The 461,373-nt window shown below is 58.5% G+C and carries 396 protein-coding genes and 1 other RNA gene (1 of these 397 only partly in view); 222 read left to right on the plus strand and 175 right to left on the minus strand.

Annotation, left to right across the window (positions count from 1 at the left end; genetic code table 11):
- Positions 1-319 precede the first annotated feature (319 nt).
- The 5 genes from JAO77_RS00005 to JAO77_RS00025 are packed head-to-tail and all read left to right on the plus strand — an operon-like array spanning position 320 to position 5,666.
- On the plus strand, positions 320-2,386 hold the full coding sequence (locus JAO77_RS00005) for a BatA domain-containing protein (protein WP_235998163.1): 2,067 nt from the start codon (positions 320-322) through the stop codon (positions 2,384-2,386).
- 52 nt (positions 2,387-2,438) lie between these two features.
- Positions 2,439-2,999 (plus strand): DUF4199 domain-containing protein, encoded by a 561-nt coding sequence (locus JAO77_RS00010; protein WP_235998164.1) that lies wholly within the window; start codon positions 2,439-2,441, stop codon positions 2,997-2,999.
- Positions 3,000-3,041: 42 nt separating this feature from the next.
- On the plus strand, positions 3,042-3,572 hold the full coding sequence (locus tag JAO77_RS00015; RefSeq protein WP_198988222.1) for a DUF4199 domain-containing protein: 531 nt from the start codon (positions 3,042-3,044) through the stop codon (positions 3,570-3,572).
- Between the two features lie 16 nt (positions 3,573-3,588).
- Entirely contained in the window at positions 3,589-4,539 is a 951-nt protein-coding gene (locus JAO77_RS00020) for a glycosyltransferase family 2 protein (RefSeq protein ID WP_370549384.1), read from the plus strand.
- Positions 4,536-5,666: a glycosyltransferase gene (locus JAO77_RS00025; RefSeq protein WP_198988226.1), complete on the plus strand. Its 1,131-nt coding sequence runs from the start codon at positions 4,536-4,538 to the stop codon at positions 5,664-5,666. Before JAO77_RS00020 ends, JAO77_RS00025 begins: the two co-directional genes overlap by 4 nt.
- Before the next feature lie 2 nt (positions 5,667-5,668).
- Here the strand turns inward: JAO77_RS00025 and JAO77_RS00030 are convergent, their stop codons facing one another.
- Both JAO77_RS00030 and JAO77_RS00035 read right to left on the minus strand, forming a co-directional pair.
- Complete coding sequence (locus JAO77_RS00030) at positions 5,669-6,802, minus strand: glycosyltransferase family 9 protein (protein ID WP_198988228.1); 1,134 nt, start codon at positions 6,800-6,802, stop codon at positions 5,669-5,671.
- A gap of 129 nt (positions 6,803-6,931) precedes the next feature.
- Positions 6,932-8,578, minus strand: coding sequence for a DUF5723 family protein (locus JAO77_RS00035; RefSeq protein WP_198988229.1), 1,647 nt, complete (start codon positions 8,576-8,578; stop codon positions 6,932-6,934).
- A 498-nt stretch (positions 8,579-9,076) separates the two neighbouring features.
- Here JAO77_RS00035 and JAO77_RS00040 point away from each other — a divergent pair, with 498 nt between their 5' ends.
- Complete coding sequence (locus JAO77_RS00040) at positions 9,077-9,814, plus strand: helix-turn-helix domain-containing protein (RefSeq protein WP_235998165.1); 738 nt, start codon at positions 9,077-9,079, stop codon at positions 9,812-9,814.
- Between the two features lie 36 nt (positions 9,815-9,850).
- Here JAO77_RS00040 and purB read toward each other — a convergent pair whose 3' ends face one another.
- The gene (gene purB / locus JAO77_RS00045) at positions 9,851-11,182 is read right to left on the minus strand and encodes an adenylosuccinate lyase (RefSeq protein ID WP_198988231.1); all 1,332 of its coding nucleotides are present in this window, start codon (positions 11,180-11,182) and stop codon (positions 9,851-9,853) included.
- Between the two features lie 153 nt (positions 11,183-11,335).
- Between purB and JAO77_RS00050 the strand changes: the two genes are divergently transcribed.
- The 3 genes from JAO77_RS00050 to JAO77_RS00060 all read left to right on the plus strand — a co-directional run bounded on the left by JAO77_RS00050 (position 11,336) and on the right by JAO77_RS00060 (position 15,184).
- Positions 11,336-13,501 carry a transglycosylase domain-containing protein gene (locus JAO77_RS00050; RefSeq protein ID WP_198988232.1) on the plus strand — a complete coding sequence of 722 codons (2,166 nt, stop codon included), beginning with the start codon at positions 11,336-11,338 and terminating at the stop codon, positions 13,499-13,501.
- Positions 13,502-13,568: 67 nt separating this feature from the next.
- Positions 13,569-14,144, plus strand: a complete 576-nt coding sequence (locus JAO77_RS00055) for a glutathione peroxidase (protein ID WP_198988233.1) — start codon at positions 13,569-13,571, stop codon at positions 14,142-14,144.
- 146 nt (positions 14,145-14,290) lie between these two features.
- Complete coding sequence (locus tag JAO77_RS00060; protein WP_198988234.1) at positions 14,291-15,184, plus strand: 1,4-dihydroxy-2-naphthoate polyprenyltransferase; 894 nt, start codon at positions 14,291-14,293, stop codon at positions 15,182-15,184.
- A gap of 93 nt (positions 15,185-15,277) precedes the next feature.
- Here the strand turns inward: JAO77_RS00060 and JAO77_RS00065 are convergent, their stop codons facing one another.
- A complete protein-coding gene (locus tag JAO77_RS00065; RefSeq protein ID WP_198988235.1) occupies positions 15,278-17,329 on the minus strand; it encodes a DNA polymerase III subunit gamma/tau in 2,052 nt (683 codons plus the stop codon).
- A gap of 258 nt (positions 17,330-17,587) precedes the next feature.
- On the opposite strand from JAO77_RS00065, the gene ssrA reads away from it, so the two are divergent.
- The 3 genes from ssrA to JAO77_RS00080 all read left to right on the plus strand — a co-directional run bounded on the left by ssrA (position 17,588) and on the right by JAO77_RS00080 (position 19,485).
- Positions 17,588-17,959, plus strand: a transfer-messenger RNA (tmRNA) gene (ssrA, locus tag JAO77_RS00070).
- Positions 17,960-18,127: 168 nt separating this feature from the next.
- Positions 18,128-18,292, plus strand: coding sequence for a hypothetical protein (locus tag JAO77_RS00075; RefSeq protein WP_198988236.1), 165 nt, complete (start codon positions 18,128-18,130; stop codon positions 18,290-18,292).
- A gap of 65 nt (positions 18,293-18,357) precedes the next feature.
- A complete protein-coding gene (locus JAO77_RS00080) occupies positions 18,358-19,485 on the plus strand; it encodes a hypothetical protein (protein WP_198988237.1) in 1,128 nt (375 codons plus the stop codon).
- Between the two features lie 342 nt (positions 19,486-19,827).
- Here the strand turns inward: JAO77_RS00080 and JAO77_RS00085 are convergent, their stop codons facing one another.
- Complete coding sequence (locus JAO77_RS00085) at positions 19,828-20,079, minus strand: hypothetical protein (protein WP_198988238.1); 252 nt, start codon at positions 20,077-20,079, stop codon at positions 19,828-19,830.
- Between the two features lie 920 nt (positions 20,080-20,999).
- Here JAO77_RS00085 and JAO77_RS00090 point away from each other — a divergent pair.
- Complete coding sequence (locus JAO77_RS00090) at positions 21,000-21,158, plus strand: hypothetical protein (RefSeq protein WP_198988239.1); 159 nt, start codon at positions 21,000-21,002, stop codon at positions 21,156-21,158.
- Between the two features lie 359 nt (positions 21,159-21,517).
- Here the strand turns inward: JAO77_RS00090 and JAO77_RS00095 are convergent, their stop codons facing one another.
- Positions 21,518-21,814, minus strand: coding sequence for a hypothetical protein (locus JAO77_RS00095; protein WP_198988240.1), 297 nt, complete (start codon positions 21,812-21,814; stop codon positions 21,518-21,520).
- Between the two features lie 521 nt (positions 21,815-22,335).
- On the opposite strand from JAO77_RS00095, the gene JAO77_RS24300 reads away from it, so the two are divergent.
- Positions 22,336-22,464 carry a hypothetical protein gene (locus JAO77_RS24300; RefSeq protein ID WP_286192427.1) on the plus strand — a complete coding sequence of 43 codons (129 nt, stop codon included), beginning with the start codon at positions 22,336-22,338 and terminating at the stop codon, positions 22,462-22,464.
- 60 nt (positions 22,465-22,524) lie between these two features.
- On the opposite strand, the gene JAO77_RS00100 is transcribed toward JAO77_RS24300, so the two are convergent.
- Positions 22,525-23,871: a Y-family DNA polymerase gene (locus JAO77_RS00100; protein WP_198988241.1), complete on the minus strand. Its 1,347-nt coding sequence runs from the start codon at positions 23,869-23,871 to the stop codon at positions 22,525-22,527.
- Between the two features lie 3 nt (positions 23,872-23,874).
- On the minus strand, positions 23,875-24,342 hold the full coding sequence (locus JAO77_RS00105) for a LexA family protein (RefSeq protein WP_198988242.1): 468 nt from the start codon (positions 24,340-24,342) through the stop codon (positions 23,875-23,877).
- A gap of 289 nt (positions 24,343-24,631) precedes the next feature.
- Here JAO77_RS00105 and JAO77_RS00110 point away from each other — a divergent pair, with 289 nt between their 5' ends.
- A complete protein-coding gene (locus JAO77_RS00110) occupies positions 24,632-25,543 on the plus strand; it encodes a DNA/RNA non-specific endonuclease (RefSeq protein WP_198988243.1) in 912 nt (303 codons plus the stop codon).
- A gap of 306 nt (positions 25,544-25,849) precedes the next feature.
- Here JAO77_RS00110 and JAO77_RS00115 read toward each other — a convergent pair whose 3' ends face one another.
- Positions 25,850-26,788: an aspartyl protease family protein gene (locus JAO77_RS00115; protein WP_198988244.1), complete on the minus strand. Its 939-nt coding sequence runs from the start codon at positions 26,786-26,788 to the stop codon at positions 25,850-25,852.
- A 707-nt stretch (positions 26,789-27,495) separates the two neighbouring features.
- On the opposite strand from JAO77_RS00115, the gene JAO77_RS00120 reads away from it, so the two are divergent.
- The 6 genes from JAO77_RS00120 (at position 27,496) to JAO77_RS00145 (ending at position 31,324) form a co-directional block, all read left to right on the plus strand.
- A complete protein-coding gene (locus tag JAO77_RS00120) occupies positions 27,496-27,912 on the plus strand; it encodes a hypothetical protein (protein WP_198988245.1) in 417 nt (138 codons plus the stop codon).
- A gap of 77 nt (positions 27,913-27,989) precedes the next feature.
- Positions 27,990-28,409 (plus strand): response regulator, encoded by a 420-nt coding sequence (locus JAO77_RS24450; protein WP_198988246.1) that lies wholly within the window; start codon positions 27,990-27,992, stop codon positions 28,407-28,409.
- A gap of 790 nt (positions 28,410-29,199) precedes the next feature.
- Positions 29,200-29,718, plus strand: coding sequence for a hypothetical protein (locus JAO77_RS00130; protein WP_198988247.1), 519 nt, complete (start codon positions 29,200-29,202; stop codon positions 29,716-29,718).
- Between the two features lie 54 nt (positions 29,719-29,772).
- The gene (locus JAO77_RS00135; RefSeq protein WP_198988248.1) at positions 29,773-30,099 is read left to right on the plus strand and encodes a hypothetical protein; all 327 of its coding nucleotides are present in this window, start codon (positions 29,773-29,775) and stop codon (positions 30,097-30,099) included.
- A gap of 54 nt (positions 30,100-30,153) precedes the next feature.
- The gene (locus tag JAO77_RS00140; RefSeq protein WP_198988249.1) at positions 30,154-30,417 is read left to right on the plus strand and encodes a hypothetical protein; all 264 of its coding nucleotides are present in this window, start codon (positions 30,154-30,156) and stop codon (positions 30,415-30,417) included.
- Position 30,418: 1 nt separating this feature from the next.
- Complete coding sequence (locus tag JAO77_RS00145; RefSeq protein WP_198988250.1) at positions 30,419-31,324, plus strand: LPO_1073/Vpar_1526 family protein; 906 nt, start codon at positions 30,419-30,421, stop codon at positions 31,322-31,324.
- Positions 31,325-31,533: 209 nt separating this feature from the next.
- On the opposite strand, the gene JAO77_RS00150 is transcribed toward JAO77_RS00145, so the two are convergent.
- The 16 genes from JAO77_RS00150 to JAO77_RS00225 form a co-directional block, all read right to left on the minus strand.
- Positions 31,534-31,956, minus strand: a complete 423-nt coding sequence (locus JAO77_RS00150; RefSeq protein WP_198988251.1) for a hypothetical protein — start codon at positions 31,954-31,956, stop codon at positions 31,534-31,536.
- Positions 31,957-33,196: 1,240 nt separating this feature from the next.
- The gene (locus JAO77_RS00155) at positions 33,197-33,688 is read right to left on the minus strand and encodes a hypothetical protein (RefSeq protein ID WP_198988252.1); all 492 of its coding nucleotides are present in this window, start codon (positions 33,686-33,688) and stop codon (positions 33,197-33,199) included.
- 60 nt (positions 33,689-33,748) lie between these two features.
- Positions 33,749-34,912: a matrixin family metalloprotease gene (locus tag JAO77_RS00160; protein ID WP_198988253.1), complete on the minus strand. Its 1,164-nt coding sequence runs from the start codon at positions 34,910-34,912 to the stop codon at positions 33,749-33,751.
- 1,054 nt (positions 34,913-35,966) lie between these two features.
- Positions 35,967-38,819: a phage tail tape measure protein gene (locus tag JAO77_RS00165; protein ID WP_198988254.1), complete on the minus strand. Its 2,853-nt coding sequence runs from the start codon at positions 38,817-38,819 to the stop codon at positions 35,967-35,969.
- A 132-nt stretch (positions 38,820-38,951) separates the two neighbouring features.
- The gene (locus JAO77_RS00170; RefSeq protein ID WP_370549799.1) at positions 38,952-39,275 is read right to left on the minus strand and encodes a phage tail assembly chaperone; all 324 of its coding nucleotides are present in this window, start codon (positions 39,273-39,275) and stop codon (positions 38,952-38,954) included.
- Between the two features lie 5 nt (positions 39,276-39,280).
- Positions 39,281-39,682, minus strand: a complete 402-nt coding sequence (locus tag JAO77_RS00175; protein ID WP_198988255.1) for a hypothetical protein — start codon at positions 39,680-39,682, stop codon at positions 39,281-39,283.
- A gap of 1,132 nt (positions 39,683-40,814) precedes the next feature.
- A complete protein-coding gene (locus tag JAO77_RS00180) occupies positions 40,815-41,126 on the minus strand; it encodes an HNH endonuclease (RefSeq protein ID WP_198988256.1) in 312 nt (103 codons plus the stop codon).
- Between the two features lie 579 nt (positions 41,127-41,705).
- On the minus strand, positions 41,706-42,113 hold the full coding sequence (locus JAO77_RS00185; protein WP_198988257.1) for a hypothetical protein: 408 nt from the start codon (positions 42,111-42,113) through the stop codon (positions 41,706-41,708).
- A gap of 29 nt (positions 42,114-42,142) precedes the next feature.
- A complete protein-coding gene (locus JAO77_RS00190; protein ID WP_198988258.1) occupies positions 42,143-42,511 on the minus strand; it encodes a hypothetical protein in 369 nt (122 codons plus the stop codon).
- A gap of 9 nt (positions 42,512-42,520) precedes the next feature.
- Positions 42,521-42,934 (minus strand): hypothetical protein, encoded by a 414-nt coding sequence (locus tag JAO77_RS00195; protein WP_198988259.1) that lies wholly within the window; start codon positions 42,932-42,934, stop codon positions 42,521-42,523.
- Between the two features lie 202 nt (positions 42,935-43,136).
- The gene (locus tag JAO77_RS00200; RefSeq protein ID WP_198988260.1) at positions 43,137-45,623 is read right to left on the minus strand and encodes a BT4734/BF3469 family protein; all 2,487 of its coding nucleotides are present in this window, start codon (positions 45,621-45,623) and stop codon (positions 43,137-43,139) included.
- Complete coding sequence (locus tag JAO77_RS00205; protein ID WP_198988261.1) at positions 45,617-46,009, minus strand: hypothetical protein; 393 nt, start codon at positions 46,007-46,009, stop codon at positions 45,617-45,619. Before JAO77_RS00205 ends, JAO77_RS00200 begins: the two co-directional genes overlap by 7 nt.
- A 49-nt stretch (positions 46,010-46,058) precedes the next feature.
- Positions 46,059-46,463 (minus strand): hypothetical protein, encoded by a 405-nt coding sequence (locus tag JAO77_RS00210; protein ID WP_198988262.1) that lies wholly within the window; start codon positions 46,461-46,463, stop codon positions 46,059-46,061.
- A 25-nt stretch (positions 46,464-46,488) separates the two neighbouring features.
- On the minus strand, positions 46,489-46,968 hold the full coding sequence (locus JAO77_RS00215; RefSeq protein ID WP_198988263.1) for a hypothetical protein: 480 nt from the start codon (positions 46,966-46,968) through the stop codon (positions 46,489-46,491).
- A 105-nt stretch (positions 46,969-47,073) separates the two neighbouring features.
- Complete coding sequence (locus JAO77_RS00220; RefSeq protein WP_198988264.1) at positions 47,074-47,382, minus strand: hypothetical protein; 309 nt, start codon at positions 47,380-47,382, stop codon at positions 47,074-47,076.
- A 16-nt stretch (positions 47,383-47,398) separates the two neighbouring features.
- Positions 47,399-47,716 (minus strand): helix-turn-helix domain-containing protein, encoded by a 318-nt coding sequence (locus tag JAO77_RS00225; protein WP_198988265.1) that lies wholly within the window; start codon positions 47,714-47,716, stop codon positions 47,399-47,401.
- Between the two features lie 418 nt (positions 47,717-48,134).
- Between JAO77_RS00225 and JAO77_RS00230 the strand changes: the two genes are divergently transcribed.
- The 3 genes from JAO77_RS00230 (at position 48,135) to JAO77_RS00240 (ending at position 49,698) form a co-directional block, all read left to right on the plus strand.
- Positions 48,135-48,833, plus strand: coding sequence for a helix-turn-helix transcriptional regulator (locus JAO77_RS00230; protein ID WP_198988266.1), 699 nt, complete (start codon positions 48,135-48,137; stop codon positions 48,831-48,833).
- A gap of 122 nt (positions 48,834-48,955) precedes the next feature.
- Positions 48,956-49,318: a hypothetical protein gene (locus tag JAO77_RS00235; RefSeq protein ID WP_198988267.1), complete on the plus strand. Its 363-nt coding sequence runs from the start codon at positions 48,956-48,958 to the stop codon at positions 49,316-49,318.
- Between the two features lie 11 nt (positions 49,319-49,329).
- Positions 49,330-49,698, plus strand: coding sequence for a hypothetical protein (locus JAO77_RS00240; protein ID WP_198988268.1), 369 nt, complete (start codon positions 49,330-49,332; stop codon positions 49,696-49,698).
- Between the two features lie 19 nt (positions 49,699-49,717).
- On the opposite strand, the gene JAO77_RS00245 is transcribed toward JAO77_RS00240, so the two are convergent.
- Positions 49,718-49,873, minus strand: a complete 156-nt coding sequence (locus JAO77_RS00245) for a helix-turn-helix domain-containing protein (RefSeq protein WP_198988269.1) — start codon at positions 49,871-49,873, stop codon at positions 49,718-49,720.
- A 44-nt stretch (positions 49,874-49,917) separates the two neighbouring features.
- Between JAO77_RS00245 and JAO77_RS00250 the strand changes: the two genes are divergently transcribed.
- The gene (locus JAO77_RS00250; protein WP_198988270.1) at positions 49,918-50,259 is read left to right on the plus strand and encodes a hypothetical protein; all 342 of its coding nucleotides are present in this window, start codon (positions 49,918-49,920) and stop codon (positions 50,257-50,259) included.
- 181 nt (positions 50,260-50,440) lie between these two features.
- The gene (locus JAO77_RS00255; protein WP_198988271.1) at positions 50,441-51,163 is read left to right on the plus strand and encodes a PD-(D/E)XK nuclease family protein; all 723 of its coding nucleotides are present in this window, start codon (positions 50,441-50,443) and stop codon (positions 51,161-51,163) included.
- Positions 51,164-51,186: 23 nt separating this feature from the next.
- Here the strand turns inward: JAO77_RS00255 and JAO77_RS00260 are convergent, their stop codons facing one another.
- From JAO77_RS00260 to JAO77_RS00270, 3 genes are all read right to left on the minus strand, one after another.
- Positions 51,187-51,786, minus strand: coding sequence for a hypothetical protein (locus JAO77_RS00260; RefSeq protein ID WP_198988272.1), 600 nt, complete (start codon positions 51,784-51,786; stop codon positions 51,187-51,189).
- A gap of 455 nt (positions 51,787-52,241) precedes the next feature.
- Positions 52,242-52,805, minus strand: a complete 564-nt coding sequence (locus JAO77_RS00265; RefSeq protein WP_198988273.1) for a hypothetical protein — start codon at positions 52,803-52,805, stop codon at positions 52,242-52,244.
- Positions 52,806-53,151: 346 nt separating this feature from the next.
- Positions 53,152-53,604, minus strand: coding sequence for a hypothetical protein (locus JAO77_RS00270; protein WP_198988274.1), 453 nt, complete (start codon positions 53,602-53,604; stop codon positions 53,152-53,154).
- Between the two features lie 524 nt (positions 53,605-54,128).
- On the opposite strand from JAO77_RS00270, the gene JAO77_RS00275 reads away from it, so the two are divergent.
- Complete coding sequence (locus JAO77_RS00275; protein ID WP_198988275.1) at positions 54,129-55,280, plus strand: DUF8808 domain-containing protein; 1,152 nt, start codon at positions 54,129-54,131, stop codon at positions 55,278-55,280.
- A gap of 305 nt (positions 55,281-55,585) precedes the next feature.
- On the opposite strand, the gene JAO77_RS00280 is transcribed toward JAO77_RS00275, so the two are convergent.
- Positions 55,586-56,509: a hypothetical protein gene (locus JAO77_RS00280; RefSeq protein WP_198988276.1), complete on the minus strand. Its 924-nt coding sequence runs from the start codon at positions 56,507-56,509 to the stop codon at positions 55,586-55,588.
- A gap of 135 nt (positions 56,510-56,644) precedes the next feature.
- Positions 56,645-57,868: a site-specific integrase gene (locus tag JAO77_RS00285; protein ID WP_198988277.1), complete on the minus strand. Its 1,224-nt coding sequence runs from the start codon at positions 57,866-57,868 to the stop codon at positions 56,645-56,647.
- Positions 57,869-58,251: 383 nt separating this feature from the next.
- On the opposite strand from JAO77_RS00285, the gene JAO77_RS00290 reads away from it, so the two are divergent.
- Entirely contained in the window at positions 58,252-58,398 is a 147-nt protein-coding gene (locus JAO77_RS00290) for a hypothetical protein (protein WP_198988278.1), read from the plus strand.
- A gap of 21 nt (positions 58,399-58,419) precedes the next feature.
- Entirely contained in the window at positions 58,420-59,241 is an 822-nt protein-coding gene (locus JAO77_RS00295) for a hypothetical protein (RefSeq protein WP_198988279.1), read from the plus strand.
- Positions 59,242-59,573: 332 nt separating this feature from the next.
- On the opposite strand, the gene JAO77_RS00300 is transcribed toward JAO77_RS00295, so the two are convergent.
- Together JAO77_RS00300 and JAO77_RS00305 are read right to left on the minus strand one after the other, a co-directional pair.
- Complete coding sequence (locus JAO77_RS00300; RefSeq protein ID WP_213019301.1) at positions 59,574-59,870, minus strand: hypothetical protein; 297 nt, start codon at positions 59,868-59,870, stop codon at positions 59,574-59,576.
- Between the two features lie 912 nt (positions 59,871-60,782).
- Entirely contained in the window at positions 60,783-61,466 is a 684-nt protein-coding gene (locus JAO77_RS00305; protein WP_198988281.1) for a DinB/UmuC family translesion DNA polymerase, read from the minus strand.
- A gap of 449 nt (positions 61,467-61,915) precedes the next feature.
- Here JAO77_RS00305 and JAO77_RS00310 point away from each other — a divergent pair, with 449 nt between their 5' ends.
- Positions 61,916-62,284, plus strand: coding sequence for a hypothetical protein (locus JAO77_RS00310; RefSeq protein ID WP_198988282.1), 369 nt, complete (start codon positions 61,916-61,918; stop codon positions 62,282-62,284).
- 399 nt (positions 62,285-62,683) lie between these two features.
- Here JAO77_RS00310 and JAO77_RS00315 read toward each other — a convergent pair whose 3' ends face one another.
- On the minus strand, positions 62,684-62,851 hold the full coding sequence (locus tag JAO77_RS00315) for a hypothetical protein (protein ID WP_198988283.1): 168 nt from the start codon (positions 62,849-62,851) through the stop codon (positions 62,684-62,686).
- Positions 62,852-62,866: 15 nt separating this feature from the next.
- On the opposite strand from JAO77_RS00315, the gene JAO77_RS00320 reads away from it, so the two are divergent.
- The 6 genes from JAO77_RS00320 (at position 62,867) to JAO77_RS00345 (ending at position 69,504) form a co-directional block, all read left to right on the plus strand.
- Positions 62,867-63,094 carry a hypothetical protein gene (locus JAO77_RS00320; RefSeq protein WP_198988284.1) on the plus strand — a complete coding sequence of 76 codons (228 nt, stop codon included), beginning with the start codon at positions 62,867-62,869 and terminating at the stop codon, positions 63,092-63,094.
- Between the two features lie 836 nt (positions 63,095-63,930).
- Positions 63,931-64,200, plus strand: a complete 270-nt coding sequence (locus JAO77_RS00325) for a hypothetical protein (protein ID WP_198988285.1) — start codon at positions 63,931-63,933, stop codon at positions 64,198-64,200.
- A 486-nt stretch (positions 64,201-64,686) separates the two neighbouring features.
- Entirely contained in the window at positions 64,687-67,653 is a 2,967-nt protein-coding gene (locus JAO77_RS00330; RefSeq protein WP_198988286.1) for a T9SS type B sorting domain-containing protein, read from the plus strand.
- Positions 67,654-67,875: 222 nt separating this feature from the next.
- Positions 67,876-68,295: a hypothetical protein gene (locus JAO77_RS00335; RefSeq protein ID WP_198988287.1), complete on the plus strand. Its 420-nt coding sequence runs from the start codon at positions 67,876-67,878 to the stop codon at positions 68,293-68,295.
- Positions 68,296-68,521: 226 nt separating this feature from the next.
- Complete coding sequence (locus JAO77_RS00340; protein ID WP_198988288.1) at positions 68,522-68,887, plus strand: hypothetical protein; 366 nt, start codon at positions 68,522-68,524, stop codon at positions 68,885-68,887.
- Positions 68,888-69,078: 191 nt separating this feature from the next.
- Positions 69,079-69,504 (plus strand): hypothetical protein, encoded by a 426-nt coding sequence (locus JAO77_RS00345; protein WP_198988289.1) that lies wholly within the window; start codon positions 69,079-69,081, stop codon positions 69,502-69,504.
- Between the two features lie 82 nt (positions 69,505-69,586).
- Here JAO77_RS00345 and JAO77_RS00350 read toward each other — a convergent pair whose 3' ends face one another.
- The 5 genes from JAO77_RS00350 to JAO77_RS00370 all read right to left on the minus strand — a co-directional run bounded on the left by JAO77_RS00350 (position 69,587) and on the right by JAO77_RS00370 (position 74,050).
- Positions 69,587-69,937 (minus strand): hypothetical protein, encoded by a 351-nt coding sequence (locus tag JAO77_RS00350; protein ID WP_198988290.1) that lies wholly within the window; start codon positions 69,935-69,937, stop codon positions 69,587-69,589.
- Positions 69,938-69,976: 39 nt separating this feature from the next.
- Positions 69,977-71,071 carry a UV DNA damage repair endonuclease UvsE gene (gene uvsE / locus JAO77_RS00355; protein WP_198988291.1) on the minus strand — a complete coding sequence of 365 codons (1,095 nt, stop codon included), beginning with the start codon at positions 71,069-71,071 and terminating at the stop codon, positions 69,977-69,979.
- Between the two features lie 119 nt (positions 71,072-71,190).
- Positions 71,191-71,889 carry a carboxypeptidase-like regulatory domain-containing protein gene (locus JAO77_RS00360; RefSeq protein WP_198988292.1) on the minus strand — a complete coding sequence of 233 codons (699 nt, stop codon included), beginning with the start codon at positions 71,887-71,889 and terminating at the stop codon, positions 71,191-71,193.
- Positions 71,890-72,003: 114 nt separating this feature from the next.
- Entirely contained in the window at positions 72,004-72,735 is a 732-nt protein-coding gene (locus tag JAO77_RS00365; protein ID WP_198988293.1) for a hypothetical protein, read from the minus strand.
- A gap of 70 nt (positions 72,736-72,805) precedes the next feature.
- Entirely contained in the window at positions 72,806-74,050 is a 1,245-nt protein-coding gene (locus tag JAO77_RS00370; protein ID WP_198988294.1) for a metallophosphoesterase, read from the minus strand.
- A 114-nt stretch (positions 74,051-74,164) separates the two neighbouring features.
- Between JAO77_RS00370 and radC the strand changes: the two genes are divergently transcribed.
- From radC to JAO77_RS00410, 8 genes are all read left to right on the plus strand, one after another.
- Positions 74,165-74,908, plus strand: coding sequence for a RadC family protein (gene radC, locus JAO77_RS00375; RefSeq protein WP_198988295.1), 744 nt, complete (start codon positions 74,165-74,167; stop codon positions 74,906-74,908).
- Positions 74,909-74,982: 74 nt separating this feature from the next.
- A complete protein-coding gene (locus tag JAO77_RS00380; RefSeq protein ID WP_198988296.1) occupies positions 74,983-75,603 on the plus strand; it encodes a DUF1684 domain-containing protein in 621 nt (206 codons plus the stop codon).
- Positions 75,604-75,700: 97 nt separating this feature from the next.
- The gene (gene pheT / locus JAO77_RS00385) at positions 75,701-78,118 is read left to right on the plus strand and encodes a phenylalanine--tRNA ligase subunit beta (RefSeq protein ID WP_198988297.1); all 2,418 of its coding nucleotides are present in this window, start codon (positions 75,701-75,703) and stop codon (positions 78,116-78,118) included.
- Between the two features lie 246 nt (positions 78,119-78,364).
- The gene (locus JAO77_RS00390) at positions 78,365-81,403 is read left to right on the plus strand and encodes a M16 family metallopeptidase (protein ID WP_198988298.1); all 3,039 of its coding nucleotides are present in this window, start codon (positions 78,365-78,367) and stop codon (positions 81,401-81,403) included.
- 333 nt (positions 81,404-81,736) lie between these two features.
- The gene (locus JAO77_RS00395) at positions 81,737-82,036 is read left to right on the plus strand and encodes a hypothetical protein (protein WP_144850866.1); all 300 of its coding nucleotides are present in this window, start codon (positions 81,737-81,739) and stop codon (positions 82,034-82,036) included.
- Positions 82,037-82,073: 37 nt separating this feature from the next.
- Complete coding sequence (locus JAO77_RS00400) at positions 82,074-82,367, plus strand: cell division protein ZapA (RefSeq protein WP_198988299.1); 294 nt, start codon at positions 82,074-82,076, stop codon at positions 82,365-82,367.
- Between the two features lie 126 nt (positions 82,368-82,493).
- Complete coding sequence (gene rny / locus JAO77_RS00405) at positions 82,494-84,194, plus strand: ribonuclease Y (RefSeq protein WP_198988300.1); 1,701 nt, start codon at positions 82,494-82,496, stop codon at positions 84,192-84,194.
- Positions 84,195-84,372: 178 nt separating this feature from the next.
- Positions 84,373-85,233, plus strand: a complete 861-nt coding sequence (locus JAO77_RS00410) for an N-acetylmuramoyl-L-alanine amidase (protein WP_198988301.1) — start codon at positions 84,373-84,375, stop codon at positions 85,231-85,233.
- 66 nt (positions 85,234-85,299) lie between these two features.
- Here the strand turns inward: JAO77_RS00410 and JAO77_RS00415 are convergent, their stop codons facing one another.
- Complete coding sequence (locus JAO77_RS00415; RefSeq protein ID WP_198988302.1) at positions 85,300-85,800, minus strand: acyl-CoA-binding protein; 501 nt, start codon at positions 85,798-85,800, stop codon at positions 85,300-85,302.
- A gap of 156 nt (positions 85,801-85,956) precedes the next feature.
- Between JAO77_RS00415 and asnB the strand changes: the two genes are divergently transcribed.
- The 30 genes from asnB (at position 85,957) to JAO77_RS00565 (ending at position 122,364) form a co-directional block, all read left to right on the plus strand.
- On the plus strand, positions 85,957-87,861 hold the full coding sequence (gene asnB / locus JAO77_RS00420) for an asparagine synthase (glutamine-hydrolyzing) (RefSeq protein ID WP_198988303.1): 1,905 nt from the start codon (positions 85,957-85,959) through the stop codon (positions 87,859-87,861).
- 119 nt (positions 87,862-87,980) lie between these two features.
- On the plus strand, positions 87,981-89,321 hold the full coding sequence (locus tag JAO77_RS00425) for a UDP-glucose dehydrogenase family protein (protein WP_198988304.1): 1,341 nt from the start codon (positions 87,981-87,983) through the stop codon (positions 89,319-89,321).
- A 104-nt stretch (positions 89,322-89,425) separates the two neighbouring features.
- Entirely contained in the window at positions 89,426-90,373 is a 948-nt protein-coding gene (locus JAO77_RS00430) for a UDP-glucuronic acid decarboxylase family protein (protein WP_198988305.1), read from the plus strand.
- A 362-nt stretch (positions 90,374-90,735) separates the two neighbouring features.
- Positions 90,736-91,704, plus strand: a complete 969-nt coding sequence (locus JAO77_RS00435; protein ID WP_198988306.1) for a glycosyltransferase family 2 protein — start codon at positions 90,736-90,738, stop codon at positions 91,702-91,704.
- A 2-nt stretch (positions 91,705-91,706) separates the two neighbouring features.
- Positions 91,707-93,680 carry a hypothetical protein gene (locus tag JAO77_RS00440; protein WP_198988307.1) on the plus strand — a complete coding sequence of 658 codons (1,974 nt, stop codon included), beginning with the start codon at positions 91,707-91,709 and terminating at the stop codon, positions 93,678-93,680.
- Between the two features lie 162 nt (positions 93,681-93,842).
- Positions 93,843-94,943, plus strand: a complete 1,101-nt coding sequence (locus JAO77_RS00445; protein WP_198988308.1) for a DegT/DnrJ/EryC1/StrS family aminotransferase — start codon at positions 93,843-93,845, stop codon at positions 94,941-94,943.
- Between the two features lie 34 nt (positions 94,944-94,977).
- Positions 94,978-95,385, plus strand: coding sequence for a sugar 3,4-ketoisomerase (locus tag JAO77_RS00450; protein WP_198988309.1), 408 nt, complete (start codon positions 94,978-94,980; stop codon positions 95,383-95,385).
- Positions 95,370-96,323: a GNAT family protein gene (locus JAO77_RS00455; protein WP_198988310.1), complete on the plus strand. Its 954-nt coding sequence runs from the start codon at positions 95,370-95,372 to the stop codon at positions 96,321-96,323. Before JAO77_RS00450 ends, JAO77_RS00455 begins: the two co-directional genes overlap by 16 nt.
- A 108-nt stretch (positions 96,324-96,431) precedes the next feature.
- Entirely contained in the window at positions 96,432-97,382 is a 951-nt protein-coding gene (locus JAO77_RS00460; RefSeq protein ID WP_198988311.1) for a glycosyltransferase, read from the plus strand.
- Between the two features lie 32 nt (positions 97,383-97,414).
- Positions 97,415-98,611, plus strand: a complete 1,197-nt coding sequence (locus tag JAO77_RS00465) for a glycosyltransferase (RefSeq protein ID WP_198988312.1) — start codon at positions 97,415-97,417, stop codon at positions 98,609-98,611.
- Positions 98,612-98,688: 77 nt separating this feature from the next.
- Complete coding sequence (locus JAO77_RS00470; protein WP_198988313.1) at positions 98,689-99,687, plus strand: STELLO glycosyltransferase family protein; 999 nt, start codon at positions 98,689-98,691, stop codon at positions 99,685-99,687.
- A gap of 12 nt (positions 99,688-99,699) precedes the next feature.
- On the plus strand, positions 99,700-100,671 hold the full coding sequence (locus tag JAO77_RS00475; protein WP_198988314.1) for a glycosyltransferase family 2 protein: 972 nt from the start codon (positions 99,700-99,702) through the stop codon (positions 100,669-100,671).
- Positions 100,672-101,035: 364 nt separating this feature from the next.
- The gene (locus JAO77_RS00480) at positions 101,036-101,962 is read left to right on the plus strand and encodes a GDP-L-fucose synthase family protein (RefSeq protein WP_198988315.1); all 927 of its coding nucleotides are present in this window, start codon (positions 101,036-101,038) and stop codon (positions 101,960-101,962) included.
- 369 nt (positions 101,963-102,331) lie between these two features.
- A complete protein-coding gene (locus JAO77_RS00485; RefSeq protein ID WP_198988316.1) occupies positions 102,332-103,231 on the plus strand; it encodes an ABC transporter permease in 900 nt (299 codons plus the stop codon).
- Between the two features lie 32 nt (positions 103,232-103,263).
- Entirely contained in the window at positions 103,264-104,514 is a 1,251-nt protein-coding gene (locus JAO77_RS00490) for an ABC transporter ATP-binding protein (RefSeq protein ID WP_198988317.1), read from the plus strand.
- A gap of 14 nt (positions 104,515-104,528) precedes the next feature.
- Positions 104,529-105,407 (plus strand): class I SAM-dependent methyltransferase, encoded by an 879-nt coding sequence (locus JAO77_RS00495; protein ID WP_198988318.1) that lies wholly within the window; start codon positions 104,529-104,531, stop codon positions 105,405-105,407.
- Positions 105,408-105,415: 8 nt separating this feature from the next.
- Positions 105,416-106,435: a glycosyltransferase gene (locus tag JAO77_RS00500; RefSeq protein ID WP_198988319.1), complete on the plus strand. Its 1,020-nt coding sequence runs from the start codon at positions 105,416-105,418 to the stop codon at positions 106,433-106,435.
- An 86-nt stretch (positions 106,436-106,521) separates the two neighbouring features.
- On the plus strand, positions 106,522-107,718 hold the full coding sequence (locus JAO77_RS00505) for a glycosyltransferase family 4 protein (protein WP_198988320.1): 1,197 nt from the start codon (positions 106,522-106,524) through the stop codon (positions 107,716-107,718).
- A gap of 202 nt (positions 107,719-107,920) precedes the next feature.
- The gene (locus JAO77_RS00510; RefSeq protein ID WP_198988321.1) at positions 107,921-109,063 is read left to right on the plus strand and encodes a glycosyltransferase family 4 protein; all 1,143 of its coding nucleotides are present in this window, start codon (positions 107,921-107,923) and stop codon (positions 109,061-109,063) included.
- A gap of 459 nt (positions 109,064-109,522) precedes the next feature.
- Positions 109,523-110,680 (plus strand): glycosyltransferase family 4 protein, encoded by a 1,158-nt coding sequence (locus JAO77_RS00515; RefSeq protein WP_198988322.1) that lies wholly within the window; start codon positions 109,523-109,525, stop codon positions 110,678-110,680.
- Positions 110,681-110,702: 22 nt separating this feature from the next.
- Positions 110,703-111,794: a glycosyltransferase gene (locus JAO77_RS00520; RefSeq protein ID WP_198988323.1), complete on the plus strand. Its 1,092-nt coding sequence runs from the start codon at positions 110,703-110,705 to the stop codon at positions 111,792-111,794.
- Positions 111,795-111,804: 10 nt separating this feature from the next.
- Positions 111,805-112,905, plus strand: coding sequence for a glycosyltransferase family 61 protein (locus JAO77_RS00525; protein ID WP_198988324.1), 1,101 nt, complete (start codon positions 111,805-111,807; stop codon positions 112,903-112,905).
- Positions 112,906-113,598: 693 nt separating this feature from the next.
- Complete coding sequence (gene gmd / locus JAO77_RS00530) at positions 113,599-114,711, plus strand: GDP-mannose 4,6-dehydratase (protein ID WP_198988325.1); 1,113 nt, start codon at positions 113,599-113,601, stop codon at positions 114,709-114,711.
- 20 nt (positions 114,712-114,731) lie between these two features.
- Positions 114,732-115,742, plus strand: coding sequence for a glycosyltransferase family 2 protein (locus JAO77_RS00535; RefSeq protein ID WP_198988326.1), 1,011 nt, complete (start codon positions 114,732-114,734; stop codon positions 115,740-115,742).
- A 65-nt stretch (positions 115,743-115,807) separates the two neighbouring features.
- Positions 115,808-117,220 carry an oligosaccharide flippase family protein gene (locus JAO77_RS00540; protein WP_198988327.1) on the plus strand — a complete coding sequence of 471 codons (1,413 nt, stop codon included), beginning with the start codon at positions 115,808-115,810 and terminating at the stop codon, positions 117,218-117,220.
- A 180-nt stretch (positions 117,221-117,400) separates the two neighbouring features.
- Positions 117,401-118,303 carry a glycosyltransferase family 2 protein gene (locus JAO77_RS00545; protein ID WP_198988328.1) on the plus strand — a complete coding sequence of 301 codons (903 nt, stop codon included), beginning with the start codon at positions 117,401-117,403 and terminating at the stop codon, positions 118,301-118,303.
- A 20-nt stretch (positions 118,304-118,323) separates the two neighbouring features.
- Positions 118,324-119,538, plus strand: a complete 1,215-nt coding sequence (locus tag JAO77_RS00550; protein WP_198988329.1) for a glycosyltransferase — start codon at positions 118,324-118,326, stop codon at positions 119,536-119,538.
- A gap of 239 nt (positions 119,539-119,777) precedes the next feature.
- Positions 119,778-120,899, plus strand: a complete 1,122-nt coding sequence (locus JAO77_RS00555) for an NAD-dependent epimerase/dehydratase family protein (protein WP_198988330.1) — start codon at positions 119,778-119,780, stop codon at positions 120,897-120,899.
- Positions 120,900-120,904: 5 nt separating this feature from the next.
- Positions 120,905-122,146 (plus strand): glycosyltransferase family 4 protein, encoded by a 1,242-nt coding sequence (locus JAO77_RS00560; RefSeq protein ID WP_198988331.1) that lies wholly within the window; start codon positions 120,905-120,907, stop codon positions 122,144-122,146.
- A gap of 38 nt (positions 122,147-122,184) precedes the next feature.
- Entirely contained in the window at positions 122,185-122,364 is a 180-nt protein-coding gene (locus JAO77_RS00565) for a hypothetical protein (RefSeq protein ID WP_198988332.1), read from the plus strand.
- Positions 122,365-122,680: 316 nt separating this feature from the next.
- Here the strand turns inward: JAO77_RS00565 and JAO77_RS00570 are convergent, their stop codons facing one another.
- Positions 122,681-124,030, minus strand: coding sequence for a hypothetical protein (locus JAO77_RS00570; RefSeq protein ID WP_198988333.1), 1,350 nt, complete (start codon positions 124,028-124,030; stop codon positions 122,681-122,683).
- A gap of 11 nt (positions 124,031-124,041) precedes the next feature.
- Positions 124,042-125,319: a tol-pal system protein YbgF gene (locus JAO77_RS00575; RefSeq protein ID WP_198988334.1), complete on the minus strand. Its 1,278-nt coding sequence runs from the start codon at positions 125,317-125,319 to the stop codon at positions 124,042-124,044.
- A gap of 115 nt (positions 125,320-125,434) precedes the next feature.
- Between JAO77_RS00575 and JAO77_RS00580 the strand changes: the two genes are divergently transcribed.
- The 12 genes from JAO77_RS00580 to JAO77_RS00635 all read left to right on the plus strand — a co-directional run bounded on the left by JAO77_RS00580 (position 125,435) and on the right by JAO77_RS00635 (position 138,760).
- Complete coding sequence (locus tag JAO77_RS00580; RefSeq protein ID WP_198988335.1) at positions 125,435-126,352, plus strand: M20/M25/M40 family metallo-hydrolase; 918 nt, start codon at positions 125,435-125,437, stop codon at positions 126,350-126,352.
- 136 nt (positions 126,353-126,488) lie between these two features.
- On the plus strand, positions 126,489-127,499 hold the full coding sequence (locus tag JAO77_RS00585; RefSeq protein ID WP_198988336.1) for a glycosyltransferase family 2 protein: 1,011 nt from the start codon (positions 126,489-126,491) through the stop codon (positions 127,497-127,499).
- A gap of 111 nt (positions 127,500-127,610) precedes the next feature.
- Positions 127,611-129,713, plus strand: coding sequence for a sodium-translocating pyrophosphatase (locus JAO77_RS00590; RefSeq protein ID WP_198988337.1), 2,103 nt, complete (start codon positions 127,611-127,613; stop codon positions 129,711-129,713).
- 353 nt (positions 129,714-130,066) lie between these two features.
- Positions 130,067-130,606 carry a phosphoribosyltransferase gene (locus JAO77_RS00595; RefSeq protein ID WP_198988338.1) on the plus strand — a complete coding sequence of 180 codons (540 nt, stop codon included), beginning with the start codon at positions 130,067-130,069 and terminating at the stop codon, positions 130,604-130,606.
- A gap of 65 nt (positions 130,607-130,671) precedes the next feature.
- Positions 130,672-131,295, plus strand: coding sequence for an adenylate kinase (locus JAO77_RS00600; RefSeq protein ID WP_198988339.1), 624 nt, complete (start codon positions 130,672-130,674; stop codon positions 131,293-131,295).
- Positions 131,296-131,453: 158 nt separating this feature from the next.
- A complete protein-coding gene (gene obgE / locus JAO77_RS00605; protein ID WP_198988340.1) occupies positions 131,454-132,449 on the plus strand; it encodes a GTPase ObgE in 996 nt (331 codons plus the stop codon).
- 608 nt (positions 132,450-133,057) lie between these two features.
- Positions 133,058-133,627, plus strand: a complete 570-nt coding sequence (locus JAO77_RS00610) for a nucleotide exchange factor GrpE (protein ID WP_198988341.1) — start codon at positions 133,058-133,060, stop codon at positions 133,625-133,627.
- 125 nt (positions 133,628-133,752) lie between these two features.
- Positions 133,753-134,895, plus strand: coding sequence for a molecular chaperone DnaJ (gene dnaJ, locus JAO77_RS00615; RefSeq protein ID WP_198988342.1), 1,143 nt, complete (start codon positions 133,753-133,755; stop codon positions 134,893-134,895).
- Positions 134,896-135,096: 201 nt separating this feature from the next.
- Positions 135,097-135,606: an RNA polymerase sigma factor gene (locus tag JAO77_RS00620; protein WP_198988343.1), complete on the plus strand. Its 510-nt coding sequence runs from the start codon at positions 135,097-135,099 to the stop codon at positions 135,604-135,606.
- A 21-nt stretch (positions 135,607-135,627) separates the two neighbouring features.
- Positions 135,628-136,266, plus strand: a complete 639-nt coding sequence (locus JAO77_RS00625; protein WP_198988344.1) for a hypothetical protein — start codon at positions 135,628-135,630, stop codon at positions 136,264-136,266.
- 121 nt (positions 136,267-136,387) lie between these two features.
- Positions 136,388-137,344, plus strand: a complete 957-nt coding sequence (locus JAO77_RS00630; RefSeq protein WP_198988345.1) for an ABC transporter ATP-binding protein — start codon at positions 136,388-136,390, stop codon at positions 137,342-137,344.
- 21 nt (positions 137,345-137,365) lie between these two features.
- On the plus strand, positions 137,366-138,760 hold the full coding sequence (locus tag JAO77_RS00635) for an ABC transporter permease (RefSeq protein ID WP_198988346.1): 1,395 nt from the start codon (positions 137,366-137,368) through the stop codon (positions 138,758-138,760).
- 61 nt (positions 138,761-138,821) lie between these two features.
- On the opposite strand, the gene JAO77_RS00640 is transcribed toward JAO77_RS00635, so the two are convergent.
- Both JAO77_RS00640 and JAO77_RS00645 read right to left on the minus strand, forming a co-directional pair.
- Positions 138,822-139,667, minus strand: a complete 846-nt coding sequence (locus tag JAO77_RS00640) for an N-acetylglucosamine kinase (RefSeq protein WP_198988347.1) — start codon at positions 139,665-139,667, stop codon at positions 138,822-138,824.
- A gap of 198 nt (positions 139,668-139,865) precedes the next feature.
- Complete coding sequence (locus JAO77_RS00645) at positions 139,866-141,389, minus strand: diadenylate cyclase (protein ID WP_198988348.1); 1,524 nt, start codon at positions 141,387-141,389, stop codon at positions 139,866-139,868.
- Positions 141,390-141,547: 158 nt separating this feature from the next.
- On the opposite strand from JAO77_RS00645, the gene JAO77_RS00650 reads away from it, so the two are divergent.
- The gene (locus JAO77_RS00650) at positions 141,548-141,799 is read left to right on the plus strand and encodes an ATP synthase subunit B family protein (RefSeq protein WP_198988349.1); all 252 of its coding nucleotides are present in this window, start codon (positions 141,548-141,550) and stop codon (positions 141,797-141,799) included.
- A 42-nt stretch (positions 141,800-141,841) separates the two neighbouring features.
- Here JAO77_RS00650 and JAO77_RS00655 read toward each other — a convergent pair whose 3' ends face one another.
- Positions 141,842-143,056, minus strand: coding sequence for a BaiN/RdsA family NAD(P)/FAD-dependent oxidoreductase (locus JAO77_RS00655; protein ID WP_198988350.1), 1,215 nt, complete (start codon positions 143,054-143,056; stop codon positions 141,842-141,844).
- A 148-nt stretch (positions 143,057-143,204) separates the two neighbouring features.
- Between JAO77_RS00655 and JAO77_RS00660 the strand changes: the two genes are divergently transcribed.
- Positions 143,205-144,407, plus strand: a complete 1,203-nt coding sequence (locus JAO77_RS00660; RefSeq protein ID WP_144850983.1) for a cation:proton antiporter — start codon at positions 143,205-143,207, stop codon at positions 144,405-144,407.
- 69 nt (positions 144,408-144,476) lie between these two features.
- Here the strand turns inward: JAO77_RS00660 and JAO77_RS00665 are convergent, their stop codons facing one another.
- Together JAO77_RS00665 and JAO77_RS00670 are read right to left on the minus strand one after the other, a co-directional pair.
- Entirely contained in the window at positions 144,477-146,267 is a 1,791-nt protein-coding gene (locus tag JAO77_RS00665; RefSeq protein ID WP_198988351.1) for a chloride channel protein, read from the minus strand.
- 239 nt (positions 146,268-146,506) lie between these two features.
- Positions 146,507-149,530, minus strand: coding sequence for a PD-(D/E)XK nuclease family protein (locus tag JAO77_RS00670; protein ID WP_198988352.1), 3,024 nt, complete (start codon positions 149,528-149,530; stop codon positions 146,507-146,509).
- 380 nt (positions 149,531-149,910) lie between these two features.
- On the opposite strand from JAO77_RS00670, the gene JAO77_RS00675 reads away from it, so the two are divergent.
- The 3 genes from JAO77_RS00675 to JAO77_RS00685 all read left to right on the plus strand — a co-directional run bounded on the left by JAO77_RS00675 (position 149,911) and on the right by JAO77_RS00685 (position 153,825).
- Complete coding sequence (locus tag JAO77_RS00675; protein WP_198988353.1) at positions 149,911-150,117, plus strand: hypothetical protein; 207 nt, start codon at positions 149,911-149,913, stop codon at positions 150,115-150,117.
- 243 nt (positions 150,118-150,360) lie between these two features.
- Entirely contained in the window at positions 150,361-151,746 is a 1,386-nt protein-coding gene (locus tag JAO77_RS00680) for an aspartate kinase (RefSeq protein WP_198988354.1), read from the plus strand.
- 108 nt (positions 151,747-151,854) lie between these two features.
- Positions 151,855-153,825 (plus strand): CocE/NonD family hydrolase, encoded by a 1,971-nt coding sequence (locus JAO77_RS00685; protein WP_235998166.1) that lies wholly within the window; start codon positions 151,855-151,857, stop codon positions 153,823-153,825.
- Positions 153,826-154,000: 175 nt separating this feature from the next.
- On the opposite strand, the gene JAO77_RS00690 is transcribed toward JAO77_RS00685, so the two are convergent.
- The 3 genes from JAO77_RS00690 to serS form a co-directional block, all read right to left on the minus strand.
- A complete protein-coding gene (locus tag JAO77_RS00690) occupies positions 154,001-154,891 on the minus strand; it encodes a DUF2911 domain-containing protein (protein ID WP_198988355.1) in 891 nt (296 codons plus the stop codon).
- A 119-nt stretch (positions 154,892-155,010) separates the two neighbouring features.
- On the minus strand, positions 155,011-155,436 hold the full coding sequence (locus tag JAO77_RS00695) for a hypothetical protein (protein ID WP_198988356.1): 426 nt from the start codon (positions 155,434-155,436) through the stop codon (positions 155,011-155,013).
- A 264-nt stretch (positions 155,437-155,700) separates the two neighbouring features.
- A complete protein-coding gene (serS, locus tag JAO77_RS00700) occupies positions 155,701-156,975 on the minus strand; it encodes a serine--tRNA ligase (protein ID WP_198988357.1) in 1,275 nt (424 codons plus the stop codon).
- Between the two features lie 464 nt (positions 156,976-157,439).
- Between serS and rho the strand changes: the two genes are divergently transcribed.
- Entirely contained in the window at positions 157,440-159,725 is a 2,286-nt protein-coding gene (gene rho / locus JAO77_RS00705) for a transcription termination factor Rho (protein WP_198988358.1), read from the plus strand.
- Between the two features lie 173 nt (positions 159,726-159,898).
- A complete protein-coding gene (locus JAO77_RS00710; protein WP_198988359.1) occupies positions 159,899-160,363 on the plus strand; it encodes a hypothetical protein in 465 nt (154 codons plus the stop codon).
- Here the strand turns inward: JAO77_RS00710 and JAO77_RS00715 are convergent.
- The 3 genes from JAO77_RS00715 to JAO77_RS00725 all read right to left on the minus strand — a co-directional run bounded on the left by JAO77_RS00715 (position 160,360) and on the right by JAO77_RS00725 (position 163,045).
- Positions 160,360-161,247: a UbiA family prenyltransferase gene (locus tag JAO77_RS00715; RefSeq protein ID WP_235998167.1), complete on the minus strand. Its 888-nt coding sequence runs from the start codon at positions 161,245-161,247 to the stop codon at positions 160,360-160,362. The two genes, JAO77_RS00710 and JAO77_RS00715, sit on opposite strands and share 4 nt — an antisense overlap.
- Before the next feature lie 67 nt (positions 161,248-161,314).
- The gene (locus JAO77_RS00720) at positions 161,315-162,115 is read right to left on the minus strand and encodes a class I SAM-dependent methyltransferase (protein WP_198988361.1); all 801 of its coding nucleotides are present in this window, start codon (positions 162,113-162,115) and stop codon (positions 161,315-161,317) included.
- A 162-nt stretch (positions 162,116-162,277) separates the two neighbouring features.
- A complete protein-coding gene (locus JAO77_RS00725; RefSeq protein ID WP_198988362.1) occupies positions 162,278-163,045 on the minus strand; it encodes a DUF4197 domain-containing protein in 768 nt (255 codons plus the stop codon).
- Between the two features lie 756 nt (positions 163,046-163,801).
- Here JAO77_RS00725 and JAO77_RS00730 point away from each other — a divergent pair.
- The 11 genes from JAO77_RS00730 (at position 163,802) to JAO77_RS00780 (ending at position 173,837) form a co-directional block, all read left to right on the plus strand.
- Positions 163,802-164,485 (plus strand): hypothetical protein, encoded by a 684-nt coding sequence (locus JAO77_RS00730; RefSeq protein WP_198988363.1) that lies wholly within the window; start codon positions 163,802-163,804, stop codon positions 164,483-164,485.
- Positions 164,486-164,497: 12 nt separating this feature from the next.
- A complete protein-coding gene (locus JAO77_RS00735) occupies positions 164,498-164,791 on the plus strand; it encodes a winged helix-turn-helix domain-containing protein (RefSeq protein WP_144851031.1) in 294 nt (97 codons plus the stop codon).
- A gap of 243 nt (positions 164,792-165,034) precedes the next feature.
- A complete protein-coding gene (locus JAO77_RS00740) occupies positions 165,035-166,648 on the plus strand; it encodes a DUF4153 domain-containing protein (protein ID WP_198988364.1) in 1,614 nt (537 codons plus the stop codon).
- Positions 166,641-167,063, plus strand: coding sequence for a hypothetical protein (locus JAO77_RS00745; protein ID WP_198988365.1), 423 nt, complete (start codon positions 166,641-166,643; stop codon positions 167,061-167,063). The genes JAO77_RS00740 and JAO77_RS00745 overlap by 8 nt, the downstream gene beginning before the upstream one ends.
- Positions 167,064-167,234: 171 nt before the next feature.
- On the plus strand, positions 167,235-167,621 hold the full coding sequence (locus JAO77_RS00750; RefSeq protein WP_198988366.1) for a hypothetical protein: 387 nt from the start codon (positions 167,235-167,237) through the stop codon (positions 167,619-167,621).
- 207 nt (positions 167,622-167,828) lie between these two features.
- Complete coding sequence (locus JAO77_RS00755; RefSeq protein WP_198988367.1) at positions 167,829-168,629, plus strand: ferritin-like domain-containing protein; 801 nt, start codon at positions 167,829-167,831, stop codon at positions 168,627-168,629.
- A gap of 157 nt (positions 168,630-168,786) precedes the next feature.
- The gene (locus JAO77_RS00760) at positions 168,787-169,188 is read left to right on the plus strand and encodes a ribosomal maturation YjgA family protein (RefSeq protein ID WP_198988368.1); all 402 of its coding nucleotides are present in this window, start codon (positions 168,787-168,789) and stop codon (positions 169,186-169,188) included.
- A gap of 461 nt (positions 169,189-169,649) precedes the next feature.
- The gene (locus JAO77_RS00765) at positions 169,650-170,039 is read left to right on the plus strand and encodes a hypothetical protein (protein WP_198988369.1); all 390 of its coding nucleotides are present in this window, start codon (positions 169,650-169,652) and stop codon (positions 170,037-170,039) included.
- Between the two features lie 49 nt (positions 170,040-170,088).
- Positions 170,089-170,553, plus strand: a complete 465-nt coding sequence (locus JAO77_RS00770; RefSeq protein ID WP_213019302.1) for a hypothetical protein — start codon at positions 170,089-170,091, stop codon at positions 170,551-170,553.
- Positions 170,554-170,605: 52 nt separating this feature from the next.
- Positions 170,606-173,014, plus strand: a complete 2,409-nt coding sequence (locus tag JAO77_RS00775) for a transglycosylase domain-containing protein (RefSeq protein ID WP_198988371.1) — start codon at positions 170,606-170,608, stop codon at positions 173,012-173,014.
- A 160-nt stretch (positions 173,015-173,174) separates the two neighbouring features.
- Positions 173,175-173,837 (plus strand): HAD family hydrolase, encoded by a 663-nt coding sequence (locus JAO77_RS00780; RefSeq protein WP_213019303.1) that lies wholly within the window; start codon positions 173,175-173,177, stop codon positions 173,835-173,837.
- On the opposite strand, the gene JAO77_RS00785 is transcribed toward JAO77_RS00780, so the two are convergent.
- From JAO77_RS00785 to JAO77_RS00795, 3 genes are all read right to left on the minus strand, one after another.
- The gene (locus tag JAO77_RS00785) at positions 173,834-174,577 is read right to left on the minus strand and encodes a DUF2625 domain-containing protein (protein WP_198988372.1); all 744 of its coding nucleotides are present in this window, start codon (positions 174,575-174,577) and stop codon (positions 173,834-173,836) included. The two genes, JAO77_RS00780 and JAO77_RS00785, sit on opposite strands and share 4 nt — an antisense overlap.
- A 74-nt stretch (positions 174,578-174,651) precedes the next feature.
- Positions 174,652-174,798, minus strand: coding sequence for a hypothetical protein (locus JAO77_RS00790; protein ID WP_198988373.1), 147 nt, complete (start codon positions 174,796-174,798; stop codon positions 174,652-174,654).
- Between the two features lie 143 nt (positions 174,799-174,941).
- Positions 174,942-176,363, minus strand: a complete 1,422-nt coding sequence (locus JAO77_RS00795) for a type III PLP-dependent enzyme domain-containing protein (protein WP_198988374.1) — start codon at positions 176,361-176,363, stop codon at positions 174,942-174,944.
- A 288-nt stretch (positions 176,364-176,651) separates the two neighbouring features.
- On the opposite strand from JAO77_RS00795, the gene JAO77_RS00800 reads away from it, so the two are divergent.
- Complete coding sequence (locus JAO77_RS00800; RefSeq protein ID WP_198988375.1) at positions 176,652-177,629, plus strand: arginase; 978 nt, start codon at positions 176,652-176,654, stop codon at positions 177,627-177,629.
- Positions 177,630-177,808: 179 nt separating this feature from the next.
- On the opposite strand, the gene JAO77_RS00805 is transcribed toward JAO77_RS00800, so the two are convergent.
- On the minus strand, positions 177,809-179,026 hold the full coding sequence (locus JAO77_RS00805; RefSeq protein WP_198988376.1) for an alpha/beta hydrolase family protein: 1,218 nt from the start codon (positions 179,024-179,026) through the stop codon (positions 177,809-177,811).
- 190 nt (positions 179,027-179,216) lie between these two features.
- Between JAO77_RS00805 and JAO77_RS00810 the strand changes: the two genes are divergently transcribed.
- From JAO77_RS00810 to JAO77_RS00835, 6 genes are all read left to right on the plus strand, one after another.
- Positions 179,217-180,458 carry an MFS transporter gene (locus tag JAO77_RS00810; protein WP_198988377.1) on the plus strand — a complete coding sequence of 414 codons (1,242 nt, stop codon included), beginning with the start codon at positions 179,217-179,219 and terminating at the stop codon, positions 180,456-180,458.
- 148 nt (positions 180,459-180,606) lie between these two features.
- Positions 180,607-182,400 carry an arginine--tRNA ligase gene (gene argS / locus JAO77_RS00815; protein WP_198988378.1) on the plus strand — a complete coding sequence of 598 codons (1,794 nt, stop codon included), beginning with the start codon at positions 180,607-180,609 and terminating at the stop codon, positions 182,398-182,400.
- A 78-nt stretch (positions 182,401-182,478) separates the two neighbouring features.
- Positions 182,479-183,060 carry an LOG family protein gene (locus tag JAO77_RS00820; protein ID WP_198988379.1) on the plus strand — a complete coding sequence of 194 codons (582 nt, stop codon included), beginning with the start codon at positions 182,479-182,481 and terminating at the stop codon, positions 183,058-183,060.
- 222 nt (positions 183,061-183,282) lie between these two features.
- A complete protein-coding gene (locus tag JAO77_RS00825; protein ID WP_198988380.1) occupies positions 183,283-184,110 on the plus strand; it encodes a hypothetical protein in 828 nt (275 codons plus the stop codon).
- Between the two features lie 127 nt (positions 184,111-184,237).
- Positions 184,238-184,927 carry a response regulator transcription factor gene (locus JAO77_RS00830; protein ID WP_198988381.1) on the plus strand — a complete coding sequence of 230 codons (690 nt, stop codon included), beginning with the start codon at positions 184,238-184,240 and terminating at the stop codon, positions 184,925-184,927.
- Positions 184,924-186,252 carry a HAMP domain-containing sensor histidine kinase gene (locus tag JAO77_RS00835; protein WP_198988382.1) on the plus strand — a complete coding sequence of 443 codons (1,329 nt, stop codon included), beginning with the start codon at positions 184,924-184,926 and terminating at the stop codon, positions 186,250-186,252. The genes JAO77_RS00830 and JAO77_RS00835 overlap by 4 nt, the downstream gene beginning before the upstream one ends.
- A gap of 40 nt (positions 186,253-186,292) precedes the next feature.
- On the opposite strand, the gene egtB is transcribed toward JAO77_RS00835, so the two are convergent.
- Complete coding sequence (gene egtB / locus JAO77_RS00840) at positions 186,293-187,621, minus strand: ergothioneine biosynthesis protein EgtB (RefSeq protein WP_198988383.1); 1,329 nt, start codon at positions 187,619-187,621, stop codon at positions 186,293-186,295.
- Positions 187,622-187,899: 278 nt separating this feature from the next.
- Here egtB and JAO77_RS00845 point away from each other — a divergent pair, with 278 nt between their 5' ends.
- The 5 genes from JAO77_RS00845 to JAO77_RS00865 all read left to right on the plus strand — a co-directional run bounded on the left by JAO77_RS00845 (position 187,900) and on the right by JAO77_RS00865 (position 192,515).
- Positions 187,900-188,163, plus strand: coding sequence for a con-10 family general stress protein (locus JAO77_RS00845; protein ID WP_198989499.1), 264 nt, complete (start codon positions 187,900-187,902; stop codon positions 188,161-188,163).
- A gap of 113 nt (positions 188,164-188,276) precedes the next feature.
- Positions 188,277-189,362 carry an o-succinylbenzoate synthase gene (menC, locus tag JAO77_RS00850; protein ID WP_198988384.1) on the plus strand — a complete coding sequence of 362 codons (1,086 nt, stop codon included), beginning with the start codon at positions 188,277-188,279 and terminating at the stop codon, positions 189,360-189,362.
- A gap of 106 nt (positions 189,363-189,468) precedes the next feature.
- Positions 189,469-190,782, plus strand: coding sequence for an aspartyl protease family protein (locus tag JAO77_RS00855; RefSeq protein WP_198988385.1), 1,314 nt, complete (start codon positions 189,469-189,471; stop codon positions 190,780-190,782).
- A 121-nt stretch (positions 190,783-190,903) separates the two neighbouring features.
- Complete coding sequence (locus tag JAO77_RS00860; RefSeq protein ID WP_213019304.1) at positions 190,904-192,052, plus strand: lysophospholipid acyltransferase family protein; 1,149 nt, start codon at positions 190,904-190,906, stop codon at positions 192,050-192,052.
- 82 nt (positions 192,053-192,134) lie between these two features.
- Positions 192,135-192,515, plus strand: a complete 381-nt coding sequence (locus JAO77_RS00865; protein ID WP_198988386.1) for a phasin family protein — start codon at positions 192,135-192,137, stop codon at positions 192,513-192,515.
- Here the strand turns inward: JAO77_RS00865 and JAO77_RS00870 are convergent.
- From JAO77_RS00870 to JAO77_RS00885, 4 genes are all read right to left on the minus strand, one after another.
- A complete protein-coding gene (locus JAO77_RS00870; protein ID WP_198988387.1) occupies positions 192,490-193,407 on the minus strand; it encodes an alpha/beta fold hydrolase in 918 nt (305 codons plus the stop codon). The two genes, JAO77_RS00865 and JAO77_RS00870, sit on opposite strands and share 26 nt — an antisense overlap.
- A gap of 262 nt (positions 193,408-193,669) precedes the next feature.
- Complete coding sequence (locus JAO77_RS00875) at positions 193,670-194,653, minus strand: pyruvate dehydrogenase complex E1 component subunit beta (RefSeq protein WP_198988388.1); 984 nt, start codon at positions 194,651-194,653, stop codon at positions 193,670-193,672.
- A 92-nt stretch (positions 194,654-194,745) separates the two neighbouring features.
- Positions 194,746-195,168 (minus strand): hypothetical protein, encoded by a 423-nt coding sequence (locus JAO77_RS00880; RefSeq protein WP_198988389.1) that lies wholly within the window; start codon positions 195,166-195,168, stop codon positions 194,746-194,748.
- A gap of 7 nt (positions 195,169-195,175) precedes the next feature.
- The gene (locus JAO77_RS00885) at positions 195,176-197,011 is read right to left on the minus strand and encodes a tetratricopeptide repeat protein (RefSeq protein WP_198988390.1); all 1,836 of its coding nucleotides are present in this window, start codon (positions 197,009-197,011) and stop codon (positions 195,176-195,178) included.
- 170 nt (positions 197,012-197,181) lie between these two features.
- On the opposite strand from JAO77_RS00885, the gene JAO77_RS00890 reads away from it, so the two are divergent.
- Positions 197,182-197,400 (plus strand): PspC domain-containing protein, encoded by a 219-nt coding sequence (locus JAO77_RS00890; protein ID WP_198988391.1) that lies wholly within the window; start codon positions 197,182-197,184, stop codon positions 197,398-197,400.
- Positions 197,401-197,462: 62 nt separating this feature from the next.
- Here the strand turns inward: JAO77_RS00890 and JAO77_RS00895 are convergent, their stop codons facing one another.
- Positions 197,463-198,455, minus strand: coding sequence for a glycosyltransferase family 2 protein (locus JAO77_RS00895; RefSeq protein ID WP_370549429.1), 993 nt, complete (start codon positions 198,453-198,455; stop codon positions 197,463-197,465).
- Positions 198,456-198,552: 97 nt separating this feature from the next.
- Complete coding sequence (locus tag JAO77_RS00900) at positions 198,553-198,891, minus strand: YbaB/EbfC family nucleoid-associated protein (protein WP_198988392.1); 339 nt, start codon at positions 198,889-198,891, stop codon at positions 198,553-198,555.
- Between the two features lie 445 nt (positions 198,892-199,336).
- Between JAO77_RS00900 and JAO77_RS00905 the strand changes: the two genes are divergently transcribed.
- On the plus strand, positions 199,337-200,311 hold the full coding sequence (locus JAO77_RS00905) for an NADP-dependent oxidoreductase (RefSeq protein ID WP_198988393.1): 975 nt from the start codon (positions 199,337-199,339) through the stop codon (positions 200,309-200,311).
- Complete coding sequence (locus JAO77_RS00910; protein ID WP_198988394.1) at positions 200,308-201,216, plus strand: helix-turn-helix domain-containing protein; 909 nt, start codon at positions 200,308-200,310, stop codon at positions 201,214-201,216. Before JAO77_RS00905 ends, JAO77_RS00910 begins: the two co-directional genes overlap by 4 nt.
- 56 nt (positions 201,217-201,272) lie before the next feature.
- Here JAO77_RS00910 and JAO77_RS00915 read toward each other — a convergent pair whose 3' ends face one another.
- The 16 genes from JAO77_RS00915 to JAO77_RS00990 form a co-directional block, all read right to left on the minus strand.
- Complete coding sequence (locus JAO77_RS00915; RefSeq protein WP_198988395.1) at positions 201,273-201,473, minus strand: hypothetical protein; 201 nt, start codon at positions 201,471-201,473, stop codon at positions 201,273-201,275.
- A gap of 50 nt (positions 201,474-201,523) precedes the next feature.
- A complete protein-coding gene (locus tag JAO77_RS00920) occupies positions 201,524-202,966 on the minus strand; it encodes a GH1 family beta-glucosidase (RefSeq protein WP_198988396.1) in 1,443 nt (480 codons plus the stop codon).
- A 12-nt stretch (positions 202,967-202,978) separates the two neighbouring features.
- Entirely contained in the window at positions 202,979-204,004 is a 1,026-nt protein-coding gene (locus tag JAO77_RS00925) for a glycosyltransferase family protein (protein WP_198988397.1), read from the minus strand.
- A 131-nt stretch (positions 204,005-204,135) separates the two neighbouring features.
- On the minus strand, positions 204,136-205,023 hold the full coding sequence (locus tag JAO77_RS00930) for a UDP-2,3-diacylglucosamine diphosphatase (RefSeq protein WP_198988398.1): 888 nt from the start codon (positions 205,021-205,023) through the stop codon (positions 204,136-204,138).
- On the minus strand, positions 205,020-205,223 hold the full coding sequence (locus JAO77_RS00935) for a hypothetical protein (RefSeq protein WP_198988399.1): 204 nt from the start codon (positions 205,221-205,223) through the stop codon (positions 205,020-205,022). The genes JAO77_RS00930 and JAO77_RS00935 overlap by 4 nt, the downstream gene beginning before the upstream one ends.
- A gap of 356 nt (positions 205,224-205,579) precedes the next feature.
- Positions 205,580-206,002: a hypothetical protein gene (locus JAO77_RS00940; protein ID WP_198988400.1), complete on the minus strand. Its 423-nt coding sequence runs from the start codon at positions 206,000-206,002 to the stop codon at positions 205,580-205,582.
- Positions 206,003-206,202: 200 nt separating this feature from the next.
- Positions 206,203-207,921 (minus strand): phosphoglucose isomerase-related protein, encoded by a 1,719-nt coding sequence (locus JAO77_RS00945; protein ID WP_198988401.1) that lies wholly within the window; start codon positions 207,919-207,921, stop codon positions 206,203-206,205.
- A gap of 126 nt (positions 207,922-208,047) precedes the next feature.
- On the minus strand, positions 208,048-208,554 hold the full coding sequence (locus JAO77_RS00950) for a cupin domain-containing protein (protein ID WP_198988402.1): 507 nt from the start codon (positions 208,552-208,554) through the stop codon (positions 208,048-208,050).
- Between the two features lie 15 nt (positions 208,555-208,569).
- Positions 208,570-210,627, minus strand: a complete 2,058-nt coding sequence (locus tag JAO77_RS00955; RefSeq protein ID WP_198988403.1) for a T9SS type B sorting domain-containing protein — start codon at positions 210,625-210,627, stop codon at positions 208,570-208,572.
- A 28-nt stretch (positions 210,628-210,655) separates the two neighbouring features.
- Positions 210,656-211,864, minus strand: a complete 1,209-nt coding sequence (locus tag JAO77_RS00960; RefSeq protein ID WP_198988404.1) for an aromatic amino acid lyase — start codon at positions 211,862-211,864, stop codon at positions 210,656-210,658.
- A 132-nt stretch (positions 211,865-211,996) separates the two neighbouring features.
- Positions 211,997-213,442: a histidine--tRNA ligase gene (gene hisS, locus JAO77_RS00965; protein WP_198988405.1), complete on the minus strand. Its 1,446-nt coding sequence runs from the start codon at positions 213,440-213,442 to the stop codon at positions 211,997-211,999.
- A gap of 51 nt (positions 213,443-213,493) precedes the next feature.
- Positions 213,494-213,754: a hypothetical protein gene (locus tag JAO77_RS00970; RefSeq protein WP_213019305.1), complete on the minus strand. Its 261-nt coding sequence runs from the start codon at positions 213,752-213,754 to the stop codon at positions 213,494-213,496.
- Between the two features lie 170 nt (positions 213,755-213,924).
- Positions 213,925-215,868 carry a M28 family peptidase gene (locus JAO77_RS00975; RefSeq protein WP_198988407.1) on the minus strand — a complete coding sequence of 648 codons (1,944 nt, stop codon included), beginning with the start codon at positions 215,866-215,868 and terminating at the stop codon, positions 213,925-213,927.
- A 59-nt stretch (positions 215,869-215,927) separates the two neighbouring features.
- Complete coding sequence (locus tag JAO77_RS00980) at positions 215,928-217,262, minus strand: serine hydrolase domain-containing protein (protein WP_198988408.1); 1,335 nt, start codon at positions 217,260-217,262, stop codon at positions 215,928-215,930.
- A 229-nt stretch (positions 217,263-217,491) separates the two neighbouring features.
- Positions 217,492-218,334, minus strand: coding sequence for a RuvC family protein (locus JAO77_RS00985; RefSeq protein WP_198988409.1), 843 nt, complete (start codon positions 218,332-218,334; stop codon positions 217,492-217,494).
- Positions 218,335-218,595: 261 nt separating this feature from the next.
- On the minus strand, positions 218,596-221,121 hold the full coding sequence (locus JAO77_RS00990; protein WP_198988410.1) for a TonB-dependent receptor: 2,526 nt from the start codon (positions 221,119-221,121) through the stop codon (positions 218,596-218,598).
- Positions 221,122-221,916: 795 nt separating this feature from the next.
- Between JAO77_RS00990 and JAO77_RS00995 the strand changes: the two genes are divergently transcribed.
- Together JAO77_RS00995 and JAO77_RS01000 are read left to right on the plus strand one after the other, a co-directional pair.
- The gene (locus JAO77_RS00995) at positions 221,917-222,939 is read left to right on the plus strand and encodes a sensor histidine kinase (RefSeq protein WP_198988411.1); all 1,023 of its coding nucleotides are present in this window, start codon (positions 221,917-221,919) and stop codon (positions 222,937-222,939) included.
- Between the two features lie 2 nt (positions 222,940-222,941).
- Entirely contained in the window at positions 222,942-223,658 is a 717-nt protein-coding gene (locus JAO77_RS01000; protein WP_198988412.1) for a LytR/AlgR family response regulator transcription factor, read from the plus strand.
- Position 223,659: 1 nt separating this feature from the next.
- Here JAO77_RS01000 and JAO77_RS01005 read toward each other — a convergent pair whose 3' ends face one another.
- The 7 genes from JAO77_RS01005 to JAO77_RS01035 form a co-directional block, all read right to left on the minus strand.
- Positions 223,660-225,141, minus strand: coding sequence for an SDR family oxidoreductase (locus JAO77_RS01005; protein ID WP_198988413.1), 1,482 nt, complete (start codon positions 225,139-225,141; stop codon positions 223,660-223,662).
- Positions 225,142-225,321: 180 nt separating this feature from the next.
- Positions 225,322-226,650 (minus strand): alkaline phosphatase family protein, encoded by a 1,329-nt coding sequence (locus JAO77_RS01010; protein ID WP_213019306.1) that lies wholly within the window; start codon positions 226,648-226,650, stop codon positions 225,322-225,324.
- A gap of 174 nt (positions 226,651-226,824) precedes the next feature.
- On the minus strand, positions 226,825-229,983 hold the full coding sequence (locus JAO77_RS01015; protein WP_198988414.1) for a TonB-dependent receptor: 3,159 nt from the start codon (positions 229,981-229,983) through the stop codon (positions 226,825-226,827).
- Between the two features lie 230 nt (positions 229,984-230,213).
- Positions 230,214-230,984 carry a slipin family protein gene (locus JAO77_RS01020; protein WP_198988415.1) on the minus strand — a complete coding sequence of 257 codons (771 nt, stop codon included), beginning with the start codon at positions 230,982-230,984 and terminating at the stop codon, positions 230,214-230,216.
- Positions 230,985-231,253: 269 nt separating this feature from the next.
- A complete protein-coding gene (locus JAO77_RS01025; RefSeq protein ID WP_198988416.1) occupies positions 231,254-232,978 on the minus strand; it encodes a GH39 family glycosyl hydrolase in 1,725 nt (574 codons plus the stop codon).
- 308 nt (positions 232,979-233,286) lie between these two features.
- Positions 233,287-236,913 carry a glucuronyl esterase domain-containing protein gene (locus JAO77_RS24455; protein ID WP_198988417.1) on the minus strand — a complete coding sequence of 1,209 codons (3,627 nt, stop codon included), beginning with the start codon at positions 236,911-236,913 and terminating at the stop codon, positions 233,287-233,289.
- Positions 236,914-237,489: 576 nt separating this feature from the next.
- Positions 237,490-238,776 (minus strand): sugar MFS transporter, encoded by a 1,287-nt coding sequence (locus JAO77_RS01035; protein WP_198988418.1) that lies wholly within the window; start codon positions 238,774-238,776, stop codon positions 237,490-237,492.
- A gap of 750 nt (positions 238,777-239,526) precedes the next feature.
- On the opposite strand from JAO77_RS01035, the gene JAO77_RS01040 reads away from it, so the two are divergent.
- The 5 genes from JAO77_RS01040 (at position 239,527) to JAO77_RS01060 (ending at position 248,343) form a co-directional block, all read left to right on the plus strand.
- Positions 239,527-242,655 carry a SusC/RagA family TonB-linked outer membrane protein gene (locus JAO77_RS01040; protein ID WP_198988419.1) on the plus strand — a complete coding sequence of 1,043 codons (3,129 nt, stop codon included), beginning with the start codon at positions 239,527-239,529 and terminating at the stop codon, positions 242,653-242,655.
- Between the two features lie 38 nt (positions 242,656-242,693).
- Positions 242,694-244,301, plus strand: coding sequence for a RagB/SusD family nutrient uptake outer membrane protein (locus JAO77_RS01045; RefSeq protein WP_198988420.1), 1,608 nt, complete (start codon positions 242,694-242,696; stop codon positions 244,299-244,301).
- A 139-nt stretch (positions 244,302-244,440) separates the two neighbouring features.
- A complete protein-coding gene (locus tag JAO77_RS01050) occupies positions 244,441-245,502 on the plus strand; it encodes a glycoside hydrolase family 43 protein (RefSeq protein ID WP_198988421.1) in 1,062 nt (353 codons plus the stop codon).
- A gap of 63 nt (positions 245,503-245,565) precedes the next feature.
- Positions 245,566-246,645 carry a glycoside hydrolase family 43 protein gene (locus JAO77_RS01055; RefSeq protein WP_198988422.1) on the plus strand — a complete coding sequence of 360 codons (1,080 nt, stop codon included), beginning with the start codon at positions 245,566-245,568 and terminating at the stop codon, positions 246,643-246,645.
- A 75-nt stretch (positions 246,646-246,720) separates the two neighbouring features.
- Positions 246,721-248,343, plus strand: coding sequence for a family 43 glycosylhydrolase (locus JAO77_RS01060; protein WP_235998168.1), 1,623 nt, complete (start codon positions 246,721-246,723; stop codon positions 248,341-248,343).
- A gap of 83 nt (positions 248,344-248,426) precedes the next feature.
- Here the strand turns inward: JAO77_RS01060 and JAO77_RS01065 are convergent, their stop codons facing one another.
- Positions 248,427-250,616, minus strand: coding sequence for an RICIN domain-containing protein (locus JAO77_RS01065; RefSeq protein WP_198988423.1), 2,190 nt, complete (start codon positions 250,614-250,616; stop codon positions 248,427-248,429).
- A gap of 109 nt (positions 250,617-250,725) precedes the next feature.
- The gene (locus JAO77_RS01070) at positions 250,726-253,200 is read right to left on the minus strand and encodes a glutaminase family protein (RefSeq protein WP_198988424.1); all 2,475 of its coding nucleotides are present in this window, start codon (positions 253,198-253,200) and stop codon (positions 250,726-250,728) included.
- Positions 253,201-253,841: 641 nt separating this feature from the next.
- Here JAO77_RS01070 and JAO77_RS01075 point away from each other — a divergent pair.
- The 5 genes from JAO77_RS01075 (at position 253,842) to JAO77_RS01095 (ending at position 260,019) form a co-directional block, all read left to right on the plus strand.
- The gene (locus tag JAO77_RS01075) at positions 253,842-254,876 is read left to right on the plus strand and encodes a LacI family DNA-binding transcriptional regulator (RefSeq protein ID WP_198988425.1); all 1,035 of its coding nucleotides are present in this window, start codon (positions 253,842-253,844) and stop codon (positions 254,874-254,876) included.
- A 123-nt stretch (positions 254,877-254,999) separates the two neighbouring features.
- Positions 255,000-257,030: a beta-L-arabinofuranosidase domain-containing protein gene (locus JAO77_RS01080; protein ID WP_198988426.1), complete on the plus strand. Its 2,031-nt coding sequence runs from the start codon at positions 255,000-255,002 to the stop codon at positions 257,028-257,030.
- A gap of 3 nt (positions 257,031-257,033) precedes the next feature.
- Positions 257,034-258,053, plus strand: coding sequence for a glycoside hydrolase family 43 protein (locus JAO77_RS01085; RefSeq protein WP_198988427.1), 1,020 nt, complete (start codon positions 257,034-257,036; stop codon positions 258,051-258,053).
- A gap of 327 nt (positions 258,054-258,380) precedes the next feature.
- Entirely contained in the window at positions 258,381-259,481 is a 1,101-nt protein-coding gene (locus tag JAO77_RS01090) for a glycoside hydrolase 5 family protein (protein WP_198988428.1), read from the plus strand.
- 265 nt (positions 259,482-259,746) lie between these two features.
- The gene (locus JAO77_RS01095) at positions 259,747-260,019 is read left to right on the plus strand and encodes a hypothetical protein (protein ID WP_198988429.1); all 273 of its coding nucleotides are present in this window, start codon (positions 259,747-259,749) and stop codon (positions 260,017-260,019) included.
- A 95-nt stretch (positions 260,020-260,114) separates the two neighbouring features.
- Here JAO77_RS01095 and JAO77_RS01100 read toward each other — a convergent pair whose 3' ends face one another.
- Positions 260,115-261,134, minus strand: a complete 1,020-nt coding sequence (locus JAO77_RS01100) for a Gfo/Idh/MocA family protein (RefSeq protein WP_198988430.1) — start codon at positions 261,132-261,134, stop codon at positions 260,115-260,117.
- Between the two features lie 196 nt (positions 261,135-261,330).
- Between JAO77_RS01100 and JAO77_RS01105 the strand changes: the two genes are divergently transcribed.
- Positions 261,331-262,101, plus strand: coding sequence for a LytR/AlgR family response regulator transcription factor (locus tag JAO77_RS01105; protein ID WP_198988431.1), 771 nt, complete (start codon positions 261,331-261,333; stop codon positions 262,099-262,101).
- A 186-nt stretch (positions 262,102-262,287) separates the two neighbouring features.
- Here the strand turns inward: JAO77_RS01105 and JAO77_RS01110 are convergent, their stop codons facing one another.
- Positions 262,288-264,687 (minus strand): hybrid sensor histidine kinase/response regulator, encoded by a 2,400-nt coding sequence (locus tag JAO77_RS01110; RefSeq protein ID WP_198988432.1) that lies wholly within the window; start codon positions 264,685-264,687, stop codon positions 262,288-262,290.
- Positions 264,688-265,002: 315 nt separating this feature from the next.
- On the opposite strand from JAO77_RS01110, the gene JAO77_RS01115 reads away from it, so the two are divergent.
- Positions 265,003-265,383 carry a hypothetical protein gene (locus JAO77_RS01115; protein WP_198988433.1) on the plus strand — a complete coding sequence of 127 codons (381 nt, stop codon included), beginning with the start codon at positions 265,003-265,005 and terminating at the stop codon, positions 265,381-265,383.
- Between the two features lie 130 nt (positions 265,384-265,513).
- Positions 265,514-265,894 carry a hypothetical protein gene (locus JAO77_RS01120; protein ID WP_198988434.1) on the plus strand — a complete coding sequence of 127 codons (381 nt, stop codon included), beginning with the start codon at positions 265,514-265,516 and terminating at the stop codon, positions 265,892-265,894.
- An 83-nt stretch (positions 265,895-265,977) separates the two neighbouring features.
- Here JAO77_RS01120 and JAO77_RS01125 read toward each other — a convergent pair whose 3' ends face one another.
- The gene (locus JAO77_RS01125) at positions 265,978-266,529 is read right to left on the minus strand and encodes a 2'-5' RNA ligase family protein (protein ID WP_198988435.1); all 552 of its coding nucleotides are present in this window, start codon (positions 266,527-266,529) and stop codon (positions 265,978-265,980) included.
- A gap of 193 nt (positions 266,530-266,722) precedes the next feature.
- On the opposite strand from JAO77_RS01125, the gene JAO77_RS01130 reads away from it, so the two are divergent.
- A complete protein-coding gene (locus JAO77_RS01130) occupies positions 266,723-268,090 on the plus strand; it encodes a sigma-54-dependent transcriptional regulator (protein WP_198988436.1) in 1,368 nt (455 codons plus the stop codon).
- A gap of 135 nt (positions 268,091-268,225) precedes the next feature.
- Here JAO77_RS01130 and JAO77_RS01135 read toward each other — a convergent pair whose 3' ends face one another.
- Entirely contained in the window at positions 268,226-268,549 is a 324-nt protein-coding gene (locus JAO77_RS01135; protein ID WP_198988437.1) for a hypothetical protein, read from the minus strand.
- A gap of 524 nt (positions 268,550-269,073) precedes the next feature.
- Here JAO77_RS01135 and kdpF point away from each other — a divergent pair.
- The 7 genes from kdpF to JAO77_RS01170 all read left to right on the plus strand — a co-directional run bounded on the left by kdpF (position 269,074) and on the right by JAO77_RS01170 (position 278,294).
- Positions 269,074-269,151 carry a K(+)-transporting ATPase subunit F gene (kdpF, locus tag JAO77_RS24460; protein ID WP_144851687.1) on the plus strand — a complete coding sequence of 26 codons (78 nt, stop codon included), beginning with the start codon at positions 269,074-269,076 and terminating at the stop codon, positions 269,149-269,151.
- Between the two features lie 39 nt (positions 269,152-269,190).
- Positions 269,191-270,897, plus strand: a complete 1,707-nt coding sequence (gene kdpA, locus JAO77_RS01145; protein WP_198988438.1) for a potassium-transporting ATPase subunit KdpA — start codon at positions 269,191-269,193, stop codon at positions 270,895-270,897.
- Between the two features lie 190 nt (positions 270,898-271,087).
- Positions 271,088-273,136, plus strand: a complete 2,049-nt coding sequence (gene kdpB, locus JAO77_RS01150) for a potassium-transporting ATPase subunit KdpB (protein WP_198988439.1) — start codon at positions 271,088-271,090, stop codon at positions 273,134-273,136.
- A 133-nt stretch (positions 273,137-273,269) separates the two neighbouring features.
- Complete coding sequence (gene kdpC, locus JAO77_RS01155) at positions 273,270-273,833, plus strand: potassium-transporting ATPase subunit KdpC (RefSeq protein WP_198988440.1); 564 nt, start codon at positions 273,270-273,272, stop codon at positions 273,831-273,833.
- A gap of 93 nt (positions 273,834-273,926) precedes the next feature.
- A complete protein-coding gene (locus JAO77_RS01160) occupies positions 273,927-275,060 on the plus strand; it encodes a porin (protein WP_198988441.1) in 1,134 nt (377 codons plus the stop codon).
- Between the two features lie 170 nt (positions 275,061-275,230).
- Positions 275,231-276,403 (plus strand): universal stress protein, encoded by a 1,173-nt coding sequence (locus JAO77_RS01165; RefSeq protein WP_198988442.1) that lies wholly within the window; start codon positions 275,231-275,233, stop codon positions 276,401-276,403.
- A gap of 127 nt (positions 276,404-276,530) precedes the next feature.
- Positions 276,531-278,294, plus strand: coding sequence for a HAMP domain-containing sensor histidine kinase (locus tag JAO77_RS01170; protein WP_198988443.1), 1,764 nt, complete (start codon positions 276,531-276,533; stop codon positions 278,292-278,294).
- 2 nt (positions 278,295-278,296) lie between these two features.
- On the opposite strand, the gene JAO77_RS01175 is transcribed toward JAO77_RS01170, so the two are convergent.
- The 10 genes from JAO77_RS01175 to JAO77_RS01220 form a co-directional block, all read right to left on the minus strand.
- On the minus strand, positions 278,297-278,722 hold the full coding sequence (locus tag JAO77_RS01175) for a DUF1810 domain-containing protein (protein ID WP_198988444.1): 426 nt from the start codon (positions 278,720-278,722) through the stop codon (positions 278,297-278,299).
- A gap of 49 nt (positions 278,723-278,771) precedes the next feature.
- A complete protein-coding gene (locus tag JAO77_RS01180; protein ID WP_198988445.1) occupies positions 278,772-279,746 on the minus strand; it encodes an SMI1/KNR4 family protein in 975 nt (324 codons plus the stop codon).
- A gap of 19 nt (positions 279,747-279,765) precedes the next feature.
- Positions 279,766-281,136: a M28 family metallopeptidase gene (locus JAO77_RS01185; protein WP_198988446.1), complete on the minus strand. Its 1,371-nt coding sequence runs from the start codon at positions 281,134-281,136 to the stop codon at positions 279,766-279,768.
- 33 nt (positions 281,137-281,169) lie between these two features.
- Positions 281,170-282,132 carry a class A beta-lactamase, subclass A2 gene (bla, locus tag JAO77_RS01190; protein WP_198988447.1) on the minus strand — a complete coding sequence of 321 codons (963 nt, stop codon included), beginning with the start codon at positions 282,130-282,132 and terminating at the stop codon, positions 281,170-281,172.
- 141 nt (positions 282,133-282,273) lie between these two features.
- Positions 282,274-282,729, minus strand: coding sequence for a DUF1569 domain-containing protein (locus JAO77_RS01195; protein ID WP_198988448.1), 456 nt, complete (start codon positions 282,727-282,729; stop codon positions 282,274-282,276).
- Positions 282,730-282,914: 185 nt separating this feature from the next.
- Positions 282,915-283,649: a YebC/PmpR family DNA-binding transcriptional regulator gene (locus JAO77_RS01200; protein WP_198988449.1), complete on the minus strand. Its 735-nt coding sequence runs from the start codon at positions 283,647-283,649 to the stop codon at positions 282,915-282,917.
- A gap of 113 nt (positions 283,650-283,762) precedes the next feature.
- Positions 283,763-284,185, minus strand: a complete 423-nt coding sequence (locus JAO77_RS01205) for a hypothetical protein (RefSeq protein ID WP_198988450.1) — start codon at positions 284,183-284,185, stop codon at positions 283,763-283,765.
- An 85-nt stretch (positions 284,186-284,270) separates the two neighbouring features.
- The gene (locus JAO77_RS01210) at positions 284,271-285,212 is read right to left on the minus strand and encodes an MBL fold metallo-hydrolase (RefSeq protein WP_198988451.1); all 942 of its coding nucleotides are present in this window, start codon (positions 285,210-285,212) and stop codon (positions 284,271-284,273) included.
- A 124-nt stretch (positions 285,213-285,336) separates the two neighbouring features.
- Entirely contained in the window at positions 285,337-285,654 is a 318-nt protein-coding gene (locus tag JAO77_RS01215) for a hypothetical protein (RefSeq protein WP_198988452.1), read from the minus strand.
- A 137-nt stretch (positions 285,655-285,791) separates the two neighbouring features.
- On the minus strand, positions 285,792-286,139 hold the full coding sequence (locus JAO77_RS01220; protein ID WP_198988453.1) for a hypothetical protein: 348 nt from the start codon (positions 286,137-286,139) through the stop codon (positions 285,792-285,794).
- A gap of 91 nt (positions 286,140-286,230) precedes the next feature.
- Between JAO77_RS01220 and JAO77_RS01225 the strand changes: the two genes are divergently transcribed.
- Positions 286,231-286,851, plus strand: coding sequence for a thioredoxin family protein (locus JAO77_RS01225; RefSeq protein ID WP_198988454.1), 621 nt, complete (start codon positions 286,231-286,233; stop codon positions 286,849-286,851).
- Positions 286,852-286,855: 4 nt separating this feature from the next.
- Here the strand turns inward: JAO77_RS01225 and JAO77_RS01230 are convergent, their stop codons facing one another.
- Positions 286,856-287,386: a GNAT family N-acetyltransferase gene (locus JAO77_RS01230; protein ID WP_198988455.1), complete on the minus strand. Its 531-nt coding sequence runs from the start codon at positions 287,384-287,386 to the stop codon at positions 286,856-286,858.
- 107 nt (positions 287,387-287,493) lie between these two features.
- Between JAO77_RS01230 and JAO77_RS01235 the strand changes: the two genes are divergently transcribed.
- Positions 287,494-288,243 (plus strand): SDR family oxidoreductase, encoded by a 750-nt coding sequence (locus JAO77_RS01235; protein ID WP_198988456.1) that lies wholly within the window; start codon positions 287,494-287,496, stop codon positions 288,241-288,243.
- A 79-nt stretch (positions 288,244-288,322) separates the two neighbouring features.
- On the opposite strand, the gene JAO77_RS01240 is transcribed toward JAO77_RS01235, so the two are convergent.
- A complete protein-coding gene (locus tag JAO77_RS01240) occupies positions 288,323-288,814 on the minus strand; it encodes a hypothetical protein (RefSeq protein WP_198988457.1) in 492 nt (163 codons plus the stop codon).
- 467 nt (positions 288,815-289,281) lie between these two features.
- Between JAO77_RS01240 and JAO77_RS01245 the strand changes: the two genes are divergently transcribed.
- Both JAO77_RS01245 and JAO77_RS01250 read left to right on the plus strand, forming a co-directional pair.
- The gene (locus tag JAO77_RS01245; RefSeq protein WP_198988458.1) at positions 289,282-290,394 is read left to right on the plus strand and encodes a glycoside hydrolase family 43 protein; all 1,113 of its coding nucleotides are present in this window, start codon (positions 289,282-289,284) and stop codon (positions 290,392-290,394) included.
- Between the two features lie 158 nt (positions 290,395-290,552).
- Positions 290,553-290,993, plus strand: a complete 441-nt coding sequence (locus JAO77_RS01250; RefSeq protein WP_198988459.1) for a BLUF domain-containing protein — start codon at positions 290,553-290,555, stop codon at positions 290,991-290,993.
- Between the two features lie 95 nt (positions 290,994-291,088).
- Here JAO77_RS01250 and JAO77_RS01255 read toward each other — a convergent pair whose 3' ends face one another.
- The 3 genes from JAO77_RS01255 to JAO77_RS01265 all read right to left on the minus strand — a co-directional run bounded on the left by JAO77_RS01255 (position 291,089) and on the right by JAO77_RS01265 (position 293,981).
- Positions 291,089-292,603 (minus strand): malate:quinone oxidoreductase, encoded by a 1,515-nt coding sequence (locus JAO77_RS01255; protein WP_198988460.1) that lies wholly within the window; start codon positions 292,601-292,603, stop codon positions 291,089-291,091.
- A 172-nt stretch (positions 292,604-292,775) separates the two neighbouring features.
- Positions 292,776-293,309: a 2'-5' RNA ligase family protein gene (locus tag JAO77_RS01260; protein ID WP_198988461.1), complete on the minus strand. Its 534-nt coding sequence runs from the start codon at positions 293,307-293,309 to the stop codon at positions 292,776-292,778.
- Between the two features lie 24 nt (positions 293,310-293,333).
- Positions 293,334-293,981, minus strand: coding sequence for a CatB-related O-acetyltransferase (locus JAO77_RS01265; RefSeq protein WP_198988462.1), 648 nt, complete (start codon positions 293,979-293,981; stop codon positions 293,334-293,336).
- Positions 293,982-294,090: 109 nt separating this feature from the next.
- Between JAO77_RS01265 and JAO77_RS01270 the strand changes: the two genes are divergently transcribed.
- Positions 294,091-295,218 (plus strand): spore photoproduct lyase family protein, encoded by a 1,128-nt coding sequence (locus JAO77_RS01270; RefSeq protein ID WP_235998170.1) that lies wholly within the window; start codon positions 294,091-294,093, stop codon positions 295,216-295,218.
- A gap of 89 nt (positions 295,219-295,307) precedes the next feature.
- Positions 295,308-296,030 carry a hypothetical protein gene (locus tag JAO77_RS01275; protein ID WP_198988463.1) on the plus strand — a complete coding sequence of 241 codons (723 nt, stop codon included), beginning with the start codon at positions 295,308-295,310 and terminating at the stop codon, positions 296,028-296,030.
- A 10-nt stretch (positions 296,031-296,040) separates the two neighbouring features.
- Here JAO77_RS01275 and JAO77_RS01280 read toward each other — a convergent pair whose 3' ends face one another.
- Positions 296,041-296,313 carry a hypothetical protein gene (locus JAO77_RS01280; RefSeq protein ID WP_198988464.1) on the minus strand — a complete coding sequence of 91 codons (273 nt, stop codon included), beginning with the start codon at positions 296,311-296,313 and terminating at the stop codon, positions 296,041-296,043.
- Positions 296,314-296,379: 66 nt separating this feature from the next.
- On the opposite strand from JAO77_RS01280, the gene JAO77_RS01285 reads away from it, so the two are divergent.
- Positions 296,380-296,928, plus strand: a complete 549-nt coding sequence (locus JAO77_RS01285; RefSeq protein WP_198988465.1) for a hypothetical protein — start codon at positions 296,380-296,382, stop codon at positions 296,926-296,928.
- 33 nt (positions 296,929-296,961) lie between these two features.
- On the opposite strand, the gene JAO77_RS01290 is transcribed toward JAO77_RS01285, so the two are convergent.
- The 3 genes from JAO77_RS01290 to JAO77_RS01300 all read right to left on the minus strand — a co-directional run bounded on the left by JAO77_RS01290 (position 296,962) and on the right by JAO77_RS01300 (position 299,791).
- Positions 296,962-298,059, minus strand: coding sequence for a mechanosensitive ion channel family protein (locus JAO77_RS01290; protein ID WP_198988466.1), 1,098 nt, complete (start codon positions 298,057-298,059; stop codon positions 296,962-296,964).
- A 106-nt stretch (positions 298,060-298,165) separates the two neighbouring features.
- Positions 298,166-298,756, minus strand: a complete 591-nt coding sequence (locus JAO77_RS01295) for an NUDIX hydrolase (protein ID WP_235998171.1) — start codon at positions 298,754-298,756, stop codon at positions 298,166-298,168.
- A gap of 96 nt (positions 298,757-298,852) precedes the next feature.
- Positions 298,853-299,791, minus strand: coding sequence for an alpha/beta fold hydrolase (locus JAO77_RS01300; protein ID WP_198988467.1), 939 nt, complete (start codon positions 299,789-299,791; stop codon positions 298,853-298,855).
- 261 nt (positions 299,792-300,052) lie between these two features.
- On the opposite strand from JAO77_RS01300, the gene JAO77_RS01305 reads away from it, so the two are divergent.
- From JAO77_RS01305 to JAO77_RS01315, 3 genes are all read left to right on the plus strand, one after another.
- Positions 300,053-300,244: a cold-shock protein gene (locus JAO77_RS01305; RefSeq protein ID WP_198988468.1), complete on the plus strand. Its 192-nt coding sequence runs from the start codon at positions 300,053-300,055 to the stop codon at positions 300,242-300,244.
- Between the two features lie 165 nt (positions 300,245-300,409).
- On the plus strand, positions 300,410-301,225 hold the full coding sequence (locus JAO77_RS01310; RefSeq protein WP_198988469.1) for a PhzF family phenazine biosynthesis protein: 816 nt from the start codon (positions 300,410-300,412) through the stop codon (positions 301,223-301,225).
- A 172-nt stretch (positions 301,226-301,397) separates the two neighbouring features.
- Positions 301,398-302,138, plus strand: a complete 741-nt coding sequence (locus JAO77_RS01315) for a LytR/AlgR family response regulator transcription factor (protein WP_198988470.1) — start codon at positions 301,398-301,400, stop codon at positions 302,136-302,138.
- Positions 302,139-302,222: 84 nt separating this feature from the next.
- Here JAO77_RS01315 and JAO77_RS01320 read toward each other — a convergent pair whose 3' ends face one another.
- From JAO77_RS01320 to ruvC, 3 genes are all read right to left on the minus strand, one after another.
- On the minus strand, positions 302,223-304,496 hold the full coding sequence (locus JAO77_RS01320) for a PAS domain-containing hybrid sensor histidine kinase/response regulator (RefSeq protein WP_198988471.1): 2,274 nt from the start codon (positions 304,494-304,496) through the stop codon (positions 302,223-302,225).
- A gap of 178 nt (positions 304,497-304,674) precedes the next feature.
- Positions 304,675-305,034, minus strand: coding sequence for a peptidase associated/transthyretin-like domain-containing protein (locus JAO77_RS01325; RefSeq protein ID WP_198988472.1), 360 nt, complete (start codon positions 305,032-305,034; stop codon positions 304,675-304,677).
- 194 nt (positions 305,035-305,228) lie between these two features.
- Positions 305,229-305,873: a crossover junction endodeoxyribonuclease RuvC gene (ruvC, locus tag JAO77_RS01330; protein ID WP_198988473.1), complete on the minus strand. Its 645-nt coding sequence runs from the start codon at positions 305,871-305,873 to the stop codon at positions 305,229-305,231.
- 141 nt (positions 305,874-306,014) lie between these two features.
- On the opposite strand from ruvC, the gene JAO77_RS01335 reads away from it, so the two are divergent.
- The 6 genes from JAO77_RS01335 (at position 306,015) to JAO77_RS01360 (ending at position 311,601) form a co-directional block, all read left to right on the plus strand.
- On the plus strand, positions 306,015-306,896 hold the full coding sequence (locus tag JAO77_RS01335) for a lysylphosphatidylglycerol synthase transmembrane domain-containing protein (protein WP_198988474.1): 882 nt from the start codon (positions 306,015-306,017) through the stop codon (positions 306,894-306,896).
- 316 nt (positions 306,897-307,212) lie between these two features.
- Entirely contained in the window at positions 307,213-308,211 is a 999-nt protein-coding gene (locus JAO77_RS01340) for a glycosyltransferase (RefSeq protein WP_198988475.1), read from the plus strand.
- 101 nt (positions 308,212-308,312) lie between these two features.
- The gene (locus tag JAO77_RS01345; protein ID WP_198988476.1) at positions 308,313-308,570 is read left to right on the plus strand and encodes a hypothetical protein; all 258 of its coding nucleotides are present in this window, start codon (positions 308,313-308,315) and stop codon (positions 308,568-308,570) included.
- 3 nt (positions 308,571-308,573) lie between these two features.
- On the plus strand, positions 308,574-309,659 hold the full coding sequence (locus tag JAO77_RS01350) for an ABC transporter permease (RefSeq protein ID WP_370549456.1): 1,086 nt from the start codon (positions 308,574-308,576) through the stop codon (positions 309,657-309,659).
- A gap of 134 nt (positions 309,660-309,793) precedes the next feature.
- Positions 309,794-311,044 carry a PP2C family protein-serine/threonine phosphatase gene (locus JAO77_RS01355; protein ID WP_198988477.1) on the plus strand — a complete coding sequence of 417 codons (1,251 nt, stop codon included), beginning with the start codon at positions 309,794-309,796 and terminating at the stop codon, positions 311,042-311,044.
- A gap of 131 nt (positions 311,045-311,175) precedes the next feature.
- A complete protein-coding gene (locus JAO77_RS01360) occupies positions 311,176-311,601 on the plus strand; it encodes a hypothetical protein (RefSeq protein ID WP_198988478.1) in 426 nt (141 codons plus the stop codon).
- On the opposite strand, the gene JAO77_RS01365 is transcribed toward JAO77_RS01360, so the two are convergent.
- A complete protein-coding gene (locus JAO77_RS01365; protein WP_198988479.1) occupies positions 311,545-313,062 on the minus strand; it encodes an O-antigen ligase family protein in 1,518 nt (505 codons plus the stop codon). The genes JAO77_RS01360 and JAO77_RS01365 overlap by 57 nt on opposite strands.
- A 113-nt stretch (positions 313,063-313,175) precedes the next feature.
- Positions 313,176-314,231 carry a GumC domain-containing protein gene (locus tag JAO77_RS01370; protein ID WP_198988480.1) on the minus strand — a complete coding sequence of 352 codons (1,056 nt, stop codon included), beginning with the start codon at positions 314,229-314,231 and terminating at the stop codon, positions 313,176-313,178.
- A 209-nt stretch (positions 314,232-314,440) separates the two neighbouring features.
- Here JAO77_RS01370 and JAO77_RS01375 point away from each other — a divergent pair, with 209 nt between their 5' ends.
- From JAO77_RS01375 to JAO77_RS01390, 4 genes are all read left to right on the plus strand, one after another.
- Positions 314,441-315,832, plus strand: a complete 1,392-nt coding sequence (locus tag JAO77_RS01375) for an oligosaccharide flippase family protein (RefSeq protein WP_370549801.1) — start codon at positions 314,441-314,443, stop codon at positions 315,830-315,832.
- Between the two features lie 87 nt (positions 315,833-315,919).
- Positions 315,920-316,531: a hypothetical protein gene (locus tag JAO77_RS01380; RefSeq protein WP_198988482.1), complete on the plus strand. Its 612-nt coding sequence runs from the start codon at positions 315,920-315,922 to the stop codon at positions 316,529-316,531.
- Between the two features lie 90 nt (positions 316,532-316,621).
- Entirely contained in the window at positions 316,622-316,954 is a 333-nt protein-coding gene (locus JAO77_RS01385; RefSeq protein WP_198988483.1) for an HNH endonuclease, read from the plus strand.
- A 6-nt stretch (positions 316,955-316,960) separates the two neighbouring features.
- Positions 316,961-318,070: a DUF6687 family protein gene (locus JAO77_RS01390; protein WP_198988484.1), complete on the plus strand. Its 1,110-nt coding sequence runs from the start codon at positions 316,961-316,963 to the stop codon at positions 318,068-318,070.
- Between the two features lie 53 nt (positions 318,071-318,123).
- Here the strand turns inward: JAO77_RS01390 and JAO77_RS24310 are convergent, their stop codons facing one another.
- The 3 genes from JAO77_RS24310 to JAO77_RS01405 all read right to left on the minus strand — a co-directional run bounded on the left by JAO77_RS24310 (position 318,124) and on the right by JAO77_RS01405 (position 323,837).
- The gene (locus JAO77_RS24310) at positions 318,124-321,843 is read right to left on the minus strand and encodes an SbcC/MukB-like Walker B domain-containing protein (RefSeq protein ID WP_198988485.1); all 3,720 of its coding nucleotides are present in this window, start codon (positions 321,841-321,843) and stop codon (positions 318,124-318,126) included.
- 69 nt (positions 321,844-321,912) lie between these two features.
- A complete protein-coding gene (locus JAO77_RS01400; protein WP_198988486.1) occupies positions 321,913-322,374 on the minus strand; it encodes a hypothetical protein in 462 nt (153 codons plus the stop codon).
- 200 nt (positions 322,375-322,574) lie between these two features.
- Complete coding sequence (locus JAO77_RS01405) at positions 322,575-323,837, minus strand: exonuclease SbcCD subunit D C-terminal domain-containing protein (RefSeq protein ID WP_198988487.1); 1,263 nt, start codon at positions 323,835-323,837, stop codon at positions 322,575-322,577.
- Between the two features lie 221 nt (positions 323,838-324,058).
- Between JAO77_RS01405 and JAO77_RS01410 the strand changes: the two genes are divergently transcribed.
- Together JAO77_RS01410 and JAO77_RS01415 are read left to right on the plus strand one after the other, a co-directional pair.
- Complete coding sequence (locus JAO77_RS01410; protein WP_198988488.1) at positions 324,059-324,340, plus strand: hypothetical protein; 282 nt, start codon at positions 324,059-324,061, stop codon at positions 324,338-324,340.
- Positions 324,341-324,363: 23 nt separating this feature from the next.
- Positions 324,364-324,732 carry a hypothetical protein gene (locus JAO77_RS01415; RefSeq protein WP_198988489.1) on the plus strand — a complete coding sequence of 123 codons (369 nt, stop codon included), beginning with the start codon at positions 324,364-324,366 and terminating at the stop codon, positions 324,730-324,732.
- Positions 324,733-324,827: 95 nt separating this feature from the next.
- Here JAO77_RS01415 and hscA read toward each other — a convergent pair whose 3' ends face one another.
- Positions 324,828-326,702 carry a Fe-S protein assembly chaperone HscA gene (hscA, locus tag JAO77_RS01420; protein ID WP_198988490.1) on the minus strand — a complete coding sequence of 625 codons (1,875 nt, stop codon included), beginning with the start codon at positions 326,700-326,702 and terminating at the stop codon, positions 324,828-324,830.
- Positions 326,703-326,981: 279 nt separating this feature from the next.
- Between hscA and JAO77_RS01425 the strand changes: the two genes are divergently transcribed.
- From JAO77_RS01425 to JAO77_RS01435, 3 genes are all read left to right on the plus strand, one after another.
- Positions 326,982-327,758 (plus strand): murein L,D-transpeptidase catalytic domain family protein, encoded by a 777-nt coding sequence (locus JAO77_RS01425; RefSeq protein ID WP_198988491.1) that lies wholly within the window; start codon positions 326,982-326,984, stop codon positions 327,756-327,758.
- Positions 327,759-327,895: 137 nt separating this feature from the next.
- Positions 327,896-328,750: a murein L,D-transpeptidase catalytic domain family protein gene (locus tag JAO77_RS01430; protein ID WP_198988492.1), complete on the plus strand. Its 855-nt coding sequence runs from the start codon at positions 327,896-327,898 to the stop codon at positions 328,748-328,750.
- A gap of 277 nt (positions 328,751-329,027) precedes the next feature.
- Positions 329,028-330,110, plus strand: a complete 1,083-nt coding sequence (locus JAO77_RS01435) for an NYN domain-containing protein (protein ID WP_198988493.1) — start codon at positions 329,028-329,030, stop codon at positions 330,108-330,110.
- 75 nt (positions 330,111-330,185) lie between these two features.
- Here JAO77_RS01435 and JAO77_RS01440 read toward each other — a convergent pair whose 3' ends face one another.
- Entirely contained in the window at positions 330,186-330,794 is a 609-nt protein-coding gene (locus tag JAO77_RS01440) for a hypothetical protein (RefSeq protein WP_198988494.1), read from the minus strand.
- A gap of 169 nt (positions 330,795-330,963) precedes the next feature.
- On the opposite strand from JAO77_RS01440, the gene thiL reads away from it, so the two are divergent.
- A complete protein-coding gene (thiL, locus tag JAO77_RS01445; RefSeq protein ID WP_198988495.1) occupies positions 330,964-332,001 on the plus strand; it encodes a thiamine-phosphate kinase in 1,038 nt (345 codons plus the stop codon).
- 171 nt (positions 332,002-332,172) lie between these two features.
- Here the strand turns inward: thiL and JAO77_RS01450 are convergent, their stop codons facing one another.
- From JAO77_RS01450 to JAO77_RS01515, 14 genes are all read right to left on the minus strand, one after another.
- Entirely contained in the window at positions 332,173-332,550 is a 378-nt protein-coding gene (locus JAO77_RS01450) for a hypothetical protein (RefSeq protein WP_198988496.1), read from the minus strand.
- Positions 332,551-332,565: 15 nt separating this feature from the next.
- Positions 332,566-332,928, minus strand: a complete 363-nt coding sequence (locus JAO77_RS01455) for a hypothetical protein (RefSeq protein ID WP_198988497.1) — start codon at positions 332,926-332,928, stop codon at positions 332,566-332,568.
- 16 nt (positions 332,929-332,944) lie between these two features.
- Positions 332,945-334,372, minus strand: coding sequence for a 23S rRNA (uracil(1939)-C(5))-methyltransferase RlmD (gene rlmD, locus JAO77_RS01460; RefSeq protein ID WP_198988498.1), 1,428 nt, complete (start codon positions 334,370-334,372; stop codon positions 332,945-332,947).
- Positions 334,373-334,484: 112 nt separating this feature from the next.
- Positions 334,485-335,867 (minus strand): ABC transporter permease, encoded by a 1,383-nt coding sequence (locus JAO77_RS01465; protein WP_198988499.1) that lies wholly within the window; start codon positions 335,865-335,867, stop codon positions 334,485-334,487.
- Positions 335,868-336,059: 192 nt separating this feature from the next.
- Positions 336,060-337,478, minus strand: coding sequence for an ABC transporter permease (locus tag JAO77_RS01470; protein WP_198988500.1), 1,419 nt, complete (start codon positions 337,476-337,478; stop codon positions 336,060-336,062).
- Positions 337,479-337,482: 4 nt separating this feature from the next.
- Positions 337,483-338,190: an ABC transporter ATP-binding protein gene (locus tag JAO77_RS01475; protein WP_213019307.1), complete on the minus strand. Its 708-nt coding sequence runs from the start codon at positions 338,188-338,190 to the stop codon at positions 337,483-337,485.
- 146 nt (positions 338,191-338,336) lie between these two features.
- Complete coding sequence (locus JAO77_RS01480; protein WP_198988501.1) at positions 338,337-340,883, minus strand: TonB-dependent receptor; 2,547 nt, start codon at positions 340,881-340,883, stop codon at positions 338,337-338,339.
- Positions 340,884-341,197: 314 nt separating this feature from the next.
- Positions 341,198-342,682: an MBOAT family O-acyltransferase gene (locus JAO77_RS01485; protein ID WP_235998175.1), complete on the minus strand. Its 1,485-nt coding sequence runs from the start codon at positions 342,680-342,682 to the stop codon at positions 341,198-341,200.
- Entirely contained in the window at positions 342,660-343,922 is a 1,263-nt protein-coding gene (locus tag JAO77_RS01490) for a GDSL-type esterase/lipase family protein (RefSeq protein WP_198988503.1), read from the minus strand. The genes JAO77_RS01485 and JAO77_RS01490 overlap by 23 nt, the downstream gene beginning before the upstream one ends.
- A 6-nt stretch (positions 343,923-343,928) precedes the next feature.
- The gene (locus JAO77_RS01495; protein ID WP_198988504.1) at positions 343,929-345,437 is read right to left on the minus strand and encodes an SGNH/GDSL hydrolase family protein; all 1,509 of its coding nucleotides are present in this window, start codon (positions 345,435-345,437) and stop codon (positions 343,929-343,931) included.
- A 143-nt stretch (positions 345,438-345,580) separates the two neighbouring features.
- On the minus strand, positions 345,581-347,248 hold the full coding sequence (gene pruA, locus JAO77_RS01500) for an L-glutamate gamma-semialdehyde dehydrogenase (RefSeq protein ID WP_198988505.1): 1,668 nt from the start codon (positions 347,246-347,248) through the stop codon (positions 345,581-345,583).
- Between the two features lie 138 nt (positions 347,249-347,386).
- Positions 347,387-348,085 carry a YjjG family noncanonical pyrimidine nucleotidase gene (locus tag JAO77_RS01505; RefSeq protein ID WP_198988506.1) on the minus strand — a complete coding sequence of 233 codons (699 nt, stop codon included), beginning with the start codon at positions 348,083-348,085 and terminating at the stop codon, positions 347,387-347,389.
- Between the two features lie 39 nt (positions 348,086-348,124).
- Positions 348,125-348,442 (minus strand): (2Fe-2S) ferredoxin domain-containing protein, encoded by a 318-nt coding sequence (locus tag JAO77_RS01510; protein WP_198988507.1) that lies wholly within the window; start codon positions 348,440-348,442, stop codon positions 348,125-348,127.
- A 71-nt stretch (positions 348,443-348,513) separates the two neighbouring features.
- Positions 348,514-348,903 (minus strand): ArsR/SmtB family transcription factor, encoded by a 390-nt coding sequence (locus JAO77_RS01515; protein WP_144851342.1) that lies wholly within the window; start codon positions 348,901-348,903, stop codon positions 348,514-348,516.
- 110 nt (positions 348,904-349,013) lie between these two features.
- On the opposite strand from JAO77_RS01515, the gene JAO77_RS01520 reads away from it, so the two are divergent.
- Together JAO77_RS01520 and JAO77_RS01525 are read left to right on the plus strand one after the other, a co-directional pair.
- Positions 349,014-349,688, plus strand: a complete 675-nt coding sequence (locus JAO77_RS01520) for a carboxypeptidase-like regulatory domain-containing protein (protein WP_198988508.1) — start codon at positions 349,014-349,016, stop codon at positions 349,686-349,688.
- 122 nt (positions 349,689-349,810) lie between these two features.
- A complete protein-coding gene (locus tag JAO77_RS01525) occupies positions 349,811-351,190 on the plus strand; it encodes an NAD(P)/FAD-dependent oxidoreductase (RefSeq protein WP_198988509.1) in 1,380 nt (459 codons plus the stop codon).
- Positions 351,191-351,268: 78 nt separating this feature from the next.
- On the opposite strand, the gene JAO77_RS01530 is transcribed toward JAO77_RS01525, so the two are convergent.
- Together JAO77_RS01530 and JAO77_RS01535 are read right to left on the minus strand one after the other, a co-directional pair.
- A complete protein-coding gene (locus JAO77_RS01530; RefSeq protein WP_198988510.1) occupies positions 351,269-352,693 on the minus strand; it encodes an NADH-quinone oxidoreductase subunit N in 1,425 nt (474 codons plus the stop codon).
- Positions 352,694-352,818: 125 nt separating this feature from the next.
- Positions 352,819-354,294, minus strand: coding sequence for a complex I subunit 4 family protein (locus JAO77_RS01535; protein ID WP_198988511.1), 1,476 nt, complete (start codon positions 354,292-354,294; stop codon positions 352,819-352,821).
- Between the two features lie 193 nt (positions 354,295-354,487).
- On the opposite strand from JAO77_RS01535, the gene mnmH reads away from it, so the two are divergent.
- From mnmH to JAO77_RS01555, 4 genes are all read left to right on the plus strand, one after another.
- Positions 354,488-355,507 (plus strand): tRNA 2-selenouridine(34) synthase MnmH, encoded by a 1,020-nt coding sequence (mnmH, locus tag JAO77_RS01540; protein WP_198988512.1) that lies wholly within the window; start codon positions 354,488-354,490, stop codon positions 355,505-355,507.
- 14 nt (positions 355,508-355,521) lie between these two features.
- On the plus strand, positions 355,522-355,911 hold the full coding sequence (locus JAO77_RS01545) for a VOC family protein (RefSeq protein ID WP_198988513.1): 390 nt from the start codon (positions 355,522-355,524) through the stop codon (positions 355,909-355,911).
- 123 nt (positions 355,912-356,034) lie between these two features.
- On the plus strand, positions 356,035-357,096 hold the full coding sequence (gene selD, locus JAO77_RS01550) for a selenide, water dikinase SelD (protein ID WP_198988514.1): 1,062 nt from the start codon (positions 356,035-356,037) through the stop codon (positions 357,094-357,096).
- 104 nt (positions 357,097-357,200) lie between these two features.
- Positions 357,201-358,094 (plus strand): glutamate--tRNA ligase family protein, encoded by an 894-nt coding sequence (locus JAO77_RS01555; protein WP_198988515.1) that lies wholly within the window; start codon positions 357,201-357,203, stop codon positions 358,092-358,094.
- A 30-nt stretch (positions 358,095-358,124) separates the two neighbouring features.
- Here JAO77_RS01555 and JAO77_RS01560 read toward each other — a convergent pair whose 3' ends face one another.
- Together JAO77_RS01560 and nfi are read right to left on the minus strand one after the other, a co-directional pair.
- Positions 358,125-361,355, minus strand: a complete 3,231-nt coding sequence (locus JAO77_RS01560) for a M43 family zinc metalloprotease (RefSeq protein ID WP_198988516.1) — start codon at positions 361,353-361,355, stop codon at positions 358,125-358,127.
- 246 nt (positions 361,356-361,601) lie between these two features.
- On the minus strand, positions 361,602-362,291 hold the full coding sequence (nfi, locus tag JAO77_RS01565) for a deoxyribonuclease V (protein ID WP_198988517.1): 690 nt from the start codon (positions 362,289-362,291) through the stop codon (positions 361,602-361,604).
- 141 nt (positions 362,292-362,432) lie between these two features.
- Between nfi and JAO77_RS01570 the strand changes: the two genes are divergently transcribed.
- From JAO77_RS01570 to JAO77_RS01580, 3 genes are all read left to right on the plus strand, one after another.
- The gene (locus JAO77_RS01570; RefSeq protein ID WP_370549471.1) at positions 362,433-363,017 is read left to right on the plus strand and encodes a DUF1990 family protein; all 585 of its coding nucleotides are present in this window, start codon (positions 362,433-362,435) and stop codon (positions 363,015-363,017) included.
- 42 nt (positions 363,018-363,059) lie between these two features.
- Positions 363,060-363,710, plus strand: coding sequence for a DUF1990 domain-containing protein (locus tag JAO77_RS01575; protein ID WP_198988519.1), 651 nt, complete (start codon positions 363,060-363,062; stop codon positions 363,708-363,710).
- Positions 363,711-363,812: 102 nt separating this feature from the next.
- Positions 363,813-364,862: an NAD(P)-dependent alcohol dehydrogenase gene (locus tag JAO77_RS01580; protein ID WP_198988520.1), complete on the plus strand. Its 1,050-nt coding sequence runs from the start codon at positions 363,813-363,815 to the stop codon at positions 364,860-364,862.
- 96 nt (positions 364,863-364,958) lie between these two features.
- Here JAO77_RS01580 and JAO77_RS01585 read toward each other — a convergent pair whose 3' ends face one another.
- The 3 genes from JAO77_RS01585 to JAO77_RS01595 are packed head-to-tail and all read right to left on the minus strand — an operon-like array spanning position 364,959 to position 370,769.
- The gene (locus JAO77_RS01585; RefSeq protein ID WP_198988521.1) at positions 364,959-365,633 is read right to left on the minus strand and encodes a DUF3823 domain-containing protein; all 675 of its coding nucleotides are present in this window, start codon (positions 365,631-365,633) and stop codon (positions 364,959-364,961) included.
- A 12-nt stretch (positions 365,634-365,645) separates the two neighbouring features.
- Positions 365,646-367,517, minus strand: a complete 1,872-nt coding sequence (locus JAO77_RS01590) for a RagB/SusD family nutrient uptake outer membrane protein (RefSeq protein WP_198988522.1) — start codon at positions 367,515-367,517, stop codon at positions 365,646-365,648.
- 12 nt (positions 367,518-367,529) lie between these two features.
- Positions 367,530-370,769, minus strand: a complete 3,240-nt coding sequence (locus tag JAO77_RS01595) for a SusC/RagA family TonB-linked outer membrane protein (RefSeq protein ID WP_198988523.1) — start codon at positions 370,767-370,769, stop codon at positions 367,530-367,532.
- An 831-nt stretch (positions 370,770-371,600) separates the two neighbouring features.
- On the opposite strand from JAO77_RS01595, the gene JAO77_RS01600 reads away from it, so the two are divergent.
- The gene (locus JAO77_RS01600) at positions 371,601-372,185 is read left to right on the plus strand and encodes a DUF4468 domain-containing protein (protein WP_198988524.1); all 585 of its coding nucleotides are present in this window, start codon (positions 371,601-371,603) and stop codon (positions 372,183-372,185) included.
- A gap of 410 nt (positions 372,186-372,595) precedes the next feature.
- On the opposite strand, the gene JAO77_RS01605 is transcribed toward JAO77_RS01600, so the two are convergent.
- The 3 genes from JAO77_RS01605 to JAO77_RS01615 all read right to left on the minus strand — a co-directional run bounded on the left by JAO77_RS01605 (position 372,596) and on the right by JAO77_RS01615 (position 377,373).
- Positions 372,596-374,770, minus strand: coding sequence for a T9SS type A sorting domain-containing protein (locus tag JAO77_RS01605; protein WP_198988525.1), 2,175 nt, complete (start codon positions 374,768-374,770; stop codon positions 372,596-372,598).
- Positions 374,771-375,139: 369 nt separating this feature from the next.
- Entirely contained in the window at positions 375,140-376,174 is a 1,035-nt protein-coding gene (locus tag JAO77_RS01610) for a T9SS type A sorting domain-containing protein (RefSeq protein ID WP_198988526.1), read from the minus strand.
- A 389-nt stretch (positions 376,175-376,563) separates the two neighbouring features.
- Positions 376,564-377,373 carry a ribonuclease H-like domain-containing protein gene (locus JAO77_RS01615; protein WP_198988527.1) on the minus strand — a complete coding sequence of 270 codons (810 nt, stop codon included), beginning with the start codon at positions 377,371-377,373 and terminating at the stop codon, positions 376,564-376,566.
- A gap of 92 nt (positions 377,374-377,465) precedes the next feature.
- On the opposite strand from JAO77_RS01615, the gene JAO77_RS01620 reads away from it, so the two are divergent.
- Together JAO77_RS01620 and JAO77_RS01625 are read left to right on the plus strand one after the other, a co-directional pair.
- A complete protein-coding gene (locus JAO77_RS01620) occupies positions 377,466-378,737 on the plus strand; it encodes a helix-turn-helix domain-containing protein (RefSeq protein ID WP_198988528.1) in 1,272 nt (423 codons plus the stop codon).
- A gap of 336 nt (positions 378,738-379,073) precedes the next feature.
- On the plus strand, positions 379,074-381,608 hold the full coding sequence (locus JAO77_RS01625; protein ID WP_198988529.1) for a TonB-dependent receptor: 2,535 nt from the start codon (positions 379,074-379,076) through the stop codon (positions 381,606-381,608).
- Between the two features lie 139 nt (positions 381,609-381,747).
- On the opposite strand, the gene JAO77_RS01630 is transcribed toward JAO77_RS01625, so the two are convergent.
- Positions 381,748-382,122, minus strand: coding sequence for a hypothetical protein (locus JAO77_RS01630; RefSeq protein ID WP_198988530.1), 375 nt, complete (start codon positions 382,120-382,122; stop codon positions 381,748-381,750).
- 81 nt (positions 382,123-382,203) lie between these two features.
- Positions 382,204-382,806: an RNA polymerase sigma factor gene (locus tag JAO77_RS01635; RefSeq protein WP_198988531.1), complete on the minus strand. Its 603-nt coding sequence runs from the start codon at positions 382,804-382,806 to the stop codon at positions 382,204-382,206.
- Between the two features lie 515 nt (positions 382,807-383,321).
- On the opposite strand from JAO77_RS01635, the gene nuoK reads away from it, so the two are divergent.
- From nuoK to JAO77_RS24315, 4 genes are all read left to right on the plus strand, one after another.
- Positions 383,322-383,654: an NADH-quinone oxidoreductase subunit NuoK gene (gene nuoK / locus JAO77_RS01640; protein ID WP_198988532.1), complete on the plus strand. Its 333-nt coding sequence runs from the start codon at positions 383,322-383,324 to the stop codon at positions 383,652-383,654.
- Positions 383,655-383,792: 138 nt separating this feature from the next.
- Positions 383,793-385,742: an NADH-quinone oxidoreductase subunit L gene (gene nuoL, locus JAO77_RS01645; RefSeq protein ID WP_198988533.1), complete on the plus strand. Its 1,950-nt coding sequence runs from the start codon at positions 383,793-383,795 to the stop codon at positions 385,740-385,742.
- Positions 385,743-385,874: 132 nt separating this feature from the next.
- Complete coding sequence (locus JAO77_RS01650) at positions 385,875-388,349, plus strand: S9 family peptidase (RefSeq protein ID WP_198988534.1); 2,475 nt, start codon at positions 385,875-385,877, stop codon at positions 388,347-388,349.
- Positions 388,350-388,690: 341 nt separating this feature from the next.
- Positions 388,691-390,208 (plus strand): OmpA family protein, encoded by a 1,518-nt coding sequence (locus tag JAO77_RS24315; RefSeq protein ID WP_198988535.1) that lies wholly within the window; start codon positions 388,691-388,693, stop codon positions 390,206-390,208.
- 92 nt (positions 390,209-390,300) lie between these two features.
- Here JAO77_RS24315 and bglX read toward each other — a convergent pair whose 3' ends face one another.
- From bglX to JAO77_RS01670, 3 genes are all read right to left on the minus strand, one after another.
- A complete protein-coding gene (gene bglX / locus JAO77_RS01660; protein ID WP_198988536.1) occupies positions 390,301-392,616 on the minus strand; it encodes a beta-glucosidase BglX in 2,316 nt (771 codons plus the stop codon).
- A 245-nt stretch (positions 392,617-392,861) separates the two neighbouring features.
- Complete coding sequence (locus tag JAO77_RS01665; protein WP_198988537.1) at positions 392,862-394,604, minus strand: family 43 glycosylhydrolase; 1,743 nt, start codon at positions 394,602-394,604, stop codon at positions 392,862-392,864.
- Between the two features lie 2 nt (positions 394,605-394,606).
- Positions 394,607-395,974, minus strand: coding sequence for a glucoamylase family protein (locus tag JAO77_RS01670; RefSeq protein WP_198988538.1), 1,368 nt, complete (start codon positions 395,972-395,974; stop codon positions 394,607-394,609).
- 401 nt (positions 395,975-396,375) lie between these two features.
- On the opposite strand from JAO77_RS01670, the gene JAO77_RS01675 reads away from it, so the two are divergent.
- From JAO77_RS01675 to JAO77_RS01695, 5 genes are all read left to right on the plus strand, one after another.
- Positions 396,376-399,486, plus strand: a complete 3,111-nt coding sequence (locus JAO77_RS01675) for a SusC/RagA family TonB-linked outer membrane protein (RefSeq protein WP_198988539.1) — start codon at positions 396,376-396,378, stop codon at positions 399,484-399,486.
- A 20-nt stretch (positions 399,487-399,506) separates the two neighbouring features.
- Positions 399,507-400,973, plus strand: a complete 1,467-nt coding sequence (locus tag JAO77_RS01680; protein ID WP_198988540.1) for a RagB/SusD family nutrient uptake outer membrane protein — start codon at positions 399,507-399,509, stop codon at positions 400,971-400,973.
- 174 nt (positions 400,974-401,147) lie between these two features.
- Positions 401,148-402,704 carry an alpha/beta hydrolase fold domain-containing protein gene (locus JAO77_RS01685; protein WP_198988541.1) on the plus strand — a complete coding sequence of 519 codons (1,557 nt, stop codon included), beginning with the start codon at positions 401,148-401,150 and terminating at the stop codon, positions 402,702-402,704.
- A 103-nt stretch (positions 402,705-402,807) separates the two neighbouring features.
- Positions 402,808-404,187 carry a PQQ-dependent sugar dehydrogenase gene (locus JAO77_RS01690; protein WP_198988542.1) on the plus strand — a complete coding sequence of 460 codons (1,380 nt, stop codon included), beginning with the start codon at positions 402,808-402,810 and terminating at the stop codon, positions 404,185-404,187.
- Between the two features lie 139 nt (positions 404,188-404,326).
- The gene (locus tag JAO77_RS01695) at positions 404,327-405,280 is read left to right on the plus strand and encodes a HEAT repeat domain-containing protein (RefSeq protein WP_198988543.1); all 954 of its coding nucleotides are present in this window, start codon (positions 404,327-404,329) and stop codon (positions 405,278-405,280) included.
- Positions 405,281-405,432: 152 nt separating this feature from the next.
- On the opposite strand, the gene JAO77_RS01700 is transcribed toward JAO77_RS01695, so the two are convergent.
- Positions 405,433-406,353: a pirin family protein gene (locus tag JAO77_RS01700; protein ID WP_198988544.1), complete on the minus strand. Its 921-nt coding sequence runs from the start codon at positions 406,351-406,353 to the stop codon at positions 405,433-405,435.
- A 124-nt stretch (positions 406,354-406,477) separates the two neighbouring features.
- On the minus strand, positions 406,478-407,197 hold the full coding sequence (locus JAO77_RS01705) for a DUF72 domain-containing protein (protein ID WP_198988545.1): 720 nt from the start codon (positions 407,195-407,197) through the stop codon (positions 406,478-406,480).
- Positions 407,198-407,405: 208 nt separating this feature from the next.
- Between JAO77_RS01705 and JAO77_RS01710 the strand changes: the two genes are divergently transcribed.
- Positions 407,406-408,851 (plus strand): amidohydrolase family protein, encoded by a 1,446-nt coding sequence (locus JAO77_RS01710; RefSeq protein WP_198988546.1) that lies wholly within the window; start codon positions 407,406-407,408, stop codon positions 408,849-408,851.
- Between the two features lie 134 nt (positions 408,852-408,985).
- On the opposite strand, the gene arsS is transcribed toward JAO77_RS01710, so the two are convergent.
- On the minus strand, positions 408,986-410,032 hold the full coding sequence (gene arsS / locus JAO77_RS01715; protein ID WP_198988547.1) for an arsenosugar biosynthesis radical SAM (seleno)protein ArsS: 1,047 nt from the start codon (positions 410,030-410,032) through the stop codon (positions 408,986-408,988).
- A gap of 65 nt (positions 410,033-410,097) precedes the next feature.
- Positions 410,098-410,430, minus strand: a complete 333-nt coding sequence (locus JAO77_RS01720; protein ID WP_144851707.1) for an arsenosugar biosynthesis-associated peroxidase-like protein — start codon at positions 410,428-410,430, stop codon at positions 410,098-410,100.
- 143 nt (positions 410,431-410,573) lie between these two features.
- On the opposite strand from JAO77_RS01720, the gene arsM reads away from it, so the two are divergent.
- A complete protein-coding gene (arsM, locus tag JAO77_RS01725; protein ID WP_198988548.1) occupies positions 410,574-411,542 on the plus strand; it encodes an arsenosugar biosynthesis arsenite methyltransferase ArsM in 969 nt (322 codons plus the stop codon).
- Here arsM and JAO77_RS01730 read toward each other — a convergent pair.
- Positions 411,539-412,159 (minus strand): TIGR04282 family arsenosugar biosynthesis glycosyltransferase, encoded by a 621-nt coding sequence (locus tag JAO77_RS01730; protein WP_198988549.1) that lies wholly within the window; start codon positions 412,157-412,159, stop codon positions 411,539-411,541. The genes arsM and JAO77_RS01730 overlap by 4 nt on opposite strands.
- Positions 412,160-412,326: 167 nt before the next feature.
- Positions 412,327-413,061 (minus strand): TIGR04283 family arsenosugar biosynthesis glycosyltransferase, encoded by a 735-nt coding sequence (locus JAO77_RS01735; RefSeq protein WP_198988550.1) that lies wholly within the window; start codon positions 413,059-413,061, stop codon positions 412,327-412,329.
- A gap of 85 nt (positions 413,062-413,146) precedes the next feature.
- Between JAO77_RS01735 and JAO77_RS01740 the strand changes: the two genes are divergently transcribed.
- Together JAO77_RS01740 and JAO77_RS01745 are read left to right on the plus strand one after the other, a co-directional pair.
- Positions 413,147-414,103, plus strand: coding sequence for a sterol desaturase family protein (locus tag JAO77_RS01740; protein WP_198988551.1), 957 nt, complete (start codon positions 413,147-413,149; stop codon positions 414,101-414,103).
- A 334-nt stretch (positions 414,104-414,437) separates the two neighbouring features.
- Positions 414,438-414,896: a hypothetical protein gene (locus tag JAO77_RS01745; RefSeq protein WP_198988552.1), complete on the plus strand. Its 459-nt coding sequence runs from the start codon at positions 414,438-414,440 to the stop codon at positions 414,894-414,896.
- Positions 414,897-414,995: 99 nt separating this feature from the next.
- On the opposite strand, the gene JAO77_RS01750 is transcribed toward JAO77_RS01745, so the two are convergent.
- The gene (locus JAO77_RS01750) at positions 414,996-415,520 is read right to left on the minus strand and encodes a vitamin K epoxide reductase family protein (RefSeq protein ID WP_198988553.1); all 525 of its coding nucleotides are present in this window, start codon (positions 415,518-415,520) and stop codon (positions 414,996-414,998) included.
- A gap of 119 nt (positions 415,521-415,639) precedes the next feature.
- Here JAO77_RS01750 and JAO77_RS01755 point away from each other — a divergent pair, with 119 nt between their 5' ends.
- Both JAO77_RS01755 and JAO77_RS01760 read left to right on the plus strand, forming a co-directional pair.
- Positions 415,640-416,632, plus strand: a complete 993-nt coding sequence (locus JAO77_RS01755) for a glycoside hydrolase family 43 protein (protein ID WP_198988554.1) — start codon at positions 415,640-415,642, stop codon at positions 416,630-416,632.
- Between the two features lie 367 nt (positions 416,633-416,999).
- Positions 417,000-417,923: a manganese catalase family protein gene (locus tag JAO77_RS01760; RefSeq protein ID WP_198988555.1), complete on the plus strand. Its 924-nt coding sequence runs from the start codon at positions 417,000-417,002 to the stop codon at positions 417,921-417,923.
- A 193-nt stretch (positions 417,924-418,116) separates the two neighbouring features.
- On the opposite strand, the gene JAO77_RS01765 is transcribed toward JAO77_RS01760, so the two are convergent.
- The 3 genes from JAO77_RS01765 to JAO77_RS01775 form a co-directional block, all read right to left on the minus strand.
- The gene (locus tag JAO77_RS01765) at positions 418,117-418,794 is read right to left on the minus strand and encodes a hypothetical protein (protein ID WP_198988556.1); all 678 of its coding nucleotides are present in this window, start codon (positions 418,792-418,794) and stop codon (positions 418,117-418,119) included.
- 88 nt (positions 418,795-418,882) lie between these two features.
- Positions 418,883-419,365, minus strand: coding sequence for a DUF2243 domain-containing protein (locus tag JAO77_RS01770; RefSeq protein WP_198988557.1), 483 nt, complete (start codon positions 419,363-419,365; stop codon positions 418,883-418,885).
- On the minus strand, positions 419,352-419,579 hold the full coding sequence (locus JAO77_RS01775; protein ID WP_198988558.1) for a hypothetical protein: 228 nt from the start codon (positions 419,577-419,579) through the stop codon (positions 419,352-419,354). The genes JAO77_RS01770 and JAO77_RS01775 overlap by 14 nt, the downstream gene beginning before the upstream one ends.
- Positions 419,580-419,709: 130 nt before the next feature.
- Between JAO77_RS01775 and JAO77_RS01780 the strand changes: the two genes are divergently transcribed.
- The 9 genes from JAO77_RS01780 (at position 419,710) to JAO77_RS01820 (ending at position 425,596) form a co-directional block, all read left to right on the plus strand.
- Positions 419,710-420,099, plus strand: a complete 390-nt coding sequence (locus JAO77_RS01780) for a DUF1353 domain-containing protein (RefSeq protein ID WP_198988559.1) — start codon at positions 419,710-419,712, stop codon at positions 420,097-420,099.
- A complete protein-coding gene (locus tag JAO77_RS01785; RefSeq protein WP_198988560.1) occupies positions 420,068-420,316 on the plus strand; it encodes a hypothetical protein in 249 nt (82 codons plus the stop codon). Before JAO77_RS01780 ends, JAO77_RS01785 begins: the two co-directional genes overlap by 32 nt.
- Complete coding sequence (locus JAO77_RS01790; protein ID WP_198988561.1) at positions 420,313-421,374, plus strand: serine hydrolase domain-containing protein; 1,062 nt, start codon at positions 420,313-420,315, stop codon at positions 421,372-421,374. The genes JAO77_RS01785 and JAO77_RS01790 overlap by 4 nt, the downstream gene beginning before the upstream one ends.
- Positions 421,375-421,575: 201 nt before the next feature.
- Positions 421,576-421,854, plus strand: a complete 279-nt coding sequence (locus tag JAO77_RS01795) for a hypothetical protein (protein WP_198988562.1) — start codon at positions 421,576-421,578, stop codon at positions 421,852-421,854.
- 239 nt (positions 421,855-422,093) lie between these two features.
- On the plus strand, positions 422,094-423,026 hold the full coding sequence (locus JAO77_RS01800) for an aromatic alcohol reductase (protein WP_235998176.1): 933 nt from the start codon (positions 422,094-422,096) through the stop codon (positions 423,024-423,026).
- A gap of 64 nt (positions 423,027-423,090) precedes the next feature.
- Positions 423,091-423,540 carry a hypothetical protein gene (locus JAO77_RS01805; protein ID WP_198988563.1) on the plus strand — a complete coding sequence of 150 codons (450 nt, stop codon included), beginning with the start codon at positions 423,091-423,093 and terminating at the stop codon, positions 423,538-423,540.
- A 55-nt stretch (positions 423,541-423,595) separates the two neighbouring features.
- The gene (locus JAO77_RS01810) at positions 423,596-424,132 is read left to right on the plus strand and encodes an NUDIX hydrolase (protein WP_198988564.1); all 537 of its coding nucleotides are present in this window, start codon (positions 423,596-423,598) and stop codon (positions 424,130-424,132) included.
- Between the two features lie 409 nt (positions 424,133-424,541).
- Positions 424,542-425,084, plus strand: coding sequence for a hypothetical protein (locus JAO77_RS01815; protein WP_198988565.1), 543 nt, complete (start codon positions 424,542-424,544; stop codon positions 425,082-425,084).
- Positions 425,085-425,281: 197 nt separating this feature from the next.
- On the plus strand, positions 425,282-425,596 hold the full coding sequence (locus JAO77_RS01820; protein ID WP_198988566.1) for a hypothetical protein: 315 nt from the start codon (positions 425,282-425,284) through the stop codon (positions 425,594-425,596).
- Positions 425,597-425,979: 383 nt separating this feature from the next.
- Here JAO77_RS01820 and JAO77_RS01825 read toward each other — a convergent pair whose 3' ends face one another.
- Complete coding sequence (locus tag JAO77_RS01825; protein WP_198988567.1) at positions 425,980-426,273, minus strand: hypothetical protein; 294 nt, start codon at positions 426,271-426,273, stop codon at positions 425,980-425,982.
- A 158-nt stretch (positions 426,274-426,431) separates the two neighbouring features.
- The gene (locus tag JAO77_RS01830) at positions 426,432-428,150 is read right to left on the minus strand and encodes an ATP-dependent nuclease (protein WP_198988568.1); all 1,719 of its coding nucleotides are present in this window, start codon (positions 428,148-428,150) and stop codon (positions 426,432-426,434) included.
- Between the two features lie 124 nt (positions 428,151-428,274).
- On the opposite strand from JAO77_RS01830, the gene clpB reads away from it, so the two are divergent.
- Positions 428,275-430,884 carry an ATP-dependent chaperone ClpB gene (clpB, locus tag JAO77_RS01835; protein WP_198988569.1) on the plus strand — a complete coding sequence of 870 codons (2,610 nt, stop codon included), beginning with the start codon at positions 428,275-428,277 and terminating at the stop codon, positions 430,882-430,884.
- Positions 430,885-430,965: 81 nt separating this feature from the next.
- Here clpB and JAO77_RS01840 read toward each other — a convergent pair whose 3' ends face one another.
- The 3 genes from JAO77_RS01840 to JAO77_RS01850 form a co-directional block, all read right to left on the minus strand.
- Positions 430,966-431,547, minus strand: coding sequence for a hypothetical protein (locus tag JAO77_RS01840; protein WP_198988570.1), 582 nt, complete (start codon positions 431,545-431,547; stop codon positions 430,966-430,968).
- 96 nt (positions 431,548-431,643) lie between these two features.
- On the minus strand, positions 431,644-431,916 hold the full coding sequence (locus JAO77_RS01845; RefSeq protein WP_198988571.1) for a hypothetical protein: 273 nt from the start codon (positions 431,914-431,916) through the stop codon (positions 431,644-431,646).
- A gap of 324 nt (positions 431,917-432,240) precedes the next feature.
- Positions 432,241-432,390, minus strand: coding sequence for a hypothetical protein (locus JAO77_RS01850; RefSeq protein ID WP_198988572.1), 150 nt, complete (start codon positions 432,388-432,390; stop codon positions 432,241-432,243).
- A gap of 317 nt (positions 432,391-432,707) precedes the next feature.
- Here JAO77_RS01850 and JAO77_RS01855 point away from each other — a divergent pair, with 317 nt between their 5' ends.
- From JAO77_RS01855 to JAO77_RS01890, 8 genes are all read left to right on the plus strand, one after another.
- A complete protein-coding gene (locus JAO77_RS01855) occupies positions 432,708-433,319 on the plus strand; it encodes a HupE/UreJ family protein (protein WP_198988573.1) in 612 nt (203 codons plus the stop codon).
- 117 nt (positions 433,320-433,436) lie between these two features.
- Positions 433,437-435,866, plus strand: coding sequence for a M1 family metallopeptidase (locus tag JAO77_RS01860; protein WP_198988574.1), 2,430 nt, complete (start codon positions 433,437-433,439; stop codon positions 435,864-435,866).
- A 333-nt stretch (positions 435,867-436,199) separates the two neighbouring features.
- Entirely contained in the window at positions 436,200-436,994 is a 795-nt protein-coding gene (locus JAO77_RS01865; RefSeq protein WP_198988575.1) for an oxygenase MpaB family protein, read from the plus strand.
- Positions 436,995-437,151: 157 nt separating this feature from the next.
- Positions 437,152-438,342, plus strand: a complete 1,191-nt coding sequence (locus JAO77_RS01870) for a BamA/TamA family outer membrane protein (protein ID WP_198988576.1) — start codon at positions 437,152-437,154, stop codon at positions 438,340-438,342.
- Positions 438,343-438,518: 176 nt separating this feature from the next.
- Positions 438,519-439,172 carry a (2Fe-2S)-binding protein gene (locus tag JAO77_RS01875; protein ID WP_198988577.1) on the plus strand — a complete coding sequence of 218 codons (654 nt, stop codon included), beginning with the start codon at positions 438,519-438,521 and terminating at the stop codon, positions 439,170-439,172.
- 6 nt (positions 439,173-439,178) lie between these two features.
- A complete protein-coding gene (locus tag JAO77_RS01880) occupies positions 439,179-440,159 on the plus strand; it encodes an FAD binding domain-containing protein (RefSeq protein ID WP_198988578.1) in 981 nt (326 codons plus the stop codon).
- Between the two features lie 14 nt (positions 440,160-440,173).
- Complete coding sequence (locus tag JAO77_RS01885; protein ID WP_198988579.1) at positions 440,174-442,504, plus strand: xanthine dehydrogenase family protein molybdopterin-binding subunit; 2,331 nt, start codon at positions 440,174-440,176, stop codon at positions 442,502-442,504.
- Between the two features lie 179 nt (positions 442,505-442,683).
- Positions 442,684-443,286: a nucleotidyltransferase family protein gene (locus JAO77_RS01890; protein ID WP_198988580.1), complete on the plus strand. Its 603-nt coding sequence runs from the start codon at positions 442,684-442,686 to the stop codon at positions 443,284-443,286.
- 96 nt (positions 443,287-443,382) lie between these two features.
- Here the strand turns inward: JAO77_RS01890 and JAO77_RS01895 are convergent, their stop codons facing one another.
- Complete coding sequence (locus JAO77_RS01895; protein ID WP_198988581.1) at positions 443,383-444,858, minus strand: T9SS type A sorting domain-containing protein; 1,476 nt, start codon at positions 444,856-444,858, stop codon at positions 443,383-443,385.
- 431 nt (positions 444,859-445,289) lie between these two features.
- Complete coding sequence (locus JAO77_RS01900; RefSeq protein ID WP_198988582.1) at positions 445,290-445,775, minus strand: hypothetical protein; 486 nt, start codon at positions 445,773-445,775, stop codon at positions 445,290-445,292.
- 116 nt (positions 445,776-445,891) lie between these two features.
- Here JAO77_RS01900 and JAO77_RS01905 point away from each other — a divergent pair, with 116 nt between their 5' ends.
- Together JAO77_RS01905 and JAO77_RS01910 are read left to right on the plus strand one after the other, a co-directional pair.
- Positions 445,892-447,304 (plus strand): MFS transporter, encoded by a 1,413-nt coding sequence (locus JAO77_RS01905; protein ID WP_198988583.1) that lies wholly within the window; start codon positions 445,892-445,894, stop codon positions 447,302-447,304.
- Positions 447,305-447,332: 28 nt separating this feature from the next.
- Complete coding sequence (locus tag JAO77_RS01910) at positions 447,333-447,851, plus strand: DinB family protein (protein WP_198988584.1); 519 nt, start codon at positions 447,333-447,335, stop codon at positions 447,849-447,851.
- 80 nt (positions 447,852-447,931) lie between these two features.
- Here JAO77_RS01910 and JAO77_RS01915 read toward each other — a convergent pair whose 3' ends face one another.
- Positions 447,932-449,590, minus strand: coding sequence for an amidohydrolase (locus JAO77_RS01915; RefSeq protein ID WP_198988585.1), 1,659 nt, complete (start codon positions 449,588-449,590; stop codon positions 447,932-447,934).
- 185 nt (positions 449,591-449,775) lie between these two features.
- Positions 449,776-450,546: an AMP nucleosidase gene (locus JAO77_RS01920; protein ID WP_198988586.1), complete on the minus strand. Its 771-nt coding sequence runs from the start codon at positions 450,544-450,546 to the stop codon at positions 449,776-449,778.
- A 247-nt stretch (positions 450,547-450,793) separates the two neighbouring features.
- Here JAO77_RS01920 and JAO77_RS01925 point away from each other — a divergent pair, with 247 nt between their 5' ends.
- Positions 450,794-451,255, plus strand: a complete 462-nt coding sequence (locus JAO77_RS01925; RefSeq protein ID WP_198988587.1) for a type I restriction enzyme HsdR N-terminal domain-containing protein — start codon at positions 450,794-450,796, stop codon at positions 451,253-451,255.
- 69 nt (positions 451,256-451,324) lie between these two features.
- Positions 451,325-452,188: a fumarylacetoacetate hydrolase family protein gene (locus JAO77_RS01930; protein ID WP_198988588.1), complete on the plus strand. Its 864-nt coding sequence runs from the start codon at positions 451,325-451,327 to the stop codon at positions 452,186-452,188.
- A 76-nt stretch (positions 452,189-452,264) separates the two neighbouring features.
- Here the strand turns inward: JAO77_RS01930 and JAO77_RS01935 are convergent, their stop codons facing one another.
- A complete protein-coding gene (locus JAO77_RS01935; RefSeq protein WP_198988589.1) occupies positions 452,265-453,137 on the minus strand; it encodes an SDR family oxidoreductase in 873 nt (290 codons plus the stop codon).
- Positions 453,138-453,302: 165 nt separating this feature from the next.
- Between JAO77_RS01935 and JAO77_RS01940 the strand changes: the two genes are divergently transcribed.
- Positions 453,303-453,659 carry a winged helix-turn-helix transcriptional regulator gene (locus tag JAO77_RS01940; protein WP_144851489.1) on the plus strand — a complete coding sequence of 119 codons (357 nt, stop codon included), beginning with the start codon at positions 453,303-453,305 and terminating at the stop codon, positions 453,657-453,659.
- A gap of 74 nt (positions 453,660-453,733) precedes the next feature.
- Here JAO77_RS01940 and ald read toward each other — a convergent pair whose 3' ends face one another.
- Both ald and JAO77_RS01950 read right to left on the minus strand, forming a co-directional pair.
- A complete protein-coding gene (ald, locus tag JAO77_RS01945; protein WP_144851491.1) occupies positions 453,734-454,861 on the minus strand; it encodes an alanine dehydrogenase in 1,128 nt (375 codons plus the stop codon).
- Positions 454,862-454,940: 79 nt separating this feature from the next.
- Positions 454,941-455,447 carry a VOC family protein gene (locus JAO77_RS01950; RefSeq protein ID WP_198988590.1) on the minus strand — a complete coding sequence of 169 codons (507 nt, stop codon included), beginning with the start codon at positions 455,445-455,447 and terminating at the stop codon, positions 454,941-454,943.
- A gap of 121 nt (positions 455,448-455,568) precedes the next feature.
- Between JAO77_RS01950 and JAO77_RS01955 the strand changes: the two genes are divergently transcribed.
- On the plus strand, positions 455,569-455,850 hold the full coding sequence (locus JAO77_RS01955) for a hypothetical protein (protein WP_198988591.1): 282 nt from the start codon (positions 455,569-455,571) through the stop codon (positions 455,848-455,850).
- A 68-nt stretch (positions 455,851-455,918) separates the two neighbouring features.
- Here JAO77_RS01955 and JAO77_RS01960 read toward each other — a convergent pair whose 3' ends face one another.
- On the minus strand, positions 455,919-456,854 hold the full coding sequence (locus JAO77_RS01960) for a DUF1573 domain-containing protein (protein WP_198988592.1): 936 nt from the start codon (positions 456,852-456,854) through the stop codon (positions 455,919-455,921).
- A 38-nt stretch (positions 456,855-456,892) separates the two neighbouring features.
- Between JAO77_RS01960 and JAO77_RS01965 the strand changes: the two genes are divergently transcribed.
- Positions 456,893-459,319: an alpha-ketoacid dehydrogenase subunit alpha/beta gene (locus JAO77_RS01965; RefSeq protein ID WP_198988593.1), complete on the plus strand. Its 2,427-nt coding sequence runs from the start codon at positions 456,893-456,895 to the stop codon at positions 459,317-459,319.
- A gap of 208 nt (positions 459,320-459,527) precedes the next feature.
- Here JAO77_RS01965 and JAO77_RS01970 read toward each other — a convergent pair whose 3' ends face one another.
- Positions 459,528-460,094: a hypothetical protein gene (locus JAO77_RS01970; protein WP_213019308.1), complete on the minus strand. Its 567-nt coding sequence runs from the start codon at positions 460,092-460,094 to the stop codon at positions 459,528-459,530.
- A 113-nt stretch (positions 460,095-460,207) separates the two neighbouring features.
- On the opposite strand from JAO77_RS01970, the gene JAO77_RS01975 reads away from it, so the two are divergent.
- Both JAO77_RS01975 and JAO77_RS01980 read left to right on the plus strand, forming a co-directional pair.
- Positions 460,208-461,206 (plus strand): acyl-CoA synthetase family protein, encoded by a 999-nt coding sequence (locus JAO77_RS01975; protein WP_198988595.1) that lies wholly within the window; start codon positions 460,208-460,210, stop codon positions 461,204-461,206.
- A 100-nt stretch (positions 461,207-461,306) separates the two neighbouring features.
- On the plus strand, positions 461,307-461,373 hold the start of the coding sequence (locus JAO77_RS01980) for an Imm32 family immunity protein (RefSeq protein ID WP_198988596.1). Its footprint extends 233 nt past the window's final position; only the first 67 of its 300 coding nucleotides appear in the window; it begins with the start codon at positions 461,307-461,309; the stop codon falls past the right edge of the window.

A 461,373-nucleotide genomic window follows, 5' to 3' on the forward strand; every position in this document is an offset into this window, starting at 1 on the left:
CGGTGCGCCTATGGTACTGCCTTCACCGGTGGGAGAGTCGGTCGCCGCCAACTTTACAACGAGAGAGCCCCCTGCCCCTGCGCTTTGACCAGCGCCCGGCAGGGGGCTCTCCGCGTTTTAGCCCGTCCCGCCTTCAATCTCTTGATGAGGTGCTTTTAGAAGGATGAGTGAAAAACTCGAGTAGGAGATTTACTGTTATATTCTACCATGGAAACGCTATAAGCTAAAATGATTCTGTTTAGTGTGGGAAGAATAAACAGCTTACTTTTAGTGTTAAGCTACTAATATTCGCCAGGTAGCGAAGCAGGCTTGATAGCATATGCAGGTTTTATATCCAGGTTTTTTATGGGGATTACTAGCGATTTGTATTCCAGTAATCATCCACTTGTTGCAGCTACGGCGACCGCAACGTGTTGTATTTACGAACACTAGCTTTATCAAAGCTGTAGAGCTAACTACAATGCGTCGTCGGCGCTTGCAGGAGTTAGTAGTATTGCTCACTAGAGTACTAGCAGTAATATTCCTAGTGCTGATTTTCTGTCAGCCTTTTATTCCTGCTGCTGAGCAAGACAAGCGGATTGCGGGGCAGGCTATTTCAGTCATAGTGGACAATTCGCTAAGCATGCAAGTACCTTCCATGCAGAGGCGTGCCCTATTGCAGGAAGCTGTTGCAGGAGCTCAACTGCTCGGTCGAGGAGCGGGAAGCGCTAACCGGTTTCTATTGCCCAGGCAGGCAAAAGGTCAACTGAGCTACGCAGTGTATAACGCGAAGCTAGAAGCTATTCAGGCTGAACTAGGCAAAACGTCTTGGGACGATGGTATCGCTTACCAACCCAATGCAGGTGAAGGGCAACAGCCTCTATATATTTTCTCGGACTTTCAGAGAAGCGCGGCGGGTCGGGCCGCTTTAGAAAGGCTACCTGCAGATGCTAATATGGTGCTAGTCCCTCAGCAGGGGCGTAGCGTCGGCAATATTTATGTTGATAGTACTTGGCTAGATGATGCGTTTGTACGCACACGAGTTAATATAGGCTTACACATCCGCTTGCGGAATGGAGGTACTGAACGGATTGAAGATTGCCCAGTGAAAGTATTGATTGGGCAGCAGCAAGTGGCTGCTTTTCGCGTAAGTGTAGCAGCAGGACAAACTACCACGACTGTAGTACAGGTACAGTTATCCGAGACTAAACTGGCTTTGGGGCGCATCGTTACAGAGGACACGCCGGTTACTTTCGACAACACGTATTATTTCACCCTGCAGCCAGCTACTACGATTCGGGTGTTGGAGATAGGCCCAGTGGCTTTAACTCAGCAAGCGTATGCCAATGAATCGTTATTTGCATATACCTTTACCAAGCCACAGCAAATAAATTATGCTAAGCTGCAACAAGCAAACTTAGTGTTATTAAGTGAGTTGGCACAGGTGGATGCAGGACTGCGCCAAGCACTGGTGCAGGTAGTGAAACGTGGCGGCAGTGTGGTGGTGGTACCTGCGGGCGACGTGTTAAACCGTGCATCGTACCACCAGCTCTTTCAAGGTCTAGGTATCGGTAGTGAGCAGTGGAACAGCACTGGCACGAGCACTCCAGAACGCCAGGAAATAGCCCTTCCAAATAAGAATACTCCCTTTTTCAAAGACGTTTTTGGTGCGCAGCCCCAGCGGGTGGCAATGCCCCAATCTGCACCTGTGCTGAGCTGGGGGCGCAATGGTACGGACATTTTGAGGCTACGGGCTGGCGATAGCTATCTGACGGAGTTTGAGAGCGGCAGTGGAAAGGTATTTGTGTTTGCGGCGCCGTTTGACCGGGCTTATTCGGATGTTATGGCACATGCACTGTTTGTGCCAGTACTATACCGCTTGGCGATGCTGAGCTACGAGGGTAATCAGCAGCCAGCCTACCGGCTTACGGCAGCATCTGTGGCATTAGCAATACCTAGAGAGGAGCGCAGCAAATTAGAAACCGGAGCGGAGGCTACTATCCGATTAGTTCGGGATAGCGCGGTGTTTTTGCCAGCGCAGCGAATTCAGGGGGCAACAGTGCAGCTTAGCATTCCGGCGGAGATGACTACACCTGGCTTCTATGAGGTGCAGCGCCAAGGAAAGCGCCTGACGACTCTCGCTTTTAATGCAGATAAGCACGAATCAGAACTAGCAGCCTACTCGGCGGCTGAGCTACGCGAATTGATAGGACCAAACCATCCGAATGTACGCGTACTAGATAATGGTCAACCGGAGGCAGTGGCCCGCTACCAGGCCGAGCAAACTGGGCAGCCACTATGGCGCTACTGCTTACTGCTCGTGCTGGCATGCCTGCTTATCGAGGTATTGGTGCTGCGCTTTGGTCGGCCTAGGGTGGCAGCGGCATCGCCTGCAGTAGCAGCTTAGGTATGGCGGCGGAGCGGCGGTTGTATCTTGCCGGCTCGATAGTATCTACTTTATGTTGCCTTCAAATGAACCAGTCCGTAGCTCATCAGGTACGGCTGTACGGTCAGGAGCCGTAGGCCGCCTAGGTTTGCGCTTTGGCCTCGCAGCGGGCCTAGTATGTGGGGCATGGCTGTTATTTCTATATTTTACTGGTAATGAGCCGTTTAGTCCTAAGCAGATAATGGGGCTATTGGTTGTGCCGTTTGCGGCCGCGGCCAGCCAATGGCTACTGCGCCGCGAGGCCGCGCCCGGCCGGCCAGGGGTGGGGCGGGCCTTAGCCGTTGGTGGCTTAACGGTGCTGCTGGCGGCGGTGCTGGCAGCTGTTAGTACCTGGGGGCTGGCTACTGCATTGGGTGATAAAGCCTTAGCTTACAGCCGGGCCGAGCTAATTGAGATAACTCGGGTACAGCAACGCATACGGCCGAAAGAAAAGCGTAATGCGCAATTTGAAAAAAAGGAGCTTGAGCAGGCGGCCGCGCTCTCAAAAGCAGACTTGGCGCGGGGCACTTTCACTTGGACGCTGCTCCTAGGTATGATGGGAGCAATACCGGCTGGTATATTTCTGCGCAAATAATTCTGAAATAGTACACTTTACCTCACCTTCAAGCCCTGTTCTATGGAAACCTCTACTGCCTCTACTCCGGTTACACCTACCAGCGTAGGTATGCGCTACGGCCTGATAATAGGGCTTGTGAGCATTATCGTCTCTTTTCTACTAAACGTGACGCACTTGGAGCAATCGCCAGCCAAGTGGCTATCGATGGTAGTCTTAATCGGTGGTATTATTCTGGCACAAAAAGCTTTTCGGCACGCTAACGGAGAGTTTATGAGTTATGGGCAGGGGCTAGGCGTTGGTATGGTGCTTACGGCCGTTTCGTCGGTGCTGGGCGCTATTTTTTCGTATTTCTACGTCGCATTTATCGACCCCGAAATGCCGGCGCGCATTCTGGAGAAAGGTCGGGCAGACCTGGAAGCTCGGGGAAATATGAGCGATGCCCAAATTGACCAAGCTATGCACTGGACAGCTATGTTTGTGCAAGGCCCTGCTTTAGTGGCCATCGCGTTGGTAGGAGGGCTGATTATGGGCTTGATAGTGTCGCTGATAACGGCGGCCATTCTTAAAAATCCGAAACCTGAATTTGAATAAGCCGGCTGCTTTTCCGGTGGAGATTTCCATCGTAATTCCCTTACTAAACGAAGCTGAGTCGTTGCCCGAGCTTACGCGTTGGATAGCGCGGGTGCTCACGGCGCGCGGGCTATCGTATGAAGTTATCTTAATCGACGACGGCTCGACTGACGATTCGTGGGCGGTGGTTGAGGCCCTAGCTGGCCAGGATATGGCCCTGCGGGGCATCCGCTTCAACCGCAACTATGGCAAGTCGGCGGCGCTGAATGTAGGCTTTGCGGCAGCCCTAGGGCGGGTAGTGTGCACCATGGATGCCGACTTGCAGGACTCACCTGAGGAACTGCCCGAGCTCTACCGCATGATAACCGAAGACCACTACGACTTGGTGAGCGGCTGGAAGCAGAAGCGCTACGACCCATTGTCGAAGACTATCCCGACTAAGCTATTTAACGCCGCTACGCGGGCCATTTCGGGCATTCAGCTGCACGATTTTAACTGCGGCCTTAAAGCCTACGACCAGCGTGTAGTAAAGGCGATTGAGGTGTATGGTGAAATGCACCGCTACATCCCTGTTATTGCGAAGTGGAACGGCTTCAAGAAGATAGGTGAGAAGGTGGTGCAGCACCAGGAGCGCAAGTATGGCGTAACCAAGTTTGGGCTGGAGCGCTTCATCTTTGGCTTTCTGGATTTGGCCAGTATCACCTTCGTGGGAAAGTTTCGGCGGCGGCCGATGCACTTTTTTGGTACGCTGGGTACATTATCATTCCTAATCGGTACGATACTGACGCTGTGGCTGGTGGGCGAGAAGTGGTGGCTAGCTATTCATAACCTCAAGGCGCGAAACGTGACCGACCAGCCTCTGTTTTTTCTGGCGCTAGTGGCTGTGATAATCGGGATGCAGCTCTTCTTAGCAGGCTTCCTAGGTGAGCTGGTGCAGCTAAACGGGCCCAAGCGCAACGATTACTTAGTGCGAGAAACCCTGCGATGAACGTCGTAATTATCGGGCCGGCCTACCCCTTGCGGGGAGGATTAGCAACGTACAACGAGCGGCTGGCGCGGGCTTTTCAAGCGGCTGGCGACCGGGTGCGCATCGTTACGTTTTCGTTGCAGTATCCTGATTTTTTGTTTCCAGGGCAAACGCAGTTTAGCACTGAGCCGGGGCCTACTGCTATTGATATTGAGGTAAGTATTAACTCAGTAAACCCTTTGACCTGGTGGCAGGTAGGCCGCAAGCTGCGGCGTGAGCGGCCCGACTTAGTCATCTTTCGGTTCTGGCTGCCCTTTATGGGGCCGGCCCTAGGTACGATAGCGCGGCTCGTGCGCGGCAATGGCCACACCCGCGTAGTGGCAATTACCGACAACGTAATTCCGCACGAAAAGCGGCCGGGTGACGGGCCGCTGACGCGCTATTTTCTGAGTGCCTGCGATGGGTTTGTGACCATGAGCCGAAGCGTACTCACCGATTTGCAGGCCCTAGGGTACGCAAAGAAGCCGGCGCTGTACCGGCCCCACCCATTGTACGACAATTTTGGGCCGGCCAAGCCCAAAGCTGAAGCGCTGGCCGCGCTGGGGCTGGCGGCTCAGTTCAAGTACGTGCTTTTTTTTGGGTTTATTCGGGCCTATAAAGGCTTAGATATTTTGCTGGAAGCGATGGCTGACCCGAGGGTGGCCGCACTGCCGGTGAAGCTGCTCATTGCGGGTGAGTTTTACGAGGACGCCGCGCCTTATGAGGCGCTCATTCAGAAGCACCACCTAGAAAGCCGCCTAGTACGGGCTACCGATTTTATTCCTAATGAGCAAGTAGTAAACTACTTCGGGGCGGCTGATATCGTTATTCAGCCCTACAAGCACGCCACGCAAAGCGGCGTGTCGCAGGTGGCCTACCACTTCGGCCGGCCCATGCTGGTGACCGACGTGGGGGGGCTAGCCGAGCTTATTCCCGACGGGGTGGTCGGCTACGTGGTGCCGCCCACGGCCACGGCCATCGCCGACGCGCTGGTTGATTTCTACACCCATGACCGGGAAGAAACCTTTGCGGCGGGTGTGCGACAAGAAGCCCGCAAGTTTTCGTGGGAGGTAATGGTGGCCGCCCTCAAAGAAGTGGCTGCTACGTAGCCCTAGGCTTGCATAGGCACTTCAGATGGCGCTACGGGCACACTCTCTAGCACAGCCCGGAATACCTTATCAGCCGGCAACTCTTCCATGCAGCTGGTGCCCAGGCGGCAGGTACCCCGATAAAAGCACACACACTGGCGATTGGGCTGCACAATTTGGCCGCGGCCGTAGAGGTCAAACTCGTGCGGGTTGAAGATGTTGTTCATCAAGATGGTAGGCTTGCCGAGGGCGATGCTGATGTGCATACCCATCGTAACCTGCGTCACAATACCGGCCATCTGGTGCATGAGGTTGATGAACTGCGGCAGCGGAAAGGTACCTAGGTAGGCCGCGCCGGTGGCGGCGTGTAGCTCTAGGTTGCGGGGGTGCTCGGCCTCGCCGCCCAGCAGCACGGGCGCGTAGCCAGCGGCTTGCAGCTCGGTAATGAGCGCAATCCACTTCTCGGTGCTCCAGAGGCGGGTGGTCCAGCGATCGCCGCAGCCCGTGTTGAGGCCGATGCGCGGGCCCGCCGCGGCGGGCGGCAGGGCGTGCCAGTCGTAGCCCTTGTCCTCGTGCGTATCAAAGACGTACTCCTCACCCCGAAAATCGAAGCCGCACAGTTCGAATATTTCCTGCACGTAGGGCTTGGTATTGCCCAAGCTCAGCTGGTCGAACACACCCGTGAGGTACTTGTGGTCGGCTAGGTTATTGATGGGCCAGGGCACACCATCGTAGGGGCGCAGGGTGTAGCCAAACTTAGCCTCGGCCTGCACATTGAGCAGCAAGGCGCAGGCTTCTTTTTCCTTATCGAGGTTGATGGCGATGTCGAACTGCCGGGCTTGCAACTGCAAAACGCTAGCGTAGTCAAGCTTCAAGATTTCCTCTACTTCGCGCTGGGGCAAGATGGCCGGCGTGAGCGTGAGCCAGGTAATGTAGCAGCCTGGGTATTCTTGCCGTAGGCGCCGCAGCAGCGGCGTGGTGCGAATAACATCGCCAATAGCCCCGAGCTTGATGAGCAGGATGCGCTTAGTAACTGGGTCATACACTGGGCAGTCGCCACACATATACCCATGCTCCTTGTTGGGACGGCAAGGTAGGTCGCCGCGGTAAAAGCGGCAGTCGGGGCGAACGGGGATGTCGTGAAGAAACTCAGGCACGCGGCAGGAATGAAGTTGCAAGCCCCAAAAATAAGAGCCCCCGGCCATCGCCCTCGCCAAGACGTGGGAAATAGCCGGGAGCAACGACAGTATCAGCGGTTGCGAAAAGTGCCAGGCAGTAAGCAGGACCTAGGGCGTAGTAGGCGCAGGTGCTGGAACAGCAGCGGGCTCGGTAAGAGGTGGGGCAGGAGCCGATGGCTCGGCAAGAGCTGGTGGCGCGGGCGGCAGGGCCGGGGCAGGTATGGGGCAGCCCTTAGAGGCCCACGTGCCTTTTTCGCGGGGGCACTTGTCGTATTTGTTGCTCACCAGGTCGCCGTCGCGGTCTTTGCGGTGGGGGCGGTGCAGCGCTAGCCCCACGCCAAAGTACACGTCGGCGCCAGTGGTACTAGTGAGGCCAACCAAGCCGCCTAGGTTGTCAGAACCCACGATAACGGGACCTAGGCGCAGCATGGCGCCCACTTGCAGCTTGCGGTAGTTGTTGGCTAGGATGACCGGCACGGCTACCTCAAGGTGGCTGAACTCGACCCGGGGCGTGAGGGCCAGCGAACTGACACTGCGGCTACCGACAGTGCGCGTGGGCAGCAGGTTCTGTGTCCAGAGCAAGCCCGCGTACAAGTGGTTGAGCAAGCGGTAGTCGGCCGTGAGGCGCAGGGTAGCGGGGAGGTAGCTCGTAAACTGGCTGCTTTGCTCGCGCAGCCCCACCAGGCGCTCGATGCTAGGCGTGAGGGTGTTGAGGTTGGTAAAGGAAATAGTATCAAGCTGCCCAAGCTGCACGACACGGTCGTTGGCCAGGGTGGCTTGGCGCACGTGCCGCTCGCTTTGGTAGCGCACGGCCCCTAGGTCGGTGAGGGCTAGGCCCAGGCGCAGGCGGTATTTATTGCGCGAGTCATCGAGCAGCGTGGTGCCATCCATCTGGTAGTGGTAGCGTTCGTAATAAGGCCGCCACTCGTAGGTGACGCCGATGTCGGCACCATAGCCGCGGCCCAGGCGCTGGCCGCCATAGAGCGTGCCCAGCCCAAAGCCACTTTGCTGGTAGTAGTCGTTGGCACCGGCGTAGGCGTAGCTCACGTTGGGGTTGCGGAGCTGAATGCTGTCGCTCCCGTACACCTGGTAGCCAGTGCCTGCGTTGTGCAGGTAGGCCCCGCCCAGCCCCACGAGGTACTTTACGGTGAGCCCGCCCTTGAAGAAGTGCGTGGTATTGGGCGTGAACGTGCGGGCGTAGGTGAAGGCAAACTCGTGGAAGCTATTGGCATCGATATTAAAGCCGTTGTCGGTGAGCACGCGGTCAGCTAAACCTAAATCCTCGGCATCACCAAGGCCTTGGTACGCCAGTCGGGCCAAGTTTTCACTCACGTTGCTGAACTGCACAAAGGCTCGCACCCGGTTGGTAAGTGCAATGGCCGAGCGCGGCCCCAGCGTCAGCATGAGGGAAGGCAGGCGCGCTTCTATGCTGGCGCTACCAAACTTGGCATCGCCCGTAAGCTGCTCACTTAAGTACTCGCGCTGAAATTGAAAGCCCTGCGCCCACGGCCGCTGTGGCAAGTCGAGCTGCACATACGTGTTGTAGAAATTGGCACCGCCCCCTCCTAGGTTGAGATACGCGCGGTGGCGGGCATCGGCAATAGTGCTCGGGTTGAGGTAGACATTGTTAGTGCCTCCGTAGTTGCTTTGGGCTAAGCCCAGCCAGCCTTGGGCCGCCGCTGGCTGGGCGGCAAGTAGCCCCACGAGCAATATCCCAGCGCGGACGCCGGGTAATAGGGTAAAGTAGCTAGTCATCAGTAGGAAGTAAAAAAGGCGGGGCGATGCCTACTGAGCGAGTAGAATATGCGAGGCCAGGTGGGCGCTAGGTGAGCGCAGACCAAGCTTCCCGGTTAGGTTTAGCACCTGTGCATAGGCAAGGGCCAATGGCACGAGGTTAGTGACCCTGGCTGCCATCCAGCAGCCAAGAGGGTAGGGAGCACATGCAGTAGTAGAATTGCTCATAAGTAAGCGGAAAAAGAGGGTGAATAGAAACCTAAAAATCCTCGCTTACTTTATAAATAAAAATACCTAAATTTGGGTATTTCTAAGTTTGATAAGTGCCTACGTGCTAGCGCCGTTGCATGGGCAATACCCTTAGTTGGGTATTTTTTGGCACCGCTGCGGAGGCTGCTCTCAAAGCAAGCCTCCGCAGCAATACATGCGTGCATCGGTGCGCTAGCTATACGTTAGCTTTTTTCCTTCTCAACCGACCCTAGGGGCTCGAATGTCCTTAGTTAGCAACACGCGCCCACTATGATGGCTACCGCTACCCCCGATGCCCCACTCATTTCTATGGCGCCCGGCCAGCACGTGCTGGCCACGGCTGCGCAGCAGCAACTCATTGCGCAGGCGGTAGTCGAAATAGCGGCCACGGCTGACTTGCACCCTAGTGTCACCATTGTGCACAACATACTTACCGAAGGCGTTGAGTATATGTCGCAACGGGGCCTAAGACTGCTGCAAATCTCCTTGCCCGCATTGCGGGCGCTCGGAGCTGAGTACTACCGGCGCTTTTTCAACCCAGTTGATGCCCAAGACTATGTGCCACGGATATATGAGATGCTGCAATCGGCTGACCCCACCCAGGTAGTCAGTTTCTTTCAGCAAGTGCGCACCACCGAAAACCCCGAGTACACCTGGTATTTCTCGACCACGCGGGTACTGCTGCGCGATGCAGAGTCTATACCCCTGCTGCTGATAACGACCGCTAGCCCCGTTGACCCCCTGCACCACGTGACGCATAAGGTGCGCCGGGTGCTCGAAGAAAATACGTTTTTGCGGCAGCACGCCCCACGCTTTGCCTCCCTCACGCGCCGCGAGCGCGAGGTACTGCGCCTGTTGGCACTGGGCCACACAGCTCCTCAAATCGGCGCCGAGCTCTTCTTGGCCACCCAAACCGTCGAAACCCACCGCCGCAACCTGCGCCACAAACTGCAAGCCGAATCGCAGTTTGAACTAGGCCAATATGCGCGCGCCTTCGACCTGATTTAGGCCGAAGGCGCGCTGAGTGTTGTCGCTAAGCGGCTGCTAGCGCCCTACATAATTGGCCGGGGTGAGGTGGCGTAGCTCGGCTTTCACACTTTCGGGTACGTCCAGGCCCTCTACAAACTCGGCTATGGTGGCTGCCGAAATGGCCTCACCCGTGCGCGTGAGCTGCTTGAGGGCGTTGTAGGGGTCGGGATAGTTTTCGCGTCGCAAAATTGTCTGAATCGCCTCGGCTAGCACAGCCCAGTTGGCATCAAGGTCACGCTGCAGGGCACTTTCGTCGAGTGCTAGTTTGCCCAGGCCCCGCCCAATGGCGTTGAGGGCGATGAGAATGTGACCTAGGGGCACGCCTAGGTTGCGTAGCACCGTCGAGTCGGTAAGGTCGCGCTGCAGGCGCGAGATGGGCAGCTTGGCCGCAAAGTGCTCTAGCAGGGCGTTAGCCACGCCTAGGTTGCCTTCCGCGTTCTCAAAGTCGATGGGGTTGACCTTGTGGGGCATGGCCGACGAACCTACTTCCCCGGCCTTCAGCGTTTGCTTAAAGTACCCCATCGAAATGTACTGCCACACGTCGCGGCACAGGTCAATGAGAATGGTATTCAGGCGCTTCCAGCCGTCGCAGAAAGCTGCCAGGTTGTCATAGGGTTCGATTTGGGTGGTGGGGAAGGTGCGCGTCAGCCCTAAGGTATCTTGCACGAACTGCTCGGCAAATGCGTGCCAGTCGGTGCTAGGGTAAGCGGCGAAGTGCGCGTTGAAGCCGCCCGTAGCGCCCCCAAACTTAGCCGCGTAGGGCACTTGGTGCAGCAGCGCCAGTTGCCCGGCTAGCCGGGCTTCAAACACCTGCAGCTCCTTACCCAGCCGCGTGGGCGAGGCCGGCTGCCCGTGGGTGCGTGCCAGCATGGGCACGCCTACCCAGCCAGCCGCTAGCCCAGCTAGCTGCGCCTGCAATTGCGCGAAGCGGGGCAGCAAGGAATCGTTCATTGCCTCCTTGAGGCTGAGCGGGATAGCGGTATTGTTGACATCCTGCGACGTAAGGCCGAAGTGAATGAACTCTAGATAGTTGCCTAGGTCTAGCTTCGTAAACTCATCGCGCAGGTAGTACTCCACAGCCTTCACGTCGTGGTTAGTTACGGCTTCGTGCGCTTTGATAGCCTGGGCCTCGGCTTCGCCAAACTGCTCGTAGAGGCCGCGCAGGGCCGGGAACACAGTAGCGGGTACGGCTGCCAACTGGGGCAGCGTCACTTCGCAGAGCGCAATGAAGTATTCTACCTCCACCCGCACCCGGTAGCGCATCAGGGCCAGCTCCGAAAAATAGGGGCTGAGCGGGGCGGTTTGGCGCTGGTAGCGGCCATCGAGGGGCGAAAGAGCAGTAAGCATGGGGCGTAGATGCGGACTAGTGGAAGCCTGGTAACATAGGCGCTGCAAAGCTAGGGACGGCTTGCCGACCACCTAGGAGCCTCAAGGCAAGACCTGCCTTAAATACGTATGCCTGCATCAAGCGCAACTAAACCCTATCTTACCTTTGTGACAATGCGTTTATCCGTTGTTGCCAAAAAACGAATTCTTTACACAGTGGCTGGCCTCGTGGCTGTGCTGCTGCTGGCCGTATTGTTGTTCTTGTGGAAGCGCCAGCAATTGCTGACTTATGCGCTGAGCGAGGTCAAAACTCGCGTCGAGCGTAAGTATCCCGCCAAGCTCACCCTAGGGCCGGCCCGCTTCACAGGGTTCAGCACCGTCGAAATCAGTGGTATGAGCCTAGTGCCCACCGCGGCGGCTGGCCCCGGTGCGGCCGGCGATACGCTGCTCACCGCCCAGCGCCTGCAAGCGGGCCTGAGCGTGCGCTCGCTCTTTGCGGGGCGGCCGGTGTTCAGCGAGTTGCAAATAGACCGGGCCCACCTCACGGCGCGCAAAGACGCCAATGGGGCCAACAATTTCTCTTTCTTGCTGCGCAAAAGCAAGAAGCCGGTAGTGCGCCGCGATACGGCCTTAGGTCGTAATTATGGCCTGCTGCTCAACCAAGTGGTCGACGCTGGCTTTGGCAGCGTGCCGGGCCAGGCCAATTTCCGGCAGTCGGTAGTAACCTATAGCAGCCCGCGTCACCAAGTGCAGCTTACCATGCCGCGGCTAAGCTTCGAGGATGGCCAAGTACGCGGCCAACTCACGGCGGTGGTCGACTCGGTAGTAAACGAGATAGGGGTGAGCGGTAACATTGAGCCCGGCGACTACGCTACCGACCTCAAGCTATTTGGAGTCAAGAATTCGGTGCAGGTGCCCTATGTAGCGCGGCGCTTTGGGGCGCTAGTGTCGTTCGATACCATCCGGGTGCAGCTGGCCGGCAAGGACTTTAAAAGCGACGACCAGACGGGCGGCCAACTGACGGTGCGGGGCTCGGTAGCTGCCACCAACTTCAGCTTTTTCCACAAGCGCCTGGCCTCCGAAGACATTATTGTGCACTACGGGCAGCTAGAGTTTGTGGCTACCCTAGGGCGCGGCACATTCTCACTCGACCCCGGCACGCGCGCCACGCTCAACCAGATTGTGGTGCACCCCGAAATTGCGGTGCGCCTCAAGCCGCGCCTGGCCGTCAGCCTCAAGGTAGACTCGGACCCCACGGCTACCACCGCGTTCTTCAACTCGCTGCCCACTGGCATGTTCGACGTAGTAGCGGGCACCCAGGGCACAGGTACGCTCAGCTACCACCTGCAAGCCAGCGTGGACATGGCTCAGGTCGATAGCCTCAAGCTCAGCTCGTCGCTGACTCCGAGCAAAGATTTTAGCATCAAGCGCTTTGGTACCGAAGACCTCAGCATGCTGGAGCGTGAGTTTCCGTACACGGCTTACAACGACAAAGGCGATTCGCTACGCACCTTCCCGGTGGGGCCAAGCAATCCCGACTTCACGCCCTTCGCTAGCGTATCGCCTTTCCTCTGGAAGGCTATTCTCACTTCAGAAGACCCTAGGTTCTTTACCCACCACGGCTTTATGGAGAAGGCGTTTGTCAACGCCGCTATCGCCGATATTAAAGAGCGGCGCTTTGCCCGCGGCGGTAGTACCCTGAGTATGCAGCTGGTTAAGAACGTGTTTCTGAACCGCCAGAAGACCATCGGCCGCAAAGCCGAGGAAATGCTGATAGTGTGGCTTATCGAGAACTGGCTGGTCGAGCGCACCAAGACGCTGACCAAGGAGCGCATGTTCGAGATTTACCTCAACATTGTGGAGTGGGGACCCAGCAAGTACAAGTGGCCCAGCGGCAAGCGCGGCGTGTACGGGGTGAAAGAAGCAGCGCTGTTTTACTACGGTAAGCGGCCCAGCGAGCTCAACCTCGACGAGAGCTTGTATCTCATCAGCATCATTCCTAAGCCCAAATACTACCGGCAGTCGTTTGACAGCTACGGCGGGCTGCGCGGCTCTACACGCTGGTTTTTCCGCCTCATTGGCGACCTGATGGAGCAGAAGGGCTTGATTACGAGCAGCCAGCGCAATAGCATTGGGTACTCGGTAAATCTGAACGGCCCGGCCCGCACGTACATCGTGACGGCCCGCGATACCACCCGCAGCGTGCAGCCAGGCGATACGGCCCAGTTTGCCCCCCTCAACCTCATCGACCTGCTGAACACGGGCACGCAGCCTGCTCCTGCCGCGGGCGCCACCCCGCCCACTGGCACCGAAGCCCCAGCCCAAAACCCGCGCCCTTAGCCGCCACTGAACTTCCCGGCCCGATTTTGGTTATCAGCAGCTTACCACCTTCAACTCTTAGCACCTCATGAAATTTACTGCGCTTGCCCTGGCTGCCGCCGCTACGCTCAGCCTGGCTTTCATTAACCCCCAGCCTGCCCCGATGAACCCTACCGCCACCGCCGCCGCTTCTGGCACCGTCTATGACTTCACGGTCAAGACCATCGATGGCAAAGACGTGAAATTGAGCAAGTACAAAGGCAAGAAAATTCTTATTGTGAACACCGCTTCGAAGTGCGGCTACACCCCGCAGTATAAGGAGCTGGAAGAGCTGTCGAAGAAATACGCGGGCAAAGTGACGGTGCTGGGCTTCCCGTCCAATAGCTTCAACCAAGAGCTGGCTTCGAATGAGGAAGTATCATCGTTCTGCGAAAAGAACTACGGCGTAACGTTCCCACTGTTTTCTACCGTGTCGGTAAAAGGCGATGATGCTACTCCGCTGTTTAAATTCTTGGCTGACAAAGACAAGAACGGTACTGTAAGCGAAGCGCCGAGCTGGAATTTCTGCAAATACCTGGTTAACGAAAAAGGGCAGGTAGTGAAATTCTACCCCTCTAAAGTGAAACCGCTGAGCGAGGAGCTCGTGGCTGACATCACCAAATAAGGTTAAGTTATACCTATAAAACTGTCATGCTGAGCTTGACGAAGCATCTTGCGTAGTGCGCTTACTTCTGAAGAGAAGAGCTGCTGTACCGCACAAGATGCTTCGCCAAGCTCAGCATGACAGTTTTGTTATCTGCTATTTCTTTAATGTCTCCTTGGATTTCCGCGTTTCGCCCTCGCACGCTGCCGCTCGCGCTGGCCAGCATTCTCACGGGCGCATTTCTGGCTAAGTCGGCCGGGCAGTTTAACTGGCCGGTGGTAGCGCTGGCAGCCCTCACTACTATTCTGCTGCAGATACTTAGCAACCTAGCCAACGACTACGGCGATTCGCAGAATGGGGCCGATAGCGTGCACCGCCAAGGTCCACTGCGTGCTGTGCAGAGCGGCGCCATTACGCCCGCCGAAATGAAGCGCGCGATGTGGGCCTTCGGTTTGGCAGCGCTGGTGAGCGGGGTGGCCTTGCTGCTCGTGGCCCTGGGCTTTAAGGCTGCGTGGGTGCTGCTGGCCTTTTTTGTGCTTGGGCTCAGCGCCATTTGGGCGGCTGTAAACTACACAGCAGGCTCGCGGCCCTATGGCTACGCGGGGCTGGGCGATGTGTCAGTTTTCCTCTTCTTTGGGATAGTAGGGGTGTGCGGCACGTATTTTTTGCAAACCCGCACCTTACCGCTGGCGGTGCTGCTGCCCGCCGCGGCCCTAGGGTGCTTTGCCACTGCCGTGCTCAATGTCAATAATATCCGGGACATTGTTTCGGATAAGCTGGCGGGTAAAATAACTGTGCCAGTGCGACTAGGGCCGCAGCACGCCCGCCGCTACCACTGGCTGCTGCTCGTGCTGGGCGTAGGCGCGGCTGTGATATATGTGGCCCTCAACTACCATTCGCCCTGGCAGTGGCTGTTTGTGCTTAGCCTACCATTGTTTCTCTTTAATGGCCGGCAGGTGTGGGCGCGCCAAGAGTCGATGCATCTCGACCCGCTCCTTAAGCAAATGGCTTTGAGTACGCTGGTGTTTACGCTGCTGTTTGGCCTAGGCCAAGTCATTTAATAAACTTCCTACCACAAGCAGCCGCCCTGCTGACGAACTCAATCGGTTCGTCAGCAGGGCGGCTGCTTGTGGTAGGAAGTCTAAGTAGAGGGGTTAGAAATCGGCATCCAACCCTAAGCGCTGCTTCATTTCCTGCAGGGCTGGGTACTTCTCGGCCAGGTAAGCAAACTTGTCGTTGGAGGTATAAAGCTTGCGGCCAGTAGGGGCGGCAGCGGCTACCTCTGTCTGTACAATGAGGCCAGGGTGGCCGGTGCGCCGCCGTAGCTCGGCCATAAACTCAGCCCGGAAGTCATTGAACTGCACCACCTGCACTGGGTTATCCACGGTAAGGACGATGACGTGGTTAGCGTCGGCTGATACGGGGCGGTTCAGTACCATATAGTCGCTCATCTTATCCTGGGCCCGGCGCTCGTCGGCAAGCTGCTGCCACACACTGCGCAGTAGCTCGGGGTCGATGGGCGCTAGCGGACCCGTAGTGGCCGGCTCTGGCACCTGGTTTTTGTCCTTGTTGCTTGGCGCTTGGGGCTGCGCCGCGGCCGTGTTCACGTCGCGCAAGTTGGGCAGGCGGCTACCTAGGCTGGGTAGCTTTGGCAGCGCCGGCATAGATGGCGCGGGTGGGGGCGCAGCACTGGGCCGCACGTCGGTGGGGCGGTGGTTAGGTTCCAGGCCCTGCATGCTAGGCCGGCCGGTTTCGACGTGCGGTAGTGTGTCGCGCACTTGGTGGCGCGGCGTCACAGGCTCCAAGGGAGCTTCCTCGATGCTGGGAGTGGCATGTAATTCAACCACACCATTCTCAACGGGTAGCGGCTCCGGTCCATCGGCCGGCGCCGGCGCGTGAACCAAGGGGCGCCCCTGAGTCTCTGAGCTGGGAGCCCGGGGTGGGGTAGGGGCGCTGCTAGCTGTCGGCGCACTGGGGGCTGGCGTGTAGGCAGCCGGAGCCGTGTGGCTCTGGCTGCTCGCCGCTGGGGCCGCGGCCTCGGTGCTTAGGCTACTAGTTTTTTTTTTAGCCTCACCGCCAGCGGCGGGTGTGAGGTCGCGCACAAACTGCACCGCCCCATTGAGGTAAGCCAGTTTCATGAGCGTGAGCTCGACGTGCAGGCGCTGGTTTTTAGCTTGCTTAAAGTCGCGGTCGCACTGGCTTACTAGGTTCAGGGCCGAGAGCAAGAAGGGAAGCGGCGCAGCCTGGGCTTGGCGCACATACTGCTGCCGGATATTATCCGACACTTCGAGTAGCTGCACCGTCACGGGGTCTTTGCACACGAGCAGGCCGCGTAGGTGCTCGGCGGTGCCCACCACGAAGTTGTGTAGGTCGAAGCCCTGCTGCATTACCGAGTCGAGGAGCAATAGCGCAGCCGACAGGTTTTCGCGCAGCAGCGCATCTACCAGCCGAAAGTAGTAGTCGTAGTCCAGCACGTGGAGGTTCTGCACCACGTCTTTGTACGTCAGATTGTTGCCCGCAAAGGTTACCTGCTGGTCGAACATCGAGAGCGCGTCGCGCAAGCCACCGTCGGCCTTCTGGGCCAGCAGGTGCAGCGCGTCGTCGTCGGCCGCCACGCCTTCGCTGGTGGCCACGTAGCGCAGGTGCTCGCGAATGTCCTCAACCCGAATGCGATTGAAGTCAAAAATCTGGCAGCGCGACAAGATGGTGGGGATAATCTTGTGGCGCTCGGTGGTGGCCAGAATAAAGATGGCGTAGCTCGGCGGCTCTTCTAGCGTCTTCAAAAAGGCGTTGAAGGCCGCGTTGGAGAGCATGTGCACCTCGTCGATGATGTAAATCTTGTAGCGGCCCTGCTGCGGCGCGTAGCGCACCTGCTCTACCAGCGAGCGAATATCCTCGACCGAGTTGTTCGACGCGGCATCTAACTCATGCACGTTGAAGGATGCATTCTCCTGAAAAGCTACGCACGAGGTGCACACGCCACAGGCTTCAGCCTCGGGTGTGAGGTTGGTGCAGTTGATGGTCTTGGCCAGAATGCGGGCGCAGGTGGTTTTGCCCACGCCCCTAGGTCCGCAAAATAGGAACGCCTGCGCTAAGTGCTGGCTCTGAATAGCATTTTGCAGCGTGGTAGTGACGTGCTGCTGCCCCACCACGCTTCTGAACGTGGCCGGGCGATACTTGCGGGCCGAAACAACAAAATTTTCCATACGAGATACTCCTACAAAGATACCCTCCCGGTCGGGCCAATGCCAGCCCACTTGCCGCCCAACCGACCTAGGCGCCTAGCTAAGTAGGCGCTCCTACAACAACTTTGGGCTAGTTAGAATTTCCGGTGAGTGGCCAGCCGCATAGGGCCCAAATAGGTGCTACCTAGGGAACAAAAAGCTGTTCCGAAACATTTACTTCATACAGCGCGTATCTTTGCGCCCCGCTTCTTCGGAGGCGGACCTCGTTCTTTCTAAATTGGGGATGACCGGAATTGACAGCTTGTGCAAGTCACGGGTAAGCGTGTCGGGAGTTGATGGAAGCTCTCCCGCCAAAAAATCTATCAAAAAACAATCGGCGACTATTCGTACGCCATGGCTGCCTAGTTTAGAACTACGCACTGCCATCGTGCCGCCCGGGTAAGTTTTTACACCTGGGAGTTCGGCGCGTCGTAAGTAGAAACTAGCCTTCGGAGAGCTGTGATTCGGAGGCGAAAATCAACTGCAGCTAAGGGAGTTTCAAGGGCCTGATGTGCGCCTGGAACGCTTCGAAAATTCAAGCATAGATACACACGTAGAAAGCACGTTGGCTTCCTTGTCTGGACCAGGGTTCGAATCCCTGCATCTCCACTGAAAACCCCGTTTCCGACCCGGAAGCGGGGTTTTTTCGTTTACAGGGGACGTTTTAGGGGACAAAGCCGAAAAATTTGTTAATCAGGCTCGTAATTGCTGCTTTAAATGATGACTGCGATATTCACCTCTATTGGCTGAGAAAGTATAGAGGAAGGCTACGCTGGCCTCGTGCTAGGCACTCGCTATGAAGGAGCCGAGCAAGACGTGCTTGTGCCCTCGAAGGAGGAAGGCGCCGACCCTGTGCCCGTGCGGCGCGTGGTTATCCAGCTGGCCAGCGGGCGTACCACGAGCGTGACGCCCGAGCAGTGGGGGAAGTGGTTTAGTAAGGCGTAGCGATTGAAAGCTGCTGCGCCCTCACTAAAAACAAAAAAATAGCTTATAAAACACTTGTCTTAGATATGGAAAAAATTGACGTTCTATATGATGAGTATAAAGTTAATCGTATTGTCGGCGCTAGAGACCCTATGGCAAATCTGCTAGAGAAAAGTCAAAAGTTGCCAACTCCTATATTTAAAGGCTTAGTCTTTCATCTTCCCTTTGCGTTACTAGCACCTACTGGATTTATATTAAATGAGTCTGAGGACATTTTACAGACTCAGATACAGATTATTGGACACCCTAATCATTTATTTAATGTTAGGGTTGAAGCAGAAGAATATAAAGAAAAGTTATTGGAAGAGGCGGTAATAGTTAGTCTGCTATTCGCTAATGGAAAGCCATATGCCGATAACCCCTTTACGGTTAATGGGACAGCTATATTCCCAGGTGATAGGCTAGGCAAGCTAACCCATACTATTGTTGCTGCACAAATACCTATTGACAAGGTTCGTGATGATTTCAAGTGGGATACTGGATTGTTTTGTGATTTAGCTGTTGATGCTGTCAATAGATTTGTTGCGCATTATAAAGTTAAAAGCGGTTGGCCGTCGGACTGGTTAGCATTCATTCCTAGCTTGACCTCGCCAATGGTAATGGAGTTTAAAGTGCTTACAACGCTTGTTGATAATAGAACTTTTATCGAAAGGTATCTTGATATGTCTGGCTTAGTAATGTCTACTATACCAGAAAATATTGCAGTTGATCTAAAAGCAGTGCTTTTAACGAATGAAGAACCAGACCTTATTGCAACTTATTACCTACAAATAGATAATAGAATCAGTATTAAGGATTGGCGCAGTGTAGCAATTGATTCTGCCGTTCTTTTTGAAAGCTGGTTAACGACAAAGCTTAAATCTATCTATAAATCTCAAGGATTAAGTGGCAAACAAATAAAGCTAAAGTTTTCTATAGGCGAAGAGCGCAGACCAATGGCAGCCCTAGACATTGTTACTCTTTTGCTTCCCGAAATTCTGGGATTTGAATTTAAGGATACGGAGCAGTGTAAAGAACTTTTAAAAAATGTCTTTACACTGCGAAACCATGTTGTGCATGGTCGCCGGTTTAAAGTAACTAAATTTGAAGCCGAATTAAGTTACTCTACAGTAAAGCAGGCTATAGGATATATTGATTTACACATGAATCGTTAGATAATTATTTTTAAAAAGAAAAGGTCTTGCTCCATATCTATAAGAGCAAGACCTTTTAAAAAAGAAAGCCTGGCCGGATTTGAACCGGCGACTTCCATGCCTGGTGTTCTAGTCCGGGGCTTGCATCGCACACGCCCAATCCGACGTGTTCCCATCTGAACTACGAAGCTTTCTAATACAAACATACAAAAGCCCCAGCTCTGGCAGGCTGGGGCTTTTTCTATAAAACACGAGCTATAAATTACTCAGAATAACGGCGAACCTTCCACACCTCGCCGGGATAGGTAGTGCCAAGTGTGCAAATAGGCTGCACCCTGGGCTTAGTGCTTCTAGTTTGTTAGCTTACTCAGATAACGGCACCCCCTCCGTATAGCCTTCTAATAGCTCGTTGCGCGCAAAGCTGCGCAATACTATACCTCGCCCTAAGTCCTCCTTCACGCTGACTTCCACAAGAAACCCGGCCGCTCCGTCTATGACAAGGTACAGCCTTACAAGACCAGGCGTTGCCTCACGTTGAGTCAGGTAGATACCATGTTTAAGAACCCAGTAGAGCTGAATAAAACTAGGAAGCTGTTGAAATATATTGAGCGACATACTTGCAAGCTACTAAACTGCTCAGCTATTTTAGTAATTGCTTTTCGTTTAGTGTAGCCAATTCCTACCAGCTAACTGGACTAGTCTTAGCACTTGAGAGGCACAAGCTTAGAAGTCTTTAACTGTGCGGTGGTAACCAATGTCTATTTATTTTTAGGACCGCAGCCCTATCACGGCTTTCTCTACGGGAAGGTGTACTTGCTACGCTACACCTTTTTGCCGGAGAATAACATCGCTATTGAATTAGACCATCTGCCTTACTTAGCAGAGGCAGCACGACTATCCAGAACGGAGTTTGAGCAGTGGTTTCTGCCCGTTTTAGGCAAGAGAGACATGGGGTGAAAGGTGCAAAGAGCACCTGTTGCTTTGAATGACAATCACAATAGCGTTGTGCTTCTCTTTATAGTAGAAAGGCAGTGCGCTGCTTTTCTAAGTTCACAATCTAAAAAGGCCAACTCTGATAGGGCTGGCCTTTTTTGTTGAGCTTATCCTTATACTTGCAATGGCCGTTAGGCCAAAGTTTGTTTTCATAGCTCAGAAAGACTCATCTGCTTCAGGTGAGTTTTTTTTGCAACTGTAGCCCGTAAAAAAGCCTCATCTGAAACAGACGAGGCTTTCCTAACATTTTTTCATACGAAAAAAACCGATTAGGGATTCTTTCAGGTGTAAAGGTGCAAATGATTTAATCAAGAGCAAGCTATTATTTACATACAACAGACCCAGCCACTTAGGTCGGGGCTTATATTTGGGCTGAAGGTTATTTCACAATTCCTTCACCTTTACAAGCTGAAAGGCCAGCTCTAGTAGGGCTGGCTTTTTTCATTTAACAATCAACAATAGGCAAGCAGCTCCTACACTAAGCACCCACACCACCAGCCGCAGCCGCTCGGGTAGCCAGCTCACTCCGGCAGCCGCACCTCATGCGCGTAATCTTCCAGTGGCCTACCACTCACAAAGCTGCGCAGCACTACTGCCTGCTCCCACTGCGCATCCGTGCCTACCTCGACAAAAAAGCCGCGGCCCTTATCATCACAATGGAAGAGGGTAATCCCACTCTCGCCATTCCAGCGCTGAGCTAGAAAAATGCCGTGCCGAAGCACATGCGCAAGCTGCAACAGGGGAGAAAACCGTTGAAAGTCGAAGAGAAGCATCAAGTCAAAGTCAGGTACTTAGCAACTGCATTGGGCTACACTATGTTGCCTCGATTGAACTTTCATTACTAGCAAATGCTTGGCGCTCCTGTATCAAGCAGCAAGTGCAGATAGATGAAGAGAAAAGTTAGGGTTACGCTAACTAAGTTGGCCCCATGGCTAGCGGCTTTAATGCTAGGCAGTCTACTGATGGGTGTATTATACTGGGCGGATATGGTACCCTCCCTTGAGCCGTTGCCCGAGCATGCTGCCTTGCAGCGGTAGGTGGCCCCGCAGTGCTGGCAATGCTATAACATGACCGGCGGAAATGGTCCTGTGCCTACTTCAGGCCACCGATGCAGCCAGACGTAAGCGGCTTCCGCATCATCAAAGGTTTCAACGAGTGGTTCCGTTATTTTGTCCAGCACTTTGCGCGCGGCATAAAGCGCTTCGCGATTACGGGGCAATACCCAGGCAGCCATAGCCAATCCCTGCTGAGCTAAGAGCAGAAAGCAATCTTGAGCAATCCAGTTGGTCAACTCCTGCCAGCCATCCTGGTCGAGTAAAGTATCATTGAGCAAGCGCTTGCTGTGCGTCGCCTGCATGCTGCCTAGGATGAGCTGATAGTTAGCCTGGGTGCGAGCAGGACTATGTGGCCCCCGCCAAGTGGCATAAAGGCAGTCGCAGCCCGGGTCATGTACGAGGTCAAACTGGGGCGATTCTATGAGGCTAGTCATATCTGGAAGGAGAAACATTGCTGCTTAATTGCGGTGACGTCCTGATTCAAGCGGCCACCCATCAGCCCTATAAATCAGCAAGTAGAGCGAATATGTACTAGAATATAAAGTATAGTGATTTGTTTATAAAATAGGGGTGAATGATATAATACTTGCCCTTAGCACGCTACACAAAAAGGCCCCGGCCAACTAAGCCGGGGCCTTTTTGATGGCTTAGCACTACGTTCCTGGGCCAGCTAAAAAACTACGTAGGAAATTCGCACTAGTAAATACGTAGGTGCCGTAGAGAATTTAAGGTTTTTTACGCAGGTAGTTCCTATTGCTCGGCCGGAACTTTGAGCATGGAAGACGTACAAAAGCGACAGAGGGTAGTGCAAGGGGCGTTAGCTATGACCGCCGATACAGCCCTTGCGCCTGATTGCTACGAGCGTCAACTCCTCGAGGAGTACGTAAAAGGGCTTTTATCTATTGATGAAGTGCTGCTACTATTAGCGCAACAGCAGCCCGCTGAGGAGTAAGGTGCTAAGCCACACCACCAGTCGCAGCCGCTCCGGTGGCCATTCAGTGCAGAGCTTTACCTAACTAACCGTCAGCAAGTCTTCCAGCCGTGTCGTAGAAGCTCCCGACTGCCACTGCGCCTGTCCCTGCCAGGGAGCTCGCCCATTAATTAACGTCGTCGGTACCGCACTGCCCAGCCGCACCATGCCGCGGCCAAAGCGCGTATTCAACCTGTCGAGTGTGGCCATGAGCTGCGGCCGGTCGGCACTCACCTTCGCCGCAACTTCCGCCATCGGCGCGGCGGGCGCAAAGAGTCCTAGCTGCTGACCCGTGGTGGGTGGCTCCAGCCCATCGAGCACTACGCCTGCCTTATGGTAGGTGCAGCCTGGCTCTAGGATTTTGCTTAGCAGGTGCGCCGCATACTGAGCCAGCACCCGCGTATCCGCCGACGGCCCACTAGGTAGCGTCAGCGTGGCCGAGCGCGAGTAGGGTGGGGGCACCTTAGGGTCAAAGCGGTTCTTCTGCACGTACACCGTCAGCACGTAGGCCTGCTCGCCCTGCGCGCGTAGCTTCTCAGCAGCCCGCGTCAGGAAAGAGGCCACGGCCGCCTGCACATCAGCGTGCGCGGTGAGCGGCCGCCCAAAGGTGCGCGAGCAGCTGATGCTTTTCCGATTCAGTGTGCCGTCCTCGCTAGGGTGTAGCCCTGAGCACGGGTAGCCTTGCAGTTCGCGCACGAGGCGGGCGCCTACCACGCCGCCGAGCATCTTGCGGGCCCAGGCTTCACTTACCTTAGCGAGGTCGGCGGCCGAGTCGATGCCGGCCGCCGTGAGCTTCTGTGCATACTGGCGACCAATACCCCAAATGTCACTGACGGCTACTTGCCCGAGGGCCCACGTCCGACGCTCGGTCGAGTCAAGGTAGAGCACGCCTCCTAATTCTGTATTCTTTTTAGCTACTCGGTTGGCCAGCTTGGCCAGCGTCTTGGTCGGTGCTACCCCCAGGCAGGTCGGGATGCCCGTGCGGACCTTCACGTTGGCGCGGACGGTACGGGCAAACTCTTCCAGACCGCCACCTAGGTAAGGCTGCATATACTGGTCGAGCCCGTGCAAATCTAGAAAGGCTTCATCAATAGAGTAGATTTCTACCCCGGGCGTAACCTGCCCCAGGTACCACATCACGCGCCTGCTCATGTCGCCGTAGAGCGCGTAGTTGGAAGAAAATACCTGCACTTGGTGCTGGCGCAGTAGGTCTTTGACCTGGAAGTAGGGCGCGCCCATCTGCAGGCCCAGGGCCTTTGCCTCGGCTGAGCGTGAGATGATGCAGCCGTCGTTGTTGGAGAGCACCACGACGGGCCGTCCCTCGAAGCGCGGTTGAAAAACCCGCTCGCAGCTGACGTAGAAATTGTTGCAATCTAGCAGGCCGAACATAGGCTAGTCGCGACTGAGGAGCAAGGCATTGAGCTTGCCAGGTATAAGCTCGTGCACCACATGCGTGACCACACCCCAAATGTGAATCTCTTCGCCCGTGCGGATGCGGTAGGGTTCGAAGGCCGGATTAGCTGGTACCAGCCACCAATCCTCGCCCCGGCGCTCGAGGCGCTTGACGGTGCAGTCTCCCTCGACGACCGCTACCACAATGTGGCCGTGGTCAGCGGGCAGATGCTTATCGACCGCTAGCAAGTCACCGGGATGAATTTCTGCCCCCGACATGCTCTCCCCCGTTACACGCACTAAATACGTAGCGTCGGGGTGGCGAAACAGCAACTGATTGAGGTCGAACAGCGCCTCAATGTGGTCATCAGCCGGCGAGGGGAAGCCAGCGGGCACCAAGCAGGCGAAAACAGGCAGGTAGGCGGGTAGCACCGCCTCGGGGACGGGTACGAGAACGACGTCGTGCATAGGGCGGAGGGAAAGCGGGACTTTAAAGAAACGACTACTAATTACATTAGTTTATAAATAATAAAAGTTATATACTTTAAAAGCATTGACAGTCAGATAAAAATGTTTTCGTATTGCTGTTATGTTTAGTCAAGATGCTGCTCCGGACATAGGTGAGTACATGAGCCGATAGTACTGGGAAGGTTAAAAGCCGCGAGGTTGGAGACGAAAGGATAACCCAGCGGTAACTTGCTACACGGAGCGGCTTCGGATTTTTGTAGCCCTATCCTTACCCTTTTCCTTTTTCCTTGTGAAGCATTTACTTACTCGCATTGGGTCGCTGACCCTACTAGCGGCATTGGCCGTTTCCTGCGCCAAAAATGAGAGCGTTGCCCCAGCCTCGCCGTCCACGCCGCTCGCCAAGACGAGTACGACCTCGGCCACACTGGCCACCGCCGCGGCTACCCGGGATAACAACCTCGCCCTAGGGAACCCCAGCGGCGCTGTGGCCAGTACCTCGTACCCGAGCAACTACTTGCTGACCAAGTCCCAGTACACGCTAAGCTACAATCGTGACCAGGGCAAACCCAACTGGGTGTCGTGGCACTTGAGCAGCGCCTGGCAGGGCAGCACGGCCCGGCAGGATAATTTCTCCCCCGATGCCACCCTTCCATCAGGCTGGTACCGAGTGACCACCAGCGACTACACGGGTTACGGCTTCGACCGAGGACATAACTGCCCCTCAGCGGACCGCACGGGCTCGGTAGCTGATAACTCCGCGACCTTTCTAATGACCAACATGATGCCTCAGGCCTCAGTCAATAACCAGCAGACCTGGGCTGGCCTGGAGAACTACTGTCGTACGCTCGTGGCGGCCGGCAACGAACTCTACATTATCTGTGGGAGCTACGGCAAAGGCGGCACGGGCGTCAACGGGTACGCAACAACGATTGCCGGGGGCAAAGTGACCGTACCGTCTAACTGCTGGAAAGTCGTGGTCGTGCTGTCTGAAGGGAGCAGTGATGTATCACGTATCACGACCAGCACCCGCGTAATTGCCATCAATACGCCCAACACCACTTCCATTGGCACGGCCTGGGGCGCCTATCGCACCAGCGTTGACGCCATTGAAGCCGCCACGGGCTTAGACCTGCTCTCGGCTCTACCACTGAGCATTCAGAATACGTTGGAAGCGAAGACGGATACGGGAGCAACCAATTAAATAGTAGCCTCCTACTTTGGGAATAAAAAAGGCCTCGCTCAGCAGCGGGGCTTTTTTAGTATTCCGGTAGCCGTACCCCACACGCATAATCCTCCAGCGGCCCACTGCTGACAAAGCTGCGCAGCACTACGGCCTGTCCTTGGCCATCATCAAGACCGACCTCGACAAAGAACCCACGACCCTCATCCTCGCAGTGGTAGAGGTTGACGCCGCTCTCCTCATCCCAGCGCTGCGCTAGGTAAGTGCCTTGGTGAATAACGTAGAGCAGCTGGACGACAGGTGAAAGGCGACAGAAGGAGTAGAGAGTCATCGGGAGGGGCGCCGTGGGGTGAGCCAATAGAACTGCTGTCGGCCATAGTGGAAACTTATCACCCCGCTCTGACTGCTGTGGGCCAAGAATACATAGCCCAGGATACCTTGATAAGGTAAAGCCAGGCCACTAACGGGGCGGGCAAACTTGACCAGCATCACAGGTAATTCACGCCAAGCCGTAGGGGGCAGACGCAACTCGGATAAGATGGCCTGCGGGGCTTGCTGGGCGCCGCTGCCCACTCCGGCGAAGGGCTGGGTACTGCCGAGCAGGCGCGGGCGCAGCTCCGGCGCGAGCTGTTGGACAAAGGCAGCGTCTAGGCTGTTGGACGTGGCCCCCGTGTCTAAGAGCAAGCGCACCGGCGTTTTGCCGATATAGCCCTGCGCGAGGGGTTTGCCCTGCAGCAGGGTGAAGTGAAGCGAGTCCGTGCGTGTGAAGGGTAGCCGTTTGGGCGTCTTGCCCGCGCGCAACGGGTAGCAGCTAACCTGCCGGTGGGCATAGTCAATAACTACTTCGTAATCGCGTAGCAATTCGGTGCCAATAAAGCCCAGCAGGCGCGGGCCCGCAAAGCGGCGCACCTCCATGAGGGACGTCGCCATCGCCTGCAGGCCCGTGTAGTGAGTGGCGCCGAACTGAAAGCTAGTTACGCGGAGTCGTTGCACCTCCAACGTACTACCGGCGCCTAGGCCACTGGCTACCGCCCCCTGCAGCTGGCTGGCAAAGGCTGCCCGCTCGACGACTAAGCCGTAGTTAGAGCCGGTGTCGAGAATGAAGTCTCCGTGCTGCCCGTTTAGCTCTAGATTGCGCAATACTACTAGCCCACCCATTAGGTCGAAGGGTAGGCTCACAAACGCTACGGGATGCGTCACCTGGGCGAGGGCCGAGCTGGCCACTAGCACGAAGGTGGAGAGTACTAGTAGAAAACGAAGGCGCATGCTCACAAAGAAAAGCCAGGCCAGCTAGTTGCCTAGCGCGACTTAGTTTATGCCAGCACTACCTGTGGTGGGCGGCTCCACATTGCTCTAGTGGCTATTGCCAATCGTAGCCCCGGTATTTGAAGTGCCGCTACTGCCACTCCCGCCGCCGTTCATGCTGGTACCGGTTTCCGTGGTCGAGTTAGGATTATTGGGACCACTTGCAGGCGTGCTTGTCGCACCTTCGCCGCCTGCATTAGCTGAGTCGGCCATGCCGCCAGTCTGGCTAGCAGTCGATTCACTGCCTGACGCAGTGCTCGGGCTGTTTTCGCTACCGCCGCAGCTGCTAAGTGAGAAGCCGCTCAGCAGAGAAGCCGCTAAGAATAAACGAGAAATGGAAAGCTGCATAAAAGCAAAAGGTTAAGGAGAAGGTACCAGTGTAGCGGACTATACGATAATTAACATTTTTTGCCTGTAAGCTCGAGGCTTTATCGTAACCTTTGCATGTATGAAACACTTGCTTACGCGTAGCTCCGTTCTATTAAGCTTCCTGCTACTGGCCACAGCCTACTAAGACTAACGAAGACTGCTTGACCTATTCCTTCTCAATGAAGCACGGTGCCTAGGGGTCGAATAAAGCCCCCTACCTACTGCCAAGCCTACTATCACAAACCCAACACAGAAGTATACTGTTAAAAGCCACCTACCGTCCAGCCTAAGTCCCACCTATGTCTCTTGCCGGCTTCTCGCCTTACTTTGAAAACGCAGCGGTTCGGCTTTCAGCTCACCCCAATGGCATCGCGTTGTTTCAATACCAACCGGGTAAGCGCAGCTTCACGGACCTGAAAGAAGTATTCGGGCAGTTAGGTAACCTATTACAGCAGCGGGGCTGGCGCACCATTCTCACTGACCAGCGAGAACTAGCGCCCTTTTCCGAGGAGTCCGCTTGGATTACAGGATTTTGGACTACCTACTTTGCGCAGCATGGAGGTAGCATAGTGGGCGCTGTAATCGCTTCACCCAACGTTTTTGCTCGCCTGGCCTCTAGTAGCCTGTGGCACAATAATCGGCAGCTTCCTATCTCTTATACAATTTTTGCAGAGGAGGAGCCAGCTGTATCCTGGTTACTAGCGCAGGTAGAATAAGTAGTAAACCTAGAAGCATTACAATTGTGTGCCCGATGTAAAACTAACCTGGTGGCTAGCCCTGCGTACGGTAAGCTATGGCAGACACTGACGCTACGATTTTACTGGTTGACGATGACGAGCCGACCCGCCTCACCATGCGACGGTGGCTTACGCAACTAAACGTACAGGTCCACATCCTAGAGGCAGAGGATGGGGAGCAAGCGCTAGCCTCCGTCAAAGCGCACTGCCAGGCTACCACTCACCCGCGCTCGCTGCTAGTGTTGCTGGACCTCAATATGCCCGTGATGGACGGGCTAACTTTTCTAGAGCATAAGGCCCATCTACCTCGTGCGTATCAAGAAGCGATGACGGTAGTTGTGATGTCGTCATCGCCGAGTGAGGCTGAACTAGAGAAGGCTCGCTCGCTCGCAACGGAGATAAAGCGGAAGCCACTAGACGTACATCAATTACTTAAGTTGATACGCGATTATTTGCCAGATGCGGCAGTAGCCTAGGCTGACCTGTTTTTTTATAAAAAGCCACCTGCGGGCGGCGGGTGTCTAGCACCCGGCCGCCCCTTCTTTTTGCCAGACCTTGCGTAAGCGAGCAGCGCTCGCGTCAGGATTGGCGACTAGGCAGGCGGTAGGGTCAACTTGATTACATCAAGTTCTTGTCAGTAAATCCTGACAATATCAATACCCTTTCGCTACCTTTGCGCGTAAATAAATAAAGAAATAAACAAGGGCCGCACCTCGCGGCACGACCCTTGCAACCTAGTGAACCCAGTGGGCGGCTGCCGTCACAGCCGTACCGCCCGCCAGAATTGCCCCAATAAGCCAGCGGGCTAGCTTATTAGACATTCGGAGCTTAAGCATAAACTCAAACTCCGACTTCGCGCTGTCCTCTTTCATCTTGATTGGAAGGAAAGGGTTGCTTCAAAACCCCCACTTCTCGAAGCCCGACTGTTACCAGCAGTTCGGGCTTCTCTTTTTTTCAAGAGCTTAGGGCTGGGGGACAAACCCCAACGCGAGTGCAGCAAAGATAACTAGCCAACAAGGTGGGCAGAGGGCAAATACGTATTTATACGGAATGCCAATTTTGCACAATGAGTGTGCACAAATAGGTAAGGACTTGATAATAAGGCATTCATATCCTTTTAAATCTGCGCCCGTTTGATTATCTGGCTTATCTGTCGTATATGTTTGTTCTGTCCTCACGTTTCATTTTACGGCCGCTGCCTAAGCCACAAAGCCTTGTTAAAGGTCGTGAGTAAGGTAAATTGCTGCCTCACTAAATCCCACTCAAATGCCAGACTCATCAAGACTCACCGGGGGTTATCGACGCCCAGAAGCTTTGCAGCTCAGTCCAGAGCAGAAGTTTATTGCCTCCCTTAAACGTCTAACCAAGTCTCAAGAAGGGCTGTCCGCAGCCCAGCAGACGCTCAAGCAAAAGCAGGGGGAAATGAAGAAAAATGACAACCCTCCGGCTGTTATTTCATTCAATACAGCTTTTGAGGGGCGACAACTTGAAGACGCAACTAAGCAGGCTGAGGAAGAGGTAAAATCTTACGAACAAGATATCGCACTTATAGCTCAAGAGCTAGAGCAGAACTTATCAAAGGTCGTGCTACAGCGTCTTAATAATTCGCACGGCTACGTAACGGCAAAGGAGGCTGATAATAGCTACTATGCCTTTCTTAAGGTGAATGGCAAGCATGTTGTTGTGAGTGCATACAATTTGCAGGCACTAGAGCTAGAGGTGCAGAAGGCTCAGCAGAATGACCAAAATATTATTGGTCGCCGAATGGGAAATGTGTTTAGCTAACCTTAAAAGCCCTGCCTCCCACTAGGAGCCGGGGCTTTTTCATATCTTGTCTCCATGAAAAAGCCCCTACTAATCACCGGGTTGCTACTTGTGGCGCTGCTACTGACGAACCCGCACCTAGCAGACCATAAAGAAGCACTGCTTGAAAAGGAGATGCAAGAACTGCCCGCCGCCGGATTAGGGCTAGATGCTGGCTCTCCACTAGTGGTGGCAAATGTGCGCAGCACCATTGAGCGTAGGGCCGGGCGTAAGGATTACTGGCTATTCTCCTTAACAACTCTCAACTATAGCGACGCGCTAATTGATAGCGAAGATGGATTGCTCAATAGGACAGTAGGTATCGGTATTCTTGGGCGTGTGTTTCTGTGGAGTAAGATGTAAGATGAACCCAGAACCTGCCTCCCCGTCAACCAAAACTGGTTAATACAAGCTTTTATGAGAACCTTTCTTAGGATACTATTAATTATCGCATTAATAGGAAATTGCGCTTGGTTTCTACATGAGCCAGGTTACGAGCAAGCCATTTCAATCATTAACGCTATTGCCGCATTAATCACACTAGTAGTAGACTCAAATACTAATACGGGTATTCCAAAATATGAGAAGATGTTTACGCAGAACAATAGTAGCAAAGCAACTGGTTACCAAGCGGAAAATATGACTTTCAATCACCATAACGCCAAGTCACAAGATAGTTAATATGCTCGGCGACAAGGAATTTACCCAAGAGAATAGTGGCCCAGGGCCTAGTTATCAGGCGGAGAGCATGACCTTCGGCTTATCCTATGCGGATACGAAGCAAATTGCGCTTGATTTATGGAAAGACAATGCTGTAAAATTATCTCAAGAAGCAGCCCAAACAGCACTAGCTAGAGTTAATGAATTTTTAGATTCTTATCTTTTTAAATTAAATGAAATAAATCCAGAATTATTCAATACTTTGAAAGAGCCATCAATTCAAATGGCGCTGTTTAATGCACAAAGAGATTATGCTAAAGCCAATGACAAGGATTTAGGCAATTTATTAGTTCAGTTGTTAATAGAAAGAGCAAGTAACCAAGAAAGGACACTACTTCAACTTACATTGGATGAAAGCTTACTTACTGCTCCAAAGCTCACTCAGAAGCACTTAGATATTTTGACCTTGATTATACTATTAAAGAGGTCGCCATTTGACACAAGTGAAGAAGGAACCTTAAATACTATTATAAACATAATAGGAACACTATCATCTAGGATATCATCAAATTCACAAGATGTCTGGCATTTAGTTTATTGCAATTGCTTAGTGCAGCATGTAGGCATCAATATTGCAATGCCAGAAGGACACGAAGCCATCTCTACCGTTCACAAGTTATGCCCACCTTATTTTACTCCCTTACCTAAAGTAGGTAGCGGCGAACTTACCGCAGCAATTAGTGCAAGCAGGGATTTTATTTTGACTAGATGGCCCTCGATGAAATACTTTTTCAATATTTTTTCTGATTATCGCTTTAATACTCTATATTTAACTAATGTCGGAACAGCATTAGGGGTATCAAATATGAATGCACTCCCTTCTATTTTTGGTAAGCACAAATTTGATTTGGGTAAATGGATTTATTGAAAAATGACTGAGTGCGGATAATCACCAAAAATTCTACCAGCCCGCTCGCGCCTACCCTAACTAGGCATTTCTCAAATCTCACCGGCTGCGCTCCATACATTGTGCAATATGCTTAGAAGGTAGCAACTACCTGCTAATCCCTCCAAAATCCAAACTCCCTGCATACCACTAAAAAAGCCCCCACGGCCATAACCGTAGGGGGTTTTACTTTACGCCACCCGCAATTCCTCCTCCCGGTAGCAGTCCCAGTACCCATCATCAAGCCGATACACTGGCACCCGCTGCACTAGGCCCGTAGCCGGGTGCCGCTCCTTGAGGTGCCCGCGCCACACCACGGGGCGGGATTGTTCTTGCGTGATAGGTAAGGCCAGACTACCCAGGGCAAAGGTAAAGCCGTCCGAAGCTTGCAGGGCAGGTGCCGTGGGCTCGTCGGCGGGCTTAGTAGCTGGCCCTTCACACGCCTGCTCATGCCAGCCTAACGGCTCGCCGCAGTGCTGACACACGTCAGGTACTTCATCGGTAAAGCCCAGCGCCGGCTCGGCCGGTAGGTCGGGATACTCTTCTTCGCCTGCGTCCCAGGCTTGCGTTTGCTCGGCATCGGTGCGCGAGTAGCGGAGTTTATGGGTTGCCATACTACTAAAATAAGTAGTAGGAGTGAGTTGTGACTAAATATGTTGGGTTGCGAGAGCTATAATGCGCCCTGCTTTTGGGCAAAGTACACTAAAAGTTTAGCTCATAGAAAAGCTCCCGGCCTCAGCTGGTTAGGGGCTTCTACTTGACCACACTTGGTAAGCATGTGGCACAGGATATACCTATTTATATAAGCTACTGAGTATCATCTGCCGGTTCCTTTTGGGCAATAGGGGCACTAGCTCCGCCACATAAGCAGGCAATGGGTACCCTGCTTCCAAGGCCGAGAGCGCCTTACGTTCTTGACGGCGGCTATAGCGAGCCTTTCCCATTACGCTGGCTGCCGCTGCGCTCCCACCGAGCACGACATCAATACCAGACGACCAACCTACTCCGTCGCGAACGACATAGGTAACGCCACTGCTGGCTACCAGCAGCCCGCTGAGCCCTCCTATAGTACTGTAAAGACGGCCTCGTTTGAACAGCTGATGGACGGCTTGCCGTACGCTATCCGGTAACGAGCTAGTGGTAGCGGCATCGAGAGAAGCAGATGGGGAGAATGCTTGCGCGGCGGTGCACTCGGCACATGTGAGTACCGTGAGCAAGGGGAAAGCTACGAGTTTCATGGGACAAGAAAAGGAAGGTGCGAACTCGGTACCTGCCTATCTATCCAAGCGTTACATGATGGCCAGCAAATAGATTAAGAATTTCGCTATACCGCCAAGCTGTAAAGCTTTTGTTGCATAACGACCATTTCATCTCATCACCTCTCAGGCCTAGGGGGCAGACGCCCTTCCATGTAAAAATCCATGTAGGTAAACCGCTGGCCCAACTCGCTATTCCAAATGGTAGCCAGCATGCCGCCCCAACTCCGCCAACTGCAGGTCATGAAATGTCCGTCACTCAAAACCGGTACGCCGTTAGGGCTGTACTGGTGCCAGTCCCCACCGGCCCACACTTCGTTGTCAACGATAGACTGTCGGATAGCCTCTAGGTGCGCGTGCCATTCTGCAGGATACTGCGCTAAGTAGGCAGACCAGTTTACGTCAATATTGTCAGTGTCCCCAAAGTCTTCTAAATTGAAGCCCGGTGTATCAGGGGTAATACTATCGTAGCTCTGCCAGGTAACGGTGAGAGAAGGCTTCATGCAACTTTGTTCATCAAGGCCATCCAGCAGTAGCAAGGTTTTCACGCTGCCAAGCTACGCCAAAAGGCCCCACCGTTACGGGCGGGGCCTAGGGCTTAAGCAACTTGTAAAGTCGGCTTTTTGAAGAGTAAAACAAGTGCTAGCATAATCAGTGCTTTCTCGATAAGCACGGGTACTAATTCCTCGGGACGAGTAGCTAGAAGTTGCATTAACGGATTGGTGAAGATGATGATTGCTGCCACCACATCAAAAAGAAAGCCGGCCAATAATACATACTTAGCCCACTGCTTACCTAGTCTGATTGCGTAATACAGCAGGCCACGCAGGAGATACACCGTCGTCAGCATGGTAACGGACCCTAGCGTATAAATGCGAGGCGGAGGGTGGGGCAGGTAAGACGGTATGAGCAAGGCACCAAATGAAAGCACTAGCGTAGCAAACAGCAGGTTTGAAGCGAGTACGTCGCGTCTACGGTGCGGAGCATTTTCCATTAGCACACTAGCATGGCGGCAAGTAAGAGTCTTTTCATAGGGCTGCGAAACTATAAACCTTGTTACACAGCGGCTGTGTATAAAATAATGGGACATGAAAAAGCCTAGCCAGCAGAAGTATTTGCTAGCTAGGCTGATCATCAGAAACTCGGAAAATTATTTTTTAGCAGTCGTACGCTGGTTCCATGTATTGGAAGACCAACGGGCCTGGCCCCGTTGGTAGATAACTAAGTTACCATCAGGCTGCATCATCATGTAGCTGCCTACCGGATTCCATGTGTTAGTGCTAAAGCGAGATACTGAATTATTGTCATACAAGACAAAGTTGCCATCGGCTTGCATTATTGCCTTTCTAATATTTTTGCCCCACGTCCCGGAATTCCAAATACCCCTGTTGCTTCCGTTATAGATGACTAAATTACCATCGGCTTGTAGTAGTAGCCTATAGCGGCCATTAGAAGAAACTAATGACTCATCGACGTTCAGTAGCTGCCCTTCATACAAACAATCCCTGGTACTCGAAAAGGGATAGGTTTGCCCTATAAATGTTTTGTCAGTACTAGATAAAACGGTATTACTAGGAGTGCTAAAGCCATTTGTAGTCAAGCTTGCCGGAAAAGAATACAGCATAATCGATGCTGGATCGAAACTAGTAAAGTTTGTGGTATTTGAACTAGCCAGGTTTAATACTTGGAGATCTACTTGTTGGGGAGACCAGCCTTGAGTACGGGCATAAAAATCATATACTACTGGTCTGTTCCATTGAATACCGCCCGTAGGGTTTTGATGTTCGTGCCCAAGACCTACCGCGTGACCAAATTCGTGTAAGGTCACACGTCTAATTTCCTCGTCTGAGGTAGAAGCATCAAACCACCCAAAGTTCATAGTAGGACTAGCCTGTGCTATTTGACGGCATCCCTTTCCTACGTATGACCACGAGCCCCCATCATTATTCCATTTGAATGCAATGCGAATGTCGGAGTCCTCCGAGGCAGTAACGTAGCTAAAATGTACGTTAGCATGCTGCATCCATTCATTGGCCACCGCCTTCACACGGTTTTGTAGGGTAGGGTCTCCATTCATGAATTTAACCCGAATATTCTCGCTCGCCATCCAAAAAGTTGATCGCTCCCCAAATGCAGTTGTTCTTTTAGATGAGTCACCTTCTACTTTGGCATAAAGAGCTGTGCATAAGTGTGGATCTGTGTTATTGCGAACACCCGGTTGAGGAGTATCCGAATCAGCTAGTTCCTTTTTAGAACACGAGGTAAGCGCCAAGCAGCCTGCTGACACAGTAAGGAATAAAAGTTGTTTCAACATGGCTTGAACTAGGTGAGTGTAGCTAATACAGGAGATGAGAAATGAATACTGCCTGAACAGAGAAAGCCTGCGCAAATGACTCTAGATCTAAGCAGATCCAAAAGGACAAACTGCTTAGTTTTTAGACAGTGTTTTTGATGTATTCGGACTACTCTCTTGATATCACCTTAAGTGCCTGCTTCAAACTTCATCATATACTCACATTTATAACAAGACAATAGCTATACATAATGCAAATCCAGCAATTTATCAGCTTCCTTTAATTTAAGCATTTTACGACATCGCCCCGAACTCTCTGGCCCTGCGGCTGGGGGTTCTTTTTCACACCGTCTTCTGCTGGCTAGATATCACGCATTGGAGCGAACGCACTAGCCGTCCGGCTTAGGCAATAAAAAGCCCTGGCTGGTGGGCCAGGGCTCCTGTTGGTAAAGCGCTGTAATTACAGAGAAAGCTCTTTTAAAATCTGTTAATTATTCGGGTAGATTAGTAAGCAGCGACCTGTGAAAGCGTCAGGTAATAGATAATAGTATCCCCTGTTGACCGCTCAGGGCGGGCATGATAAGTGCCGCTAAAGCGCACGCGTTTACCAAGGGGCGTTAGGTCATAGGGGAGAGAGTCACAGAGCAATCCTACATCAACACCACCAATCGTACCGGCTCGGGGGGCAAAGATGGCATAGTTACGGGTGGCGCGCTCAGCTCCCACGGTGCCGAGCACCCCCGTAACAGACTTGATGGCCGCCCCAGCGTCGGGGCAGTGAGAGACAGGCCCTTTAGGGTCGTCTTGGCAACGGGCAGCTGTGAGCCCTAGGACGCTGCTAAGTAGGCAGAGGCGTAGGAAGGAATACATGGCACTTGAGGAGTGAACGTTTGGCGGCATGACCGGTGTGCCAGGTAAAGGGTTGCATTGGGTGTCGAGCAAAGCACTACTTAGCATCACGTATAAATTCATCAAGCAGGTTGATAGCCGTGAAGCCCACACACAAAAGCCCCGGCTAATATGTCGGGGCTCTTGTGTTAAAAATTAGGCAATTAGCTGTGTTGGCGAGGCCTACTCAGCGCCTTCCCACCACACGCCCGAGTCGGTCAGTGTTTAGCGTCAGCACCCCAGCCAGGTTAGGCCCGCTGGCCGTGATTTCGACCTCGTGAGTAAAGACGCTCTGGCCAGTCGGGGTGGCTGCTGCAGGGGCTAGCGTCGGATTGTAGGGTCGCGTGGAAGAGGCCGCGGACGTATTGAGTCTTCCTCCACTGCTAGCCTGTGTTGAGCTGGTAGGCCGAGAAGAAGAAACCGAGGCCGACGCAAACGCGCCGCCAATAGTGAGGGCCGTACCTGCGGCTACCTCCGCCAGGCCCTGGCCAATGTTGCCAATGGCAATGTCTGCCAGACCTTTCAGAATAACTTGCTTCCCGAACTTCTTGAGGAACTCACCAAACACGCCCAGCAGCCCGTCGACCACGCTTTGCAGCACATCCGCCCCAGTGGCCAGCGCCGTGCCGATGCTATTGCCAATCGATTCGAGCGCATCAACGGGGAACTGGTTAATCAGCTCCGCCATGTTGGTGTTAAAATCCAGCTGCTGCTGCGTAATCTGGTCCTGACCCGCCTGCTGGGCAGCTAAGGCCTTGTCATACTGCTCGCCAATTGTTTCCGCATCAGGGCTGAAGATGCCGTTCAAGTCGGGCTGCAACGTCTGGGGCAGTGGCTCGAGCTCCGGTAGTTTTAGTTTAAACTCCGGGATTTGATTCATCTTTTCCGTGCCTTCCAGCACTCGCAGGGCCAGCGTGTCTACTTCCTGCGCCAAGCCGCGCAGCTCATTGCGAACGCCCTGCACGGTGCTCCCTAACGGCGAGAAGCCGACTGCCACTAGCGACTTCACCCCCGATTCCAGAATTTTACTGCGTTCGCCTAGGTAATCATAGTCGGTGCCCAGGGCCCGGCTTAAGTTGTCGTTCAGCTTCAACTCCTCCCGAAGCTTGGCCAGGGCGTCGCGCATCTTCTGGCCCGCCTCATCTACCCCTTTCACACTCGAAAGGCCGGTAAACTTCTCGCCCAGCTTGTCTACCTCCGTGCTCGATTGCTGCACCACCGGGGGGATGCCTTTGAGCTGGTCGATGAGTCCGCCCACACCGCGGCGGCTGGCGTAGAGGCTTTCAAGCTTGGCCTGCAAGTCGGTGACTTCTTTGGCCGTGAGCGAGTAGTACTGGCCGCCCTCATCATCGCCGCTGGCAATGAACTTGACGTGGTTGCCCTGCTCATCCACCTTATTGAGGGCGGCCAGGGTGTTAGCAATCTGCCCCTCCAGCTTGCGGTATTCTTCGCGTTGCTTGGTCAGGTCTACCCGGTTGGCCTGGGCCGCAATCTCCTGCTGGCGCTGAATGTAGGCGCGGGCTTTTTCGGTGTTGATGTCGAGCGCCTTACCGTAGGCGTCGAACTGCGTGACGGTGGTCGGAATCTCCGTCCCGACTTTCTGGATGATGCTGCGTAGCTCTTCCTGCTCGGCTGCGGTGAGGGTGCTCTTGGCCTTGAGCTCGTCGTAGCGAGCCAGTAGCGGGGTGTAAGTGCTTTGCAGCTGCTTCACCGCCGTTTGTTGGGCGGTGAAGCGCTGGCTTACTTCCTCTACGCTCTCGCTGGCTTCCGTGGTGTGGGCCACCACGGCGGCCGTAGCGACGCCTAGGGCGGCAAAAGCGGCTACTACAATGCCCACCGGTCCACTCAGCACGAGGAAGCCAGCTTCGAGCGCCGGCAGGGCCGCGCCTAGGGTGCCCACGGCGACGAGCACCGGGCCAGTGCCAGCCGCAATGCCAGCCAACGCCACTCCAAATTGCAGTATGGTCGGGTCGGCCTGGGCTAGCTCGCTTGCTAGCTCGGAGCCAGCCTGTGCTAAGTCGGTGGCGAAGTCGAGCACGCCATTATCGGCAATGGCTTGGCCCAGCCCCTCTACCGAACTTTTGAAGGCCTCGAAAGAGCCCACGAAACCCTGATTGAGAATCGCGCCCTGCGAGGCGGCATTGACCTTAGCAATGCTGGCCGCCATCTCATCGAATCCTGCCACCCCATCCTTGGCCAGCAGCAGGGCCGTGCGGATAGAATCAGCACCGAAAATCTTGGTACCGAGCGTATTTTTCTGCTGGTCAGATAGGCCCTTGAACGCCTGCTGGAGCTGGCCGGCAATCTCACGCAGCGGGCGCATCTTACCCTGCGCGTCAAAGAAGTTGAGCCCAAGCTGCTTGATGGCACCCTCGGCCTCCTTGCTCTGCGGCACGAGGCGCTGCAGAAATGTTTTGAAGCTGGTGCCCGCATCCGAGCCCGATGAAAAGCCCGACGAGGTGACGCCTAGCGCCGTGTTGAAGTCCTCGAAGTTGACGCCCAACTGCCCGGCCACAGCGCCCGCCTGACCGAGGGCTTGGCGGTAGTCGTCGATGGCGAACTTACTGGCAATGGTAGTGCCGGTGATGTTGCTTACCAGCCCGGCGGCCTGCTGCGCCGACTTGCCAAAGTTGTTCATCACGTCCGTCGTGATGTCGGCCGCCGTGGCGAGCTGGGCGCCGGTGGCCGTGGCCAGGGCGGTGGAGGCGTCGGCCGCGCCGCCCAGAATCTGAGTAGTACTGAGGCCGTTTTTAGCCAAGCTCTCCAGCGCCTCGGCCGCCTGCACCGAACTGAATTGCAACTTGGGGTCGAGCGCAATGCCCTGGGCCTTGGCCCGCAGGGATTCCAGCCCGGCACCGGTGGCCTGGGTGGCGGCCTCCACCCGGTTGAAGGCGGCCTGAAAATCGCCCCCCACTTTCAAAGCCCCCGCGCCGGCCAGTGCCAGCGGGGCGCTCAGGTATTTGGTTAGGCCTTCCCCAACGCTTTTCACCGCTTCGCCAGCCTGCACAAAGCCTTTCAGCTCCTTGCGAGCTTCAGCCATTGCGGCTTTATAGCCAGAAATTTCGCCGCCTAGAACGACGGAAACAGAGGCAAGAATATCGGTCATTGCAGAGAAAAGGATAAGACAAAGGCCAGGCCTCCAGCACATGCGCGGAGACCTGGCCCGGTAGGTTTATAGAATAGAGGCGTCGCGTGCGTCGAGGTCGGCCCAAAGGGCTGCGATTTCCTCAGCCGAGCTAGGCCTTGCGCTGGGCTCAAGCACATCACCCAGCAGGGGTAGCAGGGCCTCGGGGGTAACGGCAGGCGTCTTGGGGTCGCGGTGGATATTGACGAGTAGCGTCACCACCAAGCGTGTGCGGCGCCAGGCCTCGGCTTGTTTGCGGCGGTAACCGCGGCATTTGCAATCAAACTCGGTGAGGGTTAGATTCCAAAACTTCCACGGCATTAGTGCGAGCTCACCTAGGCCGAAGGCGAGGTGCTCATCCCACTCCTGGATGGCGCTTACTCGGCGCTCCGGGCTCTGTTCTTGGCCGCTACTGTCGCCGTCAGCGCAGCCATCAGAGGGTTTGGCGACACGATGGCCTCTGTAATAGCCTCAGCCAGAGCCTGCGCCTCATCTTCTGGCAACTGCTGAATCAGGTCGCCCGCATCGTCGAGCGAGAAGCCGTTGGGGAATACTTCTTTGGGCACAAACCGGCGCACTGCGCAGGTGATGATGGCAGTTAGAGCCTCGGCGTAGTTGTCGCTAAGCATGCGGCCGAGCTCGCTCGGGCCGCGGCCGGTGAGCTGCGAGAAGTCGCGCAGCACATTGAGGTTGAAGCGCAGGGGGTAGGCAACGCCCTGGATGGTAACGGCGGCCTCGCCAGGAGCGAGCGCGTGCGTGGGGGTGGTAGCAACGTCCATGTTGACAGAAAAGAGGGGAGAGGTAGGCGACACTTCCGAAAAAGCCTGTCAGCAAGGCCGTCAGGCTTTTCGAAAATGGATGAAACTAGGGTCACTTGCCCAAGTGCCCCAAAGCTCCGATTGGGGGCTGCCGGCTAGCAAGGTGGCATGGTGCAAACAGGGGGAAGCCAGGGCCTGCACTATATAGCTAGACCGAAGCCCTACCTCAAAACTTCATGCGTGCAAAATGGAGGAAAAGGGGATAGGACAGCCACCGACTGGGCCGCTCAGCAAAAAGCCAAACACTCCCACCCTAGGCTAGAGGGGGTAGGGGGTCAAAATCCTTCAGGCTATTCGCTTCTAGACCGAAGCCCTCCCCCACAAACACGTGCGTGCAAAATTGAACCCCAAAAGTTCTTTCAGGGTAGGGGGGTAGGTCGACCCCAAAAATGCGTTTTTGAGTATGTAGAGGCGTTTTTTATATAGTTTAAAAATTATATTAGCTCGCGGGTCGAAACGGCAATTAATTCGAAAAACTCCTGCGGGGCATGCGGGGCGACTACGGCCTAGAGGACGAGGGTACTGGGGATGCTGAACCTCTATCGCTCTTGGGCGGTCTGCCCCTCTTTTTAGGTGGTAGCACCGCCTGAAAAGGCCCCAGTAAGGGTTGGTAGGTATAGGGGTCCGGTGACGGTTTTAGGGCGGCGCGCTGTGCTTGACGCCGGGCCTGGCGGCGCTGCCTACCCGGCCGCAGGTTCTCGGGGTGCTCTCGATGCCAACGCTTGATGTCTTCCCGTCGGGTGCGATTGCGCACCTCTTCGCGTTCCCGAATAATCTGGCCCAGCTCGGGGTCACGGCGGCGAGCGCGACTCTCAGCGGCCCGGCAGTCCTTGCAGGTGCCGCGGTAGGTCTGCTCAGCCTTGCGAAAGGTAAAGCGCGTCAGCGGCTGCAAAATACCACATCTTTGACATGTTTTTTCGGGGGGCTGAACTATCATAATGCAAAATAATGAGGTCATAAAATAATTTTAATTGTATGTATCACGGTAAAATACAATACATAAAAAAAGAGTCTAATCTGACAGCGTGAAAAATTTACTCAGGGCTTCGGTCTAGGAGAGGGGAGGCCCAAGGATTTGCACCCCCTACCCCCCCTAGGCCTGCTGGCCGCGCTCGGAAGCACTCTTGCTTTGGTGACAGGGCCGGCACAGCGACTGGTGATTGGTCGGCGCCCAGAAGTCGCCGCCGAGGCGCACCGGCTTGATGTGGTCGGCTACCGTGGCGGCCGTGGCACGCCCTTGGCGCTCGCATTCCTCACAGCAGGGCTTGCGGGCTAACTGAGCAAGGCGGGCCTTCTGCCATCGAGCCGTGCTATACTCGGGCGAACGGGCGGCGTGCTGTACATATTCTCGTTTCTGAGGCGCTGGCTGCCAGGGCCTTCTAACTGGTTTCGGTAGACTGGGCATTGAATGATACAGGAAAGTAGTTGTCAGTGGGAGAAGGGCACCATAGGGTAGAAAAATGGGTAGGCTGGCTTCCCAGGCATAAGCCGTAGCGTTAGCCCCTCTGACGGGATAGGCAGTTGCGGTAAGTTGACTCGCTTAATCCTGGCTCGCTTGCCCGGGTACCAGTCGATGACATGCGGTGCTGTTGGTCGCAAGTCGAGGTGCCAGTACTGGCTATTGTAGCCCGGCGGGTGCAAGGTGATGGGCTGGCCGCCCCGTAGATTGAGTTCGATAATGAGGCGCTTGCCTAGGTAAACTCTACCCGTAGCGTGGACTATTAGCTTTGGTAGCGGGGGCGAGGGCGGAGGGTAGAGGTCGTAGTCGCCGAGGTCAGGCAACTGAGGCAATACCTCTAGCAGAAAAGCCATCAGGGGCGCGTGGGCTGCTAATCGAGGGGGCACTTGCCGGCCCAACAATAGCTTGTGCAGGCCTTCGACCTGAGGCTGTAGCACTTTGAGGCGCCCCAGCAGCTCAGGCAAATAGCCAGGATGGGTGAACGGGCGAAAAAGAGTAGCGCGAGTAGCCATTGGGCAAAACGTATTAGGCGACTGCCTGGCGCGCGTCCTGCGCTACCTGAGTCAAGAATGCTGTGTAAGCGGTGTTGAAGGCGGCTGCGGGTAGCAGTGGATAATAACCGGGCCGGGCCGGGTCGCCGGGCAATAGGTATAGTGTAAGCGCTGGCTCGTCGGGGTTGAGCAGGCCAGCCGGCAGTTCGAGGCCGGTCAGGCGGTAGGTGCGGCCGTTGCTGACACTAATCACTCGCTTGGCTTGGGGCCGTAGGTCGAGGTGCCAGTAGTCGCTGCGCTTAGACGGCGGCACTAGGTCAGCAGGCTGGCCACTGGACAGGTGCAACTGCGTCACGAGGGCCGCGTGCAGAAACGCGCGCCGCTCATCCGTGACGGTGAGCGTGGGCAAGGGCGGCGGGGGAGTGGACGGAGGAAGCGTCATAGAAACGGGTGCAGAAAAGGAGGATGGGGCTAGGCAGCGGTGGGCGCTGGTAGAGGTGTGAGCTGGTATAAGCCAGGGCCGGTCGCCTCCGTGGGCACCAGCGCCAGGGTGAGCCGGGTACCAGGTGGCACAAGGCCGGCTGGCGGCCGGCTGGTTTCCAGCCGCGGGCAGGTGTTGGCGTGCCAGTTGATGCGGCGGGCCGCCGTGGGCCGTAGGTCGAGCTGCCAGCTCGTGCCGGCGGCCGTAGGTGGCAGCAGGTCGGCCAGCTGGCCGGCGCGCACACCCAGCTGGCGTAGCAGGGCCTTGCTGAGGTACACCCGGCCGCCAGCAGTGACCGTCAGGGTAAGCGGCGCGGCCGGGGGCGGCTCATTGTCGGCCAGGATATAGGCGGGCAGCAAGGCGCAGCGCTAGCAGGTAGAAGGCTGTGTGGCGGGCAAAGCCCGACGCCGGCGCCGTTCAGCCTTTGTGACCGCCCGGGCGTGGGCCAGCAGAGCCAGGATTGCCTGGTAGGCTCGCCGCTCGTGGTAATAAGCAGCGTTCATCCGGCCCTGGGTGGTGAGAGTAAAGCGCACGCCGTTGCGGGCTGTCGGCTGGGCGTCGCCCAGTACGCGGCAGACAAAGGCGGCTACCCGAGCCGGGAAGAGCCCCGTGTTAGGTTCTTCGCCGTCTTGGTCGATGCGAATGCGCACCAGGCGGCCAGCGTCAAGGTCAGCCTGCTTGCGGGTATCACGGCGCTTTTCCAGGGCGAGGCGCTGCTGCTCGGCGCGCTGTTGGTGTTCGGCTTGATAGTGGGAGGTCAGGAGGTCTTTTGCAGAAAGCATGGGGAGTAAACAGATTGATTTTTGGCTATTTGTCTTCCAACCTTTGATTGACAGTTGATTGACATATTTTAAACACTTTAAACACTTCACCTCCCTACGAGCCCTTATTATTTGACTTTATTACTTTTCTTATATAACGTGTATAAGAAAAGTATAAAAACAGGGAATAGGGGCTACAATAGAAATGAAGTGTTTAAAGTGTTTAACTGTAGTTCGTAGCTTCATTAGCCACCACTCGAGCAAGCAGAATCCACCGCTGTCCCACATTAGCACCAGCAGTTTCCTGTCCCTGCTGAAAGTCGGTGCTAAGCTGCTTGTATTGGTTAAGCCAGCCCCCAAACTTGTGAGGTGTCATCGCTGCCTCCGTGTAGCCCTCAGCTGCTCGAAACTCACTGATGAGGGTATTGCGGTAGAGCTTCTGCCCGCGGGGTTGGGCATCCATGAAGGCGACGAAGCCGGCCGAGGTGGCCGCCACTAGCCGCCGCTGCTCCAAGTGTTCTGAGACCGGGGCAGTCAGCCGCCCACCAGTTTCTAGGTATAAGCAGCAAGCGTGCACCATCAGGGCGTCGAAGCGCGCCCACTCTTGCCCGCCTGCAGGCCAGCCCGAAAAGAAGTTATGGCCGAACTCGTCACGGGGTTGCTTACCAGCGTGGTAGTGAGCGGCCACCTCCAACTCGTATTTGCGGCGGTCGTGGCTGCTGTCCTTACCAGTTATCACGCCGTTAGTGGTGATGCCGACCTTAGGGCTTATCTCAAAGTCGTAGCTCTGCTGGCCGGTGTAAAGGCGTTCGACGGTGAGCGTGTCGGTGGCGAAGTTGAACAGACGGTCAAATGGAACGCGGTGCGTCTCCCAGTCATTGAAGAAAATGACACGGGTAGCATCGGTGACCTGCTGAAGAGCTTTCGGATTCTTGGGGTCGTAGCCCTTGCCATCGACCTCCACCACTTTCACCAAATGCCCGAGCGCCTTAAACAGTAGGCTTTTGCCGGTGCCCCCATTGGCCTGCCCCTCAACTCCTAGCCCTTCATCGAGCAGTACGCCGATGCGCGGGTTACTCGGGTCCTTAAAGCCGTGCAGGTAGTAGCCTAGAAATAGCAATAATGCCTCCAGTCGCTCGGGCTTCTGACCAGCTAGATTCCAAAGGAAGCGAAAGAACTCGCCTTCTTCAATCTCTTCTTGGCTCATCGGCGTGAAGTCGCGCGCCCGCAGCTGTTCGGCCCACACCAGGCCCGGCAGCTCGCCGTAGGGCTGGAGCTCGGGCCCATCTTTTGTGGCCACTACTACCCCATTGCGGTAGAAGAGGTAGGCCTGCTGAGCTGTGTCGCGCAGGAACTCGCCGCCGAGGGTCGGTAGAAACTCATTGGTACCCTCATCAAAGAGCATGCGGTGCTGCATCTGCACTTGCTCTTCCACGCGGTCGCGGTAGGTGCCGTCGAAAGCAAACGGCAATTCTTCTACAAAGCCCAGCACAAAGTCTTTGAGCTGGGCCCGCGTTACTTCCTGCACCACCTGCTCAACCTGGCGCACCACGCGCACCTTCTGGCCTACCGGCAACTTGCGAAAGCCATAGCGGGTCAGAAACTGCCGCAGCATATTGACGCGTAGCACCAGTTTCATCGGTGGGTCGCGCTTGCTGGAGCCCGGCACCATCTCCCAAAAGGCCAGCACTGGCACGGCTTCCTCGGCCTCGGCGGCGGCCGCCCTCACGGCCGCCTCAATGGTGCCCACCGGTAGGCCCTGGCTAGCGGCCAGGGCCGTGGCCACAGCATCTACGCCCGTGCCGCCGCGGAGCCGCTCGTGCACATGCTGTTGAAGTAGCGGCGGCAGCACAGGCTTCTGCTGGCCATCTTTTAGACCAATGTCGATGGTTTTGTGCGCGTGGTCTAAGTCCTCCACTTCGCGGCTGCCGATGGCCGCCCGTAGTGCCTCGCGTGCCTGGGCCTCGGCGAGAAACCCCGCGGCGATATAGCCGCCGCACAGGTAAGCCATTTTGTTGAGCACGGTGCGCTTCTCGCCGTCGGCGGCGCGCAGCACCTTGTCGCAGGCCCGGTCGAGCGCCTGCTGGCCGTAACCCTCGCCGCGGGCGCTGGGGCGCCACTGGCCGGCGCTCACGGGTGGCATGCTGGCCGCGCGGCCGGGCTCGGGTAGGGTTTCCTCAAAGGTGGCGGCCTGCTCATTCAGGTAAAGGGCGGGGTCGTAGCTGACGAAGCGCAGCCGGCTCACGTCCTGGCAGGCGCGGTCGACGGCCACACCGTAGGCCTGCTGGTAGTAGGCGGCCAGGGCTCGGAAGCTGCCCTTATGGTCATCGGCTGGAATCGGCACCACCACGAAGAAGCCCACGCCGCCAGTGCTGGCCGCTACAGCATAGGTGTAGCTGTCGGCCTCGATGGCCTGGCGGGCCGCCACCAGGTCCACGTCGGCGTTGGCGTCCTTGTTATCGACATCGAGACATAATAGGCCCGAGTGCACTAATAGCTGCTCGGCCTTGCGGGTGCTGAACGTACCCGACGTAGTGAAACCCGGGAGCTTGCGCTTGGCGGCCGCGTAGGCGGCCTTGTTGCCACTGACTGCCCGCGCGGCCTCTACCTCGGCCCGCCAGCGCCCGGCCTTGATGCCGGCCAGCACCTCGGGTAAGTCGAGGGCCTGGCCGGCAGTAGTCGTAGAGTCAGGATAAAAACTAACTAGCATGGCGCATCACGCTTGGGGCCAGCCTTCACAGCGCGCTCCCAGTACACGAAGAGGGTCTGAAACTGCGAGCGGTGCCAGTGCACCACTTCGCCCGCGGCGGGCTCTTGGCCGGTGGGGCGATCGGGGTTGAGGTCGAGGCTTAGTAGGCAGCCGCTGTCATTGAGCGCGTAGCTGTCCGGAATCAGCTCGTACTTGCTGAGCTTATTGTCCAGAATTAGCCCGCCCACGATGGGTGCCGTTTCTAGTCCGCCCCACAGTCGCACAAACACGCGGGTGCCGGCCGAAAGGTGTGCCCAGCGCGCGGGCTCTACTAGGTCGCCCTCGTACACGCAAGCAGGTGTGTAAAGCACGATGTCGTTACGGCGGTAGAAGCGGAAGGCAATCACAGCTGTAGGCGGCAAGTCAGTAAAGCCAGGGCGGTAGGGTAGCGGGTGGCTAAGCACGAGCCACCTCCCTTCCTGCCCGCAGCCGGGCAATCTTAGCTGTGTTGCGGGCCAAACGGCGCTGGGTGTGGCGGCGGGCGGCCAGCTGGTGGGAACGCAGGGCCAGCAGCGCGTTTAGCACGGCTTCGATGTTGTAGTAGTGGGCCTCCGTGTGGCCTTGAGTTGTAAAGGCAACAGCCAATCCGTCGCCGGGCAGCGTGGGCGCACCTAGCAGCTGGCGGGCGTAGACCGCTACGCGGGCTGGATAGAGGCAATAGCTTTCGCCGTCGGGACCGGTGTAGTGGATGGCGACCAGGCGGCCGGCCGCCACCTCAGTGGCTTCGTGCAGAATGCGCTTGGCGCGCAGCACCACGGCCAGTTGCTGGACGGCTAGGGGAGAGGTGAGTAACTGAGTCATAAAAAATGAGTTAAGACAGATGAGATTAGGCAGCTATAGGTAGCGAGCCAGGTGCACTTGCGGCAGTGTTATCCAGCGGCCATTTCACGTAGTGCGTGACCTCGTACACGTCCCACACTGCCTTGTCCTCTTCGGCCCGTAGCGGCCAGACGGTGAGCGTCGGTACTTGGTCGGCGCGCACCAGCAAATGCGTGTCGTGCACGCTGACCAAGCGAGCTATCTGACAGAAGGGTTGGCCGGTGTCGGGGTGGTGCCCATCGAAGAGGTACACGCGGCCCACCACTAGATTCTTGCGCTCGACTACCGGCGCCACGTTTACTTGGCAGCCTTTAGGAAAGCGCGGGGCCATACTGTCGTCACACAGTTCGGCGTAATTCCAAATGAGCTTGAGACCGCTGTAGCCCAGGGGCGGGTTATACCAGACTTCGGGCGTGAGCCAGGGCAGGCCGTCTTCGCGGAGCGAGTCAACACCAGGGCGGAGGGCTGGGGTGTGGGTAAGGCGCATAGGAAATTGTGGGAAGTGAAGGGTGAGAAAAGGGCAAAGCAGTGGCTAAGCTGAGGAAAGCAGCTGTTTTAAAAGCCAGTAAATCAGGGTGTATTTAGGAGGCGATTACCTGCGCAAAGCAGGTTGGCCGAGCTTGCGCAGGCGGTAGTCGATGCAGGAGGAGCGCAGATAGAAGCATCTTCTACCTTCCTTGCAATAAGTGATGCGGCCGACCTCTTGCTTATTAGGGCCTGAGGCCCGGTAGTATTTGACTAGCGTCTCGCGGCTTCTAATACCTGCTGCTACTAGAGCCTGTGCTGTAGTCAGCCACTCCGGATTACTAGTCACGTAAGCTTCAAGCAGTTTTTCCAACCGGTCGATGCGTTGCAGAGCGGCGGCGTGTTCTTCAGGGGCGACGCAGGAGATAGTAGCCATAAGCAGAGGTGGAATGTTACCCACTCCTAGCACGAGCAGGCTTCTGGCTGCGTTGCTCACGGCTGCCAGCCGCCAGCACATCAGAGCGCTTGATATAGGTGCGCCCACCAAGCTTTTGATAGACTAGCAGCCCACGGCGCTTGTGTTCATGGACCGTAGCTACACATACGTCTAGTAGTTCAGCGGCCTGCTTAATGGTCAGTAGATCATCACTGACTGGCTGTTGGCTATCTTCTGTCAGCGGCTTAGCGAGACTCATCTCGTGACGGATAAGTGCTCTAAGGTCATCGAGCAACTGTTGGTATTCGACGCCTTGGGTGATAATGATAGCCATTGTGAAAGGGCAATAAGAGGGAGTCTTACCTCTGGAGAGATAAGTAAATTATTGATAATAAATGAGTAGGCTACCTAAGTGGTATTATAGTAGCAAGTGTTTGGGCTGCTTCTAAAGTCCCATTGTCTTGCACTATGCGTAAAGCTTCTCGCACGGAAGCACTGCTAGCTTTGCCACTCTTTAGTGCTTGACTTACTGCAGATCTGGAAATGCCTAGCTTTGAGGCTATTGCTGCTTGAGAACCAGCAGGCAGCAACTGTTTAATGCTATCTCGTACCGCTGACATATGATGAACTTTACTTACTTTTGCTTTACGAATCAAAGATAAGTAAAGTTCACTGAACAACAAAAATGTTAAGTGAACTTTTTGTTGTACTATCTCTTCAGTTGAAAGGTCACCTCTCAGAAGTTCTTCAAAATGATAGAAACATATTTCCTAGGTGATAAGATAAAGCAGCTCCGGAGAGAGTGGAAGATGACTCAAAGTCAGCTAGCTGAAGCACTAGGGCTATCTAAATCCGCTGTCTCTCAATTTGAAAGTGGAGTGAACAGACCATCGCTTGATACACTTGATAAATTATCAAACTTGTTTCTTCACGATTTCACACAGGACTATCTGCAAGATGAGTCTCTCACAAAGCGACGTAAGCGAAGAGGAAATGGTGGAGTTATAGGTCGATTAGACTTCGAGAACCTATATGTAGAGCTGCCATTTTCATCTCGAGACAGCTACCAGGAGTTTATAGAACTCAGACATCGTGAGGAAGAAACCCCTCATGATGTGGAGTGGGTATGGGTACTTAAGAGGGATGGAGTAGATTATTCGAACGCTTCTGTAATTGAAATTCAAGGCAACAGAATGCTGCCACGCTATCCTGAGCAATCTCATTATGTAGTGAGGATTGTAGAAAAAGGAAATTGGCAGTATTCGACTGGCGTTCATCTAATTGTCCTTAAAAACAATATGGTTCTGCTACGGCGAATTATCTCTAATGACACGAAGGTGATTCAATTGGTTAGCGATACTAGTGACGAGCGTATCCAGGTAGCATTAGATGACGTTGACTATCTATGGAAGCTAGGCGAGGCCGTTTATATGCCCGCTGAAGACCAGTAGAGTATCTGTAGAGTCATATTTTTAGTAAATGCTTAGTTTACCCTCTCTGACACTCCATAACTCGTCAATACCACGCCCAGCGTTGAGCTCATCAGCTCCTCTCAGATAAAGCTGCCTAGGTTATGTCTGCCGCCCTCACTCTCGAATTAATCCCTGCGCAAGTGGCCGCCGTGGCGGGCTACCTGCGGGCTAACCCCGAGGTGGCACAAGGCTATGGCCTAGCACCCGTGGAAACCAATGTGAGTGGCAGCCGAGCAGATACCTGCACCTACCACCTAGGCAGCAAGCCTACGACGGGCCGCGGCTATGACGACCGCCTGACCGTGCGCCTGGGGCTTTCCCGCACCACCATTATGCAGGCCCTAGCGCTCTGGCGCACCTACGGCGGCAAGCGTGGCGGCCTGCGCCACCTGCAAGTGGGCGCCAAATACCTCGTGAGCGAATCAGCCTGCCGTGAGTGGCTGGGTGATAATCTTGAGCCTTAGTAGGGCACTTTATGGATACCACACTAAATCTCACAATCGACACGGGTCAAGTGCTTGCCGTCACGCTTTCGGGCCCTGCTGAAGCACAAGTGCTAGGTATGATTGCGGCCAAGCGCGGAGCTTTACTAGCTGCCGCAGAAGTAGAGGCGCGCACCTATCACTTAGGCACAAAGCCCACGCCGGGCCGCGGCTACGATGACCGCCTGACGGTCCGCCTTGGCTGCTCTCGCTCGACGCTGATGGCTGAATTGGAAGTGTGGCGTACCTCGGCCGGCAAGCGCGGTGGACTACGGTACACCCAGGGCGGCAAGAAATACTGGGTAAGTGAACAGGCCTGCCGTGAGTGGCTGGGCGACAATAAAAAGTGGGACAAAGGTTAGGCTCACAGGTGGGTTAGCTTCATCGTCTCCGCTGATGCCGCGTACCGACGGCCAAGATGTCGGAGCGCCGCAGATAGGTCCGGCCGCCAATCTTCTGATAGCCTAATAACCCCCGCCGCTTCCACTCATGAATAGTAGCCACGCACACGTCGAGCAGCGTAGCGGCTTGACGCATGGCTAGCAGCCTTTAAATAGAGCTAATCCTGCCCAAGTTTGGCGATGGACTCTACGCTTAACTTAACCATCGCCTCCGGGCAAGTGATTGCCGTGACCTTGTCTGGGTATGCAGAAGCCCAAGTACTGGGCATGATTGCGGCCCAGCAGGAAGCGGCCCGCGCTGCTGCTGCCGAGCATGAGGCGGCGCTGATGCGCACCTACCACCTAGGTGAAAAGCCTACTCCTGGCCGCGGCTATGATGACCGCCTAAAAATGCGTCTAGGCTGCGGGGCTGATATGGCCCGTGAGCTGGTGGCCAGCGGGCGCATTGCTAGCCAAAACTTAGGCCATCGCTATTCGGTCTGCGAGCAGGCTGTGCGGGATTTCTATAAGAGGGTGAGGTAGATTCCTCTACTTGGCCTACTCTGGTGCTGGTTGCTCGAATGATTAAGATTCTGTGATAGGGGTGATTAGCTTGGATAAGCGCAACTGCACGAACTGCTCATTCACGGGAAATGTCATTGCCTACGTTAAACTAAGCGCTGTCTAATCCGACTGCAGGCGCAGCACCGGGCCCGCCTACCTCATGATACCAACCTGGATTTACGAACGCCTCCAGCTATTTGCCGACCCACGCCTGCGCTTTAACGCCGACTTACACGAGTACCACCTCGACCAGCGCCAACTCACGTCCTGGAGCACTTGGATTAAGCAGTACAAAGAGACCTTCGATGCCCAGGCCCAGGCGCCCCGCACGGCCGCCAAGCGTGGCCTCACCGTCGAGCAGGTGCTGGCCGAGTGGGAGCGCAGCAACTGGGTAGGTACTAAGACACACGAGTACATCGAGGCCTACTACCAAGATGTTAATGCCAGCTGTGAGCACGACAAAGAAGTGCTGCTACGCTGCCAGAAGTTTCTGGCCCTGCATCAGGGCCGCCTTCAAGACTTTCTGCCGGTAGCCCAGGAGCTACGTGTTTTCCACGAGCCCACTGGCCTCTGCGGCACGCTCGACTTCCTAGGCTGGCACGTCCCCACGCAGCAGCTTTACGTGCTCGACTGGAAAACCAATAAGGCTATCAACTCGGACCGCGATACCATCTGGCGCATGATGTGGGGGCCGTTCCAAGACCTGGCCGACCACGAGCACAATACCTACTCGCTACAAATTAGCCTCTACCGCGTGCTGCTCGAGGAGGCGGGCCTTCCCACCGGTGGCGGGGCCATCGTGCACCTGCCGCCCGGGCGCTTACCTGCCCAGATTTATCAAGCCATCGATTACCGTAGCCGGCTGCGGGATGTGATTTTTTAGGAGGTGCACAAACGGATAGGCACTTACCCTACCGCTAACTTCGCCACCTTGCGGCGCATCTCTCGCACAAAGCGGTCCCGCTCGCTCGCCGGCAGGTGCTCCCCATCTCCGAGCAACGCATCCGCACGGCTTGGGTGCGTTAAGGAGAATAGCGCGTCGAGCATGTGCAACCAGGAAACTTCAGGTTGTTCTACATCAGATGCTGGTATTGCTCCCACGGCCCGCGTATTAATACGACTGCCATATCGTGTGAAGTTGAGTTGTACCCAGCCATCGTCTCGGTCGGTCAGTATAAGTCCCCATCGGCAGGCCCGATACCAGCTCAGTAATTCAAGGTAGTCAGCCAGAAATACCCGCTCTGATGGCGTGAAGATGATGAGCTCGTCGGCGAGGTCCTGAGTGAGCACCAACTGCTCTGCAAGTCCGTCGGCCCGTAGCATCAGCTGCCCGTCCTCGCTCTGCACTACCTGCCAGGTCCAGCTGGGATATAATGGGTCACCGGGCAAATTCCGTGGGCTGAGAACGTGTAGCCAGTGGCCTGGCTTTAGCTCCGTGCGCCGGTCATGCGCCCAGTTATCCATGAGCAGCAGGGCTGAGTCGAGAGCATCAATAGAGACGTGCATAGAGCAAACATAGTAGCCGGTCATCTCTATGCATGCCGCCCCCGAATCGATTACGGCTTCGGAGCGGACTTACCAAGTATCAGAGTGGATTCGGTCCAGTTGGTGCTACTATTCATACCTGGAATAACGGCTTGTATTACATACCCCTGAGTATAGTATTTAGAAAGCGCAGTGTGGTAGCTCGGGGCCGCTTTGACCTCTTTACTCAACTTAATTTCGACCTCCTCTGGCTGCTGCTGCCCTCTCGCAATTGAGAAATGAAGACTCCTCGAACTTTCATACACGCGCACTACGACTAAGTCTGGTCCGACCGTCTGGGCCATCACTGGCTGCGAAGCCAATGCCATCAGGCATGCCCCTAAGAATAAGAGTGTTTTCATGGCCGTGAAGATAATCTCGCCCTGCTATGCCATTCGTATGTGGTTGGATGGCTTTTATTCACAGTGTGATAGAACTCAATAACACCACTTGCAGGGTTCCATTGACTGCTGGGCCGCGCTCTGGCTAATCGGCACGATACTAGCCCCACAACGGCTTAGGCCTCGGCAGCCGGACGTCGCGTGGTATTTGACCGTGTTGCCGCTATCGCAATAGTAGACCATTGGGCCCGCGCTACGCTTCGTTTTGACGACTACTTTGCGGCTGACTGGCTTCTTAACCGCAACGGTATGCGGCATGGATGTAGCAGTAGAATGGGCCGTCGTGCTAAGCGCCAATGCTTGTGTAGCCTGATGGGCAGCGGCTTGCACCTGCGCCACGCTGTCGACCTGAGCGCGCACCTGGGCGAGTATGGCCTGGCGGGTGCTGTCAATCAGCTGCGTGCGCCGTAGGGCCAACCGCTCCAAGCTATCCCGGCGGCTGCGCTCGCGCTCCTGACGCTGGTAGGCTTGCTTGCGTTCCTGCTCGTTGCGCACGCGCTGCCGGCGGTTGTCTTCCTGCCGGTAAAAACCCAGCTCCTCCGAATAGGCAGTTATGCTCCAGTTAGGCCGAGCAGCGGTAAGCTGATGAAGGCTGGCCATAAGCTCGGCCTCTCGCTCCGCACCAAGCACCGGGCTAGTAGGAGTAGCTTGCAGCGCTACATAACAGCTAGTCAATTGTTGCTCAATGGCAATGATTTGCGAGCTGCCCTTGCTTGGTAGTTTATCAGCGGGCGTACGCTTTTGGGAAAAGATGTGCCCCTGATAATTAGCCTGTGTTACGAACTCAGTAGGTTTTTGGGGGTGGGCCTTGAGGGCGCTAACCCCCAGCATAGCCCCGCTAACTAACAAACCGCCGTATTGAGCAGAGGCCGAAAAGGCAGAGGTAAGTAAAAGCGTAATAAGTATTAAGTGTCTCATATAGGATAGGGGGGTGAGTAGGGTTTCGTTATTCCACAACTGTAGCTGCTGCTATTCCCAGTGCCACAGTGGCCACGTAGCTAGGTTCCTCAGTTTTGAGCTTGAAATGCGTCGTTCCCTGCGCCCGAACCAGCTCATAAATTGGATATTCCTTAATGCCTAGCTCGGTCTGCGTTTTGGAATACCACGTTACTGACAGTACGGGGTCTTTAAAATTGGCCAGTGTAGCGGCGTTGGCAATGTCTCCTTCTAAGACGAGTTGGTTGATGAAGTTGCGGCGTGAGGTACCTGCCACGCCCAAGTAAGTAGCTGGGTCGCTCTGCTCCTGGGCCAGCAATTCAGCTCGCAGTTCTTCAGCTGTCTTGGGCTGCTCAAGGGGGGTAGTGTAAGAAGCGTGCGAGCTATAAGCTTCTCCTTGGGAGCAGGATTGTATTAGGCTTAGCACGGCCAAACAACAGGTAAAGAGTAGCGCTTTAGTCATAAGTAGTAAGTAAGGAAGCTGAATATCAGTAAAAAGCGTGCAAAGGCAGAAGCACTATAGCAGCAATAAAACCTTGAAATAAAGCAATAAAATAGCCCCGTTGGGACAGGGCTATCTTATTTTCAAAGTGTGTAAAATCTACATGGGGCTAGGCATTGTATGGGCCAGATAAAGCTGATATTTAGCTGCATAAGGTAGTAAGCCCCGTATGTTACCCCGTATACGCCCCCTCTGGCGTCGGCCGCACCAGCGCTAGGGCCGTCAACGTGTCGAGCAACGGCCATACGCGTTCGGGCCGGGTGCGGCGGAAGCGGGCGGCTACCTAGTCTATCGTCATTGGCATAGTCGTCTGCGCCACCACGGCGCGCACGGCTTGCATCTGCTGGGCGAGCTCAACGGGCCAGGGCTGCACGATGGTCAGCTCGGGTAAGACTACCTGCTGCTGGCCTCGGGTCTAGTAAGAGGAGCGCAGGTAGCGCACCCTGCCTGCGCCTCGGCGGCCCCCTGAGTATCTTGCCCGCCGTATGCCCCTCGTCCCCACTGGTGAGCAGTTGCTGGCCACCATCCTTAAGCACGATAGCAAAACGACGAGCTACAAGTTCGCCCTACTGCGGGCGCTCAACGACGTGGTGCTGGGCCACCCCGACCTAGCGCTTACAGGCGAGCTGCCCGTGGCGGTGCCCCTCACGCGCCTGGCTGAGTGGTGGCTGGCCTACTATTGGGGCTTTGCTGACCCCGAGCGTCCTATCCTGCAAGGCCGTCCTGCGCGCCGCGGCGAGGCCACCGGCCACGACATGGCGTTGCGCCCCGCTCTGGCCCAGCTGCGTGCGGCCTGGCAACCGCTGGTTGTAGGGCCCGGCCGCCCCGGTGATGGCTACTTCCTACTAACGGAGATGCGCACGGCCCGCCGGCGGGCGCAGTATCCGGCCCAACTGCTGGCCGCCTACGAGCAGGCGCGCAAGGCAGCTGTCACGGCGCTGCTGATGCCCATACAGCACGCGGGTACCAAAGAAGCCAGCGTCTTTGCGGCGCCCGTTCGCCTGCGCAACGCTGTAGCCACCCCCTTGCCCGGCACCGACCCGGCCGAGCGGTGCCTGCTGGTGCCGGCGTACCTGTGGCGGGCCTGCCACCGCCTCTCGCTCTACGTCGAGGCGCTGTGCGTGCACGAATGGAGCCTGTTCACCGAGCAGTTGAGTGCCGCCCCGCGCGGCGAGGTGTACGCACTGCTCACGGCACGGCCCGACAATCGCCGGCCGCTAACCTGGGAGCGCAACCATATTGACGTGCTGCTGCTGGAGCAGCACCGCTTCACCTGCCCCTGGACGGGTAAGGTCATCATGCGCCCCGACGAGTACGACCTCGACCACCTACTGCCGCTTAGCTTCTACCCCGTCAACGAGCTGTGGAATCTGCTGCCCGTTGACCGCACCTTTAACCAACGCACTAAGCGTGACCGCCTGCCCTCGGCTAAGAGCTTGGCCGCAGCTCGCCCCAGCCTAGCAGCCAGCTACAGCACCTACGGGCAGTCGGCTGCCTTAGGGCAGGCTCTACAGCAAGATGCTTCGCTGCGCTTCGGCTCGCTGGCCAGCGGCGACTTCCCAGCGCAGCTGGCGGCGCGCGCCGTAGCCTTCATCGACGACGTAGCCACCGTGCGGCTGGCGGGCCAGCGGTTTTAAGTAGTGGTGAGCTGTGAAGCTTACTGCTCTTTTTTGCCGCGCCGGTAGCTCAAGTACTGGAGTAGCAGGCCACCCACAGCACAGCTGCTTTTCACAATAGCCGAAGCCTGCTCGATTGTGAGGGATGCGAGTATGTGGTGGACGTAGCCAGCAAGTAGGAGGGAAACATGCATTGATTACAGCGTTGCCGAATTAATAAGTCGGCTACAACTGTCGCAAAGGGCATTACTTTTTCATGCGGATACAATACCCCGCATAAAGCCCGCACGAAGGCCGCATGAAAAAATTATACCCCGCACGAAAAGCTATTGCTTCGTCATCCATATTTTGACCCAGTAGCGCGCCACATTTAAGTAGTCGTGAAAGGCAGTGCTCGCTTTTCCCTCCTTATAATTGGCTGTACGGTCTTTTAACTCCACTCCAAACTCCTTCTGAAAAATCCGGCTGTATATAGTATCGCTAGTATTCAGCATTAGCCGTTTTTCTGCCAAGGAACGGTAAGCAGCGGGGAAAGCGCTTTTAGGGGCAGCCGCTTTGCTTCGTAGGTCGCCTAAATGCCAGCGCCCACTATCAGCATCTACCACGCCTAGATGTACAAGTAGATTGCGTAAGTCCGCAGGGGTAAATGGTGGGATGCAGAGTGTCTCAAGTGTTTGCGGCAATGCGGTAGTAGCGCCTCGTTTTGCCTCTGGTTGTGTGGCCTCACGAGTGAATTGGCCAGCTAAATCCTCAACAGTAACGGTCGTAGACTTCCCTACAAGTAAACTGGCTTGCGGAACGAGCGTTGTAAAGAGGAAGTGTAGCAGTTCATCAGCCTTACGGTTGCTGATTTGGAACAATAACTGATTGCGCTTGGCCTGCGCCCATCTTGTCTCTAAACGCTCTTGGTTCGAGCGTAGTAGGTTTCCTCCTATGTAAGCACATAATGCTTCCGTTAGCCGGACAGCCAACCAACTAAAGTAAAAATTTGGGAAATCGGACGATAAGAGTAAAGCAGCAGCAAGACACATCTCGCCCCCGTCCTTAGTTAGTAAGCACGTTAAATACCGGATTTGAGTAATAGGCTTTAGCCCATCTAGTTTCTTCTCAAATTCTAGAATAACTTCAAATTCGTCCCATTTCGCTACGTTATCGGGCGTAATCCAAGCGTCTATTTCATCTCGCAAGTTGCCAAATGTCTCTTGTATTGCTAGTGGTAGCGCATCAATTGCAAAATATTGGTACCTCACAGATTGGAAGTTATATAAGGTCTAAAGCACCACCCTTTTAAATGGATACCTAGGGGAAAGGTGAGCAGAGGTAACTCACGCTGTGCTATGCACCCAGCGAGTCGCAGACTAATATATCAGGCACAACAGAACTTACTACTCCTGTCCCCACGACTGCCGAAACTCACGTTCCACAGTGTCAGAAGTCACGTTGACATAGCGCTGAAAGGACCTCCAGCCGCGGTGGCCCGTCACCTTCATAATGGTTTCTGGCCGCAGGCCCCGCTCTAGGCTTAGCGTGACGAAGGTGCGCCGACCCGTGTGGCAACCCAGCCGTTCCCACTTGGCCACGGTAGTGCTCTCGCGCACTCCACCTCGAAAGCGCACTACTTCTACCGGCGCATCGATGCTAGCCAGCTGGCCGAGCTCCTTTAAATAATCGTTTAGCTTCTGGTTGGTAATAGGTCGTACCTCACCAGCCAGTAGCCGCTCGACTATGACCAGCGCCTCCGTCCGCAACGGCACGGTCACAATCTCACGCGTTTTCTGCGTTTTCAAGCGTAGCGTTTGGCCACGTAAGTGCTCCGCACGAATGCTTACTAAGTCGGAGAAGCGCAGGCCCGTGTAGCAGGCTAGCAAGAATAGAGCTCGGGCGTTATCGAGGTAGCTACTGGCTGGTAGCTCTAACTGCTCCAGCGCTGCGACTTCGCCGGCCGTGAGCGTCATGATATCCGGCTCCTGCCGTTTCCAGCTCAGGCGGTCAAAGCCCGTAGCGTCGGTATAGCCACGGTCCCGGGACCAGCGCAGGAAGCGCTTCAGGGTCAGGATTTGCTTGGCCACCGTATTGTCAGTGAGCCTGACGGTATGCAGCAGATGGCTCGCATAGCGGTCGCCGAAAGCCAGCGTAATCGTATCGAAGTCGACTGCGTATTTATTTGTGCGCTCGTAGTCGCGCAGGTGCCGGGCTACCGTAGCATAAACCTTCGCCGACGCAATTTTAGCTTGCGACCGTGTCACGGCTATCCACTCATCGAAATAGCCCCAGAAGGTTGGGCCCGGCTGAGCGGCTACTGGGGCTACTACCTGCGCCGGTTCGATTGCCGCCCGTAGCACCTCCGTAGTTGGTAATAGGCCCTGCGCCCGATGCTCTCGGTAGCAGGCCAGCAGGCGCTCCTCGGCTAGCTCCAGCGCGTCGTTCAGCTTTCCGTTATCCGGTAGCCCGCGCACTTGGGCGCGCTGGTCAGCTTTGAGCCACTGCTTGGGAAGAATACTCAAGCCCGTATAAATTTTCGCACGCTTGCCGTCGAAGCTCAAGAAGGCAAAAATTGGGGTAGTCTTAGTAGCGTTGGGCTCTTTTAGTAGAAAGGAAACAGATGCCATGTGGGTAGGAGAGGAGGGGCCTACCCAAATCTACACGCTGTCCCCCGGTCAGGGGACAAGCGGGGGACAAAACGCCCGATTGAAACCAATACTAGCTAGACTTATCCCGACAACTGAATTATTAAAAGTAGCTTTACAGCGTTCTGAGAGGGGTTTTAGTAGTGGAAGGCGTCTAGCTGAATCGGTAGGGTAAAGTTCCTGCATCTCCACTGAAAACCCCGTTTACGGCATGTAAGCGGGGTTTTTGCGTTTTAAGGGGCAAGACTAAAAAATTTGTTGTTCAGGCTCGTAATTGCTGCCCTAAACGATGGCTGCAATATTCACCTCCATTGGCCGAGCCTTTGTGAGCAATAGCTATGCTGTCCTCGTGCTAGGCACTCGCTATGAATGGCACCAAGCAAGACGTGCTTGTGCCGTCGAAGGAGAAAGGTGCTGACCCCGTGTCCGTACTGCGGGTAGTTATCTGCCTTGGCAACGGGCGCACTACCAACGTGACGCCTGAGCAGTGGGGGAAGTGGTTTAGGAAGTAGGCAATTAAACTTTGTAAGGCTATGTCTATACTGATTAATTCTTATGCTGGTACTGGGGTCTTGTTGTATTCAGCAGCTTTATTATCCTTTTCTAAAGATGAGCAAATTTCTTCTCAAAAAGCATTAGCTGTAGATGGAATACGCTTATCATTTCTAGTACTTGATGAGGCATCACATCGTTTAAATGAATGTTTAACTAAAATATCAGATGGGTCGCTTTCCGAAAAGGATGGCATGGCCTATTATGTAAGGATTGACCACATTCTAGGATATGTTTGGACTATAATTGACCATAGCAAAAGGGTATTAAGATTTATCGAAATTATAGAATTGACTTTTGATGATGAATCAAATAATGGGATTGCCGACACTGTTAATTTACTAACAAAGGCGAGGGATTCTTTTCAGCATTTAAATGAACGTATACAGCAATATTATACAGATAATCGTGGCTCATTAAATGGTGATTTGTCATGGTATTTTCGTGAGGCTGATAGCAGCGCAGTAACTTCATGCTATCTCTCATCGTCTGCAGCGCCACGGCCTGCGCAAGAAGTTGATGGTGTACGAATGATTTCAACACAACCCGTTATCATAGAGGCTAAAGAAGACAGGGAAATAGGAATAAGTGATTTAAGCCTTCATTTCATTAAGAGTGAAAACAGGCAAAAAGGCCCGTTTACTTATAGCGTAGTAAGCATTGATGAAATAGCCCAATTAATGAATGATATCATTGTTATTTTATTGCGAACATTTAGTAAGTATGTAGAAAGTAGTATAGGGGTTAAAGGGAGGGGCTCTCTGCCATTTTTGAGTAAGATAGAAATAAATAGAAATGAATAATTAACAATATAAGAAAGCCCCAGCTTTAACCAGCCGGGGCTTTTTGTTTGTGCTAGGTGTGCAAATAGGCTGCACCCTGGGCTTATTTCCAATTAACAATAAGTAGTAAGCAAGCAACTCCTACACTAAGCACCCACACCATTAGCCGCAGCCGCTCTGGTGGCCAGCTCACTCCGGCAGCCGCACCTCATGCGCATATTCCTCCAGTAGCCCGCTACTTACAAAGCTGCACAGCACTACCGCCTGCCCCCAGTCCGCATCAGTACCCACTTCCACAAAGAAGCCTCTGCCTTTATCGTTGCGATAAAAGAGGTTGATATCACTACGTGGCGCTATAAGGGTACTGGTGGAACAGTCCCTTTTCTTAGCTTCGGCCATTGATGTAGCCAGGCGTAAGCGGCTTCTGCATCATCAAAGGTTTCAACGAGTGGTTCCATTATGTTGTCCAGCACCTTGCGCGCGGCATAGAGTGCTTCTCGATTGCGAGGCAATACCCAGGCAGCCAATGTTAACCCCTGCTCAGCTAGATGTTGAAAGCAATCTTGGGCAATCCAGTTAGTTAGCTCCTGCCACCCATCTTGGTCTAGCAGGGTATCATTGAGTAACCGCTTGCTATGTGTCGTCTGCATGCTGCGTAGGATTTGCTTGTAGTTGGCTTGCGTGCGAGCAGGACTATGATGACCCCGCCAAATGGCATAGAGGCAGTCGCAGCCAGGGTCGTGTAAGAGGTCGAATTGGGGCGATTCCAAGAGAGTAGTCATAGCTAAGGAGGTGAGGTTGTGAACGGCGCACTAAGTACTTTGCCACAGCTAAGCGTTTAGTGGGTAGTAAAAAATACTAATTAAGTATATATTATATCAGATGCGTATTGTTCACTATATTTTATGGCGAGCACAGGCTGCACAAAAAAGCCCCGGCCAGTCAGGTCGGGGCTTTTGTTTGTGCTATCTAGTATAGGTTTGGGTAGTAACGTAGTTTGTGGGCTCATAATAGCCATCCCCAATATCAATGTTTTCCCAGTGCCTTACTGTAACCAGTTTCTGAGCGCTGAGCTCGGTTACCTGTACTGTTTGCGGTCTGACAAAAGGGGTGGGCCAACTGATAATGGCCGCGAATGCAAGTGTTTGCCCCTGGTAGGTATATTCGCCATCTATAACATTAGCGCCCCTATCAGGCTGCGTAACCCGCATGGAAAAGGAGGTTGCGGTGTGAAAGCGTAGCGTCACCTTTTCCGTTATGGGGTAATTAACCGGCGTCTCGGGAGCCTTGCCTTTCGGGGTAGCCACGGTGATGCTGGACTGGAGCGTCCAGCTATCACCCATTAGGGAGGGCGCAGGTGCAGGAGCATTGTCCGAGCAACTAGAGAGGCTAATTAGGGCTAACAGTGTGTAGAGGAGATGTTTCATCGCCGCTAAATTACAGCCTGTCAGCAGAAAGAATAGCTAGTAAGCATGCCAGCACCAAGCTCACCACCCACACCACCAGCCGCAGCCGCTCGGGTGGCCAGCTCAGTCGGTCGGCCAGCCAGCGCAGGGCACCCTTCAGCTAATCGTCAGCAAATCCTCCAGCCGTGTCGTAAATGCCCCCGACTGCCACTGCGCCTGGCCCTGCCAGGGCGCCCATCCACTAACCAGCGTCGTCGGTACCGAACTCCCCAACTTCACCACGCCACGCCCAAAGCGCGCATTCAACCCATCGAGCGTGGCCATGAGCTGCGGCCGGTCGGCACTTACCTTCGTCGCGGCTTCGGCCACCGGCGCGGCGGGTGCAAATAATCCCAACTGCTGGCCCGTCGTGAGCGGCTCCAGCTCATCGAGCACCACGCCCGCCTTGTGGTAGGTGCAGCCCGGCTCTAGGATTTTGCCCAGCAGGTGAACCGCGTACTGAGCCAGCACGCGCGTATCAGCCGAGGGCCCGCCAGGCAGCGTCAGGGTGACAGGGCGCGAGTAGGGTGGGGGCACCTTCGGGTCAAAGCGGTTCTTCTGCACGTACACCGTTAGCACGTAGGCCTGCTCGCCGTGTGCGCGCAGCTTCTCGGCGGCGCGCGTCAGAAAGGAGACCACGGCCGCCTGCACATCAGCGTGCCCGGTGAGCGGTTGGCCAAAGGTGAGCGAGCAGCTGATGCTCTGCCGGCTCAAACTGCCGTCCTCACTCGGGTGCAGGCCCGAACACGGGTAGCCCTGCAATTCGCGTACGAGGCGGGCGCCCACCACGCCACCGAGCATCTTGCGGGCCCAGGCCTCGCTGACCTTGGAGAGGTCGGCAGCCGAGTCAATGCCAGCCGCCGTAAGCTTCTGTGCGTATTGGCGGCCGATGCCCTACACATCACCGATACCTACTTGGCTCAGGGCCCACGTCCGGCGCTGCGGCCATCGGTGGGCTCTACTATGCGGTAGCCCGCGGTGCGGGCTGGGATTGGGGAATAGTGTCGGGTATATTCGTGGCCATGAAGGTTTTCACTATCTGTGCGTGTGTACTAGGCTGTGCCTGCCTGCTAAGCGTTGTAATCGGTGTCGTGGGACTGGCTATCAGCGGCTACGCGGTTTGTTTCATCTTTGGCCTTGCCGGCCTGCTGGCCGGCGCGCTCGTCGGGCTAGTTCTTGGCATTCCCACTATTAAGTAGAGCCTAGGCTAGGCAGCTTGCAGGTGGGTTGGCATCGACTCTGGCAGCAGTTTGGAGCATTACTTTGCGACCATGAAAAAACTCTTATTCTTGGGGGCGTGCCTGGTGGCATTGGCTTCGCAGCCAGTAAAGGCACAGACGGGTGGGGCAGATATTGTGGTGGTGAAAGTGGTAGAAAGCTATGGGCTACTACAAGTCCATATTGCCCGTGCAGGTAGCAAGCCAGAACTGCGCGAGTTCGGTTTCAAGCAGCTGAAAGAGAAAGGCGAAACCAACTTCTTTAATGGAAGTGCCGAATACACACGCAGCTTATTAGTAGAGCTAGCCCAGCAAGGGTACATCCTTACAACTACCTACCCTGGCAGTGGCAATGGTGGTCCTGCTGGACCCACAACCCTTATATTCACAAAGCGACAGTAAGGAGGGCTGGTTGACATCGACTCGGGCGGCGGTGCGCAGCATTAGTTTAGCGGGATGAAAGACCGTAGAAGTGTATGGCTCATAGTAATGCTGCTAGTCGGGTTCCCCGTCGGGGCCTACGCGCTTGATATAAGCGGGACTATTGGTATTCTCTTCGAGGTTCTTGCAATGGCCTTGCTGCCGGTTTTTGTGCTCATATTGGCTATAGGCCTGATTTACAAGTTTGTTAAAAAGAAGGGCTAGTGATTCTCGGGAGGCAGTGCACAGCAGTAGCCGATGTAATTTTGGGCTGTGCCCTTGACGCTTCTGCTTTCTGCATCTAATGCAATCGCCATCCCCTTTTACTGGGCGCTCGCCATCGTAGCAGTAGTGGTAGGCTTTGTGGCGTTCGCCAACTGGCTACTTAAGCGGGTCTTCTTGGGCAACATGATAAAGCTTCTGTTCTGGTTGATGGTGGCGGGCACTGTTGTTGGCGCTATCGCAATCGGGCTGGATGCGCTGCTGTAGCTGGTCGAGGTAGTCGGCTATTTCGCCAGCCGACACAGCGGGGGCATCGTAGGGGCTCATCAGTTACTTTTGAAGATGCCTTGTGCTCCCCTGCTTTCGCCTATTATCAACGGCTCGCTAGTGGGACCGGTACTCGCCGGACTGGCACTGGTGTTGCTGTTTCCCGCCGCGGGGTTGTTGCTGCTACGCGGGGGTATCAGGTTACTGCGCGACGGGCATAAAGGCACTGGCACCTTAGCGCTCATGATGGGCCTAGGGTTTTTGCTATTCATATGCTGGTTCCTGAAGGAATTTCTGCGCTAGCATCCTGGGTGGGGTCCATCGGGGGCCAGTGGCACCGCCAGCAGTGGTGGTAAATGCTCAGCACTTCACCGCAGTTGGTGCACTGGGTGTCTGGGTTGGGGGTAGGCATGGGGTGAAGTAATTTTGAGCTATGCTGTTGACCCTCTTGCTAGTAGAGAATCCGCTGTCGTATAAGTATGCGCCTGTCGGGCTGCTCTTGCTCATGCTGCTATTCCTTTTGCTAGAGGTGTGGGGCATTCAAATACTCTTGCGAGACGAGGACCCTACTCGGGTGAGAGGCATACTACTAATGGTGGCTGGGGTGGTACTCCCACAGCTGTTGTATGAGTGGCTGCTCGGTAGTTGACTTGGGGTGACGGGTGGCACGGGCTATAGCTTCAACTAGGCTAAGGCTTGGCTCAACTCACTGCGCATTTAGTGCTATTTCGGCAGTTGAGTGATGTAGAAAATTCATTTCGTGACGCCCACTATGCGTCTTTTCGCTCGGCATTAATAGCAGCAAAGGACATTGTGTTAATATAATAATTAGTTGTTTAACTCAGTATATAATATCTTGTGCGCTAATAAGTACGCATCTTTTTATTCTGCCCTTCTATCTACTATTTATGCAATTGCAACTGCTTAATACCACCTCTTGTCTGGCTATTTACTACGACGCACGTTATAACGGGCTTTACCTAGAATGGAGGGGGAACCTCTTGCTACCCGCCATGCAGGAGGCCTGTGTTGCGGTGGCACAATGCTATCTCACGCGTCCTTACGCCCGCATTCTGAATAGTAATCTCCAAGTGGCCGCGGTTGGAGAACGGGTAGGGACCTGGTTAGAAGAGGAGTTCTTGCCCTACCTAGCACTAGTGGGGGTGGAGCAGGTAGCCTGGGTAAGCGCGCCTTTCTTGGCTGGCCGCCAAGCGCAGACCGTGGTCAACCGGCTACCGACGCTAGTCATCAACTTATTCTACACAGCTGAAGAAGCCGCCGCCTGGTTGCAGCAACCGTACGCGGCGCAAGTAGAAAGCCAGCTCTTGCCGTCTTGGCAGCTGGCTACCCAAGTCCGGCTGGCGCAGGGTGTACAGGCCTTTCGGCAGGAGGCGCGGCTCGTACAATAAGAAGTGCAGCACCTACAGCATCAAGTAGGGCGAAAACAATTGGCATCTACCTGAGCCTAAGTTATTGCACTTGCCCTTTTCCTGCTCCTCTGCAACTGCTCTCATGAAGTACCTGCATCTCCACTGAAAAGGCCCTGGGCAGTATTGCTCAGGGCCTTTTTTCGTCTAGACATGTTACCAACTATTAGGCGCATCTTATTGTGCTACTGTGAACAACTCACGGCCTACCTTGTAGAACAATAGGATAGCGCAAGCTGCCAGGCAGGCCTTACAGAAGTTTGATGGGGCTGTGCAGCGGACCCGCTAGCAAAAGGTCTAGCGGAAAATTACGTTTCGGCTGATTTATGAAATTTAAATGAAGAATGAGCGTTGCATACTAGCTCCAGCCTTCGTTGAGCGCATCCTACAAGTTGAAGGACCAACAGTTGTTTGACTGTTGTGCTAACAAGACAATAATTTGATTCTAAATTATATACTTTTTGCTTTATGCCCTCTTTTTCCTCTCCACAGTGGGTTGGCCGGTACCAGTTGTGGCTTTGGGCCATGCTACTGGCTGGGCTAGTGCTGATGCTACCTAGGGCTGCGCACGCGTCGCACCTACGGGCTGGCGATATTCAGGCCAAGGTGGACACGACGCCCACCCGTAACCCAAACCGGATTTTCTTTAAGCTTACGCTCTACCGCGATTCAAGCCCTGGTAACGCAGAGCAGAAAGAGGCAACCCTTTTCTTCGGCGATGGCAAGCGCAGCGATGTTATTCAGCAGACTAGCGAAGTCACCGTTGCTCCGCAAACGACGCGGATAATCTTCTATTTCGAGCATACCTACCCGGGGTCGGGCAGCTATACCGCGAGCTTTATTGAGGCGAACCGCCCTAGGGGGGTGGTAAACATGACGGCTTCGGATACGCAGACGTTTTACCTCAGTACCGTTATCACCATTGACCCTGGCCTAGGTGCCAACCGGTTACCAGTACTGCGGGCCCCGGCCATCGACCGGGCGGCGGCGGGCCAGGTGTTCTTGCACAACCCAGCTGCCTACGATGCCGATGGCGACTCCTTGGCTTTCCGGCGGATGTACAGCCAGCGGTCGCTGACGTATACCAATGTGAGTGCGCTGCCGGCCACGTATACCCCCGACCACGTGATATGCGCTGGTTTTCAGTATCCGAATAGCCAAGCTTATAGCGTAGGGGCGCAGCGGCCGGTTCAGGTATCCTTTAAGGATAATAACGGCGTAGAACTGGCGCAGATTGGCGACACGGCTACTTTTCAAATGAATGCCCGCACGGGCCAGATAGTCTGGAACGCTCCGCTGCGCTTGGGTACTTACAACGTTGCTTTTATAGTAGAGGAGTGGCGAAAGAACCCCCTAGGTGCCTACATCAAGCGCGGAGAAGTGCTGCGCGACATGCAGATAATAGTATCGGCGACTACTAACCTGCGCCCCACTATTACCATTCCGCAGGACACGTGTGTGGTGGCGGGCACCGTGCTGAGTAAAAGCGTAACCGCAGTAGATGGCAGTGGCCCTGGCTCACCGGCCACGGCGGTGCAGCTTATGGCTTATGGGGGGCCGCTGCCCCCGGCCACCTTTACCCAGACCACCCAGGGCCCACCGCGGGCGGTGGGCCGGTTTACCTGGGCTACGCAGTGCGAAAACATCGCCAACCAGCCTTACATAGTGGTGTTTAAGGCGCAGGATACTCCGCCCGTCACCTCGGCCGACCAGTCGCTAATAGACGAGAAAGCGTGGCGCGTGACCGTAGTAGGCCCGCCGCCAACCAACCTGCGCGCGCAGCCCTTGGCTGGCGAGCGGGTGCTGCTAACGTGGGACCGCTACCCGTGCCTGACGTCTAGCCAGCCCGGCGTGCTGCCCACTATCCAGATTTACCGGCGCGAGAACTGCTATCCGTTTACCCCAAGCGCTTGCGAAACGGGGATTCCGGCGGCGGCAGGCTACACGCGCATTGCCAGCGTGCCGGCCAACCTGACGGCCTACACCGACGATAATGGCGGCGCGGGCCTGCCGCGGGGCCGTACTTATTCGTACCGCATCTACGTCACGTTTCCGCTGCCGGCGGGCGGGGCCAGTCTGGCCTCAAACGAGGCGTGCCTAACCCTTTCGGGCCGTTCGGCGCAGCTCACCAACGTGGATATACTAACGACGGCGGCCACCAACGGGCAGATTGCCATTAAGTGGACGCAGCCGCGTCCTAATGCGGGTGGCAGCTTTAACGCGCCCCTAGGGTACCGCCTGAGCCGCAGCGCCACCGGAGCCGCTCCTTTTACGCTGGTAACCACCAAAACCAGTCTGGCCGACACTACCTATGTAGACAGCGACCCCACGCTGAACACCCAGGATGTGCAGTACACTTACCAGCTGGTTTTCTTTAGCGCGGCCGCCCCGCAGCCGGGCAGCGCCGAAACCACTGAGACCTCGCAGCTAGCCAGCAGCGTGCGCCTGCGCCTGGTGCCCGATGGCAACGCGGGCCTAAACACGCTGACCTGGACCTACCAGGTGCCGTGGGACAACAGCGCCCGGCCCACGCTCATTTTCCGCCGCACGGGTAGTGCTAACACGGGGCCCTACACCCAAGTCGCTACGCTTACGCCCGGCGCCGGGGCCACCAGCGCCACGTACACCGACCGTGGCCTTACCAAAGGCGAAACGTACTGTTACTACGTGCAAACGAATGGTCAGTACGCTACGCCGTCCAACTCGCTCGGTCAGCCAATCCTGACCAACCTACTCAACCGCAGCCAACAGCAATGCGCTGTGCTCATCCCTACACCTTGCACGCCGGTGCTGACCGTCGCGCCCATCAACTGCGACAGCTTGGCGGACCTCGACCAGCGAGATTCGAATTTTAACTTTGCTGCTCAGCGCTATCAGAACCGCTTGCGCTGGACCCTAGGTAACACGCCGGACGGCTGTAGCTCGGACGTGGCGTATTTCCGCATCTACTACCGCCCCACCCCGGAGGGCGCCTTTATCCTCATCGACTCGACCACGCAGTATACTTATCTGCACCAGGTGCCGCTGAACCCGGCCGGCAACACGGGCGGGGCGGGCTGCTACGTGGTGCAGGCCGTGAACGCGGCCAAGGTGCGCAGCGCTCTGAGCAACGTGGCTTGCCAGGACAACTGCGTATTCTTCCTGTTGCCCAACATCTTCACTCCCAACGGGGACGAGCTCAACGAGAAGTTCCGGCCCAAAACGGCCAGCCCCATCGTGCGCACCCACATCCAGATTTTCAACCGCTGGGGCCGCAAGGTGTACGAGAGCGACCGGGACCCCTACATCAACTGGGACGGCGGCGGCCCGCTCAGCGAGGCAGGGGCCAGCGGCAAGGTGTCCAACGGCCTCTACTATTACCTGGCCGAGGTTGAATTTGCGGACTTTGCCGCTACCAAGCGCACTTACAAGGGCTGGGTAGAAGTGGCCCGCTAAGAAAGTCAAAGAAATTTCACATAAGGTTGGACAATATGTAAATGATTGTATAATAGAGGTTTGTCATTCGGTAATTCCATGGGCTACTGGCTTACTTTAGCTTTCCTCATTAGAAATTCATGGACCAAATGAGGTGGTTCTCGTAAAAAAGGCCGTGTCGAGCTAGCCTAGGCGGCTTGGCAAGACGTCTTTTTTCGTCCCCTCCTTATCCTGAATTCACGTATGAAAACCACTGCATTTGCCTTCGCCGCCCTGCTCGGGCTAGGTCTAAGCACCACCGCCTTCGCCCAAACTGTGCCTGTAGCGCCGGGCGCTACCCCCGTGCCTACCGCCCCGGGTGCAATGACCCCAGGCCAGCCGGGCGTGGTTAGCGGCACTACTAGCGGCGCCGTACCCAATAGCACTATGAATGGCACCCTGACTACGCCCGGCACGGTACCCGCCGGCGTAACTACTCCTGCTGGTGTTACGCCGGTAGGTACCGTGCCAGGCACCCTTAACTCGTCGGGTACGACCACCGTACCGAATGCTACGCTCGATGCTACTCGCCCAGCCGGTGCCGTACCCGTGACGCCGGGCGCCACGCGCCGCACTACTACGGGCAGCCGCACCAACACCACTACCAAAACCGTGCGCCCCTAGGTAGCATCCATTGGTTAATAAGCTATAAAAAGGCCCGGTTGCGCTAGTGCAGCCGGGCCTTTTTATAGCTTATTAATATCCTGTTAAGTATAAGTTAAGTGATTTATTTCTAACAAAATCTTGGCTTATGGTAGCCCTTAAGCAACCTACTACCGTATACGGCCTGCAACTAAGCGGCTGCCTATTGCAAGCTGCTTTACCCACCCACTTTTAAATCGCTATTACCATGAAAACCACCAAGCTTTTCCTGACCGCCGCCTGCGCTTTTTGTTTGAGCACTGTAGCTTTTGCCCAAACTACGCCGACCACCACTACCACACCAGGTAGCTCGACTGGCACCATGCAGAGCGGCACCACCAGCGGCACGATGCAGAGCGGCACCACTTCGGGTACCACTGGCACTATGCAGAGCGGTACTATGCAAAATGGCACCACCAGCGGCACGATGCAGAATGGCACCATGAACCAGGGCAACATGAACGGCACTGGCACGATGGACGGCACCGGCAAAATGGACCGTAAAACTAAGATGAACAACCGCAAAGCCACGCGGAAAACCAAAACGACGACCACGGCCCCCAGCACCATGTAGTCCGTTGGCGTAGCCAAAAACCTATAAAAGGCCGGCCACCTGCAGAGGTGGCCGGCCTTTTGCGTAAATACTTATTTTAAAGAACGTTGTGGTGTCAAATGCGTATAATGAATAGCCCTAAGAGCTACGGTGTTGCTTGGCGACCCTAGGGAAGGAAAATCATTAAAATCCGACGCATTTACGCTGCTACTATGAAAACCCTACTACTCCTGCTGGCCCTAGGTGCCGCCCCCGCACTGGTGCAGGCCCAAACGGTGCCCTTCGACCCTTCGGCTCCCATGCGGGGCGGGGCCCAAAACCAAACTTCGGTACCACCCGTGAATCCGGCGCTTAACCAAAGCACTATTCAGGGTCCCACCCAGGTGCAACGCACGCTTACCAGCAACGACGCCCAGCCCAGCCGCCTGCCCATCGACTCGACCCCGCTGGCGGGCACGCCCGAGCTATCGCCCAATAGCGTGCCCGACGTGCGCGAGCAGCCCCTCATACCGATGCAGCGCGGTCGCCAGTCGAGCGACGTAGTGCCCACGCGCAGCCGCGTTTCCAATTCGAGCAATGTGCTGCAGAATTACCGCCGCCCAGCCCAGGCGCCCCTTACGCCAGCCGGCCCCTATTAAGCTAGGCTAGTTACAGCTAAAAGCCCCGCTTGCCAGTGCTGGCAAGCGGGGCTTTTAGCTGTAGGCTGCTGAAGAGTGGTGGCTAGCGAGCCTTCTTGGCAGCGTGGTCGAGCAGCTCGTGGCCGTGCCGCCGCAGGGTATCAGCCAGCTTCAGCAGGTCAGCTTTGAGGTCGGCAGGGGCGTGGTGGCTTACCTGGCTGGTTTGGTCGCCGAGCATTACCAGCGAATTGCCGATAGGGGTAGCGCCAAGGTTGCCGCTGGTGAGCAACGATTGTAGGTTACCCATTTCGCGGGCAATGTCTTGTAGCTCGGGCAGGCCACTTTGTAAAAACTGCTGCTGCCAGGTTTCGGTGTTGTCCATGGCCGAGCCCAGAGGCAGGCTGGTGAGGCCATTTTGCAGGCCCGAGACGGTAGCTTTAAGAAGGTCGTTCATGAGGAAAATTGGTAGCAAAAGTCTACCTAGAGCGTTGGTTTAGAGAGTAGGGTCGGAGGGGGGAGTTGCTTTGGCAGCTCGGCGTGGCTTGGGTGAGGCCGCTGGGGCAGCCTCGGTAGCTGATGCAGGTTTAGCTGGTTTCTTGCGCGGCTTTTTGGCGGCCACTATCTGGTTGCCTTCAGCGTCGGTGAGCGAGGGGCGGGGGGCAAATACGGGCGGCTCGTAGCCGGCCGGGGCTGCTGGCACCAAGTTTAGCTCGCGCAAGATGCCGATGGCTTTCACGGCGCTGGCTTCTTTGTCTTTAATTTCCAGCATCATGTCCACGTCTAGGTCGCCTAGGTCGGTGAGGAAGCCGCGAAACAGCTCAGGCACGAGGCTATCGGTGTGCTTGCCCTTGCGCTCGCCTAGCGACTGCGAGCTGTAGTCCATCATCAATACGCCGTCGCGGGTGGGGTGCCAGGTGGCGGCGGCCAGGCGCAGGGCCTCGTGCATGGGCTCGCCATAGTTGAGGCACTCGTGGTGGAAATTATCGAACAGAATGGGCACGCCCGTTTCGTCGTGCAGGCTTAGGCACTCGCGCAGGCTGTAGAGGCGGTCGTCGTTTTCGACCACCAGCCGCACCTTCACTTCCTCGGGCAGCATGGTGTGAAACGTTTCGACCCAGCGCGCCAGCGCCGAGCCCTTATCGCCGTAGGCCCCGCCCGCGTGGATTTGCAGCTTGGCCGTCGAGTCGAGCTCCATTAAGTCCAGCAGCGAGCCCTGGTAAATCAGCTCATCAATGCTGCGCTGCACAATACCCGGGTCGGGCGAGTTGAGCACCACAAACTGGTCGGGGTGAAACGACACCCGCATGTTGTGCGCCTTAATGAAGTCGCCAATGGCCCGAAACTCGCTTTTAAATTGCGTTTGCCACGGAAACGTATTGATTTCGTGCGAGCCAAACGGCACAATGCCCGAGCCCATGCGGAAAAAAAGCAGCCCGTGGGCCAAGTTCCATTCCAGTATTTGCTGCAGGCAGGCCAGGTTAGCCGCCACGGCTTCTACCACCCGCTCGGGGGTGTACGATGCCAGCCGGAAAGTGCGCGCCGCACTGCATTCGAGCGTTTCATTAACGCAGGGATAACCTATTTTCATGTCTTCTCAGCTTACGCGAGAAGTAGGCACTACGTTTTCAGTGAGCAGTGAGCAATTAACAATGAACAGACTGAAATTGGCGGTCTGCTCACTGCTCCTTATTAATTGCTCATTAAAAATTACTCGTACCCCCGGTTGTCGCGGAAGGCTTTGTTGTACTGGCTGCGGGCCTGGCGGGCTTTTTCGGCAGCTTCGGCGGCTTTCACAGCCTCCAGCTTGCGGCGCTCTTTGCCCTCGTGCGAAAACTGGTCGTAAATCCAGTCTACGTTCGATTCGGCAATAGTTGGCTTGGCGGCCTTGGGTGCAGTCGAGTCTACCGCAAACAGGGGCTTGGGCTTGGCGGGGCGCTTGGGCACCTTCACCACGGCCGGCGCCGGGCGCTTCATGTTGCGCAGCGCCCGGTTGATGCTGGCGCGGTCTGGGCGGTCGGCCGTTACTTTTACTTCGCTGAGTTTCACCGAGTCGCGCACCAATGCCACTTGCACTACCAGCTGCGACAGAGAAGTGCCGCTGAGGGCAAAGCGCTTGGGCTTGAACCCTAGGGCCCGAAACAGCAGCGTATCGGTTGGCAGCGCCGTGATAAGAAAATCACCTTCTACATCGGCCGCCACGCCGCGGCGCGTGCGCTGCACCTGCACCGTAGCGCCCGGAATAGGCTCGCGAGTGGCGGCCGCCGAGATGGTGCCGCTCACGCGCACCGTGGGCGTAGGCGCACCGGCCTGCCCCAAGGCTGCCCGGCTCAGCAGCAAGCTGCTAAGGAGCACCAGGAAAAGCCCTAGGTGCGATGGAAGGAAAGGACAGGAAAAAAGGCGACGCACGGACCCGAAAAGGCGATGAGGCTACAAAACTGCTACCGAAAGAACCAAAAAAAGTCCGCGCCGTTGCAGGCGCGGACTTTTTATAGACAAACAAAGCCTTTTGGGCGTTCGGTTTTACAGTTTCGTTTTGTCGCCGTTGGCGTCTTTCACCTTCACGGTGCCGTCGCCTTTTACTTTGATTTTCGAACCGTCTTCCAGTTTGGTTTTCGAGTCTTTCAGCTCTTCTGCACCGGCTAGGTCACCTTTGGTTTTTACGGTGCCGTCGTCCTTGAGCTTGATTTTAGCGCCGTTTTCCATCTTGGTTTTCGACTCCTTTACGGCGCCGCCCATGCTGCTGCCGCTCATGTTGCCGGTGCCACTGCTCATGTTGCTATCGTCGGAAGGCGTAGTGGCCGACGAAGCGGCATCGGTCGAGTTGGCGTTATCCATGTAGTTCGACTCGTCGTAGGTCGAGCGCGACGACTGGTACGACTGGTACTGCGTCGGGTCGGTCAGCACGCTCTGGAACTCGGTGTCGGTATCAGTATTGTATTGGCGCATAGCGGCGCCCATGCCGGTGGTGTCGCTGGCATATTTGCTCGTCATCTCACCGTAGCGCTTCGAGCGGTTGTAGTAGGCCGTGCGAATCTTACCCTGCATAGCGGGGTCGGTGATTTTCATATCCGAGATGAATTTCTCCGATACCCGGTTCGAGCGCGAGCGGTAAGCCGCCGTGTCGGGCATGGCTACGGCCGTAGCATCGGCCGGTGCGGTGGTCGAGGTAGTAGTGTCAGTCGTTTTTTCCTGCGAGCACGAGGCCAGCGAAAGGGCAGCGGCGCCCACGAAAAGCAACAAGGAATTTTTCATGACAAGAGTAGGGATAGGGTGTGGGGCGCTTTAACGAAAAAGCTGGACCTAGGTTTTTTCGGGTGCCACGCTAGGCGCGGCGCAGCTCCAGCACTGTGATTTCGGGCAGAAAGCCTGTCCGCATGGGCACGCCCAAGTAGCCCAGGCCCACGTTTACGTACAGCTTTTGGCGGCCCTGCTCGTAGAGGCCAGCCCACTGCGGGTAGGAGTACTGCACGGGGCTCCACTTGAAGAAGGGCAGGTTGATGCCGAATTGCATGCCGTGGGTGTGGCCGCTGAGCGTGAGGTCGATATCCTTGTAGTCGAGCACCTGCGCCTCCCAGTGCGAAGGGTCGTGCGAGAGCAGCAACTTAAAGGGCGCATTGCCGCTGGCCGCGTGGGCCTGCGCCAGCTTGCCGTGCTTCGGAAACTGCGGGTGGGCGCTCCAGTTTTGCACCCCTAGGATGGCAAATTCATCATCGCCGCGCCGGATGGTGTGGCTCTCGTCGAGCAGTAGCTTCCAGCCTATTTTGGCGTGGTTCTGGGCCAGGCGCTGTAGGTTTTCGCGTTTGGCCGCCGTGCTGGGCCACTGCACATAGTCGCCATAGTCGTGGTTGCCGAGGATGGAAAAAATCGGCAGGTCTGACTTGATGCCTGCCAGCGCCGGAATGTGCGGCTCAACCTCCAGGGCAACATTATTAACTAGGTCGCCGGTCATTACGATGAGGTCGGCCTGCTGGGCATTTATCAGGGCCACGGCGCGCTCCATGGGCTCGGTACTGCCGTTGAAAGAGCCCGTGTGCAAGTCAGAGATTTGCAGAATTTTAAAGCCCTCGAATGAGGCGGGTAGGTTGGGGTAACGCAGCACCACGCGGCGCACCGTGTAGTCGGTTTTGCCCTTCACCATGCCCCAGAGGATGGCGAGCACCGGCACCAGCCCTAGGCCCAGTGCCAGCCGGCTGATAAACTCATTACGCGTAAGAGGCGCCGCACCCGCCGCGGGTGCCGGGCTGCTGAAGCCACGAGCCGCCCAGCGTCCCAGCCGCGTGAGGTCTTCGAGCAGCAGCGGAAAAATGACGACCAGCTTGCCCGCCAGCAGCGCCAGCGGCAGCATGAATAAATAACTTTTGAACTCGCTTTCGCCCTTGTGGCGCGTGAACATGGCCCAAAGGCCCACCGCCCAGATGCCCAGTGTAAGCAGCCAGTAGCTGATAGCAAACCCCCGCCGCCCCACCGTGGTGGCCGGGGCAAACGCGGTGCGCACGGCTAAGTAGCCGTATACCTCGGCCACCAGAATGGCCACTAAAAGAATCCGAAATAGAAGGCGATTGCGCATGATGATAGACCCAACGGGCGGCCGGGCGCCAGAGTTGGCCGCCGCAAGCTAAGGTGGCTAACGCACGCCCCGAAATTTTGCTTTATCTTTTGGACTTGCTTGCGCTAGCACTTTATGGAAGCCGCTGATTTTCTGCCCGAAGACGACACCGCCCCCGACGCCGACGCCACGCCCACCAGCTTTGGTATTAAGAGCTGGGCTGAAGAAGACCGCCCCCGCGAAAAACTCATGCAGAAGGGCCGCGCGGCACTGTCCGATGCCGAGCTTATCGCCATCCTCCTAGGGTCGGGTACCACCAAGCTCACGGCCGTAGACGTGGGCAAGCTCATGCTGCAAGCCGTAGACAATGACCTCAACGAGCTAGCCCGCCTGAGCCTGAAGCAGCTGTGCCGCCACCCCGGCATCGGCCCGGCCAAGGCCATCACCGTAATGGCTGCACTGGAGCTGGGCCGCCGCCGCAAAGAAAATGGCGCGGGCCGACGCACTATCATTACTAGCTCGCGTGACATCTATAACGTGATGCGCCCGCAGCTGCAAGACCTGCCCCACGAAGAGTTTTGGATAGTGCTGCTCAACCGCGCCAATGTGGTGATGCGCACCGAAAAAGTGAGCAGCGGCGGGGTGGCCGGCACCGTGGCCGACCCCAAGATGATTTTCAAGCACGCCCTCGAAAACCTGGCCAGCAGCATTATCCTGGTGCACAACCACCCCAGCGGCAACCGCCAGCCCAGCAGCGCTGACATCAGCCTGACTAAGAAGCTGAAAGAAGCCGGCGGCTTTCTGGATTTGCCGGTGCTCGACCACCTCATTTATACCGACCTAGGGTACTACAGCTTTTCCGACGAGGGGCTGCTGTAGCTGCCCTAGGTTACGTTTGTACTACTCAATAGGTCTGTCCTACTGACGTAGGACAGAAGGGAAGTAGTTTGTTTATGCGAAAAATCTGGATTGCCGGCCTCGTGCTGGCCATACTTGGGCTGGTGCTCTACAGCGTGTCGGGCACGCAGCCGGCCCAAACCCTCGATGAAGCCTACCTAGGGCGCTTGCGCGAAGCGCGCCGCCAGAAAGACCAAACCCTGCACACGGCCGCCGACTCGCCCATTCCGGATGCGCAGCGCCCCACGTTTGCCGGGCTGCGCTACTTTGCGCCGGAGGCTGGGTTTCGGGTCACGGCTAGCCTTGTGCGGCAGCCGGTGCTGCTGCCGCAGCCGCTGGCCATGAGCCTAGGTAAGCCCGAGAGCTACCAGCGCTGGGGCACCGCCGAGTTTGAGCTAAACGGCAAGCCGCAGAAACTGACGCTTTTGCAAAAAGCTGGCGACAAACAGCTGTTCGTGCCCTTCACCGACCCTACCAATGGGGAGCAGACCTACGGCGCCGGCCGCTACATCGACGTGCCGCTGCCGCCCGCCGAGGCCAACGAAATAGAGCTAGATTTCAACCAGGCATACAACCCGTACTGTGCCTACAACCACGAGTATAGCTGCCCCTTGCCGCTAGCTGAAAACCGCCTGACGGTGCCCGTGACGGCCGGCGAGCAGACGTTTCAGCCCTAGGTGTACCAAACAGAGCAGCAGGTGCTGCAAGCACTTGCTAACCCGCCGTACCTTTGCCGAACTACGGGCGGCCGCCAAAAGCCGTCGTTTTCTGGCAATGACTATCTCTTTCGACTGGCTTAAAACGCTCTTCCCCACTACGCTTTCGGCCGCCGAAATAGGCGCGCTGCTCACCAGCTCAGGCCTCGAAGTAGAGAGCCTGACCGAGCTGGAAAGCGTGCCCGGTGGCCTGCGCGGCGTGGTGCTGGGCACGGTGCTCACCTGCGAGCGCCACCCTGATGCCGACAAGCTAAGCCTTACTACCGTGGCTGTGGGCGATGATACGCCCCGCCAAATTGTGTGTGGCGCCCCCAACGTAGCTGCTGGCCAGCGCGTGGTGGTGGCCCTGGAGGGCGCTATGCTACACCCCAGCACCGGCGAGCCGTTCAAAATCAAGAAATCAAAAATCCGCGGCGCAGCTTCGGAGGGCATGATTTGCGCCGAAGATGAGATTGGCCTGGGGCAGTCGCACGCCGGTATCATGGTGCTCGACACTGACTTGCCCGATGGCACGCCCGCCGCTGATTATTTCGGCCTAGGGTCGGATACGGAGATTGAAATCGGCCTCACGCCTAACCGCGCCGACGCGGCCTCGCACTACGGCGTAGCCCGCGAACTGCGCGCCCTGCTGGGCCAGCCCGCCCACCTGCCCGACGTGAGCGCCTTCGCCGCGCCCGAGAGCGGCGAGACTATCACCGTCACCATTGAGGACGACCAGGCGTGCCCACGCTATGCAGGCTTGCTGCTTGATAATGTACAGGTAGGCCCGTCGCCCGAGTGGTTGCAGCGCCGTCTGCGCAGCATCGGTCTCTCGCCCATCAACAACGTGGTGGACGTGACCAACTTCGTGCTGCACGAGCTAGGACAGCCGCTGCACGCCTTTGATGCCGACCAGATTACGGGCGGCAAAATCCGGGTGAAGCGCGCCGAAGCCGGCGAAAAATTCGTGACTCTAGACGGCGTGGAGCGCAGCCTGCAAGCCGAGGACCTGGTGATTGCTGATGCCAACGGCGCAGCAATGGCCCTGGCCGGCGTGTTCGGTGGTAAAACCTCGGGCGTGAGTACTGACACCACCCGCGTGATGCTGGAGAGCGCCTACTTCGCGCCGGCTGTGGTGCGCCGCACCAGCCAGCTGCACGGGCTCAAGACCGATGCGTCGTTCCGCTTCGAGCGAGGTACCGACCCTTACATGGTGCCCACCGCGCTGAAGCGCGCTGCGCTGCTGCTGCAAGAAGTGGCCGGCGCCCGCATCGCCGCGCCAGTGGTCGACGAGTTTCCGCACCTTATCCCCAACAATCAAGTGCACCTGCGCCTCGACCGTGTGACCCGGCTCATCGGCCAGGAAATAGGGGAGGAGCGCATCCGCGAAATTTTGGAAGGCCTAGGTATCAAAATCGAGGCTGCCGCGGGCAATGAGTGGACCTTGGCCGTGCCGCCTTATAAAGTAGACGTAACTCGGGAGGCCGACGTAATCGAGGAAATCCTGCGCATCTACGGCTTCAACAACGTAGCCCTGAAGCCGCACAATTCGGCGTCGTTTCTGTCGGGCTTCCCCAACCCCGACCCCGAAGTGGTGCGCCAGAAAATAGCCGACCTGCTCAGCGGCCAGGGCTTCTCGGAGATACTGACCAATTCGCTCACCAACTCGCAGTACTTCGAGAAAGCCGACGCGCCCGATGCGTCGTTGGTGCGCATTCTGAACTACAATAGCCAGGACCTGAATATCATGCGGCCCACGCTGCTGACGTCGGGCCTGGAGGTAGTGCGCCACAACCTGAACCGCCGCCAGCGCGACCTCAAGCTCTACGAGTTTGGCAAGACGTACCAGCTCGGCGAGAATGGCAAGTACAAGGAAAAGAACGTACTGGCCATCTACCTGACCGGCAACGCCACCGCCGAAACCTGGCAGCACGCCTCGCAAAAGGCGGCGTACCACGATGTGGCGGGCGCGGTGCAGCAGGTGCTAGCGGCCCTAGGTCATCCGCAGCCGGGCTCGCAGCCCACGCAGCACCCGTACCTGGCGGGGGGGCTCACGCTACTGGTGCAAAACCAGCCGGTAGTGAACCTAGGCGCTGTGTCGCCAGCCGTGCTCAAGCGCCTCGACGTGAGCCAGCCCGTGTGGTACGCCGAGCTGGACTGGGATTGGCTGCTCAAGAAGTACAAGGCCACGCTGGTGGCCCGCGAGCTGCCCAAGTTCCCGGAGGTACGCCGCGACTTGTCGCTGGTCGTGGACCAGGCCGTGACCTTTGACCAGCTGCGCACCATCGCGCAGCGCACCGAGAAGAAGCTGCTGCGTGACCTCAACGTATTCGACGTGTACGCCGGCGACCGCCTCGAAGCGGGCAAAAAGTCGTACTCGGTGAGCTTTACCCTGCAAGACCCCACCCAGACGCTGACCGACCAAGCCATCGACCAGGTGATGCAGAAGCTAATTCAGCAGTTTGAGAAGCAAGCTGGTGCGCTGATTCGAAAGTAATAGCGCTCTTTTAAGCAAACGCAGGACGCAGCTAAGCTCCGTGGCAGAAGCAGCAAACGTTGATTGACGTTGGCTGCCTTTGCTGCGGAGCTTATTTGTGTTATGACAATTTGAGTGACCTAGGGATTTAGAACAATCCTTAAGCAGTAAAAAAAGGTGATTGGATGTAATGTTAAAGGCCACTTGGCGAGTAACATTGCAGGCCGGTTACCCACCTTGGCCGGTTTTTTTATCCTTTTTCTTCTTATGAAAGTACCTACTCTGTACCCGTGGCTGTGCGGGCTGGGCCTGGCGCTGGCCGTAGTGCCTGCGTCGGCGCAGCAAAAACCAGCGGCCAAGCCAGCCGGCGCCAAATCGACCACGCCCAAACCGCCTACGGTGAAGGCGCCTACGGGGGCCACTGGGGCCCGCCTAGTTGAAAAAGTAACTAAAAAGTCTGGCGAGTTGGTAATTCCGTACGAGAAGTACGTGCTGCCCAATGGCTTGACCGTGGTGGTGGCCGAAGACCACTCCGACCCGCTGGTGCACGTGGATGTAACTTATCACGTGGGCTCGGCCCGCGAGCAGATTGGCAAGTCGGGCTTTGCGCACTTCTTCGAGCACATGATGTTTCAGGGCTCCGACCACGTCGGCGACCAACAGCACTTCAAGCTCGTGACGGCCGCTGGTGGCGACCTCAACGGCTCGACCAACCAGGACCGCACCAACTACTACGAAACCGTGCCGAGCAACCAGCTCGAAACGGCCATGTGGCTCGAAGCCGACCGCATGGGCTTTTTGCTAGATGCCGTAAGCCAGAAGAAGTTTGAAATTCAGCGCTCTACGGTAAAGAACGAGCGTGGCCAGAACTACGACAACCGCCCGTATGGCCTAGCCAGCGAGTACGTTGCCAAGACCTTATACCCCTACGGCCACCCGTACTCGTGGCTGACCATCGGCTACCTCAAGGACCTAGACAACTCCAACGTCAACGACCTTAAGAACTTCTTCTTGCGCTGGTACGGCCCCAACAACGCAACCCTGACCGTAGGTGGCGACGTGACCGCGGCGCAAGTGCTGAAGTACGCCGAGAAGTACTTCGGGCCTATCAAGCGGGGACCGGCCGTGCCGGTGCAGAAACTGCCCGCGCCCGTGCTCACCGCCGACCGCTACGTGAGCTACGAGGACAATGTGCGCTTCCCGATGCTGCAAATGGTGTTTCCGACGGTGCCCCACGGCCACCCCGACGAGGCCGCGCTCGACGCGCTGGCCGACATCATTGGTGGCGGAAAAACGTCGCTACTCTACAAAAACCTGGTGAAAACCCAGAAGGCAGTGCAGGCCCAGGCCTACCAGCAAAACTCTGAGCTAAGTGGTCAGTTTGCCCTGATTTCGCTGAACGCGCCCACTACGCGCCTCGACAGCGCGGAAGTCATCTTCCGTAAGACGCTGGCTGAGTTTGCCAAAAACGGCGTGACCGATGCGCAGGTAGCGCAGTACAAAGCCAGCACCGAGGCGCAGCTCATCAACGGCCTAGCCAGTGTACAAGGCAAAGTGAGCCAACTCGCGGCCAACCAAACGTTCTTCGGCAATCCCAACCGCCTGCCCACCGACCTGAAAGAGCTGCGCGCTATCACCAAGGCCGACTTGCAGCGCGTTTTTGCCAAGTACATCCAGGGTAAGCACGCCGTGATTTTGAGCGTAGTGCCCAAGGGCAAGCTCGATGAAGTGGCCGGTAAAGACAATTACACGGCCTCGACCGCGGGCTACAAAGCCCCCAACTACGGCTACGATGGCCTGAAGTACGTGAAGGCTGTGGATACCTTCGACCGCAGCAAGCAGCCTGCCGCCGGCGCCAACCCGGTGGTGAAAGTGCCCGCCATTTGGCAGGATAAGTTTGCTAACGGCTTGCAGCTCATCGGGACTAAGAATACAGAAATTCCGACGGCTACTATGCAGCTCACCATCCGGGGTGGGCACCGGCTCGAGCAGGCAATGCCCGGCAAAGCCGGCATCGCGGCCCTCACGGCCCAAATGCTGAATGAAGGGTCGGAGAAGTACACGAGCGAAGAATTTGCCGCCGCGCTCGACCGCCTAGGTAGCGCTATCCAAGTGTTTAGCGGCGCTGATAACACGACGGTGTACGTGCAGACGCTCACCAAAAACATGCCCGCCACCATGGCGCTGCTCGAGCAGCGTCTGCTGCACCCGCGCTTCGACGCGGCCGACTTCGACCGCGTGAAAAAGCAAACCCTGCAAGGCATTGCCAACCAGGTGACGCAACCGGTAGTAATTGCCAACAACGCCTACTCGAAGCTGCTTTATGGTCAGAATGACATTATGGGCGTGCCTAGCAATGGCACTACGGCCAGCGTAACGAGCATCACGCTCGACGACGTGAAGCAGTTTTACCAGCAGTACTACGCGCCCAACGTGAGCTACCTTACCATTGTAGGCGACCTCGACCAAGCTGCTGCCGAGCAGCCATTGGCCTTCCTGAAGGCGTGGCCGCAGAAAAACGTGACCCTGCCCACCGCCCCGGTAGCCCAAGCGCAGCCCGACAAGACCAAGATTTACTTCATCAATAAGGACGGCGCGGCGCAGTCCGAAATTCGGGTGGGCTATCTCACGGCTCTGCCCTACGATGCCACCGGCGACTACTACCGCGCTTATCTGAGCAACTACCTCCTAGGTGGCGCCTTCAACTCGCGCATCAACCTAAACCTGCGCGAAGACAAAGGTTACACCTACGGCGCCAACTCGGGCTACCGCAGCACACGCTTTGCTGGGCCGTTTACGGCCCAAGCCGGCGTGCGCGCCGATGCCACGGCCGCCTCGGTGAAGGAGTTTATGAAGGAAATCAACAACTACCGCACCGGCATTTCGGATGAGGAGTTGGCCTTCCTGCAAAGCTCGGTGGGCCAGAGCGACGCCCTGCGCTACGAAACCGGCCAGCAGAAAGCCGGCTTCCTGTCGCGCCTCGTGGAGTATGACCTCAAGCCCGACTACGTGACGCAGCAGGCCGACATCCTCAAAAACCTGAAGAAGGAGGACGTGACGGCTTCGGTGCAGAAATACCTGCCCGGCGACAAGATGTACATCGTGGTAGTGGGCGACCGCGCCAAGGCGTTCCCCGGCCTCTCGGAACTCGGCTACGATGTAGTAGAGCTGGACGTGAACGGACAGCCTGTAGCCTCGGCGGCGCCTGCCGCGCCTGCTGCCGCGCCCTCGACCGACATGCCCGATGGCAAAACCAAGACGGAAGAAAACGGCCGTAAGGTTAAAACCAAAAAGAAGAGCGCCTAGGTACCTCGCTTCTTCAAGTGGTTTCTTAAAGAGCCCGTCGCTACCCGCGGCGGGCTCTTTTAATTAGCAGCTAAGCGTTGGTGAATGAACCCTTGAGTGTGATGGGCGCCGGCCCTAGGTAGACTCACAGAGTTCATCGCGGCTAAGCGCAAGGTGCCATTCTGGCCGGGTTAGCGACCTAGGGCGCAGTGGCTGGCTTTTTGAGGAAAGGTCCGTTAGCAACAACTTGGCTGCGCGAAGCTTGGGAAGTGTATCAAAAATGGGCTCTGGATGAATCAGAGTCGTTATCTTACAACCTAGGCGCTAACTTCGCGGAGCAATTCCTATTTTCTCGTGGCATCGTCCCAGCAACACGCGCAACTCGACCGCTTAGAGCGGCAGGTAACCACCTTAGTGGCTGCCTATCAGCAGGTGCGCGAAGAACTGGCGGATGCCCGCACCACCATCGAGCATTTGCGCGCCGATGGCCGCGAGCGCGAAAAGCAGTTGCGAGAGTACCAAAACCAAGAAAATATTGTTAAACTTGTCCAGACTATAGCCGGCGGGGAACCCACCCAGGCCAACGAGCTGAAACAACGCCTCAACGAATACATCCGCGAAATAGATAAGTGCCTTGCCTATTTGAGGGAATAACCTGCCTTCACCTATTTGAACTGTCTACTACCTTCCTATGAACGACTTAGCTATCAAAATTCGCATCGCTGACCGTGATTACCCCATGCGGGTAGCCGTGGCCGACGAAGAGCGGCTGCGCCTAGCCGGCCGGCAGCTCAGCGAACAGCTGCGCGAGTATCGGGAAAAGTATGGCATTCAGGACAAACAAGACTTGCTGGCGATGGTAGCCCTCGCCACCATGGCTGATTCTTTGAAAGTTAGCAAAGAAAAGGATGGAACCGATGCAGCCCTCACCGAGCGCCTGACGCGCCTCGATGAACTGCTTTCTGGCGTGGTGCTGGCTGCCTAGGGGCGGCCGGATAGCACCCGTATTTCGTTGGCCCGGCCGGGCCAGCTGGGGCAAGCGGCCCCGCTAGTCCTGGCCTGGTAACTTGCGCATGGCTATGGTCTTGAAACACCTCACTTCCATAACTCCATGTCATCCATCCTATTATATTGCGTGCTGACGGCCGTCATTGCCTTAATTGGCGGACTGGTCATCGGCCGCCAACTGGCCGGCAAAGCCCGCCAGGACCACGAGGGCGAGGCGCAAGCCAAAGCCCGTCAGATTTTAGAAGAGGCCGAAAACCAGGCCACCCGCACCCGCGACGAGCGCATTCAGCAGTCGAAGGATAAGTTTCGCAATCTCAAGAACGAGTACGAGCAGGAGCAGAAGCGCGTGCGCCGCGAGTTTGAAGCCGAAAGCCAGCGCTTAAAAACCGCCTTAGAGCAGGAGCTGACCGAGCGCCGCCAAGGTGTGCTAGCTCAGGAGCAAAGCATCAAGCACCTCACCGACACGACCCAAAAGCAGCTCGAAGTGCTCCAGCACAAGGAAAAGGAGCTCGAAATCACCCGCGAGAAGGTGCAGGCCGATGCCGAGCACCAGCGTACCCGCTTTGAGCAGCAGGAAGAAAAGCGGCAGGCCAAGCACGAAGTCGCCGTGGCCGAGCTACAAGCCAAGCAGCAGGAGGCCGAAACGATTGTGCACGAGATGCAGAGCCAACTCGAAAAAGTAGCCGGCCTCACCGCTGCCGAAGCTCGCGAACAGTTGGTTGAAAGCCTGAAAAACGAGGCGCAGCTACAAGCCTCGTCTTACATCAAGGACACGGTAGCGCAGGCCAAGCTCACGGCTACTAAGGATGCCAAGAAAGTGGTGCTGGAAACCATTCAGCGCACCGCTTCGGAGCACGCCATTGAGAACTGCGTATCGGTGTTCAACATCGAGAGCGACGATGTAAAAGGCAAAATAATCGGCCGCGAGGGCCGCAACATTCGAGCGTTAGAAGCTGCTACGGGCGTCGAGGTTATCGTAGACGACACGCCGGAGGCCATCATCATCTCGGGCTTCGACCCGGTGCGCCGCGAAATTGCCCGCCTCTCGCTGCATTTGCTCGTGAAAGACGGCCGCATTCACCCCGCCCGCGTGGAGGAAATCGTAGCCAAAACGACCAAGAAAATCGAGGAGGAAATCATCGAGATTGGCGAGCGCACCGTAATCGACCTAGGGATTCATGGTCTACACCCCGAGCTAATTCGGATGGTGGGCCGCATGCGCTTCCGCTCGAGCTACGGCCAAAATTTGCTGCAGCACAGCCGCGAAGTAGCTAACCTTTGCGCCACAATGGCTGCCGAGCTGGGCCTGAATGTGAAGCACGCCCGCCGCGCTGGCCTGCTCCACGACATCGGCAAAGTGAGCACCGAGGAGCCCGAACTGCCGCACGCCATCCTAGGAATGGAAATGGCTAAGAAATACAAGGAGCACCCCGATGTGGTGAATGCCATCGGCGCTCACCACGACGAGATGGAAATGACGGCCCTGATTTCGCCCATCATTCAGGCTTGCGATGCTATCTCGGGTTCGCGCCCCGGCGCCCGCCGCGAAATGATGGAGAGCTACATCAAGCGCCTCAAACAGCTAGAAGAAACAGCTGGTGCCTTCAAGGGCGTCAACCAGACCTACGCCATTCAGGCCGGCCGCGAGCTACGTGTAATCGTGGATGCTGAAAACGTGAGCGATGAACGCGCAGGTGAGCTCAGCTTCGAAATTTCGCAGAAAATCGAGAAAGAGATGCAGTACCCCGGTCAGATTAAAGTGACCGTAATTCGAGAAATGCGCTCGGTAGCTTACGCGAAGTAAGTAGCAGCTCATGATGAAAAAGCCCTTGTAGCTAAGCAGCTACAAGGGCTTTTTGCTAAAATATTCTTCTTTAAATAACTGTCATGCTACGCTTGCGAAGTATCTAGCAAGGATTACATAGAGTAGTAACCTAGGAAGATACTTTGCAAGCGCAGCATGACAGCGGCCCAGTACGACTATGCATAAACTTTATTTTATTGGTACACTGTTGGCCGTTGGAGCGTTGCTTACGGCGTGTGCTACTGGGCCTTATGCGGCTACCAACAAAGTGTATAAGCGCCAGGCCCGCGACTTAGCCAAGCAGCTGCGTGCCCAGCCCACGCTCTTGGCCGATAGCTTGCCGCCCGCGCCCTACTGGGCTGGTACCGTCAATTTTAATCTGCGCAAGCCCAACTACGTCATTATTCACCACACGGCGCAGCGTAGTACTGAGCAGACCCTTAAGACTTTCACGCTGACCAAGACGCAGGTAAGTGCCCACTACGTAATTGGGCGCGATGGCCAGACCTTTCACATGCTCAATGATTACTTGCGGGCATGGCACGGCGGAGCCGCATGTTGGGGCAACGTGACAGATATTAATTCGGTATCAATCGGTATCGAGCTAGACAACGATGGTACTGAGCCGTTTGAGGAAGCACAGCTTGTGAGTCTGCTTCGGGTCCTAGGTAGCCTGAAACGCACCTATAATATCCCGGCCGCCAACTTTATCGGGCACGGCGACATCGCGCCTACGCGCAAAAGCGACCCTAGCGCCTTATTTCCCTGGCAGCGGTTGGCCGCACGTGGCTTTGGGCTTTGGTACGATGCACCCGTACTCAGCGACACTACCGCCGCCCCCTTCGCTACCGATTCCTTAGGGTTGGCGCTGCCGGGTATTACGCCGCGCGAGGCGCTGCGCATCATTGGCTACGATACGCAGGATATGCCCGCCGCCATCCGGGCCTTTAAGCGGCATTTTGTACCCGACGATACTAGCGATGAGCTGACCGAACGCGACCGCCGCATATTATTTAATCTTTACCGTAAATGGCTATAATGCAGCGGCCTGTTTGGCCAGCCTAGGTACCTAGGCTGGCCAAACAGGCCGCTGTGCGGGGCAGGCTTACTGTGCGCCTTTCAGCTTGTCTTCGCCGCCGTAGGGGGCGCCGGCCGTGATGTCGCCGCGTAGGCCGCCAGTGCTTTGGCCAGGGCCGAAGCCGGGCTGCGCCGCCGTGGTATCGTTTTCTATCTCCGGTACCAGCGGTGCGTCGGGGGCCATGGGGGCGTTGGTGAGCGCATCGGTGGGCACGGCCGCAGCGTCGGTGCCGCCGTTTGCCTGGTCGCCGGTTATTTCGGCTACTTTGGCTACGTAACGGCGTTTGGCCTCTTCTTCGGGCACTCCTTTGTACTTGTCCCACGATTCCCACTGGGCCTGCGACAGGCCAGCGGGACCGTTAGCTTGGTCGGCCTCGTCGGCATCAACTTCGCCAGATTTCATATTTACGTCGCCCTCAGTAGCTTGCTTGTACAAGCCGTAAAGCTCGGTCATGTGCTTGGCAGCCGTAGCGTCGGGCAAAGTGTTTACTTGCTGCACGGCAGCGTCAAATTGCTGTTGTAACTCCATGGGGTGGGGGAGGGGCTAATCGAACCACGCCGGCAAATGGCCGGCCACTAGCAGTACTACGTCGGCGGGCTGGGGGTTGCGCGCTACGCCAAATCCGGCTTTTCTAGTAGTAGCGGGCGGCTAAGTCGGGCCTCCGTGTATCTTTGCTTACAAGCTATGTGTGGAATAACCGGCGCTTACGCCTTCTCCGATTTGGGCCGCTCGGCCCTAACCCGCCTGCAAGCCGCCACCGACGCCATTGAGCGCCGCGGGCCCGATTCGCAGGGGCATTTTGTCTACGACCAGTGCGGACTAGGCTTTCGGCGCCTGGCCATTCTCGACCTGTCGGCCGATGGCAACCAGCCCATGACCGACGAATCGGGCCGCTATACCATTGTCTTCAATGGCGAAATCTTCAACTATCGCGAGCTGCGCGAAAAGCTGCTCAAGAAAGGCTACCGGTTTCATTCGCAGACGGATACGGAGGTTATTCTTAATCTATATATCAGCGAAGGGCGCGGCTTCATCAAGAAGCTAAATGGCTTTTTTGGCTTCGCTATCTACGATAAAGAAGAGAACTCGCTGCTCATTGCCCGCGACCGCTACGGCGTGAAGCCCATGCACGTGTACCGCGATGAAGACCGCCTGCTATTTGGCTCCGAGCTAAAGTCGCTGCTGGCCCTAGGGGTACCGCGCAAGCTCGATTACGTTGCCCTGAGCCAGTATTTACAGCTCAACTATATTCCGGGGCCGGCCACTATTTTCAAGGGCGTAAAAAAGCTGCTACCTGGCCATTACCTTTTCATCAAAGGGGATAAGGTGGTGCGCAAGCGCTGGTATAAAATACCTTACGACCCCAAGAAGGTCGCCAAAAACAAGCTCACCTACGAGGAGCAGCAAAAGAAGCTGGTGACCTTGATGGACGAAGCTGTAGAGCGCCGCCTCGTGGCCGATGTACCCCTAGGTGCCTTCCTGAGTGGTGGTATCGACTCGAGCGTAGTAACGGCACTGGCCGCCCGCCACACGCCGCACCTCAACACGTTTAGCATCGGTTTCCGCGACGAGCCTTTCTTCGACGAAACCAAATACGCCAACTTGGTGGCGAAAATGCACAACACCAACCATACGGTGTTTTCGCTGAGCAACAATGACTTGTATGAGCACCTGTTTCAGATGCTCGACTATTTCGATGAGCCGTTTGCCGACTCGTCGGCCCTAGCCGTGCATGTGCTAAGTCAGCGCACGCGCCAGCATGTAACGGTAGCCCTGAGCGGCGACGGCGCCGACGAAATTTTTGGGGGCTACAATAAGCACATGGGCGACTTCCGGGTGCGGCAGGGCGGCTTCAAAGCCGAGGCCGTGACCGGCCTGAACCTGCTGTGGGACATTCTGCCCAAGTCGCGCAACTCGTATTTTGGTAATAAAATTCGCCAGTTTCAACGCTTCTCGCGCGGTATGCTCAGCGGACCCAAAGACCGGTACTGGGACTGGGCCAGCTTTGCGTCTGAGAAGGAAGCCCATAGCCTACTTAGCCCCGCCAGCCGCAGCAAAGTAGGTAAAAAGCTGGCCGCCAAGCGCCGCAAGGATATTCTGGAGCACATCCACGCCGATGGTGACCTCAACGAGGTGCTGCTCACCGATACACTGCTGGTGCTACCCTACGACATGCTCACCAAGGTCGACCTGATGAGTATGGCTAACTCGTTGGAAGTGCGCACGCCGTTCTTAGATTATAAGGTAGTTGACTTTGCTTTTTCCTTGCCTGTGAGCAGCAAAGTCGATGGTACGATGAAGAAAAAAATCGTGCAGGATGCCTTCCGGCCAATGCTGCCGCCCGAACTCTACGACCGCCCCAAGCACGGCTTTGAAGTGCCATTGCTGAAGTGGATGCGCGGCGAGCTACGCCCCCTCATAGAGCAAGACCTGCTGGCCGACGACTACGTGGCTAGCCAAGGCATCTTCGACGTAGCGGGCGTACAGCAACTCAAGAAACAGCTTTTTTCCAATAACCCCGGCGATGCACACGCGCGCATTTGGGCGCTGCTTGTATTCCAATACTGGTGGAAGAAGTATATGGCCTAGGCTATAATTGGTAGTGGCAAGATTTAAATTGGCTATCTAAATCGATTGGATAGCTAACTTTGAATTGTTTGTATCGCTTGCAAACTGAGCTAAATCTTGACTAAACACCTGACTTTCACATGAAAATAGCAGTAGTAGGTACCGGCTACGTTGGGTTGGTAACGGGTACGTGCTTTGCCGAAGTAGGCATTGACGTTACTTGTATTGACATTGACCAGAAGAAAATAGACAACCTGCACAACGGTATCCTGCCCATTTACGAGCCGGGCCTAGAGGAAATGGTGGCCCGCAACGTGAAGTCGGGTCGCTTGCATTTTTCTACGTCGCTGGCAGAAAGCATTAAAGGGGCCGATGTGGCATTTATCGCGGTAGGTACCCCTCCCGGCGAAGACGGCTCGGCTGACTTGAAATATGTGCTGGCTGTGGCCAGGGGCATTGGGGAAAATATAGACGGCTACTGCGTAGTCGTGACCAAAAGCACCGTGCCCGTAGGTACCGCCGCTAAAGTGCGGGCCGAAGTAGAAAGCGCCCTAGGTAAGCGGGGCGCCGATGTAGAGTTTGACGTAGCTTCCAACCCAGAGTTCTTAAAAGAAGGAGCCGCCATTGACGACTTCCTCAAGCCAGACCGGATTGTAGTAGGCATTAGCTCCGAGCGTGCCGAGGAGGTAATGCGCCGCCTCTATAAGCCCTTCCTGCTCAACGGCCACCCGATTATCTTCATGGATATTCCGTCGGCTGAGATGACCAAGTACGCCGCCAACTCGATGCTGGCTACTAAAATCTCGTTCATGAACGACATCGCCAACCTGTGCGAAATCATGGGTGCCGACGTAAATAAAGTGCGCCAGGGCATCGGCTCCGATGCTCGCATTGGCACCAAGTTCATTTATCCCGGCATTGGCTACGGGGGCTCGTGCTTTCCGAAAGATGTGAAGGCGCTGATAAAAACGGCGCAGGAAAACGGCTACCAGATGCAGGTGCTGCAAGCCGTGGAAGGCGTGAACGAAGCCCAGAAAGAGGTGCTGTTCAGCAAGGTAAAGAAGCACTTTGGGGGCAACTTGCAGGGTAAGAAATTTGCCATTTGGGGCTTGTCCTTCAAGCCGAAGACCGATGACATGCGTGAAGCTCCTTCGCTCGTTATCATCGAGAAGCTATTGGCTGAAGGCGCCACGGTGTCGGCTTACGACCCGGTGGCCGTGAGCGAAGCCAAGCATACCCTAGGCGATACTATTACCTACGCCAAAGACCAGTTTGAGGCGTTGGTAGATGCTGATGCCCTGCTGGTAGTAACCGAGTGGCCCGAGTTCCGCTCGCCCTCTTTCGAGGTGGTGGGCCGCCTGCTCAAGCAGAAGGTTATCTTCGACGGCCGCAATATTTATGATGCGGCCGAACTGAAAGAAATAGGCTTTGCCTACCACTGCATCGGGGTGAAAACCGACCACAAAGAGCCGGTCGCCTAGGTTAAGCTGGTAGCTAATAGCTGCTGGCTGTTAGCTGTTTGTTCTTGTTTAATTTGTTTTCAAAAAGCTACTAGCTAGCAGCTAGTAGTTAATAGCTCCAAAAAATGGCTGAAGAAAAAAAGCGCGTGCTTATCACCGGCGGAGCCGGATTTTTGGGTTCGCACCTCTGCGACCGATTCTTGGCCGAGGGCTACCACGTCATTGCCATGGATAACCTCGTGACGGGCAACCTTGCCAACATCGAGCACTTGTTCAAGCGCGAGGACTTTGAGTTTCACCACCACGACGTCAGCAAGTTTGTGTTCGTGCCCGGCAAGCTCGACTATATCCTGCACTTTGCCTCGCCCGCGTCGCCTATCGACTATCTCAAGATTCCGATTCAGACGCTGAAGGTGGGCTCCCTAGGTACCCACAACCTACTAGGCCTGGCTCGCGTAAAAGGTGCCCGCATGCTGATTGCCAGCACCTCCGAGGTATACGGCGACCCTGAAGTGCACCCGCAGGTAGAGGAATATTGGGGTAACGTAAACCCCGTGGGCCCGCGTGGCTGCTACGACGAAGCCAAACGCTTCCAAGAGGCCATCACGATGGCTTACCACAACCACCACGGCCTCGAAACGCGCATCATCCGCATTTTCAATACCTACGGCCCGCGCATGCGCTTGGACGATGGCCGCGTACTACCGGCCTTCCTCTCGCAGGCGCTGAAAGGTGAAAACCTGACGGTATTCGGTGATGGCTCGCAAACGCGCTCGTTCTGCTATGTTGATGACCTAGTAGATGGCATCTATCGCCTATTGCTGAGCGATTACCATCTGCCCGTGAACATCGGCAATCCCGCTGAGCTTACCATAAAGGAATTTGGCGAAGAAATTGCCAAGCTAACGGGCGTAGAGTTCAAGCCCACCTACCAGGCCCTGCCCGAAAACGACCCCATGAAGCGCCGGCCCGACATCACTAAGGCCAAGGAAATCTTAGGGTGGGAACCCAAAATAGACCGCGCTGAAGGCTTAAAGCGCACCCTAGAGTACTTCAAAGAGCATGTAAAGTAGCGCACACTGTTAACCAATGAAAACAGCCTGCTACCCGAATATTTCGGGAGCAGGCTGTTTTCGTTAAAGAGATTAAGCACATGTGTATAATGAGTTTCGCCGCTACAGACGTAGAGAGCACACGCACCCTTATTAGTTATTAATTGGTTAGTTGATAAAGGCTATTTAAAGCTTTTTCGAGGTCAATAAGCCTACTATTAGTGCAATAAGCGCAAATTATGTAGAAAGCCAAAAGTCCGTTGGCAAGTACTCGCTTTTATGAAAAGGACTGTTATCTCGTACGCAGCAGCCTATAATGATGATTAAAGTCTACATTTGCATTTAATTCTACGTACATTAAAGTCGGCCTCTATATTGAAAATATGCCAAAGATTTCTATTATCGTTCCCTGCTACTACAATGAGGATAACATTCCTGTTACGGTGCCAGGACTTATTGAAAATGAAGTTAATTTCCCACCTGAAGTAACGTTCGAGTACGTTTTCGTAGACGATGGCTCAGGTGATGGAACTTTAGCCGCCCTCCGCCGAGCGCAGGCACAGTATCCTGACCGGGTACGGATAGTAGAACTGGTGGCCAATGTGGGTTCTTACAACGCCATCGTGGCCGGTATGGCCCATGCTACCGGTGACTGCATGGCTATTATCACTGCCGACATGCAGGACCCACCTGAGTTGATGGTGCAGATGTATGACTACTGGAAAAAAGGCTTTAAGCTAGTCATTGGTAATCGGCAAGACCGCGAAGAAACTGGGCTGGGTCAAGTATTTGCCCGCACGTTTCATTGGCTGATGAAACATCTAGCGCTGAAAAACATCCCCGATGGTGGATTTGACTTCGTGTTTTTCGACCGGCAGGTTTGCGACGAGGTAGTGCGAATGCAGGAGCGTAACAGTAACCTGTTCTACCTTATGATTTGGCTAGGCTATGCCTACGTCAATATTCCTTATGTGCGCCGCAAGCGCGAAATCGGTAAGTCTCGTTGGACGCTGCAAAAGAAAATTAAGCTGCTTATCGATTCGCTGCTTTCATTTTCCTATTTCCCCATTAGGGCCATCTCAGTATTGGGGCTGGGGTTGGGAGGCGTGGCAATGCTTTATGGTCTTTATATAATTGTGCTTAAGTTTTTTAGTGAAGGTGAGCCAGAGGGTTGGACGACGCTAATGGTGGTTATTCTGTTTGTGGCTGCCTTTCAAATGATTGCGTTAGGGGTAATTGGTGAGTACGTGTGGCGAGGACTCGATGCCGCCCGTAACCGGCCTTTGTACGTGGTAAAGCAGGTATACGAAACTCCTGTACAATATAATTCGAAGGCTATTCTGCCTTTATAGAGATGGCCTATTTGCTTGACTTGCTGGTCTTATTCTTAGGTGGGTTAATAGTATTTTATGGGGTAGGTGCAATGCTGCTACGGCTGGTAGGCTGGCATGCTGAGGAGCCATTCTTTACTATCTTTCTTCGCTTACTTACCGGCGTGGTGGTAATTACTACTGCGTATGGCGCATGGCGTACGGGTGGGGTAACCATCCTGCTACCAGTGCCGCTACTACTGGGTATAACAGTGAAAGCGTTGCGGCCGACACAAAGCCAAGCCGTAATCGCCGAACCAAATGATTTTCGCTTCACCCTATTGTTGGCATTAGGTATCGGCCTAGCTGCATTTGCTACTCAATACGGGCTAGTATATGAGCCGGGTGCAGCCCATCTGCAAACGCCTTTTCAGGACTATGTATATTATAGCCGGCTGACGCTGATGTTAAATAAGGTAGGGCTGGAAACCAACTCCTTAGAAGTTGTTTTTCCGCAATTCCAGACGGAGCAGCCTTACCACTACTTAGAGCTATGGCTCAATGCGCTGCTTGTCCGAGTTACGGGACTACCCTCAGTTTGGGTGTTTTTTGTGAGCGCGTCTTCAGTGCTGATTTCTATTATAGGAGTGGGGTTTACTGCTATCTATTCCTATTGCGGAATACGAAAATTTTGGGCCGCGCTATTGGGCTTGCTTACTCTCACTGTGGTGGGCACAGTTTGGCCTTTTCTAATAGCGCGCTATAATATGGTGGTTAACGGTTCGCTGTTGGCACACGTACCCCTACAATTGCATCCCAAACTAGCCCCTGTTTACCTAGCTGTGCTGCTGACGGTGCTATCGCTACTACGGCAGCGCTGGCTAGCGGCCGCAGCTGCGGCCGCTATATTACCCCTGCTATTTGTAGCAACAGCACCGGCGGCGATGGCCGGAGTAACCGGACTTTTAGGGTATTTAGCTATGAGCCGCCAGCTATCTTGGCGCCGTACTTTATGGCTGGCCGCTCCAATAGCAGGTGCTTTAGTCTACCTAGGCCTGTTTTATGCCCTGCAGCCACCAGCCTATCAGTTTGCGAATTCTGGACAATCTTCGGCCTTTGCAGCAGTGGTTCCAACGCCAGGCGAAGCAAAAACACTGTTGAACATTGCGATTGGGGTAGGAATTAACTATAGTATCTATTACGCAGCTTACGCAGCTTTACTAGCAATACTCTGGTTTCTGCCGCGTAATTCGCCCCGTCTGCAACAGTCTGACCGGCCCTTACTCGCCTGGGGTGCAGCTATGCTGCTGGGCGCAATAGTAATGCGCACGCTAGGCCATCATTTTCTCGATGGCTTTCAGTTTTTTTCTAATCCGATTGTGCCTTTGAGCGCTGCGATGATTGCCGTGCTATTGGGTCGCGCCCTGTATGGAACTTCGGCCGGGCGGCACGGGCTGGTCGCCGTAGTGATAGTTGGACTACTATTTATGACTATTTCTGGTGATATAACGGATAATACGCGTTATTCTGCGCAGTTTTTAGAGCAGGTCGGACCAGTGTTGCGGGCGCTACCCAATCGGGGAGGCTACTTACTCGGCGATGCTGACTATAAAAATGCCTATATGACTTCTTCGGATTCTTATACGGCTGGCACTTACGTCTCCAACTTCAAGAACGACTATCTGCTAATTTCTCTTTCGGCCCTAGTGCCCGACAACTTTCAAACCGACTCGCGCTTTGCGCGAGACTCAGCACAGGCTGAACTTATCCGGCGCCGTGCTACACTAGTAAGGTTAGCCAAGTTAAGCAGCCAAGCCGGCCACGCTATCCCTGCCGATAGCGCGGAGCTTGCTTTAGTCCAGCGGGCCGGCCTAGCATTCATTTGTGCCTCGCCGCGAGCAGTGTTGCCTACTGCGTTGCGTCCGTTGGTGCATGCCCGCTATCGCGATGCTCGCTCGGGAGAGGTATTATACGTACTACAGCCTACGTCGCCTAGGTCTCCGCTACCATCTCTTTAACGCGGTTCCCGATAGTGGAACCTTATCTTTGCAGGCTATTACTAGGTTTGTATTAAGTAATATGGACATTGGTAAAAGGAGCCTTACACTATAGGGTAGAAACCTAATATTTGCTCCTTGTAATTCAATAAATTTTCTAATTCATCTACTATTCTGAATTTTATGGCCATTCCGTTTTTATCTTTTTCGCCTCAGCACGACCCCATTCGCACTGAGGTGCTCGCCGCTATCGCGGGGGTATACGATAAGCAATGGTATGTGCTGGGTGAGCAGGTCAAAGCGTTTGAGCAGGAATACAGTGCCTTCAACCAAGTCGGGCACACGATAGGGGTCGCCAATGGCCTGGATGCGCTACACCTGGCGTTGCTGGCACTGGATGTGCAGGCGGGCGACGAAGTGCTGGTACCCAGCAACACGTACATCGCCACTTGGCTGGCCGTTTCGTTTGTGGGCGCTGTGCCGGTACCTGTTGAGCCCAACCCAGCCACCTATAACCTGGACCCGGCCCTACTGGAGGCGGCAATTACGCCCCGTACCAAGGGCATCATGCCGGTACACCTTTACGGCCAGGCCTGCGAGATGGGTCCAATCATAGAAGTGGCCCAGCGTCACGGCCTGTGGGTAGTAGAAGACAACGCGCAAGCGCAGGGTGCGACCTGGCAGGGGCAGCTCACCGGTAGCTTTGGACAGGTAAACGCTACGAGCTTTTACCCAGGCAAAAACTTGGGGGCGCTGGGGGATGCTGGGGCGGTGACCAGCAACGATGAAGAACTGGCGCGCAAAGTGCATACCCTGCGCAATTACGGCTCGCAGCAGAAATACTATAATGAGGTGATAGGCTACAACTCGCGCCTAGACGAGTTGCAGGCAGCGGTGCTGCGGGTGAAGCTACCGCACCTAAACGCGTGGACGCAACAGCGCCAGCAGGTAGCAGCGCGTTACGACGAACTGCTGGCAGGGGTAGGCGACTTGGTACTGCCCACTGTGGCAGTCGGTGCTTCGCACGTGTACCATTTATACGTGGTGCGTACCGCGCGGCGTGAGGCACTGCAGCAGCACCTCGCGCAGGCGGGTATCGGCACGCTGATTCACTATCCCGTGCCCCCACACCGCCAGCAGGCCTATGCCCACCTGCAGTTGCCAGCCGGAGCGTTTCCAATTGCGGAGGAGCTGGCCGCTACCTGCCTGAGTCTGCCCATGTGGCCCGGCATGACTGAGGAGCACCTTACCGCTGTCGTAGAGGCTATCAAGACTTTTTTTTAAATCATTATTGAGAATAATAAAGCAGTATAATCATATGCAGAATCCTTATCAACTAGAGTTTCCTAAATTAGGTCAGTCTAATATTGGCTATATTTCAGTAACGGAGCATACTAAGCATGTGCCTTTTGAAGTGCAGCGTATTTTTTGGACCTATTATACCCCCGAAAGTATTGTGCGCGGTCGGCACGCTCACCATCGGACGGAACAGGTGCTTGTTGCCGTGGCTGGACGCATTATTGTGACCACGGAACTGGCCGACGGCACTATTCAGACCTTTCGGCTTGAGGACCCACATGTAGGCGTATATATACCGCCTCATGCCTGGCATACCATGCAGTACTCGCATTCGGCCGTGCAGTTGGTGTTAGCTTCTTCTCCTTACGATGAGGCGGATTATATCCGAAGCTATGACGATTTTAAGCAAATATGGCAGCATCGGTAGAGGCGCGAGCTAGTTGGATAGCTCAACGGGCTGAGCGCTTGCAGTGGTATGCACCCACTAGCTTTCTGCGGCAACTGCCTGTCGAGGCGCAGCAATTAGGACATGGCACTGGTGCTGCTGCCCGCTTTGGCAAGCACCCACACGAAGAAATAGTGCCAATGGCAGGTACTGATGGGCAGTGGCTACTTCAATTGCTGCCTTGGGATACCGAATTTTTTGGCACTGCTACCTACCGGCTATTTACAGGGTTGTTTCCGGCAGCCGCCGCTCCTGGCTACCTTGCCCAGGCGGCGGCTGCGCTGCGAGCCGAGCTGGCGCAGCGCGGGCCGTTTTATGCTTTTGGGGTGATACCCGCCGAGGATACCGCGCTGCTACAAGCCCTCACGGGTGGTGGTTGGCAACTGGTAGAAACTCGGCTTAACTTCTACCGCCCTACAAGCGAGCCCTTGCTGCTGCCCCCAACTCAGGTGCGGCTGGCAGAGCGGGCTGAAGCTGCTCATATTGGGCAGGTGTCGGCCGCGGCCCGCAATGAGTTTGACCGTTTTCACGCCGACCCCTGGTTTGGGCCAGAGCGGGCGGCCGCTATGCTAGCCCGCTATGCCGAAGCAGCCGTAGCAGGCAGCTATGCCGATGCCGTGCTGGTGCCCAATGAGCCGGGCCTACCCGTTGATTCGTTTCTGGCAATTGGCGATACGCCGGCCGACCCAGCTCAGCCAGGTAGTGGCTCGTCGCGGGTGCTGCTCACGGCTGTTGGACCTCAAAACCGGGGTTGGCACATCAAGCTGGTGGCTGAAACCGTGCGACGAGCCGCCACTCTGGAGCTGCCTCAAGTGCTGATGACTACGCAGGTCACCAACCGGGCAGTGTTTCGCACCTGCGAAAAGCTAGGATTTCGGCTAGGAAGCACTACGCACGTACTGGCTTGCCACGGCGGGTAGAGTACTCGCTGTTAAGTTACCCTTTTTGGAAAATCGAATTATTACTAATTAACCGGCCCGGCGTTTTTATGGGCTGCACGACCTTAGTTAGATTATACAAGTAGTATTATGGCTAATAATAACTTGCCACTAGTCAGCATCGGTGTCGCATCGTATAATAATTCGGCATATATAGTTGAAACGCTTGATAGTATCCGACTGCAGACTTATTCCAACTGGGAATTAATAGTGGTTGATGATGCCTCGACCGATAATTCGATTACCCTGATTTCGAATTGGTTTAAGGCTCATCCTGAAGTAAACGGCTGCTTGTTGGTAAATGACCATAATAGAGGTATATGCCATACTTTTAATCGTTTTCTAACCCAGGCTCGCGGCCAGTACATTTCCATTATTGGGTCCGATGATTTGTTTTTGCCAAGCAAGCTTACCACTCAAGTTGCGCTGCTAGAAGCAGCCCCCGCCACCGTAGGCGTAGTCTTTAGCGACCTGAGTAAGATTGATGCTGCTGGCAATGTCATTATACCATCGGTATACGATACAGGCCAGATTAGACCATTCTCGGGCAATGTATGGCTGGAGATGCTTAATACCAATTTTCTAGGGGCGATGACTGTGCTCATTCGCCGCAGGTGCATTGACCAAATTGGTTTGTTCGATGAGAACCTAGCTTATGAAGATTGGGATATGTGGCTGCGTATCTCCCGCGAATTTGACTTCCTGTACCAGCCTGAAATTACTTGCCACTACCGTGTACACGGTAATTCAGTGTTGCACCGCCGCCGGGCGACTATTATCGACAGCAGCCTTCGCCTGCTGCAAAAACACTTAGGCGTGAGCCCGGCTGGCGACACCATTATTGCCCGGCACCTGCGGGAATTCTCGGAACAGCTATACCTACTGGGTAGCCCCGAGAGTGTGTACTGGCTGGACCGTAGCTGGCAGCAGAACCGACACTGGCGGGGGTGGGCTATCCTGACGGCCGCGCGCCTGGGCATCTCGCCTGCCTTGGTAACCAAGGCATTTGGCGGGTTGAAAAAACTGACCGGCCGCGCCTAAGCTAGCGCGGCGTACTAGCTTTTGCGTAATCTATGCCTACTATTCGGGGAGTTCGCTTTCGGCTGTCCACCGCCCTGCACCAGGTGGCCAACAAACTATTTGTGCCGCTGGGTGGCGGCTCTATCCGTGACATTGGCCAGGAGCAGCTAGGTCCCCAGGCCAAGCGGGCACTCATCGTGTACGTGCTGCACGTGATACCCTACTATGTGGCTGGCAAGCTCGAAAGCGCGCCCATGCTCAATGAGCACTCTATGTATTGGGAAACCGCTGAGATGGTGCGCCAGCTCAACGAGCGGGGTTATGTAGTAGATTTCTATGATGTGCATTGCCCAGAGTCGATAGCTTGGGCGCGCTACGAAGTAGCGTTTGTGCAGAGCGACCGGCTAGCCGAGTGCCCACCAAAGCTGCCCGTGAAGAAAGTATTCTACTGTACCGAAAACTACTGGGCTTTCCAAAATATAGCCGAGCTAAACCGCATGCGGGCATTCCATCAGCGCACAGGCATTTGGGTACGGCCCGAGCGGCAGACGCGGGTGAGCTTCTCCGACGAGCATGCCGACCATATAACCCTGCTAGGCACTCCGTTTCAGCAGAGGCTATATAATACCCGGCCCGAACGGCACTACCTAGATATTTCGGTAGCCGCCGTGCCGGTGCATGTGCCCAAGAATATAGCGGTGGCCCGTGCCAACTACCTGTGGTTGGGCAGTGGGGGAGCGGTGCTCAAGGGCCTAGATTTAGCGGTAGAGGCCTTTTTGCAAATGCCGGAAGCCCACCTCTACATTGCGGGTGCTATTGAGCGCGAGCCGCGCCTGTGGCAGTGGCTGAAGCCGCTGCTCGACGCCCACCCCAACCTGCACTACCTAGGCTGGGTGGATGTAGCTACGCCGGCCTTTGCTAAGGTGGCCAATAATTGCCTGGGCGTGGTGTACCCTAGCGCCTCGGAGGGCGGGGGGGGCGCAGTGGCTCAGCTGCTTCATTTCGGGTTGTTGCCCATCGTCACGCAGACGGCCACCGTACGGGCGGCATCGTTGGGATTCGAAATAGAGAGCCAGGAACCAAACGAGATAATAAGCGCCATTCGGCAGCACGTGCGTACCCTGTTGGCCATGCCAGCTGCTGACTTGGCCGAACGTTCGGGAGCCGTGCAGGCCTACGCGGCGGCGCATCATACCCGGCCGGCCTACGCCGCCAGCTTTGCTCGCTTGCTCGACCACCTAGCGCTGTAGCCAGCGTATAAGTGGTCTGGTCGTACCTTTGCGGCCGCTCAAGTTGTGCCGGCACCTCCGCTGGCCAGAAATACTTTATGTCTGATACCTACGTCGTCATCACCTCCATTTTTGCCCCTACTAAGGCAGTAGACAAGATTGCCGCCATGCCCAACTACCGACTGGTAGTAGCAGGTGATAAAAAGTCGCCTACTGACTGGCAGGCCGACGGAGTAAAATATTTGTCGGTAGCTGACCAAGAGTCGCAGGGCTTCCGCATTAGTGAAAAGCTGCCTTTTAATCACTACGGGCGCAAAATGATGGGGTATCTGCACGCCATCCAAGCCGGTGCACAAGTGATTGTAGACACCGACGACGATAATATCCCTTACGATGGCTGGCAATTCCCGGCCTTTGAGGGAAGCTACCAAACCTCGCCGACTGGCAAGGGCTTTGTAAATATTTACAAAAACTTCACTAGCCATCATATCTGGCCCCGCGGATACCCGCTCGACCTGATACTGAATGATGAACACAACCTGAAGGACGCTGAGCTGACGCAAAGCAGCGCAAAAGTGGGCATCTGGCAAGGACTGGCTGACTCAGACCCCGATGTAGATGCCATCTACCGGCTGATTGATAATACGGAGATTTTCTTCGATAAGCGCGCGCCCATCGTGCTGGCCGAAGGCACGCTGTGCCCCTTCAATTCGCAGAATACGGCTGTGCGCCGCGAGCTATTTGCGCTGCTGTATCTACCAGCTTACGTTACGTTCCGCTTCACCGACATTCTGCGCGGGCTAGTGGCTCAGCCCATCCTGTGGGCGCATGGCTACCGCCTAGGCTTTACCGAAGCCACCGTGCTGCAAGAGCGCAACCCGCACGACTACGTGAAGGACTTTGAGTCGGAGATTCCGTGCTACCTGACGCCTAACCGCGTAATTGCTGCTGTGCAGCGCGCTATCGACTCGGCCAATACGGTAGGGGAGAACCTGCGCCTGGCTTACGCCGAGTTGGCTAAGGAAAACATTGTGACGCAGCAAGAGCTAGAGCTGCTCGATTTGTGGCTGGCCGATGTGGCTGCCCTCACCGCTTAAGTAGAGTTAGCCATGCAGGAGTTTCCTTCCGTTTCCGTTGTTATTCCTTCCTGGAATCAAGGGCGATTTATCGGGCGCACTCTCGACAGTATTTTGAAGCAGGACTACCCCGGCTCGATTGAGATAATCGTGTCGGACGGGGGCTCGACCGACGAAACCGTAGAGGTGCTGAAAGGCTATGGCGACCGGCTTATCTGGTGGTCGGCTAAAGACAAGGGCTTTGTAGATGCTGTGACCAAAGGCGTGGCGCGGGCTACCGGCGAAATTCTGGCTGTGCAAAGCTCCGACGACTACTATTTGCCGGGCGCCTTTCGCGCCATGGCTGCCGCGTTTCAGCATTATCCAGAAGCTAGTTTTATTTCGGGTGGGGAGTACGCTATCGACCTGCAGGGCAACGTAGTAAGCAGCAGCAATCCTGGCGGGGAGATTACGCCCCGCAGCATTCTGTTTAGCACGGTGCCGCCGCAACACGCGACTTTCGTGAAGCGTCGGTTTTTTGAAGAAACTGGGGGCATGCGCCGCGAGGTAGATATGTGCGCCGATATCGACCAGTGGTACCGGGTGGCACACTTGGCCCCCGGCCACTACATCACGGAGATGCTGGCCGTATATCAGCTGCACCCTGACCAGCGGACCGTGACGAGCGATAAGTGGTACCCGAACCTAGTGAAGATGGTGGAGCTATGTGAGCAGGAGCCTCGCTATGGCCAGCAGTTTCGCCTCACGGAGGAAGAGCGCCGCAACCTGTATACCTACTGGGAAATTAACTGGACCGGCAAACGTGACATGGCCGCGGCCCGCCCGATTGCGTTTTCTAAACTGATGGGCTTGCTTAGCTACAGCCCTCGTACTCGCCGCATGATACTGGGCGCCAGCATTAATCCGATGTTGAAGAAGCTCGTTCCGGGTGGCCTACTACGTACCATGCAGCCCGTGGCGCCGGCCAGTGCCTCCCAGCCTGACCTAGATTGGTGGAAAAAATAGGAGTAGAAGTTATCTCCCTAGGGTGAATTTTTCCTCCAGTGGGATAAGATATCCTTATGACCAGTAATGGTCTTGTTGAAGGAGTGAGTACTTATGCTTTATTGAGATGAGATGCCTAATACCTTTAGTTAGGTAGCATAGTATCAGTACAGTATACTTCGTAGCTAATCCAGACGCTAAGTATACTAGGTCATCTTGCAGCTCTTACTGTGCTTCTCTTAGCGAACAGATAAAACCAGACCTTTGCAAGTGCCTTGCAAAATCTTGCTGAGGTTAGTTCTTTGTTGATAGAAACAATAAGTGTAATTAATTCTTGGGTACTTAATAGATTTGTAACTGACTGACTTTGCACTTGGCACCACTTATGGAAAAAGACGCTAAAATCTACATTGCGGGCCACCGCGGAATGGTGGGCTCGGCCATGTTGCGCCGCTTACAACAAGCCGGATTCACCAATTTTGTGACCCGAACTTCCAGCGAGCTGGACTTGCGCAGCCAGCAGGCGGTGGCTGATTTTTTTGCGGAAGAAAAACCGGACTATGTAGTTCTGGCCGCGGCCAAGGTAGGGGGTATCAATGCCAATAACATCTATCGGGGAGAGTTTCTGTACGATAACCTGATGATTCAGAACAACGTGATTCACTCTTCCTACCTGAATGGGGTGAAGAAATTGTTGTTTTTAGGTTCATCGTGCATTTACCCCAAGATGGCGCCGCAGCCGTTGCAGGAGAATGCCCTGCTGACGGGAGAACTGGAAAGCACCAACGAGCCTTACGCCATTGCCAAGATTGCGGGCATCAAGCTTTGTGATGCTTACCGGAGCCAGTATGGCTGCAACTATATCTCGGCCATGCCCACTAACCTATATGGCCCGCACGACAACTACGACCTTAAGAACTCGCACGTGCTGCCAGCCTTGCTGCGCAAGTTTCACGAGGCGAAAGAAGCCGGGGTGCCGGAGGTAGAAGTATGGGGCACGGGTACGCCGCGCCGCGAATTTCTACACGTGGACGACCTAGCCGATGCTTGCTACTGGCTGCTCGAAAACTACAACGAGCCCGGCCTGGTAAATGTGGGCACGGGTACCGACCTCAGCATCCGCGAGCTGGCCGAGCTGGTGCAGCGCACCGTGGGTTACGAAGGCAGCATTCGCTTCAACTCCGACTATCCGGATGGCACTCCCCGCAAGCTTATGGATGTGAGCAAGCTCGCTAGCCACGGCTGGAAGGCTACTATCGGGTTGGAAGAAGGGGTAGCTGCTGTGTATGAAGGGGCATTCCACCAAGTGTAGCTCTTAGGAGCCTTCCTTTGCGAAAAGGAAGCTCCCTAGGTGGTAGTATACTAGAGCTTGCGAGCCAAGCGTTAAAGGGCTTATCTAAGCCGAGAAACAGCAGGTGTGAGAGGAATTAGTTCTTAGAGCTAATTCCTCCCTGCTCTAGCAAAGCCAATATTTGCTGGTGCAGGTGTGAGCTTTAACCGGCTTCACCAATTAAATTTCACTTGTTATTCTGCAGATATTCGCCGCCTTGTACAGCGTGGCGATGTATTGAAATCTAGTACGCGAGCAGCGAGTCTAGATTAACTTATTAAGTCTTCTTTGGCAAGTTCTGTATTCGAAAGAATAAGGTTACGCTGCTATTGTGAGAGAAGCTTTCAACTTATGCAGCCAGCAGAGTATACCAAAGCAGTAGGAGCGGGAGCAACTGCAACAACAGGCCAGGAAGATGGCTGGACGGAGATAATAGAGCCGCGTACTCGCCTGCTTGACTTAGGCCTCAAGGATGTGTGGCGATACCGTGACCTGGTGATGCTGTTTGTGCAGCGTGACTTCGTTTCGACCTACAAGCAGACGGTGTTGGGACCCATCTGGTTTTTTATTCAGCCGTTACTTACTACTATCACTTACATGATAGTGTTTGGAAACATTGCTAAAATTCCTACTGATGGGTTGCCTCAGTTGCCCTTTTATTTAGCGGGCATCACCATCTGGAATTACTTCGCCCAAACGTTAGGAGCTACTTCTACTGTATTTACAGCTAATGCCGCAATTTTTGGCAAGGTGTATTTTCCTCGCCTGACGATGCCACTGTCGATTGTTATCTCCAATCTAGTGCGCTTTGGTATTCAGTTTGGTCTCTTTTTGGTCATATGGGGCTACTATTTGGTAAGCGGCAATAGCTTGCATCCCAACCTTTATATACTGCTAACGCCGATATTACTCCTGCTGATGGGATTATTATCACTAGGCTTAGGCATGATTTTCAGCTCCATGACTACCAAGTACCGCGACCTAGGTATGCTACTTGGATTTGGAGTGCAGCTACTCATGTATGCTACACCAGTCATTTACCCTCTTTCGCGGTTGCCACTAAAGTACAAGCCGTATATTTTGGCTAACCCGCTCAGCTCTATTGTGGAAACCTTTCGTTTCGCTTTCTTGGGCTCTGGGTCATTTAGCTGGTTGAACCTAGGATACAGCACAGCTATTACAATAGCCGTCCTGCTAGTGGGTACCATTGCATTCAATAAAGTAGAAAAGAGTTTTACCGATACCGTATAGCGGGCGGGCACAGGTGTTTATCTTTTGTAGATATGAGTAGTAATGTTGCTATCAAAGTAGAAGGCCTAGGCAAGTTATACCGCTTAGGAGAAGTTGGTACTGGCACACTCAGCCAAGATTTAAGCCGTACTTGGGCTCGCTTACGTGGAAAGGAAGACCCTTTTGCTATAATTGGCGAGACTAATGACCGAACGACTAAAGGACAAAGCGATTTTGTGTGGTCGTTAAAAGATGTCGATTTTGAGGTGAAGAAAGGAGAAGTACTCGGTATCATTGGCCGTAATGGTGCCGGTAAATCGACGCTACTCAAGATTTTGTCGAAAGTGACAGCTCCGACTACTGGTAACATAAAAGTTCGGGGACGCATTGCTTCATTGCTAGAAGTAGGTACTGGCTTTCATCCCGAATTAACAGGCCGTGAAAATATCTTTTTGAATGGAGCTATTCTAGGCATGACAAAGGCCGAAATTCGAAGTAAATTCGATGAAATAGTAGATTTTTCCGGGGTAGAGCGCTACATTGATACGCCTGTAAAGCGTTATAGTAGTGGAATGTATGTGCGTTTAGCTTTCGCCGTAGCAGCTTTTCTAGAGCCAGAAATATTAATTGTGGATGAGGTACTAGCAGTAGGCGATGCTGAATTTCAGAAGAAGTGTTTAGGGCGCATGAAGGATGTAAGCGATAAGGACGGTCGTACGGTACTTTTCGTTAGTCATAACTTACAAGCTGTGTCTTCATTATGCACGCACGGAGTGTATTTGCAATATGGGCAAGTGAAGTCTGATGGAGAAATTAATAAAGTTATACAGGACTATTCTGGTGACAAAGGTGTAAAGTATTCGAAACAAGTTAAGATAGTGAGCGAGGGTAAAAGGGCTTGGCTTGTTGATGTTAAGTGTAACAGTATAGATGATAATGATTTTAAGTCAGGAGCTTCATCTTTGATAGAAATCGATGTTATGTCTTTGGAAGAGATAAATAATGTGAATATTGGTATAGGGTTTAATAATTCCAATGATTATAGGGTTTTTACATTGTATAGTAAATTTAAATCGAAATCATATAATTTAGTTAAGGGGGTAAATAAAATTTATTGTGAAACATCTAGTTTGCCGCTATTTCCGGGATTATACAATTTAGAGGTCTTTATCGGTAGTGATTACGAAACCTTAGATTACTATGACAAAGGCTTACAAATAGAAGTGGAACATAATTTCAATATTAGCTATATGCATGTAGATTCCACACATGGTGATGTGTTGGTAGAGCAAAACTGGAAATAACAAAGAAAGTCGCAATGCATCAGCAAGAAGCTCAAAATCAGCTCCCATCAACTGGTGAGCGCATGGTTTCTCAACTTATTAACCATTCGCAAGCCTCTGAAGATGTATATGACCATCTTCATAGGTATGCTAAAGCGTTAGGCTTTGTTAAAGGAAAGGATGTACTTGACATCGCTTCTGGTGAAGGGTATGGTTCTAATCTTCTCTCAAAAGAAGCCAATAGCGTGGTAGGTGTAGATATTTCCAAAGAAGCAATTGATTTCGCTGAAAATAAGTATAAAAGGCCGAATCTAAGTTTCTTAGTTGGGTCGGCTGATAATATTCCTTTACCGCCAGCTTCGGTTGACGTAGTTGTGAGTTTCGAAACATTAGAGCATCATGATAAACATGATGAAATGCTTGCGGAAATAAAACGGATTCTACGACCTGGTGGAGTAATGATTATGTCTACTCCGGATATTGATGTTTACAAAAGCAAAGGCGAAACAAATCATTTCCATGTAAAAGAGTTAAATCTTATTGAGTTTAAGCAATTGGTAGATAGATATTTTATTCATAAAAAGTTATTTTTTCAGAGATATATTCAGGGTTCTCTTATCATATCGGAAGATAATGTTAATACCTTCAAAGAATTTCAGGGGGATTTTAACGATATTAAATCTGGAATAGGTATTGAGTTGCCTTATTATAACCTATGTGTTGCTTCAGATTCTCCTGTTGATGCCGATTATAATTCTATTTTCCATAATTATAAATCGAGTTCTTCTTTTGATGCAGGTTATATCGAATATATTTTGAGATTAGAAAGGGAAGATATGATGAAGTCGAAAACGTATAAATTAGGGAATGCTATTGCATCACCTTTTAGAGTTCTAAGAAAATTATTTAAGTAATATTAGTTGTGGTAACTATAATCATCCCGAATTACAATCACGCTAAGTATTTACCGCAACGTATTGAAAGCGTGTTGCAGCAAACTTATGCTAATACGGAAGTAATTATATTGGATGATTGTTCAAGTGATAATAGTCGTGAAATAATAGAGCGTTTTGCTAAAGAAGATAAGCGCATAAAGGTTATATATAATGAGCAGAATAGCGGCAGTACTTTCAAGCAATGGAATAAAGGAATTGCGCTTGCTAAGGGAGAGTATATATGGATTGCGGAGAGCGACGATTATTCTGACTTGTTTTTTTTGGAGAAACTTGTCTTAAAGCTTGATGCAAATTCGGATATAGGATTAGCTTACTGCGATTCATTATATGTGGATGAGAATGGCAAAGTAATAGATAGAAATTACAGCTTGTATTCAGAGCTAGATGTTGAGTTATGGGAAAACGATTTTACGGTTGACGGCTTAGGGTTAGTGAAAAAATTTATGTCATATAAAAATATTATTCCTAATGCGAGTGCAGTTGTTTTTCGTCGAAGTATAGCACAGCAGGTCGGGCCTGCAGATGAAAAAATGCGGCTGGTAGGTGATTGGTTGTACTGGGCTAGTATCTTGGCTGTTTCTCAAGTAGTATTTGTTGCTGAACAATTGAATTATTTTCGGCAGCATATTAATAATGTGCGAAGTCGAACATTTATTAATGGAATTTATTTTGTTGAACTAACCTACTTGTTAGGTTTGATTCAAAAATACGGCGAGCCAAATAATTATTTTTTTAATAAAATAGTTGCCGATATTTTTAGGATGTGGCTTCAAGAGGATTTGGAAAATCAGAATGTGCCTTATGAAATTTCGGTTAGAAGACATTATAATATTTATAAAAATTTAATAAACTTGAATAAGAGCGTGGAGAAACAAGCAAATGATAAAATTAAAAAATTTATGTTAACTAAGAGTTACAATAAGGCAAGAAATGCAATAGGCAACGGAGTCTTTTATAGATTTTTAAAAGCTTTATTGCTTAAATAATAATTGTATTTATAGATTATTTAAAGTGTGCGGTTAAATATTTTATTTAATTAAATTTTATTTCAATTTATTTGCTGTAATAGCTAATGAACCATGTTGTTTTTATCAGCCACGATGCGAATCGTACCGGTGCTCCCATTGTGCTACTGCATCTATTGCGGTGGTTGAAAAAACAACAGGTCTTTACTTTCTCAATAATTCTGCTAAGGGGCGGCGAATTGGAATCTGAGTTTCAGAGCATAGCCCCCACTTACGTTTGGCACTTACCCCCAGTAGATGGGGCAGTGTCGCCTAGCATCAGCCGGCGCATCTGGAATCGGGCGCGTCGATTCGTACGACCTAGGGGAACCCGCCAACAGCACGAGCAGCAAATTATAGAGGCACTGCGGCAATCAAATACGCAGTTGATTTATGCTAATACGGTAGTGTCGGCCGAGCTGGCTGTACAACTGAAAGCATCGCTTGGCTGCCCGGCGCTATGCCATGTACATGAGCTATCGATGGCCATTGAAGGCTACTTTGGTACAGCCCGCTTTGAGAAAATACTGCCCCAGCTCGACTTGTTAGTTGCTGCTTCAGAGGCTGTTAAGGAAAACCTGTTGGCTACTTATGCGGTGGCAGCAGATAAGTTGGTGAAAGTTTACGAGTTTATTGCGTCGCCGCCGCTACAAGCCGATGCTGCCGAGACTAGGGCCGCAGTTCGTGCTTCGCTCGGCATCCCACTTGAGGCGGCAATAATCGTAGCATCCGGAACATTCGAGTGGCGCAAGGCCCCTGGCCTGTTTATCCAGATAGCAGACTATATGCGGCGCAATATGGAAGTAATGCCTTACTTCTTATGGATTGGCGGTAGCATAAAAACGTTAGCCTGGCAAGAGCTACAATACGATGTAGAGAAACTGGGCCTGACAGACTATGTAAAGTTTATTGGCCCACGTCCTAACCCGTTAGATTATTTACTGAGTGCCGAGTTGTTCGTGCTTACGTCGCGAGAAGACCCTTACCCGCTGGTTTGCTTGGAGGCCGCAGCCCTAGGTAAGCCGGTGCTGTGTTTCGAGCAATCGGGGGGAATGCCTGAATTTGTAGAAACAGACTGTGGCCGCGTGCTTCCTTATCTGCAAATAGATGCAATGGCTCGTGCTATCCAGGACCTACTACTAGACCCCGCAAAACGCCAGGAACTAGGCAGCCAGGCACAACGCAAAGTGCAAAGCCAGCATAGCGTAGAAGTAGCGGGCCAGCAAGTAGTAGAATTGCTACATAAACTTATCGCAGTGCGTTAAGCTCAGTCTATTGAACGCCTAACTGCACAACCCACAAATTTCGGAGTTCTTAAGAATGACACATACCAAATGGGATGTCAAGGATATTGAGTTGACTCGCCTTCAACTTAATCATTTGCAGCAGCGGCAAGAGCAGTATGCGGGGGTTAAAAGACTAGGTATTGCTTTTTATAAGGCTATTGTAACAGGTATAAAGAATCGCTTGGCTCGCACTCCTAATAAGCCAGTAGGCGCTGCGCAGCCCACAGAAGATTTCTTCGCCAAAAATCCGGATTTTAAGCCCTACCAAATCAGGCTGAAAACACCGCCCGCTGGCGTGCGAGCGCCCAAAATCTTGCATGTCATTCCTTATTTCGTTACCGGGGGCTCGCAGCAGCTCATTGTAGATATAATAGAAGGGCTTAGCGACACGTATACGCATGAGGTAGCCTTGATGGCAGTACACGCCCAGCAAGGCTATGTAGGCGTGAAAGTGCATGACTGCACAGGTATGCTCGAGCCGGCCGCGGTCACGGCCTTGTTGCAGCGCGTTCAGCCCGATATTGTACACGTACATTACTACGGGCAGTGGCCACATTTCTTCTGGCATTGGTACCACGCCATGTTTCATGGGGCAGCTGCCTACGGCTGCCCCGTTATTGAAAACTGCAACATTCCGTACATGCCTTACTACCACGATGCCGTTACGCGCTACGTGTATGTGAGCGAGTATGCCCGCGATACTTATGGGGTACGACATTTGCCAAATCAGGTCATTTATCCAGGGTCTAATTTCTCGGTTTTTCAGCGCGCCGGCACACGTCCTGACCCCGATACTATCGGCATGGTGTATCGCATGGATGGCGATAAAATAAACGAACGTGCTATGGAGCCCTTTATCAAAGCAGTAAAGAAGCGGCCCCAAACTAAAGTACTTATTGTAGGTGGCGGCGAGCAACTGGGCTTATTTCAACAGCGGGTAGCCGAGGCAGGAGTAGCAGCTCAGTTCACCTTTACGGGTTATGTTGCCTACGAAAGGCTCGCCGCGCTGTATCAACAGCTGGCTATCTTCGTGGCCCCAGTGTATAGCGAAAGCTTTGGGCAAGTGACACCTTTTGCCATGAATATGGGCATTCCGGTAGCAGCCTACAATGTGGGTGCCCTAGAAGAGATATTGGCTAACCCAGAAGTGCTGGCACCCGGCGAGGATGCCGAAGCCTTATCAGAAGTTATTGTCGGTCTGCTTAACAACCCCGAACGCCGCGAGCAAATAGGAGCATTCAACAAAGCTCGAGCGAATGAGTTGTTTACGGTCGAGACAATGGTAGAAGCATACCGCGAAACGTACCAAGAAGTGCTGCAGTAGTCCACCGAATCTTCTAGAAGTTATTACCGGCTTGTCAGGTAATCTACGTAGCCAGAGCACTCGCTGAGGTTGCGCGAACCAGGTGTGTGCAAGTATAGTGATACAATGGCAGGGCTACTTACTGTGCGTAGCTAAGGCGGAGTCTATTTGCGCGATACCCGCCAGAAAGCCTGTTTTACTCCAATAGGAATCGCTACGTTGATAGGCACAGTGAATTTTAGGCAGTAGTTGGCCAAAATAATAGTATTAAATCGAAATAGAATAGGATAAATCCATTGTGTTTGCTAATAAGTACAGATATTTTTGTTGAAGAAACTTTGAAGTAAACTAGCTTTTAAAAGTGCAAATAAGTAGCTTGGTCGTCTAACTTTGTTAAAAAGTTCAGAGTGTAGCGAAAGTGAAATACTTCTCTAGGTGTTCTGGTAAACAGATAGTTATTACTTAAAAATATTTGTATTTATGAGAGTTGCCTTCATTTCACTGATGAGAGCTTTTCCGTGGGGAGGCAGCGAAGAATTATGGTTTAGGGCAGCTAAGCTAGCTATGGCTAATGGCCACACCGTCTGTACCCTAACCCAGCGTTGGCAAGAGGTACCCACTAAAATTACGGAGCTTGAGCAGTTAGGAGCAGAGGTTTATTTCTATGAGGCAGCTCGCCATAGCCTAGCCGCGAGAGTCGCCGTAAAATTGTCCCTTAAGCCAGATGTAGCGGATATTATTCCTGAAGTTAAGGCCGATGTATACGTGCTGTCTAACGGCTCAACCTGGGATTTTATTTATAACCATCCTCTAACCAACCGGCTTATCGGCTGGGATAAGCCCTATGTGCTAATTAGCCAGCACAACTTTGAGAACGGGCACACCGTGAAAGACACTTGGCGTGCCTATGCACTTAAATTTATTAAAGGAGCCGAAAACGTCTTCTTTGTCTCGGCGCGCAACTTACAAGTAGCCGAGCGTCAGCTAGGCTATGCTATTGAAAAAGCGCAAGTAATAAGCAACCCGGTTATTATTAAGAGTCGCTCGATTAAGCCATTTCCTGCATCCCCTAGGTTGTTGATGGCCTGCGTAGCCCGGTTAGACTGTGATTTTAAAGGGCAAGACATTCTACTGCAAGTACTGAGTACGGCACAGTGGAGAGAAAGAGACTTTTATTTAAAGCTTTATGGTAGTGGTCCTCATCGGGCTCATCTTCAGCAACTGATTACCTTATACAAGCTAGAGGGTAAAGTGAGCTTAGAAGGCCAAGTGAGCGATATAGACCATATTTGGGAGACGAACCACGTGCTAGTGCTGCCATCCCTAAGTGAGGGAACTCCCCTGGCGCTCATCGAAGCAATGTTATCGGGTAGAGCAGCGGTAACAACCGATGTAGGAGGTAACAGTGAGTACGTGCGCGATGGTGAGACAGGGTTTCTTGCTGCTACGGCTTCGGTAAGTTGCCTTACTGCTAGCCTAGAAAGCCTATGGGATAACCGGCATAAGCTGCAGACCATGGGCGAAACAGCCTTTAAACATGCTGCAGCAATCACAGATTTCTGCCCAGAAAAGACATTATTCAAGTATATCCAACAAGCTGATACTAGCCTGGCGACCACTAAAGCAGTGAAAGAATGAAACGTATTTGTGGCAAAAGCGCATGGACGTTTCGGTAAAAGACAAGAAGATGCTCGCTTATCCCATCGGTGTTTCCTGCTTGGTATGCACGTACAATGGCGCTTCACGGCTAGCCGAGACCCTAGGCTGTCTTGCGCGCCAAACGGGGCTTGCTACTGCAGCTTGGGAAATCATTCTAGTTGATAATGCAAGTACCGATGGTGCTGCTGAGCAGGCACAGCGCCAATGGGCATCGCTTGGGGCCCCTGCACCACTATACCTGCTGCGAGAGCCAAAACCTGGCAAGCAACATGCGCTGGAAACGGCAATCGGCCAAGTGCGTTACCGCTATACTTGTATTGTAGATGATGATAATCGTTTAGCAACTGATTACTTATGCACTGGTCTAAGCCTATTAGAAGCTAACTCGCAGGTAGGCATTCTAGGTGGTCCCAATATTGCTACATTTGAAGGGCCAGAACCCGCCTGGTTTGCGTCGTTTCAGCACTGTTATGCCGCTGGCCCACAACTCGACCGAGTGGGAGGAGGGTTCGTGCCTTTGGCAGATGGTAATATTGGCCGTAATGTGCTGTGGGGAGCTGGCATGTTTGTGCGAACCGCTATCTGGCACAAATTGCGGAGCATAGGGTTTCAAAGTATGTTCTCGGGCCGGTTAGGAGAAGGTAATCTGACTGCTGGCGAAGATGATGAGCTGTGTTATATAGCGCAGCTGCTCGGTTATGAAGTGTGGTACTCGTCGCGGCTGCACCTGCAGCACTACATGACTAGCAACCGCCTTACCGAAGCCTACCGCGACCGGCTGTTCTATGCCTCAACGCGTTCGGCTACTCGGCTGAATGCCTACCGCAATGCCCTATGGGGAAAGCAGGAGACAACCCTAGGAGTGAATTTAGTCAAAGACATTGGTTACAATGCTCTTGGCGTAGCAAAAGCAGTATTCTCACGCAACTTTGTTCAAGCAGTATTTTCAAGCAATACCATTGCGCGTATGAATCAGTGGCATAGCTTGCTAGTGTTGAAGGAAGCAATAGCGCATTTCGGGCAAGTGAAAAACTATTATAAGCAAATTCAACAGCTTAAACGCCAAGTAACTAATAATTCCTCACCTTCATAGCTGTTGTAGAGTGTATAAGCTAGTAAAAGGCGTAGCAGATAGTTTCCTAAGGAGGGTGTCACAAGCTTTACCAACCTGGCAGCGCTATACAGTGGAGAAAAGCTTTCCGGCCCGGGAAGATTACCAGCCGACCCTGCCGGCCAACTTAGCCATGTTTTCGGCGGAAGTGGCCCAGCGCTTTGCGGCACCAATACACTTCCCACCGCACCACCTCTACCGGCTACGCAATGTGCATGCTACCTGGGATGGGGCAATATTCCACAATTTGCGGTTGTTTCTGCCGAGTATCGTATATCCCAAATTTGCGAGCCGCTTTCAAGATACGCTGCTACTACGGCAGTGGGTAGGGACAAAAGTGAAAGTGCCCGTTGCATCATGCGTAGCAATATGCCATGACCAATGGTCAGTAGAAAACTATTACCATTGGCTGGTCGACACCTTGCCGCGCCTGCTCATATTGCGGCAAAGCCACCCTGCTATGCTGCTGCTGCTGCCTCAGCCGCTGCCTCCCAAGCAGATGCCCGACTATATTCAGCGTAGCGCAGCAGTATTTGGATTTACGCAGTACTTACCGATTACAATGCGCCAGATACTTCAAGCTGACTGCGTAGTATTGCCCGCACTGACAGCGCCTTCGCTGAACCAAAATCCGGAACTGGTCCAGCAAGTGCGGGCTGAACTAGTAACTGCTTTAAGTCCCGACCCAGTGCGGGCCACTCGTAAAGTATACGCCGCACGTGCTGCAAAGGGGGTACGGAGCCTAGTGAATGAGCCAGAGGTAGACGCGTTGCTGCAAGAACTAGGGTTTGAAAAAGTATATTTTGAACAACTTTCTTTCTTGGAACAAATAAACCTCATGCGCGAAACGACTGTGTTTTTGGGCGTTCATGGGGCCGGCATGACTAACATGCTGTTCTTGCAAGATGGGGCCAAGGTGGTGGAGCTACTTAATGAAGGATATGGCGATTTGTGTTATTTTCGACTGGCGTCGTGCTTAGGCCTGCCTTATTATTTCGTTCCGTGCATAGGAACCAACCAAGAGTTGGCTAATCAGTCGGATATAATGATAGATATTAGCTTATTGCGGCAAATCATAAGTGAGATAATCTAAGGGTAGCGAATAGAAGCAAGAAGTATAATTCTTCCGTAATAGCAACTGACTCCAGCGGACTATTGCTCGAGGAACGGCCTAAATACAAGGAGGCCGTTCAAAGCCGAGTCCTTACTGAGAGGCATACGTAGCCAGCCTCGCCGTACGGCTCAGCCTTATGGCGCTAGAAGAAAAGACGTGGCCTGAGAACGCGTAAAGAGCCTTATATTTGCAGATGACATAACCTTGGTGTAACTACCACCAAGATAGTTTAGTTAAACGCCAACTGCTCATGTTATGTCCCGAGCGAATGTTGCCAGCCTCTCTATGTGCACACCGATAAAAGCTAAAGCTATCACTTAAAATGCTGCCATGCCTGGCCTGCCTACTGGTAGTGATAGGCGACAAAAGCACGATGGGCTTGGCTTATTAAGTATTGGTGCTGATGCGGCTGCATTAGCTTAGGAGCCAACTGATTTGGGGTAGCACCTAGTGAATAATATTCGATACTAGCTAGCCTATCAGTGTTCCCTGACCATTGGTAGATGCCAATAAATTAGCTACGGATTGGGGTAATGTATATAAAATAAAATAACTGAGGGAATACAGCGTCCGTATGCAGGCCTTTTATAATTTGACTAGCCTAGTAGGCTAACAAAGATTCAGAACTATCGCCCTACATTAATCTACATAAACACCTAGAAATCTGCCAACATGAAAAAAGCTTTAGTAACCGGAATCACGGGCCAAGATGGCGCTTATCTGGCTGAACTCTTACTTAGCAAAGGATACGAGGTGCACGGCATCAAGCGGCGCTCCTCGCTGTTTAACACCGACCGCATCGACCACCTTTACCAAGACCCGCACGAGTCGAATGTGCGCTTTAAGCTGCACTACGGCGACTTGTCAGATTCGACCAACCTGATTCGTATTATTCAGGAAGTGCAGCCTGACGAGATTTATAACCTCGGCGCAATGTCGCACGTGAAGGTATCGTTTGACACGCCGGAATACACGGCCAACGCCGATGGCATCGGTACGCTCCGCATTCTGGAAGCCGTGCGCTTGCTGGGCCTGACCAAAAAGACCCGTATCTACCAGGCTTCAACCTCGGAATTGTATGGCTTGGTGCAGGCCGTGCCGCAGTCGGAAACCACGCCTTTCTATCCGCGCTCGCCCTACGCCGTGGCCAAGCTGTATGGTTACTGGATTACGGTGAACTACCGTGAGGCATATGGCATGTTTGCTTGCAACGGCATTCTATTCAACCACGAAAGCCCGCTGCGTGGGGAAACCTTCGTGACGCGCAAGATTACCCGGGGCACGGCGCGCATCGCCATGGGTCTGCAGCAGAAGATATACCTAGGCAACCTGGACGCCCGCCGCGACTGGGGCCACGCCAAGGACTATGTAGAAGCCATGTGGCGCATCCTGCAGCAAGACGAGCCGGAAGACTTCGTTATTGCCACTGGCGTAACCACCACTGTGCGCGACTTTGTGAAAATGTCGTTTGCCGAGGTCGGGATAGAATTGGCTTTTGAAGGTGAAGGTGCGGAAGAAAAGGCTCGTGTAGTGCGTTGCTCGAATCCCGACTTCACTATAGAAGAAGGACAGATAGTGGTAGAAGTTGACCCAGCCTATTTCCGTCCTACCGAAGTAGAACTGCTCATCGGCGACCCCACGAAGTCGAAAGAGAAGCTAGGCTGGGAGCCGCAGTATGACCTGCCCGCGCTGGTAAAAGACATGATGCAAGCTGACGTAGAGCTGTTCCGCCGTGATGCCTACCTGCTGAAAGGTGGCCACAAGGTGTATAACTACCATGAGTAGCCGCCCGCGTCATCTCCTGAATGGATATCGTCGTTAAGTCTTTTAATCGTCCTTACTATCTGGAGCGCTGCCTGCGCAGCATTGAGCAATACGTAACGGGGGCGTACACTGTCCGGGTACTGGACGATGGTACGCCCCCGGAGTATTTGGCGCGCATTCAAGAGTTGTTTCCGACGGTAACTATTGCCTACTCGCCTCGCTATGAGCAGAAGGTGGCTGCCCTGCGCCGACACGTGGCAGGTGGGGCAGCGTTTGACGAGCGCGTGATTCCGATTGCCTTCTGGAAGGCGGAAATAACGAAGTGCTCCGATACTTTCCTGTTATTAGAAGACGACATCTGGCTGACAGAGTCGCTTGACCTAGGGGCTATGGCCCAGCAGATGCGGGAGCACCGCCTAGCTACCGTGAAGCTAAGCTGGCTAGGCAACCCGCGCCTAGTGATGGGGCGGCGCCGGCTATTGGCCGATAATCTGGAAGCGCTGATACCAGATATTCCGCTCGCTACACGGCTGGTGTTTCTAAACGACCTGCGAGCTCGCTCGGTGCTCTACCGACTAGGCCTATTGCGGTTTTTTAAAACCGATATGGAATACCAGTTACCGCTGTATGCGTTGTATTCCGTAGCTTCAGCCTTTTTCGACAAGGCATATTGGCTGTACTTATGGGAAGACTCGCAGGTGAGCATTGATGAGGCACAGCAACTGCGGCGGGCGGTGCAATGGCAACGCCAGCATCAGCCTCAGTTTGCCAAAACGCAGCGGGAAATTACTAAAACCTCGTTTATTACTTCGGCGACCAATATGTTCGCGGGTGTAAACTTCGACGTTTTTCGCTTTAGCCACCACCTCAACCAGGCTTGGCTACGGGGCGAGTTGGATACTATGCGCGGCTTTCCCCGCGACCTGCCTGAAGACTATTTGCGGGAGTTTCTGGAAGCTGCCCATGACCCCCACACCACTTATTCTGAATGGCAGCGATGGACGGCCTGCTTTAAAGGACAGTATCAGCGCTTGGGCTGTGAGGTGGAGTAGGGGATGCCGTTATCCTATATTGCGGCCGGTACCTAGTACTGGCCGCGCTTAGTTTTATATCTACTTTGTACCAACGACTGACTACTGCGTTTCGTCAAAACCTGGCAGCTCTACGACAGCCCGGTTCATTTGCGCAGAATTTTCTGGTGTCAATGTCGGGGTCGGCTATTGTCACCGTACTGGGGTTTATACTTACGCCGGTACTGTCGCGCATTTATCCCCCGGCAGCTTACGGGCAGTTTGCGGTATTTAACTCGGTAGTCAGCAACCTTAATCTGCTGGCTACGCTGGCCTACACCAGCGCCATTCCATTACCTAAGGCGAAACGCGATGCGTTGGCTGTAGTACAACTCAATGTGGTACTCACGCTAAGTATGTTCGGCATTGTAACGCTGGCGTTGGCTGGGCTAGGAGCACACTTGGTACGCTGGCTTAATTTGCAGTCGTTGGGGGCTTGGATATACCTAATGCCGGTGCTGATGCTGCTGTACAACTTCAGCCTCACTATGAGCAGTTGGTATATCCGTACCAAGTCGTTCCGCACCCGAACTACCGCCGACTTAATAATGTCGGTAGTAAGCCGAGTTTTTACCCTAGGCTATGGCTGGTTCACAGGCGGACAAAGTGCGGGGCTTATACTGGGCGACTCGCTAGGTAAGTTTACGCTGTTTGGAGGGTTGCTGCGCAGTGGTTTTCAGCAGGAGCTACGGCCGTTGTGGCGCACATTTTCGTGGCGGCGGATACGCGAAGCTGCTTATAAGTACCGAGAGTTTCCGTTATATGTGCTGCCGGGAGGATACATAAGCTCGTTATCAAGCCAACTCCCTGTATTCATGCTGACGGGAGCATTTGGCAGCACGGTAGTCGGATTGTATTCATTCGCTGCCTCACTGCTCGAAATTCCAGTATCGCTTATTGGGTCTGGCATTGCGCCAGTGTTCTACCAGAAGGCGGCGGAAGTGCAGCATACCGAGCCGGAGCGGCTCAAGGATATCACGCTAAATATCTATTATAAGCTGCTGTATATTGGGCTATTGCCGTTGGGCTTTATAACCGTTTTTGGCGACCTCATTTTCAAGCTTATTTTCGGGGCGCGCTGGGAAATGGCTGGAGTATTTACCGGATATTTAGGCTACTACTACATATTCCGGCTTACGGGGCAGGCAACCGGAATGATTTATAACGTATTACAGCGGCAGCAATACGCTTTAATTACCAATACACTGCTGCTGCTTACGCGCGGGGCCGGTTTAGCAGTAGGCATTTGGATGAAGGATGTGAACATGGCAATGCTATTATTCGGCGTCAGTAGCTTGGTTAGCACTTTCCTTATTGACCTGCACATCTTGTATCTTCTGAAGCTACCGGTGGTACGCATCGCGCTCCGTACAATCCTGCTAATGGCTTTAGCGTTAGGATTCTTTTTTCTGCTGCGATTGGGATTCAATCAGTTGCATATCCAAATTCTGCATGTGTAATATTGATGCTGTCATACCACTTACCCTCTATTAATTGATGAGAAGCTAGACTTTTAAATAGGGATTGTGTTTCCAGTGTCTGCTCAAGAAGTATGGGGCTACCTTTGTAAGCCAACTGCCGCTCGAAAGCTCATGATGCTGCAAGAAGCCTAATATGGCGTTCTTGCGGTGTATTCCCTTATGCCTACTCCTTTTTTTAGTGTAGTTATCCCAACGTATAACCGCGCCAGTTTTATTGGAACCACGTTGCAGTCCATCATTGAGCAGGACTTTTCTTCTTTTGAAGTCTTAGTAGTGGATGACGGTAGTAAGGACAACACTGCTGAAATAGTGCAGCCTTTTCTGGCTGATAACCGCCTGCACTATCTGCCCAAGGGAAATGCCGAGCGCGGCGCTGCCCGCAACTATGGTCTCGAACGGACGCGGGGCGAGTACGTAATTTTTCTGGATTCCGACGACCTCTTCCATCCCAATCATCTGGCGACGCTATACGCCGCCATCCAGGCGGCGCCCACGCCACCCAACTTTATTGCTACTAAGTATGACTTTGACCGCGATGGGCAGCGCCAGCCCAGCAGCCTAGCTACGTTGTCTGCTGGGCCACTAGGTTTCGAAACCTTTTTACAGGGCAATTTACTTGCCTGCAACGTGTGCGTGCGACGCGCTAATCCTGGCCTGAAGCTCTTCGAGGAAGACCGCCGCTATGCCGCCGTAGAAGACTGGATGTTCATGCTCGAAAACACTCAGCATGGCGACGCGGTGCAGCTCGTAGACGCGCTGACGCTGACCATGAACGACCACGACCAGCGCTCGATGCGGGCCGATAATCAAGGATTGATAAAGCGATTGGAGCTGGCTGCCGCCTGGATGCAGCAGCGTCTGAAGTTGACCGAGGCGCAGCGGCGGCAGTTGCTAGGGCGGGTATATTACCTTTGTGCCATCCATGCCTACGCTGATGGGCACCGGGCGCAGGCATGGGGTTTTGCCCGGCGGGCCACGCCAGGGCTAAGCACTAAAGCTGCCGTCCTGCTGCTGACCCGCATTGTGCTGGGGCCGCGCTTGGTGAACCTCCTTAAAGGTTAGGCGCCGCACACCTTTTTACTATGCGAATACTTTTTTTGGGCTACTGGGGCCTACGCGATGGACTTACTACAAGCACCGTGTTTCCGCACCTGCGGCTGCTGCAAGAACGGGCTGACGTCGAGGCCATTCGCTTAGTAACTATTGAGCGCGGCGCTGAGGCGCAGGCTGAGTTGAAACTGGAGCTTGGTTTCGACGGGTCAAAAATCAGTTTTGAGCCGTTGCGTTCTAAACCTTCGCGCAATGTTATTCTCAACAAGATTGAGGACTTTATTCGTTTTCCACGGGAGCTAGTGCAGCAGGCACGAGAGTTTCGACCTGACTTCATCTTGGCTCGCGGAGCCCCAGCAGGAGCGCTTGCTTACCTAGTATGGCAAAAAAACAGACTGCCATTCTACGTAGAGTCGTTTGAGCCGCACGCCGACTATATGCTCGAATCGGGGGTGTGGCGGCGCTACGACCCGCGTTACCTATTTGAGCGACACTGGGAGCAGCAGCAGAAACAATTGGCACTAGGGCTAATGCCGGTAGCCGAAAACTATCGGCAGCAATTAATAGCAGAAGGAGTGCCAGCGCAGCGCATTGCTACGGTGCCGTGCTCGGTCGACGCTAGGCAGTTTGCCTACAGCGATACAGTCCGGCAACGGATGCGTGAGCGCATAGGCTGGGCCGAAACCGATGTGGTAGGCGTGTACGTGGGTAAATTTGGGAGCATTTATTACGACAAGGAGGCATTTCAGGTGTTTCGGACGGCGGCCGATTTTTTCGGCCCAGGTTTTCGCCTTATTATTCTTACGCCTGACCCCTTGCACGAAGTACAGGCTAAACTGGCAGCAGCCGGGCTAGCAGATGGGCAGGTATTCTTAACTAAAGCCGCTCACCAGGAGGTGCCCGATTACTTGTCGGCTGCTGACTTTGCGTTTGCCACCATCAAGCCCGCGCCTTGCCGGCTGTTCTGCTCGGCCATTAAGATTGGTGAGTACTGGGCCAGTGGCCTGCCTGTGCTTCTCCCAGAAGGTATAGGCGACGACAGCGACATTATCAAACAGGAAGGCGGCGGGGCCATCTTCAATCTAGACCGACCCATTTCGGTGTCAGAGGCCCTGGCCAACGTGGCTCAGCAAATAGCGCATCCCAGCTATCGGCAGCGGGTGCGCCACCTGGCCGAGCGGCATCGCTCAATTGAGTTGTCGCGCCAAGCTTACGTTCATTTTTTTGGGGTACCAGCCTTGCAGTAGCTTGGCTGGGCCGCTTGTTGCGGTAAGACGAGCATTTTTACTGGTGTACATTTGTGCTACGACGTTTAACCCTATGTGATAGGCTTGGCTAGTGCAAATTCAGGGTTTTTTGATTGATAATCCTACGATGGTGCCTCTTCGATGCAAAAACGCTTCTAAAAGAATGGCGATTGCTTTATCAATCCATTTCGCCTGATGCTAGCTAAGCAAATCTTTTCTCCTTTGTCGAATACAAATTCATGAAGAAAGTTCTTATAACAGGTGGTGCAGGCTTTATTGGTACCCATCTCTCCCAAAGTCTGCTGGAACACGGCTACGGTGTTATTGTACTCGACAATCTATCGCCGCAGATTCATGGTTTGAATTATTCCTTTCCCGAGCAAGAGGGCATCCGCTTTATCAAAGGTGATGTGCGAAACAAAGCCGATTGGGAAAATGCGTTGCAGGATGCTAATATAGTGGTGCATTATGCAGCTGAAACGGGCACGGGCCAATCCATGTATGAGGTGCATCGGTATGCCGAGCATAATATTGGAGGCACGGCCCTGCTGCTCGACGCGCTGGTGAATACCCAGCACAAAGTAGAAAAGGTGATAGTTGCTTCCTCACGGGCCATTTATGGGGAGGGTAAGTATGCCTGCGACGAGCACCAGGTGCAATACCCACCCAGCCGTAAGGAGCAGGATTTATCAGCTGGCAACTTTGAGCCACGATGCCCAGAGTGCGGAAAACCGCTGCGGGTGTTGCCTACTGATGAAGACTCAAAGCTGCACCCCTCCTCGGTATATGGCATTACGAAGCTGAGCCAGGAGCAACTGGTGCTCAATGTGTGCCAGTCCATCGGTATTCCTGCGCTAGCCTTCCGCTATCAAAACGTGTACGGACCCGGGCAATCGCTTAAGAATCCTTATACTGGTATTCTCTCTATCTTTTCCACTCTCATCCGCAGTGGCGGCAAGCGCATCAACATCTTTGAAGATGGCCAGGAGACACGCGATTTCGTGTACGTAGGCGATGTAGTGAAGGCCACCATGCTGGGTATTGAGTCGCAGAAAGTGTCCCAGGACGTGTACAACGTGGGTTCCGGCGTAGCTACTACTGTGCGAGAAGTAGCAGAACAACTGTGCATGCTGTATGGGACCAATACGGAGATAGAAATAACTGGTAATTACCGAATTGGCGATATCCGGCATAATGTAGCCTCGCTGGAAAAAATCAGCGCCGACCTCGGTTTCCGCCCAGAGGTATCCTTCAGTGAGGGCATTGAGAAATTTGCGGCTTGGGTGCAGCAGCAGGAGGTACAAGGTGGCAGCTACGAGGAGTCTATCCAGCAGATGAAGCGGAAAGGCTTAATGAAGTAATAACGATGAAGTACTATTTTTTCACGCTCCGCGATTTTAAGAAAGAGGTAGGGGAAAATGTGCGGATGTATGGTATGCTCAACTCACTGGCAGCCCAAGGCCACGAAGTAGTATTCCTTTCAAATGCGGAAAATTACCAGTTATTTCATCCTGCTATCCAGCACGTGCGGATTGGCTACGATTTTAAAGAGAAGCGCAAGATGCAAGGCCTGCTGGCGCTGCTGCCCGCAAGTGTAGTGTACCAGCAGTTCCGCCCACTTTTTGGCAAGATTGAAGCTGCTATTGAGCGTGCGGGCGTGGGTAGCAGGCCGGTTTGCTTTTTTGACTATCTGGATAACACAATCGGCTATCTACTGAAATCTTCCGGAGTCATCGAGGCGTATATCAACGATATACACGGCATTAGTACTATTGAGCAATCATATCAGCAAAGCATTGCAAGCAGCAGCTATCAGCGTTGGGTACACCGCTGGAAATATTTTTTGGTAAATAATCTTGACCGGAAAGTATTTACTGGGGCGGCGGGCCTCATTTATGGTAGTAACTCTATGAAGAGGTACTACGAGCAGCTTTATCGTCTTGAGGGCAAGCAAAGCTTCGTGATACCTTACCTGGTGAGCGAGGAGGCATTGAAACGTCAGCCCAATGCGGCACTGCAACGGGAACTGAAGGCGCGCCTTGGCCTAGCCGAGCAAGATTTTGTGGTTCTCTTTATTGGTACCTATAAGCAAACCGGCGGCATGGATGACCTAATAAAGGCATTCGACCTGCTTCACCGTGATGCAGCTGCCAGCAAGCTGATAATGATTGGCGAAGGGCCCTACAAGGACTATTGCGTTGAGCTGGCACAACAGCTTCCGGCCGCCAATGCCATTCACTTTATAAAGAATATACCTTATGCTGAGATGGCTACCTACCAAAGCCTCGCGCAAGTGATTGTGTGCCCCGATAAGGAAAACCCTTTCTCGCAGCACGTAGTGCACGTTAAGTATTTCGATGCACTGATTTCTGGCAGGCTGGTGATAAATGGAGCCTTTGACAGCGTAAAGGAAATAAACAAAAACGAAGAACTCTCGCTTACTTTTAAACCCTCAGATGTGGCCGACCTGCACGCCAAGCTGGTTTACTGCCGCGACCACTACGAGGAACTATGCAGAAAATACGCGGGTGTAAAAGAGTACGTGGCACAGCACCTCACGTACAATGCCTACGTGAAGGACCTGCGCTTCAATTATTCTGCCCTTTAATTAAGAGCGGAAGGAGGGAGCCCTTAGTAGTACTGGTGGTGCTCCTACCTACTCTACGCTACGACCTCTTATTAAGTAACCAGCATTCGCCGCTCGGTTACAATAGCAGCTGCATCAACCGCTACTTGACCTATTCGACCCGGTGGTTTATGTTCGATGCTGTAATGAATACGACCACTTTCGACACCAACCGGTTGCACGACCAAGTGCGCAACTAATGTAGCCCGGTCACTTGATTATCGGTTTGACTCGTATATGGCCTGTGCTTAGCGGTTCGAACTGAAAGGACACGACTTCGAGCGTTGTCTTATTGCCAACTGTGATAGCCTTAAGCGTAGTCGTCCGCCACAATAGTAGGTAGCATACTATTGTGGCGGGCAAATGCGCCCAAACTTTAGGCTTGGTTTCCTGATGCGAGGTGCAGTAGATGATTTGCCATGTAGCACAAAGCGAAAAACTCGCGTTACTAGCTGTTACTATTCAATCGCCTGCTTGCTGAAAAGGGTGCGTATATTGGCCGCCTGTTGCTTAAGGCTAAGTAGTTGCTGCTTGCCGTAGTGGTCGACGCACCCGTACCTTATCGGTGACGATACTTTGCAGGATAAAAAGCGCTCCTAGGTAAAAAGGAATTAAAGGAATTTTATAGCGTACCAGCGTGCCAAAATTAGAACTGGTAATGCCAACCGAAGCTGCAAAAACCAAGGCAAAAATAAAGGACATCAATAGCACTGGCGTTTGGCCGATAATTGATAAGGTAGCGAATACACCGGTACGCCAGAATATACGAAGTGTAAATAGTAGAATAAAAGCAGCTTCTAAAGCGGAAAGCATCATAACCGGATTATGCGCTTCCCAGATAAAAGGGCGAAACAATGAAGTGCCAATTGCTTGAGGAGCCAGTTTAAGCATACCGCCCAATGTACCATCTTGTTCGCCCAAGTAATATCCCGAACCTTCCTGCTTAAGACTTGTTTCGTAGAGATAGTCAGCGGTGATTTTACTGCGTTCGCCTATTTTGTCAAGAGCGTACTTATCATCCCCCTTCGTTAAATTAGTAGCTGCGTAAAAAGCAATTGCTCCCCCAATAGCAAAAAAAACGGGTTTAATAAGTAGCCTTAGTGTTGGGTTCTTGATACGGGCATTGTTCTCGTTAAAAATCCATAGTAGAGCAGATGGAAGAAAGCAAAGCAGAATATATACTTTGATTGCATATAACGCATAAGCAGCAGCAAATCCTATTAATAAGCTCTTCATTAAAGCGCGCTTTTGAATGGTTCCTAGATAGAAAGCATAGAATAACCATCCCAAAGCGCCAATGCATAAAGAATCCTTTAATAGGCCAGAGCCCCAAAAGAACATAGACGGAACATAAAAAATCGTCCAAGCCAGCTCTTTATAAACGTGCGGGCGGATTTTTGCCATTGTCATGTACAAAGCCCACAAACCGCTAAAGCTGATAGCGGTAAACATTAAAGCAATAACAGTATAGTTATTGAAACATATTAATCCCAATGCCGCCGCAATACGAGAAACTAAATATTCTGTTGAATGCGGCTGATGCCAAAACATTCCTATCGTATAAGGAAAGATGGCTGGGTCTTTACTATCACCATTGTCTACAAGTAATTTTAAGCCAGTCGAGAAAGAATCGCTAAAAGCTCTAGCAATAATTTTAGCGTGATATAAGTAATTGAAGGTATCTCCTCCTCCGTAATAAAACTGATAAATTAAGCCTAAACTAACTGCACCTATAAACTTGAGTGTGAGGGCTGGTATAAAATAAGGCCGGGTAAACTTGTTGGTAACTGCTGGCCGCACTGCGAATGCGATAGCATAGAGAATACCTAAATAGAGCGGCCCCAGAAATAAATCTGATAATTCCATAAGAAATAATTTTACTTATGCTTCTTGAGCCAAGCTTTGGCTTCTTTGTATTGCGTTGATTTGTGGTCGGCCTTGTCGGCTACCACGGCGTAGTAACGGCGGGCGGCCTCTTTGTCGTTGGCTTGGTCGGCGAGCTTGGCGAGGCTAGCGTTGGCGAAGAGGTAGAAGCCACCCTCGGTTTCGCCATTGCTTTCGGCAAAGACGATGCAGCGCTGGTAAAAGTCTTTGGCTTTAGCCAAATCCTTGTATTTGAACTGCATGAGGTAGCCTAGGAAGTAGCTGGCATAGCGGCCGCTGGAGGCTTCGTAGCCAGGCATGCCGGTATTGATTTTATCCAGGATGTCTTTGCTTACGCGTTCGCACTCGGTGAACTGTGCCTGGTCAAAGCACAGGTAGGCGTAGAAGCGCTCGAAGTAACCATTGTCGGGGTACTTGCGGGCCAAGCCTTGAGCAACAGGAAAGGCCGCCGCCGTTTGGTGCTCCTCATTGTGTAGGATGCGCATGAGGAATACTTTGGCTTCGACACTGGTGTAGAAGCCATTTGTGGCTACGTTGCGCAGCTGGTCGAGCCCTAGCTTTTTATCTCCTTTAGGAAAGAAAAGAAGCACGGGCTTCAGCAGCGGGTAGTTTTCGGGAATCCAGACGGCGTAGTAATTGAAGAGCGCCTCGCCAAACAAAAATTCGGGGCTTAGGCCGTTGGCCTCGCGGCTTTTTTGTAGATAATTGAGCGAGCGCTTGCTGCTGACGGTAGCCTTGCGCCAGTTGTGGCGCTCAGCGTTGAGGCGGGCGTCGAAGCCATTGGCGGCCGACAGAAAAAAATAGGCTTCGTAGTTTTTGGGGTCGGCTTTGGCTAGCTGCTCGCTGTAGGTATTAGCCGTATCCATGTACGCGTAGAATATCTTGTCGTACTGCTTAGTCTGAAAGTTGGTCGGCATAATTTTCCACCACGTGCTCAGCCCCAGCAAAAAATACGGCATAGGGTGGTGCGGGTAGCGGCGACGCAGCGAGCGAAATTGCTTTTCGGCCTTGTCGTATTTGAAATTGTAGAGGTTCTGCACGGCTCCGTCGAGCTCTAGCTGAATGTCCTTGTCGAGCAGCAGCCAGCCCTTGGTATCGGTGTTGGGCAGCACGTCTACATTGCTAAGCTCCACGTTGCGGATGGCTGGGGTTTGGCCAGCGGCCTGCCGCCGGTTGGTGTCGGCAGGCGTTTGCTGGGCGTGGCTTTGCAAGACCGGGCCGAGCAGAAGCAGCAACGAAAGCAGGCGCAAAAGCCGAAACAGAGCAGGCATAAATACAAGAGAAGCGACAAAATGCCGCGGGGCCAGGGGTGGAAAGCAGGCTGCGGCTAGGCGAAAGTACGGCGGCGAACCTAGCTTTGATTGGTTTTTAGGGTTATACATACCGATGCACTTGCTGCAAACACTTTGCCGGATACCGGCCCCTTCGGGCGATGAAGCGCCGCTCACCAGCTTTCTGCTGGCCTACGTGCGAGAGCACAGCCCTAGGTGGCAGCACCCGCCGCAGGTCATCCATGACGAGGCCCGCTTCCAGGACTGCCTGCTGCTGGTGTTTGGGCAGCCGCGCACGGCCGTATTTGCGCACCTCGATAGCATTGGCTTCACGGTGCGCTACGGGCGCGAATTGGTGCCCATTGGCGGGCCAGAGGTCGAAACAGGTTATCAGTTGGTCGGCCGAGATGCGCAAGGTGAAATAGCGTGTACACTGACAGTTGACAAGGAAACCGAGGCCCTGGGCTATGAGTTCAGCCGCGACATTGAGCGCGGCACTAGCCTCACCTTTGCCTGCGACTTTCGCGAAACGGACACAACCGTGCAGAGCTGCTACCTCGATAACCGCCTAGGTGTCTGGAATGCCCTGCAGCTAGCCGAAACGCTGGAGCGCGGCATTATCGCATTTTCATGCGGCGAAGAGCACGGGGGCGGCTCGGTGCCCTACCTGGCTCGCTACATCTACGAGACATATGGCGTGCGGCAGGCACTGATATCGGATATTACTTGGGCGACCGAGGGTGTGCACCTAGGGGCGGGCTGCGTTATTTCGCTGCGCGACTCGCTTATTCCGCGCCGCAGCTACGTCGAGCGCATTCGGCGCATTGCCGAAGCCAGTGGGGTAGCGCACCAGTTGGAGGTAGAAGGCGCGGGTGGCTCCGACGCCAAAGAGCTGCAACGCAGCGACCAGCCTTGGGACTGGTGCTTTGTTGGCGCTCCCGAAGCCGAAGTGCACTCGCCCAATGAGCTGGTCGATAAGCGTGACATTTCTAGTATGCTGCAGCTGTATCAAGTGCTGCTGCGCGAGCTATAGGCAGGCTAGGCTGGATGGATTGCCCGGCCGAATCAAGAACTACTTTTAAATCCTAGGTGGTGACGAAGCCAATTGCGCCATCTTTGAATCTTTATGCCCTGCTGGCAAGGAGCAGGCGCACCCCAACGTATACTCAATGGCACCAGCCCCCACGCGACAGATTACACCCGATTTATCCATTGTAGTGCCGCTTTATAATGAGGAGGCCAACGTGGAGCCGCTATATCAGCGGCTAAAGGCAGTGGTCGATGCTATGGGCATAAGCTATCAGTTTGTGTTTGTTAATGATGGCTCGCGCGACCGCACACTACCAATGGTGCAAGGGCTAAGCCATCGCGACCCTCACGTGGGCTACATCGACCTGAGCCGCAATTTTGGCCATCAGATTGCCGTCACGGCAGGTCTGGACAATTGTACCGGAGCGGCCGTAGTTATCATTGATGCCGACTTGCAAGACCCACCGGAGCTAATTCCGCAGCTCTACGACAAGCTGCTGGCGGGCTATGACGTCGTATACGCCAAGCGCTTGTCGCGGCCCGGCGAAAATGCTGCGAAGCTGATGACGGCCAAGCTGTTTTATCGCACGCTGGCTGCTATCACCCATATAGAGATTCCGGTTGATACGGGCGATTTTCGCATCATCTCGCGCAAGGTAGTGGAAGCCTTGAAGCTCATGCCTGAGCAAAATAAGTTTCTGCGCGGCCAAATAGCCTGGATTGGCTTTCGGCAAACCTACGTAGAATATGACCGCGCCCAGCGGGCCGGCGGCGAAACAGGCTACACCTACGGTAAAATGCTGCGCCTAGCAATCGACGGCATCACGGCCTTCTCCGATTTTCCGCTTAAGCTGGCGTCTCTCAGCGGGTTTGTGGTGTCGGGCATCGCCTTTCTGGTTATGCTATACACGCTGTATTCACGATTTGTCACGCACGACTATCAACCGGGCTGGGCTTCGCTTATGATAAGCATTTTGTTTCTGGGTGGGGTGCAGCTAATTGCCATTGGCATCATCGGCGAGTACATTGGGCGGCTATCGGCCAATGTGCGCCAGCGCCCGCTGTACCTGATTGCGGATACCAACATGCAGCCCGAAGCAACGCAGCGCGGGAGCCAGGAGGCCACGCCACCTGAAATAGGCCCTAGGTAGCGCCCGGGGCTGGAAGAGCTGTAAAATGCAGGGTGGCGGGGGCAGTTGCGAAAGCAGTAAATCCGCTTACATTTACCGCCCTAACTTTTTCCCACTCAACCTGTTCAGTCTATGCCTGCCATTCTCTACGCTGTGCCCTTGCTGGGCCTGTTGGCCCTCGTTTACACCTGGCTGCGCGCGGGCTGGGTGGCCCGCCAAGACGCCGGCGATGCGCGCATGAAAACCATCGCTGGCTACATTGCCGACGGGGCTATTGCCTTCCTCAAAGCTGAGTATAAGGTGTTGGCTTTGTTTGCGCTCATTGCCTCCGCCTTCCTAGGGTACCTAGGCTTTACGGGCGAGAAATCCAGCCCCATCATCATTATTGCCTTCTTGATAGGGGCAGTGTTCTCAGCCACGGCGGGCTTTATTGGGATGAAAATCGCCACTAAGGCCAACGTGCGCACGGCCCAAGCGGCGCGTACGTCGCTGAGCCAGGCCCTAAACGTATCGTTTGCAGGTGGCTCGGTAATGGGCATGGGCGTGGCGGGGCTGGCCGTGCTGGGCCTAGGAGCCTTGTTTATCGTGTTCTACCAGCTGTTTGTGGTGCGGCTGCGCGGCACGGCGGGCGGGGTAGAGATGGAAAAAGCGCTCGAAGTGCTCACAGGCTTTTCCCTAGGTGCCGAAAGTATCGCGCTTTTCGCCCGCGTGGGCGGCGGTATCTACACCAAAGCGGCTGATGTGGGTGCCGACCTAGTGGGCAAAGTAGAGGCGGGCATTCCAGAAGACGACCCCCGCAACCCCGCCACCATTGCTGACAACGTGGGCGACAACGTAGGCGATGTGGCTGGTATGGGCGCCGACCTATTTGGCTCCTACGTGGCTACCATTCTAGCCACTATGGTGCTGGGGCGCGAGGTGCGCCTAGGCAGCCCCGACCAATTTGGCGGGCTGTCGCCCATCTTGCTGCCGATGGCAGTGGCGGGCCTAGGTATCGTGGCCTCGCTGGTGGGCATATTGCTAGTGCGGGTGAAGGAAGGCGGTAATGTGCAGGCGGCACTCAACTTCGGCAACTATGCCTCGGTGGTAGTATCGGCCGTGTTTTCTTTCTTTTTAATAAAGTGGCTGTTGCCAGCCGGTGATATCACGGTGCGGGGCTTCACTTTCGATGCTAACCATGTCTTTTATGCTGTGTTGGTCGGGCTGGCGGTGGGCACGCTCATGAGTATCATCACCGAGTATTACACTGCCATGGGCAAGCGCCCGGTGCTGAGCATTGTGCAGCAAAGCAGCACCGGCCACGCCACCACCGTGATTGGTGGACTGGCGGTGGGCATGGAAAGCACAGTGCTGCCCATCTTGGTGCTGGCGGCGGGCATTGTGCTGAGCTACGAGGCAGCGGGCCTCTACGGCGTGGCCATCGCAGCGGCTGGCATGATGGCTACCACTGCCATGCAGCTCGCCATCGACGCCTTCGGCCCCATTGCCGACAATGCGGGTGGCATCGCCGAGATGAGTGAGCTGCCCAAAGAAGTGCGCGAGCGCACTGATGTACTCGACGCGGTGGGCAACACCACGGCAGCCACGGGCAAGGGCTTCGCTATTGCGTCGGCGGCGCTCACGTCGCTGGCACTGTTCGCGGCTTTCATGGGTACGGCGCATATCGATACTATCGATATCTCGAATGCCCGGGTGCTGGCTGGCTTGTTCGTGGGGGCCATGATACCGTTTATCTTCTCTGCACTGGCTATTTCGGCGGTAGGCCGGGCGGCCATGGCCATGGTGCAGGAAGTGCGGCGGCAGTTCCGCGAGATTCCGGGTATTATGGAGGGTACCGGGCGGCCTGAGTACGAGAAGTGTGTGGCCATCAGCACGCAGGCAGCCATTCGGGAAATGGTGCTGCCTGGGGCCATTGCCCTGCTGACGCCCATTGTCATTGGGTTTTTGTTTGGGGCCGAGGTCCTAGGTGGCACGCTGGCCGGCGTCACGGTGAGCGGCGTGCTCATGGCTATGTTTCAAAGTAACGCCGGCGGGGCCTGGGACAATGCCAAAAAGTCGTTTGAGAAGGGCGTTATGGTCGATGGCAAAATGGAGTTTAAGGGCTCCGACGCGCACAAAGCGTCCGTGACGGGCGATACTGTAGGCGACCCATTCAAAGACACTAGCGGCCCGAGCATGAATATTCTTATCAAGCTCATGAGTATTGTGTCGCTGGTCATTGCCCCACACCTCTAGACCGCAGATTCAAACGGATTTGTCGGATTTAACGGATACGCCCGGCTGCGCCAGACTGGCTATCCGGGCGCATGTGGGATGCTTACCAAGTAAGATGCTTTAGAAGTAGAGAAATAAATGCCCCACATGCACCTGGCTAGCCAGGTGCATGTGGGGCACCGCCGGGCTTATTGGCAATGCTCTGCTTTTGGATATTAAGTCAACCAACAACACCAAAACAAGGTAAGCCACCTACCACTGTACGGTCTGATAGTCAGCTTGTGCAGCAAGCGTATCCGTTCCATCCGAAAAATCCGTTTGAATCTGCGGTTATCTTTGCAGCCCAAACGGCCGCTCGGGCCGCTTCTTAGCGCATGGGTCATCCCCTTATTACCCTTCACGACAAGTCTTTTCGGCCTTATTTGTCGGCCGCCGAAATCGCCGGGGCCATCGACCAGGTAGCCGCTCGCCTCAGTGCCGACTATGCCGGCCGCCGCCCCCTGTTTGTGGTGGTGCTCACGGGTGGGTTCATGTTTGCCGCCGATTTGATGAAGCGGTTTACCGGCGACTGCGAGATTGTCTTTATCCGCGTGGCCTCGTACGAGGGCATGGGTAGCACCGGCCAGGTACAAGAAATCATGGGGCTGCGCGAAGATGTGCAGGGCCGTGACATCATTCTGGTCGAAGACATTGTGGACACAGGCACCACCCTGCACCACTTGCTGCCCACGCTCGAAGCCAACAAGCCGGCTTCCATTGAGATTGCCGCTATGTTCTACAAGCCAACCAGCCTGCGCTACCCGCTCACGCTGAACTACATGGCGATGGAAATTCCCAATGACTTTGTGGTGGGCTATGGCCTCGATTACGACGGCCTAGGTCGCAACCTGCCCGACGTGTACGTGGCAGCGTAGCCTTATTTTTACATAGCCAGGCTTCTCGGCTTCCGGGTTAAGCCCCTGCCTTATTACTCTTTAGTATGCTCAACATTGTTTTATTCGGCCCGCCCGGCGCGGGCAAAGGCACGCAAAGCCAAAAGCTCATTGCCCAGTACAACCTCGTGCACCTGAGCACTGGCGACCTGCTACGGGCTCAGATTGCCGAAGGCACCGAGCTTGGCCTGAAAGCCAAGCAGCTAATGGACGAAGGTCTGCTCGTGCCCGACGAAGTGGTAATCGGTATGATTGGCAATGCGTTGAGTAAAAACCAGCAGGCGGCGGGCTTCATCTTCGACGGCTTTCCGCGCACGGTGGCTCAGGCCGAAAGCCTCGACCAACTGCTGACCCAACACCACACCCAGGTAGCCTGCATGATTGCCCTCGAAGTGGGGGAGGAGGAACTGGTGAAGCGCTTGCTCGAGCGCGGCAAAACCAGCGGCCGCATCGATGACCAGGACGAAACTAAAATCCGTCGTCGGGTGCAGGTGTACAATACCGAGACTGCGCAAGTAGCTGGCTACTACGCTGGCCAGCAAAAATTTCATGCCCTCAATGGCATCGGCGAGATTGAGGCTATCTACACACAAATCTGCACGCTCATCGACCAGCACAAGGCCGCTGATGCCGAAACCCCGGCCGCAGCCACGCGCGAGGTGCAAGCCTAGGGCAGCCCCTTTTTTATAAAATCCGTCTGTCATCCTGAGCTTGCGAAGGACCTTATTACGGCTGGAATCGTTGGGTAGTAGTACCAATGACCCGGACTTTAATAAGGTCCTTCGCAGGCTCAGGATGACAGTTTTTTAATCACTACAGACCTACCTCAGTGGCTAATAACAACTTCATCGACTACGTTAAAATAACCTGCCGCTCGGGCAAAGGCGGGGCAGGCTCGCACCACTTCTTCCGGGCAAAGGGCCTGCCCAATGGGGGCCCCGATGGCGGCGACGGCGGCCGTGGTGGCCACATCATCCTCGAAGGCAGCTCGCAGCTTTGGACCCTGCTGCACCTGCAATATCGCAAGCACCTCTTTGCCCAGGATGGCGAAGGCGGTGGTGAAAACCTGCGTACTGGCGCCCAGGGCGAAGACATTGTGATTCAGGTGCCCCTAGGTACCGTAGCGCGCGACGCAGAGACGGGCGAGGTCAAGCTCGAAATAACCGAGCACGGCCAGCGACTCATTCTCACGCCCGGCGGGCGCGGCGGACTAGGCAACGACCACTTTAAGTCGGCTACCAACCAGGCCCCGCAGTATGCGCAGCCCGGCGGCCCCGCCATCGAGGAGCAGGTGATTCTGGAGCTAAAGCTGCTGGCCGATGTGGGCCTAGTGGGCTTTCCCAACGCGGGCAAGAGCACTTTGCTGTCAGTAGTATCGGCGGCCAAGCCCAAGATTGCGGACTACGCTTTTACAACGCTGGTGCCTAACCTAGGTGTGGTGGCGTATCGTGATTATCAGTCGTTTGTGATGGCTGATATTCCGGGAATTATTGAGGGCGCGGCTGAAGGTAAGGGCCTAGGTACCCGCTTTCTGCGCCACATCGAGCGCAACTCCATGCTGCTCTTTATGATAAGTTGCGATAGTCTCGACGTGGCCGCCGAGTACCGCGTGCTGCTGAATGAGCTGGAGCAACACAACCCCGAACTATTGGACAAAAAGCGCCTGCTGGCTATTACAAAGTCGGACATGCTTGACGACGAGCTGGAAGCTGAGCTATTGGCCTCGTTGCCCGCCGATATGCCGCCCACTGTCTTCATTTCCAGTCTTACGAACAAGAATATCCAGCGGCTCAAGGATATGATTTGGAAGTCGTTGCACGAGTAATAGCTTATTGAGCTTCGACAGCTTAGTTTCCTAAGATGCTAATCATAAGTGTCGTTAGCAACGATATCCAAGCAAGTGTTTGGTAAAAGATGTTATTCTTTATGACCGCTAGTACAAAAAGGATAGCTAGTGGAAGTACAGGAAATAGAGCATTCTTTAAAGCAGTGTGGGCATACAGCTCCGCCGAAGAGTAGTGCGGGCCGCCTTCGCCAAGCATAGCCGCAGAGCCAAAATGATAGTCTTCTATTATGCTAGGTACGGCCAAAATGCCAATTGCAAGCCATTCCCACAAAAGGAAGGCAAGTAGTAGCAGAATGTACCCTAGGCCTATACTAGCATAGAGTTGTGAGCCAGACTTGCTTGGATAAGAAGGCCAATAGGTAGTAGGTATTTTCTGAAACCAACGGGGATATCTATCCACTTGCATAAAAGCTAGTACTTACAAGAGTAGACACAAGGTATAGATTCGACAAGACATCTTGCAAACGGTAAAACTCCTTGGAGTGCCAACTTGTCACTCTCCTTCGCTTTGGCAAACTACTTGCGCCTGACCAGCCGCCCCTATGGCAACTCCCTTCTCTAGCCGATTCCGCCATTTTTTCCAGAAAATGACTGACGATAAACATATGAACCCCGACGACCAGCCCCTGACTGACAGCCCCGCCGAGCACGCCGCCGGTGAGCAAGACCTCACTACCGATGCCACCGCTTCCGAAGCTGGTGCTGCGCAAGGTGCTAGCCGCGCAGATGCTGAACTGGCCGACCTAAAGGACAAGTACCTGCGCCTAGCAGCTGAGTTTGAAAACTACAAGCGCCGCACTGCTAAAGAGCGTACCGACCTGTTCAAGACCGCTAACCAGGAACTGATGGTAGCCCTGCTGCCGGTGCTCGACGACTTCGACCGCGCCCGCCAGCACACCCAAGGCGTTGCCGACCCAGCCGCCTTGCAAAACGCGCTTGATATCACGTATAACAAGCTCAACAAGACCCTAGAGCAGAAGGGCCTAGCCCCGATGAATGCCAAAGGCGGCGACTTTGACGCCGAGCTGCACGAAGCCATCACGCAAATTCCGGCGCCAAGCGACGATTTGCGCGGCAAGATTGTTGACGAGATTGAGAAAGGCTACTACCTGGGCGATAAAGTAATTCGCCACGCTAAAGTGATTTTAGGTCAGTAAGTAATTATTCTGTCATGCTGGGCTTGGGAGGCATCCGGGCTGGCTAGCTAACGTGTTATCTTTAACGTTTGCTAGCAGCTGAAAGGCTTTGCAAACCAGCATGACAGACGTTTTTTGATACTACAATGGCAACCGTAAAGCGCGATTATTACGAAGTATTAGGGGTGGCAAAAAATGCGGAAGGCGACGTAATTAAGTCGGCCTACCGCAAGATGGCTATCAAGTACCACCCGGATAAGAACCCCGACGACCCTACGGCCGAGGATAAGTTTAAGGAAGCTGCTGAGGCCTACGAAGTGCTCTCTGATGCCGATAAGCGGGCGCGCTACGACCGCTTTGGCCACCAGGGCATGGGCGGTGCCAGCGGTGGCGGCCCCAATATGGAGGATATCTTCTCGCAGTTCGGCGATATTTTCGGCGGCGGGGGCTTCGATAGCTTCTTTGGGGGCGGTGGGCAGCGTGGCGGCCGCCGCGTGAAGAAGGGCTCTAATCTGCGCATTAAGCTCAAACTTGACCTAGAAGAGGTTGCCAATGGCGTAGAAAAGAAAATCAAGGTGAAGCGCTATGTGGCGTGCTCGCCGTGCAGCGGCACCGGCGCCAAAAACGGCACTGAGCTCAAAACCTGCGCTACTTGCCAGGGTCAGGGCCAGGTAAAGAAGGTAGTGAACACGATGCTCGGCCAGATGGTGAGCGCCAACACCTGCCCCACCTGCCACGGCGAAGGCAAAACCATCTCAACGACCTGCGATGTGTGCAAGGGTGAAGGCCGCCAGCTGAATGAGGAAGTAATTCCGATTAACATTCCGGCGGGCGTAGCCAACGATATGCAGCTGAGCATGAGCGGCAAAGGCAATTACCCCGAGCGTGGTGGTGTGCCTGGCGACCTGCTCATTCAGATTGAGGAAGAGCCGCATGAATTCCTCAAGCGCGATGGCAACAACATCATGTTTGAGCAGTACATCAGCTTCGTGGATGCGGCCCTAGGTGCCAGCCTGGAGGTGCCCACCATCGAAGGCAAGGTGAAAATCAAGGTCGATGCAGGTACCCAGCCTGGCAAGATTCTGCGCCTGCGCGGCAAAGGCATCAAGGACCTGAACGGCTACGGCCGCGGCGACCAACTGATTCATCTCAATGTGTGGACGCCCAAGAACGTGAGCAGCCAGGAGCGCGAGCTATTGGAGAAGCTGCGTGATTCGGACAACTTCACGCCGCACCCGGGCAAGAATGAGAAAGGCTTCTTCGAGAAGGTAAAAGAATACTTTCAATAACCAGCGACTTAGCGAAATACGTCAGCGGTTTTGAAATAAAAAGCCCCGCTTGGCCACTGGCTAAGCGGGGCTTTTTGTGCTTGGCAGGGCAGGCGCTAGTAGCAGTCGCTCTCAAAATCTGATTAAGCAAGAAAATACCCGGTAGGGAGGTGTAATGCACCGCGGGCTTGGACGATTACTTTGCCGAAACCTTTACCCCGCATGAGCGCTGTCCCGTCTGCCGATTTTTTGGCTGCCTTGCACGAGTACCAGCCACTGGTGCGCCGTGTGTGCCGGCTCTATTGTCAAGACGCCGACGACCGGCAGGACTTGTTTCAGGAGATAGTGCTGCAGCTGTGGCGCGCGTGGCCGCGCTACGTGCCGCAGCCCGATGCTAAGCTCAGCACCTGGCTCTACCGCATTGCCCTGAACGTAGCCATTTCTAACCTGCGGCAGCGCACCCGTCGCCCCGCCGTGGTGGGGCTCGAAGACGACGCGGCCCGCTACCTGGCCCAGGCCACCGAAACTAGCGCCTACGAGCCCGAAGAAATGGCTGCGCTCTACGTGGCCATCAATCGGCTCTCCGACGTGGACAAAGCCTTCGTGCTGCTTTATCTGGAAGACCGGCCTTATGACGAAATGGCTGACATCCTAGGTATTACTCAGAATAATGTACGTGTGAAAATGCACCGGGTACAAGAGAAGCTGCGCAAGCTACTTGTGCCTCATTAATTCTCTAACCGCGATTTGACTATGGAACTTGATGACCTGCGCCGCCAGTGGCAGCAGCCCGAGCCGACGGTACCGGCCGCGTTCAATAAAGCAGCCCTGGCGCAGCTACTAGCTCAGCAGTCGAGCAGTATTTTGGTCAAGCTGCGCCGTAATGCCCGGCTTGAGTTGGCTATAAACTATGCCATACTGCCGGTGGCCGTAGCGGTAGCCGGCTGGGCGCCTATGCTGTGGGTAAGACTATTTGGGGGGCTGCTGGCGCTGCTCGCAGTAGTGTGTATCGGCTATTTCTACCGTAAGCTGGGGCTGCTGCGCAAGATGGATAACCCAGATGATGACCTACGAGGCCATTTGCTGCATATTACGCAGGGGCTGCGTGCACTCATCAAATTCTATTATCGCCTTACGCTGGCCATGATTCCAGTAACCATGCTCCTGAATATGGTAATGGTGCTGACCACGATGCGTGGGCCCGTAACGACTTTTAAAGTCAGTATCATAATGGCCGGTTTGCTGCTTATGAGTGTACTGATTTATTGGCCGGTGGCCCAGGGTACCCATTGGTACTTGCAGCGCCTTTATGGCCAGCACCTCGACCGGCTCGAGGGCCAACTACGCGAACTGGACGAGGAAGCAGGTCCTAGGGTAGCAGAAAGTCACTAACCGTTCAGAAGCGTTTTTTGCTGGTTGAGGGCCGGCTGCTACCGCTTGGCGCCTGCCGATTGCGGCTCACTGCCCTAGGCTGCTACTTTTACCCCACGTTATTCTTATTTCCTTTTTTCTCATGCCACACTCTACCACTGCGCCCATCTTGGAGGTGCGCAATGTGCGCAAGCAGTACGCCGCGCACACCGCCCTCGATGGTGTAAGCCTGGCCGTGCCCGAGCAAAGCATTTTTGGCCTGCTCGGGCCCAACGGCGCTGGCAAAACCTCGCTCATCCGCATTATCACCCAGATAACCGGCGCTGACTCAGGCGAGGTGTTTTTTCGGGGCGAGAAGCTGAATCCGAGCCACATCGGGGCTATTGGCTATTTGCCCGAAGAGCGCGGCCTCTACAAGAAGATGAAAGTGGGTGAGCAATTGCTGTACCTGGCCCAGCTCCGCGACCTCAGCCGCGCTGATGCCTTGCAGCGCATCAAAAAGTGGCTCGACCGCTTGGAACTGAAACCATGGGCGGAGAAAAATGTGGAAGACCTCAGCAAAGGCATGCAACAAAAAGTGCAATTCATCGCCACGGTGCTGCACGAGCCCAAGCTGATAATACTGGACGAGCCATTTTCGGGCTTCGACCCCATTAATGCCAATCTTATTAAAGACGAGATTCTGGCTCTGCGCGACCAAGGTGCAACTATTATTTTCTCAACCCACCGCATGGAGTCGGTTGAGGAACTGTGCGATAGCATTGCGCTCATTAATAAGTCGCGCAAGGTGCTCGATGGGCCGGTAACCACCATTAAAAACCAGTTTAAAACTAACACCTATGAGGTGGAAGGGCAGGGCCGCTTGCTACTGATGCACCCCGACTTTGAGGTGATAGAGCAGAAAGAACGGGAAAACGGCCACTTCTATGCTCGCGTGCAGCTACACGCCGGCACCACGCCCAACGACTTGCTGCGGTTCCTCATTGGGCAGGTGCAGGTGCACGCCTTCCGCGAGCGAATTCCGAGCATCAACGAAATTTTTATTCGCCGCGTGGGCGAAACCATGCCGGGAAGTCTGGTCGAAAACGTCACTGCTTAATCGGGGCGCTGCCTCTTTATTATGAATAAAATTTGGCTCATTATTCAGCGCGAATACATCACCCGCGTGCGCAAAAAAAGCTTTCTGGTGATTTCGCTGCTGGCCCCGCTGCTAATAGCGCTTACCACGGTAGGCATTGCGAAATTCAGCTCTTCCTCGGAGGCCGATGTGGTGGCCGTGCACGACCAAAGCAGCTTGAACCTGCTTGCGCGCTTACAGGACACCGACGAATTGCACTTTGTGCCCGCCGCGCCTGGCTCGTTGGCAGCCGCCCAGGCGGCCTTTGAAAAAGCTAAGCCAAGGCAAGAAGCGCTGCTCGATATTCCGGCCGACTTTACGCTTGATAATACCCAGGGCATCCAGGTGATGGGTAAGGGCAACGTGGCTCTCAAGCGGCAGCTCAATATCCGCAAGGCTGTGACCAAGGCCGTAAGCGAGTTGAAGATGGCCCGCTCGGGCATCCGGCAGGAAACCATCGACGACCTGCAAGCCAAAGTGGAACTGGCGGCCATCAACCTCGATGAGGTGGGTGGCAAGCGCAACGACGCGGGCACTACCACTGCCATCGCCTACGCGCTGTCCATCCTGGTATACATGTTCATCTTCATCTACGGCGTGCAGGTAATGCGCGGCGTTAGCGAAGAGAAGTCGAACCGCATTATGGAAGTCATGATTTCGTCAGTGAAGCCCTTTCAGCTCATGATGGGCAAGATTTTGGGTATCGCTGGCGTAGTACTCACGCAGTTTGCCCTATGGCTGGTGCTATCCTGGGGTATTACTACAGTAGTCGCGCCCTTGCTGCTAAAGGCCGATAAGCCAACTGCCACGGCCGCCGCCCCAGTTGCTAGCAGCGCCACCGCCACGCCGGCTACCGGCACTACCGCCGTGGTCACCAGCCCGGCCGCCACCCCCAGCAGTTCGGAGACATTGGGCGAAGCTCCCCGGCCCGGCCAATCGCTCGGTATCTGGAGCGTACTTGGGGGACTGCCCATTGGTAGCATTCTGGGCGGGTTTATGTTCTTCTTCCTGGGAGGGTATCTGCTGTACTCGTCGCTGTTTGCGGCTATCGGCTCAGCTGTAGATGACCAGACCGATGCCCAACAATTCATGTTCCCAGTAACGATACCGCTCATTCTGAGCTATGTCGTGAGCATCAGCGTTATTATCAATGGCGACCCCAATGGTCCACTGGCTTTCTGGTTATCTATGATTCCACTAACCTCACCCATTGCCATGGTGATGCGTCTGCCCTTCGGTGTGCCGGCGTGGCAACTGGCGCTGTCGGGCACGCTGCTGGTGCTGGGCTTCATTGGCACTACATGGGTGGCCGCGCGCATCTACCGGGTAGGCATCCTGATGTACGGCAAAAAAGTGACGTACAAGGAGCTATCGAAATGGATGTTTTACAAGGGGTAATACCTAGGCAATAAAAAAGCCCGGCTGCGCGAGCGGCCGGGCTTTTTTTGTAGCTAGCGTCCTAGCTTTCGTGGTAGCTCACGAGGTCGTCGATAGGCGAACGAATGATTTTACCGACCTGCATGCCGTGGCTGTTGGCCACCTGCGTGAGGGCGTCGCGGAAGTTGTAGCCCACCGAGCCAATGCAGTTGAAGGTATAGTCTTGGTAGTTGGGGTAGTGCAGCACAATGTTCTGGAAGAAGGCTTCGAAGGCCTCCACCACGATTTGGCGGCAATAGCTTACGTTGTTGTGGTCGTAGGCAAACTTGGCGAAGCTGGCCAGGTAGCGGTTGGGTAGCGGCTTGTTGTAGAGCTGGTCGATGATATCGTTGCGCGAGCCTAGGTGGTATTCCGACTTAAGGGCTTCGCCTAGGCCGTCGGGCAGCGAGCCACGCAGGTAGTCGCGCAGCAGGCGCTTGCCCAAGAACGAGCCGCTGCCTTCGTCGCCCAGGAAATAGCCCAGCGAGTCTACATTGTACGTGATTTTATCGCCGTCGTAGATGCACGAGTTGGTGCCCGTACCCAGGATGGCAGCAAAGCCCGGCTTGCGGCCCAGTAGGGCGCGAGCGGCGGCCAGCAGGTCTTCGGTCACCTCCACGCGGTTGGCGTTGGGGAAGGTGTGGCGCATGGCGGCGGCGATGGTTTCGGCCTTAGCCTCGCTCGACACCCCGGCGCCGTAGAAGTAAATTTCGCGCACCTCGGCGCGGTTCATGTCGTCGGGCAGGTCTTTATCGAGCGAAGCCGTGATGAATGGCGTGTCCACAAAATCAGGGTTATAGCCCTGGGTGTTGAAGTACACGCGCTGGCCCTCGTCGGAGAGTAGGCACCAGTTGGTCTTGGTAGAGCCGCCGTCGGCAATGAGTATCATGTTTTTTGAACTGTTAGCTAGTAGCGGGGGGCCAGTAGCTTTTAGGTGAGGGGAAATCTGCCGTGCAGCCAGCTAGGTGCCGGCGCGAACAAGGCGCTAAAATAACGGCTAGCTAGCGGACACTAGCTATTTAAAAAAATAGCTGCCAGCAAAGCGCTAGCAGCTAACAGCTAGCGCTTTGCTGGCAGCTCGAAAAAACTAGGCGTGCAGCGCCGAAGGCAGCAAGTCAATCCAGCCATCTTCGCTCACCACTACGGCCAGGCAGGGGTAGGGCGACGAACTAGTGTAGCGCACGGCCGAGTTGTAGCGGGCGCCGCGGCTGCTGTCACCCTTTTCTGTGGCTTGCCCGTCGAGGATTACCCCAATGGCGTAGCACGTGCCGTTGGGCTCGATGAGGACTGCCCCGTCGATACTGCTGGCTTGGCGCAGTACGGGCGTGGTCATCACCCTAGGTACCACCCGGAAGCACTGGCGACGCAAGCGCTCGGCCTCGGGCTTGGCGCCGGTGCTGATGCAGAGCATAGTGCCGTGGCTTTGGTTGGAGGCTTCAAGGGCTAGCTCCCACAGAAAGGAAATTTCCTCCGTCGATAAGTCAGGAAATACCTGGTGCGCCACCCGAGCGAAGTTGTCGGCCTGCACCTTGCTTTGGGGCAGGCGCGGCGTATTACTGACCACTCGCATGAGGGTATGGCCGCCGTGGCGCAGCTCCCAGCCGTAGTGGTTGGTAAACTGAATGGTGGCCAGCGGCTCGTATTTTTCGTCGTCTTCCTCTACCATGTACCCTAGGCCAAACACGTGCGACGCGTCGGAAACCAGGCCCGTGCGCCCCTCGGTGAGCTCCAGCAGCTTGCGGATAGAGCGGTGGTCACGCAAGGGCACGGGGGCTTCGAGTGTGAGCACCGGCACGATGGCCGCGTGCTGGCGGCGAGCCAGTAGCATGGTACCCTGACCCTCGCCGCCCTCGTGGCGCAGCGCCGCAATACCTAGGCAGGCATCATAAAGACCGTGGGCGCTACCCGGCGAGATGCGTAGCATGAGGCGGCGCCCGGCCCCACGCAGCACTTCGTTGTAATCGCGGTCGAGCACTGGCTGCTCATTATCGGCAGTGTCGGCTTCGCGTAGGGCGCGAGTGCACTCGTGCAAAAACTCGAGCACGGCCGCATGGGGCAGCGAGGCTGGGCGCGTAGAGGTAGCCTTGCCCGGCAGGGTATAGTAGGCGTTGTAGGGCCCGGCGGCGAGCTGCACCACCAGCACCACCAAGTAGCCATTGAGGCTGAGGGGGGTGGAGCAAAATGAACGGCGCGCTTCCTGGCGGCTTTCTACCAGCTCGAGCAGCGTTTGCTCGGTGGCACGGCACACCAGCTCGTACCAGTGCTGCTTTTCCATGCGGTCGTGGTCTTGCGGGTGCAAGTGGTACACGTTGTCGCGCGGGCCAGCATCGGCCTCAAATGACGCAGCCAGCGTCTTGATGCCCATAAAATCTTGCGGCGCGTAGCGCAGCGTGGGCGGCTCTACTACCACGCTATGCGGGTCGTCTTCTTCGCGGCCCGAAGCCAAGCCCAGCAAAAAGACTTCTGGCCGCAAGTTGCGGTCGAGCAAATTGAAAATACCTTCGGCAAAGAGCTGAGCCGAAACGCGAAACAAACTTTGGTGTTCCCACATAGGGGGCAGAAAAGAGACGGTGGGGCGAGCCGGAGGAGGAGCCAGTGGAGGAGCAGTCATGGTACCGAATAGCAGCCAAGTAGTACGCTTACGTAAAATTGGACTAAACAGTAGTCTGACGGCGGCCTCTTGCACCAAAAGTGCGCAAAAAATCGTATCTTCGGGCTAGCAGTTGCCGGGCTGGGCAACTGATTTCTTACCCCCATCCTGCTCAGCTTATGCTCTTTGTCGACATGCTCCTGGTCATGGTGGTGGCCATTTCTTTTATTCCAATCATGACGGGCTACTGCGCCGCTTCGCGGGGCCGCTCGTTCTGGGTGTGGTTTGCGCTGGGTTGGCTGCTACCTATCGTGTCGTTTCTGCTGCTGTTTGCCCTTATTGCCCGCGATGAGCTAGACCCCGGCCGCCGCCTGCTCGGCGAGGCCCGCCAGATACTGAAAGAGGCCGAAGAAAAAGCAGTGAGTAATTAGTAATGAACAATGAGCAGACCGAATGATGTGTATGTTCATTGCTCACTGCTCTTTGATAATGGCCCGTGCGGCCCAGGCGCCGGTGCTAAAACAGCCCTGCAGCAGGTAACCACCTGTGGGGGCTTCCCAGTCGAGCATTTCGCCGGCCACGTAAGTGCCAAGGCGGCGGCGCAGCATTAGGTTTTCATCTACTTCCGAAAAGGGAATGCCGCCCGCCGATGAGATAGCCTCGGCCAGCGAGCGCAGGCCCACTACCGGGATAGGTAGCGCCGTGAGCGCCGCGCTTAGGTCAGCTGGGGCCTGCACTTCGCGCAGCAGCGTCGGCACTGGCGCTTTGAGGCTGAACGCGCTACCTAGGAAAGACGCCAGCGACTCACCAGTCCGGCGGCGCGCTAGGCGGCGCTGCACATCGGCTGGGCTTAGGTCGGGTTTTAGGTTGAGATGCAGCCAGGCAGGGGGGGCGGCCGCCAGCGCAGCCCTTAGCTGGGGCGTAAGTGCGTACACGGGCGTGCCCTCCAGGCCGTAGTCGGTAAGCATAATTTCGCCGCGCACCGTGTGGCCGCCACAGCTGAGGGCAATGTTTTTGAGGGGTGCCCGCCCCACCTTCTCCTTAAAAAAGGCTGACCATGTTACCTCAGCTCCGCAGTTGGCGGGCGCGAAGGGCTGGCACGGCACGCCAATTTCTCGCAGCAAACTGGTCCAGTGGCCGTCGGAGCCCGTTTGGGGCCAACTGGCACCCCCTAGGGCCAGCAGGGTGGCGGCGGGCTCTACCACAGCTTCTGCGCCGGTGGCTTCGTTGCGGAAGCGCAGGCCGCGTTCGCCCACGAAGCCCAGCCAGTGGTGGCGGGTGCGGAGCTCCACGCCTAGGTTCTGCAGGTGGCGCAGCCAGGCGCGCAACAAGTCGGCGGGTTTGTGCTGGGCATCGGGAAATACACGCCCGCTGGTGCCTACAAAGGTGCCAATACCTAGGTCGGCGGCCCACTGGCGCAGGGCGGCTGGCGAGAAGTGCGCCAAGGCTCGCGCAAAAAACGGCGCTGCTGCGCCGTAGCGCTGCGCAAAAGGCGCTATGTCCTCGCCATTGGTGAGGTTAAAGCCGCCGTGACCGGCCACCAGAAACTTGCGCCCTACGGTGGCCTTCTGCTCAAACACCTGCACGCGCAAGCCCGCTTCGGCTAGGTGCTGAGCGGCTAGTAAGCCCGCTGGCCCGCCCCCCACAATAACGACCAGCGGCGCCGATGTAGTAGAGGGGCTGCTCATAGAAGTAATATATTGATTGCTAGCGATAAATGAGCGTAAAATGCCTCGGGGTGCCCGCGGTGCACTACCCATGGCTAGCGGCCTGCAAACGGGCATGCCCCACAAAGGTCGGGCAACGGCGCGGCGTGGGCCGCGTAACTTGAGCTCTATGAGTTCTTACAGCATCCTGATTGGCCTAAGCTTGGCCGTCATCCTTTCTTACGTATTCAACCTCGCTTCGCGGGCTACACGGGTTCCATCGGTCCTGCTGCTGCTGCTCACGGGCATCGGGCTGCGGCAGTGGGCCGACTACCAGAATATCAATTTTTTGGTGCCCAAAACACTGCTCGAAATATTTGGTATTATCGGCCTCATCATGATAGTGCTAGAGGGCGCTCTCGACCTGCGCCTGAGCCGCGACAAGGTGCCGCTGGTGCGGCGCTCCTTTCTGGCGGCGGCCGTGATGCTGATGGGGCAGGCCGCCGCCATTGGCACGCTGCTGCACCTGTGGCTAGGTGCCCCGTGGCAAACCTGCCTGCTCAATGCCGTGCCGCTGGTGGTTATCAGCAGCGCCATCGCCATCCCGAGCGTGGCCAATCTCTCGGGCGAAAAGCAGGAGTTTATTGTGTACGAAAGTACGTTTTCGGACATCCTAGGTATCATGCTTTTCAATTTTGTTGACCAAGAGGATTTTGCGCAGGGGCACTCGCTGGTCACTTTCGGGCGCGGCGTGGTGCTCATAATAGTGGTGGCCGTGCTGAGCACGCTGGTGCTGGGCTTCCTGCTGGCGCGGCTGCGCGAGCACGTCAAGTTTTTCCTGCTGTTCTCGTTTTTGATTCTCATCTACAGCCTCGCCAAAAAGCTGCACTTGTCGTCGCTGCTGCTCGTGCTGGCCTTTGGACTGGCCGTCAACAACGCCGACCTGCTACTGAATTGGGTGCGTCGGCGCACCGGCTGGCAGGGCATTAGCACCGAAGCGCTGGCCCCCGACCTGCACCAGCTCAAGAGCATCACCGCCGAGTCGGCGTTTCTGATTCGCACGTTCTTCTTTCTGCTCTTCGGCTATTCTATTACCCTGGCCAACCTCATCAGCTGGCAGTTGCTCGGCCAGGGTGTGCTGATAGTGGCTGTGCTCACGGGCATTCGCTACCTCTACCTGCGCTTTGTGGCCCACACCGATTTGATACCCGAGCTGTTCATTGCGCCCAAGGGACTGATTACGGTGTTGCTGTTCTACAGCATTCCGACCCAGCACCTGCTCGGCGACGTTAGCGAAAGCATTTTGTTCGTCGTCATTCTGCTCACTAGCTTGCTGATGATGGTTGGCCTCATTATCAGCCACCAGCGCCCCACTGCCGCGATAGAGTTTTAGCGGTTTATTAAGCCTGTCGCGCTGGGGTGAGTTACGCTACGCTAAGCTCGCCCTAGCAATAGTTAACCATTATGCCTGTCCTTCCTCGATGAGCTCGCGGCGGTAGCGGGCTAGGATGACATTCTTGGTAATAAAGCCCAGGTAAAGGCCATCGGTGTCGCACACGGGCAGGGCGGAGGTAGCGGTGCGCTCTAGCAGCGCCAGCGCGTGCTCGGCGGTGTCGGCAGGGTGGATGAGTGCGGGGGGCGGCTGCATCAGCTCGCGGACTCGGGTGGTGGTGTAGTGGGCGCCGTCGAAGAGCGTGTCGCGCACCATGTCGAGGGTAATGATGCCGCGCAGCAGCCCGCTCTTGCCTACCACCGGAAACACGTCGCGGTGGGCGTGGCGAAATACTTCAACCAACTCACCTAGGGTAGCACCCGGGCGCAGGGGCTGGAAATTGGTGTCGATAAGGCGGTGCAGGTCAAGGCGAGAGAGCAGGTCTTGGTCGCGGTTGGCGTATACGTCCACGCCCTTCAGCGTCAGCTTGCGGGTGTATACCGAGTAGGGTTCGAAGTGCTTGGTAATGAGGTAGGAGAAGCTCGTGACGAGCATCAGGGGCACAAAGAGCGCGTAGCCGCCCGTGATTTCGGCAATCAAGAAGATGGCCGTGAGCGGCGCGTGCACCACACCCGCCAGCACGCCCGCCATGCCCAGCACCACAAAGTGCACCTCGGGCAAGGCTACCAGCCCGGTGAGGTTGACCAGCCGCGCAAACAAGAATCCGCACAGGGCCCCTGCCACCAGCGACGAGCCAAACATGCCGCCGTTGCCGCCCGCGCCCACCGTGATGCTGGTGGCCACCACCTTCATCATCATTGTGAAAAAGACCAGCACCAGCAGCCACCACACGTTATTGTCGCCATACACCGAAAACAGGCTGTCATCGGTGAGGTCTTGGGCGTGGCCGTCGAGTAGCTTTTGCACCACCGTGGTGTAGCCCTCGCCGTAGAGCGGCGGAAACAGAAAAATGAGTAGCCCCAGCGCCGCGCCGCCCGCCAGTACCTTCTGCCAGCGCAAGCCCGGCCAGCGCTCCACAAAGTGGTCGAACCAGTGGTAAGTGCGAATCATGTACACCGAAAACAGCGCCGTAATCGGACCTAGGAGCGCGTAGAAGGGCACCGTATTCAGCACCCACGAATTGGTAATCAGCGTAAATGGCTGCCCTGCGTAGAGCGCCTTCGATACCACCGTGGCGGTAGCCGACGAAATGAGCAGCGGAATAAAGTACTGCGCCGGCAGCTCCAGCAAAATGGCCTCAACCGCAAATAGTACGCCGGCTATGGGGGCGTTGAAGATGGCCGCCACGCCCGCCGCCGCGCCGCAGCCCGTGAGCAGGCGCCGCCGCCGCCGCCCCGCCCGCAGCACCCGCGCCGCATTGGAGCCAATGGCGGCCCCCGTCACCGAAATGGGCGCCTCGGTACCCGCCGAGCCCCCAAACGATACCGTTAAGAAGGCTGTGACGAGCTGCGAATACAGCTTAGAGCGCGGCACTACCGCATTTTCGCGAGCCGCGCTGTAGATGATGGGCCCGATACCCCGCCCTAGGTTGCCGCCCAACAAGTACTTAGTCACCAGCGCCGTGAGCGTGATGCCGATAACTGGGTAGATAGACAGCGCAAATACCCGGTTGGGCTCGGTCACGGCTGCTGCCAAGCGGTGCTGCTGCCAGTGGATAATCGTTTTGAGCAGCACCGCCGCTAGGCCCGCCAGCACACCCACCAGCACCGCCAGCCACACCACGTACACCCGCTCGCTTACGTGGCGCAGCCGCCACAGCAAGAAAGGATTGAGCAGGCGATAGATGCGTTTTTGAGCCATAAGCGGAAGAGCTCAACAGTAAAGCCCTAGTGGATATAAGAAAAGGGGTTGTTATCAGATAATTACTCTCATCTAGTGCCGCATATGAACCTAAGTGATACCCTAGGGGCACTGCGTAGCCGACCAATAAGACAGCTGCTTTGAGTGCATTGGCTAACCCCCGCTGGCGCTGGGGTAACGCCTAGCGAGGGCTGCTTTATTGTTCTGCTATGCAATGCTACATGATTTGCGCAAAAACCCTACCGGGCGCAAATGCCTTTGTACGGGCAATAGTCACATTTTGCTAGGTCGTCGGTTTTGCGGATGTCCTCGGTAGGGTCAAGCACGCGCCGCGCCAGCCGCGCCACCAGCCCGGCGCTGGCCCGCAGAAAGTCGGGCTCGCCGGTGCCTTCGGTGATGAAGTCGAGCGGCGCCGTGAGCAAGCCCTCGTCAATCTTGCGCAGCGACATAATTGCGGCCTCTGAGCCGGGCGGGGCGGGGTGGCGCACGTCGCTTTCCAGCATAAAGCGGTAGAGCCAGAGCTGACGCACCTTGTCGGCGCCCGACGAGCTTTCGGTGAGCATACGCTCTACGGTTTCGGCGGCGCTGAGGGGCTTCAACTTGCCGCGCAGGTTGAGTTCGCGCTGCTCCACGAGGCCAGTTTTGTAGTCTACCACCCGGCGACGGCCGTCGGGCAGCGCATCAATGCGGTCGGCCCGGCCAAAGAGGCGCACGGGCAGCGGCTCGGCCTCACCCGGAATATCAGTAAAGACCGTGGCTGCCATCTCGGTTTCCTGGGCCACAATGCGCAGCGGCAGTACACCCGGCTGGCCCGGCAGGCTCTCTAGGTACTTGCGGATGAGGCGCACCGCCACCTGGCCCAGCACGTGGTTGAGGCCATCGTCGGGGCGGGCCTGGCGGTCAGACTCTTCCTGGCGCAGCTGGCGATTTACTTCGGCAGGCACCTTGCGCAGTAGGTCGGGCAGGTCATCGGCCGTAAGCTCACGTCCCAGCAGTTCGAAGGGCTTCAGCAGGTGCTCTAGCGCGTCGTGCACTACCGTGCCAAAGCCGTCGGCCCCTAGGGCCTCTTCCACCTCCTCATTTTCCTGAAAGCGGGCCAGGCGCGAAAAGTAAAATTTGAGTGTGCAGGCCAGGTATTCATTGAGGGCCGAAGGCGACAAGCCACGCTCGAGCACGCCACGCAGGGCGGCGAGCATGGCCGGGTCTTTGTGCAGCACCAGGTCGTTAGATAGCTCGCTGGTGAGGGTGCTGTTTTCTTCTAAAGCAGGGGAAGCATCCGTAGCGGGCTGTACCTCCACTACCTGGTCCTCCAGCGTCAGCATTGGGTTTTGGGCGGCCAGGTCAAATTCTAGCTGCCGCAGAAAGCGGCTACGCTCGCCGGTGCGCACGCCCTCGGCGCCGGGCAGCACGTGCACTAGGTCTACGCGCCCGGCGCGCTGCAGCAGCCGCCAGAAGTTGTAGGCGGCCGTAGCCTCGGCGTCGGCGTAGGTAGGCAGCTTAAACTCGGTGAGCACGTCGTAGGGAAACAGCGAGTTTTGCCGCTTGGGCGCGGGCAGCGCATTCTCATTGCAGCTTAAAATGATAACGTGGTCGAAGTCCAGCGCGCGCGTTTCGAGCAAACCCATCACCTGCACCTGGGCCAGCGGTTCGCCCGCGAAGGGCAGGCGCGTGTTGCGCATCTGCTCGTAGAGGAAACGCCGAAACGAGCGTACGCTCAGGCGCTGCTCCTGGCAGTCGAACGCCGAGTGGAGCTGCCGTATCATCGTGTAAAACAAGTACAAGTACTCGGCCTCGATAGCGGTGTGCTCGTGCTCATACACCTGCTTGAGCAGGTTGATGATGGTGTAGCAGGCGTCGATAATATTATCGCAATTGTCCCAGGTCTGGAACAACGCCTTGATGAGCGGGTGCCCTTCGCCCAGCCGCAGCAGCTCGGTAGCGGGCAGCAGTACAAGGTGCTTCTTCACTATTTGCTGGCAAATGTGGTCGAGCAGGCCGTGGTACTGCGGCTCCTCTGCCTGTTCATTCAAGTACTGTTGATAGCGGCGCAAAAACGGGTGCGCCAGCAGCTTGCTCACGGCTAGGTGGTGGTACTTGGGCACGCCGTAGTCGCGGCCCGGCTCGCCCTCCCGGATACCCGTGAGGTGCACCTCAAACAGCAAGTCGACGAGGTTGAACAAGGCCGTGCTCTGGAAGCTCAGGCCCATCGTCACGTTGAAATCGGGCACTACCTCGGCGGGCGGCAGGCCGTGCAGCACCGGCAGCAGCAGGGTTTCGTCGGGCAGCACCACGGCCACGGTGGCGTCGGGGTTGCGCTGGCGGGCTTCGGCCAGCAGCTGGCCGGCCAGCTTGCCCTGCATGCTGGCATTGGCCACCCCTAGCAGGCGCACGTGGTGGGGCCGGCCGCGCAGGTGCTCTTGCAGGGTGAAGCTGTCGCGGGGCAAGTCCCACTTCTGCCAGTAGCGGCGTAGGTGCTGGCCGGCCCGGTTGGGCGAGTCTTGCTCTAAGTAAAACGGGTCGGCGTCGAAGCGCAGCTCGGCCCGGCCGGCTTTGCGCAGCAGGTTGATAAACTTCTCCTCGGCCTTGCTGAGGCCCCCTAGGCCCACAAATACGTGGTGCGCAGGCAGCGGGCGGGCGGGGTCGCGCAATTCTGCCTGCAGGCGCTTGGTGGCCTCGCGGTAGGCCAGGCCGGGGTAGGCGAGGTAGTCGGCTTTTAGCCGCCGCTTAAGCTCGCGGTACACGCGGGCTAGCTGGCCCCAAAAGCCGAAGTATCGCATCAGCCCGTCGGTTTTACCGCGCTCGGGGTCGAGGTCCCAGCGCTCCAAGGCCTTAGCCTCGGAGAGGTACTGAAACACCTCTTTCGTATCGGCCAGGTTCTGGTCGAGGTTCGAAAAGTCTTGCAGCAGCAGCCCGCTCCAGCCCACAAAGCGGTCGAAGCTCAGGTCGGGGTCAATGCCCCGAAAAATGTCAAACAGCAAGAGCTGCAAGGCAATAGGCTCTTCTACCTGCACCCCGGCGCGCTCCACCATGTAGTCTTCCATGGCCGCAATGCGCGGTGCCCATAAGGCTTGCCCGTCGGGCGTGGCCAGGGCTAGCTCGTTTTTGAGGTACACCACGGCGCGGCGCGTGGGCACAATGACCACCAGGTCGGCCAGGGTATCGTCGTCGTAGGTGGCCAGCAACTCGTGGGCCACCTCAGCCAAGAAAGTGCGGGTAGAAACCGGCGCCGACACCGGCGCGGCTACTAGGGGAGAGGGGTGCATATACATCAAAGATACGGCTGTATTTCAGGGCCCTGGGTAGCACCCGCACTACCTAGGGCCGGTACTATAAGCAGCTGAGTGGCAGCCTTTCGCTAGCTTCGGCGGTACGCTATCTAGCCACCTGGGTCACTGGCTCTCTATTATTATTTTAAGGTAAGATTATCAAGTAAGTAACACTTGCTACGCAGGCGTTTTTAATTCGGATAGCGAGAAGCGGCGTTTGAAGCTTAAAACGAGCAGTTCGTGCCTTAAGACCGGAATAGTGCTATAACGCGGTTGGAACTTTGAAACAGCAGTTGCCGCGTAAGGGTGCCTGCGGGCTATTTCTACTCTACTACTTTCTATTTGGCTGAATTTTACTTAGGTCGGCCCCTTCTGCTATGTTACCTGATACTACCAGCTGCTTGCTAGCCGACAAGCCAGCCCCTACGGCGCCGGCGGTGGGCTGTGCCACTTGTTGGGCCGCCAAGTACTGCGCCGTTTATTCGCTGGCTGGCCCACAGCCCCCGCCCGAGTGCCCCCTGCTGCCGCAGCCCGCGCAAAAGCGCCGGCCACGCCCGTCGCCTTTGCACCAAGTGTTGCTCTAGCAATGACCTAGGCGAGGCACCGTTGAGGAAGAATGCGGCCCGGTAAATAAGGCTACAGCATAAAGTGCGTAGTTTACGCCCATTGCTTTTACTTTGCAGGTCGCTTGCTTTTTGCGCCAGCGGCTTGTTTAGTTGCTATAGCTTACCCTGCCTCGCCCTAGGCCTGCTGTGTACTGCCCTTGGGCATGGCGCCGCGAGCCTAGGGCGAGGCGCCACTACGGCGGACCCCCGCTCTCTCCCATCGTGCTTACAGTAGAAAAAATCGGCGGTACTTCCATGACCGCCTTCGCCGATGTTCTGCAGAACATCATCTTCCATGGCCGCGAGGGCCAGGCGCTGTACAACCGCATTTTTGTGGTGTCGGCCTACGCCAACGTTACCAACTGGCTGCTGGAGAATAAGAAAACCGGCGCCCCCGGCGTGTACCACCACATTACCCAAAACCAGGAGTTTCGGGCGGCGCTGCAAGAAGTAGCGGCCAAGCTTAAGGAGCTGAACACGCACTACGCGCCCCTAGGTCTCGATTTGGCCGTGGCCGATGCCTTTATCCAGCAGCGCATCAACCAGGCCCAGACCTACCTTGAAAGCCTCACCAACGTGCTGGCCTCGGGCTATGTCAATAGCTACAACATCTTGCAGGCAGCCCGCGAGATTTTGGCTTCGATAGGGGAGGCGCACTCGGCGTTCAACTCTGTCAATATCTTGCAAAACAGAGGGGTGCACGCCACGCTAGTAGACCTGAGCGGCTTCGATGATGCGCGGGCACTCACCATCGACGAGCGTATTCAGCAGGCGTTTTCGGGTATCGACTTCGCCAATACCATCTGCATTGCCACCGGTTATACCAAGGGCACCGAAGGTATCATGCGTGAGTTTGACCGCGGTTATTCGGAGGTGACTTTCAGTAAGATAGCGGTGGCCGTGAAGCCGCAGGAAGCTATTATTCATAAGGAATACCACCTCTGCTCGGCCGACCCCATGATGGTGGGCATCGACCACTGCCGCCCGGTGGGCTTCACCAACTACGATGTAGCCGACCAGCTCGCCGACGTAGGTATGGAGGCCATCCACCCCAAGGCGTCGAAGCCGCTGGAAATCAATGCTATTGACTTGCGTATTAAGAATACGTTCGAGCCCGAGCATCCCGGAACGCTCATCACCCGCGACTACGTGGCCTCTTCTAGCCATATCGAAGTCATTACGGGTACCGAGAAGGTGGTTATTATCGACATCTACGACCCGCAGATGGTGGGCACCGCCGGCTTCGACCTGCACCTGATGCAGGCTTTTAACGACCTCGATGTCAGCTATATCTTCAAAGCCACTAGCGCCAACAGCATCTCGCTGGTTATCTGGCAGAAGGACTTGAAGCCGCAACTGCTCGCCACCCTGGAGGCGCGCTACGAAAAAGTAACTGTTGAGAACGTGGCACTGGTCTGCCTCATTGGTTCTAATATCGACCGGGCCGGCCTGCTAGCCCAGGCAGCCAGCGCGCTGGCCGACGCGGGCATCAATATCAGCAGCGCGGGCTTTGCGCTGCGCAAGGTCAACATCCAGTTTGTGATTGGGCGCGACGACTATAAGAACGCAATTATCGCGCTGAACAGCAGCTTTAAGTTGCCGAGCTAGTATCCGCTAGACCTAGGAAAAGTACGTCCGTCAGGCGGGCCGTTCTGCATGACCAGCAGAATGGCCCGCCTGGCGTTCTTTTGTGGCTAGGACACCTCCTATTCGCTCATGAAAAAAACGTACTCTGCCTTCTTATTCGCCCTAGGTATGGCTGCCACCACTGCCCGAGCCCAAACGCTGGCGCTGCCCCCAGCCACGCAGTCCATCACCGATGCTCAAAACCAAGCTAAGGTGCTGGCCGACACGCTCTATATTCAGCAGCACTATACTAAAACGGAGCTGCAGATACCGATGCGCGACGGGGTGAAGCTCTACACCATTGTGTACGCGCCCAAGGATGCGGATAAGGTGCGCTACCCCATCTTGCTCAACCGCACGCCTTATTCGGTGGGCCCCTACGGCAAGAAGTATAAGTATAGCCTAGGCCCCAGCAGCGGCATGATGCGCGAGGGATACATTTTTGCTTACCAAGATGTGAGGGGGCGCTACATGTCGGAAGGCGAGTTTCTGGATATGCGCCCCGAACTCGAAAAGCACGCTACTAAGAAGGATACCGACGAAGGCACCGATACCTTCGACACCATTGAGTACTTGCTGAAGAAGGGGCCAAAAAATAACGGCCGCGTGGGCCAGTGGGGCATTTCTTACCCCGGCTTTTACACGTCGGCGGGCCTACTGAGCCGGCACCCCGCCCTGAAAGCCGCTTCGCCGCAGGCGCCCATTGCCGATTGGTTTTGGGACGATTTTCACCATAACGGTGCGTTTTTCCTGCCGCACGCCTTCAACTTCTTATACAGCTTTGGGCAGGCGCGGCCCCAGCCCACGCCAACCGGCAACCCCGGCATCAAGCACGGCACGCCCGATGGCTACGACTTCTTTCTGCGCCTAGGTCCGCTCAAGAACGCCAACGAGCGGTACTACCAAGGCAAGGTCGCGTTCTGGAATGAGCTGATGCAGCACCCTGATTACGACGCCTTTTGGCAAGCGCGCAACCTGCGCCCGCACTTGCATAATCTCAACACTGCCGTGCTCACGGTGGGCGGCTTCAACGATGCCGAAGACTTGTTTGGCGCCCTGAATACCTACCAAACCATTGAGCAGAAAAATCCTGGCCTAAGCAACCGTATCGTGATGGGGCCTTGGGTGCACGGCGGATGGGCCCGCGGCACCGGCGAAATGGTGGGCAACGTCAACTACGGCCCTTCGCCCTCGCTCTGGTACCAGGAAAACGTGGAAGCGCCCTTCTTCAAGTCTTATCTGAAAGCCGCCAAGCCAGGCTCGAACCTGCCCGAAGCCATTATGTTTGAGGGCGGTACCAACCGCTGGCGCACCTTCGACGCTTGGCCGCCCAAGCCGGCCCAGGAAAAAACGCTGTACTTCCGCCAAGCCGGGGGCCTCAGCTTTAGCCCGCCCACCGATGGCAGCAACGAGCGCCGCCGCCCCGAAGTCAACTTCGAGTTTGACCAATTTGTGAGCGACCCGGCCCACCCAGTGCCCTTCACGGAGGCCACCGCCGTGGGCATGACCCGCGAGTACATGACCGACGACCAGCGCTTTGCCAGCCGCCGTCCCGATGTGCTTACCTACCAAACCCCGCCGCTTGACGAGGACCTCACCCTGGCCGGCCCCATCTTGGCCAAGCTGCAAGTAGCCACCACCGGCACCGACGCCGACTGGGTCGTGAAAATCATTGACGTGTACCCCGACGACACGCCCGACAACCCCCGCACCGCCCCCAGCGTGCACCTAGGTGGCTACCAGCAAATGGTGCGCTCCGAAGTAATGCGCGGCCGCTTCCGCGAGAGCTTCACCACGCCCAAGCCCTTCGTGGCCAATGAGGTAACGGCCGTGCCCTTCACGGTGCAAGACGTGCTGCATACCTTCAAAAAGGGCCATCGCCTGATGGTGCAGGTGCAAAGCACCTGGTTCCCGCTCGTTGACCGCAACCCGCAGACCTACGTGCCCAATATCTACGAGGCCAGCGAATCGGACTTTAAAGCCCAGACGCACCAGCTGTACCACAACCCGGCGCACCCGTCGCAGCTGGTAGTAAAGGTGTTGCCGGCTGCCGCGCAGTAGGCTGCAGGCAAGAAGCACAAGCACAAGTACTTAATTCTGTCATGCTGAGCCCCGCGAAGCATCTCTCGCGCTTCCAACATGCGGTAAAGATGCTTCGCGGGGCTCAGCATGACAGCAATAAAAAAGGCCGCGCAATATTCGTTGCGCGGCCTTTTTTGTACAGGTGCTTAGGCGTCTATTTGCCGCCTTTCTTAGCCTCCGCCATGAGGTCGTCGTTCATTTTGGCGTACTCATTGTTGGGCGGGGTAGAAGCCAGCGCGAGCTTTTTCGACCGCTCGGCAGCAGCCACGGCGCCTTTGTAATCCTTCATTTTCAGGCGGATTTTAGCTTCCGTGTTCACGTTCCAGAACTTGGGGTCGGTGGCGTTGGCCTTCTGAATCCAGGCTAGGGCCTGCTTCAAATCCTTGTTGTTGTCGTTGTAGTACACCGCCGCCGCGGCCAGGTCATTAGCCGAGGGGTTGGCATTCTTGATGACTTTCTCATCAATCTGAGCCATTACTTTGGCATCTACGTCAGACACAATTTTAAACTTGGCGCCCGTGAGGCCCCACAGCATGTCCACGTTGGCCGTAGCAGGCGTCAGCTCGGCGAAGCTAATGGTGAAGGTCTCAACCTTGCTGGCCAGCTTGTAGGGCTTGATGGTAAAGCGCGCCACGTCTTGGTCGTCTTTAAAGCCATCAACATCAGCGCCTTGCTTGAGGCTTTTATTAAGCACTACCGTCCACTCGTTTGCATTAGGCACGGTGTAGAGGCCGTATTCGCCGGACGGTACTTTTTTGCCCTCAATCGTCACATCATCCGAAAACTTGATGCTGGTAGTGGCGTTGGCGCCTGTGCGCCAGCGCTTCCCGTAGGGCGCCAGCGGGGAGTTGGCTCCGAAGGCTTCGCGGTTTTTCAGCGAGGGGCGGCTGTAGGTAATCGTTACGTCGGTGAGGCCCACGCGCTGCATTACGGTGCCTTTGGGGCTGGGCTGCGGGGTCGTAATCTGCGCCTGTGCTACGGAAGCCGTGAGGACGGTAGCCGTAAGGGCCACGGCGGTGGTCAGGTGCATGGCAATTCTGGTCATTTCAGCGGGGGAGAAAAGAAGTTGAAAGACCAAAAATAGCAAAGCCCGCCGGGTGGGCAGGCTTTGCGAAGCCAGGCGAAGGTCTGCTAGGCTATTTTGGACCAGTACAATCGGGCAGTTTACTTCAATTTGGCCTTGGCCTGGGTGGCTACTTCCTCGCTGCTGCGAGCGTAATCATTATTAGGCGGCGAAGCCGCCAAGGCCATCTTCTTCGCTTCCTGAGCCGTGGCGTGGGCACCGGCGTAGTCTTTGAGCTGCAAGCGAATGCGCGCTTCGGCGTAGACGTTCCAGTACTCAGGGTGCATGGCATTGGTTTCCTGAATCCAGGCAAGCGCCTGCTGCAAGTCCTTATGCGAATCGTTATAATAGGCGGCGTGCTCCTCGGGGGTGGGCGGGGTGCTGAGGCGCCGCACGGGCTCCTCGTCTGTGGGTGTCGCGAGCGAGCTGCTGCTAGCCTCAACGAGCGAACTGCTGGCCAGGGTTGCCGAAGCGAAATCGGTGGTTTGAGCCTGGGTATTGGGAGCTGCTAGTATGAAGGCAACCAAAGCAATACTAGTAGAAAAGGCGAAAGTAAATTTTGGCATAGCAGTAAAAGAATTAAATCGACACTGCCAAGCTAGAGACAAAAAATTGGTATAGTAGCGCTTAATTTGAATAAAGGATAAAGTTTATATTCCTTCTTAATTAAGCCTAAAGTGTACGCAGTTAGTAGATAACTGCCAATAAGAATAGTGCTAAAAATTGAATGCCCGACTAGCGCTAGCTAGCCGGGCATTTTCGGTCAACGAGTAGCCTTTGTAGGCGGAAGCTTACTTAATCTGTGCGAATCCACAGTAGGAGTGGAGCACGCTCGGCAGGTTGATACCCTCCGGCGTTTGGTTGTTTTCCAGCAGCGCAGCCACAATGCGGGGTAGGGCTAGGGCCGAGCCGTTGAGGGTGTGCAGTAGCTGGGTTTTGCCGCCCTCGCCGCGGTAGCGGCACTTGAGGCGGTTGGCCTGAAAGGTCTCGAAGTTGCTCACCGACGATACTTCGAGCCACCGGCCCTGGGCAGCGCTCCACACCTCTAGGTCGTAGGTGAGGGCCGAGGTGAAGCCCATGTCGCCGCCGCAGAGGCGCAGTACGCGGTAGGGCAATTCTAGTAGCTGCAGCAGCTTTTCGACGTGGGCTACCATTTGCTCGTGGGCAGCGTAGGAGTGCTCGGGCTGCGTGATTTGCACAATCTCCACTTTATCGAACTGGTGCAGGCGGTTCAGGCCGCGCACGTCGGCGCCCCACGAGCCGGCCTCGCGCCGGAAGCAGGGCGTGTAGCCGGTGTTGCGCACGGGCAGCTTGTCGGTGGCGATAATCTCGTCGCGGTAGAGGTTGGTAATGGGCACCTCCGAGGTCGGAATCAGGTACAGATTGTCGGCCTTGTCATGGTACATCTGGCCTTCTTTATCGGGCAGCTGGCCCGTGCCGTAGCCGCTGGCCTCGTTTACCAGGATGGGCGGCTGCACCTCTACGTAGCCCGCATCGCGCGCCTGTTCGAGGAAGAAGTTAATCAGCGCCCGCTGCAAGCGTGCGCCCTGGCCCTTATACACCGGGAAGCCGGCGCCCGTGATTTTGATACCTAGGTCGAAATCAATGATATCGTATTTCTTAATCAGCTCCCAGTGTGGCTGCGCGCCGGGCCCTAGGTCGGGTTTAGTGCCGCCTTCGCGCACTACCTCGTTGTCGTCGGCCGAGCGGCCCGCGGGCACGCTCTCGTGCGGTACGTTCGGGATTTTATAGAGCAGCTCGGTTTGCTGCTTTTCGAGGGCCGCCAGCTCGTCGGCGTGCGTCTTAATCTGGGTCTTAAGCTCCGAGGTGCGGGCTTTGAGCGTTTCGGCGCCGGCTTTGTCGCCACTTTTCATGAGGCCCCCAATCTGGCGGGCCAGCTCATTAGCTTCGGCCTGGGCGGTGTCGTGCTGCGTTTGCAGCGCCCGGCGCCGCTGGTCGAGGTCGAGTACCGCCGCCACATCAGCCTCAGCGGTTTTAAAGTTGCGCTTGGCCAGGCCGACCAGCACGCGGTCGGTTTGCTCTTTAAGTACAGAAAGTTGTAGCATAGTGGGCGCAAAGGTATTGCGGCGGTCGCCAGCGCGGAGCCACCTAGCCTTTAGTCCGCGTTGCGCAATCAACGAAGACCTAGGGCGGCCTAAAGCGTCCCGCAACTCGGTTTTTTCTAAAATTTACGCAATCGACCGCCGCCAATGCACCCAAGTTGGCAGTTTGTCCGTAATGCGTTAATATTGCAACTGCAAGCTGGCCCGTGGGGCTGGTAGGGGAGGCCCTAGGTCCACCCGTTGCGTTGCCGGACCGACATTTTTGCCTTGGTGGAGCTGCCGGCCGCCCCTCTTATACCTCACTATTTCCTGTTGTTGCCCGCCGCTTTGCTGGTTGTGTCGCGCATTGCTGCTTTTTGGAAGTTGGACCGAGCCATTGGCTTCGGACAAATTGCTCGCGGCCGGGAACCCGGGCCAGCGGCCGCCGGGCGGCCGAGCCCCTTGCGCAGATTCTCCTAATTCCCCCTATGTATACCCTTAACGAGCTGAAGGACCGGCTGCTGTCCGACCTCAAGGAAATTGCTGAGCAAATGCACGTCGGCAATTTCAAACGCCTGAGCAAACAGGATTTGATTTACAAAATCCTCGACCAGCAAGCCATTCTGCCGGCCGACCAGCTACCTAGCAAAAAGCCCGCTGCGGCGGCCCCAGCCGAGGCGCCTGCTGCCGCTCCTGCACCTGCCCCTGAGGCAGTGGCGGAAGCGCCCGCTCCCGCCCCGGCACCTGCTGCCACCCGGGGCACCCGCGGGGGCAACGGCCGCCGCCGCGCCGCTGCGGTGCCTGTAGTCGAGCAGCCTTTTTCCGATGTGGCAGCCCCCGCGGCCGTGGCTGAGGCGCCTGCTGCTGTGGCCGAAGCGCCCGCTGTCGTGGCCGAAGCACCTATGGCTGAAGCGCCAGTAGCTGAAGGATTTGCCGAAGCTCCGCAGCCTACGCGCCTCGACGTGGTAGAAGCCGATGAGCGAAATGTAGCCACGGTGTCGGTAGAGGCTGAGGAGGCTACCGTGCCCCCCACCGAAACCAACCCTACCGCTGAAACGCACTCGGCCGACGCCACGGCCCCGCCCCGCCACCGCCGCGAGCGCGTGGACCGCGCCGGCCGGCCGCTGCCCCGCCGCGAAGACCGCCCTGCTACCGCCGCCGTAGCTGCTACCGACGAAGCCCCGGCTGCTGAAGCACCTGCTACTGAGGCCGTAGCCGAGCAGCCCGCCCCCGAAGCCTATACCGACCGACGCGAAAGCCGCGAGCAGCGCTTCGACCGCGAAAACCGTGACGGCCGCGAGCCCCGCGACAACCGCGACCGTACCAACGGCCAACCCCGCAATGACTTCCGCGAAAACCGGGAGCCCCGCGAAAACGGCCAGCCGCGCTTCACCAACGACCAGCCCCGCGAGCCGCGCCCCGTCAACGGTGCCGGCGCTACCGACCAGCCCCGCCTGAGCCGCGAGGAGCGCTATGCCCAGCGCGAAGCCCAGCGCCAGCAGCGCCGCGAAGAGCGCCAGCGCCTAGGTGCCGAAGGGCAGCCAGCCGGTGAGCAAGGCGCAGTAGCCCAGGTGCCTAGCGCCAGTGGGCAAAACGGCCAACCTACTGATGGCCAGCGCCAGCAGCAAGCGCCGCGCCCGCCCCGCGCTCCCGAGCTCGACCTGACGGTGCCCGGCTCGGGCACCCTAGAGCTGATGCCCGATGGTGGCTACGGCTTCCTGCGCTCACCTTACTACAACTACCTGACCTCGCCCGACGACATCTACGTGTCGCCGCAGCAGGTGCGACAGTACGGGCTGAAGGCCGGCGATACGGTGCAGTGCACCATGCGCCCGCCCCGCGAAAACGAGAAATACTTCGCCCTCGTTGGGGTTGATAGTATCAATGGCCGCACGGTAGAAGAAGTGCGCGACCGAGTGCCATTCAACCACTTAACGCCGTTGTTTGCCGACGAGAAGCTGAAGCTCAGCACCAAGCCTACCCAGGTGAGCACCCGCGTGCTCGACCTGTTTGCGCCCATCGGTAAGGGCCAGCGTGGCCTCATCGTGGCCCAGCCCAAGACTGGTAAAACGGTGCTGCTGCAGGAGATAGCTAACTCGATTTCGGAAAACCACCCCGAGGTGTACCTACTCATTCTGCTCATCGATGAGCGCCCTGAGGAAGTAACCGACATGGCTCGCTCGGTAAAAGCTGAGGTGCTTAGCTCGACCTTTGACGAAACGGCCGACCGCCACGTGAAAATTGCGGAGCTAGCCCTCGACAAAGCCCGCCGCCTCGTAGAGTGCGGCCATGATGTAGTCATTCTGCTTGACTCCATCACGCGTCTAGCCCGGGCCTACAATACGGTGCAGCCCAGCAGCTCGCGCATCCTGTCGGGTGGTATTGATGCTGGTGCCCTGCAAAAGCCCAAGCGTTTCTTCGGCGCAGCGCGTAACATCGAAGGTCCTGGCTCTTTGACGATTATTGCTACCGCACTTATCGAAACCGGTTCGAAGATGGACGAAGTTATCTTCGAAGAATTCAAAGGCACCGGTAACATGGAATTGCAGCTCGACCGCAAGCTGGCTAACAAGCGCGTGTTCCCGGCCATCGACATTCCGGCTTCCGGCACCCGCCGCGAAGACCTGCTGATGAGCCGCGACGAGCTGAGCCGCGTGTGGGTGCTACGCAAATTCATGACCGACATGAGCGCCACCGAAGCTATGGAGTTCTTGAAGGACCGTATGAAAGGCACCAAAGACAACGAAGAGTTCTTGCTGGCAATGAACGGCTAAGCAATAAGCTTGCTTCTGAAAACGGCCCGTGGAGCTCTGCTCCACGGGCCGTTTTTTTATAATTTCCCGCCGAGTCTCGCCAGGTGAGGCGCAGAGTTATGCGGGGTTTTTCTGCTGAACTTTGCATGACCCTGCGTCTCACCCGGCGAGACTCGGCGGGAAATATTATTGCTATGAAGCTGCTTTTGCTAGCCTACAGTCTCCTAGGTCCGCCGTGTAAGGTGTACACAACGGTAGCGGTCTCTGATGCCTGGATAGTGGCTACTCAGCAGCTACCGCTGAAGAAGCGGGCTGTGGCAGTGCGCCAGCGCCTGGCCTGCGATGCCCGCGTGCGGGGGCCGGTGCCAGCCGCCGCGCTGTGCGTGTCCTGCCTCACAGCAGAAGGACAACGAGCATTTCGGGCGGCGCAGGAAAAGCAGCGCCAGGCCGAAGCTAACGACCCTCGGCCCTCGGGAGTGGTGCTGCTGTATATGATTGATGGGCAAGTAGTGATGCCAGCTGATACGGCGCGATGGCAACCGCTAGTAGCCCGGCGACAGCTAAAAGAAATCTCGTTGCTGGTCAGCGAGAAAGCTGTAGCTACTGGTGGTGCCCGGGCGCAAAACGGGATGGTGTTTATCACTACCCAGCAGCCCTAGGTACTATAGCGGGCCAGAAGTATCATTGCGATGAAGGCGGCACTCAGGCACAGCGACGACACGATGTTCATGCGCATGGTCCATTCAAAATTGGCGTGCGCAGGGTCGTGCCACGTCAGCCAGGCCCAGCGCGCAAACAGCGCCACTACCGGCCCGGTGGCCGCCAGAAAAATGAGAATACTCCGCTGTTCGCCCCGCAGCCAGTAGGCTAGGCTCATGGCCGCGGCGCCCGCCAGCAGTCCGCCCGCCGCAAAAACCAGAGTGCCCCGGATGCCCAGCCGCAGGCTGAGGGTGCGGTCGCCGCGCTGCGCATCTTCTTGGTGCTGATAGATTTGGGTGAGCGGGTAGGAGCCGCACAGAAATAGCGTACTCACCAGGGCCAGCAGTAAGTTGGTCGGCTCGGTAAGTTGGAAAGTGGTCGTGCCGACCCCGATTTGAGTCATCAAAAACGTGAAAGCGCCCTGAAATACTACCACTACTGCCGTACTCACCAAGGGGTATTTCTTGAGGCGAATACCCTCGTAGCTGTAGGCCTTAGAAACCAGCAGGTACACCAGCACCAGCCCCGCAAAGACCCCGCCCAGCAGCAGCGAGGCACCTAGGGCCAGGATATCGAAAAGCCAGACGAGGTGCAGCAGTTCGGGAGTGACCTTGGGCGGCGCCTTCAGTCCGCCGATGCTGCCTTCATCCTTGTCATAGAAGGAGTTGTAGCCATTGGAAGCCGGGTATACCAGCAAGTGCAGTATACCGAATACCGCCGCCGCCCGCCCCCAGCCAACTGGCGCCCGCAGCGCGCTGAGCCCAAACCAAAAGATGGGCATCAGGAACAGCGAAAACGGAATGCGCAGCAGCCGCAGCGCCCGGAGGTAGGTAGCGATGAGCAATGAGCAATGAGTAATGAGTATGCAAAAGTGCAACTGGAAACGTAGTCCATTGCTCATTGCTCATTGCTCATTGCTCATTGCTCATTGTTCCAATGAGGTACGTGACGCGTGGGCCCCACCAGTGGCGCAACTGCCCGGCTTGCCACTGGTAGCGCCCGGCAGGGTCGGCGCGCTCAGCCAGCGATAGCAGCTGGGCGGGCGGGTACATCCTGAAAATTGATACCACCCCATCCCAGATGGTAGTAAGCGGAATGAGCGGCACCAAATAGGTGAAAACCAAACGACTCCAGCGGAAGGGCCGGAAAAAAGGCGTGAGTAGCAACTGCGCTACTGGCAGCACCGTGAGCGCCAGCCCGATTTCGAGCCAGCTCTTGCCCGCGCCCTCAAACACGCCGATGCCTGCCCCGCGCGCCACAGCATCGCGCAGTAGCGCTTCGGCCTGCGGTGGCGCGAAGTGGTGGAAGGCTGAGAAAATAACCCGGAAGCCCGGTAAGTCGGCCGGTACGCGCAGCGCATCGACGGGGGCGGCGTGGCCCCGGATGGCGCCCTTGGTGCGGCGCGCCACATCGGCCCAGGCGGCGGGCTGGGGGTAGAGGTCGGTGAGCAGCAGCCCTAGGTGGGGGGGCGCGGCTGGCTGCTGGCGCAGGGCGGCCAGTACGGTTTCGGTGCCGCCTCCCGCGCCGGCGCCTAGCTCCAGCAATTGGTTTTGCTGGGTGCGGTGCAGGGCATCGGCCAGCAGCGGCGCCACCGGGCGGTAGATGCCCAGGGCCGAAATCATGAAACGTAGGTAGTCCATTTGTCCGGCGCGCAGCACGGCCGGAAACCACGGCTGGTCTTCAAACTCGAACAGGTGCAGGCGAAACTTCACGAGTAGCCCTTACGGCAAATGACGCTGTGAGTAGATGGGGGCATAAAAAAGACTGTCATGCTGAACTTGCGAAGCATCTTCTCACGCTAGGTCGTTTCGGCCGTGATAAGATGCTTCGCTAGCTCAGCATGACAGTTATTGATAGAGCGTCAAGCACGGTTGTTACTTTCCGCCGATGCCGAATACCTTCTTGAGCAGCGAGGTAGTGCGGGCCACAGGGTTTTCCCGAATGTCGGCCTCCTCTTGGGCAATGAGCGTGAACAGGCCGTCTATAGCCTTGCCGGTGGCGTACTGGTTGAGGTCGGTTTGCACGGGCGTTACCAGCGGCAGCTTGTTGTAAGTAGTCGTCAGGGCGGTGTAGTACTTGGTGGCGTCTACCTTGCCCAGGCTCTGCTCCATAATGGGCATGAAGGCCGTAGTGAGCTGCGAGGTAGTCGTGCGCTTGAGGTACTGGGTAGCCGCGTCCTTCTGGCCCGTCAGGATGTTCCACACATCCGTGAAGGTCAGCTGCTTGATGGCGTTGAGGAAGATGGGCTTGGCACTCTTGGCCGCGTCTTCGGCGCCGCGGTTCAGCGATAGCTCAAACTTATCCACCTGGCTACCTAGGCCGATTTTGCGCAGGGTAGTGGCCATGCGCTGCGCATCGGGCGGGAAGGGAATACGGATGAGCCTGTTCAGGTAAAAGCCATCGGTGGCTGAAGCCTGGTCCGAGCCTTTCGAAATACCCTGTATCAGCGCTTCTTTCAGACCGTTGGCGGCTTCGGTATTAGTGAGGCCGCCGATGCCAGTCGAGGAAGAAGTTGTGGTGGTCGTGGTTTGCTTCGTGGGCAGCTTCAGGCCACCTAGGCTGCTGGGAAAGCGAATTTGCGCGTGTGCAGTCAAGGAAAAGCCGGCGAGGGCAACGGTAGCAAGGAGCAGACGATTAGTCATAGCGGGATGAAAATGAGCGCTGATAGATGATAGAAGTGGCATAAGAAAGCTCTGGCATCAGCTGCTAGGCTCCTGCAAAAGCTGCTCACGCCGTAGCCATGGCCAAAAGACGTACCAGTTTCTAGTACTAGCCAACTACATTCGGCTAACGCCCATTTTTCAACGACTGAGCGGCGGTAAGAGTGCGAAAACTTATACTAAGTCGTCTTTCGGAGTAGTAGCTGATAGACCTAGTCCGGTATCCGTTTTTAAGAAAATCCAATCGGCATATATCCAATAAATGGCTGCTACTGCTATCGGAACATAACATCCAGCAAACCACAAGACGCCGGATTTTGATAGCCTTGGGTCGGTGACGAACTTGACTAGTAGTAGAGTAACTATTCCAAAGAGGCCGCTTATCAATAAAAATAGTCGCCTTATTCGGCGGAAAGTTGTTGAAGCAGCTAATGCCCAGCGTATTCCTATCGGTAGGATAAGCAGAACGGGGGTAGAGAAGAGTAGCGCTACCATAATGCAGAGGATGCCAGCGCGCATAGTGGCATTGACATCTAGGGAGCCTATGATAAAAAAAGTAGCCGCAATAGTCGTGAAAACAGAACCCACTACCACGGTAGTCAGCCATAGTAGTAGCGCAGACAGATGCGAAGGCGGACTTACTGTTTGGGTAGAGGGCATAAAAAATACCTGTTTGTTTAGACAAACATACCGCTTTTTCGTATTAGCTTTGCATTACAAAGTACTTCACCGCCTCGCATGAAGCCCGCTGCCCAAGACCCGCTAGCCCAGCTCACCGAAATCCGCGCCATTATGGAGCGCAGCTCGCGCTTCATCTCGCTTAGCGGCCTGAGTGGGGTAGGGGCTGGCGTAGTAGCACTGGTGGGCACCGTGGTGGCGCACTACTACCTGCTGCAAGAATACGGCAGCGCGCAATACGGCGCCCAGGGCTACCTGCGCCTGTTCCAGACCTCGCTGGGCGAGCGGATGGAGGCGCTGCCCTTTCTGCTGGGCCTAGCGCTGGCCATGATAGCGGCGGCGCTGCTGGTGGCGGCGTTTTTTACGCTGCGCCGCACCCGGCGTGATGGCCTGCGCTCGTTGTGGACGGCCCCGGCCCGGCGCTTGGCCGCGGCGCTATTTATTCCGCTGGCGGTGGGCGGGTTGTTTTGCCTCAAATTATTCTTGAGCGGCGCGCCCGAGCTGGTGGTGCCCGGCCTGCTGGTGTTCTACGGCATAGCCCTGCTCAATGGCAGTAAGTACACCCTAGAAGAAATAAAGTACCTAGGACTAACCCAAATGGCCCTGGGGCTGCTGGGGCTGCTGATGCCGGGCTATGGCTTGCTGCTTTTCGGAGTGGGCTTTGGGCTGGGGCACATTGGCTACGGCCTGCTGATGTATAACCGCTACGAGCGCCCTGCCGCGGGCGCCCGCAGCAAGGCGTAACTTTGCAGACCCGTGAAATATGCCATCCACACGCTTAATAAAGCCTTCGACCACCGCGTGCGGCTCGGCGTAATGGCCGTGCTGTTGGCAAACGAGTCGGTGAGCTTCAACGACCTGAAAGAAAGCCTCGACCTAACCGATGGCAACCTGGCTTCGCATGTGGCGGCCCTTGAAAAAGCCGGTTACGTGCTGGTAAACAAGCAATTCATCGGTAAAAAGCCTAATACGACCTACAATGCTACGGCCGAAGGCAAAACCGCCTTTCAAGAGCACTTAGCCGCGCTGGAGAAGCTGCTGCGGGGGTAGCAATAACCCTGGTAGTAATTTATTAAGGGCGTGTTATGCTGATGAAGAAAGCATCTTGTTAGCGCAGGTGAGGTAGCGTGGCATTGATTATCAGCAAACCTGACAAGATGCTTCCTTCGTCAGCATGACAGACGATAGAAAAGCTTAGCGTACTAGCTGAGGCAAATCCTCTTTATAATTCATAGCCGACTCTTATCGGCTTTCTTTTAATCCCTTTGCTTTGAAATACAAAGTTCTTTACTAATGGAAACAACAGCTTCTTGGGTCCCGGCTACGCCAGCTCCGACTCCCCCCACTTATCGCATTTCAACGCTCCTAGGTAGCCTGGTGGCCGCCACCGCGGTGCTGAGCGACTACCTGTTTTGGCATCAGTCGGCTGGCTTCAATGTGCTGGTATACATGGTATTATTGGTAGGAGCGCACCTTGTGCTGCTGCCGCGCCACGCGCCGGTGCGGCGCCTAGGTAGCTTCTGGGCCGTGGTGGCGGGCTGCGTAATGAGCGGTGGGCTGGTGGCGTGGTATGGCTCTAGCGCATCGCTCTGGGCCGCTCTGGCCTCAGGCCTGCTGCTGGTGGGGTTCGTAAACCAGCCGCAACTGCGGCTGCTAAGCTCTGCGGTGCTCACGGCCGTGGTGGGGGTGCTGCCAGCGGTGGGTGCCGTGGTGAGCAGCATCCGGGCGCCGCGGCAACTGGGCGGGCGTCTGCAGCGCGGCTGGTTTTATGGGCGCATGTTGGGGATGCCACTGCTGGCGGTGGGTGTTTTTCAGGCACTGTTTGCAGCGGCTAATCCTCGGTTCGCGGCGCTGAGCGCGCGGTTTTGGAATGGGGTGGCCGACTTACTAGGGCGGTTGTTTGCCGATATCTCGGTGCCACACCTACTGTTTTTTGTGCTCTGCCTACTAGGCGCGGCAGGCGCGCTGGTGCTAGTGCCCATTCACTACTTCGCCGACCACGAGTCGCGCTTTGGCGAGTTTGTGCGGCGGCAGCGCGATGGCGTGGCCTCACTGGGGGTGCGGCGACCCAATTTCCGGCACACCACCCGCCGCCTGCTCGACCTGCGCAAGGAGTGGTTAGCTGCCGTGGTATGCTTCGGCTTGCTCAATGCCCTGCTGCTGGTGGAAAATGTCGTGGACATCAACTGGATATGGCTAGGCTTCGAGCCCGGGCCGAATTTCGACCTTACCCAGTTTGTGCACGAGGGTACTTACGTGCTCATTTTCAGTATTCTGCTAGCGGCCGGTATCATGCTGTGGTTTTTCCGCCGCAACCTGAATTTTTACCAGCCCGGCCTGCCGCTGCTACGTTGGGGCGCCACGCTGTGGGTGCTGCAAAACGTGGTACTGGCCATTTCGGTAGGGCTGCGCAACTACTACTACATCGTGTACACGGGCCTGGCGTACAAGCGTATCGGGGTGTATGGCTTCTTGCTGCTGACCTTGTTTGGCCTAGGTACGGTGCTGCTCAAAATCTGGCAGCGGCGCTCGGCCTTCAACTTGGTGCGGCTCAACTCGTGGGCGGCCTACGTGGTGCTACTGAGCCTGGCGGCCGGCAATTGGGAAATCTGGATTGCGGAATACAACCTGCAAGCAGGATTTGCGCGCCTCGACATTGGCTTTTTGCTGAATATGCCGCCTAGGGTGCTGCCAGTGCTGGCTGCGCGCCGAGCCATCATCGACCAGGTGCCGCACCTGGTAGCCGAGGGCAGCGATGGCTACTACTACACGATGGAGAAGGTCCACGCGCACGAGCTGCTGCGGGAGAAGCTGGCGGAGTTCCAGCAAGCCTACCCTAAGCAGGATTGGCAGAGCCGGACGGGTGCGGGCGAACTCACTTACAAGCAGCTAGCAAACCATGACTGAGCAGCAAATCGCCTGTAGCGCTGTGCCGCTCACGCCGGGGCAGTGGCTGCTGCGTAGCCTGTATTGGGTAGTCGGGTGCCAGGTGGGTATTTGGCTGCTTTCTAAGGCTATGGCTGTGCTAAAGGACTACCTAAGCATGCTGCCATCGAGTGTGCTAGAGCTGCTGGTGCTACTGGTGTGGGGTAGCTGCTACGCCTCTATTTTCTTGATTTGGCGGAACGTCTTAGCTGGCAGTGCTGCCGTGCTTTTGCACGATGCCCGCCGGGGTACTTTCTCTTGGCTTAGACTGCTCATGCTAGCGTGGCGGGGGGTACTGGCACTTGGCTTGGTTTTCCACTTGTGCATCATCCTGTTCATGTCAGTGGCAATGCTATTGGACCTCTTCAACCACGAGCCAATTGGTGACTACTTCTAATTCAATGCGCTATGAAAACAAACTTATCCTGCCCTCACCGAAGCTACCAGTTCTTGCCGGCGGCTCACAACCTACTCTCTGCTCGTGCACCATGTTGGGAGGCTTAGCAGGCGTCAGCACGCGAGATGCTAAGTGCTGCACGGCTATTCTCTTATTTTTTTACTGCATTAGATGGAACAACTAACCTTACCTACCAAGCTCAAGAAACCGCTCACGCCCGCCGAATGGCTGCTGAGCAGCATGAGCTGGACCCTAGCCAGTGTCTTGGGGTGGCTACTGCTCAGCGCGTTTTTAAGTAGCGTGCTTGATACTAGCCAAACGTGGGTCGACGGGCTACTATTGGGCACTGCCGCCACCGCGCATTTGCTGATATGGTACAAGGCCGTGTTGACCACTTGGGAAACTGTAGCCGAACACACCGAGCCCATCTGGCTTAGCATCGTCAGTGCCGGCTGGACGCTACTGCTCATCCTGTTTCAGCTGTCGTGTCTGGCACTGTTATTCCTGGCCCTGGTGCTGATATGCGACGGCGGTAGTTCGGGCGGCTGGAGCCTCTAGGTCTGCCTGGCTGCACAAGCATATTGAGAAGCCTTAAGCGTGTTTGGCTTTTGCTAAAATCACTTTTAGCATGTCATGCTGAGCTTGTCGAAGCATCTCTGTTGCCTAGTTGCACAGTTTGGGTGAAGCGATAGATAGGCTTCGACAAGTTTAGCATGGCCCAAAAATAGAAATCCCAAACACGCTCTTAATCCTTCTATTATTCCTATGACTTTCGCCGACGTAATAACCTATTTCCAAGCCAATCGCACCCGCTTTGCCGACCTTGCCTGGGACGACCCGCACCAGCTTTCGCCGGCGCAAAAGCGTACCATTAGCGCCTCGCTCCAAGCCTTTCAGTGTGGTGAGGGCACCGGCGGTGACCACCTGCAAGCCCTGGCCGACCAGCTCGACGATGCCGACTACACAGCGGCTACGCGGCTCTTCAGGCAGGAGGAGGCAGGCCACGCCGCTGTGCTGGGTCAGTTTATAGACCGGCAGGGTATCCCGCGTCTGCAGTCGCACTGGCTACACACCGTTTTTGGGGGCCTAGGGCGGTTGCTGGGTCTGGGGCACTCGGTGCGCGTCATGCTCATGGCTAAGGTGGTGGCTACCATGTACTACCGGGCGCTGTACACGGCCACTTTTTCGGGGCTGTTGCAGCAGCTGTGCCGCCGCATCGTACTCGATGAGGAGATGCACCTCGTGTATTACTGCTTGGCCATTCGGCAGTTCTCGCCTCGGCGCAACTGGCTGAGTGCGTGGCTCTGGAAGCAAGTATATCGCATTTTGATGGTCGGCGCTGCCCTCGTGGTGTACCTCAGTTGCCGCCGGGCGCTGCGGGCCGGGGGCTACGGCCTAGGTCGCTTTTGCGCGGCCCTTGCTACCGAATACGCCCGCGTGGAGCAGATGCAGCGACCCGATGCGCCATTGGTAATGCGCGGCGGGCCGACCCAGGCACCCGCAAGCCCCACCGGGCCCCAGGGCGCCTGGCAGTGGCCGGGTTCGTCCCTGCGCGTGGCGCGGTGAAAATGGTGCTTTCATGATCGTTTGTCATGGCGAGCACCGCGAAGCAATCACACCTATTAGGTTATGTTGTCCGGGTCCCGTTTGGATGCGATTGCTTCGCGATGCTCGCATTGACAAGTGCTTCGATGTAAGCCATAATAACTTCATTCAAAAGATAATGCAACCGAATAGCATAGTCAAAGACAAAAGAAATTGGCTCTACGGGGCGGGGTGCTTGCTCTGCGTAGAGATATTTATTGCGGCGTTTTTGCACGACCGCATTGTGCGGCCGTACGTGGGCGACTTGCTGGCCGTCGTTTTTCTGTATTGCCTGGTGCGGAGCGTGGTGACCACGCCCGTGCGGCCCACGGTGGCGGCGGTGCTGCTGGTGGCCTACGCCATCGAGGGGCTGCAATACCTGCATCTGCTCACCTACGTGGGGCTCGCGCACTCGCGGCTGGCGGCCTTGGTGCTGGGCAACCACTTCGAGTGGGGCGACATGCTGGCCTATACCCTAGGGGCGGCAGGCATCCTAGCCGCCGAACGGGCTAAAGTGCTTTATGACCAGTACTATGCCTAGGCCGCTGGTGGCCAGCCTAGCACAAACGTCGCCCCTAGGTAGGCACCTGTCTCTAACCTTGGGCGTCCTCAGATTTGGAGCGCTGAACCTACTATTTTTCGCGGAGCTGTGGCCACATACGCCCGTCGCCAAGCGGTGGTTAATGGGCCTGGTGTGGCTACTGCTACTCACCTTACCACTTCAGTTTATCGGGTGGGCGTGGCGCTGGCTGCGGGCCTATGCGGGGTCCGGCTGGATGTGGCTGCTTGCCGCCTTGGGTTTCGTAGCAGTAGCTTGCCTCGGACTAGCCGCTTAATTTTTGCTGCTAGCGCTGCTACTAATAGGGTGGTTGTGGGAGTAGCGAATCTAGACCATGCCGCAGGCCTGGGGCCTGGCTGTATGGGTAGTTAGCCTGAAATGAGTAGTTTCGCTCGCTGCCGGGTGGTAGTCCTGTGCCATTAGCGTTATTTCCCGCGCTGCTTATGCCCCGAACGCTGCTACTGGTTGTGCTCGCCATTGCGGGCCTGTCAGAATTTGGGCTGGCGGGCGCCGTTTTTTTTGCGCCGACATTTACCCTGGCGCAGCTCAGCATAAAGGTTGGCCCCGAAACTCAGTTTCTGGCCTACATAACCGGGTGGTTTTTACTACTAGTGGCGCTGCTGGCGGCGCTAGCCTGGGTCTGGGCACTGCGGCGGCGCCCCGGCTACGCGGGCCTATGCTACCTGCTGGGGCTGTGGTGGATAGGCCTGGGCGTAGGCATCTACGTCACCTTTGGGCGGCCCGACAACCTAGTGCTCGATTCGCTTAAGGGCCTGCTCCTGGTGGGCCTCGCGTGGCGTAGCCGGGCCAGCGAGCGTGTACTGCGGCGCTAGGTAGGGGCAGTGGCGTTAGGCAGTGCCTCACTGCCGAGCGGCGAGTATCTTGCCTGCTGATACCGCCTTTGCGCTCATGCCTCATCCGCACGCCCATCCTATTCCGTCGCCCAAAATGCTGTCGCCCCTAGGGCGGGTGCTAGCTGCTTTACAGCTTGTTAAGGAAACGGCTACTATCATCTTGCTGGGCGTGCCACTGCTGCAAGGCCGGCCGCTGCTGGTGCTGGCGGTGCTGCCGGGGCTGGTGCTCTACCTCTTCAGGTGGGTGATGGTGCTGGGCAGCTTCCGGCGGCGGGCGGCGGTGGCCATTTGGCTATTCACTATTATCGACGAATTGTGGGGCTTAGTGCTCTACCTACGTGCTACCGACGGGGCGCCTACGCTGCGCCAATTGCGCTACCTCGACTGGAGTTACCGCCTCGGACTGGTGTTTTCGCTGGCGGCGCTGGCCGAGATAGCCTACCGCCGCTACCGCGACCGCGCTGGCCTACGGGCACTGATGAAAGCCGCCTAGCGTTAGGCTGGCTGGTATCTTTGCCTTTCCTTGCTCCCGCTAATTGCCGTTCATGGCCGACGAAACCACCCCACCCGCTTCGCCTAGCTCCGCTAACCCTGCCCCGGCCCGCCGGGGCCGCCGCCCTGGCCGGGGCACTCGCCGCCTCGTGCGCGTGGCCTGGACGGTCTTTTTTATCGGCGTAGGCTTGGTGCTGGCCTATCCGATGCTGGTTAAGAGCAACTTCCTGTTCCTGTTCGGCAAGTCGCCGAGCCTGGAGGAGCTGGAAAACCCCAAGGTCGAGCAGGCGTCGGAGGTATACACTGCCGATGGCGTGCTCCTAGGTCGCTACTTCCGTGAAAACCGCTCGCCGGTGCCGCTTAGCCAAATGTCGCCCTGGCTTACCAAGGCCTTGATTGCCACTGAGGATGCGCGCTACCGCGAGCACTCGGGCATCGACCCGCAGGCGCTGCTCTCAACGGTATATTTTACGCTGCGCGGCAGCAAGCGCGGGGGCTCGACCATCAGCCAGCAGCTGGCGAAAAACTTGTACAAAATCCGGCGCGGCGAAAACCAGGGTGGCCTTAGCCACGTGCCCGGCGTTGGCACAGTAGTGGCCAAAACCAAGGAGTGGATGACCGCCGTGGAGCTGGAGCGCCGCTACACCAAGGACGAGATTCTGCGGATGTACCTCAACACCGTGGAGTACGGCTCCAACGCGTTCGGCATTAAGGTGGCGGCCAAAACCTTCTTTAGCACCACGCCCGACAGCCTCACGGCCGAGCAGGCCGCCGTGCTCATCGGGGTGCTGAACAACCCCACGGCCTTCAACCCCAAGTTTCACCCCGTGGCCGCCACCAAGCGCCGCAACGTGGTGCTGCAGCGCCTAGGTCAGGCTGGGCACCTCACCGCCACGCAGGTGAAGGCCATGCAGGCCGAGCCCATCGTGCTAGAGTATCAGGTTGAAAAGCACGTGGATGGCCCTGATACGTACTTCCGTGGCGCCATTAGCCAGGCGGCTAATAAGTGGTGCGACGAGCACGGCTATGACCTCTACCGCGACGGCCTGAAGGTGTACACTACCATTGACTCGCGCATGCAGGAGCACGCCGAAGAGGCGGTGGACCACCGCATGAAGTCCTTGCAGCAGACTTTCGACAACTTCTGGCGCAACCAGCGCCAAAACCCCTGGGTAGACGAGGACGGCAACGAAATTCCGAACTTCATCGAAACTCAGATGAAGCGCACCGAGTCGTATAAAACGCTGGCGGCCCGTTACAAAGGCCAACCTGCCCGTCTCGACTCGGCCCTGAATGCCAAGCGCCCGATGAAGGTGTTTACCTGGAAAAAGCAGGACCACGATACCACGCTGGTGATGTCGCCGCTCGATTCGCTGGCGTATTACAAGCACTTCCTGCAAGCCGGTATGATGACGATGGACCCCTACACCGGCTCCATCAAGGCTTGGGTGGGCGGCTTAGATTACCGCTTCTTTCAGTACGACCACGTGCGGCAGGGGCGGCGCCAGGCTGGCTCTACGTTCAAGCCTTTTGTGTATCTCACGGCCCTCGACAACGGCTACTCGCCCTGCGACCGCATCCGCGACCAGCGCGTAACCATTAACTATATCGAGGATGGTAAGCCCATGGAGTGGCAGCCCGCCAACGTGACCCGCGAGTACACGGGTACTAACATGACCTTGCGCCACGCCATGGCGCGGTCGGTGAACTCGGTTACGGCCCAACTCACCGAGAAAGTTGGCTGGGGCAAGGTGGCGCAGTACGCGCATAAAGTCGGCATTACCAGCCCCTTGCTATCGGTGCCGAGCATCGGCCTAGGGTCGGGCGGCGACGTGAGCGTGTACGAAATGGTGGACGCCTACTCAACGTTTATGAACAGCGGTTTCCGCTCGACGCCGCGCCTCATCACACGCATCGAAGACCGCAACGGCAACGTGCTCCAGCAGTTCGACCCGGTGCAGAAGCGCGCCATCTCGCCCGAAACGGCGTGGCTGATGACTTACATGCTGCGCGGCGGCATGGAGGAGCCCGGCGGCACCTCACAGGCCCTCTGGGATTTTCCTGAACTGTGGCACAAAGACAACCAGATTGGCGGCAAAACCGGCACCACCTCCAACTACTCCGATGGCTGGTATATGGGCGTCACCAAGGACCTCGTGAGCGGCGTGTGGGTGGGCGGCGAAGACCGCAGCATTCACTTCGTGCGCTCGCAGCAAGGCGAGGGCGGCCGCATGGCGCTGCCCATCTTCGGCCGCTACATGGAGAAGATATATCAGGACAAAAAGCTGAATTACGACTACGGGCCCTTCCCCAAGCCGCCGCCCACGCTCAAGCGTAAGTACGTGTGCTACACCGAGTATGAGCCGCGTCGGCGCCGCGGCGAGGCTGTAGATAGCATTAGCGCCGATAACCTGTTGGAGCAGCTAAACACTAAAAACGGCGAGGCTCCTGCCAACGATTAACTAACTGTCTTCCTAGGTTGCGGTTGTCATTGCAAGTGCAGCGAAGCAATCGCACCCGAATGGGCCACGCTCAGCAGGTGCGATTGCTTCGCTGCGCTCGCAATGACAATCGTTGTTTGAGGAGCTACTAAATAACTCAAACAGCCTCTACCACACCCGCATGATTCGTACCGTAATCTTCGACATGGATGGCGTCATCATTGACACCGAGCCCGTCCACCACCACGCTTTTTTTACGCAGTTTGGCGAGTTGGGCCTGACTATTTCGGACGAGGAATACGCCGCTTTTTTGGGGAAATCGACGCGCAACGTATTTCAGCAACTCAAGCAGAAATACCACCTAGGGCCCGAAATAGACGACTTGCTGCAGCGTAAGCGCGAGATATTCAACGAGCGTTTCGACTCAGACCCCGAGCTCGACTTGTTGCCCGGCGTGCGCACGCTCATCGAAGACCTGCACGCGCACGGCGTGCAGCTGGTGCTGGCTTCGTCGGCCTCTAAGGCCACTATTGCGCGGGTATTCAATCGGTTTGGGCTGGCGCCATACTTCACGCACATCGTTAGTGGTGAAGACTTTGCGGAGTCGAAGCCCAACCCTGCCATTTTCCTGCACGCCGCTGAGCTGGCCGAAACGCCTGTGTCGGAATGCGTAGTTATTGAGGATTCAACCAACGGCATGGCTGCGGCCAAGGCGGCAGGCATCTACTGCATCGGCTACGCCAGCCCGCACTCGGCGGGCCAGGATACGCATTTGGCCGACTTGGTTATTCAGGACTTTTCGGAACTGTCGGCCGAGCGGATAAAGGCGCTTACTGTGGCTTAGTGCTTGCCATTTAGCTGCTGTTGCATACTCTGGCCGAACGTCCACAACTCGGCCATTGGTACAACGCCGCGCCTATTCTTAGCTATGTTTTTTCCTTCTTTCGTGAATAAGAAGGGATAGCATGCAATACCTTGGTTGCCAGTCAGCGCGCTTATCTCCTGCTCCCAGCCTTTCCATCGTAGGCCGTGGTAGAATTCGGACAGGTTGCCGGAAAAACAGAAAACCAAAAAGTCAGAATACGTTTTGCCGGTAGCCTGCCAGCGCAGGCTTTCGGGAGCGAAGTAAAATATTTTGCCCATTGACTCTAGCCCAAACGCGCCCGCGTTGATAGCATAGAAACCGCCTAGCACATCATCGGCTACCAGTAAAAAGCCTTGCTGCTTATGCTTGTTCCAGCTCATCAAATCGCGGTCTAAGCCCTGGTTACCCGACCCTAGGATGCGTAGCCATCCATTGTCTACCAAGATACCCCCGGTTTCATAGATAACGGCGCCCATCGGCGACCGCGTAGTGACTTGGGCTGCTAGTAGAGCGCTGTCTGCCCGCATTGGGCTTTTGGGCAGTACCTGAACCTTATTCTTAGCTTGCTTAAGCCAGCCGCTTACCAATTCCCAACCCGGCTCTTGCGTATTTATTAATTCGGCTAGCGAGCGCATGGGCATTTGCTGCGCGTGTGCAGGAGTAGGAGAATTAATTACTGCTGCTGCTAGTAAGCAGAGCGTGCCAATGGTTCGTTTCATTCGGAGCTGCACATAAAAACGCCCGATTAGCTTATAGCCAATCGGGCGTTTTTATTACTAGATAGTTCACCAACCTACTGCTGGTTCACCGGCGTAGCGGTGCTGGCCGTGATGGGCGCGCTGGTCGATTTGGCCGACGAGTAGGCGGGGCAGGTGCTCTTGTTGCAGGCACCTAGGCCTAGGGTAGCAGCACCGATTGCGAGGATAAGAAGCTTTTTCATAAAGAGTAAAAAATTAAGAATTACAAGTTGCTGGTTCAAAGATAAGCGGCCTGAAAGCTAATTAGCTAGGCCTTTAGCCCAAAAAGTGCAATTTCTTTGAATAGTACTTTTTGGGCTATTTAGGTTCCTAACGCTGAACTTATTTATTCAGTATATCCCAGAATTCTTAACATGCTCTCGGCCGTTTGCTTGGGCGCAAACACCGTGTCGGTGAGTGTGCCGTCCTCCGCGCGGTCCAAGATGACGTGCTTGGGCGCGGGGATGAGGCAATGCTTAAGGCCGCCGTAGCCACTGAGGCTCTCTTGGTAGGCGCCAGTGTGGAAGAAACCCACGTAGAGCGGCTGGTCAGTAGCGGCCTCTTGGCGAGCGGGCTGCAGCTGCGGCAGGAAGGTCTGGTAGATGTGCTTCTCGGCGTTGTAGTAGTCTTGCGAGTCGCAGGTGAGGCCGCCGAGCTGAATCTTGCGGTAGGGGCGCTGCCAACCGTTGAGGGCCAGCATGATGAAGCGCTGGTTGAGCGCCCAGGTATCGGGTAGGTTGGTGATGAACGAGCCATCAATCATGTACCACAGTTCCTTGTCGTTCTGGAGCTTCTCGTCCAGAATCGAGTAGATAGTGGCGCCGCTTTCGCCCACCGTGAAGATGCCGAACTCAGTGAAGATGTTGGGCTCGGGCACACCTTCCTCGGCGCAAATGCGCTGAATGGTGCGCAGAATCTCGGAAATCATGTACGGGTAGTCGTACTCCAGCTGAATCGAAGTCTGGATGGGCAGGCCGCCGCCGATGTCAATGGTCGTGAGTGTAGGGCACACCTTGCGCAGCTCGCAGTACTTGTGGATAAAGCGCGAAAGCTCGGTCCAGTAATACGACGTGTCCTTGATGCCGCTGCTGATGAAGTAATGCAGCATAGTCAGCTCGAAGCGCGGGTCTTCCTTGATGCGCTGCTCGTAGAGCGGCACGGCATCGGCGTAGCGGATACCTAGGCGCGAGGTATAGAACTGGAAGCGCGGCTCCTCATCGGAGGCCAGGCGCAAACCCAGCTTCACCTTTTTGCCTTCTTGCACGTGCTCGTGGTAGTAGTCGATTTCGTTGGGCGAATCGAGAATAGGCAGGCAGTTAACGAAGTCGTCGTTGAGCAGCGCGGTGATGTCGCGTTTGTATTCCTCAGGCTTGAAGCCGTTGCAAATGATAAACTTTTCTTTACCCACCTTGCCCTGCTCGTAGAGCGAGCGGATGATGCTGATGTCAAACCACGACGAGGTTTCGAGGTGCACGTCGTTTTTGAGCGCCTGGTCAAGTATGAAGCGGAAGTGCGACGACTTGGTGCAGTAGGCGTAGGAATACGAGCCGGTGTAGCCCGTCTTGGCAATGCCCTCGGCAAACCAGGCTTTGGCCCGCTGAATCTGGGAGCTTATTTTGGGCAAGTACGTGAGGCGCAGCGGGGTGCCATGCTTCTCCACTAGCGCCATCAGGTCGATGTCGTGGAAAAACAGCTCGTTGTCGCGCACCTGAAAATCGGCGTTGGGGAAGTCGAAGGTTTGGGTAATGAGGTCCTGGTAGGTATCCATTTCTGAAGTAGCAGTTATTACTTGTCAGTACGAGTATGGGCTGCCAGGCGTAAAACTCCTAGCAATCGACACCTAGTAACGGACAACTAAAAGAAAATGCCGACCTTTACGGCCGGCGGTTCAAAAGTACCGCCGGAGGCCGGAAACAGTCCGGCTTCGCGCATCGGCCCTAGGTGGCAGAAAGCGACATGGCTACGGCGCAACCGCGCCGCAAGGCAGCGCTCGTCCTCCCGCAGGGGGGGCGGCCCGGTGCCGTTTGCTTCCGTCTTTTCTTTCCATTCCCACCCGATGAAACGCATTAAGATTCTAGAAGTTCGCTCCGAGCTTGGGGCCGGCACCCGCGGCTCCAGCCTGGGCGTCGATGCCCTGCGCGTGGCCTGCCTCAACAAGGGCTCCGACTACTTTCGGCGCTACAGCTCGGTAGCGGTGCCCGACCTCAACTACGCGCTGTTTGACCCCACGCCGTTCCCGTTTGCCCGGCACATCGACGCCATTTATACGGTGCAAAAGAGCGTGGCCAGCGCCGTGGAGCAAACGTTGCGCTTTGGCGAGTTTCCATTGGTGCTAAGCGGCGACCACAGCAGCGCTAATGCTACCATTGCCGGCATTAAGGCTGCGTACCCGAATAAGACCCTAGGCGTCATTTGGATAGATGCGCACGCCGACATCCACTCGCCCTACACCACGCCCAGCGGCAATGTGCACGGCATGCCCCTGGCCGCCGCCCTAGGTGAGGACAACCGCGCCTGCCAGCGCAACGCGCCCGACGCCGATACCGAGTTCTTCTGGCGCCGCCTTCAAAACCTGAGCGAGCCCGGCCCCAAACTGCGCCCCGAGCACCTAGTGTACGTGGCCGTGCGCGATACCGAGGAAGAAGAAGATGCCCTCATCGAGCGCCTAGGTATCAAGTGGATACGCCTGCCGGAGATTCAGCAGAAAGGCAGCCGACAGCTGGCCCGCGAGATTTACCAGCATCTGCGCTTCTGCGACATGGTGTACATCTCGTTTGATGTAGACAGCCTCGACGCGAGCTTTAGCCACGGTACGGGCACGCCGGTCGAGAACGGCCTGTATTTATCGGAAGGCGAAAACCTGTGTCAGGACCTGCTCGAAAATGAGCGCGTGGTGTGCTTCGAGATGGGCGAAATCAATCCGACTCTCGACAACGAGAATACGATGGCGCAGAACGCTTTTAATATCCTGGAAAAAGCAACCGCCGCTATCGAGCGGCGGCTGCAAGTAGGCGACGTAGTAGACCGAGGGTAGAATAATAGACTTGGATATAAAAACTGGGTCATGCAGCGCGCAGTGAAGCATCTCGCTCGCTTCGTTGCTGACGTCAGAGTTCACTGCGCCACGCAAGATGCTTCACCGCGCGCTGCATGACCCGTTAAATTATTCGGGAACAAGGCTATTCGGTAAGGTGCTCGGAATACATGAGCACCTTACTGATTATACTGGCTAATGAACGCGTAGGCGCCTAGGGTGTAGGCGGTGGCCGAAGAGAAGTGGTTGCCACCCTGGATGGGCCGTAACGCTACTTGCGTAGCGCCGCGGGCCTGCATGGCGTCGTAGGCATCTTGGGAGTTGAAGAAGGGCACGTAGTCGTCGGCGGTGCCGTGGAAGAGGGCTAGGGGCGCCGTGGGCTTCCAGTCGTAGATGTCGTTGGCGGTGAGCGTAGCCGTCAAGGCCGCGTCGGAGTTGGTCAGTACTGCCTGGCGAAAGGTATTAGTGAATAGCTGACTTTGCTGCGTGGGTACTTGGGCAAATGGGTCGGCTTGCAGGCGCGTGGCATAGGGCTCCTGGTAGTAGTAGGAGTAAGGCCGGTTGAGACTATACACCCGGTCGTAGGTGCGCAGTACCCACACGTAGGTGCTCAAGAAGCTGAGCGGCTGCGTGCTTTGCAAGATGTACTTGGCAAAGGCCGACTTGTGGTAGGCGCCCGCGCCGGGGGCGCTGGCCGTCACGGGCAGCGTGGTAGCGTAGTTTTCCTGCAAATACTTGTGCAGGGCCAACGTGGCGTAGCCGCCTTCCGAGTACCCTAGGAGAAAGTTTTTGCTGTTGACGCTAATCTTTTGCTGCTGGCAAAACTCGCGGGTGGCGCGCAGCATGTCGGCCGAGGTGGAGGCCAGTGAGGCAGCGTGCTCGTAGGGGTGAGGCAGGGCCTTGCTGGCGCCGTAGCCTAGGTAGTCGGGCGCCGATACTACGTAGCCCGTCGAGGCCAGCACCGATACCACCGACCATACATCGGAGCCCTGGGCGTAGTAGCTGGGTGCCTGGCCTTCGCTGCTCGGCGTGAGGGTGCCGTGCTGGTAGCTCAGCACTGGCAGCGCCGTGGGGGCCGTAGGCACCAGCACCGCGCCCGAGGCCGTGGTTTCCTGGCCCTCGGGCGTGCGGGTGCGGTAGGTAAGGCGGTACACTTTGATGGGGTATTGCACCAGCGCGCCTGCCAGCGGAATGGCCGATACCCGCGCGGCGAGCGCCGTGGTGCTGTACTCACCAATGAGGCTGCTGCCCGTGAGTACGGTAGAGGTATTGTCGGGCGTGGTAGGCGCCGGCGTGCTGGCATCAGGGTTGGGGGCGCTGTTTTTGCAGGCCGGGGCGGCCAGCAGCCCCACGCAGAGCCACAAAGCCGGAAGAATCGAAAAGCGAGATAGCAACACGCGGAGAAAAGTTAGATTACAGAGTAACTTCTAACGCGGAGCACGAAGGGCCGCGTTCCGAGCGGTGGGCGAAAAGATGAAAACTGGGTGATTCGTACCGGCTAGTTAGCCCAAGGAGCAGGCTGGCCGCCAGTGGTGCCGCCTAGGTGGGGCAGGGCGGGCTTACCTTTGCAAAACCACTTTAGAGCGCATGGATATAGAAGCCGGGCGGGCGTTTCGCAGTCGCAACTTTCGCTATTTTTTTGCCGGGCAGTCTATCTCCTTGCTTGGCACCTGGATGCAGAAAACGGCTGTGAGTTGGGTGATTTATACCCAAACGCACTCCAAATTCATGCTCGGCGTAAGTGTGTTTGCCACGCTGTTTCCGTCGGCCATCTTCTCGTTGCTTGGGGGCGTAGTATCCGACCGCTACAACCGCTACCGCGTGCTGCTGCTCACGCAAGTGTTCTCGATGGCGCAGGCCGCGCTGCTAGCGGTGGCGGTGTTCTGGCAGCCGGGCGCGGTGTGGGCAATCATTGTGCTAAGCGCGGTGCTAGGGCTCATCAACGCCTTCGACGTGCCCGCCCGGCAGTCACTGGTGTACGACCTAGTCGAGGATAAAGCAGACCTACCCAATGCCGTGGCCCTGAACTCGATGATGCTCAACCTGTCGAAGCTGCTAGGCCCCGCCGTGGCTGGCCTGGCGCTAGAGCAGCTAGGCGCGGCCGCCTGCTTCGGGCTCAATGCCGTTAGCTTCGTGGCTGTCATTGGCTCGCTGCTGGCCCTGAAGCTACCGGCCTACGTAGCCAAGGTGCACACTAACAGCATCCTAGGTGAGCTTGCTGAGGGATTTCAGTACGTGAGGAATACGGCCAATATCCGGTTTATTATCAGTATGCTGGGCCTCACGGCGCTGCTCGTGCTGCCGTTTACCAACCTGATGCCGGTGTACGCCAAGGATATTTTTAAGGGAACGGCCACCACATTTGGCCTGCTCGACGGGGCCATTGGGCTGGGTGGCCTCGTGGGGGCGTTCTTTCTGGCCTCGCTGAAGCCGACCACCAGTCTGAACAAGGTTATTGCCGGCACCACGTTTGTATTCGGTATTGGGCTGCTGCTGTTTGCCTACACGCCGTGGTACCTGTGGGCATTAGGCTTTCTAGTCGTCACCGCGTTTGGCATGATGGCCCAAACCACCATCAGCGTCACGCTGCTGCAAACCACCGTGGCGCCGGCCATGCGGGGTCGCGTCATCAGCCTCTACGTACTGGTGTACACGGCCGCGCTGCCCCTAGGTAGCCTGCTGGTGGGCGCCGCCTCGGAGCGCCTGGGGGTGCAAGCCACCGTGTTGGCCGAGGGTTTTTTGTGCTTGCTCATCGCGGTGCTCTACCTCCAAGATTATCGCAAGGGTAAGTTGGCACCTACCGCGCCGGAGGTAGCGCTGGCTAGTTGAAACCCAGTTGGCCCACCCCCAACCTCTCCCCTCCGGGAGAGGGGAGCCAAGCGCTAGCAAACATCATTCTGTCGTTAGGCTCCCCTCTCCCAGAGGGGAGGGGTTGGGGGTGGGGTAATGCGCCTGGCCCCGCCGTACCTTTGCCCTCGTGCAACAGCTTGAACAAACCTTAAAAACTGCCCTGCAAGCCGCCGCGCAGGCCGTTTTCAACCAAGACATTCCTGCCGCCAGCCTGGTGCTGCAGCCCACGCGCAAGGATTTTGCAGGCAGCTTTACCCTCGTTACCTTTCCGCTCACCAAGGCGTTTGGCAAAGGCCCCGAGCAAATAGGCCAGGCCCTGGGTGAGTGGCTGAAGGCTAACGAGCCCGCCGTGCGCGGCTACAACGTGGTAAAAGGCTTCCTGAACCTCGAAATCGCCGACGCCGAGTGGCTCAAGCTCTTTACTGAGCTAGCGCAGCAGCCCGCCGGTACGCCCGTGCCCTTCGATGGCCCCAAAAAGGTGGTGGTCGAGTACTCGTCGCCCAATACCAACAAGCCCTTGCACCTAGGGCACCTGCGTAATAACTTCTTGGGCTACAGCGTAGCTGAGATTTTGAAAGCTACCGGCGCCACCGTCACTAAGGCCAACCTGGTGAACGACCGCGGCATTCACATCTGCAAGTCGATGATAGCCTACCAGCGCTTTGGAGAAGGAGCCACGCCCGAGAGCATGGGCCTAAAAGGCGACCACCTGGCTGGCAAATACTACGTGCTGTTCGAAAAGCACTACCGCGAAGAAATCAAGCAGCTTGAAGCCGAAGGCGTCACCAACGAGGTTGCCAAAAAGCAGGCTCCGCTGATGCTCGAAGCCCAGCAGATGCTGCAGCAATGGGAGGCCGGCGACGAAGAGGTAATGGCCCTCTGGCACCGCATGAACGGCTGGGTCTACGATGGCTTCAACGCCACCTACGCCAACATCGGCGTCGATTTTGACAAGTTTTACTACGAGTCGGGTACCTATCTGCTGGGTAAGGAGCGCGTGGAAGAAGGTCTACAAAAAGGTGTTTTCTTCAAGAAAGAGAATGGCTCGGTGTGGGTTGACTTGCAAGCTGAAGGCCTTGATGAGAAGCTGCTGCTGCGCGCCGATGGTACCAGTGTGTACATCACGCAGGACCTAGGCACCGCTGAGCTAAAATATCAAGATTTTGGCTACGACAGCAGCATCTACGTCATTGCTGACGAGCAGAACTACCACATGCAGGTGCTGCAAGCCACGCTCAAAAAGCTGGGTAAGCCCTACGCCGACGCCATTCACCACCTCAGCTACGGCATGGTCGATTTGCCCTCGGGCAAGATGAAAAGCCGCGAAGGCACCGTAGTTGATGCCGATGAGCTGGTGAAGGAAGTGGAAGAAGCTGCCGAAGCCGCAACGCTCGAAAAAGGCAAAACCGAAGGCCTCAGCGAGGAAGAACTGGCGGACCTCTACCATACCCTCGGCCTAGGTGCCCTCAAATACTACCTGCTGAAAGTAGACCCCAAGAAGCGTATGCTTTTCAACCCCGCCGAGTCGGTGCGGCTGGAAGGCGATACGGGGCCGTTTATTCAGTATTCCTATGCCCGTATTTCTAAAATTCGGCGCGATGCGGAAGCAACAGGGGTAGCTGCCGAAGCAGATTTCAGCCAGTTGGGCAGCCTGCATCCGGCCGAGGCCGAGCTGATTCAGCAGTTGGCCGGCTATGCAGGCGTGGTGGCCGAGGCTGCTCGCGCCCTCTCGCCCGCCGTGGTAGCGCAATACGCTTATGAAGTAGCCAAAAGCTACAACCGCTTCTACACTGAGGTGCCGATTTTGAAGGAAGCCGACTTGGTGAAAAAGACTTTCCGCGTGGCATTGTCGGCTAAAACTGCCGACACCATCAAAGCCAGCCTCGGGCTGCTCGGCATTGATGTGCCCGAGCGCATGTAGGAACAGTTTGATTAATAGTGAACCAGACGTAGAGACGCGGCACTCCCGCGTCTCTACCTTTTTTTAGAGCAAAGCAAGATGAAAAGCGTAGCAGTATACTGCGGCTCCAGCAGCGGCAACAATCCTATTTACACGCAGCAAGCCCAGGAAATGGGCCGCGAGCTGGCCCGGCGCGGCCTCACGCTCGTGTATGGCGGTGGGTGCGTGGGCCTCATGGGCACCATCGCCGATGCCGTGCTGGCCGAGGGCGGCAAGGTTATCGGCGTTATTCCCGGCTTCCTGGCCGATAAAGAGCTGGCGCACACCGGCTGCACCGAGCTGCACATCGTTGAGACTATGCACCAGCGCAAGCTGCTCATGGCCGACCTCGCCGAAGGCTTTGTGGCCATGCCCGGTGGTTTTGGCACCCTAGAAGAGCTATTTGAGGTGCTGACCTGGGGCCAGCTCGGCCTGCACGGTAAGCCCGTGGGCCTGCTCAACACCCTGGGCTTCTACGATTCGCTGCTGGCCCTGCTCGACCACATGAGCGGCGAGGCGTTTCTGCGTATCGAAAACCGCACCCAAGTGTTACAGCACGCCAATGCCGCTGCCTTGCTCGATGCGATGGAGCAGTACCAGCCCCTGCGCCTGGAAAAGTGGCTGACTCCCCAAACCACGTAACCTAAACTGGGTGCAGCCGATAAGTAAGCGCTGCCTCGGCCGCTCGGAGCCCCTAGGTGGCTGCCAGCGGCCGGGGCAGCGCTAAGCCTTTTTAGGGCGGTAGTGGGGGAGTAGGCAGCCTGAAGAAAAATTAATTTAGCCTTCAGGCTCTCCTAAGGTGGACCTGGCACCTTTGAATCAGGAAAGCGGAACAAACCGCCGCCCTCATTCAACTCTACTACTATGTCGCACCCCACATTGCGCACCGCGGCTGTAGCCGCCTTGGCCACCATGCTGCTGGCCAGTCCCCTGGCTCAAGCCCAGCAAGCCCCCACCGGCAAAGTCAAAACTAAAACCAAGCGCGCGCAAGCTGCTACTGCCCCGGCCCCCGCTGCGGCCGGTGCTGCCTTGGCCCCGCCGCCGCCGCCCGCCGAAGGCCCCCGCCCGCCCCGCCCCGGCGACGGCGGACCCCTTCGCCCCGCGGGCCCCGGTCCGCGCCAGGGTGGCGCGCAGGCTCTCACCGATTTCAGCGGCACGCTCCTTAGCTATACCGCCGACAACGACGAGCAGGCCTATGACGCCTTCACCCTAAAAACGAGTGCTGGCACCGAAACCGTACGCTTTGCCCGCCACCAGGCTCAGGCCCTGATGGCCGCCGCCAAAGCTGGTAGCCAGGTCACGGTGGCGGGCTTCCGCGACACTGACCCCGAAGGCCGCACCACCTTGCATCTGGTGAGCCTCACGGTGGGAGGCCAAACCGTGCGCGACGTGCCCCCGCCGCCGCCCGCCGCCCTTCCCACCACAGAAACTACCACCGTGCGCGGTACCGTGCAGCGCCTATTACAAGGCCCTAATGGCCGCCCCAACGCCTTGGCACTGAATGATGGTACCATCGTGCGCCTCTCGCCCGACGCCGCTGAGCAACTGGCCGAAAAGCTGAAAGTAGGTGCTACCGTAGCTGCCGCCGGCACTCTGCGCGTGCCCGCCCCCGGCGAGGTAGCCGCCAAGCCCGTGCGTGTGCTGCGCGCCCAGACTATTACGCTCGATGGGGTGCAGTTTCTGGTGCGGTAGGCAGCTAGTGTGCCTTCAACGGCTGTCATGCTCATCTATCGTCTGTTAGGTGAGCATGAAAGCCGCGTTAAAGCCCTTTTGCTACTGCTTTACGTAGGCTGCGCAGCAGGTTTAATTTTTCTACCAAATGCGGATTTTAGTAATCGAAGACGAGCCTAGGCTGGCCGAGTTTGTGCGGCAGGGCCTAGGGCAAGCCGGCCACCTAGCCGATGGGGCCGACAACGGTGCCACCGGCCTCGAAATGGCTGCCGCTACACCTTACGACGTCATTTTGCTCGACCTGATGCTGCCCGGCCAGAATGGCCTCGACGTGCTGCGCAACCTGCGCGAGTTTGGCATCAGTACGCCCGTCATTATTGTGAGCGCGCTCGGCGGCACCGAGCACGTTATCAAGGGCCTCGATGCGGGGGCGGTCGATTACCTGCGCAAGCCTTTTGTGTTTGAAGAATTACTGGCCCGCCTGCGCACCGTGCAGCGCCGCACGGCATCGGCCGAAACGCCCGTGCTGCGCCTCGCCGACTTAGAGCTCGACCTAGTGCACCGCCGCGTGAGCCGCGCTGGCCAGCCCCTCACGCTCACCAACCGCGAGTTTGCCCTGTTAGAGCTACTGCTCCGCAATCCCAACCGCGTGGTCACCAAAACCCGCATTGCCGAGAAGGTGTGGGAAGTTGACTTTGATATGGGCTCCAACGTGATAGAGGTGCACCTTTCGCAGCTGCGCCGCAAGCTCGACCGCGCCTTTCCCAATTTGCCGCCGCTGCTCGAAACCGTGGTGGGCCACGGCTACCGGCTGCACGACCCGGCCGCCGCCCGATGAAGGCGCTGCGCGGCTTGCGCGGGCAGCTGGCGCTGGCCTTCGCGCTAGTGTTCGGGCTGGTGGTGGGGCTGGCCGGCCTCTACCAGTACCGGCAGGTGGGCCGCGTGCTACACCAGGGCGACGAGCTACGCTTGCGCGCCCGCGCCGAGGCCCTACTGAGCCGCGTCGACGTGAGTGGGACAGTGCCCGTGGTGCCGCTGCCCGTGCACGGCGAGCAGCTGCGCGTGGTCGTCGAGGCCACGGGGCAGCTGTCCCGTGAGTTGTTTCACTCGCCGGGCTTCAGGGCTTCGGACCTTGAGAATAAGCGCGATGAAATCAGTTATGTGCAAGTGCAGCAAGCCGCCTCCGACTACGTCGGCCGCCCAGTGCGGGTGCGGCTGTGGCTGGCGCATTCGGCGGCGCCACTGCTGGCCGACCTAGGGCGGGTGCGGCTGGGCCTGTGGGGCGCGCTCGCGGGCAGCCTGGGGCTGGCGGCCGCGCTGGCCGCCGTATTGGGCTGGTGGGTGCTGCGGCCGCTACGGCGCATTAGCCAGCAGGCGCGGCGCATCGGGGCGGCCCCCAGCTCCGAGCGCCTGCCCGTGCCCGCCACCGGCGACGAGGTGCAGGAGCTGGCGCAAGCTCTGAATAAAATGCTCGACCGCCTGCAAGCCGGCGCCGAGCTGCAGGACAACTTTCTGGCTGCTGCCGCCCACGAGCTGCGCACCCCGCTGGCCGTGCTGCAAACCGGTCTGGCCGTGACGCGCCAAGCCTCTGAGCTGCCCACTAGCCTGCGCGCTCCTCTCGATGCCCAAGCCCAGGAGCTGGAGCGCCTAGGTCGGTTGGTCGAAGATTTCTTGCTGGTAAGCCGCCTGCGTACCGATGCGCTGCCCCTCACACGCCACCCCGTGGCACTCGATGAGCTCGTGCTGGCCACCGCCGACCAGCTGCTGCCACGCTTCCGGGCGGCGGGCCGGCAACTGCACCTGGCCGTAGATGAGAACGTGCCCGACTACACCGTGGCCGCCGATGCCGATAAGCTAACTACCGTTATTATCAATTTGCTTGATAATGCGCTGCGCCACGCCCCGCCCGGCGCGGCCGTGCAAATAGCAGTAGGGCAGGAGCCAAAGACCGGCCTTTGCTATGCCGAAGTCAGCAATCCCATACACGCCTCGCTCGGCGACCTAGGGCGTCTCACCACCGCTCGCTACCAGGCCGATGTGCTGAGCGGCGGCGCCGGCCTGGGGCTGTGGCTCAGCAACCGCATTGCCGAGCTGCACGGCGCCCCACTGGCCCTGCGCGAAGCGGATGGCCGACTGTATGTACGCCTACGGTTGGCCCAGTAAGCAGTAGCTTGGACTATGAAGCCCAAGCTACATGCTGCTTCTACCGCGCTAGGCGCAGCCCAGTGAACTGCCAGCGCTTGTCGGCGTGGAAGAAATTGCGGTATGTGAGGCGGATATGGCTTTCGGGCGTGGAGCACGAGCCGCCGCGCAGCACCAGCTGGTTCAGCATAAACTTGCCATTATACTCGCCTAGGGCGCCGGCGGCGCGCTGGTAACCAGGGTAAGGGTGGTAGGCCGAATAAGTCCACTCCCAACAGTCGCCGAGCAGTTGGTGGCAGCGCGTGGGGTCGGCATCGGCGGCCAGCGGTTGTGGGTCGAAGTAGCCACTTTCGAGCCAGTTGCCGCCCTGCGGCGTGGCCCCAAAGTGGCGGGCAGCTACTTCCCACTCGGCCTCTGTAGGCAGGCGGCCACCGGCCCACTGCGCATAGGCATCAGCCTCGTAAAAGCTGATGTGCGACACCGGCGCGGCTAGGTCAAGCGGGGCCAGGCCCGTGGGGCCGTAGCGTAGCCATTGGCCCTCGGCCGTTTTCGACCAGTAGAGCGGCGCAGCCCAGCCTTCGCGGTTTATGAGGTCCCAGCCCTCGCCCAGCCAGTACTGAAACTGCTGGTAGCCGCTCGCTTCAATGAACTGTAGAAAGTCGCTGTTGGTCACGAGCCTGTTTTGCAGCTCAAACGGTGCTACCAGCACCTCGTGCACTGGTAGCTCATTATCAAACGAAAACTCTTCTTGCTGGTGCCCAATGGGATAAATGCCGCCCGGCACCGGTAGCCAAGTCGCCGGTGGCAATGAACCGCCCGAAGCAGGTGATTGCTCATTGCTAATTGCTAATTGCTCATTGCCTAGGTAGCCCGGCGCCAAGGGATTCGTGCTGAGGATGTACTTGATGTCCGTAGCCAACAGCTCTTGGTGCTGCTGCTCGTGGTGCAGGCCCAGCTCCAGCAGCTCGGTGGCAGCGGGGGGCAGCTCAGCTAGCCCGGCGAGCAGGGTAGCCATGTGCTCGTCTACGTAGGTGCGGTAGCGGTACACATCGGCCAGCGGCGGGCGCGAGAGGGTACCCCGGTCAGCGCGGTTCACGCGCGAGCCCAGCGAGTTGTAGTAGGAGTTGAACAGGAACGCATAGTCGGGGTGGAAGACCTCGTAGCCGGGCAGGTAGTTCTTAAGCAAGAAGGTTTCCCAAAACCAAGTGGTGTGGGCGAGGTGCCATTTGGGCGGGCTCACGTCGAGGGTGGGCTGCACCACGGTGTCTTCGGGCAGCAAGGGCTGCACCAGGGCTACCGACTGGGCCCGCACGGCTTGGTAATGAGCCGGCAAAGCGGAAAGTGCTGGCGCGGCAAAGGCAGGCGCTAGGAGGGAGGAAGAGCTGGACATGAAGGAAGGGGAGGTAGTAGAAAGAGAACCAACAATACTGATGTCAGGTTGGAATTAGCCAGTACTAACTGGCAGAACTTGTTAGTACTCGCGAATAGTAGCGGTTTTCCGCAGTAGTAAGCACGGCGCTACGGTAAGTACGTAGAGCAAGCTAAGTACTAACTGGTATTTATTGAAGGGGTTGTAGTATTTATTTGTTGAGTTGGGAAATAACGCGTTAGCTTCATCTATCCTTAAAACAAACACGACCTCCTTTCCTCCTATTTCCCCCTACTCTCATGGCAACTACCCCCACAACTGCAGCCGCTACCGGCGATGCTAAGCGTTCACTGCGCCCCGCCAATCGCATTGGTGAGAAAAGCCGCCGCGGCTTTGCCGCAATGTCCCCCGAGCAGCAGCGTCGCATCGCCAGCGAAGGCGGCCGTGCCTCGCACCAGAGCGGCCGCGGCCACCGCTTCTCGCCCGAAGAGGCCCGCGAAGCCGGCCGCAAAGGTGGCCAAATTAGCCGCCGCGGCAAAAAGAAAACCGACACTCCTTCGTAAGTAGGACACGGTTCACGAGTTGACGTACTAGGTCGGCCGGGTAGCGCAGCTGCCCGGCCGATTTGCGTTTAAGCCACTTCGCAGTTGTTACCCTAGGCTGCCATCTTTGTCCGATGCTAACTCTTTCTTACCAGCGGCGGGCCCTGCGCTTCAATTTCCCGGCCCGCACGTCGCGCGGGGCGCTCACCGAGCACGTTGCCTACTACCTTGAGCTGCGCGATGTGCGTGCATCGGGCCGGGTGGGGTGGGGCGAGGCCGCACCGCTGGCCGGGCTCAGCCCCGATTATGGGCCCGGGTTCGAAGCCCAGGTGCAGGCGCTTTGCCACGCCGTAAACCAGCAGCGCTACACTTTCTTAGAAGACATAGTGCCGGCCAGCCTCACTAGCGCGGCGCAGCCGGCCCTGCGCTTTGCCCTCGAAACGGCGGTGCTTGACTTAGCTCAGGGTGGGCGGCACCAGTTGTATACCAATGCATTCAGCCAAGGTCAGGCCAGTATTCCAATTAATGGGCTGGTGTGGATGGGCGACGCCGCCTTCATGCGCGAGCAAATCAGGCAGAAGCTGGCCGCCGGCTACTCGTGCCTGAAAGTCAAAATCGGCAGCCTAGACTTTGCTACCGAGCTGGCGTTGCTGGCCGAAATAAGGGCTGAAGCCGGGCCCGAGCAACTAGTGTTGCGTGTCGATGCCAACGGCGCTTTCAGTCCCGCCGAGGCCCTAGGTAAGCTAGAGCAGCTGGCGCGCTTCGGGGTGCACTCCATCGAGCAGCCCCTAGCGGCGGGGCAGTGGGCGTCGCTGGCCGAGGTGTGCCGGCACTCGCCCATACCGGTGGCTCTCGACGAAGAGCTGATTGGCCTCACCGACCCGGCCCAGCAAGCGGCGCTACTGGCAGCCGTGCAGCCGGCCTACCTGGTGCTGAAGCCCACGTTGCTGGGGGGGCACACGGCCACCCGCCGCTGGATTGGCCTGGCCGAAACCCACGGCCTAGGCTGGTGGATAACGTCCGCCCTGGAGTCAAACATTGGCCTGAATGCCGTGGCGCAGCTCACGGGCGAATACGATGTGGCGGGTTTTGCGCAGGGCCTGGGCACGGGCCAGCTCTACCACAACAACGTAGCCGCACCGCTACGCATTGCGCAGGGCGCGCTGCACTATGACCCCGCCGGCACCTGGGGTGCGCCTGCCCCCGAAGAGCCGACCTAGGGTCGTTGGCAGCAGATAGTTGTTTGCGCGTAGCGGCCACGTTAGTAGCAATAAACTAACGGCTGTTAGCTAACTTTAAGCACCTTTCTTAGCCTGGGTGCGCACAATGACTTATCTGGTACTTCTGGTGGTAACGCTGCGGGGAATTGGGCGCGCCATGCGCGGGTGCGCGGCGCTGCTCGGGCTGCTGGCGCTGGGCCCGGCCGGGTGGGCCCAGGGCACGCAGTCGTTCGAGTTTACGCGGCCGCGGGCCAAGCGCACCACGTTCAAGTTCGACACCCAGCGCAACCTCATCATTGTGGCCGCCCGCCTCAATGGCCGCGGGCCCTACCATTTTCTGCTTGACACGGGCGTGAGCACCAGCCTGCTCACCAATCCCAATCTGGCCGACTCGCTGCACCTGGTACGGGGCGAGGAGATGCGCGTGATAGGCACGGGCGGCGAAGACACCCCGCTGCGCGCCTACCGCACCGAAAACGTGCGTGTGGAGCTGCCCGGCCTGGTGGCCCCGCGCATGAGTTGGCTGCTGCTCTCCGACGACGCCCTCAACCTGTCGGGCTACGCTGGCACCCGCATCGATGGCATTCTGGGGGCCGAGCTTTTTCAGTCGATGGTAGTAGCCATCTGGCCCATGCGTGGGCAGCTGGTATGCCACGCGCCTGCCAGCTACCGCGCTCCGCGCCGCGGCTGGACCAGTCTGCCGCTGCACCTCAACCGCGGCAAGGCCTACCTAGAAGCCGGAGTGGAGCAGCTAGCACCAGCCAGCGGCAGTGCCGACCCGGCCTTGCCGCTGCGCCTGGTGCTGGACACGGGCGCTGGCCACGCCCTCAGCCTCGAAACCGATGCCGACCGGCGCCTGCGCCTGCCGCCCGGCCACCTGCGCACCGACCTAGGGCGCGGCCTCAGCGGCATCGTGCGCGGTAGTATCGGGCGGGTAGCCGCCATTCGGCTGGGGCGCTACCGAGTACCGCGGGTGCTCACGTCGTTCCCCGACTCGGGGCAGGTGCACAAGCGCCTGCGCGAGCACGATGCGCCGCGCCAGGGCAACCTAGGCTTCGAGCTGCTCAAGCGCTTCAACTGCGTTATCGACTACCCGCACCAGCGCCTGCTGCTGCGCCTCAATTCGCAAGGCCGCCAGCCCTTCGAGCACGATATGAGCGGCCTAGGCCTGGTCGCGGCTGGCCCCGGCTACCGCTACTGCTTGGTGCAGAGCGTAGAGGCTGGCTCGCCGGCCGCCGAGGCGGGCATCGAGGTCGAGGAAGAGCTAGTGGCCATTAACCTGCTGCCCGCGGGCTTGCTGCCGCTCACCGAAATAGCGCGGCTGCTGCGCGCCAAGGATGGCCAGCGCCTGCTGCTGGTGCTGCGCCGCCCCGACGGCGAGCTGCACTCCGTGAGCCTGCAGCTGCGCCGCCGCCTGTAGGCCAACCTAGGGCTCTGCCGCGCACAATGCCGAGGCTGGCTTTAGCTTTGGGCTGCTGCTAGCCCCTAGGGCTGAGCGGTAGCTTCTGTATTCTTCGCCTTAGTGCTTTGCTAGCTGTTCATTGGAAACGCCCCCACCCGCTATACAGGCCAACCAACACATTTACCGCGATTACTTTGACGAGGAGTTTACGCGCTCCATCGACGAAAACATTCTGCAGCTACTAGACCGGGTGTGGTTTCGCTCGCGGCTGGTAGGATTCGAGCCATTTCCGGCGCGCAATAACCCCGACCGGCCGCTGATTTTTGCTTCCAACCACTCCGGCATGGCCTTCCCCTGGGATGCCATTGTGGTGCTGGCCCACCTGTTTCGGAAGCTGCCCGACCACTACCACACCATGCCGCGCCCCATGTCGGCCCCCATGCTCTCCAAAACGGCCCTTATGAACCCGTATCTGGTGCAGCACTTCTGGAAGAAATGCGGCTGCGTAGAAGCCACGACGCTCAACTTCGAAACCATGATGTACAACCCGAGCCACAACCTTATGGTGTATCCCGAGGGCGTACCGGGCATCGGCAAGGGCTTCAACCGCAAGTACCAGCTTCAGCGTCTGGCTACCAGCATGCTGCGCATGAGCCTCATGCACGGCACCGACATCATGCCAATTTACACGGTGAATGCGGAGTACCTTAACCCCTATGCCTACAGCTTTGAGCCGATAAATCGCCTCACCAAAAAAATTGGGATTCCATTTTTGCCCCTCACGCTGCTGCTGCTGCTGGTCTTGGTGCAGCCCTGGGCGTTTTACTTTGCCCTGCCCGCTCAGCTCACCTATGTGATGGGCACCCGCATCCGGCCCAGCGAGCTGACCAGCAAAAAGCACGACGAGCTAACCCGCGATGAGTACCTAGCTCTGAGCGAAACCATTCGGCAGCAGATGCAGGCTGGCCTCGATGCCGCCGTGCAGGCTCACGGCCAGCAGCCCTACCGCTGGCGCGAGCTGTGGCAGCGCATCAAAGGCAACTGGCGCTACTTCCCGTTTTTCTTGCCCTTTGCCTGGCCGGCAGCCTTCACCGAGTTTGAGCGGCGTTTTGTTAAAAACGGCGAGCGCAATTTCAACTTGGGCCTCGACCGGCCCGGTGCCTTTTGGAAACTGTTGTGGCGCAACCCCTTAGTGCTGGCTTATTTTGTTCCGCTGCTGGGCTGGATACCCTTGGCTATCAAGGGATACCGGGGCCATCAGTTGGGCCGGCGCGGGCAGCGGCCCTAGGGAAATTGGCGCGGTGCTAGTAGCTTAGCAACCCGCTGGCAGTCACCGCGCAGCTGGCCTCACCTTTCTATTTTCCTCGCTCATGGACGACCTGTTTAAGAAATTCATCAATACCGGCGTAGGCTTCCTCTCGCAGAGCAACAAACGCGTGCAAACGGCCCTCAACAAGCTGGTGCAGGAAAGTAAAATTTCTGAGCAGGAAGGCAAGAAAATAATGGACGACCTGCTGCGTAGCGGCGAAGCCAAACGCAAAGACCTAGAAAAACAGCTGCAGGGCCTGGCCGACAACCTCAAAAACCGAGCAGGCCGGAGCAGTGAAGCCGAGGCACCCGCCCCTAAAGCAAAGGCCACTGCCAAGAAAGCGGCTGCCCCGGCTAAAGCTACCGCCGCCAAAAAAACGTCGGCCCCGAAAGCCACCAAGGCTAAAAAAGCTACCCCTAGCCCTGAGCAGGAGCCAGAATAACGTTGCTGCTAGGCTGCGCCAAGAAAGCTTCGATGGCCCCCATGGTTTCGAGGGGGGCACTCAGGTGCGGGCAGTGGCCCACGGCCGGGAGGGTCATAAGCGTAGCCTGCGGTAGATGCGCCATCCAAAATGCGCTAACCTCGGTGGGCGTAATGGCATCATCAGCGCACTGTAGCAGCAGGGTTGGTAGCCGTAGCTGCGACACATCGGCGCGGTTGTCGGCCAGGAAGGATACCCGGGCAAAATGCCGGGCCACATTTGAGTCGAGGTTGCAGAAGTAGCTGGCCAGCTCTTCGCCTAGGGAGGGAACGTGCTCAGGAGCTACCAGCAAGCCTGTAAATAGATTGGCCCAGCTATTCTGGTCAACATCAAGCAGCGCCAGCATCTGGTTAACATCCTCCAGCGAGAGGCCGCCGTAATAGCCCGGCTTATTGAGGTAACAGGGCGAGGCCGTCAGCAGCACGCATTTAGCAAAATAACTGGGCGCCTGGCTGGCCGCCAGCATGGCAATGGTGGCACCTACCGAATGCCCAATAAGCACCACCTCGCGCAAGCCCAGCACCTGGCAAATTTCGACGACATCTTGCGCGTACCGGTCGAGTGTGTTGTACGTCTGCCAGTCGTAGGCCCCTAGGTCCGATTCGCCGGTGCCTACGTAGTCAAACAGCACGACGCGGTAGCGGCTGGCCAGCGGCGTGCTGAGGTAGCGCCATATATGCTGGCTGCAGCCAAACCCATTGCAAAACAGCAGCGTTTGTGGGCCCTCCCCAATAACCCGCACATTATTGCGCCTAACAACAAGTGCGCGCTCGGTGGCCAGCGCCTCCGCTGCGCCATGCGCAGCAGGAGTTTCAGGCCAAGTGCCTGGTGCTAAAGAGGAAGGAGTTGTCATGCTATGTATAGTTGAAAAAACACAGCTGGGCTTAAATGAAGTCGCTGCCTGTTTCAATCTAAGATAGTTTATTATTAATTAATTATTAATGTGTTATGCGTTTGTTGCTATTTAATATTGCTTACTTTATATAAAATGATTTTCGCAGAAAAATAGTACTTTCATGTAGCTGGCCAGTGTGTACTATAGGTGACCCTTAGCCGGCAACAAACGCAAAAAAGCCCGCGTTAGCGGGCTTTTTGTAGGCAAATCGAGTGCGAACCTAGGCCGCCGAGTAGGTTACTTCCTTTACCGCTTTCACCACGCGGGCCACGTTGGGCAGCGAGGCTTCGATGAGGGTAGGGGCGTAGGGCAGGGGCACATCGGCGCAGGTAATGCGAACAACCGGCGCATCGAGGTAGTCGAAGGCGCGGCGCTGCACGATGTAGGCCAACTCGCTCGAGATGCTGGCCAGCGGCCAAGCCTCTTCTACTACTACCATGCGGTTAGTTTTCTTCACCGAGGCAATAAGCGTATCGTAGTCGATGGGGCGTACCGAGCGCAGGTCAATTACTTCGGCCTGAATGCCTTCTTTGGCTAGCTCGTCGGCGGCACCGAAGGCCACTTTCATCATTTTGCCAAAGCTCACGAGGGTTACGTCTTTGCCTTCGCGGGCTACGTTGGCTTTGCCAATTTCGAGGATGTACTCTTCCTCGGGCACTTCGCCTTTGTCGCCGTACATCAGCTCCGACTCCATGAAGATAACGGGGTCGGGGTCGCGGATGGAGGCTTTCAGCAAGCCTTTGGCATCGTAGGGGTTAGAAGGCACTACCACTTTGAGGCCCGGGCAGTTGGCATACCAGTTCTCGAAGTTTTGCGAGTGCTGGCTGCTAAGCATGCCCGCGTTGCCGGTAGGCCCGCGAAACACGATGGGGCAAGAGTACTGCCCGCCTGACATCGAGTAGATTTTGGCGGCCGAGTTAATTACCTGGTCAATGGCCACCAACGAGAAGTTGAAGGTCATAAACTCAATAATCGGCTTTAGGCCGTTGGCCGCCGCGCCCACGCCAATGCCAGCAAAGCCCAGCTCAGCAATCGGCGTATCAATCACACGCTCAGCGCCAAACTCGTCGAGCATGCCCTGGCTCACCTTGTAAGCTCCGTTGTATTCGGCTACTTCCTCGCCCATCAGGAAGATGGACGGGTCGCGGCGCATTTCTTCGCTCATGGCCTCGCGCAGGGCCTCGCGGAATTGAATAGTACGCATCAAATTACTGGCAAAAAGCCGGCACACGGCCGGTATGCAAAGCTACGACCAAGTGGGCGTTAGGCAAAGGAGATACAAACGCTGCTAGGTACCTATACAAGCTGAGGCTGCAACGCTACTATGGCCGCATTGATTTTAAAGCCCCACTCACTTTGAAAGAAAAATGTTAAATCGTCGGCCGGCGAGCTGCTGAGTGAAATACTATCAAACTCATCTCGCAACTCTATTGGATGGAATGAGACGCTCATTAGGAAATCGTCTTCTGTGAACGGATAGTCTACGTCTCGCTCCTTGACGCGAAAGAAGAAAATATCGCTAAAAACCAGCTTTAAGCCCGGTAGGGCAGTACCCTTCGCCCATTCTTCGAGCGAACGCCGCCAGCACAGCTCTATCTGACGGGATTGGATGGCATAGTGGAAGCTCTGAAAATCGAAGCAATTATGCAGGTCTAGGTACTGACCCTGCCAGCTCAGCGAAATCCCATCACTACCTATCTGAAAATTACGCAATTGCATAGAAGTATTACTTCAGAGCCTCGCGAAATGCTGGGCGCTGGGCGTACTCTTGAAACTCTAGGTCCTCCACGGCTTGGGTCGAGAGGTTGCGGTCGAGCTGCACGGCGCGGCGCAGCTCCTGGCCCATCGTATTTTCGTCGTGGCGGCGGGCGGCGGCCACGGCTAGGCCATAGTGTGGCGCGGCCGCCTGCGGGCGCAGGTCGAGGGCTAGGGTATACTGGGCCGCCGCTGCATCGTAGCCCCCGCGCTGAATGAGCAGCAACGCCTGGTTCATGTAGTTCTGGTAGCTGGGGCCGGCCAAGCGCAGGCTGGCTAGGGCCTGCTCGGGCTGACCAATCTGGATTTCGAGCGCCGCCCGGTCAGAGAAGATTTTGCGCAGCATGGGCCGCGAGCCACCTAGCTTGATGGCGTAGTCGTAGTCCTGCAGCGCCTCCAGGGTTTCCTGAGCCTGGCGATGGGCCGTAGCGGCACGATAAAACAGCTCGGCCGTAGGGTGGCGGTGGGCCGCTAGGGTAAAGTTGACAGCCGCCCGGTGGTAATAGGCCTTCTGCACGCGTTCGGTAGGCTCCTTGGCGGCGCGCATGGCTAGCACAGTGGCTAGGTTATAAAATGCCTCCCAATTAGCGGTGCTGGCCGCCGATAGCTCGTAGATGCGCTGCTTTTCGGCCAGCAGCGGCGTGAGTGTGGCCGAGTAGCGCAGTTCCTCGGGGGTGAGGGCCTCGATGTCGGCCTGCTTTTCTACCATCTTCTTACTCAAGAGGTACACCTCCGAGTCGTAGCGGGGCGGGGCGGTGTAGGTGACGGCCACCGTACCCCAGCGCAACACCGGGTAGATGTACTCTTCGAGATAATCGAAGTAGCTGAGCTTGTGCAGCGCCTTTTCCTTCTGGGCAAACGTGCCCCGCGTATCGTTGATGATGGAGATGACCGAATCTTGCTGCGCAGGCTTGAGCACCGAGTTTTGCACTTGGTTCAAGAACAGCTCCCAGCTGCGACGGTAGGCAATGGTATCGAACTTAATATTCTCCACCTTATTGAGATACGAAAAGCCCTTGACCCGCTGCTTGTAGTAGTAGAGTAGCATCTTCACACGCTTGCTGGCTAGGGCGGGCTGGTGCGCATCAGTAGAGTCGGGCGAGTGGCCGGCCGCAATGAGCACGCGCTGGGTGTGCTGGTTGGCATCAATTAGGTCTTCGAGCGCGGCAATATTGGTACCTAGGTGCGAGCGGATAAACCACTTGCCTTGGTCGAAGTACAGGGGTAGCAGGCGCGTGCCACTCATCACGTTGCTGGCGTGCTCGGGCAGCAGTGCCAGGGCCGAGTCTTCGACCACCACGCGGCGGCCGGGGTCCGAAATACCGCGGGCCACCAGCGTTTCGGTGCTGGCGCGCAGCACTTTGCCATGGGGCTTGGTTTCGCGCACCTGGCCACGGGCCATGAGCTGGCCCGGCGAGCGCCGGGGCGTGTTGGCGATGGCGAAGCGGTTGCGGCTCACGAGGCGGCCCTTCACCGAGTCGTCGTAGGTGTATTTGCCCTGGCCAAAGGAGAGCCGGCCCACCGTGTCGAGGCGCAGGTCGTGGTCGTAGCGGTAGGTGAGTACTACCTCGTACACAGCGCCTTTGCGCAAGTGGTTGGCGCCAGTCTTGGCGGTGGCCTCGAAAGGCACAGCATCGCCCACGGCGGTGAGGGGCGCGGGTGCTGCCTGCACCCGCCGGCCGGCCTCTGCCCGCTTGAGCATGGCGGGTAGGGGAGAGCAAGCGGTGGGCAGGGCCAACACCAAAAACCAGCGGCCCAGCTTGCTAGCGGAGCGGCCGATGAAAAATAATTGTTTTTTTTGTTGCAACGGAATCGTCTTTTACGGCAGCTTAAACGTAGAAAGCGACCTAGGCAGGTATACCGGCCCCACTTTAACTGGGTAAGCTACCGGTAATAAGCACGATACAAATTGCAGGCAGCCGCCGGGCATTGTATCTTGGCCTAGCAAAGTTGCACCACCCCTCCCGAAACTCACCTATGAAACGCGTCACCGACTTTATCGAAACGCAGTCCTTCGGGCTGTGCTCGGCGCTGGGGCAGCGCTGGGGTTTTAGTACGCGCAGCGTCCGGCTGTCGTTCGTGTACGCTTCGTTTTTTACGTTTGGCTCGCCCGTCGTGCTGTATTTCGCCGGCGTATTCTGGATGAATATCCGCCACGCTATGCGCCAGCAGCGCAGCACTGTGTGGGACCTTTAATAGCATAACGAATTAAAAATTATGAGTTAGGAATTGCTGCATGACATGCAGCAATTCCTAACTCATAATTGTGCGAAGCGCTTCTTGCTCTGAGCAAAATAGGCCCACACGATACTGCCGCGGTAGGTGCCCGGCCGTTGGCGGGCCAGTAGCCGCGGCTTAGCCAACTTGCGCCGCCGCCACCAGTAACCTAGGCGCATAAAGAAATGCAGGTGCGCTCGGCCCACGGCTTGCGCCTCGGGCCAATTGCCGACTGCCAAGAAGCGTAGCCCAGCTACCCAGTCGAGCAGCACCCGCAGGATGAAAAAGCCGGCTAGCTCGCCCGGCGCGGCATTTTTGAAGAGCAACGCCAGACCGTTGCGAAAGTTGAGGTAAGTTTTACGGGGGTTCGACTTGGGGAGGGTGCCACCTCCCACGTGGTGCACCGTGCCGCTGCCGTGGTACCAAACTTCGTAGCCCGCATTCTGGGCGCGCCAGCAAAAGTCTATTTCTTCCATGTGAGCAAAAAAGGCGGGCTCGAAGCCACCTAGGGCCCGCCAAGCGGTGGTGCGCACCAAGCAGCAGGCGCCGCTGGCCCAGGCCACGGGGCGCGGGTCGTCGTACTGGCCGTGGTCGGTTTCGAGGGTGTCGAAGAGGCGGCCTCGGCAAAACGGGTACCCTAGCTCGTCGAGGTAGCCGCCGCCGGCCCCCGCGTGCTCAAACAGCGTGGGGTTGTCGTAAGCCAGCACTTTGGGCTGCACGGCCGCGATGCGTGGGTTGGCGTGCAGCAGCTCGTAGAGCGGTAGCAGCCAGCCGGACTGCACCTCCACATCGGAGTTGAGCAGCACGAAGTAGGGGCTATCGAGCCGGACCAGCGCCTGGTTATAGCCCTCACAAAACCCTAGGTTCTCGGTAAAGGCCAGCACCTCTACGGTCGGAAAGTCGGTGCGCAGCAGACCTAGGGAATCATCCGTCGAGGCATTGTCGGCTACTACCACGCGGGCTTCGCCAGCATGCCGCAACACGCCGGGCAAGAATCGGCGCAGGAAGTGTGCCCCGTTGTAATTCAGAATCACAATGGCGACCTCCGCCAGGCTCCCAACTGGCGAAGGGGCAGCCGTCGCAGCAAATGCCGCGGCGGCTGCCCCTTCGCCGGTTGGCTGTTCTAACGCATTAGCCCCCAAAGTTGCTCAGGTCGAGGCCGGGGATGTTGGGCAGCATGCCGCTGGTTTGGCGCTGCAATTCTTGGCGGGCCATTTCGGCGGCGGCATCCAGGGCTTTGTTGGCGGCGGCCACTACGAGGTCGGGCAGCATCTCGCGGTCTTCCGGCGTCAGCAGCGAAGGGTCGATGTCGAGCTTAACGAGTTGGCGCTGGCCGTTGGCAGTAGCTTTTACGAGGCCACCCCCTGCTTCGCCGGTGGCGGTAAGGTGCTGAAGCTGAGATTGGGCCTGCTGCATCTTGTCTTGCAGCTCTTTCACTTTGCCCATCATGCCCATCATGTCAAATGCCATAGTATAGGTGCGTTTGTAGCGGTTTAAGTACGTTTCTATCCGCTGGTAGCGGATAGTAGTTGGTGTTGATAGCTCACGGCATAGCGCATTTGGCAAGGCCACAATAGCCTTAGCTAAACAGGCTCGCGCTAGCAGAACCGTAGTAGCGAGATAAGAAATAGACTTGACCAACCTTGCTAGTACCACAAAGCTAAGTCTACGAAATTCGTTCGGAGCATGGCTAGCCGCGGAACTGCACGAGCGAAGCCGCTACCTGTGCGCTACGCGCTGCGCAGCGGCGACTGCCACCCTAGGCCGATAGCCTTGTGGGTATCTCCAAAAGCTGCGGGATAGGCCGCCTAGGTTGGCTTTCGGCATTTTGGCTGAAACAAAGGGCATTTCAACTCAATCGGCTGGGTGGGCAGGCGGGACCTTTGCCTCATCAATCAACCAAAAATAACTCCTAATGAAAGCGGTAAGAATCCATGCCTTTGGCGGTCCCGAAGTACTACAGCTAGAAGACGTGGCGCGGCCCGTGCCAGCGCCCGACGAGATACTGATTCAGGTGCAGGCCAGCGGCGTAAACCCCGTGGACTGGGTGGTGCGCGAGGGCGGCAACGATGCGCTCCGGGCCTTTCTTACCCTGCCCCTGACCCTAGGTTGGGATGCGGCCGGCACGGTGGCCGAAGTGGGCAGCGACGTCACCGCCTTCCAAAAAGGTGATGTCGTGTATGGCGTCCCCAACTTTACTGGCAACGGCAGCTACGCCGAGTACTGCGCGGCCAAAGCCAGCCAGTTTGCTCGCAAGCCCGGTAGCCTGAGCTTTGTGGAGGCAGCGGCTGTACCGCTAGCCGGCCTTACGGCCTGGGCGGCGCTGTTTGAGCAGGGCCAGCTGCGGGCCGGCCAGCGCGTGCTCATTCAGGGCGCCTCGGGCGGGGTGGGCAGCTTTGCGGTGCAGTTTGCCAAGGCCAAAGGCGCCTATGTCATTGGCGTAGCCTCGGCCAGCAACCTAGGATACTTGCGGGAGCTAGGGGCCGACGAAGTGATTGACTACCGCAGTCAACCACTCGCCGACGCGGTGCGCGACGTAGATGTGGTGCTTGAAGCCTCGCCCGTGCGCGACAACGCGGAGCGCCTGAAGGCAGTATCCTTGCTCAAAGAAGGCGGCATCTTCGTGAGCGTCAACCTCGATTATCCGTTCAACGAGGAAGTACTGGCGGCCCTGGCCCAGAAGCACGCCACTGGCGCCCTGTCGGCCAACCAGCCCCGGCAGGACTGGCTGACCGAAATAGCCCAGCTCATCGACGCTGGCCAGGTGAAGGTGCTCGTGAGCAAGGTATTTTCGCTGGCGCAAGTGGCCGAGGCCCACCGCGAAAGCGCCACTTGGCACGTGCGGGGCAAGCTGGTGCTAGACGTAGCAAACGCAATAGAGCCAGCATGAGACACTTCAAAACGATAAGCGAGTTTCACGAGTTTTTGGAGCTGCCCCCGCCGCTGCACCCGCTGCTCAGCGTGCTGGATGTGAGCACCGTGCCGCACCGCTACGGCCAGGAGCCCCTGACCATGCACCTAGATTTTTACACCATCGCGGTCAAGCGGATGCGCAATGTTCACTCCACTTATGGGCAGCATCCGTTTGATTTTAAGGAGGGCGTGCTCTCCTTCATGGCGCCTAACCAAGTGTTTAGCATTGCCACGGCCAATCAGGATGAAGCTGTGGAAAAGTCGGGATGGGTGGTGTATATCCATCCCGATTTTATCTGGAACACGCCGCTGGCGGCCACCATCAAGCACTATGACTTCTGGGACTACTCGCTGCACGAAGCCTTGTTTATGTCGGCTAAGGAGGAAGCAACTATTCTGGCTATTATTCAGACGATAGCGCAAGAGCACAGCGCCAACCTCGACCGCTTCAGCAAGCAAATTATCGCCTCGCAGCTCGAAAGCCTGCTGCACTACGCCGACCGATTTTACCACCGCCAGTTCCTAACCCGCGACAAGGCCAACCACGAGGTGCTCGAACGGGTCGAAGCGCTGCTCGACGCCTATTTCGACAGCGACGACCTAGCGGAAAAGGGCCTGCCCACCGTGCGCTACGTGGCTGAGCACCTGCACCTGTCGCCCAAGTACCTCAGCAGCCTGCTGCGTGTCGTGACCGGGCAAAACACCCAGCAGCACATTCACGCCAAGCTGATTGCCAAAGCCAAAGAGAAGCTATCAACCACCACCCTAACCGTGAGCGAAATCGCCTACGAACTGGGCTTCGAGCACTTGCAGTCGTTTAGCAAGCTCTTTAAAGCCAAGACCAACCTGTCGCCGCTAGAGTTTCGGACTTCTTTCAATTAGCACAAAGCGTACCGAAGGCTTAGCCCGCCTAGCGGTCCTCAGGCACCCTAGGATACTCAGCGCCTGAAGCTGGCGGTGTGAGCGGGCGTGTGCGCAGCAGCTTCGGCCGCCGCTTCTGAGGCAGCCGTGGCCGGCCCCACGGGCCCCTTGCTATGCTGGTGCTGCCAGAAGCTCCAAACCAAGCCCATGCCGGCCAGCAGCACCATGAGCGTGTACACGATGCGGTTCTGGCGGAAGATAATTTCGTTGGCTTTCACGGGAATAGCTGTAAAAGGTGAACTGCGCCTGAAACGTGGGGTAGCGGCCGCTAGTTGCGCCGCACCAGGCGCGGGGAGGTCAAAAACTGCCGGTACCAGTAGCCCGAGTCTTTGAGGGTGCGCTGCTGGGTTTCGTAGTCGATGTGCACCAGCCCAAAGCGCGGCCCGTAGCCGGCGGCCCACTCAAAATTGTCGGTGAGTGACCAGGCAAAAAAGCCCTCTACCGGTACGCCCTCGCGCTGTGCCCGCAGCGTTTGGCCAATGGCCGCCTGCAAGTAGGCCCGGCGGGCGTGGTCGGCCACGCGGCCCCCCTCGCAGGTGTCGGGGAAGGCCGCGCCGCTCTCCGTAACGACCAGGGGCGGGGCGTTGTCGTAGGCCGCAAACTGCTTGAGCATGTGGTAGACCGACTCGGGGTAAACTTCCCAGTCCATGTCGGTGCAGGCCACCCCGCGCTGGCGGGCGGGCACCAGGCTTGCCCACTGGGGTGGCAGCCAGGGCGAAAAGCGCACCACCTCGCGGGTGTAGTTCTGCACGCCCCAGAAGTCAAAATCGAACGCTAGGCGCGCCTCGTCGCCGGGCTGCTGGTAGCGGGCCAGCAGCCAGCGCAGGGCCGGCAGCTCCTCGGTAGGGTACCCTAGGCCGAGGGTGGGCTCCACAAAAAAGCGGTTGAGCACGGCATCGGCGCGGCGGGTGGCGGCGATATCGCGGGCCAAGTCGGGGCGGTGCGGGGTCAGGTACGAGCACGAAAAAGTGGTGCCAATCTGGGCCGAGGCGGGCAGGGCCGCCCGCAGCGCCCGGCCGCCCTCGGCCTGGGCCAGCGTGGCGTGGTGGGCCGCCGCCAAAAAGGCCCCTAGGTGCCGCCGCCCCGGCGCGTGCACGCCCAGCAGGTGCCCGGCTCCCACAAAGGCCATGGGCTCGTTGAGAACCATCCAGTGAGCCACGCGGTCGCCGAGGTGGTGAGCCATAGTGGCGGCATAGTCGGCGAGCCAGCCAACGATGCTGCGATTGGCCCAGCCGCCGCGGGCTTGCAAGGCGCTGGGCAGGTCCCAGTGGTAGAGCGTGAGCCAGGGGCGCAGCTCGCGCTCAAGGCAGGCATCGACCAGCCGGTCGTAGAAGTCGAGCCCGCGGCGATTGGTGGCGCCCACGCCCTTGGGGAGCACCCGCGGCCACGACACCGAGAAGCGAAAATCAGTGAGCCCCATGGCCTGAGCCAAGTCTAGGTCTTGCTCGTAGCGGTGGTAAAAATCAGTAGCCACCCGCCCGTGCTCGCTCCGCCGAATGGCACCTTTGCGGCGCGTAAAATCATCCCAAATGCTGGGCTCTTTGCCCTGATGCTGCCAGGCGCCCTCCACCTGGTACGCGGCAGTAGCAGCCCCCCAGTAGAACCTAGGGCCAAAATCAGCCCGCGTGAAATCGGCCGGGGTAGTGGGCGGAAAGAATGCCGCCGGCAGCGAGCCAGCGGGCAAGGGGGCAACGACGGAGGAAGTAGGCATGGGCACGGCAAGCTACGCGGAGGCAGCTTGGGAAGAAACAACGGCCGGCCGCTGCTCGTGCAACAGCTGGTCCAGAACAGCGGCGGTTTGGTCGGGGTAGTGCACGGGCACCGGCTGGCCTTGCCACAGCCAGTCATCGACCACCGATAGGCTTTTGTGCTTGAAGTTTTTGATGACGGGCACGCCTAGGTGGGCCAGCGCGGCGGCATTGCACTGCTGCTCGTACTGCTGCTTCATGGGCATCACCAGCAGCTTTTTGCCCAGGAACAACGCCTCGGCAGGGGTTTCGAAGCCGGCGCCGCAGAGCACCCCCTCGGCCCGCGCCAGGCTATCGAGAAAGGCTGGGCCGCTCACGGGCCACACGCGCACATTGCCGTAGGTGGCGGGCGCGTGGCTGTGCTTACTGAAGATTTCCCAGCGCGTGCGACGGCTCAGGTAGCGCAGGCGGGCCACCAGGGTTGCCTCTTCAAAAGCGGGCAGGTACACAGTGTAGTGGCCATCATTAGTGGGCGTGAGGGCCCGCACCTGCTGCCGAATGACGGGCGTGGCAATGCCCGGCGCATAAGCCTGAAAATGGAAGCCGTACTGGGCCGTACTAGGCGCATAGTGGCGCAGTACGGCCCGGCCGGCGGGGTCTTCGGACTTGGGGCGGGGGGCGGCGGGGTGCAGCACGGCGCTCTGGTGGCTGAGGGCCACGCAGGGCACCCCACGCAGCCGGCACGCCCAACTCGATACGGGCTCAAAATCACTGATGACCAAGTCGTAGTCGCGCACGGGCAAGTGCCTTATCTCGTGCACAAAGCGCGCCGAGTTGAACTGCTGCACGGTCTTGACAAAATTGATACCACCCTTTTTGCCAAATAAAAAGCCCATGCCCCGTGCCTGGTAGCGCACCTCGAAGGGCAGCGCGAGGTCGGCGGGCGGCCCGCTCACCAGCACATCGAGCTGGTCGCAGCGGTCTTGCAGCAGCGGCACTATGTCGAAGGCCCGGCTAAGATGGCCATTGCCGGTGCCCTGGATGGCGTAAAGGATTCGCAACGTGTAATTATAAAATTGACCTAAGGCCATCTGTCATGCAGCGCGCAGCGAAGCATCTCGCTCGCACCGTTGCTGACGCAAGGGTTTACTGCAGCACGCGAGATGCTTCGCTGCGCGCTGCATGACAATGGTTATTTCAGCTTAAACTCGGCTAGTAGCCCTTCCAGCAGCGTGGCGGCGTCGGCATCGGCAGCCAAGTCGGTGGGGTCGGGGAGGGCCTCGGTAGCGTGGTGCTGGGTGGGGTCCTGGTGGTAGTGGTAGAGCTGCCAGCCGGCCTCGGCAGTGTATTCTAGCGCCGTTAGGTTTTCGACCCAATCGCCGGAGTTGAGGTAGGCGACGGGGCCTTTTTCGGTGGCGAGCGTTTTGATTTCGGGCTGGTGAATGTGGCCGCAAGCCACATATTGGTAGCCTTCGTCAGCGGCAATGTCGGCGGCGGTCTGCTCGAAGTTGGTGATGGCGGCCACGGCCGTTTTTACGCGTTCCTTCACCAGCTTCGACAAGGCTACCCTAGGGCGGCCTATCTTGGCCAAGAGAAAGTTAGCGAAGCGGTTGAGCAGGATAAGCAGGTCGTAGCCCTTGCCGCCGAGCTTGGCCAGCCAACGCGCGTGGCGCATGGTCACGTCGAAAACATCGCCGTGAAACAGCCAGGTACGGCCGTGGGGTAGGTCGAGCACCAGCTTGTTGTCCAAGTGAAAATTGCCCAGCTTCAGGCCCGCAAACTTGCGCAGCAGCTCGTCGTGGTTGCCGGTGAGGTAGTAGATTTTGGTGCCCTTAGCGGCGCGGGCGGCCAAGTGGCGCACCACGCGCATGTGGGCTGGCGGCCAGTAGTTTTTCGAAAACTGCCAGATGTCCACAATGTCGCCATTGAGCACCAGCACCTCGGGCCGAATACTCTTGAGGTAGCGCAACAGCTCAGGGGCGTGGCAGCCGTAGGTGCCTAGGTGCACATCGCTCACCACGGCCACTTGTACGCGGCGCTGCTTGGGCCGCCGCGCAGCCAGTACGGGCGTGGCCTTCATAGCACGGTGCGGGTGGCAAGAAATGGCCGCACCCGGCGGGGCCGCACTGCCGCCCGGGCCGCGCACCGCGCACTACCCCGGAAGACCGAGCGCAGGCTACCTAGGACCGAACTGCCCTGGGCCAACCACCAAGCCAGCCAGAGAACCATGTAGAGAGCGGCATACGTTGCCCCCTTCTGCCAAGCCGCGAGAATACGCATAGCTGCCAGTGCTGCCCCGGAAAGGATGCGCGGTAGCACTAGCTCAAAATTCTGCCTAGTCTATGACGCGGTGATTAGCTTAGGATTACGCTTTTGTCAAAAAGTGAGCGCCGTTACTAGGCGTTAGTGGTTGCTGGCGCTGCTGGCGCGAGTTTAGTGCAACGCAACTCGTGCCGAAGCATAACGTGGAGGTTGTACCTCCACTGCTCGCAACACGGCAAGTTGTGCAGGAGGACGCAACAGGTATTAGTTAAATAGTCTAAACGCCGTTTTCTGCGGGCGCGGCAGTAGAGGCACAGCCTGCACGTTATGCTCCGGCACGAGTTGCGTTGCACTAAACTCGCGCCAGTGTACAACTAAGTTTTTGCAGCTACCCACCGGTAATAGAGCAGCCCGTAGAAGCTACCTGTCAGGCCAAATACCGCTATTTTCAGTAACAGTAACTGGCTAGTTTCGCTCCATTCGCCATCATCTAGCGCATAGCCGATACTGAAAAGTATAGCGAATAGAATTCCTAGCAGCCCGCCAATAACAATGGAAGTGGGCCATTGCTTTCGAAAATAACGCTGCAGCAGATACGCATGCAGCAATGCAAAAGGCATATAGATAAACCAGCCAAATATGGCAGCCATACCAAAAACGTAGCCAGATAACTTATTAAAGTGTATCGGCTTGCCACCATAGGGCTGCGGATTAGTGTACTCTAAACAAGTGACTATTAAAGAGAAAAAGAGTAGGGAAGCGAGGATGGCTAGTGCAGCGCGAACTATTTTTCTCATTGCTTCAACTACTAAGATGGTCTAGTGCGCTAAAAAGCGACAGTAGCGGCGTCGAAATACCATATACTGGCGCGAGTTACGCTGCGCTAAACTCGCGCCAGTGCATATGAATTAAGGATTGAACAAAAACGCCGCTGCCGCCGCCTGGTAGCACCAGGGGCCGCAACGGCGTTTGTTTGAATCTTAAAAGAAACCTAAGCTTACTTAGCCAACGCCTCTTGCAGCGCGGCTACCACTTTAGGTAGCGTCTGCTCGGCGTTGCCACCTAGGTCGATGTGCAGGGTGCGGCGCTGGTACTGCTGCAGGGTTTCGAGGTCGCCTTGGGCCTGGGCATTCTCGAAGGTGCCGAACGAGTAGGAGCGGCCGGGCAGCGGCAATTCTACCGGGCTCTGGTGCGTGAACTGCACAAACAGACCCGTGTTGGGGCCGCCCTTGTGGTACTGGCCGGTCGAGTGCAGGAAGCGCGGGCCGTAGCCCGAGGTAGTGGCAATGTGCAGGTTTTCCTGCACCAGCTTGCGGAACTCCTGCAGCTCAGCGCTGATGGCGTCCGACTCGGTGAGGTAGGCTTGCAGGTTCACGAAGTCGCCAGCTTTGGCCTGGTCGAAGAAGGCTTTGAGGGTGCCCACAGCGCCGTTGCCCTTGGCATCGGTGAAGTAGCTTACGCCATCGGCTTCGGCGGCAGCGGCGGGGCCGGCGGGCAGGTGGCCCTGCTCCTGCACCACCTTCATCACGCGGTCGGTGGCAGTTTTGCTTTCCTGCACGTTGGGCTGGTCGAAGGGGTTGATGCGCAGCACGGCGCCGGCTACGGCCGTGCCCACTTCCCAGCGGAAAAACTCGGCGCCTAGGTCGAGCGGCTCCTTCATCAGGATGGTCACCACGGGGTGGCCAGCGTCTTCCAGGGTCTTCAGCTTATTGCGGTTTTCGGTGTCGGGGGTGTCTTCGTAGCCCACGTACACGAATAGGCGGTCGTGGCCGTAGACCTCGGGCGTGCCCAGGGGCTCGCCGGCTACGGGCAGTACGCCCTTGCCTTCTTTGCCGGTGCTCTCGGCCAGCAACTGCTCTAGCCACAGACCTAGGTCGTGTAGTTTCTCGGGCACTACCAGGGTCAGCTTGTCGCGGCCTTGCTTCGAAAGCACGCCCATGGTGGCGCCCAGTTGCAGGCCGGGGTTGTCTTGCACGGCGCCTTCGCTGCCGCAGGCACGCATCATAGCCACGGCGCGGTCGAGCAGTTCGGCGATGTTGATGCCGTAGAGTGCGGCCGGCACTAGGCCGAAGTACGTGAGGGCCGAGAAGCGGCCGCCAACCTCGGCGAAGTTCAGGAAGATTTTGCGGTAGCCCTCGTTGGTGGCGTTGGTCACGAACTTGGAGCCGGGGTCGGTGATGGCCACGAAGTTTTCGCCGGCTTTGTCACCCTTAATTTCCTTGAGCTTGGCGTAGAAATAATCGCCGAAAGCCAGCGGCTCGGCCGTGGTGCCTGACTTACTGGCTACGATAAACAAGGTCTTGTCGAGCGGTACCGACTGCTCAATCTGCTGCACCGTGCCGGGGTCGGTGGTGTCGAGCACCGAGATGGGCAGGCCGCCATTAGCGCGCTCAAACGACTTCTCGAACACAATCGGGGCCATGGTGCTGCCGCCCATGCCCATTACCACTACGTGCTCAAAGCCAGCCTCTTTTACCTCTTTTACGAACGCCTCGATTTCGGGCACGGCTTGCTGCATGGTTTCCGCCACGTGCGTCCAGCCCATAAAGCTGCGGATGCTTTCCTGGCCTTCGGCGCTATCGGTCCACAGGGTAGCCTCCTTTTGCCAGAAGCCGGCGGTGAAATTCTTAGCGTTCAGGTCGTTGATTTCAGCCGTGATGGCTTCCTGGTACTGGCCTAGGTGGTAGGTGGCCGGGGAAATGCTCGGGGATGACATGAGAGAAAGTGTTTGGTACTCGGTAAGAACTTGAATTTTCTAAGAACAAAGAAAACGAGTGTTCTGCTGGCCTAAAGGAAGCAAAACACTCGTTTTCTCATGGTGCTAGTCTACGTCAACTAGCGCCTAGCGGCCAAAATCATCTTGCACGCGCACGATATCGTCCTCGTCGGAGGGCTGGTTGGCGTCGGTGTGCTGCCAGATTTCGGCAATCACGCCCCAGCCATCGAGGCCCACCAGGCGGTGGCGCTCGCCTTGCTTCAGCACGATGAGCGCGCCTGGCTCGTACGATTTTACTTCGCCTTCCTCGTCGGTGGGGCTGGTAGCCACGCCCACGGGGCCCTGCACTACTTTCCAAATCTCGGCGCGGCGGAAGTGGTACTGCCAGCTCAGGCGCTGGTTGGGGGCCACGAGCAGCACCTTGGGGCTCAGCTTGCCCGAAATGCGTAGCTCGTCCACCGAGCGGCCATCGAAATATTTATCGGCAAAGGCCTGGGCCTGGCTTTCGTCAATCACGAAGAAGCCGCCCCAGGGGCGCGTCTGGTCCTGCTGGGCCACGGTAAAGCCCTGCTCGGCGAGCGTGTTGGCAATTTCCTGAAAGCGGGCTGCTTTAGAAGTGTCTTGGTCGGACATGAGAGAGAAAAGAGGTTATTTAAGGATGGTGATGGTGCCGGTTTGGCGTAAAGGCTGGCCGTCTTCGCCCTGCAGGTCGAAGCGCCACACGTAGGTCGCGTTTACCGGGGCGTGGCCATTGATGGAGCCATCCCAGGTTTGGGCGCGGTCGGTGGAGCGGAATACTTCCTGCCCGTTGCGGTCAACGACAATAAAGGTGAAGTTTTGCAAATATCTACCTTTTAACTCAAGCACGTCGTTGAGGCCGTCGCCGTTGGGCGTGAAGGCGGTGGGCATTACCAGCCGCGGGCGGCGCGTGAGGGTGCCCACGTTGGAGTAGCTGAAGGTGCCCACGGGCAAGCCGGCGCCGCTGGCCACTACGCGGTAGCGCAAAATCTGGCGGTCGAGGGGCGGGGCCGAGTCGAGGTAGGTAAGGCCGGTAAGCGGCGCGCTGGTGGCCAGCACCGTGCCATCGGCGGCCAGCGTCAGCACTTGGTAGGTGGCCCCCACGGCCGGGCCGCCTGGCCCCTGAAAAGCCGACCAGCGCAGCTGGGCCGATTGTCCCTCGGGGTCGGCGGCCTCTACCGTAAGCAGCGCGGGGCAGGAGGATGGACTAGCGGCCGAGACATTGCCGCAGGTGTCGCGTAGCGTAGCCGTGTAGCAAGGCGGCGCGGCCAGTAGCGTACCTAGGGCGGTGGAGTCGCGCACGCTGAGGCGGGCCGTGCCCGCGCGGCCAGTACGCAGCGGGGCATACGCCACCGGCGCCCCACCGCTCGCCTGCCGGTTAATAATCAGCTGTCCGCCCGCGCCAAAAGTGGTGGCGCTCGCGCCGGGCGTGGCCGTTAGTACCACCCGGTTGCGGAGGTCAAACGATGCCACTAGCAAAGGAGCAGGCGGTGGGGTAGAGGATTGAGCGCTGAGGGTGAGCGGGTTCGACACCGTTTGGCCGCCCGGCAGCGTGGCGGTGAGGCGGTAGGTGTAAGCTGTGCCGCACTGCACGTTGGCATCTACATAGGTAGTAGCCGAGCCCGCCAGCGGCAGCACCACGCCATCGTTGCGGGCTAGCGAGTAACTTACGGCGGTGACCCGGCCGTAGAGGTCGAAGGTGAGCGTATTGCGCCCGTTGTCGGCTGTGCCGCTTAGCCCTAGGGTAGGTATTTCGGCCGAAGCCGCCGTATTGCCGCAGGCATCGGTGCGCACTAGGCGGTAGCGGCCCGGCGGCACTTGCCCTACTTCAAAGCCCGCTACAGGCGCGCCAATGTTGGCCGGGATGCCTGGCACGTTCTGGTAGGGCTGGCCTGCGGTTTGAGCTTGCAGCGTATAGGTGAAGCCGGCTGGTATTTGCGCCAGCGCAAACTGGGCCGGTCCGCCGCTGGCTGTTGCGCCCGTGCGCGTAAGCCGCTCCAACACTGGCGTCTGGGCCACTGGCAGAGTCAGGGTTAGCGTAGTGCTTTGGGTGCACGAACTGCCCGCGACGCTGCCCGTCACCGCAAACGTATTGGCCACGCCCGGCGCGATGGCCACCGGTTGGTTGGTCAGGGGCTGCGGGGCGGCGCCATTTATGCGCACGGTGTACTGGTCGTAGCCCGAGTTGAGCAGCGTGATGAGGGCGGTATTATTTGCGCAGGCCGCCACGGTGAAGCCGGGCGGCGTGGGCGATACTACTTGGTAGTTGCGGATATAGGCCACGCCCGCCCCGCCCGTGCCCGAACTGGGGTCGGGGTTAGAAAGCTCAAAAACCGTGACCGGACCTACGTCGGCGGCGGTGGGCGTGTAGGTAGTGACGCCCGCTTGGGTAGTGGGTAGGCAGTTATTAGGAATAGCGTTGGCGCCCTTCACGACCTGGTAGTAAAGTAGGTCGAGCCGGGTAGGCGTCCCCCGGCAGTCCGACTGCACAAAGCGCACTGGGCAGCCCACCGTTAGCGTGCGCACCTCCTGACCAGTGCCAGCATCGACCACCCGAAAGGGCTCGGGGCAGTTAGCCGGGGGCGGGGTAGGGCAGGCGTTTTGGCTGCGTGCGGCCAGGGCCGCCAGCCACAGCACGAGTAGCAGGCCCAGGCGCGGCAGCCCCAAAGAAGCGGAGAGTTTTTTCATAACCAGCAGCACAACGCTGGGGCGGCTCCTATTCTTGTGCCCAAGCATACTCGCGCACAAAGCGCGCGGCCCGGTGCAAGTCGGGAGCCAGCACCCGGTCGTGCGCCGCGAAGGTAACGTGTTCGCGGAAGGCCGCCACCGCCTGCGCCAAGGCAGGGCTAGGCGCGGGCCCTAGGTCGGGTGCGGCGGGCCCGCGCAGGTCAAGCGCCTGGGCGGCGGCCAGCAGTTCCAAGCCTACCAGCTGTTCGGCCAGCTCAACTACACGGCGAGCTTCTTGGGCAGCCGCCGCGCCGTGTGGGCTGCGGGCGGCGTCGCCAGCGTCAGCCCAGGTGCCACACTGCTGCACTAGGCTGGCCGCTACCCTAGGTAGGGCTAGCAATCCAAATTGTGCCTCAGGCTCGGGGGCTAGGTGCCTTGGCTGCGCCACAAGTGTCGCCGTGCGCTGGGCAGCTTGGGCACCCACCTGCGCCGCCACCTGCGTTAGTTGCGCGAGGGCGTGGTCTAGTGCGCTGGCCGGGGTGCTAGGTGTCAGCAGCTCAGTAAAAGAGGTAGGGGCCGGCGCGTCGGCATTGCAGGCAGCCTCGATGGCTTGCCGAGCATCACCTAGGAGGTCAATGCTGGCGGGGGCAGCTGCCAATGACCCTACCACCGCGGCAGCGCGGAGCAAACGTTCGGTCCGCTCCAGCACTTCTGTGGCGTAGGCCAGGGTAAAGTCGCTGCCGCTCAGTAGCCTTAGGGCTAAGGCGGGCGCAAGCTGCGGCGGCTCCCAGCCAAACAGCCCCAGCACATCGGCCGCGGCCAGGCGGTAGCCTTGGTAGTTGACCTCGCCCAGGCCCAGCAGCGGCAGCCCTAGGTGCGCCAGCGGCACCTGGTCGTGGCCCGCGCCCAGCGAGCCCTGCTCATACACCACCGGCCACACCTCGCGGCTGTAGAAGTCGAGCAAGCGCCGCACTACTGGCCCCGCGGCCGCATCGGCCCGACCTAGGCGGTGCGCTGCCAACAGCAGCATACGGCGCACCAGCGCCGCGGGTAACTCGGGACCGGTGCCCGCGGCCAGGGCCGTGAGCAAGCTAGCCAACCACTGCGCTGGATTTTCGGGAGCAGTCTCCACTGCGGGCAGTGGACTAGAGGCGTGGGACTGCTCGGCTTCGGGCTGGAGACGCACGGCTTCCGTGCTGCGTAGAAGGGCGGCCAGGGCGGCTAGCGTAAGCGGCTCGTTGGGATGGAGATAAGGCATAGAAAAAAGGCTGGCGGCGAGAATCGAGTTGCTAGTAAGGCAAAGTAGCGCGGACTTTCAGTCCGCGAGTGGGTAGCAAGTACCCGCACTCGCGGACTGAAAGTCCGCGCTACTAGCTGCGAAATTCTGGCGCTATAACGTGAGCGCCCCCACTACTTCGCCGAGTGGCAGTGTGCGCTCTTCACCGGTTTTCAGAATTTTTACCTTCGCCACGCCCGCTGCTAGCTCTTCGGGACCTAGGATGACAACCAGCGGAATGCCCTTGGCATCGGCGTACTTAAATTGCTTTTGCAGCTTGCTGGCATCGGGGTACAGCTCGGCGGGGATGCCCGCGGCGCGCAACTCGGCTAGCAGCGGCAGGGCCGCCCGGCCGCTGGCCGCGTCGAAGTGCGTGAGCAGCACCCGGGTGGGCGTTTCGCCGGTTTCGGTAAAGAGGTCGAGGCTTTCGAGGCAGTCGTAGAGGCGGTCGACGCCAAACGAGAAGCCCACGCCCGACACGCCCGGCAGGCCAAACGAGCCGGTGAGGTTGTCGTAGCGGCCGCCGCCGCTCACGCTGCCCATCTGCACATTGTTGATTTTGACCTCGAAAATGCAGCCCGTGTAATAGCTCAGTCCGCGGGCCAGCGTAGGGTCAAACTCCAGCCGGTCGAACTGCGTGAAGCCCGAGGCCTGCAAGATGTCACGCACCTCGGCCAACTCGTTCAGGCCCTTGTAGAAGGCCGTCCCTTCGTCTTCGCTGTCGGCAGCGGGACGCAGGCCATCGGGCTCTACGCCTGCCGTTACGAAGCCGGCCAGCAGGCGCGAGAGCTTTTCGGGGTAGCTGCCCGCCACGCTCAGCAGCTCAAACAGCGTGTCAATGGTGGGCTCCGAAAAGCCTTTTTCGAGCAATTCCTTGCTCACCCCATCGCGCCCGATTTTGTCAAGCTTGTCAATGGCCACGAACAGGTCTGTTTCGGTGCCTTCGCTACCTAGGGCCTGGTAGATGTTGCGCAGTACCCCGCGGTGGTTGATTTTAATGGTAAAATCAGTCAAGCCCAGGCCGTTGAATACTTGCGCCATCATCAGCACGATTTCGGCTTCGCAGAGCAGCGAGTCGGTGCCCACCACGTCGGCGTCGCACTGCCAGAACTCGCGGTAGCGCCCGCGCTGCGGGCGGTCGGCGCGCCACACGGGCTGCATCTGGTAGCGGCGGAAGGGGAAGGTGAGCGTACCTCGGTTCATGGCCACGTAGCGGGCGAAGGGCACGGTGAGGTCGTAGCGCAGGCCCTTCTCGGCAATCTTGGGTAGCACGGCCTTATGGCCAGCGTCGAGGTCCTCGGCCGTCACGATGGGCGTGATTTCGCCGCGGCGCTCCTTCACCAAGAAGTTACCCGAGTTCAGGACTTTAAACAGCAGCTGGTCGCCCTCGTCGCCGTACTTGCCGGTGAGTGCCGAGAGGTTTTCGAGGGTCGGCGTTTCGAGTGGCGCGTAGCCAAACGTCTCGAACGTGCGCCGGATAACATTAAAAATATATTGGCGGCGCGCCACTTGGGCCGGGCCAAAATCGCGGGTGCCTTGCGGGATGCTGGGTTTTTCCATTACGGCGCAAAGGTAGGTTTTGGGGCCGACTACCTACTGCCCTAGGGTGGGCTAGCGTGGCTGCGCGGGCTGCGGCGCGGCGCTGGCAGGCTGGCCCGTACGGGCCGCGTTGGTGACGGCGTTTAGCTCGGCTCCCTTAGGCACGTCTTGCTTGTAGGGTGCGGCGCTAGTAGTCTTTCGGCGGCCTTTGGGCAGCTTGGCGGGGTCTACGCCGTAGGGCGTGCCATCAGGCTTTTTGCCGCAGGCCGAGAGCAAGACCACTAAGGTGCTGGCGAAGAGCATACTCCGCGAAATAAAACGTAAGGGCTGCATGAAGATGAAATGAAGTGACAAGTATACGGCCTGGCGGCAAGAAGGTCGCACGCAGGACGAGCGAGGCCGTTATTCTTGTCATAAACAGAAAGCTGCCAGCCCATTACTGAGCTGGCAGCTGCTGAGGGCCACGAAAGCCTATGAGTAGAACCTAGGCGAAGGCCAGATGGCTACTCTTTGGTAAACTCGATTTTCTGGCCGCCTTGGTTGAGCGTGAAGCTGGGCTTATCCGGAGCAAAATCTAGTTGGAGGCCTGCTTGGTCGAACTTGAACACGCCCTGGCGCACGGGCTCTAGCGCAAAGGCGGGCTGGCCGGTAGCCTGGGCCTTTAGCGTGGTGCCTTCCTTACTGAGCACAATTTTGAGCGGCACGCCGGGGCTGCCGTAGTTGCCCACGTAGCGGTCGAGGTCAGCCGCAGTGGGCACGAAGCCGGTAGAGCGGAATTTCTCATCGACCATGATGCGCTGGTCGCGGTTGGCCACGGCCCAGGCGGTGTGGAAAATGAGCTGGTCGCGCCGGGCCATGGCCGGGAAGTCAATCAGGTCTACGTCGTCGGTAGCTTTGTGGTACTGGGGGTGCAAGCCACTGGTGTAGAAGATAATCGGTACGTTGTGCTTGGCGAAGTTGTAATGGTCCGAGCGCTCGTAGATGTGCTCAGGGTCATCGGGAGCGTTGTACTTGTAGTCGAGCGCTATCGGCTGGTACTGTTGGTTAGTGGCCTCGCTCAGCGTGTGCAGCTCCTGCGAGAGACGGTCGTCGCCCACCAGGTAGAGGTAGTCGCCTTTGCCCTGGTGCAGGCTATCCACGCGGCCCACCATGTCGATGTTGAGGTCAGTGACGGTATTAGCCAGCGGGAAGATGGGGTGGTCGGTGTAGTACTGTGAGCCCAGCAGGCCCTCTTCCTCACCAGTATTGGCCAAGAACAGGATGCTGCGGCGCGGGCCGTGGCCGTCTTTCTTGGCTTGGGTGAAGGCGCGGGCCATAGCTAGCACGCTCACTGTGCCCGAGCCGTCGTCGTCGGCCCCGTTGTACACCACGCCGTCTTTGATACCTAGGTGGTCGTAGTGGGCCGATACGACCACTACCTCGTCTTTCTTATCGCCACCTTCGAGGTAGCCCAGCACGTTTTCGGTGGTGAAGGGCTCTTTCTTCTGCTTGAGCTGCCCGTTGGTTGAGGCGGGCTTGAAATCGCCGGCCAGGGGCTTGCCCGCGGCGGCCACACCTTTTTCGTACTTGGTGAGGCCCGCCGGAGTAGTACCTAGTAGGGCCGCGCCTAGGGCCGGCGATACCAGTACGATGCCAAGCCCACTCTGGGCCGGCTGGTCGGTAAACTCCAACTGCTCCTGGCCGAGTAGCTGGGCATAGTCCTTAGGAGTCTGTGCAAACGCGGCCGCCGTGGGTGCCACCAAAAAGACCGACTTTGGCCGGGCGGCGCGCAGGGCGCCGGTGCGGGCCGATAGGGCTGGTAGGCCGCTGGCACCATACGCGCTGGTTTTGCCTAGCAACGGCTGCCCGGTCTTGTTGAGCGGTTGGCCTAGCAATACCACTAGGTCGCCGCCCGGGGCGGGAGTGGCATCGGAATAATTAGCTTCCTTAATGCCGTAGCCCGCGAAGGTGGGCTTTAGAGGAGCTGTAGAACCTAGAAGGCCACCCGGCAGCAGCACGTAAAAATCCTTGCCCTGCGTGTATGTTTTACCACCTACCTGGATGGCCGAAGCCGGGTCGATGCTCACGCGGTTCATGGTGAAGTGCTGCAAGTAGGGATTGTCCGAACCCTGCACCGGCCCTGCCAGCCCATCGGCGGCGAAAGCCTTGGCGATGTAATCGGCGGCCATCTTCTGACCCTTCTTGCCCGTTTCGCGGCCCTCGTACGCATCAGAGGCCAGTACTGACAGGTCTTGCTTTAGCGCCTCGGGCGTGATGGTGGCGGCGTAGGGCACCGACCAATCGGTGGCTGCGGCCGCCGGGGCGGTGGTAGTAGCCGCGTCGGCTTGGCCACGCTTGTGCTTGGTTTTGACTTTGATGGCGCCGGCCGGGGTAGCGGGCACCGTAGGCTGGGCCACGGCGGTACCTGCTAGCAGCAGCGCCGCAGCCAGGTAAAGAGGTTTGGACATGAAGAGAAAAATGGGGAAAGAAGCAGGTCTGAAAAAAGCAGGTAGCCAAATAAGGCAACTTATTCCTTCGTAAATGTATAGGTATTGGCTCCCTGCTTGAGCGTAAACGTGGGCTTGGCCGCGTCAAACTCCATGCGGATGTTTGCCTGGTCGAACTTGAACACGCCCTGGCTCACGGGCTCAAGCGGGAAGGCTGACTGGCCCGTGGCCTGGGCCAGGAGCGAGCCGCTCTCTTTAGTCAGCGTAACCTTGAGCGGAATCTGCTGGCTCGCGTAGGTGCCGACGTAGCGGTCGAGGTCGGCCGCGGCGGGTACGAAAGTGCTGGCCGCGAAATCGGGGATTTTATAGGGCTTGTTGTAGCAGATGCGCAGCACGTCGCCCATTGCATCGCCGAGGGTATAGCTGTGGGCGTTGGTGCTCAGGGTCACGGCCAGCTTGTCATCGGGGAAGTAGCTGGCTATCGATTGAAAGCCGTCGATGATGCCGCCGTGCCCATAGCCAGGCTTGCCATAAAAGGGCATCAGCATAATGCCCCGCCCAAAGCCATCGCGGACGGTTTTCATTTCGCCTAGGCTAGCGGCCGATACCAGCTTACCCGCAAACAGCGCTTCCAGAAAGCGGTCGATGTCGGTTGGAGTCGATACGACCGCGCCCGCGCCGCCGGGGGTGCTCATGTTGGTTTCGGTATCGAGCTGCCAGTCGCCGCTGCCGGTGGGCTTGTAGGAAAAAGCTTCCTGCTGCTTGGGGTCGATTTTGCCGCCGTAGTAGGTGTTTTTAAGTCCGGCTTTGGCCACTACACGCTTTTGCAGGGCCTGGGCGTAGGGCTGCTTGCCGAGCTTCTTTACGATGTAGCCCAGCACGATATAGTTGGAGTTGCTGTAGTCGAATTTCGCGCCCGGCTCGAAATCTGGCGAGTAGTTGCTCATCATCGCCAGCAGCTCAGCCTGCACTTTAGGCTGGGTCATGTAGCCTAGGTAAGCCGCATCGGCGGTGAGGTTGTGCAGGCCGCTGCGGTGGCTCAGGAGCTGGTCGATGGTAATGGTCTTGGCATTGGGCAGCTGCGGGAAGAAGGTGGCTAGCTTGGTGTCTAGCGTCAGCTTTTTCTCCTCGATAAGCTGAAAAATCATCACCGCCGTGAACATCTTCGTGATGGAGCCCATGCGGTAGCGCGTGGCGGGGGTAGCCGGCACTGGGGGTGCCAGTTGCGCCGAGCCAAAAGCGTGGCTGTACATCACCTGTCCATTGCGCGACACGGCCAGGCTGCCCATCATCTTATTATGAGTAGCCAGGCTGGTGAGCAGGCTATCGAGCTTGGCGGTGTTCAGCTGCTGGGCGTGGGCGGTGAGGGTGGCAGCCCCAAGCAGGCCCGTGAGAAAGAGAAAGCGTGCATTCATAAGGCGGAGGGAGACAAGGTAGAGAGGTAATCGCCGCCCAATGAGTTGCATTACACACCTAAGGCTGGTTCAATGTGAAAGAACGACCTAACGCGCAGACCCCACCCCCAGCCCCTCCCCTCTGGGAGAGGGGAGCCCTTCGTTCTCTAACGCTAGAGTCGTCAGGCTCCCCTCTCCCGGAGGGGAGGGGCTGGGGGTGGGGTCCTCGCGCCTCGCTGGCGCTAGGCTGCTACTTCACGGCGACCGTGCCGGCCGATTGGGCGCTGGGCAGCTGGTCGCAGCTCGTGACTACCAGGATGCGCTCGCCGGCCTGGGCGCGGGCCGCCAGCTTGCTGTACACGTATTGCTCACGGTACTCGCTGATGGCGCTGCCTAGGGTGTGGCAAAACGAGCCGCTGGGGTAAAGCGCCGTGGCTGCTTGGGGGCAGAAGTAGGCGGCGGGGGCATTCCACCACTGGCCGCCGTCGGGGCAGTATTTAGCGAAGGCAGTGGCAAGCTCGCCCACGTTGCGGATAACGTGCTCGGTGCCGGGTACGAAGTATTTGCTCTGCGCAATGAGCTGCTGCATGGCCTTCGCGGTAAAGGCCTTAGAGGCGCCCGTGCGTTGCTGGAAGCGCCGGGCTTCGCGCAGCAAGTAGTAAAGCTTAAGCTGCTCGGCATCAACCTTAGTCAGCAAGTAGTTGTACTCGGCCACTGGGTCGTCGAGGCGCTCGGTGGGCACCTGGTATTGCTGGGCCAGCAGGCGGGCGTAGCCGGGGGCGCCCTTGGTCTGTATGGTAGCGGCTTCGGTATCAGCGGTGCCTAGGTCGGGTTTTTCGACTACCACCAGCGTGGGCTGGTAGGTGTCGAACAGCCGGCGCAGCTGGGCATATTGCTCGTGCTTTGCATCTTGGGAATTGACCACACCGAAGTAGGTGATGCCGGAAGTAGGCGCGGCCGATTTGGCAGCCGACGCAGTGGCGTACACACCGGTTAGCGCTTGGGCATCGGGCACCAGGGCCAGGTCTTGGGCGGAGGCACCTAGGGCCGAAAACAGGAGGGTAGTGGCGAAGAGGAGGGCAGTGGTTTTCATGACAAAGAAAGAAAAAGATGAGGTAGGAAGAAGAGGAAAAGAACTGCTGCGAACGCGGTGCAAAGCAACGGTGCCGCTAGCCGGAGGTGATTAAGACAGTGTATTGATTTTAAAGAATTTGTGTGACCAAAAGCGTAGGAGTTATTCGTTCAAATAGGTCATACCGCACCCGCTGCCGCAACTCGCTCGCGCCATGAATTGGATAATCCACCCGAGCCGCCGCTGCGGGCCCGGTATGCCCTACTTGAATGGGGGAGGGGACTAGCCCCCGAACCCGCCGCCCCCGCTGGGGGCCGCCTCGATGCGGCCGGCCTTGGCCTTGGTGGCGCCGATGTACCAGGTGAAGCCTAGCCAGCCCACGCGGGTCTCGTACTTGCTGTAGAGGCTGGTCTGCAGCTCGGGGGTGGCCAGCTGTACGCGGCGCACCTGGGTGTTGAGTAGGTCTGAAACGCGGAGCGTGAGGGCAGCGCGGTCGCCGAAGAGGCGCTGGCGCAGGGCCAGGTCGAGGCCGCCAGTGGGTAGCACCCGGCCCTGGGCCGTGAGCACCGTCGAGCGGATGTTGCCGGTGAGCTGCACGTCGAGGCCTTTGCGGGGCGTGAAGTTGTTGCTGAGGCGGGCCGAGCCGGCCAGGGCGGCGCGGTTAGCGGTGTTCAGGGCGTTGGCGGCAATTTCGGAGCGGAAGAGCGAGCCGCTGGCCGACACACGCCACCACTTGGCTAGGGGCTGGGCCCAAGTCATTTCGAGCCCTAGGTTGGTGGTGCTACCCAGGTTCTGGAAGGTCTCCTGCGTCACCACGCCCACGTTGCTGATGCGAGTAGCCAGGGTGTCGATGGTGCGTATGCGCTGGATGGCGCTCTGCGTGAAGCGGGCAAACACGGTGGCCGTGAGGCTGGTGCCGCCTGCCAGGTTGAGTTGGTGGCCGAACTCTAGGTTGTGGCTGAACTCGGGCAGCAGGTTAGGGTTGCCCTGGCGGTAGTTGCGCGGGTCTTGGTAGAGCTGGATGGGCAGCTGCTGCATAAAGTCGGGCCGATTCAAGCGCCGAGCGTAGCTAAACTGCAAGCGGCTTTGGCCCGGCTCCTTACCCAACTCGCGGGCTACCGTGGCGCTCGGAAACAGGCTGATGTAGCTGCGGTTGACGTTGGCCCGGCCGTCGACCACGCCGCCGTTCAGGAAAGTGGCCTCGCTGCGCAAGCCGCCTTGGGCGCTCCAGCCGTGGGCCAGCGTGCGCTGGTAGGTGGCGTAGGCGGCGGGCATTACTTGCGTAAAGCTGTAGTCGAACGAGCGATTCTCGTCGCGCACAAACTCATCTTCCGGGTTGGCAGTGGGTGCAAACAGCGCCGTGGAGCCCGTGTTGCGCAGGGCTTGCATCCGTACGCCGGTTTCGAGCTTGCCTTTGTTGTCGGCGCTGGGCAGCGTGTAGTCTACCTGCCCAAAGTAAATCTGGGCCTTCACTTGCTGCTGCTGCCGAAAGCCGGCCGGCGCGGTGCCGCCCGTCAGCAGCTGGCTCACCGGAATATTGGCGTCGATATTCACCATGCCGGCGTTGGCGGTCAGCTCGCGGCCTTTATGGGCCTCCCAGGTGCGGCGGTAGTCGGCCGAGCTTTCTATCACGCTCACCTTCACGTTGTTTATTTCCTGGCCTACCTGCGTGATGACGGTGGGCGAACCTACCGATTGCTGCGTCAGCGTCTGGTTGATGACTTCTGTTTGGTGCTCCCAGTGGGGCTGTACGCTTAGGCTCAGGGTCTGCTGCTTGGGCAGCTCGTAGGTCAGCCCTAGGTTCAGGCTGTGGTTGCGGCTGCGCTGGTTGCCCAGACCTTCTTGGGTGGTGTAGAGGCTGCCGCCTTCGGGCAGCAGCGCCGTTTGCGCGCTGCGGTTGGTGCTGCGGTACTGCTGGTCTTGGCCATCGTAGCCTAGGTTCCAGGTCGCTTTGCCGTGGTGGCGGCTCAGGCTGAGGCTCGGCGAGTACTTGTCGCGGGTGCCCACTATCAGCGCCGCTTGGCCGTTCCAACCCTCTTTCTTGTTCTTCTTCGTGATGATGTTGATAACGCCGGTGCCGCTGGCGTCATACTTGGCCGAGGGGTTCGTCATGACCTCCACCTGCGCAATCTGGGAGGCCGGAATCTGGTCGAGGCGTGGGCCGGGGCCGCCGTTGCTGGTGCCAGCGGGCTTCCCGTCGATAAGGATGGTCAGGTTAGAAGAGCCGCGCAGGCTCACCGTGCCGCTGGCGTCTACGGCCACGGAGGGCACGTTTTCGAGCACGTTCACGGCGGTGCCGCCCACGCTGCTCAAGTCCTTTTCTACGTTGATTACGGTTTTGCCCAGCTCTTGCTGCATCACAGCTTTCTCGCCGGTCACTTTTACTTCGGCCAGCTGCTGGGTGCCAGCGCGCAGCTTTAGGGTACCTAGGGCCAGGGTGGTTTGGCCGGGGGCCACCCGCACGGCCTGCACCAGCCCCTGGTACCCTAGGGCCTGGATGCGCAGGCGGTAGGTGCCAGCCGGTACCTTATTCAGCTCGAAGGCCCCGGTCAGCGAGGTTTGGGTGCTGGTTACTAAGCTAGTATCGGCTACTTCGGCGCGGCGCAGCAGCACCGTGGCAAAGGCAAGGGGTTCGGCCTTGGCGCCGCCATCTACAGCGGTGCCGGTGAGGGTAGCCGGCGCGGTCTGGGCCTGCGCTGCCTGGGGCAGGGCGAGCCAGGTGCTGAAACTAGCAGCGAGAGCGAGCGAGTTGATTTTCAGCGAGTAGTCCATGATGTGAAGCGTAGAAAAGGCGTTCTGAAAGGGCATGGCGATTCCGTTCCCAGCCGGCCGCGGTTCCGGGGGGTGAAGCGTCGGTGCCTGAAAAAGCACGAGAGAGGAGGGGGAGCCGGCCTACCACGGGCAGGGGGGCTAGCGTGGGCCAGCAGCGACGAGGGCTTTTGGCGAGGGGCTGCCGCCCGGTTGGCGGCTGCTAGGGTGGCCTCCTAAGCACAACCGGGCGGCGCCAGGTTGTAGGTCTTAGAGGAGTACTATGCTTTTGATAGAACAAACTTACAACAGGTACTTTGTTTCACATAGTACTATTTCAAATTATTTATCAAAACCTGCATTGGCGGGCTGGAAACGAAGTTTTTGACCTGAAAATATTTTTGAATTAGCGCTCTCGACGGGAACTTTCAGCCTTTTTCAACCTCGAGTACCGAAGCTTTCGGCAAACGTTACGGGGTAAGTAGAAAAATTTTTACTAAAAAGAAGTGAGCTAACCGCTAGCTCTACCCCAGATGCCAAGTGCAGGGCAACCGTTGCCTAGCTTGTTCCCTTTATCGTGGGCAACACCGTTTGCATTACCTAAGGCAAACGTATTCTTGCTTTAGAAACAGGTAAAAAAAGCTACACCAACCCGCCGTTTTGGGGTACCAACCGGGCATTTTGCATGGGGTATCGCTGCGCAGGGGGAGCTTTCGGGCTAGACAAGTGCTTCAGCTACCCCCAGCAGAGTAGCTTAAAAAATGCTTTGTGAAATTTAGCTCTGCCCTTGGTGGTTGAGGTGCGCCTAGTAGCAGCCGCTGGCGGGCAGCATAGGCAGGTCTTTATCTTCGCTCGATGCCGCGCCTTTCTTTTTCCCTCAAGCCCGTCCTAACTCATCTAGCCGTTTGGGTCAGCTTCGGCATTTATGAGCAGTCCACCCAGTTTTTCATCAATCCTTATCGGCTTAGCTTTTTCTGGATACTGCTGAACTATGGATTAAACGCGCTGCTATTCTATAGTAACAGCGACTGGTTGCTGCCGCGCTTGGTAGGGCGCCGCCACTACGTGCGCTATGCCATCTTCACCCTGGTTCTTACGTCGGTTTATGCCTTGTGCCGCGCCCAAATAGGGCTTAGCGCAGTGGCGTCCCCGGTCCCTTTTACATTTGGACAGCAGTGGGTGGCCTCGCTCTACCGCGGCTCGTTTTTCCTGTTTGTAAGTACTGGCTATTGGTTTGCGCGCCGGGCGGTGCAGCTCGAGCGGCACAAGCGCGAGCAAGAGCAGCAGCTGCGCTTGGCCGAGAAAAACCTGTTTGAAGCTAACCTAGCCTTTTTGAAAAGCCAGATTAACCCGCACTTTCTTTTCAACTCGCTCAATTTTCTTTACGCGCAGGTATATCCGCATTCCGAGCCAGCGGCGCAGGGCATATTGCTGCTGGCCGATACTATGCGCTATGCGCTGCACGAAAACACGGCGGGCAAGGTGCCGCTCAGCCAGGAGGTGCAGCACCTGCACAACTACATTGCCATGAACCAGCTGCGCTATCACCAGCAGCTGCAAGTGCAGTTTGAGGTCACAGGCAACGACCAATTCGTGCTCATCTTACCGCTGGTGCTCATCACGTTTGTCGAAAACTGCTTTAAGCACGGCGAACTGGCCGACCCAGCCCACCCGCTGCGCATAGAGCTAGCCGTGGAGCCCGGCCGGCTTACCTTCCAGACGCACAACCGCAAGCGCCACGGGCCCAAAGAAAACCGGGCGGGCATTGGGCTGGCCAACACGCGCTCCCGCCTCGAGCTGGTATATCCCGGTCGGCACAGCCTCACCATTACCGACGCGCCCGACGCGTACACCTGCCACCTGACCCTAGACCTTTAGTTATGATATCCTGCCTGGTCGTCGACGACGAGCAAAGCGCTGTGGACCTACTGTGCGCCTTTATTAAGAAAACGCCCTTTCTGACCCTGGTCGGGGCCACCACCAACCCTCTCGAAGTGCTCAGCCTGCTGCAAGCCCAGCCCGTAGACCTACTCTTTCTCGACATTCACATGCCGCAGCTCTCGGGCCTCGACCTGCTGCGCCTGCTGCCTAGCCACACCCGCGTAATACTCACCACCGCCTACAGCGAGTTTGCGGTGCAGGGTTTTGAGCTCGAGGCGCTAGACTATCTACTCAAGCCCATTGCTTTCGAGCGCTTTTTGAAAGCCGCGCAAAAGGCGCGCCCGGCCGTGGCGCCACCTAGCGCCCCGCTGGAGGCGCCAGCTGCCGACTACGTCTTCGTCAAAACGGAGAGCCGAGGCAAAATGGCCAAAGTCGATTTTGCCGACATCGTATATGTAGAGGGCCTGAAAAATTACGTAGCCATCCAAACCGACAGCGAGCGCATCGTGACGCTGCTCAACCTCAAGGACCTGGAAGACCGGCTGCCGGCCCGGCAATTTATGCGGGTGCACAAGTCCTACCTCGTGTCGCTCGACAAGATTCGGGCGCTCGATGGCAACCAAATTTTTCTGAAAGGCACCAACACCTTCGTGCCGCTGGGCGATACCTATCGCTCGGCTTTTCTCGACACCTTACAGGTGATGGGGAGGAAGTGAGTTAGCTCTTAACTCCGGCGCCCTGCCCGTAGCTAATCAAGTTCTCCACCATGCCTTTGAAGATGATGCCGTGAAACGGCAGCACCGAGTACCAATACAGCCTGCCCAAAAGACCCTGCGGCCGGTAGGCGGCCAACTGCTCTAGGGTGTGCGAGCCATCGGCGTGGTCCACGATGCGGAATTGGAGCCAGGCCTCGCCGGGTAATTTCATTTCGGCATAGAGTAGGAGGCGCTTGGTGGTGCGGTCGGCCACTAGCACGCGCCAGAAGTCGAGTGGGTCGCCGGCGCGCAGGCGGCTGGGCGAGCGGCGTCCGCGGCGCAGGCCCACGCCGCCCACTAGCTTGTCCATGAGGCCCCGGATGCGCCAGAGCCAGTCGGTTTTGTACCAGCCGCGGTCGCCGCCGATGCGCCAAATATTGTCGAGCACCTCGGCTACCGGGCGGGTAAACTTGCGCTTCTGGCGGTCGAAGAACATGCCGTGCTTCGGGATTTGGATGGCATCCATGTAATTCTGGCGCAGGGTGCCACTGCTCAGGGCGTCGCTCCAGCTGCTCAACACTTCATTTTGCTCGATGCGCTGGAAAGCCAGCGCCAGGGCCGCCCGGTAGCTCATGCACTGATGCGGAATGACGCGCTCGATGCTGCGCGCCGGGTCGACTACGGTGTCGTTTTTGAGGCTTTCGACCAAGCTTTGCGCCAGCGAAAACGAGGTGCTAGTAACCAGATATAGCCACCACGACGACAGCCGCGGCGTGAGCACGGGTACTGTCACTATCCAGCGCCGGTAGCCACGCTCGGCGGCCAGGCCCAGTAGCATCTGCTTGTACGTTAGAATATCGGGTCCACCTAGGTCGAAGCTCTCGCCCAGGCAAGCAGGATTGTCGAGCACCGCTTGCAGGTAAAATACCACGTCGCGAACACCTAGGGGCTGGCAGCGCGAGTTGAGCCAGCGCGGCGTCACCATCACGGGCAGCTTCTCCACGATGTCGCGGATAATCTCGAACGATGCCGAGCCCGACCCGATAATAATACTGGCCCGCAACACCGTGAGCTGGGCCGTGCGCGCGGCGGCCAGCACGTGCTCCACGGCGCTGCGTGAGCGTAGGTGCACGCTCAGGCCCGCATCGTTGGCAATGCCCGAGAGGTAGATAACCTGCCGCGCCTGAGTGCGGTCGAGGTACTCGGTGAAGTGGCGCGCCGACTGCTGCTCCAGCTCGAAAAAGTCTTTTTCGCCCCCGCTCATCGAGTGCACCAGGTAGTAGGCGGCGTCAATATCCAGTGGCAGGTCGGCCAGCGTGTCGGGTTTCAGCAAGTCGCCCTGGGTCACGCTTACCCGCGGGCGCAGGGCCGCGGGCATCGAGTCGGGTAGGCAAAAGCGGCGCTCGTCGCGCACCAGGCACACCACTTCGTGGCCCGCTTCGGCCAGTACGGGCAGCAGGCGTTGGCCAATGTAGCCGGTAGCGCCGGTGAGCAAGATTTTCATGGGCGGGAAGGAAAAAGAATGCTCGCATAAGAACGTAGGAATGATGTAGTTGTTCGGCCATATGTAGCCTTGTTGTCCTCATATAAAAAGGCCCCGCGCACTACTGCACGGGGCCTTTTGGGTTATACAAGTGTTTGGGTGGAAACCTAGGCCGTTGGTCATGCAGAGCGGAGCTTCGCGCTACTGCACCACCTGCGTAGGCAGCGTGCTCTTGCCGGGGTTAAACGTCAACCCCAGGAGTTGGGCCGTGATGGGTGCCACGTCTTGCAGGGCCATCTGGGGTACTACTTTGCCGGCCGCGAAGCCAGGGCCGTAGCCCACGAAGCCCGTCTGAATCTGCTGGTTGTCGGGGAAGAAGCCGTGGGTGCCGCCTTTGCCGGGGCGCACTACGGCGCCATCGCGGGCGGCACTCATCGACACCCCTAGGGCGGGGGCGAGGGCCAACGCGGCGTGCGGGTCGGCCCCAATCTGGTCGAGCTCGGCGCGCTCTACCACACGGAACAGCTTGCGCTGCTCGGCGGGCGCGGCGGCCAGCAGCTGGCGCACCTGGGACACGGTTTTCTTATCCTTAGGGTCCTTCAGCATCAGGAAGGCCGCCGCGCCTGAGGTATGAAACTGGGCTTTCCAGTTGCCTTTTTCGGCATTGTAGAGGCCATTTTGGGCCAGCCACACGTTGGGCGCCAGGGTGGTATTGATGTCCACGAAGCCGTGGTCGCCGGTCACGATGACGGCGGTTTCTTTGTCGATGCCAGCTTTGGCCAGGGCTTCTACTAGGTTGCCCACCACCCAGTCGGCGGTGGCGAGGGCGCGGCGCACGTGCTCGCCGTCGCGGCCGTCCTGGTGCTCGGCGTGGTCTACGCCGAATACGTGTAGGGTCAGCAGTGTGGGTTTGTAGGTTTGGAGCAGGTAGGCGGCGATGCGGCTGCCGTTTTCGTCGCCGCTCACGTAGTCGCTGCTCATGTCGCGGGCGGTGAGCGGGCCGGTGGCCTTCTGCTCTATTTCCTCAAATAGGCCCTTGGGCGTGGTTTGCTCGCGCACCGGCGTGAGGCGGTCCTTCACGGTCAGCGACCATACCTCGGGCACGTTGTAGTCGATGGGCGCACCCGCTGTCACGGGCCACGACACGGAGGCCGTCTTGCCGCCGGCCTGGCGCACGGCGTCCCACAGGGTAGGGGTCTTGATGAGGCTTTCCTCCCAGTACCAGCGCCCGGTGGCGCCATCGGGCTCGAAGGGCGAGTTGTAATAAATGCCGTGTTGGGCCGGCGCCACCCCTGTAATAATGGTGGTGTGCGATGGGTACGTCACGCTCGGAAACACGCCCCGCACGCCATCGGCCGAGGTACCCTGCGCGGCCATGCGCTGCAAGTTGGGCGTGGGCCACTTGGCCTCGCGGTAAAAGTCAGGCCGAAACCCGTCGATGCTGATAAGTACCACGTGCTTGGCCGGCTGGGCCAGGGCGGGGGCACCTAGGGCCAAGCTGAGGGCGAGAGTGGAGAGAAGGGACTTCATGGTAGGAAGTATGAGGAATGAATATTGATTGAAGGCTCGTCGGCCGTGAGACCCCACCCCCGGCCCCTACCCCCTCCGGGAGAGGGGTGCCAACCGCAAGCAGAAGTTATAAGTCGTCAGGCTCCCCTCTCCCGGAGGGGGTAGGGGCTAGGGGGCCGGGAGTGGGGTTACCCGTTAAAAAGAATACCGGGCGCCCAGCTGAATCTGGTAAGGCGTGCCGTTGCGGTTGGTCGTGCCCACGTTCTCATTCACGCGGTAGGTGTAGCGGCGGGTGGCTTGGTCGAAACCGGTGGCCGTGAGCAGGTTTTGCTGCCCTAGGTTGTAGTTTACACCCCAGCTCTTGTTGAGCAGGTTGGCGAAGTTGAACGCGTCCACGCTTAGCGTGAAGGCCTGGGTTTTAAACGTTTTGAAGGTTTTTTGCAGGCGCACGTCGAAGGTGCCCGAGAATGGGTTCACGCCGCCGTTGCGCGCGGCGATGGTACCTAGGCTGCTGCGGATATAGTCCGCGGCGCGGTTGTCGGGGTTGGCCAGTACCTTCTGCATGGCGGCGGCCACGTTGGCGGGCGTGTTGGGGTTGCTGGGGTCAAACACGAAGGCCAGGTCGTTGTCGGTACCTGGGCCGCCCACGAAGTCGCCGTTGATGTCCGAATCCACGGTGAGCGAGTAGCGCGTGCCGCCGATGCCCGTGAAGCGCCCGCTCAGCACGAAGCCCTTGAAGCTCGGCGAGGCGCCGAAAAATACCACTTTGTGCCGAAACTGGTTGTCGGAGTAGTTCAGCTCGCTCAGGTCGCGTGGGTCCGACTTGATGGGGCGGAACGTGGACGTATTGGCCACGTTGCCGTTATAGGAGGTGTTGTCGCGGGTCGAGTTCCAGGTGTAGCTGGCGTTGAAAAAGCCGTCCTTGGCGTAGCGCAGTTCGGCATCGGCCACCATCGTAAACTGCTGCACCTTGGCGCCATTGGTAAACTCTAAGGTGCGGCCCACCGACTGAGTTTTGCGGCCCAGCACGTTGTTGGTGATGCCGCCCGCCGTGATGGTATTGGCCGGCACAAACACGCCGCGGCCGCCCTCGTTGTCGAGCGTGAAGTAGGGCTGGTCCACCAGGTTGCGGTCCAGGTACACGTAGTTGTTTTTGGTGTACGAGTACAGGAAATTTGCCCCCACCCGCAGCCAGCTGCTCACCACGCGGTTCAAGCTCAGGTTGGCCTTGTAGATGCTGGGCACCTGCAAGTTTTTGTCGTTCAGGTTGATGGTCGATACGTAGGGCACGCCGGGCAGCAGGCCGGGCGCCGTGCTGGGGTCGGCGCGGTAGGCCGGAAAGTTGGGCCTAGGTACCGGGTTGGCGCCCGTCGAGGGGCGCGTCACGTCTACCGAGCCCACCAGCGTGCCGCTGTTTTGGATGTTGTTGACCTGCGCGTAGTTAACCGGGTTAGCCGAGAACACGCCGCCGCCCAGGCGGATGATGCTTTTACGCTCGCCCTTCACGTCCCAGGTCAGCTGCACGCGGGGCTGAATGTTGTTCCAGTCGGTGGGGTTGTTGTCGGTGCGCAGGCCTAGGGTCTCCTGCACCACGGGGTTGTAGGCGCCCGCCGTGAGGTAGCTAGTCAAGTCCCAGCGCAGGCCCACGATGGCCTCCACGTTGGGCAGCGGGTTGTACTGCATCTGCCCAAAGAGCGAGGTGTTGAGCACGTATTGCTGCACCGACGGGATGCCGCGCAACGGTACCTCACGGGCATAGCGTGACGGGTTCAAGTCGTTGAATTCCTTGAGGCTGTTGAACACAAAGCGCCCGTTTTGCTCGCTCGAAATGTAGGTGTCGAGGTAGGTCAGCGTGTTGTCGGTGCCGAAGGTGAAGTTGTAGCGGCCTCGGGTCCAATAGCTAGTGTTCACGAGCTGCACCTGGTTTTCGAGGTTGCGCTCGGGTGTGAAGCGCTGGCCGCCCAGTTGCACCGAGGTGCTGCCCTGCCGGCCGTTGGGCAGCAGCGAGCGTACTGTCACAATGGCCCTAGGTATGTTGGCCGACGGCAACTGGTCGTTGGTGTCGTATTCGCGCTTTACGGTCTGGTACTGCACCTTCAACTCGTTCACGAAGGTGGGGCTGAGCTGCGAGCGCAGCGACAGCAACGTGCTGTTTTCGCGCGACTTAAAGTTGCCGTACACCTCGTAGAGGTTGATAGCCGAGTTGTCGTCGGTGCTGTTGGGGTTGTCGTAGTCGCTGTAGTTGTTGCGCAGCGTCAGGCGGTGGCGGTCGTTAATCTGCCAGTCGAGCCGGGCGAAAAAGGTATTGTTTATCGTCTTGCGGCCAAACTCCCCCGTTTGGGCGCCGCTGCCCACGCCGTATTTGGTACGCCCGATGGTCAGTACTGAGTCGAGTACTGCCCGGCTGATGCCCAGCGCGTTGGCGTCGGCATCTGACTTAATATCGGCAATGAAGAAGGGTGCCGACTGGTCCTGCCGGTCGAAGGCCGTGAAAAAGTGCAGCTTGTCTTTGATAATGGGGCCCCCCAGGCTAAAGCCTGCCTGGTTGGTCGTGAAAGTCTGGGTGCGCCGGTTGCCCCGGATGTCGTAGGGGCTGGCCAGGAAATCAGCCCGGTAGTAGTCAAAAATCGACCCCGTAAAGGTGTTGGTGCCCGACTTGGTCACGGCGCTGATGGTGCCGCCGCCCTGCCGCCCTTGCGTCACGTCATACACGTTGGTGGCCACTTCAAACTCGCGGATGGCCTCCAGCGACAGCGAGTACGGCCCGTTGCCCACCGCGCCCGAAGTCAGGTTATTGCGGGCGCTCACCCCGTCGATGAGGTAGTTGGTAGAGGAGGCCAGCTGCCCGCTCAGGCTGCCGCCGTTGGAGGTCGGTGCCAGCGATGCCAAGTTGGTAAAGCTGCGGTTGAGCACCGGAATCTCCCGGATGGTCTGGTCCGTGATAGCCGTGCTGCTGCCCAGGCGGTCGATGCGGCTGTTGAGGGCATTGCCCTTCACTACCACTTCCGTTAGGCCCACGCTGGCGGGGGCCAGGGTGAAGTCCACGGCCAGCTGGTCGCCTAGGTTCAGCGCCAAGTCATTTTTTACCTGCGTGCCCGAGCCCACAAAGCTGGCCCGCACGGTGTAGGGCCGGCCCAGCGGCAATTGCCGCAGGCGGTAGCGCCCGTCTACGCCGGTCACGGTAGAGGTCTGAAAGCCGGTGGCTTCATTACGCACTACTACTACCACGCCCGGCAAGGTTTCGCCCTTTTCGTCTACCACACGCCCCGCAATAGAGGCGTCGGTAGACTGGCCAAAACCAGTATAAATACTTGTTATCCAAAAAAGGATTAAAAGAAGAAAACGTTGGCCCATATTCAGAAAGGGTGAATGAGGGCGCAAAGGTGAACGGGGGGTGTTAAGGCATTGTCACGGCTAGAAAGGCGGGGCGTTATCTTTAGGAAATAGTAAGTTGGCTTAGGCCGATAAATAGGCTTTTCGGCAGAACTAGGGCTGCTCATGTTATCCTTAGGTCATTAAACAAAAAGGGACGCAACCCCGCCGGGCTACGTCCCCTCTTTCGCTACCAGCTACCCAAAAGCGACCTAGGCGGCCGGCTTTTCGCCTTGGCTCACCAGCTGCGTCAGGCTCTTGGCAGCCTGCGTAAACTCGGAGGGGATAAGCACCACCGTAGTGGTGTTATTGTCGATGCCGATTTCGGATAGCATCTGCATGCGGCGCAGCTCCAGGGCAATGGGGCTTTCCTCCATCTGCTTGGCGCCCTGCGTGAGCTTGATGCTGGCCTCTAGCTCGGCCTCGGCCTTGATGATGCGGGCGCGCTTCTCCCGAATGGCCTCCGCCTCGCGGGCCATCGCCCGCTGCATCGACTCGGGTATCTCCACGTCCTTGATTTCGACCAATTCAATCTTAACGCCCCAGGCCTCGGTGGCGGTGTCCACTATTTGCAGCAGGGCCCCATTTATCTGGGCACGCTCGCGCAGCACCTCGTCGAGCTGGTGCTGGCCGATGATATTGCGCAGCGCCGTGACCGAAAGCTGGTAAACCGCCTTGTTGTAATCGGCCACCTTAATCACCGCATCGGCTGGGTTCAGCACCTTAAACCACAGCACGGCATTGACCTTGATGGTCACGCTGTCCTTGGTAATCGTTTCCTGCTGCTCCAGCTCCACAGTCTTAGTGCGCATATCAATTGTTTGCTGGCGCTCGATAAGCGGAATGAGCCAGTACAGGCCCGGCCCCCGCGTGCTAGTGTAGCGCCCCAGTCGAAACACAATGGCCCGCTGGTATTCCTGCGCAATGCGCAAGCTGCTCACCAACAGTAGAAAAGCGACGAAAAGCAGAATGGGCAATGCCATGACCTAGGGGATTGAAAAGTGTGCGGGGTGTATCGCTGGGCGGGGCTGTTTATTACACCTAGGTCGAGGTTAAAGGCGTTAGTGCGTTAGGGCTCGCCAATCGTGTGACCCCACCCCCGGCCCCTCCCCTCCGGGAGAGGGGAGCCAACCGCAAGCAGACGTGAGCGGACGTTAGTAGTCGTCAGGCTCCCCTCTCCCGGAGGGGAGGGGCCGGGGGTGGGGTAATACGCCAGGGTAGCAAATCAACGTACCCTATGACCACTCACCCACTACCAACTCAGGCGCAACAACGACACGCCCTGACGTGGCAATGACACATGCAACACCGCCCGCCCCTGCTGCGTGCTCACCCAGGTCGGCGACGTGAGCAGCGCCAGCTGCCCGGCCTGCGCCAGCGCGGCTTGCTGCGCCGCTGTGGGTGACTGCGGCGAGCCCATACCTTGCCACACCGCGTAGGAGTTGCTATGCTCCTGGTCGATGCGGTAGTGCTGCACCAGCGCCTGGCCGGCGGGCAGGCCTTGCAAGGTCAGGTCGAGGTCGGCGGCGGGGGCGGGCAGGTCGTCGTTGTGGTAGTTCCAGAGCAGCACGGCGGCCGAGTGGCCGTCGGCCGCCAGTGTGGCCATCGCGCCGATGTCCGGGCGCTGGTTTTGGGCCTGGTTCAGTATTTCGGCCATGCTCATGGCCTGGGGGTTAGCCACGGCCACGCGCTGGCCGCCCATCATGCCTAGCATCCGAAACACGTTAAGCACGGGTTTATCGACGCCGTTGGTGGCTAGGTCACGGAAGCCAGCAAACCACGGTTGGTTTTCAAACTCAAACGACCAGCTCACGGCACCTAGCAGGTTGACTTGGTTTTGCTCGGCCAGGGTGTAGAGGCGGGCGTAGGCGGCGGCGGTGTAGCTCGAAAACATGGTTCCGTTGCGGTAGGCGTTGTCGGGGTTGGTTTGCACGCCGCAGGCGGCGCAGCCCTCCGGGTCGTTTTCACCTAGGATGATGGGCAACTGGCGCAGCTCGGGGTACGAGGCCACGATGGCGAGGCCCGTCTGGATGTCCTTCATCTGGGTGGCCATGTTCATGCGCACGTGTCCGTTGGTCAGCTTGGGCGCGCCCTTGGCGTGGAAGGTCACGAAGTCGAGCCGTGTGCCTTTTTTACCGGTCACGTAGTTGGTGCCGCGTACGCAGTGGTCTAGGAAGCTCTTTAGAAAGTCGGCGGCCTTGTCCCAGCCGGGGCCGGTGGTTTCGGGGCCACCTAGGCTGGCGGCGGGCAGGGCGCGGTGCACAGCGGCTTCCGAGTAGTCAAACAGCTTCTGGTACTCCTCGGGCGTGCCCTTCCAGTAGCCGATGTTGGGCTCGTTCCAGAGCTCCCAGCGCCAGGTTTTTACTTCGGCCTCGCCATAGCGGGCCACGCTGTGCTTTACCCACTGGTACACCAGTTCGCCCCACTTGGCGTAGTCTTTGGGCGGGTAGGCCCAGCCGGTGTAGATGTCGTTATAGTTGTCGCCGGGCTTCCAGTGGTGGCGGTAGGGCGTAGGGTGGCTACTCAGCGCCTCAGGCATAAAACCCAGCTGGGCGATGGGTTTCATGCCGCGCTTGATGTAGCTGTCCATTATCTGGTCCACGATTTTCCAATCGTACACTGGCCGGCCTTTCTTATCTTCAGTGTAAGCGTTGGTCGAGCCCCATTTGAAGGCGGCAGTGCCGTCGCCGGTGGTCAGCATGTTGTGCACGCGCACGTATACCGGGACCGGACTCAGGGCCGCTAGCTCGGTGAGCAGCTGCTGCCCGTCTTTCATGGTGGTGTAGTTGGGCTCGTCGTAGCCGAAGTAGGCCCACAGCGGCTGCATGGTACCCTGCGGCTTGGCAAAATCGACGGTGATGGGCACGGGTCCCGCGGGCGTGGGCTGCGCCCAGCTAGGAGTACCTAGAGCTACTGCCCCGGCGAAAATGCTTGCCCAACGGCGAAGAGTAGATGCGGTAAAAGACCAAAAAGGCATAAGGAGAGAAGCAATAGGGTAGGAGGCCGTAAGGTAGGGCGCTTTCGCCCCAAACTGGCGCCAGCCAGCACCTAGGGCCTGCTACTTCCGCTAAAAGCGGTTTGAGTTGGCAAGCGTCTGTCCTAGCAAGCGCAGCGAAGCAATCGCATCAGAACGACTGCGCTGAATAGGGGCGATTGCTTCGCTGCGCTCGCAAGGACAAGCGAATTTTGACCTTCTACTTAATCTACAGGGGCAGCATACAAGCCCTAAAAAACAAAAAGGAGGCTGCTCAGCGAGCAGCCTCCTTTTTCAAAATTTGAACAGCCTTAGTGGCTGATAGCGATACGCTTGGTCAGCGTTTTGCCCGCGAGCACTAGCCGGCACTCGTAGAGGCCGTTGGCTAGGCGCTGGGCGGCCAGCGGCAGCTGGTAGGCGCGGCCATTTTCTACGGTGTCGTTGTAGAGGGTGGCTACCAATTGGCCCAGCGGGTTGTAGAGCTGTACCAGCGCCCGCCCGGCCTCTGCTGCCCGAAACTGCACGGTAGCGGTCGAAGCCACAGGGTTGGGGAAGGCTTCTAACGATGTGCCCTGGCCGGCGCCATCGGAGGGAGCAGCGCCGGGCGCGGCGGCGTTTGCGGTGCGTGCCGCAGCCGACCGAGTGCCCGGCTCAGCGCCGTATACCAACTGGCCCTTGTAGTAGAGCGTCATGTGGTCGTTGTACGTATACTCCCACGGCGCGCGGTACGACCAGTCGTTGTCTTCCACGAAGTTGGTCCAATCTTTCTTGGCCAGGCGAAAGCGCACGTCGCCAGTGCTGCTGAGTGGGTAGAGCTTCCCTAGATTCAGCCCAAAGCCTACTTCGAAGTAGAGCTGGTTGCCCTGCTGCCCTACCACGCCGCCCACATTGTTGGTACCCACCTGCGCCCAGTCAAACCAGTGGTTGATGCTGGTCGAGCCATCGGGGGTAAACCAGTAGCGCACCCGCAGCGCGGGGTAGTCGACGGGCACGTTGCCCACGTTTTGCACATTGAAGTACGTGCTGATGGTATTGCCACGCGAGTAGCCATTGCGGTTCTGCGACAGCACCTCAAACGCCATAATCGAGTCTATGACCTCTGGCTCGTTTCCCCAGACCAGGCGCCCGTTGCGATACACCGTGATGCGCTCGTTGGGCGCGTAGTTCCACGAGTTGTAGCGGTACGACCAGTCGGTGCTCTCGCCTAGGTCACCGTAGGCGTTGTTGTGGAAGCGCGAGCGGATTTCACCCGAGCTGCTGCCCCCCGCCAGCTGGCCTAGGCTGGCAGCGAAGGAGTATTCCACATAGCCGTAGGCGTCGTGGTGCGGCTTGGGGAGCTCCACGTACCGCGTGCGGATGTTGCTGGCTCCTAAGGCTGCCCAGTCCACGTTGGTGGCCAGGCCGCTGTAGTTTTCTGCTGTAAGCCAATAGCGTACCGTTAGCTCGCTGTAGGCCACGGCGGCCGGCCCTAGGTTGTCGAGGCGCAGCGTGGGCTTGATAAGCTGCCCGTGGGGGCGGCTGTCGTCCCCGTCTTTGTACTGCACTTGCAGCCGCAGCGGGGCCACGGTCAGCGTTTGGCTCACGGCCGGGGCCGCGGCGTAGGTAGCATTGCCGGCCTGCCGGGCCGTAATGGTGGTGGTGCCGGCCCGGCGCACTCGCAGCACACCATTGGTCACGGTGGCCACGGTAGTGTCGGAGCTGGTGTAGGTAAGGGGCAAGCCCGAGCTAGCCGTGGCCGTAAGCGTTAGGTCGCGGTCGCCAACGAGGGCGGCCGGCAGCGCCCCAAAGCTGATGGTTTGCTGGGTTTTGCAGTTGTCGGCGTCGGCCCCTTTACCCGTGATAGTGGCTTTGGTGGTTGTCACCAGCAGTTTATCCAGCTTGGCATTGCCGCCGGCGTTGTAGGCCACGGTGAGCGTGTGCGGCCCTACCCCTAGGGCGGCTTCCCGGAGCTTCACCCAGCGCCAGCCCTCGGCGCTCACCTCCTTCAAGCTGGCATCGTCGATGTAATAGGTATTGGCCGCCTGCCCCATGTCAAACAGGAAAGTGGTCGAAGCCAGCGTGGCCGTGATAGTCCACGACACCTGCTGCCAGGCGGTGCCAATGGCCTGGTCGCCCTGGTACTGCGCGCCCGAGGGCCCGGTCGACAGCCGGATGGAGCCGCCCGGGGCCGCCGCCCGTACCCAATACGAAATAGTATATCGCTTGCCGATGGTAGTTGGAAACGCCGCGCTCGACACCTGCACCTGCCACTGGGCGCCGGGCCGGGGGTTTACCACCTTCAAGGAGCCGCTGCCGGTGTGGGCCTCGGCCGCCACCGTATTGGCCGTAATGGTAGCGCCGCCGCCATTCAGCGTAGTCCAGTCGGTCCGCCCATTTTCAAAGCCGGGGTTAGCCAATAGCTGGCTGCTTACGGGTTGAAACGGCTCGTTATCCAGCTTCATCCAGTAGCTGTAGTCTTCGCCCGCGGGCACGTTGAGCCGCGCCAGGAGGCTGTAAGTAGCCGCACTGTCGATGGTGAAAGGCATGGTGAGGTAGGCGGCGGGCGCGGTAGGGGCCGCCGCAGTGCTGCTCATCCCGGTTTTTGCCTTTACATAAGCACCGTGCGCTGCCGAGGTGTCGGCCACTACCTCCCAGTTGGCGCCTACCGTGGCGCACTCGGCTTCGAGCCAGATTCTTTTGCCCAGCGGCTCGGGCGGCAGCGGCGGCAACACGGGCGTATTGGTGCCCCACCACTTATACCAGCGCTGGTAGTCTACCGTGGGGTAGGGGTGCACAGTGATGTTGGTGTTGGCGCTTAGGTTACCCAGCAAAAACCTGTCAACGAAGGCTTCCACGGCTGGCTGCTGGCTAGCGGGTATGGCGCAGTGGTTGTGCCCTCCATCGATATAAAACCCAAACCGGTCGCCGATGCCAAACTGCTTCCAGACCTCGTGCGCGGCCCGCGCCGATACATAGGCCGACGGGTTAGCCAGCCACTCAAAGTCGGTGTTACCCGTCACAAGCAGCGCCCGGGGTGCTATCATGGCCATCAGCTCGTGGTGGTCGTGCGGCAGCTTGGCCACGTTGGCGCCGGCAAACTGCTTCATGTCGTCCTTAAACCAGCTGTAGTCTGTGGCGCCGAGGTTTTCCACGCCGCCTAGGGTTTCCGACACGCGCCAGGCGGGCGCGCCCCCACCGCCCGATTCCTGCGCAATAGTGAGGGCAATGCGCTCATCCATGGCTCCCGAAAACAGGGCCATCTTGCCCGCGTAGGAGCAGCCGGTCACGCCTAGGTGCTTCAGGTCAATGGGCAGGCTGGCCTGCACCAACTCCAGGCCGTCGATGAGGCGGCTCACGCCCCAGCTCCACGCCGCATACTGGCCCGAATTGGAGAGGTTCTGGTCGGGGTAAAGCTGATAATACGGGTCCGTCAGTGCCGCGCCGTAATAGGTCGTCACCTGGTTGTGGTTGTACTGAATGCGGGCCACGTTGCGGCTCGTAAAAACCGCCGCCGGCACACTGCCCGACAAGCTATTCATACCAATAATAGCCGGAAACGGCCCGCTCCCCGTCGTGGGTAGCGACACCTGCGAGTTCAGCGTCAGCGACTTACCATTCACGGTCACGACCACCGTGAGAGTGCCCGTGCCCGCCGTAGCGCCGGGCGTGTAGGTGGCTTTTATGTCCTGCGGCCGGCTGGGCCGCCGCCCTATCTCATAGTTTTCAATTTGGGCCTTGATTTCATTGCGTCGGCATTCCCAATCCTTAAAATTGGTGGTGCGCCCGCGGCCATCGGCCCACCTAAACGGGTCGGGGAGCGGCTCGATAGCCGGCAGCTGGGCAAAGCTGGGCAGCGGCGGAGCCGCACAGCTGGCCCCCGTATTCTCGGCTGAGTAAACCAGCGGGAGCTGCGCAAACGCACTCAGGCAAATGAAATTCAGCACTAGCGTAGCTAGCACAGCTTTCGCTTTCAGTGTAAAGGCTTTACTAGGAAAAGGTAGAAGTATTAAATCCATGACAAGTTAGATTGGGTGGGGAATGGTATTCAGAACAGGTGCTTGATTATCATAGGCAAAGACTTAGGTAAAAAGGTGGGAAAACTAAAAGTGCTAATAGCTAGTATGTTGGAAGCAGGCGTGGGCTTATATGTTGTTAAAATTTAATTTTAAGCGCAGCTATTAGAAATTTGCTAGGCGCCATATGTAAGCTTCTAAGGATTGGTAATCATTTTATTGGGAAGGTATTAAGTATTAGGAAGAATAGAAATATTTTTATTGTCAAAATGCAAAAAGTAATATCGCAATCGTTTGCGGCAACGATTGGATATTTTAGAATGCCAAAATTTTATACTTACTAGGATATCTGTATTCCGCTGGGCCACAAACCAGTTGCCCACTTCGATACTAGTAGCCTAGGTAGCCCTGCAGCTAGTACCAGGCCAAAGAGTGCTTGACCTGCCTTGCTCAACGGGCATAAAAAAAGTGGCTGCCTGGTAGAGCAGCCACTTCCATTAGAAGTAAGAAAACCGAAGGTGGCTACGCTGCCACTACCTCGCCGCCGGCCCGGCGGCTGCCGCGCAGCCCGTACCACATAATGTAGGCGTAGCACACAATGGGGAGCAACAGTGCCAGCCGCAGCCCACCCTGGTCGGCAATGGCCCCAAACAGCATGGGCACCAGCGCGCCACCCACAATGGCTGTGCACAGCAGCCCCGAGCCTTCCTCGGTGTGGCGCCCTAGGCCAGCCACCGCCAGCGTAAAGATGGTGGGATACATAATGGAGTTCATCAAACCCACGGCCAGCAGGCTCCACATGGCAAGGGGGCCAGTAGTATTGATAGAAATAAGCACCAACACCACTGCGCCTATGGCAGTGAAGGCCAATATTTTCGCCGGCGAAAACTTATTGAGCAAATAGGCGCCAGCGAAACGGCCGACCATGGCTGCGCCCCAGTAAAAGGCTACTTGATTGCCGGCCGCCGTAGCGTCCATGTTCATCACGTTGGGCAGGGCCAGGTAGCTCACGATGTGCGAGCCAATGGCTACCTCGGCGCCCACGTAGGTAAAGATGCCCACGACGCCCAGCACCAGGTGGCGGTACTGCCAAGCGCTGGTGTGGTGGTCGCCGGTAGCTTCGTCATCATCGGTCACGTGCTCAATCACCGGTAGGTTGATGCGGCTTAGCACGAAGCTGATGAGCAGCAGCATGCCGCCAATAACTAGGTAGGGTAGCTGCACGGCGCTGACGTCAATGCCCGCCGCGGTAGTAGCATTGTCAAGCTTAGGCAAACGGCTCAGAATAAGCGCGCTACCTAGCAGCGGCGCCAGCGTAGTACCTAGCGAATTGAAGGCCTGCGTGAGCGACAGGCGCGACGAGGCTGATTCAGGCGGCCCCAGAATGGCTACATAGGGGTTAGCTGCCACTTGCAGCAGCGTAATGCCTGAGGCCAGCACAAACAGCGCCCCAAGGAACAACCCGTAGGCGCGTTGCGCCGCCGCTGGATAAAACAAGAACGCGCCCACGGCCGCCACCACAAAGCCCAGCAGCATCCCTTTTTTGTAACCTAGGCGGGCCACTAGTTTGCCCGCCGGGATGCTCATCAGAAAATAAGCTCCGAAAAAGCACAGGTTGATGAGGTTGGCTTGCGCGAATGAAAGCTGGAAAATGGCTTTCAAATACGGAATCAGGATGTCGTTGAGGCAGGTAATGAACCCCCACAAGAAGAAGAGGGTCGTGACCGCGGCCAGCGCCGACGTATAGCGCTGCGTAGAAGCAGCCGCCGAAGAGCTAGTGCGAGTGATGGTGGGGGCGGGAGCAGCCATAGGTAAGGAGCGTGAGCTGAAAAAATAAGTAGAAGGCAACCTTAGGTGCCAAAAGTACAGCCTAACCCTATCAATACCTGTGCTTCAGAACGGTACCAACCCTGAATTGCTAAAACAATTTAGCTTTTTCCTGGCTCAGCGCTCTATTCTTATTATGCAAACGTTTGCATATAGGGCAGTTGCTACGGTTTTGCTTTTCTGAGATTCATCTACTCATTTATGGAAGATAAATATTTGTTTGTCAATGATAAATAAAGTGAGTAAGCATGTGGTTTGTTCTGCGTAAGTGATAAGCCAATGAGACATCTCCAAGCAGGTTGCGCCTTCAAATACTTGAGGTAAACAAGGATTTTATGAAGTCGCTGGTATTGTTAGTAGCCCCGCCAAGCAAGGCTTGTGACCAGTGCAGTGGTAGTCTTTAGCTTACGCAGTGGCAAAAGCTAGCTTGTTGAGGTTAGTGAAGGCATCCCTATAAAGTTGGTTGGAAACTTGATTTTATTTAAATAATTCATACTTTTGCATCGTTAAGCTGATTTCAAGCCTCTTTTTTGCTCTTTTTGTTCCTCATCGCTCACAGTCCTTGGTACTAGCTAGGGCCGGGTGTGGAACTGGCGCAGTCCCTCTCCATTCCGACTACCAAGCGAGGAAGCATCTCTACCGATGCGCCTGAGGTCACCTTTTTTGTCGGATGATGCAATCGTTTGCACGAAATCCGCTATTGTTTGCTTCTCCACATTCACTCCCACCCATATGAAAAAGCTTGTACCCCCCGCGGGGCGGTTACTAGTGCCGGTGCTGGCTTGCTGCCTGCCGCTAGCCGTAGCTTCGGCCGCCCCTGTGGCGGCTCCACGCACATTTGTAAGCCGCAAGGCGAGCCAGCCCCTTGCCACGGTTACTGGCCGCGTCACGGATGAGAAAGGTGAAGGCCTGCCTGGGGTAACCGTGCTAGTCAAAGGCACTACCACTGGCACCAGCACCGACGTCGATGGCAACTTCTCGCTCGATGCTCCGGCTAATGCTACCCTAGTTATCTCGTCGGTAGGCTTCACTACCCAGGAGATTGCAGTTAACAATCAGACTACAATCAACGTCCGGCTGGCTACTAACACCCAGAATCTTTCTGAAGCAGTAGTAGTTGGCTACATCACCCAGGAGCGCCAAAACGTGACCGGCTCGGTAGCCACCGTAGGCGCTACGGAAGTGCGCCGGGCGCCAGTAGCCTCGGTAGGGGAGGCCATTCAGGGCCGCCTAGCGGGGGTGCAGGTCAGCAACTCGGGCGTGCCGGGCCAGGGGCCGGTAGTGAACATCCGGGGCCTGGGCTCGCTGGGTGGCAGCAACAGCGGCCCGCTCTACGTGATAGACGGGCTCTGGATTGAGCCCACCAGCAGTGCCGGGCGCGATGTCAACCCCGCCGACGTCGAGTCGGTGCAGGTACTTAAGGATGCCGCTTCGCTGGCGCCCTACGGCAACTCGGGGGCCAACGGTGTAATTATCATCACCACCAAGAAAGGCAAGCAGGGCACACCCGCTATCAGCTTCAACGCCAGCGCCGGGGTGCAAAACCTGGTAAAGCGCCTCGACCTGGCCAACGCGGCGCAGTGGGCCGTGACCAACAACCAGGCCTACGACAACGCCGGCCTGCCGCGCCAGCCCTACGCCGCCAACCTGCCCGCCGGCATCGATACCGACTGGCAAAAAGAGCTGTTTAAGCAAGGCTCGGTGCAAGACTACAACCTAGGCTTCTCGGGCGGCGGACCCAACTCCAACTTCAACGTGTCGGGCGGCTACTTCAAGCAGCAGGGCACTATCATTGGACCGCAGTTCGAGCGCTTCACGGCTCGTGTGAATACAGGCTTCAACCGCGGGCGCTTGCGCGTGGGCGAAAACCTGCAGCTGGTGCGCGCCAACCAGACGTACGTCAACGGCGCGCCCTTCACGGAGGTACTGCGCATGCCGTCCGTTATTCCGGTGTATGACGCCACCGTGCCCGGCGGCTTCGGCATTGGCAACAACAACGCCGTGACTTTCGGCACCAACCCCATTGCCCTGCAGCGGCTGCTCAACAGCACCAGCACCAACAACCGCATTCTGGGCAACGTCTTTGCTGAGGTGCAGATTTTTGACTTTCTGCGCTACCGCCTCAACCTAGGCCTGGAGTACCACGGCTTCCGCGACCAGCAAAAGCGGCAGTATGGCATCTGGCGCCGCAACGACATTACCCAGCCCTCGAACTACGGCGATGACCAAGGCAATGAGCTCTTTGGCCAAGTCGAAAATACGCTGACCTTCGATAAGAGCTTTGGCGAGCATAACCTGACGGCCGTGGCTGGCTACAGCCGCCAGCGCCGCAGCTTCGAGTTTACGCGGGGTGTCAACTTTGGCTACGGCCAAGGCCCAGTGTACTATTGGGCGCTCGATGCCGGCACGCAAACGCCGCAGGTTATCGGCTCGTCCTACGTGCAGGGCAAGGAGTCTTTCTTCGGTCAGGTGAGCTACGATTACGACCGTCGCTTCTTGGTCACGGGCGCCTTCCGCCGCGACGGCTCGTCGCTCTTTGAGCCCAGCGTGCGGTGGGGCAACTTCGGGGCCGGCTCGGTGGGCTGGCGCGTCTCGAAGGAGAAGTTCATGGAGAATGTGAAGGCCATCAGCGACCTGAAGCTGCGCGCCAGCTATGGTAGCCTCGGCAACCAATACCTAAGCGGGGCCTACGGCGGCTCGTACCTCTACCAGGGGGCGCTGAACACCAACGCCAACTACGTACTGGGCACGGGCCAGAACATCCAGAACGGCGCCATCCAGACGACCCTGGCCAGCCGGGTGCGCTGGGAAGAGCGCCGCACCCAGAACTACGGCTTCGACGTAGCGCTGCTCGAGAACCGCTTCTCGCTGTCGGCCGACTACTACATCTCGCGCACGGCCAATGCGCTAGTGGCTCCCAACCTGCCGCAGGTGCTCGGCAACGCCGGTGCGCTGCCTTACCAGAACCTAGGGTTGATTGAGAACCGCGGCTTCGAGTTTAAAGTAGGCTATGCCGACGACCGCAAGCCGTTTAAGTACGGCGTGTCAGCGAACCTGACCACGCTCAACAACAAGGTGCTGAACCTGAACGAGGGCTCGGTAGAAGGTTCGACGACCAACTTCCTGACTGGTGGGCCCGGCAGCATTACCCGCACCGAAGTGGGCTATGAGATTGGCTCGTTCTACCTCTACCAGTTCGACGGCATCTACCAGACTGGCGACGCCAGCATTCCGGCCGGGCTGCGTGCCGGTGACGTGCGATACAAGGACACCAATGGCGACGGGCAGGTAACCGAAGCCGACCGTGTGCACGTGGGCCGGGTGTTTCCGCGCCTGCAATATGGCCTGAACCTAACGGCTAGCTACGCAAACTTCGACCTGGCTGTGTTCTTCCAGGGCGTGCAAGGCAATACGGTATTTAACGATGCGAAGTACTGGCTGGAGCGCACCGACGACAATAACAACCACCTAGCCAGCTTCAACCCCTGGACGCCTACCAACCCCTCTAACACGACGCCCCGCGCCGTAATCGCGGGTGGTACCCGCAACGACGGTATCTACAACAGTGCCTCACCCGGCAACAACGACCGCTACCAAACCACCCGCTGGCTGGAAGACGGCTCTTACCTGCGCCTGAAAAACGTGCAGCTAGGCTACTCGCTGCCTAAGAGCATGCTGGAGCGCACCAAGTACATCGGCTCGCTACGCTTGTTCCTGACCGGTCAGAACGTGTTTACGGTGACTAAATACAGCGGCTATGACCCCGAAACCGTGGGGCAGGGCTCGCTGGCCCGCGGTGTCGACCAAGGGTCTTACCCCAACCTGCGTTCGTTTACCCTAGGCCTCCAGGCTGGCTTCTAAGCTTTTATCCCACCCGCATTTACTTCGCTATCATTAATATGAAAGCTTCTGCCTTAACCCGGTTGGGCGTAGCAGGCGCGCTGCTCCTCAGCGCCACTGCCTGCGAAAAAGACCTCCTCAACCAGGTAAACCCCAACCTGCCCACCGTGCAGGTGTCATGGGTTACCAGCGACGATGCCGTGCGCGGCTCGACGGCTTGCTACGCCGGCCTGCAGGGCCTGGGCATGTACCGCCGCTGGCTCAACTTCGCCTTCGACCTGCGCGACGATATCGGCTGGAGCCAGAGCCCCTGGGGCGAGCTGGCCGACTTTACCCGCTTCGTGCAGCAGAACTACGACTTCGAGGTGTCGAGCAACATTTGGCGCGACCATTACCGCACCATCTTCCGTTGCAACCAGGTGCTCGACCGCGTGCCCACCATCACGAACATGGATGCCACGCTGCAAAAGCGCGTGCTGGCCGAGGCCAAATTCCTGCGGGCGCTGTCATATTTCAACCTGGCCTCGCTCTACGGCAACGTGCCGCTGGACCTAGCCTATTCGACGGAGCTAAACCGCCCTGTAACCCAAGCCAAAGAAGCCGAGGTGTGGGCCCAGGTGTACAAGGACCTGCAAGAGGCAGCGCCCGACCTGCCGGTGTCGTACAGCGCTGCCGATGTGGGGCGTGCTACCAAGGGGGCCGCCCAGGCCTTGCTAGGTAAGGCCTACATGCAAAACAAGCGCTGGGCCGATGCGCAAGCGCAGTTTGCGTTGGTTATCAACTCGGGTACTTACCAGCTCACCAACAATTACACGGATAACTTCCGCCACACGTCGGAAAACAACTCGGAATCAATTTTCGAGGTGCAGTTTTCGGATGAGAAGAAGGGCGGCAACGACTCAGGCGGCGGACCAGACGCAACCAGCTCGCAGGGCAGCCAGCGCTCGCAATTTTGGGGCGTGCCGGGCTTTGGCTTCAACGACGGCGAAGTGCGGCCCTGGATTGTAAACGAGTTTTTGAAAGAGCCCACTGTGGGTGGCCAGCGCGACCCGCGCCTAGCGGCCACGGTGTTCTACAACCGCCGCGACCAGGTACAGTTTCCGACGGCGCTGCCCCAGGATGCCGATACGCTGGCATACGGCGCGGGCTTTCTGGGTCGCTACCACTCAAATGACGGCGACCGCCAAGGAACCGAGGCACTACGTCTGCGCTCGCGCGTGTACTGGCGCAAGTACCAGACCGACTACTACCGCCAATTTGAGGACTTCGACTCGCCCATCAACCAGCGCGTGATTCGCTACGCCGACGTGCTGCTGCTGCAGGCCGAAGCCCTGAATGAGCAGGGACAAACGGCCGCTGCGGTCGCCCTCATCAACCAAGTGCGCCAGCGCCCTAGCGTCAACCTGGCCCCCTTGTCTCCCGGCGCCTTCACCCAGGCTACCCTGCAAACGCAGCTCATGCACGAGCGGGCTACTGAGCTGGCCGGCGAAGGCGTGCGGTGGTTTGACTTGCAGCGCTGGGGGCTGCTAGATACCCAAGCCAAGGTAGACCAGCTCAAGGCGCGCGACGCGCAGTTTAACACCTTCGTGGTGGGCAAGTCGCGCCTGCTACCGCTGCTGCAAACGGAGGTGGACCTGCTGCGCCTCAACCAAAATCCTGGCTGGTAAGCCACCCGGCGCCCACAGAAAGGGGACCGTTGGAGGTATCCGGCGGTCCCTTTCTCGTGGAGACGAGGCCCAAGCCAACCTAGGGCTAGCTTTACTTATTCTCTAACCCACTCGCTAGGTGCAGTCTATGTACCAATCTATGTCGTTTTCTGTTGTGCCGCGCTACCTGGCGCCGGTGCTGCTGGCCGTGCTGCTAGGTAGCAGCGCGGCGGGCGGCCGGGGCCCAGGCCCCGGGCCAGCTGCTGCCGGTCCCACGTTTACCAACCCGCTGCTGCCCTCGGGCCCCGACCCTTGGGTAACCCAAAAAGATGGTTTCTACTACGTAATGGTGACCACGGGCAATAGCTTGGTCATCAGAAAGACGGCTAAGATGTCGGAGCTTAGCCAGGCGCCCGCTACCAGGGTGTGGGCGCCGCAGCCCCAACACGAAAACACCCGCAATGTGTGGGCCCCCGAGCTGCACTTCCTAGATGGTAAGTGGTATATCTACTACACCGCGGGCCCTGATGGGCAGAACTGCTGCGGTGGGCAGCGCTCGTGGGTGCTCGAAAATGCCAGCCCCGACCCTACGCAGGGGCCTTGGGTTGAGAAAGCGCGGCTGGCCAGCCCCGGCGCCGACTTCTGGTCGATTGATATGACGGTGTTTGAGCTGCGGGGCAAGCGCTATGCCCTGTGGAGCGGCCAAGAAGCCGGCTCTGACCAGCAGAACATCTACATCTCGGCCATGAGCAACCCCTGGACGCTCACCGGCCCGCGCACCTTGGTCAGCAAGCCCGAGTTTGAGTGGGAGCTGAACGGCACCCCCAAAGTGAATGAAGGACCCGAGATTTTGCAGCACAAGGGCAAGACCTTTCTCATCTTCTCGGCCAGCCACTGCAGCACCGATACCTATGCCCTAGGGCAGCTGACCCTGACCGGCCGCGACCCGCTGGTGGCTAGCAACTGGAAAAAGTCGCCGGAGCCAGTGTTTGTGAACTACGCAGCCAGCTTCGCCTACGGCCCGGGCCACAATAGCTTCTTTAAGTCGAAAGACGGCCGCCAGGACTGGATAATCTACCACGCCAACAACAACCCCCGGGAAGGCTGCGGCAACCCGCGCAGCCCGCGCATGCAGCAGTTTACTTGGAACCGTGATGGTTCGCCCAACTTCGGCAAGCCCGTGGCCACTGGCAAGCCCCTGGCGCGCCCGGCCGGCGAGTAAGTGCTCTAGGGCCGCCAGCCCACAAGTAGCCTAGCCCTACGTTTTCCCACCCCATTTTAGCTTATGCGCTACTTTTCTTCGCGGCCCCTGTACCGGCTGCTTCCCTTCTTGCTGGTGGCGTTGCTTTCGTGCAGCAAAGACTCGGGCAGCGGGGGCGGCAATACGACGCCCACCCCGCCGCCGCCCGCGCCCAGTGCCACCACGTTTACCAATCCGCTGCTGCCGAGTGGCCCCGACCCGTGGGTAATCCAGAAGGACGGCTTCTACTACTACATGCAAACGACGGGCAACAACTTGGTGCTGCGTAAAACGGCCAAAATGAGCGAGCTGGGCTCGGCTGTAAGCACCACCATCTGGACGCCTAAGGCTACTGGGCCCACCTCGCACGACATCTGGGCACCAGAAATTCATTTTCTGGATGGCAAGTGGTACGTGTACTTCACGGCTGGGCCGGGCAACTGCTGCGGAGGCCAGCGCCTGTGGGTGCTCGAAAATGCCAGTGCTGACCCTACCCAGGGCACCTGGACCGAGAAAGGTCAAATAGCGGTGCCGGGCCAGGATTTATGGGCCATTGATGGGACCATTCTGGAGCAGGATGGCAAGCGCTACCTGGTGTGGAGCGGCCAAGAAGCGAGTTCTGACCAGCAGAATATCTACATAGCGCTCATGAGCAGCCCCTGGACGCTCACCGGCCCCCGCACCCAGCTGAGCCACCCGCAGTATGCGTGGGAGCTAAACGGCATGCCCAAGGTTAATGAGGGGCCCGAGATTATGCAGCATGGCGGCAAGACCTTCATTATTTACTCGGCCAGCCACTGCAGCACCGACGACTACGCCCTAGGGCAGCTGACGCTAACCGGCACCGACCCACTGGCCGCTAGTGCCTGGGCCAAGTCGAGTACGCCCGTGTTCGTGAAAAACCCGGCCAACAGAGCCTACGGCCCGGGCCACAACAGTTTCTTCAAATCGAAAGACGGCAGCCAAGATTGGATAATCTACCACGCCAATACCAACCCCAACGAAGGCTGCGGCGACCCGCGCAACCCACGCATGCAGCAGTTTAGCTGGAATGCCGACGGCTCGCCTAACTTCGGCACGCCCGTGGCTATCGGCACGCCTATTGCCCGGCCAGCCGGCGAGTAAGGTAAGTTATTGACTATTTACGCGAATGCCTTGACGGCCTGCCCTATGCAGGCCGTTTTGCTACTTTCTTTTTCTATGCAAAAACAGAATTTTTGCCGTTCGCTCGCCGCGCTGGCGTTGCTAGGTGCCGCTCCGCTGCTGGCCGTCGGCCAAGCGCCCACGAAGGTCAAAGTCAAGACCAAGGTTAAAACGACCAAAAGCGCACCCGCCGCGCGGGCCACGACGGCCGCGCCCATTGCCAACCCCGTGCTGGCCGGCGACTACCCCGACCCCTCAGTAACCAAGGTGGGCAACACCTACTGGGCCACGGCCACGACCTCCAACTGGGGCCCCACGTTTCCGCTGCTCAAGTCTGATGACTTGCAAAATTGGAGCTTGGTGGGGCACGTGTTTCCGGGCGAGCGGCCGGCTTGGGCCGACTACTATTTCTGGGCACCCGAAATCAACCACGACGCCAACGGCAAAACGTACGTCTTTTACACCGCGCACAAGCGCGGTGGCAACCTAGCCGTGGGTGTGGCCAGCGCCGACCGCCCCGAAGGCCCGTACCAAGACCACGGCCCGCTGGTGGGCCAGCCCGACGGCAGCATCGACGGCTTTCCGATGCAAGATGAAAAGGGCCAGCCCTACCTCCTGTGGAAGGAGGACGGCAACAGCCAAAACAAGCCTACGCCCATTTGGGCGCAGCGCCTGAGCGCCGACCGCACCCAGCTGGTAGGCGAGAAAACGGAGCTGTTTCGCAACACCGCCGCCTGGGAGGGTAACCTAGTGGAGGGCCCCAGTGTGGTGCGCCACGATGGCTACTTCTACATGTTCTACGCCGCCAATGGCTGCTGCGGCGCCGGCTGCACCTACGCCACCGGCGTGGCGCGGGCCAAGAACTTGCTCGGCCCCTGGGAGAAGTACGACCGCAACCCCATCCTGACTAAAAACGACACCTGGACCTGCCCCGGCCACGGCACGGCCGTCGAGCGCAATGGGCACTGGTACATGCTGCACCATGCCTACCAAACCAACAGCATGCAGTACGTAGGGCGCCAGGGTGTGCTCAGCGAATTTGTGTGGACCAAGACCGGCTGGCCCGAATTCTTGGCCGACCACAGCACCCCTAGGGCCGCCGCACCCGTGCCCGCCGTGGTGGCCGACGAGTTTACCGGCTCTGCCTTAGGTGCCAGCTGGGAATGGCCGGTCGAAGACAAGCCGCAGTTTGCCCTAAGCGGGGGCCAGCTCCAGCTCACGGCCCGGCCCGATAAGGGCGGCGCGGCCCTAGGTCGCCCCACGCTGGCCGCTAACTACACGGCCACTACCACCTTGCTCAACCCCAGCGCCTTGCCCGCCGGGGCTAGTGCTGGCCTAGGTGCCCTCGGCGACCCCCGAAATGCCTTGAGCGTGCTGGTCGGCGACGGGAAGCTGCAAGTGCAGGAGCTGCGCGACGGCAAAACCCGCACCCTAGCCGAAGCGGCCTTGCCCGCTGCCAGCCCCGCCGTGCACCTGCGCGTGCAAGACCAGGGCGGCAGCCACTATAGCTTCGCCTACAGTCCCGATGGCCGCACCTGGACCGAGCTGCTACCCGCTGGCCAAACCGCCGACGGCGGCTACCTGCCACCCTGGGACCGCGGCGTGCGCATTGGCGTATTGGCCCAAGGGCCGGCATCGGCCACGGCTACGTTCGAGCGCTTTGAGCTGATGAATAAATAGCATCAGCGTTAGTAGAAGCAAAAAAGAAGCCCTTGCCACAACTGTAGCAAGGGCTTCTTTTTTGCTGGGAAGGGACCTAGGGACTAGTTCACTAGTACCAGCTTGCCATGCGTGACTTGGCCCGCCGAGGAGAGGCGCACGGTATACATACCGGGGGCCCAGCCAGTGCCATCCAGCGGGTACTCGGTGGACTGGCCCGCCGAGCCGGCCGCGTCGGCAAGGTGGCGCACCAAGCGGCCCTGCACGTCATAGACATCGAGGGCTACGCGGCCGGTTTGGGTGGGCGTCACCACGAAGGTTACCCGGCCGGTGGAGGGGTTCGGATACATCATCAGGGGCGCGGTAGTAGGAGCTGCGTTGTGCGTAGCCAGCGGCGTCGTGCCGGCCGTTTGTGGCATGAGGTCGAGGCGCCAGCGCTGAGCGTCGTTGCCGTTGTCGGTCCACTGGTGCACGCCGGTGCCGGGGTCCGACAGGTTGTTGTCTACATCGAGGCAGAGGGTGGCGCCTTTGTGCACAATCTTGCAGTAGCCATCACCTAGGGGTACGATTTGCCAGCGCTGGGCGTCGTTGCCATTGTCGGTGTACTGCTGCACGGTGGCGCCGGGGGCCGTGCTGTTGCTGGCTACCTCCAGGCACTGGTTGGTGTTGCGGTGCGTGAGTTTGTAGTAGCCATCGGGCATCAGCGTAATCACCCAGCGCTGGGCATCGTTGCCGTTGTCGGTATACTGCTGCACGGCCGTGCCGGGCGCGTCCGAGTTGCTAGGTACTTCTAGGCACTGCGTGGTGCCCTTGTGCGTGAGCCGATACACGCCGCCCGACACGATGGGCTGTTCGACAAGGGTAAACTGCCAGCGCTGGGCATCGTTGCCGTTGTCGGTCCACTGCTGCACATTGGCGCCGGGGCTCACACTATTGCTGGCCACGTCGAGGGCCTGGTCGGTGCCCTTGTGCAGCAGCTTATAGAAGCCGCCGTTCATGGCTTGCAGCTGCCAGCGCTGGGCGTCGCTGCCGTTGTCGGTAAACTGCTGCACATTGGCGCCGGGGGCCGTGCTCGCGTTGTCTACATCCAGGGCTTGGCCCGAGTTTTTATTCAGCAGCTTGTAGTGGCCATCAGCCTGCACGGTAACGGTCCAGCGCTGGGCGTTGGTGCCATTGTCAGTCCATTGCTGTACGTTGGCGCCGGGTGTACTGCTCCCGTTGTCTACGTCCAGGACCTGGTCGGTGTACTTGTGGCCGAGCTTATAGAGGCCGCCCGACACCAACAGGGGGCTAACCGGGCAGGCGCTACCGGCTGCGCGCGGCGCCACGCCGTAGCTGGTCATGTTCACCTTCTGGATGCTGCCGTCAGTGTTGAACGTCAGGTGGTCTACGGCCACCTGGCGAGTCTTATAGGTCTTGTCCTGGTAGCGGTGGTACACGATGTAGTAGTCGTCGCAGCCCGGAAACTGGGTAATGGAGTGGTGCCCCGGCCCAAAGCGCTTAGCGTCGCTGCTCAGCACCGAGCCGCCATAGGTCCAGGGGCCGGTAGGCGAGGTGCTGGTCGAATACTGCACGTTGTAGCTGTCATCAAACCAGCGCCCGTTCGAGTAGGTCATGTAGTAGCGGCCGTTGCGCTTCACCAGATAGGGCGCTTCGGTGTAGTTCTGCGGGGTAATGTCGCGCGGCGCGTCGTTGGTCAGCGATACCATGTCGGGGTTGAGCTTGCGCACCACCATCCGGGCACCGCTCGAGCCGCCGTAGTAGATGTAGGCTTGCCCATCGTCGTCTATAAACACCATGGGGTCAATCACATCCTGGGTAATGTTGTTGCTGAGCGTGGGCGTCAGCAGCGGCTGTCCGTTGTCGGTGAAGGGCCCGATGGGCGTGGTACCTACAGCCACCCCGATAGATGGCGTATTGGTGGCGTTGTTGTGGGCCGTGTAGTAGTAGTAGTACTTGCCGTTGCGGGCCACCACCGAGGGCGCCCACCCGTTATAGGTGGCCCAGGTGGTTTGCCGGCCTAGGTCAAATACCACGCCCCGGTCGGTCCAGTTGGTGAGGTCGGTCGAAGAGAACGCATGAAACTGCCCCCCCATAGAATTGCCGTCGGTGGTGGGGTAGATGTAGTAGGTGCCGTTGAAGTAATTCATTTCTGGGTCGGCTTGGTAGCCGGCCAGAATGGGGTTGCCAGTAGTTGTTTGGCCTAGGGTCCGCAGGCTCAGCAGCAACAGGAGGGCGAGCACGCCGGACCAGAACCGGTGCGTGGGGCGGGCAGACAGTAAAGCTTTCGACATAGAAGTGAGGTGGGGAAAAGGATGAAAAAGAGCATCCAGCGCATGCCGGATACCTAGGAAAAGCAGGGCAGTAAAAAGGGGTGCCGGCAGCTGCCAGCACCCCTAGGGCTTATTTAGCGAGCTTATCAGCCAGCATTTTCATGAAGTAGCCGCCGACCACCGAGCGGGCCTGGAAGCCAACCTGCCGGGCATTAGTGGTTTCGTGCCAGTCGTTGAGGGGCACCCGGCTGGGCGTGTCGTTGGCAAACTGCCAGATGGGCGCCGCCAGGGCTTGGAAATCTGCTTGGCTGGTGGCCATCGTGGCGGTCCAAAGTATCCAGTCCGACTTGGTGTAGGTCTTGCGGCTGTCGAGGGGCAGGCCGTATTTCTGCTGGTGCTTGAGGTAGAACGCCATTTCCTGCTGCGCCACTTCAGGCGGGAAGATGTTCAGGCCAAGCACCTTGTCCCACACCAGGTTGTACTTCTGGCTCCACGAGCCGGGCGTTTTGTCGAAGGTCAGGGCGTAGTGGTCGCCGTCCTGGGCCATTTGCATCCACTTCTTGGACATATCGCGGGCCAGGGTCTGGTACTCGTCGGCCGTCTTGGTGTCGCCGAGCTGGCGGGCCAGCTGGCCGTAGCAAGCAATACCCATGATGGCCTTGAGCGAGAGGTTGGTATTGCGGGCCAGGTGCCCGGCAAAGTCGTCGGTGCAGAGCTGATTGGCCGGGTCAAAGCCATCGCGCTTTAAGAAGCCCACCCACTTGGTTAGCGTGGGCCAGTGCTCGCGGGCAAAGTCTACTTTGCCATCCATTTTCACGGCGGCGGCGGTCAGGATAAGCATGTTGCCGGCTTCTTCCACTGGCATGTCTTCCCCGTAGGTCTGGCCGTTGGCCAGCGGGTAGGTGCCTACGTCGTGCGCCGGGAAGTCCTTCTTCCAGCGCCCCGATTCGGAGTAGTCGAAGATAAAGCGCAGCATGCCCTTGGCCAACTCGTTGTTATAAAGCAAGAACAGCGGCTCAGAAGGGTACGTGACATCGACCGTGCCAATGGAGCCATTAGAGAAGTTCTCCTTCGAAAAGAAGAACAGCTCGCCCTTAGGCCCGGCCACAATGCTGTGTGCTGCAATGGCCTGGCGGTAGGCTAGTTGGCAGAGGTCGGCGTACTGCTTGCCCCCCGACTGCTGGGCGTCAGCGTACAGCTTTTGGTCAAACTCGGTGGCCTTGCGGCGCAGGCGGGTGTAGTCGGCCTCGGCGGCACCTAGGGCCTTTTCCATGGTCATGGCCGCGTCGCGGCGCCACCAGGGCTTCAGTTTTTGGCCGAAGTACTGCACGGCCTGCTGCTCGTCGTAGCCCATCAGCAAATGCTGCTCGATGGGCGTGGCGCCTACTTTGCCTAGGTCGAGCACCGCAGCCTGGGCCACGTGCTGCGCCTGGCCGGTGGTAGTGGGGGAGGCCGCGAGGGTGCCCGTTTTGGCGAAGGCCGCTTTCAGGGCTTGCGGGTTGCCGGTGCCCAGCGTGGCGCGGCCCGGCGCCGCCAGGTAAGCGTAGCCCCAGTCGATGCGGATATTATCACCGGCTTTGGCCAGCACGGGCTGCGCGGTGGTACCTAGGGCCTGCCAGTGCAAGCTGCCAGCTTGGCCGGGCTTGGTGGCTACCACTTGGTAGGGGGTGTTGCTGGCCAGGGTGCCAGCCTCGCTGAGCAGCACTTGGGTGGCGTGGGGCTTGCCATCGGTGGCGGTAGCCGTGTACGTCACGTAGCTAATGGGCCGGGCCACGGTCTCCAGCTCATCGAGCAGCAGCGGCGATAAGAAGTTGACTTTCAGCGTTACCGGTCCGGCCGCAAAAGTGTAGGTCGTTTGGGTAGCCGTGACCGTCACGCCCGTTTGGCGGGCCAGTGGCATCGGGGCTGGGCTAGGCACAGTTTCGTAAAGGCCCGCATCGAGGTACTCGCCACCCTGGGGGCTGGTGGCGTGCATGGCCAGCACGTTGTCGCCGGCGTGCAGCGCCTGCTTGGCCGCGGCCGGAATGGTGAAGAAGTCGTACTTGCTATTGAAGCCGGTTTGCTTGGTCAGCAGCACACCGTTGAGGTACACTTCCACGTCGTCGTCGTGCTCCATCAGCAGGCGCAGTTCGCCGCTGGTTTTGGGGTTGGCCACGCGTACCGTGCGCCGCACCCAGATGTCGCCTTCCGTCCACTCGGTGCCGTGCTCGCTCTTGTTGTCGGTGAAGGGGGCGGCCCCTTCCTGCCAGCTGCTGGCGGCTGCAAAGCTGGCTTTTTCCCACCCGGCTGCGGGCTTTTTAAAGGTGTAGCGCGCTTTGTAGGGCTGCTCGCGCACCGTCGCTATCACGGCGCGGTACTGCGGCCCGGCTTTGCCCATAAACTGATACGCTTGGCCATCAACCCGCACCACGCCCTCCAAGCTCTGGGGCTCGCCGGTCCAGTGCCGGGTAGGGGCACCAGTCAGCTCGTCCTGAAAGGCCCACACGCTGAAGTATGGGTCATGGGTGAGCAGCGGGTAGGCGGGGGGGCGCAGGGTCTGGGCCTGCCCCGCGTACGCGTGCAGCGCGCCCGCCACGAGGAGGAAGGAAGTGTTTCTCAAACGCATTCTCACAGATTTTGAATTTGGTAAAAGGTTTTAGCTAGTCAGTGCTTAGAGGGTGAGCCCGATGTGGAGTACCCATACCAGTTGCATCTCGTGGTGGTAGCTGGCAATGAAGTAGAGTGCCTTGCCCGACATTAGACCCGAAAATAGAACCTAGGGCTGCGTAGCGCAGTGCGCAAAAGGACACTAGGAGCAACAGAAACTGCCTGATACTGTCCCTAGGTCTGCTGCCCGGAGTAGTTATCCCTCAAGAGGTAAGAAGGCCGCGCTGCTGAATGCTAAGGGGCGTGGCCGGGTAGAACGGGTAGCCGCGCAAGCGCGTGACACTAGCGTGGGAAGCCGCTGGTAGCGGCGGCCCAGGGGCTGGCTGCTCGGGCAGGCCGAGGGCGAGCGGTGAGAAGGGTGGGACATGGAAAAGGAATAGAGCGAGGAGAGAAGTTGCGCGCTGCTAAGCGGGCGCGCTACTGCGGCGCAAGGTAGGGCGCACCGGCCAAGCATGCAAACGTTTGCGCCTAGGCCTATTTTTAGGCATCTTAGCTGAAGCATTCTTATTCCGTGCAACCTTTGCACCCCCTTTTGCACTAATTTTTACAGCTCGCGGCGCGGTTTTATCCTACGCCCGGGGCTGTTTTCCGCTCTACTTCGTGGCAAAAAAACGCGCCTCCATCACGGACCTGGCTAAGCAGCTCAACATCTCCGTTTCTACTGTATCGCGGGCACTAAGCGGCCATAGCGCCATTAGCGAGGCCACCGTAAAGCGGGTAACTGCTCTGGCAAAAGAAGTTGGCTATCAGCCCAATAGTTTGGCGTCGGGCCTGCGGAAGGGCCGCAGCAATATGCTGGGCGTAGTGGTGCCGCACATCGACGGCAACTTCTTTTCGCAAGTGGTGAAAGGCATCGAAGCCGCCGCCAGCAAAGCGGGCTACCAGGTACTCATCTGCCAGTCGAACGAAGACGTGGCGCACGAGCGCGCAAACCTGGAAACCCTGATGAACGCTCAGGTAGAAGGTATTCTGGTATCGCTTTCGCGCACCACACACGAGTTTAAGCATTTCGAGAAAGTGCGGAAGCGCGACATTCCGCTGGTGTTCTTCGACCGCATTCTGGATGGCTACGACGTGAACGCCGTGGTGCTCGACGACCGCGCCGGGGGCTACCGCGCCACCAAGCATCTGCTCGACCAAGGCTACCGGCGCATTGCTCACTTCACCGGCCCGCAATATCTCAACATCTACAAGCTGCGCCGCCAGGGCTACGAAGATGCGCTGCGTGAATACGGGCTGCCTCTTGAGGAAGAGCTGATTATCTCCGGCAGCATGGACATGGCGGCCGGCAGCGCCGGTATCAAGAAGCTGCTAGAGTTACCCCAGCCGCCCGACGCCGTGTTTTCGGGCAGTGACTTTTCGGCGGCGGGAGCCCTGCAGGTGCTGCACGAGCGCGGCCTGCGCGTGCCCGAAGACATAGGGCTGGTCGGATTCAGCAATGAGTTGTTTTCGCGCCTGATGGTGCCCATGCTTACCTCCATCGACCAGCACTGCGAGTTGATGGGCCGCTCGGCCACCCGCCTGCTGCTACAAATAATGCAGGAGCAGAGCCAGCACGCGGCTCCGCAGCATATTGTACTACAGCCCGACTTGTTTGTGCGGGCCTCGTCGCTCCGCTCAGCCGCGAGCCATTAGTGCACCTAGGAAAAGTACCAAGTGGCGCTGGTAGAAGCCTAAAAGGAAGCAGCTAAGATGCAAACGTTTGCACATCGGTTTGCTACCTTCGCTGCTCTCTTCCCACTCGCGCTTTTTCTTTCCATGACCGTTTTGCCCCTTGCCAGCGGTCTGCTGGCAGCGCTGCTTAGCAGCGGGGTGGCCCTGGCCCAGCCGGCCGCGCCGCTCGCCCCGCTGGCCTACCACGAACTGGCGCCGAGCGCCGTGCGGCCCACCGGTTGGCTGCGCCGGCAGCTCGAAGTGATGCGCGACCACAGCACCGGCCACCTCGACGAAACCTACCCCAAGGTGCGCGACCGCAATGGCTGGCTCGGGGGCACCGGCGATGGCTGGGAAGAAACGCCGTATTGGCTCGATGGAGCAGTGCCGGTAGCCTATCTGCTGCAAGACAAGCCGCTGCTGGCCAAGGTACAGCGCTACATCAACTGGTCTATTGCCAACCAACGGCCTTCGGGCTACTTTGGGCCGCTTACCAAGGCCGAGCAGCAGGCCGGCCACCTGCTCGATGTGCAGGGCACGCAAGGCGAAGACTGGTGGCCGCGCATGGTGATGCTCAAGGTGATGCAGCAGCACTACCAAGCTACCCGTGATCCTAGGGTTATTCCCTTCATGACTAAGTATTTTCGCTATCAGCTGGCCAACCTTAAAGCGGCCCCCCTAGGGCAGTGGAGCGAGTGGAGCACCGTGCGCGGCGGCGACAATCTGCTGGTAATCTACTGGCTGTACCGCCAAACGGGCGAGCCGTTTTTGCGTGACCTAGGCGAATTGGTGTACCAGCAAACCACGCCCTGGACCACCCTCCTAGGTAACCGCGACTGGGTAATGGAGGCTGCGGCCAACCAGACCGGCGCCCACTGGATGGACCGCCACGGCGTGAATGTGGGCATGGGTCTGAAGCTGCCCGTGGTATACGCCCAGGCCCACCCCGAGCAGCCCCAACTCAACCAGGCCCTGCGCACAGGCTGGCGCGATATCATGACGCTGCACGGCCTGCCGGCGGGCATGTTTTCGGCCGATGAGGACCTGCACGGCAACCTGCCCACCCAGGGCACCGAGCTGTGCGCGGTGGTCGAAACTATGTTTTCGCTAGAGCAAGCGGCGGGCATGACTGGCGACGTAGCGTACCTCGACGCGCTAGAGCGCATTGCCTACAACGCCCTGCCCACCCAAACCACCGATGACTACGAAAGCCGGCAGTACTTCCAAGTGGCCAATCAAGTGCAGGTGCAGCGCGGCGTATTCAATTTCTCGCTGCCCTTCGAGCACGGCATGAACAACGTGTTTGGGCCCTACGCGGGCTACACCTGCTGCACCGCCAACATGCACCAGGGCTGGGCCAAGTTTGCCACGCACCTTTGGTACGGCACGCCCGAGCAGGGCGTGGCGGCGCTGGAATACGCCCCTAATACGCTGACCACTACCGTGGGCAGTGGGGTGCCCGTCACTATTCGGGAGGAAACCGCTTACCCCTTCGGCGACGAGGTGAACTTTGCGATTGAGCTGAAAAAGCCCACGGCGTTCCCCCTAGGTCTCCGTATTCCGGGGTGGTGCACCGAAGCCACGGTACTGCTCAATGGCCAGCCACTGCGCACCGATAAGGGCGGGCAGGTCATCACCATTGCACGCACCTGGCGCGCCCACGACCGCCTCACGCTGCGCCTGCCTATGCCGGTGCGCACCAGCAACTGGGCCCGCAACTCGCGCGCCCTAGAGCGTGGTCCGCTCATATACGCCCTCAAAATCAAGGAGCAGTGGCAGGAGAGCAAGCACCCCGACGAGGGCCGCTACTTCACGCTGGCGCCGCAGAGCCCCTGGAACTATGGACTGCCCCGCGCCGTGGTCGAGGACCCGGCCCGTACTACCACCGTGGCCGTGAAGCCGGTGTCCGCCACCGCCTCAGGTTTTTACTGGAACGCGGCCAATGCCCCCATCGAAATCACCGTGAGTGGGCGCCGCCTACCCGACTGGCAACTCAGTGAAGGAGTGGCGCCGCAGCCCGTGACGCCGCGCGAGGGCCTCTATAAAGGGCCCGTAGACCCAGCGCCGGAGACGCTCACCTTCATTCCTTACGGCTGCACCAAGCTGCGCGTGGTGGCCTTACCCGTTGTTCCCTAGTTCATGGTTTATTGGAAAGCTTTGTTTGTGAGTGCCTTGCTCGGCAGCACCCTAGGGGCAGCTGCGCAGGCACCCGCCGCCCGCACCTTCACCAATCCGCTAAAGGCGCACGGCCCTGACCCCTGGATAATTCGCCACGGCGGGCAGTATTATTACACCAACACGATGGGCCAGAACATCACACTCTGGAAGTCGCCCACCCTGGAAGGGGTGCAGGCCACCGCCGGCACCGTCGTATGGACGCCGCCCACCGCTGGCCCCAACTCTACCCAGATTTGGGCGCCTGAGCTGCACTTCCTAGGTGGCAAGTGGTACCTCTACTACACCGCCACCGACCGGGCCAAGGCGGGCGATAGCTCGCGCTACGTGTTTGTGCTGGAGAACACCAGCGCTGACCCCACCACCGGCATCTGGGTCGATAAAGGACGCGTAAATACCAAGTATTCAGGCCTCGATGGCACGGTGTTCGAGCACGGCAAGCGGCGCTTCTTCGTGTATTCGGCCTACGTGGGGCCGCAGAGCGTGTTGGCCATCGCGCCCATGACGAACCCTTGGACCATTGAGGCGGCCAAGGAAACCACCATCGCTGCGCCTACCCTGGATTGGGAAAAAGGCGGCGGCCGCCAAATCTTGGAAGGCCCTGAGTTTTTAGCTGGTAAGAAGGGTCAGCTGTACCTAGTATACTCGGCCAGCGCCTGCTGGGACGATAACTACTCCCTAGGTATGCTCACAGCCCAGCCTGGCGCCGACCCGCTGCGGGCCGCCTCGTGGGTAAAGTCGTCGCAGCCCGTTTTCCACCCCTCGGCCGAAACCGGCGTGTGGGGCACCGGTCACAACGGCTTCACGACCTCGCCCGACGGCCGCGAAAACTGGCTTATCTACCACGCCAAGGCCGCGGCCGATGGCAAGTGCGAAGGCCGTAGCTCACGCGCCCAGCGCTTTACCTGGCGCCCCGATGGCTCCCCCGATTTTGGCGTGCCGGCCGCATTGGCCACCCCGCAAGCAGTACCCTCAGGCGAGTAGCTGTTATGCGCTGGCTTATGCTGGCTGTGCTGGCGCGAGTTTAGCGCAGCGTAACTCGTGCCTTACTATGACGTGGAGTTTTCAACTCCACTGCCGCGCCAGCGGCAATAATGTGGCTGCATACTATTTAGCGTGCAGCTACTTAGAAAATATTAATTGCCACCTAGGCGCGAGCTTGCCGCTAGCGCGGCAGTAGAGGCACAGCATCCACGTCATAGTAAGGCACGAGTTACGCTGCGCTAAACTCGCGCCAGCATGTCAGTAAAGCTGACGCCAGCCTAACAGCATTAATTAGAGTAACACTTTACCTTTTCTCTCCACCCCCGCATGAAGAAGTTTTCATGGTTGCTGATGGGTTTGGCGCTGCTCGGCGCGCCAGTTGCCCAGGCCCAAAAAGTAAAAACCAAGGTGAAAGGCAGCGCCGCTCTGCCCGGCCAATCGACCCGCTGGCCCGCCGCCAAAGCCAACGCCTGGTACCAAGCTCGTCCCTGGATGACGGGTGCTAACTTCACGCCTAGCACCGCCATCAACCAGCTCGAAATGTGGCAGGCCAACACCTTCGACGCGCCTACCATCGACAAGGAGCTGGGCTGGGCTGAGGGTATTGGCTTCAATACCATGCGCGTGTTTTTGCACAGCCTAGCTTATAAAGAAGACCCCGCTGGCTTTAAGAAGCGCGTGAACGACTACCTAGCTATTGCCGACAAGCATCACATCGGCACCATCTTCGTGTTCTTCGACGACTGCTGGAACAAGGACCCGAAAGCTGGCACACAGCCGGCGCCCAAAACTGGCATTCACAACTCGGGCTGGGCCCAGGACCCCGGCGACCCTGCCTCGCGCGACTCGGCCACGTTTGTGCAGCTGCGGCCCTACGTAACGGACGTGCTCACCAGCTTTGCCCACGATAAGCGTATCGTGCTTTGGGACTTATATAACGAGCCGGGCAACAATGGCAAAGGCAATACCTCGCTGCCGCTGCTACGCAACGTCTTTACCTGGGCCGAGGCCGTGCGCCCCGACCAGCCCCTGAGCTCGGGCCTCTGGAACTGGGACCTGAAGGAGCTGAACACCTTCCAGGCGCTGCACTCCGACGTGATTACTTACCACAACTACGACGAGGCCCCCGCTCATCAGCGCGTGATTGACTTGCTGGAAACCCACGGTCGGCCGCTCATCTGCACCGAATACATGGCCCGGCCCCGCAACTCGCGCTTCGTCAATATTCTGCCCTTGCTGAAGAAAAGCCACGTGGCCGCCATCAACTGGGGTCTTGTGGATGGCAAGACCAACACCAAGTATGCCTGGGACACGCCCCTGGCCGATGGCAGCGAGCCCACCGAGTGGTTTCACGAAGTTTTCCGCAAGGATGGCACGCCCTACCACCAAGACGAGACCGACCTGATAAAGAAATTGACCACCAAATAAGCCCCACCACCGGCGCGGTGCCCGGCCGCGGCCCTAGGTTCGGTCGGGACACTTGGCGTCTTCATCGAGGCTTTAAGAAGGGTAAATCAGATAATATGTTGGCTGATAATATTTTAGCGAAAAAGGCTTAAAAGCTTGGTTGGGGTGAGTGGCACAGCGCTTGTCTTAGGAAAGGCAGACGCGTCTATCGTTTTTTCCACTTCAGCGCTACCCGGTTTGCCGGCGCGCTGCCACCTTCCTCCAACCACTTTCTGAGCTTAATCCCATGAAAACTGCCCTGCTTTCGTTCGCCACCGCCCTTACCCTGTTTGTGACCACCGCCGCTTCGGCCGCACCCTTCGACCACGACCGCGACCTGCGCCGGATGTCGCCCCGCGAACGTGCTCGCTACGAGCAAGCCCAGCGCGACCGGGCTCGCTTCGAACAAGCCCAACGCCAGCGCGAGCGCCAACAGGCCATTGAGCGGGCTCGCTGGGAAGCCCAGCACCGCCGCGACCGGCACGATGACCGCGACTACCGCGATTATCGCCGCCACTAAGTAGCACCCTACGCGCCGCCTAGGTGCCCACAGCCCCGAGTTTCAGTCGAAGCTCGGGGCTGTTTGCGTAGCTGGCTATCTGGAAGTCGCTGATGCTACGATTGCTGCGTCTTCTCTACCGCATTATTAACGGATTCGCCGGGGTAGCGCAGCCCAATTTGGGCGCGCACGGTGTCGAGCAGCTGCATCAGCTCTAGGCTGAAACCTAGGGGCAGCAGCGGGCTTTCGAGCAGGCCCTGGGCCAGGCACTCTTGCACGTGCGTGGCTTCGTAGTGGTAGCCTAGGCCCTGTTTTTCGCACGGAATTTCGCGGGGCTGGTCTTCGTCGTGCAGCTGCACGAGCAGGCCGTGGGGCGCGTGAAAGCGACCTAGGAGCTGCAAGTGGCCCTTGGTGCCGTAGAGCACGCAACGGTTTTCGGTGCTGGCCGCGATGGTCGAAAACAGCGTGGCGGTGGCTCCGCTGGCGTAGGCTAGCGCCATGGCGCAGTTTTGGTCTACGCCGGTGCTGGTGGGCGTGGCCACGGCGCGCACCTCGGCCGGCTGCCCCAGAAATAGCTTGCTGATAAAGAGCGGGTACACGCCAACATCCAGCAGCGAGCCGCCGGCCAGCGCGGGGTTGAAGAGCCGGCCCTCGGGCTTAAACTCGGTCTTGAAGCCAAAGTCGGCCACCAGGTGCTTGACCTCACCGATGGTGCCGGCCTGCACCAGCTCTAGCGCCTTATAGATGGCCGGGAAGAAGCGCGTCCAGAAGGCTTCCATCAAGAATACCCCGTGCTCGTGGGCGGTGGTTATTACTTCCTGCGCCTGCGCCGCATTCTGGGTAAAGGCTTTTTCGCAGAGCACCGGCAGGCCTGCCCGCAAACACAGCAGGGCGTGCGCGTGGTGCTCCGAGTGCGGCGTGGCAATGTACACGGCGTCGATATCGGGCACTTGCAGCAGCGCTTCGTAGCTGCCCACGGCGTGGGGTGCGCCGTAGGTGGCGGCAAAGTCCTGGGCCTTGGCCAGGGTGCGCGAGGCTACGGCGTGCAGCTTGGCGTTGGGCACGAAGGCGAGTTCTTGAGCAAACTTGTGGGCAATATGGCCCGGGCCCAGAATGGCCCAGTTGTAGGTGCGCATGGCTACGTAGCAAGGAGGGTAGGAGAGAGCCGCAAGGTAGGGCTGACCAGCCGCGCCAGCTTCAAAAACCGCCGCCTAGGGCCAGCCCCGTTGCGGCGAGCGGGGCTATCTTTGAAGCTACGCGAGGCAAGGCAGCGTGCTGGCGCGCTGCGGTTCAGCCGCCCGCTGCTTGCCTGGCTGCTCCCGCCCTGCCGCCATGAACCAGCCCGCTGCTTTGCTCGCCTGCGTCATCATCGACGACAACGAGATTAATCGTTTTACTCTGGAGCGCGCCGTGCAGCGCCACGACCAGCTCACGCTGGCTGCTTCGTTTCCGGATGCCGTGGAGGCGCTGGCGTATTTCCATGCCGGCCACCCGGCCGATGTGCTGCTGCTCGACATTGAGATGCCCCACATCAGTGGCCTAGAGCTGGTAAAGCTGCTGCCCGAGCCTAAGCCGGCCGTGGTTTTGGTGACTACTCACGCCTCTTTCGCGGTCGATGCCTTTGAGCTGCGGGTGCTCGACTACCTCGTGAAGCCGGTGAACTACGCGCGCTTTTGCCAGGCCATCGCCCGCGTGATGGAGCTGCAGCCTGCGCCGGCCCCCGCCCCGGCGCCGCCCGCTCCCGTAGCGCCCGTGGCATCAGTGGCGGTGCCCAGCGACATCTCGGCGTCGGGCACCGATATGTTTGTGAAAACCGGTGGCAAGCTGCTGCGCATCAATTTCGAAGACGTGCTCTACATCGAGGCGCTGTCGACCTACGTGCTGCTCGTCACCGACAAGCAAAAGCACATTGTGGGCGGCACCCTCAAAAACATGGAAGAGCGGCTGCCGTTCCGCCACTTTGTGCGCGTGCACCGCTCCTACATCGTCAATCTGCACCGCGTCGAGGCGCTGGAAGACAACATGCTCAAGCTCGGCCAGCACGAAGTGCCCGTGAGCCGCGCCTACCAAGACGAGCTGGTTCAGCGCCTGCAGGCGCTGTAAGGCAGTAGTCCTAGGGCTCGCTGGCCGTGAGACCCCACCCCCGGCCCCTCCCCTCCGGGAGAGGGGAGCCTAGCGCTAACTGATATTAGCGAACGTGACCAGTCGTCAGGCTCCCCTCTCCCGGAGGGGAGGGGCTGGGGGTGGGGTCTTCGCGCCTAGGTAACGTGCATTACTATTAAAATTACGCTACGCCTCCGGTGCCGCAGGCAACGCCTCGGGTAGGGCGGTGAGCACGCGCGTGAGCTGGCGCACCAGCTGCTGCACAGCATCTTCGCGGGCTTTGTCGGGCTGGGCGCCGGAAGCGGGCGGTTCTAGCAGTAGCTGCAGGGGCGCCGCAATGCCCGCGATGCCAAACTGCAGTAGGTTGGGCTTGATGTGGTGCACCAGCTTGGCCACCTGCGCCCACTGGCCAGCGGCGGCGGCGGCCTGCGCCTGCTGCAGCACCGGCGGCACGTGCAGCAAAAACGACCGCACCACGCGCTCCACAAACGCTTCTTCGCCGTCGGCCAGCTCGTGCACCTGCCCTAGGTCGTAGAGGGGCGCGGCGGGGGCCTGCACCAAGGCCACCAGCTTGCGATAAAATTCGTCTTCCTTGAACGGCTTGGTGAGGCAGTCGTTGATGCCCGCCTTGAGGTAGCGGTCGAGGTCGGCCCGGAAGGCGTTGGCGGTGAGGGCCAGCACGGGCACTTGCGCCCGCTCGGGGTCGGGGTGCAGGCGCAGCTGGCGGGTGGCCTCCACGCCGCTCATGCCGGGCATCTGAATGTCCATCAGCACCGCGTCGTAGGGGCGCTCGGCGTGCAGGGCCAGGGCCGCGGGGCCGTCGGCGGCCTCGTCTACCTCCACGCCCCAGCCGTGCAGTACCCGGCGCACTACCTCGCGGTTGATGCCGTTGTCTTCGGCCACCAGTACCCGGCGGCCGCGTAGCGCGCCCGTGTCGAGCGGGGCCGGCCTAGGGGTGGTTTCGACGCCCTGTGCCTGCGGCAAGGTCACGCTGAACTGAAACGTGCTGCCGCTGCCGGGCTGGCTGTCTACGGCAATGGTGCCGCCCATCTGCTCGACCAGTGCCCGCGCAATGCCCAGGCCCAGGCCGGTGCCGCCAAAGCGCCGGGCCGTGTCGGTATCGGCCTGCACAAAGTCCTCAAAAATCAGCTCCAGCTTATCAGGCGCAATGCCCATGCCCGTATCGGTAACGCGGAAGCTGGCCGTGACGTGGGTTTCGGTTTGGCCCAGCACGTAGGCGCCCACCGCAATGCTGCCCGGCGCCGCCGTGAACTTGATGGCGTTAGACACTAGGTTGAGCAGCACCTGGTTAAGCCGGTAGGCGTCGCCTATTACCCTAGGTAGTGGCTCGGGTTGCAGCAGCAGGGCCATGTGAAAGGCCAAGCCTTTTTCTGCAGCCTGCACGGCCAGCGGCTGCAGGGCCTCCTCTACCGACTCGCGCAAATCGAACGACACCTGCTCCATTTCGAGCCGGGCGGCGCTGATTTTGGTCATATCCAGCACCTCGTTCAGCACCGACAGCAGGTGCTCGCCCGAGGCCTGAATAATGCGGAGTAGCTCGCGCTGGTCGGGCCCTAGGTCGGTTTTGGTGAGCTGGCGGGCCATGCCCAGCACCCCGTTCATGGGCGTGCGGATTTCGTGGCTAAGGTTGGCCAGAAACGACTCTTTGGCCCGCGCCGAGGCTTCGGCCCGCTCTTTGCCGCGCCGCAGCTCGGCCTCAGCCTGCACGCGCTCGGTGAGGTCGAGGGCGCAGAGCAGCACGTAGGGCGCGTGCCCCGGCTGGTCGACGCGGTGGGCGCGGTAGAGCAGCTGCCGGGGCTGCCCGTCGCGCGGTAGCACGGCCCACTGCCCGGCGGCCTGCGGCGCATCTGAGGCGAGCTGCGCCAGGTAGGCCGGCCACGCCGGGGGTGGGTCGGCGCCGGGCAGCACTTCGCTAAGGCGGCAGCCGGCTAGGTGCTGGGCCGGCCACTGCAAGAGCTGGGCAAAAGCCTGGTTGCAGGCCAGCAGCACGCCCTGCATATCGTGCATGGCCGTGGGCAGCGGAAACGTGTCGAGTAACTGCGCTTGCAGGGCTTCGGCCAGCGAGCTGACCCCTAGGGCCGGCGTGCCGGGGGGCGGGGCCGCCGTAGCCAGCCGGTAGCTGAATAGCTCGGAACGCGCCGCCCCGCTGGGCGCGGGCAGCAGCAGGTAGTCCTGGGCCAGCACGCGGCCATCGCGCAGGGGCACGGCCGCGCCCAGCACGGGCACCTGGGCGGCGCGCTGCGCCCGCAGCAGCTGCATAAACTCGGTGGGGTGCGCGGCCAGGTGCTGCAGGCGGGCAAACAGCGCATTGGCCGGCTGGCCCACCCAAAACTCGGGCTCTTCGAGGCTGCCCAGCAGCTGGCACAGCGCCTCATTAGTACGCATGATAGTGCCGGTGGGGCCCACTAGCAGGCGGCCCGGCTCGGCCTGCTCTAGCACCTCGGCTAGGCGGCGCTCGGCGGCCGTGGCGCGCGCGGTGGCGTCGTGCAGGGCGCGCTCTAGCTCCGCAATGCGGCCGGCGGCATCGGGAGGAGCGGCAGAGGAAGAAGCGGCGTCGAACGGCATCGGAAAGGAGCAAGGGCGCCGGGCGTGCCTGCCGCAACCAGAACGCAGACTGCCTGCCTAGGGCAGGTAGGCAAGCGCCGACCGCCCAAGCGCCGATTCACTCGCTGTAAAAATACGTCCGCTCGCACCAAAAAAGACCCCAACCAGCAGAAACCCCAGCGGCTGCTCCTAAGCCTGCCCTAACATTGTATCATCAAACGGGGCGGTCAAATAGCCCTGGCCGCTTAATCAACTAGCGCTAGCATTATTATAGAATTATACTATTAGCTATCAAAAGGTTAATCTAATTAATTCTCACCTTTCTTCCGCAACACAATGGCTTATTCTATCAACTCGCCTGCTGGCAAAACCGTCCAAGAAATCATCGACTCGCTGCCTTCGCTGATGGCCGTAGCCGTAGTCGACATTCAGTCGGGCATGGCCCTGGCCTCGCACTCCAACGTGGCCAGCCTCAACCCCGAAACCGCCGCTGCCTACAACACCGAAGTGGTGAAGCAGAAGCTCAAGGCCATGAGCGCCCTCAAGCTGCAGAACGAGAAAATTGAGGATATCCTGATGACGCTCAGCAGCCAGATGCACCTCATCAAGCTCTCCGACGACGGCAAGAAGTTTATCTACCTCGTGGCCAGCTCCCGCGATACCAACCTCGCCATTGCCCGCGACGTGATGCGCCAGGGCGCCGAGCTGCTCAACTAACCGACCTAGGGTGTTATCTAGCTTATACTATATTGTTTTTCAATAAGTAATCAAATTATAAATTAAGTTTTTACTACCAGTGGACTTTTGACGAAGGCCGCTTTCCTTCAGCTTTTTACCTTTCACAATTATGGCTTACAACGTTTCTCTTCCCGCCGGCCAAGCCGTCCAAAACATCCTCAACGACCTGCCCGGCCTGCTTGCCGTAGCCGTCGTAGACATCAGCTCGGGCATGGCCCTGGCCTCGCACTCCAACGTAGCCAGCCTCAACCCTGAGACGGCCGCTGCTTACAACACCGAAGTGGTGAAGCAGAAATTCAAGGCCATGAGCGCTCTCAAGCTCACGGGCGAAACGATTGAGGACATCCTCATCACCCTCAGCAACCAGCTGCACCTCATCAAGCTGGTGGGCGATGGCAAGAAGTTTATCTACCTCGCTGTGAGCTCGCGTGACACCAACCTCGCCATTGCCCGCGAAGTAGTGCGTGCCCAAACCGACCTGCTCAAGTAAGGTCTGGCTTCGCGCCAACTTGATTATGACAACGCGCTTCTCCACTGCGGGGAAGCGCGTTGTTGCGTTTAGGTACCAAGCAGCTACCTAGGGCTGCTATCACCTAGCGCAATAGTGGGTCGGGGCTGCCACTGCTGCCCATCGTGCCGAAATAGCGTGAGCCCACTCACGGCAAACGTGGCCGCGTAGGGGCGCCCGGCAAATAGCTGGCGCAGCTCGGGCACCTGTGCGGGGGGCAGGTCGCGGGTGGCCAGCGTGAGGTGGGGCGTGAAAGGGCGGCTTTCGAGGGGCACAAGCGGCAGGTGCTCGGTGCACCACCGGCTCAAACGCGCATGAAAGGCTTTGATTGCCTCGGCCGCCGCTACATGCACAAACAGCGTGCGGTTGCCAAACCACGCGAAGCCATCTAGCGCCACATCGAAGGGCGACTCCGTAGTGGCAAACTCGGTGAGCGACGCTAGGCAGTCGGCCTCGAACGTGCCAGGCGCGCGGAAGGGTGGCAGCAGCGTAATGTGCGGCGGCAGGCGCACGGCATTGCGGCTGCCGGTGAGTTGGTGCACCTCTTGTTTTAGGGCCCAGGTCTCGGCAAAAACAGGCTCGGGGGGCAGCACGGCCACTAAGTAAAGCGGAAGCATGGGGCAGGGGAGAAGGCGTAACGGGATAAGCTGTACGCAAAAATTGACGACTCGCATGCTGCTCACTGGCCTGATGCCGGGAGGAAGTGCGAGCTTTGTGGTTGCTAGGTGGTAGCCCACCGCCCGCGCCGTGTGGGTGCGGCTACGCCGCTGGCCTGCGCCCTAGGTCGCGTTGCCCAATCTTTTTTTAGCCATGCCCGAAGGCACCATACTCGTCATCGACGACGAAGAATTTTTGCGCCAAGCTGTGGCGCGCACCCTGGAGCTGGAAGGCTACACCGTGCTGCAAGCCGCCAACGCCTACCACGGCCTGGCGGCGCTGCGCGAGCACGCGGCCGAGGTGCTGGTGGTGCTCAGCGATGTGAAGCTGCCCGATGGCCGCGGCCTCGACCTGCTGCCCCGCTACAAAGCCTTGGCCCCGCTGGCTGAAGTGATATTACTGACCGCCTACGGCACCATCGCCGACAGTGTGCAGGCCATGAAAAACGGCGCCTTCGACTACCTCACTAAGAGCGATGCCGACGAGCAGCTGGTGGTGATAGTGGACCGCGCCGCCGACAAAGCTCGCCTGCAACGCCGCGTAGCCGACCTAGAGCAGAAAGTGGGTGCGCAATACAGCTTCGACGCCATGGTGGGCCACGCGCCCGCCCTGGAGCAAGCCAAGAAAATAGCCCGCCAAGTAGCGCCCACTGATGCTACCGTGCTGCTCGAAGGCCCCACCGGCGCCGGCAAGGAGCTGTTTGCCCAAGCCATTCACCAAGCCAGCGGGCGCAAAAACAAGCCCTTCGTGGCCCTCAATTGCAGCGCCTACCCCAAGGATTTGCTCGAATCGGAGCTGTTTGGCTATAAGAAAGGCGCCTTCACGGGGGCCAATGTGGACAAGAAAGGCATGTTTGAGGAAGCCAACGGCGGCACGCTCTTTCTGGATGAAATCGGCGAACTCGAAGGCAACGCCCAGGCTAAGCTGCTGCGCGCTCTCGAAAGCCAGGAGTTTGTGAAGCTCGGCGACAGCCGCCCCACCCGCGTGAACGTGCGCCTGCTGGCCGCCACCAACCGCAATCTCAAGCAGGAAGCGGCCGAAGGCCACTTTCGCCCCGACTTATACTACCGCCTCTCGGTGGTGGTGCTGCCGGTGCCGCCGCTCAGCGCCCGCCGCGCCGACGTGCCCGCTTTGGTGCAGTACTTCGCCCAGTACTTTGCGGCCAAGCTGCGGCAGCGGCCGCTGCAAGTGAGCCCCGAAGCCATGCAAGCCTTAGAGCGCTACGGCTGGCCGGGTAATATTCGGGAGCTGAAAAACGTGGTGGAGCGCGCCGCCATTCTCACGCCGCCCGGCCAGCCCCTGGCCCTCGACGAGCTGCCGCTGGAAGTGCAGCTGGCCGCCGCGCCCGGCCCGGCCTCCGACGACGCCCTCGACGCCGACCCGCGCTCTTTGCGCAATGCCGAGCGCCAGCACGTACAGCGCATCTTGCTGGAGTGCGGCGGCAATAAGGCCGAGGCCGCCCGCGTGCTCGGCGTGGCGCACACCACCCTCTACCGCAAGATTCAGGAGTACGGGCTGTAGACTTAAATAGAAAAGCCAACAACGTCTGTCCTGCTGAGCTTGCGAAGCATCTTCTCACGTTTGGAATAGTCTAGCGTGAGAAGATGCTTCGCGAGCTCAGCAGGACAGACGTTGTTGGTGGTTTTTAAATGTGTTTTATTGGGGCTCTAGGTCGCTGGCAAGTTCGCCGTGGGTGGCCCATAGCGTGTAGGCCGCTACCGATAGCTCTTCGGCCAGGAAGTTGCGCATCGAGTAGCCCCGCAATTCGAGGCAGAAGCGTAGAAAGTCGGGCTCGGCCCGGCTGGTGGCAAAGCCTTCGTGCAACACGTGCGCGCGGCGGGTGTCCGGCAGCGTGGCCAGCCAGTCGTATAGGTCGGTGGCGGTTAGCTCTAGGTGGTTGGCCTGGGCGTAGTAGGCTTTGGTGGCCCGCGTAATCTCGGTGAGCAAGTCGGGCATGGTACGGGAAAGGATACGGAACATGCCACCTCTCTGTTGCCAACACGGGGCCAGCCCGGTCAAAAAGCCCTTTAGAGCGTCCTAGGGCACTAATTGACGTTGGCTACTCCTAGCATTTTGCACGAGGCCCTAGCAGTTTGCTAGGGCCTCGCGGCGTTTAGGGCCATTGCGTTGGGCGAGGGTTGTGGTGGGGTAGGGGGCTTTGCTTGGCTCAAGCAGGCTAGCATTTTGAAAAAGGCACTAGCAAAACGCTACAATGAGGTGGCCCGGTGCCGAGCAAGGCAAGACGTGGTGAAAATTTATTGTCGCTTTCTATCAATTAGTTGTGAGAATAAAGCAGGCGCTAGCCGGGCTTGGGGCCGCTCCTTGCCAGCAGTAGGCCAACCAGGTTTTACTACCCTTTTAACACCTCCTACCTATGAGCGCTGCCCTGCTGATTCCGCTCCTCACTGCTACCGGCGTGGCCGGCTTCTGGCTCTTCTACCGCTCGGTCGATTTTTTCGACCGCATCTGATTTTCTCGCCTTCTATTTCTACCGCTGCGCCATGATGCTTGCCCTGTTGCTGCTCTCGCTGGCCACGTTTGGCTACCTCTGCTACGTGCTGCTCAAACCCGAGGAATTTTAACTGTGCTGGCGGCCCTAGGTCGCCGCTCCCGCTACACCCATGAACAAAGAACTTCTCGGCATCGGCGTCCTTTTCGGCTCGACGGTGCTGCTGGCCATTCCGCTGGGCCGCTACCTGGCTACCATTTACCGGGGCGATAAAAGCTGGACCGACTTTCTGGCGCCCCTCGAGCGCCTGCTCTGCCGCCTCGGTGGCATCGATGCTACCCGCCAAATGACGTGGCAGCAGCACCTAGGGGCGCTGCTTACCATCAACCTGGTGTGGTTTTTCTGGGCCATGTTCGTGCTCTGCACCCAGGGCAGCCTGCCCCTGAACCCCGACCACAACCCCTCCATGTCGCCCGACCAAGCCTTTAACACGGCCATCTCCTTCCTGGTCAACTGCAACTTGCAGCACTACTCAGGCGAGTCGGGCGCCACGTACTTCTCGCAGATGTTCTGCCTGATGTTCTTGCAGTTTGTGACCGCCGCCACCGGTATGGCCGCCTGCGTTATTGTCTTTAATGCGCTCAAAGAAGGCACCACCGACAAGCTCGGCAACTTCTACGACTACTTCCTCAAGAGCCTGACCCGCGTGCTCTTGCCTATATCGCTGGTAATAGCATTGGTGCTGGCCTTCCAAGGCACGCCCATGAACTTGGCTGCCAAGGCGCCCCTCGTAACCGTACAGGGCGACTCGGTAAACGTGAGCCGTGGCCCGGCCGCCGCTATGGTGGCTATCAAGGAGCTGGGTACCAACGGAGGCGGCTTCTTTGGCGCCAACTCGGCTCACCCCCTCGAAAACCCCACGTACCTCACCAATGCCGTCGAGAACTTTGCCCTAGTGCTCATCCCGCTGGCCATGGTGTTCGCCTTCGGCTACTACCTGCGGCGGCCTAAGCTTTCCTTCATGGTGTTTGGGGTAATGACGGTGAGCTTCTTGCTGCTGCTGGCCCCCACCGTGTACTACGAGATGCACGGTAACCCCGCCATCGCGCACCTAGGGGCCGACCAGCATCTAGGCGCCCTCGAAGGCAAGGAAATGCGCCTGGGCGCGGCGGCCTCAGCCTACTGGGGTATCACCAACACTGTGATTTCCTGCGGCTCGGTCAACTCGATGCACGACTCGCACATGCCGATTTCGGGCATGGCCGAGCTGCTGGGTATGATGACGAACTGCTTCTACGGCGGCGTGGGCGTGGGCTTCCTCAACTTCTTTGTGTTCGTCGTCATCGCTGTGTTTATCTCGGGCCTGATGGTGGGGCGCACGCCCGAGTTCCTAGGTAAGAAAATTGAGGCCCGCGAAATGAAAATTGCGGTCATCATTGCCCTGCTGCACCCGCTGCTCATCCTGGCCGGCACGGCCATGGCCGCGCACCTCTACGTGGGCAACCCCACCGAATACGCCGGCTGGCTGGCCAACCCCGGCTACCACGGCTTTTCGGAAATGCTGTACGAGTACACCTCCTCGGCCGCTAATAATGGCTCGGGCTTCGAGGGCCTGGGCGACAACACGCTGTGGTGGAACATCTCAACCGGCGTGGTGATGGTGCTGGCGCGCTACCTGCCCATCATCGGGCCGGTGGCCATCGCGGGGCTGCTGGCCCGCAAGAAGTTCATCCCCGAAAGTGCCGGCACGCTGCGCACCGACACGGGCACCTTCGGCATCATGGTCTTCTTCGTGATTTGGATTATCGCCGCGCTCGCCTTCTTCCCCTCCCTGGCCCTAGGTCCGCTGGCCGAGCACTTTACGCTGTATGCGCGCTAGGCCTGATGGGCGTGGGACCCCACCCCCCGGCCCCCTCCCCTCCAGGAGAGGGGGAGCCTGCTGATACTTTTTAGAAATTATCAATCCGTCTCACGGAACATGTTGCACGCTGCCATGGCTCCCCCTCTCCCGGAGGGGAGGGGGCCGGGGGGTGGGGTAACTGCGCCAGGACTGAATGACTATCCCCAAAATGGCAACCCAATCTCAATCCTTATTTCAACCCGCGCTGGTCGCCGAGGCTACGAAGCAAGCCTTCTTGAAGCTCGACCCGCGCATCATGTTCCGCAACCCGGTGATGTTCACTGTGGAGCTTGGCACGGTGGTGATGCTGCTAGTGACCCTAGGGCAGCTTGTGCGGCCCGACGCCAGCCAAGGCAGCTTCGGCTACAACCTCACGGTGTTTGTGGTGCTGTTTCTCACGCTGCTATTTGCCAACTTCGCCGAGGCCATCGCCGAGGCGCGGGGCAAGGCCCAGGCCGATTCGCTGCGCAAAACCCGCCAAGACACGCCCGCCAAAGTGCGCCAGGAAAACGGTACCTTCCAGAGCGTGAGCTCGGCGCAGCTGCAAAAAGGCCAAGTGTTCGTGGTCGAGGCCGGCGAGATTATCCCCACCGATGGCGAGATTATCGAGGGCCTGGCCACCATCGACGAGTCGGCCATTACGGGCGAGTCGGCCCCGGTTATCCGCGAAGCAGGCGGCGATAAGTCGTCGGTCACGGGTGGTACCAAGGTGCTCTCCGACCGCATCGTGGTGCTGGTAACTACCGCGCCCGGCGAGTCGTTTCTGGATAAGATGATTGCGCTGGTCGAAGGCGCCGCTCGCCAGAAAACGCCCAACGAAATTGCCCTCACCATCCTGCTGGCCGGGTTTACGCTGGTGTTCGTCATCGTATGCGTCACCTTGCAGCCCTTCGCTCGCTACGCCAACACGCCCATCGCGGTGGCCTCGTTTATCGCCCTGTTTGTGTGCCTAATACCGACGACCATCGGCGGGCTGCTCTCGGCCATTGGCATTGCGGGCATGGACCGCGCCCTGCGCGCTAACGTTATCACCAAGAGTGGCAAAGCCGTGGAAACGGCCGGCGACATCGACGTGCTGCTGCTCGATAAAACCGGCACCATCACCATCGGCAACCGCAAAGCCACGCACTTCTGGCCTGCCCCTGGCGTAAGCGAAGGCGAGCTAATTGAGGCCGCCGTGCTGACCTCCCTGCACGACGAAACGCCCGAAGGTAAAAGCATTGTGGAACTGGCCCGCCAAAACCGCCGCCTCGACGAAGCCAACTTGCAAGAGCGCCTGCTAGGTAGCGAGCCCATCAAGTTTACGGCTGAAACCCGCAGCTCCGGCGTCACGCTGGCCAGCAGCCTCCGCCTGCGCAAGGGCGCGTCCGATGCCATCCGCAACCTGGCTAACGCGGCCGGCCAGACGTTCCCCAACGAGACGACGCAGCACGTGTCTCAAGTATCGAGCAACGGCGGCACGCCGCTGGTAGTGAGTGAGAACGACCGCATCCTAGGCGTGGTGGAGCTGCAAGACATCATCAAGCCTGGCATTCAGGAGCGCTTCGAGCGGCTGCGCAAAATGGGCATCAAGACCGTGATGGTGACCGGTGACAACCCGCTCACCGCCAAGTTTATCGCCGAGAAGGCCGGCGTGGATGACTTCATCGCCGAGGCCAAGCCGGAGGATAAAATGAAGTACATCCGCAACGAGCAGCAAGGCGGCAAACTCGTAGCTATGATGGGCGACGGTACCAACGATGCGCCCGCCCTCGCCCAGGCCGACGTAGGAGTAGCCATGAACTCGGGCACCCAAGCCGCTAAGGAAGCCGGCAACATGGTAGACCTCGACAACGACCCCACCAAGCTCATCGAAGTGGTTGAAATCGGCAAGCAGCTGCTCATGACCCGCGGCACGCTCACCACCTTCTCGATTGCCAACGACGTAGCCAAGTACTTCGCCATCGTGCCCGCGCTGTTCATGGTCGCCATTCCGGCCCTAGGCGCGCTTAATATCATGGGGCTGAAGTCGCCGCAGTCGGCCATCCTAAGCGCCGTGATTTTCAACGCGCTCATCATCCCGGCGCTGGTGCCGCTGGCCCTCAAAGGCGTGGCTTACCAAGCCGTAGGTGCCTCGGCGCTTCTGCGCCGCAACCTGCTCATCTACGGCCTAGGTGGCGTGGTGGTGCCCTTCATCGGCATCAAGGCTATTGATATGCTGGTCGGGCTGTTTTTGTAATCCTCTTCTAATAATGCCTGTCATGCTGACGAAGGAAGCATCTTGCGTGGTGCAGTAAACCTTAACGTTAGTAACGAAGCGAGCAAGATGCTTCCTTCGTCAGCATGACAGAACTACTAGGTTGCTTCTACTCATGAAAAATCAACTCATTCCCGCCGTCCGCCTCACCGTGGTACTATTGGTGCTGTGCAGCGTAGTTTACCCTGCTGTGGTGTGGGCCGTAGCGCAGCTAGCGCCCGGCCGTGGCGAGGGCGTCCAAATCACCCGCAACGGCCGCGTGGTCGGCTTCGCCAACGTGGGCCAGAAGTTTGACCGTCCCGAGTACTTCAACTCGCGCCCCTCGGCTGCCGACTACCACGCCGACGGCTCCAGCGGTTCCAACAAAGGCCCTAGCAACCCCGAGTACCTCGCCACCGTGAAAGCTCGCTTGGATACCTTCTTGCTGAAAAACCCCGGTGTGACGGCTGCCAAGGTGCCCGCCGAGCTGATTACGGCTAGCGGCTCGGGCCTCGACCCGCACCTATCGCCGCAGGGCGCCTTGGTGCAAGTGGCTCGTGTGGCGGCGGCTCGCCACCTACCCGCCTCTAGCGTGCAGGCGCTGGTGCAGCAGCACGTCGAAACCAGCGTGTTTGGCCCCGACCACGTCAATGTGCTGCAACTAAACCTGGCTCTTGATGAGCTAGCCAGCCACAAGTAAGCTTTTTTGTTAACGTGCGGTGCCCGCCCACCTAGGCGGGCGCCACGCCCTTTACCTTCCCGCTATGGGAGCGGTTCGCTCCCTGGCTTACCCATGAAAAACCTAGTATTGCCAGTACTGGCCACCCTTTGCACAAGCGTGGCCCTGGCCCAGACCACCCCCACCACCGACCCGAGCTTGGCCGTACCCGCCCCGGCAGCGCCCGCTACTGCCACTCCGGTGGCCGGCCCGCTCACTACTTACGGCTTTGTGGATGCCTACTATGGCTTCGATTTCAACCACGCCGGTACCAACGTGCGGCCGGGTTTTCTGTACTCGCACAATCGCCAGAACGAGTTCACGGTGAACAACGCCGTGCTGGGCATGCGCTACGACGATGGCAAGGTGCGCGGGGCGCTCGGCATCCACGCCGGCACTTATGTTAGCGCCAACTACGCCGCCGAGGACCAGGTGCTGAAGCACATTTACGAAGCCTACGCTGGCTTTCGGCCCTTCGCCAAGGCGTGGCTCGACCTAGGGATTTTTGGCTCACATATCGGCTTCGAGTCGGCCATTTCGAAAGACAACTGGACGCTGACCCGCTCGCTGATGGCCGAAAACTCGCCCTACTACGAGTCGGGTGCCCGCCTTACCTACGAGGTCAGCCCCAAGCTGACGCTCACCGGGCTGGTGCTCAATGGCTGGCAGAACATCCGCGAAACCAACCAGGGCAAGGCCCTAGGTACCCAGATTCAGTGGAAGCCAACCGATAAGCTGCTCATCAACAGCAGCACGTTCTATGGCAATGAGCAGCCGCAAGACTCGCTTAAACGCCGGCGCTACTTCCACGATTTTTACATCACCTACGCGGCCGCCGAGCGCCTCAACCTGGCCTTGGTCTTCGATGTGGGCAAGCAGCAGAGCGCTGGCCGCCACGGCTACGACACCTGGCACACGGGCTCAGCCTTCGTGAAATACAAGCTCAGCGACCAGTTTTCGACCACCCTGCGCGGCGAGTATTACAACGCCGACCGCGGCGTCATTATCAGCAGTATTTCGCCCGTCGCCACCGACGCCCGCTTCTTGGCCGGCGGCACTTCGCTCAACCTCGACTACCTGCCCACGGCCAATGTCGCCTTCCGCGTAGAGGGCCGCTACCTGCGGGCGCAGAATGCTATTTTCCAGCACGATACTGGCAACTCGCGCAACTACGGCAATATCACTACTAGCGTCGCGCTATCGTTTTAATTCGCCCTAATGCCGACCCCACCCCCTAGCCCCCTCCCCTTCGGGAGAGGGGGAACTAGTTCTAGTGATTTTTAAAGCCTAGAACTAGCATTAGTCCCCCCTCTCCCGGAGGGGAGGGGGCTAGGGGGTGGGGTCCACGCCCGCCGAGCCTGCTAAATCAATCCAATAACATGAACCCCACGCCCGAGCAAGACCAACGCGACCAGTCGGCCGAGCGCTTTTTGCGCTTGGTGCAGCAAAAGCGGCGCGGCACGCTCAAGGTGTACCTAGGGTTGGCGGCCGGGGTGGGCAAGACGTACCGCATGCTGCAAGAGGCCCACGACCTGCACACCCACGGCGTAGACGTACTGCTCGGCTACGTCGAAACCCACGGCCGGGCCGGCACCGTGGCACAGCTGCGCCAGGTGCCGCTGCTACCGCGCAAGCAAGTGTTTTACAAGGGACGGGCACTGGAAGAGATGGACCTCGACGCCATCGAGCAGCGCCGCCCGCAGGTGGTGGTGGTAGATGAGCTGGCCCACACCAACGTGCCCGGCTCGCGCCACCAAAAGCGTTGGCAAGACGTGGAAGAGCTGGTGCAGCGCGGCATTTCGGTGATAACCGCCGTGAACGTGCAGCACCTCGAAAGCCTGCACGACCAAGTGCTGAAAATAACCGGCACCGACGTTACCGAGCGTATTCCTGACCAGCTGCTGCGGCAAGCCGACGAGGTTGTAAACGTGGACCTGACGGTGGGCGAGCTGCGTGCCCGCCTCGAAGAAGGCAAAATCTACGAGGCGGCCAAGGTGCCCACGGCGCTCGCCAATTTCTTCCAGGCTGAAAACCTGCTGCAACTGCGGCGGCTGGCGGTGCGTGAGGTGGCCCAGCTCCTAGGTCGCCAAGTGGAGAACGAGGCGGGCGGGGCGCCCGTCATCCCGGTTCAGCGCCGCAACACCGACCGCCTGCTGGCTTGCATCAATTCTAATGAGCGGGCTGCTAAAGAGATAATTCGCAAAGCCTCGCGCCTCGCCGACCGTTTCGGGGCGGCCGTGTGGTACGTGCTCTATGTGCAAACTAACCGCGAAAGCGCCGACCGCATTGGGCTGGCGGCGCAGCGCCACCTCATCAACAACTTACAGCTGGCGACGCAGCTCGGCGCCGAGATTTTGCGCGTGAAGGATGATGACATCGTGCAAGCCATCAGGCGGGTGGCGCAGGAGAAGAATGCTACACTGCTCGTCTGCGGCATTACCGGTGAGAAGGGCCTCTGGCAGCAGCTTAGCCGCGGCGGCGTCACGCATGACCTGCTTAGCGCTGTTGCCCGCGATGGCAGCGACCTAGATGTGTATTTGGTAACGTATTGAAAGTATTGTCATTGCGAGGAGGAACGGCGAAGCAATCCTTCCTTCACGCCTAGCAAAAATTATTCTGATGTAAAAGGAAAGATTGCTTCGCCGTTCCTCCTCGCAATGACAAGTGCTACCTAAAGTCATGAATCTTAAAACCAAAATCACCCTAGGCTTCCTGGCGATGCTGGTGCTGCTGCTCGGCATCGGGGGCTACTCGTACTACTCGCTGCGGCAGCTCGACCGGGCCTCGCGCGGGGTGCTGCGGGCCAACCTCTACTCGATAGAGCTGGGCCAAAATATGCTGCGGGCGCTCGACCAACTGGGCCAGCCCACCGCCGATACGGCCGGCACGGCGCAGTTTGCCGCCGCCCTGCGTGAGGAGTCGCACAACGTGACCGAGTCTGGCGAGCAGCGCGTCGTGGATGAGTTGCAGCGTTACTTCCGGCTCCTAGGTAGGCCAGCGCAGCCTGATGTGGCCGCTACTACGCCCGTAGTGCTACGCCGCCTCACCAACCAAATGATAGAGTTGAACACCAAGGCTATAACCAGAAAGATAGAGCAAGCCAACCGCCGCGCCGACCGGGCCAACGACAACCAGCTCATCATCCTTACAGTGGCCGTGCTGCTGGCCCTGGCGCTGGTGGGCAGCGTGCCCGAGGCCGCGGTGCAGCCACTACGCAAGCTCACGGCCGCGCTCGACCACGCCACCGAGCGCAACTTTTCGGCCAGCATTCCGCGCGAAAGCCACGATGAGTTTGGGCTGGTGGTACTGGCGTTTAACCGCATGCTGAGCCAGCTGCGCGAATACCGCACCTCCACCGCGGCCGAGCTGATAACCGCCCGCAACCGCGCCGCCAGCATCGTGAATACCCTCGATGAGGGCCTGCTCCTGCTCGACGAAAACCGTCAGATTTTGCTGGCTAACCCCGTGATGTGCGAACTGCTGGGCTTGCCCGCCGACAAGCTGGTGGGCCGCCCGGCCTCCATCGTGCGCCTCGAAAACGACCTACTCCAAACCATGCTGCTGCCCCTCGACGCCCCCAACCGCGAGGCCGCCGTGGCGGCAGCGCCGCTGCTGCACATTGCCCAGCGCGGTGAAGAGGCCTTCTACCGCTTGGCGGTGCAAGACTTGGTTTCTTTCAACGAAGTGAGCGAGAAAACTGAGTTTGTGGGGCAAATGCTGACCCTGCGCAACGTGTCAGATTTTAAGAAGCTCGACCAAGTGAAGTCGAACTTCCTGGCCACTGTATCGCACGAACTGAAAACGCCGCTGAGCAGCATCAACCTCAATACCAAGCTGCTGCAAGACGAGCGCCTGCCCGCCGACGAGCGCCTGCGCGTGACGGGCCACATCCGGCAAGAAACGCAACGCTTGCAGCGTATGGTGTCTGAGCTGCTTGATGTTTCGCGGCTCGACCTAGGCACTGGTATTCAGCTCGACGTGCGGCCCACCAACCTGGCCGAAGTGCTAGGCTACGCCACGGCCACTGTGCAGCCCCAAGTCACCGATAAGCAGCTGCACCTCGACGTGCAGCTCAGCGCCGAGCTACCCGCCGTGCGCGCCGACGTAGAGAAGTCAACCTGGGTACTTATCAACCTCATGGCCAATGCTATTCGCTACTCGCCCCTAGGTGGCACCCTCACGGTGCGGGCCGTGCCCACGGGCGGAATGGTGCAAGTGAGCGTGCAAGACCGCGGCCCTGGCATTGCGGCCGAAAACCACGAGAAGATATTTCAGCGCTTTGCCCAGATACCCGACAAAACGGGCTACCGCGGCGGCTCGGGCCTAGGGCTAAGCATTGCCCGCGAGTTTATTACAGCCCAGGGCGGCCGGCTGTGGGTCGAGAGCGAACTGGGAAGTGGCAGCTGCTTCTTCTTCACGCTGCCCGTAGCCGAGGCCGCCTAGGTCTATTTGTCGAGTAGCTGAAGGGTTTTGCCATCCGGCGCACCCCCAAAAAACTTCGCCAACACCTGCTCAAAAATTCGGCTAGCCTCTGGTACTTGGGCAAATAGCGTCATCGACGACTTGAGCTTCACATCGTCGGGGCTGCCCATAACGCTGGTGGCATTGCTGCCCGGCAACTGTAATAGCGCTTCGCAGATGGCCACCAGCCGCGGGCCCAGCACCGTGTGCTGAAGGTAGGCTGTGGCTTCGGCCAGGTCCTTGATGCCGTAGAACCGAGACGTTTCGCTGAAGCCTAGGCCCTGCACCTGGGGAAAGATGTACCACATCCAGTGACTGCGCTTGCGGCCGGCTTTTACTTCGGCCAGCGCCTGGGCGTAGTCGGTGGCTTGGGCATCGAGGAAGCGTTGAAGGTTGGGTTGGGCGGGCATAATTAGCTTAAAAAAGCAATGCGTGAAAGTGGTTAAGACGCGGCATTGCCTAGGCGAGATAGTGCAGCAAACGCTGGCGTAGGGTATGCTCGTAAGCGTTACTAAATGTAAAAAGGCCTGTTGGGTCTACTACAATTTGACCCGCCGCGCGGCTATTCTCAAACCAGTCCTCAATGAAGTCTGGAGCATAGCCGTTTGTACTAAATTCTCCGTCTGCTAGGGCAATGATATCGGGGTACGCCTCCACAAAAGCAGCTTTGGAAACGACTGGATGCGCTTGGCTATACAAGAGAAATTGCGCATCATAGAGTAGCGTGGATAGCTCATCGGCATGCAAGGCAAAATACTGCTTTGCAGTGGTGAGCTTGTAGCAAATGTTGCGAATTATCTGTCCGTAGTCTGCTTCTGCTTGCTGGGCCACAAGCTCGGTCAGGAGCAGTGAAAATGCACCGTTCCTGATGCGTGCTAAGTCTTTCTGCAAGTCCTCGGCTGACGTATCATACACTTGTTCGTTGACCAAGCCTCGAACAAAGGATTCAAAATCCTTAGCTAAGAAGGTGATGGCGTAATCATCTTCTTGGTCTACGTGCACTACCGTGGGCTCGCCCTGAGTGCCGCAAGCCGAGTAGTCGAGCATAACCATGTCGTGGCCTGCCGAGGGGCAGTCACAAATGCAAATACCAATAGGTGGGTAGCCCCATTCATCTAACATAAACTGGCTGCCTAGCTCGCCGCAAAGCGAATAAGCTTTGGTGCGGCCAATACCAAAAATGCCAGTAATAGCGACGTGGTCATCAGCCCACGACGTGGGTTTGGCGGTGGGGAAGCAGGTATCAATTGGTGTGCCGCCGTTGTGCCCCTGCATCAATTCGATATAAGCAGCGGGAAGCTTATAGCCTAGCTCCTGCTCTACACTGGCAATGAGCTCTCTAGAAGGGGCCTCTTCCACGTATTGCTTCAGCGCGTAATCGCTGTCATCCCAAAAATTCGCTAAGTCAAAGCCCGCGAAAATTGCGTTAGCCATTGGTGTGAAAGGTATGGTTTTACCGCCCCACCACGGGCAGCACGGGCGTGCTTTCGTGCCCTTGGGCATCCACGCTCACTACGCCGAAAATGTAGTTGTCCTTGCTAATTCCTAGGTCGGCCGTGGTGCCCGAAACGGGGAAGCGCTGCTGCCACTGCGGGGCGCTCGTTTCGCGCACCAGCACCACGTAGCCGGCGGGGGCGGGGCCACCTTGCGGGGCCTGCCAGCGCAGCTCGGTGCGGTTGGTAAGCTTGGCGGTGAGCACTTCCACTTTTTGCGGGGCGGCGGGCGCCAGGGCTAGGCTGGCCAGCGTGGCGAGGTTGACCTGGGCAGTGCGGCGTAGGTAGCGGTAATCTACAAACTCGGGCAGGTCGCCGTACACGATGCCGTTTTCGGTGCGTAGGTCCTGGTGCTGGTGGTTGAAGTTCTCGTTAGTTTCAGTGAAGCGCACGGCTGCGTAGCCCTGCTGGTTGAAGGGCGTGTGGTCGCCGCCGCGCAAGAAGCGGTCGGGACGGTATTCGAGCAGCACCGCGTAGCCATTGGCGCCCACGTAGCGCTGGGCGGCAGTTTGGGCGTAGCGGGCGAGCTGGCGGCTGGGCGCGTCATTCTCGGAGCTGAGCTGGCGACGCACGCGGGCTTGCTCGGGCGTTTCGTTAGCTGGCACGCCCTCGCTAAACACGCGCAAGTGCAAGGTGTCCGTGATTTCGGGGTCGTAGCCTTTCGAGTTGCCCACGATGTCGTTGTTGAGCACGCCCACCACATTCCAGCCTTCACGCTTGGCGCGCTGGGCCAGGTGGGCGGCACCTAGGAGGCCTTGCTCTTCGCCCTGTACGGCCACCAGCTTAATGGTGCACGGAAATTTCTGGCCGGCCAGCACGCGGGCTACTTCCATTACAGCGGCCACACCGCTGGCGTCGTCGTTGGCGCCGGGCGCGTCGGCGGTGCGGTTCATTACGTCGGTCACCCGCGAGTCGAGGTGGCCGCTCATGATGAATACGCGCTTGTCGGTGGGGTCGGTGCCGGGGATGGTAGCCAGCACGTTGGCCATCGGCGTGAGCTTATCGACGCGCTTGCCGTCGGGCTTCATCAGAAAGGTGTCCATCTCAACGGTCATGCGCCCGCCACCGGCCTTGCTGTATTTCTTAAACTCGTTGAACACCCACAGGCGCGCCGCCCCGATGCCGCGCTTCTTGTCTTGCGTGTCGCTCAGGGTGTGGCGGGTGCCGAAGCTCACCATTTTGCGCACGTCGGCCTCTAGGTTCTTGGCCGAAACCTCATTCACTAAGCGCTGAATAATAGGGTCGGCGGCCGGCTGTGGTGCCGAGGGCTGGGCCAGTGCAAAACCGGGCGTGCCGAGCACGAGCAAGTGTAAAAGTTTGGTGCGAAGCATAAGTAAAGTCAATGGTATTGATAAAATGAATCTTTAGGACTTGGCCGTGAAATGACGCCACACCACGCGACTCACGGCTGCGATAAGGCTTTCGCCCGCCGCTTCGGAGGCAGTGGCGTTGGTGACAAATACCACCACGGCCACGTGCTGCCCGTTGGGCAGCGTGAGCAAGCCCGCATCATTAGTAGCCGCGGTCAGGCCGGCGGTGTTAGTGCCTGAGGTGCCAGTTTTGTGTGCCACCTCGGTACCAGCCGGCACGCCGGCGCGCAGCCGCTTGAGGCCGGAAGGACTGGTGGCAAGCATCTGCCACAGTACAGCGCGGCTGGCCGGAGCCAAGTAGCGGCCGCGGCTGAAATTTGCGAACAGCTGGCACATGGCGGCTGGGGTAGCCCAATTGGTGTACTGCACATCCTCGCGCCGATGCATCTCCTCTTCTGTGGCGGCAATGTGCACATCGGCTACGCTTAGGCTGCGCACGTAGGCCTGCACCGCCGCTGGGCCGCCAAGCAGCCGAAAAAGAATATCACAGCCGTTGTTATCGCTCTCAGACACGGTGTAGCGCAGCACCTCGCGCAACGGCACGCGCACGTTGCCGGCTGGGTAGCGCTCGCGCAGCGGGCTCCAGGTATTGGGCAGCAGGTCGGCGGGCTGCAGCAGTAGCTCTTGGTCGAGCTGCAAGCGACCCAGCTCTACTTGGTGCAGCACCGCTAGTGCCAGCGGAAACTTATACACGCTTTGCATGGGCAGGTGCGCCTGTCCGTTCACTTGCGCGCTGGCGCCGGTTTCTACTTCCTGTACTGCCACGCCCACGGTGCCCGCAAACCCGGCCACGGCGCGCGCTACCTCGGCTTGCAGCGCCGCGCTACGTGCTAGCTGACTGGTCGGGCTAGCCTCTACCTGCGCATGCCGTGCGGTCGCGCATGGCCCCATCAGCTTGGCAGAGTGGATTGGGTTGGCGAAGGCTAACAGGCCAGCAGAGAAGAACAGAAATTTCATACGCAATCGCAAGAAACGACAAACGCCGCTAGCAGCGAAGCTCAGCGGCGTTGGAAAAAGGCATCAGCTAGGCCGGCAGAGTTGCGTGACGGTAGCAAGTGCCTGTTGGCAAGAGAAAAAGGCGGCCCTAGGTATGCTTGGTCAAACGCCAAACTGCCGCAGGTGATGGTCGAGATGTTTCCAAGTGATTTCCCCAAACTCCTGCGCCGACAGCTGCCCAAACAGCGGGTGGTTGACGCCGCTGGGGCTATAGCTCGACGGCGCCAATAAGCGAAGGAGCGTGGCATGGTCGGTGGCAAAACTCACGGGCGGCGTCATGCCACGGCGGGCATCTAGCTCACGCAGGGTCTTCATGCCTGGCTTAAACTCTTTGAGCTGCGTCACAAACCGCTTCTTTAGCAGGGGCTTCAGAAAGCCCGGCACCCACAGCGAGGTCACGCGCTTCTCGCCGCGGCTCACGCGCAGCTGGTCGGCGCAGTGCACCAGCATCTGGCCCGCCGTCATGGTGCCCCAGCGGGGTCGGGCGTCGGGCATCAGCAGAAAGAGGCGGCTGATAAGGACTTTATTGTCGCGAGGGTCTAAGAAGTTGGCGGCCATAAGCAAAGGCAAGTGCGCATGAGTAGCACTGCTTTTGCGAATGTATCGTGATTTTACCTTGGCCAATTACATTAATAGCAAACGCCGCTAGCCTTAACTGGCTAGCGGCGTTTGGTAGAAGTAGGACGGAGGTTAGTCCGCCCATCTTTTGGCTTAGTACTCATGGACTAAAAGTCCCCGCTACACTAGCCCATGGTGTGGTACACGGCCTGCACGTCCTCGTCTTCTTCGAGCTTGTCGATAAGCTTTTCAACCTCCTCGGCCTGTTCGTCATTCAGCGATACCGTGGTGTTTGGCACGCGCTGCAGGGTAGCGCTCAGTACGTTCACGCCTTTGGCACCTAGGGCCTGCTGCATCTGGCCAAAGTCGGTGAAGGCGGTTTCAACCACGATGTACTGGTGCTCGGCGCCATGCTCGTCTTCCTCGGTGGTTTCGTACACATCCTCGGCGCCCGAGTCGATGAGTTCCAGCTCTAGCTCGTCGCGGTCCAGCCCTTCGGCGGCCAGCTTAAATACACCCTTGCGGGTGAAGGTGTAGTCGGAGCTGCCGGCGGTACCTAGGGCGCCGTTGTTGCGGTTGAAGTACAGGCGCACGTTGCTCACGGTGCGGGTGGGGTTGTCGGTGGCCGTTTCGACCACGATGGCTACGCCGTGGGGGCCATAGCCTTCATACACCACCTCCTGGTAGTCTTTCTCGTCTTTGCCGGTGGCGCGCTTAATGGCAGCTTCTACGCGGTCCTTGGGCATGTTCACGCCCTTGGCGTTTTGCATAGCCGTGCGCAGGCGGGCGTTGGTATCGGCATTGGGGCCGCCTTCTTTCACGGCCATCACGATTTCCTTGCCGATGCGGGTAAAGTCTTTCGACATCCGGTCCCACCGCTTCATCTTGCGGCCTTTCCGAAATTCAAATGCGCGTCCCATTTTTTCAAGTCAGTTATCAGTTAACAAATAGCAGCGCGGGCGGCGGGGTGGGAGAGGCGGCCCGAATGCGGATGCAAAGGTAGGCCGCAACGGCACGCCTCGCTAGTCTGGGGCTAACGGGCTGCCCTAGGGGCCGCCACCAGCTCATACACGCCCTTATTGCCCACCGGGTAGCCGGCAATGCTAATGGTGAGGCGCCGCGTGCCAGGCTCGTATCGGAAGGTGCCGCGCTGTACGTCTGGGCCTTTTAAGTCGCTGAATTTAAAATAAATGCTGTCGCCCTTAGTGGTGAAGCGGCCGTGCTGCGTGAAATAGCGTGGGCCGCTGCTGCCCAGCAGCAAGCTTAGGCGCTTGTCGTAGGTGCCATCGGCACGCAGGGCCAGCGTGCCGCCCACGCCCTGCACCACGGTGGGCGGCTCGCCAGTGGTGTGGTCGTACACGGTGTAGGCCGTGTAGCTATAGGTGGTGTAAAAGGCAAGGGGCAGCTTGGGCCCCGGCGGCACCAGCAAGGTTAGCGCCAGCAATCGACTAGTCATACAGTCCTGGAAAAAAGAAGCACGCCGCCGCCCGCATCACAAAAATGGGGCAGCGGCGTGCCTAGGGCAAAAAGTTAGCCGAAGACTACTTAGCAGCGTAGGTCCGGGCGCGGCGCTTTTTGCGGCGGCCACCCACCAGTAGCCAGCCGGCGCCGGCCAGCAGCAAGCCAATGCCCACAGCGGCAGCTTGCTTGGGTAGCTTATCCTCGGCGGGCGGGGGCAGGTGCTCGACGCCGCTGGCGTCGACGCGGGCGGGCTCGTGTAGGTAGCGGCCCTGGGCGGGCAGGGGGTAGTTGTTGGCTAGGTGCTGCAAGTCTACCAGCGCTTGCAGACCATTGAGCACGGGGCCGTGGCCGCAGCCAATGTTACGCGGCTCCAGGGCCGCCAGCTTCTGCACCGACTCGCGGCACTGCTGCCAGTCGTAGTTGAAGGGCGCCCCGGCCACGCTGATTTTAGGAATACCCAGCAGCACGCTCGGTACCGATTCGTGGTCGGTGGTGGCAAAGGCATCGGCGCCGATGAGCGTGTGGTCGGCCTCGCGGAAGAGGGCTATCTGCCCCGGCGCGTGGCCAGGCACGTGCACCCAGCGCCAATTGGCCAGGAAAGGCGCCGTTTCGTCGTCGGTGTTCAGAGGTTCTACCACGTCAGTGAGGTCGGGTAGGTCATTCGGGAAGAACCGGCTCATAAAGGCCAACGAGCCGCCCACGGTGGGGTCGCGGGGCGGATACTTGGCCTTACTGGTTACGTAGGGCAGCTCTAGCGGGTGCACGATAACGGGCACCTGCCAGGCCGCCGCCAACTCTTTGGCCGAGCCTAGGTGGTCGAGGTGGCCGTGGGTAAGCAGGATGGCCTGCGGCTTGGCGCCGGGGCCAAACAGCTCGGTGGCCGCCGCTTGAATCTCTTTTTCCGAGCCCGGCAGGCCCGTATCAATGAGTACCCATTCGTTGTCGTTGCCGGCCTCGACAAAGTACACGTTCACAAAGCGCTTGATGCGGAGCTGGTGCACGCCTGCGGCTAACTGGTCCATAAGAAGAAGTGGAATAAGTGAGGTAGTGAGGAGGTAAGCATACGGCATAGCCTCGTGCGAGGGTACGTGTCGCCCTTGCCTGGCCACGCCTTGCATTACCTGCTCACTTCCGGGACTGCTTTGCCTACTTCTTAGGTTCGTGCACGTCGCCTTGCGGCGTGAAATTGGTGCCCGAATCGGGCTTGGGCGGATTGCTGGCGTTCACATCGCGCACGTGGCCGTTTTCGGGAGTAGGGGTGCGGCCAGCGGTGCTGCTGCCGCCCGGCGCCTGCACCGGCTCGGCTGCTACGGGCGTAGCCTCCGCGCTACCTAGGAGGTTTTTGAGGCTGGTAACCCCCTTCTTAAAAAGCCGGCCTTTGTTGGTAGCCAGAAAAAATATGCCGGTGCCCAGGGTTACAGCGGCGAGGCCGTACCAGGCGGGTTTGGTGCCTTTCGTGTTCATAATCAGAAGCAAGTAAAATGAATGGCTAGCAGCGCTGAGCTGCTAGCCGCGCGGTATACGGCCCCTAGGGGCAGGGTGGAGGCCCAAATGCGGCCCCAGAGCTACTTTTTTAAAGCCCCACCACTGGGCGGCCGAGGTTACTTCACGGGCTGGCTGCTCACTTGGCCGGTCTGTTTGTCTACCTCAAAGCGGGCGCGGTTAGGCATGCGATTGGCCCAGTCGGTGCGGGGCACCAGCACTTGCCAAGTGGCCTCGTTATCGTTCACGCGGGCCGAGTCGGGCACGTACAAGGCGGCGTTGGGGAGTGTCTGAATGTGGCGCGCCACGGCCGCACGGGCGCTGGCTTCGTCGGGAGCGGGCGTGGCAGCAGCGGTAGGCGCGGCTTCGGCCGAAGGGGCAGTGCTGGTGGTAGTAGGCGTGGGCTGGCAGCTGGCCAGCACCCCGGCACCTAGGGCGAGCAGGGAAAAAAGCTTGGTCGTCGTCATGCCGCAAAGCTATTAGTCGCGGCGGCTGCTCGGCGGTAGCTAGCCAACTGCCGTACTTATTTGTTACACACCCAAAACCAACTACGCTAGCATGACACCCACCCCTGCTCCCCCCGTGCTGAGCACCGAACACTTTGCGGCAGCCTACACCTACGCCGCCTACCGCCAGCTCCTCGACGACCTACTGGCCGAAGGCAAAACCACTGGCCCCCAGCAAACTACCGAGCTCGTGGAGTATACCGCCCTCAATGTGCAGCGCATGCACCGCCTCGACAAAACGGTGAAGGTGCAGCCCGCCCTAGCTGCCGCGGCGGCAGGGCTGCAAGGCCAGTATATCTGGCTCATCATTACCGAAGGCTGGTGCGGCGATGCGGCCCAAATCGTGCCCGTGCTAGAGGCCGTGGCCGCCGCCAGCCAGGGCCACCTCACCACGCGCTACGTGCTGCGCGATGAGCACCCCGCCCTCATGGACCAGTACCTCACGGGCACCAGCCGCGCCATTCCCAAGCTGGTAGTGCTGGATGCCAATACGCTCGCCGAAATCACGCACTGGGGCCCGCGCCCGGTACCCGCCCGCGAGCTGGTGCAGCGCCTCAAGGCCGAGGGCATGCCCCACGACGACTTTATTCGGGAGCTGCACACCTGGTACGCTCACGACCGCACCCAGGCTACCCAAAACGAGATGCTGGCGCTAGTGCAGGGCCTAAGCTAGCGCCCTAGGCCACTGATTTGGTCAGCTCCAGCAGCGTAAGTGGCTGCCGTGGCTGGCCAAACGCCGTGGTGTCCGGAAAAGGTTCGTGCTGGCCGGTGCGCACGTAGCCGTGGCGCTCGTACCAGGCCAGCAGCTCGGGCCGGGCCGACAGCACGGTTATTTTGATGGTAGTGCAGCCTTGCTGGCGGGCATAAGCCTCGGCGTGGGCCAGCAGCTGCCGGCCCACGCCCTGCGCCTGGGCCGCGGGCGCCACGGCCAGCGTGCCTAGGTAGAGCCGGGGGGCTTTCGGCTCTAGGTACACGCACCCCAGCAGCTGGTCGGCCTGCACGCACTTGAGCAGCGCTGCTTGGTTGATGCCCATCGTTGCTACCATGTCTCGCACGTGGATTTCGCTGATGCGAGGTCCTTCGAGCAAATGCATTTCGGTAGTCCACGCCTGGGGCGAGGCCGGCCCGCGGTATGCTTGGTTGATGAGCGCCGTGAGCGCTGGCGCATCGGCTAGCGTAGCAGGCAGGATGGTGGGGGCTGGTTGCACGCCACAAAAATACGGACCTAGGGGCCCGGGGCGCCAACCCAGGCGGCGGGCTCGCGTTGTAACCCCTTTCCGGCGGCGCGGGCCGGCTCACTCTACTTAGCAACTGTATGAACCTCAGCAATAACACTGTGCTGCTTACTGGCGGTGCCTCTGGCATCGGCCTAGCTCTGGCCCAGCGCCTGCGCCAGGCGGGCAGCGAAGTCATCATCTGTGGCCGCCGCGCCAGCAAGCTGCGCGAAGCCCAGCAGCAGGTGCCGGGCCTGCACATCTACGAAACCGACCTTGCCGAGCCTATCGAGCGGGCCGCGCTGGCCCGGCGCGTAGTGGCCGACTTCCCGGCCCTCAACGTGCTCATCAACAATGCTGGTATCCAGAACCGCTTTCAGGTGGCGGACCTAGGCCCCGACCTGGCCGCCTGGGAAACACAGCGCCAGGAAATCGCCATCAACTTCGAAGCGCCTATTCACCTGAGCGCCCTGCTGCTGCCACACTTGCGCCAGCAAGCCAATGCTGCTATCATCAATGTGTCGTCGGGCCTGGCGTTTGCGCCAATGGCGGCGGCACCCATCTATAGCGCAACCAAGGCGGCGGTGCACTCCTTTACCATGTCCTTGCGCCAGCAACTGGCCGACACCGGCGTGCAAGTGCTCGAGATAGTGCCGCCCGGCGTCAACACCGACCTCGGCGGGCCGGGCCTGCACACCTGGGCCGTGCCCGTCGATGAATTTGCCGACAGCATCGTGGCGCGCCTGGCCGCCGGTGAACAAGAGGTTGGCTACGGCACCTCCGAGAGCATTCGCCTAGGTTCTCGCGCCGACATCGACGCGCGGTTTAAGCAAATGAACGCCCCTAAGTAGTAGAAGTTAGTGATAAGTAACTAACAGCTAGTAGAATGTTGATAATCGGCTAGCTGTTAATTACTAAATCGAATCGTATTTATGCTTTCTCGCCCACTGTCCAGCCCTTGCGCGGGGTCGGCGTTTCGTCGGGGCCGGTGATGAAGCGGTCGGTAAGCAAGCCAGTCGTGAAGGCATAAATGCCTTTGTGCACGAGGTCAATAGCCTGCTCGTCGCGCGGCCACGTCCACGGTAGGGCGCCTACCCCCGTAGCATTTTCTAGGGTTTGGTCGTTGAGGAGCCGCAGGTTCAAGAACAAGAACGAGCCCACCGGGCCGCGGATGCCGCGCTCGGCCATGAGGGCACGCACGGCGCCCAGCACAATACCTTGTCCCCAGTGCATGGTCCAGTTCAGACCTAGGCGCTCCTCGTCGGGCTTGTGCGGCAGTTGGAGCAGCCGCTCTAGGGTATGAGCGGGCACGTAGGAGTTGGGGCGCTTGGTGAAAAGCTGCTCTAGCTTCTCGGCCAGCGTCATGGCGGCTACCCCGGCCGCGCCGGCCACTAGCCCATAAAGTACTGTCTTGCCTGTCATGGTATGTCTTTCGCTCGGGCCACGCCGCAAAGGCGGCCGAACTGCTTGTGGCTTCTTGAGTAGATGGTGGCTTGGGCAGCGACTAGCCCTAGGGTAGGCGCTGCCGACGTGTCTCTACGACAGCGCCCCGCCGCAGTTGGAGGCTTGGAATAAGCTCAACTATCTGATTATCTCCTTCATAGAGCCTAGTAAAATGTTGAAGGGAAAGCTCCTGGGCCCGAAACATCAACTAGAAATCAACCAGAATAAAAAGGAAGAATAACAAGGTGGGCGCGCCTTCCTTGCTTGCATAGGGTAGAAGCAAAGCCTCGCAAGTAGCGGTCGGCGTGCGCCCCGCGCCCAACAAATGCTGCAAAACGCGCCTTTTTATACCACTATATTTTCGGCAAGGCTATCATAACGAAACCGATAGGTGAGGCAAAAAAACTAGCGTGTAGCTTGCGAGCCCAATAGTTATTTCCCCCCAAATGCTCCACCATTTCTCTCTTCGCCGGCCCGCGCTCGTGCTGGCGGCGCCCCTGCTCTTAGCAGCTTGCCAGAGCCAGCCCACCCAGCAAACCGACGCTGCTACCACTGCCCCCGAGGCCAAAGCCGACTCTACCAGCGGCAAGCCCAAGTTTCTCAGCAAGCCGCTGGTGAGCGACATCTACACCGCCGACCCCTCGGCGCACGTTTTCAACGGCAAAATCTACATCTATCCCTCGCACGATATCGAGACGGGGATGCCGGAAAATGACAAGGGCGACCACTTCGCCATGCGCGACTACCACATCCTGTCGATGGACAGCATTGGCGGCAAAGTCACCGACCACGGCGTGGCCCTTGATACCAAAGACATTCCGTGGGCCGGCCGCCAGCTATGGGCGCCCGACGCGGCCTTCAAAAGCGGCACCTACTACCTCTACTTCCCAGTTAAGGACAAGCAGGACGTATTCCGCATTGGGGTAGCCACTAGCTCGTCACCCACCGGGCCGTTCAAGGCGGAGCCTAAGCCTATTGTGGGCAGCTTCAGCATTGACCCGGCCGTGTTTACCGACACCGATGGCAAGGCCTATATGTACTTTGGCGGCCTGTGGGGCGGCCAGCTGCAGCGCTGGGCCACTGGTAAATACAATGCGAATGCCGCTGAGAAGAAGCCCGATGGCGACGAGCCTGCCATTGGAGCCCGCGTGGCCCAGCTCACGCCCGACATGAAGCAGTTTGCCGGCCCGGTAAAAGAGGTCGTCATTCTCGATTCCCTAGGTAAGCCGCTCAAGGCTAAGGACAACACCCACCGCTTTTTCGAGGGCGCCTGGATGCACAAGTACCAGGGCAAGTATTATTTCTCGTATTCGACTGGCGATACCCACCTGCTAGCCTATGCTGTGGGCACCTCGCCTGCCGGGCCCTTCACTTACAAAGGCGTCATTATGAAGCCCGTGCAGGGCTGGACCACGCACCACTCCATCGTTGAGTTCAAGGGCAAGTGGTACATTTTCTACCACGACACCGAGCTCAGCAACAAGACTTGGCTGCGCAACGTGAAGGTGACCGAGCTCAAGCGCAACCCCGATGGCAGCATCGTGACTATCACGCCCTAGGTCCCCTTTAACGTTTAAAAAAGCCATTAAGCCGGCGGTCTGGCCTTCTAGCTGAAGGACGAGGCCGCCGGTTTTTGGTGCGCCATTGAGTAAGCTGCCATTGCGGTAATACACTAGCTTTGCTACCCCGTTATCCCTCTTACACTATCAGTTACTCAATGCAAGTCCAGCAGCTAATCTACCAAAGCTCACCCACTGCTACTCTTACCTCCACGCAGTTGCAGCAGCTACTGCCCACCTGGCGCGCCAACAACCAGGCGGCCACCATTAGCGGCCTGCTGCTCTACGGCGACGAGGGCATAATGCAGGTGCTGGAGGGCCCCGCCGAGCACGTGCACCAAACCTACGCGCGCATCTTGCGCGACCGCCGCCACTACAACATCTACACGGTGGCCGATGGCCTAGTGCCTACCCGCGCCTTTACCGAGTGGAGCATGGGGTTTGTGCACCTAGGAGCGCCCGACCTCGACCAACTGGCCGGCTACGTAAGCCTGGCCCGGCCCAATCAGCTGCTGCCCACCCAGGCCGAAGAGTGGCCCGAGCTGCTGGCGCTGCTGCAAGAGTTTGTGGCCCGCGAGCAATACCCAGCTGCTGGCTAAATAACTAGTACAGCCCCACAAAAAAGTCGGGGGCGGCAGTAGCTATCTACTGTCGCCCCCGACTTTTTTGTGGGGCTGTAAAAGCGGCTTATAGATTAAGCCTCATCAAGCTTCAGCACCTTGGCCGAGTGTGCCCGAATGGAAGCGCACAGGCTACGGCTCTCGGCCAGCGGCTGCCCAAACGAGGGCACCAGCCGGTGAAATACGGCTTGCCACGCCTCGGTAGCTGCCTGCTCGGGGAAGCAGCGCTGCACCAAGTCGAGCATGATGCTCACGGCGGTGCTGGCGCCCGGCGAGGCACCTAGGAGGGCGGCAATGGAACCATCGGCCGCGGTAACTACTTCGGTGCCGAACTCTAGCACGCCACCTTTTTTCTTGTCCTTCTTGATAACCTGCACGCGCTGGCCGGCTACTTCGAGCTGCCAGTCCTGGGGCTTGGCGCCGGGGTAGTACTCGCGCAAAGCCGCGATGCGCTGCTCTGGGGTTTGGAGTACTTGCCCGATGAGGTACTTGGTGAGCGGAATATTGCGTGCGCCAGCGTAGAGCAGCGGCCGAATATTGCCAAGCTCGATGGAGCGGAACAAGTCGGAGTACGAACCCTGCTTCAAGAACTTGGTGCTGAAACCGGCATAAGGGCCGAATAGTAGCTCCTTGCGTCCATTTATCTGGCGCGTATCGAGGTGAGGCACCGACATGGGTGGCGAGCCCACAGCAGCCTTGCCGTATACCTTGGCCTCGTGGTGGGCTATCACCTCGGGGTTGAGGCACTTGAGCCACTGCCCGCTCACGGGGAAACCACCGAAGCCATTGGCCTCTGGAATATCCGATTTTTCGAGCAAATGCAACGTGCCCCCGCCGGCCCCGATAAACACGAAGCGCGTGCGCACCTTGCGGCTATTGCCCGAGGCCAAGTCCTTGATTTTAACCTGCCACGAGCCGCCTTCTTTGCGGCTCAAGTCTTTAATCTCTTGCCCTAGCTCGAACGTGACGCCCGACTGCTTACGTAGGTGGTCAAACAAGCTGCGGGTGAGCGCGCCAAAGTTGACGTCGGTGCCAATGTCCATGCGGGTGGCGGCCACCGGCTGGTTGGGGTCGCGCCCATCCATCACCAGCGGTATCCACTCTTCTATCAGGGCTGGGTCGGTCGAAAACTCCATGCCCTTAAATAGCGGCGAGGCAATGAGCGCCTCGTAACGCTTACGTAGGTACTCCACATTAGCCTCGCCCCACACAAAGCTCATGTGCGGAATGGTGCGAATAAAATTCTCGGGCTCGGGCAGGCTGCCTTCCTGCACCAAGCTGGCCCAGAACTGCTTGCTCAGCTCAAACTGCTCGGCAATCTTATCAGCTTTCGAAATTTCGACTGAGCCATCGGGCATTTGCGGCGTGTAGTTGAGCTCGCAAAAAGCCGAGTGGCCGGTGCCGGCGTTGTTCCAGGCATCTGAGCTTTCGGCGGCTACCGCATCGAGGCGCTCGTAGATGGCAATGGTTAGCTTAGGGTCTAATTCTTTGAGCAATACGCCGAGGGTAGCGCTCATTATGCCCGCCCCAATGAGCACCACATCGGTGTCGAGAGGCTTAGAAGTAGTGATAGGAGAAGTAAGATTCACGGGTAAATTAACCAGTAGGGCGAAGTCTTCCCTACGCAAAAGCGGCCGAAAGGTACAAAAGCCCTTAACCTAAATTTGATGAACTCAGTGCCCGCATTTGTCAATACTTCTGCAAACGAATGCGGAAGCACGACAGTTAAATGGCCGCGCTAGTAAGCTTGACACCAGTGTTTTACTGTTGGGCTTTGCTATCTGGCGCACCAAAGCTAAACTGTTGCAATAGCTCCCACGGTCCGCCACGGTAGGCCCACAGCGCTAGGCCTGTACCTAGGGCCTCGAATGGCTGAAAACCAGCCGCTAGCTCTTCGTGCAGGCGGCGCGCCACGGCAGGGTCTACCTTGTTTTGCACCGTGATGTGGGGGCGCAGCCCCTGCTGGTCTTGGGGCGTCAGCCAGGCCTGCCACTGCCGCTGCAAGCGCTTGTGCAGGGCCGGTAAAGTCGGGTTATCGAGGGTGTACATTACCCCACGACCCATGAATTTTACGCCCGTGGCTTGTAGCGGTAGCGGCGCGGGCTGCGCGGCCGCCACGGCCTCTAGGTCAGCCACAATGGTCGCCTGCTCGTCGCCCGGCAAAGCATGGAAAAGCGTGAGGTGAGCGCTGAGATAATTGATTTTAGGGGGAAAGTAGAGGCGGCGCTGCTCGTCAAAGAAAGCCTGGCTGGCCTCATCGAGCGTGAGCGTAAGAATGAGCGGGGCGGTAGTCATAGCCTAGGCATACGTAAGCGCGACTTATTCCGCTCGCTCCAGCGCCCCTAGGTCGAGGCTGCAAATGGCTTGCTGGTGGCGCGTGATTTTGGCGGCGTCCCAGTGCCACCAGGCCACGGCTTGCAGGCGGGCCACGGTAGCCTCATCGAAGCGCATGCGCACGATGGTGGCGGGGTTGCCGGCCACGATGGCATAGGGCGGCACGTCGCGCGTCACCACGGCTCGCGTGGCCACGATGGCGCCGTTGCCCACACGCACGCCAGGCATCAGCAGCGCGTCGTGGCCCAGCCACACGTCATTTTCTACTACCAAGTCGCCTTTGCTGGGAAAGGTGCTGGGGTCGAAGGCCGTCTCCCAGCCCTGCCCAAATACTGGGAACGGGTAGGTCGTGAATAAGTCGGTGCGGTGGTTGCCGCCGTTCATCACAAATTTCACCCCCGAGGCAATCTGGCAGAACCGCCCAATTCGCAGGCGGTCGCCCACAAACGGAAAGTGGTAGAGCACGTTGCGCTCAAAATTACGCACATCTTCAAAGTCGTCGTAGTAGGTGTAGTCGCCCACTTCGATGAGCGGATTGGTGATAATATTCTTCAAAAAAACCAGCCGCTCGTGGCCGCCAACGGGGTGCAGTAGCTCGGGCGCGGGACCGGTAGGAGTGAGGGAGTTGAGCATCGGAAAAAGAAGTATTATGAGTGATAAATACTTGTTAGTCAAGCCTAATAATTAGGGCCAAAACTAGCCGAAAACGACCTATTTGGGCGCGGTAGGCGTTTACTAAGCTATGCAGACCGACCTCTTTTTGCCCGTCCTCAATGCTCCCGCCCCCGCTGCCTTGCCGCCGCTCGACCTAGGCACGGCGCCCCGCACGCACGGCGCCAAGCTGTGGCTGCCCAAGCGTGTGCTCTTCACCCCCGATGCTTTACAGGAGGAGTACGGCCAGCAAATATTGGCCCGCGCCACCGCGCTCGACCTCGACATTGAGCTGCTGAAAAGCAACCGCCTCACCGGCCTGCGCGGCGATGATGAGCGCGCCACCTACCGCACTGCCAAAACCACGCTGGCCGTGGTGAACGCGCCCGCCGGGGCGCTGCGCCTGCAACCTACGCCCCCGTCGGCCGACTTCCAGCTTAACCTGGCCGAGGGCTGCCCTGCCCACTGCCAGTACTGCTACCTGGCCGGTAGCCTCAGCGGCCCGCCCGTGGTGCGCGCCTTTGCCAACCTGCCCAAGCTGCTAGCTAATACCCAGGTGTACGAGCGCGCCGACCGTCCCGTGAGCTTCGAGGCCAGCTGCTACACCGATGTGCTGGGTATCGAGCACCTCACCGGCGCCCTAGGGGAGTCCGTGCGCTACTTCGCCGGCCGCGAGGGCAGCCGGTTGCGCTTCGTGAGCAAGTACGACCATATCGACAGCCTGCTAGGCTTGCCGCACAATGGCCACACCCGCGCCCGCGCCTCGCTCAATGCCGAGCCGTTGGCCCGGCAGCTGGAGGGCGGCACCGCCAGCATCGAGGCGCGTATGCAGGCCCTGCGCCGACTGGCGCTGCCGGTGGCTCAGGGTGGGGGCGGCTACCCCGTGGGTATACTCATGGCGCCCATCATGCCCTTGCCCGACTGGCAGCAGCACTACGGCGAGCTGCTCGACCGCGTGCAGGCAGCCTTCGACTTTGACTGCGACCTCACCGTGGAGTTTGTGACGCACCGCTTCACGCCCGGCTCTAAGGAAGTGCTGCTCGGCTGGTACCCCAATACCACGCTCGACCTCAGCGAGGAAAGCCGCGCCGTGAAGCGCAATAAGTTTGGTGGCCTCAAGTACGTTTACGACGTGCCTACTATGAAGGAATTGAAAGCGTGGTTCTATGCCGAGTGGCAGCGGCGCTTTCCGCACGCTCCCATCCAGTACTGGACCTAGGGCACGGGCGCGTTGCAACTTGTTGCCAAAAAAGTGTACTTTGCAGTATGGTGCAAAGGTTGCGCCGCCGTCATTAGCGCCCCGTTGCTATGAAAAGCCTGCTTTATCTGCTTGGGCTGCTGGCGTTCAGTAGCAGTTGCGAAGCGCAGCGGCCGGCTCCCTATTCGGCGCCGGCCTATAAGGCCACGCTGCAGCAGCTTACGCAGCGCCGCACTGCGCTAGCCACGCGCTATACCAAGGCGACTACCCCAGCCGCCCAAGCCGCCTGCCTGGTTGAAGCCCGCAAGCTTTGGCTCAACGCCTTGGACAAAACCGTCTTTCCGGCTTGGGAGAGCACGCCTTGGAGCTTCTACGGCCAAACCTGGGCACCTAGGCAGGGCAGTGTAGCCTGCGGCTACTTCGTCACGACGGCCCTTTTCGATACTGGCCTGCGGTTGCAGCGTTCGCTGCTGGCCCGGCAGGGTTCCGAGCGGCTTATTAAAAATCTAGTGGCGGAGAAGAATATCAGCCGCTACCGCAAAATAAGCCAGGCCAATTTTGTGCAGCAGGTGCGCGCCCTCGGGCCGGGCCTCTACCTGGTGGGGCTCGATTTTCACGTGGCCTTTCTGCGCGTGAGTGAGGGCGGCGCTGTGCAAATGGTACACGCCTCCTGGATACGGCCCAAGCCGCGCGTAGTGCGCGAAGCTGCTGACTCTAGCCCCGCGCTCGCCTCTAAATACCGCGTAGTCGGCAAGCTCTCGGCCGATGATGCCTTGCTGAAGGCGTGGCTGCTTAGCCAGCCCCTAGCTGTGCACAACCTCTCCGTAAAATAGCCGCGGCTACCTAGCAGCCGCAGCGGTAGTCCGGCGCATTGGCGTAGGCCGGGGCCGGCGTGTCATCGAGGCGCAAGATGCGGTCGAGCCGCACTTCCTCGCCTGATGCCAACACGGCGTATTCGGCATGGTCGCGCGTCACGAAAGTGCGCAGGGTAGTCGGACCCTGGCATAGCTCGTGCAAGTCGTTGAAATACTGTAAATACACTTGCTGCTTGCGGGTGGCGGCGGCTTCGAGCACGTCGTAGAAGTCGCAGGCTACGGGTTTATAATCGGTTAGCATACCTAGGGTTAATAAGTTGGTAGTAGTTTACGCACTCCATCAGCCGCGCGTTAAGCAGTAAGCTATATGACCATCGCCGAGTTTTGGCGCAGCCAGCAATTCAGCTATCTCGCCACTTATTCCTTCAACCGCGGGCCCAAGCTCGCCGCATTGCACCAAGCTACAAGTAAGGCTATTGAAGACCTCAAGCAGTCAATACCTTCTAGCAGATTTATGCAGCAGATTAAGCTAAGACGACAATTAGCTGAACTGGAGAAGCAAATGCAAATGGGCTTGTACCGAAAACGATTAACCAATCAGCAACTAATCATGGATAGTACCGCTGACCAAGTTGCAGTGATTAAGTGCAATTCGCTAGAAGCTAAGCAAGTAGATGCAATATTTCGGGCGACACCTGGAGAGGTTGTTTACGCTGCATGTCCACCGGTTTACCGCGATGCGCTGGCTTTTTACGATGAGCAGGGCCAGTTGCTACGAGTGCTTAATATCTGCTTTGGGTGCTTATTTATGGAAACTAATGACGAGGTAGCAGTAGGAGCTAATGTGAACATTTATGAGGCGCTCCGTAAGCTATTTATCGACCTAGGACACCCAATCGAGGACCACGAGCATTAACTTAGAAACAGGCTAGCATTTAGCCGTTGCTCATCATTTAACACTGGCTAATACACTTTTACCAGTCCCCTCATCTTGCAGCAGCGCCCGGGTGCGTGGTAGGCTTTCGGGGTAATTGGCTTGCAGAAAAGCCATCATGTGCTCGCGCACAAAACAGCGCAGGTCGAAGAGCGCGCTGGCATTGGCCGCGCTCATCAGGCAGCGCAGCTCAATGGTGCGCTCCTTCGAGTCGGTGACCTGAAGCGCGCACACACGCTGGTCCCACAGCGAGTTGTCCGCCAGCAAGCGGCTCAGCTCAGTGCGGAGGGCCTCCACGGGCACCGTATAATCGACGTAGAGAAACGCCGTGCCCAGGAGCTGCGCGCTGCTGCGTGTCCAGTTCTGAAAAGGCTTCTCGATGAAATAATTAAGTGGCAGCACCAAGCGGCGCTCGTCCCAGATTTTGAGCACCACGTAGGTAAACGTGATTTCCTCTACCCGGCCCCATTCGCCCTCCACCACCAGCACATCGTCGAGCCGAATAGGCTGCGTAAAAGCCAGCTGAAAGCCGGCCAGCAAGTTGCTGATGGAGCGCTGCGCTGCAAAGCCCACAATAACGCTGGCAATACCGGCCGACGTGAGCAGGCCCGTACCTAGGCGGCGCACCGTAGCAAAGCTCATCAGCACCAGCCCCACCGCCACAAAGCCGATGAGCCCCACGGCCACGCGCTTCACAAATTGAAGCTGGGTGAAGAGTTTACGCGCCCGTAGATTGTCGCCGCTTTCGAGCTGATAGAAGCGTTGAATGAGGTCTTGGACCACGTCCAGGGTCTTGATGAGGCCCCAGGCAAAAGACAAAACCAGCATAAACTCAACTATCCGGCGCAGCACCTCAAACTGCTTGGGCGGCAGCGGCAGTAGCGGCAGCAGCAGCGACCACGCCAGCACCGGAAAGAAGAACGAACTGGCCCGGCGCAGGTGCAGTATCACCGACCGCGCGGCGGCCGAGTCCTCACGCCGGTCGTAGGCCCGTAGCCCAGCAAACAGCAGCCACTTCACTAGCAGCCCGGTGGCCAGGCCGCCCAGCAGCACCCCCAGCACTACAATTACATCGGGAAATCGCTCTAGCAATTCAGCAAATTGTTCTTTCATACTACCAGTGCCCCGCGCCGGTAAAGACGACCTTAGCGGTGGTCAGTGTACCCGGCGCGGAGCCGAAAGGTTGGTAAATGGCCGCCAGAGTGAATGGTGACCCCCGCTAGCACCCTAGGTGCCGCAAGGCTAGCAAGCACAGCGCCACCGAGCCCGACACCCGGATTTCGCCCTGCATAATGCGCTCGGCTACCTCGGCCAGCGGCACTAGCACCACCTCAATATTTTCGGTTTCGTCGAGGTCCTGCTCGGCCACGAGTTGCACCCCGCGGGCCAGAAAAAACGAGATGCTATTCGTGTCCTTCGTCGGGTTGTCGATGACTTCGAGCAGTGGCTCCAGCGGCGTGTCGGTATCGTAGCCGGTTTCTTCGCGCAGCTCGCGCCGGGCGGCACCTAGGGGCGAGGTTTCGCCCTCGTCGACCACGCCGCCGGGCAGCTCCAGCAAGATTTGGCCCGCCGCGTGCTTGTACTGGCGCACAAAAACTACTTGGTCGTCAGCGGTCAGCGGGAAGGTGAGCACCACGTGCGGCCGCACGCTCACAAAATAGTCGTCGAGCACCTGGCCGCTGGGCAGCTCCACGTGGTCGCGCCGCAGCTTGTACCACGGGTGGTCAAATACCAGTTCCGATTTTAGCGTTTTCCAGGGTTCAATCTTAGGTGCCATCATGAAGGGTGATAAGTCAATGTCAAGCAGCAAAAGGCGCAAGATATGGCCGGGCCGACCCCGGCAGCGCGTGCCTCAGCGCTTGCTGGCGGCTGGTGGCCTAGATGCCACCTAGGCCGCTCACGGCTACTAAATGCCTGGCAAGCCGCTTTTATGCTTCTTCAAAAGTAGCCAGAGGCCACCCACTGCCAGCACTCCAATGCCCACCGCCACGGCGGCCTTGGGCAGCCGGGCACGAGGGGCGGGGCGGCACTGCGCAATAGCAGCGTCTAGAAAATCGGCGCCGCTGGTGGCGGCCAAAATCAAGCGAATAGTTTCGGCTGGCTGGTCCCACTGCGGCAGGTGGCCGCACTGCGCAAACCAATACAGTCGGGCATCCGGGAATTTTTCGAGCGCTCGCTTCGACTCGCCGGGCCAGCACACGCGGTCTTGCCGGCCCCAGCCAATGACGAGCGGCGCCGAAATAGAAGACCTAGGCGCGCCTTGCTGCTCGTCGCCATACACTAAGTTGGTCAGGGCCTCCTCAAAAGAGGGGGCATTGGCGTAGCTGCGCAGCTCATCGAGTGCCGCCTGGGCCGGCACTCGCCACGGATGGGCCGAAAACTGCGCTAGCAGCAAGGTGCGCGTCACGGCATTGCCGGTGAGAGCCGGCATCAGGGGCTGCAAGGCTTTCAGCAGCTTCACCGACAAGCCTATGCTGTGGTAGAACACCGGTACTTGCCACCCCGCCCAAAACCCGCCGGGGTCGAGCGCCACCACCGCGCCCACTATGCCGCCGCGCCGGGCCAGCTCTAGCACCAGCCGTGCCCCCATCGAGCTGCCTACCACATCGATACCTAGGAGGTCGTGCCGCAGCAAAAAAGTCGTTACCGCATCGGCCAGCGTGCCGATAGTCACGGGCCCCGTCAGGGGCGGCGTAGCGCCAAAGCCGGGCAGGTCCACCGCCAGCACGTCGCGCTCGGCGGCCAACTCGTCCAGGATGGTTTGCCACGAGCGCCAACTGCCCCCAATGCCGTGTAGCAGCAAAAGGGGCTTGCCGGCCCCACGCCGCACGTAGTTCATTTCCATAAATAGTGAAAAAATAAATACCGATGTATTGGTAAATAAAAAGCTGTTTCCGGCCCGTAATACGGTGTGTGCGCAAAACCAGGCATTCGGCGTGCGCTGCCAGCGGCACCCGGCAACGGCTGCCACGCCGGCGGCTCAGTAAATAAGGCCTACCTTTGGGTCAAAGACCAATCGACTTGTGTAAGTACAATCGGCTTAGTTCGCTAAGTTGCTTCTGTAGGTTCGCTGCTGCTTGCTCTATCACTTTTTATCCTTAGCATCATGCAAACAGGAACCGTAAAATTCTTCAACGAAACCAAAGGCTTCGGCTTCATCAAAGTAGACCAGAGCGGCGAAGATGTCTTCGTGCACGTAACCGACCTCATCAGCGAAATTCGCGAAAATGACAAGGTGCAGTTTGAAATTGCCCAGGGCAAAAAAGGCCCGAACGCCGTGAAAGTATCGCTCGTTTAAGGAACGAGTAGCTGCTCAGGCCACTAGAAAAAGCCTCGCTGGTTCGCCAGCGAGGCTTTTTTGTATAAGGGCGGGAAGCGTTGCATTGTTTCTTTGTAACCTAGGAAGCCCGCCGCCAGGCAAGCATCCCGGGCCTGCTGCCTTTTTTAATCTCCCTCGTTCGCTATGCCCATCCCCATTTACCAAGTCGACGCGTTTGCGCGCGGCCCGTTCACTGGCAATCCGGCCGCCGTGTGCCCCCTCCCCGAGTGGCTGCCGGCCGACACTATGCAGCAGATTGCGGCCGAAAACAACCTCGCCGAAACGGCTTTTTTCATTCCCTTGCCAGCCGGCGGTGAGGCCGATTTTCACTTGCGCTGGTTTACGCCCACGTTCGAGATTGACCTGTGCGGGCATGCCACGCTGGCCACCGCCCACGTGCTCTGGAACGAGCGCGGCTTCGCCAAGCCCGAAATTGCCTTTTTAAGTCAGAGCGGAGTATTGCGCGTGCGCCGCGAGGAAGACGGCCGCCTAGTGCTCGACTTTCCGAGCCGCCCACCGCAGCTGCTGGCCATCGAGCAGCACCCCGAGGTGCTGATGCAGTCGCTCGGGCCCGGCGCGGCCACGCCGCTGGCCGTGCTGGCTTCCCGCGACCTGGTAGTCGAGTTTGCCCACGCCGATGAAGTGCTAGCGCTGCGACCCGATTTTGCCGCCCTCATCGACCTAGGCTACATTGGCCTCGTGGCCACCGCGCCGGGCACGGGCGGCGTCGATTTTGTGTCGCGCTTCTTCGCCCCCGAGGTAGGCGTGCCCGAAGACCCTGTTACGGGCTCAGCCCACAGCACACTCATCCCGTTCTGGGCCGAGAAGCTAGGCAAGACCGAGCTGTTTGCCCGCCAAGAGTCGGCACGGGGTGGCGAGCTATGGTGCCGCCTGCGCGGCGACCGCGTCGATATCGGCGGCTACGCTGTGACGTACCTGCGCGGCGAGCTGGCAGTGTAGAGCTTAGGTCTGTTCGGCACATCCAGTTGGCGGTTGGGCCTATAGGGTAGGGCGTTTAGCTGCCTAGGGCGCGGATTAAGTCATTGCGGGCGTTAACTTTAATTTTGCTAAAGCAAAATCTGACTATCAGCGCGCTTCGTACCTGTCGGCCAAGATTTTCGACCTTCCTTTTATGCCTGTTACTGCTACCGCTACCCCTCAGCTTACCTGCGTCATCGTCGATGACAATGAAATAAATCGTCTCACCCTCGAGCATTTGGTGGACCTAACACCCGAACTCACGCTAGTGGCCTCGCTGCCGGGTGGGGTCGAGGCCCTCCATTATTTTCGGCAAGGCGGTCAATGCGACCTGCTGCTGCTCGATGTGGAGATGCCCAACCTCTCGGGCCTGGAGCTAGCCAAAATGCTGCCCGCCCCCGCGCCCGCCGTGGTGCTCGTGACCACGCACCGCAGCTTCGCAGTAGCGGCATTTGAGCTACAAGTCACTGATTACTTGGTAAAGCCCGTTGAGTTTAGCCGCTTTAGCCAGGCAGTAGCTAGGGTGCTGGCGGCGCGTCCCGCACCGGCCCCTGCGCGCTCGGCCGCTCCCAAGCAGCTCGCTGCCGCCGACTTGTTTGTGAAGGTGGGCACCCGTACCATCAAGGTAGATTTCAATGAGGTGCTATACATCGAAGCGCTTTCGACCTACTCGGTGCTGGTGACATCCTCGCACAAGCATATTGTTTATCTCACACTCAAGAACTTAGCTGAGCGCCTGCCGTTTGATAATTTCCTGCGAGTGCATCGCTCCTACATCGTGAACATGCAGCGCATCGAGGCCGTCGAAGACTATATGTTGAAGATTGGGCCCTACGAGGTGCCAGTTGGCAAGTCGTACCAAGAAGAGTTTCTGCGCAACCTGCAGAGCTTGTAAGTCATCCAAAGTCAGTAATTAGCATAAGGGGTGGTGAGCGTAATACGCTATGTATTACGCCCACCACCCCTTATGCTAAACGAGTTACTCAACATTCATCACCCCCAGCTCCTTAGGTAGGGTATCGAGGGCGCGCTGCACCTGAGCCGTGAGCTGCATAACGGCGGCGGGCAGCAGGGCGTAGGCGGCGGGCTGGGCCTGCTCCAGCAGCAGCACGGCGGCCTCTACCTCCCGGATGCCCAGCGATTCGAGGCTGGGCTTGATGTGGTGCACGACTTTGGCGGCTTCGGGCCACTGGGCCGCTGCCGTAGCATTGGCTAGCTGGGCCAGGCTGCCGGGCATATTTTGCAAAAACGAGCGAATGATTTTGACGACAAACGCCTCGCGGCCCCGCGCCAGGGTGCGCAGCTTGGTGAGGTCGTAGGCGGGGCTAGGGGGCGGCAGCACGCGCACTAGCGTGTGGTACACCTCCTCCTCGTCGAAAGGCTTGGCCAAGCATTCGGCCATGCCAGCAGACAGGTAGCGGTCGCAGTCGGCCCGGAAAGCATTGGCCGTGAGCGCCACGATGGGGCAGTTGGCCCGCAAGGGGTCGGGCAGGGCCCGAATGGCAGCGGTGGCATCGAGCCCATTGAGGCCGGGCATCTGAATGTCCATGAGTATCAGGTCGTAGGGCGCCTCGTCGCGTACGCGGGCCACTCCCACCAGACCATCTTCGGCTTCTTCTACCTCCACGCCCCAGCCTTCAAGCAGTAGGCGGGCCACGGTGCGGTTTATCTCGTTATCCTCGATTACCAGCACCCGGCGGCCGCGCAGCGCGCCCGTGTCGTAGGCATCGGCGACGGGCTCGGCCAGGGGAGCCGGTGCCTTGGGCAGCGTAAGCACGAAGGCAAAGATGCTGCCCTGGCCCGGCGTGCTGCACAGCGTGAGCGCGCCACCTAGCTGAGCCACCAAGGCCCGCGAGATGCTCAGGCCCAGGCCCGTGCCCCCAAAGCGCCGGGTGGTGTCGGCGTAGGCTTGCGTAAAGCCTTCAAAAATAAGCTCTTGCTTGTCGGGCGCAATGCCGATGCCCGAGTCCTCTACGCTGAAGCGTACGGTAAGCGTCTCGTCGGTTTCGGACAGCTGCTCACCTACCACTACCACGCTGCCCCCGGGCTCGGTAAACTTGATGGCATTGGCCACTAGGTTGAGCAAAATCTGATTTAGGCGCAGGGCATCGCCTAGTACCCAGGGGTGCGAGCAAGTGGTTTGTAGCCGCGTGCCCGAAAACCGAATGCCTTTATCCTGCGCCTGCGCAACGAGCGGCTGCAACGCCTCGTGCATCGAGTCGCAGATATTAAAGGCCGACTCTTCGAGCTCTAGCTTGCCCGACGTGATTTTGGCCATGTCGAGCACATCGTTAATAACCCCCAGCAGGTGCTGGCCCGAGTGCCGAATGGTGCGCAAAAACTCTTGCTGGCGGGCCGTGAGAGCCGTACGGGCCAGCTGCGCCGCCATGCCCAACACCCCGTTGAGGGGCGTGCGCATTTCGTGGCTCATGTTAGCCAAGAAATTTTCGCGAGCCAGCACGGCGGCTTCGGCGGCCTGCTTGGCCCGGGTAAGCTGGCACTCGGCCTGGCGGCGGTCGGTGATGTCGGTGCTCACGCCGAGTACCTGCTGCGTGCCATCGGCGCGTACTAGCAGGCGCTTCACGGTGTGGAAGTACAGCTCCTGCCCCGAGTTTAAAGTCATATGGCTTTCTACTTCGAGCGGCTCGCCAGTGGCCAGCACCTGCGCGTTGGTAGCGCGGTAGCTGGCCAGCTGCTGGGCTTGCGTGGGGGTCGGCGGGTGGTCGGCAGTAGGATGCAGATGGCCAGATTTGGCACGGAGCTCAGTAGCTGCCCGGTTCTCAAATACGAGGGTGCCTTCTGCATCGCGCACGTGCACCAGGTTGGGCATCGTGGCTAGAATGTCATTGATGAATGCCTGCTGCTCGAGTAGTTGCTCTTCGGCCAGTATGCGGCCCGTAGTTTCGGCTAGGTAAAGCGTGACGCTGCCAGCAGGCGGCATTGTAGCAACTACGCTCAGCTGGAAGTAGCGGCTGCCCACTTGGAGCTGGGCCGTTGGCTGCCCGGCCAGGCCGGCCTTGGCGGCGTCCCGCAGGGCTTGGCGTACCCGTACTTGCTCGGCCCGGCTGAGGCCGTGGCGCAGGCTTAGGGCCGCGGGATTGGCATAAAGCTGCCGGCCCGCCGCGTCGTAGCGCAAAATAGGGTTGGGGTTGTGCTCGGGCAGATTGGCTAGCAGCTGTAAGTCGGCCACCTGGCGGCGCAGGTCGGCTAGCTCAGCAGCCGTAGTTGCTTCGGTTGAAGCAGTAATAAACATAGTCGGCTTGTAGAAAAGGACAGTGGATAATGGATAGTGGTAATAGAGTGTGATAGGGGCAGCACCGGAGTGCTTAGTTATTGGAGGGTGTTACGCGGCACAGTTTTCTTACGCTGTAAAGGGCTGTGCCGAGTAGTAGAAGAACAAGGTAAAGTTAGTGATGTTTAGCAAGATATGGCTAGTGACCCAGCACGATGCGTGCCGGCGTGGGGTGCTGGCCATCGATGTCGAAGCGCGTGCTGCCTAGGCCCACGTACTCGGCCTGCAGGTGCTGGGTAGCGGCAGCGGGCACTTGCAGCTGAAACGTGCCGCGGGCATCAGTGACCGCGATGAGGCGGCGGTTGGCAATCGGGAACACGCACACGCCGGGCTGAGGCAGGCCATCGGCCCCTAGGATGGTGCCCGTGAGTATGGTAAGCTGGGTGCCTTCGGCTACGGTGCTGGGGGTGGCACTACCTGGCCGGCCAGCGGCCTGGGCGCCTGCTACCAAGGAAACGATGCTAAGAAGGGCAATGAACGGGCGGGCAAAAGTAAACATAATAACAGAGCGTGAGCGGCAGAAGAATAGTAAAGCGGCAGGTAAGTTTTAGTAGTGTAAAGCTAGTAAGCTGCACTTGCGCCGAGTTGCCGTATTATGTCAAGCTGGCCCTTTTCTCGCCGAGCATTCGCTTTTGCTTAGCCAGCGCTTGATAGTAGACCTAGGGCTGCGCAGCCAAGCTGCCCGGGCCCAAGTTACTTGGGGCGAACTGCCTTTTTGGTAGTGGTAGCAGCCAGGGCTCGGCCGGGGTTATCTTCCAAAAATTTGCCCCAGCTTTTAGCGCCCGCCTTCACATTATTGCCCTGCTGGTAGTGGTGGCACAAAGCCACGGCCAGCGCATCGGTAGCATCCAAGAACTTGGGCGCTTCCTCAACAGGCGGCAGTTCCAGGGTTTGGCGCAGCATGCGGGCTACTTGCTCCTTATCGGCCGAGCCTGAGCCCGTAACGGCCTGCTTGACCTTGGTGGGCGCGTACTCCACGAAGGGAATATCGCGCGACAGGCACGCCGCAATGGCCACGCCCTGTGCCCGGCCCAGCTTGAGCATACTCTGCACGTTGACGCCGTAGAAGGGAGCCTCGATGGCCAGCTCATCGGGCAAGAACTCGTCGATGAGCTCCAGCATGCGGGTAAAAATCCGCTTTAGCTTTACGGCATGGTTCGAGCCGAGCGCCTTCATATTGATAACGTCGTACTGCAGCACCCGCACGTGCTGCCCGCGCACCTCAATGACGGCGTAGCCCATAATCTGGGTGCCGGGGTCGACGCCCATGATGACCTTCTCGGCCGGGGGCAGCCGGACGAGAGGAGCAGTAGGAGGAAGGGTGCGGGAAACGGGCATCTTTCCCAAAGTTACGTCCCCGGCGGCCCGCCCCGGCCACCCGCCCGCGGCAAAGCCTGGGTAACGCTCGGCAAAATCGGCATTACGCTGCTGACCCTAGGACTGCTATACCACTCCGTTTTTGCGGCCCCCGACACGGCCGTGGCTTGGCGCCGGCTGGTAGCCGCTACCCTCAGTGGGGCAGGGCGGGGCCCGGTGCTGGCCGCCCTGGCCCTAGTGCCGCTCAACTGGGGCTTGGAGGCGTGGAAGTGGCAGCGCCTAGCCCGTCACCTAGAGCCCAACCACTCGTACTGGCGCAGCCTGCGAGCGGTGCTGGTGGGCCTCACCCTCGGTTTTGCCACCCCCAACCGGGTGGGCGACTATGCCGCTCGCATCTTGGAGCTGCACGCCCGGCGCCGCCTCGATGCCGTGGGAGCCGTGTTCCTAGGCCGCTACGCGCAGCTGGTGGCCACGGTGCTGGCCGGTGGGGTAGGGCTGCTATACTTCTTACTGCGGTTTTACTTGGCGGGCTACCCGGCGGCGCAGGGGGGCGTGGTGCTGGCCTTCGGGCTGAGCGGGGCATTGGCTTTGCTGCCGCTTTACCGCTCGCGGCTGCTGCTAGCTCTGCTGGTGCTAGTAAAGCCGCTGCGCCGCTTTCGGCGCTACCTGGCCATTATGCCCACTTATGCGGCCGGCACACTGCACGCGGTGCTGGGCATTTCGGGGCTGCGCTACGCCGTGTTTTGCACGCAGTTTTTGCTGCTGCTGCACGCCTATGGCACGCGGGCGCCCCTAGGGCCGGCGCTGGCGGCTGTGGCGGGCACGTTCCTATTTAAGTCATTGGTGCCCTCGCTCAATGCCTTGGCCGATGTAGGCGTGCGCGAGCTATCGGCCACGCACCTGTTCGCGCTGCTGGGCCAGCCGGTGCTGCCGGTACTCAGCGCCAGCCTTAGCCTGTGGGTTATTAATATTGCGCTGCCCAGCGCCTTAGGGCTGCTGTGGCTGCCAGGGCTGCGCGTGCTGCGCGAACAACGTGGCCGCTAGTATGAACGTCGTCCTAGGTGCTCTCTTAGCGCTAGTGCCGCTACTATATTCCCTAGCATGGGCTTGGCTGCGGCAAGGGCTAGGAAGGGAACTCAAAAGGGCTGTATGTACCCATAATGGACTACCATTAAGTACAAAAGACGGTGTTTGTACTCATAACATACTTTTAGGTGGCCTAGGTAGAAATAGCCTAGCTGAAGCTGCTGAGGAGGACACGCGGGATATAGCATCTTTGGCAGCACCAGCGACCGCTGTCTCATCAGGCTTTTTAGATGCCGACACCGCTGTCAGAGTTGAGCCAGACCTGCTTTTTTCTGTGCTAGTAGCGGCGCGCAATGAAGCCGCCAACCTGCCGCACTTGCTGCAAGCGTTGCGCAAGCAGCACTTGCCCGCCGCTTGCTTTGAGGTCCTGATTGCCGACGACCACTCGACCGATGGCACAGCCGCTTTAGTAGCAGCCGCTGCCGCCGAGGCACCTGGGGCCGTGCGTCTGGTGCAACTGCCGCCCGGCCTCACCGGCAAGAAAGCAGCCCTGGCCGCCGCCGAGGCCCAGGCCCGCGCCCCGTGGGTGGTGTGCACCGATGCCGACTGCCACCCCGGCCCCGGCTGGCTAGCGGCCTACGCCGACCTGCTGGCCGGCCAGCTTGACTTGCACTTTGTGAGTGGGCCGGTGCGCCTCACGCCGGGCGGGGCGTGGTTCGATGGCGTGCTGGGACTAGAATTTGCTGGGCTGGTGGGGGTGGGGGCGGCCTGCATTGCCCGCGGCCGCCCCACCATGTGCAACGGCGCCAACCTAGCGTTCCGCCGAAGCACCTTCCACGAAGTAGGCGGCTACGCCGATAACCAAGGGCTAGCCAGCGGCGACGACGAATTTTTGTTGCACAAGATGCACCAGCGCTATCCGGCCGGCGTGCGCTTCCTGGCCGATGCCCGCGCCGTGGTCGATACGCCCGCGCCCACCACGCTGCGTACCCTGCTGCGGCAGCGCGTGCGCTGGGCCAGTAAGTGGCCGCACTACCGCACCAGCGCTCCGCGCCAGCTGGCGCTGCTGGTGCTCGGGGCCAATGTGAGTCTGGCGCTAGGCCTCGGGCTGGCCCTGGCCTGGCCGGCGCTCGGGCCGTGGGTAGCGGCGGGCTGGGTGCTCAAGCTTGGGGCCGATGCCTGGCTGCTGCAGCCGGTGCTGGCACTGCTGCAGCGGCCTAGGTGGCTGGTTTGGCTGCTGCCGCTGCAGCTGCTCTACGCGCCCTACGCGCTGGCCGTGGGCTTGGCTGGGCAGCGTGGTAGCTACCGCTGGAAGGGCCGCCAGGTGCGGTAGCTGCCAATGTAGCTTCTTTAGTTATACTTGCTTTTTGGCGGGCAGCCAACGCCACGCCGCCGCTACCTTTGCCCACCTTGCCTGCGCCTATTTAGTTACCAATGACCGACGCCGAATTTGACTTGCTCGACGAGCTGTACTTCGTCACCCCCTTCCGGGTATTACTAGAAAAAACCGGCCTGCCCGCCGCCGAACTGCAGGCCCAGCTAAGCAGCTTGCTCGAGCAGGGCCTAGTGCGCTACTACTGGCCCGACCCCGACACCGAGCTGGCCTACGAGCCCACCTCTTTCGGCGCCCTAGGGCGCGATGCCAGCTACCTGGCCTCTAAGGAGGGCCTGCTTCAGCACAACACCCGCTAGGCCGTGGCTGCCGCGCCTACTCTCGCGCCCGCTGCGCCCGATACAGCTGTGGTGGTGCCGCCCGCCCCGGCCCGCTCGCCGGGCTACTACGTGCGCCAGCGGCTGTGGGCCAACCGCCCCGCCGTGGCCGGACTGGGCTTCATCATAGTGTGCGCGGTGGTAGCGCTGCTGGGCTACTGGATTTTGCCCGACCCCTCACCCGATGCCAACAATGGCCTCGTGCAGTTGCAAAAGCAGCCGCCGGGTTTCACTGCTACCCTGCGCCAGGTGCCCGACCCCAGCGCCCTGCCGCCCGGCAACCTTTTGCAAGTGTGGCTGCACGGCCGCCCGCCGCAGGTAAAAGATGCCCTAGGTGCCAGCAGTGCCCCACAAGCAACAGGTAGCCAGCAACAAACCATCACCCGCACGTATTGGCTAGGTACCGACAAAGCTGGGCGTGATGAGCTGAGTCGCCTGCTGCTGGGCACGCGCATCTCGCTAGGCATTGGGCTAGTAGCGGTGCTCATTTCGCTGGCCCTAGGGGTAGTGGTGGGGGCCCTAGCAGGCTACTTCGGCGGCTGGCTAGATAGCGTATTGCTGGGCCTGATGACTGTGGTATGGAGCATCCCGGGTATTATGCTGGTCATTGCCATCTCACTGGCTCTGGACAGCAAGGGCGTGTGGGTCAGCTTTGTAGCGGTAGGCCTCACGATGTGGGTCGACGTGGCCCGCGTGGTGCGCGGCCAAGTGCTAGGGCTGCGCTCGGCCACCTTCATCGAGGCGGGGCGCGTGCTGGGGCTGCCCACCAGCCGGCTCATCTTTGCGCACTTGCTGCCCAATTTGCGCGGGCCGCTCATTGTGCTGGCCACCAGTAATTTTGCGGCGGCTATTCTGCTCGAAGCGGGCCTCAGCTTTCTGGGGCTTGGGGTGCAGCCGCCGGCTCCTAGCTGGGGCCTCATGGTGAAGGAAGGCTACGACCTGCTCGGCACCCAGGCCGGCCTGTGGCTCACGCTGCTGCCAGGTTTAGCCATTAGCTTGCTGGTGCTAAGCTTCAATTTGCTGGGCAACGGCCTGCGCGATGCCTTCGACCCCAAGACCCAACTTAGCTAAACGGTGGCCGTGAGGCAGCCGTACCGTATTTTTGTGCGTCCTTTATCGCATCCATTCATTTAGTTTCTACCTAAGCCTTCCTGATTAATTTGATTCATCTTTAGTCGTCGGTTTTCCTCGCTACTCTCTCATTTATGCCGCAAACTGCCGCCCTAGCTAGCCTCGAAAAGCAGCTCTTCTTTAAGGAGCGCGAGTTGCGGGCATTGCTGGAGATTACCCAGGCCATTACCCACGACGCCAACGAGGCCGACCTCTACAAGATTTATCAGTTTACCCTTATTGGGCAGCTTGGGGTGCGCCAGCTGGCGCTGTATGTGCTAGAAGACAAGCAGTTCCGGCTGAAGGCAAGCTTTGGCCCTAAGCTGCAAGCGGGGCCGCAATTTTCACTAGCCTCGCTGCCATCGCATTGCCAAGCGCAGCCCTGCCCAGTGTCAGAGCTGGGCCTAAGTGCCGAGTGGCAGGGGTTTGAGCTGCTGGTGCCGGTGCGGCAGCAAGAAGCGGTGCAGGCCTTCGTATTTATCGGCACTACCCACGCCGACTACATGACGCGGGAGGCCCTAGGCTTCCTCGAAACGCTGAGCAACATCTTGCTCGGGGCAGTGGCCAACCGCCGCCTGGCCCGCCAGCGCGAAGCCTCCATGATGGCAGAAGCCGCCGTGCGCCGCGAAATCGAGATTGCCCAGCAGGTGCAGCAGCTGCTTTTTCCGCAGAGCCTACCCAACAACCAGTACTTCGCGGTGCAGGCTACCTACTTGCCGCACACCGAGATAGGCGGCGACTACTACGACGTGGTAGAGCTAGATGCCAACCGACTATTGGTGTGCGTGGCCGACGTGAGCGGCAAAGGCGTTCCAGCCTCCTTGCTCATGTCCAATTTCCAGGCGGGCCTGCGCACGCTGCTGCGCCAGGGTACCAACTTGGCCACTATTGTGCACGAACTCAATCACTTGCTCTTTCGGAATTCGGGTGGCGAGAAGTTCATTACGGCTTTCCTAGGTCTCTACGACCGCAGCACGCAGGTGCTGCAGTACGTGAACGCCGGCCACAACGACCCCCTGCTATTGCCGGATGGGGGCCCTGCCCAGCGCCTGCACGATGGTACCGTGATGCTCGGCATCATGCCCAAGCTGCCTATGCTAAAGGTGGGCCTAGCTAAGGTGCCGCCTCACTCCCTACTCTTTACCTACACCGACGGCCTCACCGAAGTGTTTGACGCGCAGCAGAACGAGTATGGCGAAAGCGGCGTCTTAAGCATGCTAACCCGCCACCGCTACCTGCCCTTGGCACGCCTGCACCAAGAGCTGCTAAGCGATATCCGCCGCTTCAATGCCAGCGGCGAGAAGTTCGCCGACGACATCACCATGCTGAGCTTGCGGGTTAAGTGAAGTCGCTAGGCTGTGTCTTGCTGACAGTTATGGGGTTGTTGTCTGGGGTAACAAAACCTGCTTTCCGGCTCAATGAGGCTGGTGGAATCGGAGGCTTGCGATTTGGGGAGCCAGCTGTTTCAACCATAAAGTTGAATCCTAGTTTCAATGGCGTAGGTAAACGCTGGCGGGTAACTACGCTCTTCGTTCGGCCTAATGATACCACACAATTGGGCGGCCTAGGGGCGCCGAGCACCTACTGGTTTCGGGCAGACCGGTTTATTGGTATTGACAAGACATTAACTTCGACCGATGCTGTCCAGAAAGCCTATCAGTTGCTGAGTGCGCAGTACGGCCCAGCCCAGCCCGATACGCTGCCTAACAGCTGGTATTGGCTAGGTAAGCGTAGCTACATTCTACTGGAAAAAACGGATAAAAAGCATGGAATGCTTTTTATGGCCAGCCTAGATATGCTCAATGAGCAGGTGCACGAAACTGCGGTCCGGGCCCAGGCCCGAAGACTACTCGGCTGGCGCCCCGACTCCCTGGGGCTGCCGCGGCAGTACCCCAACCATTGAGGTAGAGGAATCATCTTCCCGCAGCCAAGAGCCAGCCCGGATGAGCACGGCCAAGCCAACCAAGAAGAGCGAGCCTACTTTATCAACTTCTATCAACTCGTTGAGAAACAAGTGGAAGATGATAACGACTAGCGCCAGCGCTACAGCCAGCACAATGCGCTGCACCTCGGGGCGGGTGGCGCTGCGGTGATAGAGACGCTCGGCAGTGAGCAGGGCCGAGGAAAGCAGAATGCAAAACAGCACGAAGCCGGGCACGCCCTGTTCGGCCAGCATGAGTAAGAAATAATTGTGAGTGGTAGAGTGCTCGGGGTTATCGCTCACATAAGTGCGGAAGCCCGTGATGGTGTGACGTTTATACTCAGGGTAGAACGTAGAGGGGCCGCTGCCGGTGAGGGGCTTGTCAGCTATCATTTGGGTGGCCGCTACCCAGCGGTACACGCGCTCCATACCCGACACATCCTGAAACTTATAAGTAGAGGCCAGGTGTGCCCCGAAGTCGTCGCCATGCCAGATAGTCTTCTCGTAGTCAGGCGCAAAGCGCATAAAGTTATCTTCCTGTACAAAGAAGATGGCTGTGCCGATGACTGCTGCCGCAAAGCCTACCAGTAGCAGCCGCGTGAGGCGCCAGCGCAGCACGAGGTAATAAAAACCTGCCGCTGGTATGGCCAGCCATGATGCCCGCGTATAAGACGTGAGTAAGCCAAAAAAGAGGATGCCCGCGGCCCAGTACCACGCCTGGCGTTGCCAGCGCTTGGTGGCCTGCTGGGCGAGGCCTAGGGCCAGCGGTAGCAGCTGCGACAGCATGGCCGCATAGATAACGTGATTGCGGAAAAACGGCAGCACTGCGCCATTCACCGCCCCGAAGCTAAAACCGTAGGGCGCGTGGCGCGGAATAACCCAAAACAGCATCTGAACGGTGGCGGCCCCCACGTAGCACGTAGCCACGCGCCAAAAATCGGCTGGGCGGCGCACTACCAGCAGCGTACCCAACATAAAGGGCACGTAGTACCATACCTTGGCCGCTACATATTTGACCGACTTGAGCTTATCGACCGAGAAAATGATGTCGAATGTGGCCCAGGCGATGAGCAGCAGCGGTAGCAGCAGCAGTGGGTGCCGCCACTCGCGGGGGCGCAACTGGCGCAAGTGTCCTGGCCCCAGCAGCAGCGGCACGCACGCAGTGAGCGCCAGCATAAAGGGCTCGGACGCTACATCCATGCGGAAGCCCCCCAGCAAGGGAATCTCGAACGTGAAGGGCAGCGTTAGAAATAGGCCGTAGTACAGCCAGCGCCATTCGGCCAGCACTACAACCAGGGCCACTACTGCCAGGGCTGGCAGCAGTAAGGCTGGCTGATTGAGTAGCCCACCTAGGGCGCCGCCCAGCAGCAGCAGCGCTAGAAAGCCTAAAAATACCCACTGCAAGGCATCGGTTGGGCGAAAGCGAAGCAGCAGTTGGCGCATAGCATAGTGAAAATGAGAGGCGATAAAGCAAGCGAAGCACAACAACGACTAGCATTGCGAGCGCATACAGACAGCACTAGTCATGTAGGCCTTAGGAGCGGGTGAGCGGTGCTTTAAACGGCAGTTGCCGGGCGCCGCCAAAACAGCTCTAGCAGCAGGATAAGCAGCACAGACACGGCGAGCGTCAGCAGCACTGAACCCACGACGATGAGCGAGCGCAGGGGCTTGCCGGCGCGAGTAGCGGGCTGTGCTTTCTGTACCAGATACAGCGATGATACGCGGCTGCGCAGCGAGATTTCGGCCTGCTCGAAGGCGCCGCGCGCCGCAATGAAGCGCGTTTGTAAGTCGGCTAGGCGTTCGCTGGCCAGCGTCACAGAGTCATTACCAGCCGTCCAGCCTTCTAGGTTGATGACGTTGCCGCCGTCGGCGCTGGTGAGGCCATGCAGTGCCCGGCGCAGCGCCGCCGCATTACCGGGGCCACCGCCTTCGGCTACGCGCAGTTCTTTTTCAGTTTCGATAATTTCTTTGGCTAGGTAGCGGCCTTGCTCCTTGATGCCGTATATGCCGTAGCGGCGGCGGGCCCGGATGAGTGCCTGCCGGCTTTGTTCGTAGGTGCGGCCTAGGCTGGTCGAGCTTTGGCGGTACAGCTCCAGCACGTTGCGACGGTTTTGGAGCGTCAGCTGCTGGTTAATGGAATCGATGGTTGCGACCATCGTATTGGCAATGCGAGCGGCCAGCTGCTTGTCCTCATCCTGAAAGGTGAGCTCGATGGCGTCGCGCTCGTTATGGATGATGCTCAGGTTGTTGGCAAATTCCCGTAGGGTCTTCGTTTCGGCCGCGTCGCTGCCGGGATTGCCCGTTTCATAGTGGCGGTACAAGTCAAACTTGCGTATCATGAGCTGAGCCACTGGCAGCGACTGCCCAATGGAGAGCACACGGTCAAGGTCGGCGGGGTTGGTGCTAAGCTCTAGCCTAGGGGCATCTTTGGTGGGGCCTTCTACCACGTCGGCGAGGCGGTCGGGGTCAGCGCTTTGTAGCGAAGTAGGTAAAAAAATGGCGACCGAGCTGTAGATATCGGGCAGCGACAGCGCCACGACCGTACTGATTACTAAAGCTAACCCGGCGGCCAGGCCCAACAGGTATTTCCAACGGTTGAAAAGGGTCCGCAAGCCTGCGGTTGAAAAAGGAGATTGGGGGGCACGCACCATAGCAGCAGACAAAGGCAACCACTAGCCTGGCCCCAGTAAATGCGGCAGCCTAGACAGTGGCGGGCAAAGATAACCCGCCGCTCGCCGCTCTACCTTTGCGCTTTCGAGTAAAAAACATCTAACTTTTTCTAGCTATCAAACGATTTTTAGGCAGCATCGGCTTGGCCATCGTGCTCAATCTGCTCGTGAAGCCGGGCTGGATACTCGTTGAGAACCTAGTGCAGAACCGCTTGGGTCATGCCACATTTGGCCTAGTGGCGGCCTGCTCGGCCCTGGCCGTCATAGTGGCCACCCTCACCGACCTAGGGCTCACTCAATTTACAGTGCAGCGCCTGGCCGCCGAGCCCGAGTTTGCCGACCAGCACTTTCCAACCCTGTTGCCGCTGCGGGCCCTGCTCACAGCGGCGGCCCTGCTGGCGCTGCTAGCCCTAGGCGCGGCCCTCGGCTACCGGGGCCCGCAGTTGCTGCTGCTGCTAGTAGTAGGCGGCACCCTGATGCTGACGCAATACGGCTTGTTTTTGCGCGGCCTAGTGCAGGCACGCCAGCACTTCAATACCGACGCCCTGCTCTCCGTATTTGAGAAACTGATGGCCCTAGGGTTGGTAGTGGGCTTGCTGCTAGGCCATAGCCTAGGGCTGCGCACCTATGTGGGGGCACGGCTAGCGGCGGCGGTCTTCACGGCGGTGCTGTTTCTGGGGTTGCTGCTGCGGCTGTTTGGGCGGCTGCCGCACCGCTGGCCGCGGCGCGGACCAGCCGGGCAACTGCTGCGGGGCAGCCTGCCGTTTGCCTTCATTGCCCTGCTCTACGGCATCAACGAGCGGGTCGATATGGTGCTGCTCGAGCGGTTATCGTCGGCCCAAGAAGCTGGCTACTACGCGGCGGCCTACCGCTGGCTCGACGCCGTAATGATGTACGCCTGGACCGTGCTGCCGCTGTTCTTTGCCCGCTTCGCCCACGCCGGAGCCCGCCCGCGTGAACTGCGCCAACTGCTGTGGCTAGGGCAGCGAGTAGTGGCCATTCCGCTGCTGTTTGCGGTGGCCTTCGTGCTGTTTCGGGGTGAGGTGCTGTTCTGGCAGTTTAGCCACAGCCAGGCGCCCGAGCTGGCGCGTATGGTGTTGTGCACCAAGCTACTGTTTTTAAATATACTGGTGCATGCCTTTTTCGCTATCTATAGCACCCTGCTCACAAGCACGCGCCACCAAACAGTAGTAAGCTGGCTTATTGGCTTCAGCATCGCCCTTAATCTGAGCCTGAATCTTGTTTTCTTGCCCCGCTATGGAGCAGTAGCGGCGGCGGCCAATACGCTAATCAGCGTTGTATTCGTTTCTATGAGCTACGTGTGGCTAGTGGCTCGGCGCACGCCGGTGGCGGTGCCGTGGCGCATACTGGCCCAGCTGGCGCTGGCGTTTGGGCTGCTGTGCGGAGGCTGGTACGCGCTGCGCCGGGGCCTGGCCCTCAGCTGGTGGCTCGAAGCGGGCGCGATGGCCGTAGCGTTTGTGCCCGTGCTCTTTGGCACCGGGCTGGTGGGCTGGCGCGAGCTGCGGCGGCTACTGCCGCGCTAGCAGCGGTGGAGCCAAGCGCGTATTTTTGCTTTTCCTAGGTACTGCGCTGGGCTGCTCATTGCCCACTGCTCCTTGCTACTTGATAGAATGGCTCGTCCGCATCCTTCCCACTTTGTGCACACGCTGCTGCCGCAGCTGGTGTGGCGGCGCCCGGCCGCCGTGCGCCGCGAGCTGGCCGACCCGCTGCTGGCCCGCGAGCTCCTGCTCTACGTGTGGGACAAGGCCGCCGAAAGCCTGCCGCCCCGCGAGCGCGTGGCGCCCCGCGGGCTGCACCTAAGCTGGCACCAGGTGGCCGGCCGCACCACGGCGCTGGTGCAACTGCCCACGCCCCAGGCCACCGGCGAGGCACACCTGGTAGCCATTGTGTACGAAGATGATACCGACTTGCTACTGGCCGAGCAGCGGCGCCCCTCGCCGATAGATGACCTCGAAGAGCCCGACGACGCTGAGGAAGACGCCGACCTGCCCGAAGACCTGCCGCGCTATTTTATGCTCGAGGCTACCCTAGGCCGCACCCCCGACGAAGCCGGCACCCCCACCGTGCTGGGCGAGTGGCGCTGCGAGCACCACCGCCACCATGCCCCCGGCCCACCCGCTGGCCGGCCCGATACTGCCGGCCGCTTTCTGCAAGCGCTGGCCAACCTCTTAGGTCCGCTGCCCGACACTAATGTGCCCATTATGCGCATTGTGCGCGGGTGAGTAGCTCAGTTGTAGTCGGGCACGTGCTTCGGGAATGATGGCGCAGCAAGCGGTGTTGTATTGGCTCTATTCTTAACGCCTGAACGCCCTATGCGTCGCCGCCACCAAGTAGCCCAAGCCGCCGCCGAAGCCACTGCCCGCGCCCAGCGCGCCGCCGAAACCCGCTGCGGCCTCTGCGAGCGTGCCGTGCAGCATACCTCGCGCCACCACCTGGTGCCCCGCGAAGAAGGTGGCCGCTACGGCGACACCGTGGACCTGTGCCAGCCCTGCCACAGTAGCGTACACCGCTTCCTCACTAACCGCGAGTTGGCCCGGCAGTACGCCACCGTGGAGGCCCTGCGCGGCGCCGAGGAGCTGCAAGGCTACCTAAGCTGGATTCGCAAAAACAAGGTGGAGAAAATCAGTAACCGCCGGGGTAAATAACGCGCTATGAATAGGAAGCCAGTAGAGCATAAGTCCGTTTCAGAAACCAGCTTACACCAGCGGTACTTCGTGCCCTTTGCCCAGCTACGGCGCCAGCCTACCATTGTGGTCGATAGCACCGGCCTAGGGGCCGCCCTCACGCTGGCGCACTGGCGCGGGGCCGCCACCCCCGCGGCCCTGCGCGATGATACCAGCGCTGGCTCGTGCCTGCGCGCCCTGCACGCGCCCACCACGCCTGGCCTAGAGGCCGCAGCCGTCACGGCCAATCACTTTGATATCGACGGCTTTGTGGGCGTATGGGCCTTGCTAAATCCCGAGCTGGCGCTGGCGCACGAGGCGCTGCTACGGTTGGTAGCCACCCTAGGCGACTTCCGTGAGCTAGACTGGCAGCATCCCTTGGCCGACCACGCCCTGCAGCTGGCCTGCTGGCTCAATGCCGAAGAAAAGGCCCGCTTCTACGAGCCCTTTGGCGCCCCTGCCCGCCGCCGGCGCGAAGACGAAGCCTCGGCCGAGAAATTTGCCTGGTTTCTGCCGCGCTTCGCCGAAGTCTTGCTTAATCCCGAGGCTGGCCGCGCCGCCTGGCAGCCCGAGTATGAGCGCGTGAAAGCCGCCGTGGCCGCCTTGCAGGGCCCGCTTACCCAGCGCACTGACTATCCCGACCTAGGGCTAGTGGTGCTCCGCACGCCCACCCCGGTGCCGTACTACGCGCTGTTTGGTCCCACGGCGGGTTTCGACTGGGTACTAAGCCTCTACGACGGGCAGCGCTACGAGCTGGAGTGCAAATACACCACCTGGATAGACCTAGAAAGCCGCCCCACGCTGCCGCGCCTAGCCCTGGCGCCCCTCGCCGCCCGCCTCAACGAGCTGGAACGCAGCAACTACCGCTGGGCTGCCGACCAGCTCACCGACACCGGCCCGCTGCTGCGCCTAAGCGGCCGACCCCTTACCAAAGCCGAGCGCTACGCCGACCCCGATGGGCGGCCCATCTACGCCTCCTCGCTGGCGGCCAGCGCGATAGAAGGCGAAGTAGTCGCCTTTTTGCAGAAAGGCTACGCGGGCATTCAGCCCAAAAAGTACTGGACCTGGGCCGAGGTGCGCGCGGCTGGTAATAAGTAATGGGTAATGAGCGTAATGTCAGAACAACATTACGCTCATTACCCATTACTTAATTACTCACAGCATTCGGTTTCGGTGCCTATTACGTCTACCACGCGCACGGTGCTGTTGCCGCCGGCCACGGGCTGCACCCGAATTTGGGTGCCGATGCGCTCCTTGAGGTCGGCCACGTGCGAGATGACGCCTATCATCTTGCCCGAGTGCTGCAAGCGCTCCAGTGCGTCGAGGGCGGTGTTCAGCGATTCGGGGTCGAGCGTGCCGAAGCCTTCATCGATAAACAGCGACTCGATACGTGCCTTATAACCCGCTAATTCGCTCAGCCCTAGGGCCAAGGCCAAGCTCACTAGGAAACTTTCGCCGCCCGAGAGCGAAGCCATGGGCCGTTTGGTATCGGCTTGGTCGTGGTCGATAATCTGCAGCTCTAGATTGCGGTTGGGCGTCTTCTCAATCGAATAGCGGTTGGTGAGCTGCTTGAGGCGCAGGTTGGCCAGCCGCGCCAGGTGGCTAAGGGTCAGACCCTGAGCAAACTGGCTGAACTTGTCGCCCTTAGCCGAGCCGATTTGGTCGGCCAGGTCTTGCCAGCGCTGCTCTTCCTGCTGGCGCAGCTGCAACTCGCGGCGGCCTTCGGCCAGGCGCTCGCGGGCGGCATCGTCTTGGGCAAGCTGGTTGCTGACGGCGCCCAGCCGCTGCTGCAAAATATCGTCGGCCGCTGACAGGGCGCTGAGCTGGGCCGTGAGGTCAGCTGCGCCGAGCGGGGTGAGGGCAAATTCGGCGTGCTGCTGCTGCTCGGCAGTGAGGTCGGCCAGGCGGCGGGCCGCCGCCGCGGTAGCCGTGAGGTGCTGCTGGCGGCGCTGGTGCAGGCGCTCGGCCTCGGCGGCGGGCAGCAGTAGTGCTTGCGCTTCGGCCGCGCTGGCAAAGCCAGCGGCACCTAGGGCAGCCGCTAGTTCGGCCTGGCGCTCGGCGAGGGCCGTGCGGTGGCCAGCCACCTGAGTTTGCAGCACGGCCAGCGCATTTTGCTTGATGGCCAGCTGCTGCTGCTGCTGCGCGTGCTGCTGGCGGGTGAGGCGCTCGGCCTCGGCCAACTGCTGGGTGTGGCGGCGCAGGCGCTCGGCCTCGGCGGCGGGGTCGGCCCCGGCGTAGTAGGCCAGGCGGGCGGCCTGCTGCTGCTCAAAAGCCAGCTGCTCGGCGGCCAGCGTTTCGGCGGCGGCGGCGAGCTGCAGGGTGGTTTGGGTGAGTTGCTCGCCTTGGGTTTTGTGCTGGGTGTTGCGCTCGAGCAGCTTTTCGCGCCCGGCGGCTAGGGCCGCGCGGCGGGCTTCATACTGCGCGGCGCGGTCTTCTAGAGTAGCCAGCAGGCCATCGTAGGGCGGCCGGGTGGGCAGCGCCAGCTGATGCGGGCGCAGAATGTCACGGATAGTATCTTGGTAAATAGCGGCTTGCTCGCGCCAGTGTGCCAGTTCCGCGCCGAGCTTACTTATCTCAAGCTCAGTGGCTTCTTGTCGCTGCCCGATGAGGCGCAGCTCGCCCTGGGCGGTGGTAGCAGCCGTGCCGGCCGCAAGGTAGGTTTCGCGCAGGGCGGCTAGCTTTTCATCTAGCGTGGCGAGCTGGCGGCGGTTGGCTACGGCGGTGGCTTGGGCGGCGGTGGCGGCAGCGAGCAGCTCGCGCACGGCCCCTAGGTCGGCGGGGTGGGGCGGCACCGGCGTGAGCGTGGCGGCCAGCTGCTGGGCTTGGTGGTGGGCCGCTTCGGCAGCGGCAGCGGCTTCTTCGCGCTGGCGCTGGCGCTGCTGCTGCTCGGTTTGGCGGCGTGTCAGGTCCTGGGTTTGGGTGCGCAGGGCCGCATCGAGCTGGGCGAGTGCTTGCTGTTGAGCGGCCACGCGCTGCTCCTGTTCGTTGGCATCGGCGCTGAAATCGGCACCTAGGGTGTGCTCGGTGGCCCCGCACAGCGGGCAGGCCTCGCCGGGGCGCAGGTGCTGGCGGTGGGTGTTGAGGTCGGCCAGGGCCTGCTGCAAGCGCAGCTCGCGGCGCAGGCTTTCGAGTAAAAGCTGGCCCGCCTGCTGCTGGGCTTCGAGGTGCTTCACAGCGGTTTCGGCGGTGGCTAGGGCCGGGGCTTCCTGGGCAAGCTGCGCTGCCAAGGCTTCGGCGCGAACTTGCTGCTCGTGCGCGGCTTCGGCCTTGGGTAGCAGCTGTTGCAGGCCTTGCAGGTGGGCCGTGAGGTCGTCGGCGCGCTGGGCTACCTCGGCGGGTGAGGTGCCGTGCAGCAGGGCATCGCGCTCGGTGCGGCAGGGCTGGCCCTCGGCCACGATGGCTTGCTGCCGGGCCAGGGCCTCGGCTTCTACGCGCTGCTGCCGGCCTAGGTCAGCCAAAATAGTTTGCTGGCTTTTAAGCAGCTCACTGCGGTGCGCTTCGCGCGTAGCTAGCTCTTTCTGGGCCTCTTGCAGGTCGATAATCTCGCGGCTCAGCTCGCGCAGCTGGTCCTTGAGTTCGGCCTCGTGGCTATGGTCAATGAGCCAGGTATCGAGCGTAGTTTGCTGGTCGGCCAGGCGTTGCAGCTCCTGCCCCTGGTGGTGCCAGGCCGCTTCGGCCTGCTGGTGGGCGCGCTGGTTTTGGTCGTGCGCGGCCTGGTTTTTAAGAAGCTGCTGGCGCGTGGTGGCTAAGGCGGTATCTTGGGTGCGGGCTTCTTCGAGCAGCGGGCGGAGGCGGTTTTCCTCGGTTTGGGCGGCCTGGTGGGCGGTGGCAGCGGCCGTGAGGGTGGTTTCGGTGTCAGACGTGGCGGCAGTCAGGCTGGGTAGCGCCTGCTCTAGCTGGTGCAGCTGGGCAGTGTCGCGCTGCAGGGCTTGGTGGGCTACCTCGGCCAGCGCCATGGGGGTGGCTAGCTCCTTGGCGTTGGCGCGCTGGTGGTCGGCCAATCGGGCAAACTCGGGCTGGAGCGCTTCATCGGCTTGGCGCAGGGCTTCGACCTCGCGGGCGGTGTCGTGCAGCTGCCGGTCGAGCTGGTCGAGCAGGGTGCGCCAGGTCAGGCACAGGTTGAGGTCTTGGGCTTCTTCGTGGTGCTGCTCGGCGGCTTCGTTTAACGCATCAAGCTGGGCCCCTAGGTCGGCGCGCTCCTCTTCCGAGAGCAGGCGCGTGGCGTCGAGGCGGGCGGCCAGTAGCTCGGTTTTGCGCGTTTCTTCCTTCGCTTTTTCAAAGGCCGCAACCGATAGCCGCGAGTAGATGCCCACGTTGGTCATCTTTTCGAGCAGGGCGCTGCGCTCCTTCTCAGGGGCGTGCAGGAAGCGCGCAAATTTGCCTTGGCTCAGCAAAACGGCCTGCTCAAACTGCCCAAAGTCTAGTCCCGATAGCTCGCCGACTTTGGCCGGTACGGCTTCTTTGCCGCTCACTACGGCCTCCCACAGTGGGCTGCGCACCAACGACATGGCATCTTGCCCGAGGCCACCTTTGTCTTCGCCGCGGGTCTTGCGCTTCACTTCCCAGCGCGAGCGGTAGCGCACGCGGCTGGTTTGGCCGGTGTCGGCGTTGGTTTCGTGCACTTCAAACTCTACCTCCGACCAGGCGAAGGGCGCGTGGCGGCTCACCATCTCGCCCACTTGGCGGTCGTGGCGCGGCACGCGGCCGTAAAGGCCCACCGCGATGGCGTCGAGCAGCGTGCTTTTGCCCGCGCCGGTGGGCCCGGTTATCGCAAACAACCCCGTGTCGGCCAGCGGCGCTGCGTCGAACCGAATCAGGTACGGGCCGGGTAGCGAGTTGAGGTTGGCAAAGCGCAGGCTGATAATCTTCATACCCTAAAAATACAGCGGCGGGCGCCCTAGGGTGCCCGCCGCTGTATTTTTTTGATTCTGACGCGCCGTTTAGTTGGTGGCCGGCGCTGGCGCAGTGGCTTGTTGGCGGCGGGTGTTTTCGGCCACGTAGAATGCGGCTTCCTGCTGGTACACGGGCATGTTATCCGTTTTTACTTTAGCTAGGTTGCGCAGGGCTGTTTGCAGGGCAGCCTGCTGCTCAGGCGTGCAAATGGTGGCACTAGGGCTGGCCAGTAGCGCCGCGTGGCAGCGGTCGAGCTCGGTTTCAAGAGCCGTTACTTGCTCCGCGCCTTTCTTGGGCAGCAGGTCGGCGGGGGTGCGCTGCATAGGAAAGCTTTGGCCCTGGTAAGTCGCCTGGGGAGTGGCTTCCGGTTGCGCCTTGCTTTTGCTGGCTCGCTTGGCCAAGGTGGCCGCGTTCATTCCCATTCGAATAAAATTGACTTGCGCACAAGCCGATTGCGTTGCGCCCAGGGCTAGCAGCAGGCCCAGGGCAGGGAGTATAACTTTTTTCACAGAAAAAGAAATTAATAATAGATAATGCACTCTATCAGCTAGATGCCGAAATGTTTGGTAGCAAGATAAGTGTGGATAAGCAGTTGGTTTGCTTCCTAACCCAAGTCGCAGACCAGCCCCAGCGGGACTTTCTATCGGTAGCAGCTTCCCGTAGCCAAGGTGCCAAAGCTCCGGCGGGGCTAGCCCGCAACCTGAGCTGCCTAGGCTTTTTCGCCGCCCCAGGCCTGCGGGTCGGCCTCGGCCAGCAGCTGGCGCAGCTCCTGGAAAGTGGCCGTGAGTGCCGTGGCCCGCTCGGGCGGCAGGCCAGCCACGCGCCGCCGAAATACCTCTTCTACCGTTAGCTCGTGCAGGTGCTCGATGGGCGCGGCGGCCTCGGCTACCACATCGGGGGCCTCAGTAAGGCGTTGATGGCGCACGCCACGCGGTGCCAGCACGGCCGCGCGGCGCTCTTTGAGGGCGGCTTGCACACGACGCTGCACCTCGGCGGGTGCCTCATCCGACTTCACCAGCACATCGGCCCAGGCTACCAGCTCAAAGGCTTCGTTATCAAACGCTAGAATGGCGGCTTCCACTTCCTCTAGCTCGCCATGAAAGCGCTGCAAGCGCCGCGTCACGGGCACGGGCAGGGCCGTAATGGTAGGTTCGCCGGCGCCCTTAAAGTCGAGCAATAGCACCTGCTGCCGGTCGTCGGCCTCGGTGAAGGACAGCGGCACTGGCGAGCCCGAATAGCGGATGCGCGCCTGCCCGCCCACCACCTGTGGCCGATGCAGGTGCCCTAGGGCCACATAATCGAAGGCCGCTGGAAAATGCTCGGCCCCAACGACCCCGAGCCCGCCGATGTGCACGTCGCGCTCGGCGCCCTCGCGGGCCTCGCCACCGGCCGCGTAAAGGTGGCCGGTGGCCAGCACCGGCACATCTTGCTCGCGCAGGCGGCGCACCAGGTCGTGCTCGCTCAGCCCTAGGTAGTGGCCCGCAATGCTATCGCGAATGCGCAGCTGGCGCTCGTCGGGCGTTTCGCCAGCCACGGTCAGGCGCAGGTCGCGGTCGCGCAAGAAGGGCACGGCGCACACTACCAGGCTAGGCGGGCCGCCAGCGGCACCTAGGGCCACTATTTGTTCGTCGACCTCGGCGGGCACCCCACCAATGACGTGGATGCGCAGCGCCCGCAGCAGCCGGCGGCTGGCATTGAGCAGGGTAGGGGAGTCGTGGTTGCCGCCCACCACCACAATATCGCGGCAGCCGGTGCCCTGCATCCGCACCAGAAAATCGTAGTACAGCTCCTGCGCGGCGTGCGAAGGCGTGGTGGTGTCGAATACATCACCAGCCAGTACTAGGGCTTCTACCCCTTCCGCTTTAACGGTGTCCAGCAGCCAGTTCAGAAAGGCTTTTTGCTCGGTGAGGCGCTCCTGGCCAGTCAGAAAATGCTGGCCTAGGTGCCAGTCGGCAGTGTGTAAAACGCGCATTAAGGTTAAAAACAGAATCTACTCAAAGGTACCGCCGGGGGCAGGCCAAACCTGTGGTGGTGAGGTAACACACCTAGGTTCAAAAAAATTAAGCTGGATTGGCCGTGGAAGCTAGTCGCTAAGCCTGGGCGCTACGTAGAATAAGTGCCCGCGCGGCTATCGACATCCGAAGAGCCGCCGTTGGTGAATGTCCTAGTCCAACTTATTTACTACTCGTTGTTATGAAGCTTCACCACTTGCTCGGCCTCGCTTTGCTCGGCGCAGCCCTTAGCCGCCCCGCCCTCGCCCAAACCAAGCCCGCTACGACCACCGTAACGCCGGGCACGCCTATTAACCCCAACAACCCTGCGGCGCCAGCCGTGGGCACCACCACCGCGCCGGGGCAGCCTGGCACACCGCCACCCGTGGCCACGCCGCCCGGCACCGTGTACCCGCCCGCCACCACCGCGCCCCCCAAAAAGCCGGCCAAGCGCTCCAATGTGCGCTCGATGGGCCGGCCCTAGGTTCGTTTCTACGCCTTACATCTATGAAAACCCTGCACTTACTTGGCGCCGCTCTCCTGGGGCTGACGCTCAGCAGCCCGGCCTTTGCCCAGGCCGATGTACCCACCGTTAGCAGCGTGCCCAATGCCGCGGGTGTGCCCAGCATTCCGGCTGCTACTATACCGGGGCGGCCCGGCCGCAGCACCAGCACAGTGCCCACGGTTACTCCCTTGAACAGCACCCGGCCCACCGGCATTACCGGCTCGACATATGCTAATGGCCTGCCCGACAGAAATATCGATGGTGGCACGCAGCGCGCCGACCAGCCCCGCGCCGGTCAGGCTATACCGGGCGCTCAGCCTACTAAACGCCTACACAAAGGCCAGCCACGTACTAAGCAGCCGGCCTTTTAGTAGCCCACTAAATATGACCAATAGGTTCTTAGTAGCCTAATCGGGTGGTGCCGCAGCGTCAGTCAGATGAGATAGGTCTGACTGACGCCGTGGTGCTACCCGATTTTTTTACCGCTCATAGCCTGCTTGATGGAAATGTTCATCACACGCTCGGCGAAGGGGCGCGTTAGCTCATCGAGTTCGTCCATGCGCTTGAGAATGAGGTCGCGGTCGCTGCCACTTAGGGCTAGTTTTAGCTCGTCGGTTTTAGCGGTGGTAGCCGTTACTTCGCTCTCTTCCAAGTGCTCGGCGTTCTTTTTCAAGAAGCGCTCGACTTGGTAAAGTAACTGCTCGGCGGCGGTGCGCGCCTCGATGAGTAGGCGGGCGCTCACGTCCTGCTTGGCGTTGAGGAGCGAGTCCATCAACATCTGCTCTACCTGGTCGTCGGTGAGGCCGTACTGGGGCTTAATGTCTACCTGCTGGCGAGTGTTCGAGCGCAGCTCAATGGCCTCCACGCGCAGAATGCCGTCGGCATTCAGGAAGAAATTAACGTCGATTTTAGGCAGGCCCGCGGGCATAGCCGGAATGCCGCTCAGTATAAATTCGCCGAGCTTGCGGTTCTCACCCACCAAATCGCGCTCGCCCTGATACACGCCGATTTTCAGATTCACCTGCCCATCTACGCTGGTGGTATACTGGCGACCGGCCTTGGTTGGAATCTTCGAGTTGCGCGGAATGATGGCGTCCATCAGCCCCCCTAGGGTCTCGATACCTAGGGTCAGCGGCGTCACATCGAGCAGCAGTACATCGCGGCGGTTGCCGGCCAAGATGTCGGCCTGAATAGCGGCACCCAGGGCCACTACCTCGTCGGGGTTAAGCGAGTTATTGGCTTGCTTGCCAAAGAACTGGCTCACCTCGTCGTACACCAGCGGCACGCGGGTCGAGCCGCCTACCAGCAGTACGGCGTCGATGGCGGCGGGCGTCAGCTTAGCATCACCTAGGGCCTGGCGGCAGGCGGAGAGCGTGCGGTCTACCAGCGGGCGAATGAGGTCGTTGAACTCCGTTTTGGTCAGCGTCACTACCTGCACCTGCTCGTCGTTGTCGATGAGCTGGGTCGTGAAGTCGTCGTGCTGGCTGAGGTAGCGCTTGGCCATTTCGGCGGCCAGGCGCAGCTGCTGCTGCATAGCGGGCACCTCCTGGTACGTGGTGGGCAGGCCAAACTTCGTTTGCCAGTGCTCCACGATGGCGCGGTCCATGTCGTCGCCGCCCAGCCAGGTGTCGCCATGGGTGCTCAGCACCTCAAAAATGCCCTGGTGTAAGCGCAAGATGCTGATATCGAAGGTGCCGCCGCCTAGGTCGTACACGGCCACGGTTTTCTCCTCATCCGGGTCGAGGCCGATGCCGTAGGCCAGCGCGGCGGCCGTGGGCTCGTTCACGATGCGCAACACTTCCAGCCCAGCGAGGCGGCCGGCGTCGCGGGTGGCTTGGCGCTGCGAGTCGTTGAAATAAGCGGGCACCGTGATGACGGCGCGGCGCACCGGCGTTTTGAGGGCATGCTCGGCGCGGTGGCGCAGCTCGCTCAGGATGTCGGCCGACAACTCGATGGGGGAGTAGAAGCGCTCGCCTACGCGCACTTTCACCAAGCCCTCGGTATCGTCGTCGATGACTTTGTAGCCCAGCTGGCCAGCGTGGGCACCTAGGTCGCGGTAGCTTTTGCCGAGCAGGCGCTTTACCGAATAAATGGTGTTAGCGGGGTCGGAAAGCAGAAAATCCTTGGCTTCGTTGCCCACCAGCGGCGAGCTGCCGTCGGCCGGAAAGTGCACCACTGAGGGCACGATGGTGCCGCGCCCCAGGTCGTTGATGGCGGCCGGCTGGCGAGTTTCGGGGTGCACGTAGGCCACGAGGCTATTGGTGGTGCCCAGGTCGATACCCACAATGAGTTCTTCCTGCTGAATGGCGCCGGTGGCGAGGTTGATGGCGACTTTAGCCATGAGAGATAGTAGCAAAGGCCGCCCAGTAGCAGCCGAAAATAGAGTAACAGCGTTGCCGCAAAATCGGCCCGCAAAAGTAGCCCCGCAGTAGCTTGGACTTTGTGGACCGAGCGTGAGCGCTGCCCGCATCTGCGGGCAGACGGTCTCTAACTTGGGATACGAGTTGCACCCGCGCTTGGTCTATAAAGTCCGGGCTACTGCTGAAAGGTGCCCTATATTTGGGTTATGCGGCAGTTGCTGAGCTTATTATATATAGGGGGCGTGGGCGCGCTAAGCCTCTTGGCCGGTTGTCAATCGGCGCAGTCTTCCAGTCCCTTACCTCGCCAGGTGCCCGCCGCGGCGGTGCTGGCTCAGGCGGACCCGCCCGCCGTGCCCGATTCGCTGCGTCTCACGCCCGTGCCCGCCGTGGCCGAGCTGCCCGACACTCTGCGCCAAGCCATTGCGCAGCTACACCACGACCTAGGGCCGGCCGCCACCGACTTGCGCCCCGCCGTGCTGGAGCAGGCCTGTGTGGGCTACCTCACCCTGCACCCCACGGGCCGCATCGAGCGGGCCGGCCTACTGGCCGTGGCCGACATGGACCTGCCCAACACCACCGAGCGCCTGTGGGTGATAGACCTGGCGCAGCGCAAGGTGCTGCACCGCAGCTTGGTAGCTCACGGCCAGGGTTCAGGCCATTTGCGGGCGCGGCGTTTCTCCAACGCCGAAAAATCGGCCTGCACCTCGCTGGGCTTTTACCGCACCTCGGGCACCTACGGCGGCATTCATGGCTACTCACGCCGCTTGCAGGGCCTTGATAAGGGGCAGAACATGAACGCCTTTGACCGCTACGTGGTGCTGCACGCCGCCGACTACGCCAGCCCCGCCTACGTGCGCCAGTATGGCCACCTAGGCTACAGCCGCGGCTGCCCCGCGCTGCCGCCCGAGCAGTACAAGCAGATTATCAGCACCGTGCAGACGGGTAGCTTACTGCTGCTCAGTGGCCCCGGCCTAGCCTCGCGCTGGCTCGATGGGCCAGCGGCGGGCAGGCGATTTGCCCGGCGCGGCTGGCGCTAGGCAGGGTCGGAATTTTTTTGCGACTAGCTGCGTTATCTCCTGACCTTGGCGCAAGCTTCTGCGTATATTGCTTTATCTATAGGCAACGGACTAGTTTTTGTTACTGGCCCGTCGGCTATCTTTCACGAAGAAAAGTTATGACAACGCATCACCAGCATCACCACCCCAGTGTAGTGCAGCGCCAGCGCGGCGCGCGCCGGTCGCAGCGCCTCATGCGGCGGGTGTTGCCCTTTGTGACATCGCTATTTCTGGCCACGCCGTTGGCGGGCCCGGTAGCTCGCTCGCTGGCCAACACGCACGCTGCGCCCGCGCGCAAAGTGAGCGTGTTGGTTGCACCTTTGTCGCGCCTCGAAAGCACCGCCCGTGACCTCTACACCAGCCTAGGTGCCGAGCAGCAGGGCCTACGCTTCGACGTGTTTGAGAAAGCTCTCACGGGCTACCTCAACCTTAAGCAGGCTGGCCGCCTCTCCGAGCGCCAGCAGCGCCTCACGGTTATTGACTTCGACTTGCCTTCGACCGAGAAACGCTTATGGGTGCTTGACCTAGCTGAGCACAAGATACTGTTCCACACGTTGGTAGCCCACGGGCACAATTCGGGCGAGAACGAAGCCAACAACTTCTCGAACACCGACCAGAGCAACATGAGCAGCCTCGGCTTTTATGTGACGGGGCAGGAGTATCAGGGCAAGCACGGCCGCTCGCTGCGCCTGCAAGGCCTAGACGAAGGCTTTAACACCAATGCCGCCGCCCGCGCAGTAGTAATGCACGGCGCCGATTACGTGAGCGAAGCCTTTATCAAGCAAAACGGCCGCCTGGGCCGCAGCCTAGGTTGCCCCGCCCTGCCGCTCGACCAGTACGCGCAGATTATTGACGCGGTGCACGGCGGTAGCTGCTTGTTTCTGAATAAATCGAACGCTGGCTACGCTTCTAAGTACCTCAACCAAGAAGCAGCGCTGGCCGCTCTTGCAGCAGAGACTACGAGCGCATCGTAAAACAGCTTTTAGTAAAACAAGAGCGCCCGCTGATAAATCAGTGGGCGCTCTTGTTTTAGCGCGTAGCTATATTTCGCGGCCTAGGGTAGAAGGGGAGAATCGGCTGGCAGGGAGAGTAGGCATGCCAAGCACTGGATAGGCTGGCTGGTGTTGGGGCGAGATAGCTGGGCGCTAATAGGCAAAATCCACGACCTTTGCTTCGTCGCTCTCTTACTACCTCTACCTGCTTTGCACTTGCGAGCAGCCCCCTTCTACTGTTCATTCTAAATCAGACTGCATGACTACTCCATTGGCTGTCTCGCCGGCGGCTACTTCTCCTTACGCCGCCGTTTTTATTGATTTTGAGAACGTTTACTACTTTCTCAAAAACCATTACCTAGACCCCCAGGACACCCACGACTACGCCCTCGACCTCGTGCGGGCACTGCGCGACACCCTCAAACGCGAGCAGGGCCTCGACTCGCTGGTGCTATACGCCTATGCCGACTTCGACAAGCTGCCCAGCGGCCCCCAGGGCCCGCTTTATCTGATGGGCGTAGACACCCGCAACGTGCTGGGCACCGACCACAAAAACGCGGCCGACATGCAGCTCTGCATCGATGCGCTCGAAGTGCTGTATACCCGGCCCGACATTGGCACGTTTGTACTGGTGGCAGGCGACCGCGACTACATTCCGGTGCTGCAGCACCTGCGCCGGCAGGCCCGTCAGGTGAAGGTGGTAGGCTTCCGCGAAAGCGTATCGGGCGATTTGCTACTGATGCTGGGCCAGGAGCACTACATTGATGCCCGCCAGCTGCTGCCAGCCGAGCGCTTGCAAGCCCTGGAAGACCACCGCGCCGCGCGCCTCAAGCAGGGCAGCGACCTGCGGCGCCTGCGCGAGCAGGGCCTGCCGGTGCGGTCGGCCGCCGCGCGCCAAGCCACCCGAGATGTCGCCACCCAGGCCGCAGCTGCCAATGAGGCGGCTCTGCCCGGCCCCGGCGACGAAAGTACCCAGCCTGACGCGCGCGCTGCCGGGGCGGCCCAAGAGCCGACGCCCGAGCCAGCCCCCACTTTCGCCTCCATCCAACGTATTACGCGCTCCGACGAGCGCCGTTGCCTCGAATTCCTGCTCGAGCAGGGGCAGCGCTACGTCGGCAACCTAGGTACGCCCGAAATCTGGGCCAGCCCCTTCTTGCGCCGCCTCACCGACGTGCTGCCCGAACTACCCGACTGGGAGCGCCGCCAGCTGCTCAGCCACCTGCGCGACGCCGGTGCCCTGCGCCTTGAAAAGCGCGAGGGCGAGCCGCACCCCTTTTCGGTCATCATCATTAACTACCAGCACCCCGACGTGCAGGAGCTGAACCCCAGCGAGGAAAAGTAATTAATGGTCAATGGTAAAGGGTTAGTTGTTAATGTTCAGCCATTAACAACTAACCCTTTACCATTGACCATTAATCTAGCGGCTTAGCTCGAACAGCGGGAGCGGGCGCAGGCGGGCGTACTGGTCGCCCATTTGGGCCAGCTCGGACTGGTGCAGGCGCAGGTAGTTATTGTAGGCTTTAGCGGCGGCATCGTAGTGGGCGCGGTAGCTTACCACGTTGGCATCGGCGAGCATGATGTGCTCGACGTAGTCGCGGATGCGGGCCGTGGGGGCATTGCCTTCGGGGGCGGCCAGCAGCACCAGTGGCTTCAGCACCGAGTCTTGGGCGGCGTCGTATTGGTCGATGGCTGCCGACGAGGCCATGCTCAGGCGGTCATAGCGCTGCGGCTTGAGGCGGCCCGCCTGCGCCGTGAGCGTGCGCACCTGGGCCGCATTGAGGCGCGGCTGCTTTTTGAGGTCTTGTAGCAGGCCGCGCACGTCGGCTAGCTTTTGGTCGTCGCTGCGCATCATGCGCTGCCAGTTACTATCGGCCGAGTCGCGCAAAATGTCGAACTGCGCCCGCACCTCAGCTGGCGAGGCGGGGTTCACGGCCGCCGCCGTATCGGTGGCAGTTTTGGCGGTGTCGGGCTTGCACATGGGCAGCACGGCGAGGGCAACTAAGCTGGCAACTAAAACGGCTTTCATAGCAAGTCAAACGAGAAAATCGGTAGGTTAATATCCCGCGGGGCTGCCAAATTACGACCTAGGGCGGCGGGAGGGCGCCCGTGCGCGAACTTTGTAGCCGCACCTCGCCCGGCGCCGTTGCCCTAAGCTACCTGCGAACTACCTGGCTCGCGCCACCGTTCTTCTTTCTATGTCCGATTTAACGCCCCTTTCCCAACTCGGCGAGTTTGGCCTCATCCGCCGCTTGCAGCGCGATATTACCCTTACGCAGCCCAGCACCGTCCTTGGCATCGGCGACGATGCGGCTATCCTGGCCCCGCCCGCCGGGCAGGAAGTCGTGGTCACGACCGATTTGCTGGTCGAAGGCGTGCACTTCGACCTCTCTTTCTCGCCGCTCAAGCACCTAGGCTTCAAGGCGGTGGCCGTCAACGTTTCCGACGTGGCCGCCATGCTAGCCACGCCTACCCAAATCGTAGTGGGCCTGAGTTTACCCAGCCGCTTCACGGTAGAGGCCGTGGAGGAATTGTACGCCGGCATGCGCCTGGCCTGCGAGGCCTACGGCGTCGACCTAGTGGGCGGCGACACCACAGGCAGCCGCGGCGGCCTGGTTATTAGTATCACTGCCCTAGGTCAGGTAGAGGCCGGCAAAGCTGTGCGCCGCTCGGGTGGCAAGCCCACCGATATCCTATGCGTAACTGGCGACCTAGGCGGCGCCTACCTAGGGCTGCAAGTGCTGGAACGCGAAAAGCAAGCCTTCCTGGCTGACCCCGAAACGCAGCCCGAGCTTGAAAACTACAACTACGTAGTGCAGCGCCAGCTCAAGCCCGAGGCGCGCCTCGACATCGTGCACGAGCTGCGCGAGCTGGGTGTGCAGCCCACCGCCATGCTCGACATCAGCGATGGACTGGCTTCCGAGGTGCTGCACATGTGCGCGGCTAGTGGCACCGGCGCCCGCGTCTTCAGCGAGTACCTGCCGATGGCCAATCCCAGCCTCGAAGCCGCGGCAGAGTTCAACCTCGACCCCATTACCTGTGCCCTCAACGGCGGCGAGGACTACGAGCTGCTTTTCACTATTCCGGTGCAGGACCACGCCAAGATTAAAAACCACCCCGATATCACCGTTATCGGCCACCTCACAGAGAGAAGCGATGCGGTGAACCTTATCACGAAGGGTGGCCAGGCCGTGCCGCTGCAGGCGCAGGGCTTCAATCATTTCACCGCAGATTAAAACGGATTTTTAAGATTTAACGGATACGCCCGCTGCGCGGGCTGACTACTCGGGCGCAGGGTAGCCTTCGGCCAACCATCAAAGAGTCGGCGAAGCCGCTCCTGCGCCTGAGTAGTCAGCCCGCGCAGCGGGCGTATCCGTTAAATCTTAAAAATCCGTTTTAATCTGCGATTAGTCTTCTGGGTAGGGGATGTACACGAAATTCGTGAACTCCTCATCTACTACCAGCAGGCAGCAAAACTCGTCGGGGTTCTTCCAGGTGCCGGTGAAATCTTCGATTTTCTCGGGGTCCACGATGCCTTGCTGGGCCAGGATTTCGAGGTAGCTGGCGAAGATGTGCCATTGCAGGCCCTCTACCTCGTCGGCGTTAATGAGCAAGCTGCCGAGCTGCACCGCCTGCCGGGCAAAGATGAACACCGGATACTTCGAGATCCCGCGCTTGCGAATCTGGTACGAGGCTTCCTTAAGCGTGTCGGATACGGTGGCAAAATCCTTGGTAATCGTACCTAGGTACTTGCCGTTTAGCTCGGGGTCGTTGAAGTAGTCCATGTTGTGTAAGGAAGTTTACCACCCAATAATGATAACTGTTTGGCCTTCTGTGAACTGATTCACAAAAAAGGTGTCAAAATCAGCTTTGTGCTTCGCATCGATATAAGTCAACATGTGTGCAACTTGGGTTTGCTTAGTTAAGCATACATCATTAGTGAAATCTGTGTAGAAAGCAGATATCACTCCCTTTCGTTGGTATGCAAGCTCGGTGTAGAAGTATACTTCAGCATCAAACTCTTCATTAGAAAAGACGAAATGTTTTTTGCAGACGTAGCTCTGGAAAAGAGGAAATAACTCAGGTGATTCTTCTACAAAAAGGTGACTGTTTTCGTCCACTTCATGAGGAGTAATCCTGACTAGGCTAATATCGAGTCCCATTTTCCGAATAAAAAGCCTATTTCAACTCCAGCAGTACCACGTTCTCCACGTGGTGGGTGTGGGGGAACATATCCACCGGCTGCACGCGGGTTACTTTGTACACCTCGTCGAGCAGCTCTAGGTCGCGGGCTTGGGTGGCGGGGTTGCAGCTGATGTAGACGACCCTAGGGGCGCGCAGCTCCACGAGGCGCTTCACCACGTCTTCGTGCATGCCAGCGCGGGGCGGGTCGGTGATGATGACGTCGGGGTGGCCGTGGTGGCTGGTGAAAGCCTCGGTGAGCATATCCTTCATGTCGCCGGCGAAGAACTCCGTGTTAGTCACATCATTAATTTCCGAGTTCACGCGGGCATCGAGCACGGCCTGCTCCACGTACTCTACGCCGACCACGCGCTTGGCTTGGCGAGCCACGAAATTGGCGATGGTGCCGGCGCCGGTGTAGAGGTCATACACGAGGTCGGTAGGCTTGATTTCGGCAAACTCGCGGGCCACCTTGTAGAGGTTGTAGGCGCCGGCAGAGTTAGTCTGGTAAAACGACTTGGGGCCGATGCGGAAGCGCAGGCCTTCCATCTCCTCCTCGATGTAGGGCTTGCCCTTGTAGCACACCACCTCTAGGTCGTGGAAGGTCTCGTTGCCCTTGTCGTTGAGCACGTAGTTGAGCGAGGTAATTTGCGGAAACTTCGCGTACACCGCATCCAGCAGCGGCTCGATGGCCTGGTGCTGGCGGTAGCATTGCAAAATCACCATAATCTCGCCGGTGCTCTCGGCGGTGCGGATGATAAGGTTGCGCAGCAGCCCGGTCTGCTTGATGATGTTGCCGAAGCGCAGCATGTTCTCCCGCGCATAGTCGCGGATGAAGAGCCGGATTTCGTTGCTCGGCTCGGGCTGCAAGTGGCAGTGCTCCACGTCGATAATCTTATCGAAGCGGCCCGGCGTGTGGAAGCCCAGCACCCGGCGGTCGTACTGCGCGGTTTCGTCCTTAATCTGCTCCTCCGTCAGCCAGCCCATGAAGCTGAACGTGTATTCGAGCTTATTGCGGTAGTAGGTGCGCTCGGGCGAGGGCATGATGCGGCGCACTTCGGGTATCTCCACCTTACCGATGCGCTGCAAGGTGTCTACCACCTGTTGGTGCTTGTAGTTGAGCTGCGCGTCGTAGGTCATGTGCTGCCACTTGCAGCCGCCGCAGGTGCCAAAATGCTGGCAAAAGGGCGTGGTGCGCAGCTCCGAATACTTGTGGTACTTGGTGGGCGTGGCCTCCATAAAGCGCTTGTGGGCCTTGCTGATGCGCAAGTCCACCACATCACCGGGGGCTACTTGGTTGACGAATACGACGAGGTTATTGATGCGAACCAGGCATTTGCCTTCGGCCACCATGTCTTGAATTTCGACGTTGAGGAGGGCTTCGGGCGGGATAGAATTGGCGAGCTTGGTGGCTTTGCTAGGCATAAACTTTTTGCGGTAAGGGGCGCAAAGTTACGATGCTGTTCTGGCGCGTGCCCCCCGGCCCCCTCTCCCGCAGGGGAGGGGGCCGGGGGTGGGAGTCTCGTGGAGTTACACGTTAGCGCGACTGCACCGCCCGGCCGCGCAATAGGGCCAACCCTAACGCGTACACCGCTGCCGTGCTCAGTAGTAGCTGCCCTAGGCCTGCCCAGGCCGCGCTGGTATCGCTGGGGCTAGTGAAGGAGTGGGTGGGCAGCCGGGCATATTCGGCGTGGGTGAAGGGGACTTTCTTAAATAAGAAGGGGTAGTAAAACGCCCGTAGCGCGTCGTGGTAGCGGGTAGCGCTCTGCTGGAAGGCCATGTGAGCGGGCAGGTCGGTGCCGGCCAGGGCGTTGAAGCTGAGCTGCGCGCTGAGCGCCGGTGACAGCCACGCCAGCCGCTGGGCTAGGGCGTGGCGCTGGGCCTGGCCCTGGGCGTAGGCCCGGGCCAGCGGCGCGGCTGACTGGTCGCCTAGGTACTGAAAGGCATAATACCAGCGCCACACGAAGCGCTCGCGGATGGTGGCTGTGTCGCGGTACTGCGGGTACTGGGCAAAAAAGCGCCGCATGGTTTCGGCCTTAGGCTGGTCCCAGCCGCCGTGGATAGCCTCCCGCTGCTGCATAGTAAGCGCCAAGCCCTGCGGTACCGGCCGCGCGGCGGCCACGTATACACTCAAGAGGCTGGGCACCAGGACTACCAGCGTAAGCCACGCCCCAAGAAGCGCCACTGCATTGAAAGACGAGTTGCGCTGCCAGGCCGTGACCAGCAGCACCACCCCAAACCAAAACAGGCAGTACAGCCCACCTAGGGCCAGCCACAGGCCCACGCGGCCATCGAGCGGCACCCGCGCCCAAGCCAGCCCTACGGCCGACAGCAGCACCCCCAGCCCCAGCACCACCGCCAGCCGAAAGGCCAGCTTAGCCACTACCAACTGCGTGGCGCTCACTGGCTGGGCCAGCAGCAGCGGCAAAATACCCTGCTCGCGCTCGCTCGATAGTAAGTTGAACCCTAGGGCGATAATGAGCAGCGGAAACAAGTACACCAGCACAAAGGCAAGGTCGAAGTTGCCACTGAGCGCCTTGGTAGGGTTAACATTCTCGGAGGCATAGAGCTGGCCTTGTAGACCCAGTAGGCGCAACTTGAGGTAGTAGGGGTTCACGTCGCGCTGGCCCAGGGCCAGGCCGGCCCAGGCGGTGGGGTGGTGCAAGGCGTAGTTCTGGTGGTAGTAGCCGACTTCGCCCGCATCGGCGGGACCGGGAAACTTGGCTTGCAACTCAGCTACCTGATGGCGCCCTAGGTCGGGCAACTCGGCTAGGTGCTGGCGCTGCCGGGCCACCTCGGCTGTGCCGTAGTAGATGCCGTAGAGGCCAGCCGCCAGCAGTAGCCCCGTAAGCAACAGTAGGCCCCGCGAGGCTTTGAAGTGCAGGTATTCGTAGTAGAAAAGCAGGCGGAATAGGCGCATAGGAGCGAGTAAGAGCGTAGCAGGTCAGCCTAGCGAGTAGGGATTTTGAGCAAAAGCCAAAAACGGCTGTCATGCAGAGCGCAGCGAAGCATCTCGCGTGCTGACGTCTGCGAACATTGAAGATTACTGCAGCACGCGAGATGCTTCGCTGCGCTCTGCATGACAGAATGGAATACAATTCTTTAAAAAGAGCTACCCTGTCGTGCTCCGGTCTACTAACCGCATCCCCAACCAGCTCAGGGCTAGCGCCCAGGCCAGCAGGGCTAGCGTGGGCAAGGCCAACTGCGGCAGCGCCCAACCCAGCGGCGGGGCTTGGTAAGTAAAAACTGGGATGGCCCGCCAAGTAGCTGCGTCGAGGCGGCGCTCTTTATCGCCGTAGCCCATGCTGGCTTGCAGGCCATTGAGGTGCTGCACGAGCTGGTAGCGGTAGGCTTCGGCCGCTTGCTGAAAGTGCACGTAGTGCGCAAAATCGGACCCGGCCAAGCCCATCGACAGCGGCCGGATGGCTTGGTAGGGGTTGAGCAGGCTGGCCCAGGTGGAGAGAGCATTCTGGCGCTCGTAGGTGCGGGTGAGGTCGGCGAAATGCTGTTGGTATACCCGGCTCGAATAGGCTTCGCCCTCGGCCATGGTTACGCCGGCTACGCTCATGGGCAGGTCTTTTTCGTCGCTGACGCTATACTTTTTGAATAAGGCCGCCTTGAGGGCTGCCGCTCGCTTATCCTGCGGGTCGTGGCCGTTGATGCCGTGTTGAGCCTCCTCGTGCACGGCGGCATCGAGCTGGGCTTTGGTGATGGCCGGGAAGAGGCCCGCGCCTAGGTTAGCGGTGGCTTTGGGCAGAATGAGGCAGCCCAGCATCCAGCAGCCCAGCAGCGTCACCAGCGCCGCCCGCGACTGGCTGGCCCGCGCCGACACCACCACCGCGCCCACAATAATCACGAAGAAATAAACCACGTAGCCCAGCCCAAATAAGGCTAGCCGTGCCCAGCGGTCGGGACTGCCAGCCGTAGCTTCACTACTGAAAAGCAGCGCACTGGCTAGCCCTAGGGCGGGCACCACTACCAGCGCCGCCGCCAGGCCGTAGCCGTCTATTTTGCCCCAGGCCACCTGCCGGAGCGTAATGCCCTGGCTCAGCAGCAGGCGCAGCGTGCCCGCCTCGCGCTCCTCGGTAAAAGCCCCGAAGCACAGAAAAATGAGCAGCAGCGGCACCAGCGTTTGCAGCACAAAGGCCACCGACAGCTCGCCAAAGCGGATGAGCGAACCAGCCTGCTGGGCCGGGCTGAAATTGACGCTGTTTTGCTGATGCGCCTCTAGGTACACCACCGCCCCAGTAAACGAATCGAGCCCGCTATCCAAAAAGCTGAGTGCTGCCCGGGGCCGGAAGGCAAACGTGCCGTAGTGTGCCACCCGGTGCGGGTGCCGCCCCGGCTGGTGGTGAAACTGCTCATTCACCGTCTCTTGCGCCAGGGCGCGCTCGGCCTGCAAGGTGGCGTAGCCGCGCCGGCCCACTAGCGTAGCGGCCAGCAGCAGGGCCAGCATCAGCAGGCTCAGTACCGCAAAGCGGCGGTCGCGTAGGGTGCTGAGAAATTCTTTGTGGGCAATGCTTCTAACCATGGGCTTACTGCATGTGCGTGAGGTAGAGTTGCTCTAGCTCGTTGGCATTGAGGGCGGCGGTGGGGCGCACGTCTACCAGCTCGCCCTCGCGCATGATGCCCACGCGGGTGCCCACCTCCTTAGCCCGAAAAATGTCGTGCGTAGCCATAAACACAGCCGTGCCCTGGCCACTGAGCTGTTGTAGTAGCTCCGAAAACTCGTTGCTGGCCTTTGGGTCGAGGCCCGAGGTGGGCTCGTCGAGCAGGAGCACCTGCGCTCGCTTGGCCACGGCGCTGGCGATGCCCACCTTCTGGCGCATGCCCTTCGAGTAGGTGCCCACGCGCCGGCTGGCCGCTTCGGGCGGCAGCCCGGCCTGGGCTAGGTAGTCACGCAACTCATTCTCTGAGTACTTAAACCCCGCCAAGCTGCTCAGCAAAGCCAGGTTTTCGAGCCCCGTGAGGTGGGGGTACAGCAGCACGTTTTCGGGAATGTAGGCCAGGTGTTTTTTTATGTCGAGCGGATGGCGGGCTACCTCCAGCCCGTTGATATACGCCGCCCCTGCCGTAGGCGCGATAAAGCCTAGGAAGAGGTTGATAGTCGTAGACTTACCAGCGCCATTCTGCCCCAGCAGACAAAATACTTCGCCGGGCGCGAGCTGAAGATTCAGGCTTTTGAGCGCCAGCTTGCCAGGGTATTCCTTGCGCAGGTCGCGGGCTTCGAGGATGGGAGGCATAATTGTAAATAGTAGAAGCAGGGGCATTACCCCACCCCCGGCCCCTCCCCTCCGGGAGAGGGGAGCCTGACGACTGCGTTCGCTTATGTCTGCTTGCGGTCGGCACCCCTCTCCCGGAGGGGAGGGGCCGGGGGTGGGGTAATGCGCTAAAACGAGTACCCCAGCGTAGCCATGTAGTTGCGCGGTGCGCCGGGGCTGGCGCGGAAGTAATCGTAGCCGCCCACGAAGTAGTACTTGTCGAACAGGTTGTTCAGGTTGACGTGGAAGTTGAAGCGGTTGACGGTGTAGAACAGGGCCACGTCGGCCACGGCGTAGCCGGGCCAGTAGGCCCATTCATCTGGGCCGCCATTGAGGGGTGTTACCTGATTTTCGAAGCGGCGGCGGGCCACGAAATTGCCGCCCACGGCTAGGCCCAGGCCGCGTAGGCTAGGCGTAAGGAAGGTGTACTTAGCCCACAGGCCACCCGAGTTTTGGGGAGCATTGGCCAGGGGCATACCTTTTTCGGCGGCTAGGTCGGCCTCGGTTACCTCGGTATGGTTGAAGGCGTAATTGGCGTTCAGGCTGAAATTAGGCAGAATGTTGCCCGTCAGCTCCACTTCCACGCCGCGCGAGCGGGCCTGGTTTTGGCGGTAGATGGCCGCCCCCGTGGCGGAGAGCGAGCCGGTATTCACGAGCTGGTTGCGGCGCTCAATCTGGTAAGCGGCCAGGGTGGCAAACAGCATCTTGTTGAAAAACTCGCCTTTCAGGCCGGTTTCGAACTGGTAGCTGGTTTCTGGGCTGAAGGGCTCGTTGCGCCCGTAGCGCTCGGGAAAGCGTAGAAGTTCGGGCCGCAGTGGCCGGAAGCCGGCGCTATAGCTGGCGAAGTAGTTGAGGTTTTCGCGCAGGGCGTAGGTGAGGCCGGCCCTAGGTAGGAATTTGGTTTGCGGGATGCTGGTCGAGCCATCGCCGTAGTCGCGCTCGTCGGCAAACAGCTCGTAGCGTGCACCTAGCAGCACCCCTAGGCGGGGCGTCACCTCTATCTGGTCCTGCACATACAGGCCCGTGGTGTGATAAATAGAGTTGATGTAATCAATGAAAAACTGCGGCGTAGAGCGGCGGATATAAGTGCTTGGGTCGCGGATTTCGTAGCTCGGGCTGTTGAGGTCAAGTTGCAACGGTACCATGCGCTGCGTGATGGTAGTGCCCACAACGGTAGTTGCAATGCGTTGCCGCGCCTCAAACATGGCGCTTTCTTTGTCGGTGTTGAAGCGGATGTAGTCGGCCCCCGCCACCAGCTTGTGGTTGATGGAGCCCGTAGCGCGATTGGCCACAAAATAGCCCGACAGGTTCTTGGTATACTCTTCGGCGCGGCGGTCGAAGTAGCGCAGGTTCATAATCGAATTGCGCGGCTTGGTGGGGTCTGAGTTGTCGTAGCTGTTGAGGGTGCGGTGCTCGCTCAGGGCTTCGTTGTACGTGAAGTCCAGATAAGAAGCATTGAACGACAGCCAGTTGTTGAATTTATGATTCAACGAGGCATTAAAGTAGTACGTGGTTGTGCGCAGGTAGTCGCTGGGTTGACTCAGCGTGAAGGAGCGCGGCACGCCGTACAGGTCGTTGCTCTTGATGGGCAGGCCGCGGTCGAGGTAGCCGTCCACGTGCGTGTACACCAACTCGGCGTTGAGGGTGGTTTTGTCGGTCACCAAAAACGTCACTGTGGGCGCTAGCATCAGCGACTTCGAGTCGTTAACGTCGCGAAAGGAGTTGGTTTTCTCGTATCCCGCGTTGAAGCGGTAGAGCACGTTTTGCTTGTCGTTGAGCGGCCCCGTGAAGTCGGCCGTGGCGCGCATAGTGTTGAAGCTGCCCGTCGAAAACGTGAGCGCCTGGCGCGCGTCGGCTAGCGGCTTCTTGGTCACCATGTTGATGGTGCCGCCGGGGTTAATGTCACCAAACAGCGCCGCGCCCGGCCCTTTCAGCACCTCCACACGCTCCAGGTTCACGGTCAGCGGGGCTTGCACGAAGGCGTTGCCGAAGCTGAAGCCCGAGCGCAGCCCATTCAGCAGCCGGAAGCCGCTCTCGTAGCCGTTGCGAAAGCCGCGAATGGTAAAATCATCGTAGTGAGAGTATTGGGCAACGCCCGCCACGTTCTTCACCACATCGGTGAGGCGGTAGGCCTGGCGGTCGTCCATCAGTTCCTTGGTCACGGTCGAGATGGATTGCGGCACGTCGATGAGGTCGGTGGCCGTGCGCGTACCTACAAAGCTGTAGTCGCTCTTGTAGGTCGTTTCCTTTCGCCCCAGCACCTCCACTTCCTGAATGGCATTGGTGCTGGCGGCCAGCCGAAAATCAGCCACCGCGTTGGGTATTTCGGCGCTCAGTAGCACCGTGCGGCGCGCTTCTTGGTGCCCTAGGCTGCGCGTGATGAGCGTGTAGGAGCCCAGCGGTAGCTTATCGAGCGTGAAGCGCCCCTGCGCATCGGTCAGCGTAGCAAACTGCCCAGTTTGCTCCACCACCGAAATGCCTTCCAGCGCCTGCCCACTCGTTCCCACCACATGGCCCGTAATGGTACCTAGGGTTTGGGCAGAAGCCGTAACTGCCAGCAGAAGCAGCAGCCCTAGAAGGCTCGCCACTCGCGTCATGCCCGCCGCAGCGGGTAGCCTTACGCAACATAGTATATCAGCCGCAGTAGAGCGATTGATAATATTGAAAAGCTTCATTTAAGAATTAAAAAGAGCTATTTGACCTTTATGAAGGACAAATGTAGCGCTTTTTTATTCTTTATTGAAACTATGTTGCAAGTGAAAAATAGTATCGTAACGCTACTACTTCCTTCGCAGAAGGCATCACCCAAGGTTTTGCACTCCAAACTAAGTTTGCTAGTTAAACCACCCACCAGCCCCTCTCAACAGCCAAGCCGCCGCAAAAAGCAAAGCCCTTCGCCAAGCAATCGACAAAGGGCCTCACAAGAGTAGTCAGCCCGGCGCAGCCGGGCGTATCCGTTAAATCTCAAAAATCCGTTCGAATCTGCGGTCTAGAATTGAAAGTAGATGAACGGCTGAATCTCGGCCGACTTCACCTGAATCACCAGCCAGATAACTGCCGTCACGACCACGGCCTGCGTTATCACCGAGCGGCGGCCCATTGCTCCTTCGAGGCTAAACGTGAAGCCATCGGGAATGAAGTGTAGCAGGTAACCTAGGGCCACCAGCGCAAACACAGCGCGGAAGCTGGCCACTACTTGGGGTAGCAAATCGGGCCGCAGGTTGTGGGTGATTTGGTGGATAACCTGGGTCGCGATGTCGAAGGAGCCGGCCCGAAAGAATATCCAGCAGAAGCACACGAAGTGGAAGGTGATAACCCAGCCCAGCAGCTTGACAAGCCAATTATCGCCGGGCTTGAAAATCTGCTTAAACAGCTTATCCACCGCCAGCGCCACGCCGTGCAGCGCGCCCCACAGTACAAAGGTGAGCGACGCACCGTGCCACAGCCCACCCAAGAGCATGGTTAAAAACAGGTTGAGATACTGCCGAAAAACGCCCTTGCGGTTGCCACCCAGCGGGATATAGAGGTAGTCGCGCAGCCAGCTGGACAGAGAAATATGCCAGCGCCGCCAAAACTCGGTGATGCTGGTGCTTTGGTAAGGTGATAAGAAGTTTGGTGGTAACTTATAACCTAGGAGCAACGCAATGCCGATGGCAATGTCGGAGTAGCCTGAGAAGTCGCAGTAAATCTGCAGCGCGTAGCCGTACACGCCGAGCAGGTTTTCGATGCCGCTGTAGCGGGTGGGCATGTCGAAAATGCGGTCGACATAGTTGAGGCTGATGTAGTCGGAGATGATGGCTTTCTTGAACAGGCCCGCCGCGATGAGTACCACCGCCCGGCCCATGTCCTCACGCGAGAGGAAGGGCGGCTTGGGAATTTGAGGAATAAAATCGGAGGCCCGCACGATGGGGCCGGCCACGAGCTGCGGGAAGAAGGATACAAAAAACGCGAAGTCCCAGATGTTGCGTAGCGGCTTTATCTGGTTGCGGTACACATCGAGGGTGTAGCTCAAAGTCTGGAAGGTGTAGAACGAGATGCCCACCGGCAGCAGCACATGCAGCACCGGTACTGGCTGACCGGTGAGGGCCTGGTAGCCGCTGAGGAAGAAGTTGGTGTACTTGAAGTAAAACAACATCCCTAAGTTGACTATCAGGCTGAGCGTGAGCAGCAGCTTGCGCTTGGTTGGGCTGGGCGAGTCGGCTATCCAGAGCGCAAAGTTGTACTCGACGATGGTCGAGAAAACCAGCAGCAAGAAATACCAGCCGCTCGACTTGTAGTAGAAAAACAGCGAAAAAGCCGTGACGTAGAGCAGCCGCGCTCGGTGGTGCCCGCGTAGCAATTGGTAGATACCTAGGAACCCTAGGAAGAGCAGTAAAAAGAACCCCGTGTTGAATATCATCGGGCTCTTGGGGCTGTAGGCAAACTGGCCCAGCAGCCGGTCGAGGTCGATGTTATCGAGTAGGGAACGCAGCAAATCCATCCTGAAGCGCGAGGTAAAGTAGTAGGCCCTGCAGGTCGTAGCCCGAGCGGGTAAAGTGAATTAAATCGGCCTGCGCCAGTCCGGCGGTGCGCCACTGGGCCATGCTGCCGTAGCCGCCCTGCACAGCGGCAAAATCCCAGTATGCCAGGTCGTGGGCCTGTGCATAGGTGCGCAAAATGCCCGACACCCGCGCAAACTCAGGATTGCGGTAGCGGCGGGCGCGGTACGAGTCGGCGGGGGCTACCAGCAGCACTTCGGCCTTAGGAGAGCGCCGGCGCAGGCTGCGTACCAGCGTATCGAGCTGCGCCGTGAAGCGCTCGGGCGTGTACTTGGGGTAATACACGTCGTTGGTACCCAGGGAAATAATAAATAAGTCGGGCTGCAGCAGCGGCAGCTGGGCCAAGAACTGCGGCGTGCGGTTGTACTGGTGCACCTGCGCCCCGTTGATGCCGATGGCGTGGTAGAGTACGCCGGGCTGGCCATTTTCCAGCACCAGGCCATAGAGCACGCCGCTGGTTTGGGCGGCGGTGCGGCGGGTGGTGCGCAGCGTCACGAGGGTGCGCAGCGAGTCGAGGGGCAGCGTATCGGCTACGCTGCGGCCTGCGCCGGGCACGGTACCTAGGAGCTTGCGCTGCGGCGTGAGCACTTGCCAGTCGAAGGCCGCTGGGCCGGGCTGGCGCAGCAGCGTCAGCGAATTGAACTGATACGCCGGCCAATACCGAATGGGAATACGCAACGTGAAAGCCGCGCCCGAGTCGGCCGTGGCGAGCGAAATGCCACTTATGCCTACTGGTAGCGTGCTATCGGGCTGCGCGGCCAGCACGCGCTTCGAGCGCCAAGCACCACGGACAGAGGTGGTGCGGTATGTGCGCGAGCCGTTGGTGCGCGCCACTTCGTATGGAAAGACAAGCCCGCGGCCGGCGTTGCCGTAGGTGCGTTGCAACTCGTGCCGCACGCGGTCGGAGTAGTCGTCGGCCTGGATGTGCGAGTCGCCTAGGTGCACCACGCTCACGCGGCTGCCGGGCAGCGCCGCGGGCAGCTGGCGCGCTTGCCGTAGCCGCTGGTAAAAACGCTGGAGGCCGATGGTCGCGTTCTCGATATGGTTGGCCGAGGTGCGCAGGAAGGGGTGGGCCCGCTGCAAGCTGTCGAGCTGGCCGCGGGGCGCCTGCTGCGCGTGCGTCGCGCCGCCAGCCAGCAGCCAGCCCAGCAAGAGCAGGGTAGAAAGCAAGCGCATGCGTGGTTACTGAATAGCCGCCGAGTCGGGGGCGTGGGGTTCGGCCGCGGGCGGGCCGCTGCTATCGGCGCGAGCGGCGGGCTTGGCGGCAGGGGTAGAAGTAGGGTGGGCGTACTGCTGCATCAGGAAGTTGAAGAGCAAGCCCGCGATTTTGTGCGCGCCCCTAGCATTGACGTGCGTGTAGTCTTTGTTGGCCAGCGCGGGCGATTCTTCCACCCAACTCACCATTGAGTTCTCGCCGCCCATAGCCTCGAATAAATTCCAGAACGCGGCGTGGTTGCGCTGGGCCAGTTGCTGCTGCGCGGCCAGTAGGCGCGGCACGCTAGGGTCGGTTTGAAACTCGCCGTCGATGCGCGAGCTTTTGTCGCTCATGCCCACGATGAGAATACTGGCATTGGGGAAGGCACGCTGCATACGGTCGACCACGCGGGTCATGGCGCGGGCGTACCACTTGTAGTTGGGGTAGCTGGCCGAGGCCACGTTTACGCCGTAGTGCAAAATGATAAGGCGATAGTCGAGTTCCTTGCCAAACGCGGCCAACTCCTTAAATGGTATGCGCGTGAGCGACATGCCACTATTGCCCCGAAACGAAAAATTATCGAGCACCACCCCCCTAGGGCTCTCAAAGCTGATGCCGTACACCGGGCGCGGGCGGTGGGTGGCAAAGGCCAGGCGCATGGAGCGGGCCGGCACGCCGGGCTTCAGCAGCATGGCATTCAAGGCCCCCGTGCCCGCTAGCGCGTGGGGCACCTCGTGGCCGTTGGTGGTTACCAGTACTTCGTCGCGGGCCGAGCCGGGACCGTAAAATAGCCGCGCCTGCTCGAAGCGCCGCACCGCCGCAAACGGCCCGCCACTCTTGAATTCGGCCCAACTGGCCCCGGCCGCGGGGCTGCCGGTGCTATCAACCTGGCCCAGCGCACGCGGCAAAAACACGTGCCCCGAGATACCTAGGGGGTATTCAGCGGGCAGCTTGGGCGTTATGAGATTATACTCCTGCCAGTCGTCGGAAAACGACTGTCGGATAGTGCCCCGAAAGTCTGCCGTAATAGAATTTATTGGTACGTAGCCCACGCCCGTGCCGCCAAACTCAGTTTGAAGGCTGTTGCGCAGGTCGCCGGTAATGAGGTCGCCCTCAATCATGGAATCGCCGAAGTACGCGATGCGCACCGGGCTGCCGTCGGCCTTGGTTTGGCGCAGCGCGGCCAGGAAGCTGTCGAGGCCACCTAAGTTGGGCACACTGGGCGATTTGGTCTTGGCCGCTACCTCGGCCGAGTCGGGCGGAGCCGTAGCGGCTACTGTGTCGGCGGGGGTAGGGGTGGCCGGGCCGTTGGGCGGCGGCGCATCGAGGCGGGCTACCGCCGCGGGGTCTTTGCGCAAGATGTCGGCCAGCAGGCGCACTGGGCGCAACTCCACGCCGCCCACCGTCAAGCCCGGTTTTAAGAGAGAAAGTAGACCTAGGAGGCCTACCGTGAGCAAAACCAGCAGAAACGGATTTTGCGAACGCGAAGAATTCATACCTAGCAGTAGCAGGTGCAAAGGTACGGTGTTGGGGCAGCCGCGTTGAGGTTATTTTTCGTTTTTCCTTCAGTTTTGGCTCAGAAAAACACAAAAAAGGAGCGACCGTTTCCAGTCGCTCCTAAGTTGGCTAGCCGTTCAGCTTAAAAACCTCCCTTGTCGAGGTTCAAATCCTCTTTGGGCGCGGCGCCCATAAACGGGTAGGGGTAGTCCGTAGGCGGGTTAAAGGTTTCCTTGATGGCGCGGGGCGACACCCAACGCTGCAGGTTAAGGGCCGAGCCGGCCTTGTCATTAGTGCCCGAGGCGCGGGCGCCGCCGAAGGGCTGCTGGCCCACCACAGCCCCGGTGGGCTTGTCGTTGATGTAGAAGTTGCCGGCCGCGTTCACCAGGCGCTTGGTGGCCAGGTCGATGGCGTAGCGGTCTTGCGAGAAGATGGCGCCGGTGAGGGCGTAGGGCGAAGTCGAGTCCACAAGGTCGAGGGTAGCCTCAAACTCGTTTTCGTCATACACATACACCGTCACGACGGGGCCAAACAGCTCGTCGCACATGGTCACGTACTTGGGCGTTTTGGCCAGAATTACGGTCGGCTCCACGAAGTAGCCTTTCGACTTGTCGTAGTTGCCGCCGGCCACGATTTCGGCGTCCGCATCTTGCTTGGCGCCGTCGATGTAGCGGGCCAGCTTGTCAAAGCTCGCTTCGGTAATTACGGCGTTCACGAAGTTGGTAAAGTCTTCGACGTCACCCATTTTGATGCTCGCCAAATCCTGCTTCACGTAGCCCAGAATCTCATCAGCCAGGTTCGAGGGCAGGTACACCCGCGAAGCTGCCGAGCACTTCTGGCCCTGGTACTCAAATGCGCCGCGCGTGATGCCCGTGGCCACGGCCTTCGCGTGGGCCGAGGGATGTGCCACGATAAAGTCTTTGCCGCCGGTTTCGCCCACGATGCGGGGGTAGGACTTGTAGTTGGGCAGGTTCTGGCCGATTTCCTGCCAGATGGTTTGGAAAACCTTGGTCGAGCCCGTGAAGTGGATGCCCGCAAAGTCGCGGTGCTTGAAAATCACATCGCCGGCCACCGGGCCGTCCACATAAATGAGGTTGATAACGCCCGCCGGTACGCCTGCCTCTTCGAAAAGCTCCATCAGCACCTGCGCCGAGTAGATTTGCGGGTAAGCTGGTTTCCAGACTACTACGTTGCCCATCATGGCCACCGAGGCGGGCAGGTTGGCCGCAATGGAGGTGAAGTTGAACGGCGTGAGCGCAAACACGAAGCCTTCGAGCGGGCGGTGCTCCAAGCGGTTCCACATACCGGGCGCCGACTCGGGCTGCTGCCGGTAGATTTCCTGCATGAAGTGCACGTTGAAGCGGAAAAAGTCAATCAGCTCGCAAGCCGCGTCAATCTCGGCCTGAAACGCATTCTTGCTCTGGCCCAACATGGTAGCCGCGTTGATACGCGCCCGGTAGGGGCCGGCCAGTAGGTCGGCGGCCTTCAGGAAAATAGCGGCGCGCTCTTCCCAGGGCAGGTTGGCCCAGGCCGAGCGGGCAGCCAGGGCCGCGTCGATGGCTTGGGTCACGTGGGCAGCATCGCCCTCGTGGAAGTGACCTAGGGTGTGCTGGTGGTCGTGCGGCGGGTGCAGGCTAATGGTGCGACCTGTGCGCACTTCCTTGCCCCCAATGTGCATCGGAATATCGCGCTCTAGCTGCTTGATGCGCTTGAGTTCTTTCACCAGTTCGAGGCGCTCGGGCGAGCCGGGGGCATACCCCTTCACGGGCTCGTTGAGGGGCTTGGGGACTTGAAAAAAGGCGTTTGCCATAGGTAGAAAGGGGAATTAAACGACGCTCGTCAGGTAGACCGCAGCGAAGCCTCTCGCGAGGGGTAGTAAAATCAATCGTCAGCAACGGCGCGAGCGAGAGGCTTCGCTACGCTCTGCATAACGAATGGAAATGAACAATTACAAAAAGCTGCGCAGCTCATCTAAGCTGGCAATTTCATAGGTGATTTGGGCAAAATGCCGCCGCCGCTCGGGGTTGAAGTACACTTGGTCGATGCCCGCGTTGTAGGCACCCAGCACGTCACACTCTAGGTTGTCGCCTATCATCAGGCTCTCGGCGGCGGTAGCGCCGGCCTTTTCCAGCGCATGAGCAAACATGCGCGGGTCGGGCTTGAGGCAGCCGCTGGCCTCGGAGGTGATAACCTCCTGGAAGTAGTCGGTCATTTTCGACGAAGTGAGCTTGATGCGTTGCACTTCCTCAAAGCCGTTGGTGATGAGGTGCAGCACGTAGCCCTTGGCGCGCAGGTAGCTGAGCACTTCGTGCGTGTGCGGAAAAACGGCTGATTTATAAGGTAATATATCCGTGAACCGCGCCGAAATATCCACCGGAATATCTTCCTCGGCTACGCCCAGCTTGGTGAGCGTGCGCAGAAAGCGGGTTTCGCGCAGCTGCTTCTGCGTCACTTTGTTGGCTTGATACAGCCGCCACAGAGCATGGTTGACCTCGCTGTAGCGGCTGTTGAACTGCTCAAACGAAAACGTGCCGTGGCGCCCTAGGTCGTAGTCGAGGTAAAGCTGCTGCAGGGTCTCGTGGGCATTGGTTTCAAAGTCCCACAGCGTGTGGTCGAGGTCGAAGAATAGATGGCGATACTGCTTCATAAGGAGGCAACTGTGCTAGCGCTAACGGTGAACTTTGGGCTACTTATCCAGCAGCAAGTCATTTAAAAGCTGGCCTTTGCCCAGGTGCTCGTGCACCAAGCGCTCGGCGTCTTTGGGCCGTACGTTGCCGTAAAAAATACCTTCAGGATACACTACAACGGCCGCACCAGGGCCCTTTTTGCAGTGCTTGCACAAATCGAGGCAATTGCAGGTCTGCACGCGGTTATGCGCTTTATGCCCGTTCGCCACAAAGGTCTTGAGGCCTTGCTGCTTAAGCTCCTTTTTGATAGCTTTGGCCACATCGTCGCCAACTTCGGACTTCTGATTATTGCAAACAAAAATGTGATGGTCAATCATATACGTCTAGTCAAGAATAAGCTAAATAGCTGCTGATACCTTATGGCGCGTTCGAGCACCTCGCGGCCACCCTAGGACTCGGGCAGCCAGCGGCGGTTCTGTATTTTGTACGCGGCCAGCTCGCGGTTGCTCCACAGGGTTTGGTACACTTGTTGGTCGCGCAGCAATTGCGGGTCGCGCTCCATGTAGCCAAGCAACTGCTGAAGCAGCTCGATTGTCTCTTCTTTTAAAAAATAAAACATCCAGTTATCAAGCCGGCGGAAACCAACCAGGCCAGCATTCTTCAAATACGTGAGTTGGCGCGAAGTTTTGGTTTGGGTGAAATCGAGCACCTGCTCTAGGTCACCGACCACCATCTCCTGGTTGCGCCACAGCAAATGCAGGATGCGCACGCGGCTCTCGTCGCCCAAGGCCTTGAAAAGTTGTTGCCCAAATGCAACGGAGAAATGTTTTATGCGCATCTGCCGTTGGGAAGCCGACGCCCGGCTGCTTTAGAAGCCCAAAAGTACGGCGGCCGCGCCGGGCAGCTTCGTATCTTTGTTTTAGTTGAGTTAAGACCCACCTTACTTTTGTGAATAGTCGTCGTTTCTTAGTGATGCTGAGCCTAGTAGTGCTCACTGGCCTGCTGGCTGCCCCGCGGGCCTGGGCCCAGGGCAAGCGCCAGATAGTGCAGTTTACGGGCATTATCGCGAGCGGCGACAGCCTGCTGGGCGTGGGTGGCGCTTCGGTGTACGTGCCCAAGGCCGGCCGCGGTACCACCTCTAATGCCTACGGCTACTTCTCGATGGCCGTGCTGGCTGGTGATAGCATCGTAGTGCGCTCGCTGGGCTATCGCAACCAAACCATTGTAATTCCGGCTGACTATCAGCGCCAAAGCTTTTCGGTTATCATTTCGCTCAAGGAAGATGCCACCGTGCTGCCCGAGGTGCGGGTATTCCCTTACACCACCGAGCAGGCATTCAAGCGCGCCTTCCTGGCCATGAAGCCGGCCGATGAGCGCGGCTCGGCCGCAGCCGAAAACCTCAACGAGGACCTGATGCGGAAGATTTTCAACTCGCAGCCCATGGGCGCCACGGCCAACTACCGTCAAACCATGTCGCAGCAGCAGTACAATTTCGACCGCCGCATGGGCACTGCGCCGAACCTACAAAGCAATAACCCCTTGCTGAACCCCTTTAGCTGGCTGCAATTGATAAAGCAGGTCAAAAACGGCGACTTCAAGCGTAAATCGGGTGACGATTATTAAGCGGTAAAAAAGCCTTTGTTAGTCAAGGTATTACTTGTTGAGTTAATGTAAATTTCACAACAAAGGCTAGCATTTTTCGGTAAAGTAGAGGTGGCAGTCAATTGCCACCTTTTGCTTTTTTTATGGATACGAATCTTCCGGTTTCGGCGCAGCCGCGCGTAGTGATAGTGGGGTGCGGCTTCGGCGGGCTGCGGCTGGCAAAGGAGCTGGCCGATGCACCCGTGCAAGTGGTAGTGGTAGACCGCAACAACTACCACAATTTTCAGCCGCTGCTATACCAAGTAGCAACGGGTGCCTTGGAGGCCGACAGCATAGCTTACCCAGTGCGCAAAATTTTTGCGGGGCAGAAGAATTTCTTCTTCCGCATGGCCGATGTAAAGGGGGTTGACTCGACCGCTAACACGCTGCAAACCAGTATTGGCGATATTAAGTACGATTATCTGGTAGTGGCTACTGGCTCGCTCACCAACTTCTTTGGTATCGAAAGTATCGAGAAGAATGCGATGCAGATAAAGAGCATTCCAAACGCGCTAAACCTGCGGAGCTACATTTTTCAGAACTTTGAGCAGGCGCTGCTCGCTACTGACCCCGAGCAGAAACAATCGCTGCTCAACATTGTGGTAGTAGGCGGCGGCCCAACGGGCGTCGAAATTAGCGGCTCGCTGGCCGAGATGCGCAACCACGTGCTGCCTAAAGACTACCCCGAACTGGACCTGAAGAAGATGCAGATTTTCTTGGTCGAAGCCGGGCCCGCGCTCCTAGGTCCTATGTCGAAGGCCTCACAGGCCGATGCCAAGCGCTATCTCGACGAGCTGGGTGTGAAGGTGCTGTTGAATACGGGCATCAAGCGGTATGAAGAAGGCAAGGCCTATTACTCGGAGACCGAGTACATTCCGACCGAAAATATGGTGTGGGCCGCCGGGGTAAACGGGGCCGCCCTGCCCGGCCTGGCTGAGCCCTCCGTGACGCGTAATAAGCGTATTACGGTGAACCAGTGGAACCTCGTAGAAGGTGAAACGAACATCTTCGCCATTGGCGACGTGGCCAATATGGTGACCGAGGAGATGCCCCGCGGCCTACCCATGCTGGCGCCCGTGGCGCAGCAACAAGCTGCTCACTTAGCCAAGAACTTTAAGCGCATTTTGCGCAACGAAGCGCCGCAAGACTTTAAGTACTTCGATAAAGGCGTGATGGCCATCGTGAGCCGTAACAAAGCCGTGGTGGACATTAAGAACATTCACTTCAAAGGCTTCCTAGGGTGGCTGTCGTGGCTGTTTATCCACCTTATTCTGCTAGTGGGCTTCCGCAACCGCGTGGTGGCACTGGTTGACTGGGCCTTTAGCTACGTCAGCTCGGGTCAGGCTCTGCGCTTGATTATCAGACCTTTCAACAAGCGTGACGTGAAGGACGACAAGGGTAAACGGGCGGCTGAACACGCTGCCGCTACGCCTGAGTACAACCCTACGCCTTCGGCCGTGCAGCAAGCTGCCCCAACGGTGTAGCACCCGAGCTAGCTTATCGCACACAAAAAAAGCCACCCGCATAAGGTGGCTTTTTTTGTGGTGGCTAAAGGCGAGCGTTTACAGCAAGCCGCTCAAGAAGCCGGGTAGAATACCCAGAATCAACGTGAGGGCAGCAAGCACTACAAGCGTTATTGATTGAAAGCCGTCGACTACAATGGGAGTCTGCGGGACGCCGGGCTCGGCGGGGCGCAAGTACATGGCAATAACGGGCCGTAGGTAGTAGTAGATACCCACCATGCTCATTACTACAGCGAAAACTACCAGCCAGATATTAATAGGTGCCACGGCCATGAAGATGAAAAACTTACCGAAAAAGCCCCCGGTGAGTGGAATGCCACCGAGCGACAGCATGGCTACCGTGAGCACGAAAGCTAGCAATGGATTAGTGCGGCCCAGGCCAGCGAGGCCGGCGTAGTCTTCGCGCTGGCGCTGGTCGGCCACGAGCTTGAGCACACCAAAAGCGGCTACTGTAGCCACCGAGTAGGCGAGGCTGTAGAAGAAAATGCCTTGGGCAGCCGGGCCGCTGAGCTTACCTTGGCCTGCTACCAGACCTAGGAGTAGGTAGCCAGCGTGCGACACGCTGGAGTAAGCCAGCATACGCTTGGCGCTGGTTTGCACTGCCGCGCCGATGTTGCCGAGCAGCAGCGTGAGCACGCACATGGCTGCAATAGTAGGCAGCCACACCGTGCTGGCGGCGGGTAGCGCCACTACCAGTAGCTTGAGGAAGGCGGCGAAACCGGCCGTTTTCACGACCGTGCTCATGAAGGCAGTAAAGAAAGTGGGCGTGCCTTCGTACACGTCGGGGGTCCAGAAGTGGAAGGGGGCGGCCGATACCTTAAAACCGATGCCGATTACCATCATCAGCACCCCGACGTAAAGCATGGGCTGCAAGGTTTGGTTGGCGGGGGCAGCCACTGCGGTGGCCAGGTCCGAGAGTTGGAACGTACCGGTAGCGCCGTAGAGCAGGGCCATGCCGAAGAGCAGAATGCCCGTAGCAAAGGCGCCTTGCAGGAAATACTTGAGGGCTGCTTCGTTGGAGCGCACATTGCGCTTGTCGGAGCCAGCCAGGCAGTACATGCTGATACTCAATATTTCAATGCCCACAAAGAGCATGATGAGGTGGTTGTAGCTCACCATCATGATGGCGCCTACTAGCGAGAATAGCAGCAGGGAGTAGTATTCGGCAAGGTTGGGCTCGCCGGCGGCTACGTAAGAGTTCGAGAAGGGTAACAGCAGCAGCGCCGTGAGCAGCACGATGCCGCTAAACGCCACCGAGTAATTGTCCACCGTCAGCATCTGGCTGATGTAGGGCGAGTCGAAGAGACCCGAGATGCTGCCGGCGTGGTTCCAGTCGAGCAGGTTGAGGCCAAAAACGAGGGCGAGCACCACCAGTACAAAAGGCATCAGCGCCCGGTTGGAGCGCAGGAAGCCTAGGAACAGGTTGACGATGCCGAAGACGGAGAGGAGAACTAATGGGAGCATAGAAATACGCCTGTCATGCTGAGCTTGCGAAGCATCTTATCACGCCCGCGCTCAATAAGCAACTAGTTGAAGTGACAAAAACAGCCTTGATAAGATGTTGCCTTCGCCAGCATGACACTATTGAATTAGTAGCGGCCGACTACGGTGAGAATCTGGCTGGTAACGGGCTCAGACAAGTGCAGGAACGTGCCTGGGAACAGGCCCAGCCAAAACACTAGCACGATGAGCGGCACGAACATCAGCAACTCGGTGCCGCTGAGGTCGGTGATGGTATCGGAGTACGCCGACTCGGGCCCGAGCATGGCGCGCTGGTACATGCGCAGCAAGTACACGGCCGAGAAGATGATGGTGAGGCCAGCTACGGCACCGGCCCATGCATTGAACTCGTACACACCCTCTAGCAGCAGAAACTCGCCCACAAAGCCACCCGTGAGCGGTAGGGCTACGGTGCTGAGCAACATTACCAAAAAGCAGACGCTGAGCAGGGGCGTGCGGCGGGTGAGGCCACCTAGGTCGGCCAGCGAGCGGGTGCCAGTGCGACGCTCGATGGCATCGGCTACCAAGAACATGCCGACTACGTTGACCCCGTGGGCCAGCATCTGCACCACGGCGCCTTGCAGGCCAATAGCCTTGAGCGAGAACACGCCGGCAATCATCAGGCCTACGTGCGAGAGCGACGAGTAGGCAATGAGCTTCTTCATATCATCCTGGCGGATGGCGATGATGGCGCCGTAGACGATACCGATGATAGCGAGTACCTCCACTAACTGCTGCCACTGGCTTACGCCGAGCGGCACCACGGGCAGCAGCCAACGCAGGCAGCCGTAGATACCCATCTTGAGCATGATGCCCGAAAGCAGCATGGTAGCCGGGGCCGGCGACTCGGTATATGTATCGGGCTGCCAGGTGTGGAAGGGGAAAATGGGCATTTTCACGGCGAAGGCGGCGAAGATGAGCCAGAACAGCCACGCCTGGGTCGAGGCGCCGAGCTTCAGGTTGTAGAACGCCTGCAAGTCGGAGGAGTGCGCGGCCAGCGAGCCAGCGGCAGGGCCCGTCTGCATATATAGATACACAAAGCCGGCCAGCATAAATAGCGAGCCGATGATGGTGTATAAGAAGAACTTAAACGTAATCTGAATGCGGCGCTCGTGGCGGCTCCAGGCACCAGCCAGGAAGTAAATCGGAATCAGGGCCACTTCCCAGAAGAAGTAGAACACAAACGCATCTAAAGCCGTGAACACGCCGAGCAGGCCCGTTTGCATGAACAGCACCAGCGCGTAGAAGGCGCCAGGGTTCTCGTATTCTTCGTGGCGGAAGGCGGTGAGCAAAATAATAGGTACCAGCACCGTGGTGAGCAGTACGAGGCACAAGCTCAAGCCGTCGATACCTAGGTGGAAGGTGATGCCCGCCGACGGAATCCAGTTCAGGTTGAAGTCGAGGCTCGCGGGCCCGCTGCGGGCGTAGGTAATGGCCGCGAACACGGCAACTGCGAACTCTAGAAGGGCGGCCCCTAGGGCCAGCGCACGGGCCGCAGCGCCTTTGGCAAAGTGTAGCAGCAGGGCGGCGGCGAGCGGGAAGAAGACGAGGAAAGCTGTCAGCATTTAGCGAAAGCGCAGTGCGCGCGGCCGGAAGTCCGGGCGTGAGGGCTGCGAATTAGCTGCAAACTTACACCAAGGCGCGCAAGCCGCCGCCACTCAGTTAGCTCAACCCAGCCGACAACGGAAACTTTACTAGGCTCGGGCCGGTACTTTCGTGGCAGCCAGGGGCCGCTACTGCCGGCTGCTGCTGCTTTCCATGCCTCGCCATCCTATTACTGATTTTTTAAGCACTGCCGCCGGCCCCATCCTCGATGTGCGCGCCCCGGCCGAGTACGCGCAGGGCCATATTCCCGGCGCGCTCAGCCTGCCGCTCTTCACCGATGAGGAGCGCGCGCGCATCGGCACTACCTATAAGCAGGTCAACCCCGACAAGGCCGTGCTGCTGGGGCTCGATTTTTTTGGGCCCAAAATGCGCCGGATGGTCGAAGAGGCCCGCAAGCTAGCGCCCGGCCAGGAGGTGCGCCTGCATTGCTGGCGCGGCGGCATGCGCAGCGGGGCCGTGCAGTGGCTGCTCGAGCTAGGCGGCCTCAAAGTCAACCTACTCGACAAAGGCTACAAAGACTACCGCCGCTGGGCCCTGGCCGAAATGGCCCGCCCGCGCCAATTACGCGTACTGGGCGGCTACACGGGCAGCGGCAAAACCACCGTGCTGCACGCCCTGGCTGCGCAGGGCGAACCTGTACTCGACCTAGAAAGATTGGCTAATCACCAAGGTTCGTCGTTTGGGAGCCTAGGGCAACCGCCGCAGCCCACGCAGGAGCAGTTTGAAAACGACCTCGCCGCCGCACTAGCTGCTCTGCCCGACGACCGGCCCATTTGGGTAGAGGACGAGAGCCGCACCATTGGCAGCCTGGGTATTCCGAACGAGTTTTTTGCCCAAATGCAGGCTGCTCCCCTGGTGGTGCTCGATGTGCCCCGCGAAGCCCGCGTGCAGTACCTCGCCGCCGACTACGGCCGCCACGATGCTGGCGCGCTGGCCTCGGCGGTACTGCGCCTGCGTAAGCGCCTAGGTGGCCTCGTGACCAAAGATGCCCTAGGTGCCATCGCCGAGAACGACATGGTCCGCATGGTTGAGCTGGTGCTAGCGTACTATGACAAGACGTATGGCTATGGGCTGGAAGACCGCAAGGGCGTAATGGTGCCTGCTACGAGCACCGACGCGGCTGCCAATGCGGCGCTGGTGCTGACGGCTGTGCAATCCACTCCCCACGCCTAATGCAGTCCACGCCGATGCTACCGAAACTACGCGTGGCCCGCCCTACGAACGACGTAGCCGCATTGCGAAAATTCTACATAGAAGCGTTGGGGATGAGCGAGCTGTACGCTTTCGCGCAACACGATGGGTTTGATGGCTTAATGGTCGGGCACCCGCAAGCCCCGTACCACCTGGAGTTTACGAGCCAGGCGGGCCACGTTGCCGAGCGGGCCCCTTCGCCCGAGCATCTGCTGGTATTCTACTATCCTAAGCTGGCGGCCTGGGAAGCTGCCGTAGCCCGGCTGCGGGCCCACGGCTACCAGCCCGTACCCGCACACAATCCGTATTGGGACCAGCAGGGCCTGACCTTTGAAGACCCCGATGGCTACCGGGTAGTGCTACAGCAAGCAGCCTGGAATTTTTAGCTTACCACTAGCCAATCTATTCTCCTTTTAGAATGGTTGAGTTAGCTACAAATACCTTAACAACGGTTGTCATGTCAAGCGCTTTTAGAAAGTACTTGATTTGCTGCCTATTGAATTTATTAGATGATGACACCTGACCTCTCCAATATCCGCCTCACTCAATACAGCCACGGCGCGGGCTGCGGCTGCAAAATCGCGCCTAGCGTGCTCGATAAAATCTTGCACAGCAGCTTGCCACAGCCCAACTACGACAACTTGCTGGTAGGCAACGGCAGCCGCGACGATGCGGCCGTGTACCGCCTGCCGGGCCAGGCTGGGCAGTGCGTTATCAGCACCACTGATTTTTTTATGCCCATTGTCGATGACCCGTTTGACTTCGGGCGCATCGCCTCGGCCAATGCCATTTCGGACGTGTACGCCATGGGCGGGCGGCCGCTGCTGGCCATCGCGGTGCTAGGGTGGCCCATTGATAAGCTGTCGCCCGAGGTGGCGGCGCTGGTCACGGAGGGTGCGCGTGCTATTTGCGCCGAGGCGGGCATTCCGCTGGCCGGCGGGCACAGCATCGACTCGCCCGAGCCGATTTTTGGGCTGGCCGTGACGGGCCTGGTCGAAGAAAAAGACCTGAAGCGCAACGATACGGCCACGGTTGGCTGCCGCCTCTACCTTACCAAGCCCCTAGGGGTGGGCATTTTAACCACATCGCAGAAGCGCGGCATCTTGCGGCCCGAAGACGCCGATATTGCCCCCGCCCAGATGCGGCAGCTCAACAAGATAGGCGCCGACCTAGGGCAGATTGCCGGGGTGCGAGCCATGACGGATGTGACTGGTTTTGGCCTCCTAGGTCACTTGGCCGAGGTGTGCGAGGGTAGCAACGTGCAGGCGGTCATCGACTACTACCGCGTGCCGCGCCTGCTCGAAGCTGAGCGCTATTTGCTACAAGGTGCCGTGCCCGGCGGCACGGTGCGCAACTTCCAGAGTTACGGCCACAAGGTAGCAGCCCTCACCGACGAGCAAAAGTTTTACCTCTGCGACCCCCAAACCTCGGGTGGCTTGCTCGTGTGCGTTGAGCCCGGCGCTGCCGAAGCCGCCGCCCAGGCGGTATTTGCCCAGCATGGCTTAGCCCTAGAAAGCTTTGGCGAACTGCGGGCGCACGAGGCCGGCACGCCGTGGATAACGGTGGAGTAGGAAAGGTTAGGTAAGTGGGGTAAGGTATTTTTGTCATTGCGAGCGCAGCGAAGCAATCGCATCATGGCGAGCCGCTCTAGGGCGATTGCTTCGCTGCGCTCGCAATGACAAACAATTTTCAACAGAAGCCTTTTAGCCACGCACCTGTTGTCGGCCGGCTGGCGCCCACGCCCAGCGGCTACCTGCACCTAGGCAATGCCGTGAACTTTGTGCTCACTTGGCTTCTCGTGCGGCAAGCGGGGGGCATCTTGCACCTGCGCATCGATGACCTTGACCGCGCCCGGCTGCGGCGGCCCTACCTGGCGAATATTTTTCAGGTAATCGACTGGCTGGGTATTGATTACGACCGCGGTCCTAGCGGGCCAGACGATTTTTTGCGGCACTGTTCGCAGCTGCTGCACCTTCCCGACTACAACCGCGTGCTGCGCCGCCTAGCCCAGCAGCCGGGTCTGGTGTACGCCACGCGTCGCAGCCGCACCAGCCCCGCCGAGCCCGTGCCGCTCGATACACCCGGCGCGGCCTGGCGCGTGCACGTGCCACCTACGGTGCCCGTGGCGGGCCCAGCGGCACCTAGCGGCAGCCAAGTGCCGCTGGCCGAGCTCATGCCCGATTTTGTGGTGCGTAAGAAAGATGGCGTGGCCGCCTACCAAGTAGCCTCGGTAGTAGATGATTTGCGGCTGGGCACGACGCTCGTGGTGCGCGGGCTCGACTTGCAGCCTAGCACGGCGGCGCAGCTGTGGCTGGCGGCGCAAGTGAGCGAGACGCAAGCGTTTACCGGCTCACGCATTCTATTTTATCACCACACGCTACTAACTGATGCCACGGGCCACAAGCTCAGCAAATCGACCCAGGCTGGCGGCGACGCGGGCGTGTTGGCCCTAGGTAGCCCCGCGGCCGTGTACCGAGCCGTAGCGCAGGTGCTAGGGCTACCCCTCGAGGCGGGCGAGTCGCTAGCCACACTGCAGGTGGCAATTAAAAAAGGCGCGCTACCTAGGTAGTGCGCCTTTTTTGAGAAAGGAATACTGTGGTTACTGTCCGCGCACCACGTTGAAGCGCATTTCTTGATTGGCTTGCTGCACGTGCAAAATGTATTTGCCAGGCTGCAGGCTGCCCGAATTAGGCAGCTGCACGGTGCTAGTGCCCACTTCTACATTGGCCACCGAGTGGTTGTAAAGGGTGCGGCCGAGCACGTCGTACATCTTCACTTGCAGCGGCCCGGCCGTGGGCGTGGTTACGAGCAGCGACAATCCTGCATCGGTAAACGGTACGGGCAGCGCCGAAATGGTATACTGAATAGTGGCCGGCGTAAGCGGCGCCGTAGTGCTACCTAGGGTCCAGCGGCCCCGCAAGTCAGTCACAAAATTGCGGCTTACCAAGCGGGCGCCGGGGTCGCGCTGGGTGGCGCCTTCGTTGCTCCAGGTGGCACCCGCGTCGGCCGAGCGGAACATAATCAGCTGCGATTCGGCTAGGCCGCCTAACTCGTGGGGCAGGTAGCGCTGCACCAGCGTAGCGCCCTGCAAGCTGCGGCTAGTGGGCGTGATGTCGTAGTAGCGACTGATACTGAGATTGGTGCCCGTGCCCTGCGGCTGGCCGGTGGTGCGCGCCACGGTAGTAGCGCCGAGGGCTACGGGAGTGATAATGCTCGCGCCTAGGCCGCCAAAGTCGTCGGTGGTGGCACCTAGGTCGTGGGTGGTCTGCACCCTGCCAAGCACGTAGCTGGCATCGGTTTCGGTAATGGTGGCGGCAGGAGCCAGCGTAACGGTGGCCGCACCCGTGCTGAGCAGGGCGCCCGCCAGGCTAAGGGTAGTACCAATAGTGGCGGCCCCTATCGTTTTAGTGCCGGTGCCCCCGATGAGGAGAGTGGCGTAAGTGGCTGCCCGCAGGCTTTGGGCGCCGGTGCCGCGGGTGGCTACGGCACCACCGCTCAGCGCTAGGTTACCGGCCCCTAGGTGGTCGCCGTACAGGGCTAGCTCGCCGCCCGTCATGGCCAACTGGCCTTGCTGCGTAAGGTTGCGTACTTCGGCCGTGCCGCTGCTGATGGTGGGGTAGGGAGTGGTGAGGCCGGCCGGAATGGTCGCGTCCAAGTTGCGGGTGGGCACGCAGCCCGTCCAGTTGCCGGCATCAAACCAGTTGCCATTGCCCGCCGTGCCGTTCCAGGTGGGCAGCGACACGATGACGCTAATGGTGGCCGACGAGGTGCAGGCCACGCCGGGGTAGCTCACCGTGAGGCGGTACACTGAGGTTTGGGTAGGCGCTACGGTTACGGTAGGGGTGGTAGTTACGGCCGGCAGGCCATCGCCGCTCACCACGCTCCAGGCATAGCTCGGGGTGGGTTGGCTGCCGCTAAACTGCACATTGTCTAGGGCCCAGTAGTAGGCCCAGCTGGTGGCGTAGCGCCACCGCACCTGCACCCTAGGCTTGTTACTAAATGCGCTGAGGTCCACGGTGCTGGTAGTGGGGGCGCTCACCGTGCCTTGGTCGGTGGTGTAGCTGGTCACGGCCGTCCAGGTGGTGCCATCGGTAGAGGCTTCTACCACGGCCACGTCGCCCGTTTGGTAAGCTAGGCGCTGCAAGAAGCTCAGCTGCAAGCTGCTGTAGCCCTGCGTGCTGAAGGCCGGCGAAACTAGGGTAGTATTAGTGACGGAGCCCGCGTCGCCAATGTCAGAATTGGCTAGCACAAACCGGGTGCCATCGAGCGAGTAATTGCTCAAGTCAACGTAGGTGCTAGTGTACGAGTAGGCCGTGCGGTACTGCCAGCCCGTGGTGGGCGTGCCCGTATTGGTAATAGTCCAGCCCGTGGCTGCGCCATTAAAGTTTTCGTTAGGTAGCGCACTTGCTATCAGGTTGGTAGCCGATAGCGTAGCGACGGTGCCAGGGCAAAGCGAGGTGGCCGTGGTAGCCAGCGCCGGAACAGGTGGCGCCGGATATAGCACGACCGTAGTGCTCACCTTGGCCGGGCAGGCGCCAGTATTCACCGATACTTGCACGGTGTAGGTGCCCGCCATCTCCGTTGTGATATTGGCCAGCACGGGGTTTTGCTGGGTGCTGGTATAGTTGTTGGGGCCGGTCCAGCTGTAGGTGGCGCCGGCCGGGCCAGTGGCCGCAAGGGTTACGGTGCTGCCGGGGCACACGGCGCCGCTGTTAGTGGCAGTGGCGGCCACCACCCCATTGGGGCAGGCCACGGTAGAGGTAGCTAGTATGCTGCGGCGCGGGGTGCCAGCGGCCATTACGGCTTGTAGCCGGTCTTTTTGGGAAGCTGAAAACAGCTGCATGCAGCCATCATCGACATAGTCCATGTAGTCCATGAACAGGTCGCCGTTGGGGCCGTTGGAGCAGGTTACGTGCGGGAAAGTGGGGCAGCCGTAGTTCTGCACCGCTTGGTTGGGCGTATCGTCGGCGTAGTCCGAGCCGCTGCACGTATCGCTCAAGCGCTCGTCGTCGCCCCAGATGTGGCGCAGCCCAAACCAGTGGCCCAACTCGTGCGTCAGGGTCCGGCCCTTGTTGTAGGGCGCGGCCAGCGTGCCCACCCGCCCAAAGGCCACGTACAGGATAACGACCCCATCGGTGGCCGCCGAGCCACCTAGGCCGCTCAGGCCCCCTAGGTTGGCGGTATTATCCGGAAACTGCGCGTAGCCGAGCAGCCCGCCACCCAGGTTCATCACCCAGATGTTGATATAGCGGTCGGGGTTCCAGTACGAGCCGGGCTTGATGGTATTTTCAATGTAGCTCAGCGAGGTAGTAGACCCGTACGGGGGGGCATTCCAACCTTTGGTGTTGCGGTTAATCCGGTCAATACCCGGCTCGGCCATCACGTTACCGTTGGGGTCGATACTGGCCGGCACAAACTGCACCTGCATATCGCTGCGCAGTGGCTGAAAAGCGGCCGGTACCAGCGTGCCATCGGTATTGCGGTTGCGGTAGTCTTCGTTCAGTACATCTAGCTGCGACTGCACTTGCGCCTGGCTGATATTGGTGCCTACCCCCACGGGCTCGCCGTCGTTGATGACGTGCACGACAACGGGTAGTGTGTACGTCACAGCCGTGGTGCGCAGGCCAGTAGGGCGCTGCGTCTTCGTGGCCGCCGCCGGTTTGTAGCCCGGAATGAGCTTTTGCAAATGCTTTTGCTGCAAGTCGTTGGCTAGGTCGGTGGCGCAGGTGCGCGGGCCGAGTTTCGGTAGGGCCTGGCTCGCCGCGGGCCGGGCGCCCAGCGCCAGCACGGCGAGCCAGCACCCGGCTAGTAAAGAATAAAACTTAGGCATAAAAGCGGGAGGAAGTACGCTGCACGTGGGGGCTGGCTGCTGGCTAGCTCCGGGGCAAAGCCCCAAAATAGTGCTACTCGCAAAAAGAATAGCTTCGCAGCCAGCGCAGGCCAATCAAAGATAAAGGCGCTGCCCCAGCTCCCCATGCGCCCGCGTCCTTGCTACCCGAAAATATGCCCTCCTAGGGTACCATAAAGCTTATTTCACCGCCCAATGCCTCGAACACGTCGCCCAGTTCGCCGTTGGCTAGCGCACCTCTTGCTTAAACTCTTCGGCCCAGTGGTCGGCTAGGCGAGTGGGCTCGGGCAGCTTGTAGCCGCGCAGGCAAGCCAGAGTAAGCTCGGTGGCGGTGGGCAGGTCGCAGCGGTGGCCGGCGCTCACGAACAGGGGTAGCACCCGGTCTTTGCTGCGCAGCACCTGGCCCAGCAACTCGCCGGTGCGGGCATCGGTAAGGGGGGACTGGTCGCCCTTGGTGGGGCCGGGCTCGGCAAAAGTGCCCGTGAGCTTGTTTTTGGCCACGCCAAAGGTGGGCATGTCGAGCAGCACGCCTAGGTGGGCCGCAATGCCCATGCGGCGCGGGTGCGCCACGCCATGGCCATCTACCATTATCACGTCGGGCTTGTGCTGCAGCTTGGCAAAGGCCTGCACCACGTTGGGCGCCTCCCGAAACGAGAGCAGCCCCGGAATGTAGGGCAGCGGCACAGGGCCATAGCTGTAAACCTTCTCCACCAGTTCGAGGGACGGAAATTTCAGGACCACAAACACCGATAGAATGGTGTCGGGCGTCGGAAACGACGAGTCGCAGCCCGCAATCAGGCGCGGGAGCTGGGGCAAGGGCTCGGCGCGCAGGCGCTGGTGCAGCTCGTGCTGCTGCTGGGTGAGGCTGCGCACCAGTGCTGGGTCGGGCGCCGGGCCGGGCGGACGGAAATAAGCCACGTTGTTAGTGTTAAGAGTTAGGAGTTAAAAGTTGTGAGTTGGCCCGCAGGACAACCTTTCTGAGCGCGTTAGCGAACACAAACACCATATGGGAAGATGACTGGAAAGGTTGTCCGACCGCTAACTCTTAACTCTACTAACGTGGCAGACCTCTCGCATGCCGAACAACCGGCCAACACTGGCTCGGGCCCCTGGCTCGAGCGGCGCTACTACATCGACCTAGAGCGCCCGCGCCTGTCGCCTACGCAGCTCATGACGCAGGTGCAGGCCGATTTGCCGCACTTTTCGCCCGAGCTACTGGCCGATTTCAAGAAGGAAGAAGGCGCCGAAAACGCGCCGCTGCGCGTGGGCGACGAATTCCGCATCAAAATTCTAGGCCCCTGGAACGGCAGCGTGCGCGTGACCGACGTAGGGCCTACGTCCTTCGAGTTTATTACCCTAGAAGGCCACCCCGAGGCCGGCCGCATTCGCTTCGAGGCGCATTACCTCGACGAGCGGCCCGGCGAGCTGCGCTTCGAAATCCGGTCGCGAGCCCGCTCGCGCGACGGGCTGGTGGCGTTTGCCTACGACACCATCGGGGGCGGGCTGCTGGTGCAGGAGGCCACGTGGGTGGCGTTTTGCCAGCGCGTGGCGGCCGCAAGTGGGGGGCAGGCCCTAGGTGCCGTAGTGGTCGATACCATGCGCCGTACGCCCGACGGCACCACCGACCACCAGCACCGCAGCTAATAGATAGTTAGTAGCTGCTCATTGTTAATGACTCATTAGTAAATGGATAAGCCGCCGCTGTGGGAGCAGTATAAAGCCCGCCTGGCCAGCTACGCCGATGCCAAGGTCAACTACGACTTTTCGCGCCAGAGCGAGTATACCAGCGAGACCGGCTGGCGCATCGACGACTACGCTACCGACTTGCCCGCCGAAGCACCCGGCCCGCCCACGGCGCACGGCGCCTTCGCGGCGGCGCAAGACGTGCTGCGGCGCTATGCCTTTCCGCCGCCCAGCCTCATCACGGGCATCTTCAAGCCCGACACCCCACTCGAAAACCGCGTGATGCTGCTGCGAGCACGGTTCCTGGGGTTTTCGTTTTGGTTTGGGGTGCGCGTGAGCGAAGTGACCGACGAAGAAGCGCGCGCTACCCCCGACGGCCCCGAGCGGGTGTGGGGCTATGGTTACCGCACGCTGGAAGGCCACTTCGAGCGCGGGCAGATTGACTTCACCATTCACAAAAACCTGACTACTGGCGCGGTGCAATTTCGCATCCATGCCGTGTCGCAGACCGGGCGCATCCGTAATCCTTTTTACTGGTTGGGCTTCAAGCTCTTTGGCCGGCGCCTCCAGCGGCGGTTTGCGCGCGAGTCGTTGGCTCGCATGCGGCAGTTGGTAGGCGAGGCCCTGGCCGCTTCGCAAACAAAGGCCGCCTAGGTCGGGTTATCCTCGCACTATCTACGCAAGCGCCGTTGCTGCCCGCCGGGCGGCCACGGCGTTTTTGTAGGCTTACTCTTCTAATACCAAACCAGACAGCAAATGTCCACTACCAAAGCTTACGCGGCCCCCGCGGCTAATATTCCGCTGGAGCCGTTCTCGCTGGAGCGCCGCGCCCCCGGCGCCCACGACGTGCAAATTGAAATTCTATTTTGCGGCGTGTGCCACTCCGACCTGCACCAAATACGCGACGAGTGGGGTGGCTCTATCTTCCCAATGGTACCCGGCCACGAAATCGTGGGCCGCGTAACGGCCGTGGGCGACCACGTGAAAAACTTTAAAGTAGGCGACCTAGCCGGCGTAGGCTGCATGGTCGACTCGTGCCGCACTTGCCCCAGCTGCCAGGAAGGCCTGGAGCAGTACTGCGAAGTGACGGGCATGATTGGTACCTACAACGCCCGCGAAATAGGCACCGGCCAGCCCACCTACGGCGGCTACTCGCAGCAGATTGTAGTGGATGAGAAGTACACCCTCAAAGTGAGCGACAAGCTCGACCTGGCCCGCGTGGCGCCGCTGCTATGCGCCGGCATCACCACCTACTCGCCCCTGCGCCAGTGGAAAGTGGGTCCCGGCCACCGCGTAGCCGTGATGGGCCTGGGTGGCCTCGGCCACATGGCCGTGAAGTTTGCCGCCGCCCTAGGTGCCGAAGTAACCGTGCTCAGCACCTCAGCTAACAAGGAGGCCGATGCCAAGGCCCTAGGTGCCCACAAGTTTGTGGTAACCAAGGATGCCGAGCAGCTGAAGTCGGTAGGTAACTACTTCGACTTCATTATCAACACCGTATCGGCTCAGCTCGACCTGGCCACCTACGTGAACCTGCTGCGCCGCGATGGCACCATGATTCTGCTAGGTGTGCCTTCGGAGGCGCCGCACATCCACGCGTTCAACCTCATTTCGGGGCGCCGTCGCATTGCGGGCTCGCTCATCGGGGGCATCGCCGAAACGCAGGAGATGCTTGACTTCTGCGCCGAGCACAACATCATGTCCGACATCGAGTTGATTAAAATTCAGGATATCAACGAAGCCTACGAGCGCATGCTGAAAGGCGACGTGAAATACCGCTTCGTAATTGATACCGCCTCGCTGAACTAAAGCCTGGTGTCGTAAGCTCGGTTAAGCACCGTTGCTTAAATTAAAAAAAGCCCCCTACAGCTAAGTAGGGGGCTTTTTTAGTTAGGCAGTAAGCGATTACAGCGTAATCTTCTGTACCGGCGAGTAGTACAGTTCATTTACTCCTTGGGTTTTCACGCCAATGCGAGCGTACACCGCGTTGCGCGCCGTGCTGGGGAGCGTCAGCGAGAACGTCAGCGGCTGCGCTAGGTTGGCCACGTCGTTACCCGACTTGGTGGTGCGCCCTACGAGGCTGTTGTTGGTGTCTACAAACTGCCCGTTGTTGACGAAGAGCGTGACGGACTCGATGGCGCGGCCCGCCGTGGCCTGGCTTACCTGGCAGCTCGCCGTGATGGCCGTGCCCGACTTGGCAATGGTGGCGTTGCGCACTACAAAGTAGGGCTGCACGGGTACATCTACTATTGTGTTGCCGCTTACCTGCACCGTAATACTGTCGGTGTTGTTTACCCATGGGCCGTTGTCGCGCAGGCGAGTCAGCTTGTACTCGCCATCGAAGAGGGTAGCTGAGTAGGTACCATCTTGCGCTACGTACACCGGAATCTTATTGCGGAAGAACTCGCCGCGCTGCCATAGCTCGAGCTGTACGCCACCCTGGCCCCGTACGCCCACAGTCTCGTTCTGGAAGGTTACGCGCCCGGTCAACTGCGATTCTGGTGGCGAGTAGTTGTCTTTTTCACAGCTGGCGGCCAGCAGTCCCAGCCCAGCCAATATAGTCAATGTAAATCGTTTCATGGGTGGGAGCAGTTATTCGAAGGGGTTGCGAACGATTAAAGGATTACGATTGCGAATATCGTTGCCGATAAACGTATAGTAATTGAAGGTCTGGAAGTTGCGGGGGGTGCGGTAGCGCGGCGCCACTCGCTTGTCAAACACATACTTGCCATCCATGGCGCTGCCGGGGCGCACTACACGGTATGGAAACAGCACGTAGGCCACGGCCGTGGGGTTGTTGTTGTCGCCGTTCCACACTTGGTGCGCAATGCGCCAGCGCTTGAGGTCCCAGAGGCGGTGGTCTTCGAAGGCCAGCTCTACGCGGCGCTCGTTTTGGAGGCGCGCCAGGTTGAGGGTCGTGAGGCTATTGGCCCCGAAGCCGGCCCGCTCGCGCACGCGGTTCACGTAGGTGAGCGCCTCGGCGGTATTGCCCAGCTCTAGGGCTGCTTCGCTGGCGTTGAGCAGTACTTCGGCCAGGCGGAAGCGTACCCACCACGTATCGCTGCGAATACCGCGGCTGCTGGTGCCCGCGCCCGAGTCAATAAACTTGCGCAGGTAGAAACCCGAGTTAGAAACCTCAGGCTGGCTAGCCTGCGGCCCCGAGCTACCCGTCAGCAGCTTGTTATCGCCGTTGGGGAAGGCACTTCCGCCATACACGGTGCTCAGGCCACCCTCAATGGTCTGGTACGAGTTGTTGGCAGCGTTCCAAACCTTTACGCCAGCTTGCAGCTGAACATCCTGGCCTTTGAAGGTAGTGCCAGGATAGATAATAGTGCCGTACAAGCGAGCATCCTTATTGGCGAAGGGGCCGCTGAGGTTGTCGTAGTAGATGTAGTCGGTACCGGCCGCGTTCTGCGTGCGGAGAGTGCCGGTGGTACCATCTAGGTACTCGTACGCCTCGACCAAGTTGAGAATAGGCGAAAGCGACGAAGAGCCTAGGTTGTCCTCGCGGATGCCCCGCGCAATGTTGTCGTAGCTGAAGCCGTGGCGGTAGTCCTTAGCCGTCAAGAAGTCCTTCACCCAGATAACCTCCGAGTTGGCATTCTTGCGCGTGATGGCCTCGTAGAAGTTCTCGCCTAGGTTAGGGTTGGTGCGGTAAAGCGAATAAGGGCCGGCCATTACTTCCTTGGCCGCGTCGAGGGCCTTCTGGTAGTAAGTGTTTGCTAGGCTGGCCGGAATGCCGACTTCGCCGCCGCTGGTCTGGATGTTGAGGCCCGACTGCGCGTTGTACTTAGCGATAGAGCCCGCGTAGAGCATGGCCCGGCACTTGACAGCCATTGCCGTGTAGCGGTTGGCCCGCGTCACGCTGCCGCCATTGCCTAGCGTACCCTTGATAGCATCTAATTCGCTGGCTACAAAGTCGTACAGCTCGGTTTCTTTGCTGCGCTTCACCTGCAAGGGTGTCACGTTGCCATCGAAGTTGTAAATGAGCTGCTCCGTGACCAGGGGCACGCCCCCATAGCGCTTACCTAGCTCGAAGTACATGTAAGCCCGTAAAAAGCGAAGTTCTGCCTTAAACTGGTCTTTCTGTGCCGTAGTGAGCGCGGTGCTGAACTGGTCGATACCATTCAGTGCCAGGTTAATGTCGCGGATAAGGCCATAGTCCCAGTTACCCCAGCTACCAGAGCCGTAGCTGAACCGGTCATTGGGGCCGTTGCCATTGCCCGACCACATAGCCTCATCATAGGCTGCGTACTCAGCCCAGTTGTTGTAGATGGTGGTGTGTACCGGCAAGCGGTCGTAGTAGTTGGCCAGCAAGCCCGTAATCAGGCCGGGGTCATTCCAAATCTGCGAGTCTAGAATGATATTCGGCGGGGTGCGGTCTAGGAAATCTTTCTGGCAGCTGGTGCCAAGGCCTAGTAGTAGACCAGAGCTCAGTGCAAGCGTTTTGAAGGAAAATTTCATGGGTGGGAGGGCTTAGAAAGAGACCGAGAAACCTGTGTTAATCAGGCGCTGGGGCGGGTAGCCTAGGCCGTTGGTAGAGGTGATTTCTGGGTCGATATCAATGTCGTCAAGCGTGCTGAAGGTCACTAGGTTGGTAGCGTTCACGTACACCCGCACTCCTGAGAAGCCGATTTTAGTTAGCCAGGGCTTGGGTAGGTTATAAGCTAGCTCCACATTGCGTAGGCGCACGTAGCGCACGGTCTTAATCCAGAAAGAGCTGCGGCGGTTGAAGTTAGACGAGCCGCCTGCATCGCGCCGGATGGCCGGGTACTTCCCTGGTACCCAAGGGCTATCGGCGTTGTAGGGGTCGGCGCGGTGCCAGCGGTCTTCGAGGATGTAGTTGGGCGAGGTGCCGTTGTTCTGGAACGGAATCAGCAGCTCATACTCGCGCTGGTAGGTCTGCATGCCAGCCCCGATAATGTCGAAGTTGAGCGTGAAGTTCTTGTACCCTAGGCTAGTGTTGAGGGCGTAGGTCACTAGTGGGTTGCCACCTTGGATGTAGCCAATGGGGCGCTCATCGAGGTTGTTGATAACCCCGTCGCCGTTTACGTCCTTATAGATAATGTCGCCTGGCAGCTGGGTGCGGTTGCCTTGGCCGTCGTTGTCTATGCGGTGGTCGGCAATTTCCTGCTCTGACTGAAACTGGCCGATGGCTTGGTAGCCCCAGCCTACGTCGCCCCAGCGGCTGTAGTAGCTGTTGCGGTAGCGGTCGAAGGAGTTGCTAAACCGCTGGCTGTAGCCTAGGTCAAAGCGGCGCGCCAGCGTGGCATGGGCGCCTACCGAGAACGAGAGGCCTTGCGAGGTAACGCCCGAATAGATTAGGCCGCCTTCCAAGCCCTTCGTTTCGTCAGAGTTGCGGTTTTCGTTGTAGAGGTCATACCCCACTTCCCGTGGCAAAACAATATTGGGGTCGAGGCCTGGTAGCCCCTCGCGGCGGCGGCGGAAGATATCGAATGTACCCGAGAGCTTGCCTCCAAACAAACCAAAATCGACACCTAGGTTGGAAGTTTTATTGCGTACCCACGAAAGGGTCGTAATAGGCAGGCCGCGCGGCCGTACCCCAATAGTATAGGTGCCATTGAATATCGAGGCTCCACTGCTAAAGTCGTACCCTTGTAGATACCGGTAAGGGTCGATAGCATCGCTACCCGTTACGCCGTAGCTGCCGCGCAGCTTCAGCTCGGTGAGTACACGGCCTACACCACTGTTTTTGAGAAAGTTTTCTTCCGATACACGGTAACCGGCCGTAACGGCGGGGAAGAAGCCGAAGCGACTATCGGCCCGGTACAGGTAAGAGCCATCGTAGCGCCCTAGGCCTTCGAGCAGGTACTTCTGCTTGTAGTTGTAAGCCAAACGGCCTACGTAGCCCGCACGGGCTGACTCAAAAACTTCATCAAGCAGGTAGTCCTGATTGGCGAAGTACTGAATAGGAATCGTATTGTTGGGCGGCACCGTGTGCACGATGTTGTAGCGGTTGTCGGTGTCGTAGCGCTCATACACCGCTGTGGCGCTTAGGCCGTGGTCGCCCAACTGCTTGTTATAAATCAGCTGAAGCTGCCCGGTGCGCTCGATAACGGCGCGGCGGCGCTGCTCGCGCCAGGGGTTCTGGTTGCCGCCACCGGGCACCAAGTCGTAGGTCTGGGCCGTGGGGTTGTAGCGGTAGCCGTTGTAGGTGTATTCGAAGCCGTTGAAGGTGTTGGTCGTATAGTTGTAAGAGCCGGTAGCCTTTACAGTAAGCCCGAACGAGAAGTCGTACTGTCCATACAGGTTGATTTTGCCAGCCCGCCAGTCATCGTCGCAATAACCCGTAATCGACTCCTTATAGGTAGCCGGGTTCACGTTGATGTTGTGCGTCTGGTTGATGTAGAGCGGGTTGTCGTTGGCGTAGGGGGCCTCAGTGGGCCACATTGAGAACACGCTCAAGAACGGGTTGAAGTAGTCATCGAGACCCGGAACGCCCGCGGTGTGACGATACTCGGCGCGGCCATACAACTGCGTGCCAACGCGGAAGTGCGGGTTTATCTTGGCCTCTAGGTTGGCCTGCATATTGTAGCGCTTGAAGTAGTTGTCTTCAATAAGCGCCTTCTGGTCGAGGTAGCTGCCCGAGAGGTAGTACGTCACGTTATCGGACGCCCCCGAGATATTGCCATTTAGGTAGTACTGCGGCACGTTGGGCCGGAATACCATGTCGTAGTAGTCGTAGCTCTTGTAGCCCGGCTCGGTGCCTTGGCGCCACTTTTCCAGCTCTTCGGCCGTGAGAATCTTGCCCGACACGGGGTCCGATACGGGGCGGGGCGCCCGGCGCTCTATCTGAGCGTAGTTCTGCTCCGACTCTACCAGGCCGCGCTGGTGTTGGTAAGCATTGGCCGGGTGCGGGTACTTCGTAAAGTTTTGGACGCCGTAGTAGCCGTTCAGGTTTATCACCGGCTTGCCGAGCTTGCCGCGCTTGGTCGTCACTAGGATTACGCCATTGGAGGCGCGCATCCCGTAGATGGCCGCCGACGCATCTTTCAGCACCGAAATAGTTTCGATGTCGTTTATTCCCAGATTGTTAAACTGACCTTCCTCTGACTGAATGCCGTCGATAACATAGAGCGGAGAGCCCATGTTACGAATCTGGATGCTGGTGCCGGCACCGGGGCGGGCGTCGCCCTGGCGGGCCGTGATACCCGGAATGCGGCCGGCCAGCGCGCTGGTAGCCGCTACAGCAGGCGTGCGTACCAGTTCCTGGCTCGTTACCTGGCCTACGGCGCCAGTTACAGTAGCGCGCGACTGCGTGCCGTAGCCCACTACTACTACTTCTTCGAGCGACTTGTCTTGCGCTTCGAGCTTGACGTTCACAGCAGTAGCGCCCGTCACGGGTACCTCTTGGCTAGTAAAGCCCACGAAGGAGAATACTAGTACCGAGCCCTGCTCGGGTACTTTCAGGCGATAGCGGCCCTGCTCATCGGTGGTAGTGCCCTGCGAAGTACCTTTTAGGATAACGTTTACCCCAGGTAGGCCTTCGCCCTTGCTGTCAGTTACAACACCCTGCACCGCAATGTCGGCAAAGGGGGCGGCGTTATGAGCCACCGCGGGTAGGGTAGGAGCAGCTAGTGGGCTCGGCGCCGCAGAGGCACTGAGCGTAGTGCCTACGGAGGCACACCAAGCCAATGGCAGCAAGGACTGGCCAAGAGCCCCGCGCACCAGCCTATTGCGTAACGTACTTTTCATAGGTGGGAAAAAAAGGTGGGTGGAAAAAAGTAGACAATCGATTGTGTTAGCTGAGGTAAACCTGTGGCTGATGAGCCACTGAAGGGTTGAATCCAGAAAACAAGGAGGGCTTGCGCTATAGTAATAGTACAAGACCGGGTGCCGAAGATGTTGGTGAACGCTGTGATAGACAGCGCACCCTGCTATCAGCCTAGGCCGGATGGGTTTAGGAAGCTGTCCGTAGAAGTATAAGACGCCATGCTACCCGCAGGAGTGCGGGCATAAACAAGCTTCCTTTATACTACCGGGTAGGGGCGGAGGGCAGGGAGCACACTAAGGTGCTGGCTCGGGACCGTTGCTTAAAAACGGTATGGTTTCGCAGATGCGAAGAGAGTAGGAGTGGCAGCATAGGCCAGTGTGAGGGGGGTGGGAAAGGAGGAGTGGTAAGCTAACCGTAGTATCTGAGTAGCCTCAATAGCGCTGCCGGTTGCTGGTGGTAAAGGTATAACCCAAACCGAATGAAACAGAGGTGAATTTAGATAAAAATGGGGTGTAAAATAGTTTTTGTAGGCGTGGTAGTTGGGGCTGGCAGCTGGATATAATGCTTTGTATTTAATTATATGATTGTAAATCAGCGTTTTGATTAACTAGGTAAGCTGTTGAGTAAGTAAGGGTAAAATAGTATCTGGCAAGAAGGAAGTGAAAGTGCTTAGGTGGTTGGGACACAACCCGCAGCCTCTGCCCTTACACGGCGCCCGAGCGTAGGTAAGGGCCTTACCTGCCCCTAGGGTGCTTGCTGGTGCCCGGAGGCAACCGGGTCAACTATTGCCGACGGGTTTGCGTAGCCTGCCCATGAAATATTTCCTGATAATGCTGCTGGCATTGGGTTCGCTTACGGCGGCGCAGGCCCAGGTAAAGCTGCCAAAGCTCCACGGCTGGGTAAATCCGCTGCCCATGGATTCGCTCACGCGCAAGGTGTCGTTTCAGGGCGTGGTGCAGGTGCCGGGTGCCAGCCAGGCCACCTTATATGCGCGCGCCAAGAAGTGGTTTGCCACCGCGCCCGGCCCTACCAAGATGACGATTGAAACGCAGAATGAAGCTGCGGGCAAGCTTACCGGCAAAACCAGTGAGCTAGTGATGCAAAACTTCTTGGGTGCTAATGTGCAGGTGCCGCTGTGGCGCACCGTGATAGTGCAAGTGAAGCCCGGCCGCTTCCGCTACCAGATTACCAATTTTGCCTTCGATAGCAGCACCGGTCAGGGCGCCGTAACGCCCATCGAAAACTACCTTACGCCCAACGCCCTCACTTTCGACGATGCCGGCTACCCTAAGCCCGTGCTGCAGTCAACCATCGAAGCCATTCAGCGGAGCGGCCGGCAGCAAGCTTCGGCCATCCGTCAGACTATGACGGGCAAGGCAGTAGATGACAACTGGTAAGCAAGGTGCAAGTCAGTGCTTTCTCCTGCTTGGGTAGTGAAGCCAGAGCAGCCAAGTGCCAGCCGAAGCACACGGAGGCCAATAGACAGAAGGTGTAAGAAGCCCTAGGTGGCGGTGTAAGCGCTACCTAGGGCCTGTATTGCATAAGGGTAGCTGCTTGCCAGTAAGCTAGTGAGCTAAGTTTATAAGTTGACCATAATAGAGTGTTTCAATAACGGCAAACACTGTTTCCTACATAGGAGAGCCCCAGCGGAGCGACCTGCTGGGGCTCTCCTATGTATCTTGCTGTTGCAAGAGGACTTAAAAGCTCAACCTATTTCAAGGAAACCCAAATATATTCTATATAACAAAGGCGCCCGCCGATAAGAATATCGACGGGCGCCTTTGCTTGTCTGTAGCTGAAGAGAAACTTACAGCTTCACGAAGCGGGCATGGCGAACGGCTTGGCCTGGCACACGCACACTCACGATGTATACGCCGGCAGCTAAATGCTCTACCGGTAGGCTCAAGGCCGCGTTGCCGCTTGCTTGAGTAGTCTGGCTGTATAGACGCTGACCCTGCGTATTGATGATAGAGATTTCGGAGCCAGCTTGGCTAGCTTCAGCAAACGTCAGGGAGATGTTAGAGCCCGTTACGGGTACGGGGCTCAGAAGCAGTTCCGTAGAAGCTACTGCAGCTTGACGGGCTACCACGGCTACCGGCGAGTAGCTAACTGTTCCGTCTTGGTCTTCCTGACGCAGGCGGTAGTAGGCTTGCGGCGTGGAAGCAGCGTTGATTAGGCTCTTGTCGGTGTACTCGTAGGTGCCACCAGTGGCATTGTTGCCCGAGGCTAGGTAGCCTACCGGTTGCCAAGTGTCGCCATGAGCTAGTTGCCGCTCGATACCAAAGCCCTTGTTATTGGTTTCGGTAGCGGTAGCCCAACGGAGTATGGCAGCGCCTTGAGCCGTAGGGGCAGCCGTGAAGCTCACCAGCGTTACAGGCAGCGGAAGGTTAGTCGTACCTAGCGTGAAGGTAGCCGCTAAAGACCCCGTGATGATGCCACTAACTACCGTTTTAGTGCTTGGATTACTGCTGGTCCTATTCAGATTGTCGAAAGGAGCAACGCCGCTAATGGAACGATAAAAGCCAAGATTGGCGGCATTCAGGCTGTTTAGCTCAGTATTCAAATAGCGAAAAGAAAGGCTGAAAATCTGGTTATCAGGGAAGTCTATCGCGCTAAAAGTAAAGTTTCGTGTAATACTAGCGCTCGTGCTAGTAGGTCCTGCACCATCAAGAGATAAGCCAGTACGCCGAGTCACAATGGAAGAACCAGGGTCTTCCGGAGAAGCTAAAGATACATTTACGTCTATACCAATATTGCCATACGTATTGGTAGTGCCACGAGTAAGTGTCCTGATAGCTCGTAGAATGCCTAATACATAGCTTGTCTCACTTTCTCCCACTATTTGGGCACCGGAGGTAGCTAAAGTCACATTATAATCATCAGCACTGACCGTGTTAGTAGCTAGAATACCACCTGGAATACCACCCATATTGTCATTATAGAACGTTAGCGTATTCAAAATATTCATTTGAGTAGTAAGCGTTTTTACTCCACCGCCTTTAATACGGAAGTCAGTAAATGAAGTGCCATCAAATGTTTGATTAATACCAGCTAACGTGAAGAAACCAGAATTTTGCTTAAATCCACTATTAGAATTTATAAAATCACCAAATACCTGTAAGTCAGCAGAGTTAAGTGTTAGCAGGGTGGTGATAGAATTAGGATTCCTACTTTTATCCAATGTTAAAGTGCGTACTTGAGCTACATTACCTGTACCCGAGATAGTAGGATACCTCGTTGCGCTACCTAGAGCTATTGTAACATCGGTTTGAAAGTTAGGGCGCACGCCTGTAGACCAGTTGCTATCTGTGAACCAATCGTTGCTAGTAGCACCCGTCCAAGTTGCTGGAGCAGCACCAGTTACTCTAAAATTAGCAAGGTAATTATTGTTGCTGTTGTTGTCTAGAAGGATAGCTCCTCTTGCCGATGTAACTTGGTAAAACAGCTCGAGTGTATATCCAGCAGTGTTAGGAGTAGTACCACTTAATAATTGATAAGTACTAGGGGTCTTCCAATTTGATACAGCATTAGCACCGCCTCCAGTAGAGCTATTTCGGGAGAGCGATACATCTGTAAAGTCGGGTCTGTCGCTAATAGGAGTTCCGGCGGGGTATACGCGGTAAGAGAGTGTTACCGAGACGGCTGCGTTACCATTGCCATTTTCATTGGTAATGTTTGCCTCACCACTCAAGAGTAGGCTCCCAGTGCCCCGGTCAAAAGAACCAAGATTACCGACAGCTCTAAAAGACTTTGCAGCACTATTGCTACCAGCGAGGGTATTGCTATTTGTGAAGTAGGTGCCATTAGCTGCTCTATTGGAACCCCCAATAGTAACGTAGTTGCTACCAAAAGAGGCGGCTTGCGCAGTAGTCGCTAAGCTGAGCAGCACTAAGAGTAATCTGGCTACTAGCCAGCCTCTGTTGGAGAAAATCTGCTTTGAATGGATAGCAAAAGCAAGTTTGTTGTTTAGAAGTTTTTGCATGGTGTCAAGAAATAACAGGAAGGAATTGACAGCCAAATATACGACGAACATGAGATGCGGTTAGAGTAATACAAAAAGATATTAGTTATCTACAGTTCAGTTGTACAGCCTATCTCGTATGCAACTGCTTCGTCTTCTATTGCGAAGTACAATTAGATATATCACTATCACTTATGGATACCTCTGAATCTGCTTATGAGGCCTTTGAATTATGTAATAAGAACTGTCTGATATGCAAAAAGGCCTCTCGTCTCCGGGAGGCCTTTTATTGAGGAAAAAATAATATTAAATATATATTACTGGATAAAATTCACTGATATTAGTTAAATATGATATTTAGTGGATACTACTGCTATGCAAGTAACATAATTAGTTGGACACAGTAATGCGTTTTTGAATAGGGTGGCTGCTATCCGCTAGCGTAAGGATATAGGTGCCCGTAGCTAAGCCAGTGGGTAACGCGAGTGGAACTACGTAATGGTCTTCGGCAGGAGTGAGAGTTTGAGCTAGCACGGAGCGGCCCATCGAGTCTAACAAGCGTAGCGCAATAGTTTCTCCTTCATATCCCTGTAGGAGTAACTTAACTACTTGGCCATCGCTTGGATTAGGATATACTTCTACTAAGCGAGTTGCAAGCGGGGTAGGCGCTAGGGTGATAACGCTGCTATAGTGCATGGTCCCGTCATTGTCGGCCTGCCGTAAGCGGTAATAAGTGAGGCGCGTAAGGCGTTGCGGGTCGAGCCACCGATAAGCTTTTGATTGACTGCTATTGCCAGCTGCGGCTACCTGGCCAACTTCGGTAAAAGCGGTGCCATCAATCGAGCGTTCGAGCGCAAAGTAAGTGGTGTTGCGCTCAGAAGCAGTAGTCCAGCGTAGGGTAGCCATGTTTTGCGCATCTATAGAGCCTGTGAAGGACGTTAGCTCGACAGGTAGAGGAGTAGGCGCAACAGCAGCTACCTTAGAGGTGGTTATTATAGCGCTGATACCATAGGTATTGTAAGCAATAGTGGTGCCGTCAGTATTATATTCTGAGTTCGTAATATAATAAGGGGTGTTAGGCTGTAAGCCCGTAACTGTAATGGAGTGACCATCGCCATTGTAAATGGCATATCCCTCACCTAAGGAGTCGCCTTTGGCATAGGTAGGAGCCGCTTTATAAAACTGGCCATCCACAGCAGCAAGCATCACGGGCCTTTTGCCGGGGGCTTTGGCAATGGCTACTACACGGCCCTGCCCAGTGCCCGTAGTGCCGAAGTTCAGCTCCATAGTGGTAGCCGTAATGTCAACAACCTCAATTTCGCCTCCTTCGCTAGGAGCTGCAACCTGCGCCTGTGCTAGTTGGCTCGACAACCCAACTAGCAATCCCACCAACCATAATGATAAACGAATAGAAGTAAAACGCATAGTGAAATAGATTTTAGTAGTACACAGCTAACAAAACAGGCACTGCCTGTTAAAATTAATTTTATGACTTTTTGTATTGATGAAAAAGGTTGCTAGTGGAATAGTACCTTATTTGGTAATTCATAATTGTGAAACAAATATAGGATTAAAATTCAGTAAATATCATCAAAGGCAGATAAAAAGCACATAAATATCTATTATTATGGTATTAAATTAAGAATTATGATAACTTACTTAAAGTGTGATAAGATTTTAATTTAAATATCTTGAAATGCGTAAATAGTATTAAGGATGGGAAGAGGGGCGGATTAGTTAAGAGGTTTATAATAAAAAAGGGCAGCCTTTTGGCTGCCCTAAGAAGGAAAAAAGTAGAAGTTAGCGCTACAAGCTCAGCGGCTAGGAGCGGCAGTCCACGCTACCTGTGTGAGTTGCACAGCAGGCCACAACTCCTTTTGGCCCGCGTAGTGTAAGAAGATGCGAGCGGTGGCAATGACGTCCTCTTCGCAGTACTCTACGATGCGGCCTAGGTCCTTGTCTTGCCAGTAGACCTGGGCTACCAGCGAGCCATCGATATCGTCTTTGGGGGAGGGAATGCCGAACACGCCTGCCAGCAGCGGCAGCGAGATGGTGCCCTTGTTGTCGCCAAACTTCCAGAGGTCCATGGTATCGAGTAGGTGGGGGAGGTCCCAGGGCTTGTGGCCGGCCACGTCGAGCATGGGCGGAATGGCTTGCCCGCAGATGAGCATGCGCCGCCCTAGGTAGCCATAATCGAACTCGCGGCCGTTGTGCGCGCAGAGGTAAAAGCCTTCGGGGCCAGCGGTTTCGAGCTTGGCGTAGCGGGCCTGCGGGGCATAGGGCGCGCGCTCGCCCAGTAGCTGGGCGAAGCCGCGGAGCACGGCGCACTCATCGTCGTCGGCAAAGGACTTGACTCGGAATTCTAAGGTCTCGTCTTTTAGCGCACGGAAGTAGCCCACCGAGATGCACACGATTTTGCCAAACTCAGCGTAGAGGCCGCCGTGGGCAAATAAATCGGCGTGCGACAGGCCATCGGCCAGCTCCTTGGCGTGGCGCTTATCACAGAATTTTTGCCATAGCGGGTGCATGGCTTCGGGCAGTTCGGCGTGGGTGGCGTGGCCGGGCACGGTTTCGATATCAACAAAAAAGACGCGGGTGAGGTCGACGTGGCGCAGGATGTTCATGGGGGCGGGCAAAGACTGATGGGAAGTACCCCAAAACTAAGCCGAATGTTTAGCCGCTGCGGCTTGCTGGCCTGGCCTGTACTTTCGCCTTCATGCTTTTCCAGTTTGGCTTGCGTAGCTCGCTGCTTCTGCCTTTTGTGGTGCCAGGTGCCGCCGCTACGCTGTGGCTGCTGCTGCGCGCCTGGCGGCGCAGCACCCCGCCCGATGCACTGCTGGCCCTGCTGCTAGCGGTGCCTACCCTCAGCGCCGCGCAGTGGATGCTGGGCTACGCTGGCTGGTACGACAGCCACAATGGCTACTCCACTTTTATGTTCTACGTGCCTTGGCAGCTAAATCTGCTGCTGGGGCCGGGCTACTACCTATACTTCCGCAGCCTTACTAACCAAGAGTTTCGGCTGGGGCCGCGCGCTTGGTGGCACTTACTGCCGGGCTTGCTCAAAATCGGTTTGTATACAGTGGCAGCGGCCTATGACCTAGGGTGGTGGCATGGGCTGCGGGGGCAGCCCATGCCCTACCATTTCGGCACTAAAGGCCTGTTGGCTCAATGGCTCGACGGCCTCAACTGGCTGCTGAGCTACCCGATATATGTGCTGCTGCCGCTGTATAGCTGGCTGGTGCTGGCCAGTTACCGCCGCTACACGCGCTACCTCGATGATAATTTTTCGGATTCTGAGCGCCTGCGCTTTGCCGGGCTGCGGCAGCTGCTGATTCTACAAGTACTGAGTTGGACCTTAAGCTTGGTATTTGAGCTACTGGATGTCACGCTCGGATTCGGTTACGACGAAGCCTGGAATTACTTTGCCCTGCGCGGGCTGTTGCTCTACGGCCTCATCGTGGTAGGTGTGCAGGCCAATTATGCGGCGGCCACCACCCCGCTGCGCTTTGAGCCAGCTGGTCCCGCCCGCGAGGAACTGGGAGAGGAGCCACCTGGCTTGCCTACCCCGCCTGACGTAACGGAAGCTCCTTTGGTAGACCTAGGGAAAGCCGATACCCCGCTCGCCGCGGCTGCCGTGCTGCCACCCGAGCTGGAGCCTTGGCGCGAGCGGCTGCTGCGCCTCATGGCCGACGAGCAGCCCTGGCTGGAGCCCGAACTGACCCTGACCGAGCTAGCCCAGCGCCTGCGCACCAACCCGGCGCTCCTCTCCAAAGTCATCAATACGGGCTGTGGACAAAACTTCAACGACTTTGTCAACACCTACCGCGTGCACGAAGCCCGGCGCAAGCTGGCCGACCCGCGCTTTGCGCACTATTCGCTGGTGGGCGTGGCATTGGAGAGTGGATTCAATTCTAAATCAACGTTTAACCGCGTATTTAAGAAACTGCTGGAGCAGGCGCCCAGCGAAGTGGCACGGCCCAAATCATAAGTTAGGACGCGCCAACTTATAGCTTGGAGCGCGGGGCGCGGGGGTACCTAGGAGCTTTGCCCCAGTCTTCACCCAGCGCCATCTGCCATGTGCCAGCCCCTTGCTCACCCGCCGCGCGCCGCCCGGCCGGTAACAGTAAATTATTATGGAGGTCGCCGTAACGTTTGCCCTGTGGGGGCGATAGTGGGGCGGGACGTAGCGCGCAAGCGGCGTACCAGAAGCTGGCGGCAGTGCTGTATGAAGCTAAAATGGTTTTTTTCTGATTTAGCTCGTCATTATGGCAACGCTTGCGCCGCGGCTGGCATCTATCATCCCAACACCTCTATTCTGCACATTTTGCAAACTTTTCCTCTTCTCGGCCCAGGGCGCTGCCTACTGCTGGCACTAGGCCTGCTCACTACTTCTGCGGCCCTGGCCCAAAGCCCGGCACCAGCCGCTCCGGCCGCCGTGGCCAATACGGGTTCGCTCACCGGTACGGTGCTCGACTCAGTGAGCCGCCAGCCGGTGTCTTACGCCACGGTGGTGCTACTACCAGCCGCCGGCTCCGAAAAAGCCATTTCGGGCGTGGGGGCCGACGATGCGGGCAAGTTTTCGCTAACTAAGCTGCCGGCCGGCACCTTCCGGCTGCGCGTGAGCTACGTGGGCTACGGTACCCACACCCAGACCGTGACCGTGACGAGCGGCGCTACTGCCCTAGGTGCCATTCGGCTGCCCGCCGCGGCCACAGCGCTCACCGAGGCGGTGGTGGTAGGGGAGAAGCCAGTGGTAGAAGTGCGCCCCGACCGCCTTGTGTACAACGCTGAGCAGGACGTGAGCAACGCCGGCGGCACTGCCACCGACGTGCTGCGCAAATCGCCGCTACTAGCCGTAGATGGCGAGGGCAATGTGAAGATGCGCGGCTCCAGCAACTTCAGAGTCTTGATTAATAATAAGCCTTCGCCTACGCTAGCCAGCAACCTGACCGAGGCGCTCAAAAGTATTCCGGCCGACCAGATTAAGAGCGTCGAAATCATCACGACGCCGCCCGCCAAGTACGATGGCGAGGGCACGGCTGGTATTATCAATATTATTATGAAGAAGGGCGTGAACCAGGGCCTGAATGGTCGCCTAGGGGTCGCCAGCGGCAACCGCAACTCCAACTTCAACTCGGCCCTGAATTTTAAGCAGGGCAAAATCGGCTTTACCTCCTCGGCCAGTGCTGGGGCGTGGTACAACCCTGGCTACTCGGAGCGCAGCCGCGTGAGCTACGACGAGCAGCGCAACGTGGTCAGCAACCTGCTGCAAACAAGCGCGGTGCGTAACCGCGGTGGCTGGTACTACGGTACCCTAGGGCTCGACTATGACCCCGCCGAGCACCACGCCATTTCGCTGTCTGGCTCCATCAATGGGTACGGAGGGAACTCGTACAATGATATGTATAACCGGCTGACGGGGCTCGCGGCTAACAGCCTCTACAGCCGCCGCACCGATAACGTGTTTAGCGGCCTCAATGTGGAAGGCACTGGTACTTACACGCGCACCTTCAAGCAGGCGCGCAAGGAGTGGAGCGTGCTAGGCCAGTATGCCCTCAACAACGGCACGTTTGGCTACGACTTCGACCAGTTTAATAACTCTGAGGTGCCCCTCACCACCGAGCAGGCCACGTATCGCGAGCGCAGCCGGGGCCGCACGCCCGGCCACGAGATAACGCTGCAAACCGATTTTACCCAGCCCTTTGGCGATAACAAAACGTTGGAAGTGGGGGCGAAAGCCATTTTCCGGCGCACCGGCTCGGTAGCCAGCGTTGATACGCTGCGCCCAGCCACCAACTCTGCTTTCTTCCCCGACAACCGGCGCATCACCGATTTTAACTACGCCCAGGACGTGCAGGCCGCCTACGCTACGTATTCGTTTGGGCTGGGCAAGAAGACCAACCTGAGCCTAGGTAGCCGCTTGGAGCGCACCGCGCTTTCGGCTGATTTTCGCACGAGCGCCCCGTTTGCGCCGCCGGCTTACCTCTCCCTGCTGCCCAATGGCAGCGCGCAGTACAAGCTCACGGAGGCTAGCAGCCTGCGGGCTGCCTACAGCCGGCGCATCACACGCCCGTTCATCGACTATCTCAATCCCTTCGTGGACCGCTCTGATCGGCAGAATATCTCCTACGGTAATCCGTACCTCAGCCCCGAATTTACGGATGCCTACGAGCTGAGCTACAACACCACGTTTAAGACTAATTCACTGAATATCTCGGGCTCGGTGCGCCACACCGGCAATGCCATCGAGTCGGTACGCTTCTCGACCCTCAACCCCAGCGCGCCGCTGCCCGCCGACGTGACACCCGACGCGACTGTGACGGCTCAAACCTTCGCCAACGTGGCCGCGAATACCTTTTACCAGCTCAATTTTTACGGCTCGTTCAAGCCCCTGCCCAAGTGGGACATCAGTGGCGGCCCCGATATCCAGTACATTGTGCGCCGCAGCCCTTCGCTCAATGCCTACCGCCGCGGCTTCACGGCTAGTTTGAATTTTAATACTTCGTACAAGCTCAGCAAAGGCTACACCATCCAGGGCTTCGTGTATTCGTCGTTGCCTTCGCCCGAGATTCAGGGCCGCGGCCCGGCCAACCTCTACTACCAGTTTGGGGCGAAAAAGACCTTCTGGAAGGAAAAAGCGGACCTAGTACTCAATTTCGGCAGCCCTTTCAATAAATATTGGGCCTACCGCTCCACTACCAATACGCAGTACTTCGACGAGCGCAGCGAATTCCGGTCTTACCAGCAGGCCTTCCGCTTTAGCTTCAGCTACCGCTTTGGTCAAGCTCAGCAGGGCAAGCAGCGTAAGCAAATCAGCAATGACGATACCAAAGGCGGCGGCAGCAAACAGGGCGGCTAGAGTTGAATGAGCAATTGGCAATTACTAATAAACAATGCCCGTCATACGGAGCCCCGCCAAGCATTTCTATAAAACGACACCCTAGGTGGTGCGGGAGAGATGCTTAGCGGGGCTCCGTATGACAGAGGCTATTCTCTATTTATTGCTCGTTAAAAGCATTGCGCATGGAGTGGGCGCCGGTCCGGCGGCCCCACTGGGCGCAGCGGTTCTGCATTTGCTGGCGAAAATTTTCGCGCTCTTCGGGCGAAAGGTTAGACACTTCGCGGGCAATCTCTTGCTTCCACTGGCGGCGCTTCTGCGCCCAGCTGCCCCGCCCGCGCCCAAAGCCGCCAAACAGAATACGGCTCAGCACGAGCAGCCCTAGGGTTTGCTCGAAGCTAATGAGGGGGCCATGAAATAGGCTAGGCACCAGCCAGTTCCAGAGACTCTGGGTGACAAAGCCGGCCACGGCTATGAATAGAGCCGCGAAAAAAACAAATTTGAAGGCTTTCTTAAGCCAGAAGGTACGGTTCATATCTGAAAGCGCGAAGCTAGGCTACGCAGAGCATTAGAGTGGGAGGGAGGGCTGGGTGGGAAGTGGCAAAAAGGATGGGCCTTAGTCCGTGAAAAGCTCGTCGTAGAGCTTGCGCAAGCGCTTGCGCAAATGTTTCACGGCGTAGTGTTTGCGCGAAATGAGTGTTTTGAGCGGCACGCCGGTTTCGGCCACCATATCATTAAAGGACTTATCCTCTAGCTCGTGCCACACAAACACCTGGCGCTGCTCGGCGGGCAGCTCGGCCAGGGCGTCAGTGAGGGCGTCCATGATGGTTTCGCGCAGCAGGCGGTTTTCGGGAGCATCGTCGGCAGCAGGCAGGATGTCCTGCAGCAGGCGGGCGGGCTCGTCGCCCTCGGCCGCCGCGCCGAGCGGCGCATCTAGTGATACCGTGGCCCGAGGGCGGCGGTAGCGGTCGATGATGCGGTTGCGGGCCACCCGAAACAGCCAGGCTGCCGCCTGCTCTACGGGCTTAAACAAGCGGTAGCTTTCCACAAGCTCGGCAAAGACATCTTGCAAAATATCTTCGGCCTCGTCGGGGTCGGGCACCCGCCGCTCGATAAAGCGCAGCAGCCGCCCCCGTTGCTCGCGCACCGTGGCCTGAATTTGTTGGTCTTGCTGGCTAGCCGTCATGGCGGCGGTAAGGGTGAGGGCGCTGGCGTTCATCGTGCCTAAGCAGACGCGGGGCAGCGCGGGATATTTTAGGACCTAGGCACAAAAAAAGCGGCCCTCAAAGAAAGCCGCTTTTCCCCATACACAGAACAGAAGTTTTATATCGTACAAATAAGATGCCGAACTATTCGGCCTAGCGTAAATTTTGTGATTGGAATAAGCCGCTGGCACTGCTGGCGCGGGTTTAGCGCAGCGTAACTCGTGCCTTGCATGATATGGAGTTTGCAACTCCACTGCCGCAACGCGGCAAACTCGCCCCTAGGTCACAACTGAGTATATATATGCCCTTAGCCTGCCAACGTAACATTGCCGCTAGCGCGGCAGTGGAGTTGCAAACTCCACGTCATGATGAGGCACGAGTTACGCTGCGCTAAACTCGCGCCAGCAGTGCCAGCTGCCCCGACCGACTGCCCCAGCCAGTAACCCGCTACAGATAATGGCTTTTTCGGGTACCTTTGCCCGCTAAGAGCTAGCCAGCCCCGGCCCGCTCGGCCCCCGAACTCACCCGCATGAATCCGACGATACCCGAAGTCATCCGCACCGTTCCGCTTCAGTACTACATTTTCTTCGCCACTGCGCTGTTTTGCATTGGCGTTACGGGTGTGCTGGTGCGGCGCAATGCCATCATCATTTTCATGTGCGTCGAGCTGATGCTCAACGCCGTCAACATCCTGCTGGCTGCCTTCGCCGCCTACCGCGCCGACCCCAACGGCCAGGTGTTCGTGTTCTTCATCATGGCCGTGGCCGCCGCCGAAGTCGCCGTGGGCCTGGGTATCATCGTTATGATTTACCGCAATTTTCAGAACACCGACGTTAACCTACTCAATAGACTGAAGTGGTAAACGAGCCCGTCTGCCAGTGCGAGGAGGGACGATGAAGCAACCCTTCCTTCTGGCATAGCAGACGTGTGCGAACGAAAAAGGAAAGGTTGCTTCGTCGTTCCTCCTCGCAATGACAGGCGCATAGCCGCTAGTTACTTTATGGAAAATGTTTTACCCGGCGCCACCGCGCCGTACTCGGCCCTGTTCTACGCCGCTATTCCCGGCCTGCCCTTCCTAGGGTTCCTGCTCAATGGCCTGCTCAACCGCAAGCTCTCGGGTACGCTGGCCGGGCTCATTGGCAGTGCTACCGTACTGGGCTCGTTTCTACTGTCGCTCACGCTGTTCATGGGCTTCAAGTACCAGTACACCGTACAGTTGTTCGACTGGATTTCGGTCGGCTCGCTCCAGATTCCTTTTGGGTATCAGATAGACCAGCTCAGCCTCATTATGCTGCTGCTGATTACGGGGGTAGGCTTCCTCATCCACGTGTATAGCATCGGCTACATGGGCCACGACGAGAACGTAGGTAAGTTCTTTAGCTTCCTCAATCTCTTCGTGTTCAGCATGTTGATTTTGGTAATGGGCTCCAACTTCGTTATCCTCTTCATCGGTTGGGAAGGCGTGGGGCTGTGCTCGTACCTGCTCATCGGCTTCTGGAACAAGCATACCAACTACAACAACGCCGCCAAGAAAGCCTTCATCATCAACCGCGTTGGTGACCTAGGCTTCCTACTAGGCATCTTCCTTATCTACCTCACCTTCAATTCGGTGCAATACGGTGAGGTGTTTCAAAAGGCCAGCCTAGGGCAGTTTGGTAACTACAGCGTGGGCGTGGTTACTTTCATCACGTTGCTGCTCTTTGTGGGTGCTATGGGTAAGTCGGCCCAACTACCGCTTTACACCTGGCTGCCCGACGCTATGGCTGGCCCCACGCCGGTGTCGGCCCTCATCCACGCCGCTACCATGGTAACGGCCGGTATCTACCTCGTGCTCCGCGCCAACGTGCTCTTCACGCTGGCCCCGCACACACTGGAGGTTGTTGGTATCGTAGGCTTAGCCACGGCGCTGTTTGCCGCTACTATCGGCTTGGCGCAGAACGATATTAAGAAAGTACTGGCCTACTCGACGGTGTCGCAGCTGGGCTACATGTTCCTGGCGCTGGGTGTGATGGGCTATACCTCGTCGTTTTTCCACGTGCTCACGCACGCCTTCTTTAAGGCGCTGCTCTTCCTAGGTGCCGGCTCGGTTATCCACGGCATGAGCAATGAGCAAGACATGCGCCGCATGGGCGGCTTGCGCAAGTCGATGCCGATTACGTTCATTACCATGCTCATTGGTTGCTTGGCCATTGCTGGCATTCCGCCGTTCGCAGGCTTTTTCTCGAAAGATGAAATCCTGAGCCACGTGTACGAGCACAGCAAAGTAATGTGGGGCATCGGCGTTTTCACGTCGTTCCTGACGGCCTTCTACATGTTCCGCCTGTTGTTCCTCACCTTCTTCGGCGAGTTCCGCGGTACCGAGGAGCAGCGCCACCACCTGCACGAGTCGCCAGCCAGCATGACGCTGCCGCTCATTGTATTGGCGATTCTCTCGGCTGTGGGCGGCTTCATGGGTGCGCCCATGTTCCTAGGTGGCAAGCACTACCTAGGCGACTACCTGGCCCCGATTTTCACCTACTCCAAGCAGCTTATGCCCGCCGCCTTCGGCGCCGAGCCCGACCACAATACCGAACTGATGCTCATTGGTATTTCGGTACTGGTGGCGGTAGTGGGCATCGTGTTCGCCTACGTAGTGTACGTGGCCCGCGCCCAGCGCCCTGCCGAAGAAGAGGCTCAGCGCTCGGGCCTCGACAGCCTCGTGTACCACAAGTACTACGTGGATGAGCTCTACAACGCCTTGTTTGTGAAGCCCACGATGGCCCTGTCGCGCGGCCTCTACAAGTTCGTCGAAAACGGCATTATCGACCCCATTGCCAATGGCGTGGGGCGCGTTACGCTGGCCGGCGGCCAACTGCTGCGCTTCGTACAAACGGGTTCGGTAGAAACCTATCTGCTGCTGATGGTACTCGGCATTGTACTCATCCTAGGGCTGAATTTTGGCCGGATGTAGTCCGTAGTATACTGACTTCGAATTAAAAGCACGCCAAGCAACTTATTGCTTGGCGTGCTTTTTTTATAAATAATCTATCAGGAGTACCTTCGGTATAAGCAGCTAGCCACACCATTGGCTGTCTATTTGTACATGAAGCATCTTATACCCGCACTGGCGCTGCTAGTCGCCCCAGCCCTTGCTATGGCCCAAGATACCCAGTACCAGCAGCCGCCGGCCGCCATTCGCGACTTGCTGCTGGCGCCGCCCACGCCCCGCATCAGCCTCTCGGGCGACGGGCGCACGATGGCCATTATGGCCGTGCAAGACTTCCCGACCATCGCCGAGCTGTCGCAGCCCGAGCTGCGGCTGGCCGGCCTGCGCCTCAACCCGCGCACCAATGGGCCCAGCCGCGTGAGCTACGCCGTGGGCATGCAGTTTAAGCAGCTGCCCGGCGGGGCCGAAAAGCCGGTGCAAGGCCTGCCCGCCCAGGCCCGCATCAGTAGCCCGAGCTGGTCGCCTGACAACCAGCACGTAGCGTTTGCGCTCACGGTGCCGGCCGCTGATGGTAGCACCGGCCACGTAGAGCTGTGGGTGGCCGATGTGGCTACCAACTCGGCGCGCCGCCTGCTAGCCACGCCGCTCAACGACGTATTTGGCTCCTCGTTCGAGTGGGTGTCGGATAGCCAGACGCTGCTGGCGCGCACCGTGCCCGCGGGCCGCGGCGCGGCCCCGGCCGCCGATGCTACGCCCACCGGCCCCGCTGTGCAGGAAACGGGTGGCGGCAAAAAAACGGGCGCCCGCACTTATCAGGACTTGCTAAGAAACCCCGCTGACGAGCGGTTATTTGAGTACTACGCCACCTCGCAGCTAGTGAAGGTGAAGCTGGCCGACGGCTCGGCGCAGCCCCTAGGGCAGCCGGGCGTGCTGCGCTCGGTGTCGCCCTCGCCCGATGGGCGCTACGTACTGGTGCGCACCGTGCACCGGCCGTTCTCCTACACGCTGCCGGTGAGCAGTTTTCCGCAGCGCATCGATGTGCTCGACCTAGGCAGCGGCGCGGTAGCCAAGGCTGTGGCCGACCTACCGCTGGCCGACAATGTGCCCACCAACTTCGACGCCGTGCCCACCGGCCCGCGTGCCCACGACTGGCGCACGGATGCCCCAGCCACGCTTTATTATGCTGAGGCTCAGGATGGCGGCGACCCCAAAACGAAGGCTGCCGTGCGCGACAAAGTGTACCTGCTGCCCGCGCCCTTCAGCGGCCCGGCGCAGGAGTTGGCAGCCCTGCCGCTACGCTACGCCGGCATGACCTGGGGCACCGACCATCTGGCGCTGGTGGATGGCTATCGCTGGGCCGACCGCCACGAAACTACCTGGCAGCTTGACCCCGCCACCCCCGGCCAAACGCTGAAGGTGCTGTTCGATGGCTCGTCGCAGGATACGTATCACAACCCTGGTGCGCCTTACACGCGCCGCAACGCGCAGGGCCGGCAAGTGCTGGCCCTAGGGCAGGGTGGGCAGGCCATCTACCTGTTTGGCCAAGGCGCGTCGCCCGAGGGCGACCGGCCATTTGTGAACGAGCTAAACCTGAAAACCGAAAAAATTGCCGAACTCTGGCGCTCCGAAGCGCCGTACTACGAAGTGCCGGTAGCCCTGCTCGACGCCAAAAAAGGTCAGGCTGAGCTGTTGACCCGCCGCGAGGCCATCGACCAGGTACCCAACTACTACCTAGAACCGCTCGCCAAGAAAGGCAAGCCGCTAGCCCTTACGCACTTCGCTAATCCGTATGCAGCTTTCGGCGGAAGCTTCCGCAAGCAGGTGCTGCACTACAAGCGCGCCGATGGGGTAGACCTCACCGCCAACCTCTACCTGCCGCCCAACTACAAGAAGTCAGATGGCCCGCTGCCCACGCTCATGGAGGCCTACCCCCGCGAGTTTAAAGACCAAGCTAATGCTGGCCAGGTAAGCGGCTCGCCCTACACCTTCACGCGCCTCAGCTGGGCCACGCCCGTATACTGGGTTACGCAGGGCTACGCTGTGCTGCAAGGTGCCACTGTGCCCATCGTAGGCGAAGGCACCGCCGAACCCAACGACACTTATACCGAGCAGTTGGTAGCCAGCGCCAAAGCCGCCATCGACGAGGGCAAGCGCCTAGGGGTGGTTGACCCCAACCGCGTGGCCGTGATGGGCCACAGCTACGGCGCTTTCATGACGGCTAACCTGCTGGCGCACTCTAACTTGTTTAAGGCTGGCATCGCGCGCAGTGGCGCCTACAACCGTACGCTCACGCCCTATGGCTTTCAGGGTGAGGAGCGTACTTACTGGCAAGCTAAGAACGTGTACGATGCCATGTCGCCCTTCAACTTTGCCGATAAGGTGAAGACGCCCATCCTGCTCATCCACGGCGAGGCCGACAACAACTCGGGCACGTTCCCCATTCAGAGCGAGCGCTTTTACGCGGCCCTCAAGGGGCAGGGCGCCACGGTGCGCTACGTGGTGCTGCCCGCCGAGTCGCACAGCTACGCCGCCCGCGAAAACCTGCTGCACATGCTCTGGGAAATGAACACCTGGCTCGACAAGTACGTGAAAAATCCAGTTGCGCCCGGCCTCACAGGGCGAGCGAACTAAGCTCTCTCGTTTTGACTAAGAGCCTTTCTATGAAGGTAATCTTTTCAAGATAAAGAAAGCTGCTTGCTGCCTATAAATCGGCAGATGGCTTCAACAGTATAAAAAGCCTGAGCTAGTCTCATGTTTTTTTATGTCTATCAGAAACGATACCGATTTAAGTATAGGAATTAACAGTTACTCAATGAGTAGGCTTAAAAGCCAGCTTAATTGTAATGCTGCCCTAGGTAGCAATTATGCGTTGAGTGCCTCGAAAAGGCAACCCTGCGTCGTGTTTTGCGCTACATAGCGTCGTCTGGTTATTGCCACGCACTGTCTTTTCTCACCTTCCAGCTAGTTTTTCTATGCGAAAAATCTTTTCTCCTTCTCGGGCCATTCTACTTGGGGCAACTGCCCTGGTAGGTAATGCGCTGGCACCCGCTGCCCACGCCCAAACACCCGATAAAAAAACGGCCGTTGGCGTCAACCTAAGCATGATGCAGTACCAGGGCAACCTGGGCGGCGATTTTGGCAAGCTGCACACCCCGGTGCAGGTAGGGGTAGGCGCGCACATCACGCGCTACCTGTCGCCTACGTTCGACCTGAGCCTGCTGGGCAACTACCAGAATTACTACCACTACATTCAGGACGTAGCCCCGAACTACTACAACCTCACGGCCCGGACGGCCATGTTTGACCTAGGGCTGAAGCTGAAGCTCAACAACGGCAAAATCCTCCGGGAAGACTTCTTTTTGCAGCCCTACCTGATGGGCGGCGGCGGCTTCTTCGTGTCTAACGCCTCGGGCAACTACGCCTACGGCAACGGCGACCCCTACACGCCCATCAATGGTTCGTACTTTAACAAGGTGCGCAGCCTGGAGGTGTTTGGTGCCGCCGGCATCCGGTTCCGCCTCTCACCGGCGCTGGCGCTGGATGTGCAAACCTCTCAGCACCTTCCTTTTACGGAAAGCTTCGATAACTTGGGCATTCCTGATAAGAAGATACACGACCGCTTTCTGGTGCACTCGGTGGGCCTGACGCTGGCCCTAGGTAAAGCCAAAGACACCGATGGCGACGGTGTGCCCGATCGCAAAGACAAGTGCCCCGACACCCCGACGGGCGTGAAAGTGGATGAAAACGGCTGCCCCATCGACACCGACGGCGACGGCGTAGCTGACTACCTCGATAAGTGCCCCGACGTGAAGGGCCTCGCCACCCTGCAAGGCTGCCCCGACGCTGACGGTGACGGTGTAGCGGACCCCGACGACAAGTGCCCCGGCACGCCGGCTGGCGTGAAGGTAGACGCCTCGGGCTGCCCCGTTGATAGCGATGGTGATGGCGTGTCGGATGACAAAGACAAGTGCCCGGATACCCCGGCCGGTACGAAAGTGGACGCCAATGGCTGCCCCGAGAAGAAGGCTCCCAGTGACCAAACTCAGTACATCAACTTCGACTTCGACAAAGCCGAACCGCAACCAGCGTCGGCCCCCAAGCTGGAGCAGATGGCGCAGATTATGAACGAGTACCCTGACTACTCGCTCTCCATTGCCGGCCACGCCGATAACAAGGGCAGTGATGAGTACAACGTGCGCCTAAGCTACGAGCGTGCTGAGTCGGCCCGCAAATACCTGCTCGACAAAGGCGTTGCGGCCGACCGCATCGAAGCCCGTGGCTACGGCGAGGCTAAGCCTATTGCCGACAACAGCACCGAAGAAGGCCGCGCCCAGAACCGCCGCGTGGACTTCGACCCCTTCCTGACCGGCGAAACCAACCCTGCCGAGACTAAGTACGGCCCCGCGCCCGCCAAGCCGGCAGCGAAGGCAGTTCGCAAGTCTACTAAGAAGAAGCGTACCCGCAAAGCCACCTCGGCTCGGCGCAAGTAGGCACCCTAGGTAGCTAGGTTTACAAAAAAGCGGCCGCAACAGATGTTGCGGCCGCTTTTTTATTGTTTAGCCAGTCGTGTAGTTCGAGCTACTTACTTGGTCAGCGTGAAGCTCACCTTCTGCACGTCGCGCGAGTTGCCGCCGGTCATGGCCTCAAACTCACCGGGCTCGGCTACCCATTTCAGGTCGTCGTTATAGAACTTCAGGTCGTTGTTGGACACGTGAAAGGTCACCTGCCGGCTCTCGCCCGCTTTCAGCAGTATTTTCTGGAAGCCCTTTAGTTCCTGTACCGGGCGAGTGCTGCTGCCCACCACGTCGCGTAGGTAGAACTGTACCACTTCTTCGCCGTCGCGCTGGCCACTGTTCTTCACCGTCACGGTCACGTCGAGGCCCTGGCTGGGGGTAATGCTGGCTTTGCTAACGGTGGGCTTGGAATACGTGAACGTACTATAGCTCAGACCGTAGCCAAAGGGGTAAAGCGGGTCGTTGGATACGTCGAGGTAGCGCGACTTGTACTTGTCGAGCAGCACGCCGGCGTAGGGGCGGCCAGTGCTTTTGTGGTTGTAGTAAATCGGCACCTGGCCCACCGACCTAGGAAAGGTCATCGTGATTTTGCCCGAGGGGTTGTACACCCCAAACAGTACGTCGGCCACCGCATTGCCGGCTTGGGTGCCGCCAAACCACGTTTCCAGAATGGCCGAGGCATTGTCATTCTCCCAGGGCAGCGTGAGCGGCCGGCCATTGCAGAGCACTACCACCAGCGGCTTACCGGTAGCTTTCAGCGCTTTGAGTAGGTCGAGCTGGCGGCCGGGCAGGCCAATGTCGGCGCGGCTGGCGGCTTCGCCGGTCATACCCTGGCTTTCGCCTACCACGGCCACCACTACTTCAGCTTTTTGGGCGGCTGCCACGGCTTCGGCTATCTGCGCATCGGCCGGGCGCGGGTCAATGTTGAGTTGGCCGCCGTGCTCGTTGAGGCGCTTAATGAGCTGGTCGTCCTCTGTCACGTTGGCGCCGTGGGCGTAAGTCACCCGAATGGTCGAGCCACCCACATTCTTGATGCCCTGCAAGATGGAAATGGCCTGCTTGCCATCGCCGGCGCCGCTCCAGCTACCTATCATGTCTACCGGGCGGTCGGCCAGCGGGCCCACTACCGCGATGTTGGCCGTGTTTTTCAGCGGCAAGGTCTGGTTGTCATTCTTGAGCAACACCAGGCTGCGGCGGGCAATGTCGCGGGCGGCCTGCACAAAAGCCGGCTGCATAAGCACCTGCTTGGCGCGCTCCTCGCTTACGCCCCGGTAGGGGTCTTGGAAGAGACCTAGGCGGTACTTGGCTTCCAGCACGCGGCGGCACGCGGCGTCTACGTCGGCCTGCTTCACGGTGCCTTCCTTGAGGTTCTTCGCCAGGTTGTTGAGAAAAATCTCGCCTACCATGTCCATGTCAATACCAGCGTTTAGGGCCAGCTCCGACACCTTTTTATCATCGCCCAGGCCGTGGGCGCTCAGCTCGTTGATGGCCGTGTAGTCGGTGGCCACGAAGCCCAGGAAGCCCCACTGCCGGCGCAGGAGGTCGGTCATCAGCCACTTGTTGGCGGTGGCCGGAATGCCGTTCACGTCATTAAACGACGACATCACCGAGCCCACACCCGCGTCTATGGCGGCTTTGTAAGGCGGCAGGTACTCGTTGTACATGCGCTGGCGGCTCATGTCGGTGGTGTTGTAGTCGCGGCCGGCTTCGGCGGCGCCGTACAGCGCAAAGTGCTTGAGGCAGGCCATCACGTTGTCGGGCCGGGTCATGTCGTTGGTAGCGCCCTGGTAGCCGTGCACCATGGCGCGCGCTATCTGCGACCCTAGGTAGGGGTCTTCGCCCGCGCCCTCGGCCACGCGGCCCCAGCGCGGGTCGCGGGCAATGTCCACCATCGGCGAGTACACCCAGTTGATGCCATCGGCCGCGGCCTCCTGGCCCGCGATGTGGGCGCCGCGCTCGATAGCCGGCATGTCCCAGGTAGCGGCCAGCCCCAGCGGAATGGGCAAGATGGTGCGGTGTCCATGTATCACATCGAAGCCCAGGATAAGCGGGATGTGCAGACGCGTCTGCTTCACGGCCATTTCTTGCAGCTTGCGGGCTGCTACGGGCGTGAAAGTGTTGAGCACGCCGCCCACCAGGCCCTTCGCGATTTTGGCGTCTACGCCCTCGCTCACTACCGGCCCCGTCACGGTAAAGCCCACCGACACGAGGTTGAGCTGGCCAATTTTCTCCTCCGGTGTCATCTGCTGCATCAGCTTGCTGATGAACTGCTGCATCTTGGCGTCGGGCGGGGGCAGGGGCGTGTTTTGAGCGGTGGCTTGCAGGCTGGCTAGGCCTAGGGCCAGCAGCAGCGTAGCGCGCGAGAGAGGATTGCGATGTTGCATAAAGTAGGTTGGGTAGGAGGGCAGAGGCCGAAAGTTAGGCCAGCCGTCGAGCCCGAAAAAATTGCAGTAGGTAGTTGAAAAGGCAGTTTAGAGCTAACTGGGGCTGTTTTTGGCTGCCGAGTGTGTGTGGTAAATGTGAGCTTGGCCTGGTTGGTAAGCGCTGCCGCTCCGCAGCGCTAAGGCTGCGTGTGCCGTAGCCGCCTGCCCGCGGCAGCAGTTGACCCAGGCAGCTTTCAGCAAAAAAACTATTTCACTTGCTGCACTGGCGTGCGACTGGAAACACCATTTTCGTTGAAGGCCTCAATGGTGAAATAATACGTGCGGTCCTTGTCCATGCCTTTGAAATAGTAGTCATTGGCCCCGAGCACCATCGCGCAGCTATACAGCTTATCGGGCGCCAGCCCTAGGTAGATGTTATAGCCTGTGGCCGCGTCGTTGGGTGCCCACCGCAGCCAAGCGCTGCGCTTGTCAGTGGCTGTGCGCAGCACCACAAACTCCTTGACGGGCTGCGGCTTGGCACCGCTACCTAGGCCAAACACCCGCAGGCCGCTGAGGGCAAACTTGCCGGTGGGCATGTGCCGGTTTTCGAGCTTGAGGTAGCGCGTGCGCAGTGGTGTTTTTAGCTCGATGTAGTCGTGCGGTACGTCGGTGCGGTTCTGGCTTTTGTCTACAAGTAGCTGCCAGGTTTTGCCATCGAGCGAATGGTAGAGCCGGTACTGGTGGTAGAGCCCCGGCTGTTTGCCCAGGAAAGCGGGGTTCACGTTCTGGTCGGCGTAGTTGAGTTGCACGGCCCGCACGGTGCACACGGCCCCTAGGTCGGTTTGGAAATACTCGCCGGGGTTTGCCGTAGCGGCGCTCCAGTAGGTTTTGATGCTCTCGTCCACGGCCAAGTTGGGCGCGTAGCCGCCGAGCGTGCTCGACGCCTGCACCGGCTTGTTGTAGTTCAAAAGCATCCAGCCCGTAAACTGGCTTTGCAGGTGGTTGGCTGGGCCGGTAGGCAGGTAATGCGGGTAGTCGCCGAAGGCGGTGTTGCAGTAGAGCGTACCCGCCGCGTCGAAGCCCGCCGGCCACAGCCCTAGGCGGCGCTCAAAGTTGTTTTTCACGTTGACCACCATCGTGGACACGTGCCACCAGTTGCCCCATTTATCCTGAAAGGTATTGCCGTGGCCCGCGCCCCGCGCGAAGCCACCCGGCTTCCAGGCAAAGGGGTTGTGCGGCTGCGGCACGTAGGACCCGAGCGGGCGGTCGGCCACCTGCACACCATCGGCGTAGCCACTAAATTCGGTGCCCGGCGCGCCGTATTGGAGGTAGTACTTGCCGCCGTGCTTGGTCATCCAGGCGCCTTCCATAAAGGGTGCGAGGAAGGTATTATCCAAGTATTCGCCAAAGCGCTGCCAGCCAAACTGGGCGTCGTTGAGCTTGAACAGCGGCGTGGGCTGCCCTAGGGGCTGGTAGGTTTTGCGGCTGAGCTGCACGCCGTAGAGTGGAAACTCGTTGGAACTGCCGTAGTAGAGGTATAGCCGGCCATCGTCGTCCAGGAAGAGGTCGGGGTCCCAGGCCGATACCGGAAACGGGTCCGCGGCTTTTTCCCACTTATTGGCCTTTGGGTCGGTGCTGCGCCAGAGCGCAAAGTTGGCCTTGGCGCTGGAGCCGATGACGAGCAGCGTATCGCCCACCGCCCGCACGGCCGGCGCGCACAGGTCGTCGAGCACCGTGTTTTCGGGCTTCAAAAATGAGCGCGCCAAAAAGTGCCAGCTCGCCAGGTCGTCGCTCCACCAGTAGCCCTTTTGGTTAGTCGAAAACAGGTAATACGTGCCTTTAAACAACGTAATAACCGGGTCAGCCGTGGCGCGGTGCCGCCCCGCCGTCGAAAACCGCTCGAACGGAGTGTAGCCGTAGTCGAGGTTAAGCGGGTTGCAGTAAGTGGGGCGGGGGCGAGGCTGCGCTAGGGCCAGCGCAGGCCAGAGCAGCAGGCAAAGCAGGCGCATAGCTACTTTAGATACGGGCTTTCGAAGCCCAGCTTCTTCAAACCCTTTTGCACCTCTGGGCTACTCATAAACAGCTTCCAGAGCAGGCCCGAACGCTGGTTTTCTATCATCACCACTATCGGGCCCTGGTCGATGGCCAAGTACGATTTGGCGTACCAGTCGTGCTGCTCACTGAAGCCATCCACGAAGCCATACTGGCCCCAGATTTTATCGCCTAGGTCGTTGTAGAAGTGCTTCATGGCCAGCAGTGATTCGGCCGGGGCGTAGGGGTAGGCCGAGAGCGCGGCGGTGGGCGAAATCACGCCTAAGTCCTCGATGGGCGAGTGGGCGGCGTAGCCCTGCCAGCTGTCGCTGGCCGTGAGGCCCCAGCAGTCAGGGCCGTAGCCTTTTTGCTGCTTGGGATTGGCCACGCAGTAGGCGTAGTTGATGCGCGTATGCGCCTGGTTTTGTTGCCAGTAGTCGGCGTACTGGTCCTTCAGCCCGTGCGGGTCGAGGCCCATAAATGAGTAGTGCGAGAAGAAGAGTGGCCCGCCTAGGTTGGGCCCCAGGGGCAAGGTCGTGTTATAGTACGCCTTGCCGTTTTTGTACTCTGGACCGGTGGCCCAGCCTTGGTCGTACACGGCCTTGTCGATGGCATACCTAGGCGACGAAGCGGCCAGCACGTAGGTGATGAGGCACTCGTTCCAGCCGTGAATCTGGTGGTTCATGCTCCAGCCGTTGTTGGGGCTCCAGTGCCAGTACAGCACGTTTTGGCCGCCCTGCGTAAACCAGTTCCACTCCACGCCCTCCCACATCCACAGGATTTTGTTGCGCACATTCTGCTCGTCGGGCGTGTTTTTGGTGAAGTACTGCCGGGCGCACAGTAGCCCTTCGTAGAGGAAAGACGTTTCCACAATATCGGCCCCATCATCCTTAGGGCTGAAGCGGATGGTATGGCCCGTTTCGCCATTGAGCCAGTGCGGAAACGCGCCGTGGTACATATCAGACTTCCACAAGAAATTGACAATCTTGCTGATGCGGGCTGCCGCCTGCTCGCGGGTTATCCACTTGCGCTCGGCCGCCACGATGATGGCCATGATGCCGAAGCCCGTGCCGCCGGTGGTCACTACCTCGTCGCCGTAGTCATACGAGCGGTTGCTGCGCTCGCGGGCCATGCCCGATACGGGGTGCCCAAAGTCCCAGAAGTACCGGAAGGTTTGGCGCTGCACCTGGTCGAGCAGTTGCTCGTCGGAGAGGTTGCGGGGGCGCTGGCGCGGGTCAAACTTGGCGGGCGCCGGCTTTGGGGTAGGGGCCGGGCGCTTGGTGGGCTGCGCGGCTACCAAAGAGGCCGAAAATAGGCAGCTACCAAGTAGTAGGAGCGCGGTCTTCATGGGCGGGAAAAGAGGGGTGAAGCAGCGAAGGTAATTTTAATTTATTTTATCATGAGCTAAGTATACTCCAATGTTAACCAGATATTATTTAATATTAGGTACTTGCAACTAAATCGATTGCGTTCTTCATCAAAGGCTTATTAGTCAGTATAGTATGTTTAGGAGGGTGTTCTGCTTGCTAGTATTAATTTAGCATGGTGAAATAGGACGTCAATCGTACAGGATTCTAGAAGCTTCTCAGACTTAGGCGCTTGTTCGATAGGGTTAGTTGCGCTGTTTTTGATTCAGATGTTGCCCAGCTAGCCATCCTAAACTGGGCTTCGTACTGAGTTTAGCCGCTGCCCAGCGGCCCCGCCCCACGCGGTTTTTACCACTTTTTCTTTACCCCACCCTTTTACCTTATGAAAATTCTACTCTTACGGGGGCAGTACAAGGCGCCGGCCACGCTGGCCGCCCTAGGCTTAGCATTTGGGTTGTGGCCTGGCGCGGCCACTCCGGGCCAGGCCGCCGCGCTACGCTGGCAGCAGGCTCCCACCCAAACGGGTACCCCCATCACGGGCCGCGTGCTCGACGAGAAAGGCGAGGCCCTGCCCGGCGCCAACGTGGTAGTGAAAGGCACCGCCATCGGTACGGCTACCAACGTCGATGGCCAATACTCCATCAACGCGCCCGCGGGCTCGACACTGGTGTTTTCGTTTGTGGGCTACCCGGCCCAAGAAATCACCCTGAACGGCCGCACGAGCATCGACGTCAAGTTTGCCGCGCCGCAGTCGCAGAGCCTCAACGACGTAGTGGTGGTAGGCTACGGCACCCAGAGCAAGCGCGAAGTAACCGGTGCCATCGCCTCCGTAAAGGGCGAGGAGCTGGTAAACCAGGCGTCGCAAAACCCGGTGAGCTCGCTGCAAGGCAAGGTGTCGGGCGTGCAGATTACCAACTCGGGCCAGCCGGGCGCCGCCCCCCAGATTCGCATCCGCGGTGTGGGCTCGCTGGTGGGCGTGAGCCCGCTTTACGTGGTCGATGGCACGATGCTGCCGCAGGGTGCCGACCTCAGCTTCCTGAACCAGAATGATATTGCCTCGATAGAGGTGTTGAAGGATGCGGCCAGCGCCAGCATCTACGGTGTGCAGGCGGCCAATGGCGTGGTGCTGGTGACTACCAAGCGCGGCCAGGCGGGCGGCACCCACGTCAACTACAACGGCTACGGCGGTGTGCAAACGGCTACCAACACCGTGAAAATGGCCAACGCCGCCGAGTACGCCACACTCTACAATGAGAAGAACGGCCTGACCGGCAGTGCGGCTCTGCCCACCAACTTGCCCTCGACCGACTGGTTTAAGGAAGTGACGCGGGTGGCCGCCACCCAAAACCACCAGCTCAGCCTGAGCGGCGGCAACGACAAGGTATCGTACACGCTCAGCGGCTCATACTTTAAGCAAAATGGCCTGGTGCAGGGCAATGACTACGAGCGCATCACGGCGCGCTTGCAAACCGACTTCACCATCACCGACCATATTAAGGCGGGCTACACGGCCGCCTTCACCAGCGCCAGCGCGCACGACGCGCCGGGCCTGGCGTCGAGCATCTACCCCAACTACAGCAACGGCGGCAACATCTTTTATAACGCCTACGTGGCGCCGCCGGTGTTGCAGCCCTTCCTGGCTAGCGGGCGCTACGGCGACCCCAACCTCATCGGCTCGGGCCTGGGCACCTTCTCCAACCCTAGGGGCCAGCTCGACTACTTTGTGCAGCGCTCGCAGGGCCAGACGCTGGTGAGCAGCGCGTTCTTGTCCATCAACTTTGCCAAGTACTTCACGGCGCGCACCAGCCTAGGGGTCAACTACACCACTAGCCGCTTCTACAACTACCAGAAGGCCGACTCGCTGACGACGGTGCAGGTATACCGGGGCAACATCCTTACTAAAGGGGAGACGTACTTCAGCCAGCCGCAGTGGGAGAACACGCTGACCTACGACCGCTCGTTTGGCACCGACCACCACCTCACGGCGCTGGTGGGCTCCACGGCCTTCCGCTACCGCAGCGAGCAGCAAATCGGCTCCATTAACGGGGTGCAGGCCACGGGCAGCGACAGCTACTACTTCAACCTAGGCACCGTGGGCACGGCCAACCTTACCAACCCGGCCGACCTGTACACGCTGTTCTCACTGTTTGCGCGCGTCAACTACGCCTATAAGGAGCGCTACCTGCTCACGGCCAGCTTCCGGCGCGACGGCAGCAGCAAGTTCTCGGACCGCTACGGCAACTTCCCCTCGGTGGGCCTAGGCTGGGTAATCTCCGACGAAAACTTCATGAAAGATGGCTCAGTCTTCAATTTCCTGAAGTTCCGGGCTAGCTACGGCATCTTGGGGAATAACCAGGTAAACAACAACATATCGGTACTGCGGGCGTCTTACCTGCCTGGCTACACGGCTTTCTTTGGTACCCCGTCTAATATTCCCAATACGGGCGCCAGCATCGATACCCAAGTGCCGCCGTCGCTGCGCTGGGAAAACGTGCGCGAGGCCGACGCTGGCCTGGAAATGCGCTTCTTTAACAATCGCCTCTCGGCCGAAGTAGACTACTACAACCGCCGCACCATCGATGCGGTGTTTCCGATACCGGTTATCAGCTCGTCGGGCTTTGCCAACAGCAGCGGCTTCTTTGCCAACAACGCCAGCTTCCAGAACCAGGGCGTAGAAGTAGCCCTGCGCTGGGATTCGCAAGCGGCTGGCGACTTCTCGTATAACATTGGCCTGACGGGCGCTTACAACCAGAACAAGACCCTGAGCACTGCCAGCGGTGCGCCGCTGTTTGCCGGCAACCTGCCGGTGGCTGGCTACCAAGCCACCCAAACCCGCATCGGCGACCCCATCGGCGCTTTCTACGGCTACCAGGTGGCCGGCGTATTCCAGACCGCCCAAGAAATCACGGGCTCGGCCCAGCCCGGCGCCGCGGCCGGCGACCTGCGCTACGTAGACCAAAACGGCGATGGCAACATCGACCAACGCGACTTTGTGCGCCTAGGTAACCCCAACCCGCGTTTTACCTACGGCCTCAACACCACCTTCCGCTACAAGTTTATCGACTTGCAGATTGATATTCAAGGCGTAGGCGGCGTGGAGCTGCTCAATGGCTTGCGCGAAGTGCGCTACGGCAACGAGAACTACACCAAAGACTTTTACGACAACCGCTGGCGCGGTGCGGGCACTTCCAACAGCACGCCTTCGGCCAACCTGACGGGCCGTAACCTCGACGTGAGCTCGTACTACATCGAGAAGGGCGACTACATCCGCCTGCGCAACGTGCAGATTGGCTTTAACATCCCGAAGGCAGTAGCTAACAATCTGAAGGTGCAAACCTTACGTATCTACGCCAACACCCAGAACCCACTCACGCTGACCAAGTACAAGGGCTTCTCACCCGAGGTCGGCGGCGCGCCCACCAACGCGGGCATCGACCTGAACGTGTACCCGCTTGTTGCTACGTACAACCTAGGGGTAAATATTGGTTTCTAAGTTATTAGCGTCATCCTACCATGAAGAATAACCTATTTACACCCCGTCGCTTTTGGCGCACGGGCACGGTAGCCGCGGCGCTGGCCGTGGGCCTCACGTCGTCGTGCGGCAAGTTTCTGGATGTGGCGCCCCAGGGCCAGCCCACCAGCCAGCAGTTTTTCCAGACCCAGGCCGATGCCACGGCCGCCGTAAACGCGCCCTACGGCAAGCTGCGCGAGTGGAACCTGTCGGCATTCAACTGGCTGGCTGTTACCACGCTAACGTCGGATGATGCCGAGAAAGGTAGCGTGGCCGGCGACGCTGAGTTTTTGAACGAGTTCACCTTCTTCCGCCTCACGCCTACCTCGGGGCCGGTGGGCGGCTATTGGGATGGCCAGTATCAGCAGATTAACCTCTGCAACCAGGTCATTCAGAACGTGCCGGGCATTAACATGGATGCCACCCTGCGCGGCCGCTACGTAGGCGAGGCGAAGTTTCTGCGGGCGCTGGCTTACTTCAACTTGGTACGGGCCTACGGTGGTGTGCCGCTGCTGCTGAAAGTAGCCGAAACCGCCGAGGAACTGAACCCCAGCCGCGCCACCCGCGATGAGGTGTACACGGCCATCATCGCCGACGCGACGGATGCCGCCGCGGTGCTGCCCGCCGCCTACGGCGCCTCCGACGTAGGCCGCGCCACCAAGGGCGCCGCCCTCACGCTGCTGGCCAAGGCGCAGCTGTACCAGAAGAACTACGCGGCCTCGCTGGCCGCTTCCGACCAAGTGCTGGGCCTAGGGTACTCGCTGGCGAGCAATTTCTACGACATGTTCCGCATCCGGGGCGAGAACAATAGCGAGTCGATTTTTGAGGTGCAGTGCACCACGCTGGCCGGCAACTGCGACGCGTCTAATTCGCAGTGGGCGGAGTGCCAGATGGTGCGCCCGCAGTTTGGCTGGGGCTTCTTCAATCCCACTGCCGACCTGGCCAATGCCTTTGAGCCCGGCGACCAGCGCCGCCTAGGTACCATTTTGGAGCGCGGTACCACTACGCCCGATGGCGACGTGATTGCGGCCAACTCGTCGAACCCGCGCTATAACATGAAGGCCTACGTGCCCAACTCGGCGCCCAAAACTTGCGGTTACGGCCGTGACCAGAACATTCGGGTGTTTCGTTTTGGCGAGGCGCTGCTCCTCAATGCCGAGGCAGCCAACGAGCTAGGCCAGACTGCTAAGGCCCTGGCCGCTGTGAACCGCGTGCGCACCCGCGCCGGGCTGAGCACGCTACCTAGCTCCATTTCGCAGGCCGACCTGCGCCAGGCCATCTGGAAAGAGCGCCGCGTAGAGCTGGCCCTAGAATATGGCGACCGGTTCTTTGACCTTGTGCGCCAGGGCCGTGCGGCTACCGTATTGGCCAGCAAAGGTTTCGTGGCCAATAAAAACGAGCTGATGCCACTGCCGCTCAATCAGATTACGCTCAGCGGCGGCAAGCTGACGCAGAACCCTGGTTATTAGCCTGGTAACTACTTAGGTAGCTAATGTAAGCGGCCCGCGCCCTAGGTGCGGGCCGCTTTGTTTGTAGTGGAAAGAGGCCGGAGCTTGGGCTGAAATAAATGCGGCGTCCGAGCGTTGACAGTTCCCGCTATCTGATAATTTGGCTGGCTGCAGTCTACTTTACGTTGCTAGCTTATGCAAAAAATAGTTTGTTTGTGGGTGTGCCTGTTTGGCCTCGTATGTTCGGCCCACGGCCAGAATGCCGCCGCAGCCTGCGGCAACGGCCGTTACGTTGAGGATATTTTTACGGACGCAGACATTCAAACCACGTCCGGCGTACTGTTCGGCCGCAACACTGTTCGCAGTTACACCACCAATACCGAAGGCCCTCCCAAAGACCTGCTCCTCGACGTGTATCAGCCGGCGGGCGATGGGGCCGTGCAACGCCCGCTCCTGCTTTTTGCATTCGGTGGGGCTTTTGTTACTGGTAGCCGCACCGATGCAGAGGTGGTAAGCATCTGTCGGCGCTTTGCGCGTAAGGGCTACGTGGCCGCCGCCATCGACTACCGGCTTATGCAGTTGGATGGCCCGACCTTGGCCGCCAATGCCGCTATTTATGCTAATAACCTAGCAGATGAAGTAGTACGAGCCACCAACGACATGCGGGCCGCCGTGCGCTACTTCAAGTACGACGCGGCCGGGGCGAATGCGTACCACATCGACCCTGCGCGCATCTTCGTGGGTGGCTACTCGGCCGGGGCCATCACGGCGTTGCAAGTAGCTTATACCGATACTGATACCGAAAACAGCAATGCGGCCGTGAACGCGGCATATGCCACCTACGGCGGCCTAGAGGGCAATACCGACCTACCTGGCACGCCGTTGCTGGGTGCTTACACTTCAAAAGGCCTGGTGGGGGTCGTGAACCTGGCGGGCGGCGTCAACGACCTAGGGCTGCTGAGTGCCGGCAACCCGCCACTCTACAGCGCCCAAGGCACTACCGACGACGTAGTGCCTTATAACTGCGGCACCATCCAGCCCACGCAGTTCACTATTTGTGGCAGTGGTGCGCTGCAACCGGTGGCTACGGCCGCGGGCATCCTCAATCAGCTGCATCCGGTGGCAAACGGCAGCCACAGCAGCCCCGTCACCGACCCCGAATATACGCAGATTATCAACGAGGCGGCTGCGTTTTTGCAGCCGCTGGTTTGTGCGGCGCCGCTGCCGGTCACGCTCACGAGCTTTAGCGGGCGCGTGGCCCCTGACGATTGCACCGCCACCCTGGCCTGGCAAACCGCCACCGAGCACAATAGCTACGCTTACGAGGTGCAGGGCTCTAGCGATGGCCAGGCCTACGAGCGCCTGAGCACCGTGCCTAGCCGCAACCGGGCGGCGGGCGCCAGCTACTCGTTTCGGGTGGGCCGGCGCGTGGAGCTTCGCTATTTCCGGCTACGAATGCTGGATATTGGCGGCGCGGCAGCCTTTAGCCCGGTGGTGGCGCTGGCCAGTTGCAGCGGTGCCCCGCTAGTGGTGGCACCCACCCCCTCCCGCGACCAAGCCACGGTGAGCGGCTTGCCAGCCGGGCGATGCATAGGAGTGCTCTACAGCGCCACGGGGCAGGTAATGGCGCAAGCCAGTGGCACCACTACCATCAGCCTGCGCCTAGGTGGCCTGGCGCCGGGCATCTACCTGCTTAAGGTGCAGCACGAAAGCGGTGCCACCGTGGGCACGGCCAAGGTGGTAAAAGAATGAGTAATAATGCGCTCGGAACGCAACTAATACGGCGCAGGCTAGTAAAAAGCGCAACTCTTGCGAGTAGATTTTTCATCTGCTCCTCATTATTGTCGCGCTTACTATGACTCCTAAATATGCCCATTTGCTGCCGGCCCTAGTTCTGCTTGCCGCGTGCAGCAGCGGCCCCAGCAAAGAAGAAAAGCAGCAAGCCCAGGCCGATAACCCGGCCCAAACTATTACCACGCCCAAAGCCGAAACGGTGCATCTGCCGGAGCCTTACGACACCAAATCGGTGACTAAGCGCGTCGATATCATCGACTGGCCGGCCGGCAAAACCCCCACTGCCCCGGCGGGCTTCACAGTTACGGAATTTGCGGGTGAGCTCCAGAGTCCGCGCTGGGCCTACGTGGCGCCTAATGGCGACGTGTTTGTGTCGGAGGCCGCTACGCTGCCCAAGGGGGCCAAAAAGCAAGTGGCCGCCACGCTGAACCTCGACAAGTCGCGCTCGCTACAGCGTACCAGTGCCAACCGCATCACGCTTTTTCGCGACACCAACGGCGACGGCAAGCCCGACCTGCGCTCCGTGTTTCTGACCGACCTCGACCAACCCTTTGGCATGCTGGTGATGGACAACGCGTTTTACGTGGCCAACACCAACGGCGTGCTGAAATATCCTTATCAGCCAGGCCAAACCAAGATGACGGCCACCGGCCAGAAAATCATGGACCTGCCCGAGGGCGGCTACAACAACCACTGGACCCGTAACCTGCTGGCTAGCAAAGACGGCAAGAAGATACTCGTGACCGTAGGCTCGGGCTCGAACGTGCAAGAGCACGGGGCCGAAAACGAAAAGCGCCGCGCTAACATCCTCGAAATTAACCCGGATGGCTCGGGCGAGAAGGTGTTTGCCAGCGGCCTACGCAATCCCATCGGCTTGGCCTACTACCCCGGCACCAGCACGCTGTGGGCAGCCGTGAATGAGCGCGACGAGCTAGGCGACGAGCTAGTGCCCGACTACATCACGAGCGTGAAAGAGGGCGGCTTCTACGGCTGGCCCTACTCGTACTTCGGCCAAAATGAGGACCCCCGCCGCAAGGGCGAGCGCCCCGACCTAGTGCAAAAAGCCATTGTGCCCGATGTGCCTATGGGCCCGCACGTGGCGACCCTAGGTCTCACTTTCTACGATAAAAAAGCCTTCCCCGCCAAGTACCAAAACGGTGCCTTCGTGGGCGAGCACGGCTCCTGGAATCGCTCGCAGTACTCGGGCTATCAGGTGGCCTTCGTGCCCTTCCAAGATGGAAAGCCCAGCGGCAAACCCGAGCCCTTCCTCACCGGCTTCCTGGTTGGCGGCGACTCTGACAAAGCCCACGGCCGCCCCGTAGGTGTAGTCACCATGCCCGATGGCGCCCTGCTCGTGACCGACGACGCCGGCAACAAAGTGTGGCGCGTGAGCGCTACAACATCCAAATCAGTAGCCAGTTTAACTAAATCAAGTCGCTGACTTAGAAACTAGTTCTAATTCTTAAACAACCTTTACCTATTCAGGTAAGGGTTGTTTTTATTAATACCTTTAGGTCTTCATAAAACAGTGGGCAGGTTAGTAGACCAAGCCTGTCTCATTTACTAGTCAGCATGTTTATATGCGTTTAGTAGCGTTCTTGTTTGTATTGCTGCTCGCCACTAGCCAGCTGGCACAGGCTACCACTTGGGACGAACCCTGGCACGAAGCTGTGGTAAAAAAAGCTGACTGTTTCGTGCTAGCACGTGTTACGGCTGTTGACGCCCAAAAGGGAATTACTATTGATGTGCTTAACTCATTAGCAGGCGAGCCAATAACAGGAATTATCCAGATAACAAGCTTTTATAGCTTGGACCTCTGTAGTCGGTCGGCTGGCGAGAACCCCGAATTTTATGTGAAGGGCGCCGACTCTTGCTATTTCTTTTTGCAAAAGCGGCCAACTGGTACGTATGCATTGGCAACACCTACTACTGGCTTTGCTGTGGTGCAGCAAGGACAGGTAGCTGCCACTTATCGTCATAGCTACCACCAGGCATTAGTACCGCGAGCTATATATGAGCCTACCATGACAGCTGTTTTTCAGCACTACCATGGCCAATCGTATAATAAAGAGTATATTAATATGTTTGTGGCCAAGCAGTTGACGCAGCCACCTGCTCGAATAGATAAGGCAGGAATGCCAACATTTTTTGCACAGCACGTAGCGCTTGAAACCACTTATCACCTGGGTTTGGCTACGCAATACGAGGCAGTATTACCCTTCTTGCACGATACTACTAATTTTCATGCACAATTGTCAGCAGTGCGGGTGCTCACTGCTACGCCCACTCCCGAAGCTAAGCAGCAACTTCTTAAGTTACTGGCTGATAAACATACCGGCGATTTTGTGAAGGTAATAGCGGTCCAAACGTTGGCGGTTTATCAACCCAAAGAATTGAAGACGCAGTTAATGCAGTTAGCCCAAACAGCATCGGACAAAAAAAATAGCTTTGGAGGTAATATTATGGACCCGCGGGTGTGTACGCGGCTGCCAAGTGTGAAAAAGAGTCTAATAGACCTTGTCGCGCAACTGTAGCTAGGCATACCTGTTTCGCTATTTTGTTGACAGCTGAGCAGCTAGTGCTAGTCTCATAGCTGTTGCAGAAGGATATTTCATTTGCTTAGGAGAGTTATAAAACCACTCGCTAGTAGCGAAAAGAAATAAAAAACGCTTACGTCGTTTTCTAATTACGACAAAGCTTGCGGCGGGGGCGACCCAGTGCCCGCAGCGCGGGTGCGGTCGCTGGGTAGGGGTACAAACTCGTGATTATCGTTGGGTGGCAACAAGATGCGGCCGGCTTGCCAGTCGGCCTTAGCCTGCTCGATGCGCTCGCGGCGCGACGACACAAAATTCCACCAGATGAAACGCTCACCTAGGGGCTCGCCGCCCAGCAGCATGAGCGTGCTGGGCTCGCGGGCTATCAGCACCGGGTCGAGGCCCGGCGTGAATACTAGGAGCTGGCCGGGCGTGTACACGCGGCCATTTACTTCTACACTGCCTTTAGCCACGTAGGCGCCGCGCTCGGGGTAGCCGCGCGGCAGCCCAAAGCGGGCGCCCGCTTGCAGCACCACGTGTAGGTAGAACAGAGGCGAGTGTGTCTTGACGTCGTTTTTTAGGCCGAACGCATCGCCGGCGATCAGGCGCATCCACACGCCGGTATCGGTGAAAATGGGTAGCTCGCTGGGCTGGTAGTTGGTAAAAGCGGGCGCTTGCTCTTCGTCGGCTTCGGGTAGGGCTACCCAGGTTTGTATCATTTCAAGAGCGCCGCCGGCCAGGGTGGCGGGGTCCTCGAAGCGCTCGGAATGGGCGATGCCGCTGCCGGCGGTCATCCAGTTTACCTCGCCCGGCCGGATGATTTGCTCGACGCCTAGGCTATCGCGGTGCGTCACTTGCCCGCCGAATAAGTAGCTCACCGTGCTTAGGCCAATGTGCGGGTGCGGCAGTACATCCAGGTTCGGCAACTGCCCCGGCGCCACTTGCACTGGCCCAGCGTGGTCCATAAAAATGAATGGCCCCAGCATCCGGCGCAGGCGGTAGGGGAGGATGCGCTTCACGGCAAACCCCGGCGCCAAGGCCGCCGGCCGAGCATCAATAATAAGGTCGAGCATAGGTAAGGGTATAGCTTGGACGTTGTAGTGCGAGCGCAGCGAGCATTCACATTAGCACAGCTTCCACTAGCATACCTAGGCGCAGGAGGCGAGTTACGCTCGTGCTCGGACTACAACGCCCAAGCTACAGCAGGCCGCGCATTTCTTGCGCGTTGCCGATGGCCGAGCCGCCGATATCATTATTGAAATACAAATACGCCTGCTCCACGCCGGGTGCGGCGGCCACTGCGGCCGCGTAGCGTCCTAGGGCCTCGCTAGAGTAGGGCGAGGCGTAGAGGTCGGGCACGCCATGGAAGCGGTAGTAGAGCGTGGGCGCGGTGGCCACCACGGCATCGGGCAGCAGCGGATGGCTTTGGCCGCAAAAGACCACGCCGCGCTGCCGCAACTCGTGGTACACCTCCTCGCGCCACCAGCTAGGGTGTCTAAATTCAAGCACATTGATAAAGCTGGGGTCGAGGCAGTCGAGGATGCGCGTGAGCCGGTCAGGCTCATACGCCATGCGTGGCGGCAGCTGAAACAGCACCGGCCCCAGCTTTTCGAGCAGGCCCCGGCCAGTGGTGTCGTAGAAGTCGCCGAGCAGCTGGCCCACGCCGTGAAATTGCTTGTAGTGCGTGATGAGCTTGGGCGCCTTCACCGCAAACTGGAAGTCAGCGGGCGCCTGGGCGTACCAATTTTCGAGAAAAGAAAGCTGCGGAAAGCGGTAGAATGTGACGTTCAGCTCCAGCGTGCGAAAGTGCTGGCTATAAAACTCAAACCAACGCCGCATGGGCAGCTTATCGGGATAGAAAACGCCGCGCCAGTGCCGGTAGTGGTAGCCAGAGCAGCCAATGTGATAAGTAGGCATAAGCCTGACAGACGTTTTTTGGGTGGCCTAGGTTGTTAAAAATCAGCGCGCAACAGTTTTTGGGCTGGCGTAAGCCAGACGGTAGCGTGGACTTTTAGTCCGCGGGTTGAGGGTCTTATTTCACTCGCGGACTGAAAGTCCGCGCTACGGTATACCGCCCCGAAAACGCTTTAAGTCGGATATTACACACCCATCCCACTGCTCGCTTATGAAAAAGTCGCTACTCCTGCCTCTACTGTTCTTGGCAGCCGTGCCCGCCCAGGCGCAGCCAACGGCTAGCCCCAAAGCCCCGCCACAGTTCACGCCGCAGGTCAAGGAATACATCAAGGTGAATGCGCCGGTGGTGGCGCTCACCGATGCCAAAGTCATCGACGGCACCGGCCGGCCCGCGCTGCTGCACCAGACCGTGCTGCTGCGCAATGGCCGCATCGAGCAGGTAGGCGCCGCCAAAAAAGTGAAGGTGCCAGCCGGTGCCGAGGTCATTAATTGCGCTGGCAAAACGCTGATTCCGGGGCTGGTGATGCTGCACGAGCACCTCTACTACACCATGCCGGCGGGTGGGCTCTTCAACATTGCCCAGATGCCGTACTCGTTCCCGAGGCTTTATCTGGCGGGTGGGGCTACCACCATCCGCACGGCCGGCAGTATCGAGCCGCAGACCGATTTGGCGATTCAGCGCCTCATCGGCGAGGGCAAATTCATCGGCCCCGACATGGACGTGACAGCGCCCTACATGGAGGAGCCCGGCATGGATATTCCGGCCCTGAACACTATCAAAGGCCCCGCCGATGCGGCTGCTTCGACCAAGTTTTGGGCCGACCGGGGCTGTACGTCGTTCAAGATGTACATGCACGCTACCCGCGCCGACCTGGCCGCCGTGGTGCAGGAGGCTCACCAGCGCCACCTCAAAGTGACCGGCCATCTCTGCGCCATCACCTACCGCGAGGCCGCCGAAACCGGCATCGACAACCTAGAGCATGGCTTCATGGCCAGCTCCGACTTCGTGACCGGCAAGGCCGCTGATGCTTGCGACTACCCCGCCGCTCGCCAGGCCTTGCAGCGCCTGCCCCTCGGTAGCCCCGCCATGGCCGACCTCATCAAGCTCTTGATTAGCAAGAACGTGGCGCTCACCTCTACGCTGCCCGTGTTTGAGCCCTACACCGGCCGCGAGGTGGTTCTAGGTGGTGGCCTCGACGCGCTGGTGCCGCAGCTGCAAGAGCGCGAAACTGCCACTTGGAAAAGCAACCAGGGCAAGGACACGGCCAGCGTGGCACTGTTCAAGAAAGAGCAGGCCTGGGAAAAGCAGTTTTACGATGCGGGCGGCCTGCTCGTGGCCGGCACCGATCCCACCGGCGCGGGCCGCACCATCGCGGGCTACGCCAACCGCCGCGAAATTGAGCTGCTCGTGGAAGGCGGTTTTACGCCACTGCAAGCCATCAAAATCTGCACCCTCAACGGCGCTAAGTACCTAGGGCGCGACCGTGAAATCGGTACCATCGAGCCCGGCAAGCAGGCCGACTTGGTGCTGATAAACGGCGACCCCGAAAAGGACATCCGTCAGCTGCGCCAAATGGAAATAGTATTCAAGCACGGCGTAGGCTTCGATTCGCCTAAGCTATTTGAGTCGATGAAAGGGAAGGTCGGGCTGAACTGAGCGCGTTTATAAGCAACCGAAAACCGGCTGTCATGCTGAGCTTGCGAAGCATCTTATCACGTTGGATTACGGCCTCTGACGTGATAAGATGCTTCGCAAGCTCAGCATGACAGGCGTTCTTTCTTTTGACTATTTTACACCGTAGTGCCGCCGCAGCTGGAGCCGCTGCCGGCCGTGCAGCCGTAGCAGTGCTCGTTGATGACGATGGCGCGCTCGGCCAGTGCGGCAGCGTCGAAATCGCGGATGTGCTGCACGGGGCTGGCCACCCCTAGGTCGAGCATTTGGTTGAAATCGCAGTCGTAGAGGCCGCCGTCCCAGCTTACGGAAAGGGTGCTGCGGCACATCACGCCGGCAGCAGCGGCGGGGTTAAAGGCTGTCACGAGTTTCTCCATGTAGCCCGCGTAGTTGTTCGACTCGATGAGGTAGTCGAGGTAGCGGCTCACGGGTAGGTTGGTGATAGCGAATAAGTTGTTGAAGACAATGCCGTGGTCTTTGAGCAGCGCCCGCTTAAACTGCTGCTCTAGCCCGAGCTGCGCGCCCGGCAAAAAAGCCCCGCTGGGGTTATACACCAGGTTCAGCACCAAGCCGCTGCCGGGCTGCCCATAGCCCACCGCATTGAGCATGTGCAGGGCCCGGATAGAGTCGGCGAACACGCCCGCGCCGCGCTGCCGGTCGGTTTTATCGGCACTGTAAAAGGGCAGCGAACTCACCACTTCCACGCCGTGCTGCCGGAAAAACTCGGGCAGGTCGTGGTACTTCTTATTGGCCACGATGATAGTTAGGTTGCAGCGCACCAGCACCTTGCGTCCTAGGTTCGTGATTTCCTCCACCAGCCAGCGGAAGTCGGGGTTCATCTCGGGGGCGCCGCCGGTGAGGTCCACGGTCTGGATATCGGTGCGGGCCAGCGCGTCGAGGCACTGCTGCATCGTTTCGCGGGTCATGATTTCCTTGCGGTCGGGGCCGGCATCGACGTGGCAATGGCGGCACACCTGGTTGCACATCTTGCCCACGTTGAGTTGGAGCACGGCCGGCGCCACTGGCCGCAGCGGCAGCAGCCCCACGCCCGCCAGCTGCTGATGAAACCGCGGCAGGTGCGCCGTGGCCGCCGCCTCGCGGCTCAGCACCGTGAGCTGAAAGGCAGAATCGGCCAGCTCGTGGCCAGTGGCTTTGAGTGATTTCATAGGGTGGTATTTGTTGTTCGTGTTTGGTCGTGCAGCGCTGCACGACCAAACACGAACAACAAGCCTTACATCGACAGTTCTTTTACTTTATTCATCATCTGCACGCCGTGTACCAGCGTGGCGCCGCCGCGGATAGCAGCGGCCACGTGCACGGCTTCCATCATTTCGGGTTCCGAGCAGCCTTTTTCGAGGGTGTCATTGGTGTAGGCGTCGATGCAGTAAGGGCACTGCACGGCGTGCGATACGGCCAGGGCAATAAGTGATTTTTCGCGGGCGGTGAGGGCGCCTTCGGCGAAAACGGCGCCGTAGTAGGCGAAGAATTTATCAGCAAATTCCTTCTGAAACTCGGCGATGTTGCCAAATTTTTTGAGGTCGGCGGGGTTGTAATACGAGTCCATGCGAGAGTCAGGGAAAAGAAAATGAGAGGGTAGGGGAACGCCAACCGCTTAGGTGGCTACTGCTAGGCAAGATAACAACGGGGGCGCCGGGCTGGTTGACCAGTGCCCCGTCATTCCAGCCCAAAACCTCGAACTGCCTACCCATGAGCTATCTCGCCACCACCGCCGACTTGTACCGCCAAGCCGCCCAAGAGCCGCAAGTGGGCCTGTGCTGCACCACCAACCCCGTGTGGCAGCTGCCGGGCCTACGCATCCCGCAGCGGATGCTGGCTATGAACTACGGCTGCGGCAGTACCGTGAACCCGCGCGACCTCACCAACAGCCCCACCGTGCTCTACGTAGGCGTGGGCGGCGGCATGGAGCTGCTGCAATTCAGCTACTTCAGCCGCCGGCCGGGCGCCGTGATTGGCGTGGATGTAGTATCAGAAATGCTCGTCGCCTCGCGTGAAAACATGCTGGAAGCCGCGCGCCAAAACGACTGGTTTAGTTCCGACTTTATCGACCTGCGGGCCGGCGACGCCCTCCACCTGCCCGTGGCCGACGAAAGCGTGGACGTAGCCGCCCAAAACTGCCTGTTCAACATCTTCAAGGCCGACGACCTGCGGCAAGCCCTGCAAGAAACCTACCGCGTGCTGCGCCCCCACGGCCGCCTCGTGATGTCGGACCCCACCTGCGAGCAGCCCATGAGCGACGAGCTGCGCGCCGATGAACGCCTGCGGGCTCTGTGCCTCACCGGCTCGCTGCCGCTGCAAGAGTACCTAGACATGATAACTGAGGTAGGCTTCGGCACCGTGGAAGTGCGGGCCCGGCGGGCCTACCGCGTGCTCTCGCCCCAGCACTACGCCACCGACGAGCTGATTTTTATCGAGAGCGTGGAAGTGTGCGCCATCAAAGACCCCATGCCGGCCGATGGACCGTGTATTTTCACGGGCCGCACCGCCATTTACTACGGCCAAGACGAGTACTTCGACGACCACAAGGGCCACGTGCTGCTGCAAAACCAGCCCCTGGCCGTGTGCGACAAAACGGCCGCCGCCCTGCTGGCCCTAGGTCGCGACGACGTGTTCGTGTCGCCCTCCACGTACTTCTACGATGGCGGGGACTGCTGCTAGCGCCCTGCCCGCCACGCGGCCAGGTCAGCGCCCGAGTCTACGTCGGCCAGGGTTGGCAGTTGGGCCACGCGCAGCCCTAGGTGCTCAGCGTCGGCTAAAGTGGTCGCTAGCACGGTGTCAGTACTCCACTGCTTGTTAGCGAATAAGCTAGCGTGTAGCTCATTCACTCCTAGTAGATAGTAGCCGCCATCGGTGGCCGGGCCTACTACTAAGTCGTGGGTGGCTAGTTGCGCGAAAGCTTGTCGTAGCAGGTCGGCCGTGAGGCCCGGGCAATCGGTGCCAATGATGACCACGTGCCCCGCGCCGGACGCAAATGCCTCAGCAAAGGCGTGGGCCATGCGCTCGCCGAGCAAGCCCGCGGGGGGTTGCACCCGCCAGGGCAGGCCGGGCCATTCGGGGCGGGCGGCGCTGGCGGGGAGACCTAGGGCCGTGGTAGCCGGTGCTTCGGCCAGCCACACGGTGGCTGGCACCTGGGCCGCCCGCACAGCCGCCGCCGTTACAGCTAAGAGTTCGCGATAGGTGGCCAGTGCTGCCTCGGGGCCGATATCGGCCGCCAAGCGGGTTTTTACCCGGCCGAGTATGGGTTCGCGGGCGAAGATGAGTAGGTGTTCCAACATTTGTTCTAGGTCGAGGCGCTACTTGTACTGTTCATATACACTTCGTTTTGTCATGCTGACGCAGGAAGCATCTTATCACGCAAGGACCTAACCTGACAAGATGCTTCCTGCATCAGCATGACAGTCAAAGAAGGGCATTAAGTTAAGTAGCAATTAATTAAGCTTAGCTACAGCTTGCCCTGTCGGATAAGGCGCCGGTACAGCCGCACCAAGTTGTCTTGCGACACGCCGGCCCAGTACAGCAGCACGATGAGCGTAAAAATGCCTTGCAGCCGCAGCACGCCATTGGCCAGGTACTTGCGGGCCGAGGTCGTAACGGCCCGCGGCAGCACCACGAAGGGCGCCCGCGCCCGCAAGCGCTGCACAATTTCTTGGTCTTCCATTACTTGCAAGTCTTCGCGATAGCCGCCTAGGTCGGCAAATAGCTCGCGGCGCACAAATAGGCTTTGGTCGCCGAAGCGCAGGAACGTAAAGGGTAAGCGCGTGCACCAGGCGCTGAACCGCAAAAACCAGTGCCCATTGTCAAAGGCCAGCCGGTAGCAGCCACTGTCGTTGCCCTGCGCCAAGGCTTGCCCTAGGTCGGCCAGAAAGCCGGACGGCGGGTACGAGTCGGCGTGCAAGAAGTACAGTACCTCGCCCCGTGCCTGCGTGGCGCCGTAGTTGAGCTGGGCGGCGCGGCCCTTGCGTGGGCTGCGGTGCACCGTGGCACCGGCTTGCTGGGCCACGGCCACGGTGGCATCGGTGCTGCCGCCGTCTATCACCAGCAGTTCGGGCGCGGGCGCACTGCCGGCGGCTATTTGCAGGTAATGCAGTAGCTCGCCGATGCTTGCCGCTTCGTTGTAGGTAGGAATGATGATGCTAACCAAGGGCTGTATTGAAAAGGCCGTGCCACTGGGGCGCATTGCCGGCCCGAAAGTACTAGCGATTGACAACCAGCGGACGTCCTAGGGGGTATTGCTAGGGCTAAGCGTGGACTTTGTAGTCCGCATGCGTAAGCGCGCAACCACTAGCGGACTACAAAGTCCGCGCAACTTCAAGCTGCTGATTTCTACTAGCCCCGCCGTGAATATCTTCCCCGTCAACCACCCGCTGCTCAAGCGTTTCGACCGCTGGGCGGGCCCGGCCCTGGCCGCCCTGGCCGTGGGCCTGCTGCTGCTCGAAACCACGCGCCCGCTGCGCCGCCGCACCCGCCCGCGCCCCGAGCGCTGGCGGCGCAATGTACTGCTGGCCGCCCCCTCGCTGCCGGCCATGCGCCTGACCTTGCTGCCCGCTATGGTGGGCCTGGCGCGGCTGGCGGCACCTAGGCGCATGGCACAGCTACTGGCGCGCTTGCCCCAAGTGCCGCGCCTGGTGTTGGAAGTGCTGGTGCTTGATTACCTGGCGTATACCTGGCACCGGCTATTGCACTCGCCCGCGCTATGGCGGCTGCACCGGGTGCACCACAGCGACCTCGACATGGACCTCACGACGGCGTGGCGCTTCCACTTTGGCGAAATGCTGGCCAGCATTCCGTACCGGGCGGGGCTGCCCGCGCTGCTGGGTGTGCGCCCTGCCACGGCCCTGGGGTACGAGGCAGTGTTCGAAGCATTCACGGCCTTTCAGCACGCCAACTGGCGCCTGCCCATTGCCCTAGAACGCCGACTGGCCCCCTGGCTGATGACGCCGCGCCTGCACGGCATTCACCACTCTGTGGTGCAGCGCGAAACGGATAGCAATTTCGGCGTCGTGCTCATGCTGTGGGACTTCTTGCACCGTACCCGGCGCTTCGACGTGCCGCAGCAAGCCATTACCATTGGTGTGCCTGCCTACCCCGACCCTGCCGGCCAAACAGTGGGGCGCCTGCTCGAGCTACCGCTAGAGCCCCTGCGCCCTTGGGCGCGGCCCGATGGCTCGGTGCCCGCGCCTCACCCCACGCCGTTGCCCCTAGGGGGGCTGGCAGGGTGATAGCCCTGATGGTCAGTATGTTGAAGAATTGGGATTAGCTAGTGCGTAAGGGTGCCGACAAGCAGTGCCGCAGGGTAAGCTCGAAGTAGCGGGGTGCCTGCAGTATCATTGGGGTACGCTATCAGTTGGCTTCTGAGCTGCCGCCTCAACTACACTGCCACCCTCTATGAAATACCTTTTGCTATTAGCGCCAGTTTTGGCTTGTTTGGTTTCCTGCCAAGAGGCTCCTACTACCGCCTCTGCCCCTGCGGCAGAACCCACGCCGACCAAGCAGGCACCGCTTAGCGCCGACTCAACTAAGCCAGCAGCCAAGCCAGAATATGTCGAGTCGGCTATGCTCACTGTTAATGGCCAGCCGGTTAAGGAGCTTACCACTAGCCAACTAGTGCACCAGTTGGGGCGCCCCGGCAAAATTGATAAGGGCGCCGTAGAATGCGGCGCTAGGTTAGAGATTCTGAACAAGATAGACAGCCCCGCTGGTGACATTTGGTACTACGGCAACACCAGATATGAAGTGAGTGGCCCCCACGCCATTTTATCCAGCTTCGATGTCACAACGGGTAAGTTTCAGGGCAAGCTGGGGCAACTTATCCTCAATCAGAATACTACCTTGGAAGACGTACGTCGCATCTTCCCAGAGGCCGCCAAGCAAGCTGATGTGCCAAGTACCGGGCGGCCGGGGGAGGAGATGAGCTTGCCTTTCTATTACAAAGGAGAACAAATGGATGAGTCCTTGAACCTGCTATTCAAGAAGGGGCATCTACAAGAAGTAGAGTTTTTCTCTCCTTGTTAAGCGCTCGCGCTTAGCCAAACACCGAGGCTTTCTCGGCTCATAAAAAAAGCACCTAGGGCCTCAGGCCTCAGGTGCTTTTTTTTTATGCTAACCTAGAGCTTACGCTGCAGCTTTCTTTTTGCCAAACAGCGTCTTAAATGCCTTTATCGCCTCGGGCACGGCTAGTACGGCCGCGGCCGTGGCAGCTACAGTAGAGGCCTGGCAGTAGAAGCACAGTTTCTTATTTTCCTGCCACTCTTCGCGACCCAGCTGCACGTTGGTAACCAGGTCAATAAGGGTTTTGCCGAGCAGCGCCACGGGCAGCCAGGGGAGGGTAGTGGCGCGCTCCTGGCCGCCGGCCGAGGCCAGGATGGTCGTGATGCCGCCGGTCACTATCATGGCGGGGGCGTCGGGCATTTGCAGGCGCTTGTAGCCGTAGTCGGAGGCATCGACTTTGTCGGAGTCGAATACCGACAGGGGCGGGTCGGGTAGGTGCGAGATGACGCCGGTTTGGTAGAGGGTCACAATTTGGCCGGCCGCCACGGTTACGAGCGAGAGGCCTATAATCCAGCGGCGGCGGTTGAGGTCGGGGCTGTGGCCGAGGCGCAGCTGGCGCGAGAGCTCGGCAGGGGCAAGAGTAGACATAGGGCGTGTGGAAAAGGATGCTGGTGGTACGCCGCCCTGCCTAGGCGGGTTGTAGCGCGCCGGGGCTAGCTGCGTCTTGTCGAGCTTTTTAATTAGTGCCGCGCCAGTACCTTGCCCCCATGAAAGCAATGCTCCTAGCGGCCGGGCTGCTGGCTACCAGTCTCGCCAGCCACGCCCAAGCCACCAAGCCGCGCACCAGCGGCAACCCCATTTTTCCGGGGTGGTACGCCGACCCCGACGCGGCCATTTTTAACAAGCAGTACTGGCTGTACCCTACCTACTCGGCGCCCTACGAGCAGCAGGTATACCTCGACGCTTTTTCCTCTCCCGACCTGGTGCACTGGACCAAGCACCCGCGCGTGCTGGACACGGCCAGCGTGAAATGGGCACACCGCGCTATGTGGGCGCCCGCTATTGTAGCTAAGGGCGGCAAGTATTACCTCTTCTTTGGGGCCAACGACTACCACCCCGAAAAGCCCAACGAGCCTCCAGGAGGCATCGGAGTAGCGGTGGCTGATAACCCCGCCGGGCCATTCAAAGACTACCTAGGCAAGCCGCTGGTAGGCACCATCGAAAACGGTGCCCAGCCCATCGACCAGTTTGTGTTTCAAGATAAAGACGGGCAGTACTACCTCGTGTACGGCGGCTGGCAGCACTGCAACATTGCCAAGCTCAAGCCCGACTTTACAGGTTTCTTGCCGATGGCTGATGGCAAGGTGTTCAAGGAGATTACGCCCCAGGGCTATGTAGAAGGCCCCATCATGTTCCGCCGCAATGGCAAGTACTACTTCATGTGGAGCGAGGGCGGCTGGACTGGCCCCGACTACTCGGTAGCCTACGCTGTGGGCGACTCGCCCTTCGGCCCGTTTGAGCGGGTAGGCAAAATTCTGGCCCAGGACCCCAAGGTGGGCACTGGCGCCGGTCACCACGCCGTTATCAACGTGCCCGGCACCGACAAGTGGTACATCGCCTACCACCGCCACCCAATAGGCGACAAAAACGGCAACCACCGCGTAGTGTGCCTCGAAGAAATGCACTTCGACGCCAAGGGCATGATTAAGCCCGTAGTACTGACCACCGAAGGGGTAGCGGCGCAGCCGCTGAAGCGCTAGCTATCGCCTCTAAGCTATCTGATAGGTACAGCCCCGCCCTGCTAAGGGGCGGGGCTGTTTGTTTTTAGCCATCTAAAAAGCCTGAAATCCAGATTTAAACAAATAATAATAAGGGGTGGTAAGGACAGAAATGGCTGCCAGCGAGCTACCTAGGGCAAGGCAGCTAAGCGCTTGCCTTAGAAGAAACCCCAGTAGCTACGCTGGTGGTAAAAGCGCAGATAAGCTTGACTATAAAAACCAGATAACCAAGGATTAAATACGTATAAATGACCAAAAGATGCACGTTCGCTTTGCGGGTATCTGCGTAACAATAAACGGTAGCGCTAAGTAGTGCCCGCCCATTTCTCACCTTCACTACCTGTTTCGCATGATACTTCGCCTCGACGAACTGGCACTTGACCTGCCAAAGCCGAAAAACCCGTCTGCCAATGATGCTGCTGCTATTCAGGAGCTGCTAGGGGGGAAATTTGGGGAGATGAGCACGCTGATGAACTACACGTTCCAGTCGTTCAACTTTCGGGGGCGCGACCGGCTCCGGCCGTTCTACGCGCTCACGTCGGCCATCGCGGCTGAGGAGTATTCGCACATCGAGGCGGTGAGCTACGCCATCAACCTGCTGCTGACCGGCGTAACCGAGCGTGGCAAAGACCCGGTGCCCGGCCCGCTAGCCGGTACCGCCGATGCGCGCAACTCGTACCACTTCCTGGCCAGCGGCCAGGCCGCCTTGCCCTTCGACTCGATGGGCAACCCCTGGACCGGCCAATACGTGAACAGCACGGGCACCTTGCGCCTCGACCTACTGCACAACTTCTTTCTCGAATGCGGCGCGCGGGCCAATAAAATCCGGGCCTACGAAACCGTAACTGACCCCTGCGCCCGCACCATGATTGGCTACCTGCTGGTGCGCGGCGGCCTGCACGTGTATGCCTACGCCAAAGCGCTGGAGGTAATTACGGGGGTTGATGTAAAGAAAATCATGCCTGTGCCGCCGCTCTCCAATGCCAAGTTTCCGGAGGCGGTCAAGTTTATGGAGCATGGCCTGCACCGCGAGCTCTATACCTTCTCGCCCAATGCCTACAAAGAAGCCGGCCTTATCTGGAACGGCGAGCACCCCGAAGACGGCTCGCAGCTAGTGGTGAAGGAAGGCGCCATCAAAGGCGTGCCCTACCCGGTGCTCGAAGAAGAGCCCCAGCTCAGCGCGCCCGGCGAAGACGACTTCGACCCCGAAATGTTCAAGGACATTGCCAAGAAGCTCGGCATCGCCGACGAGTGGAAGCAGCGCCACGGCTAGACACTAGGGTAGCTTTCAATAAACAAAAAAGGTCGTTCCTGTAATAGGAACGACCTTTTTTAGTGCGTGGACCCCACCCCCGGCCCCTCCCCTCCGGGAGAGGGGAGCCTATCGTTAGGTAACGCCTGCTTGCGTCAGGCTCCCCTCTCCCGGAGGGGAGGGGCCGGGGGTGGGGTCCACGCACTAGCTACAATTACTCAGCAGGCAGCGTGGCCTCGTAGGTGTCGGCAAACTTGAACTCTTCGAGCCAGTAATCGGAGCTGATGATGTCGTAGACCACGCTGGTATCGGTTTTTTCGCTGGGCGTGAGCTGCCACAGAATGGCGCTGGCCTCGGGAAACTCGCCGCCCGCTAGCTGGTTGCTAAATAAGCGGTGCAATAGGGCGCGGTCGCTGAGGCCGGGGGCGAGCAGGCGCAGCAGCGCAGTGGCCGGCTCTTGGTCGAGTAGCGCTAGGTCGGCGGGGTTGGCAGCGGTGATTTTTACCTTAAACTCGACCGCCTGCGGGTGCGGAAATTTGCCGTTGTAAGCGTCGTAGAGCAGCTGCGTGGCGTTGAAGAAGCGCTGGTGCAAAGCAAAATTGGGGTTTTCTTCCCACAGCTTTTCGGTCTGCATTTGGTGGGCAAGCTGGTCGAGCTGGCCCGCCGTGAGCTCGTCATTCACGAGGTGGCCGAGCACGACTTCGGCGGCCTCGGCGGGCTCTAGGTCGGTGAGGGCGAGCTGGGTCATTTCCTTGAGTTCGGCCGGGGCAATGGCCTCGGGGTTCTCGTAGTCGACCTTGGTGAGCAGGGCTAGGTAGTCGGCCGGCTGCCAGGCATTGGGCAGTTCGAAAAGGTGCTGGAAAGAAAGTCGTTCGACGGTGAAAGTTGACATCGGAAATGGAAGCGCCGGAATAGAGCGCCTAGGTCCGTGTACGTAATAACCTGGACTGATAACCGAAAGCTACATTTCTACCAAGCTCTTACCGCGGGCGCCCGGCCCGCACCAGTGCCCAGCCAGCTAGCAGTAGCACCAGCCCTAGGGCCAGAAAGCCGAGGTCGGCGGGCAGGTGGTTGGGTGTGTATTCGTACACATGGTGTAGCCCAAGTACTTCGTGGTCGATGATGCCTTCTACCACGTTGAACAAGCCCCAGCCCAGCAGCAGGCCACCTAGGAGCGTGCGGCCCGAGTGCGGCACATCGGGGCAGCCGGTGGCGCTCCACAGCATGGCCAGCCCCACTGCCGTGAGCACCCACACCGCCGCGTGAAACAGGCCATCCCAGTACATATTGACCTTAGCCCGCACCAGCGTGTCGGGCGGCAGCTGGCCCGAGAGCATATTGTGCCACTGCAATATTTGGTGTAGCAAGATGCCATCGACAAAGCCACCCAGGCCAGCCCCCAGCAAGATGCCGGCCGCCACTAGTGGCGTGCGCCGCAGCGCCAGCGTGTTAGGACTTGCCATAGCTAGCGAAGAAGTAAGGCCGTAGTTTATCCCAATAAAACAGGGCCACCCCGAGGGCGAGCAGCACGGCTATCGGCAAGAGCACCAGCAGCACGTTGGTGGTGTAGGCGGGCGTGTAAATGCCGGCCTGCACCCGCGGCCGGCACCACGGGCAGGCCCAGGCCACCGGCCCGGCCGCCAAGCTGCACAGGAGGGTAAGGAAAATTTTTTGCATACTAGCTAATAGGGAAGGACCTAGGCTAGAAGTACGCACCCCACCGGCTCACGGCTAGTTTTTTACCTCTATTTTGGACGGCCCAATGCGCCCTAGCTCCGCCGTTAAAGTTGCTTTTGCCTCCCACCCAATGCCTATCACTGCAGACCCCACGGCTGGCGTTTTTTCTGATACGCCCAAGATTGACTTTATCGACACGCCCAACGCGCCTAATCGCAAAGTGCGGGTCATCGACGATTTTACTTTCACCGAGGCGGCCAATGGCACCGTGTGGGAGGCCCCCAGCGGCAGCCTAGTCGACGGGGCCAGCATTCCGCGGGTGCTGTGGTCGCTGGTAGGCTCTCCCTTCACCGGCGACTACGTGTATGGCTCCATTGTGCACGACGTGGCCTGCGACACCCGCACCCGGCCCTGGCGCGACACGCACTACATGTTTTACCTGGCCTGCCTGCCTGGCGGGCGGCACCCGCCGCGGCCGCGCCAAGCTCATGTACCTGGCCGTGCGCAATTTTGGCCCTAGGTGGCCCCAGCCCGCGCCGCAGCCCGAGCCAGTGGTAGCCGAGCAGCTGGCATTTAGCGTGGTGGCTAGGGTAGGGGAGCCGGTGCCGCTGTTTAGCCCCTTTGTGAGCTACGCGGCGCAGTTGCGTTACCTGCACCGCGCCCAAGTCTACCTGACTACTCACGGCGACGGGGCTTCCCTCGAAGCCATCCATATCTACGCTTCTCGCCCAGTATGAACCTATTCGTTGTGCTACTCCTGCTGCTCAGCGGCCCCGCCGCCTGGGCGCAGCAGGCTGAGCTAACCGCCCTGCTTAAAAAGGAAAACGTGCCGGGCATGCAGCTCAGCTACACCAAGGGTAAGGCCACCAAAACGTACAACCTAGGGCTGCGCCAGGCCGGCACTACGCAGGTCGTGGCGGCCACCAGCATCTTCCAGGCGGCTTCGCTGGGCAAGGTGGTGCTGGCCTACGTGGCCCTGCGCCTGCACGACCGCGGCGTGCTCGACCTCGATAAGTCGCTGCTGGCCTACGCCCCATACCCTAGGCTGCAGCCCGACCCGCGCGCAGCCCGCATCACGGCCCGCCGGGTGCTGACCCACACCACCGGCCTGCCCAACTGGGCCGATAACCCCCTGGGGCCTATCTGGTCTACCTCAGCGCTACGCCTCAAGTACGCCCCCGATAGCTGCTGGAACTACTCGGGCGAGGGCTACGTGTGGCTGCAAAAAACGATGGAGCACCTCACCGGCAAGTCGTGGGAGGTGCTGGCCCAGGAAGAGGTTTTTCGCCCCCTAGGGTTGAAAAACAGCAGCTTCGTGTGGCAAGCGCGCTTTGCCGACGTAGCCGCCACCGGCCACGATGATAAGGGCAAGCCTACGGAAGTCAGAAAGTTTGCCGCCCCCTATGGCGCCTACTCGCTGCTGACTACGGCCACCGACTACGGCCTTTTCCTGCAAGCCCTCGTGGCAGGCCGGGGCCTGAAGCCCGCCACCGCCCGCCTGCTCACTACCCCCGCCAATGCCGCCGACCGCTGCGGCACGCCCGCCAGTGCCGCCGACCCGGCCATTGCCTGGGCCTGCGGGCTGGGCCTCGCCACTACTAGCCAGGGCCCCGCGCTCTGGCACTGGGGCGACAACGGCGATTTCCGGGGCTTCTTTATGGCGCTGCCCGGCCGCCAGGAGAGTCTCGTCTTCCTGACCAACAGCGCTAACGGTAACAAGCTCACCGACGAAGTGCTGCGCCTTTTCTTTGGACCCGGCCAGTACTGGACTACCGCGTGGCTGGCTGCCGAATAAGCGCCAAAGCGCCCGGCCAGTGGGTGCAACTTTTGGGGATTCTTATGGTGAAATAGGGCCCAGGCGAGCTGCAAACGCAGCCGGCTGCCGTGTGGCCGGGCACCCGCCTAGGTTGGTGTAAACGCTTGGCTTCGTACCACGTATAGCCCGGTACGGTGGCCCAGCCGCCGCCCCTCCCTCACCCACTAGCACTCTCCCCCCATGAAAGCCACTGCCCTGCTCGCCCTCGCGTTTGCCCTCGCTACCGGCGCCGCCACTGCCCAAACCGTAGCCCCCGGCACCTCGCCCGGCGCCCAAACTGGCAACCCCTCCAATATGCCTAGCGCCGGCACTACCACTGACCAAACCCCAAGCAGCGACCGCATGAACAACGGCCGCATGGACAAGATGTCTAAAGACCGCAGCGACAAAAAAATGATGCGCAAAAGCGGCAAAATGAAGAGCAGCGACGGCTCGATGAAGACCAAATCCAAAATGTAGTTGCCCCTCGCTGGCATCTATAGCAATAAAGCCTCTGCCTTTAGCGGCAGGGGCTTTTTGCTGAGCAGTAGCTTGGACTTTGTAGTCCGAGCGTGAGCGCAGCGAGCATCCCGCGTTCGCCTACCTACTGCTCGCTGCGCTCGCGCTCGGACTATAAAGTCCAAGCTACGCTTAACTGGCAAGCTAGGGCCGCGTACTACTAGCCAACTTATTTTCTGATAATAACTACCCCTTCTATTTTGGCCGACACTCCCACTTCACCTATCGGCCGCTCGGCGGCCGACCCTACGCTTATCGTGCTGGCCGGGGCTACCGGCGACCTAGGCCACCGCATTGCGCTGGCCCTGCTCGACCGCGGCGCCCAGGTGCGCGCCCTCGTGCGCCCCGGCAATACCAAGCCCGAAGTCGCGTCCTTGCGCGAGCGCGGCGCCGAGATAGTAGAAGTTGATTTCGACGACTCGGCTGCCCTCACCCGCGCCTGTGCGGGCGCGGCCTGCGTGGTGTCAGCCCTCTCTGGCCTGCGCAGCGTTATCGTGGACGCTCAAACCCACTTACTCGATGCGGCCGTGGCGGCCGGCGTGCCACGCTTCATCCCATCCGACTTTTCCATCGACTTCACCAAGCTGCCCGCCGGCAGCAACCGCAACCTCGACCTGCGCCGCGAGTTTGGCTGCCACCTCGACCGCATGCCCATTCAGGCCACGTCCATCCTCAACGGCATGTTTATGGACCTGCTCACCGGGCAGGCGCCGCTGGTGCTCTTCAAGCTCCGGCGCATCTTGTACTGGGGCTCGGCCGACCAGCCGCTCGACTTCACCACCATCGCCAACACGGCCGAGTACACTGCCGCCGCGGCCCTCGACCCCACCACGCCGCGCTACCTGCGCGTGGCCGGCGAGGTGGCCACCGTCCGCGACTTGCAGGCCGCCGCTAGCGCCGCCATTGGCCAGCCCTTTCGGCGCCTGCGCGCTGGTGGCCTGTGGGTGCTCAAGCTGATGATTAAAATCACTCGCCGCCTCGTGCCCGCCCCCAAGGAGGTATTTCCGCCCTGGCAAGGCATGCAGTACCTGCACAATATGTTCACTGGCCTTCCCAAGTTCGAAACCCTCGACAACGACCGCTACCCCGAAATCCGGTGGACCAAAGTGCGCGAGGTGCTGGCGGCACGGTAGTAGCCGCTGCTCCCGCATCGAAAGCGGCCTGAAACCTGCCGCTTGGTCGCGTACTTCGTGCCCGATGTTTCGTACCCACGTCATCTACTTGTGGCTCCAACTAATTGGGGCCTTCATCTTGCTGCTGATAATAGCCGCAGTAGCCGCGCCGCTGCTCGATGCTGCTGTCACTGTGCCGATGGTGGCCGCGCTTTTCTTTTTGTTGGCACTGCTGGCAGTGGGCGTCGCCATTGCTGGGGCGTTGCCCATGCTACTGCTTTTGCAATATCTACTCATGGCGGCTGGCACTCGTGCAGGCCGCCCCGGCGATTTTGATGCCTTTCGTCGCTGGCTGCTGTGCTACTGCCTAGTGCCAGCCTTTTTGCCAGCACTCGCGTTTGGCTTGCCCAGCGTGCGCCAGGCTGCTGGCTTGGCGGTGGCTCTATTGGCCGCTTGGGTGGTGGCTACGGTGTCAGTATTCTGGTACAATGCCCGCCGCCTGCACCACGAGTGGGAGGCTGGTGTGCCCCGTTAGATGGCCATAAGTTGGGAGGCAGCTACAAACCACCCTGCTACCCTAGTTACTACTGATGAATAACCCTACTATCTTGCTGCGCGAGTCGGCGGTGCTGGTGCCCATATTCCGCGACGCGGCCGGCGACGCCAACCTCGTGCTGATACGCCGCACCAACTACGGCGTGCACGGCGGGCAGCTAGCCTTCCCAGGCGGCAAGCGCGAGCCCGCCGATGCCTCGCTGCAAGCCACCGCCCTGCGCGAAACCGAAGAAGAAATCGGCTTATCTAGGGCGGCCATCGAGGTGCTGGCCGCGCTGCCACCCGTGAGCACCCTCACCAGCAACTTTAGCATCGCGCCGTTTCTAGGACGCATCACTCCGCCGCCTGCCTGGCACTTTCAGCCCACCGAAGTAGCCGAGGTGCTGCACGTGCCCGTGCGCTACCTAGCCGACCCCGCCCACACCGGCCGCGAAAACTGGCAGCTGCCCGGCTGGCCCGCACCCACGCCGATAGACTTTTGGCGGGTGGGGCCGCACTACCTCTGGGGTGCCAGCTACCGCATTGTGCACGCGCTGCTGCCACGCCTGCTAGCCGGCGAGTGGGAGCTGTAAGATGTAGGTCGTAAGTCAGCGCAAATACCTTCCTGCCAACCACCCGTCTGTCATGCTGAGCTTGCGAAGCATCTTCTCACGCTGGAGCAGGGTATTCGAACGTGACAAGATGCTTCGCAGGCTCAGCATGACAGGTGTTTGCGAAAGATTTTTCTCGCCTCAAATACACGCGTAGCGTCATCACAACAGCAATAAGCTAAGAGGGCTTAATAGCTTTTTTGAATCATGCTTTGAAATACAAAGTTCTTTCGCTTGCTTTGCATTGTTGTCGCCCGTGCCACCTAGGGCAGGAGGGGAGCCCCGGCTGCTTTGCCTACTAGCGGCGGGCTGCAGCGCCTCAATCTGCCACTGCTGGCACCAGCGGATTTTGCCCATTTCTTCTCACCTTCTCACCTAAAACTCTACTGCCATGACCCTCACTAAAAGCCTTACTCGCCTAGCGCTGGCTACGGCCGGCCTGCTGCTCATTCCGCTGGTAGCGATGCAGTTCACGAAAGAAGTAGTTTGGACCTTATCCGACTTTGTAATTGCGGGCGCGCTGCTGTTTGGCGCGGGCCTCACGTACGTGCTGGTATCGCGCATGGGCAACAATGGCTCGTACCGCCTCGGCGCGGGTGTGGCGGTGGCGGCTGGGCTTCTGCTCATCTGGGGAAACCTAGCCGTGGGCTTCATCGGGAATGAAGACAACCCGGCCAACCTGCTCTATGGGGCCGTACTAGCCGTGGCTGGGGTGGGGGCACTAGTGGCGCGCTTTCGGGCCCCGGGCCTGGCCCGCGCCATGTTTGCGGCCGCGCTCACGCAGTTTGCGGTGCCCCTGGTGGCGGCGTATATCTGGAAGCCCGAGATTAACCAAGGGATGCTGTACGTGATTGCCCTGAACACTATCTTCGCCGGTATCTGGGCGGCGTCGGGGTGGCTGTTTTGCCGCGCCAGCCGCACGGGCCAAGCCTGAGGCAAGTAGTCCGAAAGGACACCTAGGCTAGGGTGCCCGCGGCAAAGAGCGCCTAGGTTCTCGCGGCTAGGCCCGGTGCCTAAAGGCGGCCACTGGCGCTGTGCCCCTCGGAGGAGTGGGGCAGCCGAGCCTAGCAAGGGCATCCGAAACCCGGCGCCCTGCGTAGCAGCTACTCTCACCTTGCCTTTTCGTTTGTTATGAAGCTGCTACTTGCCTTCGCCGCGGCCGGCCTGCTCGGCACCGCCTCCGCCCACGCCCAAACCGTGCTGCCCTCGGGCGCAGTGGCCCCCACCGGGGCAGTGGCGCCGGCCACGGGCGTTCCCATCACGCCCGCCACCGTGCCGGGCGCCCAGCCCGTGGTGACGCCCGCCACCCGCGACGCCGGCAGCCCCCGCGCCGCCAACCGCGATAAAAAAGTGCCCGGCATGAGCCGCGAGGACCGCAAGCGGCTGCGCAAAATGGGCAAGGTGAAGTACAGCGCCGAATCGGAAAAGCAGAGCGGCGTAAAATAATCGCCCGCACCGCTCGCTGTATCTATTGCAGGCTGCCCTAGGTGCCCCAGCCACGCAAGGCCAAGGCCAACAGCGATGGCTCGCCAAAAGCGAAATCAACTAAGCCTAGTCCAGCGCTAGTCCATCTATACAAGCAGGAGCATCCGAGCCGGGTGCTCCTGCTTGTGTTTTAGAGTAGTCGGTAAAGCTATTGGTTGCAGCGGTTGCCCACTCTTACACCGGCTACCACTGGCGCGAGTTTAACGCAGCGTAACTCGTGCCCCTTGTTTTTGGGAAGCTGTGCCTCCTGGCGCCAGGGCCGCTAAGAAAAGAAAGCTGATTTAGTGTAGCTTGCCGCTGCGCGTCAGCGGAGGTACAACCTCCGCTTAATGAAAAAGCACGAGCTATAAGCTCGCGCTAGTTTTGGGCACGCGCGGCGTCACCAGAAACAAGGTATTGTCGCCGACGTGCGGGGCCTGGTCGGCACACTCCACCTGGCTGCGCCCGCGGCAAAGCGTGATTTTGTAGTAGTCGCGCCGGTTAAACGTCATCGGGGGCGCCCCGCGTAGCTCTGCCAACGGGAACACGTTAAAATGCCCCACGCCTTGCCCCATATCCGGCGGCGGCACCACGCCAACTGCGGACTCAGGACCCGGGGCAAGCGCCTCGTAAAAGGTGGCTAGGGTATTCGGTTTCATAGGGGCAAGTGTACGAAGTGCGCGGGCGATTAGGCGGCCGTTTTGGCTTTACTACAGGTTTATACCATAGCTGGAGTCATCTAGTATACTAGGCCACACCAAGCGCAAACCCCGACCTGCGCTCGCGTTGCGAAAGAAACGGAAGCTTCTGTTGAATTCTATTCAGGTATTCCTTTTCGATTAGGGTTGTCAACCCATTCTCTAATGCGCCCGATAAATTCCCAAACATCCCCTGGCTGAGGCTGCACATAATCAGGGTGAGTAGGGTCCTCGCCCATTGCCTCAAACATTCTAGGAAGCCAATTTTGCTTTTCTTTAGGCACGCCTAAGTATCCCATCCAAGCTTCAACTTCACCTGGGCGAACTACAAATACACCATGAGCTTCTAATTGGTCAAAATAGGTGTCAGCACCTTGCCGCTCGGTAACTGATAGAACTCCAATACCACCGCTGCGTTTCCAATTCCCGTCTTTATCATTCAGTGCGGCCAGCAGGTTTGCCCTAGTTAATTCGATACTAGGTATGCTTACAGAGGGAAAAAATGCTCCTGCGGTTAACTTGCTAAAAATCTTTCCTCCTTCTTTAAGGACGTCTAAATCAACGATTCCTATGGCTGGAATTCCTAGCTCACGTAATGGGCGAACTACGTCCCAAATTGTTTGTTTATTCTGGGCATTAATAAAAAGACAGTTACCCAATCCACGTACATCTTTTGCGCTTCTAAGTCTCTCATTTATTTCTTGATAGAAAGCCCTATCAGAGTCACCCTCTGTAACAATTACTGCTTCATAGAATAAGCCTTCCAGCATTCCCGTTGACCGTAGCATCGGGTTGCGCATAAATGGAACAAGTTGTTCTCTGTTTAATACGCGTGTTGTAGCTACTCCGCTTTTATAAGTTAATCTAACTATGTTAATAGCAGCGCTAGATTGAATACACCCCATTAAGAAGGATGCACTATGTGTAGAAACGAATAGCCGTTTTTGGGTTTCGCCGGCGGCGATAGTAGCAACTTCCTTTCCTAATTTCATAGCCAGAGCAGGATGTAAGAATGCTTCTGGCTCATCTATGAGTGTAATCTTGGGATCTCCTGTAATCAATGCAGTAATTATGCCCGTGAATGCTCTGACGCCATCGCTGGTTTCCTCAATAGGAGTATTTTGGCCGTGGTAAGCGACTGCTATACTATCCCAATTTCTCTCCTCAGCTTCGTTAACTGGAGAACGTTCTGCTAGCCTAACCCTTAACTGTCCTGGATTAGTGGGGTCAATTACAAAATACCGTTTAAAAGCATCATAAATTATTGTTCTTATTTGTTCACGCAGTTGGTTGTTTCTAAATAGTCGAGCTAACGCATTTGTTGGTGGCGCTTGAAAATCGCCGGCATTTTTAGCGGATAATAAATTTAGTCTATTATTTCCATCCAAACGGAGTGTAAATAATTTGCGATAAGTCGCATATGCATTGACAGCTGTTTTCTCACCGTTTACAGCTTCACGAATCAAATGTCTATAATAAATTTGTTCGTTTCCGTCACTATCTTTTAGGCTTGTTCCAGCTCTAGATAGGTATATAATTTCCTGACTTCTGCTTTCACCGGCAACTGCTGGGCGCTTCATTGTCTCCAACTCGGCATTTAAGCCTTGCTCATTTAAGCGAGAGAATTCCACATTTTTTGTAATGTGGCCTTGCGCATAATCTCCGGATATGCTCCAACTTTCCAACTCTATTAGGACTCGGCTTTTCCCAGCATTGTTAGGACCAACGAATACAGTTATAGGTGTTACCTCTATACTTAAACTAGGCGATTGGGGCGAGGGACCTGCTTTGAAGGTGATTTTCTCAATCATGGTAGACGTTTCTGAAAAATTGTCCAATTATAAGACAAGCTAATCGTTGTTTCCCGCCAAAAAGTCCGAAAAAAACCTTCTGCACCTCGTTTGCTAGTACCCTCGTACAATCTTCCTAACCCGAAGCACCTACCTAGAACTCAGCGAACCAATGGACTTTAAAAACTTCACCATCAAGGCACAGGAGGCCGTGCAGAAGGCCACCGAGATTGCCGGAGCCAACCAGCAGCAGGCCATCGAAACGGGCCACCTGCTGAAGGCTTTATTACAGAACGACGAGAACACCCTTGCCTTCCTAGGTAAGAAATTGGGCGCCAACATGGCCAACCTCGGCCAGCGGCTCGATGCCATCGTGAACGCCTACCCCAAGGTGAGCGGCGGCTCGCCTTACCTGGCCAACGACGCTGCCAACGCCGTGCAGCGCGCCAACACCCAGATGAAAGACATGGGCGACGAGTTTGTGTCCGTCGAGCACCTGCTGCTAGGCATCTTGGGCGGCAAAGACAGCGTGGCTAGCCTGCTCAAAGACAACGGCTTTACGGAACGCGACCTGAAAGCCGCCATCCAGGAGCTGCGCGGGGGCCGCAAGGTGACCAGCCAGACCGCCGAGGAGCAGTACCAGAGCCTCAACCGCTACGCCATCAACCTGAACGAGCGCGTGCGCAGCGGCAAGATGGACCCCGTTATCGGGCGCGACGAGGAAATCCGCCGCGTACTCCAGATTTTGTCGCGCCGCACCAAAAACAACCCCGTGCTGCTCGGCGAGCCTGGCGTAGGTAAAACCGCCATCGCCGAAGGCCTGGCCCAGCGCATCGTGGCCGGCGACGTGCCCGAGAACCTGCAAGACAAAACCTTGATGAGCCTCGACCTAGGCCTGCTCGTGGCCGGCGCCAAGTACAAGGGCGAATTTGAGGAGCGCCTCAAGGCCGTTATTAAGGAAGTGACCGACGCCGAAGGCCAGATTATTCTGTTCATCGACGAGATACACACCCTGATTGGGGCCGGCGGCGGGGGCGAAGGCGCTATGGACGCCGCCAACCTGCTCAAGCCCGCTCTAGCCCGCGGCGAGCTCCACGCCATCGGCGCCACCACGCTCAAGGAATACCAGAAATACATCGAGAAAGACAAGGCCCTGGAGCGCCGCTTCCAGGCCGTGATGGTCGATGAGCCGAGCGTGCCCGACGCCATTAGCATCCTGCGCGGCATCAAGGAGAAGTACGAGCTGCACCACGGCGTGCGCATCACCGACGACGCCGTAATTGCGGCCGTGGAGCTGAGCAGCCGCTACATCACCGACCGCTTCCTGCCCGACAAGGCCATCGACCTCATGGACGAGGCCGCCGCCAAGCTGCGCATCGAGCTGAACTCCATGCCCGTGGAGCTCGACGAAATCCAGCGCCGCATCATGCAGCTGGAGATTGAGCGCGAGGCCATTCGGCGCGAAGACAACAAGGACCGCGAGGCCGTGCTCAGCAAGGAGCTAGCCGAGCTAGGTACCCAGCGCGACGAGCTAAAAGCCAAGTGGGAAGGCGAGAAATCGGTTTTGACTAACATCCAGACCGAGAAGGAAAACATCGAGCGCTTCAAGACCGAAGCCGAGCAGGCCGAGCGCCAGGGCGACTACGGCCGCGTGGCCGAGCTGCGCTACGGCAAAATCCAGGAGGCCGAGCAGAAGCTCAAAACCTTGCAGGACGAAGCCAACGCCAACAAAGACGGCGGCGGCATGCTGCAAGAAGTGGTGACCAGCGAGGACATTGCTGAGGTAGTGGCCAAGTGGACGGGCATCCCCGTCAGCAAAATGCTGCAAGCCGAGCGCGACAAGCTCCTAGGGCTCGAAGCCGAGCTAGGCCGCCGCGTGGCTGGCCAGAGCGAAGCCATCGCCGCCATCTCCGATGCCGTGCGCCGCTCGCGCGCCGGGTTGCAAGACCCCAAGCGGCCCATCGGCTCGTTTATCTTCCTAGGTACCACCGGGGTAGGTAAGACCGAGCTAGCCAAGGCCCTGGCCGAGTACTTGTTCAACGACGAGAACGCCATGGTGCGCATCGACATGAGCGAGTTTCAGGAGCGCCACGCTGTATCGCGCCTCATCGGGGCGCCTCCCGGCTACGTGGGCTACGACGAGGGCGGCCAGCTCACGGAGGCCGTGCGCCGCAAGCCCTACTCGGTGGTGCTGCTCGACGAGATTGAGAAAGCGCACCCCGACGTATTCAACATCTTGCTGCAAGTGCTCGACGATGGCCGCCTCACCGACAACAAAGGCCGGGTAGCGAACTTCAAGAACACCATCATCATCATGACCTCGAACACGGGGGCCGACATCATTCAGAAGAATTTTAAAGAGCTGAATGAGTACAACCACGAAGAAGTGGTGGACCGCACCCGCGACGAGGTAGTGGAGCGCCTGCGCCAGCACATGCGCCCCGAGTTCCTGAACCGCATCGACGAAATCGTGATGTTCCAGCCGCTCAAGCGTAAGGAAATTCGCAAGATTGTCGATATCCAGTTCAAGCAAATCCAGCAGCGCTTGCAGGAGGCCGGCATCAGCCTCGAAGCTACCGACGAGGTGCTCGACTACCTCGGCGAGCAGGGCTTCGACCCGCAGTTCGGCGCCCGCCCGCTCAAGCGCGTGCTCCAGCGCGTCATCCTCAACGAGCTGAGCAAGGAGATTCTCTCCGGCAAAGTGAGCAAGGACGCCGTGGTAGAAGCCGTGCTCGAAGATGGTGCCGTGCACTTCGAAAACGTGGAGCTGCCGACGGTGTAACCTAGAGTAAAGTCGAATAGAAAAGCCTCGCTAGCAACTGCTAGCGGGGCTTTTTGTATGCAAGTAGTGGTAATAGCAGTGCTACCGCTTGCGCAGTGCCTTTTGCTGGGCTCGCAGCTTTTCCATTTGTAGCTGTTGCACAATGGCAACGCGTATGATGGCAGCACTAGCGAAGTACCGTGGTTTCAGTTTGCGGCGAAGACTAGCCGGAATCGACTTACCCGCTTCATAGTCTTGCTGGATGGTACGTAAGCGGCTGCGGCTGTATGTGCTCAGGCGACCAATAATCGGCGCTACGCCCCCAATCATGAGAGGAATACCGGCGGCGTATTGCCACGAATCAGGCGGGCTGCTACCAGTCCTAACGCCATTGGTGGTTTTCTCACCAGGCTGTATCAGGGCGATTCCTAGCCCAAAAATGGGCAGGTACCACCAAGTATTGGCGCGCTTGCGAGCGAAGAGTGCCACCAAGGCACCCGCAGTGTCTGCTACTGTAGCGCTTTCTTGATAATGAGGAAGATACCAACGGCCAAATGTTCTAGGGATAGAGTCCGGAACAGTTGATAGCGGGCTGATGGGCGCAGTTGCCGTTTGTGCCTGCGCAGCTGGGCAGCCAGCCAGCAACAAGAGGAAGAGCAGTGTGTAAGTGTAAATTTTAATCATGCAAGAAACAAGGAATTTAGCTCAATATTAAGGCCTCTCTAAGAGGAGAACGGCAGCTAGAAGACGCTGCCAGCGCGTGTCGAGTGCCAACACTTGCTACTCAAAGTCCTTGCGGCGCAGGCGGCGGGCAATGTACCTAGGTAGCGGCTGGCCCGTGGTATAGGGCACCGTAATGGCTTCTTCGCGCTTGTCGCTGAAGCGCACCAATTTGCCGACCCCAATAGCCGCTGGAAGCCCAACGATTAAGCTAAATACAGTAGCCACTTCCGAGCCCTTAGCTTCGGAGGTAGTGCGGATACCATTGGTAGTAGTGGAGCTAGCACTGCTAATGAGTTGGCGCGTCACGGCCAGCACGCCACCACCAGCCACGTATAGCCACCGACGACCACCCGCCCGGCGCCGCTCAAACAGGTTGCGGACGGCACGTAGCGTGTCGCGGCGGCCAGCGGTGGGCTCGGCGTGCGCTGGTGATTGCGGTTGCTGGGCAAACGCTGTAGTCGCGAAACAGAAGCTAAAGAATAAATAAAGTACAAGTTTTTGTATAGAACATGCTAAGCCAAGTATTGGATAATGAATGTGTTGCCAAAGGTATTGCGAGGCCGAGTAACGATTGATAAGCTATCAGCAAATAGAAGGTAACTCTGGTGGTGGCCACCGTAGGCTATTGAGGTGAGAGACCTTCAAAGCCCAATGCTAGCAGCAGGCGTTGAGCAGGTGTATGTGCTCATCATAAGGCTCGACAACGTTATCGGTAGCAATTGCATAAATAAAGGGCCGCAGCTTGAGCAGTTCAACCTCGGGCTTGAGGTAATATTGGGTGCTTTCCCACTCCTTTTGAATCATCTACTCATACTTAGCACTACCAGTATCGCCACGCTCAGCGCCTAGGCTTTACCGCCTGGTGATACTGGTAACTAGTAAGCATGAGATGGGCAGGACCTAGGCATCTCACTCACGCTCCTCTGCGCAAACGCCTAACCGCATGGCCCAGTAACTAATACAGAGTAGCCAATACAGCAATAGACTATTAAAAATATGGTGGTGAGTTAATTCCCATTTGGGTTTGTCTTACTTTAAAAGGCTGGTTGCTTTGCGGCCAGTCCTTTTTGAGCAATGGCTACCTCAGTCGGTTATCGCGACTTTGCCGACATTTGCAGCCGATGTCTGTATTCACCACCTACCTACAACTTGGGTTTTGGCACATCTGGAGCTGGCAGGCCACCGACCATCTCACCTTCCTGCTGGCCCTGTGCGCGCCCTACGCCCTGGCCGACTGGCGGCGCGTGGTGGCGCTCGTTACGAGCTTCACGGTGGGGCATTCGCTCACGCTGGCGCTGGCTACCCTAGGGGTGGTGGGCGTCGACTCGCCCTTGGTAGAAGCCCTGATTCCGGTCACGATTATGCTCACGGCGCTGCTCAATATGAAGCAGGCCGGCCGGGCCGATAGCCGCTCCACATCCAGCCGCCGGCCTACTTCGGTAGTATGGGCCGCCCCTAACGCGTTAGCGCTGGCCTTTGGCCTTATCCACGGCCTAGGGTTTTCTACTTATTTGCGGTCGCTGCTGGGGGCCAATAGTCGGCCGGTGGCCGAGCTGCTTTCCTTCAACCTAGGCGTCGAGCTGGGGCAGTTGCTGGTGGTCAGCATCATCTTGCTGCTAGGCTTCGTGGTGCTACGAGGCTTTGGCGCTGCCCGGCGCGACTGGGTGCTCACGACTAGCGGCGCGGCCCTAGGGGTGGCGCTATTGCTGCTCGTGCAGCTATTAAATGAGTAATGGAAGAATGGGAGTAGTACCAAAAGAGGATTACGCATACTTATCCCTTACTCAATCAGCAGCCTTGGCGTAAATTCGCCGACCTTAGCCACCTCCTATATAATCCCCCACTTTTTCATGCGTTCTCTACTCCTGGCTGGCGGCCTGGCGTTGGGGCTGGTGCCCACCGCGTTGCGGGCCCAGAACACCAACTCGGGCACCGACAAATTTGCGCAGCTCGAAACGATGCTGCCTACCCCCAATTCGTACCGCACGGCCAGCGGCGCGCCCGGCCCCCAATACTGGCAGCAGCGCGCCGACTACAACATCAAGGTTACCCTCGACGACCAAAAGCAGGCTATTACCGGCTCGGAGACGATTACGTACACCAACCTGTCGCCCGACGTGCTCACCTATCTCTGGGTGCAGCTCGACCAGAACATTCTGGCCAAGAACTCGATAACCTACGCCACGCAGGTGGGCCAAATTACGAGCGGGCGCCTAGGGTTTCAGGATTTGGACGCGCAGCTGACCACGGCCGAGTTTGACGGGGGCTACAAAATTGCGGCTGTGACCGATGCGGCCGGCAAAGCGCTGAAGTACACCATCAACCACACCATGATGCGCATCGACCTGCCCACGCCACTGCGGCCGGGACAGAAGGTGAGCTTTGGGGTGAAGTGGAGCTACAACATCAACGACCAACTGAAAATCAGCGAGCGCAGTGGCTACGAGTATTTCCCGGAGGACAAAAACTACCTCTACGAAATCGCGCAGTTTTACCCCCGCATGGCCGTGTACTCCGATGCTAAGGGCTGGCAGAACAAGCAGTTCCTGGGCAACGGCGAGTTTACGCTGCCCTTCGGCGACTACCGCGTGAGCATTACTGCGCCCGCCGACCACGTGGTCGGTGCCACCGGTACCTTGCAGAATGCCTCGCAGGTGCTATCGGCTACTCAGGTGCGGCGCCTAGGTCAGGCCAAAGGCGCCAAGAAGCCGGTGCTCATCGTGAGCCAGGAAGAAGCTACCAAGAACGAGAGCAGCCGCGCCACCGGCACCAAAACCTGGACCTACGCTGCCAAAAACGTGCGTGACTTTGCCTGGTGCTCGTCGCGCAAGTTCATTTGGGATGCCATGGAAATCACGCAGAGCGGCAAGCCCGTGCTGTGCATGAGCTACTACCCCAAGGAAGGTAACCCGCTTTGGGGCAAGTATTCGACTGAGGTAGTAGCCCATACCATCAAGACGTATTCGAAGTTCACTATCCCCTATGAGTACCCGGTGGCCATTTCGGTGCACGGGCCGGTAGGTGGCATGGAGTACCCGATGATTTGCTTCAACGGCGGCCGCCCCGAGAAGGACGGTACCTACTCGGCCGACCGGAAATACGGGATGATTTCGGTGATTATCCACGAAGTAGGCCACAACTTCTTCCCGATGATTGTGAACTCGGACGAGCGCCAGTGGACCTGGATGGACGAGGGCCTCAACACCTTCTGCCAGTACCTTACCGAGCAGGAGTGGGAGCGCAACTACCCCAGCCGCCGCGGCGAGCCGCGCAACATGGTGGACTACATGCGCACCGATAAGAGCCTGCAAACCCCGATTATGACCAACTCGGAGTCGGTGCTGCAGTTTGGCAACAACGCCTACGGCAAGCCCGCCACAGCCCTCAATATTCTGCGCGAGACGGTGATGGGCCGCGAGCTGTTCGACCACGCCTTCAAAACCTACGCTACCCGCTGGGCCTACAAGCACCCCGAGCCCGCCGACTTCTTCCGCACTATGGAAGACGCCTCGGCCGTGGACCTCGACTGGTTCTGGCGCGGCTGGTTCTACACCACCGACCGCGTAGATATTTCGCTGGATGCTGTGAAGGCTTACAAGCCCAACACCAAAAATCCTGGTCTAGAGAACGCCCGGCTGCAGAACGAGCGCCAGGGCCAAGTGCCCAGCATCTCGGCCCAGCGCAACGCTACCGACATCAAATCGACGGTGGTAGATGAGAAGCCAGACCTCAAGGACTTCTACAACAGCTACGACCCGTTGGCCGTGACTGAGGCCGACAAGCAGCGCTACTTCCAGTACCTGAGCACCCTCACGCCCCAGCAGCAGCAGCGCCTCAACGGCAACCTCAACTTCTATGAGCTGAGCCTGCGCAACGTGGGCGGCCTAGTGATGCCCGTGGTTATCCAGATGACCTACGACGACGGCTCGCAGGAGCTTTCGACCATCCCGGCCGAAATCTGGCGCAAAAACAACGAGCAGGTAAGCAAAATCATCATCACGCCCAAGAATGTGGTGTCGTTTGTGATTGACCCCTACCAGCAAACCGCCGATACGGACTTGAGCAACAACTCGTTCCCGCGCCAAGCGGCGCCCACGCGCTTCGAGCTGTTCCAGGCTGGGCAGGCCGGCAATAATGCCCGCCAGCCGCAGAACCCCATGCAAGCCGCTGGGGCTACTACCGCCGCGCCCGCGCCAGCTACCCCGCTCGAGCGCCGCGAAAACAAGCCTAACCCCGACGGGCGGCAGGCCCGCCCCGCCAGCACCAACGGCAGCCGGTAGGAGAGAGGCTATTGAGTAATAAAAGCGCCAGTCGAAGTTCGGCTGGCGCTTTTTTATTGGCTTATAGTGGCGCTGCCTAGCGTAGTAAACCTCACCCCTGGGGCCGCGTCTTGTCAGCACGACCGGGGGGCCTCAAGGTATAGGTATTCTATGTAGTTGTAGTGCGCTGTGCTATAGAAGGCTCTCGAGCTGAAATAATGATACCTAGGAGCCCAAGCATAGGCCAGACTGATAAGCGTGTATCATGCTTTCTGTAGTAGCTTTGTAGTGCAAAGTTCTTTTAATATGTGCCTGTGTCTGGCACTTTCCTAGGGTGGCATCGCTTTTAACTACATGGAGTATTTCGTAAAGCCCGATTCGGTAGTGCGTCGCATTTGGGGCAAGGCCGATACGGTGCTGTTCATCTTCGCCGGGTCGGCGGCTGAGTTTGCGCTGAACAAGGCCGTAGACTGGCTTTACTTCACGGGCAAGCTGCCAGCTGACCCCTTAGGTCGCCTGTTCTCGACGGTGGAATATGCGCGGCGCATCATCTTCGCCAAGCGGGCAACGGCCGAGCAAGCCATCGATACCATCGCGGGCATCCACGCAGCGGTGGAGCAGAAGCGCGGCATGCGCATCCCCGACTGGGCCTACCGCGACGTGCTATTTATGCTCACGGCCTATTCCATTCGCGTGTTTGAGGCCATAGAACGGCCCTTAACGGCCGCCGAAAAGGAGGAAATCGTGGACGTGTTTTATCGCCTCGGGCACCGCATGGGCGTTCCAGAGGTGCCCAGTACCTACGCCGAGTGGCAGCAGGCCCGCCAGGCGCACCTCGACAATGACCTGGTGGTGAGCGATTACACTACTGACCTCTACCGCCAGTACCGGCGCCACCTAGGGGCCTTTCGCTACGAGCTGGTGCTGCAAGCGCAGCGCTTCGTGACCCCGCCCCGCGTGCGCGAGCTGCTGCGGCTAGGGCGTTGGTCGTGGATGCCGCTGGTGCTGCCCCTGTACCGGCCCACGCAGCACATGGCCCTAGGGAGGTGGGCGCGCGCTTCGCTGATGCCGGCCAGCTACCGGGCGCAGATACTGGCCCTAGACCGGGCGCCCGAGCTAGTGCGCCCGCCGGTGCTGCAAGCGCACTAAACCTCTGCGCAGCACTACAAAATCTCGGCTTACAGTGGACCGTGCGGGGTGTGGTAGTACGGGCGCGCAGCGCGACCTTTACTTAGTCATTGGGCTAGCCCCAGCCTAGGGGCTTCGAACTGCAAGTAGCAGCCGTCGCCCCGCGTGAACGTAGGTGATGAATTTTGTACGCCTCCTGGCCCTAGCAGCGCTTCTAGTGGCTTCGCTTGTTGCTCAGGGTCAAGCTCCGGCACCCACCGAAGACTTTGGCGACTTGGTGCACAAGGTGTTTCCGCGCAGGCGCCCTAGGCCGGCTAGCGACTCGGCCAAGGCGCATAAGCCGCGCTCGCTGGTAGTGCTACCGGCCGTGGCATATACCCTGGAGGCGCGGCTGCTGGCGTCGGTGACGGCGAGCGTGGCTTTTCAGCAGCCCGATGCTAACCTATCGGCCATCTCTACGACGCTTACCTACACGCAGAACCGCCAGCTTATTCTGGCCGTGAATGGCCCGCTCTGGACGGCCCACAACCGTAGCCTGTGGCTGGCCGACTACCGCCTGCTGCACTATCCGCAGCGTACGTACGGCCTTGGCAGCAATGCCCACGAAGACGACTACATCGCCATGGACTACAACCTGCTGCGGGTGCACCAGAGCTACTACCGGCGGCTGGGGGCCACGGGACCGCTGTACGTAGGGGTGGGGTACTTTCTAGATACGCGCTGGAACATTCAGAGCCTTAACCAGGATGGGCAGACGCTGACGCGAATTTCGGGCTATGACATTGGGGTGGCAGGGCGCTCGACTTCGTCGGGGCTGGTGGCGTCGGTGCTACGCGATAGCCGCGCCAATGCCCAGCGCCCGGCCGCGGGCGAGAACTACCTGTTTCTGGCGCTGCGCACCAACTTGCGGGCCCTAGGGTCGGATGCCAACTACCGCTTTGTGCAGGGCGATACGCGGCGCTATTTTCGACTAGGGCCGGCTGGCAATGTGCTGGCCTTCTGGCTATACGGCGACTTTGCCCTGGGCCAGGCGGCGCCCTACCTCGACCTGCCCGCCACCGGCTGGGACACCTACAGCGTGACCGGGCGCGGCTACATTCAGGGGCGCTTTCGGGGTACGAGCCTGGTGTATGGCGAAACGGAATACCGCTTCAACCTCACGCGCTCGCGGGTACTGGGCGGGGTGGTGTTCGTGAATGGGCAGTCGGCCCGCAACCCCAGCACCGGCTACGGGCGCGTGGCCCCAGCGGGCGGCACCGGCATCCGGCTGTGTTTGAGTAAAAAGGTGGGCACCTACTTGGCCGTGGACTATGCCTGGGGGCTTGAGGGTTCCAATGGCGTTTTCTTCAACCTAGGCGAGGTATTTTAGAAAGCGACGCGTACACGCCTGTCTGTAAATAGGGAAGGGGAGTGGGTGCGGGCTGTTAAGAGCCACTATAAGTGGCCGCTATATAGCAGATTTTGTGCAAGAAATACTTGGGTAAAGATAAACGGCAGATGGCGCTTTTGCGTACCTAGAAACAGCTTCACCACGCGCTATTTCTGATGTCTTATCCCAACGACCAAACCCCCGACGCGGCCGGCACGCCGCCGTCGACTGGCCCCTCGCGCCGCTCTTTCCTCAAGCAGAGCGGCGGCATTCTGAGCTTTGCCCTGGTGCCGCCCATCGCCGGTCAGGCCGAAGCCATTGCCGACAAAATGGCCCCGGCCAGCCCCATTCTTTCGGGCCAAACCAACGTTAGCCTCCGTATCAACGGCCAAGCCAAAAACCTGCGGCTTGAGCCCCGCACCACGCTGCTCGACGCCCTGCGCGAATACCTGGACCTGACGGGCACCAAGAAAGGCTGCGACCACGGCCAGTGCGGCGCCTGCACGGTGCTCGTGGATGGCCGCCGGGTCAACAGCTGCCTCACGCTGGCCGTGATGAGCCAGGGCAAGGAAATCACAACCATTGAGGGCCTAGCCAAGGGCGACGACCTGCACCCCATGCAGGAAGCGTTCTTGAAGCACGATGGCTTCCAGTGCGGCTACTGCACGCCGGGTCAAATCATGTCGGGCGTAGCCTGCGTGAAGGAGGGTCACGCCACTTCCGACGACCAGTGCCGCGAGTGGATGAGCGGCAACATCTGCCGTTGCGGCGCTTATCCCAACATTCTGGCCGCCGTGCGCGAAGTGGCTGGCCAACAAGCAAAAGGCTAACCCACTATGAACAACTTCGCCTATACTCAGGCCGCTTCTACTAAAGAAGCTGCCACCGTCACGCAGAGCGACAAGCACGCGGCTTTTATCAGCGGCGGCACCTCGCTCATCGACTTGATGAAGTCTAACATCGAGCAGCATTCCCTGCTGGTCGACCTGAATAAACTTTCGCTCCTAGGTGTCGAAAACTCGGCCACGGGCCTGCGCATCGGCGCGCTTGAGCGCATGAGCGACGTGGGCGAACACCCGCTGGTGGTGCAAAACTACCCGGTCATTTCGCAGTCGCTGCTGGCCTCAGCCTCGCCGCAGCTGCGCAACATGGCCAGCATGGGCGGCAACCTGTTGCAGCGCACGCGCTGCGGTTACTTCCGCGATGTGGCCTTTCCGTGCAACAAGCGCGTGCCCGGCTCGGGCTGCCCCGCCCAAGACGGCGATAACCGCACGCTGGCTATCCTAGGGGGTAGTACGAGCTGCATTGCTACCCACGCCTCCGACTTGTGCGTGGCGCTAGTAGCCCTCGAAGCCAAGCTGACCCTCGAAAACGCCAAGGGCGCCACACGCATCGTGCCGCTGGCCGACTTTTATAAGCTGCCGGGCAAGACGCCGCACATCGAAAACCAACTGCAGCCCGGCGAGCTCATCACGGCCATTACTATTCCGGCCGCTGCGCACGCCCGCAAGTCGCACTACCTCAAGGTGCGCGACCGCGCCAGCTACGCCTACGCGCTGGTGAGCGCGGCCGTGGGGCTCGATGTGCAGGGCGGCACCATTCGCTCGGCGCGGGTGGCCCTAGGTGGCGTGGGCACCGTGCCTTGGCGGGTGCCCGCCGTGGAAAAAGCCTTGGTAGGTAAGCCCGCTACGGAAGACACTTTCCGCGCCGCCGCGGCCCTGGCCGTGCGCGACGCCTCGCCCCGCGAGCACAATAAATTCAAAATCGAGCTGGCCCAGCGCACCATCGTGCGGGCGCTGCTAGAAGTCGCCGCTTAAGCCAGTTATCAACTATGTCATCCGAACCCCAATTTTTTGACCAGCCGGGCGGCTTCGTCGGTAAGCCCCTCGTGCGCGTCGAGGGCCGCGAAAAAGTAACCGGCAAGGCCAAGTACTCAGCCGAGTTTCCGTTGCCCGGCCTCACCTACGGCGTGCTGGCCACCAGCCCCATTGCCAAGGGCAAAATCCAGAGCATCGACACCACGGCCGCTGCTAAAGAGCTGGGTGTTATTGCGGTGCTCACGCACCAAAACCTGCCCAAGCTCGCCAAAACGCCCGATTCGCCCGAAGGCAAGAAAGCCACGAGCGCCCCGATGGGCTTCATGCCCCTCACCTCCGACGAGATATTTTACGCGGGGCAGCCTGTGGCCCTGGTAGTAGCCGATACGCTCGACCACGCCATCTACGCCGCCACGCTGGTAAAAGTGAACTACGCGCCCGAGTCGCCCATTGCCAACTTCCACGACGCGCGCGCCAAGCTCTTCAACCCGGCGCAGGTGCAGGATGGCAAGGTGGATGGCCACAAGCGGCGTGGCGATGCCAAAACGGCCTTCGCCAGCGCGCCCATTCAGCTCACGGCCACCTACACGCACCCCATCTACCACCACAACCCCATGGAGCCCGGCTCAACCACGGCCCACTGGGAAGCACCCGACCGCCTCACCGTCTACGAATCGACGCAGGGTGTGACGCGTACGCAGACTACCCTGGTGGCCATGACCGGCCTGCCCCGCGAGCAGGTGCGCGTCATTACGAAGTACCTAGGCGGCGGCTTCGGCTGTAAGGGCTCGTGCTGGCCGCACACCGTGCTTACGGTGCAGGCCGCCAAAGCCGTAGGCCGGCCGGTGCAGCTAATGCTGACGCGTAAGCAGCAGTTTACCAGCATGGGCCACCGCGAAGACCAAAGCCAGACCCTCCAGCTCGGGGCTACGGCTGACGGCAAGCTGACGTCGCTCATTCATACCAAGCAGTCTACGACTTCGCCCTGGGACGAGTACGCCGAGTCGAACTCTAAGATTATCAACCTGCTCTACGCCTGCCCCACTTTTGAGGCAAGCTACGAGATGGCGCGGGCCAATGTGATGACCTCGACCTTTATGCGCGCGCCCGGCGAAGCACCGGGCTCGTTTGCGCTGGAATGCTCGATGGACGACCTTGCCGCCCGCCTCGGCGTGGACCCCATCGAAATCCGGTTGCGCAACCACGCCGACCATGACTACAGCACCGGCCAGCCCTGGAGCAGCAAAAGCCTGAAGCAGTGCTACGCCCGCGGCGCCGAGCTGTTTGGCTGGAGCAAGCGCAACCCCAAGGCCGGCCAAACCCGCGACGGCCGCTATCTCGTGGGCATGGGTATGGCTACGGCCAGCTACCCCGTGCATAGCTCGCAGGGCACGGCCCGCGCTCGCCTCTACGCCGACGGCCACGCCGTGGTGCAGAGCGGCGCCACCGACCTAGGCACCGGCACCTACACCGTGATGACCCAGGTAGCCGCCGATTCGTTGGGCCTGCCCATCGAAAAAGTGCGCTTTGAGCTGGGTGATACTAACCTGCCCACCGCCCCCAATTCGGGTGGCTCCATTGCCGCGGGCACCGTGTCGTCGTCGGTGTTTATGGCGGCGCAGGATGTGTGGCAGCGCCTCATCAAGATAGCCGTGGGCGATAAAAAGTCGCCGCTCTACAAGGCCAAGCCCGAAGATGTGACCGTCGAGAAAGGTCGCTTGTTCTTGAAGAAAGACCCCAAGAAAGGCGAAGGCTACGCCGACCTGATGAAGCGCGCCGACCTCACCGACATTGAAGGCATGGGCCGGGGCCGCTACGGCGCGGGCTACGAAACCGGGCACGCTGCTAGCCCGGCCGGCCCTGGCAATAATACCGAATCGGCCGCCGAGCACTCCATGCACTCATTTGGCGCGCACTTCTGCGAGGTGCGGGTCGATATGGACCTAGGTATTATTCGGGTAAGCAAGTGGGTGAGCGTGATGGGCGCGGGCCGCATCCTGAACGCCCAAACCGCCCGCAGCCAGATTATCGGCGGGGCCATTTTCGGCATTGGCTCAGTGCTAATGGAAGCCACCGAGCGCGATGCTAAGTACTCGCGCTACACCAACGCTGACTTGGCCAACTACCACGTGCCTGTCAACGCCGACATCCCTAATATGACGGTAGAGTTTGTAGAAGAGCACGACCCCTACATCAACGCGATGGGCGTGAAGGGCATCGGCGAAATCTCGATGGTAGGCGTGGCCGCCGCCGTGGCCAACGCCGTGTACCACGCCACCGGCAAGCGCCTGCGCGACCTGCCCCTCACGCCCGAAAAGGTCATGATGGCAGGCGTGGCGAGCTAGGTCTCGCTGCCCATAATACCCCACCCCCGGCCCCTCCCCTCCGGGAGAGGGGAGCCTTTCGTTCTCTAATGTTAGAGTCGTCTAGCTCCCCTCTCCCGGAGGGGAGGGGCCGGGGGTGGGGTTTTTACGTAAGAGCGTAGGCCAAATACTAGCTTCGTACTCATTCAACTAATTACCCCATGCACCACGACCCCACCGCCACCGTTGGCCTCCTGCTGCTCGCCGCTGGCTCTTCTTCGCGCCTCGCCCGCCCCAAGCAACTGTTGCCTTACCAGGGCCACACGCTGCTGCGCCACGCTGCCGAGGTAGCCACCGCCTCGCCTTGCCGCCCGCTAGTGCTCGTGACCGGCGCTCTGCACGATGAGTTGCTGCCCGAAATCGACGGCCTGCCCTTCCACGTGGTGCGCAACGATGCCTGGGCCGATGGTATGGGCGGCAGCATCGCCGCTGGCCTTGCCGAACTCGAAACCGCCGCCGAAGCCGCTAAAGTGGATGCCGTAGTCGTGATGCTCTGCGACCAGCCCCTGCTCACGCCCGAAGTGGTTGGCGAGCTGATTGTGCAGTTTCAGGCCACCGGGCAGCCCGTAGTGGCCTCGGCCTATGCCGGTACCCAGGGGGTGCCGGCGCTGTTTAGCCGCAAGATATTTCCGCAATTGCTGGGGCTGCGCGGGGCGGCTGGCGCACGGGAGCTATTGCAGCAATATGCCCACTTGCCTACGGTAGACTTCCCCGGTGGCGCTACCGATGTAGATACCGAAGCACAGTACGCCGCCCTAGGGTAGCGTATCTGATGAATGAGGTTATGATTCTATCAAAAGCCCCTGGTCGCTTCACAATGCGGCCAGGGGCTTTTGATAAATAGCGAAACAACTTGTAGACTACTCTACGGCCAACTGACTACGCCATAGCTGGCCTGTTGGTGCCGTAGCCTGAACGTAGTAAAGTCCAGGCGCGAGGCCGGTTAGGGAAAGCGCGCTAGCACTAGGAGCCCGGTAGACAGTACGACCCAGCGCATCAGTTACCTGCACGTGTGTGCCGCTGGGCAGTGAGAGTAGGGTAGTGGCAGTATGCGCTGGATTGGGGTATAGAGCCAGCGGCTGCGCAGTCGGCCCAGTGCGAACCGCCAAGGGTAAGGTCCCAAACTGTGCCACAAACATGCCATTACTCTGCGTAAGCGTGTAGTTGTACTGGGGCAGTACAGTGCCATCAAACGTCGGTGCCCCCTGGTAGTTGCCCCCTACACTAAGCTGGCCTCCCGCATTAGTAGCTACCAAGTAGGGAATCGCATCCGGCGTTTGCTTGACCCAGCGTAAGCTTCCCTGAGGTGAAAAGCAAGCTACTACCCCAGCCCGCCCGTTAGCGTAAGTCAGGGTTTGACCACCAATAACGGTTGAGTAACTGTATTCACCCACAAAACAGGAGTTATTGGCAGCATCGGTCGTTACAGCGTAGCCAAAGGCATAGGCCGGACTTTGCATGGTTGAAACCCAAACCAGATTGCCCGTAGCTGTGTCAAACGTAGCAAGGGCCCCATTGCGTACGGCTCCTCCTGCGTCAAGTATCTGGCTGCCTAGGTTGAGGTGGCCTTTGAACTCGAGGGGCACTACCAGGCGACCTAGGCCGTCGAGTACCGCGCTGTAAGCATGGGCTGTTTCCTGAATAGAAGCGGTAGGGTAGCGCCGCAGCCATTGCGGCGTGCCTTGGGTATCATACTTCACCAGTAGTACGTCGGAAAAGCCACCCGTAGCCGGCATCGCTAGGCCAGCAAACGGGCCCGTGTCGGTCGAGGTGCTGCCCGTGAGATACGAGTCGCCAGCTGCTGATACAGTTAAACTAAGCGCAGGTAAATAATTAAGCGACGTGCGAGCGCCCTGGCGGCCCCATAGTGGCGTGCCCTGCGGGTCTAGCTTGAGCAGAATGGCATCAGTAGGCCCCGAACTGCCAAGTCCGCCCGTTGAGAGCGCAAAGCTGCCAAAATTTACCGTGCCAGTGAGTCTCCCGCTCATGTAAATGTTGCCGCTGGCGTCAAGGTCCATGTCGGCAGCAGTACAGATGCCAGTAGCACTGGCCCCCACAGTACGGAGCCAGAGTGGCTGGCCTTGGGCATCGAGCTTGGCTATATAGCCACAAGATAAGTTAGTGACTACTGGGATGCTAAAGGCGCCTACTTGTAGCGAGGTAGCATTGCCGTAGGCATTGCCGCTCAAGTAGATATTGCCTGCTGCATCGAGCCGGATGCGGCCGCCGCCAGTCCCCAGAAGCTCGCGTGTCCACAATAGACTGCCAGTCGGGCTATACTTGGCAAGATAGCCCCCGAATGGATGCTTCAGTACGGTGCGAGGACCTAGGCGCATGGAATCTATATAAGAACCGGTTGCGTAGGTATTTCCTTGGGCATCAGTAGCTAGTGTGCCAAGGCCTGTTTGTGGATGAGTACGTTGACCGGTTGCCCAGCGCCAGGTCGGCGGTGCTGTTTGGGCCAGTGTGGGCCGGTTGGCCAGGCAGCAACAAAACGAAAAACTGGCAGCTAGTAACCAACGGGTCATAACAGAAAAGGGAACAGTGAAAGAGAAGGATAAGAATATTTTAGCGCATCTAAGCTACTACCTGCTTTTCTGAATATTCCAAGTTGGCTTGCGAAGATTCTTCATGCTAGTTATTTCTGGCTTTCGCAAGCACCAGTAACAAGTAACAGGTTACCATTGTGGCGCCTCCGTTTAACCTTAGCGGCAGGTTGGCGCCACCGATGTAGATACCGAAGCGCAGTACGCCGCCCTAGGGTAGGCTATTTTACCCGCCGGTACTCTATCTCTTCTTCCACGCCCGGCATATCCTCGCCCACCGGAAAAGCTAGCACCAGCACGCGGCGGCTCAGCTTACGAATTTGATGGCCATCAAACGACGAGCCGTTGCGGCTGCTGGGGCTGCTGGCCTGCAAGCGGTTCTTACTCACTGAGTAAGAACCTATCTCGTTTTGCACTACCTCCTCGCCGCGCATGACCGTGAACCGGTAGCCGCCATCGGCCCGAAACTCGACCCGCAGCTGCGCAGTACCCTCAGCAATGCCGTGGTTGAGGTCGGCGGTTTGTGGGTCGTTGAGGCGCTCGCGCACCGAGTCGGGCACCGCTTCGCTCACGGTAAAGCCAATTTCGTAGGCTTCCCACTGGCCCACCAGCCCGGGCAACACTTGTGCCCGCGCAGGGGTACCTAGGAGCAGCGCGGTGCCCAGTAGCAGCCAGCAGCGAGTTAATTTCTTGTGTATCGCCTTCATCAAGGCCGAAAGTAAGCAACTTACTGGCTCGTCGGTCCTGGCTAACCAGCGGTAGCGTTCCTCTGTGCTACCTAAGAAACGCTAGTATCTTGGCACCTGCCAATTTCCTTCTACGCATGACTCCCACCGCTACCGCCGCGCCGGCCGTCGAAAAAGACAACAAGCGCATCACCACCGGCTGGACCTTCTACGACTGGGCCAACTCGGTGTACCCGCTCGTGATTACCAGCTCGATTTTTCCGATTTACTGGTCGAGCGTTGTCAAAAAGATAACCCACACCGACAGCGGCCAGAGCCCAGTCGATTTCCTCGGGTTTCAAGTGCCGGGCTCGTCGCTGCTCACCTATGCCATCTCGGCGGCCTTTCTGCTAATTGCGCTCATCAGTCCGTTTCTGACCTCGCTGGCCGACTTCTCGGGGCGCAAGAAGCTGTTTCTGCAAATCTTCTGCTACCTAGGGGCCGCCTCGTGCGCCGGGCTATTCTTCTTCACGCCTGCCACGCTCACCGAGTCCACGTTCGTGTTTATTCTGGCCACGGTAGGGTTTTCGGGCAGCATCGTGTTCTACAATTCTTATCTGCCCGAAATCAGCAGCGAGGAAAAATTTGATTCGCTGTCGGCCAAAGGCTTCTCGATGGGCTACGTGGGGTCGGTTATTCTACTGGTCATTTGCCTGGTCATTAATCAGTTTCACGATAAGGTAGGGCTCACGGGCGAGCGAGCCGCGCAGATTTCGTTTCTGCTCACGGGCATCTGGTGGGCCGGCTTCGCCCAAATTCCTTTCTTCACCCTGCCTGCCGACCCTGGCCGCAGTACCCAGGCCGGCCCCGACGATAAAGGCTGGCTGCTCAACGGCTTTCACGAGCTAGCCAAGGTGTGGCGGCAGCTCGAGCAGCTACCCAATCTTAAGAAGTTTCTGCTCGCGTACTTCACCTACAACATGGGCGTGCAAACGGTGATGTACGTGGCCACGCTCTTCGGAACCGACGAGCTGCACCTGGCCGACGACGCCCTCATTATTACCATCTTGCTGTTGCAAGTAGTGGCCATTGCGGGCGCTTACCTGTTTGCCAAGCTCTCCGAGGCCATTGGCAATACGCGGGCGTTGTCGTGGTCGGTCATCATCTGGATGGGCATTTGCGTGGCCGGCTACTTTGTGCAGGCCGGCTGGAGTTTCTATGCCCTCGCCTCGGTTATTGGCCTCACCATGGGCGCCATCCAAAGCCTGTCGCGCAGCACCTACTCCAAGATTATTCCCGAAAACACGCCGAATACGGCCGCTTTTTTCAGCTTCTTCGACGTGACGGAGAAGCTGAGTATCGTAATCGGTACGGCCACGTGGGGCATTATCAGCCAGTGGTTTGGCTCGATGCGCTACAGCATCCTGGCGCTCATCGTTTTCTTTGCCTTAGGTCTGGTTTTCTTGCTGCGCCTGCGCGGTAAGAAGCTGCGCGAAGAGCCCGCGGGCGGTGCCGCGCTGCCGCCCCCGCCCGCCTCGCCCATAGCGAGCACGCCGGCAACGGTGAAATAGGAGCGTATCTGGCAACGACCTTTGCGCCATGATTCATCCTTCTCAACCCAATTTGCAAACCGCGCTCGGCCACGAACTAAAGCATGAGCTAGCCATCACGCGCCGCGTGCTGGAGCGGGTGCCCACCGAGCAGTTTGGCTGGCAGCCCCACGCCAAAAGCATGACCCTAGGTACGCTGGTGGGCCACATGGCCAACCTCATCGGCTTCCTGGAGCTGTCGCTGCAAGGCTCGGCATTTGACCTGGCTGCCAATAAGATGCCTGACAACCCCGCCACCGCGGCCGACGTGCTGGCACGCTTTGACCTCAACGCCGAAAACCTGCATAAGGCCCTGGCCGATGTGAGCGACGACGCATTTAACGACATCTGGAGCCTCACGCACGGCGACAAAACGTTGCTATCGCTGCCCCGCACGGCTGTGGTGCGCACCATGGTGCTCAACCACCTCATCCATCACCGTGGCCAGCTGAGCGTGTACCTGCGCCTGCTCGACATTCCGGTGCCCGCTATCTACGGTGGCTCGGCCGACGAAGCGCCCCAGCGCTAGGTAGTCGAAGCCCAATAAAAAGGCCTTCTTTCCTTGACGGGAAAGAAGGCCTTTTTGCATCGCCTAGGTGGGGTAGCGGGTTACTGACGGCTGAAAACCCGTTTGCCGCCTATCCAGGTCTGTTGCACCTCCGCATTGCGCAGCTGTTCGTTGGGCGCGGTCAGCAGGTCAGTTTTTAGCACTACAAAATCGGCCAGCATACCGGGCTTAATCTGGCCCTTACGCTTGTCTTCGAAGGCGGCGTGGGCGGCCCAGGTCGTCATGCCGCGCAGGGCGTCGGGGCGCGAGAGGGCGTTGGCCATCTGAAAGCCGGCAGCCGGAAAATTCTTGGCGTCTTGCCGCGCCACGGCCGCGTGGTAGCCATAGAGCGGGTTGATGTCCTCGACCGGAAAATCGGAACCTAGGGCCACCTGGCCGTACTGCTTCAGCAGCTCCTGGTAGGCGTAAGCTGTCTGCAAGCGCTGTGCGCCCAGACGCTCGCTGGCCCAGTACATATCGGAAGTGGCGTGCGTGGGCTGCACCGAGGGCACAATATGATACTGGCCAAACTTGGGCATGTCGGCCTGGCTCACCACCTGCGCGTGCTCGATGCGCCAGCGGCGGTCAGGTTGTCCTTTCAAGGCCGCGCCGTAGATGTCGAGCAGCAGCCGGTTGCTGGAGTCGCCGATGGCGTGGGTGTTCATCTGAAACTTAGTGGCCGCCAACTCCTTGGCTAAGCCGCGGTAGTAGCCGGGGTTTTGCAGCAAAAAACCCTTTTCGGCGGGCCGGTCGGTGTAGGGCGCCAGCAGCGACGCGCCCCGCGAGCCTAGCGCCCCATCAGCGTACACCTTGAAGGATGAAATGGTGAGGTTGTCGCTGAAATACGGCCCCCTAGGTAGGTAATACGCCTTGTTTTCGGGAGTAGGGTTGAGCATGGTGTACAGGCGCAAATGCAGCTTGTCGGCTTTTTGCAGCGCGGCCATACGTTCGATATCCTCCCGGTTGAGGCCCGCATCGGCGAGGCTGGTGAGGCCCACGGCGAGGCAGTTTTGCTGGCCTTGCAGCAGGGCCGCGTCAGCCTCATTGGGGCTGGGCTCGGGTATTTTGGCCGCCACCAGCTTCACGGCGTTGTCTACGAGCAGGCCGGTGAGGCGGCCCTGCGCGTCGTGCCCAATCACGCCGCCACTGATGGGAGTGCGCGCTGTGATGCCCGCCAGGTCGAGCGCCTTTTGGTTGGCCACGGCGGCGTGCCCATCCACACGGGCCAGCAGCACCGGTACATCTGGAAAGAGTACATCGAGCGTGTCCTTAGTGGGGAAGCGCTGGCCGGGCCAGTCGTTCTGGTCCCAGCCGCGACCCGTGAGCCACGCCGCGCTTGGCTGCTGTTGCCGGTGCTGCGAGAGGCGCCCCACCGTTTCAGCCCACGACGCGGCGCCCACCAGATTGGCCGAGCGCAGCCCTAGGGCATAGCGGTAGAAGTGACAGTGCGCATCATAAAAGCCGGGGTAAATAAACTGGCCCTGCGCATCCATTGTCTGGGCGGCCTGGTAGCGCCCCGCTAGGTCGTCTGTAGTGCCCACGGCCACAAAGCGCCCGTCGCGCACCGCGAAGGCCTGCGCTTTGCTAAAGGTCGAGTCGACAGTATATACCGTAGCGTTAGTTATCAGCAAATCAACGCTTTCACGCGGTGCGTGGCAGCTGGCAGCACCTAGGGCCACAACAAGGCCAAGAGTACTCCCAAGTTTATAAATGCCCCTCATAGTACAAAACAGTCCGTTAAGTTCCGGTTAGGGGGCAAAGCTAAGCCCTTCCTCTGAAGAGAAAGGGCCGCCAAAACCTTCGCAAAAGCTAAGTAACGCTAGCCTATCGAGCCGAATGCCAGTCTCCTAGTCAGCCAGAGGCGGACGTATCTGCGAAATTCGTTAAATCCGCTACAATCTGCGGTCTATTCGAACTTCATGTGCTTGACTGATTCGCCCGAGTTTTTCAATTCTAGCAGCGAATCGATGCCAATGGCCAAGTGCCGCTTCACGAAATTGGCGGTCACTTTCGAGTCCGATTCCGACGTCTTCACGCCCTCGGGCGTCATGGGGTTGTCGCTCACCAGCAGCAGCGCGCCGTGCGGAATATCATTCATAAAGCCGCACACGAAAATGGTCGCCGTTTCCATATCCACGGCCAGGGCGCGCACCCGCTTGAGGTAATCTTTGAACTCCTGGTCGTGCTCCCACACGCGGCGGTTGGTGGTGTACACGGTGCCGGTGTAGTAGTCGAGCTCGTGCTTCTTAATCATGGAGGACACGGCGCGCTGCAGGCGGAAAGAGGGCAGGGCCGGGATTTCCTTGGGCAAATAATCGTCGCTGGTGCCGTCGCCGCGAATGGCCGCAATGGGCAGCACGAGGTCGCCGAGCTTGGTCTTCTTGAGGCCGCCGCACTTACCTAGGAACAGGGCCGCCTTGGGCTTGATGGCCGATAGCAAGTCCATGACCGTGGCGGCCATCGGCGAGCCCATGCCGAAGTTGATGATGGTAATGCCGCCCGAGGTAGCCGACTGCATGGGCTTGTCGGTGCCGCGCACCTCCACGCCAAACTGCTCGGCAAACATGTACACGTAGTTGCTGAAGTTGGTGAGCAGAATGTACTGCCCAAATTCGTTCAGAGCCACGCCCGTATAGCGTGGCAGCCAGTTGTTTACAATATCTTCTTTAGTCTTCATGAGGTGTATTGTTAGATGGTTAAATTATTGAAAATCATTGTCCTTGCGAGCGCAGCGCAGCAATCGCATCAAGACGAGCCTACCAAGTGTCACCGCGCTGGTGCGATTGCTGCGCTGCGCTCGCAAGGACAGGCGTTTTGTCACAGTGTTTTAAACTAAAAAAGCCGCCTACCCGGTAGGGTATGGCGGCGCGGCGGGTGGTGAACCCAGGCGAAATGCGACAGCCAAACCCATACCTTTGGAGGTGATGCAAGCGTTGGACCTGCCGCCTTTCGACTACAAAATTAGGCAAAATTCTGAGAATATCCCTGAAATATGGGATGAGCTGCGCCGCAAGTACGTGGTGCTGACCCCCGAGGAGTGGGTACGGCAGCACGTAGCGCAGTACTTGATGAAGCACCTAGGCTACCCCCGCGGCCTGCTGAGCCTAGAGCGCGGCCACCGCTACAACCAGCGCCAAAAGCGCACCGACCTCGTGGCGCTAGGCCCCGACGGCCGCCCGCTGCTGCTCGTCGAGTGTAAGCGCCCCAGCGTGGCCATTACGCCCGCCGTGGCCCAGCAAGTAGCCACCTACAACCAAACGATGCGTGCCCCTTTCCTGCTGCTCAGCAATGGCTTAGTGCATTACTGCTGGCGCGTTGATTTTGAACGCGGGGTAAATGAGCGCTTGGCGGACATCCCAACTTACGCGGAGGCGTCGGCCAGCTAGCGGCGGAAAAACCAGCACCAGTTACTGCGCCACCCCATCGCAGGCGGCCCGCCGGCCGTAGTAGGCAGTATGAAATTATTGCGCTTTGGCCCCATGGGCCAGGAAAAGCCGGGCGTGCTGACTACCGCCGGCCTCTCGCTCGACGTGTCGGCTTTTGGGGAAGACTACGACGAGAAATTCTTTGCTACCGACGGCCTCACGCGCCTCGCGGCTTGGCTCGATGTCCAAGCCACGGCGTGCCCTAGGGTACCCGTCGAGACCCGGCTCGGCCCCTGCGTGGCCCGGCCCTCCAAGCTCATAGCTATTGGGCTCAACTACCGCCAGCATGGCGCCGAAACCGGCCTAGGTACGCCTACCGAGCCCGTTTTCTTCCTGAAGGCGCCTTCCGCCATCTGCGGGCCCAACGACGAAGTGATATTGCCGCGCAATGCCACCAAGCTCGACTACGAGGCCGAGCTGGCGTTTGTCATCGGGCGCCGCGCCCGCTACGTGCCAGAGGCCGAGGCGCTCGGCTACGTGGCAGGCTATACTATTCTGAATGACTACAGCGAGCGGGCGTTTCAGCTGGAGCGCGGTGGGCAGTGGACCAAAGGCAAGAGCGCCGACACGTTCGCGCCCCTAGGTCCGTACCTCACGCTCGCCGCCGATGTGCCCAACCCGCAGAATTTGCCCATCTGGCTCACGGTCAATGGCGAGTCTCGGCAGAACGGTACTACTGCCGATATGCTGTTTACCCTGCCCAAGCTTATCAGCTACGTGAGCGAGTTTATGACGCTGCTGCCCGGCGACGTTATTACCACGGGCAGCCCGGCTGGCTCGGGCGTGGGGCTGCACCCGCCGCAATTTCTGCAAGCCGGCGATGTGGTGGAGCTGAGCATCGGCGAGCTTGGGGCGCAGCGGCAGCGCATCGTGCCGTTTCGCTTAGGCGAGTAATAAATACCTAGGACACAAAAAAGCCTCCGCAATCCGCTGCGGAGGCTTTTTTGTGTCCTAGGTCGCGTCAGGCTGCTTACAGCTTGTAAGCAGCTTTCAAGAACTCAGCCGCCGACTCGGGCTTGCGGCCGAGCAGCTTTTCCAGCGTGGTGCTGGGGAAATCAAACTCGTCATGCGCGATGGCCACACTGAAGCCCGCTGTCATGTGGATGGCCCCGGCAGGCACGCCAGCGGCTGCCAGCGCCGTACCAAATTCCTCGGCATCGGGCGACACGTACTGAATGGTTTTGCCTGACAAGTCGCTCAGTATCTTGGCAATGTCATGGAACGAATACGACGTGTTGTTAGAAATGTCGTAGCTCTGGTTTTCGTGGCCAGTGCCAGTGAGCACGGCCGCGCCAGCGGCGCCCATGTCGGCACGGCTAGCGAAGGGGACTTTGCCCTCACCGGCCGGCAGGTAGATAGTGCCGGTTTCGAGCACCGGGCCCATGAACAGCGGCAGCACCTCTAGGTACAGCGCGTTCTTGAGGATGGTGTAGGTCAGGCCCGATTCCTTCAGTAGCTTTTCAGTAATGAGGTGCGCTTCGGCGATAAAGGCGGCGGCCGACGAGCCATCCTCCGTTTTGCGCTGGAAGCTGGTGTACACTACGTGCTTCACGCCAGCCTCTTTGGCCGCATTGATAGCGTTGGTATGCTGGGGCACGCGGTTGGGTACGTCGTTGCCGGACACCAGGAATAACTTGTCTACGCCCTTAAAGGCAGCCACCAGCGAAGCATAGTCGTTGTAGTCGCCCTGCTTGATGGTGACGCCCTGGGCTTGCAGGTCGGCGGCCTTGGCGGGGTCGCGCGCCAGCACCGAAAGCTGGTCAGCGCTGCCGGTTTTTAGTAGGTTTTCGATTACGGCCTTACCTAGGCCGCCCGTGGCACCGGTTACAAGAATGTTGCTCATGATGAAATAGAAAGGTGGGGCGCCAGCCCCGGCGTTAGTAGGGAAGGAGCACCGGGCTAGGCAGCTGCCTTACCCCGATGACATGACAAAGGTCGTTATCTTTGCTTACTAAAAGTGAGCAGCTACCTGTAGGTAAGCGCTCACCTCCACGTAACCACTCCGCTTATGCCAGCCACCAGCATGGGGCACTGCCTCACCACGCTCCCCTCCCTACGCGATGCCCTTGAAGTAGTTAGTGGCAAGTGGAAGCTGCTGATACTAGTAGCGCTAGCTACTGGACACCAGCGATTTCGTGATATCGAACGCAGTATTCCTGGCATCTCGTCCAAGGTGCTAGCCAAGGAGTTGAAGGACCTAGAGCAGCACCAGCTCATCCGGCGCACCGTGCAGGAAGGCCCGCCCGTGCTCGTGACCTACGAGGTGCTGCCCTACGCCGATAGCCTCGACCCCGTCATTTTTGCCCTGCGCGACTGGGGGAAGAACCACCGCAAGAAAATCATGGGACCCGCAGTGGAAGCATAAAAAAAGGCCTGCCGGACAAGTGTCCAGCAGGCCTTTTTTGGTTGCGTGGACTTTGCAGTCCGCGCAACTACTACTTACACAGCGGCGCCTTCCAGCACCGAGTCTACATCCACCAGCGGCAGGCCCCAGGCTTCGGCCACGCCTTGGTACACCACGTCGCCGTGCACCACGTTCAGGCCGAGGCGCAGCGCTGCGTTGCGGCGGCAGGCTTCTTGCCAGCCTAGGTTGGCGAGCTGCACCGCGTAGGGTAGGGTAGCATTGGTGAGAGCTAGGGTGCTGGTGTAGGGCACCGCGCCGGGCATGTTAGCTACGCAGTAGTGCACCACATCGTCAATGATGAAGGTCGGGTTTTCGTGGGTGGTAGGCTTGCAGGTCTCGATGCAGCCGCCCTGGTCCACGGCCACGTCCACGAGCACAGTGCCGGGGCGCATGGTCTTGAGCATGTCGCGGGTGATGAGGTGCGGGGCCTTAGCACCCGGAATCAGCACGGCGCCCACCACGAGGTCGGCGGTCTTGATGGCTTCGCGAATGTTGTACTCGTTGGAGTACTGCGTCACCACGTTTTTGGGCATAAAGTCGTCGAGTTCGCGCAGGCGGTTTAGATTAATGTCCATCACCGTTACTTGCGCGCCGAGGCCAGCAGCCACCTTGGCGGCCTGCGTGCCCACGATGCCAGCACCCAGCACGAGCACGTGCGCGGGCTTCACGCCAGGCACGCCACCTAGGAGAATGCCGCGGCCTTTCAGGGGCTTCTCTAGGTACTTAGCGCCTTCCTGCGGGGCCATGCGGCCAGCTACCTCGCTCATCGGAATGAGCAGCGGCAGCGCCCGCGAGGGCAGCTCCACAGTTTCGTAGGCCAGGCAGATAGCCTTGCGCTCTACCATGGCGTGGGTCAGCTCCTCGCCGCTGGCAAAGTGGAAGTAGGTGAATAGCAGCTGGTTTTCCTTGATGAGCGGATACTCCTCAGCAATGGGCTCCTTCACCTTGATAATCATCTCCGACTGCTTGTACACATCGGCGATGGTCGGCAGCAGCGTCGCGCCCGCCGTTTCGTATTCCGCATCGCTGAAGCCCGAGCCTTCGCCCGCGCTTGCCTGCACGAAGAGCGAGTGGCCGTGCTTGCGCAGCTCAGCTACACCGGCGGGCGTTAGGCCCACGCGGTTTTCGTTATTTTTAATTTCCTTCGGAACGCCGATAATCATAAGGGTAGGAGGGGAGAAGTTGACGAGAATCCTGCCGCAAAGATACGCCCGCGGGTGCGCCTGCTTGGGCAGCCCGTGCTTACTCGGCCAGGCGCAACAGGCCTTGCATATCGAGCGGGTGGGTGTACATCGTCAGCTTGCCGTCGGGCGTGGTGGGCCACTCTGCCCGCGGGCGGTCCCAATACAACTCTAGGCCGTTGCCGTCGGGGTCGTCGAGGTAGATGGCCTCGCTCACGCCGTGGTCGGAGGCCCCGCGCAGCGGGTAGCTCGCCTGTATCAGGCGTTTCACGATGGTAGCCAGCTCGGCTCGCGTGGCGTACAAAATGGCCGCGTGGTAGAGCCCCGCTACGCCCTCGCGCTGGGCCGGCCCGCCGCCTCGGCTGTGCCAGGTGTTAAGCCCAATGTGGTGATGGTAGCCGCCCGCCGACAAAAACGCCGCCTGCCCACCGGCCAGCAACATTACCTCAAAGCCTAGGAGGTCATGGTAGAAAGCCAACGCTCGCGGCAAGTCCGTGACTTGCAGATGCACGTGGCCGATGCCGGTGCCAGCGGGGGCGGTGTAGGCCGGGAGAGTGGTAGGGTTCATGGTTGAAGAAGCTAGGTATATATGTAAAAATAATGTATGTACATGAATTGTTTTGACTAGGCTCGTTACCCTGTTATCTATGCTTTAGAAAGCTAGCCATAACCTGCTCTCTCAATTGTCAATGAATTCTGCAACAGAAATGGAGCTACGCAATGCCATGCTGCCACTATGGCTTGAGTATCCTGAAATACCACGCTATTCTATTGGTTGGCGAATGGGAACAGGAGAAGGCTATGCTTGGAAGTTTTCAGAATGGTGGGAAAAGCTGAGCCCAGCAGCGCAGCTAGAATACCAAACTCTGTATCCTGAGCCAGTAGGCTGGCGTGGCTGGTACGCCGAAGAGGATTGGGACGAAGTAGATGAAGAGGAAGCAGCTGATACGTATGGGTTAGATGGCTTTTAACCAAAAAGCCTCGCCACACTGGCAAGGCTTTTTGGTTAATGCAAACAAGAGACGCATGCAAGACGCTCTTACTTAAACGGCACCGATGCGCCGCTTTCTTTCACTAAGCTAGTCGGCACTAGGTCCTTCACCACGTTGGCCTTGAGCGTGAGCTTGGCATCGCCGTGCAGGTCGTTGGAAGCCAGCTTTACTTCTTCGATAGTGGCACCAACGTTACGTTGCGAGTACACCAGCTCAACCACGGCGCTCTGGCCGGGCTTGATAGTGGGCGGCACACCGCGGTAGCCTACGCAGTAGCAGGGCGACGAAATAGTGCTCAGTACAAGCTCCTTGGGTCCGGTGTTTTTGATGCCAATGCGGGCCACTGGCTGCTGCCCGGCTTCGATGCGGCCAAAGTCGTAGGTGCTGCGCTCGAGCACCAAGCGCGGCGAGGCGGCGAGCTGGGCCGGCGTGAGAGCAGCGCGCAGTTCTTCTTTGCTGAGCACCGTGCCTTTGAGGCTGAGTACCTTGGTGCCCTCGGTGGCGTTACTGACCACGGTCACGGTCTTGGCAAACACGCCGGGGCGGCCGGCGCTGTTATACACCGCCTTGATAACGCCCGACTTGCCGGGCAGCACCGGCGTTTTGGTCCAGTCGGGGGTGGTGCAGCCGCAGCTGGCCTGGGCGCTGGCAATGACGATAGGCTGGTTGCCGGTATTCTTAAACTTGAATTCATAACTGGCCAGCGTACCCTCGGGCACCTTGCCAAAGTCGTGGTCGGTGCGCTCGAAGGTAAGCACGCCCTGAGCGCGGCTCGCCAGAGCTAACAAGCAGAAAATAAGCGTAGAAACGTAGCGCATGGCCAGAATGCCGAGCCTGCGCTCGGCGCTTGGGATGAACAAAAAGGGCCCGTTGCTGGCTTTAAGGCAAATGCCCGGCCGGTGCACCCGCACCCCACCTAGGCCGGGTGCCATAAGCAAATATACGGGCTGCCCCCGGCCGCTTCCGTAGATTTGCAGCTGCATTCTACCCTTCCCCACCCGCTCACTCAACCTGCTCCGCCATGTCCGTGCCCCTGCTTGCTGCTACTGAAGCCCCGGCCCTCCTTGCGCTCACTAAAGCCGACATTCTCCAAGATTACCGCCTAGGTTGGGAAAGCCGCTACGCCTCGCTGGCCGGCCGCCGCGAGGTGTTTATGGGCAAGGCCAAATTTGGCATTTTTGGTGATGGCAAGGAGCTGCCTCAGCTAGCCATGGCCCACGCCTTTCGGGCCGGCGACCACCGCGCCGGTTACTACCGCGACCAAACCTTTATGGTGGCCATCGGCGAGTTGACCTGGGAGCAATATTTTGCCCAGCTCTACGCCACCCCCGACGCCGAGGCCGACCCTGCCACCGCCGGCCGCTGCATGAACGGCCACTTTGCCACCCGCCAGCTCGACGAGGATGGCAAGTTTAAAAACCAAGCTCAGGCCAAAAATTCGTCGGCCGATATATCACCCACCGCTGGCCAGATGCCGCGCCTCGTGGGCCTGGCCTACGCCAGCAAGCTTTACCGCCATAATCCCGAGCTGCACCAGTACAGCGACTTTTCGGTGAATGGTAACGAGGTCGCTTTCGGCACCATCGGCAACGCCAGCACCTCGGAGGGCATGTTTTTCGAAGCCCTGAACGCGGCCGGCGTGCTGCAAATACCGATGCTGGTGAGTGTGTGGGACGACCACTACGGCATTTCGGTGCCCGCCGAGTACCAGACTACCAAACAGAATATTTCGGCCCTGCTCGCTGGTTTTCAGCGCGAAGGCGAGGGCCAAGACGGATTTGAAATCTACGTGGTGCGCGGCTGGGACTACCCCGCACTGCTCGACACGTATCAAAAAGCTGCCGCCATTTGCCGGGCGGCCCACGTGCCCAGCTTGGTGCACGTGACCGAGGTGACCCAGCCCCAGGGCCACAGCACCAGCGGCTCACACGAGCGCTATAAGTCGAAGGAGCGTCTGAGCTGGGAAGAGCAGCACGACTGCCTGACCAAAATGCGCGATTGGCTGCTGACCGAAGGTATTGCGGGCGCCGACGAGCTGGCCCAAATTGAGAAAGTGGCCGCTGCCACCATCAAGCAGGCGCGCACGGCAGCATGGGCCGCGTACTTCAACCCCATTCAGCAGGAGCGCGACGAAGCAGCAAAAGTGCTCAACCAGCTGGTGGCCGACAACGGGGCCGAAAACCAGCTGGCCGAACTGGTCAAGAGCTTCCAAACCAACGTGACGCCCATCCGGGCCGACATCGTGCGCACCTTGCGCAAGGCCCTGCGCCAGGTGCGCGGCAACCGACCCACCGCCGGCCGCCGTGCTGCTCAGCGCCTGCTCGAAGAGTGCCTGGCCAACAGCGCCGACCACTACAACTCGTACCTCTTCAGCCAGAGCGACGAGGCCGTTGGCAACATCGAAGAAGTGCCCGCCGAGTACGCCGCCGACGCCCCGCTGGTGGATGGCCGCGAGGTGCTGCAAGCCTGCTTCACGGCTAACTTCGAGCGCGACCCTAGGGTGCTTGCTTTCGGCGAAGACGTGGGTTACATCGGCGACGTAAACCAGGCCTTTGCGGGCTTGCAGGCTAAGTTTGGTGACCTGCGCGTGACCGACACCGGCATCCGCGAATGCACCATTATTGGGCAGGGTATCGGCACGGCGCTACGCGGGCTGCGGCCCATTGCGGAGATTCAATATCTTGACTACCTGCTTTATGGCTTGCAGCCGCTCAGCGATGACCTAGCCTGCTTGCAGTACCGCACCAAGGGCGGGCAAAAGGCGCCGCTGATAGTGCGCACCCGCGGCCACCGGCTAGAGGGCGTGTGGCACTCGGGCTCGCCTATCCAAATGATTCTCGGCTCGATTCGGGGCATGCACCTGTGCGTACCGCGCAACATGACCCAGGCGGCGGGCTTCTACAACACGCTGCTGCGCAGCGACGAGCCGGCGTTGGTAATAGAGTGCCTGAATGGCTACCGCCTCAAGGAAAAGCTGCCCACCAACGTAGGCGAGTTTACGCTGCCCCTAGGTCGGCCCGAGGTGCTGCGCCAGGGCGAAGACATCACCATCGTTACCTACGGTTCGATGTGCCGCATCGTGCTCGACGCCGCCGCGCAACTCGCCGAGGTAGGCATTTCGGTCGAAGTGATAGACGTGCAAACGCTACTGCCCTTCGACACCGACCAGCTCATTGCCGATAGCCTGCGCAAAACCGGCCGCGTAGTATTTGCTGACGAGGATGTGCCTGGCGGCGCTACCGCCTACATGATGCAGCAGGTGCTCGACAACCAGAACGCCTACCAGCTGCTCGATTCGGCTCCGCGTTGCCTCTCGGCCCAGGCCCACCGCCCGCCCTACGGCTCCGACGGCGACTACTTCTCCAAGCCCAACGTGGAGGACGTTTTCGACGTGGTGTATGACATGCTACGCGAGGTGGACCCCGAGCAGTTTGCTCCTATTTACTAATCCTAGGTTCTGCATCAGGCTTGAATATTACCCCGTCTGTCATGCTGAGCTTGCGAAGCATCTTTTCACATCAGGGTGACCTTGCGTGAAAAGATGCTTCGCAAGCTCAGCATGACAAACGATTTTTGAAGGCTATCCCCTTGCCCTAGATATCAAAAAAGCCCGCCAGGGCTACTGGCGGGCTTTTACTAGCAAAAGGTAAAAAAACTTAGAGCTTAGGAATAACTAGGCTGGTCGTCTCAATTTCGTTGCTCTGGTGCAGGGCGCGGTCGTAGATGCTGACCTTAAACTTGATTTCTTGGCCGGGCAAGTACGGCGAACCTACGTAGAAGCCATACGCCCGCGTAAGCGTGCCCCGCAGAGGTGCCTTCCGATTATCAGTAGTAGGCGAAAGGTGGTCGAAGAGACTATACAGGTCGCGCTTGGGCAAGTAGTTGAAGAAGTAGCGCGCCGAGTCGAACCGCCCACCAGCGTTGACGTTCTTAATAAAGGCCGTGTTGATGTAATTGACAGCCGCCCGGTCTTTGCTGCCGTAAGGCGCAGACTGTGCTTCGACAGTATTCAGACCCAGGTCGCCGTCGCCATCCTGAAAGTTTACCGTAATGTACACCGAGTCGATGGGTACAGTAGAATTGGCTACAGTAAAGCGCTGCTGGCGAATATTATTAAAGCTTATTTCGGGCGTGTCGGGATAGCTTGGCTCTTGGAGGCAGCTGGTAAAGCCCAGCGCTCCCACGCTCAATAGTCCCACCACTCGGAGTAGTCGCAGATTCATACGCAAGAGAAAGTTATAGTAATACCGCCCGTGACTGGTGCCGAAGATACGCTGCTCGACAACGATGTGGCCCGCCCGATTGTTGTGAGCTTCCATAACCCCGCTAGTTTCCTATGAGTTTCCGCGCCGATTACCTCCGGCAACTGCCCCAGCTTACGGCGGCCACCGCCGAAGCGGCCGCCCTGCGCCTATACGCCTACCAGGCCCAGCACTGCCCACCTTATGCCGCGTATTTGGCGGCCCTAGGCCCCCGCGAGCCAGTGACCCGGATGACGGACATTCCGTTTTTGCCCATCGAGTTTTTCAAAACCCACGACGTGCGCACCGACCCTGCCGAGTGGCAGCCGCAGGAGGAGTTTAGGAGCAGTGGCACCACCTTGCAGCAGCGCAGCCGCCACCTGGTGCGCGAGCCAGCGCTGTACCGAGCTAATGCGGCCCGTATTTTCGAAGCTGTCTATGGGCCGCTCACCAGTTGGACGTTTCTAGGGCTGCTGCCTTCCTACCTAGAGCAAGGCGAGTCGTCGCTGGTGGCGATGGTGGCCGATTTTGCCCAGCGCTCAGGCCAGCAGCAAGAGGCCTTTTTCCTGCGCGACCACGCCGGTCTGCTGCGGGCCCTAGGGGAGGCCAAGGCGCAGCCGGGCCGCCGCGTCATGCTTTTCGGTGTCACCTATGCGTTGCTCGACCTAGCGGCCGAAGTAGGGACCGCGCCCGAGCTGCAAGGCATCACGGTGCTCGAAACGGGCGGCATGAAGGGCCGCCGCCGCGAGATGATACGCGAGGAGCTGCACCAAGAACTGCAGCAAGCATTTGGACCTGCGCCCATTCATTCCGAGTACGGTATGACCGAGCTATTGAGCCAGGCGTACTCGCCCGGCGACGGCCTGTTTTATGCGCCGCCGCAGCTGCAAGTACTGCTGCGCGACCCCGCCGACCCATTTTCGGTAGGGGCCGACCGGGCCGATGGTGCCATCAATGTCATTGACTTAGCTAACGTCGATTCTTGCGCTTTCATTGAGACCAAAGACCTGGCCCGTCGGCACGCCAATGGCGCCTTTGAGGTGCTCGGGCGCATGGATAACTCTGATATCCGCGGGTGCAGCCAGCTAGTGTAATAACCGACGACGCCATTTCAAATTACCTCATTTCGTAGCTATTTTGGTGATAATTACTTTTTAATACTTTTTGGAATAGACCAGATAATAATAAATAGCAATGAAATACAAGCAAACGAAAGGACACGAAATTCAAGGTGTTTTAGACGTATTTGTAGCTCACAATG

Source organism: Hymenobacter sp. BT559 (assembly GCF_016427535.1).
GTDB lineage: Bacteria > Bacteroidota > Bacteroidia > Cytophagales > Hymenobacteraceae > Hymenobacter.

Bases quoted from the DNA above. Each gene is read 5' to 3' on its own strand.
- JAO77_RS00800 (WP_198988375.1), top strand. From the start codon at position 176,652: ATGAAACGCATTAAGATTCTAGAAGTTCGCTCCGAGCTTGGGGCCGGC.
- JAO77_RS01750 (WP_198988553.1), bottom strand. From the start codon at position 415,520: ATGTCTACTCTTGCCCCTGCCGAGCTCTCGCGCCAGCTGCGCCTCGGC.
- JAO77_RS00580 (WP_198988335.1), top strand. From the start codon at position 125,435: ATGCACTTGCTGCAAACACTTTGCCGGATACCGGCCCCTTCGGGCGAT.
- JAO77_RS00795 (WP_198988374.1), bottom strand. From the start codon at position 176,363: ATGGATACCTACCAGGACCTCATTACCCAAACCTTCGACTTCCCCAAC.
- JAO77_RS01955 (WP_198988591.1), top strand. From the start codon at position 455,569: ATGAATTCTGCAACAGAAATGGAGCTACGCAATGCCATGCTGCCACTA.
- radC (WP_198988295.1), top strand. From the start codon at position 74,165: ATGGAAGCCGCTGATTTTCTGCCCGAAGACGACACCGCCCCCGACGCC.
- ald (WP_144851491.1), bottom strand. From the start codon at position 454,861: ATGATTATCGGCGTTCCGAAGGAAATTAAAAATAACGAAAACCGCGTG.
- JAO77_RS00685 (WP_235998166.1), top strand. From the start codon at position 151,855: ATGAAAAAAACGTACTCTGCCTTCTTATTCGCCCTAGGTATGGCTGCC.
- JAO77_RS00300 (WP_213019301.1), bottom strand. From the start codon at position 59,870: ATGCAGACGACACATAGCAAGCGGTTACTCAATGATACCCTGCTAGAC.
- JAO77_RS01205 (WP_198988450.1), bottom strand. From the start codon at position 284,185: ATGACTAGTCGATTGCTGGCGCTAACCTTGCTGGTGCCGCCGGGGCCC.
- JAO77_RS01275 (WP_198988463.1), top strand. From the start codon at position 295,308: ATGAAAAGCCTGCTTTATCTGCTTGGGCTGCTGGCGTTCAGTAGCAGT.
- JAO77_RS01820 (WP_198988566.1), top strand. From the start codon at position 425,282: ATGAAGCTGCTACTTGCCTTCGCCGCGGCCGGCCTGCTCGGCACCGCC.
- JAO77_RS01745 (WP_198988552.1), top strand. From the start codon at position 414,438: ATGCTCACTGTTAATGGCCAGCCGGTTAAGGAGCTTACCACTAGCCAA.
- JAO77_RS01840 (WP_198988570.1), bottom strand. From the start codon at position 431,547: ATGATTAAAATTTACACTTACACACTGCTCTTCCTCTTGTTGCTGGCT.
- JAO77_RS00440 (WP_198988307.1), top strand. From the start codon at position 91,707: ATGGCCTATTTGCTTGACTTGCTGGTCTTATTCTTAGGTGGGTTAATA.
- JAO77_RS00595 (WP_198988338.1), top strand. From the start codon at position 130,067: ATGGGTCATCCCCTTATTACCCTTCACGACAAGTCTTTTCGGCCTTAT.
- JAO77_RS00630 (WP_198988345.1), top strand. From the start codon at position 136,388: ATGCCACACTCTACCACTGCGCCCATCTTGGAGGTGCGCAATGTGCGC.
- JAO77_RS01115 (WP_198988433.1), top strand. From the start codon at position 265,003: ATGGCTTATTCTATCAACTCGCCTGCTGGCAAAACCGTCCAAGAAATC.
- JAO77_RS00935 (WP_198988399.1), bottom strand. From the start codon at position 205,223: ATGCGTATTCTCGCGGCTTGGCAGAAGGGGGCAACGTATGCCGCTCTC.
- JAO77_RS01960 (WP_198988592.1), bottom strand. From the start codon at position 456,854: ATGCAGCTGCAAATCTACGGAAGCGGCCGGGGGCAGCCCGTATATTTG.
- JAO77_RS00545 (WP_198988328.1), top strand. From the start codon at position 117,401: ATGCCTACTCCTTTTTTTAGTGTAGTTATCCCAACGTATAACCGCGCC.
- clpB (WP_198988569.1), top strand. From the start codon at position 428,275: ATGGACTTTAAAAACTTCACCATCAAGGCACAGGAGGCCGTGCAGAAG.
- JAO77_RS00960 (WP_198988404.1), bottom strand. From the start codon at position 211,864: ATGCCTTATCTCCATCCCAACGAGCCGCTTACGCTAGCCGCCCTGGCC.
- JAO77_RS00555 (WP_198988330.1), top strand. From the start codon at position 119,778: ATGAAGAAAGTTCTTATAACAGGTGGTGCAGGCTTTATTGGTACCCAT.
- JAO77_RS01620 (WP_198988528.1), top strand. From the start codon at position 377,466: ATGCTTTTCCAGTTTGGCTTGCGTAGCTCGCTGCTTCTGCCTTTTGTG.
- JAO77_RS01495 (WP_198988504.1), bottom strand. From the start codon at position 345,437: ATGAATTCTTCGCGTTCGCAAAATCCGTTTCTGCTGGTTTTGCTCACG.
- JAO77_RS01590 (WP_198988522.1), bottom strand. From the start codon at position 367,517: ATGAAATTTTCCTTCAAAACGCTTGCACTGAGCTCTGGTCTACTACTA.
- JAO77_RS01700 (WP_198988544.1), bottom strand. From the start codon at position 406,353: ATGCTCGACCTTATTATTGATGCTCGGCCGGCGGCCTTGGCGCCGGGG.
- JAO77_RS01525 (WP_198988509.1), top strand. From the start codon at position 349,811: ATGGATACGAATCTTCCGGTTTCGGCGCAGCCGCGCGTAGTGATAGTG.
- kdpC (WP_198988440.1), top strand. From the start codon at position 273,270: ATGAAAAATCAACTCATTCCCGCCGTCCGCCTCACCGTGGTACTATTG.
- JAO77_RS01865 (WP_198988575.1), top strand. From the start codon at position 436,200: ATGGAGTATTTCGTAAAGCCCGATTCGGTAGTGCGTCGCATTTGGGGC.
- JAO77_RS00060 (WP_198988234.1), top strand. From the start codon at position 14,291: ATGTCTCCTTGGATTTCCGCGTTTCGCCCTCGCACGCTGCCGCTCGCG.
- JAO77_RS01585 (WP_198988521.1), bottom strand. From the start codon at position 365,633: ATGAAACGATTTACATTGACTATATTGGCTGGGCTGGGACTGCTGGCC.
- JAO77_RS01935 (WP_198988589.1), bottom strand. From the start codon at position 453,137: ATGAGCAACATTCTTGTAACCGGTGCCACGGGCGGCCTAGGTAAGGCC.
- JAO77_RS00270 (WP_198988274.1), bottom strand. From the start codon at position 53,604: ATGACTAAAGCGCTACTCTTTACCTGTTGTTTGGCCGTGCTAAGCCTA.
- JAO77_RS00035 (WP_198988229.1), bottom strand. From the start codon at position 8,578: ATGACTAGCTACTTTACCCTATTACCCGGCGTCCGCGCTGGGATATTG.
- JAO77_RS01325 (WP_198988472.1), bottom strand. From the start codon at position 305,034: ATGTTTACTTTTGCCCGCCCGTTCATTGCCCTTCTTAGCATCGTTTCC.
- JAO77_RS01850 (WP_198988572.1), bottom strand. From the start codon at position 432,390: ATGATTCAAAAGGAGTGGGAAAGCACCCAATATTACCTCAAGCCCGAG.
- JAO77_RS00710 (WP_198988359.1), top strand. From the start codon at position 159,899: ATGAAGCTGCTTTTGCTAGCCTACAGTCTCCTAGGTCCGCCGTGTAAG.
- JAO77_RS01385 (WP_198988483.1), top strand. From the start codon at position 316,622: ATGCGTCGCCGCCACCAAGTAGCCCAAGCCGCCGCCGAAGCCACTGCC.
- JAO77_RS00225 (WP_198988265.1), bottom strand. From the start codon at position 47,716: ATGGCTATCATTATCACCCAAGGCGTCGAATACCAACAGTTGCTCGAT.
- JAO77_RS24310 (WP_198988485.1), bottom strand. From the start codon at position 321,843: ATGAAGATTATCAGCCTGCGCTTTGCCAACCTCAACTCGCTACCCGGC.
- JAO77_RS01265 (WP_198988462.1), bottom strand. From the start codon at position 293,981: ATGCTCAACTCCCTCACTCCTACCGGTCCCGCGCCCGAGCTACTGCAC.
- JAO77_RS24315 (WP_198988535.1), top strand. From the start codon at position 388,691: ATGCGAAAAATCTTTTCTCCTTCTCGGGCCATTCTACTTGGGGCAACT.
- JAO77_RS01170 (WP_198988443.1), top strand. From the start codon at position 276,531: ATGAATCTTAAAACCAAAATCACCCTAGGCTTCCTGGCGATGCTGGTG.
- JAO77_RS00835 (WP_198988382.1), top strand. From the start codon at position 184,924: ATGAAGGCGCTGCGCGGCTTGCGCGGGCAGCTGGCGCTGGCCTTCGCG.
- JAO77_RS00995 (WP_198988411.1), top strand. From the start codon at position 221,917: ATGCCGCGCCTTTCTTTTTCCCTCAAGCCCGTCCTAACTCATCTAGCC.
- JAO77_RS01285 (WP_198988465.1), top strand. From the start codon at position 296,380: ATGACCATCGCCGAGTTTTGGCGCAGCCAGCAATTCAGCTATCTCGCC.
- JAO77_RS01815 (WP_198988565.1), top strand. From the start codon at position 424,542: ATGACCCTCACTAAAAGCCTTACTCGCCTAGCGCTGGCTACGGCCGGC.
- JAO77_RS01270 (WP_235998170.1), top strand. From the start codon at position 294,091: ATGCAGACCGACCTCTTTTTGCCCGTCCTCAATGCTCCCGCCCCCGCT.
- JAO77_RS00210 (WP_198988262.1), bottom strand. From the start codon at position 46,463: ATGACTCAGTTACTCACCTCTCCCCTAGCCGTCCAGCAACTGGCCGTG.
- JAO77_RS00535 (WP_198988326.1), top strand. From the start codon at position 114,732: ATGGATATCGTCGTTAAGTCTTTTAATCGTCCTTACTATCTGGAGCGC.
- JAO77_RS00730 (WP_198988363.1), top strand. From the start codon at position 163,802: ATGAAGCCCGCTGCCCAAGACCCGCTAGCCCAGCTCACCGAAATCCGC.
- JAO77_RS01055 (WP_198988422.1), top strand. From the start codon at position 245,566: ATGCGCTACTTTTCTTCGCGGCCCCTGTACCGGCTGCTTCCCTTCTTG.
- JAO77_RS01910 (WP_198988584.1), top strand. From the start codon at position 447,333: ATGATTCATCCTTCTCAACCCAATTTGCAAACCGCGCTCGGCCACGAA.
- JAO77_RS01175 (WP_198988444.1), bottom strand. From the start codon at position 278,722: ATGCCCGCCCAACCCAACCTTCAACGCTTCCTCGATGCCCAAGCCACC.
- JAO77_RS00825 (WP_198988380.1), top strand. From the start codon at position 183,283: ATGTCGCACCCCACATTGCGCACCGCGGCTGTAGCCGCCTTGGCCACC.
- JAO77_RS01465 (WP_198988499.1), bottom strand. From the start codon at position 335,867: ATGCGCCTATTCCGCCTGCTTTTCTACTACGAATACCTGCACTTCAAA.
- JAO77_RS00265 (WP_198988273.1), bottom strand. From the start codon at position 52,805: ATGGCCAGCCTTCATCAGCTTACCGCTGCTCGGCCTAACTGGAGCATA.
- JAO77_RS01760 (WP_198988555.1), top strand. From the start codon at position 417,000: ATGATACTTCGCCTCGACGAACTGGCACTTGACCTGCCAAAGCCGAAA.
- JAO77_RS00040 (WP_235998165.1), top strand. From the start codon at position 9,077: ATGATGGCTACCGCTACCCCCGATGCCCCACTCATTTCTATGGCGCCC.
- JAO77_RS00880 (WP_198988389.1), bottom strand. From the start codon at position 195,168: ATGCAATTGCGTAATTTTCAGATAGGTAGTGATGGGATTTCGCTGAGC.
- JAO77_RS00230 (WP_198988266.1), top strand. From the start codon at position 48,135: ATGATAGAAACATATTTCCTAGGTGATAAGATAAAGCAGCTCCGGAGA.
- JAO77_RS00010 (WP_235998164.1), top strand. From the start codon at position 2,439: ATGTTGCCTTCAAATGAACCAGTCCGTAGCTCATCAGGTACGGCTGTA.
- JAO77_RS01005 (WP_198988413.1), bottom strand. From the start codon at position 225,141: ATGAAAATCTTGCTCACCGGCGCTACCGGCTACATTGGCCAACGCCTG.
- JAO77_RS00350 (WP_198988290.1), bottom strand. From the start codon at position 69,937: ATGAACGACCTTCTTAAAGCTACCGTCTCGGGCCTGCAAAATGGCCTC.
- gmd (WP_198988325.1), top strand. From the start codon at position 113,599: ATGAAAAAAGCTTTAGTAACCGGAATCACGGGCCAAGATGGCGCTTAT.
- JAO77_RS01390 (WP_198988484.1), top strand. From the start codon at position 316,961: ATGAATAGGAAGCCAGTAGAGCATAAGTCCGTTTCAGAAACCAGCTTA.
- JAO77_RS01785 (WP_198988560.1), top strand. From the start codon at position 420,068: ATGTACCTGGCCGTGCGCAATTTTGGCCCTAGGTGGCCCCAGCCCGCG.
- JAO77_RS00245 (WP_198988269.1), bottom strand. From the start codon at position 49,873: ATGCGTCAAGCCGCTACGCTGCTCGACGTGTGCGTGGCTACTATTCAT.
- JAO77_RS00105 (WP_198988242.1), bottom strand. From the start codon at position 24,342: ATGCACGACGTCGTTCTCGTACCCGTCCCCGAGGCGGTGCTACCCGCC.
- JAO77_RS00575 (WP_198988334.1), bottom strand. From the start codon at position 125,319: ATGCCTGCTCTGTTTCGGCTTTTGCGCCTGCTTTCGTTGCTGCTTCTG.
- JAO77_RS00865 (WP_198988386.1), top strand. From the start codon at position 192,135: ATGGACGACCTGTTTAAGAAATTCATCAATACCGGCGTAGGCTTCCTC.
- dnaJ (WP_198988342.1), top strand. From the start codon at position 133,753: ATGGCAACCGTAAAGCGCGATTATTACGAAGTATTAGGGGTGGCAAAA.
- JAO77_RS01720 (WP_144851707.1), bottom strand. From the start codon at position 410,430: ATGGACTCGTATTACAACCCCGCCGACCTCAAAAAATTTGGCAACATC.
- JAO77_RS00955 (WP_198988403.1), bottom strand. From the start codon at position 210,627: ATGAAAAAACTCTCCGCTTCTTTGGGGCTGCCGCGCCTGGGCCTGCTA.
- JAO77_RS01610 (WP_198988526.1), bottom strand. From the start codon at position 376,174: ATGCGTTTTACTTCTATTCGTTTATCATTATGGTTGGTGGGATTGCTA.
- JAO77_RS01210 (WP_198988451.1), bottom strand. From the start codon at position 285,212: ATGGACCAGTTAGCCGCAGGCGTGCACCAGCTCCGCATCAAGCGCTTT.
- JAO77_RS00830 (WP_198988381.1), top strand. From the start codon at position 184,238: ATGCGGATTTTAGTAATCGAAGACGAGCCTAGGCTGGCCGAGTTTGTG.
- JAO77_RS00950 (WP_198988402.1), bottom strand. From the start codon at position 208,554: ATGTCCGACCAAGACACTTCTAAAGCAGCCCGCTTTCAGGAAATTGCC.
- JAO77_RS00890 (WP_198988391.1), top strand. From the start codon at position 197,182: ATGAAACGCGTCACCGACTTTATCGAAACGCAGTCCTTCGGGCTGTGC.
- uvsE (WP_198988291.1), bottom strand. From the start codon at position 71,071: ATGAAAATAGGTTATCCCTGCGTTAATGAAACGCTCGAATGCAGTGCG.
- JAO77_RS01515 (WP_144851342.1), bottom strand. From the start codon at position 348,903: ATGCGCATAAAACATTTCTCCGTTGCATTTGGGCAACAACTTTTCAAG.
- JAO77_RS01635 (WP_198988531.1), bottom strand. From the start codon at position 382,806: ATGAACGCCAGCGCCCTCACCCTTACCGCCGCCATGACGGCTAGCCAG.
- JAO77_RS00150 (WP_198988251.1), bottom strand. From the start codon at position 31,956: ATGGCAACCCATAAACTCCGCTACTCGCGCACCGATGCCGAGCAAACG.
- JAO77_RS01120 (WP_198988434.1), top strand. From the start codon at position 265,514: ATGGCTTACAACGTTTCTCTTCCCGCCGGCCAAGCCGTCCAAAACATC.
- JAO77_RS01015 (WP_198988414.1), bottom strand. From the start codon at position 229,983: ATGGGCCAACGTTTTCTTCTTTTAATCCTTTTTTGGATAACAAGTATT.
- JAO77_RS00470 (WP_198988313.1), top strand. From the start codon at position 98,689: ATGTCTGATACCTACGTCGTCATCACCTCCATTTTTGCCCCTACTAAG.
- JAO77_RS01735 (WP_198988550.1), bottom strand. From the start codon at position 413,061: ATGCGCCCCAGTGGCACGGCCTTTTCAATACAGCCCTTGGTTAGCATC.
- JAO77_RS01880 (WP_198988578.1), top strand. From the start codon at position 439,179: ATGAACAACTTCGCCTATACTCAGGCCGCTTCTACTAAAGAAGCTGCC.
- JAO77_RS00635 (WP_198988346.1), top strand. From the start codon at position 137,366: ATGAATAAAATTTGGCTCATTATTCAGCGCGAATACATCACCCGCGTG.
- JAO77_RS01470 (WP_198988500.1), bottom strand. From the start codon at position 337,478: ATGGTTAGAAGCATTGCCCACAAAGAATTTCTCAGCACCCTACGCGAC.
- JAO77_RS01940 (WP_144851489.1), top strand. From the start codon at position 453,303: ATGCCAGCCACCAGCATGGGGCACTGCCTCACCACGCTCCCCTCCCTA.
- JAO77_RS00195 (WP_198988259.1), bottom strand. From the start codon at position 42,934: ATGCTTTCTGCAAAAGACCTCCTGACCTCCCACTATCAAGCCGAACAC.
- JAO77_RS01855 (WP_198988573.1), top strand. From the start codon at position 432,708: ATGTCTGTATTCACCACCTACCTACAACTTGGGTTTTGGCACATCTGG.
- JAO77_RS01920 (WP_198988586.1), bottom strand. From the start codon at position 450,546: ATGAAGACTAAAGAAGATATTGTAAACAACTGGCTGCCACGCTATACG.
- JAO77_RS01975 (WP_198988595.1), top strand. From the start codon at position 460,208: ATGAGTTTCCGCGCCGATTACCTCCGGCAACTGCCCCAGCTTACGGCG.
- JAO77_RS00480 (WP_198988315.1), top strand. From the start codon at position 101,036: ATGGAAAAAGACGCTAAAATCTACATTGCGGGCCACCGCGGAATGGTG.
- JAO77_RS00130 (WP_198988247.1), top strand. From the start codon at position 29,200: ATGCCAGACTCATCAAGACTCACCGGGGGTTATCGACGCCCAGAAGCT.
- JAO77_RS00505 (WP_198988320.1), top strand. From the start codon at position 106,522: ATGAACCATGTTGTTTTTATCAGCCACGATGCGAATCGTACCGGTGCT.
- JAO77_RS00005 (WP_235998163.1), top strand. From the start codon at position 320: ATGCAGGTTTTATATCCAGGTTTTTTATGGGGATTACTAGCGATTTGT.
- JAO77_RS01305 (WP_198988468.1), top strand. From the start codon at position 300,053: ATGCAAACAGGAACCGTAAAATTCTTCAACGAAACCAAAGGCTTCGGC.
- JAO77_RS00155 (WP_198988252.1), bottom strand. From the start codon at position 33,688: ATGTCCCATTATTTTATACACAGCCGCTGTGTAACAAGGTTTATAGTT.
- JAO77_RS01345 (WP_198988476.1), top strand. From the start codon at position 308,313: ATGACCGACGCCGAATTTGACTTGCTCGACGAGCTGTACTTCGTCACC.
- JAO77_RS00065 (WP_198988235.1), bottom strand. From the start codon at position 17,329: ATGGAAAATTTTGTTGTTTCGGCCCGCAAGTATCGCCCGGCCACGTTC.
- JAO77_RS00285 (WP_198988277.1), bottom strand. From the start codon at position 57,868: ATGGCATCTGTTTCCTTTCTACTAAAAGAGCCCAACGCTACTAAGACT.
- JAO77_RS00435 (WP_198988306.1), top strand. From the start codon at position 90,736: ATGCCAAAGATTTCTATTATCGTTCCCTGCTACTACAATGAGGATAAC.
- JAO77_RS01160 (WP_198988441.1), top strand. From the start codon at position 273,927: ATGAAAAACCTAGTATTGCCAGTACTGGCCACCCTTTGCACAAGCGTG.
- JAO77_RS00725 (WP_198988362.1), bottom strand. From the start codon at position 163,045: ATGACTAATCGTCTGCTCCTTGCTACCGTTGCCCTCGCCGGCTTTTCC.
- JAO77_RS01405 (WP_198988487.1), bottom strand. From the start codon at position 323,837: ATGCGCGTTTTACACACTGCCGACTGGCACCTAGGCCAGCATTTTCTG.
- JAO77_RS01045 (WP_198988420.1), top strand. From the start codon at position 242,694: ATGAAAGCTTCTGCCTTAACCCGGTTGGGCGTAGCAGGCGCGCTGCTC.
- JAO77_RS00905 (WP_198988393.1), top strand. From the start codon at position 199,337: ATGAAAGCGGTAAGAATCCATGCCTTTGGCGGTCCCGAAGTACTACAG.
- bglX (WP_198988536.1), bottom strand. From the start codon at position 392,616: ATGCAACATCGCAATCCTCTCTCGCGCGCTACGCTGCTGCTGGCCCTA.
- JAO77_RS00875 (WP_198988388.1), bottom strand. From the start codon at position 194,653: ATGCGTACTATTCAATTCCGCGAGGCCCTGCGCGAGGCCATGAGCGAA.
- JAO77_RS00760 (WP_198988368.1), top strand. From the start codon at position 168,787: ATGCAACCGAATAGCATAGTCAAAGACAAAAGAAATTGGCTCTACGGG.
- hisS (WP_198988405.1), bottom strand. From the start codon at position 213,442: ATGGAAAAACCCAGCATCCCGCAAGGCACCCGCGATTTTGGCCCGGCC.
- JAO77_RS01870 (WP_198988576.1), top strand. From the start codon at position 437,152: ATGAATTTTGTACGCCTCCTGGCCCTAGCAGCGCTTCTAGTGGCTTCG.
- JAO77_RS00340 (WP_198988288.1), top strand. From the start codon at position 68,522: ATGAAAACCACCAAGCTTTTCCTGACCGCCGCCTGCGCTTTTTGTTTG.
- JAO77_RS00175 (WP_198988255.1), bottom strand. From the start codon at position 39,682: ATGGACGTTGCTACCACCCCCACGCACGCGCTCGCTCCTGGCGAGGCC.
- thiL (WP_198988495.1), top strand. From the start codon at position 330,964: ATGTCCGATTTAACGCCCCTTTCCCAACTCGGCGAGTTTGGCCTCATC.
- JAO77_RS00625 (WP_198988344.1), top strand. From the start codon at position 135,628: ATGGAACTTGATGACCTGCGCCGCCAGTGGCAGCAGCCCGAGCCGACG.
- JAO77_RS00335 (WP_198988287.1), top strand. From the start codon at position 67,876: ATGAAAACCACTGCATTTGCCTTCGCCGCCCTGCTCGGGCTAGGTCTA.
- JAO77_RS01770 (WP_198988557.1), bottom strand. From the start codon at position 419,365: ATGGCAAGTCCTAACACGCTGGCGCTGCGGCGCACGCCACTAGTGGCG.
- JAO77_RS00650 (WP_198988349.1), top strand. From the start codon at position 141,548: ATGCTCTTTGTCGACATGCTCCTGGTCATGGTGGTGGCCATTTCTTTT.
- JAO77_RS01300 (WP_198988467.1), bottom strand. From the start codon at position 299,791: ATGGAAATGAACTACGTGCGGCGTGGGGCCGGCAAGCCCCTTTTGCTG.
- JAO77_RS00015 (WP_198988222.1), top strand. From the start codon at position 3,042: ATGGAAACCTCTACTGCCTCTACTCCGGTTACACCTACCAGCGTAGGT.
- JAO77_RS01775 (WP_198988558.1), bottom strand. From the start codon at position 419,579: ATGCAAAAAATTTTCCTTACCCTCCTGTGCAGCTTGGCGGCCGGGCCG.
- JAO77_RS00750 (WP_198988366.1), top strand. From the start codon at position 167,235: ATGGAACAACTAACCTTACCTACCAAGCTCAAGAAACCGCTCACGCCC.
- JAO77_RS00365 (WP_198988293.1), bottom strand. From the start codon at position 72,735: ATGAAAAATTCCTTGTTGCTTTTCGTGGGCGCCGCTGCCCTTTCGCTG.
- JAO77_RS01895 (WP_198988581.1), bottom strand. From the start codon at position 444,858: ATGCGCCTAGGTCCTCGCACCGTACTGAAGCATCCATTCGGGGGCTAT.
- JAO77_RS01095 (WP_198988429.1), top strand. From the start codon at position 259,747: ATGAAAACTGCCCTGCTTTCGTTCGCCACCGCCCTTACCCTGTTTGTG.
- JAO77_RS00185 (WP_198988257.1), bottom strand. From the start codon at position 42,113: ATGACGCTTCCTCCGTCCACTCCCCCGCCGCCCTTGCCCACGCTCACC.
- JAO77_RS01430 (WP_198988492.1), top strand. From the start codon at position 327,896: ATGACAACGCATCACCAGCATCACCACCCCAGTGTAGTGCAGCGCCAG.
- JAO77_RS00970 (WP_213019305.1), bottom strand. From the start codon at position 213,754: ATGCAGCCCTTACGTTTTATTTCGCGGAGTATGCTCTTCGCCAGCACC.
- JAO77_RS00455 (WP_198988310.1), top strand. From the start codon at position 95,370: ATGGCAGCATCGGTAGAGGCGCGAGCTAGTTGGATAGCTCAACGGGCT.
- JAO77_RS01810 (WP_198988564.1), top strand. From the start codon at position 423,596: ATGAATAACCCTACTATCTTGCTGCGCGAGTCGGCGGTGCTGGTGCCC.
- JAO77_RS00910 (WP_198988394.1), top strand. From the start codon at position 200,308: ATGAGACACTTCAAAACGATAAGCGAGTTTCACGAGTTTTTGGAGCTG.
- JAO77_RS01535 (WP_198988511.1), bottom strand. From the start codon at position 354,294: ATGCTGACAGCTTTCCTCGTCTTCTTCCCGCTCGCCGCCGCCCTGCTG.
- JAO77_RS00640 (WP_198988347.1), bottom strand. From the start codon at position 139,667: ATGATACTCATTGCCGACGGCGGCTCTACCAAGACCAACTGGTGCCTA.
- JAO77_RS01710 (WP_198988546.1), top strand. From the start codon at position 407,406: ATGAAAAAGTCGCTACTCCTGCCTCTACTGTTCTTGGCAGCCGTGCCC.
- JAO77_RS01110 (WP_198988432.1), bottom strand. From the start codon at position 264,687: ATGCCGTTCGACGCCGCTTCTTCCTCTGCCGCTCCTCCCGATGCCGCC.
- JAO77_RS01755 (WP_198988554.1), top strand. From the start codon at position 415,640: ATGAAAGCAATGCTCCTAGCGGCCGGGCTGCTGGCTACCAGTCTCGCC.
- kdpF (WP_144851687.1), top strand. From the start codon at position 269,074: ATGCTTGCCCTGTTGCTGCTCTCGCTGGCCACGTTTGGCTACCTCTGC.
- JAO77_RS01860 (WP_198988574.1), top strand. From the start codon at position 433,437: ATGCGTTCTCTACTCCTGGCTGGCGGCCTGGCGTTGGGGCTGGTGCCC.
- JAO77_RS00445 (WP_198988308.1), top strand. From the start codon at position 93,843: ATGGCCATTCCGTTTTTATCTTTTTCGCCTCAGCACGACCCCATTCGC.
- JAO77_RS24300 (WP_286192427.1), top strand. From the start codon at position 22,336: ATGACCGCCGATACAGCCCTTGCGCCTGATTGCTACGAGCGTCAACTC.
- JAO77_RS00810 (WP_198988377.1), top strand. From the start codon at position 179,217: ATGGATATAGAAGCCGGGCGGGCGTTTCGCAGTCGCAACTTTCGCTAT.
- JAO77_RS00740 (WP_198988364.1), top strand. From the start codon at position 165,035: ATGGAAACAACAGCTTCTTGGGTCCCGGCTACGCCAGCTCCGACTCCC.
- JAO77_RS00775 (WP_198988371.1), top strand. From the start codon at position 170,606: ATGGCCGACGAAACCACCCCACCCGCTTCGCCTAGCTCCGCTAACCCT.
- JAO77_RS00085 (WP_198988238.1), bottom strand. From the start codon at position 20,079: ATGTCGCTCAATATATTTCAACAGCTTCCTAGTTTTATTCAGCTCTAC.
- rlmD (WP_198988498.1), bottom strand. From the start codon at position 334,372: ATGCCTAGCAAAGCCACCAAGCTCGCCAATTCTATCCCGCCCGAAGCC.
- JAO77_RS01970 (WP_213019308.1), bottom strand. From the start codon at position 460,094: ATGAATCTGCGACTACTCCGAGTGGTGGGACTATTGAGCGTGGGAGCG.
- JAO77_RS00485 (WP_198988316.1), top strand. From the start codon at position 102,332: ATGCAGCCAGCAGAGTATACCAAAGCAGTAGGAGCGGGAGCAACTGCA.
- JAO77_RS00430 (WP_198988305.1), top strand. From the start codon at position 89,426: ATGGCTGAAGAAAAAAAGCGCGTGCTTATCACCGGCGGAGCCGGATTT.
- JAO77_RS01185 (WP_198988446.1), bottom strand. From the start codon at position 281,136: ATGCTTCGCACCAAACTTTTACACTTGCTCGTGCTCGGCACGCCCGGT.
- JAO77_RS01235 (WP_198988456.1), top strand. From the start codon at position 287,494: ATGAACCTCAGCAATAACACTGTGCTGCTTACTGGCGGTGCCTCTGGC.
- JAO77_RS00345 (WP_198988289.1), top strand. From the start codon at position 69,079: ATGAAAACCCTACTACTCCTGCTGGCCCTAGGTGCCGCCCCCGCACTG.
- JAO77_RS01480 (WP_198988501.1), bottom strand. From the start codon at position 340,883: ATGAAGCTTTTCAATATTATCAATCGCTCTACTGCGGCTGATATACTA.
- JAO77_RS00845 (WP_198989499.1), top strand. From the start codon at position 187,900: ATGGCAACTACCCCCACAACTGCAGCCGCTACCGGCGATGCTAAGCGT.
- JAO77_RS00660 (WP_144850983.1), top strand. From the start codon at position 143,205: ATGAGTTCTTACAGCATCCTGATTGGCCTAAGCTTGGCCGTCATCCTT.
- kdpA (WP_198988438.1), top strand. From the start codon at position 269,191: ATGAACAAAGAACTTCTCGGCATCGGCGTCCTTTTCGGCTCGACGGTG.
- JAO77_RS00645 (WP_198988348.1), bottom strand. From the start codon at position 141,389: ATGACTGCTCCTCCACTGGCTCCTCCTCCGGCTCGCCCCACCGTCTCT.
- bla (WP_198988447.1), bottom strand. From the start codon at position 282,132: ATGAAATTTCTGTTCTTCTCTGCTGGCCTGTTAGCCTTCGCCAACCCA.
- JAO77_RS00240 (WP_198988268.1), top strand. From the start codon at position 49,330: ATGGATACCACACTAAATCTCACAATCGACACGGGTCAAGTGCTTGCC.
- JAO77_RS01705 (WP_198988545.1), bottom strand. From the start codon at position 407,197: ATGCCTACTTATCACATTGGCTGCTCTGGCTACCACTACCGGCACTGG.
- JAO77_RS00460 (WP_198988311.1), top strand. From the start codon at position 96,432: ATGGCTAATAATAACTTGCCACTAGTCAGCATCGGTGTCGCATCGTAT.
- JAO77_RS01165 (WP_198988442.1), top strand. From the start codon at position 275,231: ATGAACCCCACGCCCGAGCAAGACCAACGCGACCAGTCGGCCGAGCGC.
- JAO77_RS00380 (WP_198988296.1), top strand. From the start codon at position 74,983: ATGCGAAAAATCTGGATTGCCGGCCTCGTGCTGGCCATACTTGGGCTG.
- JAO77_RS01315 (WP_198988470.1), top strand. From the start codon at position 301,398: ATGCCTGTTACTGCTACCGCTACCCCTCAGCTTACCTGCGTCATCGTC.
- JAO77_RS01040 (WP_198988419.1), top strand. From the start codon at position 239,527: ATGAAAAAGCTTGTACCCCCCGCGGGGCGGTTACTAGTGCCGGTGCTG.
- JAO77_RS01105 (WP_198988431.1), top strand. From the start codon at position 261,331: ATGAACCAGCCCGCTGCTTTGCTCGCCTGCGTCATCATCGACGACAAC.
- JAO77_RS01875 (WP_198988577.1), top strand. From the start codon at position 438,519: ATGTCTTATCCCAACGACCAAACCCCCGACGCGGCCGGCACGCCGCCG.
- JAO77_RS01505 (WP_198988506.1), bottom strand. From the start codon at position 348,085: ATGAAGCAGTATCGCCATCTATTCTTCGACCTCGACCACACGCTGTGG.
- JAO77_RS00585 (WP_198988336.1), top strand. From the start codon at position 126,489: ATGGCACCAGCCCCCACGCGACAGATTACACCCGATTTATCCATTGTA.
- JAO77_RS00940 (WP_198988400.1), bottom strand. From the start codon at position 206,002: ATGAGAAAAATAGTTCGCGCTGCACTAGCCATCCTCGCTTCCCTACTC.
- JAO77_RS00260 (WP_198988272.1), bottom strand. From the start codon at position 51,786: ATGCACGTCTCTATTGATGCTCTCGACTCAGCCCTGCTGCTCATGGAT.
- JAO77_RS01245 (WP_198988458.1), top strand. From the start codon at position 289,282: ATGCTCCACCATTTCTCTCTTCGCCGGCCCGCGCTCGTGCTGGCGGCG.
- JAO77_RS00610 (WP_198988341.1), top strand. From the start codon at position 133,058: ATGACTGACGATAAACATATGAACCCCGACGACCAGCCCCTGACTGAC.
- hscA (WP_198988490.1), bottom strand. From the start codon at position 326,702: ATGGCTAAAGTCGCCATCAACCTCGCCACCGGCGCCATTCAGCAGGAA.
- JAO77_RS01490 (WP_198988503.1), bottom strand. From the start codon at position 343,922: ATGCGCTTGCTTTCTACCCTGCTCTTGCTGGGCTGGCTGCTGGCTGGC.
- JAO77_RS01545 (WP_198988513.1), top strand. From the start codon at position 355,522: ATGCTACCGAAACTACGCGTGGCCCGCCCTACGAACGACGTAGCCGCA.
- JAO77_RS00275 (WP_198988275.1), top strand. From the start codon at position 54,129: ATGCCCCTCGTCCCCACTGGTGAGCAGTTGCTGGCCACCATCCTTAAG.
- JAO77_RS01780 (WP_198988559.1), top strand. From the start codon at position 419,710: ATGCCTATCACTGCAGACCCCACGGCTGGCGTTTTTTCTGATACGCCC.
- JAO77_RS00235 (WP_198988267.1), top strand. From the start codon at position 48,956: ATGTCTGCCGCCCTCACTCTCGAATTAATCCCTGCGCAAGTGGCCGCC.
- JAO77_RS00400 (WP_198988299.1), top strand. From the start codon at position 82,074: ATGAACGACTTAGCTATCAAAATTCGCATCGCTGACCGTGATTACCCC.
- JAO77_RS01310 (WP_198988469.1), top strand. From the start codon at position 300,410: ATGCCCATCCCCATTTACCAAGTCGACGCGTTTGCGCGCGGCCCGTTC.
- JAO77_RS01455 (WP_198988497.1), bottom strand. From the start codon at position 332,928: ATGGGACTCGATATTAGCCTAGTCAGGATTACTCCTCATGAAGTGGAC.
- rny (WP_198988300.1), top strand. From the start codon at position 82,494: ATGTCATCCATCCTATTATATTGCGTGCTGACGGCCGTCATTGCCTTA.
- JAO77_RS00780 (WP_213019303.1), top strand. From the start codon at position 173,175: ATGATTCGTACCGTAATCTTCGACATGGATGGCGTCATCATTGACACC.
- JAO77_RS01380 (WP_198988482.1), top strand. From the start codon at position 315,920: ATGGCTCGTCCGCATCCTTCCCACTTTGTGCACACGCTGCTGCCGCAG.
- JAO77_RS00120 (WP_198988245.1), top strand. From the start codon at position 27,496: ATGTCTCTTGCCGGCTTCTCGCCTTACTTTGAAAACGCAGCGGTTCGG.
- nuoK (WP_198988532.1), top strand. From the start codon at position 383,322: ATGAATCCGACGATACCCGAAGTCATCCGCACCGTTCCGCTTCAGTAC.
- JAO77_RS01555 (WP_198988515.1), top strand. From the start codon at position 357,201: ATGACAAACAATTTTCAACAGAAGCCTTTTAGCCACGCACCTGTTGTC.
- JAO77_RS01010 (WP_213019306.1), bottom strand. From the start codon at position 226,650: ATGAAGTCCCTTCTCTCCACTCTCGCCCTCAGCTTGGCCCTAGGTGCC.
- asnB (WP_198988303.1), top strand. From the start codon at position 85,957: ATGTGTGGAATAACCGGCGCTTACGCCTTCTCCGATTTGGGCCGCTCG.
- JAO77_RS01560 (WP_198988516.1), bottom strand. From the start codon at position 361,355: ATGCCTAAGTTTTATTCTTTACTAGCCGGGTGCTGGCTCGCCGTGCTG.
- JAO77_RS01650 (WP_198988534.1), top strand. From the start codon at position 385,875: ATGAAGCATCTTATACCCGCACTGGCGCTGCTAGTCGCCCCAGCCCTT.
- JAO77_RS00180 (WP_198988256.1), bottom strand. From the start codon at position 41,126: ATGCCCAGTCTACCGAAACCAGTTAGAAGGCCCTGGCAGCCAGCGCCT.
- JAO77_RS00765 (WP_198988369.1), top strand. From the start codon at position 169,650: ATGCCCCGAACGCTGCTACTGGTTGTGCTCGCCATTGCGGGCCTGTCA.
- JAO77_RS01240 (WP_198988457.1), bottom strand. From the start codon at position 288,814: ATGACAGGCAAGACAGTACTTTATGGGCTAGTGGCCGGCGCGGCCGGG.
- JAO77_RS01795 (WP_198988562.1), top strand. From the start codon at position 421,576: ATGAAAGCCACTGCCCTGCTCGCCCTCGCGTTTGCCCTCGCTACCGGC.
- JAO77_RS00745 (WP_198988365.1), top strand. From the start codon at position 166,641: ATGACTGAGCAGCAAATCGCCTGTAGCGCTGTGCCGCTCACGCCGGGG.
- JAO77_RS00465 (WP_198988312.1), top strand. From the start codon at position 97,415: ATGCCTACTATTCGGGGAGTTCGCTTTCGGCTGTCCACCGCCCTGCAC.
- JAO77_RS01905 (WP_198988583.1), top strand. From the start codon at position 445,892: ATGACTCCCACCGCTACCGCCGCGCCGGCCGTCGAAAAAGACAACAAG.
- JAO77_RS01320 (WP_198988471.1), bottom strand. From the start codon at position 304,496: ATGTTTATTACTGCTTCAACCGAAGCAACTACGGCTGCTGAGCTAGCC.
- JAO77_RS00570 (WP_198988333.1), bottom strand. From the start codon at position 124,030: ATGGAATTATCAGATTTATTTCTGGGGCCGCTCTATTTAGGTATTCTC.
- JAO77_RS00550 (WP_198988329.1), top strand. From the start codon at position 118,324: ATGCGAATACTTTTTTTGGGCTACTGGGGCCTACGCGATGGACTTACT.
- ruvC (WP_198988473.1), bottom strand. From the start codon at position 305,873: ATGCCCGTTTCCCGCACCCTTCCTCCTACTGCTCCTCTCGTCCGGCTG.
- JAO77_RS01200 (WP_198988449.1), bottom strand. From the start codon at position 283,649: ATGGGACGCGCATTTGAATTTCGGAAAGGCCGCAAGATGAAGCGGTGG.
- kdpB (WP_198988439.1), top strand. From the start codon at position 271,088: ATGGCAACCCAATCTCAATCCTTATTTCAACCCGCGCTGGTCGCCGAG.
- JAO77_RS00785 (WP_198988372.1), bottom strand. From the start codon at position 174,577: ATGAAACGAACCATTGGCACGCTCTGCTTACTAGCAGCAGCAGTAATT.
- JAO77_RS00755 (WP_198988367.1), top strand. From the start codon at position 167,829: ATGACTTTCGCCGACGTAATAACCTATTTCCAAGCCAATCGCACCCGC.
- menC (WP_198988384.1), top strand. From the start codon at position 188,277: ATGCTAACTCTTTCTTACCAGCGGCGGGCCCTGCGCTTCAATTTCCCG.
- JAO77_RS00290 (WP_198988278.1), top strand. From the start codon at position 58,252: ATGAATGGCACCAAGCAAGACGTGCTTGTGCCGTCGAAGGAGAAAGGT.
- JAO77_RS01215 (WP_198988452.1), bottom strand. From the start codon at position 285,654: ATGAACACGAAAGGCACCAAACCCGCCTGGTACGGCCTCGCCGCTGTA.
- JAO77_RS01415 (WP_198988489.1), top strand. From the start codon at position 324,364: ATGAAAACCCTGCACTTACTTGGCGCCGCTCTCCTGGGGCTGACGCTC.
- JAO77_RS00450 (WP_198988309.1), top strand. From the start codon at position 94,978: ATGCAGAATCCTTATCAACTAGAGTTTCCTAAATTAGGTCAGTCTAAT.
- pheT (WP_198988297.1), top strand. From the start codon at position 75,701: ATGACTATCTCTTTCGACTGGCTTAAAACGCTCTTCCCCACTACGCTT.
- JAO77_RS01740 (WP_198988551.1), top strand. From the start codon at position 413,147: ATGCGTAAGCGCGCAACCACTAGCGGACTACAAAGTCCGCGCAACTTC.
- JAO77_RS01130 (WP_198988436.1), top strand. From the start codon at position 266,723: ATGCCCGAAGGCACCATACTCGTCATCGACGACGAAGAATTTTTGCGC.
- JAO77_RS00655 (WP_198988350.1), bottom strand. From the start codon at position 143,056: ATGAGCAGCCCCTCTACTACATCGGCGCCGCTGGTCGTTATTGTGGGG.
- JAO77_RS01220 (WP_198988453.1), bottom strand. From the start codon at position 286,139: ATGACGACGACCAAGCTTTTTTCCCTGCTCGCCCTAGGTGCCGGGGTG.
- JAO77_RS01000 (WP_198988412.1), top strand. From the start codon at position 222,942: ATGATATCCTGCCTGGTCGTCGACGACGAGCAAAGCGCTGTGGACCTA.
- nuoL (WP_198988533.1), top strand. From the start codon at position 383,793: ATGGAAAATGTTTTACCCGGCGCCACCGCGCCGTACTCGGCCCTGTTC.
- JAO77_RS01690 (WP_198988542.1), top strand. From the start codon at position 402,808: ATGACTCCTAAATATGCCCATTTGCTGCCGGCCCTAGTTCTGCTTGCC.
- JAO77_RS00870 (WP_198988387.1), bottom strand. From the start codon at position 193,407: ATGACAACTCCTTCCTCTTTAGCACCAGGCACTTGGCCTGAAACTCCT.
- JAO77_RS01530 (WP_198988510.1), bottom strand. From the start codon at position 352,693: ATGCTCCCATTAGTTCTCCTCTCCGTCTTCGGCATCGTCAACCTGTTC.
- rho (WP_198988358.1), top strand. From the start codon at position 157,440: ATGTATACCCTTAACGAGCTGAAGGACCGGCTGCTGTCCGACCTCAAG.
- JAO77_RS00490 (WP_198988317.1), top strand. From the start codon at position 103,264: ATGAGTAGTAATGTTGCTATCAAAGTAGAAGGCCTAGGCAAGTTATAC.
- JAO77_RS01060 (WP_235998168.1), top strand. From the start codon at position 246,721: ATGCAAAAACAGAATTTTTGCCGTTCGCTCGCCGCGCTGGCGTTGCTA.
- JAO77_RS00920 (WP_198988396.1), bottom strand. From the start codon at position 202,966: ATGCCTACTTCCTCCGTCGTTGCCCCCTTGCCCGCTGGCTCGCTGCCG.
- JAO77_RS00600 (WP_198988339.1), top strand. From the start codon at position 130,672: ATGCTCAACATTGTTTTATTCGGCCCGCCCGGCGCGGGCAAAGGCACG.
- JAO77_RS00330 (WP_198988286.1), top strand. From the start codon at position 64,687: ATGCCCTCTTTTTCCTCTCCACAGTGGGTTGGCCGGTACCAGTTGTGG.
- JAO77_RS00050 (WP_198988232.1), top strand. From the start codon at position 11,336: ATGCGTTTATCCGTTGTTGCCAAAAAACGAATTCTTTACACAGTGGCT.
- JAO77_RS01080 (WP_198988426.1), top strand. From the start codon at position 255,000: ATGACCGTTTTGCCCCTTGCCAGCGGTCTGCTGGCAGCGCTGCTTAGC.
- JAO77_RS01605 (WP_198988525.1), bottom strand. From the start codon at position 374,770: ATGCAAAAACTTCTAAACAACAAACTTGCTTTTGCTATCCATTCAAAG.
- JAO77_RS00990 (WP_198988410.1), bottom strand. From the start codon at position 221,121: ATGCCCTTTCAGAACGCCTTTTCTACGCTTCACATCATGGACTACTCG.
- JAO77_RS00620 (WP_198988343.1), top strand. From the start codon at position 135,097: ATGAGCGCTGTCCCGTCTGCCGATTTTTTGGCTGCCTTGCACGAGTAC.
- JAO77_RS00985 (WP_198988409.1), bottom strand. From the start codon at position 218,334: ATGAAAACCACTGCCCTCCTCTTCGCCACTACCCTCCTGTTTTCGGCC.
- JAO77_RS00670 (WP_198988352.1), bottom strand. From the start codon at position 149,530: ATGCACCCCTCTCCCCTAGTAGCCGCGCCGGTGTCGGCGCCGGTTTCT.
- JAO77_RS01290 (WP_198988466.1), bottom strand. From the start codon at position 298,059: ATGAAAGAACAATTTGCTGAATTGCTAGAGCGATTTCCCGATGTAATT.
- JAO77_RS01180 (WP_198988445.1), bottom strand. From the start codon at position 279,746: ATGGCTAACGCAATTTTCGCGGGCTTTGACTTAGCGAATTTTTGGGAT.
- JAO77_RS01965 (WP_198988593.1), top strand. From the start codon at position 456,893: ATGTCCGTGCCCCTGCTTGCTGCTACTGAAGCCCCGGCCCTCCTTGCG.
- JAO77_RS00415 (WP_198988302.1), bottom strand. From the start codon at position 85,800: ATGGAGTTACAACAGCAATTTGACGCTGCCGTGCAGCAAGTAAACACT.
- JAO77_RS01595 (WP_198988523.1), bottom strand. From the start codon at position 370,769: ATGAAAAGTACGTTACGCAATAGGCTGGTGCGCGGGGCTCTTGGCCAG.
- JAO77_RS01630 (WP_198988530.1), bottom strand. From the start codon at position 382,122: ATGAACCGTACCTTCTGGCTTAAGAAAGCCTTCAAATTTGTTTTTTTC.
- JAO77_RS01615 (WP_198988527.1), bottom strand. From the start codon at position 377,373: ATGAACATCCTGCGCCACGTCGACCTCACCCGCGTCTTTTTTGTTGAT.
- purB (WP_198988231.1), bottom strand. From the start codon at position 11,182: ATGCTTACTGCTCTTTCGCCCCTCGATGGCCGCTACCAGCGCCAAACC.
- selD (WP_198988514.1), top strand. From the start codon at position 356,035: ATGATGACACCTGACCTCTCCAATATCCGCCTCACTCAATACAGCCAC.
- JAO77_RS00220 (WP_198988264.1), bottom strand. From the start codon at position 47,382: ATGGCTACTATCTCCTGCGTCGCCCCTGAAGAACACGCCGCCGCTCTG.
- JAO77_RS01100 (WP_198988430.1), bottom strand. From the start codon at position 261,134: ATGCGCACCTACAACTGGGCCATTCTGGGCCCGGGCCATATTGCCCAC.
- JAO77_RS01730 (WP_198988549.1), bottom strand. From the start codon at position 412,159: ATGTTGGAACACCTACTCATCTTCGCCCGCGAACCCATACTCGGCCGG.
- JAO77_RS00975 (WP_198988407.1), bottom strand. From the start codon at position 215,868: ATGTCCAAACCTCTTTACCTGGCTGCGGCGCTGCTGCTAGCAGGTACC.
- JAO77_RS00515 (WP_198988322.1), top strand. From the start codon at position 109,523: ATGAGAGTTGCCTTCATTTCACTGATGAGAGCTTTTCCGTGGGGAGGC.
- JAO77_RS01125 (WP_198988435.1), bottom strand. From the start codon at position 266,529: ATGCTTCCGCTTTACTTAGTGGCCGTGCTGCCCCCCGAGCCTGTTTTT.
- JAO77_RS01890 (WP_198988580.1), top strand. From the start codon at position 442,684: ATGCACCACGACCCCACCGCCACCGTTGGCCTCCTGCTGCTCGCCGCT.
- JAO77_RS00980 (WP_198988408.1), bottom strand. From the start codon at position 217,262: ATGAATGCACGCTTTCTCTTTCTCACGGGCCTGCTTGGGGCTGCCACC.
- JAO77_RS00295 (WP_198988279.1), top strand. From the start codon at position 58,420: ATGTCTATACTGATTAATTCTTATGCTGGTACTGGGGTCTTGTTGTAT.
- JAO77_RS00390 (WP_198988298.1), top strand. From the start codon at position 78,365: ATGAAAGTACCTACTCTGTACCCGTGGCTGTGCGGGCTGGGCCTGGCG.
- serS (WP_198988357.1), bottom strand. From the start codon at position 156,975: ATGCTACAACTTTCTGTACTTAAAGAGCAAACCGACCGCGTGCTGGTC.
- JAO77_RS00145 (WP_198988250.1), top strand. From the start codon at position 30,419: ATGCTCGGCGACAAGGAATTTACCCAAGAGAATAGTGGCCCAGGGCCT.
- JAO77_RS01410 (WP_198988488.1), top strand. From the start codon at position 324,059: ATGAAGCTTCACCACTTGCTCGGCCTCGCTTTGCTCGGCGCAGCCCTT.
- JAO77_RS01050 (WP_198988421.1), top strand. From the start codon at position 244,441: ATGTCGTTTTCTGTTGTGCCGCGCTACCTGGCGCCGGTGCTGCTGGCC.
- JAO77_RS01670 (WP_198988538.1), bottom strand. From the start codon at position 395,974: ATGAAGACCGCGCTCCTACTACTTGGTAGCTGCCTATTTTCGGCCTCT.
- JAO77_RS00255 (WP_198988271.1), top strand. From the start codon at position 50,441: ATGATACCAACCTGGATTTACGAACGCCTCCAGCTATTTGCCGACCCA.
- JAO77_RS00025 (WP_198988226.1), top strand. From the start codon at position 4,536: ATGAACGTCGTAATTATCGGGCCGGCCTACCCCTTGCGGGGAGGATTA.
- JAO77_RS01825 (WP_198988567.1), bottom strand. From the start codon at position 426,273: ATGAAACCGAATACCCTAGCCACCTTTTACGAGGCGCTTGCCCCGGGT.
- JAO77_RS00425 (WP_198988304.1), top strand. From the start codon at position 87,981: ATGAAAATAGCAGTAGTAGGTACCGGCTACGTTGGGTTGGTAACGGGT.
- JAO77_RS00665 (WP_198988351.1), bottom strand. From the start codon at position 146,267: ATGGCTCAAAAACGCATCTATCGCCTGCTCAATCCTTTCTTGCTGTGG.
- JAO77_RS01805 (WP_198988563.1), top strand. From the start codon at position 423,091: ATGTTTCGTACCCACGTCATCTACTTGTGGCTCCAACTAATTGGGGCC.
- JAO77_RS00160 (WP_198988253.1), bottom strand. From the start codon at position 34,912: ATGTTGAAACAACTTTTATTCCTTACTGTGTCAGCAGGCTGCTTGGCG.
- JAO77_RS01685 (WP_198988541.1), top strand. From the start codon at position 401,148: ATGCAAAAAATAGTTTGTTTGTGGGTGTGCCTGTTTGGCCTCGTATGT.
- JAO77_RS01475 (WP_213019307.1), bottom strand. From the start codon at position 338,190: ATGCCTCCCATCCTCGAAGCCCGCGACCTGCGCAAGGAATACCCTGGC.
- JAO77_RS01250 (WP_198988459.1), top strand. From the start codon at position 290,553: ATGCAAGTCCAGCAGCTAATCTACCAAAGCTCACCCACTGCTACTCTT.
- JAO77_RS00215 (WP_198988263.1), bottom strand. From the start codon at position 46,968: ATGCGCCTTACCCACACCCCAGCCCTCCGCCCTGGTGTTGACTCGCTC.
- JAO77_RS01260 (WP_198988461.1), bottom strand. From the start codon at position 293,309: ATGACTACCGCCCCGCTCATTCTTACGCTCACGCTCGATGAGGCCAGC.
- JAO77_RS00410 (WP_198988301.1), top strand. From the start codon at position 84,373: ATGCATAAACTTTATTTTATTGGTACACTGTTGGCCGTTGGAGCGTTG.
- JAO77_RS01025 (WP_198988416.1), bottom strand. From the start codon at position 232,978: ATGCCTTTTTGGTCTTTTACCGCATCTACTCTTCGCCGTTGGGCAAGC.
- JAO77_RS00200 (WP_198988260.1), bottom strand. From the start codon at position 45,623: ATGCTAGTTAGTTTTTATCCTGACTCTACGACTACTGCCGGCCAGGCC.
- JAO77_RS01365 (WP_198988479.1), bottom strand. From the start codon at position 313,062: ATGCGCCAACTGCTGCTTCGCTTTCGCCCAACCGATGCCTTGCAGTGG.
- JAO77_RS00305 (WP_198988281.1), bottom strand. From the start codon at position 61,466: ATGCTCGGTGGCGTGGTGGGCGCCCGCCTCGTACGCGAATTGCAGGGC.
- JAO77_RS01435 (WP_198988493.1), top strand. From the start codon at position 329,028: ATGACTACTCCATTGGCTGTCTCGCCGGCGGCTACTTCTCCTTACGCC.
- JAO77_RS00855 (WP_198988385.1), top strand. From the start codon at position 189,469: ATGACTTATCTGGTACTTCTGGTGGTAACGCTGCGGGGAATTGGGCGC.
- JAO77_RS01450 (WP_198988496.1), bottom strand. From the start codon at position 332,550: ATGGACTACTTCAACGACCCCGAGCTAAACGGCAAGTACCTAGGTACG.
- JAO77_RS01950 (WP_198988590.1), bottom strand. From the start codon at position 455,447: ATGAACCCTACCACTCTCCCGGCCTACACCGCCCCCGCTGGCACCGGC.
- JAO77_RS01355 (WP_198988477.1), top strand. From the start codon at position 309,794: ATGCCGCAAACTGCCGCCCTAGCTAGCCTCGAAAAGCAGCTCTTCTTT.
- JAO77_RS00165 (WP_198988254.1), bottom strand. From the start codon at position 38,819: ATGGCTGAAGCTCGCAAGGAGCTGAAAGGCTTTGTGCAGGCTGGCGAA.
- JAO77_RS01035 (WP_198988418.1), bottom strand. From the start codon at position 238,776: ATGGCTGCTCCCGCCCCCACCATCACTCGCACTAGCTCTTCGGCGGCT.
- JAO77_RS01915 (WP_198988585.1), bottom strand. From the start codon at position 449,590: ATGAGGGGCATTTATAAACTTGGGAGTACTCTTGGCCTTGTTGTGGCC.
- JAO77_RS01195 (WP_198988448.1), bottom strand. From the start codon at position 282,729: ATGGCCGCCAACTTCTTAGACCCTCGCGACAATAAAGTCCTTATCAGC.
- JAO77_RS00475 (WP_198988314.1), top strand. From the start codon at position 99,700: ATGCAGGAGTTTCCTTCCGTTTCCGTTGTTATTCCTTCCTGGAATCAA.
- JAO77_RS00520 (WP_198988323.1), top strand. From the start codon at position 110,703: ATGGACGTTTCGGTAAAAGACAAGAAGATGCTCGCTTATCCCATCGGT.
- JAO77_RS01580 (WP_198988520.1), top strand. From the start codon at position 363,813: ATGTCCACTACCAAAGCTTACGCGGCCCCCGCGGCTAATATTCCGCTG.
- JAO77_RS01925 (WP_198988587.1), top strand. From the start codon at position 450,794: ATGCAAGCGTTGGACCTGCCGCCTTTCGACTACAAAATTAGGCAAAAT.
- JAO77_RS00675 (WP_198988353.1), top strand. From the start codon at position 149,911: ATGTTACCTGATACTACCAGCTGCTTGCTAGCCGACAAGCCAGCCCCT.
- JAO77_RS01680 (WP_198988540.1), top strand. From the start codon at position 399,507: ATGAAGAATAACCTATTTACACCCCGTCGCTTTTGGCGCACGGGCACG.
- JAO77_RS00315 (WP_198988283.1), bottom strand. From the start codon at position 62,851: ATGAGCCCCTACGATGCCCCCGCTGTGTCGGCTGGCGAAATAGCCGAC.
- JAO77_RS00095 (WP_198988240.1), bottom strand. From the start codon at position 21,814: ATGCAGGCGACGCACAGCAAGCGCTTGCTCAATGATACTTTACTCGAC.
- JAO77_RS01510 (WP_198988507.1), bottom strand. From the start codon at position 348,442: ATGATTGACCATCACATTTTTGTTTGCAATAATCAGAAGTCCGAAGTT.
- JAO77_RS00370 (WP_198988294.1), bottom strand. From the start codon at position 74,050: ATGCGCAATCGCCTTCTATTTCGGATTCTTTTAGTGGCCATTCTGGTG.
- JAO77_RS01440 (WP_198988494.1), bottom strand. From the start codon at position 330,794: ATGAAAGCCGTTTTAGTTGCCAGCTTAGTTGCCCTCGCCGTGCTGCCC.
- JAO77_RS24450 (WP_198988246.1), top strand. From the start codon at position 27,990: ATGGCAGACACTGACGCTACGATTTTACTGGTTGACGATGACGAGCCG.
- JAO77_RS00495 (WP_198988318.1), top strand. From the start codon at position 104,529: ATGCATCAGCAAGAAGCTCAAAATCAGCTCCCATCAACTGGTGAGCGC.
- JAO77_RS01600 (WP_198988524.1), top strand. From the start codon at position 371,601: ATGAAATATTTCCTGATAATGCTGCTGGCATTGGGTTCGCTTACGGCG.
- JAO77_RS00590 (WP_198988337.1), top strand. From the start codon at position 127,611: ATGCCTGCCATTCTCTACGCTGTGCCCTTGCTGGGCCTGTTGGCCCTC.
- egtB (WP_198988383.1), bottom strand. From the start codon at position 187,621: ATGTCCAGCTCTTCCTCCCTCCTAGCGCCTGCCTTTGCCGCGCCAGCA.
- JAO77_RS00250 (WP_198988270.1), top strand. From the start codon at position 49,918: ATGGACTCTACGCTTAACTTAACCATCGCCTCCGGGCAAGTGATTGCC.
- JAO77_RS01575 (WP_198988519.1), top strand. From the start codon at position 363,060: ATGGATAAGCCGCCGCTGTGGGAGCAGTATAAAGCCCGCCTGGCCAGC.
- JAO77_RS01070 (WP_198988424.1), bottom strand. From the start codon at position 253,200: ATGCGTTTGAGAAACACTTCCTTCCTCCTCGTGGCGGGCGCGCTGCAC.
- JAO77_RS00135 (WP_198988248.1), top strand. From the start codon at position 29,773: ATGAAAAAGCCCCTACTAATCACCGGGTTGCTACTTGTGGCGCTGCTA.
- JAO77_RS01695 (WP_198988543.1), top strand. From the start codon at position 404,327: ATGCGTTTAGTAGCGTTCTTGTTTGTATTGCTGCTCGCCACTAGCCAG.
- JAO77_RS00790 (WP_198988373.1), bottom strand. From the start codon at position 174,798: ATGAAAAAGCTTCTTATCCTCGCAATCGGTGCTGCTACCCTAGGCCTA.
- arsM (WP_198988548.1), top strand. From the start codon at position 410,574: ATGAGCTATCTCGCCACCACCGCCGACTTGTACCGCCAAGCCGCCCAA.
- JAO77_RS00055 (WP_198988233.1), top strand. From the start codon at position 13,569: ATGAAATTTACTGCGCTTGCCCTGGCTGCCGCCGCTACGCTCAGCCTG.
- JAO77_RS01790 (WP_198988561.1), top strand. From the start codon at position 420,313: ATGAACCTATTCGTTGTGCTACTCCTGCTGCTCAGCGGCCCCGCCGCC.
- JAO77_RS00900 (WP_198988392.1), bottom strand. From the start codon at position 198,891: ATGGCATTTGACATGATGGGCATGATGGGCAAAGTGAAAGAGCTGCAA.
- JAO77_RS01135 (WP_198988437.1), bottom strand. From the start codon at position 268,549: ATGTTCCGTATCCTTTCCCGTACCATGCCCGACTTGCTCACCGAGATT.
- JAO77_RS01090 (WP_198988428.1), top strand. From the start codon at position 258,381: ATGAAGAAGTTTTCATGGTTGCTGATGGGTTTGGCGCTGCTCGGCGCG.
- JAO77_RS00115 (WP_198988244.1), bottom strand. From the start codon at position 26,788: ATGCGCCTTCGTTTTCTACTAGTACTCTCCACCTTCGTGCTAGTGGCC.
- JAO77_RS00100 (WP_198988241.1), bottom strand. From the start codon at position 23,871: ATGTTCGGCCTGCTAGATTGCAACAATTTCTACGTCAGCTGCGAGCGG.
- JAO77_RS00080 (WP_198988237.1), top strand. From the start codon at position 18,358: ATGGAAAAAATTGACGTTCTATATGATGAGTATAAAGTTAATCGTATT.
- JAO77_RS01900 (WP_198988582.1), bottom strand. From the start codon at position 445,775: ATGAAGGCGATACACAAGAAATTAACTCGCTGCTGGCTGCTACTGGGC.
- JAO77_RS00820 (WP_198988379.1), top strand. From the start codon at position 182,479: ATGAAAAGCGTAGCAGTATACTGCGGCTCCAGCAGCGGCAACAATCCT.
- JAO77_RS01020 (WP_198988415.1), bottom strand. From the start codon at position 230,984: ATGGCATTGCCCATTCTGCTTTTCGTCGCTTTTCTACTGTTGGTGAGC.
- JAO77_RS00090 (WP_198988239.1), top strand. From the start codon at position 21,000: ATGCGCGTAATCTTCCAGTGGCCTACCACTCACAAAGCTGCGCAGCAC.
- JAO77_RS00930 (WP_198988398.1), bottom strand. From the start codon at position 205,023: ATGAAGGCCACGCCCGTACTGGCTGCGCGGCGGCCCAAGCAGCGCCGC.
- JAO77_RS01675 (WP_198988539.1), top strand. From the start codon at position 396,376: ATGAAAATTCTACTCTTACGGGGGCAGTACAAGGCGCCGGCCACGCTG.
- JAO77_RS00140 (WP_198988249.1), top strand. From the start codon at position 30,154: ATGAGAACCTTTCTTAGGATACTATTAATTATCGCATTAATAGGAAAT.
- JAO77_RS01225 (WP_198988454.1), top strand. From the start codon at position 286,231: ATGACACCCACCCCTGCTCCCCCCGTGCTGAGCACCGAACACTTTGCG.
- mnmH (WP_198988512.1), top strand. From the start codon at position 354,488: ATGCCTCGCCATCCTATTACTGATTTTTTAAGCACTGCCGCCGGCCCC.
- JAO77_RS01765 (WP_198988556.1), bottom strand. From the start codon at position 418,794: ATGTCAACTTTCACCGTCGAACGACTTTCTTTCCAGCACCTTTTCGAA.
- JAO77_RS01085 (WP_198988427.1), top strand. From the start codon at position 257,034: ATGGTTTATTGGAAAGCTTTGTTTGTGAGTGCCTTGCTCGGCAGCACC.
- JAO77_RS01885 (WP_198988579.1), top strand. From the start codon at position 440,174: ATGTCATCCGAACCCCAATTTTTTGACCAGCCGGGCGGCTTCGTCGGT.
- JAO77_RS01665 (WP_198988537.1), bottom strand. From the start codon at position 394,604: ATGCGCCTGCTTTGCCTGCTGCTCTGGCCTGCGCTGGCCCTAGCGCAG.
- JAO77_RS00320 (WP_198988284.1), top strand. From the start codon at position 62,867: ATGCCTTGTGCTCCCCTGCTTTCGCCTATTATCAACGGCTCGCTAGTG.
- JAO77_RS00560 (WP_198988331.1), top strand. From the start codon at position 120,905: ATGAAGTACTATTTTTTCACGCTCCGCGATTTTAAGAAAGAGGTAGGG.
- JAO77_RS01280 (WP_198988464.1), bottom strand. From the start codon at position 296,313: ATGCTAACCGATTATAAACCCGTAGCCTGCGACTTCTACGACGTGCTC.
- JAO77_RS00690 (WP_198988355.1), bottom strand. From the start codon at position 154,891: ATGACCAGAATTGCCATGCACCTGACCACCGCCGTGGCCCTTACGGCT.
- JAO77_RS00945 (WP_198988401.1), bottom strand. From the start codon at position 207,921: ATGTCATCCCCGAGCATTTCCCCGGCCACCTACCACCTAGGCCAGTAC.
- pruA (WP_198988505.1), bottom strand. From the start codon at position 347,248: ATGGCAAACGCCTTTTTTCAAGTCCCCAAGCCCCTCAACGAGCCCGTG.
- JAO77_RS01930 (WP_198988588.1), top strand. From the start codon at position 451,325: ATGAAATTATTGCGCTTTGGCCCCATGGGCCAGGAAAAGCCGGGCGTG.
- arsS (WP_198988547.1), bottom strand. From the start codon at position 410,032: ATGAAATCACTCAAAGCCACTGGCCACGAGCTGGCCGATTCTGCCTTT.
- JAO77_RS01065 (WP_198988423.1), bottom strand. From the start codon at position 250,616: ATGTCGAAAGCTTTACTGTCTGCCCGCCCCACGCACCGGTTCTGGTCC.